The 366,757-nt window shown below is 67.1% G+C and carries 319 protein-coding genes, 8 tRNA genes, 4 pseudogenes and 1 riboswitch; of the genes and pseudogenes, 117 read left to right on the top strand and 214 right to left on the bottom strand.

The window, feature by feature from the left end:
- Positions 1-180: 180 nt before the first annotated feature.
- Positions 181-348: a DUF1427 family protein gene (locus tag WS46_RS17230; protein WP_059691222.1), complete on the bottom strand. Its 168-nt coding sequence runs from the start codon at positions 346-348 to the stop codon at positions 181-183.
- A gap of 112 nt (positions 349-460) precedes the next feature.
- On the opposite strand from WS46_RS17230, the gene WS46_RS17225 reads away from it, so the two are divergent.
- The gene (locus WS46_RS17225; RefSeq protein WP_059691221.1) at positions 461-1,384 is read left to right on the top strand and encodes a LysR family transcriptional regulator; all 924 of its coding nucleotides are present in this window, start codon (positions 461-463) and stop codon (positions 1,382-1,384) included.
- A gap of 18 nt (positions 1,385-1,402) precedes the next feature.
- Here the strand turns inward: WS46_RS17225 and WS46_RS17220 are convergent, their stop codons facing one another.
- Positions 1,403-2,089, bottom strand: a complete 687-nt coding sequence (locus WS46_RS17220; RefSeq protein WP_059691220.1) for a hydrolase — start codon at positions 2,087-2,089, stop codon at positions 1,403-1,405.
- 283 nt (positions 2,090-2,372) lie between these two features.
- Between WS46_RS17220 and WS46_RS17215 the strand changes: the two genes are divergently transcribed.
- From WS46_RS17215 to WS46_RS17200, 4 genes are all read left to right on the top strand, one after another.
- The gene (locus WS46_RS17215; protein ID WP_059691219.1) at positions 2,373-2,633 is read left to right on the top strand and encodes a DUF1427 family protein; all 261 of its coding nucleotides are present in this window, start codon (positions 2,373-2,375) and stop codon (positions 2,631-2,633) included.
- Positions 2,634-2,643: 10 nt separating this feature from the next.
- Complete coding sequence (locus WS46_RS17210; protein ID WP_059691218.1) at positions 2,644-4,224, top strand: sodium:proton antiporter; 1,581 nt, start codon at positions 2,644-2,646, stop codon at positions 4,222-4,224.
- Positions 4,225-4,285: 61 nt separating this feature from the next.
- Positions 4,286-4,678 (top strand): OsmC family protein, encoded by a 393-nt coding sequence (locus tag WS46_RS17205; RefSeq protein WP_059691217.1) that lies wholly within the window; start codon positions 4,286-4,288, stop codon positions 4,676-4,678.
- A gap of 24 nt (positions 4,679-4,702) precedes the next feature.
- On the top strand, positions 4,703-5,587 hold the full coding sequence (locus WS46_RS17200; RefSeq protein ID WP_059691216.1) for a pirin family protein: 885 nt from the start codon (positions 4,703-4,705) through the stop codon (positions 5,585-5,587).
- 60 nt (positions 5,588-5,647) lie between these two features.
- Here WS46_RS17200 and WS46_RS17195 read toward each other — a convergent pair whose 3' ends face one another.
- The 9 genes from WS46_RS17195 to bcsB all read right to left on the bottom strand — a co-directional run bounded on the left by WS46_RS17195 (position 5,648) and on the right by bcsB (position 20,606).
- Positions 5,648-5,842 (bottom strand): hypothetical protein, encoded by a 195-nt coding sequence (locus WS46_RS17195; protein ID WP_059691215.1) that lies wholly within the window; start codon positions 5,840-5,842, stop codon positions 5,648-5,650.
- Positions 5,824-7,377 (bottom strand): cellulose biosynthesis protein BcsG, encoded by a 1,554-nt coding sequence (gene bcsG / locus WS46_RS17190; protein ID WP_059691214.1) that lies wholly within the window; start codon positions 7,375-7,377, stop codon positions 5,824-5,826. The genes WS46_RS17195 and bcsG overlap by 19 nt, the downstream gene beginning before the upstream one ends.
- Before the next feature lie 27 nt (positions 7,378-7,404).
- A complete protein-coding gene (gene bcsA / locus WS46_RS17185; protein ID WP_059691237.1) occupies positions 7,405-9,942 on the bottom strand; it encodes a UDP-forming cellulose synthase catalytic subunit in 2,538 nt (845 codons plus the stop codon).
- Positions 9,939-10,727: a cellulose biosynthesis protein BcsQ gene (gene bcsQ / locus WS46_RS17180; protein WP_059691213.1), complete on the bottom strand. Its 789-nt coding sequence runs from the start codon at positions 10,725-10,727 to the stop codon at positions 9,939-9,941. Before bcsQ ends, bcsA begins: the two co-directional genes overlap by 4 nt.
- Positions 10,724-10,933 carry a hypothetical protein gene (locus WS46_RS17175; protein WP_059523325.1) on the bottom strand — a complete coding sequence of 70 codons (210 nt, stop codon included), beginning with the start codon at positions 10,931-10,933 and terminating at the stop codon, positions 10,724-10,726. Before WS46_RS17175 ends, bcsQ begins: the two co-directional genes overlap by 4 nt.
- Complete coding sequence (gene bcsE, locus WS46_RS17170; protein ID WP_059691212.1) at positions 10,930-12,885, bottom strand: cellulose biosynthesis protein BcsE; 1,956 nt, start codon at positions 12,883-12,885, stop codon at positions 10,930-10,932. Before bcsE ends, WS46_RS17175 begins: the two co-directional genes overlap by 4 nt.
- A gap of 294 nt (positions 12,886-13,179) precedes the next feature.
- Complete coding sequence (locus tag WS46_RS17165) at positions 13,180-17,103, bottom strand: cellulose synthase subunit BcsC-related outer membrane protein (RefSeq protein WP_059691211.1); 3,924 nt, start codon at positions 17,101-17,103, stop codon at positions 13,180-13,182.
- Complete coding sequence (bcsZ, locus tag WS46_RS17160) at positions 17,088-18,308, bottom strand: cellulose synthase complex periplasmic endoglucanase BcsZ (protein WP_059691210.1); 1,221 nt, start codon at positions 18,306-18,308, stop codon at positions 17,088-17,090. The genes WS46_RS17165 and bcsZ overlap by 16 nt, the downstream gene beginning before the upstream one ends.
- Positions 18,309-18,311: 3 nt before the next feature.
- Entirely contained in the window at positions 18,312-20,606 is a 2,295-nt protein-coding gene (gene bcsB, locus WS46_RS17155) for a cellulose biosynthesis cyclic di-GMP-binding regulatory protein BcsB (protein WP_059691209.1), read from the bottom strand.
- A gap of 504 nt (positions 20,607-21,110) precedes the next feature.
- Here bcsB and WS46_RS17150 point away from each other — a divergent pair.
- Positions 21,111-22,133 (top strand): sensor domain-containing diguanylate cyclase, encoded by a 1,023-nt coding sequence (locus WS46_RS17150; protein ID WP_059523337.1) that lies wholly within the window; start codon positions 21,111-21,113, stop codon positions 22,131-22,133.
- 48 nt (positions 22,134-22,181) lie between these two features.
- Here WS46_RS17150 and WS46_RS17145 read toward each other — a convergent pair whose 3' ends face one another.
- The 4 genes from WS46_RS17145 to WS46_RS17130 all read right to left on the bottom strand — a co-directional run bounded on the left by WS46_RS17145 (position 22,182) and on the right by WS46_RS17130 (position 26,483).
- The gene (locus WS46_RS17145) at positions 22,182-22,634 is read right to left on the bottom strand and encodes a hypothetical protein (RefSeq protein WP_059523339.1); all 453 of its coding nucleotides are present in this window, start codon (positions 22,632-22,634) and stop codon (positions 22,182-22,184) included.
- Positions 22,634-24,043, bottom strand: coding sequence for a phosphatase PAP2/dual specificity phosphatase family protein (locus tag WS46_RS17140; protein ID WP_059691208.1), 1,410 nt, complete (start codon positions 24,041-24,043; stop codon positions 22,634-22,636). The genes WS46_RS17145 and WS46_RS17140 overlap by 1 nt, the downstream gene beginning before the upstream one ends.
- Positions 24,040-25,809 carry a bifunctional alpha/beta hydrolase/class I SAM-dependent methyltransferase gene (locus WS46_RS17135; protein WP_059691207.1) on the bottom strand — a complete coding sequence of 590 codons (1,770 nt, stop codon included), beginning with the start codon at positions 25,807-25,809 and terminating at the stop codon, positions 24,040-24,042. The genes WS46_RS17140 and WS46_RS17135 overlap by 4 nt, the downstream gene beginning before the upstream one ends.
- A gap of 68 nt (positions 25,810-25,877) precedes the next feature.
- Positions 25,878-26,483 carry a CDP-alcohol phosphatidyltransferase family protein gene (locus tag WS46_RS17130; RefSeq protein ID WP_059691206.1) on the bottom strand — a complete coding sequence of 202 codons (606 nt, stop codon included), beginning with the start codon at positions 26,481-26,483 and terminating at the stop codon, positions 25,878-25,880.
- A gap of 83 nt (positions 26,484-26,566) precedes the next feature.
- Between WS46_RS17130 and WS46_RS35395 the strand changes: the two genes are divergently transcribed.
- The 3 genes from WS46_RS35395 to WS46_RS17120 all read left to right on the top strand — a co-directional run bounded on the left by WS46_RS35395 (position 26,567) and on the right by WS46_RS17120 (position 28,534).
- Complete coding sequence (locus WS46_RS35395; RefSeq protein ID WP_156443143.1) at positions 26,567-26,704, top strand: hypothetical protein; 138 nt, start codon at positions 26,567-26,569, stop codon at positions 26,702-26,704.
- Positions 26,705-26,935: 231 nt separating this feature from the next.
- Positions 26,936-27,568 carry a lysophospholipid acyltransferase family protein gene (locus tag WS46_RS17125; RefSeq protein ID WP_059523822.1) on the top strand — a complete coding sequence of 211 codons (633 nt, stop codon included), beginning with the start codon at positions 26,936-26,938 and terminating at the stop codon, positions 27,566-27,568.
- A gap of 36 nt (positions 27,569-27,604) precedes the next feature.
- Positions 27,605-28,534 carry a phosphatidate cytidylyltransferase gene (locus tag WS46_RS17120; RefSeq protein WP_059691205.1) on the top strand — a complete coding sequence of 310 codons (930 nt, stop codon included), beginning with the start codon at positions 27,605-27,607 and terminating at the stop codon, positions 28,532-28,534.
- Positions 28,535-28,661: 127 nt separating this feature from the next.
- Here WS46_RS17120 and WS46_RS17115 read toward each other — a convergent pair whose 3' ends face one another.
- The 3 genes from WS46_RS17115 to WS46_RS17105 are packed head-to-tail and all read right to left on the bottom strand — an operon-like array spanning position 28,662 to position 31,671.
- Complete coding sequence (locus tag WS46_RS17115; RefSeq protein ID WP_059691236.1) at positions 28,662-28,973, bottom strand: hypothetical protein; 312 nt, start codon at positions 28,971-28,973, stop codon at positions 28,662-28,664.
- On the bottom strand, positions 28,973-30,334 hold the full coding sequence (locus WS46_RS17110; protein WP_059691204.1) for an acyclic terpene utilization AtuA family protein: 1,362 nt from the start codon (positions 30,332-30,334) through the stop codon (positions 28,973-28,975). The genes WS46_RS17115 and WS46_RS17110 overlap by 1 nt, the downstream gene beginning before the upstream one ends.
- 38 nt (positions 30,335-30,372) lie before the next feature.
- Positions 30,373-31,671 (bottom strand): CitMHS family transporter, encoded by a 1,299-nt coding sequence (locus tag WS46_RS17105; RefSeq protein ID WP_059523350.1) that lies wholly within the window; start codon positions 31,669-31,671, stop codon positions 30,373-30,375.
- Positions 31,672-31,768: 97 nt separating this feature from the next.
- Between WS46_RS17105 and WS46_RS17100 the strand changes: the two genes are divergently transcribed.
- Positions 31,769-32,665, top strand: coding sequence for a LysR family transcriptional regulator (locus WS46_RS17100; protein WP_059523351.1), 897 nt, complete (start codon positions 31,769-31,771; stop codon positions 32,663-32,665).
- Between the two features lie 40 nt (positions 32,666-32,705).
- Here WS46_RS17100 and WS46_RS17095 read toward each other — a convergent pair whose 3' ends face one another.
- Positions 32,706-33,299, bottom strand: a complete 594-nt coding sequence (locus WS46_RS17095; protein ID WP_059691203.1) for a flavin reductase family protein — start codon at positions 33,297-33,299, stop codon at positions 32,706-32,708.
- Positions 33,300-33,717: 418 nt separating this feature from the next.
- Between WS46_RS17095 and WS46_RS17090 the strand changes: the two genes are divergently transcribed.
- Together WS46_RS17090 and WS46_RS17085 are read left to right on the top strand one after the other, a co-directional pair.
- A complete protein-coding gene (locus WS46_RS17090) occupies positions 33,718-34,878 on the top strand; it encodes a porin (protein ID WP_059691202.1) in 1,161 nt (386 codons plus the stop codon).
- Between the two features lie 420 nt (positions 34,879-35,298).
- Positions 35,299-36,534 carry a transglycosylase SLT domain-containing protein gene (locus WS46_RS17085; protein ID WP_059691201.1) on the top strand — a complete coding sequence of 412 codons (1,236 nt, stop codon included), beginning with the start codon at positions 35,299-35,301 and terminating at the stop codon, positions 36,532-36,534.
- A 21-nt stretch (positions 36,535-36,555) separates the two neighbouring features.
- Here the strand turns inward: WS46_RS17085 and WS46_RS17080 are convergent, their stop codons facing one another.
- Both WS46_RS17080 and WS46_RS17075 read right to left on the bottom strand, forming a co-directional pair.
- The gene (locus WS46_RS17080; RefSeq protein WP_059691235.1) at positions 36,556-36,891 is read right to left on the bottom strand and encodes a hypothetical protein; all 336 of its coding nucleotides are present in this window, start codon (positions 36,889-36,891) and stop codon (positions 36,556-36,558) included.
- Positions 36,892-37,169: 278 nt separating this feature from the next.
- Positions 37,170-37,916, bottom strand: coding sequence for a MipA/OmpV family protein (locus WS46_RS17075; RefSeq protein WP_059523361.1), 747 nt, complete (start codon positions 37,914-37,916; stop codon positions 37,170-37,172).
- A 245-nt stretch (positions 37,917-38,161) separates the two neighbouring features.
- Between WS46_RS17075 and WS46_RS17070 the strand changes: the two genes are divergently transcribed.
- Both WS46_RS17070 and WS46_RS17065 read left to right on the top strand, forming a co-directional pair.
- The gene (locus WS46_RS17070) at positions 38,162-38,890 is read left to right on the top strand and encodes a response regulator (RefSeq protein WP_059523362.1); all 729 of its coding nucleotides are present in this window, start codon (positions 38,162-38,164) and stop codon (positions 38,888-38,890) included.
- Positions 38,891-40,258 carry an ATP-binding protein gene (locus WS46_RS17065; protein WP_059691200.1) on the top strand — a complete coding sequence of 456 codons (1,368 nt, stop codon included), beginning with the start codon at positions 38,891-38,893 and terminating at the stop codon, positions 40,256-40,258. It abuts the gene before it with no gap.
- A gap of 29 nt (positions 40,259-40,287) precedes the next feature.
- Here WS46_RS17065 and WS46_RS17060 read toward each other — a convergent pair whose 3' ends face one another.
- The 40 genes and pseudogenes from WS46_RS17060 to WS46_RS16900 form a co-directional block, all read right to left on the bottom strand.
- Positions 40,288-40,731: a nuclear transport factor 2 family protein gene (locus WS46_RS17060; RefSeq protein ID WP_179949164.1), complete on the bottom strand. Its 444-nt coding sequence runs from the start codon at positions 40,729-40,731 to the stop codon at positions 40,288-40,290.
- 85 nt (positions 40,732-40,816) lie between these two features.
- On the bottom strand, positions 40,817-41,797 hold the full coding sequence (locus WS46_RS17055; protein ID WP_059691234.1) for an NADPH:quinone oxidoreductase family protein: 981 nt from the start codon (positions 41,795-41,797) through the stop codon (positions 40,817-40,819).
- A 279-nt stretch (positions 41,798-42,076) separates the two neighbouring features.
- Positions 42,077-42,811, bottom strand: a complete 735-nt coding sequence (locus WS46_RS17050; RefSeq protein ID WP_059691199.1) for a winged helix-turn-helix domain-containing protein — start codon at positions 42,809-42,811, stop codon at positions 42,077-42,079.
- A gap of 117 nt (positions 42,812-42,928) precedes the next feature.
- Positions 42,929-43,666, bottom strand: a complete 738-nt coding sequence (locus WS46_RS17045; protein ID WP_059523369.1) for a TenA family transcriptional regulator — start codon at positions 43,664-43,666, stop codon at positions 42,929-42,931.
- 19 nt (positions 43,667-43,685) lie between these two features.
- Positions 43,686-46,085 carry a bifunctional diguanylate cyclase/phosphodiesterase gene (locus tag WS46_RS17040; RefSeq protein ID WP_059691198.1) on the bottom strand — a complete coding sequence of 800 codons (2,400 nt, stop codon included), beginning with the start codon at positions 46,083-46,085 and terminating at the stop codon, positions 43,686-43,688.
- A gap of 139 nt (positions 46,086-46,224) precedes the next feature.
- On the bottom strand, positions 46,225-47,001 hold the full coding sequence (locus WS46_RS17035; protein WP_059691197.1) for a Crp/Fnr family transcriptional regulator: 777 nt from the start codon (positions 46,999-47,001) through the stop codon (positions 46,225-46,227).
- A 423-nt stretch (positions 47,002-47,424) separates the two neighbouring features.
- On the bottom strand, positions 47,425-48,438 hold the full coding sequence (locus tag WS46_RS17030; RefSeq protein ID WP_059691196.1) for a lipase secretion chaperone: 1,014 nt from the start codon (positions 48,436-48,438) through the stop codon (positions 47,425-47,427).
- Between the two features lie 3 nt (positions 48,439-48,441).
- Positions 48,442-49,437, bottom strand: coding sequence for a triacylglycerol lipase (locus tag WS46_RS17025; RefSeq protein ID WP_156443144.1), 996 nt, complete (start codon positions 49,435-49,437; stop codon positions 48,442-48,444).
- Positions 49,438-49,585: 148 nt separating this feature from the next.
- Positions 49,586-50,002, bottom strand: coding sequence for a DUF4345 domain-containing protein (locus WS46_RS17020; protein WP_059691195.1), 417 nt, complete (start codon positions 50,000-50,002; stop codon positions 49,586-49,588).
- 16 nt (positions 50,003-50,018) lie between these two features.
- Positions 50,019-51,314, bottom strand: a complete 1,296-nt coding sequence (locus WS46_RS17015) for a hypothetical protein (protein ID WP_373558364.1) — start codon at positions 51,312-51,314, stop codon at positions 50,019-50,021.
- A gap of 20 nt (positions 51,315-51,334) precedes the next feature.
- On the bottom strand, positions 51,335-52,114 hold the full coding sequence (locus tag WS46_RS17010) for an outer membrane lipoprotein-sorting protein (RefSeq protein WP_059691193.1): 780 nt from the start codon (positions 52,112-52,114) through the stop codon (positions 51,335-51,337).
- 51 nt (positions 52,115-52,165) lie between these two features.
- A complete protein-coding gene (locus WS46_RS17005; RefSeq protein WP_059691232.1) occupies positions 52,166-53,572 on the bottom strand; it encodes an ABC transporter permease in 1,407 nt (468 codons plus the stop codon).
- Entirely contained in the window at positions 53,572-54,288 is a 717-nt protein-coding gene (locus WS46_RS17000) for an ABC transporter ATP-binding protein (RefSeq protein ID WP_059691192.1), read from the bottom strand. The genes WS46_RS17005 and WS46_RS17000 overlap by 1 nt, the downstream gene beginning before the upstream one ends.
- On the bottom strand, positions 54,285-55,670 hold the full coding sequence (locus WS46_RS16995) for an NAD(P)/FAD-dependent oxidoreductase (RefSeq protein ID WP_059691191.1): 1,386 nt from the start codon (positions 55,668-55,670) through the stop codon (positions 54,285-54,287). Before WS46_RS16995 ends, WS46_RS17000 begins: the two co-directional genes overlap by 4 nt.
- A 20-nt stretch (positions 55,671-55,690) precedes the next feature.
- A complete protein-coding gene (locus WS46_RS16990; protein ID WP_059691190.1) occupies positions 55,691-59,722 on the bottom strand; it encodes a cytochrome P450 in 4,032 nt (1,343 codons plus the stop codon).
- Positions 59,719-65,751, bottom strand: coding sequence for an SDR family oxidoreductase (locus WS46_RS16985; RefSeq protein ID WP_059691189.1), 6,033 nt, complete (start codon positions 65,749-65,751; stop codon positions 59,719-59,721). The genes WS46_RS16990 and WS46_RS16985 overlap by 4 nt, the downstream gene beginning before the upstream one ends.
- Positions 65,752-65,826: 75 nt before the next feature.
- Positions 65,827-67,431: an acyltransferase domain-containing protein gene (locus tag WS46_RS16980; protein WP_082725345.1), complete on the bottom strand. Its 1,605-nt coding sequence runs from the start codon at positions 67,429-67,431 to the stop codon at positions 65,827-65,829.
- On the bottom strand, positions 67,413-68,840 hold the full coding sequence (locus WS46_RS16975; RefSeq protein WP_059691188.1) for a TolC family protein: 1,428 nt from the start codon (positions 68,838-68,840) through the stop codon (positions 67,413-67,415). Before WS46_RS16975 ends, WS46_RS16980 begins: the two co-directional genes overlap by 19 nt.
- 3 nt (positions 68,841-68,843) lie before the next feature.
- Positions 68,844-71,060 carry a peptidase domain-containing ABC transporter gene (locus WS46_RS16970; RefSeq protein ID WP_059691187.1) on the bottom strand — a complete coding sequence of 739 codons (2,217 nt, stop codon included), beginning with the start codon at positions 71,058-71,060 and terminating at the stop codon, positions 68,844-68,846.
- 11 nt (positions 71,061-71,071) lie between these two features.
- Complete coding sequence (locus tag WS46_RS16965) at positions 71,072-72,349, bottom strand: HlyD family secretion protein (protein ID WP_059691186.1); 1,278 nt, start codon at positions 72,347-72,349, stop codon at positions 71,072-71,074.
- 151 nt (positions 72,350-72,500) lie between these two features.
- Entirely contained in the window at positions 72,501-72,695 is a 195-nt protein-coding gene (locus tag WS46_RS16960; protein WP_059449338.1) for a hypothetical protein, read from the bottom strand.
- A 791-nt stretch (positions 72,696-73,486) separates the two neighbouring features.
- Complete coding sequence (locus tag WS46_RS16955) at positions 73,487-75,811, bottom strand: xanthine dehydrogenase family protein molybdopterin-binding subunit (protein WP_059691185.1); 2,325 nt, start codon at positions 75,809-75,811, stop codon at positions 73,487-73,489.
- Positions 75,808-76,269, bottom strand: coding sequence for a (2Fe-2S)-binding protein (locus tag WS46_RS16950; protein ID WP_059691184.1), 462 nt, complete (start codon positions 76,267-76,269; stop codon positions 75,808-75,810). The genes WS46_RS16955 and WS46_RS16950 overlap by 4 nt, the downstream gene beginning before the upstream one ends.
- 435 nt (positions 76,270-76,704) lie before the next feature.
- Positions 76,705-77,010 carry a YrhB domain-containing protein gene (locus WS46_RS16945; protein ID WP_059691183.1) on the bottom strand — a complete coding sequence of 102 codons (306 nt, stop codon included), beginning with the start codon at positions 77,008-77,010 and terminating at the stop codon, positions 76,705-76,707.
- 8 nt (positions 77,011-77,018) lie between these two features.
- Positions 77,019-77,357, bottom strand: a complete 339-nt coding sequence (locus WS46_RS36890; RefSeq protein WP_373558363.1) for a toxin glutamine deamidase domain-containing protein — start codon at positions 77,355-77,357, stop codon at positions 77,019-77,021.
- Positions 77,358-77,515: 158 nt separating this feature from the next.
- The gene (locus WS46_RS35390; RefSeq protein WP_156443142.1) at positions 77,516-78,028 is read right to left on the bottom strand and encodes a hypothetical protein; all 513 of its coding nucleotides are present in this window, start codon (positions 78,026-78,028) and stop codon (positions 77,516-77,518) included.
- On the bottom strand, positions 78,025-78,432 hold the full coding sequence (locus WS46_RS36075; RefSeq protein ID WP_179949160.1) for a hypothetical protein: 408 nt from the start codon (positions 78,430-78,432) through the stop codon (positions 78,025-78,027). The genes WS46_RS35390 and WS46_RS36075 overlap by 4 nt, the downstream gene beginning before the upstream one ends.
- Positions 78,433-79,526: 1,094 nt before the next feature.
- Positions 79,527-79,898: pseudogene (locus WS46_RS36885) on the bottom strand (hemagglutinin repeat-containing protein); the annotation flags it as partial.
- Complete coding sequence (locus WS46_RS34045; protein ID WP_081053158.1) at positions 79,847-79,978, bottom strand: tyrosine-type recombinase/integrase; 132 nt, start codon at positions 79,976-79,978, stop codon at positions 79,847-79,849. The pseudogene WS46_RS36885 and the gene WS46_RS34045, both read right to left, overlap by 52 nt.
- Before the next feature lie 323 nt (positions 79,979-80,301).
- Positions 80,302-81,033, bottom strand: coding sequence for a hypothetical protein (locus WS46_RS16930; protein ID WP_059691180.1), 732 nt, complete (start codon positions 81,031-81,033; stop codon positions 80,302-80,304).
- A gap of 37 nt (positions 81,034-81,070) precedes the next feature.
- Positions 81,071-81,316, bottom strand: a complete 246-nt coding sequence (locus WS46_RS35375; protein WP_155623829.1) for a hypothetical protein — start codon at positions 81,314-81,316, stop codon at positions 81,071-81,073.
- Entirely contained in the window at positions 81,291-82,448 is a 1,158-nt protein-coding gene (locus WS46_RS36070) for a hypothetical protein (RefSeq protein WP_179949159.1), read from the bottom strand. Before WS46_RS36070 ends, WS46_RS35375 begins: the two co-directional genes overlap by 26 nt.
- Positions 82,432-82,737 (bottom strand): annotated as a pseudogene (locus WS46_RS36465) (ShlB/FhaC/HecB family hemolysin secretion/activation protein); the annotation flags it as partial. The pseudogene WS46_RS36465 and the gene WS46_RS36070, both read right to left, overlap by 17 nt.
- 70 nt (positions 82,738-82,807) lie before the next feature.
- Entirely contained in the window at positions 82,808-83,167 is a 360-nt protein-coding gene (locus WS46_RS35365; protein ID WP_156443141.1) for a hypothetical protein, read from the bottom strand.
- Positions 83,164-83,889 carry a hypothetical protein gene (locus WS46_RS36460; protein WP_257130004.1) on the bottom strand — a complete coding sequence of 242 codons (726 nt, stop codon included), beginning with the start codon at positions 83,887-83,889 and terminating at the stop codon, positions 83,164-83,166. The genes WS46_RS35365 and WS46_RS36460 overlap by 4 nt, the downstream gene beginning before the upstream one ends.
- Position 83,890: 1 nt before the next feature.
- Complete coding sequence (locus WS46_RS16920) at positions 83,891-84,181, bottom strand: hypothetical protein (RefSeq protein WP_059523410.1); 291 nt, start codon at positions 84,179-84,181, stop codon at positions 83,891-83,893.
- Complete coding sequence (locus tag WS46_RS16915; RefSeq protein ID WP_082725342.1) at positions 84,178-93,828, bottom strand: hemagglutinin repeat-containing protein; 9,651 nt, start codon at positions 93,826-93,828, stop codon at positions 84,178-84,180. Before WS46_RS16915 ends, WS46_RS16920 begins: the two co-directional genes overlap by 4 nt.
- 71 nt (positions 93,829-93,899) lie before the next feature.
- A complete protein-coding gene (locus WS46_RS16910) occupies positions 93,900-94,802 on the bottom strand; it encodes a hypothetical protein (RefSeq protein ID WP_059691179.1) in 903 nt (300 codons plus the stop codon).
- Positions 94,803-94,881: 79 nt separating this feature from the next.
- Entirely contained in the window at positions 94,882-96,588 is a 1,707-nt protein-coding gene (locus WS46_RS16905; RefSeq protein WP_059691178.1) for a ShlB/FhaC/HecB family hemolysin secretion/activation protein, read from the bottom strand.
- Positions 96,589-97,380: 792 nt separating this feature from the next.
- Positions 97,381-97,996: pseudogene (locus WS46_RS16900) on the bottom strand (recombinase family protein).
- 171 nt (positions 97,997-98,167) lie between these two features.
- Between WS46_RS16900 and WS46_RS36065 the strand changes: the two are divergent.
- On the top strand, positions 98,168-98,884 hold the full coding sequence (locus WS46_RS36065) for a DUF4145 domain-containing protein (RefSeq protein ID WP_257130003.1): 717 nt from the start codon (positions 98,168-98,170) through the stop codon (positions 98,882-98,884).
- Between the two features lie 166 nt (positions 98,885-99,050).
- Positions 99,051-100,223, top strand: coding sequence for a TIGR02391 family protein (locus WS46_RS16890; RefSeq protein ID WP_082725341.1), 1,173 nt, complete (start codon positions 99,051-99,053; stop codon positions 100,221-100,223).
- Between the two features lie 119 nt (positions 100,224-100,342).
- Here WS46_RS16890 and WS46_RS16885 read toward each other — a convergent pair.
- Both WS46_RS16885 and WS46_RS16880 read right to left on the bottom strand, forming a co-directional pair.
- A tRNA-Arg gene (locus tag WS46_RS16885) sits at positions 100,343-100,419 on the bottom strand.
- A 182-nt stretch (positions 100,420-100,601) separates the two neighbouring features.
- On the bottom strand, positions 100,602-101,432 hold the full coding sequence (locus tag WS46_RS16880; protein WP_059506104.1) for an undecaprenyl-diphosphate phosphatase: 831 nt from the start codon (positions 101,430-101,432) through the stop codon (positions 100,602-100,604).
- Between the two features lie 484 nt (positions 101,433-101,916).
- On the opposite strand from WS46_RS16880, the gene WS46_RS16875 reads away from it, so the two are divergent.
- The 5 genes from WS46_RS16875 to WS46_RS16855 all read left to right on the top strand — a co-directional run bounded on the left by WS46_RS16875 (position 101,917) and on the right by WS46_RS16855 (position 107,452).
- Positions 101,917-102,828, top strand: a complete 912-nt coding sequence (locus WS46_RS16875) for an aldose epimerase (protein ID WP_059691176.1) — start codon at positions 101,917-101,919, stop codon at positions 102,826-102,828.
- 136 nt (positions 102,829-102,964) lie between these two features.
- Positions 102,965-103,657 carry a peptidoglycan DD-metalloendopeptidase family protein gene (locus WS46_RS16870; protein ID WP_059691175.1) on the top strand — a complete coding sequence of 231 codons (693 nt, stop codon included), beginning with the start codon at positions 102,965-102,967 and terminating at the stop codon, positions 103,655-103,657.
- Between the two features lie 379 nt (positions 103,658-104,036).
- Positions 104,037-105,656, top strand: a complete 1,620-nt coding sequence (locus WS46_RS16865; RefSeq protein ID WP_059691174.1) for an acyl-CoA synthetase — start codon at positions 104,037-104,039, stop codon at positions 105,654-105,656.
- Positions 105,657-105,744: 88 nt separating this feature from the next.
- Positions 105,745-106,071, top strand: coding sequence for a DUF2288 domain-containing protein (locus tag WS46_RS16860; protein ID WP_059523428.1), 327 nt, complete (start codon positions 105,745-105,747; stop codon positions 106,069-106,071).
- A gap of 10 nt (positions 106,072-106,081) precedes the next feature.
- Entirely contained in the window at positions 106,082-107,452 is a 1,371-nt protein-coding gene (locus WS46_RS16855) for an MATE family efflux transporter (RefSeq protein ID WP_059691173.1), read from the top strand.
- Between the two features lie 25 nt (positions 107,453-107,477).
- Here the strand turns inward: WS46_RS16855 and WS46_RS16850 are convergent, their stop codons facing one another.
- Complete coding sequence (locus tag WS46_RS16850) at positions 107,478-107,663, bottom strand: hypothetical protein (RefSeq protein ID WP_059523432.1); 186 nt, start codon at positions 107,661-107,663, stop codon at positions 107,478-107,480.
- Positions 107,664-107,799: 136 nt separating this feature from the next.
- Between WS46_RS16850 and WS46_RS36060 the strand changes: the two genes are divergently transcribed.
- Positions 107,800-107,970 (top strand): hypothetical protein, encoded by a 171-nt coding sequence (locus WS46_RS36060; protein WP_162840567.1) that lies wholly within the window; start codon positions 107,800-107,802, stop codon positions 107,968-107,970.
- A gap of 206 nt (positions 107,971-108,176) precedes the next feature.
- Here the strand turns inward: WS46_RS36060 and WS46_RS16845 are convergent, their stop codons facing one another.
- Together WS46_RS16845 and sixA are read right to left on the bottom strand one after the other, a co-directional pair.
- Positions 108,177-108,983, bottom strand: a complete 807-nt coding sequence (locus WS46_RS16845) for a GNAT family N-acetyltransferase (protein ID WP_059523434.1) — start codon at positions 108,981-108,983, stop codon at positions 108,177-108,179.
- A 159-nt stretch (positions 108,984-109,142) separates the two neighbouring features.
- Positions 109,143-109,604 carry a phosphohistidine phosphatase SixA gene (sixA, locus tag WS46_RS16840; protein ID WP_059523831.1) on the bottom strand — a complete coding sequence of 154 codons (462 nt, stop codon included), beginning with the start codon at positions 109,602-109,604 and terminating at the stop codon, positions 109,143-109,145.
- Between the two features lie 162 nt (positions 109,605-109,766).
- On the opposite strand from sixA, the gene WS46_RS16835 reads away from it, so the two are divergent.
- A tRNA-Pro gene (locus WS46_RS16835) sits at positions 109,767-109,843 on the top strand.
- A gap of 153 nt (positions 109,844-109,996) precedes the next feature.
- A complete protein-coding gene (locus WS46_RS16830; RefSeq protein WP_059691228.1) occupies positions 109,997-110,437 on the top strand; it encodes a hypothetical protein in 441 nt (146 codons plus the stop codon).
- A gap of 52 nt (positions 110,438-110,489) precedes the next feature.
- Here WS46_RS16830 and ppx read toward each other — a convergent pair whose 3' ends face one another.
- A complete protein-coding gene (gene ppx / locus WS46_RS16825; RefSeq protein ID WP_059523436.1) occupies positions 110,490-112,004 on the bottom strand; it encodes an exopolyphosphatase in 1,515 nt (504 codons plus the stop codon).
- Between the two features lie 279 nt (positions 112,005-112,283).
- Between ppx and ppk1 the strand changes: the two genes are divergently transcribed.
- Positions 112,284-114,347, top strand: a complete 2,064-nt coding sequence (gene ppk1 / locus WS46_RS16820) for a polyphosphate kinase 1 (protein ID WP_059691172.1) — start codon at positions 112,284-112,286, stop codon at positions 114,345-114,347.
- A 120-nt stretch (positions 114,348-114,467) separates the two neighbouring features.
- Here the strand turns inward: ppk1 and phoR are convergent, their stop codons facing one another.
- The 11 genes from phoR to WS46_RS16765 form a co-directional block, all read right to left on the bottom strand.
- A complete protein-coding gene (gene phoR, locus WS46_RS16815) occupies positions 114,468-115,787 on the bottom strand; it encodes a phosphate regulon sensor histidine kinase PhoR (RefSeq protein WP_059523440.1) in 1,320 nt (439 codons plus the stop codon).
- 57 nt (positions 115,788-115,844) lie between these two features.
- Entirely contained in the window at positions 115,845-116,546 is a 702-nt protein-coding gene (gene phoB / locus WS46_RS16810) for a phosphate regulon transcriptional regulator PhoB (protein WP_006750313.1), read from the bottom strand.
- Between the two features lie 30 nt (positions 116,547-116,576).
- Positions 116,577-117,281, bottom strand: coding sequence for a phosphate signaling complex protein PhoU (gene phoU, locus WS46_RS16805; protein WP_059523442.1), 705 nt, complete (start codon positions 117,279-117,281; stop codon positions 116,577-116,579).
- 18 nt (positions 117,282-117,299) lie between these two features.
- A complete protein-coding gene (gene pstB, locus WS46_RS16800) occupies positions 117,300-118,148 on the bottom strand; it encodes a phosphate ABC transporter ATP-binding protein PstB (RefSeq protein WP_059523444.1) in 849 nt (282 codons plus the stop codon).
- A 15-nt stretch (positions 118,149-118,163) separates the two neighbouring features.
- Positions 118,164-119,057, bottom strand: coding sequence for a phosphate ABC transporter permease PstA (gene pstA / locus WS46_RS16795; protein ID WP_059691171.1), 894 nt, complete (start codon positions 119,055-119,057; stop codon positions 118,164-118,166).
- Entirely contained in the window at positions 119,054-120,037 is a 984-nt protein-coding gene (gene pstC, locus WS46_RS16790; protein ID WP_059523448.1) for a phosphate ABC transporter permease PstC, read from the bottom strand. Before pstC ends, pstA begins: the two co-directional genes overlap by 4 nt.
- Before the next feature lie 94 nt (positions 120,038-120,131).
- Positions 120,132-121,166, bottom strand: coding sequence for a phosphate ABC transporter substrate-binding protein PstS (pstS, locus tag WS46_RS16785; RefSeq protein WP_059523450.1), 1,035 nt, complete (start codon positions 121,164-121,166; stop codon positions 120,132-120,134).
- 455 nt (positions 121,167-121,621) lie between these two features.
- Positions 121,622-122,977: a phosphoglucosamine mutase gene (glmM, locus tag WS46_RS16780; RefSeq protein WP_059523459.1), complete on the bottom strand. Its 1,356-nt coding sequence runs from the start codon at positions 122,975-122,977 to the stop codon at positions 121,622-121,624.
- 36 nt (positions 122,978-123,013) lie between these two features.
- Complete coding sequence (folP, locus tag WS46_RS16775; RefSeq protein ID WP_059691170.1) at positions 123,014-123,955, bottom strand: dihydropteroate synthase; 942 nt, start codon at positions 123,953-123,955, stop codon at positions 123,014-123,016.
- A gap of 28 nt (positions 123,956-123,983) precedes the next feature.
- Positions 123,984-125,879, bottom strand: coding sequence for an ATP-dependent zinc metalloprotease FtsH (gene ftsH, locus WS46_RS16770; protein WP_059465595.1), 1,896 nt, complete (start codon positions 125,877-125,879; stop codon positions 123,984-123,986).
- A gap of 166 nt (positions 125,880-126,045) precedes the next feature.
- A complete protein-coding gene (locus WS46_RS16765) occupies positions 126,046-126,708 on the bottom strand; it encodes an RlmE family RNA methyltransferase (protein ID WP_059523464.1) in 663 nt (220 codons plus the stop codon).
- Positions 126,709-126,901: 193 nt separating this feature from the next.
- Here WS46_RS16765 and WS46_RS16760 point away from each other — a divergent pair, with 193 nt between their 5' ends.
- Entirely contained in the window at positions 126,902-127,429 is a 528-nt protein-coding gene (locus WS46_RS16760; RefSeq protein ID WP_059523466.1) for a YhbY family RNA-binding protein, read from the top strand.
- A 58-nt stretch (positions 127,430-127,487) separates the two neighbouring features.
- On the opposite strand, the gene WS46_RS16755 is transcribed toward WS46_RS16760, so the two are convergent.
- The 8 genes from WS46_RS16755 to gloB form a co-directional block, all read right to left on the bottom strand.
- Positions 127,488-127,946, bottom strand: coding sequence for a DUF4149 domain-containing protein (locus WS46_RS16755; protein WP_059523468.1), 459 nt, complete (start codon positions 127,944-127,946; stop codon positions 127,488-127,490).
- 14 nt (positions 127,947-127,960) lie between these two features.
- Positions 127,961-128,437, bottom strand: a complete 477-nt coding sequence (greA, locus tag WS46_RS16750; protein ID WP_021163362.1) for a transcription elongation factor GreA — start codon at positions 128,435-128,437, stop codon at positions 127,961-127,963.
- 118 nt (positions 128,438-128,555) lie between these two features.
- Positions 128,556-131,810, bottom strand: a complete 3,255-nt coding sequence (gene carB / locus WS46_RS16745; RefSeq protein ID WP_059691169.1) for a carbamoyl-phosphate synthase large subunit — start codon at positions 131,808-131,810, stop codon at positions 128,556-128,558.
- Between the two features lie 59 nt (positions 131,811-131,869).
- Complete coding sequence (gene leuE / locus WS46_RS16740) at positions 131,870-132,529, bottom strand: leucine efflux protein LeuE (RefSeq protein WP_059523472.1); 660 nt, start codon at positions 132,527-132,529, stop codon at positions 131,870-131,872.
- A 37-nt stretch (positions 132,530-132,566) separates the two neighbouring features.
- Positions 132,567-133,712 (bottom strand): glutamine-hydrolyzing carbamoyl-phosphate synthase small subunit, encoded by a 1,146-nt coding sequence (gene carA / locus WS46_RS16735; protein WP_059523474.1) that lies wholly within the window; start codon positions 133,710-133,712, stop codon positions 132,567-132,569.
- A 361-nt stretch (positions 133,713-134,073) separates the two neighbouring features.
- On the bottom strand, positions 134,074-135,306 hold the full coding sequence (locus WS46_RS16730; protein WP_059691168.1) for a nitrate/nitrite transporter: 1,233 nt from the start codon (positions 135,304-135,306) through the stop codon (positions 134,074-134,076).
- Positions 135,307-135,469: 163 nt separating this feature from the next.
- Positions 135,470-137,056, bottom strand: coding sequence for a transglycosylase SLT domain-containing protein (locus tag WS46_RS16725; RefSeq protein ID WP_059691167.1), 1,587 nt, complete (start codon positions 137,054-137,056; stop codon positions 135,470-135,472).
- Between the two features lie 152 nt (positions 137,057-137,208).
- A complete protein-coding gene (gloB, locus tag WS46_RS16720) occupies positions 137,209-138,015 on the bottom strand; it encodes a hydroxyacylglutathione hydrolase (RefSeq protein ID WP_059691166.1) in 807 nt (268 codons plus the stop codon).
- Positions 138,016-138,033: 18 nt separating this feature from the next.
- Here gloB and WS46_RS16715 point away from each other — a divergent pair, with 18 nt between their 5' ends.
- From WS46_RS16715 to dnaQ, 3 genes are read left to right on the top strand one after another with little or no spacing between them, the layout of a single operon-like run.
- A complete protein-coding gene (locus tag WS46_RS16715) occupies positions 138,034-138,846 on the top strand; it encodes a class I SAM-dependent methyltransferase (RefSeq protein WP_059523482.1) in 813 nt (270 codons plus the stop codon).
- Positions 138,843-139,286 (top strand): ribonuclease HI, encoded by a 444-nt coding sequence (gene rnhA, locus WS46_RS16710; protein WP_059523484.1) that lies wholly within the window; start codon positions 138,843-138,845, stop codon positions 139,284-139,286. Before WS46_RS16715 ends, rnhA begins: the two co-directional genes overlap by 4 nt.
- Positions 139,287-139,324: 38 nt before the next feature.
- Positions 139,325-140,059 (top strand): DNA polymerase III subunit epsilon, encoded by a 735-nt coding sequence (gene dnaQ, locus WS46_RS16705; RefSeq protein WP_059523485.1) that lies wholly within the window; start codon positions 139,325-139,327, stop codon positions 140,057-140,059.
- Between the two features lie 34 nt (positions 140,060-140,093).
- On the opposite strand, the gene WS46_RS16700 is transcribed toward dnaQ, so the two are convergent.
- On the bottom strand, positions 140,094-140,426 hold the full coding sequence (locus WS46_RS16700; protein ID WP_059523489.1) for a YnfA family protein: 333 nt from the start codon (positions 140,424-140,426) through the stop codon (positions 140,094-140,096).
- A gap of 539 nt (positions 140,427-140,965) precedes the next feature.
- On the opposite strand from WS46_RS16700, the gene proP reads away from it, so the two are divergent.
- Positions 140,966-142,453, top strand: a complete 1,488-nt coding sequence (gene proP, locus WS46_RS16695; RefSeq protein WP_059691165.1) for a glycine betaine/L-proline transporter ProP — start codon at positions 140,966-140,968, stop codon at positions 142,451-142,453.
- 109 nt (positions 142,454-142,562) lie between these two features.
- On the opposite strand, the gene WS46_RS16690 is transcribed toward proP, so the two are convergent.
- Both WS46_RS16690 and WS46_RS16685 read right to left on the bottom strand, forming a co-directional pair.
- Positions 142,563-142,769, bottom strand: coding sequence for a hypothetical protein (locus tag WS46_RS16690; protein WP_082725339.1), 207 nt, complete (start codon positions 142,767-142,769; stop codon positions 142,563-142,565).
- A 332-nt stretch (positions 142,770-143,101) separates the two neighbouring features.
- The gene (locus WS46_RS16685; protein WP_059523492.1) at positions 143,102-143,731 is read right to left on the bottom strand and encodes a glutathione S-transferase family protein; all 630 of its coding nucleotides are present in this window, start codon (positions 143,729-143,731) and stop codon (positions 143,102-143,104) included.
- Positions 143,732-143,877: 146 nt separating this feature from the next.
- Between WS46_RS16685 and phaZ the strand changes: the two genes are divergently transcribed.
- Entirely contained in the window at positions 143,878-145,101 is a 1,224-nt protein-coding gene (gene phaZ, locus WS46_RS16680; RefSeq protein WP_059691164.1) for a polyhydroxyalkanoate depolymerase, read from the top strand.
- On the opposite strand, the gene WS46_RS16675 is transcribed toward phaZ, so the two are convergent.
- The 11 genes from WS46_RS16675 to madL form a co-directional block, all read right to left on the bottom strand.
- On the bottom strand, positions 145,088-145,756 hold the full coding sequence (locus WS46_RS16675; RefSeq protein ID WP_059523835.1) for a phosphoribosyltransferase: 669 nt from the start codon (positions 145,754-145,756) through the stop codon (positions 145,088-145,090). The two genes, phaZ and WS46_RS16675, sit on opposite strands and share 14 nt — an antisense overlap.
- Before the next feature lie 172 nt (positions 145,757-145,928).
- Positions 145,929-146,450 (bottom strand): phospholipase D-like domain-containing protein, encoded by a 522-nt coding sequence (locus WS46_RS16670; protein WP_059691163.1) that lies wholly within the window; start codon positions 146,448-146,450, stop codon positions 145,929-145,931.
- Between the two features lie 150 nt (positions 146,451-146,600).
- Positions 146,601-147,533, bottom strand: a complete 933-nt coding sequence (locus WS46_RS16665) for an acyltransferase domain-containing protein (RefSeq protein ID WP_059691162.1) — start codon at positions 147,531-147,533, stop codon at positions 146,601-146,603.
- Complete coding sequence (mdcB, locus tag WS46_RS16660) at positions 147,530-148,396, bottom strand: triphosphoribosyl-dephospho-CoA synthase MdcB (RefSeq protein WP_059691161.1); 867 nt, start codon at positions 148,394-148,396, stop codon at positions 147,530-147,532. Before mdcB ends, WS46_RS16665 begins: the two co-directional genes overlap by 4 nt.
- A complete protein-coding gene (mdcG, locus tag WS46_RS16655; protein WP_059691227.1) occupies positions 148,393-149,061 on the bottom strand; it encodes a malonate decarboxylase holo-[acyl-carrier-protein] synthase in 669 nt (222 codons plus the stop codon). The genes mdcB and mdcG overlap by 4 nt, the downstream gene beginning before the upstream one ends.
- On the bottom strand, positions 149,048-149,755 hold the full coding sequence (gene mdcE, locus WS46_RS16650; protein WP_059691160.1) for a biotin-independent malonate decarboxylase subunit gamma: 708 nt from the start codon (positions 149,753-149,755) through the stop codon (positions 149,048-149,050). Before mdcE ends, mdcG begins: the two co-directional genes overlap by 14 nt.
- Complete coding sequence (locus tag WS46_RS16645; RefSeq protein WP_059691159.1) at positions 149,742-150,677, bottom strand: biotin-independent malonate decarboxylase subunit beta; 936 nt, start codon at positions 150,675-150,677, stop codon at positions 149,742-149,744. Before WS46_RS16645 ends, mdcE begins: the two co-directional genes overlap by 14 nt.
- The gene (mdcC, locus tag WS46_RS16640) at positions 150,674-150,988 is read right to left on the bottom strand and encodes a malonate decarboxylase acyl carrier protein (protein WP_059691158.1); all 315 of its coding nucleotides are present in this window, start codon (positions 150,986-150,988) and stop codon (positions 150,674-150,676) included. The genes WS46_RS16645 and mdcC overlap by 4 nt, the downstream gene beginning before the upstream one ends.
- 10 nt (positions 150,989-150,998) lie before the next feature.
- Positions 150,999-152,645, bottom strand: a complete 1,647-nt coding sequence (gene mdcA, locus WS46_RS16635) for a malonate decarboxylase subunit alpha (protein WP_059691157.1) — start codon at positions 152,643-152,645, stop codon at positions 150,999-151,001.
- Between the two features lie 154 nt (positions 152,646-152,799).
- Entirely contained in the window at positions 152,800-153,567 is a 768-nt protein-coding gene (madM, locus tag WS46_RS16630) for a malonate transporter subunit MadM (protein WP_059523510.1), read from the bottom strand.
- A gap of 11 nt (positions 153,568-153,578) precedes the next feature.
- A complete protein-coding gene (gene madL, locus WS46_RS16625; RefSeq protein WP_059449382.1) occupies positions 153,579-153,974 on the bottom strand; it encodes a malonate transporter subunit MadL in 396 nt (131 codons plus the stop codon).
- 348 nt (positions 153,975-154,322) lie between these two features.
- Here madL and WS46_RS16620 point away from each other — a divergent pair, with 348 nt between their 5' ends.
- Together WS46_RS16620 and WS46_RS16615 are read left to right on the top strand one after the other, a co-directional pair.
- A complete protein-coding gene (locus WS46_RS16620) occupies positions 154,323-155,171 on the top strand; it encodes a LysR substrate-binding domain-containing protein (protein ID WP_039322076.1) in 849 nt (282 codons plus the stop codon).
- A 176-nt stretch (positions 155,172-155,347) separates the two neighbouring features.
- The gene (locus tag WS46_RS16615; protein WP_059691156.1) at positions 155,348-155,626 is read left to right on the top strand and encodes a DUF4148 domain-containing protein; all 279 of its coding nucleotides are present in this window, start codon (positions 155,348-155,350) and stop codon (positions 155,624-155,626) included.
- Positions 155,627-155,665: 39 nt separating this feature from the next.
- Here WS46_RS16615 and WS46_RS16610 read toward each other — a convergent pair whose 3' ends face one another.
- Positions 155,666-156,583, bottom strand: a complete 918-nt coding sequence (locus WS46_RS16610) for a 3-hydroxyacyl-CoA dehydrogenase NAD-binding domain-containing protein (protein ID WP_059691155.1) — start codon at positions 156,581-156,583, stop codon at positions 155,666-155,668.
- Between the two features lie 245 nt (positions 156,584-156,828).
- Between WS46_RS16610 and WS46_RS16605 the strand changes: the two genes are divergently transcribed.
- Positions 156,829-157,269 (top strand): Hsp20/alpha crystallin family protein, encoded by a 441-nt coding sequence (locus WS46_RS16605; RefSeq protein ID WP_059691154.1) that lies wholly within the window; start codon positions 156,829-156,831, stop codon positions 157,267-157,269.
- Between the two features lie 16 nt (positions 157,270-157,285).
- Positions 157,286-157,696, top strand: a complete 411-nt coding sequence (locus WS46_RS16600) for an Hsp20/alpha crystallin family protein (protein ID WP_059691153.1) — start codon at positions 157,286-157,288, stop codon at positions 157,694-157,696.
- Positions 157,697-157,804: 108 nt separating this feature from the next.
- Here the strand turns inward: WS46_RS16600 and WS46_RS16595 are convergent, their stop codons facing one another.
- Both WS46_RS16595 and WS46_RS16590 read right to left on the bottom strand, forming a co-directional pair.
- Positions 157,805-158,107 carry a zf-TFIIB domain-containing protein gene (locus WS46_RS16595; RefSeq protein WP_059523520.1) on the bottom strand — a complete coding sequence of 101 codons (303 nt, stop codon included), beginning with the start codon at positions 158,105-158,107 and terminating at the stop codon, positions 157,805-157,807.
- A gap of 60 nt (positions 158,108-158,167) precedes the next feature.
- Positions 158,168-158,923 (bottom strand): TerC family protein, encoded by a 756-nt coding sequence (locus tag WS46_RS16590; protein ID WP_059523522.1) that lies wholly within the window; start codon positions 158,921-158,923, stop codon positions 158,168-158,170.
- Positions 158,924-159,032: 109 nt separating this feature from the next.
- On the opposite strand from WS46_RS16590, the gene WS46_RS16585 reads away from it, so the two are divergent.
- Together WS46_RS16585 and WS46_RS16580 are read left to right on the top strand one after the other, a co-directional pair.
- Positions 159,033-159,926 (top strand): LysR family transcriptional regulator, encoded by an 894-nt coding sequence (locus WS46_RS16585; RefSeq protein WP_059691152.1) that lies wholly within the window; start codon positions 159,033-159,035, stop codon positions 159,924-159,926.
- Between the two features lie 129 nt (positions 159,927-160,055).
- Positions 160,056-161,120 (top strand): DUF2242 domain-containing protein, encoded by a 1,065-nt coding sequence (locus WS46_RS16580; RefSeq protein WP_059691151.1) that lies wholly within the window; start codon positions 160,056-160,058, stop codon positions 161,118-161,120.
- Positions 161,121-161,394: 274 nt separating this feature from the next.
- Here WS46_RS16580 and WS46_RS16575 read toward each other — a convergent pair whose 3' ends face one another.
- Positions 161,395-162,315 carry a pyridoxal-phosphate dependent enzyme gene (locus WS46_RS16575; RefSeq protein ID WP_059691150.1) on the bottom strand — a complete coding sequence of 307 codons (921 nt, stop codon included), beginning with the start codon at positions 162,313-162,315 and terminating at the stop codon, positions 161,395-161,397.
- A 172-nt stretch (positions 162,316-162,487) separates the two neighbouring features.
- Here WS46_RS16575 and WS46_RS16570 point away from each other — a divergent pair, with 172 nt between their 5' ends.
- Positions 162,488-163,399 (top strand): LysR family transcriptional regulator, encoded by a 912-nt coding sequence (locus WS46_RS16570; protein ID WP_059691149.1) that lies wholly within the window; start codon positions 162,488-162,490, stop codon positions 163,397-163,399.
- A gap of 477 nt (positions 163,400-163,876) precedes the next feature.
- Positions 163,877-165,082 (top strand): MFS transporter, encoded by a 1,206-nt coding sequence (locus WS46_RS16565; RefSeq protein ID WP_059691148.1) that lies wholly within the window; start codon positions 163,877-163,879, stop codon positions 165,080-165,082.
- 61 nt (positions 165,083-165,143) lie between these two features.
- Here the strand turns inward: WS46_RS16565 and WS46_RS16560 are convergent, their stop codons facing one another.
- From WS46_RS16560 to WS46_RS16520, 9 genes are all read right to left on the bottom strand, one after another.
- Positions 165,144-166,574 carry a cytosine permease gene (locus WS46_RS16560; protein WP_059523535.1) on the bottom strand — a complete coding sequence of 477 codons (1,431 nt, stop codon included), beginning with the start codon at positions 166,572-166,574 and terminating at the stop codon, positions 165,144-165,146.
- A 315-nt stretch (positions 166,575-166,889) separates the two neighbouring features.
- Positions 166,890-167,567, bottom strand: coding sequence for an SOS response-associated peptidase family protein (locus WS46_RS16555; RefSeq protein WP_059523537.1), 678 nt, complete (start codon positions 167,565-167,567; stop codon positions 166,890-166,892).
- A gap of 132 nt (positions 167,568-167,699) precedes the next feature.
- Positions 167,700-168,329, bottom strand: a complete 630-nt coding sequence (locus WS46_RS16550; RefSeq protein WP_059691147.1) for an NAD(P)H-binding protein — start codon at positions 168,327-168,329, stop codon at positions 167,700-167,702.
- 162 nt (positions 168,330-168,491) lie between these two features.
- Positions 168,492-169,883 (bottom strand): dihydrolipoyl dehydrogenase, encoded by a 1,392-nt coding sequence (gene lpdA / locus WS46_RS16545; RefSeq protein WP_059691146.1) that lies wholly within the window; start codon positions 169,881-169,883, stop codon positions 168,492-168,494.
- A 5-nt stretch (positions 169,884-169,888) separates the two neighbouring features.
- Entirely contained in the window at positions 169,889-171,226 is a 1,338-nt protein-coding gene (locus WS46_RS16540; protein ID WP_059691145.1) for a dihydrolipoamide acetyltransferase family protein, read from the bottom strand.
- A gap of 1 nt (position 171,227) precedes the next feature.
- On the bottom strand, positions 171,228-172,271 hold the full coding sequence (locus tag WS46_RS16535) for an alpha-ketoacid dehydrogenase subunit beta (protein ID WP_059523545.1): 1,044 nt from the start codon (positions 172,269-172,271) through the stop codon (positions 171,228-171,230).
- A 2-nt stretch (positions 172,272-172,273) separates the two neighbouring features.
- Positions 172,274-173,506, bottom strand: coding sequence for a 3-methyl-2-oxobutanoate dehydrogenase (2-methylpropanoyl-transferring) subunit alpha (locus tag WS46_RS16530; RefSeq protein WP_059691144.1), 1,233 nt, complete (start codon positions 173,504-173,506; stop codon positions 172,274-172,276).
- 406 nt (positions 173,507-173,912) lie between these two features.
- Positions 173,913-174,539: a flavin reductase family protein gene (locus tag WS46_RS16525; protein ID WP_059523549.1), complete on the bottom strand. Its 627-nt coding sequence runs from the start codon at positions 174,537-174,539 to the stop codon at positions 173,913-173,915.
- A 357-nt stretch (positions 174,540-174,896) separates the two neighbouring features.
- Positions 174,897-175,934, bottom strand: a complete 1,038-nt coding sequence (locus WS46_RS16520) for a lipase (RefSeq protein WP_059691143.1) — start codon at positions 175,932-175,934, stop codon at positions 174,897-174,899.
- Positions 175,935-176,370: 436 nt separating this feature from the next.
- Between WS46_RS16520 and WS46_RS16515 the strand changes: the two genes are divergently transcribed.
- The 8 genes from WS46_RS16515 (at position 176,371) to WS46_RS16480 (ending at position 184,988) form a co-directional block, all read left to right on the top strand.
- Complete coding sequence (locus WS46_RS16515) at positions 176,371-176,928, top strand: hypothetical protein (protein WP_059691142.1); 558 nt, start codon at positions 176,371-176,373, stop codon at positions 176,926-176,928.
- 873 nt (positions 176,929-177,801) lie between these two features.
- The gene (locus WS46_RS16510; protein ID WP_059691141.1) at positions 177,802-178,827 is read left to right on the top strand and encodes a substrate-binding domain-containing protein; all 1,026 of its coding nucleotides are present in this window, start codon (positions 177,802-177,804) and stop codon (positions 178,825-178,827) included.
- Positions 178,828-178,891: 64 nt separating this feature from the next.
- Positions 178,892-179,920, top strand: coding sequence for an ABC transporter substrate-binding protein (locus tag WS46_RS16505; RefSeq protein WP_059523556.1), 1,029 nt, complete (start codon positions 178,892-178,894; stop codon positions 179,918-179,920).
- 16 nt (positions 179,921-179,936) lie between these two features.
- Positions 179,937-180,761: an ABC transporter permease gene (locus WS46_RS16500; RefSeq protein WP_059691140.1), complete on the top strand. Its 825-nt coding sequence runs from the start codon at positions 179,937-179,939 to the stop codon at positions 180,759-180,761.
- A gap of 10 nt (positions 180,762-180,771) precedes the next feature.
- Complete coding sequence (locus tag WS46_RS16495) at positions 180,772-181,668, top strand: ABC transporter permease (protein ID WP_059691139.1); 897 nt, start codon at positions 180,772-180,774, stop codon at positions 181,666-181,668.
- 24 nt (positions 181,669-181,692) lie between these two features.
- Positions 181,693-182,724, top strand: coding sequence for an ABC transporter ATP-binding protein (locus WS46_RS16490; RefSeq protein ID WP_059691138.1), 1,032 nt, complete (start codon positions 181,693-181,695; stop codon positions 182,722-182,724).
- Between the two features lie 38 nt (positions 182,725-182,762).
- Positions 182,763-183,587, top strand: a complete 825-nt coding sequence (locus WS46_RS16485; protein WP_059691137.1) for a phosphodiesterase — start codon at positions 182,763-182,765, stop codon at positions 183,585-183,587.
- A gap of 201 nt (positions 183,588-183,788) precedes the next feature.
- Complete coding sequence (locus WS46_RS16480; RefSeq protein WP_059691226.1) at positions 183,789-184,988, top strand: MFS transporter; 1,200 nt, start codon at positions 183,789-183,791, stop codon at positions 184,986-184,988.
- Between the two features lie 21 nt (positions 184,989-185,009).
- Here the strand turns inward: WS46_RS16480 and WS46_RS16475 are convergent, their stop codons facing one another.
- Positions 185,010-186,191 (bottom strand): EamA family transporter, encoded by a 1,182-nt coding sequence (locus tag WS46_RS16475; protein WP_059691136.1) that lies wholly within the window; start codon positions 186,189-186,191, stop codon positions 185,010-185,012.
- 494 nt (positions 186,192-186,685) lie between these two features.
- Here WS46_RS16475 and WS46_RS16470 point away from each other — a divergent pair, with 494 nt between their 5' ends.
- Positions 186,686-187,039 (top strand): type II toxin-antitoxin system RelE/ParE family toxin, encoded by a 354-nt coding sequence (locus tag WS46_RS16470; protein WP_059691135.1) that lies wholly within the window; start codon positions 186,686-186,688, stop codon positions 187,037-187,039.
- A complete protein-coding gene (locus WS46_RS16465; protein WP_059523570.1) occupies positions 187,036-187,308 on the top strand; it encodes a helix-turn-helix domain-containing protein in 273 nt (90 codons plus the stop codon). The genes WS46_RS16470 and WS46_RS16465 overlap by 4 nt, the downstream gene beginning before the upstream one ends.
- A 50-nt stretch (positions 187,309-187,358) precedes the next feature.
- Here the strand turns inward: WS46_RS16465 and WS46_RS16460 are convergent, their stop codons facing one another.
- From WS46_RS16460 to WS46_RS16450, 3 genes are all read right to left on the bottom strand, one after another.
- Positions 187,359-188,147 carry a molybdopterin-dependent oxidoreductase gene (locus WS46_RS16460; protein ID WP_059523572.1) on the bottom strand — a complete coding sequence of 263 codons (789 nt, stop codon included), beginning with the start codon at positions 188,145-188,147 and terminating at the stop codon, positions 187,359-187,361.
- A 29-nt stretch (positions 188,148-188,176) separates the two neighbouring features.
- Complete coding sequence (locus WS46_RS16455) at positions 188,177-188,809, bottom strand: cytochrome b/b6 domain-containing protein (RefSeq protein ID WP_059691134.1); 633 nt, start codon at positions 188,807-188,809, stop codon at positions 188,177-188,179.
- An 88-nt stretch (positions 188,810-188,897) separates the two neighbouring features.
- Complete coding sequence (locus WS46_RS16450) at positions 188,898-189,149, bottom strand: pentapeptide MXKDX repeat protein (protein WP_059523577.1); 252 nt, start codon at positions 189,147-189,149, stop codon at positions 188,898-188,900.
- A 268-nt stretch (positions 189,150-189,417) separates the two neighbouring features.
- Positions 189,418-189,534, top strand: a riboswitch (TPP riboswitch).
- Between the two features lie 124 nt (positions 189,535-189,658).
- Here WS46_RS16450 and thiC point away from each other — a divergent pair.
- From thiC to WS46_RS16425, 5 genes are all read left to right on the top strand, one after another.
- Entirely contained in the window at positions 189,659-191,590 is a 1,932-nt protein-coding gene (gene thiC / locus WS46_RS16445; RefSeq protein WP_059691133.1) for a phosphomethylpyrimidine synthase ThiC, read from the top strand.
- A 259-nt stretch (positions 191,591-191,849) separates the two neighbouring features.
- Entirely contained in the window at positions 191,850-192,065 is a 216-nt protein-coding gene (locus tag WS46_RS16440; RefSeq protein WP_059449419.1) for a glycine zipper 2TM domain-containing protein, read from the top strand.
- A 209-nt stretch (positions 192,066-192,274) separates the two neighbouring features.
- Complete coding sequence (locus tag WS46_RS16435; RefSeq protein ID WP_059523584.1) at positions 192,275-192,523, top strand: hypothetical protein; 249 nt, start codon at positions 192,275-192,277, stop codon at positions 192,521-192,523.
- Positions 192,524-192,667: 144 nt separating this feature from the next.
- The gene (locus WS46_RS16430; protein ID WP_059523586.1) at positions 192,668-193,594 is read left to right on the top strand and encodes a DMT family transporter; all 927 of its coding nucleotides are present in this window, start codon (positions 192,668-192,670) and stop codon (positions 193,592-193,594) included.
- A 439-nt stretch (positions 193,595-194,033) separates the two neighbouring features.
- Entirely contained in the window at positions 194,034-195,314 is a 1,281-nt protein-coding gene (locus WS46_RS16425) for an EAL domain-containing protein (RefSeq protein ID WP_059523588.1), read from the top strand.
- Between the two features lie 55 nt (positions 195,315-195,369).
- On the opposite strand, the gene arfB is transcribed toward WS46_RS16425, so the two are convergent.
- From arfB to recC, 4 genes are read right to left on the bottom strand one after another with little or no spacing between them, the layout of a single operon-like run.
- Positions 195,370-195,774, bottom strand: coding sequence for an alternative ribosome rescue aminoacyl-tRNA hydrolase ArfB (gene arfB / locus WS46_RS16420; RefSeq protein ID WP_044848015.1), 405 nt, complete (start codon positions 195,772-195,774; stop codon positions 195,370-195,372).
- Positions 195,771-198,059 (bottom strand): AAA family ATPase, encoded by a 2,289-nt coding sequence (locus WS46_RS16415; RefSeq protein WP_059691132.1) that lies wholly within the window; start codon positions 198,057-198,059, stop codon positions 195,771-195,773. Before WS46_RS16415 ends, arfB begins: the two co-directional genes overlap by 4 nt.
- Positions 198,056-201,760, bottom strand: coding sequence for an exodeoxyribonuclease V subunit beta (gene recB, locus WS46_RS16410; RefSeq protein WP_059691131.1), 3,705 nt, complete (start codon positions 201,758-201,760; stop codon positions 198,056-198,058). Before recB ends, WS46_RS16415 begins: the two co-directional genes overlap by 4 nt.
- Positions 201,757-205,095, bottom strand: a complete 3,339-nt coding sequence (recC, locus tag WS46_RS16405; RefSeq protein WP_059691130.1) for an exodeoxyribonuclease V subunit gamma — start codon at positions 205,093-205,095, stop codon at positions 201,757-201,759. The genes recB and recC overlap by 4 nt, the downstream gene beginning before the upstream one ends.
- 181 nt (positions 205,096-205,276) lie before the next feature.
- Between recC and WS46_RS16400 the strand changes: the two genes are divergently transcribed.
- Together WS46_RS16400 and WS46_RS16395 are read left to right on the top strand one after the other, a co-directional pair.
- Entirely contained in the window at positions 205,277-207,568 is a 2,292-nt protein-coding gene (locus WS46_RS16400) for an FUSC family membrane protein (protein WP_059523595.1), read from the top strand.
- Between the two features lie 297 nt (positions 207,569-207,865).
- Positions 207,866-209,233, top strand: coding sequence for an amino acid permease (locus WS46_RS16395; protein WP_059523597.1), 1,368 nt, complete (start codon positions 207,866-207,868; stop codon positions 209,231-209,233).
- Between the two features lie 159 nt (positions 209,234-209,392).
- Here WS46_RS16395 and WS46_RS35360 read toward each other — a convergent pair whose 3' ends face one another.
- The gene (locus tag WS46_RS35360) at positions 209,393-209,554 is read right to left on the bottom strand and encodes a hypothetical protein (RefSeq protein ID WP_006476417.1); all 162 of its coding nucleotides are present in this window, start codon (positions 209,552-209,554) and stop codon (positions 209,393-209,395) included.
- Positions 209,555-209,796: 242 nt separating this feature from the next.
- On the opposite strand from WS46_RS35360, the gene WS46_RS16390 reads away from it, so the two are divergent.
- From WS46_RS16390 to WS46_RS16380, 3 genes are read left to right on the top strand one after another with little or no spacing between them, the layout of a single operon-like run.
- On the top strand, positions 209,797-210,840 hold the full coding sequence (locus WS46_RS16390) for a Fe(3+) ABC transporter substrate-binding protein (protein WP_059683054.1): 1,044 nt from the start codon (positions 209,797-209,799) through the stop codon (positions 210,838-210,840).
- Positions 210,830-212,506, top strand: coding sequence for an iron ABC transporter permease (locus WS46_RS16385; RefSeq protein WP_059691129.1), 1,677 nt, complete (start codon positions 210,830-210,832; stop codon positions 212,504-212,506). Before WS46_RS16390 ends, WS46_RS16385 begins: the two co-directional genes overlap by 11 nt.
- Before the next feature lie 4 nt (positions 212,507-212,510).
- Complete coding sequence (locus WS46_RS16380; RefSeq protein ID WP_059691128.1) at positions 212,511-213,284, top strand: ABC transporter ATP-binding protein; 774 nt, start codon at positions 212,511-212,513, stop codon at positions 213,282-213,284.
- 83 nt (positions 213,285-213,367) lie between these two features.
- Here WS46_RS16380 and WS46_RS16375 read toward each other — a convergent pair whose 3' ends face one another.
- The 4 genes from WS46_RS16375 to WS46_RS16360 form a co-directional block, all read right to left on the bottom strand.
- On the bottom strand, positions 213,368-213,838 hold the full coding sequence (locus WS46_RS16375; protein ID WP_006754321.1) for an Lrp/AsnC family transcriptional regulator: 471 nt from the start codon (positions 213,836-213,838) through the stop codon (positions 213,368-213,370).
- 285 nt (positions 213,839-214,123) lie between these two features.
- The gene (locus tag WS46_RS16370; RefSeq protein WP_059691127.1) at positions 214,124-214,765 is read right to left on the bottom strand and encodes an NAD(P)-dependent oxidoreductase; all 642 of its coding nucleotides are present in this window, start codon (positions 214,763-214,765) and stop codon (positions 214,124-214,126) included.
- Between the two features lie 137 nt (positions 214,766-214,902).
- Entirely contained in the window at positions 214,903-215,358 is a 456-nt protein-coding gene (locus WS46_RS16365) for an Rrf2 family transcriptional regulator (protein WP_059523607.1), read from the bottom strand.
- A 91-nt stretch (positions 215,359-215,449) separates the two neighbouring features.
- Positions 215,450-215,878, bottom strand: coding sequence for a hypothetical protein (locus tag WS46_RS16360; protein ID WP_059523609.1), 429 nt, complete (start codon positions 215,876-215,878; stop codon positions 215,450-215,452).
- Positions 215,879-216,071: 193 nt separating this feature from the next.
- Between WS46_RS16360 and WS46_RS16355 the strand changes: the two genes are divergently transcribed.
- From WS46_RS16355 to WS46_RS16320, 8 genes are all read left to right on the top strand, one after another.
- Entirely contained in the window at positions 216,072-216,407 is a 336-nt protein-coding gene (locus tag WS46_RS16355) for a hypothetical protein (protein ID WP_059691126.1), read from the top strand.
- A 243-nt stretch (positions 216,408-216,650) separates the two neighbouring features.
- Entirely contained in the window at positions 216,651-217,844 is a 1,194-nt protein-coding gene (locus WS46_RS16350) for an ammonium transporter (protein ID WP_059691125.1), read from the top strand.
- A 193-nt stretch (positions 217,845-218,037) separates the two neighbouring features.
- Positions 218,038-219,996, top strand: a complete 1,959-nt coding sequence (locus tag WS46_RS16345) for a PhoX family phosphatase (RefSeq protein ID WP_059691124.1) — start codon at positions 218,038-218,040, stop codon at positions 219,994-219,996.
- A 561-nt stretch (positions 219,997-220,557) separates the two neighbouring features.
- On the top strand, positions 220,558-221,382 hold the full coding sequence (locus WS46_RS16340; RefSeq protein WP_059691123.1) for an IclR family transcriptional regulator: 825 nt from the start codon (positions 220,558-220,560) through the stop codon (positions 221,380-221,382).
- A gap of 250 nt (positions 221,383-221,632) precedes the next feature.
- Entirely contained in the window at positions 221,633-223,003 is a 1,371-nt protein-coding gene (locus tag WS46_RS16335; RefSeq protein WP_059691122.1) for an MdtA/MuxA family multidrug efflux RND transporter periplasmic adaptor subunit, read from the top strand.
- A gap of 15 nt (positions 223,004-223,018) precedes the next feature.
- On the top strand, positions 223,019-226,138 hold the full coding sequence (locus WS46_RS16330; protein ID WP_059691121.1) for an MdtB/MuxB family multidrug efflux RND transporter permease subunit: 3,120 nt from the start codon (positions 223,019-223,021) through the stop codon (positions 226,136-226,138).
- A 3-nt stretch (positions 226,139-226,141) separates the two neighbouring features.
- Positions 226,142-229,450 carry an efflux RND transporter permease subunit gene (locus WS46_RS16325; RefSeq protein WP_059691120.1) on the top strand — a complete coding sequence of 1,103 codons (3,309 nt, stop codon included), beginning with the start codon at positions 226,142-226,144 and terminating at the stop codon, positions 229,448-229,450.
- A 115-nt stretch (positions 229,451-229,565) separates the two neighbouring features.
- On the top strand, positions 229,566-229,949 hold the full coding sequence (locus tag WS46_RS16320) for a VOC family protein (RefSeq protein WP_059467132.1): 384 nt from the start codon (positions 229,566-229,568) through the stop codon (positions 229,947-229,949).
- Positions 229,950-230,033: 84 nt separating this feature from the next.
- On the opposite strand, the gene WS46_RS16315 is transcribed toward WS46_RS16320, so the two are convergent.
- Positions 230,034-231,506, bottom strand: a complete 1,473-nt coding sequence (locus WS46_RS16315) for an NYN domain-containing protein (protein ID WP_059691119.1) — start codon at positions 231,504-231,506, stop codon at positions 230,034-230,036.
- 254 nt (positions 231,507-231,760) lie between these two features.
- Here WS46_RS16315 and WS46_RS16310 point away from each other — a divergent pair, with 254 nt between their 5' ends.
- Positions 231,761-232,390, top strand: coding sequence for an SDR family oxidoreductase (locus WS46_RS16310; RefSeq protein WP_059691118.1), 630 nt, complete (start codon positions 231,761-231,763; stop codon positions 232,388-232,390).
- A 90-nt stretch (positions 232,391-232,480) separates the two neighbouring features.
- Here WS46_RS16310 and WS46_RS16305 read toward each other — a convergent pair whose 3' ends face one another.
- Positions 232,481-233,032, bottom strand: coding sequence for a peroxiredoxin (locus WS46_RS16305; protein ID WP_059691117.1), 552 nt, complete (start codon positions 233,030-233,032; stop codon positions 232,481-232,483).
- 279 nt (positions 233,033-233,311) lie between these two features.
- Between WS46_RS16305 and cdpA the strand changes: the two genes are divergently transcribed.
- Positions 233,312-235,051, top strand: coding sequence for a bifunctional diguanylate cyclase/phosphodiesterase (cdpA, locus tag WS46_RS16300; protein WP_218921278.1), 1,740 nt, complete (start codon positions 233,312-233,314; stop codon positions 235,049-235,051).
- A gap of 27 nt (positions 235,052-235,078) precedes the next feature.
- Positions 235,079-236,584: an HDOD domain-containing protein gene (locus WS46_RS16295; protein WP_059691116.1), complete on the top strand. Its 1,506-nt coding sequence runs from the start codon at positions 235,079-235,081 to the stop codon at positions 236,582-236,584.
- Positions 236,585-236,654: 70 nt separating this feature from the next.
- Here WS46_RS16295 and WS46_RS16290 read toward each other — a convergent pair whose 3' ends face one another.
- The 16 genes from WS46_RS16290 to hpnI all read right to left on the bottom strand — a co-directional run bounded on the left by WS46_RS16290 (position 236,655) and on the right by hpnI (position 254,910).
- Complete coding sequence (locus WS46_RS16290) at positions 236,655-237,449, bottom strand: ABC transporter substrate-binding protein (RefSeq protein WP_059467138.1); 795 nt, start codon at positions 237,447-237,449, stop codon at positions 236,655-236,657.
- 355 nt (positions 237,450-237,804) lie between these two features.
- A complete protein-coding gene (astE, locus tag WS46_RS16285; protein ID WP_179949162.1) occupies positions 237,805-238,854 on the bottom strand; it encodes a succinylglutamate desuccinylase in 1,050 nt (349 codons plus the stop codon).
- Positions 238,855-238,861: 7 nt separating this feature from the next.
- A complete protein-coding gene (gene astB, locus WS46_RS16280; protein WP_059691114.1) occupies positions 238,862-240,202 on the bottom strand; it encodes an N-succinylarginine dihydrolase in 1,341 nt (446 codons plus the stop codon).
- A gap of 14 nt (positions 240,203-240,216) precedes the next feature.
- On the bottom strand, positions 240,217-241,680 hold the full coding sequence (astD, locus tag WS46_RS16275; protein WP_059691113.1) for a succinylglutamate-semialdehyde dehydrogenase: 1,464 nt from the start codon (positions 241,678-241,680) through the stop codon (positions 240,217-240,219).
- A 7-nt stretch (positions 241,681-241,687) separates the two neighbouring features.
- Positions 241,688-242,734: an arginine N-succinyltransferase gene (gene astA / locus WS46_RS16270; protein WP_059691112.1), complete on the bottom strand. Its 1,047-nt coding sequence runs from the start codon at positions 242,732-242,734 to the stop codon at positions 241,688-241,690.
- The gene (gene aruF, locus WS46_RS16265) at positions 242,731-243,798 is read right to left on the bottom strand and encodes an arginine/ornithine succinyltransferase subunit alpha (protein ID WP_059523646.1); all 1,068 of its coding nucleotides are present in this window, start codon (positions 243,796-243,798) and stop codon (positions 242,731-242,733) included. The genes astA and aruF overlap by 4 nt, the downstream gene beginning before the upstream one ends.
- A gap of 30 nt (positions 243,799-243,828) precedes the next feature.
- Positions 243,829-245,061, bottom strand: coding sequence for an aspartate aminotransferase family protein (locus WS46_RS16260; protein WP_059523648.1), 1,233 nt, complete (start codon positions 245,059-245,061; stop codon positions 243,829-243,831).
- 942 nt (positions 245,062-246,003) lie between these two features.
- Positions 246,004-247,047, bottom strand: coding sequence for a GlxA family transcriptional regulator (locus WS46_RS16255; protein WP_059691111.1), 1,044 nt, complete (start codon positions 247,045-247,047; stop codon positions 246,004-246,006).
- Positions 247,048-247,068: 21 nt separating this feature from the next.
- Complete coding sequence (locus tag WS46_RS16250; RefSeq protein ID WP_006488736.1) at positions 247,069-247,869, bottom strand: ABC transporter ATP-binding protein; 801 nt, start codon at positions 247,867-247,869, stop codon at positions 247,069-247,071.
- Positions 247,870-247,890: 21 nt separating this feature from the next.
- Positions 247,891-248,604 (bottom strand): ABC transporter permease, encoded by a 714-nt coding sequence (locus WS46_RS16245; RefSeq protein ID WP_059447650.1) that lies wholly within the window; start codon positions 248,602-248,604, stop codon positions 247,891-247,893.
- The gene (locus WS46_RS16240) at positions 248,601-249,290 is read right to left on the bottom strand and encodes an ABC transporter permease (protein ID WP_059523652.1); all 690 of its coding nucleotides are present in this window, start codon (positions 249,288-249,290) and stop codon (positions 248,601-248,603) included. Before WS46_RS16240 ends, WS46_RS16245 begins: the two co-directional genes overlap by 4 nt.
- Before the next feature lie 265 nt (positions 249,291-249,555).
- Positions 249,556-250,113 carry a hypothetical protein gene (locus WS46_RS16235; RefSeq protein WP_059691110.1) on the bottom strand — a complete coding sequence of 186 codons (558 nt, stop codon included), beginning with the start codon at positions 250,111-250,113 and terminating at the stop codon, positions 249,556-249,558.
- Positions 250,114-250,200: 87 nt separating this feature from the next.
- Positions 250,201-251,241, bottom strand: a complete 1,041-nt coding sequence (locus WS46_RS16230; RefSeq protein WP_059691109.1) for an HpnL family protein — start codon at positions 251,239-251,241, stop codon at positions 250,201-250,203.
- A complete protein-coding gene (gene hpnK / locus WS46_RS16225) occupies positions 251,238-252,122 on the bottom strand; it encodes a hopanoid biosynthesis-associated protein HpnK (protein WP_059691108.1) in 885 nt (294 codons plus the stop codon). The genes WS46_RS16230 and hpnK overlap by 4 nt, the downstream gene beginning before the upstream one ends.
- A 3-nt stretch (positions 252,123-252,125) precedes the next feature.
- The gene (hpnJ, locus tag WS46_RS16220) at positions 252,126-253,568 is read right to left on the bottom strand and encodes a hopanoid biosynthesis associated radical SAM protein HpnJ (protein WP_306426965.1); all 1,443 of its coding nucleotides are present in this window, start codon (positions 253,566-253,568) and stop codon (positions 252,126-252,128) included.
- 166 nt (positions 253,569-253,734) lie between these two features.
- Complete coding sequence (gene hpnI / locus WS46_RS16215) at positions 253,735-254,910, bottom strand: bacteriohopanetetrol glucosamine biosynthesis glycosyltransferase HpnI (RefSeq protein WP_059691107.1); 1,176 nt, start codon at positions 254,908-254,910, stop codon at positions 253,735-253,737.
- A 642-nt stretch (positions 254,911-255,552) separates the two neighbouring features.
- On the opposite strand from hpnI, the gene WS46_RS16210 reads away from it, so the two are divergent.
- A complete protein-coding gene (locus tag WS46_RS16210; RefSeq protein ID WP_059523841.1) occupies positions 255,553-256,551 on the top strand; it encodes an LLM class flavin-dependent oxidoreductase in 999 nt (332 codons plus the stop codon).
- 25 nt (positions 256,552-256,576) lie between these two features.
- Here WS46_RS16210 and WS46_RS16205 read toward each other — a convergent pair whose 3' ends face one another.
- On the bottom strand, positions 256,577-257,638 hold the full coding sequence (locus WS46_RS16205; RefSeq protein ID WP_059691106.1) for an alpha/beta fold hydrolase: 1,062 nt from the start codon (positions 257,636-257,638) through the stop codon (positions 256,577-256,579).
- Positions 257,639-257,812: 174 nt separating this feature from the next.
- Here WS46_RS16205 and pdxY point away from each other — a divergent pair, with 174 nt between their 5' ends.
- The 3 genes from pdxY (at position 257,813) to WS46_RS16190 (ending at position 262,615) form a co-directional block, all read left to right on the top strand.
- Entirely contained in the window at positions 257,813-258,673 is an 861-nt protein-coding gene (pdxY, locus tag WS46_RS16200) for a pyridoxal kinase PdxY (RefSeq protein ID WP_059523664.1), read from the top strand.
- Between the two features lie 275 nt (positions 258,674-258,948).
- Positions 258,949-261,093 carry a phosphocholine-specific phospholipase C gene (locus WS46_RS16195; RefSeq protein WP_059523666.1) on the top strand — a complete coding sequence of 715 codons (2,145 nt, stop codon included), beginning with the start codon at positions 258,949-258,951 and terminating at the stop codon, positions 261,091-261,093.
- A gap of 373 nt (positions 261,094-261,466) precedes the next feature.
- Positions 261,467-262,615 carry a branched-chain amino acid ABC transporter substrate-binding protein gene (locus tag WS46_RS16190; RefSeq protein WP_059691105.1) on the top strand — a complete coding sequence of 383 codons (1,149 nt, stop codon included), beginning with the start codon at positions 261,467-261,469 and terminating at the stop codon, positions 262,613-262,615.
- Positions 262,616-262,823: 208 nt separating this feature from the next.
- On the opposite strand, the gene WS46_RS16185 is transcribed toward WS46_RS16190, so the two are convergent.
- Complete coding sequence (locus WS46_RS16185; protein WP_059465220.1) at positions 262,824-263,585, bottom strand: FadR/GntR family transcriptional regulator; 762 nt, start codon at positions 263,583-263,585, stop codon at positions 262,824-262,826.
- Between the two features lie 425 nt (positions 263,586-264,010).
- Here WS46_RS16185 and gudD point away from each other — a divergent pair, with 425 nt between their 5' ends.
- Complete coding sequence (gene gudD / locus WS46_RS16180; protein ID WP_059691104.1) at positions 264,011-265,363, top strand: glucarate dehydratase; 1,353 nt, start codon at positions 264,011-264,013, stop codon at positions 265,361-265,363.
- Between the two features lie 41 nt (positions 265,364-265,404).
- Here gudD and WS46_RS16175 read toward each other — a convergent pair whose 3' ends face one another.
- The 3 genes from WS46_RS16175 to WS46_RS16165 form a co-directional block, all read right to left on the bottom strand.
- The gene (locus tag WS46_RS16175; RefSeq protein WP_059691103.1) at positions 265,405-265,869 is read right to left on the bottom strand and encodes a DUF2214 family protein; all 465 of its coding nucleotides are present in this window, start codon (positions 265,867-265,869) and stop codon (positions 265,405-265,407) included.
- Positions 265,870-265,906: 37 nt separating this feature from the next.
- The gene (locus WS46_RS16170; RefSeq protein ID WP_059691102.1) at positions 265,907-266,707 is read right to left on the bottom strand and encodes a hypothetical protein; all 801 of its coding nucleotides are present in this window, start codon (positions 266,705-266,707) and stop codon (positions 265,907-265,909) included.
- A gap of 236 nt (positions 266,708-266,943) precedes the next feature.
- Positions 266,944-268,008, bottom strand: coding sequence for a glycosyltransferase family 4 protein (locus WS46_RS16165; protein ID WP_059523676.1), 1,065 nt, complete (start codon positions 268,006-268,008; stop codon positions 266,944-266,946).
- A gap of 561 nt (positions 268,009-268,569) precedes the next feature.
- Here WS46_RS16165 and WS46_RS16160 point away from each other — a divergent pair.
- Positions 268,570-270,399, top strand: a complete 1,830-nt coding sequence (locus WS46_RS16160) for an ABC transporter ATP-binding protein (RefSeq protein ID WP_059523678.1) — start codon at positions 268,570-268,572, stop codon at positions 270,397-270,399.
- Between the two features lie 92 nt (positions 270,400-270,491).
- Here WS46_RS16160 and otsA read toward each other — a convergent pair whose 3' ends face one another.
- The gene (gene otsA / locus WS46_RS16155; protein WP_059523680.1) at positions 270,492-271,868 is read right to left on the bottom strand and encodes an alpha,alpha-trehalose-phosphate synthase (UDP-forming); all 1,377 of its coding nucleotides are present in this window, start codon (positions 271,866-271,868) and stop codon (positions 270,492-270,494) included.
- Complete coding sequence (gene otsB / locus WS46_RS16150; protein WP_059523682.1) at positions 271,865-272,617, bottom strand: trehalose-phosphatase; 753 nt, start codon at positions 272,615-272,617, stop codon at positions 271,865-271,867. The genes otsA and otsB overlap by 4 nt, the downstream gene beginning before the upstream one ends.
- 283 nt (positions 272,618-272,900) lie before the next feature.
- Between otsB and WS46_RS16145 the strand changes: the two genes are divergently transcribed.
- Genes WS46_RS16145 through WS46_RS16135 form a run of 3 tightly spaced genes read left to right on the top strand, consistent with a single transcriptional unit; the run spans position 272,901 to position 274,877 of the window.
- Positions 272,901-273,545 carry an SCO family protein gene (locus tag WS46_RS16145; protein ID WP_059691101.1) on the top strand — a complete coding sequence of 215 codons (645 nt, stop codon included), beginning with the start codon at positions 272,901-272,903 and terminating at the stop codon, positions 273,543-273,545.
- 8 nt (positions 273,546-273,553) lie between these two features.
- The gene (locus WS46_RS16140) at positions 273,554-273,994 is read left to right on the top strand and encodes a copper chaperone PCu(A)C (protein WP_059691100.1); all 441 of its coding nucleotides are present in this window, start codon (positions 273,554-273,556) and stop codon (positions 273,992-273,994) included.
- Between the two features lie 10 nt (positions 273,995-274,004).
- Positions 274,005-274,877, top strand: a complete 873-nt coding sequence (locus tag WS46_RS16135; RefSeq protein WP_059691099.1) for a cytochrome c oxidase assembly protein — start codon at positions 274,005-274,007, stop codon at positions 274,875-274,877.
- 12 nt (positions 274,878-274,889) lie between these two features.
- Here the strand turns inward: WS46_RS16135 and WS46_RS16130 are convergent, their stop codons facing one another.
- Both WS46_RS16130 and WS46_RS16125 read right to left on the bottom strand, forming a co-directional pair.
- Positions 274,890-275,381: a GNAT family N-acetyltransferase gene (locus WS46_RS16130; protein ID WP_059691098.1), complete on the bottom strand. Its 492-nt coding sequence runs from the start codon at positions 275,379-275,381 to the stop codon at positions 274,890-274,892.
- A gap of 127 nt (positions 275,382-275,508) precedes the next feature.
- Positions 275,509-276,375, bottom strand: coding sequence for a pirin family protein (locus WS46_RS16125; RefSeq protein ID WP_059523692.1), 867 nt, complete (start codon positions 276,373-276,375; stop codon positions 275,509-275,511).
- Positions 276,376-276,485: 110 nt separating this feature from the next.
- On the opposite strand from WS46_RS16125, the gene WS46_RS16120 reads away from it, so the two are divergent.
- Complete coding sequence (locus tag WS46_RS16120) at positions 276,486-277,403, top strand: LysR family transcriptional regulator (RefSeq protein ID WP_059691097.1); 918 nt, start codon at positions 276,486-276,488, stop codon at positions 277,401-277,403.
- A 114-nt stretch (positions 277,404-277,517) separates the two neighbouring features.
- The gene (locus WS46_RS16115) at positions 277,518-278,021 is read left to right on the top strand and encodes a GAF domain-containing protein (protein ID WP_059691096.1); all 504 of its coding nucleotides are present in this window, start codon (positions 277,518-277,520) and stop codon (positions 278,019-278,021) included.
- A gap of 74 nt (positions 278,022-278,095) precedes the next feature.
- Here WS46_RS16115 and map read toward each other — a convergent pair whose 3' ends face one another.
- Both map and WS46_RS16105 read right to left on the bottom strand, forming a co-directional pair.
- Entirely contained in the window at positions 278,096-278,902 is an 807-nt protein-coding gene (map, locus tag WS46_RS16110; protein ID WP_059523698.1) for a type I methionyl aminopeptidase, read from the bottom strand.
- Positions 278,902-279,138, bottom strand: coding sequence for a ParD-like family protein (locus WS46_RS16105; protein ID WP_059691095.1), 237 nt, complete (start codon positions 279,136-279,138; stop codon positions 278,902-278,904). Before WS46_RS16105 ends, map begins: the two co-directional genes overlap by 1 nt.
- A 149-nt stretch (positions 279,139-279,287) precedes the next feature.
- Between WS46_RS16105 and WS46_RS16100 the strand changes: the two genes are divergently transcribed.
- Together WS46_RS16100 and WS46_RS16095 are read left to right on the top strand one after the other, a co-directional pair.
- A complete protein-coding gene (locus tag WS46_RS16100) occupies positions 279,288-279,947 on the top strand; it encodes a helix-turn-helix domain-containing protein (RefSeq protein WP_059523701.1) in 660 nt (219 codons plus the stop codon).
- The gene (locus WS46_RS16095; protein ID WP_059691094.1) at positions 279,944-280,492 is read left to right on the top strand and encodes a GNAT family N-acetyltransferase; all 549 of its coding nucleotides are present in this window, start codon (positions 279,944-279,946) and stop codon (positions 280,490-280,492) included. Before WS46_RS16100 ends, WS46_RS16095 begins: the two co-directional genes overlap by 4 nt.
- A 265-nt stretch (positions 280,493-280,757) precedes the next feature.
- Here the strand turns inward: WS46_RS16095 and WS46_RS16090 are convergent, their stop codons facing one another.
- From WS46_RS16090 to uvrC, 10 genes are all read right to left on the bottom strand, one after another.
- On the bottom strand, positions 280,758-281,450 hold the full coding sequence (locus WS46_RS16090) for a hypothetical protein (RefSeq protein WP_059691093.1): 693 nt from the start codon (positions 281,448-281,450) through the stop codon (positions 280,758-280,760).
- 12 nt (positions 281,451-281,462) lie between these two features.
- On the bottom strand, positions 281,463-282,077 hold the full coding sequence (locus WS46_RS35355) for a hypothetical protein (protein WP_156437284.1): 615 nt from the start codon (positions 282,075-282,077) through the stop codon (positions 281,463-281,465).
- Complete coding sequence (locus tag WS46_RS16085) at positions 282,074-282,814, bottom strand: hypothetical protein (RefSeq protein ID WP_059691092.1); 741 nt, start codon at positions 282,812-282,814, stop codon at positions 282,074-282,076. Before WS46_RS16085 ends, WS46_RS35355 begins: the two co-directional genes overlap by 4 nt.
- Before the next feature lie 94 nt (positions 282,815-282,908).
- Complete coding sequence (locus tag WS46_RS16080; protein WP_059691091.1) at positions 282,909-284,108, bottom strand: site-specific integrase; 1,200 nt, start codon at positions 284,106-284,108, stop codon at positions 282,909-282,911.
- A 169-nt stretch (positions 284,109-284,277) separates the two neighbouring features.
- Positions 284,278-284,351: transfer RNA gene (locus WS46_RS16075), tRNA-Cys, on the bottom strand.
- Between the two features lie 100 nt (positions 284,352-284,451).
- A tRNA-Gly gene (locus tag WS46_RS16070) sits at positions 284,452-284,527 on the bottom strand.
- 51 nt (positions 284,528-284,578) lie between these two features.
- Positions 284,579-284,654: transfer RNA gene (locus tag WS46_RS16065), tRNA-Gly, on the bottom strand.
- 53 nt (positions 284,655-284,707) lie between these two features.
- Positions 284,708-284,783 (bottom strand) — tRNA-Gly (locus WS46_RS16060).
- A gap of 144 nt (positions 284,784-284,927) precedes the next feature.
- Positions 284,928-285,515, bottom strand: a complete 588-nt coding sequence (pgsA, locus tag WS46_RS16055; RefSeq protein WP_006757520.1) for a CDP-diacylglycerol--glycerol-3-phosphate 3-phosphatidyltransferase — start codon at positions 285,513-285,515, stop codon at positions 284,928-284,930.
- 99 nt (positions 285,516-285,614) lie between these two features.
- On the bottom strand, positions 285,615-287,645 hold the full coding sequence (gene uvrC / locus WS46_RS16050) for an excinuclease ABC subunit UvrC (RefSeq protein WP_059691090.1): 2,031 nt from the start codon (positions 287,643-287,645) through the stop codon (positions 285,615-285,617).
- Positions 287,646-287,721: 76 nt separating this feature from the next.
- Here uvrC and earP point away from each other — a divergent pair, with 76 nt between their 5' ends.
- The 3 genes from earP to WS46_RS16035 all read left to right on the top strand — a co-directional run bounded on the left by earP (position 287,722) and on the right by WS46_RS16035 (position 291,262).
- Positions 287,722-288,909: an elongation factor P maturation arginine rhamnosyltransferase EarP gene (gene earP / locus WS46_RS16045; RefSeq protein ID WP_059691089.1), complete on the top strand. Its 1,188-nt coding sequence runs from the start codon at positions 287,722-287,724 to the stop codon at positions 288,907-288,909.
- A 138-nt stretch (positions 288,910-289,047) separates the two neighbouring features.
- Positions 289,048-289,605: an elongation factor P gene (efp, locus tag WS46_RS16040; RefSeq protein WP_034206788.1), complete on the top strand. Its 558-nt coding sequence runs from the start codon at positions 289,048-289,050 to the stop codon at positions 289,603-289,605.
- A 271-nt stretch (positions 289,606-289,876) separates the two neighbouring features.
- The gene (locus WS46_RS16035) at positions 289,877-291,262 is read left to right on the top strand and encodes a sigma-54 dependent transcriptional regulator (RefSeq protein WP_059523708.1); all 1,386 of its coding nucleotides are present in this window, start codon (positions 289,877-289,879) and stop codon (positions 291,260-291,262) included.
- 173 nt (positions 291,263-291,435) lie between these two features.
- Here the strand turns inward: WS46_RS16035 and nagZ are convergent, their stop codons facing one another.
- The 23 genes from nagZ to WS46_RS15920 all read right to left on the bottom strand — a co-directional run bounded on the left by nagZ (position 291,436) and on the right by WS46_RS15920 (position 314,074).
- Positions 291,436-292,464, bottom strand: coding sequence for a beta-N-acetylhexosaminidase (gene nagZ / locus WS46_RS16030; RefSeq protein WP_059523709.1), 1,029 nt, complete (start codon positions 292,462-292,464; stop codon positions 291,436-291,438).
- Positions 292,465-292,480: 16 nt separating this feature from the next.
- Complete coding sequence (gene acpS, locus WS46_RS16025) at positions 292,481-292,921, bottom strand: holo-ACP synthase (protein WP_059691088.1); 441 nt, start codon at positions 292,919-292,921, stop codon at positions 292,481-292,483.
- Positions 292,922-292,990: 69 nt separating this feature from the next.
- A complete protein-coding gene (pdxJ, locus tag WS46_RS16020) occupies positions 292,991-293,767 on the bottom strand; it encodes a pyridoxine 5'-phosphate synthase (protein WP_059691087.1) in 777 nt (258 codons plus the stop codon).
- Positions 293,764-294,603: a DNA repair protein RecO gene (gene recO, locus WS46_RS16015; RefSeq protein ID WP_014897645.1), complete on the bottom strand. Its 840-nt coding sequence runs from the start codon at positions 294,601-294,603 to the stop codon at positions 293,764-293,766. The genes pdxJ and recO overlap by 4 nt, the downstream gene beginning before the upstream one ends.
- Positions 294,590-295,489, bottom strand: coding sequence for a GTPase Era (gene era, locus WS46_RS16010; RefSeq protein WP_059523712.1), 900 nt, complete (start codon positions 295,487-295,489; stop codon positions 294,590-294,592). The genes recO and era overlap by 14 nt, the downstream gene beginning before the upstream one ends.
- 60 nt (positions 295,490-295,549) lie before the next feature.
- The gene (gene rnc, locus WS46_RS16005; RefSeq protein WP_059691086.1) at positions 295,550-296,797 is read right to left on the bottom strand and encodes a ribonuclease III; all 1,248 of its coding nucleotides are present in this window, start codon (positions 296,795-296,797) and stop codon (positions 295,550-295,552) included.
- 153 nt (positions 296,798-296,950) lie between these two features.
- Entirely contained in the window at positions 296,951-297,844 is an 894-nt protein-coding gene (lepB, locus tag WS46_RS16000) for a signal peptidase I (RefSeq protein WP_059447970.1), read from the bottom strand.
- 16 nt (positions 297,845-297,860) lie between these two features.
- Entirely contained in the window at positions 297,861-299,654 is a 1,794-nt protein-coding gene (gene lepA / locus WS46_RS15995) for a translation elongation factor 4 (protein ID WP_021159691.1), read from the bottom strand.
- Positions 299,655-299,864: 210 nt separating this feature from the next.
- A complete protein-coding gene (locus tag WS46_RS15990) occupies positions 299,865-300,101 on the bottom strand; it encodes a glutaredoxin family protein (protein WP_059691085.1) in 237 nt (78 codons plus the stop codon).
- A gap of 7 nt (positions 300,102-300,108) precedes the next feature.
- Positions 300,109-301,608, bottom strand: coding sequence for a DegQ family serine endoprotease (locus WS46_RS15985; protein ID WP_059691084.1), 1,500 nt, complete (start codon positions 301,606-301,608; stop codon positions 300,109-300,111).
- 120 nt (positions 301,609-301,728) lie between these two features.
- Positions 301,729-303,429: a group II intron reverse transcriptase/maturase gene (ltrA, locus tag WS46_RS15980; protein WP_059523719.1), complete on the bottom strand. Its 1,701-nt coding sequence runs from the start codon at positions 303,427-303,429 to the stop codon at positions 301,729-301,731.
- Between the two features lie 964 nt (positions 303,430-304,393).
- Positions 304,394-305,473, bottom strand: a complete 1,080-nt coding sequence (locus tag WS46_RS15975; RefSeq protein ID WP_059523721.1) for a MucB/RseB C-terminal domain-containing protein — start codon at positions 305,471-305,473, stop codon at positions 304,394-304,396.
- Between the two features lie 5 nt (positions 305,474-305,478).
- Complete coding sequence (locus tag WS46_RS15970) at positions 305,479-306,096, bottom strand: sigma-E factor negative regulatory protein (protein ID WP_059523722.1); 618 nt, start codon at positions 306,094-306,096, stop codon at positions 305,479-305,481.
- An 88-nt stretch (positions 306,097-306,184) separates the two neighbouring features.
- The gene (gene rpoE / locus WS46_RS15965) at positions 306,185-306,784 is read right to left on the bottom strand and encodes an RNA polymerase sigma factor RpoE (protein WP_006752490.1); all 600 of its coding nucleotides are present in this window, start codon (positions 306,782-306,784) and stop codon (positions 306,185-306,187) included.
- Between the two features lie 91 nt (positions 306,785-306,875).
- Complete coding sequence (locus tag WS46_RS15960; RefSeq protein ID WP_059691083.1) at positions 306,876-307,340, bottom strand: protein YgfX; 465 nt, start codon at positions 307,338-307,340, stop codon at positions 306,876-306,878.
- Positions 307,341-307,351: 11 nt separating this feature from the next.
- Positions 307,352-308,584 (bottom strand): beta-ketoacyl-ACP synthase II, encoded by a 1,233-nt coding sequence (gene fabF / locus WS46_RS15955; protein ID WP_059691082.1) that lies wholly within the window; start codon positions 308,582-308,584, stop codon positions 307,352-307,354.
- 162 nt (positions 308,585-308,746) lie between these two features.
- Complete coding sequence (acpP, locus tag WS46_RS15950; RefSeq protein WP_004197638.1) at positions 308,747-308,986, bottom strand: acyl carrier protein; 240 nt, start codon at positions 308,984-308,986, stop codon at positions 308,747-308,749.
- A gap of 144 nt (positions 308,987-309,130) precedes the next feature.
- Positions 309,131-309,880 (bottom strand): 3-oxoacyl-ACP reductase FabG, encoded by a 750-nt coding sequence (fabG, locus tag WS46_RS15945; protein ID WP_059523729.1) that lies wholly within the window; start codon positions 309,878-309,880, stop codon positions 309,131-309,133.
- A gap of 36 nt (positions 309,881-309,916) precedes the next feature.
- Positions 309,917-310,849 (bottom strand): ACP S-malonyltransferase, encoded by a 933-nt coding sequence (fabD, locus tag WS46_RS15940; protein ID WP_059691081.1) that lies wholly within the window; start codon positions 310,847-310,849, stop codon positions 309,917-309,919.
- A gap of 85 nt (positions 310,850-310,934) precedes the next feature.
- On the bottom strand, positions 310,935-311,924 hold the full coding sequence (locus tag WS46_RS15935; RefSeq protein WP_059691080.1) for a beta-ketoacyl-ACP synthase III: 990 nt from the start codon (positions 311,922-311,924) through the stop codon (positions 310,935-310,937).
- Positions 311,925-313,031 carry a phosphate acyltransferase PlsX gene (gene plsX, locus WS46_RS15930; RefSeq protein WP_057928056.1) on the bottom strand — a complete coding sequence of 369 codons (1,107 nt, stop codon included), beginning with the start codon at positions 313,029-313,031 and terminating at the stop codon, positions 311,925-311,927. It abuts the gene before it with no gap.
- Positions 313,032-313,160: 129 nt separating this feature from the next.
- Positions 313,161-313,340 carry a 50S ribosomal protein L32 gene (gene rpmF / locus WS46_RS15925; protein ID WP_006051932.1) on the bottom strand — a complete coding sequence of 60 codons (180 nt, stop codon included), beginning with the start codon at positions 313,338-313,340 and terminating at the stop codon, positions 313,161-313,163.
- Between the two features lie 98 nt (positions 313,341-313,438).
- On the bottom strand, positions 313,439-314,074 hold the full coding sequence (locus WS46_RS15920) for a DUF177 domain-containing protein (protein ID WP_059691079.1): 636 nt from the start codon (positions 314,072-314,074) through the stop codon (positions 313,439-313,441).
- 255 nt (positions 314,075-314,329) lie between these two features.
- Here WS46_RS15920 and WS46_RS15915 point away from each other — a divergent pair, with 255 nt between their 5' ends.
- A complete protein-coding gene (locus WS46_RS15915) occupies positions 314,330-314,959 on the top strand; it encodes a Maf-like protein (protein WP_059691078.1) in 630 nt (209 codons plus the stop codon).
- Positions 314,956-315,678, top strand: a complete 723-nt coding sequence (locus WS46_RS15910) for an SAM-dependent methyltransferase (RefSeq protein ID WP_059523739.1) — start codon at positions 314,956-314,958, stop codon at positions 315,676-315,678. Before WS46_RS15915 ends, WS46_RS15910 begins: the two co-directional genes overlap by 4 nt.
- Before the next feature lie 72 nt (positions 315,679-315,750).
- On the opposite strand, the gene WS46_RS15905 is transcribed toward WS46_RS15910, so the two are convergent.
- From WS46_RS15905 to WS46_RS15890, 4 genes are read right to left on the bottom strand one after another with little or no spacing between them, the layout of a single operon-like run.
- Positions 315,751-316,743: a S49 family peptidase gene (locus WS46_RS15905; protein WP_059691077.1), complete on the bottom strand. Its 993-nt coding sequence runs from the start codon at positions 316,741-316,743 to the stop codon at positions 315,751-315,753.
- Between the two features lie 12 nt (positions 316,744-316,755).
- Positions 316,756-317,166, bottom strand: a complete 411-nt coding sequence (locus tag WS46_RS15900; RefSeq protein ID WP_059523743.1) for a Rieske 2Fe-2S domain-containing protein — start codon at positions 317,164-317,166, stop codon at positions 316,756-316,758.
- Positions 317,163-317,822: an HAD-IA family hydrolase gene (locus WS46_RS15895; protein ID WP_059523745.1), complete on the bottom strand. Its 660-nt coding sequence runs from the start codon at positions 317,820-317,822 to the stop codon at positions 317,163-317,165. The genes WS46_RS15900 and WS46_RS15895 overlap by 4 nt, the downstream gene beginning before the upstream one ends.
- Before the next feature lie 5 nt (positions 317,823-317,827).
- Positions 317,828-318,832 carry an RluA family pseudouridine synthase gene (locus WS46_RS15890; RefSeq protein ID WP_059691076.1) on the bottom strand — a complete coding sequence of 335 codons (1,005 nt, stop codon included), beginning with the start codon at positions 318,830-318,832 and terminating at the stop codon, positions 317,828-317,830.
- A gap of 723 nt (positions 318,833-319,555) precedes the next feature.
- Between WS46_RS15890 and WS46_RS15885 the strand changes: the two genes are divergently transcribed.
- The 6 genes from WS46_RS15885 to WS46_RS15860 all read left to right on the top strand — a co-directional run bounded on the left by WS46_RS15885 (position 319,556) and on the right by WS46_RS15860 (position 326,767).
- Positions 319,556-322,681, top strand: a complete 3,126-nt coding sequence (locus WS46_RS15885; protein WP_059523749.1) for an Rne/Rng family ribonuclease — start codon at positions 319,556-319,558, stop codon at positions 322,679-322,681.
- 131 nt (positions 322,682-322,812) lie between these two features.
- Positions 322,813-323,925: a GTP 3',8-cyclase MoaA gene (moaA, locus tag WS46_RS15880; RefSeq protein ID WP_059691075.1), complete on the top strand. Its 1,113-nt coding sequence runs from the start codon at positions 322,813-322,815 to the stop codon at positions 323,923-323,925.
- Between the two features lie 28 nt (positions 323,926-323,953).
- The gene (gene mobA / locus WS46_RS15875) at positions 323,954-324,571 is read left to right on the top strand and encodes a molybdenum cofactor guanylyltransferase MobA (RefSeq protein WP_059691074.1); all 618 of its coding nucleotides are present in this window, start codon (positions 323,954-323,956) and stop codon (positions 324,569-324,571) included.
- A 105-nt stretch (positions 324,572-324,676) separates the two neighbouring features.
- On the top strand, positions 324,677-325,972 hold the full coding sequence (glp, locus tag WS46_RS15870; RefSeq protein WP_059691073.1) for a gephyrin-like molybdotransferase Glp: 1,296 nt from the start codon (positions 324,677-324,679) through the stop codon (positions 325,970-325,972).
- A gap of 37 nt (positions 325,973-326,009) precedes the next feature.
- Entirely contained in the window at positions 326,010-326,285 is a 276-nt protein-coding gene (locus WS46_RS15865; protein WP_006476519.1) for a hypothetical protein, read from the top strand.
- Positions 326,282-326,767: a GNAT family N-acetyltransferase gene (locus WS46_RS15860; RefSeq protein WP_059691072.1), complete on the top strand. Its 486-nt coding sequence runs from the start codon at positions 326,282-326,284 to the stop codon at positions 326,765-326,767. Before WS46_RS15865 ends, WS46_RS15860 begins: the two co-directional genes overlap by 4 nt.
- Positions 326,768-326,863: 96 nt before the next feature.
- On the opposite strand, the gene WS46_RS15855 is transcribed toward WS46_RS15860, so the two are convergent.
- The 5 genes from WS46_RS15855 to pncB form a co-directional block, all read right to left on the bottom strand.
- Positions 326,864-328,342 carry a DNA recombination protein RmuC gene (locus WS46_RS15855; RefSeq protein ID WP_059691071.1) on the bottom strand — a complete coding sequence of 493 codons (1,479 nt, stop codon included), beginning with the start codon at positions 328,340-328,342 and terminating at the stop codon, positions 326,864-326,866.
- Positions 328,339-329,328, bottom strand: a complete 990-nt coding sequence (locus WS46_RS15850) for a D-glycerate dehydrogenase (protein ID WP_059691225.1) — start codon at positions 329,326-329,328, stop codon at positions 328,339-328,341. The genes WS46_RS15855 and WS46_RS15850 overlap by 4 nt, the downstream gene beginning before the upstream one ends.
- 81 nt (positions 329,329-329,409) lie before the next feature.
- Complete coding sequence (locus WS46_RS15845; protein ID WP_059523761.1) at positions 329,410-330,840, bottom strand: sodium:proton antiporter; 1,431 nt, start codon at positions 330,838-330,840, stop codon at positions 329,410-329,412.
- 52 nt (positions 330,841-330,892) lie between these two features.
- The gene (locus WS46_RS15840) at positions 330,893-331,555 is read right to left on the bottom strand and encodes a lactate utilization protein C (RefSeq protein WP_059523763.1); all 663 of its coding nucleotides are present in this window, start codon (positions 331,553-331,555) and stop codon (positions 330,893-330,895) included.
- Positions 331,556-331,641: 86 nt separating this feature from the next.
- The gene (pncB, locus tag WS46_RS15835) at positions 331,642-332,841 is read right to left on the bottom strand and encodes a nicotinate phosphoribosyltransferase (RefSeq protein ID WP_059523765.1); all 1,200 of its coding nucleotides are present in this window, start codon (positions 332,839-332,841) and stop codon (positions 331,642-331,644) included.
- Positions 332,842-333,129: 288 nt separating this feature from the next.
- On the opposite strand from pncB, the gene fdxA reads away from it, so the two are divergent.
- The 8 genes from fdxA (at position 333,130) to WS46_RS15795 (ending at position 337,510) form a co-directional block, all read left to right on the top strand.
- Positions 333,130-333,453, top strand: coding sequence for a ferredoxin FdxA (fdxA, locus tag WS46_RS15830; RefSeq protein WP_006753067.1), 324 nt, complete (start codon positions 333,130-333,132; stop codon positions 333,451-333,453).
- 103 nt (positions 333,454-333,556) lie between these two features.
- Positions 333,557-333,632: transfer RNA gene (locus WS46_RS15825), tRNA-Asn, on the top strand.
- Positions 333,633-333,707: 75 nt separating this feature from the next.
- Positions 333,708-333,783, top strand: a tRNA-Asn gene (locus WS46_RS15820).
- Positions 333,784-333,890: 107 nt separating this feature from the next.
- Positions 333,891-334,376 carry a CreA family protein gene (locus WS46_RS15815; RefSeq protein ID WP_059523767.1) on the top strand — a complete coding sequence of 162 codons (486 nt, stop codon included), beginning with the start codon at positions 333,891-333,893 and terminating at the stop codon, positions 334,374-334,376.
- Between the two features lie 61 nt (positions 334,377-334,437).
- Complete coding sequence (locus WS46_RS15810; protein WP_059691070.1) at positions 334,438-335,343, top strand: AraC family transcriptional regulator; 906 nt, start codon at positions 334,438-334,440, stop codon at positions 335,341-335,343.
- A gap of 122 nt (positions 335,344-335,465) precedes the next feature.
- Positions 335,466-336,239 carry an AzlC family ABC transporter permease gene (locus tag WS46_RS15805; RefSeq protein ID WP_059691069.1) on the top strand — a complete coding sequence of 258 codons (774 nt, stop codon included), beginning with the start codon at positions 335,466-335,468 and terminating at the stop codon, positions 336,237-336,239.
- The gene (locus WS46_RS15800) at positions 336,236-336,574 is read left to right on the top strand and encodes an AzlD domain-containing protein (RefSeq protein WP_059523773.1); all 339 of its coding nucleotides are present in this window, start codon (positions 336,236-336,238) and stop codon (positions 336,572-336,574) included. The genes WS46_RS15805 and WS46_RS15800 overlap by 4 nt, the downstream gene beginning before the upstream one ends.
- Positions 336,575-336,733: 159 nt before the next feature.
- A complete protein-coding gene (locus WS46_RS15795; RefSeq protein WP_059691068.1) occupies positions 336,734-337,510 on the top strand; it encodes a DUF4088 family protein in 777 nt (258 codons plus the stop codon).
- Positions 337,511-337,627: 117 nt separating this feature from the next.
- Here WS46_RS15795 and WS46_RS15790 read toward each other — a convergent pair whose 3' ends face one another.
- Positions 337,628-338,038 (bottom strand): hypothetical protein, encoded by a 411-nt coding sequence (locus WS46_RS15790; protein ID WP_059523776.1) that lies wholly within the window; start codon positions 338,036-338,038, stop codon positions 337,628-337,630.
- A gap of 280 nt (positions 338,039-338,318) precedes the next feature.
- On the opposite strand from WS46_RS15790, the gene WS46_RS15785 reads away from it, so the two are divergent.
- From WS46_RS15785 to fumC, 3 genes are all read left to right on the top strand, one after another.
- On the top strand, positions 338,319-338,537 hold the full coding sequence (locus WS46_RS15785) for an RNA-binding S4 domain-containing protein (protein WP_006753074.1): 219 nt from the start codon (positions 338,319-338,321) through the stop codon (positions 338,535-338,537).
- Between the two features lie 129 nt (positions 338,538-338,666).
- Positions 338,667-340,055, top strand: coding sequence for a multidrug efflux MATE transporter NorM (gene norM, locus WS46_RS15780; RefSeq protein ID WP_059691067.1), 1,389 nt, complete (start codon positions 338,667-338,669; stop codon positions 340,053-340,055).
- A 142-nt stretch (positions 340,056-340,197) separates the two neighbouring features.
- Positions 340,198-341,592: a class II fumarate hydratase gene (gene fumC, locus WS46_RS15775; protein ID WP_059691066.1), complete on the top strand. Its 1,395-nt coding sequence runs from the start codon at positions 340,198-340,200 to the stop codon at positions 341,590-341,592.
- 56 nt (positions 341,593-341,648) lie between these two features.
- Here the strand turns inward: fumC and WS46_RS15770 are convergent, their stop codons facing one another.
- Together WS46_RS15770 and WS46_RS36455 are read right to left on the bottom strand one after the other, a co-directional pair.
- Positions 341,649-342,161 carry an acyl-CoA thioesterase gene (locus tag WS46_RS15770; protein ID WP_014897688.1) on the bottom strand — a complete coding sequence of 171 codons (513 nt, stop codon included), beginning with the start codon at positions 342,159-342,161 and terminating at the stop codon, positions 341,649-341,651.
- Positions 342,162-342,281: 120 nt separating this feature from the next.
- Entirely contained in the window at positions 342,282-342,413 is a 132-nt protein-coding gene (locus tag WS46_RS36455) for a hypothetical protein (protein WP_257130002.1), read from the bottom strand.
- A 178-nt stretch (positions 342,414-342,591) separates the two neighbouring features.
- Here WS46_RS36455 and WS46_RS15765 point away from each other — a divergent pair, with 178 nt between their 5' ends.
- The gene (locus WS46_RS15765; protein ID WP_059523783.1) at positions 342,592-343,299 is read left to right on the top strand and encodes a helix-turn-helix transcriptional regulator; all 708 of its coding nucleotides are present in this window, start codon (positions 342,592-342,594) and stop codon (positions 343,297-343,299) included.
- Positions 343,300-343,461: 162 nt separating this feature from the next.
- Entirely contained in the window at positions 343,462-345,987 is a 2,526-nt protein-coding gene (locus tag WS46_RS15760) for a DUF6600 domain-containing protein (RefSeq protein WP_059691065.1), read from the top strand.
- Between the two features lie 104 nt (positions 345,988-346,091).
- Here WS46_RS15760 and WS46_RS15755 read toward each other — a convergent pair whose 3' ends face one another.
- Entirely contained in the window at positions 346,092-347,063 is a 972-nt protein-coding gene (locus WS46_RS15755) for a thymidylate synthase (RefSeq protein ID WP_059523845.1), read from the bottom strand.
- Between the two features lie 42 nt (positions 347,064-347,105).
- Positions 347,106-348,503 (bottom strand): sigma-54 dependent transcriptional regulator, encoded by a 1,398-nt coding sequence (locus tag WS46_RS15750; RefSeq protein ID WP_059523787.1) that lies wholly within the window; start codon positions 348,501-348,503, stop codon positions 347,106-347,108.
- Positions 348,504-348,976: 473 nt separating this feature from the next.
- Between WS46_RS15750 and WS46_RS15745 the strand changes: the two genes are divergently transcribed.
- Both WS46_RS15745 and WS46_RS15740 read left to right on the top strand, forming a co-directional pair.
- Positions 348,977-349,330, top strand: coding sequence for a hypothetical protein (locus WS46_RS15745; RefSeq protein WP_257130001.1), 354 nt, complete (start codon positions 348,977-348,979; stop codon positions 349,328-349,330).
- A 297-nt stretch (positions 349,331-349,627) separates the two neighbouring features.
- The gene (locus tag WS46_RS15740; RefSeq protein ID WP_059691064.1) at positions 349,628-350,128 is read left to right on the top strand and encodes a dihydrofolate reductase; all 501 of its coding nucleotides are present in this window, start codon (positions 349,628-349,630) and stop codon (positions 350,126-350,128) included.
- A gap of 83 nt (positions 350,129-350,211) precedes the next feature.
- Here the strand turns inward: WS46_RS15740 and pmbA are convergent, their stop codons facing one another.
- Positions 350,212-351,582, bottom strand: a complete 1,371-nt coding sequence (gene pmbA, locus WS46_RS15735; protein ID WP_059523791.1) for a metalloprotease PmbA — start codon at positions 351,580-351,582, stop codon at positions 350,212-350,214.
- A 128-nt stretch (positions 351,583-351,710) separates the two neighbouring features.
- Here pmbA and yjgA point away from each other — a divergent pair, with 128 nt between their 5' ends.
- Together yjgA and mog are read left to right on the top strand one after the other, a co-directional pair.
- Positions 351,711-352,316, top strand: coding sequence for a ribosome biogenesis factor YjgA (yjgA, locus tag WS46_RS15730; RefSeq protein ID WP_290371025.1), 606 nt, complete (start codon positions 351,711-351,713; stop codon positions 352,314-352,316).
- Entirely contained in the window at positions 352,300-352,917 is a 618-nt protein-coding gene (gene mog, locus WS46_RS15725; protein ID WP_082725337.1) for a molybdopterin adenylyltransferase, read from the top strand. The genes yjgA and mog overlap by 17 nt, the downstream gene beginning before the upstream one ends.
- Positions 352,918-352,933: 16 nt before the next feature.
- On the opposite strand, the gene orn is transcribed toward mog, so the two are convergent.
- Positions 352,934-353,554 carry an oligoribonuclease gene (gene orn / locus WS46_RS15720; protein ID WP_059691063.1) on the bottom strand — a complete coding sequence of 207 codons (621 nt, stop codon included), beginning with the start codon at positions 353,552-353,554 and terminating at the stop codon, positions 352,934-352,936.
- Positions 353,555-353,671: 117 nt separating this feature from the next.
- Between orn and WS46_RS15715 the strand changes: the two genes are divergently transcribed.
- The 3 genes from WS46_RS15715 to WS46_RS15705 are packed head-to-tail and all read left to right on the top strand — an operon-like array spanning position 353,672 to position 356,247.
- Entirely contained in the window at positions 353,672-354,931 is a 1,260-nt protein-coding gene (locus tag WS46_RS15715) for a M48 family metallopeptidase (RefSeq protein ID WP_059691062.1), read from the top strand.
- On the top strand, positions 354,928-355,869 hold the full coding sequence (gene rsgA / locus WS46_RS15710) for a ribosome small subunit-dependent GTPase A (protein WP_059691061.1): 942 nt from the start codon (positions 354,928-354,930) through the stop codon (positions 355,867-355,869). The genes WS46_RS15715 and rsgA overlap by 4 nt, the downstream gene beginning before the upstream one ends.
- 60 nt (positions 355,870-355,929) lie before the next feature.
- Positions 355,930-356,247, top strand: a complete 318-nt coding sequence (locus WS46_RS15705; protein ID WP_059523802.1) for a putative signal transducing protein — start codon at positions 355,930-355,932, stop codon at positions 356,245-356,247.
- A gap of 78 nt (positions 356,248-356,325) precedes the next feature.
- Here the strand turns inward: WS46_RS15705 and WS46_RS15700 are convergent, their stop codons facing one another.
- From WS46_RS15700 to rpsP, 6 genes are all read right to left on the bottom strand, one after another.
- The gene (locus WS46_RS15700) at positions 356,326-357,264 is read right to left on the bottom strand and encodes a CobD/CbiB family protein (RefSeq protein ID WP_059523804.1); all 939 of its coding nucleotides are present in this window, start codon (positions 357,262-357,264) and stop codon (positions 356,326-356,328) included.
- Between the two features lie 120 nt (positions 357,265-357,384).
- Positions 357,385-358,071, bottom strand: coding sequence for a CoA pyrophosphatase (locus tag WS46_RS15695; protein WP_059523805.1), 687 nt, complete (start codon positions 358,069-358,071; stop codon positions 357,385-357,387).
- Positions 358,072-358,158: 87 nt separating this feature from the next.
- Positions 358,159-358,551, bottom strand: coding sequence for a 50S ribosomal protein L19 (rplS, locus tag WS46_RS15690; RefSeq protein ID WP_006753174.1), 393 nt, complete (start codon positions 358,549-358,551; stop codon positions 358,159-358,161).
- Between the two features lie 133 nt (positions 358,552-358,684).
- Positions 358,685-359,479, bottom strand: coding sequence for a tRNA (guanosine(37)-N1)-methyltransferase TrmD (gene trmD, locus WS46_RS15685; RefSeq protein WP_059447922.1), 795 nt, complete (start codon positions 359,477-359,479; stop codon positions 358,685-358,687).
- A complete protein-coding gene (gene rimM, locus WS46_RS15680) occupies positions 359,479-360,156 on the bottom strand; it encodes a ribosome maturation factor RimM (RefSeq protein WP_059691060.1) in 678 nt (225 codons plus the stop codon). Before rimM ends, trmD begins: the two co-directional genes overlap by 1 nt.
- A gap of 42 nt (positions 360,157-360,198) precedes the next feature.
- Complete coding sequence (gene rpsP / locus WS46_RS15675; protein ID WP_006476550.1) at positions 360,199-360,453, bottom strand: 30S ribosomal protein S16; 255 nt, start codon at positions 360,451-360,453, stop codon at positions 360,199-360,201.
- A gap of 153 nt (positions 360,454-360,606) precedes the next feature.
- Here rpsP and WS46_RS15670 point away from each other — a divergent pair, with 153 nt between their 5' ends.
- Positions 360,607-361,746: a sorbosone dehydrogenase family protein gene (locus WS46_RS15670; protein WP_059691059.1), complete on the top strand. Its 1,140-nt coding sequence runs from the start codon at positions 360,607-360,609 to the stop codon at positions 361,744-361,746.
- 110 nt (positions 361,747-361,856) lie between these two features.
- Complete coding sequence (locus tag WS46_RS15665) at positions 361,857-362,324, top strand: NINE protein (RefSeq protein ID WP_059523814.1); 468 nt, start codon at positions 361,857-361,859, stop codon at positions 362,322-362,324.
- A 22-nt stretch (positions 362,325-362,346) separates the two neighbouring features.
- On the opposite strand, the gene WS46_RS15660 is transcribed toward WS46_RS15665, so the two are convergent.
- Both WS46_RS15660 and WS46_RS15655 read right to left on the bottom strand, forming a co-directional pair.
- A complete protein-coding gene (locus WS46_RS15660; RefSeq protein ID WP_059523816.1) occupies positions 362,347-363,525 on the bottom strand; it encodes a PA0069 family radical SAM protein in 1,179 nt (392 codons plus the stop codon).
- 91 nt (positions 363,526-363,616) lie between these two features.
- The gene (locus tag WS46_RS15655) at positions 363,617-364,105 is read right to left on the bottom strand and encodes an Lrp/AsnC ligand binding domain-containing protein (RefSeq protein ID WP_006762687.1); all 489 of its coding nucleotides are present in this window, start codon (positions 364,103-364,105) and stop codon (positions 363,617-363,619) included.
- A gap of 144 nt (positions 364,106-364,249) precedes the next feature.
- Here WS46_RS15655 and WS46_RS15650 point away from each other — a divergent pair, with 144 nt between their 5' ends.
- On the top strand, positions 364,250-365,536 hold the full coding sequence (locus WS46_RS15650) for a D-amino acid dehydrogenase (RefSeq protein WP_059691058.1): 1,287 nt from the start codon (positions 364,250-364,252) through the stop codon (positions 365,534-365,536).
- 186 nt (positions 365,537-365,722) lie between these two features.
- Here WS46_RS15650 and WS46_RS15645 read toward each other — a convergent pair whose 3' ends face one another.
- Both WS46_RS15645 and WS46_RS35350 read right to left on the bottom strand, forming a co-directional pair.
- Positions 365,723-366,658, bottom strand: a complete 936-nt coding sequence (locus WS46_RS15645; RefSeq protein WP_059691057.1) for an electron transfer flavoprotein subunit alpha/FixB family protein — start codon at positions 366,656-366,658, stop codon at positions 365,723-365,725.
- 16 nt (positions 366,659-366,674) lie between these two features.
- Positions 366,675-366,757 (bottom strand): annotated as a pseudogene (locus WS46_RS35350) (electron transfer flavoprotein subunit beta/FixA family protein); the annotation flags it as partial.

The following is a 366,757-nucleotide window of genomic DNA, read 5'->3' as shown; positions in this document are numbered from 1 at the left end:
TTCGCGCGGCCCGCGAGCGGCATCACGTCCGCGTCGTGGCCGACCGCGACGAAGCGGCCATCCTTGATCGCGACGGAGGTCGCGACGGGGTTCGTGCGGTCGAGGGTCGTGAATCTTCCGTTATGGAGGATCAGATCCGGTTGGGTGTCGGTCGTGCTCATCAATATGTCCTCGATGCAATCAGAAACCGAGCCAGTGACGGACCGGTGCGACGGCCGCCACGCCGATCAGCATGCCGGCCAGACCGACCAGCGCGATCAGCGGCGGTGCGGGCGAGCGCACCTTGATCACGCTGTACACGACGCCGATCAACACGCCGGCGCCCAATGAAGCCAGATACGATTCCATACGCCCTTCCCGACTGAATTAGAATGTGCCGCATTGCCGCCCGGGCGCCGTGCGTCGGCAGCCCGAATCGTTTCCGCCCGTTCGCTTCACTTCGCCGCCACGCTCTCCAGCCATGCAACATCTTCCCGATCTCGAAGCCTGGGCCATCTTCGCGCGCGTCGCCGAGACCGGTTCGTTCGCCAAGGCGGCCGACCTGCTCGGCATCTCGCAACCGACCGTGTCGAAAGCGATCGCACGCCTCGAAAAGCGCCTCGGCGCGATGCTGCTGTACCGCACGTCGCGCAAGCTGTCGCTCACGCCGACCGGCGAACTGCTGCGCGATCGCGCGATCCGCCTGCTCGCCGACGCCGAGATGATCGAGGACGAGGCCTCCGCGCACGCGCTCGAACCACACGGCCTCGTGCGCGTGAACGCGCCGATGTCGTTCGGGCTGCACCACCTGGCGCCGGTGCTGCCCGCGTTTCTCGAACGCTACCCGCGCGTCGACATCGATCTCGTGCTGTCCGACCAGTTCGTCGACATCGTGTCGGGCGGCTTCGACGTCGCGATCCGGATCGCCGAGCTGAACGATTCCTCGCTGCGGGCGCGTCGTCTGTGCGCGGTGCGCCGGCCGCTCGTCGCATCGCCTGCGTATCTCGATCGGCATGGCCGGCCGACCCATCCGAGCGAACTCGACCGGCACGTGTGCCTGACCTACACGAACATCCCGACGCCCGACTACTGGCGCTTTCGCCACACCGCGTCGAACGACGAAATCGGCATCCCCGTGCGCGGCCGCATCCGCACCAACAACGCCGACGTCATCGGCCCCGCGCTTCTTGCAGGCCACGGTCTCGCGCTGCAGCCGACGTTCCTGGTGTGGGACGCACTGCAAAGCGGCGAGCTCGAGGAAGTCATGCCCGACTGGAAAATCGCCGACATCAACGTCAATCTCGTCACGCCGCCCGGCATGCTGCGTGCCGCGCGCGTGACAGCGCTGCTCGAGTTCCTCGTCGAACATCTGTCGCACGCGCCGTGGGCACTGCCGCCCGTCTGAACGGGCGGCCCGTGCCCGTTACTTCGCCGGGACGGCCGGAATCGACTCGTGCGGCGTCGCGGTGCGCTGCGCGGCCTTGTGAACCATCGTGTACGCGTAGTCGACACCCATGCCGTACGCGCCCGAATGCTCCTTCGCGACCGCCATCACGGCGTCGTAGGTGTCGCGGCGCGCCCAGTCGCGCTGCCACTCGAGCGCGACCTGCTGCCAGGTGACGGGCACGACGCCGGCCTGGATCATCCGCTGCATCGCGAAGTCGTGCGCGTCCTTGGACGTGCCGCCCGACGCGTCGGCCACCATGTAGATTTCGTAATCGCCTTCGAGCATCGCGCTGAGCGCGAACGTCGTATTGCAGACTTCCGTCCACAGGCCCGACACGACGACCTTCCTGCGGCCGTTCGCGGCCAGCGCATCGCGCACCTTCTGGTCGTCCCACGAGTTCATCGACGTGCGTTCGAGCGTCTTCTGGTTCGGGAACACGTCGAGCAGCTCGGGATAGGTGTAGCCCGAGAAGCTGTCGCTTTCGACGGTGGTGATCGTGGTGGGGATGTTGAATGCCTTCGCGGCCTTGGCCAGCCCGACGACGTTGTTCTTCAACGTCTGGCGATCGATCGACTGCACGCCGAACGCCATCTGCGGCTGCTGGTCGATGAAGATCAACTGGCTGTTCTGGGGGGTGAGGACTTCAAGCTTCGGGTTGCTCATGGCGCGAATCATCCTTTGGACAGGAAACGTTTGAGGCTTGCCTCGACCGGAAACCGGGAGGAGCCGACTGTGCGTTACCCCGGAACGGCGTCTTCCGGTTGCAGCCATTTAATCGGAAAAGTCGCGGCTCGAACATCCAAGAAATGGAATCGATCGAATTCCGAAAGAGAGGGCTCTCGAAGGGCCATCCGCCCTTTTGTTCCACACGTAAACCCGATACGCTTCCAGCACGTTGAAGGCGCGCCCTTCGCCCCCGATCAGCCTATCACGAGAGGTTTTCACCATGAAACCGTATTTTCTGTCGCTGTCCGCAGGCATCCTCGCCGGCGTCATCTACGGCGCGCTCGGCGTGAATTCGCCGGCACCGCCGGTCATCGCGCTCCTCGGCCTGCTCGGCATGCTGGCCGGCGAACAGATCCTGCCGCTCGCGCGCCGGATGCTGTCCGGCTACCGGCTGAATACCGCGTGGCGCGACGCGCAATGCAGCCAGCACATGTTCGGCACGCTGCCGGGCGGCGCCGCGAACGACCGCAAGCCGTCGTGATGCACGGCTCATGAACAACGTCGAACTGTTTCATTACCTGCTGCTGTTGATCTGCGGCGCGGGCGCGCTCACGTGGCTCGCGGAGCGGATCTCGATTCCACCGGCCGTCGTGCTGCTGCTCGGCGGCTGCGTGGTGGCCGTCGCCGGCAAGCGCGTGCCCGACATGGACCCGGCGCTGCTGCTTGCGGCCGTGCTGCCGCCGCTGCTGATGTCGAGCGGTTTCTATACGGCGTGGAAGGAATTCCGGCACGAGCTCGGGTCGATCGCGTCGCTCGCGCTCGGCGCGGTGGCGTTCACGACGATTGCGGTCGCGCTTGCCGTGCATGCGGTCAATCCGGCGCTGCCGTGGGCCGCGTGCTTCACGCTCGGCGCGATCGTGTCGCCACCCGACGCGGTCGCCGCGAAGGCGATCCTGCAGCGCCATCCGCTGCCCGCCCGGCTCGTCGCGGTGCTCGAAGGCGAAAGCCTCGTCAACGATGCGTCGGGCCTGCTGCTGTATCAGATGGCCGTGTCGGCCGCGCTCGCCGTCACGATCACGACCGCGAGCGCCACCGGCCTGTTCTTCTCGCTCACGCTGATCGGCATCGCAGTCGGTCTCGCATGCGGTCATGCGATGTGCTGGGTGCTGCAGCGCCTGCGCGAGCCGATGCTCGGCATCGTCGTGACCTTCGCGATGGCGTGGGGCAGCTACGGGATCGCGGAAGCCGTGCACGGCTCCGGTGTGCTGTCGGTCGTGACGTGCGGCCTCGTGCTCGGCGTGCGCCAGCATCGCGTGTTCGACGCCGACATGCGGATCAAGGCGAAGGCGACCTGGGAAGCGATCGTGTTCGTGCTCGACGCGCTCGTGTTCATCCTGATCGGCCTCGCGCTGCACGCGATCCTCGCGCGCGTGAACCACGAAGGCGCGGTGCTGATGGCCGGCCTGCGCGTCGCGCTGCCGGCGACGGCCGCCGCGATCGCCGCGCGCGTCGTGTGGGTGTTCGCCGCGATGTGGCTGCCGGGCCGCCTGCGCGCGCCGCGCGCGGGCCACGCGCCGTGGTCGTGGCGCGAGGCCGTCGTGCTCGGCTGGTCCGGCATGCGCGGCGTCGTGAGCCTCGCGGCCGCGATCGCGCTGCCGAACGACTTCCCCGGCCGCGACCTGATCCTGTTCAGCACGTTCCTGCTGATCATCGCGACGCTGGTCGTGCAAGGCGGCACGCTCGCGCCGCTGATCCGCGTGCTGAAGCTGCGCCCGGCCGCGCGGCACACGATGTCCGAGCATGCGGTGCGCGCCTACACGTTCGGTGCGGCGCTCGCCGAACTCGATGCTCGCGAACAGCGCGGCTCGGGCCTCGAACGCGCATCGCTCGACCGGCTGCTGACCGAATACCGCAGCCGCGTCGCGTTCAACGAACGCGCGCACCGCGACGGCGCCGAACCGGCCGACGTGCGCGCGCGGATGCTGCGCGTCGAGCTGGAACTGGTCGGCGTGTCGCGCGACGCGCTGCTCGGCCTGCATCGCGACGGCCGGGTCGACGATGCGGTGTTGCACCGCATAGAATCCGAGCTGGATTTCGAGGAACTGCGGCTGCAGCGCCTGCTCGAACCGTAACGCCTCGCCTGCCCGGCCATGTCCGGCCGGCCCGTCTCCCCTTTCCCCACATGGAATTGCAATGAGCGAACTGTCCGTCGAAGCGAGCATCGGCTCCGTCGATTACCTGGTCCATTTCACCGACGGCGTGCATCAGTGGCGCGCCGACGAACCGGCGTCGCTCGGCGGCGGCGACACCGCACCGACGCCCGTCGCGCTGCTGCTGTCGAGCCTCGGCGCCTGCACCGCGATCACGCTGAAGATGTACGCGCAACGCAAGGGCTGGTCGCTCGCCGAAGTCCACGTGAAGCTCGCGCACGAATCGGGCAGCGCGGGCAGCACGATCATGCGCCGCATCACGCTCGACGGCGACCTGACCGACGAGCAGCGCGAGCGTCTGCTGCAGATCGCGAACGCGTGTCCGGTGCACAAGATCCTCACGCACCCGATCGCGATCGATACGGCCATCGCCTGACTCACCGACACCGAGAAACCCACCATGTCCGCATCGATCAAGACCCTGCTCACGCCGCGCGAGAGCGACATCGGCAACCTCGTCGTGCGCCGCGTGCTGCCCGCGCGCGCCGCCCGCCTCGTCGGGCCGTTCATCTTCTTCGACGAAATGGGGCCGGCCGTGCTGCCGGCCGGCAGCGGAATCGACGTGTTGCCGCATCCGCACATCGGCCTCGCGACCGTCACCTACCTGTTCGACGGCACGCTGATGCATCACGACAGCCTCGGCTTCCGGCAGAAGATCGTGCCCGGCGACGTGAACTGGATGACGGCCGGGCGCGGCATCGTCCATTCGGAGCGCTCGCCCGACGAGGACCGCCCGCATGAACAGCCCGTGCACGGGATCCAGACCTGGGTCGCGCTGCCGGTCGAGCATGAGGACACCGCGCCCGCGTTCGTGCATCACGCGGCCGACACGCTGCCGTCGTTCACGCGCGACGGCGCGCGCGTGCGCGTGATCGCGGGCACCGCATTCGGGCTCACGTCGCCGGTCGCCGTGTTCTCGCCGACGCTCTACGCGTATGCGGAATTCGCCGCGGGCGCGCAACTCGCGCTCGATGCGGAACACGACGAGCGCGGCGTGTATCTCGTCGACGGCGACCTCACGGTCGACGGCACGCCGCTCGCACCGGCGACGATGGCCGTGCTCGAACCCGGCGCGAACGTCGCGCTCGCCAGCGGGAACGGCGCGCGCGTGATGCTGCTCGGCGGTGCGCACCTGCCGGGCGAGCGGTTCATCGAATGGAATTTCGTGTCGAGCGAGCGCGCGAAGATCGAGGCGGCCCGCGACGCGTGGGCCGCGCAGACCTTCGGCAAGGTGCCGGGCGAGGAAAACGAGTGGACGCGCCAGCCGGCGCGCCGCGCGCAGTAAGCCGACAGCGTCGGCATCATCGATGCAACGCGGCCGGCATTCACGCCGGCCGCGTTGCGTTTACCGCTTCAATCCCATCAGCTTCGCGAGCACCGGCCAGCGGTCCAGCGATTCGACGAACGCGCGCCGCGCCTGCTCGTCGACGTAGCGTGCCGGATCCAGCGCGGGCAAGTGCCGCGCGAGGCCGAGCACGTCGTTCGGTTGCGACAGGCGATCGTCGTCGCCTTCGCCGATGTTTACTGTTCGTCGATCCATACGCCGTCCGGAGTCTTGACCGCATAGCCGGCGCTCGTCTGCACCGTCACCGTGCCTTCGTTCTCGCCGACCATCCGCGTGCGCGGCAGGTCGGCCGCATATTGTGCAAGCGTCACGCCCGGCTTGAACGGGCTGTTCGACACGAGGTTCGACAGCAGCTGCGCGAGCGCGAGAAAGCTCGTCGGCTGGTCGATCACCGTCGTCGTCCCGTGATTGCCGGTGAAGCCGACGAGTCGCACGCCGACCGGCCCGTGAACGATGCGCGGCGTCGGAATCTCGCGCAGGCCCGCGACCTGGTTCTTGTCGCCGCGCAGCGCGGCGCCGTGCTCGGGCACGAACACGATCACCGCGCGCCGGCCCGACTGCGCGATCAGGTCGGCGAGCCGGTCGAAGTCGTTCATCAGCCTGGTCGCGCGCTGCGGATACGAATCGATGCTGGTCAGCCCACTCCCCACCACGCGGTTGCCGTCGTGCAGGCTGATCGTGTTGTAGTACAGCGCGACCGGGCCCGGCACCGACGCGCGCTGCGCGTACCAGCTCGCGAGCGTGCCGTAATCGTCCTTGATCGCGGAGCCGTCGAACGCATGCATCGCGACCGGCGCGGCGGCGTTCGAGATCATCGGCGCGTCGGGCACGCCGATATTGTCGTGAATGACCTGGAGGAAGTTGTCGAAGTGGCCGTCGTGGTTCAGCAGCGACTGCACCGTGTAGCCGGCGGACGCAAGTTGCGAGAACAGGTGGCACTGCTGCGGCGCCGGCTTGTACAGGTCCGCATGCGCTTCCTGCCCGCAGCTCGCGCGCAGCACGCGGATCGCGGCCGGGCCGCTGTAGCTCGCGGCCGTGCTGAAGTTGTTGAACAGGTAGTCGAAGTGATTCAGCATCGGGTGGTTGCGCACCTTCGCGGCATCGAGGTCGTCCCACGACAGCGAGCAGACGTGCAGCACGATCACGTCGAACTGCGCGGCCGGGTCGTTGCCGAGATGACCGAACGCGACCTGGCGCTGCGATTCCTGCGCGCGGAACGTCGCGAGCGCCGCGTTGTGATCCTCGGGCTGGCCGGCGCGCGCGCCCGTCGCGTCGGCCTGCTGCGGCAGCGGCGCGACGACGCGCGCCATCAGCCCGTTGCCGGCCTGCCACAGCGGCATCACGATCAGCACGGCGAGCACGAAGGTCGCGACACGCACCCAGCGATTGACGACGAAATAGACGATCAGCACGCACGCGACCGTCAGCACCAGCACGGGCGGCAACAGGCGCGGCAGCAACTCCATCCAGTAATCGAGGCGGAATGTGCCGACCTCGCGCGCGGCTTCGGCGAGGCGCGCGAGCGGCGGCGCATGCATTTCGCGCGCGAGCAGCGGCACCGCGATCGCGATCGCGACGAGCTGCCGCACGATGCGCCACGCGCGGCGCCGGATCGGCGCGCTCACCGCGAGCGCCAGCGCGAACGCGAGGTTCGCGAGCCACAGCGGCTGCAGGTGGCCGGTCGCGAACAGCGCGAACTTCAGGATGAAATACAGATTCCAGAACGTCATTTGAACCACTCCGTGATGGGCGCCGCGTCAGTCGCGCGCCCGATCGAGCTTCGGCGCCAGCATCGACTGCACGCCGCGCGCCGCGCCCTTCCACATTCGTACGTAACCGTCCAGGCCCACGCGCAGCACTTCCTTCAGCCCGCGCAGCGGCGTGTCCGCGCGCGCGCTGGCGTGCCAGTCGAGCCACGCGTCCGCGCGGCCGAACGTGCACTGCACGAGCTGGCGCTCCTGCTCGAGCGTCAGCGCCTCGAAGCTCACGCCGACGTGCGTCGGCGTCACGCGGCTCACGCGCACCGGGAACGGGAACGGCCGGTCGCCACGCGTCACGCACACCGTCAGCGTGTCGCCGACCGCGAGCGGCAGCCCCGGCACCGCTTCGAGGCCGAGGCCGCCGGTCGAGTAGTCGCTGGTGAAGCAAGCGGCCGTCGACCCGTCGGCGAGCAGCAGCGTCGCCGGCACGCGCATCGCGATCCGGTGCGTGACGCGCACCTGTTTGGTCTCGCGCGCGACGGCCAGCGCGGCGCCGAGCATCGCGAGGTTGTAGACGGTCCAGCCGAGCGTGATCAGGATCGTCGACGCCTCGTCGCCCTGATCGGCCGCGAGCCGCCACACGCCGGCCGCGATCGCGAGCACGTTCAGCGCGAACAGCACGAGGTACGGCTTCGACGTCGACCAGTCGACGTAGCCTTCGTCGATCTTGCCGCCCTTGTCGGTCACGTTGAACTTGCCGTGCTTCGGGCTGAAGAACGCGACGGTGGTCGGCAGCGCGATGTACCACGCGAGCACCGATTCATAGACCTCGGCCCAGAACGAATGGCGATAACGCCCCTGCATCCGCGAGTTCGCGACGTTCGCGAGCACCAGGTACGGGATCACGTAGCTCGCGAGCGCGATCGACGACGCATTGATGAAGTACAGGTGGAAGAACAGGTAGGCGAGCGGGATCGTCAGGAACACGAGCCGCGGGATCCCGTAGAAGAAGTGCAGCATCGCATTGCCGTAGCAGATCCGCTGAATGAAGCCGAGCCCGCGCCCGAGGAACGGATTGTCGATGCGGAAGATCTGCGCCATCCCGCGCGCCCAGCGCGTGCGCTGCTTCACGTGGCCCGCGAGGCTCTCGGTCGCGAGGCCGGCCGCCTGCACGGTCGGCAGGTAGGCCGACGTGTAGCCGCGGCGATGCAGCTTGAGCGCGGTGTGCGCGTCCTCGGTCACGGTCTCGACGGCGACGCCGCCCACCTCCTCCAGCGCGCTGCGCTTGAGCACCGCGCACGATCCGCAGAAGAACGTCGCGTTCCACAGGTCGTTGCCCGACTGCACGAGTCCGTAGAACAGGTTGCCCTCGTTCGGGATCTCGCGAAACGTGCCGAGGTTGCGCTCGAACGGATCGGGCGAGAAGAAATGGTGCGGCGTCTGCACCAGCGCGCATTTCGGGTCGCGCAGGAACACGCCCATCGTCGTCTGCAGGAACGAGCGCGTCGGCACGTGATCGCAGTCGAAGATCGCGATGTATTCGCCGTGCGTCTTCGGCAGCGCGCGGTTGATGTTGCCGGCCTTCGCGTGGCGATTGTCGTCGCGCGTCAGGTAGCCGATCCCCGCTTCCCGCGCGAACGCCTCGAACTCGGGGCGGCGGCCGTCGTCGAGCAGATACACGCGCAGCTTGGCCGTCGGCCAGTCGATGCTCTGCGACGCGAACACGGTCGGCTTCACGACCGACAGCGGCTCGTTGTAGGTCGGGATATAGATGTCGACGCTCGGCCAGCTGTCGGGATCGTCGGGCAACGGCACGATCGGCCGGTCGAGCGGCCATGCGGTCTGTATGAAGCCGAGCAGCAGGATCATCCACGTGTAGGCTTCGGCACCGTACAGCAGGTAGCCGGCGAACGCCTCGACGGGGCTGCGGAAATCGAGCGTCTGGGTCGTGCGCCACCACACGTAGCGGACCGTGGCGAGCAGCGCGAGCGACGCGAGCGCGAGCGTCGGCAGATGGCCCTGCAGGCGGCGCAGCGCCAGCGCCAGCACCGCGACGATCGCGAAGAACGCGAACTGCGCGCCGGGCATCAGCGGCGACATCCCGGCCGCGGCCCACATCAGCGCACCGGCGATCAGCAACAGCGGCGCGAGCCAGCGGTGCCGGCCGACGCCGTGCGCGCGCGCGTCGAGCCAGCCGCCCCAGCGCGCCCACGGCAGGCGCCCGAGCAGCGCGTCGAGGCGGGTGCCGAGCGCGCGCGCCGCGACGTAGACCGGCACGACGAACGTGTCGAACCATGCAAGCGGGTCGCGCGCGGGCCGCTCGTCGGCCGCGCGCGGCGCGCGCACGATCGCGCGCCACAACCATTCGCGCGGGCTCAGCGGCTGCAGCACGCCCCACTCCTGCGCGAGCCACAGGAAGGCAACGCGCGCCCGGCGGCGCACGGGATCGGGCCGGCCGGGCGGCGGTGCATGGAAGAACAGCCGCACGAGCCAGTCGAGCAGCGTGCGCTGGGCCGGCAGCCCGATCCCGCGCGCACACCAGTCGGTCGCGCGCCGGGCCGCGGCGCGCCAGCGCGACGCGAACGCGGCCTTCATCGCCGCGCTCCCGTGCGGCCGGCCGCGGCCGCCGCGAGCCACGCGTCGACCCAGTTCGCGACGCCGTTCAGGTCGTGCGACGCCTGCGAATACGGCGCGTCGTCGAAGATCCAGGTGCCGCGCGCGAGCGTCTCGGGCACGGCCGCATCGACGTGAATCCGCTGTTCGAGCATCGACGCCGGCCCCGCGACCGCGCGCAGCATCGCGAGCGCATCGCGCTGCATGTCGCGCGCCGGGTTCAGCCGGTTCACGACGATCTGCAAGTCGCCGCCGCCGGCCCGCAGCGCGTCGAGGCGCGCGGCGACCGTCGCGCACGCGGCCGGTTCGGGCGGCACGACGACGAGCGTCAGGTTGGCGCGGCGAATCGCCTGCTCGGCCTGCGGCGACGGATAGCGCGCGGTGTCGACCAGCACGACGCCGTCGGCCGGCAGCGCGATCTCGTCGAGCGCGCGCGACAGCCACGCCGGATCGGCCGCGAGCCGCGCATCGCAGGCGGCGGCGCCCGCTGCGTCGACCTGGCCATACGGCACGAACAGCACGCCGTCGGCATTGCGCCACGTATGCGCGTGCCATGGCGCGGCGTCGCCGGCGTCACCGAGCAGGCTGTGCGCGAGCCCGTGCTCGGCCAGCGTGTCGAGACCGAGCGTCGCGCCCATCAGGTTCTGCGCGTCGAACTCGACCGCGACGACCGGCCGGCCGCGGCGCGCGAGCAGCACCGCGAGCGCGCCGGCGAGCGTCGTGCGGCCCGCGCCGCCGGTGGTCGACGTGACGGCGATCGTCTTCATGGCGCGGCCTCGTCGGTACGGCCGGCTTCGGGCAGCAGGCGCCCGCGCAGCGCGACCGGCACGAGTTCGCACGGCACCGCGTCGCGCCGGTGCAGCCCGCGCGGCGCATGAAAACCGCGGCCGAGGCCCAGGTGCTGCGCGACGATCCACACCGGCACCGCGATCGCGATGCCGACGACGAATCCGATGACGAGTTCGGCGATCATGCGCCCTCCGGCTTGCGCAGCGGCATCGCGCTGCGGATGGCGCCGCGCGTGCGCGCGACGGGAAATTCGGCGGATGGTGGCGGCGTATCTGCGGCCCGCGTGGCGTCGCCGGCGTGCGGCGCCGCATCGGCATGCGCGTCGACCGTCCCGGCCGCAGCGACTCCGGCGTCCGGTTCGGCGAGCGGCGCGACATCCTCCGCGCGTTCGATCGGCGCGCGCGCGGCGCCGGCCGGCTTCGCCGCCGCGAACAGGTCGCTGTAGTCGGCGATCGGCGCGCGCCGGTTCTCGGTCTTCAGCGCATCGAGCTCGGTGTCGATGCTGCCCTGTCCGAGACACACGACGCGATCGGACAGCGTGTCGACCGGCACGTCGAAGATCCGCGTCAGCGCGTCATCGGCATCGGCCGGCTCGCACGCGAACAGGAACACGTACAGGTGTCCGGCATCGGCGGTCGCGACGTCGCCCGCGCGGCGCGGCCGGCAGTGCCGCAGCGCATCGACGTGCGACACGCCGGGCAGCAGCGCGATCTTCGCAAGCGTATGCGGCAACGCGAGCACGGCGCCGCGATCGAGCACCGCGCGAATCCGCAGGCAGAAGGCGCCGACCGGCAGGTAGCCCAGCACCGAATCGCCGAGCGCGGCCGCGAGCGCCGCACGATAATCGGCCGCGACGGGCCGCGCATAGAGCTGCCCGCGCAGCGCGTTGACGGCCGCGTGCACCCGCGACACCGGCAGGTCGCGCGCGACGACGCGATTCGCGCCGACGCTCAGCACCAGCATCTCGAACTGCTGGCGCAGCACCTCGCCGCGCTCGACGACGGCGATCTTCAGTGCGCCGCCGGATTGCCGGCGCAGCGTGTGAACGGCCGCGCACAGCGCCTCGAGCTGCGCGTGCGTGCGGAATGCCAGAACCGCGGTCGCGGCCTGCGCATGCGCACAGGCGGCGACGACCGCCGCGTTGTCGTCGACGATTTCCCAGCCGGCGGGTACGCGGCTCGTTTCGTCGAGCACCGCGCGGCTGACGACGACGCGATCCTCGTCGGTCGCGAGCTTCATCCGGCGCGACGGCTCGACGGCGGCGCCGTCGACGATCGCGGCGAGCCGGCCGCTCGGCGCGAACCGCAGCGGCCGCACTTCACCGGCCGCGAGCGTGTCGCCGGCACGCCAGAAATCGACGACCCACAGCAGCTCGCCGTGCGTGCGCTGCAATTGCGCGACGCCCGAGCACACCCCGTGAAAGCCGCTGCGCGGCGCGCGATTCGCATCGCGCACGAGCGGCGGATCGTCGGTATCGAGGTCGGCGCCGGTGCGCACGATCTCCGGATCGACCAGCAGCACCAGCGCGATCCGGTGCGTGCGGCACCAGTCGGCGAGCGCGTGTGCCTCTTCCGCGAGTGCCGCCGGATCGCCCCAGCTGAACCAGCGCTGCGCGCCTTCGATGAAATACAGCGAGCGTGCGCGAAAGCCGTAGCGCTTCATCGCGCGCAAGCCGCCCGTGAGCCGTGCGAACGGACCGGGCGCCGCATGGCGCGGCGCAGCGGGTTCGCGCGCGGCATCGCCGTCGGCCGGCTCGTGCGCGGGCGGCATCGCCAGCACGTTCAGGTTGCGCGGCCAGCCGGCCGGCTGCGCGCCGCCCGCGAAACCGCGCGACGCCATCTGCGCGGCGACGCGCGCCGCGTCGCGCGCCAGCACGACCGTCACGTCGCGCGTGCGCGACTGCCGCGCGCTTTCCCACACCAGCGCGTCGCACGCCGGCGTGCCGGCAGCGGCATAGATCGCGTACAGGCCGCCCGCTTCCAGCTGCGTCCACGTATCGGGCAGGCCGTCGATCGCGAGCCGGCTCAGCGGGCCGGCGCGGCCACCGGCCGGCCCGGTGCGCAGCAGCGCGCGCAGGCGGCCCAGCAGGCCGGCGGCGCCGAGCGCGGGACGGGTTGCATCGATTTCCGTATTCACGCGCTTCCCCCCGGGTCTGCTTGCATATGGAACGCACACGCGTTGCCACGAGAACGGCCGCTCGCGAGGCGTGGGACGCCGCGAATACTGGCCGTATTCGCAAGGAGCGCAACACGGCGAGCGGCCGTTCTCGTGGCAACCCCAAACCAAAAAGTCGTTCCAGGGGAACGCCCGAAATCGCCTGCATGGCGGCGTCGCTCGTCGCTTGTTTGGCTCGGCCAAACGGCGCTCCTCACTTCTTGCCCTGCAGGCGATTTCGGGCATTCGCATGTACGTTCCATATGCAAGCAGCCCCTAGTAATCCGAATAAAGCCGCACCGGCGTCGGCGTGACGAGCCAGCTGCGCTCCGCGCGTGCGTCGAACGCATAGCGCAAGTACACGAGCGCCGAACTCGGCGCATAGTCGTGCGACCGGTCGACGTGCAGCTGCGCGCCGACGCTCAGGTGCGGATTCACGCGATATTCGACGATGCCGTTCACGCCGTACGAGAACGACACGCCGCGCGTCGAACTGCCCGCATAGACGAGCCCCGCCGCCTCCTGCGCGGCGCGCTGGTTCGCGAAGGTCGGGTAGAACAGCGAATCCTTTTCGTAGCTGTTCGAGATCCCGGCCGTGACGGTCAGGTCCCATGACAGCGCGTCGCGCCGCCCGGCCCACTCGATCGGCACGCCGAGCGACAGGTAGCGCTGCGGGCTGTAGTAACCGCCCTGCCCGTACGTGTAGTAACGCAGGTTCTGCGCGTAGTGCCACGCATTGCCGACGAGCCCCGTGCTCACCTTCATCGTCGCGCGTTCGTACACGGGCACCGTGAAGCCGGAGCGCAGCGTGACTTCCGCGTTGCGCTCGACGTTGCGGCCGGACAGCACGCCCGCGCCGAGTTCGGCGAACAGGTTCACGCGCCCGACGTCGACCGCCGCGCGCAGGTTCACGCCATCGCGACGCACGCCGCCCCATACGGCCCCGGTCCACGGATCGCGCATCCCCGCATACGACAGCACGCTGCTCGTCTCCGGCCGGCGCGACGCGTTCACGGTGAAGCTCGCCGGCCCCGCGTCGAAGCGGTAGCGTACGCCGCCGACCAGGTAATGCACCGGGAAGCCGAGCGGCGACGTGCCGAGATCGACGCGCCATGCGTCCGTGCGATAGCCGGCGCCGAGCGCGACGCCCGTCATCGGCTGATGCAGGTCGCCCGGCGGATGCGCGATCGACGCGGCGGCCGACGGATTCGCGGCGAACGGCGCGGGCAGCCCGATCGGCGTGTTGAGCGCCGCGTAGGTCCCGAACGTCTTCAGCGAATACGCGTTCGGGTCGCTCGTATCGAGCGTGCCGGCGTCCAGATGCACGGTGTCGAGCTGCAGGAACGCATGCCCGTCGTAGCGCACCGGCATCTGCACGTAGATCGGCACCTGCTGCGCGCGGTACGCGGAAATCCCTTCGTCGCCCGACTTGTACGCGGGCAGCCAGCCGATCTCGATCTCGGGATCGCGCCGCTGCGCGAGATCCGCGAACGCGGCCTGCGCGGGCGTGCGACCGTCGCGGCCCGGGCTCACGCCGCTCGTGCGCTCCTGCGACAGCGACAGCCGGTACAGCGATGCGGCATCGTCGTAGCGGCCCTGCGCCTCGGCCACGCGCCCCGCCGCGACCGTCACGTCGGCACGCGCCGGGTACGCGGCCTGCAGCGGGTCGATCACCTGCGCGGCTTCGTCCGGGCGGCGCAGCGCGTTCAGCCGGCGCACGACCGACAGCCGCGTATCGACGTCGTCGTCCGGCGTGCGCGCGAGCACGGCCTGCACGCGTGCGAGCGCGGCCGCGCGGTGGCCGCTGTCCTCGTCGATGCGCGCGAGCGCGAGCTGCGTATCGGCATCGTCCGGCGTGCGCGCGACGACCGGCGCGAGCGCGTCGCGTGCCGCGTCGTAACGGCCCTGCGCGCGTTCGAGGTCGGCCAGTTCGAGTGCGTAGCGCTTGTCCGCGCGGCCGGCCAGGCTCGCCCGGTCGAGCAGCGTGCGGGCGCGCGCATAGTCCCGTTGCGCGATCGCGTCGTCCGTCTGCCGCAGCACGAGCCGCAGCGACTGGTCCTCGATCCGCGCGGTCTGTGCCGGCGTCAGCGCCGGCTCGCGGCGCAGCGCGTCGAGCCACGCGGCGAGCGCGTCGTCGCGCCCCGCGCTGCCGAGCAGGTCGCCGTAGCGCAGCCGCACGTCGGGATCGGCCTCGCGCGGATGCGCGGCGATCCAGTCGCGCAACGGCGCAAGGCCGCGCTCGGGTTCGCCCGCGTCGATCCACTGCGCGCCGATCGCGGCCAGCATGTCGGGATCGTCCGGCGCGCTCGCCTGCGCATGGGCGAGCGACGCGGCGAAGGCCGCACGATCGCCACGGCCGAGCGCGCCGCGCGCGCCGGCCAGCGAACCTTCCGCGTCGAGCTTGCGTGCGAGCGCACGCATGCCGTCCGAACGTTGCGCATCGTCGACGCCCGCGAGCGCGGCCTGCGCGCCCGCGATGTCGTCGAGCGAGTTGCGATACAGCGCGGTCGCATAGCGCATCTCGGGCGTGTCGCTTTGCGCGAGCCCGTCGTCCATCACCGTGCGGCCGAGCTGCGGCAGCCCCATGTCGCGATACAGCCGCGCAAGCGCGAAGCGCGTCCACGGCGCATCGGGCGCCGCGCGCACCGCCGCTTCGTAGCGTTGTGCGGCCGGCCCGCGTTCGCCCTTGTCCGCCAGCGCGCGCGCCTCGCTCGCGAGCAGGTCGGCGCGCAGCCCGTCGAGCGCGTGGCGATCGTCGCGGCCCGTCACGCGGCTCTGCAGCGCGTCGAGCAGCGGGCCGATGCGATCCGCGCGGCCGGTGTTCTCGTACAGCGTCGCCGTGCCGCGCACCGCCGACAGGTTCGGCGAACGTGCGGCCAGCAGTTCGCGCAGCAACGGCTCCGCGCGCGCCCAGTCGCGCTGCGCGAGCAGCGCATCGGCAAGCTGAAGCTTCGCGTCCGGGCTGTCGGGCTGCATCGCGAGCGCGGCGCGCGCCGCGCGCTCGGCATCCTGCGGCCGTCCGGCCGACGCCGCCGCGCGCCCTTGCGCGATCAGCCCCCAGAACTGCGCGGTGCGCGCGAGGCTCTGCCACTTGCCGCGCTGGTCGGTCGACAGCGCCGCGGCGCGCGTGAACAGCGCGCGCGCTTCGTCGTGCCGGCCTTCGCGCAGGCGCAGCAGGCCGAGCCCGCCGACCGCATCGGCATCACCCGCGCGCGCCTGCGCGGCGCGCGCAAGCAGCGGATCGGCGCCGCTCAGATCGCCGCGCGCGAGCGCCTGCAAGCCACGCTGTTGCGCGATGTAGCCCGGATCGCGCTCGAGCAGCCGCTGCGCGTCGCGCTGCCGGTCGAGTGCGGCGGCGCGATCGCGGAATTCGGTGTCGTCCGAGACGAGCGCGAGATAGGCACGCAACGCGTCGAGATAGGCGGGATCGGTGCCGGCGGACTGCAGCACGCGCCGCCACACGGCCATCGCTTCCGTATGGTCGGCGTCGGGCCGCTTCGCGAGCGACCACGCGATGCGGTTCGCCTCCGCACGCGTGTCGTCGCGCTGGTTCAGGAGCCGCGCGAGCGCCAGCGCCGCGTTCGAATCCTGCGGGTCGGCCGCGACCGCGCGGCGCAGCGCGGCGACCGCCGGTTCGCGGCCGCCCGGCGCGTTCGCGACGATCTGGTAATACTCGGCGCCCAGCGCACCGGACGGCGCGCCGTTCGGAAACAGCGCGACGATCCGGCGGGCCGCCTCGTCGGCGCGGCCGCTGCGTGCGAGCAGCCGGATCTGCGCCATCTCGCCGCGGCCGCTCGTCGCGACGCGGTATTCGTCGGCCGCGCGGCGCGTGTCGGGCGCCGCCGGCGCGCGCAGCTGCAGGCGCGCCAGCGTGGCCTGCGCGCCTTGCGCGTCGCCGAGCCGCAGCAGCACGCGCACCTGCTCCGCGAGCAGTTCGGAATCGTCCGGCGCGATCAGGAGCCCCTTGCGCAGTGCGTCGCGCGCGAGGTCGTCGCGATGCTTGGCGCCCCACATGCGGGCGGTCGCGAGCTGACGCCGCGCGTCGGGCGACGTGGCCGAGGCCTGCGCCGACACGGCATTCGGCGCGACGGGTTTCGTCGCCGCGACGGCGACGGTGGCCGGCGCCGCCGCGGAGACCGACGACGCGAGCCACGCAAGCCCCGCGACACGCCGCGCGCCGTGCTTCATCGGGCCGCGCATGAACGGCCCTCCCAGCGCGCATCGAGCGACCCGTCCGCGCCGAACCGGTAACGGCCCTCGCGCCAGCCGAGGCCGAACAGCGTCAGCACGCTCGTGTAATAGCCGGGCGCCGACTGGCGCGCGAGCGCGTCGACACGGGCCGCCTGCGCATCGGCGAGCGCATGCTGACCGCGCGCGTCGAGGAACGGCACGGCCGCCGCCGAGAAGCCGCCGTTGCCGTCGTTCGGCCCCGCGACGCCGGTCGTCGTATCGACCTTCTCCGGCGGCGCGCCATGCGCGGCGATGTAATCGGCGAACGGCGCGAAGCGCGCGAGCAGCGGCGCGGCGAGCGGATCGGCGCGATCGAGCATGCCGGCCCACAAATACACGCGTATCGCGTTGTACGCGCTTTCCGCGTGGGTCTGCGGATCGGGCGCGAAGCCGGCGCCGGCGCGATACAACGCCCAGTCCGGCGCAAAGCCCTTGGGCGCGGTGTCGAGCAGCACGCGGCCGGTGCTGGCCGCGAGCGCGGCCCAGCGGCGATCGTCCGGCAGCCGCGCGGCGAGCCCGCGGATCACCTGCGGCGGCGAATAGCTCGGGTTCACGCGCCATCGACCGTCGGCCAGCTTGAATCCGGTCGGTCCGGGCAGCAGCGTGAGGCCGAGGCCCGGCACGCTGGCCGTCTCGTCGTCGAGCACGCGCTTCGCGAGCAGCGCGCCGCGCGCCGTATAGCTGCGCTCGCGCCACAGCCGTCCGGCTTCGACGAGCGTGTACGCGATCCACAAGTCGGCATCGGACGCCGCGTTCGCGTCGAGCACGCGCCACGCGCCGTCCGGCGCGCGGCCCCACAGCCACGCCGGCAGACGGGCGCTCAGGTCGCCCTGCGCGAGGTTGTTCTCGGTCCATGCGAGGATCGTGTCGAACGTGCGCCGGTCGTTCGCGACGAGCGCGAAGAACAGTCCATACGCCTGCCCCTCCGATACCGTGCGCGAATCCGTCGAGCCAACGTCGATCACCCGGCCGTCGGCCGACACGAAATCGCGCTTGAACGCGTCCCAGCGCGGCCACGCCGCGCCGCACCGCACGTCGGCCGTGCCGCCTTGCGCGGCCTGCGCGCGCCCGGCGGCGCCGGCCGCCGCGCACACGGCCGCGACGGCCAGCACGAGCGTCGTGCCGACCCGCCGCGCCGGCTGCGTTGCCCGTCGCCTTGCGAATGCCCACGCCATCCGTTACATCCCCCGTCGGCGCGCGGCGATTCTCTGCAGCACGCTGAACACGCCGAGCGCGAGCAGCAGCCCCGCGACGACGCCGACCACGCCGAGCACCACCGGGTGCCGCGCCGCTTGCGTCCAGACGCGCGCGTACCACGGCACGAAGCCGACCACGTACGGCTCGCCGACGCGCAGGCTGTCGACCTGCCCCGGCCGCACCAGCGCGAGGTCGCCCTGCAGCTGCGACACGAGGCCCGGCTTCTCGAGCACGTCGAGCAGATCGGCCAGACGCGCCTGGTCGGTCGCCGTCAGCGCCACGACGCTGCGGCCATGGCTGCCCGGCAGCTCGAACCCGGCCAGCGCCGCGAGCGAGCCCGTCTGTTCGATATGCGCGCCGCCGTCGGCCATGCCGACGCCGTTGCGCCAACGCTCCTTCACCGAGAACGCGACACGCGTCGCGCCCGTGCCGGCCTGCTGGTCGATCGACAGCGGCAACGCCGCGCGCCAGTGCGACAGCAGCGGCGACGCGGGCGAGCCGTCGATCACGAGCAGGTCCTTGCGGCCCGCGAGCGCGGCGACGTCGCCGGGCCGCGCGACCTGCACGCGCAGCGCCGGGAAGCCGGTCCACTGCCCCATGTGGCCGAGCATCGTCAGGTAGGCTTCCAGCTCCTGCGGCGACGGCCGGTCCGGCATCACGACCGCCGTCTGCGACAGGTCGGCGAAGCGCGTGAACGGGAAACCGCTGTTCGCGAAGAACGCGAGGTTCGGCAATTGCGCGTAATGGACGAAGTGCGAGAAGTCGATCGTCGAATCCGGATCGATCGCCGCGCGCTGCGGCTCGGTCGCGGTGCTCGAGCAGAGCCCCGTCTTCTGCGAATCGAGCGTGAAGCGGAACTGCAGCTGGTTGCCGCTGCCGACCCGGAACGCCGGAATGTCGACATCGCTCGTCACGCGCCCTTCCGGCACCGACAGCAGCGGCAGCTGCATGCGCCCGCGCGCGTCTTCCGCATGGGTCGGCCCGAGCCGGTACGACTTCACGAGCTGTTCGTTGATCTCGACGGCGAGCGTCGAGTTGTCCTGCACGGTCGGCGCGGTGTAGCGATAGCGCAGCGTGATCGGCACGCCCGAGCCGTTCCACGAATGCAGATCGGCCGGCACGCGCAGGTTCAGCCGGATCGCGTCGGGCGACGTGCCGCGCACTTCGAGTTCGCGCGGATCCGACACCAATTCGCGGAACGTGATCGGCCGGTTCACCGGCAGCCAGCGCGGTGCGTCGTACGGCTTGCGCGGCGCGCCGAGATCCACGTGCGCGACCGTCGCCGCCGGGCCCGACAGCGCCGCGCGGCCGAGCACGAGCGCCGCGACCGCGTCGTCGACCTCGGCGGCCGTGCGGCCCGTCACGACCAGCAGCTTACGGCCCGGCGCGGCCGGGTTATCCGCGACGGCGAGCAGCGGACCGTTGACCGACGGCAGCGCGAGGCCGGCCGGCAAGGTCGCGGCCGTGCCGACCACGACCGCCTGGTCGTCGGCCGGGAGCGTCGCCGCAACCGGGAAGCGCGCCTGCCGGTAGTCGGCCAGCGCGCCGAACCACGACGCGAGCACGCCGGCGCTGCGCAGCGTCGCCGAGTCGGGCGACGCCGGCAGCACGAACGGCAGCCGCAGGAGCCCGTTGTCGCGCCGGTCGAAGAACGGCGCGGGCAGCAGCGCGAGATCGTTCGGCAGGCGCACCGGCGACTCGTCGAGGATCAGTTCGCTCGTCGGGCTCACGTCGGCCCACAGCGCCGAGCTCGACGGGTCCTCGCAGTGGTCGAGCGTGTAATGCGCGATCAGGCGCAGGCCGATCTGGTTGAAATCGGAGAAGTAGCGCGGATCGATCGGGATGTCCTGCGTGACCGTGCGGCCCGCGCGGGTTGCGTCGAACGGGACGGTCGCGACCACCTCGCCGTTCATCGACACCTTCAGGTGCGACATCGGGAAGACCAGCGCCGGCGAATACGCGTAGGTCAGGCGCAGCCGCGCGCCGGTGACCACGCGGTCGAGCCGCACGCCCGCATTGATCGTGCGCGCGTCGTCGGCGCCGCGCAGGTGGACCGGATCGAACGCGCCGAGCGACGCGAACGGCAGGTGCACGGTCGTCGCGGGCTGGCCGGCGGCGCTCGGCACGGCCGCGCCGCTGGCGGGCGCCGTCACGGCCGGACTGCCGGCGGACGCCGAAGCGGCCGCGGCCGGCATCGGCGCGGCCGACAACGCGGCCGCGTGGAACGCGCCGAACGTGGCGAGCGACAGGACGAACAGCGACGCGGCCGGCTTCATGCGCGGCCCCGCTTCGTCAAGATCGTCCGGTCATCAAGCGCGCCACAACCGACGCGCGCAAAGCAGCTATGCCCGTGAGTGCACATCCCCACTGCTTCCCCTCAAAGTCTGGCCTGAATGCATTTATCGAAACGACGCGGCGAATCATTTTGCTGCCGATTCGTCGGACAGCGCGCACCGGGCACCGGCGCTCGCACATTCGTCACACTATCTCAAAATCAAGACAAAACTCGCCCTGATTCGTGCTGACGAAGCGAAAAACAACTCAATCCGGTCGGAAATGCTGCGCGTCGCGATGGAATGGCAAGAGTTACACCGTTGCTGCCGGCCGGACCGCCCGGCATACTGCCGGCGCTGCCGAACCGGCGGTCCGGCGCCCCGGGAAACCGGCCGGATGCCGGCGGCGGCCCGTTGCGGGCCGCCCGGAACGCGCTGCCGCGTGAGCGGCGCGTATGCTACCGCAAGCCCGGGCCGCGTGCTTGGCTTTCTTCATGGAAAACTGACTTGGATCAAATCGTCGACACCGCTACCCCGTCCTCCGACACGCTGCTGCGCATCATCGCCGCGCAGACCGAGATCGCGAAACTCGGCCTCGACCTCGGCAGCGTGATGGCTTACGTGACCGAGCAGGTGCCGCAGCTCACGGGCGCGAGCGGCGCGGCGGTCGAATTCGCCGAAGGCGACGACATGGTGTACCGCGCCGCGTCGGGCTCCGCCGCCGGGATGCTCGGGCTGCGGCTGCGCCGCTCGGGCAGCCTGTCCGGCCTGTGCGTGACGCGCGGCGAGCTGCTGCACTGCAAGGATTCGGAATCCGACCCGCGCGTCGACCGCGATGCGTGCCGCCGGGTCGGGCTGCGCTCGATGCTGGTGATGCCGCTCACCCACGCGGACACGACGGTCGGCGTGCTGAAGGTGATGTCGCCGGACATCGACGGTTTTTCGGCCGCCGATGCCGGGACGCTGCGGCTCACGGCCGACCTGATCGCCGCCGCGATGTTCCACGCGGCGCGCAACGAGGCCAACGAGTTGTACCTGCGCGCGACGCACGACGCGCTCACCGGCCTGCCGAACCGCGCGCTGTTCTACGACCGCCTGCGCCAGTCGATGCATACGGCGCTGCGCGCGAACGGCCGGCTCGGCATCCTCAACATCGACATGGACGGGCTCAAGCCGATCAACGACGGCTACGGCCACCGCGCGGGCGACGCCGCGCTGCGCGAGATCGCCACGCGGATGCAGCGCGCCGTGCGGCGCTCGGATACGGTCGCGCGCGTGGGCGGCGACGAGTTCGCGGTGATCCTGCCGAACATCGGCAGCCGCGACGACGTCGATGCGCAACGCGCACGGCTCGCCCGGCAGGTCGGCGAGCCGTTCGAATTCGAGGGACATCCGCTGCGGCTCGGCGTCAGTGTCGGCGTCGCGATGCTGCCTGACGACGGCACCGACATGAACGCGCTGATCGAACGTGCGGACCAGGCGATGTACGCGGTGAAGCGCACGCGGACGCAGCGGGCGGCGCACGCGTAACCCGCTTGACCGGCCCGGGCCGCGGCCGTCCGGGCCGGTTACGGATGGTTAGCCGACCCGCGCCACCGCGATTGCAAAACCGACCACGATCCACTGCACGATCGCGACCAGCATACCGGCACGGCACAACCCGACCGCACCGCGCACACGCGCGTCGAGCGCGCGTCCGGCCTTGCCTGCGTCGATCCAGCCGAGGTCGGCAAGCGCGCGATCGAGCGCGGCCAGCCCGTCGTCGGCCGACGCATCGCCCGATGCCGTGCGCGCGAGCGCGGCGAACAGCCGCCGGTCGATCTCGATGCGCACCGCGTACCACAGCGCGGCAATCCCCGACCCGGTGCTGATCACGGCCAGCAACACACGCGCGATCGTCGCCGGCGGCCAGCCCGCCGCGATCCACCAGCCTGCGCCGGCCGCGGCCAGCGCGGCCGCGATCGCCCACGCGCCGGCGTCGAGCGCCCCGCGCGCGGCGGCGATCCGGAACGGTGCGGACGGGTCGCGCATCACGCCGCTCCCGTTACGCGGCGGCGGTCGATCCAGTCCTGCAGCACGGCCGCGCCGTCGTCCGACCATACCGCGCGCGGCCGCACCGCCCGTACCGCGGCAAGCGCGTCGCGCGCGTCGCCGAGCCCCCGCCGCGCGGCGAGCCAGGCAGCCGCGCACAGCACGCTGCGCCCGTAGCCGAGCGCACAGCAGATCAGCACGTCGCGCCCGTCGGCGTGCAGGCGTTCGAGCGCCGCGACGGCCGCCGCGAGCTGCGCCGCGGTGGGCGCGACGAGGTCGAGCTGCGGCACCGACGCATACGCGAGCGACGCGTCGGCCGCGGCCCAGCGCGGCATCTCGGCCGTCAGGTCGACGAGCGCGGTGAAGCCGTGGCGTCGCAGATCGCGCGTGGTCGGTGTGCGGCCGATCGACACGCGCTCGTCGATCCGCGCCAGCGCCGGATGCCGGAACGTCCACACCCGCGAGTTGACGAACGCGCCGGCGATCGTCGGTGCGAGCAGCCAGCGGATGAACACCGGGAAACGGCCCGCGTCGTCCTTCTGGAACGCACCGGGCGCGCCGCGCCGGTAGATCCACGCGACGCACGCGAGCGCCAGCGCGGCCCACCCGGCCGCCAACGCCCAGCCCGGCGCGCGCGACACGCAGCCAAGCGCCACCAGCGCGACCAGCGCCGCGCCGAGCGCATAGCGGCGGGCGAGCGCGCGGCCGGCGACGGACGGCGAGCCGGTCGCGCCCGGCAGTCGCCCCGCGGCGTCACGCAACGGAAACCGGAACAGCGCCAGACAGCCGACGGCCGCACCGGTCGGCACGTCGATCGCATGATGCTGATAGGTCGTCAGCACCGACACGCCGATCGCCGCGAACCATGGATGCAGCACGAGCCGAGCGAGCGTGCCGCGCAACTGCTTCGCATAGACGGCCCACAGCACGACGAGCAGGCCGATGTGCAGCGACGGCGCCTGGTTGAACGGCTTGTCGAACCCCATCAGCAGCGTGAACAGCGCGCCGGCCACGCCGCCCGCGTCGGGCCGCTCGAAGCCGAAGCGCAGCGGCCACGCGACGAAGCACGCGACCGACACCAGTTGCACGGTCAACAGCCGCTTCACGTGATCGAGCAGATCGTCGCGGCGGGTCCAGAAGAAGAACGACAGCGCGTACAGCAGGTCGATCGACCAGTACGGCACGATGGTCCATGGCACGAACGGAATCGCATGTTCCCAGCCGAACGCGAAGGTCGGCACCACGGCACGGCGCGCGGCGAGCCAGTTCGCGAAGCCGTACGAGGAAAAGAACACCGCGCCCATCGCCGCGAGCCAGCCGACGCGCAGCGCGAACGACGCGTCGTGCGCGCCGGCCGCCGACTCGGCGAGACTGTCGCCCGCGCCCGCGCCGCCGCCGAGCGCGCTCATGACGCGTCGACCCGCTGCGCGAGACTGACCGTGAAGATGCCCATCTCGTCGATGCGCTGGTCGAGCTTGCGAAAGCCCGCGCGCGCGACGAGCTCGTCCATCTCGGCCTGCGAGCGGCGGCGCATCACCCAGGTCGCGTCGCCGCGATGATTGTTCAGCGCGCGGGCGATGAATTCGAGCTGCGGATGCCACGGCTGCCCGGTATAGACGAGATAGCCGCCGGGCGGCACCGCCTGCGCGAGCCCGCGCAGCGAGCGTTCGATCAGCGCGTTCTCGCCGAACAGTTCATACAGCCCCGACACGATCGCCAGCGTCGGACGCGGCTCGAGCGTCGCGAGCGACGCCTCGTCGAACGCGTCGCCGCGCTCGAAGCGCGCGATCGGCTCGAGACCGCGCTGCGCGATCAGCACGCGCCCGGCCTCGACGTTCGGCGGGCTGTAGTCGCGCAGCGTGATGTCGTCGGGCGCCGCGCCGTCGCGTTCGGCGGCCGTCGCGATCGCGTCGAGCACGTAGCGGCCGTGCCCGGCCGCGATGTCGACGATCCGCACCGGTTCGCCGTGGCCGCGCAGCCGGCCGATCGCCGCACCGATCAGTTCCTGCAGATGCACCTTGCGCTGACGGATGCCGACCCAACCCGGCGAATCGAGATAGATGCGGTCGATCAGCGCGCCGACGCCGAGCCGGCCCTGCGCGCGGTTGCGGTACACATAGTCGAGCGTCGAACCCGAATCGAAGCCGAGCCGCAGCCCGAGCGCGATGCCGTCCGACAGCGCGCCGCCGGCCTTCAGACCCGCCCGCGTGATCGCCCAGTACGCCCGTGCGAACGGGTTCGCGGGCGGGCGGCCGAGCGCCGCGTATTCGTCGTGGAATGCGCCGCGCCGGTCGGCGTCGGCCAGCGACACGCGCGGGCTCGGCGTATCGAACTCGCGCAGCACGAACGCGCGCAGCGGTGCGAGCGCCCGCGCGCGGTCGCGCTCGCCGAGCGTGTCGTGATAGAAGCCGGGCAGCACGATGCGCTCCTTGCGCGCGGCGCCGAGCCGCTCGAAGAAGCGGTCCTGCGGGCCGCGATGCACGACCCAGTCGGCGCCCGAGATCAGCAGCTGCGTCGGCACGGTGATCGCGGCCGCATCGGCGACGATCCGCTTCGCGGTGTCGTGCAGGTCGAGCAGCATGTTCACGGCGATCGGCCGCGTGATCAGCGGATCGGCCGCATAGCTGGCGATCCGTTCGGGATCGTGCGTGAGGAATTTCGGTTTCACGTAGCTGTTCACGTAGAACAGCCCGCGCAGCTTGTGCATCAGCCGCAGCCCCGGCCGCGCGAACGGTACGTAAAGCTTGATGTGGAACGCCGGCGACGCGACCACGAGGCAGCGGATCGGCGGCGCGTAGTCGTGTACCCAGGTGGCGGCGAGCACCGCGCCGACGCTCTGGCCGACCACGGCCATGTCCTCGATCGCGATGCCGTGCGTGTCGCGGATATGCTCGACGAAGGTCTGCAAGTCGCGCACCGACGCGGCCGCGCTCGGGCTGTAGCCGCGCGCGCCGGGCGAGCGGCCGTGACCGCGCGCATCCCACGCGAAGAACGCGAAGTCCGGCAGGTCGAGCTCGTCGACGAGGTGCGCGACACGCGCCGAATGTTCGTGGCCGCGATGCAGCAGCACGATCGCGCCGCGGCAGCGCGGGCCCGTCGCGGGCCAGTGGCGATAGAACAGCGTTTCGCCGTCGTGCGTGATGAAGTCGGCCTCGCGGGCCGTGCGTGCGTTCATGCGATCTCTCTCGTTTCGTTATTCGAATCATGCGGCGCCGCCCTCCGGCGCCGGTCCCACTACCGCCGTCAGCCGCCCGCTTCGGCGATCCCGGCCTGCACGCGCCGCACCACCGTCACGATCGACAGCACGATCAGCACGCGCCACAGCCATGCGGCGACGCTGCCGACCGGCAGACCGAAGCCGATCCACAGCGCGAACGCACCGAGCGCGAGCGCGCGGTCGCTCTTGCCGAACGGGCCGTCGTAGCGGCGCGTCGCGCCGGCGAGCGGGCCGATCAGCCCCGCGCATTCGACGATGACCGCCGTCAGCGCGAACAGCCAGACGTCCGCCGCGGCGAACGCCGAAATCGCGAGGAACGGCAGCACGAGCGCGACGTCGGACACGACGTCGCCAAGCTCGTTCAGGTACGCGCCGAGCGTGCTCTTCTGCCCGTGCTCGCGGGCGAGCATGCCGTCGATCGCGTTGAGCGCCATCCGCACGAACAGCCAGATCGGAATCAGCAGGAACAGCACGCGGGCGAACACGCCAAGCCCCGCGAGCGCGCCGACGACGATCGAACCGCCGGCCGCGAACAGCGTGACCTGGTTGGCGGTGACGCCGCGTTCGGCAAGCGAATCCGCGAACGGACGCAGACGATTCTGGAATTTCGGTTTGAGTGCGTAGAGGCTCATCGTTTTATTGATTCTTCACGTTCGGACACGTTTGCCGCTGCCCTGCCCCGGGCAGCACGCCCGTCGGCGTCGGCTTTCGACAGGTGGTCGCCATCGTCGCCGAGCGGCCCCGACGCGTCAAGCCGCGCGCCGTACCGGCCGCGCCGGGCAATCTGGTGTTTTCGACGGAAACTCGCGATAATCCGCTGGCCCACGAGCGCAGCAATTCATTCGAACTGTGACCGGGCGCTCGTGCAACAGCCGATTATCACGCCGTCGAACGGCGAATTCGCCGCGACGCAACACCCGCCGGCGCATCGTCCGATTATCGCGGCCCTGCGACAGGCAGCCACGAATTTGAAAAAACTTGAACAATGGCCGTCCGGCGCGCATCCTGCCGCGCCGGCATTCCGGGATTCCGCCCGCCGCCCATGCGCGGCCGCGCGGGCATGCATGCAGGAGGCGCCGCGCCGATGAACATCCTGAACGTCTGGCAGCGCGATTTCCTGCTGTCGATCGTGCGGCTCGTCGCCGGTGCGTATCCGGTCTGGCATCAGGCGCCGCCTTCCCCGACGCAGAAGATCTACTTCTCGAACCATACGAGCCACATCGACACGCTCGCGATCCTCGCCGCGCTGCCGCGCGACGTGCGCGCGGTCGTGCGGCCCGTCGCCGCGCGCGACTACTGGGACAGCAGCAACGTGAAGCGTCACATCGCGCAGAAGCTGCTGAACGTCGTGCTGATCGACCGCCACCGCGAAAGCGGCGGCGACCCGTTGGACCCGGTGCGCGACGCACTGCGGCAAGGCCACTCGATCATCATCTTTCCGGAAGGCACGCGCGGCGCCGAAGTCTTGCCGCAGCCGTTCAAGAGCGGCCTGTTCCATCTCGCGACCGAGTTTCCGGAGGTCGCGCTCGCGCCGGTCTATCTCGAGAACCTGCAGCGCATCATGCCGAAGGGCGCGATCTGGCCCGTGCCGCTGATCTGCAAGGTGCACTTCGGCGCGAACGATGCGCTCGGTGCCGGCGAAGACAAGCCGACCTTCCTCGCCCGCATGCGCGACGCGATCGTCGCGCTCGCGCCGCCGCAGCGGCCGGCCGGCTGAACGCGGCGCCCTCCTCTCCCTTTTCCGGACCTCTCCATGCGAACTCTCTTCTGGGAACTGGTCGCCGGCGTCACCGGCGTGCTGGTGCTCGCGACCGTGATCGGCGCGATCCTCGGCGCGCGCAGCGGCGGCACCAGCGCGACCATCGTCAACCTGAACCAGCGCATCCGCGCGTGGTGGGCGATGATCGCGATCATGGTCATCGCGATCGGCCTCGGCAACAACGTCACGTATCTGGTGTTCGCGCTGCTGTCGTACCTGACGCTGCGCGAATTCATCACGCTCACGCCGACGACCCCAAGCGACCACACGACGCTCTTCATCGCGTTCTTCGTCGCGATTCCGGTGCAGTACCTGCTGCTCGGGATCAACTGGTACGGGATGTATTCGATCTTCGTGCCGGTGCACCTGTTCTTCGCGATGTCGCTGGTGTCGGCGCTCACGCAGGACACGCGCGAATTCCTGAGCCGCAACGCGAAGATCAACTGGGCGCTGATGGTCTGCGTGTACGGGTTGAGCCATGCGCCGGCCGTGCTGATCCTCGACATCCCGCGCTACGCCGGGCAGAACGCGCTGCTGCTGTTCTTCTTCCTGTTCGTCGTGCAGATCAGCGACGTGCTGCAGTACGTGGTCGGCAAGCTGTGCGGGCGCCGCAAGATCGCGCCGCGCCTGTCGCCGTCGAAGACGGTCGAGGGCTTCGTCGGCGGCGGCCTGCTCGCGACGCTGTGCGGCGCGTCGCTGTATCGCGTGACGCCGTTCAGCTTCGGCGCGGCGTTCGGGATCTCGCTCGCGATCGTGATCGCGGGCTTCGTCGGCGGCCTGGTGCTGTCGGCCGTGAAGCGCTCGCTCGGCACCAAGGACTGGGGCTCGATGATCGCGGGCCACGGCGGGATGCTCGATCGCGTCGATTCGATCTGCTTCGCGGCGCCGGTGTTCTTCCACCTCGTGCGCTACGTGTACGTGTGACACCGGGATGGCGGGACGGCGCGACGCCGTCCGGTCCCGATTACCGCACGCTCGATCTGACGCACAACGCCGTCGGCGATGGCGGCTCGACAGATCCAGGTTGTCGATTCATCGAACCCGCGAATCGTCACGCCGGGTCGGGCAAATCGATCGCCAGCAACGCCGAGCTGACCGACTTGCCGTGCGCGTCGAGCGCGAGCGAGCGCGTGACGCCCCCGCCGAGCGCATCGCGCAGCACGAAGTTGAACGCAGAAAGCGCCGGCAGTTCGTAGCGCACCACATCGCCGTGCACGATGCCCGCGAGCCATGCCTTCACCGCCGGCGCATCGAGATGCGCGCGCAGGTGTTCGTAGTGACGCGGATCGCGGCAGATGACCGACACGTTCAGCGTATTGCCCTTGTCGCCGGTGCGCGCATGCGCCAGTTCACGCAGTTGCATCATGCCTCCACGAATGAAAACGACGGCGTTACGTCCGTGCGCGGCAGCAGCACCGACTGCACCGCGATCACCTCGCGCGTCGACTTGAACGCGCCGCCGCCGCCGGCCGGGCCGTTCGTATAAAGCGTCTCGACTTCGTTGCCGATCCGCGCGGCCTCGGCGGCGCTCGCCGCACGGCCGGCCACGCGCACGCGGACTTCGGCCGGCTCGCCGCGCACGGCAGGCGTCGCGTCGCCGTACAGCGAATCCACGCCGATCAGGTCGAAGCGCAGTTCGGTCGCGGCCACGCCGGTCAGCGCGAGCCGCTCGCGGACGATGTCGAGCGCGAGCCGCGCGCGCGCCAGCGCGCCCGGCCCACCGTACGAGATCTGCCCTTCGCCGATATGGCCGTCGACGTACGCGACCGACACCTTCAGCGTGTCGGTGCGCGCGCTGCCGCGCCCGCCCGTCACGCGCACGCGGTCCGGCGCCTCCTCCGCGACGGCCACGCGCGTGAAATCCGCGACGACGTCGGGCTGCAGGTAGCGCGCCGGATCGTGAATCTCGTACAGCAGCTGTTCCTTGCAGGTCGCCGCGCTCACGCGGCCGCCCGCGTGCGGCACCTTGGTGATCACGACCGAGCCGTCGGCCGCGACCTCGCCGATCGGGAATCCGAGCCGCGCGAGATTCGGCACGTCCTTGTAGCCGGGGTCGGCGAAATAGCCGCCCGTCATCTGCCCCGCGCATTCGAGCAGATGGCCGACGACCGTCGCGGCCCCGAGCGTATCCCAGTCGTCCATTCGCCAGCCGAACGCGTGGATCAGCGGCGCGGCGAACAGCGACGGATCGGCGACGCGCCCGGTCAGCACGACGTCCGCGCCGGCCGCGAGCGCGTCGACGATCGGCGCGGCGCCGAGATACGCGTTCGCGGACACGATGCGGTCGCGATACGCGGCGACCTCGTCGCCCGACTCCTCGAAACGGAACGCGCCGCGCAGCACGACGTCGAGCACGTCGTCGCCTTCGACCGCCGCGACCTTCAGCCCCGCGAGGCCGAGCGACTGCGCGATCCGCGCGGTGCGCCGCGCGGCCGCGCGCGGGTTCGCCGCGCCCATGTTCGACACGATCCGCACGCCCCTGGCCGCGGCCACCGGCAGCACGGCATGCATGCGTGCGTCGAGCAGCGGATCGTAGCCGAGCGATGGATCCTTGCGCCGCGCCTGCTGCGCGATCGCGATCGTGCGCTCGGCCAGGCATTCGAAGACGAGAAAGTCGAGCTGCCCGTGCTCGACCAGTTCGATTGCGGGCTCGATCCGGTCGCCCGAATAGCCGGCGCCCGCGCCGATGCGTACGCGCCGTTCGTGTGATGGCTTTGCTGTCATGTCGATACCGTGGTCCGGCGCTCGCGCGCCGGGAAAAGTCAGAAAACGCCCAGCACGACGCACGCGATCGTCATCACGATCGAGGCGCCGAACAGCAGCGGAAACGTGAATTTCTGGTGCTCGGCCAGCTCGATCCCGCACAGGCCGACGACGAGGAACGTCGCGGGCGTCAGCGGGCTGACCGGAAACCCGGTCGTCATCTGGCCGAGCAGCGCGGCCTGCCCCACGTGCACGGCCGGCACGCCGAGCTGGCCGGCCACTTCCGCGATCACCGGCAGCACGCCGAAGTAGAACGAATCGGGATCGAACAGCATGCTGAGCGGCATCGACGCGAGGCCGAGCGCGACCGGGATGTGGCCGGCCATCGACGGCGGCACGAAGCCGACCGCCGCCTGCGCCATCGCCTTCAGCATCCCGCTGCCCTGCATGATGCCGGTGAACACGCCGGCCGCGAGCAGGATGCCGGCCATCATCAGCGCCGCGCGCGCATGCGCGTCGATGCGCTTCCTCTGCATGTCGACGTCCGGGTAGTTCACCATCAGCGCGACGCACAGGCCCACCATGAACATGATCGCCGGCGGGATCTTCTCGCCCATCACGACCATCGTGCCGAGCACGACGAGCGTCAGCACCAGGTTGAACCAGAACAGATGCGGCCGGCGCAGCGCCTGCTCGTCGGGCGTCAGCTCGCGTGTCGGCAGCGGAATCGACGCATCGTCGCGCGACAGGCCGAGCCGCTTCTCCTCGCGCCGCCCGAGCCAGTACGCGACGCCGAACACGAACACCAGCCCGATCGCCTGCACCGGAATCAGCGGATTGAACAGCGCCGACACCGGCAGGTGCAGCGACGCCGACGCGCGGATCATCGGCCCCGTCCACGGCAGGAAATTGATCCCCGCCGCCATCGACACGGCGGCGGCCAGCACGCGCCGGTCCATCTTCAGGCGGTCGTACAGCGGCAGCACCGCGGGAATCGTCACGAGAAAGCAGACGGCGCCCGAGCCGTCGAGATGGATCAGCAGCGCGAGCAGCGTCGTGCCCATCACGATCCGCGTGGGCCGCGTGCCGACCGCGCGCAGGATGCGGTCGATGATCGGGTCGAGCATGCCGGCATCGGTGATCGTCCCGAAATAGAGGATCGCGAACACGAACATCCCGACCACGGGCGCGAGGCCCTTCAGCCCGTCGATCACGAATTTGCTGGTATGCAGCCCGAAGCCGCCGATGAGCGACGCCGCGATCGGCACGATGATCAGCGCCACGAGCGGCGACATGCGTCTGGACAGAATCGCGGCCAGCAGCACGACGATCGTGCCCAGTCCGAGTAACGGCAGCATCGGTGTCTCCTACCTTGTCTTTTATTGGAGACGAGCGTAAGGTCGGCGCAGCGATAGCACAATTGAAATGATTTGATCGCAGCAATCACGAACTGTTATGGATCTGAACCTTCGCGACATTCGCGCGTTCGTCACCGTCGCGCACGCCGGCAACTTCACGCGCGCCGCCGCGCGGCTGCATCTGTCGCAGCCGGCGCTGACCGTGCAGATCCGGCGGCTCGAGGAAATCGTCGGCGCGCGGCTGTTCGACCGCAACAGCCGCAGCGTCGCGCTCACGCAGACCGGGCGCGAACTGCTGCCGCTGCTGCAGCGCTCGCTCGACGACATGGAGCGCGTGCTGCGCGATGCGCGTGCGCTCGGCGAAGGCGCGAGCGGCACGGTGCGGCTCGCGTGCCTGCCGACGTTTGCGTCGAGCATGCTGCCGGAACTCATTCAGTCGTTCCGGCGCGACGTGCCGCGCGCGGCCTTCGACATTCGCGACGGCGTCGCGAGCCTCGTCACCGCGCTGGTGCGCAACGAGGAGGCCGATCTCGGGCTGACCGGCGGCGATGCGTTCGACGCGTCGCTGGACGTGCTGTACGCGGGCGCCGACCGGCTCGTCGCCGTGTGCCCGAAGGATCATCCGCTCGCGCGCAAGCGGCGTGTGCGCACCGCGGATGTCGCCGCCGTGCCGCTCGTGCTGACCGCGCAGGGCACGAGCGTGCGCAGCGTCGTCGATGCCGCGCTGGAGGCAGCCGGCTGCACGCCCGACATCGCGTGCGAACCGACCTACATGATGACGGCCGTCGCGATGGTGCGCGGCGGCCTCGGCGTGACGATCCTGCCGGCGACCGCGCGCGAGGTGCGCGCCGAACCCGACCTCGTCGCGAAGCCGATCGACGACCCCGCGTTCGTGCGGCCGATCGCGCTCGTCGCGAAGCGCGGGCGCACGCTGTCGCGCGTTGCGCAGGCGTTCGCCGACGCGATGCTGGCGGAATTGAAAAAGCGCGCGTGAGCCGCGCGCCCTCGACGACGGCCGGCCGCCGGTCGAACGCTTATTGCGGGTCCGGCTGGCCCGGATCGACGTGCAGTGATTCGCCGATCGCATAGAAGTTGCCGCCCGCGATGTAGTGCAGGCTGCGCAGCGCCGGATCGGCCGATTCGAAATACCAGTGGCCGTCGCGGAACACGCGCGTGTCGGACCACGCGCCGACCACCTCGCCGATGAACAGGTCGTAGGTCTGCTGGTTGTGCGGCTCGGGAATCAGCTTGCATGCGAGCCAGCCCGAACAGCCGGCGACGAACGGCAGGTCGTGGCCTTCGACGTCGAACAGCGCGACGCCCGCCTCGCGCAGCTTGTCCGGCCGCTCCGCGAGACTGTGGCTGCCGACCGCATGCGTGAGCTGCAACTGCGCGGCCGTCGGCACCTGGATGACGAAGGTGCCGCTGCGCTCGACGAGCTCGCGCGTCTTGGCCGACTTGTCGAGCACGACCGTCAGCTTCGGCGGCAGGAAGTCGAGCGCGCAGGCCCACGCGGCGGCCATCACGTTGTCGACGCCGTCGTGACGGGCCGACACGAGCACGGTCGGGCCGTGGTTGAGAAGACGGTAGGCTTTCTTCAGCTCCACCGGAGCGATGTGACTGTCCATGCGGGTTCCCTGATGAGCGGCACGGCGCGTGCCGGCCGAAGGCCGCATTCTCGCACCCAGAGCCAATCGCCGCAGACGGCGAACGCGAGCGCCCAATAACACACAGTGCCCGCATCGCGCGCTTCAATTCATTAAATAATCAATTGATGAATCGACGACGAATGCGTCGCCATCGGAATTCGCCTGAAAATCGTGCGGAATTATCACGAATCCGGCAATACGCCGATCGCTCCATCCTGAAATTCAAATCGATTGATGCACGATTTTCAATAATGCGAATCTCTCAATGGACATTGCCGCAGCATGCACCTGTCTGCTTTAGGTCACATCGGAGAATTTCGTTTTTGCCGTTCGTCGGCGGCTCGGTAGTCTCCTGCCAATCCGCTTCAAGAAAGCAAGTCAATCGCCAGGAGATGAAATGAAACGCACGACCCTCTCGCTGATTTCGCTCGCATCGTTCGCGGCAATGCCCGCCGCGCATGCGCAGTCGAGCGTCACGCTGTATGGCGTGATCGACACGTCGATCACGTACGTGAATCACGCGCAGGGCAAGGACAATGCCTGGATGCTCGGCAACAGCAGCGCGGGCAATCTCGCCGGCAGCCGCTGGGGCGTGAAGGGCACCGAGGATCTCGGCGGCGGGCTGAAGGCGCTGTTCCAGCTCGAGAACGGCTTCGACCCGAGCAACGGCCGGCAGGGCCAGGGCGGCCGCCTGTTCGGCCGGCAGGCGTTCGTCGGCCTGACGAGCGACCGCTACGGCACGCTCACGTTCGGCCGCCAGTACGATCCGCTCGTCGACCTCGTGCAGGGCATCACCGCCGACAACTATCTCGGCAGCGTGTTCGCGACGCCGGGCGACGTCGACAACTACGACAACAGCTTCCGCGTCGACAACGCGGTGAAGTACACGTCGGCCGTGTATTCGGGCCTGCAGTTCTCGGCGATGTACTCGTTCGGCGGCATTGCCGGCAGCACCGGCGCCGCGCAGTCGTATTCGGCCGCCGTGTCGTACAACAACGGCCCGTTCAGCGTCGCGGGCGGCTATTTCCACGCGACCAACAGCCCTGCGTCGAACGGGCTGCGCAACGGCTGGGCCAGCTCGTCGGACGGCACCTTCGACGGCCCGATCAACACCGGCTATGCGAGCGCGCACTCGATCGGCATCGCCCGCATCGCGGGCCAGTACGTCGCCGGCCCGTTCACGTTCGGCCTCGGCTACAGCAACGCGCAGTACCGCCGCGACGCAAGCTCGGTGTTCAACTCGAACGAGCACTACAACACCGGCCAGGGCTTCGTGAACTACCAGGCGACCAATGCGCTGCTCGTCGGCGTCGGCTACAGCTATACGCGCTCGGGCGGCGATACGTCGGCGACCTATCACCAGGTGTCGGCCGGCGCGGACTACAACCTGTCGAAGCGCACCGACGTGTACCTGACCGCCGCGTATCAGCACGCGAGCGGCCGGACGGGCGACGGCAACGGCGGGTCGATGGCCGCGCAGGCGTCGATCGGTTCGTACGGCTATGCCGGCACGAGCTCGCAGACGATGGTCAACCTCGGCCTGCGTCACCGCTTCTGATCGACGACGGCCGGCCGCGCGCGGCATGGCGCGGCCGGACGCTCGGTACCGGATTCGGGAATCGGGGATTCATCGACACGGCGGCTGCGGCCGCCGTCGTCGTTTCCACGGCCCGCGCACCGCCGGATGCACCGCGCGTCATTCCGCTTCGCCGTGCCAATCGCGGCCGCCTTCGCGGCGCATCTGACGCGCCGCGTCAGTATTGCGACCGCACCCGCCTGCCGGCATGCGGGCGATTGCAGTCTTTTTTACCGATTCCGTCCTGCCGCGCGTCGATGCGGCGACAACGACAATGCGCGGCACATGCGCCGGCAAATGCAAAGGAAAGTTTGACGCGAGCCATTTGACTGCGCGCTATGGCACACTTCGCGTCTGCGTAATTTCCTTGCACCGGGCGGCCGGATTCCGCCCCATCCTGCCATGCCGCGTCAGACTGCCCGTTCGATGAACCACGCCACGCCGAAGATCGCCGCGACGATCGCGCTGTCGTGCGCACTGCACGGATTCGCGCGGGCCGACTGCCTCGACGACGCGGCCACGTTCCAGAAGGTGAGCGTGAGCCTGCTGCGCGGCATCGCGCAAGTCGAATCGGGAATGAACCCGAACGCCGTCAACACCAACACGAACGGCACCGTCGACATCGGGCTGATGCAGATCAACAGCACCTGGCTGCCGACGCTCGCGCGCGAAGGCATCTCGCGCGAAAGCCTGTTCGACGCGTGCACCAACGCGTACGTCGGCGCGTGGATCCTGTCGCAGAACATCCGCCAGCTCGGCGCCAACTGGAACGCGATCGGCGCGTACAACTCCGCGTCGCCCGACAAGCGCCTCGCGTATGCGCGCAAGGTCTATGATGCAATCCGGACCATGCCGGATTCGCCGGATACTCCCATGCCCATCCTGCCCCCCTCTTTCACGCCGCCGCAGCAGGTGCAGGCGTACAACCCGTTCGCAAGCCTGAGCGTGTCGGCGCCGCCGGCCGCGCGTGCCCGCACGCTCGCGCCGGCCGCCCCGCCGCCGCAGCCGCAAGGCGGGCCCGCCGGCCCGGCCGGCACGTACAACTTCGGCTGGACGGTCACGGGTGCCGACCAGGCCAAGCCGACCCAGGTGTTCGACGACGGCGCGCGAATCTACGTGCAATTCAGCGACATGAAGCACGTGCCGGCGATCTTCACCGAAACGTCGTCGGGCCGCGTGCTGATGTCGTGGGAGCTGCAGTTCCCGTATGCCGTTCTGACGCGTCCCGCGCAAACGTTAATCTTCCAGCTCGGGCCGTTCGAGGCGCGCGCGCAGCGCGGTGCGGCGGGAGCGACCGCGCAGGCAGGCACGGGGGCGGCAACGGGCACGCAGCGTTCGGGCGCGGCGGCAACTGCCGCCACGTCGCCGACGGCGAAGCACACCGCCGATGCGTCGGCCAAGCGCACTGCATCGTCCGATGCGCTCTGGTATATCGATACGGCATCGACGTCGGGTTCGGCAGCGACCTCGAGTACGGCAAATACCTCGACGACATCGACCACGTCGCAGACGCCCGCGACCTGGCCCACCGCAGTGACGTCGAACACGCCGCCCCCCGTCGCGACACCTCAGGCGCCGGCCGCGACGAAGCCGGCTGCGCGCGTCAGCACCGACGCGCTCTGGTATCTCTCGAAGTAACGCACGCGCCGGCCTGGCGCGTCACCCGCGCCGCACCCAAATCACCTTGCCGTCGCGAATGCCGAGGTCGCGGCGCTCCTGGCGATAGTCCATCGTGCCCGGCAGCGACTGGCCGTCGCGCTCGAGCACGCGCCACAGGCAGCCGTCGAGCAGCGTGGCCGCCTCGGTCTCGGTCTTGCCGATCAGCGCATCGTCCGGTGCGGCGTCGGCCTTGCATGCGTTCACGGCGCCCGACGGAGCCGGGTTCATCACCGCGCCGCCGGCGGTGGCGTTGGGGTGTTTCGTGTTCATGTCCGCACATCCTGCAAAGGTTGCGCTCGCAACGAGTGCCACGAGCATCGCGATCGATTTCTTCATCGGTTTCTCCCTGAAGTGCCGCGGCCGTTCATGCGACGCATGACGTGAGCCGCCGGGCATTGCGTGCGTCATCGACTCCGCGCGCGGCACGAGCCGCATCCCGGCGGATGCAGGCCGGCGAACGGCGGCACTGCGCGACGCGGTCAAGCCACTTCGCCTTGCCTGTGTCGCGGGCCCGGCGTCGCGCCGGACCCGCGTGCATGTTACCGCACGCGATCCGCAGCAACCGTGACCGCGGCGCCGGCATCCCGCATGCGCGATGCGGGCCGGCGCCCCGTTCAGAACTTGTACGTCGCGCCGGCCATCCCGTAGTAATTGCTGCGCGTCTGCACGATCGGGCTGTCGCCATAACGCCCGAGCAGGCGCGTGAAGCCGCCGGTCGCACGCACCGACCAGTGCCGCGACACGTCCCAGTTCCACGCGAGCGACAGCGTCGCGCTGTCGACCCCGCCGCTCGTCGAATACGGCCTGAACCCGCTCGCCAGCGACTGCGCGTCGGTCACGCCGTAGAACGTCTGCATATAGCGTCCCGTGCCGGCATGCACGCTGCCCGTCGCGACGAACGAATGCCGTCCGGTCTCGAACAGGGGCACCGCGAGATCGACGTGGCCGGACAAGCCGCGCGACGTATGCGTGACAGGCGCGTCGACCGCGATACTCAGTTCGCCGCCATCCAGCAGCTTCACGCCGGCGCGCAAGCCGACGAGCACCGATCCCGGAACCCGGCCCATACCCTTCAGGTGGTCCGAGCCCGGCAGGCCGAAGCGGTTTTCGTCGGCACGGCCCGCGTCGTAGCCCACCGCCGCCGACACGAACGCGCCGTGCGGCAGGTTCAGGCGATAGCCGGCGCCGGCGCTGGTGTCGATGAAGAAGCCATTGCCGAACATCGCGGAAAACGACGGTCCGACGACCGCGCGATACTGGTTACTCCCCTGGTAGCGCGGTGCGAAGCCGCCACCGAGCGATATCGCGTACTGGTTTTCGGCGTGAGCCATGGCGGCAAGCGTGAGACCGGCAAGCGGCATGCAATAGCGCAAGGAGCGGAGGGATGGGCGCACGATATCTGGACAAGAGTGAAGGAGCTCGAAGTCTAGGTTCGGCCGTTCGGCACGACTGTCCGGAATCTGCGGAAAATGTGTGCTCAATTGTGTTCGAGTGTTCCCGATTGTCGTGCGTCGCACCGAGCCTTCGGAACGGCGGATAGAATTCGCGTGGCGCGCGCCGTGCCGCCTGCAGCGCGACGGACGACGCGTGCATTTCGAGGAGACCCATGAACGACAATCCGCTCAAACATCGCGTGCTGCTGATCGAGGATGACGACCGCCTCGCGCGTCTCGTGCGCGAATACCTCGACGGCTACGAGTTCGAGGTGACGGTCGTGCGCCGAGGCGATCTCGCGGTCGCCGCGGTACGCGAACACCGGCCCGCGCTCGTGATACTCGACCTGATGCTGCCGCATCTCGACGGGATGGAAGTCTGCCGGCGCATGCGCGCGTTCACCAACGTTCCCGTGCTGATCCTTACCGCGCGCGCCGACGTCTACGACCAGGTCGCCGGTCTCGAAATCGGCGCCGACGACTACGTGACGAAGCCGATCGAGCCGCGTGTGCTCGTGGCGCGTGCCCGCGCACTGTTGCGTCGCGCGCAGCCCGCGGCATCGGCCCCGCACGCCGACATGCCGGCGCACGAGCTCGTGTTCGGCGAACTGGCGATTTCACCGCCGAACCGCACCGTCACGTGGCGCGGCGAACTCGTCGACCTGAAAACCACCGAGTTCAATCTGCTGCTGATCCTCGCCCGCTCGGCCGGCACGGTGCTCAGTCGCGACGCAATCCTGAAGCAGCTGCGCGGGATCGAATTCGACGGAATCGACCGCTCGGTCGACTCGGGCATCTCGAAGCTGCGTCGACGCTTCGAGGACGCTTCGTCGGAGCCGCAACGGATCAAGACGATCTGGGGCCGCGGCTACCTCTTCAGCCCTTCTGCGTGGGATGACTGAATGCTGCGCTCGTTGATCAGGCTCTACCTCATCGTGATCCTGTGCTGTGCCGCAGCGATCGTATTCATTCAATGGTCGTTCAACCGAATTTTCTACGAACGGGTTGCACAGGCGCAGCGCAACGCGCTGACCACTTACGCGTTCGTGCTGAATGACTACCTCGAACGTCATCCGGGCGGGAAGCGCTCCCTCGCGCTGCGCGAACTCGCGCAGCACGGCAACGAGCGATTCGGTTTCGTGACGATGGCCTACGCCCGTGCCCAACTGAGCGGCGCGCCGCTGCGCGATCTGGACGCCGGCCGGATTGCGATCAGTTACGACCGCAGGAACTACTACATGCCGCTCGCGGACGGCTCGGTCCTGCACGCCCGCCCCATCGCACCGGCCGACCTCGACATCCAGATCTACGCATACGGGATGACCGCACTCGCCGCGCTGTTCGCCGTCGCGCTGTGGATCTCGTATCACTGGCGCGACCTGCGCAAGCTGCAGGCCGCCGCGCATGCGTTCGGCGCGGGCAACCTGTCGACGCGCGTGAAGCTGTCCGGGCGATCGAACATCTACGAGCTGTCGCAGCAGTTCAACGACATGGCCGAGCGGATCGAGGCGTCGATCAAGCAGCAGCGCGAAATGATGCACGGCATCTCGCACGAGCTGAAAACGCCGCTCGCCCGCCTCGAATTCGGCCTCGCGCTGCTCGCCGACTCCGACGACAGCGGCCGGATGCGCGAACGCCGCGACGAACTGCGACGCGACGTGCGCGAACTCGACGATCTCGTGACCGAACTGCTGACGATCGGGCGGCTCGAACAAGGCGCAAGCGAGCTCGCGCCGATGGAGGTCGTCGTCGATGCGCTGATCGACAGCGTGGCCGGCAACGTCGCGAACGACGTCGCCGACCGCGGCCTCACGCTCGGCGTGTCGACGACCGGCGCCCCTGCCACGCACGTGTGCGATCCGAAGCTCGTCGCGCGCGCGCTGCTCAACCTGATCCGCAACGGCGCACGTTACGCGTCGCGCACGGTCCTGCTGTCCGCGACGCACGATGCGACCGGCGCGCTGGTGCTGAGCGTCGACGACGACGGCCCCGGCATTCCGGTCGCCGAACGCGCGCGCGTGTTCGAACCGTTCCAGCGGCTCGACTCGAGCCGCGACCGGCAAACCGGCGGGTTCGGGCTCGGGCTTGCGATCGTGCGACGCGTCGCGCTCGTGCACGGCGGCGACGTGCGGCTCGAGGATTCGCCGCTCGGCGGCGCACGCTTCGTGATTTCGCTGCCGCCGCGGGCGTTGCCGGACTTCCTCGGCGACGCACCGGAGAGCACGGCACGCGGCCAGGCCCACCCCGCATCGTCGAGTTCACTGCGTTGATGAATGCCGGCGGGGCGTCGCCGCCCCCCTCACCCGCCGGTCCTGAACGCCGGCAGCTGCTGCCCGAGCCGTGCACCCATTTCCGCGCCGAGCGCCTGCAGCGCATTGAACGGACGGATCATCACTTCGAATTCGACGATCCTTCCGTCGGCGTCGAAGCGGATCATGTCGATCCCCTTCAGCCGCTTGTCGCCGACCGTCGCACTGAATTCCAGCACGACGCTCGTGCCGTCGTCGTCGGCGAACGCGCGGTGATATTCGAAGTTCTCGAGAATCGTGAGCACCGTACGCAGCGCGAGCAACAGCGCGGGCGCCGGCCCGTACGGCTTGAACGCCATCGGCGAACGGAACACGGCGTCCGGATGGACGATCGTGTCGAGCTCGCTGAAATCCTTGCGGGCGAGCATCGCGTGCCACGCAGCAAGCGAGGTCGCGACGGCGGGTTGCAGATTCGACAGGGGTTGCATGGTCAGCGACTCCGGTAACGTCACACGAAAGAATCTTGATCGAAGGCGGCGCCCGGTCGGGCCGCCGCCGCGTGAATCGGCACCGGCGTAATCACGCGTCCGGCAGGATCACGACCTTGCCCTTGACCTGCCGGTTCGCCATGCGCGCAATTGCGTCGGCCGCACCCGCGAGCGGCACGCGCTCGGTGATCGCGGGCCGCACCTTGCCGGCCGCGAACCATTGCGCGAGCTGGCGCATGTTCGCCGCGTGCTGCGCGGGGTCGCGCCGCACCGCGTCGCCCCAGAACACGCCCAGGATGTCGCGCTCCTTGAGCAGTGCAAGGTTCAGCGCGATCTTCGGAATTTCGCCGGCGGCGAAACCGACCACGAGGAACCGGCCGCGCCACGCGGTCGCGCGCAGCGCGGCTTCGCTGTACGCGCCGCCGACCGGATCGTAGACGACGTCCGCGCCGCGTCCGCCGGTCAGTTCGTCGACGCGGCGCCGCAGGTCCTCGGTCGCATAGTCGATCGTATCGTCGGCGCCTGCTTCGCGGCACAGCGCCAGTTTGTCCGCGCTCGACGCGGCCGCGATCACGCGCGCCCCCAGCGCCTTCGCGATCTCGATCGCGGCGAGCCCGACACCGCCGGCCGCGCCCAGCACCAGCAGCGTCTCGCCCTGCTGCAGGCGCGCGCGCTGCTGCAGCGCATGCAGCGACGTGCCGTAGGCCAGCACGAGCGCCGCGCCCTGCTCGAACGTCATCCCCGGCGGCAGCGCGGCGATCTGGTGCAGGTCGGCCACGCACTGCTCGGCGAAGCCACCGTGGCCGGTGAACGCGACCACCTCGTCGCCCGGCCGCCAGGCGCTCACGCCGTCGCCGACCGCGTCGATCACGCCGGCGAATTCGGCGCCGGGCGAGAACGGCACTGCCGGCTTCACCTGATACAGGCCCTGGACGATCAGCGCATCGGGAAAATTGAGCGACGCCGCCTTCACGCGGATCCGCACCTGACCGGCTGCCGGTTCGGGAATCGCGACGTCCTCGATACGCAAGCGGTCGATCGGGCCGAATGCGGTACACAACAGGGCTTTCATGCTCTCCATTCTCCTCGCGCGACATCGCCGCGCATCGATACGGCAGCGGGACGCGCCCGCGCAAGCGGCGCGCGGCGCAGGCCAGGCGGCCCGCACCGCGACACCATCATCCGTGCGGCGCGAACAGGTCGGCAGCAAATGCTGGCGGGAAATTTAGCACGGTCGTTCGGAAGCGACAATGGCGGGTCGCCCCGACGGCGAACCGGGGCGATGGCGGCAGGCGAAGGTGAAGATGGGTCGATACCGGCACGCGACGCGCCCGGCTCACGCGTACGGCGGCTAACCCGCGTCGTCGTCGGCCAGCGTGCCGAGCGGCACGAAAACGTAACCCTTCCCGCGCACGGTGCGGATATAGCGATAATCGCCGACCGCCTGCTCGACCAGGCTGCGCAGCCGGAAGATCAGCACGTCGAGCCCGCGCTCGGAGCGCCCGGCCACGCTCAGTCCCAGCAGCGCGAGAATCTCCGCGCGCGACAGGACGCGCATCGGCTGCGAGATGAACAGGTCGAGCAGCGCGAATTCACTCGCTCGCAACCCGAGGTCGGCTCCCGCGCGCGTCGCGCGCCGCGTGACGAAATTCACCTCGATGTCGCCGAATGCATAGGATTCCGGTTTCCCGCGCCCGCGCCCCGGCTCCGGGCGGTTCGACGCGTACCGACGGATCGCGCTGCGCACGCGTGCGATCAGTTCCATCGGCTCGAACGGCTCGACGACATAGTCGTCCGCGCCGAGCTCGAGCGCGACGACCTTGTCGACCACTTGCGCATTGCGGCTGATCACGATCACCGGCATGTCGTGACCGGCGCGCCGCAGCGCACCGAGTGCCATGTGGGACGTCGTGGCCGGTCGTTCGACCCGCAACACGATCAACGTGGGCGGTGCCGCCGTCACGTGCCCAGGCAGCAGCGACACGTCGTCGAGCGCCGACGTATCGATCTGGCAGCCGCGCAGGAGCGCGCGAATCATGTCGCGCATCCGCGGATCGGGCTCTACGACGAGAACTTGGGTGGTCATCGACAATCGTCCGGCACGACGGCCCGCTTGGCGCATCGCGACATCACGTCGACCTGCCGTCCGACCGGAACGGCCCGGCACAGTCTGTTCGAACCCGCGAGCGTACGGCGCCGGCGACTACACATGCATGCAGCAATCGAGACTCGTCAGGAAATAGCTCAGGCTCTTGCGGATCGACGTCTCGACGTCCCGCACGTCGCGAGCCGCGGGCGACTGCCCGAGCAGCGTCGCGACGATGTCCAGCGCTTCCCACGGATGCCGGTCGTCGTAATCGGCATGCAGCTTGAGCCAGCGCATCGCGCGATGCCGCACGGCCGGATCGAACTGCTGTTCATACGGCGATGCGCACAGCAACGCACTCCACTCGCCGGTCACGCCTTCGATCGCATAGTTGGTCGCGGCGATGCTCGGCGCGAGCGCGTCGGTGCTGCCGCTCTTCCAGCACCAGTGGCTCAGCGCGAATCCGGCGAGCGGCGCGTCGCCGCGCAGCAGCATGTCGATCGTGACTCCCGATTCCGCGGCCCAGTTGGCCCAGTGATCGACGTGATTCTGTTCGACGCGGATATTGCGGATCAGATAGCGTCGCGCCTTCTCGTCGCCGCGCGACCGAAAGGCGGCGGTCTTCAGCAGGTTCATCGCCATGTATTCCGGAAACTGGCTGACCACCGCCCAGCCGGTCACGAAGAATGCGCGCAGTTGCGACGCGCGCAGCGTCCCGCCGCTCATCGCCGCGAACACCGGATGCGCGCGGACGCGCGCCTTCAGCTCGTCGGTCGCGCCGACCACGTCGCGCAGCCAGGCCGGATAGCTCGCCAGGTCCATCAGGTCGCCGGTCAGTTCAAATGGAGCACTCATGCGTTGGTTCCTCGCTTGTTCAATGGAATCCCCCTTCCTGCCAAGGCGCGGGGCGGCTGAAGTAATAGCCCTGGCAATAGTCGACGCCCAGCGCGCGAAGCATCTCGGCCGTCGCCGTGTCCTCGACGTGCTCGGCGACGGTGCGGTACTGCATCACGTGCGCGATGTCGTTGATCGCGGACGCGATGCCGCGCTTGACGCTGTCGGACGTCATCGTCGACACGAGGCCGCCGTCGATCTTCAGGTAATCGACCGGCAACTGGCGCAGATACGAAAACGACGACATGCCGGCGCCGAAGTCGTCGAGCGCGAAGCGGCAACCGAGGTCGCGCAGCTCGCACATGAAACGCGACGCGACCTCCAGGTTGCGGACCGCGCTCGTCTCCGTGATTTCGAAACACAGCAGCGACGGGTCGAGCCCCGACGCCGACAGCTCGGCGATCACGAACTCCACGAAGCGCTCGTCGGTGATCGACATCGCCGACAGGTTCACGTTGTATTCGACGTACTGGCGCTGTTCGAGCCGCGCGAGGCGACGGATCACGGTGCGCACGACCCAGCGGTCGATCATCGTCATGTGGCCGTAGCGCTCGGCGGCCGGCAGGAAGACCGGCGAGATCAGCTTGCCGTCTGCGTCCGGGATGCGCAGCAGGATCTCCGCGCGCTCCTGCGCGCCGAGCGCCGGCTGGATCGGCACGATACGTTGCGCATACAACTGGAACGAATTCGTTTCGAGCGCCGTCTTCACGCGCCGGCTCCACTGCATGTGATACGCCTGGCGACCCGAGTTCATGTCGCGCGCATCCGCGACATGCACGCGGTTGCGGCCGCGATCCTTCGCGACGTAGCACGCGATGTCGGCCATCTGCATCGCCTTCTCGACGCTCTCGGGCCGGCAGGCGAGATCGAGCACGCCGATGCTCACGCTGATCTTGAACGGCTCGCCTTCCCACTGGAACGTGAAGTCCTCGAGACATGCCCGGATACGCTCCGCCTTGCCGCCGTCCGGCGGGCCGTTGCGGGCGGCCGGCAGCAGGATGCCGAATTCGTCGCCGCCCAGCCGGCCGAACACGTCGTCGTCGTCGAGACAGCGCGCGAACACCGCCGTCGCGTCGCGCAGCAGCGCATCGCCGGCCGCGTGCCCGCACACGTCGTTGACTTCCTTGAAGCCGTCGAGGTCGAGCACCAGCAACATTCCGCCGCCGCGCTGCGCCAGCGCGTCGCCCAGGCGCCGCTCGAACGCCGTGCGGTTGATGAGGCCGGTCAGCGCATCGTGCGACGCCTGCCAGGTCAGCTTCTCGATCAACTGGTATTCGCGCGTCATGTCGCGCAGGATCAGCACGTAGCCGACGCAGCGGCCGGCGGCGTTGTCCATCTTCGACAGCGACGCGCGCACCGACACCGCCGAGCCGCACACGCGGATCAGGTCAAGATCGCGGGTGAAGGTGTGGTCGCCGCTGTTGCTGAGCGACGCGAGCAGCTTGATCGACATGCCGGTCGACGTGTCGATCAGGTCCAGCACGTCGTTGATCGGCTTGCCGACGCACAGCCGCGACGACGCGCCGAGCAGCTGCTCGGCCGCCGGATTGACGGTCTCGATGCTGCGCGTGAGGCCGATCGTGACGATCGCATCGGCGACCGAGCGCAGCGCGGCTTCGGCGAACGCCTGGCTCCGGTCGAGTTCGGTCTGCATCGACACCTGCTGGCGTTGCGCGCGGCTCGCCCATCGCACCGACAGCAGGATGATCAGCAGCGACGCCACGACGTACGACAGGAACAACTGGATGACGGCCGAGCGGAATTCGGCGCTCAGCTCGGCGGAGAAGCGCTTCGGCAGTGGTTCGATGTGCGAATTGAGATCCCAGATCGCGCGGTTCAGGCGGCTCGTGCGCCGGACGTCGTCCGCGTGCACGGACTCGCGCAGCGCGTCGGCGATCGCCCGCAGGTCGACCAGTTGCCGGTCCGCGTCCTCCCAGTATTGCAACGCGGCGTTCAGGCGCGCGAAGCTGCTCAGGATCGGATAAAACCACACCACCGCCGCCGCATCGACGGGATTGATGCCCGCCTCGATCAGCGCCCGGCGCGCCACGCCGTGGTCCGGCGGCACGCTCGTCATCGCGCGGCGCGCGACGCCCAGGAACGCGAGGGTTCGGTCGACCGTCCGGTAATCGTCGAACAATTTCTCGTCGCCGGTCTGCCCGTAGCGGCTCAGCAGGATGATTTCGTCCTTCTGCGCCTTCGACCAGCTGCTTTCGCCACCGACGTACACGCGCAACGACATGATCACGATCAGGCTGACGGCGACGAACCCGGCCAGCGCGCCGATCACGACGACGATCGGCAGAATGCCGAGCGCCGGACTCCATGGCCACACGTGAAACGAGCTGCGCTGACTCTGGAGCTTCGAAATGTTTTCCATACCTGAATGACTGCTTTTCTGATTCTTCTCGATACACCGGCCTGCCGCGTCGATGCGCGTCCTGCGTTCAGGACTCCCCCCTTCCATGCTCGCGACGCGCTGGCGCTCATGCAGGCGCGCCGGCACGACGCGCCGGCGACTAGGTCGTCCGGATACGTCGCGACAACCCGGCACCCGCATCCGTACCCGCATCGATCGCGAGGATGCGGCGCGTTTCGTCGCGGATGACCCGATGGCAGTCGCAGCCCTGCCGTTCGAGACCGCCGAGATCCGTCAGCACGACGGCACCGCGATGCTGATGGATCAGGCCGAGTTCGTGGAGCTGCCGCGTGGTATCGGTGACGGTCTCGCGACGCACGCCCAGCATCTGGCCCAGCATGCCGTGCGTGACCGGGATCTCGATGCTGCGCGAGCGCTCGTAGGCGATCAGCAGCCAGCGGCTCAGTTGATGACGCATCACGTGATGGCGGCTGCAGAACATGACCTGCGACGCCTGGGACAGCACCAGCTGCATCCGCACGAAGACCTGCCGCCGGATCGCCGCCGATGCGTCGCACGCGTCGGCGAAACGGTGCGCATACAGCCGATACGCGAACCCGCCGCGATAGACGACGACGCGGCGCTGCATCGCGCTGCCGATGACGTCGTCGCACACGAGGCCTTCGCGGCCGATTTCCGTCACGCCGAGCGTCGTCTTGCCGCCCGCCGTGTATTGCAGGGAAAATCCCGCGGTCACCGGAAAATAGACGGCCTCCAGATCGTCGCCGGCATCGCACAGCACCTGGCCGGTCTTGAGATTCGAAAGCATCAAATGAGGCGCCAATTCCGAACGGCTGATTCCGTCGAGCGCAGACAGGAAATGATTGGCACCAAGTGCATGCGGCAACTCGATGACGTTGTTGGCCTGATCTCTCACGGCGCACCTCGTACGTTGTATCCCTGCCCCTCGGCCACCGAACCTTTCTGCTGTTTTCACCGCACCGGTTTAACGGTTTTTTCCGCCTTATCATCGCGGTGACATTGAGCAAAAAGGTATCACGCAGCCCAGCCGTACGCGACACTCCGCTTTCGTTACATGAAGTAATTTGACAGTTCGGTTCGCCATCCGAAGATACTTGCACCGTCAATCGAAAATCCACGATTTAAACTTGTTGCATATAAGGCGGATTGTTCGATGGATTATCGGAAATGACGGGAGAATGCCAATACGGGGTAATGCGATTTACTCCGAAAATTAAAATCATTCTCGAATCGAAAAGAATGCGGGAAACGTGGGCTACCGCACACTTTCCGCTCGACATGTTTGGAAGCCGTGGTGGCGCGCACTCGGAAACCGGTGCTAACGCGCCGATGCCGCTGCCCTGCCCGCGTCGAGCGACGCGGCCCGCGATGCATCCGACGGATCCGGGAAATTGCGCTGCCGCAATTGGGCGATCTGCGCATCGCGCACGTCGGGCGCAAGCTGCTGCGCGTCGAGCCGGTCGCGTTCGACCGCATAGTCGCGATAGCGTGCCCGCCACGCGTCGTCGTCCTGCTGCATCCGCACGACGCGCGCGGCGACATTGGCACCGAGCTGCGCGCGCAGCGCATCGGGCGTCGCGCGCTGGCCGTCGAGCCTCGCAACCGTTGCAATCGCGTCGCGCTGTCGCGCCGCGCGCTCGCGTGCGTCGCGCTCGCCGGGCGGCAGCGCCTGGTCGAGCGCGGCGAGGCGCGCGCGCTTTTGCGCATCGCCGAGCGTCGGATCGCGCGCGATCCTGATCCGGTCGAGGTCGTCGCCCTGCCGCCGGACATCCGCGTCGAAGAACGGCGTGCTCCAGTCGCCGAGCCAGTGGCGCGCGAGTGCCGCGCGCCGCTCGAGCTCGCCCGCGATCGCGTCCGGATCGAGAGCGGCGCCGGCCTGCATCGCGCCCGGCTCCGTATCGAACGCGGCGAGGCACGCGCGATAGCGCGGCCACACGTCGAGCGCGTCGCGGCGGGCCGCCGCGCCGATCGGTTGCGCGTCGATCTCGCGCGCGACCAGCGCATCGAGCGCCATGGGCGTCAGGTCATGCTGCGCAAGCAAAAAGTAATCGAAGAATTCCCGCACGGCGCGCACTTTCGCGAGGTGCCCGTCCGGCGCGACCGGCAGACTCGGTGCACGCGAGCCTGCAAGCGATGCCGGCAACGCGACATCGGATGCGGCAAGCATCGGCTGCGCCGCCGCACCGCGCGGCGCGGCACGACCGGGCGGCGGCGCAGCCGCGACAGCCGGCGACGCAGCCTGACGGCCGAACACGTGCCACGCGGCGGCGACGGCGATCGCCCCGGTCGCGCCGTACAACACGGCGCGGGACAGCGCGGTCCGGACGTTCATCGCTCAGACGCCCCGCAGCTTCAGCCGGTTCGCCTGCACGCGCAGCGCGGCGACCGGGTCTTCCGCATACGCGCCGCGAATGCCGAGCAACTGATTGATCGCGTCGAAGTGATTCCAGCGATAGCGCGTCGAGATCACCGTGCCGAACAGCGAACTGCAGGTCGACGTGAAACCGTCGTTCGGGCCCGCGCCGGCCAGCGCCATGATGTTGCCGGCCGTCAGGAACACGAGCGTCGACGGATCCAGCACGTTCGCCGGATCGATGACCGGAATCACGCTGGTGTCGACCGCGCCGGTCACGATGCCGAGCAGCGACACCGGCTGATACGCGGCCCCGCTCCACGAGTACAGCAGATGCACGTTGCCGCCGATCGTCTCGACCGGTGCGCCGGTACCGCATGCGCCGGCGCCGAGCCCCGGGCTCGGAAACAGCTGGTTGAACCGCGCGGCATAGGTCGTGCTCAGTGCGTCGAGCGCGGCGATGGCGTCCTGATTGGTGTTGTGCGTGTTGCTGGTGAGGATCCCGAACAGGTTCAACAACGCGCCGAACACCGGCGTCGACAAGCCGGTCGGGTCCAGCTTCAGCGCGCCCAGCACGAAGTCGGCGAACTGCGAGCCGCGATGCGGCGTCGCGATCGTCGTGACCGACGCGACGAGCGCGGGTGCGACCGACGCCACGTAGCGCGACGTCAAGCCGCCCTGGCTGTGGCCGATCAGGTTCACCTTGGCCGCACCCGTCACCGCGAGCACTTGCTTCACGTAGGCCAGCAACTGCTCGCCGCGCCCGTTCGGGCCGAGGTCGCTCTGGAAGCCGGAGAGATCGGCGACGTAGACGGTCGCGCCATGCCGCTGAAGATCGGCCTGGATGCCGTACCAGTACGGCAGGATGCCGAAATAGTCGTCCGTTCCGGTCAGCCCGTGCACGAGGATGATCGGATAACGGGTCGCCGCGTAGTCGTCGACCGCCGTCTGCGCACCGGCCTGCGCCGGACCCAGCATGACGCACGCGAGCAGCACGATGCGGGCGATGAACCGTGCGCGCACGCGCGACACGCATCGCGCCGCCACGGCGCGCAGGACCGTCGCGACGCCCTGCACGGCGATATCGGCGCGACGACGCGGCGCGATACGCCGGTTGATGTCGATGTCATGCATTCTCACTCTCCCATGCGGCATGCGCGGCCACGCGCCGCTGCCACGCGATGAACAGCGGCGCGCCGACGACTTCGAGCGCCGTGAAACCGACGAACGGCGGCCACGGCAACCCGAGCGCCGCGAGCGACATCAGCCGCCCGACACCGCCGAGAAAAATCATCATCCACAGCGTCGCGAACAGCCGTCCCTGCCGCTCGATCCGCGGGATCACCGAAAACGCCGCGAGCCCGAGCCCGAACCACACGCCCGCATAGAAACGCAGGTTGCCGTCCAGCGTCGCGTCGGCCGGCAGCGCGATGCCGAGCGACGCGTACAGCGGGTCGCGAATGCCCATCATCCCGAGCACGCCGGTGATCGTCGGAACCAGCGCAAGCACGGCGGTCGCCGCCTGAAGCGCGCGTTTGCTCATTCGAATTCTCCTTGCGTCATCGATAAAAAATGCCCAGCACCTGAATGCTCGTCGATTCCGGCATCGCACCGAAGCGGCTCCACGACGGCCCGCCCTGATGCAGCCACTGCAGCGCGACGTCGAACCGGTCGAAGCGCCGCCGCAGTTCGAGCCAGTATTGCCGGCCGCCGCCGAGATCGGCCTGCACGAAGCCCGACAGGTCGAGGCGCCGCACGCCGACGTTGCGCCATGCCGCCATCACGAACACGCCGTGACGGGTCTGCAGTTCCTGTGCGGCGATCGACGTCTGCACCGCGCTGCCCCATGCCATCGGATTCGCGCGCTGCAACGACCGCCATTGCGCCGCGTCCGCGCCACCGCCGTTGCTCTGGAATTCGGCGGTCAGCGAAAGATCGACCGGCAGCGTCCACGTGGCGCCCACCGACGAACTGCTGCGGAACGCGCGATCGTCGGCCGCGCCGGCGGCACGGGCGATCAGCGAGCGCCGGTAGCCGCCCGTCCATTCGACGTATGCGACCACCGAGTTGCCGAGCAGCACGCTCAGATTCTGGCCGAACTGCGGCGCCTGCCCGCTTTCGCCGTAGACGATCCATTGCGGCTGGATCGCCGCGCTGAGCCGCTGGCTTGCGACGAGCATCCAGCGATCGACGCCGTTGGTGCGCTGCAGGTCGGACGCCGCGGCCGGGTCGCCCGGCACGCTGCGACGCTCGAGCCGCGGCGACAGCAGCGCCGCGAGCGAGCCCGTGTCCCACACCCGCTGTGCGCGCAGCCCGACCGTGCCGAGCCGGTTCGTGTGCCGGCTGTCCGGATCGGGCGGCACGTCGAGGCTCACCGCGCCGGCACGGAAGAAGTCGGTCGGGTTGTAGCCGATCGCCGCGCCGAGCCGCTCGTTCACGCGGCCCGCGTCGACGACGAACGCCGGCGACGCGCGCCAGCTCGCATATGCTTCCTTCACGAGCGTCACGTCGCGCGACGACGTGCGCGACGTGCCAAGCGGATCGAACCGGTCGAAGCGCATCGAGAAATGCGCGGCGAACGACGGCGTCAGCCACTGCCCGTACTCGAACTCGATCGACAGCTGGTTGCGGCCGGCCTCGCCGCCGTCGCGATAGCGGCTCGCACGCAGCGCGTCCTGCACGTTCAGCTTCCACGGCTTCGCGGTGTCGGGCGGCGTCGCGGCCGGCTGGTCGGCCAGCGCGAGCGCCGCGGCATCGGCCGCGTCGACGCCGGCCGTGCCTCCCGTCCCGTCCGCCCCGCCCGCATCCGCCGCGTGCACGCACGCCGGCAGCAGCGCGAACGCAACCGCCGCGATCCGGCCTCGGTGTCGCACCGTCATTGCGCCTGGAAGCGGGACAGGTAGTCGCGCTGCAGCCATGCATCGGGAATGTCGCGCCACGCGTAGTCGGAAAAGCGCATGACCGTGACCCAGTTGCTGTCGAGCCCGTCGATGATGACGGTCTCGGTCGGCCGCTCGACGCCGAGCTGCATCGTGTAGCGGCGATAGAACGCGGTCTTCAGCAGGCGGTCGCTTTCCGAATAGAAGCGCGCCTTGAGCGGCCGATTGTTCGCCGCGTCGATCCAGATCTCGATGCGGCGATACGTGAGCCCGTCGCCGCGGCCGGCAAGCGCGAGGCGGTACGCGCGGCGCGTCTGCCGATCGCCGTCGACGATGTCCTCCACGCCCTTCAGCTCGGCCGCATAGTCGTGCGCGAGATTGACCGTCACGACGTCGCCGTTCGCGGCCTGGCCGAGCAGCCGCTGGTCCGGCGAGATCCGCACGCTCGCCTGGTTCGCAGGGTCGTAGAACCACAAATCGTTGCCGTTCTTCAGCATCAGCTTGCCCGTGTCGCGCGCCGGCGCGACGAAGCGCACCAGCGTGCGGAACGCGCCGCCCGGCGCGTCCGGCTTCGAATGGATCGACAGCGTATTGCCGTCGACCTGCTTGCCGGCGCGGTACTCGACGAGCGTCGCGGTCAGCACGAACGATCTCTCCGGCGTGCGGATCGCGTCGCTCGCCGCGAGCAGCTTCTGCGGATCGGGCGTCGGCTGCGCGTGCGCGACGCCCGTCAGGAACGAAAGACTCAGACAGCATGAAACGAACAGGCGACGCACGAGCGCTCTCCCGAAAGTGAAGTGAACGAAAAACGCGGCATCCGGGCGACATCACACATGCCGCAGCGCATCGACGATCGACAGCCGCGCCGCGTGCCGCGACGGCAGCCACGCGGACAGCCCGGCCACGCACGCGAGCCCGACGAACGTGACGGCGATGGTTCGCCACTCGCCCCACACGCGCACCGTCAACGCGACGGCGTCGATTCGCGCGGGCGGTGTCCACGCGAGCCCGCTGTGATTGACGATCGAGGCGATCGCGAGCGCGACCAGCACGCCGAGCGACGCGCCGGCCACGCCGAGCAGCGCGCCCTCGCAGACGAACAGCCGCTGGATGCCGCCGCGCCGCATGCCCATCGCGCGCAGCGTGCCGATCTCGACGGTGCGCTCGATGATCGCGGTGCTCATCGTGTTGCTGATCACGAACAGCACGATCGCGCTGATCAGCACGAACACGAAGCCGAAGATCACCGAGAACATCCGGTTGGTCTGGTCGTAGAACGGGTTCAGCGTCGCGAAATCGACGACGTCGAGCGGCTGGCCGTCGAAGCCGCCGTGCAGCAACTGCTCGATGCGCGCCCGCGCCGCGGGCAGATCGGCCGTGCGCGCGAGCTGGATCTCGATCGCGGTCGCACGCGGCGCGGCGCCGCCGTAGACGAGCCGCTGCGCCTGCGGCAGGCGCACCGCGAGATATACGTCGTCGAGCTCCTTCACGCCCTGCTGGTCGGCCTTCACGACCGAGAAGCGGCCGACGTTCGGCGCACCGCCCGCGCTCGCGGTCAGCACTTCGACATGGGTCGCGCCGTCGGCGGCCGGCCGCGTGCCGGCCTCGGCCTGCGCGAGCGCCAGCACATCGGGAGGCGCGCTCGCGGCCGGACCGTCGGCGGCCGGCTCGGCCGGGCCCGGCGGCGCATCATGGCAATCCGGCACGCGCAGCGGTGCGCACAGGTGCAGCACGCGCGCGACGCCAAGGCCGACGATCGCCGCGTCGTCGGCGCTGCCGCGCAACGCGAACGCACGCGGCCGCAGCGGGAACCCGTACGCGTTCCATTGCTGCATCCGGTACTGGTCGTCCGGAATCGCGCCGAAGCCCATCACGGTGCGCGACACGCCGGCCGCGAAGTTGCCGGCGATCCCGCCGAACTGCAGCGTCGGCGTGACGACCTGCAGCAGCGGCGCGAGTTGCGGATCGCGCCGCAGTCGTTCGATCAGCGCCGGGTAATCGCGAATCCCGTATGCGGCCGGGTCGCCCGTGCCGTACAGGAAATAGCCCTGACGCTGGATCTGCAGGTGGCCGCTGCGCTGCACGAAGTCGGTCTGCAGGCCGAGCGTGATGTCGCGGCTGAAGCCGCCGAACAGCAGGATCGCGCTGACGCCGACGATCATCGCGAGCAGCGTGGTGAGCGAGCGCCGGCGGTTGCGCTGCAGATTGCGCAGCGCGAGCATCAGCGTATGGATCATCGGCACACCTCCTGTGTCGCCGTGTCGCCGCCGGCCCGTTCGTGGCCGACGATGCGGCCGTCGAGAATCCGGATCACCTCGTCGGCCACCTTCACCACGTGCGGATCGTGCGACGACACGATGAACGACACGTCGCGCTCGCGCTGGATCGTGCGCATCAATTCGATGATCGCGTGCCCGGTCGCGCTGTCGAGGTTCGCGGTGGGTTCGTCCGCGAGGACCATCGCGGGCTCGGCCGCGAGCGCGCGCGCGATCGCGACGCGCTGGCGCTGGCCGCCCGACAGCTGGCTCGGCCGGTGCCGCGCCTTGTCGGCCAGGCCGACCGCGTCGAGCAGGTCGCGCACCCGCGCGGCGCGGCGCGCCGGCGCCCAGCCTGCCATCAGCAGCGGATACTCGACGTTCTCGTAGGCGGACAGCACCGGCAGCAGGTTGAAGGTCTGGAACACGTGGCCGACATGGCGCGCGCGAAAATCGGACAGCGCATCGTCGGACAGCAACGCCGTGTCGTGACCGGCGATCGTCACGCGCCCGCTGTCGGGGCGGTCGATGCAGCCGATCAGGTTCAGCAGCGTCGTCTTGCCGCTACCCGACGGGCCGCTCAGCACGGTGAAGCGGCCCGCGTCGAGCGTCGCCGACACGTCGGCGAGACCGGTCACGCGCACGCTGTCGAGCAGGTACGTCTTCGACAGGTGTTCGACATGCACGAGGTTCACGACGCACCTCCCGCGCGCACCGCATGCACCGGCGCCGCCTTCGACGCATCCGCGCCGGCACCGCCGGACACGGCCGGCAACGCGCGTATCAGCCGCCGCAACTGCAGCCGGTACGCGAAATGCTCGACCTCGATCACGTGCCGCGGCGTGCGATGGAATGCGATGCCGCCGCTCCAGTCCGAGCGGCCGCGCCGGATCAGCCGGTCGATGCGTGCGGCCTTGCGCGGCGCCGCGTCGCGCGCATGCAGATAGCGGGCGAGCAGTTGCGCCTGATAGTCCATCAGCGGCCAGTTGCCGGTCGACGTCTGGAACAGCCCGATGAAGAACAGGTCGCGATGCTGCGCGTCGAACAGGTTCAGATACAGCGACGGTTGCTGCTTGCGCCATTGCAGGTGCGCCTGGTCGATGAACGGAAAGCTCGGCTGGTAGCCGGTCGCGTACACGATCACGTCGATCGGCTCCTCGCTGCCGTCGACGAACGCGACGCGATCGCCCTTCAGTTCGCGCACGTCCGGCCGCGCGTCGAGATCGCCGTGGCCGAGGTGATAGAACAGCGTCGAGTTGATGATGAAATGCGATTCGAACAGCTTGTGGTCGGGCTTGCGCAGCCCGTAGTGTTCCGGCTGTCCGGCCGTCGTCAGGCGCAGCAGCCGTTCGCCGAAAAAGCGCCGCGCCCAGAGCGGCATGCGCAGCCGCAGCGGCCACTCCGCCCACTCGTCCGCCGGCATCCCGAACAGGAATTTCGGCCAGTAGTAGTAGCCGCGTCGCGTGCTGTGGAATACCGCGCTCGCATGATGCGACGCCTCGACCGCGATGTCGCAGCCGGAATTGCCGGCGCCGACCACGAGCACGCGCTTGCCGTCGAAGATCTCCGGTGTGCGGTACTGCGACGAATGAAGCTGCAGCCCGTCGAAATGCCCCGGATAGTCCGGCAGTTGCGGATGTGACAGATGCCCGTTGCAGACGATCACGCCGCGATAGGTCCGCACTTCGCCGCGATCGAGCTCGACGCGCCACTGCGTGCCGCCCTGCACCGGCGCGATCTCGAGCACCGAACGGCCGAATTCGATCCGGTCGTACACGCCGAAGCGCCGCGCGTACGCGCGCAGATACGCGAGCGCCTGGTCGCCGCGTGCATAGGTCGGATAGTCGTCGGGAATCGGAAAATCGGTGTATTCGGAAAACCGCTTCGAGCTGATCATGTGGATCGAGCGATACACCGCGCCGCTCGGCCGTCCGTAGTACCAGTTGCCGCCGACGTCGTCCTCGCGCTCGATCACGTCGAAGCCGATGCCGGCCGCGAGCAGGTTCTTCGCGGCGGTGATGCCCGCCGCGCCCGCGCCGATGATGCAGTACCGCGCGCCGTCGTTGCGCTCCGTCATGGTGAGCCTCCTCTTCCCGTTCAAATGGCCGACGCCGCCGCGGCCTGCGTGTCGGTTGCGCCGGCAAGCCGTGCGCCGTACAGGTCGGCGATCGATGCGCCCGCACGATCGGCGATCGCGAAGCGATCGTTCGGATAACGCAGCAACATGTCGGCATCGCCGGCGTGCGCGGCGCCGAACACGATGCGGCCGATGCGCCATGCGCGCGGCGGCTCGCCGTCGGCGGGCCACGCGCCGAGCAGCACGCGCAACACGTTCTCCAGGTGATTGACCGGCAGCCACAGCTGCGGACACGGCACGTGCCCCTCATCCCCCTGCACGCCCCATAGCGCGGCGGGGTCGGCCGCCTTCGCCTGGGCGATGCCGCCGCTCCATCGCGCCTCGGGCAACAGGTCGTCGCGCCAGCTCGCCCGTGCGGACCGACGGATCGTGTCGTCTTCGGTTTCGCGCGGCAGCGGAACGGTCATGCCGCCGGGCGGATGATCGCGGTACACGAACGTCGCATCGAGCAGCGCGCGGCCGGCGAGCGACGCGCAGCGCACCGTCACGTGCCAGCCGTCGTCCACCGCGCGGCCGCTCGCGTCGGTGTCGAGCGCGAGATCGCCGTGACCGTCGAGCGCATTGGCGAGCGCGTCGAGCGCGATCGTGATGTCGACGGCTTCGTGCAGGCACGCCCGCTCGCCGCCGGGCGGCGCGACCCAGTCGGCCGCGACGCGCGCGTGCTCGAGCAGCAGCGACGCCGGCACGGCCGCGCGGCCGTCGAAGCGGAAAGCATGCGTATAAGGTGCGCCCGCGGTGCGATAGCGCGTCGAGAAGCACGTGAACGGCCGGAAGCGTCGTGGCTCACCCGCGTGATGCCGGCGCGTCGCGAGTTCGCCGAGGTTCGGCAAGCCGTCGACCGCGTCGAATCCGCGCAGCTGGATCGGTGTCAGCGCGCGGCCAACCGCCCCCATGTACATCGGTTCGGCGCTGCCGCGGGTCGCCGGCGTTGCCGGTGTCGCGAGTTCCGCGAGCCAGTGGCGCACGCCTTCGTCGATCCGCATCGGCGTCACGTAGCGTCGCGTGACGGCGAGGTTCGTGATCATCCCGACGCCGTCCCAGGTCGGCCACGCGATCGTCTTCACGACGCGCGCGCCGGCGTCGCGCCGCGCCCACCAGCCGAGCCGCGCCAGCGCCTCGTTCGCGGCCGCATAGTCGGTCTCGCCGGTCATTCCGCCCCAGCGGCCGGTCAGCGAGCCGACGTTGACGAAGCAGCCCACGCGCGGGAGCTCACGCACCGCCGCGTAGAGATTGAGGAAGCCGCGCACCTTCACGCGCACGGTGTCGATGAATTCATCGGCGCGCTTGCGCGGCAATCGCACCGGCTGGTCGATGCCCGCGTTGTGGATCACGCCGCGCAGCCGGTCGCCGAAGGTGTCGCACAGCGTCCGCACGGCTTGCGCGTCGGTCACGTCGCATACGCGGTAGTGCACCGGCAGGCCGAGCGTGGCCGCCGCATCGAGCGACGCCTTCAGTTCGCGGCGGCGTTCGAGCCGCTGCAGTGCATGCCGGATCGCCTTCGGCGACCGCTGCGGCGTCGCCTGGCGCAGTTGCTCGAGCCCGTAGCGCTTGAAGCCCGCGTCGTCGAGCGCAAGCCACGGCTCGTCGCCGACGGGCAACGCATCGCGCCCGGTGACGATCACCGTGCAGCGATGGCGTTTCGCCAGCGCGCACGCAGCCAGGAAACCGATGCCGCGCGCACCGCCCGAAAACAGCACGACGTCGTCGGGCCCCCAGTCGGGCGCCGCGTCGGCCGGCAGATCGTCGCGGGTCGCGACGAGCGTATGGCGGCGCCCGCCGCGGTGGCCGACCTCGAAGCGTCCCCAGCGATACAGTTCGCGCGCGATCAGCTGGTCGACGCGTCCCGTTTCGTCGGGCGCGATGTCGAGCACGCGCACGTTGCAGTTCGGCAATTCCTGCGGCAGCGTCTTCGCCAGGCCGGCCCACAATCCGCCGAGCGGCTGCACGAGCGTGTCATCGCCGTGACCCATCAGCCCGTCCTGCCACGTAAGCGCCAGATAGAACAGCCGCGACGTGGACGCCTCCTGCGACCAGTCGCCGTAGCACGCCTGCAGCAGCGCGACCGTGCGGCGCAGCGGCGCTTCCCATTGATCGTGCGCGTCGAGCGAGAACGGCGCCTCGACACCGAGATCGACGATCCCGTCGAACGGCCCCGACTGCGCGACGAACGCGCTCGCGGCGGTCGCCGGATCGATGCCGTCGGCCGGCGCGAACACGCTCGGTTTCGCACAGGCGCGCGTGAGCGTCGCCACCACGCGCTCGACCGTGCGACCGAGGCCATTGACGATCGCGATCCGCTTGCCGCTCAGTTCGGCCGCCGGCAGGTCGGGCAGCGGCTCGATCTCGACCGGCCGCCATGTGAAGCGGTGCGTCGGCGCGGCGTCGGTGTATTGCGACGCTTCGTCCGTGATCGCGTCGCGCTGCAGAAAAGCCAGCACGTCCGGCGCCAGCGCGGGGCCGGCCGAACGGACGGGCGTCGGCGATGCCGCATGCGCCGGTTGCCCGGCGTCGGGGGCCGGCACGGGCGCTTGCTCTTGAACTTGCGTACCCGCTTGTGTGCCCGTGAACGGGCACACCGACGCTCGGGCAACCGGCACGCTTGCGTCCCGTCCCGTCTGCACCGTCTGCCCCCTCGGCACCCGCTCGCGCGATCGCGGTTTCGCGATCAACCGGATGCCGTCGCGCGGACGCAGCGAGATCGTCGCGCCGGTGTCGAGCGAATGACCGGGCACCGCGCTCAAATCGACGTGTTGCGCCACCACCGCGATCAGCACGCGCATCTGCAGCAACGCGGTCTGGTAGCCGATGCATTTGCGCATCCCGCCGCCGAACGGAAAGTATGCGTACTTGTGACGCGCCGGCGCGTGCGATCCGAAGTTCTCCGGATCGAATGCGTCGGGGTTCGCCCATAGCGCCGGATGACGATGCGTGACGTATGGCGACATGAACACCGACGAGCCGGCCGGCACGTGATAGCCGCCGATCTCGTCGTCGTCGACCAGATCGCGCGTGAAGCCCCAGATCGGCGGATACAGGCGCAGGATCTCGTCGACGGTCTGCACCAGGTATGGCAAGCGTTCGAGATCGGCCGCGTCGGGCGCACGGCCGCCGAGCACCGCATCGAGCTCCTCGCGCAGGCGGCGCAACACGTCCGGATGCTGCGCGAGCGCGTAGAGCCCCCACGCCATCCCGCTGCCGGTGGTTTCGTGGCCGGCGAGAAACACCGTCATCACCTCGTCGTGCACCTCGCGCTCCGTCAGCGGCACACCCGTTTCCGGATCGCGCGCGGCGAGCAGCAGCGAGATGACGTCGCTCGTTTCGCAGTGCCCCGCGCGATGCTCGGCGACGATCGCGTCGACGATCGTGTCGATCCCGCGGCGGGCATGCGCGATCCGGCGATTGAACGGCGTCGGCATCCAGCGCGGCACGAAATCGTTCAGGTTGCCCTGCGGCATCATCGCCGCGATGCCGAAGCGCACGGCCGGCCCGACGTCGTCCGCATGCCGCGAGATGTCCGCGTTGAACAGCATCAGCCCGAGCATGCGCAGGCTCACGCGCATCATTTCCTCGACGACGTCGAACGGCGCATGCGCCGGCTGCTTCAGCCAGCGCTCGACGAGCGCGAGCGCCGCATCGCCGAGCGCGGCCGCATGCGACTCGACCTGCTTGCGGTGAAACAGCGGCTGCACCACGCGGCGATGACGCCGCCAGAACTCGCCGTCGGTCGTCAGCAGGCCATCGCCGAAGAACATCTTGAAGTTGTCGTAGAAGCGGCCGCGCACGTAGTTGCGGTGGTTGTCCTGCAGCACGTGCTGGACGCCGTCCGGATGCGCGAGCGCGTGCGTGAGAAACGGGCCGAGACGATTGCGCGCGATGTCGCCGTACTGCTGCTGCAGCTTCAGCAGCATCGTGACGGGATTGCGCTTGTACTCCGCGAGGTTGCCCATCACGACGCTGCCGCGCGGGCCGGGCGCGAGTCGCTTCATCGTCATGCGCTCACCTGCTCGGAAGCCGCGGGGCCGGCGAACTGCGCGTCGACCTCGCCGCGCGCGGCGAACGCGCCGGTCAAGCGATGCACGTAGCCGATCACGATGCCCGTCACATCGCGCATCTGCATCAGGATCCTGCCGTCCGGACGCACCGCGACGAACCGGTTGCCGCTGCTCGCCGGCCCCTCGAGCGCGAACGCGCGCGGCGTCACGCGCAGCGCGATCGACGCGTGGCGGTTCGACAGCTCGCAGTCGTTGCCGGCTTCGTAGATGTCGATGCGGCCGATCGACATCGGCGCCGCGAGCGGGATGTAGTCGCCGGCAACGTGATCGAGCGCGGCCACGCGCGCGAGCCCGTCGAGCAGGATGCTTGGCACCACGAAACGCGAGAACACCGGATCGTCACCCGGCACATTCAGCCGGAAACGCGCCTGCTTGCCCGCGTCGCTCATGCCGGTATCGGTCGTCGACACGAACATGCCGGTCAGCCGCACCGGCGCCGCGTCGAAGTGATACGGATCGGCGACGGGCACGAAGGTCGCCATTGCCGGTTCGTGCCACACCGGCGCCGGCGCATACGCGTCGGCCAGGCGAACGGTGATCTCGAAGTGCGGCTTGTCGCGCACGAGCACCTGCCCGCCCGGCGCCAGCACGTCGCCGGATATCCGCACGCGCACGTGCACCGCGTCGCCGTCGCGCGACGCGATCCGCGCATGGATACGCTTCACGCTCGGCCGCTTCGCATCGTAGACGCGCAGGAAATGCAGGAACGCCGCGTCCGCGAAGCCGACGACCTTGAGCCCCGGCACGAGCCGCAGCGCGGCCTCGGCGGCCACCTCGGGCACGAAGGTCCCCGGCAGCGTCGGAAAACCGTTGACGACGTGATGCTGCAGATACGCGTCGCGTTCGAGGTCGAATACGCGCTCGAACGTCACGCTGTCGTCGGTGCGCGCAAGTTCCGCGCCGAGATAGAAATCCGGATCGCGCGATGCGTCGGCGGCGGCCGGCGCGCTTTCGTCGAGATCGAAGTAACCGGGCAGGTGCGTCTCGATCGCGCGCCGCTCGGCCTCGCCGAGATGCACGGACATCGCCGCGCGCTCGCCGAGACCGAGCTCGCGCATGAAGTGATGCTGCCCTTCCGCGGTGCGCATGCTCGTGAACAATCCGCTCTTCTCGAGAAACGCGCGCGTGACCGGATTCGCGCCGAGCCCGACCGAGCGCCACAGCGTCCAGCCGATCGTGAATTCGTCGTGACCGAGCGCCGCGCGGTGATACGACGCTTGCGTGTTCAGGAAGTCGTTGCCCGACGCGTAGTCGGTTTCGCCCGCCTGCCCGGTCAGCCCGATGAACGAGCCGAAGTTGCACCACAGGCGCGGCTGCCGCGTGCCGAACGCGTCGCGCAAATTCCAGTAGCCGCGCACCTTGATGTCGCGCACCGCGACGAAATCGTCCAGCGACTTCACGCTCACCGACGCCGAACGGTTCAGCCCGGCCGCGTTGACCAGCAGGTCCACGCGCGGCTCGCGCGCGAGAATCGTGTCGATGGCCGTCTTCACGCTGTCGGGATCGAGCACGTCGGCGCGCAGATAGGTCACGCGATGCGCGCCGCAGAACGCGCGCATCGCCTCGATGTTCATGCACGCCGTGCGCGCGTCGGCACGCCGCTCGAAGGCGCGGATGATCTCCGGCAACGGCCGTTCCGGATGCCGCGCCTTCTGCTGGCGGATGTAGTCCGGGCGGCTCTTCGCGAACGTTTCGTCGTCCATCGCGAGCAGGTCCGCGTCGATCGCGTCCAGCGCACTGCTGCCGATCAGATACAGCGTCGGACGCACGTGCGCGGCCAGCGTTTTCATCAGTTCGCCGGTGATCCCGCGCGCACCGCCGACCGCGACGACGACCGAATCCTGACCGAGCGACAGCCGCTCGTCCGCGCGCAGTTCGCCCGCATCCGCGATCACGCGCGGCGTGCGGCGACGACCGCCGCCCAACGCGACGACCGGCAGCCAGTGACGTGCACCGCTTTCGCGCTCGGCATCGCGCAGCGCGTCGGGCAGCGCGCGCGTATCGGTCAGCACGGCAACCGGGCGCGCTTCCGGCATCTCGATCGCGAGTGCCTTCACGAGGCCCGTGAACAGGCCGGCATCCGGATGCGGCACGTCGCCGGCGAGCGCGTCGAGCAGCAATGCGATGAAGGTGCCGCCGTGCTCGAGTGCCGCATGGCAGCGCTTGATCGCGAGGAACGCCAGGTCGTGCAGTGCGAGCCGCTCGGGCGTGGCCGGCGCGGCGGCGCCCGTGGCGAGCGTGCCGGCGTCGAGCGACGTGAGCACGCGCACGTGGCCGATATCGTCGGGCACGATGTCGAGCGCCGCTGCGTCGATCCGCTCGATCCAGTGCCAGCCCGGCCGGTGCGCGGCGAACGGCCGCGTCGACAGCACCACGCAGCCGGGGCCCGGATTCGCCTGGGCGGCCAGCGTGTCCGGCATGTCGGTCACGATCACGCAGCGCGGCGCGATGAACGGCGTCGACCGGCCCGCCGGCCGCCACGGCGCATCGCGCCATTCGATCCGGTAACGCGCGACGCCGAGCGGTTCGCCGTCGGCCGCGACGCCGGTCCGGCGCAACGTGCCCGGTATCAAGGTGCCGGGTTCAACGGGTGCGGCCGCAACGGTCGTCGATGCGGCCGGTTCGACGGACGCAGCGACCGGAGCCGCCTCGTGTGTCGGCGGCACAGGCCGTGCCTCGCGATCCGGCTCGCGCGGCGTGGCCCGTTCGCATGCAACATGCAGCGCGTAGCGCGCACGATCGCCGCCGCCGTCTCGCGTGAGCGTCGTGCCGGCTTCTCGCGCGACGATCGCACGCAGCACGTCGATCGCCGAATCGGCACCCGCATACGTGACCGCGCGCCCCATCGCGTCGCGCGGCGCGGCCGGTTCGACCGCGGCCCGCGCGTCGCCGCCGCCGACCACCGCGAGCACCGGCAGCCCTTCCGTGTGCGCACGCCGCACCGTCGTGACCGCGAACAGCACGATGCCCTCCGCGAGCGGCAGCCCGAATGCCGGGCGCACTTCTTCCGCCGAGTTGCCGTTGATGCCGCCGACGATCGCCATGTCCAGTTCGCCGCTGCACAGGAAGCGCTCGGCCGCTTCGAACGCGGCCAGCGTCGATGCATGGCCCGCATCGACCGTCATGTTCATGCCGTGCAGGTCGTGATAGTTGGCGACGCGCGCGGGGATCACGTTCGGCATCATCCCCGGAAACGAATTCTCGGTCGTCGGCGCGACGAGCCGCTTCGTCGCCGCGCGCAATGCCTCCAGCACGCGTTCGGTTGCCGCGCGTTCGTCCGGCCGCGTCGCGTCGAGCACCGCGGTCGCGATGTCGTCCAGATAACAGCGGCTCGCGTAAAGCGCCGCATTGCGCGTCGGCCCCATGTGCCCCATCACGAGGCCGATCGTGTCCGCGTGCTCGCGCCAGAATGCGCCGAGACGTTCGCGCAGGTCGTGCGCCGCGTCGAGTGCCATCAGCTGGCAGCGATCGAGCGCGCGAAGCACCGCCGGCGGCATCTTCACGCGCGCGAAGCTCGGCAACGGGTAGCCGATCCCGAAGCTCGCGTCGGGCGCGCGGCCTTCGCCGCGCAGCCACGCGGCAACCTGGGCGTCGTCATCGAGGCCCGGAAACTTCGCGGACCAGCCGACGATCGCGAGCGGCTCGGGCTCGAACCGGCCGCTCGCCTCGCCGGCGGGCAGATCCGCGCGGTATTCCGACACGATCAGGTGGCCGTTCGTGCCGCCGAAGCCGAACCCGGACACCGCCGCGACGCGTGCCGAATCGCGCCGGACCGTCCACGATACCGGCGCCACCGGAATCCGCAGGTTCGTCCCGGCGATGTCGAATTCCGGCGGCGGCTCGCTGAAGCGGTGCTGCGGCGGGATCACCTGATGCCGCAACCCGAGCAGCACCTGAATCACCGACACGACACCGGCCGCCCAGCCCGTATGCCCGACCAGCGACTTGTTCGACGTCACCTGCACCGGGTGGTCGCGCCGGATTGCATCGCGCAGGCTCTGGAACTCGGCGAGATCGCCAGCCGGCGTGCCCGTTGCATGCGCAACCACCCAGTCGACGTCGGCCGGCACCGTCACGGTGCGCGCATACGCGCGATCGATCGCGATGCGCTGGCCGGCCGAGTTCGGCGCGTAGATCGCCTTGCCCTTGCCGTCGGACGACGAGCCGAACGATTTCAGCACGCCGAGGATGCGGTCGCCGTCGGCGCGCGCCCGCGCGACGCGCTTCAGGATCACGACACCCGCGCCGTCCGCGAACAGCACGCCGTCGCAGTTGCGGTCGAGCGGCCGCACTTCGCCGCTGCGCGACAGGCCATGCAGCTTCGAGAACAGGATCGAGCCGCGCGGCGCGAGCGCGAATGCGCCGCCGCATGCGACCACGTCCTGCTTGCCGAGCAGCAGCGCCTTGATCCCGAGATCGATCGAATACAGCGACGACGAGCACGCGGTGTCGACCATCATGCATTGCGCGTCGTCCGGCAGCACGCCCTTCATCGCGTTCAGGCCGACCCGGTGCGGGAAGAACGATGCGAGATCGCCGGCGCCGCGCGCATAGCGCGCGCTGAGCACCGCATCGATCGCGGCCACGCGGCGCTCGCGCTCGGCCGCGTCCATGCCCGCCTCGATCAGCACCGCGTTCAGGCGCTCGCGCGCGGCGGCCAGCACCATCGCTTCCTCGAGATGCTGGCTGCCGTCCGCCGTGTAGCCAACGAGGAACGCCACGCGATCGGCATCGCGCAGCGTCACGCCATCGAGCGACTGGCATAACGCGTGACGCAGCCACAACGTCGTCAGCTCGCGCGGCGCGGTGCCCGCGTCGAGCTCGGCGCGCACCGTCGGGCACGGGTCGAAATGCTCGATGAAGACCGAGCGCGACTGATAGCTCTTGTCCTCCGCCGACGTATCGGGCGAATAGAACGAGCGGTAATCCCAGCGATCGGGCGGTACGTTGCCGAACAGCTCGGGGCCGTCGAGCAGCGCGCGCCAGAATGCGTCCGGGTCGCTCGCGCCGGGCAATGCGAGACCCATGCCGACCACGGCGATGTCGTCGCTGTCCGGCGCGTCGTCGGGCGATGCGGCGGGACGACCGATCAACGCCGAGGCCGGTTGCGGCCGGGTCGTTGCAGGCGCCGTCGGCACGGCAGCGGGCACGGCCTCGCTCGCGGCACGCTCCGCGCTCGCCCATTCCGCGCGCGGCGACAGCCCCTCGCTGCACAGCGACAGCCCGCCGTCCGCGACGACCACCTGACCGGTGATCCAGCGCGCCGCGTCCGAGGCGAGAAACACGACGAGATCGGCGAGGTCTTCCGCACGTGCGAGCCGCTTCAGCGGCGTCGCCGCGATGCTCGAACGCTTCGTGTTCTCCGGGTCCGGAAACTGCGCGGCGACGTCGCCGTCGATCAGCGTCGACGATGCGCCGTTCACGCGAATGTCGCGGCCCGCGTATTCGACCGCGAGATAGCGCGTCAGCGATTCGAGCGCCGCCTTCGCGGTGCCGACGACCAGATAGTTCGCAGGCACGAGCGTCGCGCCCACCGACGACACGTTGACGATCGCCCCGCCGCCCGAGCGCGCCATCAGCGCCGCGGCTCGACGCGCGCACCAGAACGCGCCCTTCAGGTTGGTGTCGAGCGCGCGATCGAAATGCTCGGCGCCGATCTCGTCGACGCCGAGCAGCGCACCGGACGCCGCATTGTTGACGAGCACGTCGAGCCGGCCGTAGCGCCGTTCGATCTCGTCGAACATCCGGTCGACCTGCGCCTGCTGCGCGACCGACGCGCGGATCACGTCGACGGTCGCGCCGAGCGCGCGCAGTTCGTCGGCCGTCTGCTTCGACGCGTCGAGCGAGTGGAAGAAATTCAGGATCACGTGCGCGCCCTGCTCGGCGAAACGCCTGCAGATCGCCTTGCCCACGTTTTTCGCACCGCCCGTCACGAGAACGAGCTTGCCGCGCATGCTGGTATTCGACATGGATCGCCTGCCTATCGAGAACTTGTCATTACGGGCAGGGCCCCCCCTGCCGACCAACGTTTCGGCCAACGGCCGTCAAGCGACTGCCTTTCCCTGATTCTCGTAGACGAAATCGACGATCTGCCCCATCGCCTTGAAATCGCCGCTGCGGAAATTGGCCGGCAACGGCGGCAGCGCGTAGCGCGCGGTAATGCGCTGGATGATCTCCGTCTGCTTGACCGAATCGATGCCGAGTTCGGCTTCGAGCTCGATCGTTTCGGAGAACACCTCGGCCGGATATTCCATCGCTTGCGCGTAGATATCGACGAGCTCCGCGAACAGCCGATCGCGCGGCACGTGTGCGGGCTTCGCCGCCGCGAGCGGCTCGTGTGGCATCGACGGCGACGGTACCGCCGTCAGTGTCGGCGCGGCCACGGCCACCGCCGCAAGACGCGGCGCGCCCGCACCGAGCGGCTCGGCCTGCGGCGCGAATGCGGCGACCGTCGGTGCCGCGGCCGGCGCGGCGCCGGCCGATGCCGTGCTCGCCGCATCGAACGCGTGACGCAGCTCGCCCTTGAGCCAGTCGACGATGTGCGGCCCGCGCGCATGCCAGAACGCGTCGAACCCGGAGCCGGCGTTGCCGATGCGAATATCGTCCTTCATGATGTTGTCCTCCTGAAAATAACGGGTGATCGTCTTGACGACGCTCGATTCCTCTGCCGCGTTCGACGGGCCGCCGAACGTCCTGACCGTGCCGGGCCCCGCGATGCGCACGACGATGCGCGCCAGCGCGTTGAGCGCGCCGCATTCGACATAGCGTCCGATGCCGTCCGCGCACGCGGCGCGAATCGCATCCGCGAACCGCACCGGCAGCACGAAGTGCGATGCGAGCCGCGCACCCGGATCGTCGGCGCCGCTGTAGCGGCGGCCGAGGATCGGCGAATACACGGGAATCGCGAGCGGGCCGTGCCGATACGCGGCAAGACGCACGGCGAACTGCTCGCGCGCGCCGGCGAGATCGGGGTGATGAAAGCCATACGGAGACCTGAGCGTCTGCGCGGCGACACCGCGTGCCGCACAGGCCGCGACGAAGCGCTCCACCGCATCGCGCGGCCCGGACACGACGGTCTGCGACGGATGGTTCTCGACCGCGACGCACACGTTGCGCACCGCATGCGTGACGGCGCTCGCGTCGATCAGCTCGCGCGTCGCGTCGGCACCCGCGGAGATCGCCGCCATCATCCCGTCGGGCGGCGCCGCCGCCTGCAACGACGCGATCCGGTCGCAGACGATCCGCGCGCCCTGCTCGATCGAATACATGCCGCCGCACACGAGCGCCGCGATCTCGCCGAAGCTGTGTCCGATCAGCACGTCGGGCACCACGCCGTGCGCACGCAGCACGCCGAACATCGCGACCGATGCGCCGTAGATTCCGAGCTGCAGCAGATCGGGCGCTTCATGCAGCCATGCATCGAGCCCGGCATCGTCACGCCACAGCGCGCCCGTCAGCGGGCGGCCCAGGCGCTCGCTCGCGACCGCGTCGAGCATGTCGAGGGTCTGCCGCACGCTCCCGTGTTCACGTGCGAGCTGCCGCAGCGCGCCCGCATAGAACGCCCCCTGCCCCGGGAACAGGAACGCGCATCCACGCGCTTGCGCGCCGCGCACATGCGGCCCGGCGTCGTTCAACCCGCGTCGTTCCATAATCCCAATCTCCCAAGGCTCTCGGCCAGCTTCAGTCTCGCGATCCGCCACTTCGACACCGCGAGCACGCGCTGCCGCCGCGCATCCGCGAGCGCCGACTGGGCATTCAGCAGTTCCGTGAACGTACCGACGCCGGCCTTGTAGCGGCCACGCGCGATGTCGAGCGAATGGAGCGCGGTGTCCAGCAGATGCCGCGAGTTGTCCAGGTTCGTCGTGTCGGTCTGCAGGCTCTGATAGCTCTTCCATACGTCGAGCGACACCTTGAGTTCGGTGTTGCGCACGTCGGCTTCCTGCGCGTCCGCCTGCGCCTTCGCCTCGGCGACGCGGTAGCCCGACGCGAACCCTTCGAACAGCGGAATCGAGATCTGGATGCCGATCGAGTTGCTGTGACTGCTCTGCAACTGGAGAAACGACGCCTGCTGCTGGTATGACGGGTTGTTGCGCGCGAGGCTGCCCATCAGCGAAACGGTCGGCAGCGACTGCGCGCGCACCGCGCGCACTTCGTCGCGCGCCGCTTCGAGCTTTTCGCGCGCGGCGATCAGTTTCGGGTGATGGCGCTTCGCTTCGGCGATCAGGTCGGCGACGCCACGCGTGAAGTCGTCGCGATCGGGCGACGGTTCCGCGTCGGCGATGCGCAGCGGCGTATCGGCGTCAGCGCCGAGCGTGGTCGCGAGCGTGCCGATCGCGTTCTGCAGGTCGCCTTCCGCGCTCACGCGATCGAGCAGCGCCTTGCGGTAGGTGGTCTGTGCCTGCAATGCATCGCCGAGCGTGCCGGCGCCGCCGTCGTGCCGCGCGCTCGCCTCGGCCAGGCTTTCCTGCGCCGCGTGCTCGACCGCCTGCGCGGCGGCGAGCGCCGCCTGCGCGTCGCGCAGCGCGTAGAACGCCTGCGCCGCATCGTAGAAGACGCTCTGCAGCGCATCGTCGTGCGCCGCGTTCGCCGCGCGCAGCAGCGCGCGCGCACGGTCGAGCGTCGCGCCGCGCTTGCCGAAATCGAACAGCACCCAGCTCAGGTTGAGCATGCCGTAGCGGCTGGTGCTGCGCTGGTCCTGCGAGTAGCCGCCGCTGTAGTTCGTCGTCAGGTTGTCGCGCTCGATACCCGCCGTCGCATTGAGCGTCGGCCAGTACGCGGCCTTCGACACGCCGACCTCCGCCGCCGCCGCGCGCGCATCCGACCACGTGCGACTCAGTTGCGGATGCGAGCAGATCGCGAGCAGGATCGCGTCCTCGAGCGCGAGCGGCCGCTCGTCGACATGCCGCGCGCCGCATGCCGTGGCCGACGCCATCGATCCCGACGGCGTCGCCGCGACATCATTGCGCGTGCCGTAGACGTCGAGCATCTGCGCGCATGCCGTCGGCACGCACGCAGCGAGCGCGACGACAGCCAGCACGGTAGCGAGTGGATGCTTCATCGCTCAACGCCCCGCGACCGGTTCCGCGGCGCCGGCGTCATGCGTCGTCGGTGCCGCCGGCGCGCCGGCGGACGTCCTGGCCGCCATCGCCGTGCGCATCGCGGCGGTCGACTGGTCGAGCACGACCTTGCCGCCCTGCAGCATGATGACGCGCTGCGCCGACGCGATCGTCTCCGGCCGGTGCGCAACGATCAGCCGCGTCATCGCGAGTTGCGTGACGGCCGCATTGACCTGCATCTCGCGCTGAATGTCGAGATGGCTCGTCGCCTCGTCGAGCACGAGAATGCCCGGCCGCTTGTACAGCGCGCGCGCGAGCAGCACGCGCTGCTTCTGCCCGCCGGACAGCACCGTGCCCATGTCGCCGACCAGCGTGTTGTAGCCCATCGGCATCGCGGCGATATCGTCGTGCACGGCGGCGATGCGCGCACATTCGGCGACCCAGCGCGGGTCCGCATCCGGGTCGAAGAAGCTGATGTTGTCCGCGATCGAGCCCGCGAACAGCACGTCGTCCTGCAACACGGTGCCGACGAGCCCGCGCAACCGCTCGATGCCGAGCCGGCCGACCTCCAGCCCGCCGATCCGCACCGTGCCGCCCGTCGGCTCGTGGATGCCGAGCAGCACGCCGATCAGCGTCGTCTTGCCGCAACCCGACGGCCCGACGATCGCGACCGACTCGCCCGCCGCGATCTTCGCGCTCACGCCGTCGAGCACCAGCGGCTCGCCGTCCGCATAGCGGAACGACAGCCCGTCGATCTCGATGCTCGCGTCGAGCGCATCGGCCTCGCCCGGCACGCTGCGCAGGCTTGCGTCCGGCTCGCTTTCCGCGAACACGATGTCGGCCAGCCGTTCGCCCTGGAGCTGCAGCATCCTGACTTCGAAATACTTGTCGATCAGGCTGCCGACCCGGCTGTCGAACTGGTTCTTGTACGCGTTGAACGCCATCAGCACGCCCACCGTGAACTGGCCGTCCATCACCATGCGCGCGCCGAGCCAGATGATCAGCACGTTCTCGATGCCGAACAGCAGGCCGTTGAGCTGCTGGTAGAAGATCTGCAGCTTCTGCACGTGCAGGCTCGCATTGACCTGCTCGACCAGCAGCGTGATCCAGCTCGCGCGGCGCTCCGTCTGGCGGTTGAACAGCTTGATCGTCTTCACGCCGCGCACCGTTTCGAGGAAATGGCTCTGCTGCTTGGCCGCGTGTACGATCTGATCCTCGGTCGCGCGCCGCAACGGGCCGTACCACAGCCACCGGACGAGCGCATACAGCGCCATCGTCGCCAGCGCGACGAACCCGAGCACGCGGCTGTAGACGAACATCATCGCGAGCGTGACGACCGTCATCAGCCCGTCGATCACCGCGCCGAGAAACGACGTCGTCAGCGTCTGCTGGATCGTGTCGATCGAACCGAAGCGCGACACGACGTCACCGAGATGGCGCCGCTCGTAATAGCGCACCGGCAGGCTCAGCAGGTGCGTAAACACGTTCGCGCGCCACTGGATGTTCAGCGTGACGCCGACGTACATCAGCGCCCACGCGCGAATCGTGCCGGTCGCCTGCTGCATCAGCAGCAACAGGCCGAAGCCGAGCGCCAGCACCGTCAGCAGGTCGCGATCGGCGCTGACGATCACTTCGTCGATCACCCACTGCAGGAAGAACGGCTGCACCAGCATGAAGACTTCGAGCGCGACGGCGAGCGCAAGGATCTGCGCCAGCGAGCGCGACAGCCCGGACACCGGGCCCAGCAGCTCGCGCAGCTTCACCGCCGGACGCGCCGCGCGCGGCGCGAATCCGGCGGCCGGCCACAGTTCGAGCGCGACGCCGGTGAACGCACGCGACACTTCGGCGAGCGGCACCTTGCGAATGCCGTGCGACGGATCGTGAATCGTCGCGCTCTTGCCGTTCACTTCCTGCAGCACGACGAAGTGGTTGAAATTCCAGTGCAGCAGGCACGGCAGGCGAAGCTGGCCGAGCTGCGCCATGTCCAGCTTCACCGCACGCGTGCCGAGCGAGAGGCGCTGCGCGACTTCGATCACGCGCCCGAGTCCCGCGCCCTTCAGCGATACGGGGAATTGTCCGCGCAGCGTCGCGAGATCCACGTGATGGCCGTGATAGCCGGCCACCATCGCGAGGCATGCGAGCCCGCATTCCGCGGCTTCGGTCTGCAGGATCATCGGCAGCCGGCGGCCGAGGCCGAACGAGAGTCGATCGAGTAATGCCATGCGCGACCTCGTCAGAGTTTGCCGGTCAGGCTGTAAAGCGGCTCGAGCACCCACTCGTACAGGCGCCTGCGCTCCTGCAGGATGTCTGCCTGCAGCGTCATGCCGGCCTGCAACGGTTGCCGCGCGCCATACGCGGTGACGTGCTGCGCATCGAGCGCGACGATCACGCGATAGAAGGTCGCGTCGCGCCCCTCGCCCGGCGTCGCCGCCGGGCCGCCATCGTTTGCGAGTTCGGCCGCCGACAGCGCCGTGCGCGCGATCGACACGACCACGGCGCGATACTGGCCGAACTTCTGATACGGGAACGCCTGATAGCGGATCAGCACCGGCTCGCCGACCCGCACGAAGCCGATCGCCGTGCTCGGCACGAACAGATGCGCCTGCCAGCGCGCGCCGCCCGGCACCACGCTCGCGAGCGGCCGGGACGTATCGACCGACTGGCCGACGTCGGCGATCGCCGCCGTCACGACACCCGTTTCCGGCGCGGTGACGACGATCCGGCGTTTCGCCTCGCTTTCGATCAGGTTCTGGTCGACGTCGATCACGTTGCGATCGATCTGCGCGAGCTGGTTCTGCTGCTTGAGGTCGAGGCCGGCCAGCTGGTTGTTCGCTTCCGTCAGCGACTGCGCCGTCGACGCGCGCTCGCGCAGCAGCCCGTTCAGCTTCGACTGCTGGTCGAGCAGGTCGGCCTCGCGCTGCTGCGCCTGATCCTTCGAAATGTAGTCCTGGGCCAGCAGGCCGCGATACCGTTTCGCGCCGTCGGCCGCGATCGACGTGCGCAACCGCTGCGCCGAAAGCTGATCGTCGATCTGCGCAAGCTCGCCGCGCAGGCTCGCGATCTTCGCGCGCACCGTCGCGCGTTCGTCCTGCTGCAGGCTGCGCGTCTTGTCCATTTCCGCGAGCAGCGATGCCTTGCGTTGCCGCGCCTGCGCGATCAGCGCGGCCTGCGTCGCGCCTTCCGCCGCGCTTTGCAGGTCGGTGGACACCGTATAAAGCGTCTGCCCGCGCGCGACGTGCTGCCCTTCCTTCACGTCGCGCTCGACGACGATGCCTGGCTGCAACGCATAGACCTTCACCAGCCCCGCATCCGGCATCACGACGCCGCTGACCGTCGTACGACGCGTGTAGGTGCCGAACGCGAAGAACAGCAGCACGCATGCGGCCATCGCGACCGCTGACGCCGCCAGCAGCGTCAGCGGCACGGGGCGCGCCAGCACGATCTCGCCCAGCGCGCCGGCGCGCTGCGCCTGTTGCGCTTCGTGCCGGAAGAGAGAAGTCGGGTTCGTCAAGATACGGGATTACAGACAGTCAGTTGGGTTCGACGGATGCGTCCCGGTTGCCCGGGAAGATCGCCGCGGCGCCCCGCTCCGGTGCCGCGGCGATCCGCGATTCACGCGATGGCGACGCAGCGCGCGCCATCGCACGGAAATCGCGTCCGGCTTACGCGTGCTGGCCGGTCAGCAGGCCGAGCAGTGCATTGCCCGTGCCGACGACGGCCGTCGTCAGTGCTTCGCCGACGTTGTAGAGCGTCTGGCCGTACAGCTCGACCACGTTGCCCAGCGTGTCGAAAATCGAGCCGCCGCTGTAGTAGCCGCCGGAAACTTGTGCGATTTCCTGTTGATTCAGTTCTTGCATTGCGTTTCTCCAGATTGAGAATGCTAGATAACCCATCTAGCGAGGCATCGAACCACGCCGCGATCGCGACGCAGATCAATACGTTAAATATGTTAAATTCTCGGGCAAGACGATTGCATTGCGCAGTCACACCTCATTAACCAAGTCGACAAAACGGCGCACATCGCTCCGCCCACTCGAATATCTCGAGCCACCTTTTCGCAATACTCGCGAGGTCAATCCGCATTCGATAACGCATTCCGCTTTCGATATACCGTCAATTCCTGCGATACCGGCCATCCGGCTCGGCGGTTTCGATCTGCAGACGAGCGGGCGCTACAGATCAGGCGCCACCATAGCTGGAACGCCATGAACCGTCGGAATGAAAACGATAATGAATGCCCGCCTTAGGACTGACCGGTAACAAGCATGCGCCAAATGCCCCACCCAATCGGTCATTTTCGAATGGCTGAATCACACCCGATTTTTCTCATTGAATTTTTTACAAAATTGAATTCGACGCGCCAATGATCCGACAGTTTCCGGTCACTCTTTGTACGATACCGCACCATCGGGCAAACCCGATATCCGACGGCAATTGATTCTATTTCCACGGGGAATTACGGACTTGAATGCCGAGATTGAATTTCCGTGGTTGATTCTGGAAAGCAGTTGTCCCGGCGACCGAACGGCCGGGTGGTCCCATCGAATTTATATGCAAATGAAATGCATGAATGGATCGCGTGCAATGGCCTGGGTGTGCGAGCGAATGCGCACCGGGCCATGCAGACGGCCCGGCGCGCGGCACCGTATCACCCTGCTTTCGGCTTCGCGAGTTGATCCGCGACGGGCAGGCTGCGGATGCGCGTCCCCGTCGCCGCGAAGATCGCGTTGGTCAGCGCCGGCGCGACCGGCGGCAGGCCCGGCTCGCCCACGCCGCCGAGCGGCGTCGCGTAGTCGTCCGGCGCGACAAGGTGCACGCGGATTTCACGCGGCGCCTCGTTCATCCGCAACACCTGGAAGCCGTTGAAGTTGCTCTGCTCCGGGCGTCCGTCCTTGAACGTGATCTCGCCGTGCAGCGCAATGCCGAGCCCCATCACCACCGCACCTTCGAGCTGCGAGCGCACGCGCTCCGGGTTGACTTGCGGCCCGCAGTCGATCGCAATATCGACGCGCGGCACCGCGATCGCACCGTCCGCGCCGACCTGCACTTCGCACACGGCCGCCGTGTACGACACGAAGCTGCGATGCGCGGCAATCCCGAGCCCGCGCCCCTTCGGCAGCTTGCGCCCCCAACCGGCTTCGCGCGCGACCGTCTCGATCACGCGCCGCAGCCGTCCGGTATCGACCGGATACAACGCCGGATCCTCGCCGTAGTTCACGTTCTTCACCGTGATGTGCGGTTCGAATCGTCGCGCCGGCCCGATCAGGTCGAGCAGGAAATCCTTCGGATCGCGGCCCGCCGCATGCGCGAGCTCGGACACGAAACTCTGAATCCCGAACGCGTGCGGAATGTTGTACACCGAACGAAACCAGCCGATCCGCGTGTGCGCTTCCGCGGCCGGATTCTCGATCCTCACGTTCCGGACTGCGAATGGAAGATCCGCGATGCCTTGCGCGAGCTCGCCCGGCTGCTCATGCACGACGCCGGCCCTGAAAGTCGACTGGATCGAAGGCGCGACCGTGCGATGCTGCCACGCGACCACCTTCCCCGCCGCATCGAGACCGCCTTCGAACGCCTCCAGCGACACCGCGTGGAAATAGTCGTGCGCGATGTCGTCCTCGCGCGTGAACGTCAGCTTCACGGGCGCGCCGACTGCCTTCGACAGCAACGCGGCCTCCACCACGTAGTCCGGCTTCGACTTGCGGCCGAAGCCGCCGCCAAGCAGCGTCACGTTGACCGTTACCCGCTCGGTCGGCAACGCGAGCGCCTTCGCGATTTCGTCGCGCGTGGTCTGCGGCGCCTGCGTGCAGGTCCACACCTCGCAGCGGCCGTCGGCCACGCGCGCGACTGCCGCCGGCGGCTCCATCGTCGCGTGCGCGAGATGCGGAACGTAGTACGTCGCGCGCACCCGCTTCGCGGCGCCCGCGAGCGCCGCGGCCGTATCGCCGTCGTTGCGGATCACGTCGCCCGGCTGCGCGGCCGCCGCTTCGAGCGTCTTGCGGTAGGCGGCCGAATCGTAGCCTGCGTGCGGCCCGTGCTTCCAGTCGATCTTCAACTGCGCGCGCGCCTGGATGGCCGTCCACGTGTCGCGCGCGATCACGGCCACACCGCCGAGCGGCTGGAACCCGGACGGCAGCGGTGCCGACGCAAGCTGCACGACCTTGACGACACCCGGCAGCTTCTCCGCGGCCGACGCGTCGAACGACGCGACCGTATCGCCATAAACCGGCGGACGTGCGACCACCGCATACAGCATGCCGTCGAGCCGCGTGTCGATCCCGTAGCGCGCGCGGCCACCGACGATGTCGCGTCCGTCGATCAACGCCGTCCTGCCCTTGCCGATATAGCGGAACTCGGCCGGCGCCTTCAACGACACGCTCTTCGGATCGGGCGCCGGCAGCGCGGCTGCCTTGGCGGCCAGTTCGCCGAAGCCGAGCTTGCGTCCGGTTTTCGTATCGACGACCTCGTGGACTGCCGCCTTCACCTGACGCACGTCGACGCCCCACGTCGCCGCGGCGGCCTGCTCGAGCATCGTGCGCGCAGCGGCGCCCGCGCGACGCAGCGCCGCGAAACTCTGGCGCAGGCTGCGCGAGCCGTCGGTGTTCTGGTTGCCGTAGCGCGGCTCGTCGCCGACCGCCTGCGCGACCTTCACGCGCGCCCAATCCGCGCCCAGTTCGTCGGCGACCACGAGCGCGACGCTCGTGCGCACGCCCTGCCCCATCTCGGAGCGGATGCAGGTCACCGTGACCGTACCGTCCGGCGCGATCGCGACGAACAGGTTCGGATCGTCGCGCAATCCGTGCGGCATGCCAGCGCCGCCGTACTTCGGATTCGGGCTGACCGGCGGCTGCACCGGCGCGGCCGCGCGCGCGAGCGACGGCACACCGAACGCGAGCAGCAGCCCGCCGGCGGCGAAGCCGAGCAGCAATGCGCGGCGGCTTTCGTTGTGGACGGAGAGTTCCGGCGCGTTCATGCGGCACCTCCACGGCGCACCGCCAGCCGGATTGCCGCGCGAATGCGCGTATAGGTGCCGCAGCGACAGATGTTGCCGGACATCGCGTCGTCGATGTCGGCATCGCTCGGGTGAGGATTGGTCTTCAGCAGCGAGGCGGCCTGCATGATCTGTCCGGACTGACAGTAGCCGCATTGCGCAACGTTCAGTTCCTGCCAGGCTTGCTGCAGCGGGTGGGTCAGGTCGGTCGACAATCCTTCGATCGTCGTCACGCGCTTGCCGGCGGCGACCGCGACGGGCGTGATGCATGCGCGGATCGCTTCACCGTCGAGATGCACGGTGCATGCGCCGCACAGCGCCATCCCGCAGCCGAACTTGGTGCCCGTGTGGCCGAGGACGTCGCGCAGATACCAGAGCAACGGCATGTCGGGGTTGCCGTCGAAATGTTGTTCGCTACCGTTGACGGTCAGCGTGATCATCGTTCATCTCCTGTTGGCGGCGCCGCGTCGCGCGGGCGTCGTGTGGGGATTTGAACGGCGCTGGGCACATTCCGAACGACCAGGTGGGCCTGACGCCGTTTCGTTTCCGGATTGCATCGGGTGGCGATGCAATCACGGCGATGGTGCCGTCTGGTTGCCCGTGCAACGGTTCGGCGGGATTCGGACGATTGCGCGTAGCGGGGATCGCCGCAGGTATTATCAGACGAATTCGCGATTGTCGTCGGGTGGGGTGATTCAGGGGGGGTGTGGTCGGTGCGGCACGACCTATCACGATTGAGCGTCGCCACATCCTGCTTCTGGTTCGCCTTGTCCGTGATCGTGATGTTGCCGGCAAAGGGACGCTGGCCCTAGAATTGTTTCGAGATCTGTCTTTGATGAGATTTGCGCCTGAGAGATCTTGCTATTCATCTTTCTTCACTGACAATCGAAACCGTTGGCCTCCTCGAATTGCCTGACAGAATCTTGCAGAGACGAAGCCGACCCCAATTGATGCAGCCGCCCGTTCTCCCGCTCCACAATAATTGGCCCATTTCCCCCTAGAGAAAATATAATGTTTCCGGTCTCCAAATACTTTTTCGAATTGAATACGAACACCCACCCATACTGCTTTTCGATCGTCTTTCCCTCAACCACCGCATAGCCACCGATGGACTCGGTTGAATCCATTTGATCAAGATACTCTCGAACAAGTTGCAGCGCCTGGTCCTTGGTTATAGCCATACTTCCTCCTATTTGTCTGTCCTGAGAATAAACCATTGCGTGTACCCATCGCTCAGGTTTGTAGGCTTGCCAGTTTGGCCAACTAGGAAACGAATCGTTCCGCCTTGATTTACTACGTTACTAAAGTGTCCTACCTCATCTCCACGAGCACCGAACACAACTGCTCTGGAGCCATCCCCCCAATTCGACATAGTCTGAGCGATCGCATCAGGACCTGTACGACCGATCCAATTGAAGGGCGTTTTTCCGAAAGCCGTCGCAACATCCGCAGGGCTTGTCACCTGTCCTGGCAAGGCGCTCGCCGGATTTCCGGCCAACCTATCTTCGAGCCGAAAGACACATTTCATAGGCAATTCGAGGTCCCGAAAATGCAGCAACATCATAAAACCTCATCAGCACAACCCCTCACACCGAAACAAGCCGGAAGAAATTTGCACACCCAAACCTTGACCAACCTGACTGAAAACCCATCAAACCACAACACCAAGTCGAACGCCTGATTCAATCAAAACACTTTGATATATGTTACAACTTGATTTGAGTTAACTGACAAATTACAAGAATCATCACCAGCCACTTCAACCCCCTTCAATTTGTCCGAATAAAAAACCTCCTCAGCATCATCGAATTCAATTTCCACAAACTCAAGCAACTCAGCGACCTTTTCACCGAGACCAACCTTACTCAAGAGTTTTCCCTTATATGCATATTCAGCACCACCCGCAACAGACTCAACTACGATGCTTTCTAGCATATCTTGTTTAAAAACAAGCCGCGCCAATATATTTTGCCAATCATACTCAACAGCCCCCATATCAGCCGCACGAAAATATATAACCCCAGATTGACGACAATCAATCAATATTTTCGGTGAATTACGGAACCTAGTCGCTTTTTGGAGAACCTCTCCGTCGCATCCTATCAGCTTGCGCACGACGTTACTCGACAACCCAAGGTGCAATCCGAGCATTGCTCGCCCCGGCTCAATTGGTGCTTCCCAGTCAATCCCGTCATTCATTGGCGACTCCACTTCTTCCCTACTGGATCATAGGTGATTGGCTTCCCCGCCTGATCATAGAAAGTAGTATTACTTTCAGGCCAGCCCTTAACCTTGTATGTGCTCGGGTCAATCACCTTAACTGTCGATCCATCAGTGTAGGTAAATTTGTAATACTGCCCGCCATGCACAGAATCGGCGCTCGATGGGCTATATTGGACCTGTTTCACCACGACACTACCATCACTCGGAGCATGGCCGGCTCCCGCCGCGTCGCCAGCCGATCCGAGCCCGCCCGCCGTCAATCCCGCCGTCAGCGCACCGGCCACGATATGCAGCGCAACGCGATTGTCGCCACCTTCGGCCCAGTCCTTGGCCTCCCGCAAATACTGCGCCTTGAGCGCCGGATCGGTCGTGCTATTCACATTTTTTTGCGCTTCCGCCTGCTTCTTGTCCGCATAAGTGCCGATCTGCTTCGCGATAGTTTCTTACAGCCCCCCAGCCCGCGAAAAAATTCGAGAAAGTAAGCGCCAACACCAAAAAAAATAAATCAACAAAAATGACCCACCGAAATATATCAACGTCTCATCTTCATTAAAATCAAATACATGTCGAATCAGCCCCGACACCAGAAATGCCCAGAATACACCCGTCCCAAAAGAAATAAATGCAATTTCCAGGAATCGGAAAATACCCTCGTAAGCGTTTTTAGTCATGGACGACTCGGCTTGGCTTCCTTCGAAACATCATTATAAACCGCAACACCTCTTGACCCAATCACAAACAGCATCAATGGTTGATTTACCCCTAGCAATGGCATTTTTGTGAGCGGAAGCAATTTAACGTTGTTGTATGCAGGAACCGTAACACCAAACATCGACTGTGGGCGACCAAGCCCGTCGGCAAGTCCAACGTTAAGTGTGCGAGGCGCAAAGAGACCACCGACGCTTACACCAAAATTCACGACGTCGTACGCCGTCCCACCCCATTTAGGAGAAATGGAAGAGAAAGTCTCTCTCAAAGGGTTATATCCGGCGGCCCCACGACCCATATAAAAGTTGTACAACCCAGAAGCGCCCTCAGTAAAGTCGCTGGCTCCCATGGCAGTCATTGGCCCTCCAACGATACACACCGGCCCACCAACGCCACATATACCGAGACCGGTAGTCGTCGCGATACCGCCCGTCACCACCTTAATGGCATCTTTTCCAGGGGCAATAAGATTCGCCTTAACATTATCAAAATATTTCTGACCATCCGTATACACGAACAGCCCTTTATCTTGCTGCCCCTTCACCCATCCTATTTCCGATTTCAGATTCTCCGCCTCAACAAGCGAAACGAAGTTTGCATTAAAGGCTGCACGGGTCGAACGCTTCTCAAGTGCCTTATCGCCATTCGCCTTGTCGTGGATGGCCTTCTTTTCGTCCGGATGCAACTGCCGATTGAACCGATCCACACTCGCCCCGCTCAACGCCCCCGTTCCACCACCCACCAAAGCACCCGCACCGCCCGCCAGCACGTTCAGGTCGTGGCCGGGAGAAAGGCTCACGTCGTTGGTCGCCGCGATCGTTGCGGCCTTCGCCGTCAGGTCGTTGCCGGCCTGCACCGCAACCGTGCTGCCCGACAACGTCGTGCCGACCGCATTCGTGTAGCTGCTCGAATCGATCGTGTGCGTCGACTTCGACGACAGGAAGCCGTTCTCCTTGCGATAGTGCTCGTCGTTCGCGCTCGCGCTCTGCTCGCCGGCGTTCAGGTTGACATCGTGCCCGGCACTCACGCCAATTGCGCCTTGCGCTTTGGCGTACGCAGCCGTCGCATTCACGTCGTGGCCGGCGACTATCGCCAGGTTGCCGCCCGTCGCGATCTGCGTGCCCGTATCGCCACCTGCGTGTAAATCTGCATGCTTGTCAGTTGTGCGTGCCCCAACATCACGTGCACGAACCGCACGTCCGCTCCGTTCTCCAGCATCTCCGTCAATTACCGCTCCCAGCAATTGACCATCTCCCCGATCACCGCTACCGGATCGGCAATCGCGAGATGACCGAACAGGAGATTCAGGACTGCATCCACCACGACGAACAATTCGCCGCTGAACAATAGCCTCGACGTCGCTCTCGCTCCCCGCGTTCATAAACACCGAGCTCGGCATCCGCCAGGCTCGGTCGTTCAACTAAAGAAAAGGTTCTTCAACACCACATACACGATGAAACCCATCATCGCCGTAAAACAGCACCACCAGATGATTTTCTGCGCTCGCGTCTTCGGAACAGATGTAATTGACGGTCCCATGGCTACCACCTAATTCCAGTTTTCCCTTGATCAACGGAGAAACCCCAGCCAACGGATGCCGGGTTGTTTGTCTTCCCCACGTTCACACCTGCACCGAAGCCTACAACAGTCGCCGTACCGTTACCAGGCGACAACATGACGCCGCCACCCAAACCACCGTACAGCGCGGATCCCCCGCCTGCATATCCGCCAGCAAAGTTATTTGTCTGTCCCGGCCGGACCGTACTCGTATTCAGATAGCCAGCCGATATATTCACACCTGCACCGACCGGGTTCGGCAGCCCCATGTTCAATCCGCCACCGAAGAACGCGTTCCCGTCTCGCGTAAACGTCCCCCACACGCTCCCCACAAAGTAATCCACCTGGAAATTCACAAAATCAGGCGCACGAACCAAACCCGGATTCTTGCCCGTCGTCGTCGCCTGATACGAGAACCCGCTACCCTGCGCTCCCTTCACAATATACGCCTGCAAATCAGGATCGCCCGGACCCAACGATTGCGTCCACACCGTCTGACCCGCCTTGTTCACACCATACCGCGTCCACTCCGTACCGTCCTGCGGCATCTCTCCCGACGCTACTCGAACATTGCCCGGCAACACCCCTCCATCACTCATCACCAGATCCATTTGCGCCATCTGGTCTTGAATCTGCTGCACCGTGTATTTCCCGTCGCTTTCCGCTGCCAGCTTCTTCGCCAGCGTCTGCTCCTTCGCCTTGCTGTCCTCGTGCAACTGCCGATTAAACCGGATTTCACAATGGCATCACGAATCATTTTTTTCGCACAAAAGCCACCGTTGCGAAAACGCAAAAAACAAGCCCCAACAGAATGCCATTCACTAAAACGAATCTCGTATCGTTGCTCGCCCACAAGAAACCACCACCGTAAAAATAGGCCACAAAAATCATTACAAATGCCTTGATGGAGGCAAAGCACAGAAACGACAGCAAGAAAGCAGCTAAATATAAGGCAATCAATCTAAGCATTTCTTCATTTCCCAATCCGAGATTTGGCATCGTTTATCGCTTTCGTTCCTGCCTCAGCGCCGGCAGCCCCCCCTATACCGGCACCAATTGCAGGAACATTGTTCGGATTGAACAGATTTTGTCCTGATGATCCCGCCCAAACACCAGTCCCGGACCACCCAAAACTACCCATCCCGGACTTCGACAACGCGGAAATTAGATTTTGCATGGCGAGTCCCGTACCATAACCGATAGCCGCCGCACCCGCGTTCACCGCTGCACCGGTTGCAATGCTATCGTGTTTGCCAGAGATTGCATTATTAGTGACGGTATCAAGAGCACCTGTCACTGCGTTTATTACGACATTCCCAAAGAATTTGGTGTAAGTGCCAGATCCACCGGCCAATGCCGCATACCCAACATCGACTGGATTCACTGTGCCATTCTGGAAGTATTGCGATGTCGCGTTTACACTGCCAGTTAGGACGCCAATCCCAATAGGCGACGCCCACGCGCTGGACCCCAAAGCTCCGGTCGAACCAAAAATTGGCGCGCCAGGGATAGCGGCTAACCCGGCAGCAATCTCTGGTGCCAGTCCGGCAGTTACCAACCCTCCGGCAATGACGAGGCCGGCCTTTGGATTAGCCACCGCGCCAGGCAACGCTCTCTGCTCCGGCGTCAGCGAACCATCCTTGTTCCCAGATAAGAACGGACTGTTGTACTCTGCCGACGTCGCATGGAACAGCCCGCCACCATTCTGACTGATATAGGCCACCGCGGTTGCGTCCCCTCCCGGCCCCTTGCTTGCCGCTGCATCCACCAAACGATAGCCGTTTGCCAGCAACATATTCTGCGCCTGATCCGCGGTGAGTGATTTACCGGTTTTTTCTTCGTAGAACTTCGCGAAGTCCTTCGCCTTATCCTTCGCCCACTGCCGCTCATCAGGGTGCAGTTGCCGGTTGAACCGATCCACACTCGCCCCGCTCAACGCCCCCGTTCCACCACCCACCAAAGCACCCGCACCGCCCGCCAGCACGTTCGACGTCAGGTTCCCCAGCAGTTCATCCACGTTCTTGTTGCCCGTTGGCCCCGCATCCTTGATCGACTGCGCGATTTCATTCAGTTGCGGTGCGAGCTTCGCTGATATTCCCGCGCCCGCAGCCCCGCCGAACCTTCGCTGCATCGGGCAATGAACTCGGCACATCGAGTGCAAAGCGGTCGATACGGAAACACGGCGTTTCGATGGGAAGCGCCGGATACGCTTCAATGCGCGGCACGTCCGACCGAACGGAAGGGGCACGCACTGCCGCATCACGCTGCTGCGCGTCGCGTTGCTGCTGTGCCTGCCTGTCCTGTTCCGCATTCGCACGCGCAGCGGCAGCTTGGTCGGCAGGCGTGGGGGTTTGTTGTGCGCACACGGCAAGCGAAGCAGCCACTAATGGCAGCGCAATAAGCGGCCTGATTACTCGCATAAATTGTTTTCCGCGACTTCACGACAAATTCTCAACAATCGCATCAATGCAAAATGCATTGCCCATAAATTCAACGAACTCCTCCCGACTTCATCAAATCCAGCGCAACTTCCAACGTTTGCCGAACGGCCCGCGAGTGGCGCTTCTGTTGATACACAGAAAGTTCAATTGTCTTTAATCGTGGTGGATTAGACATCGAACAAACACCTCTAGCAATCTCAACCTCAGCAATAGTCGTCGAGTTGACCAAGATTCGATAAATGTCTTCCCCTTGCTCCGGAATGCAATCGACAACGAATGCCAATTTAATTCCCGGAAAACTCCCACGTAAAGTTTCGCTCAGCGCATCCGTTCCATCTATCAAGTTTTTAGAACTTTCCAACAATTTTTGGCGCACCGCTTCGCCCCTTACCTGTTTATATGTATTCATTTCAATCTCCCCGGAAACGCGGTGACCAGATTCCCGAACTTATCGGTCATAACAGTCATCACGGATGTAGGCTGAAATTTGTCGAACTTATCCGTTCCAATAGATCTTCCTGTATCGACTTCACGGATATACCTCGGCCCTGCCGGCGTTTGTACCTCTTTCGTGATAGGAGTTGAAACCGTATTCGGATCTTGAAGCAGCCTTCTCAAATCACTTTCGCTAATTGTAAACTGACTCGCATTGACGTTTGAATCAAAGTGACGGTCGCCAATGTGCTCAATACCATCGTTCGTAATGTTGATACGTGACTGAACTCGGCCCGGCGTGGAACCCGTGCTTTCACCCGACTGTTGATCGTTGCCGCTCGACAAAATAGGCCCACCGGGCGTCACGACAGGGGCAACGCTCACAGTCGGACACAAGACACCCGGTCCACACGGTACAGCACCTACTGTAACCGTAGCCCCTGCTGGCCCGCTCGGCGTCTTCGGCCCGCCACCATTCGGGTCGATTTGCGGGTTCGCATCGCCCTGCTGCACGTCGGTCGGCAACTTCACGTGTGAATTCGCCACGTCACGCGGCAAGTTCTTCTCGTCTTCTCCGAAACCCAGCACGCCGCGTTTGAACTGGTCGAACTGGCTCAGCCCCAAGTCCTTGCCCTGCTGAATCAGCGTGTAGTCGAACAGCCCCTTTTTCGCCTTTTGAAAACCCGACCACTCCAATTCATTGAATTTCCCCGGACCTCTTCAGATTAATGAGCTCCATTAATGCATAATCAATACACTCCCCCATTTCATCCCCATCCATTCTGACAATCCCTCTTTGCAAATCCGGAGCATTAAAAATTACAGTGAATCTCTTGGTCGCGCGCTCCCCATCAAATTTTATTATGAAAAACGCCCGATTTGCTGCCGCTGCCGCTTGCAATACTCGCATAGCGTCGTCGAGCGCACAAACCTCCGGCACACTTAAACCATAAAGCGAGCCAAGCTCATCAATCGCCATTTTGTTCATTTAAGACCTCTTAATGCATTTGAAATATCTTTTACCTCACGAAGCTGCCCAGTTGCAACTCTATCCACCACCGACCAAATCTGTTCAGGGGGAGGTCCGTCGACCGAATTTCTCTGAATCAAAGTTTCAACAACCTCAACAGCCGTTCGTTTATTTCCATTATCAAAGAGATGCCCTCCTGCAATATCACGAATTATAGACGCACTCTTGTCATAGAAGCCGTTATAGTTTGCAGCATTACTCAAAACATTATCAACATCCCGGAACGAAATGCTTCCGCCAAATTTTTGATTTATATCCGAAATCTCCCCCGCCGAAATACCTTTCGCAAATCCGCCGGAATCTCCACCTTTATTCGTCGCACCACCACTCCCGCTATCGGGGCCACTTGACAAAATAGGCCCACCGGGCGTCACGACAGGGGCAACGTTCACAGTCGGACACAAGACACCCGGTCCACACGGTACAGCACCTACTGTAACCGTAGCCCCTGCTGGCCCGCTCGGCGTCTTCGGCCCGCCACCATTCGGGTCGATTTGCGGGTTCGCATCGCCCTGCTGCACGTCGGTCGGCAACTTCACGTGTGAATTCGCCACGTCACGCGGCAAGTTCTTCGCGTCTTCTCCGAAACCCAGCACGCCGCGTTTGAACTGGTCGAACTGGCTCAGCCCCAAGTCCTTGCCCTGCTGAATCAGCGTGTAGTCGAACAGCCCCTTTTTCACCTTCTGGCTATCGATCCACTGCAACTCGGGCGCGAGGTCCTTCGCGTCCATCGGGTCCACGTAGTTCGCCAGCCACTGCGGGCTGTTCGGCGAGAACTCCGCCCAGCACTGAACACGATAGCAAGCGGCCTGCGTCAGGCGCTTTTCCTCGTCCGCGTTGCCGTTCGCCTTGTCATGAATGGCCTTCTTCTCGTCCTGATTCAACTGACGGTTGAAACGATCGACCGCTGCGCCTGTCAACGCACCCGTCCCGCCCCCCACGAGCGCACCCGCGCCGCCGGCCAACAGGTTCGACGCGACGTTGCCCAGCAGCTCGTCGACGTTCTTGTTGCCGGTCGGACCCGCGTCCTTGATCGATTGCGCGATTTCCGTCAGTTCCGGAGCGAGCTTCGCCGACAGCCCGGCACCAGCTGCACCGCCTGCCGCACCCAGCCCGCCCGCCGTCAATCCACCGGTGAGCGCACCGCCTGCGATGTGCAGAGCAACACGATTATCACCGCCTTCAGCCCAGTTCTTCGCGTCCTGCAAATATTGCGCCTTGAGCGCAGGATCGTCGGTCGCGGCAGCGGCATCGCGTGCGGCTTTCTCCTTCCTGTCCGCGTAGCTGCCAATCTGCTTTGCGATCGCCTCCGACGCCGCCTGCGCCGCGTTGATGAGATCCGACTGATTGCTCAGGACCTGCTGCAGATCCGGCGTCTTGTTGACCGTGCCATTCAGGCCCGACGCATCACGATTCAGCGTCGCCACATCCTGCTTCTGGTTCGCTTTGTCCGTGATCGTGATGTTGCCAGCACTGATTGCGCTCTTGGTGGTTGCGTTACTGCTGTCGCTCTCGCTCACGTAGAGCGGCAATGCACCGCCTGTATTCTTACCGCTCGCCTGGCCGTGCGTGGCGTAGTTGTTCCCACCATCGCCAACGCCGCCACCCGCACTAATCCCAAAGCTGCTCGCGTTGTAGCTCGAGCTGTTCTGAATATCCGAGAAGGACAGCGTCCCGGTCGTCAGCTGATTCTTGTCCGGCGTCGCCGTGCTCGCAATATACGCCCCCTTCAGGTCCGTATTGCCCTTCACGCTGATGTCGAATCCGCCGTCGCCAGCCTGAATACCCGACTGCTCGTTCACGCCCGCGTAATTGCCGCTCGCATGGCCGCTCTGCATGCTGACACTTGCGCTGGCTCCGCCCTGGCTGACGCTGAACCCACCGCCCGAACTGCTCTGGTGGGCCTCGCTATGGCTCGTATCCTGCACCGACGCGAGATTCAGGTTGCCGCCAACATCCGCAATCACCTTGTTCGCGTTGACGTTCGCGCCGACGATATTGGTGTCGCCGCCGCTGATGATCGTTGCCGTGTTACTCGCGTTGATGTGCGTATTGTTCTGCGTCGCCGCATCCGAGTTCGCATCGCCGTGCGCGCGCGACATCGACGCCGACACGCCGAACCCGCCCGTGCCATACGAAACGCCCACGCTCGCGCTCTTCGACTCGTTCGTGCTGCGCGTGCTGTCGGTATCCGTGCTGTTGACCAGATTGACCTTGTTCGTTGCCTGCAACAGCACATCCTTCGCGGTCAGGTCCGATCCCTGGATCGTCACGTTCCCCTGCCCGGCGTTCTTGTCACCCGTCGCCACGAACGCGGCCGTACCGCCGGCCGTCACATTGCTGCCGTTGTTCTGCGTACTGTTCTCGGTGAACGTCGACTTGCTGTGAGACGAGCCAAAACTCAGTTCAACCTTCGCCTCGACCTTGCCCTTCGGATCGTTCAGCGCGTTGGTCATGTTGCCGGTCGCACCGACCAGATCGGCCATGCCGCCCGCTGCCGCAATTGCGTGCAGCGCTGCCGCCCGGCCGTCCTGGCTGCCGCCCGCGCCCTGCGCCTGCTGATTCACGTTCTGGATCGCATCGATCACCGGCGACTTCACCGCGAGCGTGAAACCCGAACTTTTCATCTCGTGAGTTTCTTCGTGATGACGATCCGTTTGCGACGCATCGATCGTCACTTCCTTCGCGACGCCGGTCACGTCCTGGCCTGCAACGATGTCGGAACCTGTCACATGGAGCTTGTTGCCCGCCACCATCGACACGCTACCGTCCGTGCTGCCGATCAAGCTGCCCTGCGAACCCTTCACCGTATCGCGGCTGGTATCGATCGTCTGGTTCGTGCCATACGAGATCCCGGCGCCCGCACTGCCGAGGCCGGACTTCTTCACGTCCTTGTAGTGATACTCGCTCGAAGCCGTATCCGCTGTCGTGACCGTCAGGTCGTGGCCGGCAGAAAGGCTCACGTCGTTGGTCGCCGCGATCGTTGCGGCCTTCGCCGTCAGGTCGTTGCCGGCCTGCACCGCAACCGTGCTGCCCGACAACGTCGTGCCGACCGCATTCGTGTAGCTGCTCGAATCGATCGTGTGCGTCGACTTCGACGACAGGAAGCCGTTCTCCTTGCGATAGTGCTCGTCGTTCGCGCTCGCGCTCTGCTCGCCGGCGTTCAGGTTGACATCGTGCCCGGCGCTCACGCCAATTGCGCCCTGCGCGTTGGCGTACACAGCCGTCGCATTCACGTCATGGCCGGCGACTATCGCCAGGTTGCCGCCCGTCGCGATCTGCGTGCCCGTATCGCTCGACGCCGAGTGTTCGGCGTGATTGTGTGCGTCCCACTTCACCGCGTCCTGACTGCTCTGGCGAACCGCATTCAGATTGACGTCGTTGTTCGCTGCCAGCACCGCGTCGCCGGTCGTCGCGACAACAGCCGCATTGGCGTTCAAGTCCCGACCGGCAACAGCCTGCAGCGTGCCGGCATTGACCGTCGATACGCGATCGATACCGGTCGCGCTGCCATTTGCCGCTTTCGCCGAACTGGTCGTGCTCGTCAGGTTGAGGTCACGGCCGGCCGACAGCGCTACGGTATCGCCTTGAATCAACCCGCCAAGATTATTGAGATCCTGGTTCGCGCTCGCGAGCACGGTTCCGCCCGACACCGTACCGCTGTTGTCGATCGAATCCGCATGGATGATCGTGACGTTGCGGCTCGCGATCGTGCCCGAGTTCTTGTACGCGCCGCTGGCGTCGACCGTGACGTTCTTGCCGGAGATGATCGTGCCTTCTCCCGTCACGTCCGCCGCGTTCGCGTGCAGATAGACCTGCGGCACAAGCACGGTTTGCCGGCTACCATCCGGCAACGTCACCGTCTGATTCACGAGCCAGACGATGTCGCTCGTCAGCGCGGCCATTTGCGCGTCGGTCAGTGCCGTACCGACGTTCAGCCCGAACTGCTGCGACGCCTTCACGCCACTCGCCATCAGCGCTTCGTATTCGCTCTGGTTGTCCGTGTAGTCGCCAATGAAACGCTGGCCGGTCGTCTGGATGATCTGTTGCTGAATCAGTTGCTGCTCGTAGAAACCGTCGCCGATACGCTTGAGGACGGTATTCGGGTCCACCTTGAGCGCATCCAGCATCGTGTCGCTCGACAGCCACTTCCGGTAATCGGTAAAGCGCGGGTCCGTCTCGATCAGGAAGTGGCTACCTGGATCGTTCGTGACCTGATACAGCGCATTGTTGGGCAAACGCGTGTTCGGCGTCACCGTTCGCACGACGACGTCGCCCACGTTCGCCTTCACGGCCGATACCTCCCCCACACCGACACCCGACACACCCGAGCCAATCGACACTTGGCCGCCGACATCCTTGCCCGCCACCGGCGTCACGCCGGTACCGCTTGCGCCCTGCGCAACGGACGTCGCCGCGGCCACACTCTTGATTGGATTGGACGGTTTGCTCGGATCGGTCAGCACCACCGGCAGATCGATCGTTTGTGACGGAATGGCCGGCGAGTAGTTGGTCGTGGAGGTTGCACGCTCGTCACCACTGAAGGCACCGCCCGACTGGACCCAGGTATAGATTGCCTTGCCCGAGCCCGTGAAGGTCTCGGTGCCTGTCGCACCGATGTTCTGCACGTTCGCCGGATTGTTGCCGTCGCCGGCTACGATCTGGCTCTTGTCGTTGATGCCGGAGGGCGTGTTGATCGTGATATGTCGGCCAGACGTAATCGTGCCGGGTTGCGAAGCCGTTACCACGTCCTTGGTCGATTTCACGTCGACCGCGTAGACGGTATAGGTCTGGACGAGCCGGCTCGCAACGTCCCCGTTATACGCAACGAGCGCCTGGTTCAGGTTCTGGTAGGCGGTAACGGTCGCCTTGTACCACTGCTGGAAAGGCGCGCAAGCCGCATTGGTCGAAGTCAGGCACGACGGGCTCTGTGGATCGAAGGGATTCGGTTTTGCACCCGTTACGTCCGCTTCAGTGGGGGCCTTGATGGAAAACCAGTTGCTACCGACGTTGTTTCTACCGGTCAACAGCGCTACGCCCGATGACATCCAAAACGGTCCAGACTTGGTCCATGCCGGATTTGCGTCGGGAGGCGGCGTCACACCGAACGTCGTCCAGATGTCGGCCGGCACCGTTCGATACGCGCCGGTCTGAGACGCCACATCTCCTGTACCGAAATTGCTTGCGGGATACGCGGTATTGTCGATCTTGCCAGCCACACCGTTCATCGTGTACTTCGCATACTCGGCAAACGGATATTTGGTCGACGGCAACAGAATGAACTTCTGGTCGTCATCCAACGCCCACTGGTAGTCCGTGCCCGGATGAATTTCCTGACTGTTCTTCTGGTACAGGTAAACAGTGGAAGGATCGATCTTCTCGGTCGAGCCGGGGACCTGGTACCACAGCTGGTTACCGCTGTCGGTCGTGACCGTAGAAGTCTGGAAATTCGAATTCAGGTTTTCGAACCGGTTTGCGCTGATCGTGATGTCACGACCCGCGTCGATCTGCGCGCCGTTGTTCGTCACGAGTTGGGCGCTGCCGGTTGCCTGATGGTTCGCATCCAGCGCGCCGCCGACGCGAATGTCGTTGCTCGCGTAGATCAGTGCATTGTTCTGGTTTTTGAATGTCTGCGCGCCAATGTCGAGGTCGCCGCGCGACGCAATCACACCGCCCACGCCCTGGGCGTTCTGGTCGTTCACGACTGTGTTCGCGCCCACCGCGACCGTATCGCCATAGATCCGGCCACCCGCATTCGTGATGGTGTCCCCCGCCGTCACCGTCGTGATACCGCCGTCGATCAGACCTTCGTTCGTAATCGACTGGTTCGCGTGGACGTTCGTAGCGTTCCCACCGAAAATCTCGCCTGTTGCGCGGTTCTGAATGGAATTGGCGTTCACATTGGCGACATTGCCTGCCGACAGTGTGCCGCTGTTGTCGAGCGTACCGCCAGCCGTGGCCGTCAGATCATGGCCCGCCAGAATCTGGCCGGTGTTGGTCAGATCGCCTTGCGTCGTCACATTGACGTCGCCAGCCGATTGGAGCTTGCCGCCGTTGTTGAGCGTCCCGGTCGAGACCGTCAGTTGCTGGCCGCCGTTGATGTCGCCCTGGCTGTTGATCAGCGTATTCGACGCTGCCAATGTTGCGGTGCCTTTCGACTGAATGCTGCCCGACGTGTTGTCGATAGTCGGTGCAGTGAGCTTCGCCTCCTTGTCCGCGCGAATCGAGCCGGACGTATTGTCGATCGCCTGGTTGGCGTTCAGCGTAACGCTTGCGCCCTCCATCCCGGCCGTCAGCCCCGGCACGCCCGCCGTCGTCGGCAGCGTCGAATTGGCGGTCTGTGCATTGCGAATCGTATCGCCAGTCACCGACAGCGCACCGCTCGCGTGCATGGCCCCGCGCGTGTTGTCGACCGTCGTACCGGAGACCGTTACGTCCCGGTTGCCGCCGATCTGGCCGGCCACGTTCGACACCGTTCCGGTGCTTCTCACGGTCAATGCACCGTCCGCCACGAGCGACCCCGTATCGTTCGTCACGGATGAGGCGTTGACGGTCGCGGCACCGCTCGACGAGATGGCGCCACCTGCGTTGTTCAGCGCTCCGGTTGCCAACGTGACGCCATTGCCGAGCACCTGACCACCCGCGGACTGCCCCGCCATCACGCTGTTGTCGAAGGTCTGGCCGTGCGTATCGATGTCGACGGCGCCCGTTGCCTGCACCAAACCCGACCGGTTATCGAACGCCCCCGACCGGCTCGTCAGTGATTGGCTTGCCGCCACTTTACCGAGCGTGTTGTCAATCGTCCCCTGTCCGGACGCGAGCGTGACGTTCGCCCCCGTGACCGTGCCGCCCGAGTTCAGCAATCCCGCATTGGTCAGGGTCGTGTCGCCCGATGAGAGCAGCTTGCCGCCTGCGTTGTCCGTCGTGCCAGATGTCGCCACCGCCAACGCGCCGGAAACCGAACCGATGGTGCCGCCGTGGTTCGACACGGTCTGCGCCGCCACGGTGGTGTCGCGTGTCGCCGCGATCGTACCGCCCGCATTCGTCAACGCGCCTGCTACAGCGAGCTTGGTCGCATTCGCCGACACTGTGCCTTGCGAATTGTCGAACGTACCGGCCTGCGTGTTCAGCGCGCCAGCTGCGGTAATCTTGCCCTGCGTATTGTCGAGTGCCTGAGAGACGGTCAGCGCCATGTCGCCGGTGGACGTGCCGATCTGGCCTGCCCGGTTGTTCAGCGTGCCGGCGGTTGCGGACAACCCGGTCGCCCCCACCAGCTTGCCGCTATCGTTCGACAGCGTGCGCGTGGCCGTCAGCGACAATGCATCCGATGTTGATCCGATCTGACCGCCCGCGTTGACGAGATTCCCCGCCTGGATTTGCGCACCGTGCACGGCCGTCATACTGCCGTCCGTATTGTCGATCGTGTCGCTTGCGACGGTGAGCGCATTGGCCGAGCTCACCGTGCCGCCAGTATTCATCAGCGACTGCGTCGCACGCAGCGTCGTGTCGCCAGCGGCCGATCCGATCGTGCCCGACGCATTGCCAATGCTGTTTGCCGTCACCGACAAACCGTTGCCGCCGACCATGGAGCCCGACTGATTCGAGACGTCGCCCGTCACCGCCACGGCCAGTGCGTCAGTGGTGCCGATCTTGCCGCCCGTATTCACGACATCGGCCGCTGTGATCTGTGCGGCATGTGCGCTGATCGATCCGGCCGAGTTGTCGAGATGGGCCGTGTGAATCGACAGGTCGTTACCGGACGCAAGCTTGCCGTTTGCGTTGTTCAGCGATTGCGTGACATCGAGCGAGGTATTGCCCGCCACGGAGCCGATCTGGCCCTGTGCGTTGGAAACCGTATTCGCGGTCAGCGTGAGACCATTGCCGCCTGCAATCTTCCCGTTATCGTTCGCGACGCTCCCGGTCGCCGTCAGTGCCAACGCACCCGTCGACGTGCCGATCTCACCGGCCACGTTCGTCAGGTCGGTTGCAGCGATCTGCGCCGTGCGCGCCGTGATGTGCCCTTGGGTATTGTCGAGCGGACCGGACGAGTTCAGCGACAGCGCATCGGCCACCAACGTGCCGGACCGGTTCGATACCGATTGCGCGGTCACGTTCGCCAGGTTCTGCGAGCTGATGACGCCCGAGTCGTTGACCAGTTGCCCCGCATTCAGCGTCACGTTCTGACCGCTCATCGTGCCGGCGACGTTCGACAGCGTGCCGTTCGTCGCGACATTGATTGCGCTGGCCGCATTCACGGTCCCTTGGTCGAGCGTGACGTCGTTTGCGAACAGATTGACGTTATCGCCCGCTGCCAGCGTGCCGCCGCTCGTCAGATTCGCAGCGCGTGCCGTGACGGAGCCACCGCCGACGAGATTACCTGCGGAATCTGCCCCCGCGTATGCCTGCCCGCTGTTGTTGAGCGAGGCTGCCGCAGTGAGGTTCGTGTTGCCGCCCGACGAAATCGTTCCGGCGTTCGACAATGCCTGCGACGCGTTCAGATCGGTGGTCTGCGTACTGACAATCGTGCCTTGCTGGGCGACGTTGGCGCCATCGATCCGGGTGTTCGCGGCCGATTGCAAACGCGCGGTCGGCGCAATCGTCACATCGCCGTTGTTCGAAACTTGAATATCGCCGGTCAGCGACGTGACAGCACCCGCGTCTCGCACGCCGACGCCGGCCTCGGTCCCAATCATCCGGACGCTATTGGCGAACATGCTACCCAGTGCCTGCACGTCGATCGCGACGCCTGGCGCCGCGCCGGTGCCGGCCTGGGCCTGCGCGGCATTGCTCGCATAGTCGACACGGTTCGCACCGGCGACCGCATTGATCGAATCCGCCCACACCTGACCGTTGATCGTCATCGCACGCGAAATCAGGTCGATCGCACTGCCATGGGCATCGAGCCCCGCACCGGCAATGCCGATCTGCCCTTGCGTCACATTGAAACCCGCCAACGTGCCGTCCGGATTGAACGTCGGCACGCCGGTCGTCAGCGTGACACGCGGCACATTCAGAAAACCGCAACCCGAACAAGTGATGCCTGCCGGGTTCGCGATCACGAGGTTCGCACGATTGCCCGCGATCTCGGTCGGTCCGAGCAGCTGACTGGGGTTACCCGACGTGACCTGGTTGACGATCACGCGGGCCGAGCTGTTGCCGAGAAATGGATTGCCTTGGATCCAGCCGGCGAGCTGCGTTTGCGAATTCTGGCCGCTGTTGACCAGCACCGCGCCCTTCGTACCCACGTTGTACTGCGTGAAGTTGTTCAGCGAGACGCCGTTTTTCGGTGCGGTGATGTTGACGAGCGGCACGCCTGATGCCGACACGCCGACGACCGGATGGGTCGGACCGCTACGATCAGGCGTGATCGGCAACGTGGCCTGCGCTTCGGCGATGAGGGGCTGCATGCCGAACGTACAGAGTGCGGCAAACGCAGTTGCCCGGGCCGCGAACCAGATCGAGATTCCGGAATCCTCGGCCGCAGGACGAACTGCGCGCTGTACACGGGAGCGCTCGCCGCCCCCATGCGCCGACGCGTTCTCGTCAACTGCCACCAGCATGCCGCGCACGGCACTGAACACCAAGCGAAAGATTCCGGAATTCATGATCGTTTTATTCTTGAATGCATGTCAGGCCGGCATCGCGCACATCGCGCAAACGACCGGCCCCACTCACGTTACTTGCAGCTCAGTGCCACCAAGCCGTTGATGTTGCCCGTCGTCGTTGCCGGAATACCGTACGACACGATCAGGTACGGTTGCTTCGCATCCGAACCCATGACCGTGCTCATCAGCGTCGACTTCGTTTTGGCGCTGAGTTCGGTGAGGCCGACCGAGGACGTTCCTACGAACGACTGGTTCTGGTCATTGCCGATCGAGTACTGCAGATTCAGCGTGTAGTTGATGACCGTATTGCCGAACGTGTTCGTCCCGCTCGTCAGCGTCGCCGTGGCGCCAGTCAGCGAACCCGGCGCCGTATTGCCATCCGCCGACGTCGGACGTGTAGCAAAGGCGAGCGAACATTGCATCTGCACAGGCGAGGTCGCATCAATTGCAACCGGTACGCCGACTGCCCAGACCTGGCCTTGATTCGCGTTATACGTAACGCCCGACGAATCGGTGCCGTCCGCCCAGCGGCCGATCGCAATGTCGCCATTTCCAGCGAGGTCCGTCACGACGCCCTTCGTCAACGTCTTGATCGTGCCCGACGAACCATACGGAATCGCGATATACGCACCCGGCGCCTGCTCCTTGAGCGTCGATACAGGCTGAGAAAGGGCCGCCAGCGTGTAATTCCCGTTCGGCATCTGCCCGCCGTTCCACGACGCGGGCGGCATCAGAACACGAACCGTCGAAACCTGGCTCGAGATCGATTGCGATTGCCCTTCCACACGAATCCCCGACGAATTCGACGCGCTGCCCGACGGCGCTGCGTTCGACGACGCACCACTCGATGCGGCACTGCTACCGCTGCCGCCATCATCACCACCGCCACATGCGCTCAGGCCAAGTGCGGCCACCACCGCAAACGTTGTCGTTACGGCTTGAAAAACACGACGCTTCTCGTACACGTTCTGCATAGTCTTTCCTTCTGCTCTTACTCGATCGACAAAATCACCGAGTCGCAACATGTCGTTGCGCTCGGTTCACCCCTACTGCTTAGAACAACGTGCTGACCTGGAACAGCAGCGTCGGCGAACTCGTCTTGAAGCCCTGCGGCTTCGACAACGGGAAGCCAAGCGACACGTCGTAGTTCAGTGCGGCACCGAGCACGTTCTTCGGTGCGAGATTGCCGCGCACGCCAACTACGGCGCCGACCAATGTTTCGCCAAGCAGGTACTCCGCGGCCGGCCCGCGCACGCGTCCGGCATCGACGCCGGCATAAAGCGCCTGCGTGCCAAGCGGCGTCGGCACGTACCAATCGAGTTCGTTGGAAACGACCCAGCCGCTCTCTGCTGCCAGCGTCAGTTGCTGATCGAAGCCGCGAACGGCGTAACGCGTACCGATCGTGAAATAATCGGAAGGGGTCAGTGGCGTACGTGCGTTCTGCATGTTCCAGCTGAACTGGTACGAGAACGTCTGACTGCCGATCTTGAAAGGGACTTGGGCGCTGAGGCTCGCCAACTCCACCTGTGTCTTACCGTCGAAATCGGGTGTGCCAACCACCGTGCCTGAATTACTGGACAGGCCCGGAAGCGATGCGCGCCAGGCGAACGAGCCGTCGAGGACAACGTTTCCGATGTATTGGCGATGCGCGATGCCGAGCTCGTAGCCGATGATGTCGCGATGCTGCACGGGAAGATCGACACCATCCAGCGAGTTGCGGCTGATTTTGTGGAACAGGTTGCCGTGAAGCTCCGTACGCGCGTGCGCGTTCCGATAGATCACGCCCGACAGGCCGGCCTGAAGCTGCGACTGCACGCCGCTGTATTCGATCGGCGCATCGAAGCCGGCCACCGTCTGCTTATAGCGGGAGCGGCTCGCGTTCAACGTCAGCATCGCATAGCCAACCGGCACGCTGTAGTTGGCAGACACCGACTGATTGCCCTTGTCGGATGCGCCAAAGTTGGCATTCGTCGTGCCGGCAACTTGCAGTTGGTCGTAGAGGTGAAACGGCGAGTCGAACGTGAACGAGCCGGACAGTTCGTACTTGCCCGTGGAATCGAGGCCCGCGTTGTCCGTGCCGATAACGGCATGCCAGCGCTTGCCGGTTCCAGGGTGAAAAACGAGTTCGGAGTCCCCAGGATTCAGACCCGGCACGATGTCGAACGTGGCATCGGACTGGGATTGAAGACGACGCAGGTTCTCGAGCCCTTGATCGATGTCGCGCTGGTTCAGCAGCGCCCCGGCCGAAACGGGTAGCGCCGCGCGCAACCAGCCAATCGTGGGCCTGTCGGCTCGGACATCGCTGATGCGCCCCGGCACAACGCGCAGCGTCAGCGTGCCCGATTGCAACGATTGCGTCGGCACGAGAACACGAGACGTCACGTAACCGCGCTCGATCAGCGCATTGTTGGCTGCATCCTGGATCTGCTTGAGTGCGGTCTTGCCGACGCACTGGCCCACGACCGGTTGAAGGAAACGCGCGAGCCAGCCGAACGCATTGTCTTCCAGCGCGATTTCCTTGATCGGAAAGCACGGGTTATCGAGGGGCAGGCTCGTGACGCTGGGCACCGAAGTCTTTTCTCCGGTGGGTGTCAGCACATTGGGACGCGGATTCAGCTCCTTGGTGGCCTCGAGTTGCTGCTGCTGCAAACGCTGAATTTGTGGGCCGGACGTAGTTTCGGATGGCGGAACGCCTTGGGCTAGCGCAGAAACGCTCGCCAACGCCGAAATCAACGCTGCCGAAGTTTCTCGTTTCTTCACTTGTTAGCGGCGTAATGATTGGTCTCTCACGCCGAAATTTATCGAAATAATCGCCCGTGCATTGTCAGGGATTGCAAAGGCGTCTGATCGCTTGACCGTTCAACTCCGATGATGTATCAGCCTCTCTCTTGGGCCGAGATCGTTCGTTTCAGCACCAGAATCAACCAATCAAACTTGACAATTAGAAACACTTATATAGGTTAATCACCCGAACACTCAAAGGCACTAAAAATGCGATTCCTCACTGCCGATTTCGGTGACTCAGAGCACCGAAACATGCACCCCTTCTCTTCATTTTTCTGCAAAATCAAGACTCGCCGTTACCGAGCGCCAATTCCCCGAACAAATTTCCGGGTAGTCACCGACTGGTCCTTCCCAGCCAATTCGATCGCTTAGACGACGATTTCGCTCAAAAAATAATCTTGACTAAATTAAAAATTTTCAGCCGTTTTGTTATGCATTGAAATGCAGTTTCATTCACGATAAACGCACGCGTCAGCGTGTCGCGTATCTACAACGGATTCTGCAAGGAAACCCGCGCACGGGGCTTATGCGTACGAGCGAGCGACGTAACTACCCGCAAATAGGCGTATCAAATTTGCTTCCGGTTATTTCCGTCGTGCAGACCCCAGCGAGCTTCGGGCAGTAACTTCTCACGGAAACCTCGTCAATCTTGATTCGCTCGGTCCGACAGCGTCTCATAGCAGGCCTCGCCAGCATTCGCCAGCTCGGTCGCCCGGTCCTCATATCCGACGAACCGAGCATTACTGAGGTACCTGCGGTGCCAGCGCCTTACTCGGCTGCATTTCCATTGGCCTCGGCGAGCGCTCGGTTGACTGCGGCCGTCGAGATACCGAAGTGCGCGGCTGTCTCGGCGATACTCGCTCCGTGCGGCTCACGCCATGCACGCACCTTCGCGTAATCCGCCTTGCGCTTCCTGCCAACTTGCTCGTACTTGGCCGCCGCCTTCGCCACAGCAATTCCACGAGCCTGCATCTCGCGGCGGTTCAGATAGTCGGCCTCGCCTTGTGCCGCCAAGAATGCCAGCACGGCGTCCCGCGTAGCCTTGTTAATCGCGTCCGTAGCGCCCCCATCGAACACCATGCCGTTCAGCGTGCAGATAACCCGCACCTTGGCCTTCATGAGCCGCTGCATGGTCTCGTACAGCTCGTCGTAGCGGCGACTGATCCGATCCAGCCAAGGCACGTACAGCACACCGCCATTGTGTAAGGCCCGCTCGACAATCGCCCACTGCTCACAATCCAGAGGCGCAACGCGATACTCGCTCACACCTTCATCTATGAACACGTCATCCAGCTCGACGCCGTGCGCTGCTTGTGTCTGCGTGCTGGCTCGCGCTCACCTGCCCGTCCGTCGTGCTGATACGTCTGTAGTACAGGGTTCTCAAACGTAGCTCAATGGCTCGCAATTGTTCATGGCTCGAATCGTGACATGGATCGAATTTGCGATGTAAACCATTTCGACCCAAGCTAGCGCGGTCCCCTAGCTAGGTCGACGACGTACACCAATACGAACCAACAACAGCCCACACGCCAGCCGATCAAATAGTGGACAATGCTTGAACAATCCACATCTGATTCAAAGGTCAATGGCGACACTTAATGAAAATGGACAAGTCATTGCCCACTGCGGCGAATGCGACGGCGCACTCACGATATTCTCGGCATTTGATCCGCAGCGTGGACAAGTGTATGGGCAGATAACTCGCTCGATCTCTCAGGTCGAATCGGAGGTCTACCGGCTCGTCTGCTGTACAGGATGCGGGTCCGGTGCGTTATTGACACTGCGATCTATCAAGCGCCACAGCCATTTGGGGCTCGCTGATTTCTATCCGGAAGCCCAAGACAGACTCTCACTCCCTTCCGGCGTGCCGGACGGCATCGCGAAGGAGTTTCGGGAAGGCGAAAGATGCCGCGAAGCCGGTTGCTTCCGTGCGGCTGCGGCTATGTTCCGCTCCGCGCTTGACAAGACTCTGCGTGCGAACGGGTACAAGGAAAAGCGCGGCACAAATCTTGAGCAACAGATAGACGCAGCGGCTGCTGACGGCGTGATTACTGCCGCTCGCCAAAGGCGAGCACATGACGAAATTCGTGTGCTCGGCAATGACGTGCTACACGATGAGTGGGAACCCATTGGCGCGGACGACGTTGCCGCTGCTCGGCAGTACGCACAACGCATCCTCGAAGACTTCTACGATGATCGCGAATCCGTGTTGAAACTGCTACGGGCCAAGGGCAGAGTGGCGGACGAAGATCGACCACCGGCCACGGAATGAACTGCGCGCCATCCACCCGCGCCAGTGCCCACTAGATAAAACGCGCACACCCGCGCACGGGGGAGCACGCGTGCGAGCGAGCGGCGTAAGCGGCCGCAAATAGGTGCGGCAAAAAAGGGTTCGGGTCTGCTACGATGTCAGCACATAACCCGGTCACTGCTCATACATGAACCTGCAAACCCACATTCCCGCGGCACTATGGGATGCGATCCGCGTGGCTTACGAAGCAGAGAATTATTCACACGCAGTACTTGACGCAACACACTTCATTAGCAATTTGCTGCGGGAACGTGCTGGCGTAGACGGCGACGGGTCGGCGTTGATTGGACAGGCGCTCGGAGGTGAAAACCCGAAGCTCCGCCTGAATGCGCTGCAAACGGAATCGGATCGGAATGTTCAAAAGGGCTACGAGCAGATTCTGAGAGGGATTTACATCGGCATCCGAAATCCTCGCAGCCACGAGCCAACGCAAGACACGCAGGAAACAGCCGACTCAATTATCTGTTTCCTTGGACATATCGTTGATGTACTAAGCGCGTCGAAGGATGTTTTCACGATTGCATCCTTCATGGATAAGGTTCAAGACCCTGAGTTCGTTGAGTCGCAGCGTTACGCTGAGCTTCTAGTCGCGGAAATCCCCGCGCTGCGCCTCACTGAAGCCATCACTGCATTGTTTAAGGAGCGGCGGGCACTCGATCTCGGAAAATTGCGATTTTTAACACGGACGTTGCTTGACGCTCTTTCGCCTACACAGACAAACAATTATCTGGCCATTGTCTCTGACGAATTGCGCATTGCCACTGAGGATGCGGCAATTCGAACGGCACTGCGATTGCTAAAACCTGAACTCTGGCAGAATTTGCAGGAACTCCCCCGGCTGCGGATCGAGAACAAGCTGATTGCTGGCATCAAGTCCGGCGAAGTGCTGCAGTCGGGCAAAACTAGCGCTCCACTGGCTACGTGGTCGAACACTTTCCTGTGCCACTTCTCTTTGCGCAAAGAAGCAGCGCGAGCGCTTGTTTCTCGCCTGGAGGACTCAAACCCGAATGCGAGGCTCTACGTAGTCAAGTTCTTCTTTTTGCAGCTTGATGAGGTGTTGCTCGAACCTGCGCTCATTTCTAGAGCGGTGCGCGCCGTCGCAAACGCGGTCAAGAACGGAGAAGAGCCGGTGCGTAGCAGGCTCATAAATTCCGTAACCGCACTAAACGCGGACTGGCAGAAGCGATTCGCCGAGGCGCTAGAGAGCGAGACGGACCCCGACAATCCGGGGGTTCTACTAGATGACGGTTCGCCCTTCTTATCGTCACCGGCGAATGAAGAAGATGACATCCCGTTCTAGCGGCAGCGGCGGTAAAATCCCGCCACACTCTCGCCACAGCAGGAGTGCATCAGACGTGCATCCAATCCTAACCAAGCGGTACACGCGGAATTGTAAGTGCTTGAATAAGCGAAGAATTCTGGCCCGCCCTACACGATTCGAACGTGTGACCTACGGCTTAGAAGGCCGTTGCTCTATCCAACTGAGCTAAGGGCGGTCGAGGGGAAAAGACACGGCCACACGACCCGGGCCGCATTTGACGCGAAAGGCTTCGAGCACAAACCACACAAACCGCACTCAACGCCCCGAAACGAAACGGGCCCGGCATGAAGCCGAGCCCGAAATTATACCCGATCATCGCGTCATATCATGCGCGACGCGCGACCGGCGCCGCAACCGTCAAACCGGCTGCGGATGCAGCATGAACCACCCAAGGCAAAACACCCCGGCAATCACGCAATACAAGCCGAACGAAGCCAGCCGCCCGCGCCCTTCGAAATAGCGCATCAAGAACCGCACACTCAGATAAGCGGCAATCGCCGTCAGCACGCCACCGAGCAGTGCGTCCGCGAGCTGGTCGCGCGCATGGAACAGCTTCGGCAGTTCGAGCACGCCCGCCGCAAAAATGATCGGCGTGCCGAGCAGGAACGAAAACTCCGCCGCCTTCTCCGCCGTCAGCCCGGCCGCGTTACCGGCGATCATCGTCAGCCCGCTGCGCGAGAAACCCGGAATCAGCGCGCCGATCTGCGCGAGGCCCACGAAGAACGCCTGCTTGAACGTCATCTTTTCAGGCGGCTGGTGTGCACGGCTGCGCTGGATCCGATCGCCGATCCACAGCAGCACGCCGTTGATGATCAGCGCGATCGCGACGATCCGCAGGTCGTGAAACACGCGTTCGATGCGCTTCTCGAGCAGCAGACCGACGATCCCGGTCGGGATCGTGCCGATGATCAGCGCCCACATCAGGTGCCCGTCGTCGTTCTTGCGGCCGCCGAGCTGCGCGAAGAAGCCGCTGATCAGCGCGATCCAGCGCGCGCGGAAATACCACAGCAGCGCGAGCGCGGTGCCGAGGTGCAGCGCGACGAGGAACGGCAGCAACTGCGGCGCGTGCTTGTCGATGTGCATGCCGAACAGCGCGGGCACGAGCAGCGTGTGGCCGAGGCTGCTGACGGGGAAGAGTTCGGTGACGCCCTGCAGGACGCTCAGGAATACCAGAAACCAGAGACTCACGCGTCGGTCCTTTTAGTGGTGATCAATCGAGTAGAAAAGCGGACGACGCATCGCGCGTCCGAAAAACGCGCCCCGATTATGCCCAGCCAGGATTACTGCGCCAAGGCATTTGGCTGGTTATTGCGGCAATGCACACAAACGCTTGCAACTTGTAAGCGCGCAGAAAGCAAAAAGCCCGCCATTTGCATGGCGGGCCTTTCGATTCCGGCAGAAATTGCCGTCAGCGGCCGAGCTGATAGAAAAACAATACCGTGCTGCCGGTGAACATGCCGAACAGTGCGATTCCCATTGCCATTGCCAGATCCATGGCCCCCTCCACGAAGTGTCATGACCCGGCAACATCACCGGTTTACAGGCATTATCCAGACCGTCGGCAGTCTGAAAAACTCGCGATTTCCCGAGAAGGGTTTTCCCCGACCGCGTCGCGGCCCGATAATGGAGCGCGCCATCGCGCACCCCGCCCACCCGTTCATACCGATTCGCCATGCCGATCTTCCAGCAGCACGACATTCATGAACTTCACGCCGGCTCGTCACTCGTCCGGGTCGCCCCGCAATTCGGCGGCCGCCTGCTGTCGTGGCACGTCGACGGCGAGCCGATCATTTTCTGGCCGGAAGCCGCCGACTGGAGCAACCTCGCACGCGTGCGCGGCGGCAACCCGCTGCTGTTCCCGTTCCTCGGCCGCCATCGCGTCGACGGCGAACTGGGCCGCTGGCGCGATGCCGCCGGCGTGGTTCGCGACCTGCCGATGCATGGTTTCGCGCGCGACCTGCCGTTCGCGGCACAACCGTCGGCCGACGGCGCCGCGCTGTCGATGACGCTCGATGCGAACGACGCGCTGCGCGACGGCTATCCGTTCGATTTCCGGTTCGAGACGACCTACCGGCTCGCCGACGCCCACACGCTCGACGTCGCGCTCACCACGACCAATCGCGGCGACACGCCGCTGCCCTACTACGCGGGCCACCATTTCTACTTCGCGCTGCCGCACGGCGAGCGCGCGCAAACCACGCTCGAACTGCCGCCGACGCGCCGCTGCATGCAGCGCGCCGATGGCTCGATCAGCCCGCTGCAGCCCGGCGAAGCATCGTACAGCCTCGGCGATCCGGACATTCTCGACCGCTTCCACTGCCTCGACGGCGCGCCCTCCGCGCCGGTGCGCATCGTGATGCCGGGCCGCCGCCGCACGATCGAGATCGCGCTCGACGTCCCGGGCTCGATCCCGTGGTACGCGGTCACGACCTGGACGGAAAAGCCGGAATCGGACTTCTACTGCGTCGAGCCGTGGCTCGGCCTGCCGGACGCGATCCACAACGGCCTCGGGCTTCGCATGCTTGCACCGGGCGCGACCGAAACGGCGACGCTGCGGATTCGCGTGCTGCCGCTCGCCGGCTGACGTCGGCCGCACCGGCGAACCGGGGCGCGCCGGCCACGCCCGCGGCACGAAACTGCGGTGCTCGGGTCGAACCCGTTAAAATCGGACGTTTTGTATCGCCTGCCGCGTCGCGCGCGGCGGGGTTTTGCGAGGTTCAATGTTCGGAACAACAACGAAGCGGCTCTTCGCGGCCGCCTGCGCCGCGCTGCTCGTCGCGTGCGGCTCCGCGCCCGTCGGCCCGGGTTACTACCGCGTCGAGCGCGGCGACACGCTCTACAAGATCGCGCGCGAGAATCGCACGTCGATGGCGAACATCGTGCGCTGGAACCAGATCGCGAATCCCGACGCGATCGAGGTCGGCCAGGTGCTGCGCATCGCGCCGCCGCCCGGCACGACGACCGCGTCGACCACCGGCACCGGCAGTGCGGGCCGCAGCCGCCCAGCGCCTTCCGCGCCGGTCGAATCGGCCGTCAAGCCGGCCACCAGCATCGCGCTGATCTGGCCGGCCGCCGGCAACGTGGTGCGCAGCTTCGACGGCTCGAAATCCAAGGGTATCGATATCGCGAACGCCACGGGCACGCCGGTGCTGGCCGCCGCGCCAGGCACCGTCGTCTATGCGGGCAACGGATTGCGCGGCTACGGCAACCTGATCATCCTCAAGCACAACGCCGATTACCTGACGGCCTACGCACACAACCGTGCGTTGCTCGTGAAGGAAGGCCAGTCGGTCACGCAGGGGCAGACGATCGCGGAGATGGGCAACAGCGACAGCGATCGCGTCGCGCTGCACTTCGAGCTGCGCTACGGCGGCCGCTCGATCGATCCGGCGCGCTACCTGCCGGCGCGCTGAGCGCGCCACCGCCGAAGGAGGACGACACGCGATGCCGGCATGCATCGCATGTCGTCGCGAGGGAGATCGGGAAGGTCGTGTCAGCGCTTGCGCAGACGGCCGGTGAACCGGCCGGACAACGGATCGACGCGGCTGGCAAACGCCACCAGCGCACCGATTCCGAACAGGCTGAACCCCGCAGCTATCAGAAGCAAATCCATGGTCATATCACTGTTTTGTCATGATCTTATGCGTCATAGCGGAATCGTGCACTGAGCCGCCCCCGTTGCACGAGTCCGCACATTCCCCTATCCATCAGGCGCCATTGTGGTTTCGGTCGCGTGAAATGCCGATGTAATCCAGCGACCGATGCCGACGATGGACGCCAAGGAGACTTGCGATGCTGCCCGCCGCCGACCGCTACGACAACCTCCTCTCCCGCTTCGCGTGGGACGTTCCGGCCCGCTACAACATCGGCGTGGATGTCTGCGACAAGTGGGCCGACGGCAGCGGACGGCTCGCGCTGATTCACGAGACGACGCAAGGCGACGTGTCCCGCCTCACGTTCGACGACCTGAGGAATGTTTCTAACCGTTTCGCGAACAGCCTCGCGCGGGCGGGTCTGCAACGTGGCGACCGCATCGCGATCTTCCTCGCGCAAGGTCCGGAAACGGCGATCGCCCATCTCGCCGCGTACAAGCTCGGCGCGATCGCGGTGCCGCTGTTCACGCTGTTCGGCGCCGACGCGCTCGAATACCGGCTCGCGAACAGCGAAGCCGCCGCGCTCGTCACCGACGCGGCCGGTTACGCGAAGATCGCGCCGCTGCGTGCACAACTGCCGGCGCTGCGCACGTGCTACTGCATCGGCGACGATGCGCCCGATGCGCCCGGCGTGCTGCGATTCGACGCCGCACTCGCCGCCGAATCGCCGGATTTCGTGCCGGCGGACACCGCCGCCGACGACCCGGCGGTCATCATCTACACGTCCGGGACGACCGGGAAGCCGAAAGGCGCGCTCCATGCGCATCGCGTGCTGCTGGGCCACCTGCCGGGCGTCGAGATGTCGCAGCAATGCTTCCCGCGCGACGCGCGCCTGTTCTGGACACCCGCCGACTGGGCATGGATCGGCGGCCTCCTCGATGTTCTGCTGCCGTCATGGCACCACGGCGTGCCGGTGCTCGCGCGCCGCTTCGAGAAGTTCGACGGCGAAGCCGCGTTCGCGCTGATGGCGCGGCATGGCGTGACCCACGCGTTCCTGCCGCCGACCGCGCTGAAGCTGATGCGCGCGGTGCCCGCGCCGCGCGAGCGCCACGCGCTGGCGCTGAAATCGGTCGCGAGCGGCGGAGAATCGCTCGGCACCGAGCTGACGGCGTGGGGACGCGACGCGCTCGGCGTGACGATCAACGAGTTCTACGGACAGACCGAATGCAACATGGTGCTGTCGTCATGCGCGGCGCTGTTCGATGCGCGGCCCGGTGCGATCGGCAAGGCCGTGCCCGGCCATGCGGTCGCGATCGTCGACGAGCACGGCACGCCGCTGCCGCCCGGCGTCGAGGGGCGCATCGCGGTGCGCCGCCCGGACCCGGTGATGTTCCTCGAATACTGGCGCAATCCCGCCGCGACGCGCGACAAGTTCGCGGGCGACTACCTCCTCACCGGCGACACCGGCACGATCGACGCCGACGGCTTCGTGCGCTTCGTCGGCCGCGACGACGACGTGATCACGAGCGCCGGCTACCGGATCGGCCCGGGGCCGATCGAGGACTGCCTGCTCACGCACCCGGCGGTGCGGATGGCGGCCGTCGTCGGCGTGCCCGACCCGACGCGCACCGAAATCGTCAAGGCGTTCGTCGTGCTGAACCCCGGCCATGTCGGCGACGACGCGCTCGTGCAGGCGCTGCAGGCCCACGTGCGGACGCGCCTGGCCGCGCACGAGTACCCGCGCGCGATCGCGTTCGTCGACGGCCTGCCGATGACGGCAACCGGCAAGATCGTGCGCCGCGCGCTGCGCGACGCGTGAACCGGGCGCGCGCCGCCGCGTCGGGCGGCCGGCCGCGCGCCCGGATGGTTTATAGTGGCGCCCACGCAGTCTTTTCAGCACACCACCGATGTCCTCCGACCAACACGAATCCGCCGCGGGCGCGTCGCACAGCCCGCTCTACGCCAAACTCCTCGGCGAAACCGCCAAGATCGACTGGTGCGATCTCGAGCGCTTCTTCGCGCAGGGCAAGCTGCTGTCGGTCGCACGCGATCTCGATCTCGTCAGCGTCGCGGAAGCGATCGCCGGCGACGACGCCGACCAGGTCACGCGCTGGCTGTCGTCCGGTCTCGTCGCGCGCATGCCGGCGGAAACCGCCGCCGATTTCGCGGCGCGCAATCCGGAGCTGTGGGCGGTCGTCGTGTCGCCGTGGGTCTGCGTGCAGGAACGCGCCTGACGCGTTCGCCATGTCCGAATCCGCATTACCGCAGGGGGCCGGCACCGGATCGGCCGCCGTCTCGCACCGGCGCGTCCTCGCGCTCGCCTTCCCGATCGTCCTTGCGAACCTGACCCAGCCGATCCTCGGCGCGGTCGACACGGCCGTCGCCGGCCACCTCGACGGCGCGCAGTACCTCGGCGGCGTCGCGCTCGGCGGACTGTTCTTCAACTTCGTGTTCTGGGGCTTCGGCTTCCTGCGCATGGGCACGACCGGCCTCGTCGCGCAGGCGCACGGCGCCGGCGACGCCGCCGGCATCCGGCTCAACGTGCTGCGCGCGCTGATCGTCGCGTTCGCGCTCGGCGCCGCCGTGCTCGCGCTGCAGGTGCCGCTGCTGTCGTTCGCGCTGACCGCGCTGGGCGGAAGCGACGCCGTCCGCGCGACGGCGCTGACCTATGGCCACGCACGCATCTGGAGCGCGCCGTTCGCGCTCGCGAACTACGTCGTGCTCGGCTACCTGCTCGGCGCGCAGCGCGTGCGGCTCGCGCTCGTCACGCAGGTCTTCATCAATGCTGTGAACATCGGTGCCGTGCTGTTGTACGTGTACGGCTTCGGCTGGGGCATCGCCGGGATCGGCGCGGCAACCGCGACCGCGGACGCGTGCGGCTTCGCGCTCGGCGCATGGATGCTGTGGCGGCTGCGCCCGCGCGGCCTCGCGCCGCTGGCCTCGGGTGCATTGGCGGATCGTGCGGCGCTCAAGCGGCTGATCGCGCTCAATCGCGACATCTTCCTGCGCACGCTGTGCCTGCTCGGCGCATTCGGCTGGTTCGCGCACCTGGGCGCCACGCAGGGTGACGCGACGCTCGCAGCCAACGCACTGCTGCTGAATTTCCAGACCTTCATGGCTTACGGGCTCGACGGCTTCGCGCATGCGGCCGAGGCGCTCGTCGGCGCCGCGGCCGGCGCGCGCGACCGCACCGCATTCCGGCAGGCTGTGCGGGTCACGCTGCTGTGGTCCGCGCTCGGCGCGCTGCTGTTCGCGCTCGTCTACTGGGCGGCCGGCGGCTGGATCGTCGCACTGCTGACCGACCAGGCGGGGATCCGCGCGGTCGCGCTGCAATACCTGCCGTGGGCGGCAATCTCGCCGATCGTGTCCGTGTGGGGGTTCCTGCTCGACGGCGTGTTCATCGGCGCGACGCAGACGCAGTCGCTGATGCGCGCGATGGTCGCGTCGTTCGCGATCTTCATTGCCGCGACGCTGGCGGCTGTCGGCCCGTTCGGCAACCACGGTCTGTGGTTCGCGCTGCTGCTGTTCATGGTCGCACGTGGCGCGACGCTCGCGCGCTACTTGCCGGCGCTGACGCGGCGGATCGGCGCCGACGCACCCGCGGCCGGCACCTGACGGCCGCGCACGCCGGCCGGTTTCGTTATTGCGCGGATGCGGGTGCCGACGGCGCCGGCTCACCGAGCATCGACGGCGGCGTCATGTCGGTCGGCACGCCGTGATAATCGGCCGGATCTTGCGGCGGGTGGCCGCGACGAGCCTGGCGGGGATCGCTGGAACAGCCGGCGAGAATGGACGCGGCCAGCACGGCCAGCATGAAACGGGTCATCGGTGAGGCTCCGGAAAACGGCGCGCCCATCGCGCGCCAGGACCGCGCCGAGTCTAGCCGAATTCCGGGTTAGGGGTTGTCCCGCGCATGTTCTACCATGTAGCAGATGGCGCTGTGCCGTTGAAAGGAGGCTGCCATGTCATCTGAAGAGATCGCCGGCCTGATCGGCCTGTTCATCGGTCTGATGGTGCTCGTCGCCCTGTCCTATTTCGAGTCGCGCGAATACAAGCGCAGCCACGGCGGCGAAGGAATGATCCATCACTGGATGGCCGAACATCACCTGCTCGACTGGCGGCGCAAGCACTAGGCAAGCCCGCCCCGTTGTCCGGGCCGCCCGCGCGGCCCGCGTCGAACGTGCGTCTGCCGGCACGGTGGGCAGTGCGTATCGCCCAAATTAACAGGGCCGGATAAAACGCCTTCCTCGGAACGAACAAACGCCATCGCGCGGCAATCTGCCGCGCGATGGCGTTCGCCTGCGTGCGCGCCTGAGCAGCGCGCCGCGATCGGGATGGCTCAGCCCAGGAAGTGCCGGGCGTAGCGCGCGTTGATGTCCGACAGCCGGAACAGCGTCAGGAAGTCCGCGCAGTTGAAGTCGGGATCCCACGCCGGCGCGCCGCAAATCTTCGCACCGAGACGCAGGTAGCCCTTGATCAGCGGCGGCGGTGCAACGACGGTGCCCGTCTGCAGTTCGTCGACCGGCAGCGCCGTATGAGGGAACGCGCGATATTCCGGCGCCGTCAGCGAGTTGGCCGGCAGCGACTGATACAGGTTCGCCGCATAGTGCCCGCCGTCGGCCATCGACACGCTCGCGCAGCCGAGCATCGTCTCGTAGCCGTTCTGCATCATGTACGCGCCGAGACCGCCCCAGAGCGCCATGATGACGGCGCCGCTGCGGTAGTCGCTGTGCACGCACGAGCGGCCGACCTCGACCATCTTGCCGCGCAGGTGCGTAAGGCGGGACAGGTCGAATTCGCCTTCGGCGTACAGACGGCCGACACGCGCGGCCTGGTGCGGCGGCAGCACGCGGTACGTGCCGACCACCTTCAGCGTATCGAGGTCGCGCACCAGCAGATGATCGCAATAGGCGTCGAACGGATCGACGTCGAGACCGGACGGACCGCTGACCTGCGCGCCCATCTCGTCGGCGAACACGGTGTAACGCAGGCGCTGGGCCTCGCGCAATTCATCTTCCGTACGCGCCCAGGCAGCACGCAGACGGTACTCGGATGTGACGGTTTCAGCAGCGCGCGGCAGGTGACGCCGCGACGTGTCGAGGGGAAGCGAGGCAAAGGGGAGCGTAGGCGTCGGCAGTTCTCGCATTAGGCTTTCCTGGTCGTAAGGAATAGGACGACATGCCAGCCAATGTAGTAACCGGTCGTTACCGTTCTGTGGCACGACCGTGTCCTTTCAATGACGTGTCGCCGAATTGACTTTAGCAGAAAGCCTGCGAAACCGTATGATCAATGCCTTCAAACCGCTTCAGACAAGGTCCGGCGTCAATACCGCGCGCAGGACGGCCTGACGGTTGCCGTCGCGCGTGCGGCTCGCGAGCCACACGATACCGCCCTTCTTGACGCTCCAGCTATCGTCGTTGCCGGCGATCAACTGCGCCGCGACGCAGCCGAGCGTCGGCTGGTGCCCGACGATCACGACCGTCGGCGCGATGCCGTCGGGCCACCCGGCGGCCGCCAGCACGTCGTCGACGCTGCCGCCCGGCGCGAGTGCATCGATGGTCCGGTACTGGTCGGTCAGCGCCTCGACGGTCTGCACGGTGCGCGCCGCCGGGCTCGCGAGGATCACGCTGCTCGACTCGAGCCGGCCGCGCAGCCATTTGGCCATCGCTTGCGCATCCTTGCGCCCGCGGGCCGTCAGCTGGCGTGCGAGGTCGCTTGCCGCGTAGTCTTCGGCTTCGGCGTGGCGCCACAGGATCAGGTTCATCATGATGTCTCTCCATGCTTCGACGAATGCTCCGGCCGCACACTCGCGGGCCGGACGATCATGCTTCGAATTGTCGCCAATCGTGAGCGGTTCGTGATGATATGCGCCGTACGCAAAAACGTGATTGACCCGGTTACCCATTAGACGATAGAATCTTTGGCTCGTCGGAGCGTAGCGCAGCCTGGTAGCGCATCTGATTTGGGATCAGAGGGTCGTAGGTTCGAATCCTATCGCTCCGACCACGAGATTCACGACAAGGGTTGCAAGCCATCGCGCTTGCAGCCCTTTTTCGTTTGGTCCGCCGCCCGCGTCCGCCCCCGGTGCCACCGCCCGCAGCCCGCGCACGAAAATTGCGGGAACACGCGATAATGTCCGCGACCAACCCGCAATCGCGCATGAAAAATCACGTTTTCAAGACCGCCGTGCTCGGCGCGCTGCTCGCAATCGGCACCCTCGGCGCGCCCGGCGTCGCATCGGCGAAGTCGCTCGACGACGCGCTCGACTGCCATTCGAACGGCCACAAGTTCGTCGCGCCACTGCTCGCGGCAGGCGACATCCAGTCGGAGCCGATGCACGTCGAATCGAATTCGGTGAACGCATTCCGCACGAACCATCCGCTGACCGCCTACGGCTTCGGCGTCTATGTCGTGCTCGGCTACCAGGCGAACGATCCGATTTTCCAGCCCGGCGACGGCACGCCGATCGGCGACTGGGCATACGGCGTCGTGGTGCGCGGCACGAAGAACGCGGTCGAACAGGCCGTGCGCAAGGCCGGCAGCGACGCGACCGTCAAGCAGGCATTCCCGTTCCTGACGGCGATCGTGTGCTCGGACTGAGCGCGTCCAAGGCAACCTGGCGGCGCGGGCGCGCCGCCGCCGTGCCGGCGCGTCACGCGCCCGTATAAACCACGCGGTACGGAATGCCGACCTTCTCCCACTCTGCCGCTTCCTGGCTGAGGCTGTAATCGGTCAGCGGGTTCTGCTCGACCCATGCGCTCGGCAGGCGCACTTCATACCCGCCCTTCTTCATCTGCGACACGGAAATGTCCGGCAGCCCGGCATCGGTCCGGCGCCGGCAAAGCAGCGCCGCGAGTCGCAGGCAGAACAGCAGCGGCCATTCGACGTCGCGCGCCTGCGACAGCTTGCCGAGCTTGCCCGCATGCCCGAGCACGAGCGCGGCAAGGCGCGCCTGGTCGGTACGCGAGAAACCCGGCATGTCGGCGTTGCTCGCGATATAGGCCGAATGCTTGTGATACGAGCTGTGCGAGATCGACAGGCCGATCTCGTGCAACGCGGCGGCCCAACCGAGGAACATCCGGCCTTCCTCGCGTTCTTCGTCGTCGGAATCGTCGAGCTCGTCGTAGAATCGCACCGCGAGCGCGCCGATGCGCTCGGCCTGCGCGCGATCGACGCCGTAGCGGCGCGTGAAGCCCTCGACGGTCACCGCGCGCATGTCCTCGTGCTGGGTCCGGCCGAGCAGGTCGTACAGCACGCCGAGACGCAATGCGCCGTCGGTGGTATCGACGTAGTCGACGCCCAGTTCCTCGAATACCGCGAGCATGATCGCGAGGCCGCCGGCGAGCACCGGCACGCGATCGGGCTTCAGCGCGATCAGCTTCAGCCGGTTCACGTTCTCGGACTTGATCAGCGCGCGCTTCAGGCGTTCGAGCCCGCCGCGCGAAATGCCGTGCGTGATGCCCGCGTCGTTGAAGCCGTTCGCCTCGACGAGTTCCGCGAGCGCGCGCGCGGTGCCGGACGAACCGATCGCCTGGTCCCATCCGGCCTTCTTGTATTCGCTGGAAATGATCTGGATCTCGCGCTTGGCCGCGAGTTCGGCTTGCCGCATCGTGTATTCGTCGACGTTGCCGGCCGGGAAGAACGCGCGGCTATGGCTCACGCAGCCGATGTAGAGGCTCTCCATCACGATCGGCGTGTAATGCGAGCCGATGATGAATTCGGTCGAGCCGCCGCCGATGTCGACGACGAGCCGCTTGCCCGCGCTCGCCGGCACCGAATGCGCGGCGCCCGCATAGATCAGGCGCGCCTCTTCGCGGCCCGCGATCACTTCGATCGGAAAACCGAGCGCCGCTTCGGCCTCGCCGAGAAATTCGCCCGCATTCTTCGCGACGCGCAGCGTGTTGGTCGCCACCGCGCGCACATGATCGGGATGGAAATCGCGCAGGCGTTCGCCGAACCGCTTGAGCGCCTCCCAGCCACGCTCCTGCGACGCGCGATCGAGCATCTTGTCGCTCGACAGGCCCGCGGCCAGTCGAACGGGCTCGCGCAGCGCATCGACGGGATAAATCTGGCTGCCCGCCGGCGTTTCCTCGACGCGCCCGACGATCAGCCGAAAGCTGTTCGAGCCGAGATCGACGGCAGCCAGCAAGTGGGGGGATGTAACCATCAGAAGGGGGCTCCGTGCGCGTTCGCCCGCGGCAGCCGGTCCGGCCACGCTGGACGATCAATCAAAGGCGACATTTTAAGCGTGGAACGCTTGCCGTTGCCACGCTTCACGGGCATGTACACGGGTAGATTGTATATGGCCGAAACATTTATGAGACGAAACGGTTCAGGCGTAGAATTTCCCGATATAAATACATTATCGTCATCAGCACGTCATCGTACCGTGAGAGTTTCCGAGCGTCCTTTCGAATCATCGCCCGAATCATCCCCTACTCTGCCGATGTCCGTCCGTTATCCGCTTCTCAATCGTGAACTCGGCATCCTCGGTTTCAACGAGCGCGTGCTGGCCCAGGCGGCTGACCCGCAGATTCCGTTGCTCGAGCGCCTGCGCTTCATCTGCATCACGAGCAGCAACCTCGACGAATTTTTCGAAGTCCGGATGGCCGGCCTTCAGGAACAGATCCGCGACAACCCCGGCGCACTGACACCCGACGGCATGTCGTTGCAGCACGCCTATGACCTCGTCGTCGAGCGCGCGCAACGGCTCGTGCACCGCCAGTACACGATGCTGCACGAAACCGTGCTGCCCGCGCTCGAACAGGAAGGCATCTACTTCCACGCGAGCGACTCGTGGAACGAAGAACAGCTCGAATGGGCGCGCCGCTACTTCCTCGATGAACTGCTGCCGGTGCTGACGCCGATCGGCCTCGACCCCGCGCACCCGTTCCCGCGCGTGCTGAACAAGAGCCTGAACTTCGTCGTCGAGCTCGAGGGCCGCGACGCGTTCGGCCGCCAGGCGGTGATGGGCATCGTGCAGGCGCCGCGCGCGCTGCCGCGCGTCGTGCGCATGCCGCAGGCGCTGTCGGGCTTCGAGCACGGCTTCGTGCTGCTCAGCTCGTTCATGCAGCGCTTCGTCGGCGAACTGTTCCCGCAACTGGTCGTGAAGAGCTGCAACCAGTTTCGCATCACGCGCAACAGCGAGCTCTTCGTCGACGAGGACGAAATCACCAACCTGCGCGTCGCGCTGCAGGGCGAACTGCCCGCGCGCCACCTCGGCAACGCGGTACGGCTCGAAGTGTCGGCCGACACGCCGGCGCATATCGTGCGGCGCCTGCTCGAGGAAAGCCTGCTCGGCGAGAAGGACTGCTATCGCGTGGCCGGCTCCGTGAACCTCGTGCGGCTGATGCAGATTCCCGATCTCGTCGATCGACCCGACCTGAAGTTCTCGCCGTTCACCGCATCGATCCCGCCCGCGATCGTCAACACGCCGACGATGTTCGACGCGATCGACGACGGCGACATCCTGCTGCACCACCCGTACGAAAGTTTCCAGCCGGTGCTCGAACTGCTGCAGCAGGCCGCGAAAGACCCGAGCGTCGTGGCGATCAAGCAGACGATCTACCGCACCGGCACCGATTCCCCGCTGATGGACGCGCTGATGGAAGCCGCGCGCAACGGCAAGGAAGTGACCGTCGTCGTCGAGCTGCTCGCGCGCTTCGACGAGGAAACCAACATCAACTGGGCGTCGCAGCTCGAAGCCGTCGGCGCGCACGTCGTGTACGGCGTGGTCGGCCACAAGTGCCACGCGAAGATGATGCTGATCGTGCGGCGCGTCGTGCAGAACGGAAAGGCGTCGCTGCGCCGCTACGTGCACCTCGGCACCGGCAACTATCACCCGCGCACCGCCCGCCTCTACACCGACTTCGGGCTGATGACGGCCGACCAGAAGATCTGCGAGGACGTCCACCACGTCTTCCAGCAACTGACCGGGATCGGCGGCGAGCTCACGCTGCACGAGCTGTGGCAGTCACCGTTCTCGCTGCATCCGCGCATCATCGAATCGATCCGCGCGGAAATCGACAACGCGCGCGCCGGCAAGCGCGCGCGCGTGGTCGCGAAGATGAACGCGCTGCTGGAGCCGTCGGTGATCGCCGCGCTGTACGAAGCGTCGCAGGCCGGCGTCAAGGTCGACCTGATCGTGCGCGGCGTGTGCGCGCTGAAGCCCGGCGTGCCGGGGCTGTCGGAAAACATCACGGTGCGCTCGATCGTCGGGCGCTTCCTCGAACACCACCGCATCTACTATTTCCACGCGGACGGCGCCGAGGACGTCTATCTGTCGAGCGCCGACTGGATGGACCGCAACCTGTTCCGCCGCGTCGAAGTCGCGTTCCCGATCCGCGAGCGCAAGCTGAAGCGCCGCGTGATCGCCGAAGGGCTGTCGGTCTGCCTCGGCGACAACCAGTCGGCCTGGCAGATGCTCAGCGACGGCCACTACCGCCGGCGGCGCGCGGGCAAGACGATCCGCAACGCGCAGCTCGGGCTGCTCGCGAAGTTCTGTTCGTAGACACGGGGCGGCGCGCGGGTTCGCGTGCCGCGTCACCAAACGAAAAAGCACAGCTCGAGGGCTGTGCTTTTTCGTTTGCGGCGGGATGCCGGCGTGAGGCACCCGATTCGCGTCATGCGCTCACGCTTCGAACGTCGCCGGCCGGATCGCGATGATCCGCGACGCCGGGAAGCGTGCGGTGAACGTGCTGCCGCGCCCTTCCTCGCTCTGCACGTACAGGTGCGAGTCGTGCCGCTGCAGCACGTGCTTGACGATCGCGAGGCCGAGCCCCGTGCCGCCCGTATCGCGCGAGCGGCTGCGGTCGACGCGATAGAAGCGTTCGGTCAGCCGCGGCAGGTCGGCCGCCGGGATGCCGAAGCCGCTGTCGGTGACCGAGAACACGCCTTGCGCGCCCTCGCGCCGCCACGACACGAGGATCTTGCCGCCGTCAGGCGTATAGCGGATCGCGTTGGTCACGAGATTCGCGAACGCACTGAACACTTCGGTCTGCGCGCCCGTGACGCCGAGCGTCTCGTCGATCGTGAACGTGATTTCGTGATGCCCGTTCGACAGCGTCTGCGCATCTTCCTTCAGATGGTCGAACACGGCACGCATGTCGATCGCGTGATCCATCGGCGGCTTGCTTTCGCCCTCGAGCTTCGCGAGCACCAGCAGATCGGTGACGATGTGCCGCATCCGCGACGCCTGCTGCTCCATCATCTCGAGATAGCGCGCGCGATCCTCCTCGTTCAGCGGCAGTTCGCGCATCGTCTCGAGGAAGCCCGACAGCACGGTGAGCGGCGTCTTCAGTTCGTGCGACACGTTCGCGACGAAGTCGCGCCGCATCGCGTCGGTCCGCTCGAGCTCCGTGATGTCCTGCGTGAGCAGCAGCTTGCGGTTCTCTCCGTACGGAAACACCTGCACTTCCAGCACGTTCTGCCGCGAGTCGCCCATCCCGCGCATCACGAGCGTCTCGTCGTAATGCTGCGCGTTCAGGTAGCGGACGAAATCAGGATGACGAACCAGATTCGTGATGTGCTGGCGCAGGTCGCGCTTCGCGTCGAGGCCGAAATGCACCTCGGCGATCGCGTTGCACCACTCGATCTGGTCATGGTCGTCGAGCATCGCGACGCCGTTCGGCGACGCCTGGATCGCCTGGATGAAGCGCGAATGCTGCTGCTCGACCTGCCGCACCTGCGCATGCCACTGCTTCGCGAGCTTGTGCAGCCGGTAGTAGATTTCACCCCAGATGCCCGGTGCGCTCGGCACCTCGCCGTAGACGGGCGCATCGAGCAGACGCCAGAGGCGTTGCGTATGGAAGGTGCTGAAGAAGCCCTGCGCGACCAGCATCACGACCGCGAACCCAAGGCCCGCGATCGGGCCGGCGAACACGCCGACCAATACGCTGATCAGCACGAGCAGCACGAGCGACACGAGAAAGCGCGCCCAGATGATGTTCATGATTCAGCGCCCGAAAGAATGAACGGCATGCCGTGGCACACGGCATGTCCGGATACGTTACGCGTGCTTGGCGAGCCGGTAGCCGCTGCCGCGTACGGTCTCGATCATCGCATCGCAACCGGCCGGTTTCAAGGCCGCGCGCAATCGTTTGATGTGGACGTCGACGGTGCGCTCCTCGACGAACACGTGATCGCCCCAGACCTGATCGAGCAGTTGCGTGCGGCTGTGCACGCGCTCCGGATGCGTCATGAAGAAATGCAGCAGGCGGAATTCGGTCGGGCCGAGATCGAGCTTGATCTCGCTGCCGTCGCCGTGCGCGGCGACCCGATGCGTGGCCGGGTCGAGGCGCAGCCCGTTGATCGACACGACGTCCTCGGTCAGCTGCGGCGCGCGGCGGCGCAGCACGGCCTTGATGCGCGCCATCAGTTCCTTCGGCGAGAACGGCTTCGTCACGTAATCGTCTGCGCCGATCTCGAGGCCGAGCACCTTGTCCTGCTCGTCGCCGCGCGCGGTCAGCATGATGATCGGGATGTGCTTGGTCCGTTCGTTGTTGCGCAGGTCGCGCGCGAACGCAATGCCGGACTTGCCCGGCAGCATCCAGTCGAGCAGCACGAGATCGGGCAGCACGTCGCTGATCAGGTTCTGCGCCTGCTCGGCGTTGTACGCGCGGATCGGGCAGTGACCGGCATGCTGGAGATTCACCGAGATCAGTTCGGAAATCGCGGGCTCATCTTCGACGACGAGAATGTTGCTGGGCATCGGCACCTCTGTTCTTCCTTACGGAGTCGATTAACTGTTGGCTTCGCGATCGAGCGTGTCGCGCGGCTGGTGCCGCACGTCGGTGCCCTTCACGATGTAGATGATGAATTCGGCGATGTTCTTCGCGTGGTCGCCGATCCGTTCGATCGCCTTCGCGATGAACAGGTACTCGAGGCCGACCGAGATCGTGCGCGGGTCTTCCTGCATGTACGACACGAGCTTGCGCACGAACGCGCGGAATTCGAGGTCGATTTCCTTGTCGTCCTTGACGATCTGCGCGGCCGCCACCGTATCGAGGCGCGCGAACGCGTCGAGCGCGCGGCGCAGGATCGTCACGGCCATCTCGCCCGACACCTTGATCTCGGCGATGTTCACCGCACGCGCGGCCGGCTCGTCGATCAGGCGGCGCACGCGCTTCGCGATCTTCTCGGCCTCGTCGCCGGCGCGCTCGAGGTTCGTAATCGTTTTCGAAATCGACATCAGAAGACGCAGGTCGCGCGCGGCCGGCTGCCTCCGCGCGATGATGTTGCCGCACTCCTGGTCGATGTCGACTTCCATCGCGTTCAGCGTTTCCTCGGCCGCGATCACCTTCTCGGCCGTCTCGCGGTCGAATTCGTTCAGCGCATGCATCGCGCCGACGATCTGCGACTCGACGAGCCCGCCCATTTCCAGCACTTTCGACGACACGGCATTCAGGTCCGCGTCGAACTGGCTCGACAGATGTTTATCCGACATGGTTGTGATTCTCCGTCATCAGCCGAAACGGCCGGTGATGTAGTCTTCCGTTTCCTTGCGCACCGGCTTGATGAAGATCTTTTCGGTTTCGCCGAATTCGATCAGCTCGCCCAGGTACATGTAGGCCGTGTAGTCCGAGCAGCGCGCGGCCTGCTGCATGTTGTGCGTGACGATCACGACCGTGTAGTCGCTCTTCAGCTCCGCGATCAGCTCCTCGATGCGGCCCGTCGAGATCGGGTCGAGCGCCGAGCACGGCTCGTCGAGCAGCAGCACTTCCGGACGGATCGCGATACCGCGCGCGATGCACAGACGCTGTTGCTGGCCGCCGGACAGCCCGTAGCCGCTCTGGTTCAGCTTGTCCTTCACTTCGTTCCACAGCGCGGCCTTCGTCAGCGCCCACTCGACGCGATCGTCCATCTCCGAGCGCGTGAGCTTCTCGAACATCTTCACGCCGAACGCGATGTTGTCGTAGATCGACATCGGGAACGGGGTCGGCTTCTGGAACACCATGCCGATCCGCGCGCGCAGCAGCGAGATGTCGCGCTTGGTGGTCAGCAGGTTCTCGCCGTCCATCAGGATTTCGCCCTCGGCGCGCTGCTCCGGATAGAGCGCGTACATCTTGTTGAACGTGCGCAGGAGCGTCGACTTGCCGCAACCCGACGGACCGATGAACGCCGTCACCTTCCCTTCGGGAATGCGCAGGTTGATGTTCTTCAGCGCGTGGAACTTGTTGTAGAAGAAGTTGAGGTTGTTGACCTCGATCTTCGCGTTCAGCGGCGCCAGCGGACGGCCATGTGCCGCATCTTGCGTGCCGGCGGGCGCAGCGGTGCGCTCGACGGGATTCAGGTGGCTTTCTGCCATATTCATCGGATTGCTCCGCCGTTACTTTTTCGAGAAGATCGAACGCGCCAGGATGTTGAGTCCGAGCACCCCGAGCGTGATCAGGAACACGCCCGCCCATGCGAGCGACTGCCATTCGGCGAACGGGCTCATCGCGAACTTGTAGATCGTGACGGGCAGGTTCGCCATCGGCTGGCTCATGTCCCACGAGAAGAACTGGTTCGACAGCGCGGTGAACAGCAGCGGCGCCGTTTCGCCGGCGATCCGCGCGACCGCCAGCAGCACGCCCGTCACGATCCCGCCGACCGAGGCGCGCAGCGTGATCTTCAACACCATCCGCCACTTCGGCGTGCCGAGCGCGACGGCTGCTTCGCGCAGCGCGTTCGGCACCAGCTTCAGCATGTTCTCGGTCGTGCGGATCACGATCGGAATCTGCAGCAGCGCCAGCGCGATCACGCCGGCCCAGCCCGAGAAGCGCCCCGACTTCGCGACGACGATCGCGTAGACGAACAGCCCGATGACGATCGACGGCGCCGACAGCAGGATGTCGTTGATGAAGCGGATCGTGCTCGCCAGCAGGTTCTTCTGGCCGTATTCGGCAAGATAGACGCCCGCGAGGATGCCGATCGGCGTGCCGACCAGCGTGCCGAAACCGCACAGCAGCAGGCTGCCGACGATCGCGTTCGCCAGGCCGCCGCCTTCCGTGTTCGGTGCCGGCGTCGATTCGGTGAACAGCTGCAGCGACAGACCGCCGACGCCGAGATGCACCGTGGTGTAGAGAATCCACACGAGCCACAACAGGCCGAACGCCATCGCGGCGAGCGACGCGGTCAGCGCGATCGCGTTGGTCAGCTTGCGCTTGCGCTGCAGGCGGTTGCGCATCGCGTCGAGCGCGGCGCCATTCGGCCCCGGGAAATTCATGACGGGCTCGCTCATTTCTTGCCCTCTCCTTTCTCGAGACGAAGCAGCAGCAGTTTGGAGATGGACAGCACGATGAACGTGATCACGAACAGGATCAGGCCCAGTTCCATCAGCGCGGACGTATGCAGGCCCGGTTGCGCTTCCGCGAATTCGTTCGCGAGCGCCGACGTGATGCTGTTGCCCGGCGCGAACAGCGACACGCTGTCGAGCAGGTTGGTGTTGCCGATCACGAAGGTCACGGCCATCGTTTCGCCGAGCGCGCGGCCGAGGCCGAGCATCACGCCGCCGATCACGCCGGTCTTCGTGTAGGGCAGCACGACTTTCCACATCACTTCCCACGTCGTGCAGCCGATCCCGTAAGCCGATTCCTTCAGCAGCACGGGCGTGACTTCGAACACGTCGCGCATCACCGATGCGATGTACGGGATGATCATGATCGCGAGGATCACGCCGGCCGCGAGAATGCCGATGCCGATCGGCGGGCCCGACGTCAGCGGACCGAGCACCCACACGTCCTTGAAGAGACGGCCGATCGGCTTCTGGAAGTATTCGGCGAAGATCGGCGCGAACACGAGCAGGCCCCACATGCCGTACACGATCGACGGAATCGCGGCGAGCAGCTCGATCGCGATGCCGAGCGGGCGACGCAGCCACACGGGCGACAATTCGGTGAGGAACAGTGCGATGCCGAAGCTGACGGGCACCGCGATGACGAGCGCGATGAGCGACGTCACGATCGTGCCGTAGATCGGCACGACCGCGCCGTAAATATCCGAGTTCGGATCCCACTCGGTTTGCAACAAGAAGCCGATGCCGAACTTCTGGATGGTCGGCATCGACGCAATGATCAGGGAAACGATGATCCCGCCCAGCAGCAGCAGGGTCACGATCGCGGCCAGCCGTGCGAGGCCGCCGAACAGAACGTCTCCGAGACGGCTCGGCGCGCGTTGCTGCGCGGCATCGGACCGGGAAGACGTGTAGGAAATATCAGACATGGGCGCCTGTTCTGGATCGCCGGGCGCCGTGACGCCCGGCCTTACCGCACACACTGCCCGGCCGGCACGGCCGGGCAGCGAACCGCTGGATTGCTTACTCCGTGGCGACCGGCTTGCCCGATGCGTCCGTCACCTTCGTCTTCCACTGCTTGCGGATTTCCGTCTCGACCGTCGCCGGCAGCGAGATGTAGTCGAGGCTGTCGGCTGCCTTCTCGCCGTTCTTGAACGCCCAGCTGAAGAACTTCAGCGTTTCGGCGCCCTGCTCCGGCTTGTCCTGCTTCGCGTGCAGCAGCACGAACGTCGCGCCGACGACCGGCCATGCGTCCTTGCCCGGCTGGTTCGTCAGGATCTGGTAGAACGACTTCGACCAGTTCGCGCCGGCAGCAGCGGCCTTGAACGTTTCGGTCTTCGGCTCGACCACCGTGCCCGTCGAGTTCTTCAGGGCCGTGTAGGTCATGTTGTTCTTCTTGGCATACGCCCACTCGACGTAGCCGATTGCGCCCGGCAGGCGCTGCACGAAGGCCGCGACGCCGTCGTTGCCCTTGCCGCCCGTGCCCGTCGGCCAGTTGACCGTCGTGCCTTCGCCGATCTTCGACTTCCACTCGTCGTTGACCTTCGACAGGTAGTTCGTCCAGATGAAGCTCGTGCCCGAGCCGTCAGCACGACGAACGACCGCGATGTCCGTATCCGGCAGCTTGACCTTCGGGTTCAGCGCGGCGATCGCCGGGTCGTTCCACTTCTTGATCTTGCCGAGGTAGATGTCGCCGAGCACCGGGCCCGACAGCGTCAGTTCGCCGGCCTTCACACCCGGCACGTTGACGACCGGCACCACGCCGCCGACCACCGTCGGGAACTGGAACAGGCCTTCCTTCGCGAGTTCTTCGTCCTTCAGCGGAGCGTCCGAACCGGCAAAATCGACCGTCTTCGCGTTGATCTGCTTGAGGCCGCCCGACGAACCGATACCCTGGTAGTTCACCTTCGCGCCGCCGGCCTGCTGGTAGTCGGCAGCCCATTTCGTATAAATCGGCATCGCGAACGTGCTGCCTGCGCCCGTGATGTCGGCAGCTTGCGCGGCGACTGCGAAAAGCGCGCCAGCCAGGCCGGCAATCGCGGTTTGCATCAATTTCATGAGACCTCCAGTGTGTGAGCGGATGACTACGGCACCGCGAAGGTTAGGGGCTCCTCATGACGATAATGTGACAATCGATGAAACTGGCGTGACAGTAACATGACTGGTTGAAAGGGTGTATCGGGCCCTGTGCGGGCGGCCGCGCAGGGGCAGCGCGGCGGGAAATGGCGGCAAGAATTGCCGGTCAGGAAGGGCTGTTCGGCACCCGCCGATGCGAGGTCCGGAGCGAATCGTGTTCACCGCACATGGGGCAGGAAAACCCTTTGCGGCGGTCATCACGATTCAGGGTCGGATGTTTTCTTGCGTCAGCCGAAACCCGCGCCGACGTCATCCTCTATTTAATAGCGCAAACCTTTGCGTCTGACGAATTGCGGCGCCCGAAGGCGCCGCTTGTCGAGTCACCGAAGAGGCGGCGCGCGCACGGCCGGACCGTCGCGTGCCGTCACCGATTCGGCTCAGCTCGTCGCCGCGCGCACCGCGTCGGCGATCGCTTCCGCGTGGCGGGTCGCGTCGGCCGCATGCTGCGCCTCGACCATCACGCGCAGCACGGGCTCGGTGCCCGATGCGCGGATCAGCACACGGCCGCGGCCGGCGAGCGCGCTTTCGGCTGCGTCGATCGCCGCGCGAATCGATGCGCTGCCCTTCCAGTCGGCACCCGGCTTCATCCGCACATTGATCAGCTTCTGCGGAAACAGCGTGACGCCGTCCAGCATCTGCGCAAGCGTGCGGCCGCTGCGCTTGAGCGCGGCCAGCACGAGCAGCGCCGACACGATGCCGTCGCCGGTCGAATGGCGGTCGAGCGACAGGATGTGGCCCGAGCCTTCCGCACCGAGCTGCCAGCCGCGCTCGCGCAACTGTTCGAGCACGTAGCGGTCGCCGACGGCCGCCCGCACGAACTGCACGCCCTCGCGCTGCAGCGCGACCTCGACCGCGAGGTTCGTCATCAGCGTGCCGACCGCGCCGTCGACCTTGCCGGCGGTCGCAATCCGGTCCTTGACGAGCACGTAGAGCAATTCGTCGCCGTTGTACAGCCGGCCCGTCGCATCCACGACCTGCAGGCGATCCGCATCGCCGTCGAGCGCGATGCCGAGGTCCGCATGGTTCGCCCGCACCGCACGCACCAGTGCGTCGGGCGCCGTTGCGCCGACACCGTCGTTGATGTTGAAGCCGTTCGGCGCGACACCGATCGGGATCACGTCCGCGCCGAGTTCGTGGAATACGTGCGGCGCGATCTGGTACGCGGCGCCGTGGGCGCAGTCGATCACGAGCTTCAGCCCGCGCAGGTCGTATGCGGCCGGGAACGTGCTCTTGCAGAACTCGATGTAGCGGCCGGCCGCGTCGTCGAGGCGACGCGCCTTGCCGAGCCGGTCCGACGACGCGCATTCGAGCGGCTTGTCGAGCCATGCCTCGATCTCGGCCTCGGTATCGTCCGGCAGCTTGTTGCCGTCGGCGGAGAAGAACTTGATCCCGTTGTCCTGATACGGGTTGTGCGATGCGCTGATCACGACACCGGCCGACAGGCGCAGCGCGCGCGTCAGGTACGCGACGCCCGGCGTCGGCATCGGGCCGGCCAGCATCACGTCCACGCCAGCCGCCGAAAAACCGGCCTCGAGCGCGGCCTCGAGCATGTAGCCCGACACGCGCGTGTCCTTGCCGATCAGCACCGTCGGACGCGCACCCGCCGCGACGTCGGCCGCGCCGGCCAGCACCTTGCCGGCCGCATAGCCGAGACGCAACACGAAATCAGGCGTGATGGGCGCCTCGCCCACCGTGCCGCGAATGCCGTCCGTGCCGAAATATCGACGTCCCATGGCGAACCTTCCTCCTTCGTCTTTCTGACTTCTGACTTATCGTTGCCGCGCGGCTTCGCGCACGGCGTTCCAGACCTTCAGCGCATCGACCGTCGCCGCGACGTCGTGCACACGCACGATCGCCGCGCCGCGCCCGACTGCGCACAATGCTGCTGCGACGCTCGCCGCGACGCGTTCGATCGGCGGCTTGCCGCCGATCACCGCGCCGAGCATCGACTTGCGCGACATGCCCGCGAGAATCGGATACGCGCGCCCGTCGGGCCGCGCGGGCGCCGTGTCGGGCAACGCGGCCAGCAGCGCGTAGTTGTCGTCGACCACCGCCTTGCCGAATCCAAACCCGGGATCGACGCAGATCCGTTCCGCCGCGACGCCCGCGTCGCGCAGCGCCTGCGCGCGTGCTGCGAGAAAGTCGTGCACGTCGGTCACGACGTCGCCGTAGTCGGGCTCGCCCACCTGCATCGTCTGCGGCTCGCCGAGCATGTGCATCGCACACAGTCCGCTGTTGCCTTCACGAACCGCGTCGATCGCACCCGGCTGGCGGAACCCCCAGATGTCGTTGATCATATCCGCGCCGGCAGCGAGCGCCGCACGCATCACGGCAGGCTTGTAGGTGTCGATCGACAGCGGCACGTTCAGCGGCCGCAGCGCTTCGACGAGCGGGATCACGCGCGCGAGTTCCTCGTCGAGCGGCACGGGCGGCGCACCGGGACGCGTCGACTCGCCGCCGATGTCGATCAGGTCGACGCCTTCGGCGATCATCCGCTCGGCCTGGCGCAGCGCATCGTCGCGCGCGAGGAAGCGGCCGCCGTCGGAAAACGAATCGGGGGTGGCGTTGAGAATGCCCATCACGAGCGGGCGTTCGAACGTCAGCGAGAAACGGCCGCACTGGAGCGGCGCGGGAATGGAGGCTGAAACTGCGGATTCGGGCACGGGCGGGAGGTGTTGATGAATGCAAAACGGGCCGGTGTGAAGCCACACCAGCCCGTGAACGGTGCTACGGCGGAGGTCAGGCCGGCGAAGCAGGCGCCGGCGCGTTGCCGGGCTTCACTTCGGCGGCCGTGCCGCCACCCGAGGAATCGCCGCCAACGGCCGGCGAGCTCTTCGGCGAGCGCGGCGGACGCCCTTCCATGATGTCGTTGATCTGATCGGCGTCGATCGTCTCCCACTCCATCAGCGCGGCCGTCATCGCCTCGACCTTGTCGCGGTTCTCTTCGAGCAGGCGACGCGCAAGGCCGTACTGCTCGTCGAGCACGCGGCGGATTTCGCCGTCGACCTTCTGCTGCGTCGCTTCCGAGATCGTGCGGGTGAAGCCGCGGCCGAACGGGCCGCTGTCGTTCTCGTCGTCGACGTAGACCATCGGTCCGAGCGCGTCGGTCATGCCGAAACGCGCCACCATCGCACGCGCCGTCTGCGTCGCCTTGTTGAAGTCGTCCGACGCGCCGGTGCTGATCAGGTTCAGGAACAGCTCTTCGGCCACGCGGCCGCCGAACAGGATCGCCAGGCGGTCGAGCAGGTAGTCCTTCGAGTACGTCTCGTTGTCATGCTCCGGCAACTGCCACGTGACACCCAGCGCACGACCGCGCGGGATGATCGTGACCTTGTGCACCGGGTCGGCCTTCGGCAGCAGCTTCGCGATCACCGCATGGCCCGACTCGTGGTAAGCCGTCGCACGCTTCGCTTCTTCGCGAATCACCGCCGACTTGCGCTCCGGACCCATGAAGATCTTGTCCTTCGCGTCCTCGAAATCCTGCATCTCGACGATGCGCTTGCCGCGGCGGGCGGCGAACAGCGCCGCTTCGTTCACGAGGTTCGCGAGATCGGCGCCCGAGAAGCCCGGCGTGCCGCGCGCGATGACGGCTGCGTCGACGTCGTTCGCGATCGGCACCTTGCGCAGGTGCACGCGCATGATCTGCTCGCGGCCGCGGATGTCCGGCAGGCCGACATAGACCTGACGGTCGAAACGGCCCGGACGCAGCAGCGCCTTGTCGAGCACGTCGGAACGGTTGGTCGCGGCGATCACGATCACGCCCGAGTTCGCTTCGAAGCCGTCCATCTCGACCAGCATCTGGTTCAGCGTCTGTTCGCGCTCGTCGTTGCCGCCGCCCATGCCGGCGCCGCGATGACGGCCGACCGCGTCGATTTCGTCGATGAACACGATGCACGGTGCGTGCTTCTTCGCCTGCTCGAACATGTCGCGCACGCGGGCCGCGCCGACGCCGACGAACATTTCGACGAAGTCGGAACCCGAAATGCTGAAGAACGGCACCTTCGCTTCACCGGCGATCGCGCGGGCGAGCAGCGTCTTGCCGGTACCCGGAGGGCCGACGAGCAGCACGCCGCGCGGAATGCGACCGCCCAGCTTCTGGAATTTCTGCGGGTCGCGCAGGAAGTCGACGAGCTCGGACACTTCTTCCTTCGCTTCGTCGCAGCCTGCGACGTCGGAGAAGTTCACCGCGTTGTTGTTCTCGTCGATCAGCCGCGCACGCGATTTCCCGAACGAAAATGCGCCGCCTTTGCCGCCTCCCTGCATCTGCCTCATCATGTAGAACCAGAACACGATGATCAGGATCGTCGGCCCGAGGTAGTACAACGCGGACATCAGCGCGTTCGGCTCGTCATCGGCCTTGCCGCTGACCTGCACGCCGTATTTCATCAGATCGCCGACCATCCAGATGTCGCCGGGCGACACGATCTGATATTTCTGGCCATCAGCCGGAGTGACGGTGAGGTTGCGCCCCTGCACGATGACGTTCTTGACCTTGCCGTTCTTGGCGTCGTCCATGAACTGCGAATAGGACACACCTTCCTGGACGCGGGGCTTGTCGAACTGCTTGAACACCGTAAACAGCACCAGTGCGATCACCAGCCACACTGCTGCCTTCGAAAACATATTGTTGTTCAAAGCACCACTCCTTCACTCGTAGACGAGCGCCTACATTTTCCTTGCGGCGCTCCTCGGTCATTCTAATCCAGTCCGACCACCCCTGCCATAAGCATTGACAACCGTCGCGATAGCGCTTCGCTTGTCTGGCAAGGGCCGGAGCCCGTTTGCGGCACCGCGCCCCGCGTCACCGCGGATGCTTCAGTTGCCGGCCCAAAATGAACGTTTCGGACGATTTGTCGCGGGACGCCTTCGGCTTGCGCGGCGCGACGATCTTAAACTGCTGTTTGAACTTTTCGACGATCTGGCTGTAGCCGCTGCCGTGGAAACACTTCACGAGCAGCGCACCTTCCGGCTTCAGATGATTCTGCGCAAATTCGAGCGCCAGATCGCACAGATGCTCGATGCGCGCCGCGTCCGCCGAGGCCACGCCCGAGAGGTTGGGGGCCATGTCCGAAATAACAAGGTCCACCGAGCGGCCTTCGAGCACTTCCTCGAGCCGGTGAAGGACCTCGTCCTCGCGGAAGTCGCCCTGGAGGAAGTGGACGTCGGCGATCGGTTCCATCGGCAGGATGTCGAGCGCGACGATCGTGCCGTCGATGCCGCCTTCGCGCTCCGCGTCACGCTTCTTGCCCTGCGCGAGCTTGTTGCGGGCATACTGGCTCCAGCTGCCCGGCGTCGCGCCGAGATCGACGATCACCTGACCCGGACGGATCAGCTTGTCCTGCTCGTCGATTTCCTTCAGCTTGTACGCGGCACGCGCGCGATAGCCCTCCCGCTGCGCCATTTTGACGTACGGGTCGTTGATGTGGTCGTGCAGCCAGTGCTGGTTAAAGCGGTTTTTTGCCATTCGAGAGAGAGATTGCTGCTATTTGCTTCGTGAAGCCGTGCTTTTGGCGGATAATACGCGTCTTCTTCGCGCGGCTGCGGCCCCTTCCGGGCCCAAGCCGCGATTTTACGTGGTTTCGGCGCGCGGCTGATGCGGTAACTTCCCGCGATTCGCTTCTGATGCAGCGCGCCCCTATTTAGATTTCGACATTTCCATGCCCGCCCTTTCGCTTTCCCCCGCCGAGCGCTCCGCGCTGCGCTCCCAGGCCCATGCGCTCAAGCCCGTCGTGCTGATCGGCGCCGACGGGCTGACCGACGCCGTGCTGAAGGAAATCAAGGTGCACCTTGCCGCGCACCAGTTGATCAAGATCCGCGTGTTCGGTGACGAGCGCGACGAGCGCGTCGCCATTTACGACGAGATCTGCGACCGCCTGAACGCGGCGCCGATCCAGCACATCGGCAAGCTGCTGGTGATCTGGAAGCCCGAGGCTGCCGTGGCGGCCCCGGCCCGCGGCCGTCGTGCCGGCGCGCTGCCGAGCGCGGCCGAAGCCGTCGACGACAAGAAAGGCCGTGCGCCGCGCACCGTCAAGGTCGTCAAGGTGTCGCCGAACGCGAGCCCCGTGCGCCGTCCGAGGCCGGTAAAGGTCACGGTGCGCGGCAACGAGCGCGTGACGGCGGGCGGCACCGTGAAGCGTGCGAAAAAGCGTCAGGCCAGCACGAAGCGGCCGCACCAGGGCAAGTAATCCTGCCGCGCGGCACGGGGCACCCCGTGCCGCCCTGCCGATGCGGCGCACACGCCGTTCAGGCGTCTCGCGCCGGCAAACGCCAGATCAGCATCAGCCCCAGCACGCTTTCGACGAGATAGAACAGGCTCGAAACGCCGTGCAGCATCCCGAAGCGGCTCGCATACGGCGAGTTCGCGATATCGGTGCCCGCCTCCATCGCGGCCACCCGCAGCGCGTTCATGAACGGCTGCAGCGCAAAATACCCGACCAGCACGCACGCGACCATCGCCGCGACGATCCAGCGCACGCGCCGGTAATCGCCGCTGCCGCGCCGCACCTGCTGGTTCGACAGCGCGAGCAGCAACACGCCGCATACGACACCGAGGATCGCCTCGATGCGAAACAACTGGGCGGCGACCGAGCCGGCCGTCATCCGCTCCAGCGTCTTGAACAGCACGGGCGCGACCGCATACCCGATCGTCAGCAGGCTGCCGACCCACACGGCCGACAGCAGACGGAACACGCGATGCGGCATCACGTCGCCCCGCTTCAGATGTAGCTGACCGAGATAATTTCGTATTCGCGCACGCCGCTCGGCGCCTGCACGGCCGCGACGTCGCCTTCGGACTTGCCGATCAGCGCGCGTGCGATCGGCGAGCTGACCGAGATCAGGCCGTGATCGATGTCGGCTTCGTCGTCGCCGACGATCTGGTACTTGACGGTATCGCCGGACTCGAGATCCTCGAGTTCGACCGTCGATGCGAAGACCACGCGGCCTTCGGCGTCGAGCACGGTGGGATCGATGACCTGCGCGGCCGAAAGCTTCGATTCGATTTCCGCGATGCGACCCTCGATGAAGCCCTGCTTTTCTTTCGCAGCGTCGTATTCGGCGTTTTCGGACAGATCTCCCTGTGCGCGGGCCTCCGCGATCGCGTTGATCACGGCCGGCCGCTCGACGGACTTGAGGCGCTGCAATTCATCGCGCAGTTGCTCTGCGCCACGCTTTGTCAACGGAATGGTGCTCATAAACGGCTCAATCGCTAAAAACGGCTATAAAAAAAATCACCGCGATTAAGCGCATTTCCGGCGAACCGGAAACACCGCTTAATCGCGGCACGTGTTGCTTCGACAGGTAACTGAACGCTTAGTTTAGGCGAGCATGAAGACCTTGTAAATCATAGACTTCCAGATCCTTCAGGTAGCGCAAGCCTTCGACGGCCGCGCGCGCGCCCGACATCGTCGTGTAGTACGTGACCTTGTGCGCCTGCGCGCTCATGCGGATCGAACGCGAATCGGCGATCGCCTGACGCGTCTCGTCGACCGTCGTGAACACGAGTGCGATCTCGCCGTTCTTGATCATGTCGACGATGTGCGGACGGCCGTCCTTCACCTTGTTGACGACCTTCACCGGCACGCCGGCCGCTTCGATCGCGGCAGCCGTGCCCTTGGTCGCGACGATCGGGTAGCCGAGGTCGTGCAGCATGCGCGCGACTTCGACCGCCTTCGGCTTGTCGGCGTCCATCACGGTCAGCAGCACCGTGCCCGACTCCGGCAGGCGCGAACCCGCCGCGAGCTGCGACTTGAACAGCGCCTCGCCGAACGTCTGGCCGACACCCATCACTTCGCCGGTCGAACGCATTTCAGGCCCGAGGACCGGATCGACGGTCGGGAACTTGACGAACGGGAACACCGCTTCCTTCACGCTGAAGTACGGCGGCTCGACTTCCTTCGTCACGCCCTGCTGCGCGAGCTTCTGGCCGACCATCGCGCGCGCCGCGATCTTCGCGAGCGGCAGGCTGGTCGCCTTCGACACGTACGGCACCGTGCGCGATGCGCGCGGGTTCACTTCGAGCACGTAGATGATGTCCTGCTTCGAACCGTCCGCCTGCGGCACCTGCTGGATCGCGAACTGCACGTTCATCAGGCCGACCACGTTCAGCGCCTTCGCCATCGCGCCCGTCTGGCGCTTCAGTTCGGCAACCGTTTCTTTCGACAGCGAGTACGGCGGCAGCGAGCATGCCGAGTCGCCCGAGTGGACGCCCGCCTGCTCGATGTGCTCCATCACGCCGCCGATGAACACCGACTCGCCGTCGCAGATGCAGTCGACGTCGCATTCGATCGCGTCGTTCAGGAAGCGGTCGAGCAGCACCGGCGAATCGTTCGACACCTTCACGGCCTCGCGCATGTAGCGTTCGAGGTCGCGCGGCTCGTGGACGATTTCCATCGCGCGGCCACCCAGCACGTACGACGGGCGCACGACGAGCGGGTAGCCGATTTCGGCCGCCAGTGCGAGCGCTTCTTCTTCGGCGCGTGCGGTGCGGTTCGGCGGCTGGCGCAGGCCGAGGTCCTGCAGCAGCTTCTGGAAGCGTTCGCGGTCTTCGGCCGCGTCGATCATGTCCGGCGACGTGCCGACGATCGGCACGCCGTGCGCCTCGAGGTCGAGCGCGAGCTTCAGCGGCGTCTGGCCGCCGTACTGGACGATCACGCCGACCGGCTTTTCCTTGTCGACGATCTCGAGCACGTCTTCCAGCGTCAGCGGCTCGAAGTACAGGCGGTCGGACGTGTCATAGTCGGTCGACACCGTTTCCGGGTTGCAGTTGACCATGATCGTTTCGTAGCCGTCCTCGCGCATCGCGAGCGCCGCGTGCACGCAGCAGTAGTCGAACTCGATGCCCTGGCCGATCCGGTTCGGGCCGCCGCCCAGCACCATGATCTTCTTGTTGGTGGTCGGCTGCGCCTCGCACTCTTCCTCGTAGGTCGAGTACATGTAGGCCGTCTTGGTCGCGAACTCGGCCGCGCAGGTGTCGACGCGCTTGTAGACCGGGCGCACGTTCAGTTCGACGCGGCGGCGGCGGACGTCTTCCGGCGTCGCGCCGAGCAGCTTCGCGAGCCGGCGGTCGGAGAAGCCGCTCTGCTTCAGGAAGCGCAGCTCGTCGAACGTCAGCGATGCGAGCGTGCGGCCCGCGAGCGCCTTTTCCTTCAGGATGATCTGCTCGATCTGCTCGAGGAACCACGGGTCGATCGCGGTTTCCGCGAAGATTTCCTCGGCCGTCATGCCGATGCGGAAAGCATCGCCGACGTACCAGATGCGGTCCGGGCCCGGCTCGTGGATCTCGATCGCGATCTCGTCGCGGTCGGTCGACTTCTCGTCGAGACCGTCGACGCCGACTTCGAGGCCGCGCAGCGCCTTCTGGAACGATTCCTGGAACGTACGGCCGATCGCCATCACTTCGCCGACCGACTTCATCTGCGTGGTCAGGCGCGAATCGGCTTCGCGGAACTTCTCGAACGCGAAACGCGGGATCTTCGTGACGACGTAGTCGATCGTCGGCTCGAACGATGCCGGCGTCTGGCCACCGGTGATTTCGTTCTTCAGCTCGTCGAGCGTGTAGCCGACCGCCAGCTTCGCCGCGACCTTCGCGATCGGGAAGCCGGTCGCCTTCGATGCGAGCGCCGACGAACGCGACACGCGCGGGTTCATCTCGATGACGACCATGCGGCCGTCCTTCGGGTTGATCGAGAACTGCACGTTCGAGCCGCCGGTGTCGACGCCGATCTCGCGCAGCACCGCGAGCGATGCGTTACGCAGGATCTGGTATTCCTTGTCGGTGAGCGTCTGCGCCGGCGCGACCGTGATCGAGTCGCCGGTGTGCACGCCCATCGGGTCGAGGTTTTCGATCGAGCACACGATGATGCAGTTGTCGGCGCGGTCGCGCACGACTTCCATCTCGTATTCCTTCCAGCCGAGCAGCGACTCTTCGATCAGCAACTCGCGCGTGGGCGACAGGTCGAGACCGCGCTTGCAGATCTCTTCAAACTCTTCGCGGTTGTATGCAATGCCGCCGCCCGAGCCGCCGAGCGTGAACGACGGACGGATCACGACCGGATAGCCGCTGCCACCGGTGCCGGCCATGATCTCGGCATGCACCTGGGTCGCTTCTTCCATCGAGTGCGCGATGCCCGACTTCGCGGAGCCGAGACCGATCTTGGTCATCGCTTCCTTGAACTTCTGGCGGTCTTCCGCCTTGTCGATCGCTTCCGGCGACGCGCCGATCAGCTCGACGCCGAACTTCTCGAGCACGCCGTGGTGGTGCAGGTCGAGCGCGCAGTTCAGCGCGGTCTGGCCGCCCATCGTCGGCAGGATCGCGTCCGGGCGCTCCTTCTCGATGATGCGTGCGACGACTTCCCACGTGATCGGCTCGATGTAGGTGACGTCGGCCGTGTTCGGGTCGGTCATGATCGTCGCCGGGTTGCTGTTCACGAGGACGACCTTGTAGCCCTCTTCACGCAGCGCCTTGCAAGCCTGCGCGCCCGAATAGTCGAACTCGCAAGCCTGGCCGATGATGATCGGGCCGGCGCCGATGATGAGGATGCTTTTGATGTCTGTGCGTTTTGGCATGGCTTGTGAATTCAGTAAGTAATCTTTGTCGTGGCGTTGTCGCGGATCGGCGGCTGCGCTCAGCTCATGGTGGCGAGCGCGAGCTTCACCGAGAAACCGATGAACAGGCCGCCCACGCTGCTCGCCGCGCCCGCCGCGAGCTTGCGGCGGCGGCGGAAATGCTCGGCGAGCCGCGCGCCCGCGAAGATCAGCGTGCTCAGGTACAGGAAGCTCGCGCATTGCGCGATCGCCCCGAGCACGACGAACGACAGCGCGGGATGCGGGAACGCCGGGTCGACGAACTGGATGAAGAACGAGATGAAGAACAGGATCGCCTTCGGATTCAGGAGGCTCACGATCAGCGCCTTGCGGAACGGCCGCTCGCCGTCGACCGCACGCGGTGCATCGGCCGGCGCATCGGCTCGCGCGCGCAGCTTTCGCCACGCGCCGCGCAGCATCCCGGCACCGATGTACAGCAGGTACGCGGCGCCGCCGTACTTGACGACGGAGAACAGCAGCGGGTTCGCCTTCAGCAGCGACGCGACGCCCGCGGCGGACAGCACCATCAGCACCGTGTCGCCGAGGAACACGCCGCAGGCCGCGCGATAACCGGCCTTCACGCCGCGCTGCGCCGCGAGCGACAGCACGTACATCGAGTTCGGCCCCGGCAGCAGGATGATGAAGATCACGCCGAACACGTAGGTCCAGATATCCGTGATGCCGAGTGCGTGGCCGAACATGATGCGAATCTCCCGTTCTTCGGTTGCTTCAGTTGCGTCAGGCGTTGCGCTGCTTCGCCGCGTCCATCAGTGCGGTGAAGCGGTCGAACAGATACGCGATGTCGTGCGGGCCGGGCGACGCTTCCGGGTGGCCCTGGAAGCAGAATGCCGGCTTGTCGGTCAGCTCGAAGCCCTGCAGCGTGCCGTCGAACAGCGACACGTGCGTCACGCGCGCGTTGGCCGGCAGCGAATCCGCGTCGACCGCGAAACCGTGGTTCTGCGACGTGATCACCACGCGACCGTCGCCGAGATCCTTCACCGGGTGGTTCGCGCCGTGGTGGCCCGTCTTCATCTTCAGCGTCTTCGCGCCGACCGCGAGGCCCATGATCTGGTGGCCGAGGCAGATGCCGAAGGTCGGCACGCCGCGCTCGATGAATTCCTTGGCCGCCGCGATCGCGTAGTCGCACGGCTCCGGATCGCCGGGGCCGTTCGACAGGAAGATGCCGTCCGGATTCAGTGCCAGCGCGTCGGCCGCGCTCGCCTCGGCCGGCAGCACCGTCACGTGGCAGCCGCGCTCCGCCAGCATGCGCAGGATGTTGTACTTGACGCCGAAGTCGTACGCGACGACGCGGTACTTCGGCGCTTCCTGCATGCCGTAGCCGCTGCCGAGGCGCCATTCGGTCTGCTTCCACTCGAACGGCTTCGTGGTCGACACGACCTTTGCGAGATCCATGCCCGCGAGGCCCGGGAACGAGCGCGCGAGTTCGATCGCCTTCGCCTCGTCGTTCGAGCCGGCCAGGATGCAGCCGTTCTGCGCGCCCTTGTCGCGCAGGATGCGGGTCAGCTTGCGGGTATCGATGCCGGCGATCGCGACGACGCCTTCGTCGCGCAGGTAGTCGCCGAGCGTGCGGTCCATGCGGAAATTCGATGCGAGCGTCGGCAGATCACGGATGATCAGGCCGGCGGCATGGACTTTCGTGGCTTCGACGTCTTCGGCGTTGACGCCGACGTTGCCGATATGCGGGTAGGTGAGCGTGACGATCTGACGCGCGTAGCTCGGATCAGTCAGGATTTCCTGATAGCCGGTAATCGCGGTGTTGAACACGACTTCACCGATCGTATGGCCTTCGGCCCCGATCGAATAACCACGAAAGACCGTGCCGTCGGCGAGTGCAAGCAAGGCGGGAGAAAAAGACGGCAACACGGGAGGCTCCTTGGGGAACACCCTGCTGCCGACCTGTTTACCCTGCCGCGCGAGCGCCGCGCTGCGTAGGCGCGCGGAGTCGCTAGCTGGACGCGACCTGCGGTGTCGGCACGCGAACCCGGCGCGTGGCGCACGAGGCTTCGCGGCATCGCCCGACAGGCGGCGTGCGGCGGATGAACGGGATGAGTGAGGTAGGCGCTAGGGTGCGAGGTTGATCAGCACAAACTTTCAAATTATAGCCCGAAAATGGCCTTATCTTCAATCGATATGGCCGTCCGATCACGCATGCGGCGCGCGCAATGCCGTGGCGTCACGCGCGCCGTTCGTTGCTGCGGCCCCGTTTCCGCAGCCGCCCTACCCGTCAGCGTACCGCCGGATCAACATGCTTGCCAGCGCTGCGCGCGGGCCATACGTACCAGACCGCGCTTGCGAGTTGCAGCACGAGCAGCATGCTCCACGCCGTGACGTGCGCGGCAGCCGGGTAATGGCCGTCGACGGCCGGCCAGTGCGACAGCACCGCGCCGATACCGATCTGGAACGCAAAGATCAGCACGAAGATCACGAGCGTCAATGTCGTATTCGCGCGGCCGATCAGTTGGGCCGGGAAGTGGCCGGCCAGCACGGCATAGGTCAGGATTCCGACGCCGCCGAACATGCCGTAGGCCGCCCACAGCACGGCCGGCGGCAGCGGCACGCGCGCGACGATCGCGATTTGCGTGACGACGAACAGCGCCATGCCGACGCCGCAAAACGCCTGGACGGACACGCCGCGACGCTCGAGCACGCGCGCCGCCGCGCCGAAACCGACACAGCCGGCCATCATCGCGAAGCCGAGCACCGACACGAGCCGTGCGGCGTGCTGCGCATCGAACCCCGCGACGTCGCGCAGGTACGGACCGACCCACAGCGACTGCATCGCGTAGAACACGCCCTGCGTGACGATCGAGAACGACGAGATCTTCCAGAATGCACGGCTGCCGAGGATGTGCCACGTGCCCTTGAACTGGCTGACGAGTCCGCCCTGATGGCGCGGCCGCTCGGCGTCCGGCGCGCCGAAGCCGATCGCGGCCGCGACGACGATCGTCAGCACCGCGAGGCCGCCGCAGATCACGCGCCAACTCGTCACGCCGAGCAGCCAGGTCAACGGCGAGCCGACCGCGACGCCGCCCAGGCCGCCGACAGCCATCACGAGACCGTTGACGAGCGGCAGCCGGCCGACCGGAAAATGCTGCGCGAGCGCCTTGAATGCCGCACCGAGACAGACCGATACGCCGACGCCGATCAGCAGCCGGCCGACCATCATCGTGCCAAGGTCGTGCGCGACGCCGAACACGGCGGCGCCGGCAGCCGCGAACAGCAGCATTCCGGCCGTCACGCGGCGCGGGCCGAAATGGTCGAGCAGCACGCCGGCCGGAATCTGCGCGCCGGCAAAGCCGAGAAAATAGAGACTGGTGAGCAGCCCGAGATCGGCGGCCGAGAGCCCGAGCTCGTGCGTGACGAACGGCGCGAAGCCGAGATTGACGCCGCGGAACACATACGACACGAAATATCCGACCGCAAACAGCGCGAGCACCCTCACCTGCACCGACGACATCGCTCCTCCTCGTGATCCGATCCCGGCCGCGCGAAGCAGCGCCGCCGCTGCCGCGCACAAACGAAAACGCCGTCACCTCGGTGACGGCGTTGCTTCGTGTTTCATCGGATGATAACGCAAGCGCACGATCCGGCCGGACCGCCGCGCTGCAGCCGCAACCGCGTTACTTCTTCTTGCCCTTGTTTGCAGCGGCCTTCGGCGCGGCCTTGGCCGGCGCCGCCTTCGCGGAAGCAGCCTTCGTCGCGCGGGCCGCCGGCTTCGCGGCACCGTGCTTCGCACCACGCGACTTGCCGCCGACGGACAGGCTCGCGCGCTCGATACGCGCGCCGGCGGTCGATGTCGCGATCCGCTCCGGACCCGGCTCGGCCGGCACCGCGCGGCCGACCGGCACGTGCAGCACGAGCGCCTGGCCCGGCATCGCGAGATCGCGATGCGTGCGGTTCCATGCCTTCAGCTGGCTGACCGACACGCCGTAGCGGCCGGCGATCGCCGCCATCGACTGCTTGCGGCGCACGCGGATCAGCATCTTGCGCGTGTCGGGCACGTCGGGCTCCATCGCGAGCACGCCGTTTTCCGCAACGTCCGCGCTGATGTCCTCGTCGTCGTCATCGCCGCGCGGCACGACGATCGTCGAGCCCGGCTTCAGGCGCATGCCGGCGGGAATCTTGTTGACCGACATCAGCGTGTCGGCGTCGACACCGATCTTCTCGGCGATCGCGGCCGGGCGCGCGCGCTCGCTGACCGTATAGGTGGTCCACGTCGACAACTGGCCGTTGTAGGCCTTCAGGTTCTTCTCGAACGCTGACGCGTTGTCGAACGGCAGCAGGATCTGCGGCTCGGTCGCGCCGAGGATCACCGGCTTCGAGAACGACGGGTTCAGCGAACGGAACTCGTCGAGCGACAGGTTCGCGAGCTTCGCGGCCACCGCCACGTCGATGTCGCGCGACGTCGTGACCGTCACGAAATACGGGTGGTTCGGGATCTCCGGCAGCGCCAGGCCGAACTGCTGCGGATTCGCGATGATGTTCTTCACAGCCTGCAGCTTCGGCACGTAGTTGCGCGTCTCGTTCGGCATCCGCAGGCTCTGGTAGTCGGTCGGCAGGCCGGCCGCCTGGTTGCGCGCGATCGCACGCTGCACGTTGCCCTCGCCCCAGTTGTACGCGGCCAGCGCCAGATACCAGTCGCCGAACATGTCATGCAGGCGCGACAGGTAGTCGAGCGCGGCGCTCGTCGACGCGAGCACGTCGCGGCGCTCGTCCTGCCACATGTTGCGCTTCAGGTTGTACGTGCGGCCCGTACCCGGCATGAACTGCCACATGCCGGCCGCCTTCGCGACCGACAGCGCCTGCGGGTTGAACGCGGATTCGATGAACGGCAGCAGCGCGAGCTCGGTCGGCATATGGCGCGCCTCGAGTTCCTCGACGATGTGATACAGGTACTTCTGCGAGCGCTCGGTCATGCGCTGCACGTAATCGGGACGCTGCGTGTACCAGGTCGTCTGCATGTCGACGAGGTCGCTTTGCAGATCGGGCATCTGGAAGCCGCGACGGATGCGGCCCCAGAGATCGGAATCTGCACTGGTCAGGTCGCCGACGGATTGCTTGTCGACGTCGACAGTTTCTTTGGCGGTGGCTGATTTACGGAGGTAGTTGGACGCCGCCTGCGAATCGGCGGCGTTGTTGGCGACAGGAGCCTGGCTCGCACAAGCGGCGAGCAGCAGGACCACCATCGCACTCAATATAAGTCGCATGAAAATCTCGGCTTCCGACGGCTGGAAATTGCTGGCGATACTACGGAAGTGCGTGCTTCACGTCAATAAAAACACCGAAAACTCAGCCAAATCCTACATTTGGAGCAATTTTTACAGACTCCGCTTGAGCTTTTGGAGTCCTCCGGAAATCGTCATCGGAACCGGTTTTTCCACTCCCGCATCAGCGTAAACGCCGCGAGGCGATCCGGCACCGTTTCGTGCAGCTCGGCCTCGAGCGTCGCATGGATGGCCGGGCTGTCCGACCGCATGAACGGGTTGACGGCGCGCTCGTGCGCGATCGTGGTGGGCAGCGTCGGCACGCCGCGCGCGCGCAGCGCCTGCGCGTCGTCGCGCCAGGCGGCGAGCGCGGCATTGCCCGGTTCGCACGCGAGCGCGAAACGGATGTTCGACAGCGTATATTCGTGTGCGCAATGCACGCGGGTGTCGCCGGGCAGCGCCGCGAGCGCGTCGAGCGACGCGAGCATCTGCGCGGGCGTGCCTTCGAACAGGCGGCCGCAGCCGCACGAGAACAGCGTGTCGCCGCAGAACACATGAGGGGTCGCGGCGCCCTGCCCGGCCGCCTGGAAATAGGCGATGTGACCGCGCGTATGCCCCGGCACGTCGAGCACGTCGAACGTGAGCGCCGGCGCGTCGAGCGTCACGCGATCGCCGCCCGCGAGCGGCCGCATGACCACGCCGATCGCCTCGGCCGCCGGGCCGTAGACGACCAGCGGTACATCGTCCGGTTGGCCATCGCGCAGCGCGGCGACACCGCCGACATGGTCGGCGTGATGGTGCGTGAGTAAAATAGCGGTCAACCGCCAGCCGCGTTCGGCAAGAACACGGCGTACGGGCGCGGCTTCACCCGGATCGACGGCGATCGCATCGCGGCCGTCCGAGACGAGCCAGATATAGTTGTCTTCGAATGCCGGAACCGGCACGTATTCCAGCTCGTTCATGGGCGCGCAATCATCGTTATGTCCGATCGTCAAATTATAGACTGGCCCGCCTGGACCGACTCGCCGCCCGGCCGCTACGTGCTGGACTGGGAGCAGGCGCAGCTCGACCGGATCGTGTCCGACGTCTTCGGGTTTCACGCGCTGCAGCTCGGCCTGCCGCAGCTCGATGCGCTGCGCGAGAACCGCATGCCGTATCGCGGCCTCGTGCTCGATCCGGCGAGCGGCGCGAGCGCGCCCTACCAGTATCCGTGGGCGCGCGAGGCGCACGCGCCCGAACATGCGCCGGCCGGTCGCAGCACGACGTGGAGCGATCTGCTCGACCTGCCGTTCGAGTCGCAGAGCGTCGACCTGATCGTGATGCCGCATACGCTCGAATTCACGTCGGACCCTCACCGCCTGCTGCGCGAAGCCGAGCGCGTGCTGATGCCCGAAGGCCAGCTCGTGATCACCGGCTTCAATTCGCTGAGCCTGTGGGGCATGCGGCAATCGTTCGGACGCATGGCGAACCGTCCGTTCGTGCCGGCCGCGCGCGACCAGATCGCGTTCATCCGGCTCAAGGACTGGATCAAGCTGCTCGGCTTCGATCTCGAGCGCGGCCGCTTCGGCTGCTACCGGCCGCCGCTCGTCACCGACAAATGGCTTGCCCGCTACGGCTTCATGGAAGCCGCCGGCGACCGCTGGTGGCCGATCTTCGGCGCCGTCTACATGGTCACGGCCGTCAAGCGCGTGCGCGGCATGCGCCTCGTCGGCCCGATCAAGATGAAGAAGCCCGTGCTCGCGCCGGGCCTCACGCCGGCGGCCACCCCGACCACCCACCAAGAACACTCATGACCACCGACACCATCGACATCTATACCGACGGCGCCTGCAAGGGCAATCCCGGCCCCGGCGGCTGGGGCGCACTGTTGCGCTACGGCGACCGCGAAAAGGAGCTGTTCGGCGGCGAGCCCGACACGACCAACAACCGCATGGAGCTGATGGGCGTGATCGCCGCGCTCGAGGCGCTGAAGCGGCCGTGCCGCGTGATCGTCCATACCGACTCGCAATACGTGCAGAAAGGCATCAGCGAGTGGATCCACGGCTGGAAGAAGAAGGGCTGGGTCACCGCGGCGAAAACCCCGGTGAAGAACGCCGACCTGTGGAAGCGCCTCGACGCGCTCGTCGCGCAGCACGAGGTCGAGTGGCGCTGGGTGAAGGGCCACGCAGGCCACCCCGAAAACGAACGCGCGGACGCGCTCGCGAATCGCGGCGTCGAATCGCTCGTGGCCTGAACGCAGGCCGCCCCACTGTCTTTCCCGATTTATCCGACATGCGCCAGATCATTCTCGATACCGAAACCACCGGCCTGAATCCCCGCACGGGCGACCGCCTGATCGAAATCGGCTGCGTCGAGCTGCTGAACCGGCGGCTCACCGGCAACAACCTGCACATCTACGTGAACCCCGAGCGCGACAGCGATCCGGGCGCACTGGCCGTGCACGGCCTCACGACCGAATTCCTGAGCGACAAGCCGAAGTTCGCGGAAGTCGTCGACCAGATCCGCGACTTCGTGAAGGACGCCGAGCTGATCATCCACAACGCGCCGTTCGACCTCGGGTTTCTCGACGCAGAATTCGCGCGGCTCGACCTGCCGCCGTTCACCGAGCATTGCGGCGGCGTGATCGACACGCTCGTGCAGGCCAAGCAGATGTTCCCCGGCAAGCGCAATTCGCTCGACGCGCTGTGCGACCGGTTCGGCATCAGCAACGCGCACCGTACGCTGCACGGCGCACTGCTCGACTCGGAACTGCTCGCCGAAGTCTATCTCGCGATGACGCGCGGCCAGGACAGCCTCGTGATCGACATGCTCGACGACGCAGGCGCCGACGGCGGCGCGGCGAACGGCCAGCGCGTGTCGCTCGCGTCGCTCGACCTGCCGGTTCTCGCGGCGAGCGACGACGAACTCGCCGCCCACCAGACCCAGCTCGACGAACTCGACAAATCGGTCAAGGGCACCTGCGTGTGGCGCAAGTCCGCCGACGCGGACGCCGCCGAGGCCGCCTGACGCGGCGTCTCCCGACCGGCGCCGGCAGCCGCGCTCACGCGCGCGGCTGCAGCGCGATGATGGCCATCCCGCCGAGCGCGAGCACCGCGCCCGCCACGTCCCAGCGGGACAGCGCGATGCCGTCGACCACCCGCAGCCAGATCAGCGCCACCGCGATATACACGCCGCCGTACGCCGCATACGTGCGCCCCGCCGCGCTCGGATGCAGCGTCAGCAGCCACGCGAACAAGGCGAGCGACAGTGCGGCCGGCACCAGCAGCCATACGGGCCGGCCGCCCTTCAGCACGAGCCACGGCAGGTAGCAGCCGACGATTTCGGCCAGTGCAGTGACGGCGAACAGCGCCGCAATCCTGATCAGTTCGGTCATCCGGTTCCTCGCAGATTCGGCCCCCACCCGGCGGGCCGCGCGACCCCGCCGCGCGCCGCCGATCATACCGGAGCCGGCCTCGCCGGAACCGCCGCCAGACCGGGGATTCCGGGCAATTTGCACGATCGTCTGTCATCGTGCTATCATGTCGCCTGTTTCAACATTCAATCTCTTTCTACTCAATTTCGGAAGAAGTCCGTCCGCGCGTTGCGGGCCGGTGCTTCGACCGGAATTGCATCCACAGGAAAGCCCGCCCGACAGGCCCGCTTTTCTCGTTTCGTTGCCCCTCCGGGGCGCTTGCCGGATCGCCGGACACGTCCGCGCCGGCATCTGCCGCTCGCATCACGCGGCCCATTCTTCATGAGCGCACCGTCGTGACGGCCCATCGGGCCCGCGTCGAAGCAGTCCCTTACGGCCCTTTACCGCCTCATGTGCAGTAAGCGCTTAAATGGCCTGCCCCGACGCGCAGCACGCGACATCGCGCTCGCCGGCAAACCGTGTCGGACGGCCCGCCCGTTCCGGCGCAGTCAAAGGAGTGCATGACCTTGACCGCAACACACGTCAGCCCGACCGCTGCTTCTTCCTCCACGTCGTCCGGCGAGGCCCCGCTCGCCGCGGACGACATTACCGTCGTCGACCAGAGCCTGCTCAAGCGCGCCGTCAGCGCGATGGCCATCGGCAATGCGATGGAATGGTTCGACTTCGGTGTCTACAGCTATATCGCCGTCACGCTCGGCAAGGTGTTCTTCCCGTCCAGCAGCCCGTCCGCGCAGCTGCTCGCGACCTTCGGCACGTTCGCCGCCGCGTTCCTCGTGCGCCCCCTCGGCGGCATGGTGTTCGGCCCGCTCGGCGACCGCATCGGCCGCCAGCGCGTGCTCGCCGCCACCATGATCATGATGGCCGTCGGCACCTTCGCGATCGGCCTGATCCCCAGCTATGCGTCGATCGGCATCATGGCGCCCGTGCTGCTGCTCGTCGCCCGCCTCGTGCAGGGCTTCTCGACCGGCGGCGAATACGGCGGCGCCGCCACCTTCATCGCCGAGTTCTCGACCGACAAGCGCCGCGGCTTCATGGGCAGCTTCCTCGAATTCGGCACGCTGATCGGCTATGTGATGGGCGCCGGCGTCGTCGCGCTGCTCACCGCGTCGCTGTCGCAGGAAGCGCTGCTGTCGTGGGGCTGGCGCGTGCCGTTCCTGATCGCGGGCCCGCTCGGCCTGATCGGCCTGTACATCCGGATGAAGCTCGAGGAAACGCCGGCGTTCAAGCGCCAGGCCGAAGAGCGCGAAGCGCAGGACAAGGCCGTGCCGAAGGCGCGCTTCCGCGAAACGCTGATGCGCAACTGGCGCGCGCTGCTGCTCTGCGTCGGCCTCGTGCTGATCTTCAACGTGACCGACTACATGGTGCTGTCGTACCTGCCGAGCTTCATGTCGTCGACGCTGCACTTCGACGAGTCGCACAGCCTCGTGCTGGTGCTGATCGTGATGGTGCTGATGATGCCGCTGACGCTCGCCGCCGGCCGCCTGTCGGACAAGATCGGCCGCAAGCCCGTGATGCTGTCCGGCTGCGTCGGTCTGCTGGTGCTGTCGATCCCGTCGATGATGCTGATCCACGCGGGCACCACCGCGTCGGTGTTCGGCGGCCTGCTGATTCTCGGCGTGCTGCTGTCGTGCTTTACCGGCGTGATGCCGTCGGCGCTGCCGGCGCTGTTCCCGACCGAGATCCGCTACGGCGCGCTCGCGATCGGCTTCAACGTGTCGGTGTCGCTGTTCGGCGGCACGACGCCGCTCGTCACGGCATGGCTCGTCGACGTGACCCATAACCTGATGATGCCCGCGTACTACATGATGGGCGCCGCCGTGATCGGCATCGTGTCGGTCGTCGCGCTTGCCGAAACCGCACGCCAGCCGCTCAAGGGCTCGCCGCCGGCCGTCGCGACGCGCCGCGAGGCGCATCAGTTGGTGCGCGAGATGCGCGAGAACGACGACGACGCGGAAATCTACGGCGTCGTGTCGACTGCACGCGCCTGAGCATCGCCCAAGAAAAAGCCCCGGCACAAGCCGGGGCTCGATCGAACCCGATCCGCCCGACCGGCTTGCGCCGGCCGGGCTTTTTTTCATCTGTTGGCTGGATGCGCGATCATGCGTGCGCTTCGCAGTGGCGGCAGAAGATCAGCGCCCGCGAACGCGACACCGCAGCCTGCGCACCGCGCGCCGCGACGATCAGTCCGACCTGGCCGAGATTGAAATCGCGCTCGACCATCAGCTGCGTCAACGCGGCAAGCGGCAACACGACGGACGGGTGGTACAGACTCGATTCGATCAGCGCTCTCATTATCGGCTCCATCAGGCAATGCATATTCGATGGAGTGGATTCTAGGGATCGGCCGCAACCGGATAAACAGCGCGAATGCGAAGTCACTTGTCAGCGATGGAGAACAATCGGCCGGGCCTTTGGCGGACGGGCCGAGCGGCTGGCGGCGGACGGCCCGGGGACGCAAGACGGAGCGTGCGCGACAGGGTCTTGAGGACGCCACACCAGGCGAAAACGGGCGACCACGCGGCCGATGGCGGCGGAGTCGATCCGTGCCGGATGCCAGCCCGAGTCCCGGCGAGATCACACGCCGGTTGCGTCGCCCGCCGCCCTCGCTCCCGTGCCGACGCGACAGCCGCCGGGCTTCAGTCGAGCGGCGTCTCGACAAACGCCGGCAGCGCTTCCGCCCGCGCCGAATGTGCGGCGAGCGCCGGATAACGGGCCGGATCGATCCGCGCGAGCGCCGGGTACTCGGCGCTCGTGAATTGCGTGAAGCGCCACGCGACGGCGACGGTCACGTCGGATTGCAGCAGGCGCGCGCCGCCCAGCCAGCCATTCGCGGCCGCGACGAGCGGCTCGAGCTTGTCATACGCGGCCTCGATCTGGCCCAGCACCCGCTCGAGCCATGGCGCGTGCTGCTTCTCGGCCGGCCGCAGCGCGTGCTCGTAAACCACCTGCACGGTCTTCTCCGCCGCCGCCAGCGCGAATCCGACTGGCACGAGCGTGCGCAGCCGCGCGTCGGCGGCGTCGGGCAGCAGACGCCGCTCGGGTGCGACGCGATGGTCGAGATAGTCGACGATCAGCGACGAATCGATCAGCGTCGCGCCGTCGTCGGTCACGAGCGTCGGCGCCTTCACGACCGGGTTGAATGTCTGGAACTGGTCGAACTGACGGAACACCGAGATCGACTCGTGTTCGAACGGCAGGTCGAGCAGCTTCGCCGAAATGGCGGCACGGCGCACGAACGGGGAATCCAGCATGCCGATCAGCTTCATCGCGAACGCTCCACTTGAGGGAATGGAATCGACGACTGTAGCAGCGCCATATGTCGACGCCTAGGGCCCGGTCACGTTTCCGACACCCGCTGCGCGGCCAGAGTGACCATAATGCAGATTCACGCTCCCTCCGCCCAAGGTTCGCCATGTGGTACGCCGTCGTCGAGCAGCAGCGGGAATGGATGCGCGCCTGGCGCGCGGCGACGTGCCACGCGTTCGACGTGTGGCCAGCCGCGACGCTGGCGCACGCCGCGTCATCGTGCTACGACGACCTGTTCGAGCCGCTCCTCGGGCCCGCCGCCGGGCCGCCGCGCTTCGAGATTCGGCGCGCGGCGGTCGACGAGCGGATCGTCGCGCGCACGCCGTTCTGCCAGCTGCGACGCTTCGCGCGCGACGACACGCGGCGCACGGTGCTGCTGTGCGCGCCGCTCGCCGGACATGCGGCCGTGATGATGCGGGAGACCGTCGAGGCGCTGCTCGCGGACGGCGACGTCTGCGTGACCGACTGGGTCAATGCGCGCGACGTGCCGCTCGCGGCGGGTCACTTCGGGCTCGACGAATACGTGGCGACGCTCGACGGCTTCGTCGACGCGCTCGCCCGCGACGCGCGGCCGCTGCACGTCGTCGCCGTGTGCCAGGCCACCGTTCCCGCGCTCGGCGCACTCGCGCTGCGCGCCGCGCGCGGCCTCGCACCGCCCGCGAGCGTCACGCTGATCGGCGGGCCGCTCGACGCGCGCGTCAACCCGACCACGCTCGGCACCACCGCCGCGTCCCGGTCGCTCGCGTGGTGTCGCCGCCATCTGATCGACATCGTGCCGCCGCGCTTCCCCGGCCGTGGCCGGCACGTGTTCCCGACCTATCTTCAGCAAGGCGAGATCGCGCTGCTGTATCCGCAACGCTTTCTGACGCTGATCGAGGACTACGCGCGCGCGGCGTCGCATTTCGACCTGACGGCGCTGGCGGACGCGCGGCGTGCGCTGCGCGAATACACGGCGCTGCTCGACATGCCGGCCGAGTATTTCCTGGATACCGTCGATATCGTGTTTCAGCGAATGTGCCTCGCGAACGGCACGTGGGACGTCGGCGGACAGCGCGTCGAGCCGGCCGCGCTGCGCGGCGTCGCGCTGCTGACGGTCGAAGGCGGTTGCGACGCCGTCACGGGCACCGGCCAGACGCATGCGGCGCTCGCCATGTGCCGCGGCCTCAAGGCCGGCGAGCGCCAGCGCCTCGATGTCGACGACTGCGATCATTACGGGTTGTTCACGGGCGCGCGCTGGCGCAGCGAAGTCCATCCGGCGCTGCAGCGCGTATTCGCGCAGGCCGAAGCCGGACGCCCGGGATCGCGCCGGCGCCGTATCAGACGGACGTGACGTCGTCGTCCGGCGCGCGGGCCGCATCGAGGAGCGCACGCACCTCGTCGTCCCCGGTCTGGTCGAAACGCGCGTAGAACTGGCTGATCCCGAAGAACGACAGCGGCTGCAACACCGTCACGAACGCGTCGGCCAGATCGTCGAACGCACGCCCGGCACCATCCGGTGCGACGGGTACGGCGGCCACGATGCGCGCGGGATGGCGCTCGCGCAGCGCCTGCAGCGCGACGCGCATCGACGCGCCGGTCGCGACGCCGTCGTCGACGACGATCGCGATACGGCCGTCGACCGGCAGCGGCGGCCGGGCGCCGCGATACAGCGCTTCGCGGCGCTGCAGTTCGGCCGTCTCGCGCGCGATCACGTCGGCCAGTTGCGCATCGGTCACGCCCATCGCGCGGATCGCCGAATGCTGCAGGTGGATCGCTCCGCCGGTCGCGATCGCGCCGATCGCGAATTCCGGATCGGACGGCATGCCGAGCTTGCGCACCACCAGCACGTCGAGCGGCGCGCGCAGCGCCTGCGCGACCGGGAATGCGACCGGCACGCCGCCACGCGGCAGCGCGAGCACGACGACGTCGCGACGCCCCGCATAATCCTGCAGCGCGTGCGCAAGCCGGCGACCCGCGTCGGCGCGATCGACAAAACATTCGGTCACGATCGGCTCCCTGCCGTTGCGCCGGATGCGCGACACCCGCACCGGCCCCTGTTCAACGAGCATGGTTCATCGGACGCGCCGATGCAAGCGGGGTCATACCGGCGCGCGCGGCATGCGGATCGTGGCGGAAAAGGATGGATGGCGTTCGCCCGGGCGGACCGCCGTCAGGCGCTCAGAGCCCGCCGGCCTGCCGGTACAGCCGCCAGAACGACTGCGCGTACGACTGCGCGAGTTCCGGTGCGCGCTGGAACACGTTCACCGTTTCCGCGTGCGCGGGCGCGCCGTCGGACAGCGTCGTCAGCGCGACGCTGTCGTCGACGATCACGAAGCGCGGCGCGGGATCGCCATGCCGCGAATCGATCGCGACGTCGATGCCGGCCGATTTCAGATAGCCCGCGCCGCTGTATTTGCCCGCACGCGACGAACGCACCAGCACGACGCGCACTTCGATGCCGCGCGAACGCGCGTCACGCAGCGCCGCCGCGACCGCGGGCGGCACGTATGCGTAGCCGGCCAGCAGCACGCGGCGCTGCGCCTGACCGATCAGGTCGACGGTCGCGTCGGCCGCCGCATTGTCATACGAAAAGTACGTGCCGACCGATGCGGCATCGGACGGAATCGGGCTGGCGTGGGCGGTCGCCGCGCAGCAAAGCACGGCGAGGAGGAAGGCGGCGGATCTCATGGCGGGCGCCATTGTAGCGACGCCAATTCGCGTGGCAAGCGCCTGCTGCGACGCTGCTGCGCCGGCGCAACACCCGATGCGCAACACGCGCCCGGCGGGCCGGTTCCGGAATCGGTGTTGCCGGGATTTCGGAGCGTTTCCGGGCCGCTCGCATGCTGCCCGTCAGCCAGCCGCGACGCGTGCGAGCCAGCTCGCGATACCGTCGACGGAACGAAAATCCGCGACGCTGCGTGCCGGCAGCGCCGGATACGCGCCGCCCGCCATCTCGGTCAGCGCGCGGCCCGGGCCGAGCTCGAGAAACGCGGTCGCGCCGGCCTCGACGCATGCGGCCAGGCCGGCCGCCCACTCGACCGGCTCCGCGATCTGCCGTGCGAGCTTGTCGAGCCCCGTGCCGACATCGAGCACCGACGCGCCGTCGATCCCCGAAAACAGCCGCGTACCGGGCAATGGCCGGCGCACGTTCACGGCAGCCAGCGACGCGCGAAACGCGGGCACCGCCGTCGCGAGCCGGCGCGTGTGCGACGCGATCCGCACGCACACGGGCGCGACGCGCAGCGCACCGTCGCGTGCCGCGTCGTCGGCCACCGCGGCGACGTCGGCCTGCCGTCCGGCCACCATGAATGCGTCGCCCGGATTGGCGATCGCGATCGCCGCATCGCGGCCGTCGCACAGTTGCGCGAGCTGCGCGCGCGTCAGCCCGCGCACGAACGCCATCCGTTCGTCGCCGCCGCTCGCGGCGTCCATTGCGCGTGCGCGCGCATCGGCCAGATCCAGCGCGTCGTGCGGATCGATCATCCCCGCGACGCTCCACGACGCGACTTCGCCGACGCTATACCCGGCGACGCAGCGCCGACGCGGCCACACCGCGTCGAGCAGCGCGGCCGCCGCGAGCGCCTGCACCGTGCAAAGGATCTGCGCGGCGCGGTTCTCGCGCAGCGCATCCGGTTCGGCGTGCCGCACCCAGTCGCGCGGATCGTCGCCAAGGAGCCGGCCCGCATGCTCGAACAGCGCATCAGCCTGTGGCGCGGCACCGGTCAACTCGAACATGTCCGCCCGCTGCGCGCCTTGCCCCGAACACAGGATCGCCAGCGTCATCGCCCCACCCCGGCCGCTTCGAGTGCGTCGACGAACACGCTCATCGCCAGCAGGTCGGCCGCGCCGCCCGGGCTCAGCCGGCGAGCGACGAACGCATGGTGTGCGGCGGCCGCGCGCAATCGCCAGTCGCGAGCGCGTATGCCGCCGCGGGCGACGAACGCGCGCGCCGTGGCCCGCGCGAAATCGAGGCCGGCCTGCCCGCCCCGGTGCAGCAGATTCGTATCGTCGAGCGCGGCGATCAGCGCGAAGCATGCGTCGACGCGCGCGGCCTCCGGATCGTCCGGCACGCGGCGCTGCGCGCGGCGCAGTGCCGGCAAACCGACGCCGTACACGGTCGCGAACCCGTCGGCCGCCTCGCGACGCGCGCCGCCGACGCCGTAGCGGCGGCTCGCGCGCTCGCCGTGGCTGTCGGGCAGCCGCGGGCCGCCGAGGATCTCGGCGCCCCACCGCCGCGCGACGAACGCGCCGAGCGTCACCGTGCGTGCCGCCGAGCCGGGCACCGCGCGGCGGCCGGCGGCCGCGCACAGCAGCCCGAGCCCGAAGATCGCGCCGCGATGCGTGTTGACGCCGCCGGTCGCGGCGAGCATCGCGTGTTCCGCGCGCAGCCCGATCTTGCGCAGCACGGCCATGCCCGCGTCGCGCGCGCCGGCGTCGGCGAGCTCCGCGAAGTACGGCCGCAGCACGGCCGCGCTGCGCGCGAACGTCGCGGCGTCCATGTCCGCATGGCTGCCGGTGTCGACGTGACTGACGAGGCCCGGTTTCGGATATGTCTCGATTTCGAGCACGAGGCTGCGCTCGGCGAGTTCGGCGATGCGCTCGGCGTCGGACGGCGCCGCCGCGCGGCAGGCGGCCCATGCACTCATCGCGTGCCTCCCGTGAATGCGTCGGCAGACATCAATGCGACCGCCACCGCCGTCTTGACCGCGACTTCAGGCAGCCGCGCATGCAATTCGCGCCAGTTCACGCCCGCGCCGTCGTCGCGCAGCAGTTCGCCGTCGATGCGCATCGGCGCGCGCGCGTCGAGTTCAGCCAGGCCATCGAGCAGCGCGGCAAGCGACGCGGCGTCCGGCAGCGGGAACACGATGTCGAGATCGGAGGACGTGCTCAGATAGCACTCGTCCGTCAGCGCCTGCCACGCGAGACTGCCGAACACGCGACCCTGCACGCCGCAGCGCGTGCCGAGCGCCTCGAGCTCGCGCAGCGTCGCGTGCCAGGCGTCGGGCGCGGCGACCAGCACGTCGGCCAGCGTGGGCAGCGGGCCGACCGACTCGACCGCGTCGGCGGCGACGTTCAGAGCGATGCGCCGCTTGCCCGCGGAAGGCGGCAGCGGCAAGCCGAGCGGCACGCGCCGCGCATCGGCCTCGTCGGGCGACGCGCGGCGCACGATCAACGGCCAGCCGCGCGCGGCCCACGCCTGCACGAGCGGATCGGCCGCCAGCGCGGGATCGCGCGCGCATGCGCCGCCCCACCCGGCCGCCGTCAGCGTGACGAGCGTGTGGCGGCGCAGCGGCGTGTCAGCGTGCGGCACGCGCGAGTGCCTCGACGCGCCGCGCGACGTCGGCCGCGACCGGCCGGCCGCGCGCAGCACGACCATCGGTGCGGTCGGCCGGCTGGCCGAGCCATTCGCCGACCTGCGCGTCGAGCGCACGGGCCGGATCGAGCACGGCGTCGACGGCGCCCATCTTCACGAGATTGTCGAGTCCCGGCGCGAACACCGGCGTCGAGCGCGCCATCTCCTTCAGCACGTCGATCGGCAGCTTCGTCACGCGCGACATCGACGGCAGGTCCATCACCTCGGGCTCGGCACCCGGTACCGCGAGCAGCGTGCGCGTCGCGAGCGCGGTCGCGATGAACGCGCCCGCGGCCGTATGGCCGTACAGCAGCCCGATCGTCCGGTGCCCGGCGAGCTCCGCATGCATCAGGCATTTCGCGAGATGCGACAGCCCTTCGTTCAGGCCGAGCAGTTCGTCGCGCTTGCTCATCCGCTGGCTGTCGCTGTCGACGAGCACGAGAAGCGGCGTGCCGCCGCCGCGCTCGATCGTGTCGAGCACGTGCGACGCGAGCGTGAGGGCTTCGTCGATGCCGAACGGCAGGCGGTCGGCGACGCCGATCACGTCGACGCGCGTGCCGGTCAGTTCAGCGTGGCCCGTCAGCAGGCCGCCGTTTCGCCCGATCGAATGGCCCTTGGGAAACAGCGAGTTCAGAACTTCATCGAGCGTCATGCTGCGGCTCCTGTAACTGGTCGGCGAGCTTCGCGAATTCGTCGTCGGACATGCCGGGAATCGCTTCCGGCTCGCTCGCGCCGAGCGCGCGCCACACGTCGAGCGCATCCTTGCACGTGCCGAACCGCGCGACGCGCGCTTCGAGCCGCGCCTGCTCCGCGCGCAGCATCGCCGTGTCGAATGCCGGCGCACGGCCGATCAGGTCGAGCGCGGCCGCGCGAAACGCATCGGGCGTATCGGCCACGTAGCGATCCGCGCCGCCGATCAGCCGACGATGCTTGCCGCCCATCGTGCGCCAGATCAGCGCGCGGTCCTTCGCGTCGAACTCCTCGACGCCGCGGTTGGTCTCGATCACCTCGGGCCCCGACACGCTGATGCGCCCCTGCTCGGACACCGCGAGCGCCGAGCAGCACGCGGCGAGCAGCCCGCCGCCGCCGTAGCAGCCCGCGCGCCCGCCGATCAGCCCGATCACCGGCACGCCGGCCGCGCGCGCCTCGACGAGCGCACGCATGATCTCGGCGATCGCGAGCTCGCCCGCATTCGCTTCCTGCAGCCGCACGCCGCCGGTGTCGAACAGGATCAGCACCGGCGTGCCGCGTTCGCGCGCCGCACGCAGCAGCCCCGTGAGCTTCGCGCCGTGCACCTCGCCGAACGCGCCGCCCATGAAGCGGCCTTCCTGCGCGGCGACGAACACCGCCTTGCCGTCGAGCCGGCCGTGGCCGACCACCATCCCGTCGTCGAACTGCTGCGGCAGGTCGAACAGCGGCAGGTGCGGGCTCGTCACGCGCTCGCCCGGCCCGAGAAACTCCGTGAAGCTGCCCGCGTCGAGCAGCCCGTCGACGCGCTGGCGCGCCGACGCCTCGTACCAGCTCGCGGCGTTCGCGACGAACGCCGGGGCGTCGTGGATCGCGTCCGTCATCATGCCTCCCCCTCGATCGCGCGCACGGCCTGCGCGAGCCGCAGCGACACCATGTCGGGCCGCGCGCCGCCGTCGTTGATCGACAGCTTCAGGCCGCCCGGCGCGCGCCGTTCGACGAAGTCCGACACGACCGCCTGCCACACCGCGCCGAAACCGACCGCCGCGGTGCGGATGTCGATCTCGCATTCGTTGCCCGGCAGCACGCGCTCGACGAGCACTTCGAGATTGCCGGACGCGACCACGCCGACGAGCGCCGTGGCCAGCTCGCCCCGCGCACGCCCGCGCGCGGTGAAGCGATAGTTCAACTGTTCCATGCCCTCTTCCTCACCAGTTGCGGAACCGGGCCGGCGGCGCATACAGGCCGCCCGACCAGTGCACGAGATCCTTGATCGAGCGCGCGGCGAGCCAGCGGCGGTCGGCGTCGAGCGGATCGATGCCGAGATCCTCCGGGCGGCGGATCACGCCGCGCTCGCGCAGCCGCTCGACCATCCTGCGGTCGCGGCCGCGGCCGACTTCCGTATAGCCGGCCACGCCGCGGATCGCGTGCTCGCGTTCGTCCTTGTCGCGGCACATCAGCAGGTTCGCGATCCCTTCCTCGGTGACGATGTGCGTGACGTCGTCGCCGTAGACCATGATCGGCGCGAGGTCGAGCTGCAGCTTGTCGGCGAGCTTCAGCGCATCGAGCTTCTCGACGAACATCGGCACGTTCTTGTCGCCGAAGGTCTCGCCGATCTGCACGACCAGCTTGCGGCCGCGCCTGAGCGCCGCCGGCGTGTCCGGGTCGGCTTCCGCGCCGGCCTTCAGCCACGGCTCGCTCGGGTGACGCCGGCCGCGCGCGTCGCTGCCCATGTTCGGCGCGCCGCCGAAACCGGCGATGCGCTCGGCGGTGACCGTCGACGAATGGCCGGACAGGTCGATCTGCAGCGTCGAGCCGATGAACATGTCGCACGCGTAAAGGCCGGCGGTCTGACAGAACGCGCGGTTCGAGCGAAGCGACCCGTCGGGACCCGTGAACCACACGTCGGAGCGCGCGCGGATGTAGTCGTCCATTCCGACTTCTGAGCCGAAGCAGTGGATCTGCTCGACCCAGCCCGATTCGATCGCGGGAATCAGCGTCGGGTGCGGATTGAGCGCCCAGTGCGTGCAGACCTTGCCCTTCAGCCCGAGCTTCGCGCCGTAGGTCGGCAGCAGCAGCTCGATCGCGGCCGTGTTGAAGCCGATCCCGTGATTCAGGCGCTTGATCCCGTACGGTTCGTAGATGCCCTTGATCGCGAGCATCGCGGTCAGGATCTGGGTCTCGGTGATCGCGGCCGGGTCGCGCGTGAACAGCGGCTCCACGTAGAACGGCCGGCCGGCCTCGACGACGAAATGCACGCGGTCGCCCGGGATGTCGACGCGCGGCACCTTGTCGACGATGCGGTCGACCTGCGCGATCACGATGCCGTCCTTGAACGCGGTGGCCTCGACGACGGTCGGCGTGTCTTCCGTGTTCGGGCCGGTATACAGATTGCCGTCGGCATCCGCGCTGACCGCCGCGATCAGCGCGACCTGCGGCGTGAGATCGATGAAGTAGCGCGCGAACAGCTCGAGATACGTGTGCACCGCGCCGAGCGCGATCTTGCCGCCGAACAGCAGCTTCGCGATCCGCTGCGACTGCGGGCCGGAATACGCGAAGTCGAGGCGCTTCGCGATCCCGCGCTCGAACACGTCGAGATGCTCCGGCAGCACGACACCCGACTGCACCATGTGCAGGTCATGGATCTTCGCGCTGTCGACGTCGGCGAGCGCCGTCGCGAGCAGGTCGGCCTGCTTCTGGTTGTCGCCTTCGAGGCACACGCGATCGCCGGGCCGCAGCACCGCTTCGAGCAACGCGACGGTGTCGCGCGCATCGACCCGCTTGCCGCGCGCGAAGGCCGCGCCGGCCGCGAGGCGTGCATCGCGCGCCTGCCGCGCGTGATTCCATCCCGTCATGAACAGTTCTCCCGCTTCGATGGTTCAGCGGCATTCTAAGCCTGGCGCCGCCGCCGATTGATGATGTTGACGAATCCGACTCAGAGGGCACCGCGATGGATGCGGGCCGCCGCGGCACCGCGCGCGCCGGCCGCATGCGACGCGCCATGCGCGGTCACGCGCCGACCAGCGCGCGCGTCGTGAAGAACAGCACCGACGGCCCGAGCAGGCAGCCGACGCCGGTATGGAACGTCGCGACCAGCGCGCCATACGGCACGAGCCGGCGATCGGTCGCGGCGAGGCCCGCGCTCACGCCGCTCACGGTGCCGGCGAGGCCGCCGAAGATCATCGCGGAGCGCGGCGTCTTCAGGCCCATGAAGCCGGCCGCGACCGGCGTGCCGATCATCACGATGATCGCCTTCACGAGGCCCGTCGCGATGCTGAGCGCGATCACGTCGGAGCTCGCGCCGATCGCGGCGCCGGTGACGGGCCCGACGATGTAGGTGACGGCGCCCGCGCCGATGGTCGTCATGCTGACCGCATCGGTGTAGCCGAACGCGCGCGCGATGCACGCGCCGACGATGAACGGCAGCACCGTGCCGAGCAGCAGCGACACGACGCCGACGAGGCCGGCCTTGCGCGCCTCGGTCGGCTGCACTTCGAACGCGGTCGCGACGATCGCGAAATCGCGCAGCATCGCGCCGCCCATCAGGCCGATGCCCGCGAACAGCGGCACGTCTGCGATTCCCTTCTCGCCCCCGGTGAACGCACCGCCGACATACGCGAGCGCAAGGCCGATCACGATCGCGATCGCGGAACCGTGCACGCGGCCGAAGGTGAGCTTGCGCGACGCGATCGACGACAGCCACATGATCAGGCCGACCAGCGCGAACGACGCGACGAGCCCGTTGTGGGCGACGGTTTTTTCGAGCATCTGCAGCATGGCGGCCTCCGTCACTGTTGTTCGAATTGCGGCACGCCCGCGAAGGCCGTGTCGTCGCGCCCCGTGCGCACGAGTACCGCGATGCAGCATGCGCAGATCGCGACCGCGCCGATGGCGGCGAGCAGCGCGACCGGCCCGCCCTTCAGCGCGGCGACCACGTTCTGGTTCGCGGCCATCGCGACGACGACGGGAATATACATCGCGCCCCAGAAACCGACGCCCGCCTCGGTTTCCTTCGGCAGCCAGCCGCGCCGGTGCAGCCACAGGCGCAGGCAGATCAGCAGCAGCATCGCGATACCGACGCCGCCGACGTTGGTCTTCACGCCGATCGCGGCGCCCAGCAGGTCGCCGAGGAACAGTCCGGCCAGATGGCAGAACGCCAGCAGCGCGGTTCCGTAGATGATCATGAGTCGTCTCCAGTCTCTTCGTGACGGGCGCCTGACGCGTGCGGAAGCCAGGCCCGCATGCCGATCCCGGGCGCGGACGGTCTGTCTCCCGCGGCGGTGCGCCGCGGCCCGGCGGCTCGTCGTGCGAGCGCGTTCTCGGGCGGTCGATGGGATGATGCGGTTTCGGATGATGCGGTTTCGGGCCGGACGCCGGATGGCTTAGACTGACCGATGCAGCCGACGGCACGACACGGGCAACGCGTCCGGTGCGCCCCGTTTGCATGGGCCGCACCGGGGCGTGATCCGATACTAGCGCCGCATGATCCGGGCATTTATGAAGTTGTCGAAACCGATTCAGTGGATTTAGCAATGCGTCCATTACCGCCCGAGCTGCTGCGCAGCTTCGTCGCCGTCGCCCAGTCCGGCAGTTTCACCGCCGCGTCCGAGCGCGTGAGCCTGTCGCAGTCGACCGTCAGCCAGCACATCCGCCGCCTCGAGGAGCTGCTCGACCGGCCGCTGTTCGAGCGCGACACGCGCAACGTGCACCTGTCGCAGCACGGCGACGCGCTGTTCCGCTACGCGGTGCGCATCCTCGAACTGATGGACGAGGCCGTCACGTCGGTGTGCGGCCCGCCGCTGTCGGGCAAGGTACGGCTCGCGATGTCGGAGGATTTCGCGTCCGCGCACCTGACGGCCGCGCTCGCGAGCTTCGTGCAGCGCAATCCGGAAGTCGAACTCGCGATCTCGACGGGGTTGTCGGGCGACCTGTTCGACGCGCTCGACGAAGGCCGCCACGATCTGGTGTTCGCGAAGCGCGTCGCGGGCAGCCGGCGCGGCCGCGTGATCCGCAGCGAACCGCTGTACTGGTGCACCGGCCCCGATTCGCGGATCACCGGCCACGAGGCCGTGCTGCCGCTCGCGATGCATCCGGAGCCGAGCGTATCGCGCCGCCGCGTGCTCGAGTCGCTCGAGGCGGTCGGCCGCCCGTACCGGATCGCCGTCGTGAGCAGCAGCATCGCGGTGCTGCGCGCGGCCGCGAGCGCGGGGCTCGGCGTCAGCGCGTTCGCGGGCTACGTGATTCCGGCCGGGCTCGCGCGGCTCGACGCGGGGCTCCCCGAACTCGGCGAACTCGAATACGTGATCGACCGGCCGGCGGCCGCATCGCGCTCGACGCTCGCGCTCGAGGCGACGCTGATCGCGGCGGCGGCCGAGCTGTAGCGATCGCCTTCGCCGTGACGCCGACGCCGCCCCGCCGCGGCGTGAGCGCGCAACTGACAATCTTGCCCGGAACGCGTCAGCGTCCGCGCAGCACCCGCTCGCGACAATGGGACCCATCGGAACGCACGGCAATGTGCCGCGCAGCCGCCATCCCGTCCCCTTGATCGGAGCACACCATGAACGTCTTGCGATTCGCCGTCGCGACCGCCGCAGCCGCGCTGCTGTCCCCCGCCTTCGCGCAAACCGATGCCGCTGCCCCCGCGCAGGGCCTGACGCGCGCGGAAGTCGTCGCGCAGCTGAAGCAGGCGTACCTCGACGGCGAACTGCCGACCAACGACGGCAACTATCCGCCGAATGCCGCGACGCGCGCGCGCAATCGCGAACTGGTGCAGGCCGCGCAGCCCGCGTGGCTCGCGCAGACGCCGCGGGCACCGCAAGCGGCCGTCCAGCAATAGCCGTTCACGGCGCGACCGGAACGCCGCGCGGCGCCGCGCTCAGGGCAGGAAGCTGCGGCGCCGCGCGTCGATCAGCTCGACGAGCAGCCGGTCGCGCTCGGCCGCCAGTTCCTGCATCGAGCGTTCGCCCTGGATCGCGCGCAGTTCGTCGTTCAGCTTGCGATCGACGGCCGGATCGAACGACGGCGTGCCGAGGTCGTCCCACCACGTCGTGATCGGCCCGGACAGATGTTCGAGGAAGTGCGCGATCCCGCCCGCGCCGCCGCCGAGGTGATAGGTCAGGCACTGCCCCATCAGCCCCCACCGCAAGCCCGGCCCCCATGCGACTGCCTTGTCCGCATCGGCGACGCTCACCACGCCTTCGCCGACGAGGTGATACACCTCGCGAAACAGCGCGGCCGCGAGCCGGTTCGCGACGTGGCCGGTCATTTCCTTGTTGAGCACGATCGTCTGCTTGCCGAGCGCGTCGTAGAAATCCTTCACGCGCGCGATCACGTTCCGGTCGGTCGCGTCGCCGCCGACCAGCTCGACGAGCGGAATCAGGTGCGGCGGGTTGAACGGATGCGCGATCAGGCAGCGTTCCGGGTGCTTGTCGCACGCGGTCTGGATCTCGGACATCTTCAGGCCTGACGAACTCGACGCGATCGGCACGCGCGCGGGCAGCACGTCGTCCATCTGCCGGTACAGCGCGCGCTTCAGGTCGAGCCGCTCCGGGCCGTTTTCCTGCACGAAATCGACGCCGTCGAGCGCGCGCACGAGATCCGCATCGAACGACAGCCGCGCGGAAAGTTCGGCGGCCCGGTCACCGAGGAATGCGGCGAGCGCGTCGCGCAGACGCGCGTCGGCCTGCGGTGCGGGATCGGTCGCGACGACGTCGAAGCCCTTCGACAGATAGAAAGCCGCCCAGCTCGCGCCGATCACGCCAGCCCCGACGATCGCGATGCGTTGAATGTCCATGTCCGTCCCGTCTCCGTGGTCTGTGGAAAGCGCGACGATTGTCGCATCGATTCACGTCACGACGCGTCGAAGCAGGTCGCACTTCCCCTCTTGAAAACCGCCGCGGCGGCCTCTAATTACCGGTTGCCAGGCGGTGCCCGTCACACGCACCGCCCCCGTTTCGACTCGGCGGAAAACCGCGCATCGCACTCGCCATCGGCGTCGCGTCGGCGCGTCTTTCGCGTTTCATGTTCCGGAGGACCTTCATGAGCGGTATCCATTTCGGCCACGACCTGTTCGATGAATTCGCCCGCGTGCAGCGGCAGATGGCGAGCCTGTTCGGCGAGCTTCCGACCGGCATCCGCGCGGTGCGGCCGAGCGCGTTTCCCGCGCTGAACGTCGGCGCGACCGACGACGCGATCGAGATCGTCGCGTTCGCCCCCGGCATGGCCGCGGCCGATTTCGACGTCTCGATCGACAAGGACCTGCTGACGATCAGCGGCGAGCGCAAGCCCGTGCCGCAAGACGCCGGCGACGACGTGCGCACCTATGCGCAGGAGCGCTTTCACGGCGCGTTCCGCCGGGTGGTCGAGCTGCCGCAGAACGCGGACGCGGACAACGTCAGCGCCCGCTACGAAAACGGCTGCCTGCTGATTCGCGTCGGCCGGCGCGAGGCATCGAAGCCACGTGCGATCAACGTTCAGTAACCTTCAGGAGAACGACATGAATATGAGCCAGAACCTGACCGAACGCCAGGCCGGCGCCGTCCACGCGCCCGCCGCCGAGGCCGCACGCCGGCCCGCGATCGCGCCGGCCGTCGACATCGTCGAAGACCAACGGCGCGTCACGCTGCGCGCCGACCTGCCGGGCGTGCCGCGCGAGAATCTCGACGTGAAGGTGCACGACAACACGCTGACGATCGAAGCCGACACGCGCATCGACACGCCGGCCGACCTGCGCGTGCGGCATGCCGAAGTCCGCGCGCCGCGCTACGCGCGCACGTTCGTGCTGAGCCCCGATCTCGACACGTCGCGCATCGATGCGAGCCTGCGCGACGGCGTGCTCACGTTGACGATTCCGCGTCGCGAGGAAACACGCCCGCGCCGCATCGACGTGACGGCCGGCAACGCGTAAGCGCTGGCGCGTGCCGATCGCGCGACGCGCATGACAAAGCCCCGCCGGGCATGACACCCGGCGGGGCTTTTTTCCATCGTGCGGCGCGGTGCACGCCCGCCGTCACGCTCAATCGAAATCGAACAGGTCGAACACCGATTTCTTGCGACGCTGGCCGTCGTGGCGATAGCGGTCGTCGTGCGAGCGGCCGTCACGCCCCCAGCCGTCGTCACGCCCGCGCGGCGCCTGCGCATCGTGCCGCACGGGCGGCTCGTCGCGGCGCGGCGGCGCATCGCCGGTTTCGCGTGCGATCAGCTTGTCGAGCTCGCCGCGATCGAGCCACACGCCGCGGCACGTCGGACAGTAATCGATCTCGATCGACTGGCGCTCGGCCATCAACAGGTCGGGCGTCTTGCAGACCGGACATTTCATCGCGCTTCTCCTTTCGTTGAGCATTCCGAACCAAGGGCGGGCCCTCGCCCGCCCGCTTTCTCAGTGACCTTCGACCCGCGCCGCGCGCTTCGCCTTCGCACGCCGCGCCAGCATGTTCATGCCTTCGACGAACGCCGAGAACGCCATCGCCGCGTAGATATAGCCCTTCGGCACGTGCGAACCGAAGCCTTCCGCGATCAGCGTCATGCCGATCACGACGAGGAACGACAGCGCGAGCATCACGATCGTCGGGTTGCGGTCGATGAAGCGTGCGAGCGGCTGCGCGGCGAACAGCATCACGCTCACCGCGACGATCACCGCGACGAACATGATCGGGACGTGCTCGGTCATGCCGATCGCGGTCACGATGCTGTCGATCGAGAACACGATGTCGAGCATCACGATCTGGCCGATCGCGGCCCATACCGTCAGTCCGGCCGCGCCGCCGGACGCACCCGCGCCGTCGCCGTCGTGCGACACGTGGTGATGGATCTCGGTGGTCGCCTTCCAGACGAGGAACAGGCCGCCCGACAGCAGGATCATGTCGCGCCACGAGAACGCGTGATCGAACAGCGTGAATACGGGCTCGGTGAGACTCGCGATCCACGCGACGCTGCCGAGCAACGCGAGGCGCATCACGAGCGCGAGCGCGATGCCCAGGCGCTGCGTGCGGGCGCGCTGCGCTTCGGGCAGCTTGTTGCTGAGGATCGAGATGAAGATCAGGTTGTCGATGCCGAGCACGACTTCCATCACGACGAGCGTCAGGAGCGCGGCCCAGACGGCGGGGTCGGCGGCAAGCGTCAGCAGGTAGTCCATGAAAAGGGCCGATTCGAATGTGGAAAGCCCGATGATAGGTCACCCCACGACTTCGAAAAAATCAGAGAGAATCTGATCTTTGGTTCGGTTTTTCCGAAATATCGATCCGATGCTGAATTTTCGCCATCTGTACTATTTCTGGGTCGTCGTGAAGGAAGGCGGTTTCGCGCGCGCCGCGGAGCGGCTCGACATGGCCGTGCAGACGATCAGCGCGCAGGTCCGCGAACTGGAAAAGGCGCTCGGCCACCAGCTGCTGCGCCCCGTCGGGCGCGGCGTCGCGATGACCGATGCGGGCCAGGCCGCGTATGCGCGCGCCGAGGTCATCTTCGAGATGGGCCGGCTGATTCCCGACGAGGTGCGCGCGGCGGCCAGCCAGCCGACCGTGCGGCTCGCGGTCGGCCTGGCCGACGGGATCTCGAAGCTCGCCGCGCATGCGATCCTCGCGCCGGTGCTCGACACGCCCACGCTGCGGCTGCTGTGCCACGAGGGCGAGCACGACGCGCTGCTCGCGGAACTGGCGCTGCATCACCTCGACCTCGTGCTGGCCGGCCAGGGCGCGCCGTCGGGGTCGAATCTGCGCGTGACGAGCGAGCGGCTCGTCGCGTCGCCGGTCGACTGGTACGGGCCCGCGGCGCTCGTCACGACGGCCGCGCGGCAGCGCTTTCCGGAGTGCCTCGCCGAGTTGCCGGTGCTGCTGCCGACCGCCCACTCGGCGCTGCGCGCACGCCTCGACCTGTGGCTGGAACGGGAACGGATCGTGCCGCGCGTGGCCGGGGAATTCGAGGACAGCGCGCTGATGGCCGTGTTCGCGGCGCGGGGCCTCGGCGTGTTTCCGCTCAGCGAACTCGGCGCGAACGACGCATCGCTGCTGCGCGGGCTGCGCCGGCTCGGCCGGGCGGGCGACGTGACTGAGGAAATCCACGCGATCCGCTCGCGGCGCGGTGAACACCACCCGCTGGCATCGCGACTGCTCGCCGCCGCGCGGCCTGCGCCGGCCGCCTGAAGCGAGCGCGACATCAAACGAAACTATAATGACGCCCCGGCCATACGAGATTGCCACGCGCATCGCACCGGCCCCGCCGCTGCGCCCGCAGCCCCGCGCGGCATCTCGCCGAGCCTTTTGAAAGACGCCATGCACAACCGATTTCGCCTGTTTTCCGTTTCGTGCGCGCTCGCGGCCGCGACCGTGCTGGCGGCGTGCTCGTCGCCGCCCAAGCCGATTTACCAGCAGGAGCAGTTCGACGCGACGAGCAGCCCGTATGCGCACACGTTCCGCTCGAAATCCGACGCGGCCTGCGAGGCCGCGCGGCGCGCGCTGCTGAGCCAGGGCTACGTGGTGTCGTCGTCGCGCAACGATGCGGTCGACGGCAGCAAGAATTTCCAGCCGAGCAACGACATGCACGTCGTGATCGAGTTTCACGTCGTGTGCGCGGACGCGAATGCCGACGGCTCGTCGAGCATCGCGTACGTGAACGCGGTGCAGGACCGCTACACGCTGAAGAAGTCGAATACGTCGGCGAGCGTCGGGCTCAGCGTGTTCGGCTCGCTGTCGCTGCCGATCGGATCGAGCGACGACGCGCTCGTGAAGACCGCGAGCGAGACGATTCCCGCCGGCGTGTTCTACGAGCGCTTCTTCAATCTCGTCGAGCATTTCCTGAAGATCGATCCGGCCCGCCGCGATCGCGCGACCGTGAAGGCGGCCGAGAAGGAACCCGTCACGCCGCTGCCCGAACCCGCGCCGACGCCGCAGGGCGAGCCGATGAAGATGACGACGCCGGTCGTGCCGACACCGCCCGCCGCACCGGTGCCGCTGTCGGGGCCGGGCGTCGCGCCGGCTTCGGGCGCGTCGGCCGTGCCTGCTGCGCCTGCCGCGGCATCGGCCGTGGTCGCGCCGGGGGCGATGCGGGGTGGCGTGCCGACATCGGCTTCGGCACCTGCGGCGGCTTCGGCCGCAGTCCCGCCTTCCTCCTCGGCATCGGCTCCGGCATCCGCGTCGGCGGCCGTGCCTGCTTCGACACCTGCCGCCGTCATGCGGGCTGCACCCACATCGGCATCGGCCGTGCCCGCGCCGGCAGCCTCCGCACCTGCCTCCGCGAACGCTGCTCCGGCATCGGCGGACAAGACGCCCGCGCCCGCTGCCGCCGATCCCGTCGCGTCGTCCGCACCGACCGGTGCCAGCGCGCCGACCGCGAACTGATCGCGAGACCATCTCTCCGCGTCGTGCGCCCGTCGCGCGCGGCGCGCCATGTGCACCCTTCCCCGACGCCCCGCTTGATCGCCGCACACCCGAAGGCCGGTTGCGCATGCGCGCCGTGACGTGACCGGCGATCGAGCGCAGCCCGTCGCGACGAACCACACGAATCCCGACTCCCGCCGACGCCCGCGATCATTCCCGCCGCGCGATCACTCCGTCGTTACGTCTTCACCCCCGCAGCGCCGCCCGGCCGCGCCGCGGCACGCGCGCTGGCGCGTTACCGCAACGTCGCGTTCAGCGCCTGCAACTGCTCGACCGTCGCCGTCACGCCGCCGCATACGATCACCGCGATTTCCGACGCCGAAGCAAGCGCCGGCACCGACTGTTCGAGCGCGGCCAGCGCGGCGCCGCACGCCGGCTCGACGACGATCCGGTGCTCGTCCACGAACCGCAGCGACGCAGCCACCGCCTGCGCATCCGACACGACGACCGGATGGATCGCATGCCGCTTCGCCCACTCGACCGCCGCGTCGCACGGCCGCTTCGCGCCGAGCGACGTCGCGATGCTCGTGATCGCCGGCAAGTCGACCGCATGCCCCTGCGCGACCGAGCGCGCGTAGCTGTCCGCGCCTTCCGTCCCGACCGCGACGACCGGCACGTCGTGCCAGCCGTTGCGTGCGAGCCCCTCGAGGACGCCGCACAGCAGCCCGCCGCCGCCGACCGCGAGCACGACCGCGTCGGGTTTCGGGCCGGCCGCCGCCATCTCGTCGATCATCGTCGCGTGCCCCTGCCACAGCACGGGGTCGTCGAACGGATGCACGAACGCGTCCTGCGCGCCGACGGCCGACAGCGCGTACGCGTTCGCCTCGGCCCAGCTCGCGCCGTGCACGACCACCTCCGCGCCCTCCGCGCGGATCAGCGCCCGCGCGCGGGCCGACGCGGTTTCCGGCACGGCGACGAGCACCGGCACGCCGAGCTCGCGACCGCAATACGCGACCGCGATGCCCGCATTGCCGCCCGACGACGACACGAACCGGCGCGCGCCGGCCGCATGCCGCGCTTCGCACACCGCGCCGATGCCGCGCAATTTGAATGAACCGGACGGCTGCAGCGCGTCGAGCTTCAATCGGATGTTCTTGCCGAGACGGCGCGACGCGATTTGCGAGCGGACATAGGGGGTCGGGATATGTAGCGGCATGGTGCGGGACACGGTCGGGACAAAGGGAACGCACGCGGCCCGCGAACAGGCCCGGCAACGTCGATCATCGTACGGCACACCCGTCATGCTTTTCCAATACCATCGAATGGTGCCTGCCATGCTTGGCAGGCATATCCACCGAATCAAGACCGACAACCGGAGTCGACACCGCATGCGCCAGATCGAACTACGTCACCTGCGTTACTTCGTGGCCGTCGCGCAAGCCGGCAGCGTGATGGCCGGCGCCCGCGCGGCCGGCATCGTCCAGCCCGCGCTGTCGCGGCAGATCCGCGAGCTCGAGGATGCGATCGGCACGCCGCTGCTGATCCGCCGCACGACGGGCGTCACGCTGACCGCGGCCGGCGCGAGTTTCCTGCAGGATGCGACGGGCCTGCTCGCGACGTTGCAGGACAGCCGCGAGCGCGCGTTGCGCAGCGCATCCGGCCAGCTCGGCGAGCTGCGCCTCGGCGCGCTGCCGAACTGCCTGCCGCTGCCGGTCGTCGCGAACGTGCTGAAGGCGTTTCGCGACGCGTGTCCGGACGTGAAGTTGTCGATCGCGCCGATGCTGTCCGCCGAACAGGCGACAGCGCTGATGCGCGGCCAGCTCGACGGCGGCATCATGGCGTGGCGCCGAGACGAAGCGCCGCATCTGTCGGGCGTGCGGCTGCTGAGCGACCGCTTCGTGCTCGCGATGCCCGCGCCGCCCGGCGGCCGCTTCCGCGCGCCGCGCACGCTAGCCGACGTCGCGCACGAGCCGTTCGTCTGGTTCGACGCGCAGCGCTCCGCCGCGCATCACCGCTTCCTGATGGCGCAGTGCGAACGGGCCGGCTTCACGCCGCGCATCGCGCAGGTGGGCAGCGACATCCCGACGCTGATCGGTCTTGTGGCGGCCGGCATGGGCTGCGCGTTCGTGCCGGAAAGCGCGTCGCCGACGTGCCCGCGCACGGTCCGGCTCGTCGCGCTCGACGAACTCGCGAGCCGCTTCGATATCGAGTTCGTATTCGACGGTGCGGCGGTGCCGGCGTCTCCCGTCGTCGCGCGGTTTCTCGAAGCGGTGCGCGACGCGGCCGGCCAAGCGGAATGATCGATCGACGGCACGCGCGATCCGCGCGCCGACGGTGGATTCAGTCGGCTTCGCCGTCATCGCGCACTAAACATTGGCTCGGACAAACGAAAAATCTTTCAGATCGATAACGGACGACGCAGTCACGTCGGAATTTTTAAATTGGCACCAAAAGAGGCCGTTTAACGTCATTTCGAAATGTTATGCCCCGAAATATACTGCGCCCGCATCCAACCCTCGTGCCAAAGAGAGGATGCTTTTCGCCCCGGTCACGGCCCCCTGTGACCGGGGCTTTTTTCATCGGCGAGCCGCGCCGGCGAATCGCCGAAACCGCGCCACTCGGGCCGCACACGCATGCCGGCTCGACTCCGAATTATTGACATCGAATCAAGATAATTTCGCCCGAGCGCAGCTTTTTCCGCAAAAGTAACGCAGGCACACTTCGCCCTGTCCGCAATGGCCCGGTGCCGTTGCCCCATGCTTGCAGGAGCTCATCGCGTGAACAGCACGACCTCTTCCCCTTCCCGCCCGGGCGGCAGCGCCGCGCTGCCGCTGCTGGCGCTTGCCGCCGGCGCGTTCGGCATCGGCACGACCGAGTTCTCGCCGATGGGCCTCTTGCCCGTGATCGCCGACGGCGTACGCGTGTCGATTCCGCAGGCCGGCATGCTGATCAGCGCGTATGCGATCGGCGTGATGGTCGGCGCGCCGCTGATGACGCTGCTGCTCGCGCGCTGGTCGCGTCGCTCGGCGCTGATCGCGCTGATGTCGATCTTCACGATCGGCAACCTGTTGTCGGCCGTCGCGCCGGACTACACGACGCTGCTGCTCGCACGGCTCGTCACGAGCCTGAACCACGGCGCGTTCTTCGGGCTCGGCTCGGTGGTCGCGGCGAGCCTCGTGCCGCGTGAAAAACAGGCCAGCGCGGTCGCGACGATGTTCATGGGCCTCACGATCGCGAACGTCGGCGGCGTGCCGGCCGCGACCTGGCTCGGCCAGATGATCGGCTGGCGCATGTCGTTCGCGGCGACCGCCGCGCTCGGCCTGATCGCGATCGCCGGCCTGTTCGCCGCGCTGCCGAAAGGCGAAGCCGGCAAGATGCCGAACCTGCGTGCCGAACTGTCGGTGCTCACGCGCCCCGTCGTGCTCGGCGCGCTCGGGACCACGGTGCTCGGCGCCGGCGCGATGTTCACGCTGTACACGTATGTCGCCCCGACGCTCGAACACCTGACCGGCGCGACACCCGGCTTCGTCACCGCGATGCTCGTGCTGATCGGCGTCGGCTTCTCGATCGGCAACATCGCCGGCGGCCGCCTCGCCGACCGCTCGCTCGACGGCACGCTCATCGGCTTCCTCGTGCTGCTGATCGTGACGATGGCCGCGTTCCCGCTGCTCGCCCGCACGCATGTCGGTGCGGCGGTCACGCTGCTGGTCTGGGGTGTCGCGACGTTCGCGGTGGTCCCGCCGCTGCAGATGCGCGTGATGCGTGCCGCACACGAAGCGCCGGGCCTCGCCTCGGCCGTCAACATCGGCGCGTTCAATCTCGGCAACGCGGTCGGCGCGGCAGCCGGCGGCGCGGCGATCTCGGCCGGCTTCGGCTACGCGGCGGTGCCGCTCGTCGGCGGGCTGATCGCCGCGGCCGGGCTGGCGCTGGTTGCGCTGCAGATGATCCAGCGCCGCCGCGCGCCGGTCGCCGCGAGTTCGTAAGCACGCGGCGATCCGTACGGCTGCCGGCCGGCACGACGGGCGACGCGACGCGTCATTCAGTTCAGTGGTGAACCTCGCCGCGTTCGAGCGGCAGGATCAGGCGCTCGGGGATGCTGCGTCGCGACGCACGCGCGCCGACGTAGTACAGCCCGGCCGGCACGACGAGGCCGAGGATCCACGAGATGTCGGTGCCGCCGAGCGCGTCGACGAGCGCGCCCGTGTAGATGTGGGTCGACATGAACGGCAGCTGCACCAGGATGCCGACCACGTAGATCGTGATCGCCATCACGTTCCAGCGGCCGTAGCGGCCGTCCGGATCGGACAGCGCCGGCACGTCGTAGCGCGAGCGCGTGAAGCAGTAGTAGTCGACCAGGTTGATCGCGCTCCAGGGCGTGAAGAACGCGAGCAGGAACAGGATGAACGCCGTGAATTCCTTCAGGAACGAATGGCGGCCGGCGAGCGCGATCAGCGTCGACACGCAGATCATCCCGAAGATGTACACGAGACGGCTGCGTGACGACACCGCACCCTTGCCGCGGAAACCGCTGACGATCGTCGCCATCGACATGAAGCTGCCGTACGCGTTGAGTGCCGTCACCGTCACCTTGCCGAACGCGATGGTGAAATACAGCAACGCAGCCACGGCGCCCGTCGAGCCGAGCCCGACGATATACGACACCTCATGGTGCGCGAACTGGCTGCCTGCCAGCGCGGCCGCGAACACGCCGAACACCATCGCCGCCTGCGCGCCGATCACCGAGCCGAGGCCCACCGCGAGGAACGTGGCGACCGACGACGTCGAGCGCGGCAGGTAGCGCGAATAATCGGCGACGTACGGGCCGAACGCGATCTGCCACGACGCGGACAGCGACATCGACAGCAGGAAGCTCGCGAGCGAGAAGTGCCGGTTCGCGAGCAGCGCGCCGACGTCGTGGTTCGCGAACAGCTGCGCGAACATGTAGACGAATGCGACGATGCCGACCACGCTCGCGATCCGGCCGACGAAGTGGATCGCGCGATAGCCGAACACCGTCAGCACGACGATCACGGCCGCGAACAGCAGGATGCCGGCCGCGTCGTCGACGTGCAGCAGTTGCGCGACGGCCTGCCCGGCGAGCACCGAGCCGCTGGCGGAAAAACCGATATACATCAGGCACACGAGCACGATCGGAATCATCGCGCCGTAGACGCCGAACTGCACGCGACTCGAGATCATCTGCGGCAAGCCGAGTTGCGGCCCCTGCGCGCCGTGCAACGCCATCACCGCGCCGCCGACGAGCTGGCCGAGCAGCAGCGCGACCAGCGACCAGAACACGTCGCCGCCGAGCACGACCGCCAGCGCCCCCGTGACGATGGCCGTGATCTGCATGTTCGCCGACAGCCACAGCGTGAACTGGCTCAACAGGCCGCCGTGGCGTTCGGCGTCGGGAATGAAATCGATCGAGCGTACCTCGATCAGACCACCGGCTTTTCCACTGGGATTCGTTGACACGGGAAAATCTCCAAGATACTGAGGATCGCAAACGGTTTGGACGAGACGGGGAACGTGCCGAGCCGCCCTTTCGACTCGTCGGATGCGGCGCGCCGTGAATCGCCGGGACACGCGCCACGCACGGTCCGCACGCTGGCGCGCAGCCGGCACGCCCCGTGGCCGACAGTGCCAGCGGATGATCTTGTATATACAACCAGGCAGATATCGGTGATTACCCGGTGTCCGGCAGCCTTCCGGATCGGCCGGGAAAACGGAGCGCATCCGGCGATCGGAGGTGTCGGTCGACCGTATGAGAAATGCAGGGAAAACGAAACCTCAGGCGCCGGCGGGCGACGCCTGATCGGGTGCGGCGACCATGTCGCCGGCGGGAAGGAGCGTCAGCATGCGCCGCGCGGCCTCGATGTCGCGCGCGTGCAGCCATTCGTCGTAGTCGTCGCGGCGCAGGATCACGACGCCCCGCTTCTCGTCGCCGGGCCGATGCATGCGCGCGAACAGCGGATGATCGTCGGCATTGACCGTGAGCATCGTCATGCCGATCCGCTCGCGGCCGTCGACCGTTTCGTAACGCCGCCAGAGGCCGGCGACGCAGCACGGTTGCCAGCCGTCGACACCGATCCGGTGCCACACGTTGCGGCCCGTTTCGTAGCACGGCTCGAAGATCCAGCGCACCGGAATCAGGCAGCGCTGGCCGTTGCGCCAGGCGTTGCCGTAGAGTCGCGACGAACCGACCGTTTCCGCGCGCGCGTTCACCGTATCGAGCTTCTTTCGCTTGCGGCCATTCTCGTCGAGACGCTCGGGCTGCATGAACTTCGGCCAGAAGCCGAACACCGCGCTGACGACCGCGAGGCCGTCGCCGTCGGCGCGCGCGATGGGTGCCGCGTAATCCGGATATACGTCGGGTTCCCACGGCTCGCGGCGAAACAGGTCGCCAATGCCGATCCTCAGCTCGCTGATACCCGGGTCTTCATCGGGGGCGCGGTAGTGCGTGCACACGGTTGGGCAGATGATGGACGCGATGTCTTCATCGTAGGTCAGCGTGCGCGTCATACGTCCGCTTTTGCCTGGTGTGACGAAACAGTCTTACAACCGTTCGGCCCGCTCGATGGCGTCGTCGCCCGTTGCGGTTCAGGCCAACCGTTCCGATCCGATCACATGCACGCCCGGACGCGCCTCGAGCGCGGCGTCGAGCAGCGCGCGGGCAATGCGCGGCGCCGGATTCACGCGCCACTTCCGCGGCAGCAGCGGCCCGGCGACGCTCAACGCAAGCACCAGCATCCGTTCGCCGAACCGGAATTCGTCGCGGCTGCCGCCGATCAGGCCCGGCCGCACGCAGGTGAGCGACGCGAACCCGATGCCCGCGAGCGCGCGCTCGACCTCGCCCTTCACGCGGTTGTAGAAGATGCGCGAGTCTGGATCGGCGCCGAGCGCGGAATTCAGCACGTAGGTCGGCGTGCCGAACCGGTGCGCGAGACGCGCGACCGCGAGCGGATAGTCGTGATCGACGCGGCGGAATGCGGCCTGCGAGCCTGCGACGCGCATCGTGGTGCCGAGCGTGCAGATCACCGCGTCGGCCTGCCACCAGTCGGCCGCCTCGGGCAGGTGATCGAAGTCGACCTCCAGCGCGCGCATCTTCGGATGCGGCGTCAACGGCCGGCGCGCGAGCACGACGACCTGGTCCACCCGCGCATCGGCCAGCGCGGCTTCAAGGACGTGACGCCCGACGAGTCCGGTCGCGCCGACGAGCAACAGTTTCATGGCAAGTCATTCCGTGTGAGGCCGGTGAATCGGTGTGGAATCGACACGATGAACGGTCCGCGCGGGAGGGTCAACCGCAACCCGCGTCCCGCCCGTCACCCGCGCACGCAAAAAAGCCCCGCCGTGGCGGGGCTTCGAGCGGCCGCGCATGCCGACGCATGCTCACACATGCAACGCATGTCCCAGCGCGCGCAACGCCGCCTCCTGCATCGCTTCGCCGAGCGTCGGATGCGCGTGGATCGTGCCGCCGATATCTTCGAGCCGCGCGCCCATCTCGAGCGATTGCGAAAACGCCGCGGCCAGCTCCGACACGCCGCGCCCGACCGCCTGCCAGCCGACGATCAGATGCGTGTCGCGCCGCGCGACGACGCGCACGAAGCCGTCGGTCGCCTGCAGCGTCATCGCGCGGCCGTTCGCCGCGAACGGGAACGACGCGCCGATGCAGTCGACGCCGGCCGCCTTCGCATCGTCGGGCGACCAGCCGGACGTGACGACCTCGGGATCGGTGAAGCACACGGCCGGGATCGATGCCGGCGTGAACTTGCGGCGGCGTCCGGCGATCAGCTCGGCCACCATCTCGCCCTGCGCCATCGCGCGATGCGCGAGCATCGGCTCGCCGGCGACGTCGCCGATCGCCCATACGTTGCGCATCGACGTCCTGCATTCGTCATCGATGCGCAGCGCGCGGCCATTGCGATCGAGCGGCAGCGATTCGAGCCCGAAGCCGTCGACGCGCGGCCGGCGGCCGACCGCGACCAGCACGCGATCGGCCGGCAGCGTCTTCTCCGCGCCGTCGGGTGCCTGCACGCGCACCGCGCCGTCGCTCGCGAGGCCCAGCACCTTGTGGCCCAGCCAGAGCCCGACGCCGAGCCGCGCGAGCGAATCGGCGACCGGCTTCGCGAGTTCCGCGTCGTATGCGGGCAGCACACGCTCGGCCACCTCGACGATGCCGACGTCGACGCCGAGCTTGCGATACACGAATCCGAGTTCGAGACCGATGTACCCGGCCCCGACGACGACCAGCCGCTTCGGCAACGACGCGGGCGACAGCGCCTCGGTCGACGAGACGACGTGGCCGCCGAACGGCATCGACGGCAGCGCGACCGGTTCCGAGCCCGTCGCGAGCAACAGATGCTCGCAGGCGATCCGCGTCGTGTGGTCGCCGGCCACAACGTCGACCGTCTTGCCGTCGACCACGCGCGCGTCGCCGTGCAGCACGCGCACGCCGTGCTTCTTCAGCAGCGCGCCGACGCCGCGCGTGAGCCGCTCGACGATGCCGTCCTTCCACGCGACGCTTTTCGCGATGTCGATCTCCGGCGTGCGCACGCGAATCCCGAGCATCCCGTCGCCGGCCTGCCCGCACGCCTGCTCGAACGCATCGGCGACGTGGATCAGCGCCTTCGACGGAATGCAGCCGATGTTCAGGCACGTGCCGCCGAGCCGTTCGCGCTCGACGAGCACCGTCGGAATGCCGAGCTGCCCCGCGCGAATCGCGGCGACGTAACCGCCCGGCCCGCCGCCGATCACGAGCAACGTGGTGTGTTCGTTCTTCATCGTTCTCACTCCACGAACAGCAGCGCCGGACGCTCGAGCACGCCGCGCACGGCCTGGATGAATTCGGCCGCGTCCGCGCCGTCGACGACGCGATGGTCGAACGACGACGACAGGTTCATCATCTTGCGCGCGACGATCGCGCCGTCGTGGATCATCGGCCGCTCGACGATCCGGTTCACGCCGACGATACCGACCTCGGGATAATTGATGACCGGCGTCGACACGATGCCGCCGAGCGCGCCGAGGCTCGAGATCGTGATCGTCGAGCCGGTCAGCTCGTCGCGCTGCGCGCGATTCGCGCGCACCGCGTCGGCGAGCCGCGCGATTTCCGCCGAGATCGACCACACGTCGCGCGCTTCCGCATGACGCAGCACCGGCACCGTGAGGCCGCCGTCCGTCTGCGTCGCGACGCCCATGTGCACCGCGCCGTAGCGCGTGACGACACCCGCTTCGTCGTCGTAGCGCGCATTGATCTGCGGGAAGTCGCGCAGCGCGATCACCATCGCGCGGATCAGCAGCGGCAGCGGCGTGAGCCGGCCGCGCGTGTCGCCGTGGCGCCGGTTCAGCTCGGCGCGCAGCGATTCGAGCTCGGTGACGTCGATCTCCTCGACGTAGCTGAAGTGCGGAATGCGGCGCTTCGCCTCCTGCATCTTGCGCGCGATCGCGCGCCGCAGGCCGATCACCGGCACGTCGGTTTCGTCGTTGCGCTCGTCGTAGCCGCGCGCTTGGGATCCGCGCGCCGCGCTACCGCCCGTGCGTGCATACGCATCGAGGTCCGCGTGCAGGATCCGCCCGGCTTCGCCGGTGCCGCGCACGTAGCGCAGCTCGATGCCCATGTCCCATGCGCGCTGGCGCACCGCCGGCGACGCGAGCGGCCGTTCGCCCGGCGCCAGTGCCGCGCGCGGCGGCACCGCATGTTCCGCGCGGCGCGGCTCGGCCGGCGCGCGGGACGCGGCGTGCGGCATCGCCTTCGGCGACGCATGTGTTTCGGATCCCTCATCGACGGAAGACGACTCCGCACGCACATCGACCGCCGCCGGAGCTTGCGCCACCTCCGCGCCGGGCTCGCGCGCCTTCGCGCCCGGCTTCAGGTTGCCGTCGCCTTCGACTTCGAGACGGATCAACTCGCTGCCGACCGCCATCATCTCGCCGATCCGCCCGCCGAGCTCCAGCACCTTGCCGGCCACCGGCGACGGAATTTCCACCGCCGCCTTGTCGGTCATCACATCGGCGAGCGGCTGGTCTTCGGCGATCGTCTGCCCCGGTCGCACGTGCCAGGCCACCAGCTCGACCTCGGCAATCCCTTCGCCGATATCCGGCATCTTGATGACATGAATCCCCATCTCAGGCCTCCATCACGCGTCGCAACGCTTCGCCGACCCGGGCCGGGCCGGGGAAATACGCCCATTCCTGCGCGTGCGGATACGGCGTGTCCCAGCCCGTCGTCCGCTCGATCGGTGCTTCCAGATGATAGAAGCAGTGCTCCTGGACGAGCGACACCAGCTCGGCGCCGTAGCCGCAGGTGCGCGTCGCTTCGTGCACCACCACGCAGCGGCCGGTCTTGCGCACCGACGCGACGATCGTGTCGAGATCGACCGGCCACAGCGTGCGCAGGTCGATCACTTCCGCATCGATGCCGGTCTCCTCGGCGGCGGCCAGCGACACATGCACGGTCGTGCCGTACGTCAGCACCGTCAAGTCGTTGCCGGGCCGCACGACGGCGGCCGTATCGAGCGGCACCGTGTAATAGCCTTCCGGTACCGCGCTGCCCGGATGCTTGAGCCACGACGTGACGGGACGCTCGTGATGGCCGTCGAACGGCCCGTTGTACAGGCGCTTCGGCTCGAGGAAGATCACCGGATCGTCGTTCTCGATCGAGGCGATCAGGAGTCCTTTCGCGTCGTACGGATTCGACGGCATCACCGTGCGCAATCCGCAGACCTGCGTGAACATCGCCTCCGGGCTCTGGCTGTGCGTCTGGCCGCCGTAGATGCCGCCGCCGCACGGCATCCGGATCGTCATCGGCGCGGTGAACTGGCCCGCGGAGCGATAGCGCAGCCGCGCGCCTTCCGACACGATCTGGTCGGACGCCGGGTAGAAGTAGTCCGCGAACTGGATCTCGCAGACCGGTCGCAATCCATACGCGCCCATCCCGACCGCGGCGCCGACGATCCCGCCTTCCGAGATCGGCGCATCGAACACGCGCGACTTGCCGTACTTGGCCTGCAGGCCCTCGGTGCAGCGGAACACGCCGCCGAAGTAGCCGACGTCCTGCCCGAACACGACCACGTCGTCGTCGCGGCCGAGCATCACGTCCATCGCGGAGCGCAGCGCCTGGATCATTGTCATCGGCTGCGCCGATGCCGTCGTCGTTTCATGTTCCGCCATGATCACGCTCCCAGTTCCTGGCGCTGACGGCGCAGATGCGCGGGCAGCTCCTTGTACACGTCGTCGAACATCGAGGCCGGCGACGGAATCCGGTCGTCGGCCAGCGTCCCGAACTTCTCCGCTTCCTTCTGCGCGGCGATCACCTCGGCTTCCAGCTCGGCCGTGAGCGCGTCGTGCGCGCGGTCCGACCAGATGCCCTTCGCGATCAGGTGCTGCTTGAAGCGCGCGATCGGATCGCCGAGCGGGAAATGGGCCCAGTCGTCGGCCGGCCGGTATTTCGTCGGATCGTCCGACGTCGAGTGCGCGCCGGCGCGATAGGTCACCCACTCGATCAGCGTCGGGCCGAGATTGCGGCGCGCGCGTTCGGCCGCCCAGGTCGATGCCGCGTAGATCGCGAGGAAGTCGTTGCCGTCGACGCGCAGCGAAGCGATGCCGCAGCCGACGCCGCGCCCGGCGAACGTCGTCCCCTCGCCGCCCGCGATCGCCTGGAACGTCGAGATCGCCCACTGGTTGTTGACGACGTTCAGCACGACCGGCGCGCGATACACGTGCGCGAACGTCAGCGCGGTGTGGAAGTCGGATTCCGCGGTCGCGCCGTCGCCGATCCATGCGGACGAGATCTTCGTGTCGCCCTTGATCGCCGACGCCATCGCCCAGCCGACCGCCTGGATGAACTGCGTCGCGAGGTTGCCCGAGATCGAGAAGAAGCCGGCTTCGCGGTCCGAATACATGACCGGAAGCTGGCGCCCCTTCAGCGGGTCGCCTTCGTTCGACATCAACTGGCAGATCATCCGTTCGAGCGACACGTTGCGCGCGATCAGGATGCTTTGCTGGCGGTAAGTCGGGAAGCACATGTCGCCGTGACGCAGCGCCATCGCATGCGCGGCGCCGATCGCCTCTTCGCCGAGGCTCACCATGTAGAAGGAGATCTTCTTCTGACGCTGCGCGATCATCATGCGCGCGTCGAAGATGCGGGTCTTGAGCATCGCGCGCATCCCGGCGATCAGGCGCGCATCGTCGAGGTCCGGCGCCCACGGGCCGAGGGCTTCGCCGTGGTCGTCGAGCACGCGCACCAGGCTGCGGGCGAGATGGGCGGTGTCCGCCGGCGCAACGTCGATCGGCGGGCGGCGAACCGCGCCGGCCGGCGATAGATGCAGATAGGAAAAATCCGTCTTGCAGCCCGGACGCCCGGTGGGCTCCGGCACATGCAGACGCAATGGCTCTGACAGGCTCATCGTGTCGTCTCCACGCTCGATTGTGTCTCACGCTGATGGAAGCGCGCGGCCGGTTGCCGGCTCACGCGCGAGCTGGCGCGCGGATAAGCACGCCAACCTTGGAAATCTATGCCTTATGGCGCAAAACGTCGATGACCAACCCGCTCGCTCCGGATGAGCAGATTTGCCATGGCGGATGTCGACGGACGATCGATGGCGGCGGCCGCGCGAACGCAGGTCGCCCGTGCTGCGCTGCGTCAGCGGCCGATGGAGCGTGCGTATCGAGCCGGACCGATCGGTACACGCCGGTCATGTCGGACGATACGAAGCAAAAGACCCCGCGAAATCCTGGATCCCGGCGAGGTCTCGGTGCGTCGGGGCGCTTCCGCGCCCGCTGGGCCGTCCGGCTGGCCCGGCGGGCGATGAATCACGCGTCGGGACGCGCGATGTCGAAGCGGCTGTCGGGCGTCACGTGCGCGTAGGCCGACGGGCCGCCGGCGCGCAGGATGATGCCCGCGCCGAACGTGTCGAAGATGCCGTCCTTCAGCAGGTCATGACGAATATGCACGGCGATGACCTCGCCGAGCACCAGCGTCGCCGGCGTCTCGACGCCGCGATGATCGCGCAGCCGGATCACGTCGGTCACCTTGCATTCGAAGTTCACGCCGCTTTGCGCGACGCGCGGCACGTCGACGAGGCGCGACGGAATCGCGGTCAGCCCGCCGAGTTCGAATTCGTTGACGCCGTACGGGACCGCGGCACAGGTCTGGTTCATCCGTTCGGCAAGGTCGCGCGTCGCGAGGTTCCAGACGAATTCGCCGGTTTCCTGCACGTTGCGCAGGCTGTCCTTCGCGGCGGTGCTCGAAAAGCCGATGATCGGCGGACGATAGTTGAACGCGTTGAAGAAGCTGTACGGCGCGAGGTTGACCGTGCCGTCGGCGCCACGGGATGAAATCCAGCCGATCGGGCGCGGGCCGATGATCGCGTTCAGCGGGTCGTGCGGGAGGCCGTGGCCTTGTGCGGGTTCGTAATAGTGGTAGGTGGAATCGAGCATGGCGAGTGGCGTTGCGGCGGGGATATCCATTCGGGTCAATCGTATCCCGATGGTAAGCGAAGCGCTTGTCGCACTCGCACGGCGATGGCACCGCGTCCTGTCCGGCATGCTCGTGACGGCATCCTCCATCGAGTCGACTCCGCGCCCGGCGCGTGACGGAAATATCCGTTTGCGATCCGTCCTGGTGCAAACCCGCCGCGCCCCGCAGGAACCGGAAACAACAAAGCCCGCCGAAGCGGGCTTTGACATCGCGATTCATTTCACCCAGCCGTTTGCCTCGCGCAAATTTCCGCTTGCGCGCGACACCTGGTGCGGGCCTCGTTCGCGCTCATGCGCTGCCCAGGACTCGTGCAACCCTCAGCGGTTTATTGGCGACGCCACTTGGCCGGGGCCCGGCCCGGGAATGTCGATGTCGGAGAGTGCCATATCCAGGCAGGTCATGTACTCGTAGATATGCTGATAGCCAACCTGCGTCGAGAAATCCCGGATGTGTCCATTCACCGTACCGTCAAGCCGGTACTGCATCGCGGTCGTCACCGATGCCGAGAGATCGGACGTTCCCCATTGCGCGTAATCCAGGGGCCGGGTCGCCAGGGAAACCGCATCGACGGCAATCTTCGTATCGAGCGGGGTATCCAGCCCCGCATCGCTGTAGACATCCTTCACATGCAGAATGGTGTCCGCATTCCATGCCATCGGAACGATATCCCGAGCATTGAACACGCGCACCGCACGATCCCGCATTTGCCGGTTGAAATAGTCGGCAAATGCCGCATTGCCCGCTGTCGGGGCCGCAAATGTCTGGCAGTTGTACGTGTGGGCCTGCAAGCCACTCTGATGCTTCAGGTACAACACGATCGCGGATGCCAGGGCGCCTCCGAGGCTGTGCCCGATGACGTTGACCACCGACGTTGGCGGCACGCTCCTCAGGAAGTCTGCGAGCTTCACGCGACTTGAATCCGGCGTGTCCAGTACGAAAAACAGCGCTCCGTTGGTACCCGCCGATATGCGTGCGTCGGGCGGGCAGTCCGGCACATACGCGCTGAACGGCTCGAGGGTGCTAAACGAAAAGTCGCCCAGGAGATCGAGCGCAGATTTGAAATTGGTGCCGCTCGTCACCACCGAATATTCGCCGGTGGCGGTCGATTGCAAGACGGCCGTGATATTGGCGGCGTAGCCATCGGTCTTGTCGTATACGATCGCAGGCCCCCAAACGATCTGGAACTGATCGTTCCGGGTCATCCGCGATCCGTTCAAGCGATCCACGATGATCTTTTTCACCTGCGGGGCTGTCGGCTGCGGGATGCCGTGTCCGAATTTGTCCGTCGCCGCGTTGTTCAGCACATAGGCCAACGTGAGGTTGACCTGCATTTGCCCGAGTTTGCTGGATGTCATGGTTCGTCGCCTCGTCGTCGCACTGCGGAAGGGAATCATTGCGAGTAACGCCGGTTCCTGGCCGCTTGCGCCGGCGCGAATGCAATTCGATGCGCAACGGCGGTTCTTTAAATACGGGCGGTACAGGTTCGCAATAATTACGCAAATAATGGCGCACGCAGTACAGCGAAACAACCTGTCGATATTGGCAGGTGCCATTCAGTCATTTCAGCATTTTCGGATTCACTTCAAAACCGGACCCTATTTTCGCTTCATTAATTCAGCACCGCCAAATCGGCGATCTGCGTTTCAGATAATTGCATCACCACCGGGATATTTTCGATAACTGAATAAATTGGCGCGGACACGTAACATCGCTTATGTCTGAAGAATTTTCGACTAGAATTCGATCCGACGCGGCCACGTCGAACATCGTGTGACAACTCGGAGAACAACGATGGCAGACTACCTGAAGTACGGCGATGTGATTCGACTCACCAACGGCTACAGTGGCAATTGGAAAGGCGGCTACCTGTGCGTGGGCGGCCCTTCTAATATTGATGGCGGCCAGGATTATGTGGGGACGGTTTCGTCGCTCAGCGGAAATGAAACTGCAACGCAGTGGATTATCGTGTCGCCGCTCAACCAGAAACCCAAGGGGCAAAATGTCCTGAGTTGCGACCAGATTCTGCTTCAGAGCGCCAAGGACAATAGCTTTCTGGCGCTATTCAATAACAAGGCAAGTAACGGCCAAAATCTCGACGTCGCTACATCAGGCGGCCTCGGCGGCACCGGATCCGTCGCCTGGCATATTTTCATTCGTTCGAACCCCCAGAACGATCCGCAACTGATTACTGAAGACCAGCTCTTTTTGCTGAATTCATTCAATAATGGCACCGGATTCCTGGATACACGGGGCGAAGGCCGATCCGGCTTCCTGTACAACGTTTCGGCTTCGTTGCTGGTCGATCGAGAAGGGAGCGGTAGCGGTGCATGGATGATCACGCGCGGTTAGGCGTCCAGCCTCGGTCCCATTTGCAACGACATTGGGCCGAGGCGCCATCCAGGCGGTACGCCAATCCGGCGTCAACGGCGATGCTTGCCGGCGACAGCTACAGCGGGATGATGGAGTTGGCGGGGTGATCGAACCGGAGGAGAAACGGCTGGCGCGCACGCAATGGCTCGGCCCATGCCGCCTAACCGGAGGAGTGTCAGCAAATACATATGGTGCCGGGGACCGGACTCGAACCGGCAAGCCAATCAAGGCGGCGGATTTTCGTCACACTGCTTCTTTCAAAGCCGGCGTCGTCGAAACGAAGCCGTTCGTGCGCTGGACTATGCCTTCGCCGTCGCGCGCGGGCGTGATCGCCGCCCGTGCGCCTTAGGCGCCCCCCGTCTAGTCTCTACACCTTCCTCGCTTGAGCTGTACCGCGAGGCTTGGCTCGGCGTTGCCTCGATGCGCGTCGCGCGTCAGGGGTTTCGCCGAATTTGAAGGGTTCTGCACCGACCGTTTCCGGTCGGGCACTCAATCGTTTAAGTCCGCTATGTTTACCAATTTCATCACCCCGGCAAAAGGGCGGACGCGATTCTACCATTGCTTGCACTTGCGTTAGCTGATTCACGCGCATTGCATCGCGATGCAGCATGTCGGCCCGCACCGTCCGCGCCCCGATTCATCCGCCGTCGTCGAGATCGACACGACACCTTCATCGATTTCGTCCCGCGCCGCAGCATCCGCCGATACAATCGAATCCGCCCCGCTCGCCGGGCGTCAAACGTCTGAGGTTTGTATCGTGTTTCTTGCGAAACAAACGGCTCGGACGTCATCGCGAAGTCACAAACGTTTTCGATAATTTTCCCGCCGAAAACGTTTACATCGCGTAACTTCATGACCCCGACCATCAAGGACGTCGCCGCGCTCGCCGGCTTCTCGATCGCCACCGTTTCGCGCGCGATCAACGCGCCGCACACCGTCAGCCCCGCCACGCTGGCAACGATCCGCACCGCCATCGACACGCTGCAGTTCCGCCCGAGCCCGCTCGGCCGGCAGTTGCGCGGCGAGCGCACGCGGCTCGTCGGCGTCGTCGTGCCGACGCTGTCGAACCCGGTATTCGCCGACTGCCTGCAAGGCATCGACGAACTCGCGACCGCGGCCGGTTTCAAGCTGATCCTGATGACGACCGAATACGACGCGGCACGCGAGCGCCATGCGATCGAGACGCTGCGCGAACAGCGCGTCGAAGGGCTGATCCTGACCGTCGCCGATGCGGACACGCACCCGCTGCTCGACATGCTCGACCGCGACGGCCCGCATTACGTGCTGATGCACAACGACACGCAACGCCGCCCGTCGGTGTCGGTCGACAACCGCCGCGCCGCCTATGACGGCGTCCGTCTGCTGACCGCGCGCGGCCATCGCCGCGTGCTGATGCTGGCCGGCTCGCTCGCCGCGTCGGATCGCGCACGCCAGCGCCATCTCGGCTACGCGCAGGCACTCGAGGAAGCCGGCGTCGCGACGCTGCCGCCGGTCGAAGTCGACTTCAACGCGGCCGAGTTGCCCGACGCGGTGCTCGCGCACCTCACCGCGCAGGCCACGCGCCCGACCGCCCTCTTCTGCAGCAACGACCTGCTCGCGATGGTCGTCATGCGCGGCCTGCGTCGCGCGGGCTTCTCGATTCCCGACGACCTGTCGGTGCTCGGCTTCGACGGCATCGCGATCGGCGAGCTGCTCGCGCCGCCGCTCGCGAGCGTCGCGACGCCGAACCAGGACATCGGCCGCCATGCATGGCAGCGCCTCGTCGAATGCATCGGCGGCGCGACGATCGAGCGCACGTCGCTGATCCTGCCGCACACGGTGCGCGACGGCGCGACGGTCGCGCCGCCGGCAGTCGACCTTCAGTTTCACCAAGCCTGAACGCGCGCGCCGCGCCAGCGTGCGCGGTGCGGCGACATACCCTTACCCCGCCCGGAGACCCACCGTGTCCTTTCGCCTGACCTCGCTGCTGCGCGTGCTCGCGGCACCCATCGCCTGCGCCGCGCTCGTCGCGTTCGCACCCGCTGCCCACGCCGACGAAACCGCGATCTGCTACAACTGTCCGCCCGAATGGGCCGACTGGGCCGCGCAGATCGCGGCGATCAAGCAGAAGACCGGCATCCGCGTGCCGTTCGACAACAAGAACTCGGGCCAGGCGATCGCCCAGCTGATCGCCGAGCAGAAGAGCCCGGTCGCCGACGTCGTCTATCTCGGCGTGTCGTCGGCATTCCAGGCGAAGGACAAGGACGTGATCGCGCCGTACAAGCCCGCGCACTGGAACGACATCCCCGCGAACCTGAAGGACCCGCAGGGCTACTGGTTCGCGATCCACTCGGGCACGCTCGGCTTCTTCGTGAACAAGGACGCGCTCGACGGCAAGCCGGTCCCGCGCTCGTGGGCCGACCTGCTGAAGCCCGAATACAAGGGCATGGTCGGCTACCTCGATCCGTCGAGCGCGTTCGTCGGCTATGCGGGCGCGGTCGCCGTCAACCAGGCGCTCGGCGGCAGCCTCGACAACTTCAAGCCGGCGCTGGACTGGTTCCGCAAGCTGAAGGCCAACGCGCCGATCGTGCCGAAGCAGACCGCGTATGCGCGCGTGCTGTCCGGCGAGATTCCGATCCTGCTCGACTACGACTTCGACGCGTATCGCGCGAAGTACAAGGATCACGCGAACGTCGAGTTCGTGATTCCGAAGGAAGGCACGATCGCGGTGCCGTACGTGATGAGCCTCGTCAAGGGCGCGCCGCACGATGCGAACGGCAGGAAGGTGCTCGACTTCGTGCTGTCCGACGAAGGCCAGAAGCTGTGGGCCAACGCATACCTGCGTCCGGTGCGCGCGCAGACGCTCGGCGCCGACGTCGCCGCGAAGTTCCTGCCGGCGAGCGAATACGCCCGGGCGAAATCGGTCGACTTCGGCAAGATGGCGGCCGGTCAGCAAGCGTTCGGCCAGCAATACCTGCAGGTGATGCAGTAAGCGCCGGACTCAAGCCATGCTCGACCTGACTTTCCCGCTGCGCTGGCGCGTCGCGCTCGTCGCGCCGGCGCTCGCGGTGTTCGCCGCGTTCTGGCTGCTGCCGATGGCGGCGCTCGTGCGGGTGTCCGCCGACGGCGCCTTCCTCACGCAGTACGGGGCGCTGCTCGGCAACGCGCGCTACATGAAGAGCCTCGGCGAAACGGTCGCGTTGTCGGCCGGCGTCACGCTCGCAACGCTCGCGCTGTCGACGATCTCGGGCCTGCTGCTCGCGCGCCGCGAATTCGCCGGCAAGCGCGTGCTGCTCGCGCTGCTCACCTTTCCGCTTGCATTCCCGGGCGTCGTGGTCGGCTTCATGGTGATCATGCTCGCCGGCCGGCAAGGGCTGATCGGGATGCTGTCCGCGAAGCTGACCGGCGACAAGTGGGTGTTCGCGTATTCGGTCGCCGGGCTGTTCGTCGGCTACCTGTACTTCTCGATTCCGCGCGTGATCGTCACGGTGATCGCGGCCGCGTCGAAGCTCGACGCGTCGCTCGAGGAAGCGGCGCGCTCGCTCGGCGCGTCGCCGTGGCGCATCTTCGTCGACATCGTGCTGCCGGCGCTCGCGCCGGGCCTGATCGCGGCCGGCGCGATCTGCTTCGCGACCGCGATGGGCGCGTTCGGCACCGCGTTCACGCTCGCCACCGACCTGAACGTGCTGCCGATGACGATCTACACCGAGTTCACGCTGAACGCGAACATCGCGACGGCGGCCGGCCTGTCGATCGTGCTCGGCATCGTCACCTGGGCCGTGCTCGCGCTCGCGCGCCGTTTTACCGGCCACACCGCCGCCGCCGCGGCCTGAGGATTTCTTCATGCAATCGCTTTCCGGTTCGTCCGCGCCGTCGCCGGCGCCCGCCCCGTCGCATGCGAACGGCGCCGCACGCCGCGCGCCGCGCGTGTCGGGCGCGCGTGCGATCGCCGCGCTGCAATGGGGCGTCACGCTGCTGCTGTGCGCGTTCCTGATCGTGCCCGTCGTGATGTCGGTGCTCGCGGGCCTCACCGTCAACTATTTCCGCGGGCTGTCGAGCGGCCTCACGCTGCGCTGGCTCGAACAGGTGTGGCAGCAATACCAGGGCTCGGTCGCGCTGTCGCTCGGCGTCGCGTTCGCGACGCTCGCGATCGTGCTCGTCGTCGGCGTGCCGGCCGGCTATGCGCTCGCGCGCAGCAAGAACCGCGTCGCCCGCGTGATCGAGGAGGCGCTCGTGCTGCCGGTCGCGCTGCCGGGCCTCGCGTCGGCGCTCGCGCTGCTGGTCGTGTACGGCGGCTTCACCGCGTTCCGGATGAGCCTGTGGTTCATCGTCGTCGGCCACGTCGTGTTCACGCTGCCGTTCATGGTGCGCGCGGTCGCGGCCGTCGCCGCCGGCGCCGACCTGCGCACGATCGAGGAAGGCGCGGCGAGCCTCGGCGCGTCGTTCGTCACGCGCTTCGTCACGATCGTGCTGCCGAACCTGCGCCCCGGCATCGTCGCGGGCGCGCTCGCGGTGCTCACGCTGTCGATCGGCGAATTCAACCTGACGTGGATGCTGCATACGCCCGATACGAAGACCCTGCCCGTCGGTCTCGCCGACACCTATGCATCGCTGCGCCTCGAAGTCGGCAGCGCGTACACGATCGTGTTCCTGCTGATGACGCTGCCGCTTCTCGTCGCGATGCAGTGGCTCGGCGTCGATCCGTCAGGCACGCGCGCGCCGAAGCGTCGCCCGCGCTGACCCTGCGTTGACTTTCCCGCTCCCATGAAACTCGATTCCACTCCCATCACCCTGACCCGCTGCGCGAAGACGTTCCGCGGCACGCGTGTGCTCGAACCGCTCGACCTGTCGATCGGCGCGGGCGAGACGCTCGTGCTGCTCGGCCCGTCGGGCTGCGGCAAGACGACGACGCTGCGCCTGATCGCCGGCCTCGACACGCCGGACGCCGGCGGCACGATCCGGTTCGGCGGCGACGACGTGACCGCGCTGCCGATCGAGCGTCGCCAGGTCGGCATGGTGTTCCAGAACTACGCGCTGTTCCCGAACCTGACGGTGCGCGGCAACGTCGGCTACGGGCTGAAGATCCGCAAGACCGAGCCGCGCGCGCTGCGCGAACGCGTCGACGAATTGCTCGCGATGATGCGGCTCGACGCGCATGCGGACAAACCGGTCGATCAGCTGTCGGGCGGCCAGCGCCAGCGTGTCGCGCTGGCGCGCGCGCTCGCGGTGCGCCCGCGCGTGCTGCTGCTCGACGAGCCGCTGACCGCGCTCGACGCGAAACTGCGCGACGTGCTGCGCCGCGAGATGAACGCGCTGCTGCGCGAACTCGGCGTGACGACCGTGTACGTGACGCACGACCAGGCCGAGGCGATGGAGCTCGGCGACCGGATCGTCGTGATGGGCGCGGGCCGCATCGAGCAGATCGGCACGCCGCGCGACATCTATTACCGGCCGGCGAACCGCACGGTCGCGCAGTTCATCGGCACGCTGAACCGGCTTGCGGGACAATGGCGCGACGGCGCGCTCGTGACGACGGGTGGCTCGATCGTCACGCCGCACGCCGCCGACGAGTGGTTCTTCCGCCCGGAGGATGCGCAGCTCGCCGATCCCGCGCATGCGCCGCTGCGCGGTGCGATCGGCGCGTGCGCGTTCCTCGGCGAGCGCACGCGGCTCACGATCGAGCAGGCGGCGCCCGACGCACTCGTGATCGACGTGCCGGGCCGCATCGAGCTCGCGCGCGGCACGGCGGTCGGCCTCACGATCGCGGCGGAAGGCCTGATCGCACTCGCCGCGTAACACCGCCCCACGATAACCAGACATTCCGAGGAACGACGATGCTGCTTGCTCAAATCAGCGATCTCCACATCAAGCGTCCGGGCCAGCTCGCGTACCGGCGCGTCGACACCGCCGCCGCGCTCGCGCGCTGCATCGCGAAGCTGAACGCGCTGGTGCCGCGTCCCGACGCGGTGCTCGTCACGGGCGACCTGACCGACTTCGGTCACGACGACGAATACCGCCATCTGCGCGACCTGCTCGCGCCGCTCGAGATTCCGTATTACCTGATGGTCGGCAATCACGACGATCGCGCGGGGTTGCGGCGCGCGTTCGCCGATCGTCCCGAATTGCAGGACGGCGAATTCGTGCAGTACGCGCTCGACATCGGCGCCGTGCGCGTGCTCGCGCTCGATTCGCAGGTGCCCGGCGCGAGCCCCGGCGACCTGTGCGATGCGCGGCTCGCGTGGCTCGCCGCGCAGCTCGACGCCGCACGCGACCGTCCGGTGATCGTCGCGCTGCACCATCCGCCGTTCGCCTCCGGGATCGGGCACATGGACGCGCTGCGCCTCGCCCCCGCCGCTGCCGCGAAACTCGATGCGCTGCTGCGCGGCCATCCGAACGTGGAACGCGTGCTGTGCGGCCACGTGCACCGGACGATGTTCACGCGCTTCGGCGGCACGCTTGCGTCGGCCGTGCCGGCGCCCGCGCATCAGGTCGCGTTCGACCTGCGCGCGGACGCGCCGTCCGCGTTCCGGCTCGAGCCGCCCGCATTCGCGGTGCACGCTTATACGCCGGAAGCGGGAATGATGTCCCATCACGTGTACGTGGACGAAGGCGACGGGCCTTACCCGTTCTATGAGCCGAGCGGCGAACTGGTCGACTGAAGGCGCGCGTCGCGCGCGATGACGGGCGGCTGCGGGCGGTCGCGGCCGATAGCGGCCGGTCACGCCCCGGCCGCCTGGCGGCACGGCCGGCAGGATTCACCGTGCTCCGGTATGATCGGCACCCTCGATCGGCGCCCGGCCGCCTGCGCAGCCGACGCCGTGCCGCGCGCCCACGCCGCCCAACTCCGTTCCGTTGCCGCCATGTCCGCCGCCTCCACCGACCGTCCGACCGATGCCGCCTCGCCCCACTACTCGCGCAGCCTGCTGTTGCTGCTCGCGACGATCGCGGGCGTGTCGGTCGCGAACATCTATTACAACCAGCCGCTGCTCGACAGCTTCCGCTCGGCCTTTCCCGACGGCGCGTCGTGGATCGGCGCGGTGCCGACCGCGACGCAACTCGGCTATGCGGCCGGCATGTTCCTGCTCGCGCCGCTCGGCGACCGTTTCGATCGTCGCGGGCTGATCCTGATGCAGATCGCGGGCCTGTCGATCGCGCTGATCGTGGCCGCGACCGCGCCGTCGCTGGCGGTGCTCGCCGCCGCGAGCCTCGCGATCGGCGTGCTCGCGACGATCGCGCAGCAGGCCGTGCCGTTCGCGGCCGAAATCGCGCCGCCGGCCGAGCGCGGGCATGCGGTCGGCACCGTGATGAGCGGCCTGCTGCTCGGCATCCTGCTGGCGCGCACGGCGGCCGGCTTCGTCGCCGAATATTTCGGTTGGCGGGCGGTGTTCGGTGCATCGGTCGCGGCGCTCGTCGCGCTGGCCGCGGTGATCGTGCTGCGGCTGCCGCGCAGCTCGCCGACGTCGACGCTGTCGTACGGCAAGCTGCTCGGCTCGATGTGGCACCTCGCGGTCGAACTGCGCGGGCTGCGCGAGGCATCGCTGACCGGCGCCGCGCTGTTCGCCGCGTTCAGCGCGTTCTGGCCGGTGCTCACGCTGCTGCTCGCCGGCGCGCCGTTCCACCTCGGCCCGCAGGCCGCGGGTCTCTTCGGGATCGTCGGCGCGGCGGGTGCGCTGGCCGCGCCATACGCGGGCCGTTTCGCGGACCAGCGCGGCCCGCGCGCGATCATCTCGCTCGCGATCGCGCTGCTCGCGGCGTCGTTCGTGATTTTCGCGCTGTCGGGGACGAGCCTCGTCGGGCTCGTGATTGGCGTGATCGTGCTGGATGTCGGCGTGCAGGCCGCGCAGATCTCGAACCAGTCGCGCATCTATGCGCTGAAGCCCGAGGCGCGCAGTCGCGTCAACACCGTGTACATGGTGTGCTACTTCATCGGCGGCGCGCTCGGCTCGTCGGTCGGCGTCGCCGCGTGGCACGCGTTCGGCTGGACCGGCATGTGCGCGACCGGCCTGCTGTTTGCCGCGCTCGCCGGCTGGTCCCACCATCGCGGCGCACGGCGCGGCTGAACGCCGCCGCGCGCGCCGGCATCACGCGTCGGCGCGGGACGCGGCCGGTTCGCCGGCCGGCGGAAGCGTGAATGCCGGCGCGGGATCCATGACCGCGGCCGGGTCCACGACGGCGCCCGGTGCCGGCACCGCAAGCGGTACCGCGGAAGGCGCGAGGATCGGCGCCGGGTCCGGCATCGCGGCCTGATCCGGCACGGACGCCGCCTCCGCCGCCGGTTCGGCGGCCACGGTCACCGGGGCCGCTGAAGCGTCGGCCGCCGCGCGCGCCGCGGGCCGGCGCGCGGGATCGAACACGAACGACAGCCCGACGCTGCCGAGGATCGCGACCGTCGCGATCACGGTCGCCGTCGTCACGGGCTCGCCGAGCATCAGCGCGCCGAGCGCGACCGCGACGATCGGGTTCACGTACATGCAGCTGCTCGCGATGATCGGGCTCGTATGGCGGATCAGGTAGCCGTACGCGACGTACGCGGCCATCGTGCAGAACACCATCAGGTACACGAACGCGAACACCGGGCCGACCGCGACCTGCTCGATGCGCTCGCCCATCAGCCATGCGGCGATCGTCGACATCAACCCGCCCAGGCCGATCTGCAGCGACGTCGACAGGAACAGGTCCGACGGCAGCTTGAGCCGCGTCGCGAGATGCGCGCCGCCCGCCCAGAAGAGTGCGCCGGCGAGCACGCAGATCGTGCCGAGCGCCGAGTTCGCGGCGCCCGCGCCGCCCGAATTCAGCACGACGATGCCGACCATCCCGAGCGCGACGGCCGCCCACTCGCCCTTCGACACCGGACGCCCGGCCACCGCCGCGATCACGGTCGCGAACAGCGGCACCGTCGCGACCATCACCGCGGCCGAGCCGCTGCTGACGGTGCGCATCCCGAGCGCGATCGTGCCGGACGACAGCGCGACCAGCATCGTGCCGACGATCGCCGAGTTGCGGATTTCCAGCAGCGTCGGCCATTCGGGCTTGCGACGCAGCGCGAAGATGAACAGGCCGATCCCGCCGAGCAGGTTGCGCAGCCCCGACAGCAGCAACGGCGGGAACGACTGCAACGCGAAATGCAGGCCGCTGTAGGTCGAACCCCAGACGAAATAGATGAATACCAGGGCCAGTGCGACGCGGCCGCCGCGGCTTTGCGGCAGGCGGATCCGGATCGGCAGGCGGGCGAGGAAATCGAGGAGGCGGTCGAGCGGTGTCATCGATCAGCCCGCCCGCACGACGTGTCGCGTGCTCCGCTGAAAGACGCCGGCGATGCCGGCAAACGGCCCTGACGGGACCAGAAAGGCGGAGACGAACGTGCGGAACGACATGGCAGTGCGAACGGCGACGAATAAGAACCGGCAAGCGGCGGCAGAGGGTCAACAAAACGTGCGCAGACCGCTTCGGTTGCGCACGCTCGGCATTATGGCATCACGGATTCGAAAGCATCATCGGACCTGTCTGAAAGGATATCGACTGACGTTTCGGCGCGACATTTTTCGGCATCCGGACGAACCGAATCCGGGGCCGAAAACGCGCTGCACGGGCGTCGCGGACATCGCCCGACGCCCTTCCCCGCCCATCGCGATCGATACATCTGCCTGACGGCCAGTCATGCGTCGCGGGTGTTGCTTCGCGCTTATCGTGACGGTCGGCCTGCCGATCCGGTCGCCGACATTTTGTCCGTTCAACCCGCACACATCCATACAAAATTTTGTATAATTCCACCATCCTTCCGCCGAAGCCGGTCGTCTTCGTCGGCAGCGCGCTGGATGCGCTTCGCGGCTTTCCGCTGGCGGCGCGCCGCGAGGCCGGCCACCAGATCGACCAGGTGCAGCGCGGCCTGACGCCCGACGACTGGAAGCCGATGCGCACCATCGGTGTCGGCGTGCGGGAAATCCGCCTGCGCGATGCGAGCGGCGCATTCCGGATCATCTATGTCGCGACCTTCGCGGACGCGATCTACGTGCTGCACTGCTTCCGCAAGCAATCGGCGCGCACCTGCAAGGCCGACGTCGAACTGGCCGCCCGGCGCTATCGCGCATTGACGATCGAGAGGAAACGATGAGCAACGAACGCTATACGAATGTCTGGGACGCCATCGAGGGCCAGCCGGCCGAGGCCGAGAACATGAAGCTGCGCTCCGAGCTGATGATCGCGCTCAAGCAGCGCATCGCGCAGCTCGAACTCAGCCAGGCCCAGGCCGCGAAACAGCTTGGCGTCACGCAGCCGCGCGTGTCCGATCTGCTGCGCGGCAAGATCAACCTGTTCGGGCTCGATGCGCTCGTGAACATGGCGGCGGCGGTCGGCCTGCGCGTCGATCTGCAAGTGCGCTAATCGGCGTGACGCACCCGTGAAGCACGGCGGGCGCGGCCGTGCCCTGGCGTTCACGATCCGCCGAACCAGTTGTAGCCCTGATCGACCCAGTAGCCGCCCGGGTAGGTATCGGTCACGAAGATTTCCATGATGTGCTTCGGATTCTTGTAGCCGAGCTTGGTCGGCATCCGCAGCTTCATCGGAAAGCCGAATTCGGGCGGCAGGCGGCGGCCGTCGTAGTCGAATGCGAGCAGCGTCTGCGGATGCAGCGCGGTCGGCATGTCGATGCTTTCGTAGTAATCGTCCGCGCATTTAAAGCCGACGTATTTCGCGTGCGTATCGGCGCCGACGCGTGCCAGAAACGCGCCGAACGGCGTGCCGCCCCAGCGGCCGATCGCGCTCCACCCTTCCACGCAGATGTGCCGCGTGATCTGCTCCGCGTGCGGCAGCGCATACAGCTCGTCGAGCGTCCACACGCGCTTGCCCGTCACCCGGCCCGACAGCACGAGCCGGTACGTCGATGCGTCGACGTGCGGCACGTCGTCGATGCCGTAATACGCGTTGAACGGGAACGGCCGCGTGATGTCGGCCTCGGTATAGGTCGGCGCGAGCCGCTCGCCGCTGAACAGCCAGGCCTGCACGCGATCGTTCATGCGCGACACCTTCTCGAGGAACGCGTTGACCGATGCGTCGTCCTGCAGCGTGCAGCCGGTCAGCATCGTCAGGCCGCCGAGCGTCAGCACGCGCCGGTTGAACAGGCGCCGCGACGGCATCTCGAGTTCGCGGCGCACGTCGAGCTCGAGCGACTTGCGGTCGAGCGTCCAGCTCGGCCGACCGCGGTTGTTTCCGGATTCCGACATGATGAGTTCCTTCGCCCGCGGCGTGCGGGTCAGCGGCCGCGCAGCATCGCGAGCAGCGAGCGCGGCACCAGCAGCGCCATCGCGACGTGTACGACGAAAAACACGACGAGCAGCGACATCGCCCAGAAGTGCACGACGCGCGCGTTGTCGTAACCGCCGAACAGCTCGCGCAGCAGCGGAAACTGCACGGACTTCCAGATCGTGAGCCCCGACAGCACCAGCACGATCAGATCGACGATCGCGGTCAGGTACGCGGCACGCTGCACCGCGTTGTAGACGCTCAGGTCGTCGTGCGACAACCGGCCGCCCAGCGCCGCGCGCACGTCGCGCCATATCGACGCCGGCGTGACCGGCAGCATCTTGCGCGCGAGGCGGCCCGTCGCGATCGACATCGCGAGGTAGAACAGCCCGTTGCCGACCAGCAGCCACATCGCCGCGAAATGCCATTGGAGCGCACCGCCCAGCCAGCCGCCGAGCGTGATGCCGTGCGCGAACGTGAACGGCGGATAGATCGGCGACGCATCGTAGATGCGCCAGCCGGACAGTGCCATCAGGATCGCCACGAGCGCGTTGAGCCAGTGGCTCACACGCACCCACAGCGGATGAAGCTTGCGCGCGGGCGGCGTGGCAGCCGTGCGCCCGGCAGCGGGAACGGTTTGCATGGTGAAGACTCCCGGAACGTAGCGGCGGAGCGCGATGCGCGGGCGGCCTCGTGTACCGCACGCGCGGGCCGCGCCCCGCCCGCGTCGGTCAGTTCGACGGCGCCATCTTGTCGCCCGACGTCGACTTGCCCATCGCGTCGTGCGACATCGCGTCCTTCTTCATCGCGTGCTTCTTCATCGCGTCTTTCTTCATCGCGCCGTCCTTCGCCATCGCGTCGTGGCCCATCGCATCCTTCGACATCGACGCACCTTCCTTCGACATCGCGTCGTTCTGCGCATACGCACCCGTTGCGGCCATGGCGAAACCGGCGACACAGGCTGCGATCAGTACTTTTTTCATGACATCTCTCCGAAACATGGGTTTGAGGAGCCGAATAGACGGAGGACGTCGCGGGATATGACAGTCGTTTCGAGAATTTTTTCAGGGACGGCCGAAACCGCTCCAATGCTGCACCGCGCCGTCATCGTCAGCCGGGCCGCAGGGCCGTGCGGCGGTGTCATGCATCGCGGCTTGCGCGGCGGGCGCGCCGCCCGCATTGCTGCAACTGCACCGCGGCCACCGGTCTGCCACCGGTTGAAACCGCCGCGAAGCCAGTGTATCGTGTGCGCTGCTAACGCGGGGGTCCTGCAATGCGTTCGGTCAAACAACCGGCATTGCGGGTGAGAAATACCCTTTGAACCTGATCTGGATAATGCCAGCGCAGGGAAGCGTACGGATTTCGCCGCCATCCTTCTGACGAAATCCGCCGCCTCACCAAGCCTCGTCTCCTGCTTAGCTCGAGCCCCACATTCGTCAAGGGCTCCGGGCAAGCGCCGTGGCGCCTGTCCGGCGCTCACACAGGAGATTGCATGAACGCCAATCCGAAGTTTCTGTCCGCGGACGCCCACGTCGACGCCGCCGCCGTCGCCCCGCTGCCCAATTCGCGAAAGGTTTATGTAACCGGCTCGCAGCCCGACATCCGCGTGCCGATGCGTGAAATCACGCAGGCCGACACCCCGACCGGCTTCGGCGGCGAAAAGAACCCGCCGATCTACGTGTACGACACGTCGGGCCCCTACACCGATCCGGACGCGAAGATCGACATCCGCGCCGGCCTGCCGGCACTGCGCCAGCGCTGGATCGAGGCGCGCGGCGACACCGAGGTGCTCGACGGCCTGTCGAGCCGATACGGCCTCGAGCGCGCGGCCGACCCGGCCACCGCCGACCTGCGTTTCCCGGGCCTGCACCGCAACCCGCGCCGCGCGCAAGCCGGCAAGAACGTCACGCAGATGCACTACGCGCGCCAGGGCATCATCACGCCGGAAATGGAATACATCGCGATCCGCGAGAACCAGCGCCGCGCCGAGTACATCGAGAGCCTCAAGTCGAGCGGCCCGAACGGCGCGAAGCTCGCCGCGATGATGGGCCGCCAGCACCCGGGCCAGGCGTTCGGCGCCGCGGCCTTCGGCGCGAATGCACTCGCCGAGATCACCCCCGAGTTCGTGCGCGAGGAAGTCGCGCGCGGCCGCGCGATCATCCCCGCGAACATCAACCACCCGGAATCCGAGCCGATGGTCATCGGCCGCAACTTCCTCGTGAAGATCAACGCGAACATCGGCAACTCGGCCGTCACGTCGTCGATCGGCGAGGAAGTCGACAAGATGACGTGGGCGATCCGCTGGGGCGGCGACACGGTGATGGACCTGTCGACCGGCAAGCACATCCATGAAACGCGCGAGTGGATCATCCGCAACAGCCCGGTGCCGATCGGCACGGTGCCGATCTACCAGGCGCTCGAAAAGGTCAACGGCAAGGCCGAGGACCTGACCTGGGAAATCTTCCGCGACACGCTGATCGAACAGGCCGAGCAAGGCGTCGACTACTTCACGATCCACGCGGGCGTGCGCCTGCAGTACGTGCCGCTCACGGCGAACCGGATGACGGGCATCGTGTCGCGCGGCGGCTCGATCATGGCGAAGTGGTGCCTCGCGCATCACAAGGAAAGCTTCCTGTACGAACACTTCGAAGAGATCTGCGAGATCATGAAGGCGTACGACGTGAGCTTCTCGCTCGGCGACGGCCTGCGTCCCGGCTCGATCTACGACGCGAACGACGAAGCGCAGCTCGGCGAACTGAAGACGCTCGGCGAGCTCACGCAAATCGCGTGGAAGCACGACGTGCAGGTGATGATCGAAGGCCCCGGCCACGTGCCGATGCAGTTGATCAAGGAGAACATGGATCTCCAGCTCGACTGGTGCAAGGAAGCGCCGTTCTACACGCTCGGGCCGCTGACCACCGACATCGCACCGGGCTACGACCACATCACGTCGGGCATCGGCGCCGCGATGATCGGCTGGTTCGGCACCGCGATGCTGTGCTACGTGACGCCGAAGGAGCACCTCGGGCTGCCGAACAAGGACGACGTGAAGGAAGGGATCATCACGTACAAGCTCGCCGCGCACGCGGCCGACCTGGCCAAGGGTCACCCCGGCGCGCAGGTGCGCGACAACGCGCTGTCGAAGGCGCGTTTCGAGTTCCGCTGGGAAGACCAGTTCAACATCGGCCTCGATCCGGACAAGGCGCGCGAATTCCACGACGAGACGCTGCCGAAGGATTCGGCGAAGGTCGCGCACTTCTGCTCGATGTGCGGCCCGCACTTCTGCTCGATGAAGATCACGCAGGACGTGCGCGAGTTCGCGGCACAGCAAGGCGTGTCGGAAACTGAGGCGCTGAAGAAGGGGATGGAGGTCAAGGCGGTCGAGTTCGTGAAGACCGGCGCCGAGATTTATCACCGCCAGTAAGTCGGCAAGCGAACGCGGCGGTCCGCGCGGATCGCTTCGCTTCGTGACGCACGGCAGGAAGCCCGCTTTCGAGCGGGCTTTTTTTTGCCTTCGCGCGCATGCCGTGTGCCTGCCGGCGCAAGCGAAACAATTGATTACGAAACCGCTCGAGCCTTAACAAGTCCTTACAGCAGCACCACGGGGCGACGCGTAGATTGGATTCATGCGCGGCCGTCAGGCGGCCGCGCGACCTCCGTTCACTACCACAAGGACAGCGATCATGAACCATTCGATTCGGCGTTTTGGGGTATGCGCGCTGCTCGTCGCGACGGTGGCCAGCCTTTCGGCCTGCGATTCGATGACGCGGCGCCAGCGCGATACCGCGATCGGTGCGGGTGTCGGCGGCGTCGCCGGCGCGGCGATCGGCGGCAACGCGCTGTCGACGCTGGGCGGCGCGGCAGCCGGCGGCATCATCGGCAACCAGGTCGGCAAATAAGCCGACCGGCTTACCCGGCTGCCGCGCGACGCGCGGCAAGTTCCGGCCTGACGGCGTTTCCGCACTGCGGAAGCGCCGTTTTTCACATGCGGCGCCGCAACACGCCGCAGCGGCCCGGAAATGATCCGTTACCGTTTAGCGCACCTTGTCATCGCCGCGCGGCCTAAGCTTAAGCATCTGCCGATTGCCGGCTCCGCCGGAGAGACATCATGAACAGGACCCTCGTCGCCGCGGCGCTCGCGTGCACGACGCTCGCCGGCTGTTACTACCCTTACGGCTACTATCCGTCCGGCTATTACACGGCGGCGCCCGTGCAGCCCGCGCCCGTCTATGTCGATCCGGGCCCGGCGTACTACTATCCGGCGCCCGCCTATGCCCCGGCCTGGGGCGGTTACTGGGGGCCCGCGGTGTCGCTCAATTTCGGCTTCGGCGGACGCGGCGGCTGGCACCATCACTGAACGACCGCGCCTGCCGGTTCGTGACGGAGGCGAGCGGATTTCCCGGTTCTTGCCGGTTCTTGCCATTTCATCCGATCGTGAAACGACGGCACGGGAACGCGGTGTAAGATTCCTCGCATCCCGTCCCCTCGCCCGCCACGCTCAATGTCGCCCAAGAACGCCTTTCTGCTGACCGTCCTCGCTGCCCTGTGGGGCGCGTCGTTCCTGTTCATCCGGATCGGCGTCGCCGACTTCGGTGTCGCGCCGCTGATGGCGCTGCGCGTGGGCATCGGCGCGCTGTTTCTCGCAGGATTCGCGCTGACGCGCTTCAGGCCCGCCGAGCTTGGCGCGCAGCTGCGCCGTCGCGCGTGGCCGTTGTTCGTCGTTGGCGCGCTGAACTCGGGCATCCCGTTCTGCCTGTTCGCGTTCGCCGAACTGACGCTGTCGGCCGGCGTGACGTCGGTGATCAACGCAACGACGCCGCTGTGGGGCGCGCTCGTCGCCTATCTGTGGCTGAAGGACAAGCTGTCGCTGCCGCGCGCGCTCGGCCTCGTGATCGGCTTTGCCGGCGTCCTCACGCTCGTGTGGGATCAGATCGCGAACGCGCACGGCAGCACCGGCGCCAACGCGACCGCACTCGCCGCCATCGCAGCGCTCGGCGCGACGCTGCTGTACGGCATCGCGGCCAACTACACGAAGCGCACGCTCAGCGGCGTCGATCCGCTCGTCAACGCGACCGGCAGCATGATCGGCTCGACCGTGCTGCTGGCGCCGTTCGCGATCGCGACCTGGCCCGCCGCAGCCGTCAGCGCGCCTGCGTGGGGCGCCGTGCTCGCGCTCGGCATCGCCTGCACGGGCATCGCGTATTTCATCTTCTTCCACCTGATCGCGCACATCGGCCCGGCCCGCGCGATTACCGTGACGTTCGTGATCCCGGTGTTCGGCCTGCTGTGGGGCGCGCTGTTCCTCAGCGAACACGTATCGCTCGTGATGATCGAAGGCTGCGCGATCGTGCTCGTCGGCACCGCGCTCGCCACCGGCGTGATCAAGCGGATTCCCGGGCTGCGCCCGCGCGGCGGCGAAGCGGCCTGAGCGGCAGATGGGGCCGGCACCCCGCCGGTGTGGGTGCCCGCCACGCGCCGGCCGCCAATCCGCGAGCGCCGCCGGTCGACCGGTGCGCGACAGCGCATATCGAGTTTCGCTGATGGCGATGCAGCCGCCCGGCTTTGCCGCTGTGCCGCATTCTTCGCACGCGATGCATGCGGCATATTTGGAGCCGTCGCCGCATACACGGCCGGTGGCCCCTGCGTGTCACGCGCCCGGGCGGACGCCCCTTTCCAGCCGTCGGTGTAGCGTTTGCGTCTGGAGTTACCCTGATACGCGCGCCGCGCCATTCCCGTTACACTCGGATCACTCATCCGCAGAAGGCGGTTACGATGCACCACGTTCTTTCGCGTCCACCTGCGCGTGCGACGGCTTCTGCGTGGCGCGCACGATACCGCCCCCCCGATCGCCCCAGGGCACCGTTGACATGAAGCCCTCCCGCGACCTCTCGCTCGACTCCCTGCTCGAACGCCTCACGCCGACGCCCAGCGGCTGGATCGCCACGTATCGCGAGACGACGCTGCGCAGCGTGTTTCAACCGGTGCTGTCGATCACGCACAAGCGCGTGGTCGGCTACGAAGCGCTGCTGCGCGTCGTGGACGAGAACGGCGCGCTGGTTTCGCCGGTCGCGCTATTCGACAAGACGCGTGCCGCTGCCGACGCGTTGCTGCTCGACCGGCTCGCCCGCTGCCTGCATACGGCCAATTTCGTCGCGCAAGGCATCGGCGACGGCTGGCTGTTCCTGAACGTGACGCCGCGCGTGCTCGATTCCGGCCTCGTGCAGCGCGAATTCGTCGAGGCGCTGTGCCGTCATTTCGCGCTGCCGCCGAACCGCATCGTGCTGGAAGTCGTCGAGCAGCCGGCGCGCGATGAAGCCGCGCTCGCCCGCACGATCGACATGATCCAGCACCGGGACTTCCTGATCGCGATCGACGATTTCGGCACCGGGTTCTCCAATTTCGACCGCGTGTGGCGCGCACGGCCCGATATCGTCAAGCTCGATCGATCGCTCGTCGAACGCGCGAACGCGTCGGCCGACGATCGCCGCATCATGCATCACCTGGTATCGATGCTCCATCAGGCCGGCGCGATGGTGCTCGCCGAGGGCGTCGAAAGCGACGACGCGCTGCAGATGCTGATGGAGGCCGATATCGATTTCGTCCAGGGTTTCCAGTTCGGCCAGCCCGATGCATCGATCGCGCACGCGAGCGCCGCGGCGCCCGCGATGCTCGACGCCGCGTGGCAACGCTACATCGCCCACCGGCATACGCCGGCGATCGCCGAGCAGCCGGGCTTCGACGCGATCGAGCGGCTCGTGCTCGCCGGCGCGGCCGCGTTTTCCGCGAGCGGCAGCCTGCAGGACGCCGCGCAGCGCGTATTCGTGGTGCCGGCCGCACGCCGGGTGTTCGTCACGGACGAGATCGGCGAACAGTTCCTGCCGTCGATCGGCGCGCGTCCCGAGGACGGCCAGACGAGCGGCACGCGACTCTCGCCGCTGTTCCCGGAGACGCACAGCAACTGGTCGCGGCGCCCGTACTTCCAGCGCGCGATCGCAGCGCCCGGGCGCGTCGCGCTCATGGGCCCGCACTTCTCGTTGACCGAAGGCCGCGATTGCTACACGGCAGCCGTCGCGATTCGCGCACAAAACCGTCTCGTCGTGTTCTGCGTCGACTTCGTGCTCGACAGCGCGGGCACCGTGATGCGGTAGCGCATACGGCGGCACGACGCCGCCCGCCATGCAGGCTGGCCGGCGATTCGGTTCGTCAGTCGATCACCTTCCCTCGTCCGGACTTCACCACGCTGCGGCGCGACTTATGTTCGAGCCGCCGCTCCTTCGATGCGCGTGTCGGCCGTGTCGCGACCCGCGCACGCGGCGTGAACGCGACGCTGCCGATCAACGCATCGAGCCGCGCGAGTGCTGCCTCGCGGTTTTTCTCCTGGGTGCGGTATTCCTGCGACTTGATCACGACGATGCCGTCGCGCGTGATGCGCTGGTCGGACAGCGCGAGAAGCCGTTCCTTGATGACGGGCGGCAGCGACGACGCGCGGATGTCGAAACGCAGGTGAATCGCGCTCGACACCTTGTTGACGTTCTGGCCGCCGGCGCCCTGCGCGCGCACGGCGGTCCATTCGACTTCGGCCGGATCGAGCGTGTAGCGGATCATCATCGCGACGTCTCCTTGCGGCGCCGCGCGAGCGCCTCGTCGACGCGGGCCGCCAGGCCCGAATCGCGTTGCGTCCGTGTCGCGACCGCCTGCGCCAGCACGCGCCGCGGGCCGATCACCTGCACGCGCGTGCGCGCACGCGTGACCGCGGTGTAGACGAGTTCGCGCGTGAGCACACGGCCGAACGATGCCGGCAGCACGAGCGCGGCCTCGTCGAATTCGGAGCCCTGCGACTTGTGGACGGTCAGCGCGAACGCCGTTTCATGCGGCGGCAGCGCTGCGGGCGACACGGCGCGCGCGGTGCCGTCCGCGCGGCGGAACCAAACGCGCAGCACGCCCTGCGCGTCCGGCAACGCGATGCCGATGTCGCCGTTGAACAGCCCGAGCGCATAGTCGTTGCGCGTCACCATGATCGGCCGCCCGGTGAACCAGTGTGCGCCGACCGCGAGCGGCACGCGTGCGGCATGCCGCACGTGCGTGGCCACCAGCGCATTGACGTGCTCGGCGCCACGCGATCCCGTGCGCGTCGCGCAGAGGATCCGGAAGCGGTTGAGCGCATCGAACAACGGCAGCGGATCGGGCTCCGGCCCGGACAACGCGGTGCGCAACGCATCGAGGTACGCGCCGAACCGGCGCGCGAGCCGCTCGACCGTCGACGCCGCAAGCGTCTCGCCCGCATCGTCGTGAAACGACGCGGCAGCGGCATCGTCGGCCGGCAACGCGTCGAGCGTGCCCTGCACGTCGCCGCGGCGGATCGCGAGCGACAGACGGCCGATCGGCGAATCGAGACCGAAACGGTAATTGCGTTCGAGCCACACGACGCAGTCTGCGAGCGGTGCGGGTGACGCCGCGGCGATGTCGTCGGCTTGCGTGGCAACAGTCGACACGCGTGTTGCCGAACCTCCCGCGTGGGCCGGATCGAACGGCGCGAGCTCGACCTCGTCGAGCCACGCGAGTTCGTCGGCCTCGATCCATGCAGGATCGGTGGCCGCGGAGGCGCTATCGAGGTCTGTCAGTGCAGGTGACGACGGAGCGATACGTGGCACCGCGTCAGCCGGGGAAACCGCTTCGTCCTGCGGGTCGTCGTCGAACAGCGACGCCTGGCGCGTATCCACGTTGCGCCGTGCCGGCGGCTTGCGCGCCGCGCTCGCCGACGATGACGCGGAAGCCCGGGCCGGGGCTTGAGCTGCAACAGCAACCGCCCCCGCCACTTCGCCGTCCGGCACCGGCAACGCCGCGACGAATGCCGCTTCGTCGACGCCGAGCGCATCCGCGATGCGCGTGCGCGCAGCGGCGGTGAACGTCGGCCGCGCGCTGAGTTCGGCGAACACGGCGCCGGCTTCGACCGCGGCAAGCTGATCCTTGTCGCCAAGCAGCACGAGCCGTGCACCCGGCGCGAGCGCATCGAGCAGATGCGCGGCGAGCGCGACGTCGATCATCGACGCCTCGTCGACCACGATCAGGTCGTACGGCAACGGATTGTCGCGATGATGGCGGAAGCCCGCCGCCCCGCCGCCGCCGAGCAGGCGATGCAGTGTGTACGACGTGTCGGGCAGGCGCGCGGCAAGTTCCGGCGGCAGGTCGCCCGCCCGTGCGTGCAGCGCTTCCTGCATCCGCTGCGCGGCCTTGCCGGTCGGCGCCGCCAGCGCAATGCGCAACCCCGGATGCGCGTCGAGCAGACAAGCCAGCACGCCGACGACGGTCGTCGTCTTGCCGGTGCCGGGGCCGCCGCTGACGATCGTCACGCGTCCTGTCAGCGCAACGATCGCCGCGACGCGCTGCCAGTCCACTTCGCCCGTCGCGGGCCCGAAGTAACGCGCGAGACTGTCGCGCAACCGGTCGGGCGACAGCACGTCGCCCGGTGCGGCGACGCCGGCCTGCGCGACGAGCGCATCGGCGAGCCGCCGTTCGTAGTCGAAATATCGCGACAGATACAGATGGTCGTGCCGGTCGACGATCAGCGGCCGCTCGTCGCCGCGCGCGAGCGTGCCGAACGCCACCACGCCGCTCGCGGCAAGCGCCGCGCGCACGTCGTCGACCGGTTCCTCGTAGCGCTGCGCGAGCGCGCCGAGCGACACGCATACGTGGCCGCCCGCGGTCGCCCGGCTCGTCGCGAACGCGGCACGCGCCGCCCAGCGCGCAGCCGCGGCCGGCGCACCCGCACGGCGCGACAGGTCGCCGATGCGTCGCGCGAACCCTTCCGCGAGCGCGATGCCGAAATCAGCCGGCTCGGGCAGACGCGCGACGAGGCCGCCGGTGAATTCGAGCGTATCGTCGGACACGTTCATGCGCGGCCTCCTTCCATCATCCGGTCGAGCGCGTCGACGAGTTCGCGCGCGGGCCGCCGCGCATGCACGCCGGCCGGTTCGCCGGCGCTGCGCCAGTCCGGCCGCACGCCACGCACGAACAGGTACAGATAGCCCGCGATATGCGTGTCGTAGTCATAGTCGGGCAGCCGCCCGCGCAAATAGCGATGCAGCGCAACCGTATAGAGCAGCGCCTGCAGGTGATAGGCATGATCGGCCATCGCGACGTCGAGCGCGCGCGGGCCGTAAGCGTCCGGCGTATTGCCGAGATGGTTCGACTTCCAGTCGACGATCCAGAAGCGGCCGTCGTGTTCGACGATCATGTCGATGAAACCCTTGATGAAACCGGCGAGCACGCCCGCGTCCAGCGCAACGTCCGGATAGCCGTATGCGACCAGCAGCCGGCGCAGCGCGCCCAGCTCGAGCGACGGCGCCGGGAACAGGAAACCCATTTCGTCGAGCCGCTTGGCGGGATCGAGATCCGCGAGCCGCATGCCCGGCACGAGCTCCGTGCGCACGACATCGTCGACGAGCCGCGCCATCATCGCGGGCAGGCGCGTCGCGAGTTCGGGCTCGGCCTCGACTGGCCGGTCATGCAGCGCGCCGAGCGCCGCCTGGTGCCACGAATCGGGGTCGGTGAACCGACTGAGTTCGAACAGCCGATGCAGACACTCGCCCGCTGCCGCGCCGCGCGGAAACACGAGGATGTCGTCGTCCGGCGGCTCGACCGCGACGGTGTCGTCCACGGCAAGCGCGCCGTCCGGCGCGACGGCGGCAAGCGCATCGTGATCGGGCCGCAGCTCGTCGTCCGGCACGACCGCGACGCCCGCCTCCTCGCGCGCCATCGACGCGGTCAGCGAACTGAAGCTCGCCATCCGCCACGCGTCGCGCAGCACGCGCGTCGCATGGCGGGCGGCGAGCGTCTGCGATGCATTGTGGCCGGCAGCCAGCCGCTCACGGCGCGCCGGCACCGGCAACGGTGCAACGCTCACGGGCCCGCCCGCGAGCGCTTGCCACGCAGCGTCGAGCACCGCTTCGTCGGGCGGCTCGTCGAGCCACGCGTCGAACGACCGGCCGGCCCCGGCCACGAGCCAGTTCAGCACGCTGCGCCGCGCCTCGCGGGTCGAGCGCGACGACAGATAAGGCCCCGCGACGAGATAGCACCGATAGACCGCGCGCGTGAGCGCCACGTAGACGAGCCGCGCGCGTTCCGCCGCCTGCTCGCGCAACGCCTGGCGCGCGGCATGCTCGGCGGCTTCGTCGTCGCACCCGTAATGCAGCACGGCGTCGCCCGCATCGTCGTGATACTCGCGCGCGTCGGGCAGCGCCGACGCGGGCGGCTCGCGCAGCCCGCCGTCGTTCAGGAACGGACAGAACACGACCGCGTATTCGAGGCCCTTCGACTTGTGCACCGTCACGATCTGCACGAGGTTGCGATCGGACTCGAGACGCAGCTGCGCTTCCTCGCCGCCGCCGTCGAGCCGTTGCGCGGCGAGCCAGCGCAGCGTCGGCGCGATGCCCGGCTGCGCGGACGCGCGCGCCTGCGTCAGTTCGGCCAGATGGTTGATGTCGGTCACGCGGCGTTCGCCGTCCGCGCCGGCCATCAGCCGCTCGGCGATCCGCAGCTCGCGCGTGAACGTGCGCCACATCACCGCGAAACCGCGTTCGCGCCACAACAGCCGATAGCGCGAGAAGCGCTCGACCCAGCTCATCGCGTCCGCGCTGTCGGCCGCTGCGCGCGACACATCGCCGTCGCCCTGCTCCATCCGCCACAACGCCCCGGCGTCGAGGCCGAACCAGTCGGCGGCCAGCGCCGCGCGCAAGCGCCGCAGGTCGCCCGGCGCATCGATCGCCGCGAGCACGCGCTCGAGCTGCTCCGCATCGCCGGTCGAAAACACGGACGCCTGCGCGAGCTCGACGCTGCCGATGCCCCACGTGGCGAGCACGCGCTTCACGAGGCTCCCCTGCCGGTGCGTCTGCACCAGCACCGCGACGTCGCCCGGAGACAGCGGCGTATCGCCGAGCCGCACATGTCCTTCGCGCGCGCCGCGCATCAGCCGGGCAATCTCGGCCGCGCACGCCTGGGCGGCCTGTGCCTGCGCGTCGCGCTTGAGCAGCGTGCCGTCGCCGCCCGGCAGCGCCCAGATCCGGAAATCGCCGGCCGGGCCCGGATCGGTCCCGTCGACGAACGGTGCACGCACGCGCGTGCCGGCGCGCACCGCGTAATAGTCGAGCCCGTCGAGCACGAACGCGCGCGGGTTCGACATGAAGAAGCGGTTGCACGCATCGACGATCGCCGGCGTCGAACGCTGGTTGACCGCGAGCGTGTAGCACGCGCTCGCGCTTGCCCGCGCGGCGAGATACGTATGCAGATCCGCCGCGCGGAAGCTGTAAATCGCCTGCTTCGGATCGCCGACGAGAAAGAGCGGCCCGCCCGGTGCGAAGATCCGGTCGAAGATCGCGAACTGCAGCGGGTCCGTATCCTGGAATTCGTCGATCAGCGCGGCCGGATAGCGCGCGCGCAGCGTCTCGGCGAGCCACGGATGCGCATGCAGCGCGTGATAGAGGTTCGCGAGCAGATCGTCGAACGACACGACGCGGCGCGTACGCTTGCGCTCGGCCAGCTCGCCCGGCGCGGTGTCGAGCCAGTCGGCGACCAGCGCGAGCCAGCGCGCGCGCTGCGCGGCCTCGGCGGCGGCCACCGCCGCTTCGAGCGCGTCGGCGACGTCGAAGAATGGGTGTTCGGGGGTCGCGCCGCCCTTTTTCGTCGCCTTCGCGAGCGCCGTGCGCGTGAGCTTGAGCGCCGCCTTGGGCAGCGCGGCGGCGGCGTTGCCTTGCGCGAAATGCGCGGACCACGCGCCGAGCGCATCGGCGACGGCGTCGGGCTTGTGCGAACGCTGATTGAGCACGGGCTGCGCGGTGCGCAGCAGCGCGTCGATCGCCTCCCGCTCGTCGGCCCACATCCGCGCGGCCTCCGCGAAGCATTCGACGGCAGCGGCCTCCGCCGAGGCGTCCGGTTCGACGACGCCGTCCCAGCGTAGCGCGGCGAGCGGCTTCTTCAGCCGCCGCGCGAGCTGGGCATCGAGCGCGGCCGGGCCCGCGCCCGAATCGACGAGCCACGTCGCGAAGCCGGGCCAGCGCGCGGCCATCGGCTCGACGCGCGTGCGCCAGAAGTCCGCCGCGAGCTCGAAGCGCAGCGCCGCATCGTCGGCCTGCATCTCGAACGCGAACGGCATCGCGGCCGCGAACGGCGCTTCCTGCAGCGCACGCTGGCAGAACGCGTGGATCGTGTGGATCGCCGCCTGGTCGAATGCGCGCAGCGCACGCCGGATCCGCTTCGCGGCGGTCTCGGGGTCGAGCGCGCCGGCTTCGCCGAGCGTCGTCTCGAGCAGGCGCGCGACGAACGGATCGCCGCCGTCGTCGCCGGTATCGAGCGCATGCGCGAGCTGCGCCAGCCGCCCGCGGATCCGCTCGTGCAGCTCGGCCGTTGCCGCCTTCGTAAAGGTCACGACGAGGATTTCATCCGCGCCGAGATCCTTCTCCAGCAGCAGGCGCACGTAAAGCGCGCAAATATTCCACGTCTTGCCGGTACCGGCCGACGCCTCGATCTGGTTGACGCCGTCGAGCGGACACGCGAACACATCGAGTTCGAGCGCCGCCTGCGGCTGGGATGCGGCACTCATGCGACCTCCTTCAGATGTTCCAGCATCGGCTCGAACACGAGCCGCGCGAGTGTACCGAACGGCTCGTCGAGCGAAGGATGCGCGCCGCGCCATGCGATCGCGATCGCCGGATCGTCGGCTTCGCTCACCACGCGCTCGTTGATCCAGACGCTCGCCGCCTTCGCCTCGCCGTCGAAAATGCGCGCCCACGCGCTGCGCGGGAAGAACCGCAGCGGCATGCGCCGCCCCGCGCGAAACAGCGCGGCGAGCGGCGCGAGACGCTCGAGCGGTGCCGCGACCGGCGTGAGTTCGAACGCGCCGCCGCTGCCGAACCACAGCGTGCGGCGCGGACCGTCGGGCTCCACCGCGCAGTAGACGAGGTGCGCGAGCCACGCGGACAGGTAGTCGCGCGCGCTCGGCCGTGCATAGCGGTAGATGATCTGGCCTGCCGGCGTCAGCCGGTTCAGCGTGCCGTGCAGCTCGAGCGGCGCACTCACCGCATCACCGGACAGCATCGCGTCATCGGCACCGAACAGCGCCTGTTCGGTGTCGGGCCAGGCAGGCGCGATCGCGAGCGTGAACGGCCGCCGTTCCATGCCGTCCGCCAGCGCACGCCGCACGTTCGACGCAAGCTGCGTCATCGAGCCGAGCGCCTGGTCGCGCCAGACCGCGCCCGTCGCGCCGCCCGGCAGTTCCGGGCTGGCGTCCGCGATGCGCAGCGCATGATCGTGCACGCCCCCTTCGTCCGATTCGATCAGAAGCGGCAGCACGCGCTCGGCGAGCGCGTCGCTGCCCGCGAAGTCGAGTGCGAACGGCTCCGTGTCGAGCAGTTCGGCCTGCGCGTCGGACAACACGATGCCGAGCCGCGCACGCAGCAGCGCGCGGGCCGGATGCCGCCAGAACCGTTCGAATTCGCTGAACGCGACAGGTTCGACCGGCTCGGCCGGCAGCGGCTGCGCGAAGAACGCCTGCTCGCGCGTCGCGTCGCGCGCGGCTTCGGCTGCCAGCAGCGACGCCAGCGTCGCGCGCTCGGCGTCGTACGACGCCAGTTCGCTGCCGGGCCGGAAATACTCGGCCGCGAACGGTTGCAGCGGATGTTCGACGATGAACGCGCGCCGCGCGGCATCGACCGCGTCCGGTGGGGCATCCTCGCCGGCCGTGACGAGCGCGAGATGGTCGAGCAGTTCGTCGACGAGCGCCGCGGGCGGCAACGGCGCGTTGTCGCGAATGCTGCGCCCCGTATAGGCAATCAGCAGCCGGTCGCGCGCAGCGAGCAGCAGGTCGAGGAACAGATTGCGTTCGTCGTCGCGACGCTGCCGGTCGCCGAGCTTCGGCAACACGGCCATCAGGTCGAACTCGTCCGCGCGCGCGAGGCTCGGCAGCACGCCGTCGTCCATGCCGAGCAGGCACACGACGCGGTATGGCAGCCCGCGCAGGCTCGTCAGCGACGAGAACGTGACGCCGCCCCACGGCACCCCGCCGCGCGCCGGATCGTCGAGCGCGGCTGTCAGCCCCGCGCGTACGACGGCCGCGGGCAAGGCTTCGTCGGGCGCGCCTTCCGTCATCGCGGCCAGCATCGCGTCGAGCGCGTCGCGCACGCCCGAGAGCGCATCGGCATACGCGGCGCCGGAGTCGAAGAACCGCGCGAGCGTGTCGGCGAACAGTTCGCTCCATGCGCGCGGCGTGTGCGCGTCGGCGAGCCGTCGCGAGAAGCCGTCGAGATCGTCCGTGAAGCGCGCGAGCCGGCCGAGCAGTTCGGCCTCGCTGCCGGTGGCCGCCTCGATCGGCAGCCACGCGCCGACCGGTGCCGCGCCCTCGGGCATCGCATAGCCGAGGAAGAGGCGCGCGAGCGCATCGGAAAACGTATGGCGCGGCGCAGGCACCGCTGCATCGTCGCTCACCGTCGGCGACAGCCCGCGCCGCGCGCCGGCGGCCGCGAGCCAGGTCTGAACCGTCTCGAGCGCGGTTGCGTCGATGCCGTAACGGGCCGCCACTGCATCGACGCGCAGCCATTCGACCAACTCGGGCGCGCCGACCTGCCGTTCCGGCAACGCGAGCCATTCGAGCAGCACGCGCGCGACCGGGTTCGCCTGCGACGGCGGCAGGCCGGTGATCCGGTAAGGCACGCGCGCGCCGCCGGCGCCCGCGGTGCCGAACACGGCATCGATCAGTGGCCCGGCCGCTGCGAGATCGGCGACCGCCACGAGCACATCGGACGGCTGCAGCGTCGCGTCCGCATCGAACCACGCGAGCAGGCGGTCATGCAGCACCTCGAGCTGGCGCGCGAGGCTGTGGCATACGTGCACCTCGATCCCGCGCTCGGCCGGCGCTTCGCCGAGCTCCGCCTCCGGTTGCAGGTCGAGGATCGCGTTCTGCACGCGCGCGAGCCAGGTCGGCGCGGGATTCCCGACGAAACGCGACGCATCGCCCGACGCGGCGCTTTCAGTCAGTTCGTGCAGCATGTGCAACTGCGCCTGCGTCTGCCGGCCCCACTCCGCGAGCAGCGGATGGCCGACTTCCTGATAGTCCAGGCGGCCGGCCGCGTCAAGCGCCTCGGCATGCGCGGCGGTGACGATGTCGAACCAGAATTCGCGGCACGGATTGAGCGCATAGACGCGCACGTCGATCCAGCGCGACAGCTCGCGCAGCAGCGCGACGTGCAGCGGCGGCATCGTCGGCAGCGCGAACACGCTGACCGATTCAGGCCAGTCGGCACGCGCGACGGTTTCGGGATCGAGGTTGCGCGCCTCCACGAGGAAGCGATGCGCGGGCGGCGTGCCGCTGTCGCTCAGCTCCGCAAGCAGCGCGCGCCACAGCGCCGCCTGCCAGTGCTCGTCGTCGCGTGCGGCATCGCTGATTCCGCGCGGCGCGACGTCGCCCGCGAGCACCGACTCGCCGGCCTGCCATGCGGCCAGCCATTCGGGCCGATAGGTCAGGTAATGATCGAGCACGGCCGCGACGCGCTGTGCGAGCTCGTAGCGCATCGCGTCGTCGGACGCGGACAGATACGCAGCCAGCCGCGGCGACGCGAGCCACGGCGCGCCGCTCGCGCCCTGCGCGAACAGCCGATAGCAGCGCCACACGAGGCGGTCCGGCGCGAACGGCGAGCGGGCGGGCACCGTCAGCACGCGGCCGATCTGCGCCCACAGCCATTGCGCGAGATACGTAAACTCGACGTTCGCGCACACGCCGTGGCGCACGGCGATGTCGAGTTCCAGACGGCGGCGCAGCGCCGCGCTCGGCACGATGACCTGTTGCGGCGCCCACGGGCCGTTGCGGGCCGGAAACGCGGCCAGGTCGTCGAGCAGCGCGTCGGCCAGCGTTTCGTGACGGTTCGAATAGAAGAGATGGAGCATGAAGCGGGTGTCGGAGCCTTGCGCCGGCCAGGCCGTGCGAACGGGAGCACCAAGGATAGCAAAAGGACCGTCGCGGCGAACCTCGTCCGAAAGGCCAGGTTTTGCGGACCACGAAATACGATAGACTCGTCGCCAGTCAATACGCCGCCCCGGGCGTCTTCGTCTGTCATTCAGCCCATCGATGCGCTATTCGGTCGAAATCAGAAAGTTTTTCTACAGCCAGTACTTTTTCGGCGGCCTGCGGATCGCGGTCGGCGTATCGCTGCCGGCCGTGCTGTGCCTGATCGTGTTTCACAACCGGGAGCTCGGCTTCACGATCTCGACCGGCGCGCTCGGCGCGTGCGTCGTCGACATGCCGGGCCCGCTGAAGTACAAGCACAACGAAATGCTCGCGTGCAGCGTGATCGGCTTCCTGGCTGCGCTCGCGACCGGCCTCGCCACGCCGAACATCTTCGCGTTGTGGCTGACGATCGTGCCGCTCACGTTCGTGCTGTCGCTGATCGTCGTCTACGGCAACCGCTGGCCGCAGATCAGCTTCGCGACGCTGTTCATGATGGTGATGACGCTCGAGGAGAAGTTCACGCCGCTGCAGGCGTTCGTCAATGCCGGCTGGATTCTCGCGGGCGGCCTCTGGTACACGTACTGGGCGACGCTCGTGTCGCAATGGCAGGCGCGCCGGATCGAACAGCAGGCGCTCGCCGAAAGCCTGTTCGCGTGCGCCGACTACCTGCTCGCGCGTGCGCAGTTCTACGATCTCGATGCCGATCTCGACGAGTGCTATCGCAATCTCGTCGCGAAGCAGATCACCGCGGTCGAAACGCAGGAAACCGCGCGCGACATCGTGCTGCGCAACCTGCCGAAGCTGCGCCGCGGCAAGCTCGATCCCGGCCGCACGACGATGTACAACCTGTTCATCAACAGCGTCGACCTGCACGAGCTGTTCGTCGGCGCGCACACCGACTACCCGCTCGTGCGCAACACGTTCGGCGGCTCCGACCTGATCATTTTCTATCGCGACCTGATCCGCAAGGCGGCCCGCGACCTCGAGGAAATCGGCCTCGCGGTGCTCGAGAATCGTGCGCCGCATTCGCGGATCAGCGTCAAGGCCGAACTGCGCGCGATCGAGTACGAGATCGAGCTGATGCGCAAGAAGAACTTCCCCGCCACCAACGCGGAAGCCTACGCAGCCGTGCTCGCGACGTTCCGGCGCATCTGGAGCGCGACGCGCCTGATCGACCGGATGCGCCGCAACCTGTCGGGCCATGCCGACCCGCAGCAGACCGAACTGAAGATCGACAAGGCGCTCACGCGCTTCCTGCAGCGGCGCCGGATGTCGCCGCTGCTGATCTTCTCCAACCTGAACATGCGCTCGCCGAGCTTTCGCCACGCACTGCGCGTGACGATCGCGGTCGCGGTCGGCTTCTGGCTCGGCCGGCTGCTGCCGCTCACGAACGCCTACTGGATCGTGATGACGACCATCATCATCCTGAAGCCCGGCTACTCGCTCACCAAGCAGCGCAACGCGCAGCGTATCGTCGGCACGTTGATCGGCTGCGCGGCGAGCATTGCGCTGATCTACACGGTCAAGGAGCCGCACCTGCTGATCGCGATCATGTTCGGATCGATGGTGATGAGCTACAGCCTGCTGCTGTTCAACTACGCGGCGAGCGTCGTGTTCACGTCGTCTTACGTGCTGCTGATGTTCCACCTGCTCGCGCCGGGCAGCATGCGGATCATCGGCGAGCGCGCGATCGACACCGTGGTCGGCTGCATGATCGCGATCGCAGCGAGCCGCCTGTTCCCGTACTGGGAATACCGGCTGATGGGCAAGCTCGTCACCGACATGCTGACCTCGACCCGCAAGTATTTCGAGGCCGTGTGGCGCGCCGGGCGCGGCGTGTCGCCGCCGCCCGTGCCGGCTGCCGACGGCGCTGCGGTCGTGCCGGTCGTCGCCGCGGCGATCGAGACGCCGGCCACCGCCCTCGACGACGACTACCGCTACCGCCTCGCGCGCAAGGACGTGCACATCGCGTTCGCGAACCTCGGCCAGGCGTTCCAGCGAATGATGATCGAGCCCAAGGCACACCAGCGCTTCGTGCCGGAACTGAACGACCTGCTCGTGCAGACGCACGTGCTCGGTGCCCAGATCACCGCCGCCGCGCCGCTGATCCGCAGCGCGTGCGCGGCCGACGAGAACATCGTCCACGACGATGCGTTGCGCCGCGGCCTGTCCGCCGTGCTCGAGAACCTGGAGAAGGCGGAAGCCGGCGAGCCGCCGCCGGCCGACCAGCTCGACGCGACGAAGCAGATCACCCGCGACCTCGATGCGATGGTCGTGTCCGCGGAAAAATCCGACGCGGTGGGTGCCGAGCTCACGCACGACCTGAAGGTGCTCGCGCACCAGTGCAAGCAGATGCTCGCGTCGTCGCTGCTGATCCGCAAGGACGCGAGCATCATCCGCCTGCCCGCATGAGGCCCTGACGTCGTTCCGCCACCGGCCGCCCGCGCACGCAAGCGGGCCGGCCGGCAGCGCTCCCCGCTCCCGCAACTTCCTCCCGAAGCATGACCCGCACGCCCCATACGGCCCACGCGTCCGCCGCGCGACGGCCCCACCTCCGATTGCACCGGTTGCGCCAGTCAGGGAATACCCGATTCCGGTCGCAGGCTCCGGCTTGTTATCATTCCGACATCTTCAAGTTGTATATACAACTTGAACCAACCGGGCCGGCCCCGTTCGCCCGGTCCGTCGCATAACGATATCGGAGACTCGATGAAGAACTTGCAGCGCCATCTGAGCGCGCGGCACATCCGCTTTCTCGCGCTGGGCTCGGCGATCGGCACCGGCCTGTTCTACGGCTCGGCGTCCGCGATCCAGCTCGCGGGCCCGGCGGTAATCCTGGCCTATATCCTGGGCGGCGCGGCTGTCTACATGGTGATGCGTGCGCTCGGCGAGATGGCCGTGCGCGAGCCCGTCGCCGGCTCGTTCGGCCACTACGCAACCGAAAACCTCGGCCCGTTCGCGGGCTTCGTCACCGGCTGGACCTACACGCTCGAAATGGTGATCGTCGCGATCGCCGACATCACGGCATTCGGCATCTACATGGGCTTCTGGTTTCCGGATGTCCCTCAATGGATCTGGGTGCTCGGCGTCGTCGCGGTCATCTGCGGGCTGAACCTGTGCCATGTGAAGGTGTTCGGCGAGCTCGAGTTCTGGCTGTCGATCATCAAGGTCGGCGCGATCGTCGCGATGATCGGCGGCGGCGTCGCGATCCTGCTGACCGGCATGCATTTCGGCCATTCGGCCGACGTGCCGACGTTCGCGAACCTGTGGAACCATGGCGGCTTCTTCCCGAACGGGATCGGCGGGTTGATCGCGTCGCTGTCGGTCGTGATCTTCGCGTACGGCGGCATCGAGGTGATCGGGATGAGCGCCGGCGAGGCGAAGGACCCTGAGCGCGTGATTCCGCGCGCGATCAACGCGGTGCCCGCGCGCATCCTGTTGTTCTACGTGCTGACGATGGTCGTGCTGATGTCGATCAGCCCGTGGACGGGCGTCGGCAGCGACGGCAGCCCGTTCGTGCAGATCTTCTCTGCGCTCGGCGTGAAGTCGGCCGCGACCATTCTCAACCTCGTGGTGATCAGTGCGGCGATCTCGGCGATCAACAGCGACATCTTCGGCGCGGGCCGGATGATGTTCGGGATGGCGCGGCAGGGCCAGGCGCCGCGCGTGCTGATGGCGACGTCGCGGCACGGCGTGCCATGGGTCACGGTGCTCGTGATGGCCGGCGCGCTGCTGATCGGCGTGCTGCTCAACTACCTGATGCCGAAGGACGTGTTCCTGGTGGTCGCGGCGATCGCGACGTTCGCGACCGTGTGGGTGTGGCTGATGATCCTGCTGTCGCAGGTCGCGATGCGCCGCCGCCTGTCGAGCGCGGAGGTCGCGGCGCTGAAGTTCAAGGTGCCGCTGTGGCCCGTCGCACCCGCGCTGACGATCGCGTTCATGGCTTTCGTGATCGTGATGCTCGGCTGGTTCGAAGATACGCGCGTCGCGCTCTACGTCGGCGCGGCATGGCTCGCGCTGCTCGCGCTCCTGTTCTACGCACGAGTCCGCCCGAAATTTGCGCCTGCGTCACGTTGACGCACGGCTGACCTTCCACGCGGCGCGCCGGCTTCGGCGCCCGCATCTATCGCGGCGCGACGCCTCGCGCCGCCCACCGCTTCCACGCTTCCTGCCGTTCCTGCGCATCGCTGGCGGCCCGACCGGGCCGCGCGGCGATCATGCGCATCCGCGCCGGCGTCAGTGCGACGCGGCGCTCGCCGCCTCGGCCGGATGAGCCTCGTCGTACGCGTGCTTCTGCGAGATCGCGTTATACAGGATCGTCCCGATCACGAGCAGCACGGCCACGACGATCAGGATGCTCACGTTGCGGACAGGGTTCTTCTTGCGCTGATCGTTCATGGTCGGTACGGCTCCGTCGATTTCGTTGAAGCGGGCATTCTACGCGCTTGCGCCTGCGCTGCGACGCCCCGGTAGCGCACCTCCCTCCCATCTTCCTCCCGGCTTTCCGACACCTTTCATTTGATAATCATTCCCATTTCGATCTAGAATCCGAAATCTTTCGCTTTGTAATGTTTCGGGTTGCTCGGGCGGCAGGCACGCCCCGGAACGCTTCTTCGTCCGCCTGCCTCATCGGAGTCTCCATGTCGAACCCGCGCACCCGCCTGCTGCCGCTCGCCGGCGCCCTCGCCCTTGCCGCCGCCGCATTCGCGCCACTGGCCCACGCGGCCGAGGAAGTGAGCCTGTACACCACCCGCGAACCGAAGCTGATCCAGCCGCTGATCGACGCGTTCACGAAACAGAGCGGCGTCAAGGTCAATACGGTGTTCGTGAAGGACGGCCTGCTTGAACGCGTGAAGGCGGAAGGCGCGCAGTCGCCCGCCGACGTGCTGATGACGGTCGACATCGGCAACCTCCTCGACCTCGTCGACGGCGGGCTCGCGCAGCCGGTGCGCTCGAAGGTGCTCGACGATGCGATTCCCGCGAACCTGCGCGGCGCGCAAGGCGACTGGTACGCGCTCTCGCTGCGCGATCGCGTGCTGTACGTGGAGAAAGACCTGAAGGTCGACGCGTTCCGCTACGAGGATCTCGCCGATCCGAAATGGAAGGGCAAGGTCTGCATCCGCTCGGGGCAGCATCCGTACAACACGGCACTCGTCGCGGCGATGATCGCGCACGACGGCGAAGCCGCGACCGAAAAGTGGCTGCGGGGCGTGAAGGCGAACCTCGCCCGCAAGGCGACGGGCGGCGACCGCGACGTCGCGCGCGACATTCTCGGCGGCATCTGCGACGTCGGTCTTGCCAACGCGTACTACGTCGGTCACATGAAGAACGCGGAGCCGGGCACCGATGCGCGCAAGTGGGGCGACGCGATCAAGGTCGTGCGGCCGACGTTCGCGAACGCGAAGAGCGGTGGCACGCACGTGAACATCAGCGGCGCGACGGTCGCGAAGCACGCGCCGCACAAGGCCAACGCGGTGAAGCTGCTCGAGTACCTCGTGTCGCCGGAAGCGCAGGCGCTGTACGCGCAGGCGAACTACGAATATCCGGTGCGCGCGAACGTGAAGCTCGATCCGGTGATCGCGAGCTTCGGCACGCTGAAGGTCGACCCGCTGCCGCTGACCGACATCGCGAAGCACCGCAAGGCGGCCAGCCAGCTCGTCGACAAGGTCGGCTTTGACAACTGACGCAATGTTCGTCCGCGCGCGCCGCCGGCCGCTCCGTTCGCGCGCGGGCGGCCTCTGGCTGGGCGCGGCCGTCGCGATCGCCGCGGCGGTCGCGGCGCCGGTCGCGGTGCTGATCGCCGCCGCGTTCGGCGCCGATCTCGCGCACTGGAAGCATCTCGCCGAATTCGTGCTGCCGCAGGCGCTCGTCAACACGTTGCTGTTGCTCGCGGGCGTCGGCGCGATCGTCACGGTGGTCGGCACCGGCTGCGCATGGCTCGTCACCGCGTACGACTTTCCCGGCCGCCGGATGCTGACCTGGGCGCTGCTGCTGCCGCTCGCGGTGCCCACCTATATCGTCGCGTTCGCCTATCTCGACCTGCTCCATCCGATCGGCCCCGTGCAGGGCGCGATCCGCTGGCTGCTCGGCTTCGACAGCCCGCGCCAGTTCCGTCTGCCCGACCTGCGCTCGCTGCCCGGCGCGATCTTCGTGCTCGGTTTCGTGCTGTATCCGTACGTGTACCTGAGCACGCGCGCGATGTTCGTCACGCAGTCCGCGAGTCTGCTCGAAGCCGCGCGCACGCTCGGCGCGGGACGCATCGCGACGTTCTGGCGCGTCGTCGTGCCGCTCGCGCGGCCCGCGATCGCGGTCGGCGTGAGCCTTGCGCTGCTCGAAACGCTGAACGACATCGGCGCATCGGAATTCCTCGGCGTGCAGACGCTGACCGTGTCGGTCTACACGACGTGGATCACGCGCTCCGATCTCGCCGGCGCCGCGCAGATCGCGCTCGCGATGCTCGCGATCGTCGTCGGCATGATCGCGCTCGAACGCTACGGGCGCCGCCGCCAGCGCTACGCGCACGGCCGGCGCATGCGTCCGGTCGCACCGCGCAAGCTGACGGGCGCGGCCGCGTGGAGCGCCGCCGCGCTCGGCTGGCTGCCGGTGCTGCTCGGCTTCGGCGCACCGGCCGCGTACCTCGCGGTCGAGACCGGCAAGCGGCTGCATCTCGTCGGTGGCGTATCCGCGCAATTGATGACCGGGCTCACGAACACGCTGACGATCGCCGCCGCCGCAACCGTCGCGACGCTCGCATGCGGGCTCGTCGTCGCATGGGCGGCGCGCGCGCAGCGCGACAGCGCGCGCGCGGGCCCGGCCCGCGTGTGCGCGCGAATCGCGAGCCTCGGCTACGCGGTGCCTGGCACCGTGCTCGCGATCGGCCTGCTGATCCCGTTCGCGGCGGCCGATCGGCTGCTCGGCGCGGCGCTCGGCCGTGACGGACTGCTGCTGATGGGATCGGCGGCCGCGCTCGTGATCGCCTACACCGTACGCTTTCTCGCGATCTCGGCCGGCAGCATCGAAGCCGGCCTCGCGCGCATCCCGCCGTCGCTCGAACACGCCGCGCGCGCGCTCGGCGAGACGGCCGGCGGCACGCTGCGCCGCGTGCACCTGCCGCTGCTGCGGCCCGCGCTCACGACGAGCGCACTGCTCGTCTTCGTCGACGCGATGAAGGAGCTGCCGGCGACGCTGCTGCTGCGCCCGCTGAATTTCGACACGCTCGCGACCTGGCTGTATGCGGAGGCCGCGCGCGGCACCTATGAGGAAGGCGCGGTCGCCGCGCTCGCGATCGTGCTGGCCGGGCTCGTGCCCGTGATCCTGCTCGCGCGCACCCGTCACAAGATCGGAGCCTGACACCGTGAACCTGCTCGAACTCGACGACCTCTGCGTCGCCTACGACACGCCGCACGGCCGCCGCACGGTGGTCGACGGGCTGAGCCTCGCGCTGCCGCGCGGCGACATCGGCTGCCTGCTCGGCGCATCGGGCTGCGGCAAGACCACCGTGCTGCGCGCGATCGCGGGCTTCGAGCCCGTGCGCATGGGACGCATCGTGCTGGACGGCACGCCCGTCGCGGCGCCGTCGCTCGACGTGCCGCCCGAACGGCGACGCATCGGGATGATGTTCCAGGACTATGCGCTGTTCCCGCACCTGAGTGCGGCCGACAACGTCGCCTTCGGCCTGCGGCGCATGCCGAAGGCCGAGCGGCGCGCGCGCGTCGCGGACATGCTCGAGCTCGTCGGCCTCGCCGCTTCCGGCAGCGCGTATCCGCACGAACTGTCGGGCGGCCAGCAGCAGCGCGTCGCCCTCGCCCGCGCGCTCGCGCCGTCGCCCGAGCTGCTGCTGCTCGACGAGCCGTTCTCGAATCTCGACGTCGATACGCGCGAGCGGCTCGCGTTCGAGCTGCGCGACATCCTGAAGCGCACGGGCCACACCGCGATCCTCGTCACGCACAATCAGGCGGAAGCGTTCGCGATCGCCGACCGGATCGGCGTGATGAAGGACGGCCGGCTCGCGCAATGGGACACGCCGTACGCGCTGCACCACCATCCGGCCAGCCCGTTCGTCGCGGAGTTCGTGCGCCGCGACGCGCTCGCGGACGAACGCGCACGCGCGCTGTCGCGCGGCCGCTGACCGGGCGATAACGGCGCGTATCGGCGGCGCGCACACGTAACGCCCATGCGCATCGGCGCGGTAGTCCGTTGCCGCCCCTCGCGCTATGCCGGCTCGGACAGATCGCGCACCGGCAGCGCGGTCGAATACTTGATCTGCTCCATCGCGAACGACGAACTCACGTCGAACAGCGGCACCGCGCGGATCAGTTGCTTGTACACGCGATCGTAATCGTCGATCCCGGCCACCACGACCCGCAGCAGATAGTCGGTCTCGCCGCTCATCCGGTAGACCTCGACGACTTCCGGCATGTCGCGCACGGCCTGCGTGAAGCGCTGCGCCCACTCCTCGGTGTGCTGGTTCGTGCGGATCGCGACGAACACCGTCGTGCCGACACCGAGCTTGCGCGGATCGCACAGCGCGACCTGCGCGCGAATCGCGCCGGTTTCCTTGAGCCGCTGCACGCGCTTCCAGCAGGGCGTCTGCGACAAATTCACGCGCTGCGCGAGTTCCGCGATCGGCAATGTGGCATCTGCCTGCAACAGCTCTAGCAGTTTGCGATCGATGGCATCCATTTACCCGGTCCCTCGTAGATAGAAATTTTTTCTATGCATCCTGCATGACGGGGAACAATATGGAAACCGCCGCGCGGCGTCGACCGGGATAAATACCAATCAGGCCGGAAAGCATCCGCGTCACGCGCGATCCCCCGCGCAGCGCGCCATCGATCGTCGGCACACCAGACGAAACAGGCGATTCCACCCGCCGAGATGGAATCGCCTGAAGTCATTGCGGCTGCGCAGCCTGCTGGCCGCTCACGGCGAATGCGGCACCTGCGCGCCGCCTTGCCGTGAGATCGCTCAATACGCGACCGTTGCGATCTCGCGCACGAAGCTGCGTTGCTCGAGCGCATCGACGAACGCGACCGCGTAGTCTTCCGCCGAGATCCTGCTGTTGCCCTCTGCGTCCACGATCAGCTTGCCCGTGCCCGTGCGGAACGTGCCCGTGCGCTCGCCCGGCGCGATCAGGGCTGCCGGCGCGAAGAACGTCCAGTCGAGATCGCCGACCGTTTTCAGATAATCGAGCGCATCGCGATGCGCGAGCGCGACTGCCTTGTACGCGTCCGGGAAACCTTCGGTGTCGACCAGTTGCTTGCCCGGCGCGACTTCGAGCGAACCGGCGCCCCCCACCACCACGAGCCGCTTCAGACCCGCCTGGCGCGTGCTTTCCACCAGCGCCTTCGCCGCGGCGGTGATCTTCGCGGGTTCGTCCTGCTTCTGGCTGTACGCGCTCGCGACGACGTCGTGGCCCGGCAGCGCGGCCGCGATGCTGGCCGCATCGAACAGGTCGGCCGCCTTCGCGGTGATGCCGTCGCCGGCCGCGCCCGGATGGCGTGACAGCGCGGTCACGCGATGGCCGCGGCGCACGGCTTCCGCGGCGATGCGCGAGCCGATCATCCCGGTGGCGCCGAACAGTGCGATGTTCAAGGTACGTTGCGTCATGTCGATTCTCCAGAAGTAAAAAGTAACTACGTTGATTACATATAAGATCGAAAAAAAACGGAGCAACACTCCGTCGTACCGGTCGCCGCGCGTGCGCGTCACCCGGCCTCCTGCCCTGCATCAGCCGTTGCTCGCGATCACCCGCCGGTGCTTCCCGCCGGCCGGCGGCGCTGCTCCGATTCGAGCACGTCGGCCGTGACGTCCGCAAGCGTGCGCGTGGCAAGCGATGCTTCCATCGCGCGCTGCGCGTCGCCGATATAGCCGATCAGCACGCCCTGAATGTGCCGCCCGACGAGACATGCGGGATTCGGCGCCTCGCGATGCAGTGCGAACAGCTGCGCATCGTCGACCGCGCGATACACGTCGAGCAGCGTGATCTCGCCGGGCTCGCGCGCCAGCAGCGCGCCGCCGCCCGCGCCGAGCTGCGACGTGGTCAGCCCCGCAGCCGCCAGCATCGACAACAGACGGCGAATCAGCGCCGGATTCGTGTTCACGCTACCCGCGATGATGTCGGACGACAGCGGCGCACCTTCCTGCATCGACAGCAAGGCAAGCACATGAACGGCAAACGCGAACCGGCTGCTGGTATTCATTCCTCACTCACTCGGTGACGCCGGCCCGAACGGCAGCCGGCGGCAATGTGTACGCACTATAGTTACATTTCACGCATTCCGCAAGGGGCGCTTACTCGCCGCTGGCCGGCTTCGCACCCGATGCGTTCTGCTGACTCCACTGCTGGAGCTTCTTGCCGGCCTCCGCCATCTTCGCGCCCGCTTCCGATGCCGCGTGTGCGACGACGGCGGACGCGGCCGCATCGATCTGCGCCTGCGCGGCGGACGCGAGGCCGCTCGCGGACAGCGGCGGCACGGCCGAGGCCGCGCTCGCGATGCCGGCCTTCGCGGCATTGATCTGTTGGTTGACGGTGCTCGCCACCTGGTCGAGCGCCTTGGCCGCGTTGTTCGCGGCATCCGCGGCCGCGCTGGCGGCCGTATCGGGTTGCGTGGCCGGCGTGCCGGACTTCTCGCAGCCTGCGAGCAACAGCGCCGCACCGACGGCCGCGGCCGCCAGCACGGACCCGGGCACGCGACGCGCCAGCCAAGTCTTCATCTTCATCAGCGATCTCCGGCCGTGCACCGCACGGCCTGAATGGTTGGACCAGCGTCGATGATACCGCCTGTGGAACAGGGCCAATGACGACTGGTGATTAAAAATGCCTTTCAATTTCGGATTTGTCTGATTCAATCGCAGGCGTGCCGAGACTAAAGTGGGCAGGCTTCAATCCGCTCCGTCTGCTGCCCGCTTCTTCATGGCTTTCCTCATCGACTGGTTCATCGCGCTGGCCGCCGCGCTCGCCGCCACCCTGTTCCTGTGCCTTCGCTCACCGTCCGCGTCGCGCCTGCGCGCGGCCGGACGCCCGCGCCGCGTGGCGTGCGCTCGCCTGCTCGCCCAGGCGGTGATCGGCTTCTGGACGGCCGCGCTGATCGTCGCGCAAGGCATCCTTGGCTCCGACGGCGACGGCCAGTCGCACGCGGGCTTCGCGGCGCTCGCGTTTGCCGCACTCGGGCTCACCACCGTCGCCGCCTATTGGTGTGCCTGCGCACTGCGGCTGCGGCGCTCGCGCGTGCTGTTCGCCCGCCGCTGACGCGCCAGACCGGTGCATCGCGGCGCACCACGCCGCGCATCGCACGCACCAGTTGCGCTCGCGTCGCACCACACGCGTGCACCCGCTGCGCCTCCGGCCCCACACGCGGCCTGCCCCGCTCCCGTGCACGCATCGCCCGCGTGCCGCATCGCACGGCCGCCCGCACCACTTATACGCACGCGTTCACCAAGTTGGCTCGATATTTGCATTCCTTGCCCGTTTTTTGCGCAAGGAAGCCACGGCATGGATGGTCTGAAATCCGGCGTCGACACATTGTTCCTGTTGATCGGCGCCGTCATGGTGCTCGCGATGCACGCGGGCTTCGCATTTCTCGAGCTCGGCACGGTCCGCAAGAAGAACCAGGTCAACGCGCTCGTGAAGATCCTGGTCGACTTCTCGGTGTCGACGCTCGCGTATTTCTTCATCGGCTACACGATCGCGTATGGCGTCGAGTTCTTCGACGACATCGGCACGCTGTCGCAGCACAGCGGCTACGCGCTCGTGCGCTTCTTCTTCCTGCTGACGTTCGCGGCGGCCATTCCCGCGATCGTGTCCGGCGGCATCGCCGAACGCGCGAAATTCAATCCTCAACTCGTCGCGACGCTGATCATCGTCGGCTTCATCTATCCGTTCTTCGAAGGAATGGCATGGAATGAACGCTTCGGCGTGCAGGGCTGGCTCACGCATGCGTTCGGCGCGCCGTTCCACGATTTCGCGGGCTCGGTCGTCGTGCACGCGTTCGGCGGCTGGGTTGCGCTGCCGGCCGTGCTGCTGCTCGGCGCACGCCACGGCCGCTATGCGAAGGACGGCCGGATCGCCGCGCACCCGCCGTCGAACATTCCGTTCCTCGCGCTCGGCGCGTGGGTGCTCGCGGTCGGCTGGTTCGGCTTCAACGTGATGAGCGCGCAGACGCTCGACAAGATCAGCGGCCTGGTCGCCGTGAACTCGCTGATGGCGATGGTCGGCGGCACGCTCGCCGCGTGGATGGCCGGCCGCAACGATCCGGGTTTCACGTACAACGGCCCGCTCGCGGGCCTCGTCGCGGTCTGCGCGGGCTCCGACGTGATGCACCCGATCGGTGCGCTCGTCACCGGCGCGGCAGCCGGCGCGTTGTTCGTCGCGATGTTCACCTGCGTGCAGAACAAGTGGCGCATCGACGACGTGCTCGGCGTGTGGCCGCTGCACGGGATGTGCGGCGCGCTCGGCGGCATCGCGGCCGGCGTGTTCGGGCAACCCGCGTTCGGCGGCCTCGGCGGCGTGTCGTTCGTGTCGCAACTCATCGGCACGCTCGGCGGCATCGCGATCGCCACCGCCGGCAGCACGCTCGTGTACGGTGCGCTGAAGGCGACCGTCGGGCTGCGCCTCGAGCGCGAAGCCGAATTCGACGGCGCCGACCTGTCGATCCACCGCATCTCGGCGACGCCCGAGCGCGACTGAGCGCGAACAGTCGCCCGACCGGCGTCCGGCAGCAGGCCTGACGGACGCCCGACGCATCATTACGTTTTCAATTCAAAAAACTTTCATCGAGCATCCCTACACTTCGGTCCAGTTTTCAACTCGCCTTCGCATTGCTTGCTGATCGCCTGCTTCGCGAAAGGCCATTCTTCCAACATTCGAAACTGGACTCCACATGCCCGCGTTGCCCAATGCTTCCCGTCGTCAGGCCCTGAAGATCCTCGCCGGCGCGCCCATGCTGCCCCTCTCCGGCCTCGCGCTGCCGGCCCTGCTGACGGGCTGCGGCGGCGACGACAATCCGGCGGCGACGCCGGCCGCCGCCGCGTACACGTCGGCGGCATTCTCGGCGATGGCCGCGCCCACGCTCGACAACGCGGCCGCTATGGCCACGACGACGGTCGGCTCGACGCTGTCGGTGTCGTTCTCGGACGGCTCGTCGCGCAACTTCAAGCTCGCGTACCGGCCGTTCTTCGTGACGGGCGACATGGTGCCGGACGGCAAGGGCGGCACGACGCTCGCGGGCGGCTACTACGACATCAACAACCAGCCGATCATCGACCGCTCGGTGGCGGGCAAGGAGCGCCAGTTCTATTCGGACTGCCCGGACGGCAGCTCGCTGCTGACGCTGAAGAATGCGAACGTGGCCGGCGTGAAGGGCAACACGGTGTTCGCGGTCGTGCAGTTCGAATACACGACGCGCGATCAGGCGAGCGCATCGCAGTACGGCCAGCTGCCGTCGCCGATCGCGGTGATCACGCTCGACCAGGATCCGTCCAGCGGCGCGCTGAAGGTCGTCAAGTATCACAACGTCGACACGTCGAAGGCGCACGGCCTGTGGATCACGTGCGGCGCGAGCCTGTCGCCGTGGGGCACGCACCTGTCGAGCGAGGAATACGAGCCGGACGCCACGAAGGCCGCGACCGACGCGCAGTTCAAGGCATTCAGCCGGAACACGTTCGGCGACGAGACGAAGGCGAACCCCTATCACTACGGCCACCTGCCCGAGATCACGGTGAACCCGGACGGCACCGGCTCGGTGAAGAAGCACTACTGCCTCGGCCGCATCTCGCACGAGCTGATCCAGGTGATGCCGGACCAGCGCACGGTGATGATGGGCGACGACGCCACCAACGGCGGCCTGTTCATGTTCGTCGCCGACAAGGCGGCCGACCTGTCGGCCGGCACGCTGTACGTCGCGAAGTGGACGCAGACGTCGTCCGCCGGCGCCGGCAGCGCGACGCTCACGTGGATCAGGATCGGTCACGCGACCAGCAGCGAGATCGAGACGCTCGCGAACACGCTGAAGGCGTCGGACATCATGGACCTGACGACGACCGACCCGAACGACGCGAGCTACACGAAGATCCACTTCGGGGGCAAGTTCAACTGGATGCGCGTGAAGCCCGGGATGGAAAAGGCGGCCGCGTTCCTCGAGACGCACCGCTACGCGGCGCTGATCGGCGGCAGCATGGCGTTCACGAAGCTCGAAGGCACGACGGTCAACGCGAAGGACAAGATCGTCTACACGGCGATGTCGCGGATCGAGACGTCGATGGTCCAGGGCAATGCGGTGTCGCGCGACGTCGCGGTGGACAAGAAGATCGCGGCAGGCGCCGTCTACGCGCTGAACCTGAAGGCCGGCCAGCGCGACACGTCGGGCGGCGCGATCGACAGCGAGTGGGTGCCGGTCGACATGGGCGCGCCGGCCGCGCTCGTCGGCGAGGACCTCGCCGCGGCCGATGCGCTCGGCAACCTCGCGAACCCGGACAAGATCGCGAACCCCGACAACCTGAAGTTCTCCGAGAAACTGCGCACGCTCTTCATCGGCGAAGACTCGGGCATGCACGTGAACAACTTCCTGTGGGCGTACAACGTCGACACGAAGTCGCTCGCACGCGTGCTGTCGTGCCCGGCCGGCGCCGAATCGACGGGCCTGCACGCGGTCGACGAGATCAACGGCTGGACCTACATCATGAGCAACTTCCAGCACGCGGGCGACTGGGAGTCGCCGCTGCACGACAAGGTCAAGCCGACGCTCGATCCGCTCGTTCGCGCGAACTTCAAGGACCGCTTCGGCGCCAGTGTCGGCTACCTGACGGCCGAGCCGACCAGCATCAAGCTCGCGAAGGGCTGACCTTCGGCACTGTGGGGCCGCGTGCCCCTGTCACGCTTTCTTCTTCACGTTTCATTCGTCGGCGCTCCACGCCGGTTTACGCGCGATGCCCATTGCGGGCATCGCGCTTTTTTTTGCGCGCGCCGCACGCACGCAGGCGCGCACGAGCACGGTCGAACGGGCGATTTCAGCGATCGGGGGATAATACGGACCTGATGCGTCCGGCGGACGGGCAAAAAAAAGCGCCACGGAGACCGTGGCGCTAAAAAAGTTCTAGCCATTCCGAGGGCCGTGCTAGAACCTGAGAGACTGCGCGAAACACCGTTGCCGGTTAAACTCGTGAAACGATGTTTCGAAAACGTGAGACATTCTTTCCGTTTCCGCCCGACAAGTCAAGCGGTATTTGCACCGGTTTGTTCACCTCCCGGTAATGCTCATTTGAGCGCTTTCCTAATAAACCAAGGGTGAACCCGTAAAATCTCATGCGATGAACGATTCACCCATGGAACATGCATCTTTTGACAATCATCCTACAATACCAACAAAATTGAAATCGAGTTTCGGAAATAGAGAGAATCCCTCGTGTCGACACCTGTAACGCCTCCCGCGCCCCGAGACCGCGAATCGTCGCCGGACGAGATCACCGCGCTCGCGCGCGGCCTCGCCGTGCTGCGGCGCATCGCGGCCGCCGACGCCCCGGTCAGCAACCGCGAACTCACCGAATTGACGGGCATCCCGAAGCCGACCGTGTCGCGCATCACCGCGACGCTCGTCAGCGCCGGCTTCCTGTTCCAGTTGCCCGATAGCGAGCGCTTCGTGCTGACCGCGTCGGTGCTGGAGCTGAGCCACGGCTTCCTGCGCAACTTCGACATCCGCGCGCGCTCGCGGCCGTTCATGATCGAACTCGCCGAGCGCACGTCGCTGTCGGTGCACCTCGCGGTGCGCGACCGGCTCGACATGGTCGCGATCGACGTGATCCGGCCGCGCTCGGCCGTGCTCGTCACGCGTCTCGAGATCGGCTCGCGGATGGACATCGCGCGCACCGCGGTCGGCCGCGCGTATCTCGCGGCACTGGAGGACGACGAGCGCCGCGTGCTGCTCGACGCGCTGCGCGCGACGGCCGGCGACGACTGGCCGCACGTATCGGCGCGCCTGAACCCCGGCGTCGAGGACGCGATGCGCACGGGCCATGCGATCGCGATCGGCGAATGGCGCGAAGGGCTGAACGCGGTCGCGGCCGGTTTCGTCGGCCCGTCGGGCCAGCGCTATTCGGTGAACTGCGGCGGCGCATCCAGTCAGTGCCCGCCCGAATGGCTGCAGGAACACGTGGTGCCCGCGCTGCACGAATGCATCGCGAAAATCACCCGCGAGATCGGCGGCGCACCCGCCCGGCGCAGCGCCGTGTAATCGATCCGTCATCGTCCCGTCGCCTTCTGTAACGACCGTAACCCGTTGAAAGATAGACGACTGGACTGTAACGGGGACGGGACGTAGCATCATGCCCATCGTCGCGCCGCATTCTCGGCGCGCACCGCTCTTTTCTTTTCCCGCGCGGGCCGGAAGGGCCCGGACCGAGCCGGCCCTCCGGCACCGCAAGCCCACGCGCCGCCCCAAGCCCGTTTCCCGGCCCGCCGCGCCGTCTTCCTGACAGAACACGATGGACAACCAACAAAAGCCCACGCCCCCTTCGAAGGATCCCGCCTCCCCCGCCGCGCGCCGTCCGCGCCGCACGCTGGTGATCGGGACGCTCGCGGTCGTCGTCATCGGCGGCTTGCTGTGGTGGCACCCGTGGAACCGTACGCAGGCGGACGCGCCGGCAGCGGGCAGCGCTGCCTCCGGCGCGAGCGCCGGCGGTGGCGGCCATCGCGGCCGCGGCGGCCCCGCCGCCATGGCGAACGTTCCGCAACCCGTATCGGTCGCGACCGCGACGCAGGGCGAGATGCCGATCGTGCTGTCCGCGCTCGGCACCGTGACGCCGCTCGCGAACGTGACGGTCAAGACGCAGTTGTCGGGTTATCTGCAGTCCGTCGCGTTCCAGGAAGGCCAGATCGTCAAGAAAGGCGACCTGCTCGCGCAGGTCGACCCGCGCCCGTATCAGGTCGCGCTCGAGAATGCCGAAGGCACGCATGCGCGCGACTCGGCGCTGCTCGCGACGGCCCGCATCGACCTGAAGCGCTACCAGACGCTGCTGTCGCAGGACTCGATCGCGTCGCAGACGGTCGACACCCAGGCGTCGCTCGTCAAGCAATACGAAGGAACGGTGAAGACCGACCAGGCAGCGATCGACTCCGCGAAGCTCAACCTCACGTACGCGCGCATCACGGCGCCGGTGTCGGGCCGCGTCGGCCTGCGCCAGGTCGACCCCGGCAACTACGTGACGCCGGGCGACACGAACGGGATCGTCGTGATCACGCAGCTGCAGCCGATGAGCGTGATCTTCACGACCTCGGAGGACAACCTGCCGCAGATCGTCAAGCAGGTGAACGCGGGCCGGAAACTGTCGGTCACCGCGTACAACCGCAACAACACGGTGCCGCTCGAAACGGGTTCGCTCCAGACGCTCGACAACCAGATCGACACGAGCACCGGCACGGTCAAGCTGCGCGCGACCTTCGACAACAAGGAAGGCCTGCTGTTTCCGAATCAGTTCGTAAACACGCGGCTGCTGGTCGACGTGATGCGCGATGCGACGATCGTGCCGACGGCCGCCGTGCTGACGGGCTCGATCGGCCAGTTCGTGTACATCGTGAAACCCGACAACACGGTGACGGTGCGCAAGGTCAAGGTCGGCCCGGTCGACGGCGAGCGCACCAGCATCGTCAGCGGCGTCGCGATCGGCGAGCGCGTGGTCACCGACGGCTCCGACCGGCTGCGCGAAGGCGCGAAGATCACGATCCCGGCCGACAAGCCGAAAGGCGCGTCGGGCGCGCACGGCGCCGGCGCGGCGTCGGGTGCACCGGGCGCGGCCGCCCACCGCGGCGGACAGAAGCACGACGCGTCGCAGGCAGCGGCCCCCGCGGCCCAGTAACGCGCGGGCCGCTCGATGAATCCATCCCGCCTCTTCATTCTCCGGCCGGTCGGCACCGCCCTCCTGATGGCGGCGATCATGCTGGCCGGTCTCGTCGCGCTGCGCTTCCTGCCGCTCGCCGCGCTGCCCGAAGTCGACTACCCGACGATCCAGGTCCAGACCTTCTATCCGGGCGCGAGCCCGGAGGTGATGACGTCGTCGGTCACCGCGCCGCTGGAGCGGCAGTTCGGCCAGATGCCGTCGCTGAACCAGATGTCGTCGCAAAGCTCGGCCGGCGCGTCGGTGATCACGCTGCAGTTCTCGCTCGACCTGCCGCTCGACATCGCCGAACAGGAAGTGCAGGCCGCGATCAACGCGGCCGGCAACCTGCTGCCGTCCGATCTGCCCGCCCCGCCGATCTACGCGAAGGTCAATCCGGCCGACGCGCCGGTGCTGACGCTGGCCATCACGTCGAAGACCTTGCCGCTCACGCAGGTACAGGACCTGACCGACACGCGTCTCGCGATGAAGATCTCGCAGATCGCGGGTGTCGGCCTCGTCAGCCTGTCGGGCGGCAACCGGCCGGCCGTGCGGATCCAGGCCAACCCGACCGCGCTCGCGAAGTACGGGATGAACCTCGACGATCTGCGCACGACGATCTCGAACCTGAACGTGAACACGCCGAAAGGCAACTTCGACGGCCCGACGCGCGCGTACACGATCAACGCGAACGACCAGCTCACCAGCGCCGATCAATACAACGACGCGGTCGTCGCCTACAAGAGCGGCCGCCCGGTGATGCTGACCGACGTCGCGAAGGTCGTCGCCGGCTCGGAGAACACCAAGCTCGGCGCGTGGGTGAACGCCGAGCCCGCGATCATCCTGAACGTGCAGCGCCAGCCGGGCGCGAACGTGATCGCGACCGTCGACGCGATCAAGGCGCAACTGCCGAAGCTGCAGGAGACGCTGCCCGCCGCGCTCGACGTGCAGATCGTCACCGACCGCACGACGATGATCCGCGCCGCCGTGCGCGACGTGCAGTTCGAGCTGCTGCTCGCGGTCGCGCTGGTCGTGCTGGTGATGTACCTGTTCCTCGCGAACATCTACGCGACCATCATCCCGAGCCTGTCGGTGCCGCTGTCGCTGATCGGCACGCTCGCGGTGATGTACATGGCCGGCTTCTCGCTGAACAACCTGTCGCTGATGGCGCTCACGATCGCGACCGGCTTCGTCGTCGACGACGCGATCGTGATGATCGAAAACATCGCGCGCTACGTCGAGGAAGGCGATTCGGGGCTCGAGGCCGCGCTGAAGGGCTCGCGGCAGATCGGCTTCACGATCATCTCGCTGACGGTGTCGCTGATCGCGGTGCTGATTCCGCTGCTGTTCATGGGCGACGTCGTCGGCCGGCTGTTCCACGAGTTCGCGATCACGCTCGCGGTGACGATCGTGATCTCGGCGATCGTATCGCTCACGCTCGTGCCGATGATGTGCGCGAAGCTGCTGCGCCACTCGCCGCCGCCCGAAAGCCACCGCTTCGAGGCGCGCGTGCACCGCGCGATCGACTGGGTGATCGCGCGCTACGCGGTCGCGCTCGAATGGGTGCTGAACCGCCAGCGCTCGACGCTCGTCGTCGCGCTGCTGACGCTCGGGCTCACCGCCCTGCTCTACGTGTACGTGCCGAAAGGCTTCTTCCCCGCGCAGGATACCGGCGTGATCCAGGCGATCACGCAGGCGCCGCAGTCGATCTCGTACGGCGCGATGGCCGAACGCCAGCAGGCGCTCGCGGCCGAGATCCTGAAGGACCCGAACGTCGACAGCCTCACGTCGTTCATCGGCGTCGACGGCAGCAACATCACGCTGAACAGCGGCCGGATGCTGATCAACCTGAAGGCGCGCGACGAGCGCGCCGAGTCGGCCGCGCAGATCATCCGAGACCTGCAACAGCGCGTCGCGAACGTGACCGGCATCACGCTGTTCATGCAGTCGGTGCAGGACCTGACGATCGACTCGACCGTGAGCCCGACGCAGTACCAGTTCATGCTGACGAGCCCGAATCCTGACGAATTCGCGACCTGGGTGCCGAAGCTCGTCACGCGGCTGCAGAAGGAGCCGTCGCTCGCCGACGTCGCGACCGACCTGCAGAGCAACGGCCAGTCGGTCTACATCGAGATCGACCGCGCGAGCGCCGCGCGCTTCGGCATCACGCCGGCGACCGTCGACAACGCGCTGTACGACGCGTTCGGCCAGCGCATCGTGTCGACCATCTTCACGCAGTCGAACCAGTACCGCGTGATTCTCGAGTCGGAGCCGAAGGAGCAGCATTACGCCGAATCGCTGAACGACATCTACCTGCCGTCCGCGGGCGGCGGCCAGGTGCCGCTGTCGTCGATCGCGTCGTTCCACGAACGGCCGTCGCCGCTGCTCGTCGCGCACCTGTCGCAGTTCCCGTCGACGACGGTCTCGTTCAACCTCGCACCGGGCGCGTCGCTCGGCGAGGCCGTGAAGGCGATCGACGCCGCCGAGAAGGACATCGGCCTGCCCGGCTCGTTCCAGACGCGCTTCCAGGGCGCGGCGCTCGCGTTCCAGGCGTCGCTGTCGAACCAGCTGTTCCTGATCCTCGCGGCGGTCGTCACGATGTACATCGTGCTCGGCGTGCTGTACGAAAGCTACATCCATCCGATCACGATCCTGTCGACGCTGCCGTCGGCCGGCGTCGGCGCGCTGCTCGCACTGATGATCACCGGGCACGATCTCGACATCATCGGGATCATCGGGATCGTGCTGCTGATCGGCATCGTGAAGAAGAACGCGATCATGATGATCGACTTCGCGCTCGAAGCCGAACGCGTCGAAGGCAAGCCGCCGCGCGAGGCGATCTACCAGGCGTGCCTGCTGCGCTTCCGGCCGATCCTGATGACGACGCTCGCCGCGCTGCTCGGCGCGGTGCCGCTGATCTTCGGCGCCGGCGCGGGCTCCGAGCTGCGCCAGCCGCTCGGGATCGCAATCGCGGGCGGCCTGATCGTGTCGCAGGTGCTGACGCTGTTCACGACGCCGGTGATCTACCTCGGCTTCGACAGCCTCGCGCGCCGCGTGCGCGGCTGGTTCGAACGGCACGGCCCCGGCCGCGACGCCGGCAAGCAGACGGGCGCGTAAGCGATGAACCTGTCGCGCCCCTTCATCACCCGCCCCGTCGCGACGACGCTGCTCGCGCTCGGCGTCGCGCTCGCGGGCCTGTTCGCGTTCATCAAGCTGCCGGTGTCGCCGCTGCCGCAGGTCGACTTCCCGACCATCTCGGTGCAGGCGTCGCTGCCCGGCGCGAGCCCCGAGACGGTCGCGACCAGCGTGACGAGCCCGCTCGAGCGGCACCTCGGCTCGATCGCCGACGTCAGCGAAATGACGTCGACCAGCACCGTCGGCAACGCGCGGATCATCCTGCAGTTCGGGCTGAACCGCGACATCGACGGCGCCGCGCGCGACGTGCAGGCCGCGATCAACGCGGCGCGCGCCGACCTGCCCGCGTCGCTGAAGAGCAACCCGACGTACCGCAAGGTCAACCCGGCCGATTCGCCGATCATGGTCGTGTCGCTCACATCGGAAACGTCGTCGCCCGCGAAGCTGTACGACGCCGCGTCGACGGTGCTGCAGCAGTCGCTGTCGCAGATCGACGGGGTCGGCCAGGTGTCGGTGAGCGGTTCCGCGAACCCGGCCGTGCGCGTCGAGCTCGAGCCTCACGCGCTGTTCCACTACGGAATCGGCCTCGAGGACGTGCGGGCCGCGCTCGCGTCCGCGAACGCGAACAGCCCGAAGGGCGCGATCGAATTCGGCCCGAAGCACTTCCAGCTCTACACGAACGACCAGGCCTCGCAGGCGTCGCAGTACAGCGACCTGGTCGTCGCCTACCGCAACGGCGCGGCCGTGCGGCTGTCCGACCTGTCCGAGGTCGTCGACGGCGTCGAGGACCTCCGCAACCTGGGCCTGTCGAACGGCAAGCGCGCGGTGCTCGTGATTCTCTACCGCTCGCCCGGCGCGAACATCATCGAGACGATCGACCGCGTGCGCGCGGCGCTGCCGCAACTCACGGCGTCGCTGCCTGCCGACATCACGGTGACGCCGGTGCTCGACCGTTCGACGACGATCCGCGCGTCGCTGAAGGACACCGAGCACACGCTGCTGATCGCGGTGAGCCTGGTCGTGATGGTGGTGTTCCTGTTCCTGCGCAACTGGCGCGCGACGCTGATTCCGAGCGTCGCGGTGCCGATCTCGATCATCGGCACGTTCGGCGCGATGTACCTGCTCGGCTTCTCGATCGACAACCTGTCGTTGATGGCGCTGATCGTCGCGACCGGCTTCGTCGTCGACGATGCGATCGTCGTGCTCGAGAACATCACGCGCCACATCGAGAACGGCAAGCCGCGGCTGCAGGCTGCGTTCGACGGCGCACGCGAGGTCGGCTTCACCGTGCTGTCGATGAGCATATCGCTCGTCGCGGTGTTCCTGCCGATCCTGCTGATGGGCGGCATCGTCGGGCGCCTGTTCCGCGAATTCGCGTTGACGCTGTCGCTCGCGATCGGCGTGTCGCTCGCCGTCTCGCTGACCGTCACGCCGATGATGTGCGCGCGGCTGCTGCGCGAGTCGCACGAGGTGCGGGAGGAAGGCCGCCTCGGCCGGTTCCTCGAGCGCTTCTTCACGCGGATGCAGCGCGGCTACGAGCGCACGCTGTCGTGGGCGCTGCGCCGTCCGCTGCTGGTCCTGCTGATCCTGTTCGCGACGATCGGCCTGAACGTCTATCTGTACATCATCGTGCCGAAGGGCTTCTTCCCGCAGCAGGACACCGGGTTGATGATCGGCGGCATCCAGGCCGACCAGTCGACGTCGTTCCAGGCGATGAAGCTGAAGTTCTCCGAAATGATGCGGATCGTGCAGGCCAACCCGAACGTGAAGAGCGTCGCGGGCTTCACCGGCGGCACGCAGACCAACTCCGGCTTCATGTTCGTCACGCTGAAGGACCGCACCGAGCGCAAGCTGTCGGCCGACCAGGTGATCCAGCAATTGCGCAAGCCGCTCGCGGACGTCGCGGGTGCGCGCACGTTCCTGCAGGCCGCGCAGGACATCCGCGTCGGCGGCCGGCAGAGCAATGCGCAGTACCAGTTCACGCTGCTCGGCGATTCGAGCGCCGAGCTGTACAAGTGGGGGCCGCTGCTGACCGAGGCGCTGCAAAAGCGCGCCGAGCTGACCGACGTGAACTCCGACCAGCAGCAAGGCGGCCTCGAGGCGATGGTGACGATCGACCGCGCGACCGCCGCGCGGCTCGGCATCAAGCCCTCACAGATCGACAACACGCTGTACGACGCGTTCGGCCAGCGCCAGGTCTCGACGATCTACAACCCGCTGAACCAGTACCACGTCGTGATGGAGGTCGCGCCGAAATACTGGCAGAGCCCGGAGATGCTGAACCAGGTATGGATCAGCACGTCGGGCGGCAGCGCGAACGGCTCGCAGACGACCAACGCCGCGGCGGGCACCTTCGTCGCGACCTCGGCCGGCACGTCGAGCGCCGGGACGGCCGCCACCAGCGCCGCGGCGATCGCGTCCGATTCGGCGCGCAACCAGGCGCTGAACTCGATCGCGTCGAGCGGCAAGTCGAGCGCGTCGTCGGGCGCGGCGGTGTCGACGTCGAAGTCGACGATGATCCCGCTGTCCGCGATCGCGACCTTCGGCCCGAGCACGACGCCGCTGTCGGTCAACCACCAGGGGCTGTTCGTCGCGACGACGATCTCGTTCAATCTGCCGCCGGGCGTGTCGCTGTCGGAGGCGACCCAGGTGATCTACCAGACGATGGCGCAGATCGGCGTACCGCCGACGATCGTCGGCAGCTTCCAGGGCACCGCGCAGGCGTTCCAGCAGTCGCTGAACAACCAGCCGATCCTGATCCTCGCGGCACTCCTGGCGGTCTACATCGTGCTCGGGATCCTGTACGAGAGCTACATCCACCCGATCACGATCCTGTCGACGCTGCCGTCGGCCGGCGTCGGCGCCCTGCTCGCGCTGCTGCTGTTCAAGACCGAGTTCAGCATCATCGCGCTGATCGGCGTGATCCTGCTGATCGGTATCGTGAAGAAGAACGCGATCATGATGGTCGACTTCGCGATCGACCAGACGCGCAACGGCAACAAATCGTCGTTCGATGCGATCCACGAGGCGTGCCTGCTGCGCTTCCGGCCGATCATGATGACGACGATGGCGGCGCTCCTCGGCGCGCTGCCGCTCGCGTTCGGCAGCGGCGACGGCGCCGAGCTGCGTGCGCCGCTCGGGATCGCGATCGCCGGCGGCCTGATCATGTCGCAGGTGCTGACGCTATACACGACGCCGGTCGTCTATCTGTACATGGACCGGTTCCGCGTGTGGGGCGAGAAGCGCCGCAACCGCCGCGGCAACCCGGGCGGACCAGCGGTGGCGGGCGAGTAAGCGGGTAACGGTCACGCGGCCGAATCGGGCGGCCGCGTGACGGGCTTGCACGCCGGCCGTGATCGGCTATCGTGTGTCCATGCCCACCCCTCGCGCCCCTTCCCGGGGACCCGCCATGAACGTCCAGCTGAACCATACGATCGTCTGGTGCCGCGACAAGCACGCGTCGAGCCGCTTCCTCACCGAGCTTCTGGAACTGCCGGCGCCGACGCCGTTCGGCGCGATGCTGGTCGTCCAGCTCGACAACGGCGTGTCGCTCGACTTCTATGAAAAAGAGGGAGAGATCACGGCCCAGCACTACGCTTTCCTGACCGACGAGGCCGGCTTCGATCGCGTGTTCGCGCGCATTCGCGAGCGCGGGCTACCGCACTGGGCCGATCCTGCGAAACGGCAGCCCGGCGACATCTACCGCCACAACGGCGGGCGCGGTGTGTACTTCGACGATCCGGACGGTCACTTCCTCGAAGTGATGACGCAGCCATACGTGCTGAACGGATAGCGGAACGCGTCGGACGGCATTGCACCGGCCGACGTGGCGGCGCGGGCGGCGCCCTCGATCGGACGCCGCCCCGCCGTGACGCCGTTACTCGGCGGCGGCGGCCGTCTTGCGCGGGCGACGCGCGCGGGTCGCCGTCTTGCGGGCCGGCTTCTTCGGCTTGGCGCCGGGTGCCGCTTCGACAGCCGCTTCACCGGTCGATTCGGCGGCCGGTGCTGCTTCGTGCGGCGGCTGCGCGGCCGCCGTCGAGGCACCGTGCTCGCCGGCCGTCGGCGCCGCATGCTGCGCCGCGACGTGGCGGTCCTCACCGTGCTCCGCGTCGCGATGAGGCGCTTCGGCATGTTTCTCGCCGCCGTGCTTGGCGCCGCCGTGTGCAGCCTCGTCCGGCTTCGCCGCCGCGTGACGGCCGGCGCCCTTCGCTTCGCCACCCTTCTTCGCGCCGGTCTTCTTCGCCGCGCTCTTGCGCGCGCGCTTGCGGCCGTCCTTCGCGTCGCCGTGCGGCTCGGCCGCTTCATTCGCTTCGGCCGTCGCGGCCGGCACGAGCGCCGCGTCGCTCACGACGTCGACGATGTCCGCCTCTTCGGCATCGACCTGCACGCTTTCGTGAACGGCCGCTTCCGCACGCTGCCCGCGATGCCGCGGCTCGCGCTCGGCCGTTGCAGCCTCGCCGTGGCGCCCGCCGTGGCCGTGCTGCGCGCCACCCGTTTCACGCGCCGCCACCGGCTCGGCCGCCGCGGCGGACTGGCGCGGCCGCGACACGAACGCGCCCGACTTGTCGTCGCGCCCCACCTCGAGCAGGCCGCGCGCCTGCGCTTCGTCGAGCAGGTTGCCGAACGCACGGAAGCCGTAATACGACTCGTTGAAATCCGGCTTGCGGCGCTTGATCGCGCTCTTGAGCACCGACGCCCAGATCTTGCCGACGTCGTCGCGCTCCGATGCCAGCGCGTCGAACGTCTCGACCGCGAGCGCGATCGCCTCGCTCCGGCGCACTTCCAGCTCCGGCTTGCGCGACGGCTCGTCGGCGCGCTTCGCGCCGCCGTTGCCCGTGCGCTGCTGTTCGCGCTTCGCCAGCGCGCGCTGCTGCTCGCGCACCAGGTCGTCGTAGAAAATGAATTCGTCGCAGTTCGCGACCAGCAGGTCCGAGGTCGACTTCTTCACGCCGACCCCGATCACCTTCTTCGCGTTCTCGCGCAGCTTCGACACGAGCGGCGAGAAATCCGAGTCGCCGCTGATGATCACGAACGTATCGACGTGCGACTTCGTGTAGCAGAGGTCGAGCGCGTCCACGACGAGCCGGATGTCGGCCGAATTCTTGCCCGACTGGCGCACGTGCGGAATCTCGATCAGCTCGAAGCTCGCCTCGTGCATCGACGCCTTGAAGCCCTTGTAGCGCTCCCAGTCGCAATACGCCTTCTTCACGACGATGCTGCCTTTCAGCAGCAGCCGCTCCAGCACGGGCTTGATGTCGAATTTCTCGTACTTCGCGTCGCGCACGCCGAGCGCGACGTTCTCGAAGTCGCAGAACACGGCCATGCTGACGTTGTCCAGGGGTAATGCCATGTGTACTCCAACCGGTTGGTCACCGCGTTGTATTGCGTAGCGGCGAAAAATGCATCGCGCACATGATAGCCGGTCGGCGGGTCGATTCCGCCATCCATGCGCGCGACCGCGCGGATAACGGGGTGCCGCGCCGGCCGTTACTGAGCGGTACAGCCCCAATTACCCGCGCGCCGCCTCCCCAAATCGACATACACTTGAGTATCGGTCGTCCGTCCCTATCTGGGAGGATGACGCATCGCGCAAGGAGCGGTTTCATGACGACGAAGGTATTGCTGATTGGTGCGACCGGCCGCACGGGTCGAGCCTGCGCGGATCTGCTGCTCGAGCAGCCGGAATTCGAGGTCACTGCGCTGGTGCGCCGGCACGGCTATGCGCTGCCGGGCGCGAAGGTCGTCGAGGCCGATCTGACGGGCGATTTCTCGCACGCGTTCCAGGGCATCACGCACGTGATCTACGCGGCCGGCTCGGCGGAATCGGAAGGCGCCGCCGAAGAGGAGCAGATCGACCGCGACGCGGTCGCGCGCACGGCCGAGCATGCGCTCGCCTACAACGTGCAGAAGCTGGTCGTGATCAGTTCGCTGAGCGCGTACTGGCCGGAACGCAGCGGCGACGCGCTGCGCCACTATTCGCGGATGAAGCGCGAAGGCGACGAACGCGTGATCGCATCGGGCATCGACTACGTGATCCTGCGCCCCGGCCCCCTCGCGGACGGCCCGGGCGTCGGCAAGATCGCGCTGACCGAGGAGCCGCTCGACCCGGCGCCGCCGGTGTCACGCCAGGATGTCGCATGGGCCGCGATCGAGGCGATCAAGCTCGGCATTTCGCGCAAGGTCATCGGCTTCGTCGGCGGCAGCGTGCCGATCGAACAGGCGTTGCGCGCATAACACACGCCCGGGCCGCCACGGGGCGGCGCATTTCGTCGTGCCGGCGGCCCGCGATGCGGGCCGCTTTACTGCACGCTTGCCGCCTCCGGCTTACTGCTTCGGATGCGTATCGGCCCACGCCTTCACCGCGCCGAGCGTGTTCTCGACGTGCTTGTCGGGCGACAGGCTCGTGTATTCGTACAGCACCTTCCCCTCCGGCGAAATCACGTAGGACACGCGGTTCGCCCGATCGAGCGCGGGCAGCTTCGCGTCGTATTCGCGGATGATCTTCGCGTCCGGATCGGCCGCGACCGGGAACTTGCTGCGGCACTCGCTCACCGAGAACTTCGTCAGCGTGTCGATGTTGTCCGCGGATACGCCGATCACCGTCGCGCCGTAAGCCTTGTAACGATCGACGGCATCCGCGAACGCATGCGCCTCGATGGTGCAACCCTTCGTGAACGCGGCCGGGTAGAAGTACAGCACGACCGGCCCGTGCTTCAACGCATCGGCCAGCGAGTACGTGTAAGTCTTGCCGCCCAGCGACGCCTGCGTCGTGAAGTCGGGCGCCGCGTCGCCCGGCTTCAGTTGCGCCTGCGCGACCAGCGCATGGCCGGCCACCAGCAGCGCCGCCGCGCCGCTCACCAACAGTTTTCGCTTCATCTGCGTCCTCATTTCTTATAAAGTCAGCCTCGATGTAGGCCATACCGGCGTTCGCCTGTCGAACGCCGGTGTGCACGACCCGGCCCGGCGGCAGCGCCAGCCGCGGCCGGCCGGTTAAAGATTCCGCGCAGTCTGCCGTTATTCCTTCCGGACAGCCGGTTCCAGCCCTTCACGTCAGCGAGATACATGGAAGCCAACAGGAAACAGACGCCACGCAAGGGCTCCTGGCGCAATGCCTTGCATACGCTGCGCCGCTTCGCCTGGTCGGGCGGCGCGCTGATGCCTGCGCGCGCCGGCGCGCCGCGCCGCGACGACACCGTGCGCAACTGGCTGGAACAGACGGTCGGCACGGTGGATTTCCTCGCCCATGTCGATCGCGAGCTGCGCTTTCTGTACGTGTCCGACGCGAGCCTGCGCTTCATCGGTTATCACCGCGACTACCTGCACACGCTGACGCTGCGCGACCTGATCGCGGAACAGGATACCTCGGTGCTCGAAGGCCTGCTTGCGCGCGCCGCGCGTTCCGGCCAGGTCGAGAAGGCGACGATGTGCATCGTCAAGTCGCTCACCTACCCGCTCGACGTCGAGATCCGCGCGTTCAAGAGCCGCCACCACGGTGTCGACGGCTTCGCGATCGCGGCGTTCGACGTGTCGGCCTGGCGCGCGCTCGAGGCGCGCCTGACGTACGAGATGCACCACGATCCGATGACGGGGCTCGACAATCTGTCCGCGCTCGTGCCCGCGCTGATGCGCGCGCAGCAGGCCGCCGACGAAAGCGGCACCTGCGCGGCGCTGCTGCTGCTCGACCTCGACGACTACCAGCGCATCAACCGCGCGCTCGGCTACGACGCCGGCGACACGCTGCTGCGCGACACCGCGCAGCGGCTGCAGGCGCTCGTCGCACCCGGCGAACAGCTCGCGCGCGTCGCGAGCGACAAGTTCGCGATCGTGTTCACCGCGCCGGACCGCACGCGCGCGAGCAATGCCGCCGACGCGCTCGCGCGCCGGCTGCAGGCCGCGGTGCGCGAACCTTACGCGTACCAGGGGCAGACCGTCCACTTGTCCGCGAGCATCGGCATCGCGCTGTACCCGGACGAGCGCGCCGCGCCCCATCGCGCGCAGCATCACAGCCCGCTGCTGCGCCGCGCCGACCATGCGCTCGCGCAGGCAAAGGCGTCCGGCGGCAATGCGCTCGCGTTCCATGAACCGGTCGACGATCCGGCCGACGCGGAACGGCTGAAGCTCGAGGCCGACCTGTACGACGGCGTGCGCAACGGCGAGTTTTCGCTGCACTTCCAGCCGATCACGCGCAGCCAGTCGGGGGCGGTGGACGGCGTGGAGGCGCTGATCCGCTGGCGCCATCCGGTGCACGGCCTCGTGCCGCCGGCGACCTTCATTCCGCTCGCCGAATCGATCGGCCTCATCAACTATCTCGGCAACTGGGTGCTCAAGGCCGCGTGCATGCAGCTCGTCGCCTGGGATCGCCAGGGGCTCGCGCTGCAGTACGTGGCGGTCAACGTGTCGCCGCAGCAGTTCCGCGACCCGCGCTTCACGCAAAGCGTGCGCGAGGCGATCGCGCTGACGGGCATCGACCCGCGCCGCATCGTGCTGGAAATCACCGAAAGCCTGCTGATGCACGATCCCGTGCAGGCGAAGGGGCTGCTCGAGGAGCTGACCGCGCTCGGCATCCGCTTCGCGATCGACGATTTCGGTACCGGCTATTCGAGCCTTGCGTACCTGCAGCGCTTCCCGCTCGCGAAGCTGAAGATCGACCGCAGCTTCGTCGAGAACCTGCTGACGTCGCGCAACGATCGCGCGATCGTGTCGGCAGTGGTCGGCCTCGCGCAAACGCTCGACCTCGAGCTCGTCGCGGAAGGCGTCGAGACCGAGGCGCAGCGCGAGCTGCTGACCGAGATGGGCTGCAACCACATCCAGGGCTGGCTCGTCTGTCAGGCGCTGCCGTCCGAGGAGCTCGCGCGGCGCTTCGAGGCGCAGCAGCTGCGCCTGCACGCCGCCTGACGCGCGCGGCGAACCGGATAGATCCGTATGTCAATCACCGCACACCTGCCCCGCACGGCGCTGCTCGACAAGCTGTGGGCCCGGATGAACGAACGGGGCGACTTCCCGCTGCTGTCGGAGTCGCTGCGCGCGACGATGGCCGCGATGAAGAACGACGATCTCGACTTCACCGCGCTCGTGCGCGTCGTGCTGTCGGATTTCGCGCTCACGCAGAAAGTCCTGCGGCTCGCCAATTCCGCGATGTACATGGCGTTCGGCGGCAACATCACGACCGTCACGCGGGCGCTGATGGTGCTCGGCATGGACACCGTCGGCCATCTCGTCGTCGGGCTCAAGCTCGTCGACCATTTCCACCACAGCACCCCGCGCCGCATCGACGCGAAGCTCGAGCTGAACCGCGCGCTGCTGTCCGGCTGCGTCGCCCGCAAGCTGACCGAGCATGCCGAGTTGCGCGGCGGCGAGGAAGCCGTCGTCTGCACGCTGATGCGTCAGGTCGGCAAGCTGCTGGTGGTCTGCTATCTCGACAGCGAATGGGACCGGATCCGCCGCCGCGCCGCCGAGCTGAACGGCGACGAAGCGGCCGCGTGCGTCGACGTGCTGGGCGTCGGCTTCGACGAGATCGGTCTCGAGGCCGCCGCGAGCTGGCGGCTGCCCGACGTGATCCGCGCCGGCATGGCCGACGGCGACGGCGCACACGCGGCCAGCGCCGACGAGGACGACATCGACGAAGACCGCCAGCGGCCCCGCGATGCCTGCGCCGACGACAGCCCCGACCGTGTGCGCTGGCTGCGCGCGGTGAGCCGCTGCTCGACCGACGTCGCCAGTGCGCTCGCGATGCCCGCGGGCCCGCAGCGCGATGCGCATATCGCGGTGCTCGCGCAGCACTACGAGCAGGAGCTGGACATCGACGCCGGCGCGCTGGTGGAAATCGCCGACCGGCTCGCACGCGAGGAAGCGAGCGACACCGTGATGCGCGAGATCGTCGAGCTGCGCGCGAACGCCGACGCGATCGCGCGGGCGCAGCCCGATCCCGAGGCATGCCTCGAAGCCGGCCTCGCGGACCTGCGCGCGCTGCCGTCCGAGCATGTGCTGACGCCGGTGCTCGCGCTCGCGTCGGAAAGCCTGCTGGCGGGCCTCGCGTTCACGCGCACCGTGATGTTCGTGCGCCGTGAAGACGGCGCGTTCGCCGCGCGGCTCGGCTTCGGCCCGGACGTCGACGCGGCGCTCGATCGCCTGTGCTTCGACGAGCGCTTCGAGCCGGACGTGTTCCATCTCGCGATCACGAACTCGGTCGGCATCTTCATCGAGCAGGCGCAGGACCCGAAGATGGTGAAGCGCCTGCCCGCGTGGTATCTCGATGCGCTTCCCGACACGCGCGCGTTCGTGCTGCTGCCGGTGCGCGTCGGCACGAAGACCGTCGGCCTGCTGTACGGCGACTGGGCCGGTGCGCAGCCGGCGCGCAAGATCACGCAGCAGGAGATGAGCGTGCTCAACGAGCTCGCGCGCGAACTGGGGCGGTTCTTCCCCGCGTAACGCAAGCGGCGCCCCAAAAGCAAACCGGCCGCGAAAGCGGCCGGCTGCATGGTGCGACGAATCGAAACGCTTACTTGAGCGTGACCGGCACGCTGAAGTACTTCTTCGCGAGGTTGTCGATCGTGCCGTCGGCCTTCAGTTCCTTCAGCGCCTGATCGAGCGCCGTCTTCAGCGCCGCGTCGTTCTTGCGCAGGCCGAAACCGACGCCCGAGCCGAGGATCTCCGCATCGCTGACCGTGCCGCCGGCGAAGCCGAAGCCCTGGCCTTGCGGCTTCGACAGGAAGCCCTTCGAGCCCGCTTCCGAATCCTGGAAAGTCGCGTCGAGACGGCCCGACTTCAGGTCGGCGTAGGCCAGGTCCTGCGTCTGGTACGGCACGACGTCGACGCCGGCCGGCGCCCACTTCTTCTTCGCGTACGCTTCCTGGATCGTGCCCTGCAGCACGCCGACGCGCTTGCCCTTCAGCGCTTGCGGGGTCGGCAGCAGGCCGCTGCCCTGCTTCGCGATCAGCTGGTTCGGAATCGTGTAGATCGGATCGGTGAACGCGATCGCGTGCTTGCGCTGGTCGGTGATCGTCATGTCCGAGTTGATCGCATCGAACTTGCGCGCCTGCAGCGCGGGGATCAGGCCGTCGAAGTCGTTCTCGACCCACACGCACTTCGTCTTCAGCTTCGCGCACACCGCGTTGCCGATGTCGATGTCGAAGCCGGTCAGCTTGCCGTCGGGCGTCTTGTATTCGAACGGCGCGTACGAGGCCTCGACGCCGAACCGGATCTCCTTCAGATCCGCAGCCATCGCGCTGCCTGCCGCCACGGCCGATGCCGCCACTACCGCGTGCGCGGCCACTTTACGCCAATCCAACTTCATCAGGTGTTCTCCTCGATACTCGAATGTTCCGGAACTACGGGCGCATGCATCATTGCAGGGTCGGATGACAACGACAATGCCGATGCCGCGCCTTGATGCGGCGCAACAGCCGCAAGGCCGCGATTGTACCAATCCGCGCGGCCCGATACGGCAAAGCGGCCGCCGGCGCACGATGCTGCGCTGCATGCGCGATGACGGCCGGATGCGCCGTCGAACTTGCAAGACGATGTCGCAAATACGCAAGGCGCGACGCGCGGGCCGTCTGCGCGGCATGCGGGCGTCGACGCAATTCGGGGATGCCGCGGGACGATGCGCGGGCGACGGATCGCCGCAGCCGCGCGCAGCCGTTTTTTTGTCAGACGAGTGCGGCGAGCGTCTCGCGCGTCGTGTCGACGACGAGCAGGCCCGCGCGCAAACCCGGCTTCACGGTCGGATTCGGAAACACGATGCGTTCCTCGTCGTGCTGCACCGTGTAGCGATAGTCGCCGTCCTGCGCGAGCACGGTGCCGCGCGCGAACGCGGTGAAGTTCGCGACGTCGGCCGCGACGAACAATTCGAGCGCGTCGCTCTGCTTCGTGATCTGGTCGATGACGGTGAACACGCGCGGCAACGGCGGATGGTCGACGTCGCGCGGCGTATGGCCGCTCCTCCCGCCCGAGACGAGCTTGCGCACCGCGCGGTCCGCCGGCGCGAAGCGCGACAGATCGTTCTGGCCGAACGGCCGCACCTTGCCGAGTTCGAGCGTGCATGCGAGCGTGCCGCAATGCTCGGCCGTGTAATGCGAATACGTATTGCCCTTCGCGGTATGCAGCAGCACGGCCGCGATGCGCGCATCGCCGAGCCATTCGATCATCGCGCGGGTCGGCGGCGTGCCCGTGTGCGGCAGCAGCGCGAACTGCTCGAACACCGATGCGCGGATCGCCGTGTGCATATCGATGTGCCAGCGCGCGCCGCCCGCCGGCGCGGCCGCGAAGAACGCGGCGGCCGCCGCTTCGAGCTGCACCGCGCGCGGCGCTTCGCGGCTCGCGGGCACTTGCGTGTGGCGGCCGCTGAACAGGCGGTTCAGGTCGTCGTCGAGATAGCGTTCGCCCGCGCGCATCGCCGGCACGTTGCCGAGCACGACGAGCAATCGGCACGCGAGCGGCAGCGTGGCCGCCGCGAGATCGCGCACGAGCATCGACAGCAGCTCGATCGGCGCGGTCTCGTCGCCATGCACGCCGGCCGACACGAGCACGCTCGCCGCGTCGCCGGCCCCGTCGGCCAACGCCGGCTCGAGCTGGAGCAGCCCGTCGCCGAGCCATTGCCAGCGCACCGCACCGTCCGCGCACGTGCCGTCCTTCACGGCCGGCGCGTCGCCCGCGAGCGTGAACGCGAGGAAATCGTCGAGCAGCGCGGCGGCCGGCATGCGGGACTCAGCGCTGGAAGTCATACAGCGACCCGACACGCAGGATCTGCGTGAGCTCGTCGAGCGCCGTGCGCGATTCGTCGAGCAGCGTCGGATCGGCGAGGTCTTCCGGGGCGAGACGATCGCGGTAATGCTTTTCGATCCACGCGTCGAGCGACGCGAACAGCGTGTCGTTGATCCACACGTTCGACGTGACGGCCGCACGCTCGGCTTCGTTCAGCACGACGCGCAGGCGCAGGCACGCGGGGCCGCCGCCGTTCTTCATGCTTTCGCGCAGGTCGAACACCAGCACGTCGCGGATCGGGCCGTTGCCGGCCGCGAGCTGATCCAGATAAGCGGCGACGTTCGCGTTCTCGCGGCATTCCTGCGGCACGACGAGCACCTGCGAGCCGTCCGCGCGCGACAGCAGCTGGCTGTTGAACAGATACGACGTCACCGCGTCGTTCACGCTCACGGCCGCATCGGGCACCTCGATCACGTTCAGCCGCGCGCCGCGCGCATCGAGCGTGGCCGTCAGCGTGTCGTAGATCGCCTGCTTGTTGACGAACGCACGCTCGTGCGTGAACAGCGTGTCGCGGTTGCCCACCGAGATCACGTCGTTGTGGAACACGCCTGCATCGATCACGTCCGGATCCTGCTGCGCGTAGACCGTCGCCGTTTCGGCGAGACCGTGGCGATGCGCGACCGCGCGGCTCGCCTCGAAGGTCTGGCGCGCCGGGAAGCGCTTCGGCTCCGGGCCGCGGCGGTATTCCGCGCGGCCGTACACGAAGAGCTCGACGCCCGGCTGGCCGTATTCCGCGCAAAAGCGCGTATGGTTCGCGGCCCCCTCGTCGCCGAGTGCCGGCGTGCCCGTCAACGCCTCGTGCACCGCGAAGTGCGCGGGATCGGCGAACAGCGTCGACAGCGTGCGGCGCGTCGCCTCGTGCTCGATCGCGCGATGCAGCTTGCTGCACAGGTTGGCCGGCGTGAAGTGCACGCGGCCGTCGCTCGTGTCGGCCGACGGGCTGACGGTGGCCGCATTCGCGGTCCACATCGCCGACGCCGAGCTCGCCGCGGCGAGCAATTCGGGCGCCTGCTTCGCGGCCTTCGCGATCACGTCCGCGTCCTTGCCGGAGAAGCCGAGCTCGCGCAACAGGCGCAGCGACGGGCGCTCCTGCGGCGGCAGCACGCCTTGCGCGAAACCGAGATCCGCGAGCTGCTTCATCTTGCGCAGCCCCTGCTTCGCGGCGGCTTTCGGGTTCGCGGCCGACTTCTCGTTGTTGAGCGACGCCACGTTGCCGAACGACAGCCCGGCGTAGTTGTGGGTCGGGCCGACGAGTCCGTCGAAATTGGCTTCTTGTGCGTTCATCGTCGTTCCCTCGATCAGAAATGCAGGCCCGGCGACAGGCTCGCGGGCAAGGTCAATTCGGCGCTTTCCACCGACGCCATCGGATACGCGCAATAGTCGGCCGCGTAGTACGCGCTCGGCCGATGGTTGCCCGAGCGGCCCGTGCCGCCGAACGGCGCGGCCGACGATGCACCGTTGGTCGGGCGGTTCCAGTTGACGATCCCCGCACGGATCGTGCGGCGGAAGTGGTCCCATGCGTGCGCGTCGTCGGCCAGCAGGCCGGCGGACAGGCCGAACGCCGTGTCGTTCGCGCGCTCGATCGCTTCGTCGAACGTCGCGTAGCGGACGATCTGCGCGAGCGGGCCGAAATGCTCTTCGTCGGGCAGGTTCGCCACGCCGGTCACGTCGATGATCGACGCATTCACGAAACCCAGGCGCGGATCGCGCTGCGTCATCGCGATGATCGGCTTCGCGCCCTGCTCGACCAGCCGCGACTGCGCGTCGACGAGCTTCGCGGCCGCGCGTGCCGAGATCACCGCGCCCATGAACGGCTGCGGATCGGCGTCGAACACGTCGGCCGTGATCTTCGACGTGACGTCGGCGAAACGTGCGAGGAAGCGGTCGCCGAACGCGCCTTGCGGCACGAAGATGCGGCGTGCGCACGTGCAGCGCTGGCCGGCCGACAGGAACGCCGACTGGATCGTGTGATGCACGGCTGCGTCGATGTCCTCGACTTCGCCGATCACGAGCGGGTTGTTGCCGCCCATCTCGAGCGCGAGCACGATTTCCGGACGGCCGCCGAACTGCTTGTGCAGCAGCGTGCCGGTGTCCGAGCTGCCGGTGAAGAACAGCCCGTCGATCTGCCGGTGATTCGCGAGCGCGATGCCCGTGTCCTTCTCGCCCTGCACGAGGTTCAGCACGCCGGCCGGCAGCCCGGCTTCCTGCCACACCTCGACCGTCGCGCGCGCGACGCCCGGCGCGAGCTCCGACGGCTTGAACACGACCGTGTTGCCCGCGATCAGCGCCGGCACGATGTGGCCGTTCGGCAAGTGGCCGGGGAAGTTGTACGGGCCGAACACCGCGACGACGCCGTGCGGACGATGGCGCAGCACCGCGACGCCGTCGGCCATGTCCTGGCGCTTCTCGCCGGTGCGTTCCTGGTAGGCCTGGATCGAGATGCCGACCTTCGCGGCCATCGCCGCCACTTCGGTGCGCGCTTCCCACAGCGGCTTGCCCGTCTCGCGGCCGATCGCGGTGGCGACCGCTTCCTTGCGCTCGGTGAGCAGCGCCGCGAAGCGCTTGACGATCGCGCAGCGCGATTCGAAGTCGAGTGCCGACCAGCCGGCGAATGCGCGACGCGCGCTCGCGACCGCGCGGTCGACGTCGGCCGCCGATGCGCTGCCGCCCTGCCATGCGATCGCATCGGTGCCCGGGTTGCGCGAAGCGAAGACGGGGCCCGAGCCTGCGACCCAGGCGCCGTCGATGAAGAGTTCCGTCATGATTCGTTTATCCCTGTTTGACTTTGAGCGGCAGCACGCGAACCGGATCGCCGGCCTTCACGTCGAGCGCGGCGGCATCGTCGGCCGACAGCACGAACGCGCCATTCGCGACCACGCCCGGCGCGACGCCGACGCGGAAATCGCCGAGCGACGTATTCGACACGAGCGACTTCGGCGAATGGCCGCCCCGCGCATCGTCTCCGACGTCCGGCTCGCCGATCGCGACCGGCACGACGACGCTTTCGCGCACCGTGCGCAGGTCGTTGACGTGGCATTCGAGCACCGGGCCCGCGTCGAAGATGTCGACGTGATTCTGGTAGCGCAGCCCCTCCGCCTCGAGCATCTTGCGGGCCGGCAGCGTGTCGCGGTGCGTGAGGCCGACCGCGTCCTGCGCGTCCTGCGGCAGCAGGTCGACGTACACCGGATAGCGCGGCATCAGTTCCGCGAGGAACGACTTGCGGCCGTGCGAGCTGAGGTAATCGGCCGCATTGAAATCGATCTGGTAGAAGTGCGAACCGACCGCGCGCCAGAACGGCGACGTGCCGTCGTCGTCGAAGTGGCCGCGCAGCTCCGCGCAGATGCGTTCCGGAAAGCGGTCGCGGAACTGCGCGATGAACATGAAGCGCGAGCGCGACAGCAGGCCGCCGACGCCGCCCGTGCGATAGCGCGGGCTCAGGAACAGCGAGCACACTTCCGCGTAGCCCGTCAGGTCGTGCGAGATGTTCAGCGCGTGCATCCGCGTCCACACGCCGAGCTCCTGGCTCGCATGCACGACGGTGCTCACGCGATAGTTGTAGAACGGTTGCTCGAGGCCGACCTGCGACTCGATCCCGCACACGCCCGCGATGTCGCCCGTCTTCGATTCTTCCATCACGAAGAAGTAGCCGGCTTCGCCCGGCGCGGCCTCGCCGTCGAGCGTGCGGCGCGTGCGTTCGATGCGCGCGGCGAGCGCGTCGCGATCGGGCTTGAACGTGGTCAGGCCCGGCCCGGTTTCCTTCGCGAGCGATACGAGCGCGTCGACGTCGCCCGTTTGTACGACCCGAACGACGATCATGCTGCGTCTCCCTTCATGTCTTCATCGTCGCGGCGGTGCAGCGGCACGCAGCGCACGACGTCACCCTCCTTCACATCGAGCGCCGCGCGCACGTCGCCGGCCAGCGGCGCATGGGCGCCCCGCGCGTCGGCCGTGTCGCCCGGCAGGTCGGCCAGCACGCAGCGGAACGATTCGCCGCTGCCGGTCGACACCATGTATGCGACGTCGCCCTGCTGGTGCGCGGCCTCGCGCACGACACGCTCCGCGCCGTGCTTCACGCACGCGGTGCGGTCGACCTGCGCGGTCAACACCGGGCCCGCGTCGAAGATGTCGACGAAGCGGTCCGGCTCGAAGCCTTCCTCGAGATGGATGTCATACGCGAGCAGCGCCGATTCGTTCGGCTCGCCGAGCACGCGCTGCGCGGCTTCCGGCAGCAGCGGCACGTAAAGCGGATACGCCGGCATCACTTCCGCGATGAACGTGCGGCTGCGGCCGCCCGACGCGATGTCGACGTCGGTGAAGTTGCGGCCGAAGAACTTGCGGCCCACCGCTTCCCAGAACGGCGATGCGCCCGTGCCGTCGCTCACGCCGAGCAGCAGCGTGAACACTTCCGGCGTGAAGCGGCGGCGGTTCGCGGCGATGTACATCATCCGCGCGCGCGAGATCAGGTGCGCGGCCGCGTCGCCGCGCAGCGACGGATCGACGTAGAAGCCGGCCAACCGGCTCTTGCCGGTCAGCTCGTGCGACATCGTGAGCGCGTGGATCTTGCGGTTCACGTGCAGCTCGCGCGACGCGTGGATCAGTGCGTCGTTGCGGAACGCGTAGAACGGTTCCGAGTAGCCGGCCGCGGCCACGATGCTCGCCGTGCCGAGCAGCTTGCCCGTCGACGAATCCTCGAGCACGAAGAGGTAGAACTCCTCGCCGGCGAAATCGACGTCCGCGCGAAACGAATCCTCGGAGAGCGCCACGCGCGCTTCGAGCGCCGCGCGGTCATGCGGCAGCGAGTGCAGGACCGGCTGCGCGGTGCGCGCCATGTGCGCGAGCGCATCGAGATCCGTGAGTTTGCCGGGGCGAACAAATAGCATCGTCGTTCCTGTCTGCGATGGGTGCGCCGATCAGCGCGCGGTGGCTTCCTGGGCCGCGAGCACCTGCTCGACCGCCTTCTCGAAGCGCTTCACGCCTTCGTCGAGCAGGTCGAACGGGATCACGAGCGACGGGACGAAGCGCAGCACGTTCGGGCCGGCGATCAGCATGATCAGGCCGTTCTCGGCGGCGGCGGTGACGAAGTCCTTCGCGCGGCCGTCGAATGCGGCGGTGAGTTCCGCGCCGACCAGCAGGCCCTTGCCGCGGACGTCCTTGAAGATGCCGAAGCGTGCGTTGATGCGTTCCAGCGCGCCCTTCAGTCGCACGCTGCGTTCGCGCACGCCTTCGAGGAGTGCCGGGTCGCCGATCAGTTCGACGACCTTGTCCGCGATCGCCGACGCGAGCGGGTTGCCGCCGTACGTCGTGCCGTGCACGCCGACCTTGAAGTGCGCGGCCAGTTCGTTCGTCGTCAGCATCGCGCCGATCGGGAAGCCGTTGCCGAGCGCCTTCGCGGTCGTGAGGATGTCCGGCGTGACGCCGGTGTCCATGTACGCGTAGAACTGGCCCGTGCGGCCAACGCCCGTTTGCACTTCGTCGAAGATCAGGAGTGCGTCGTTGGCGTCGCAGGCTTCGCGCAGTGCCTTCAGGAAGGCCGGATCGGCCGGGATCACGCCGCCCTCGCCCTGCACCGGCTCGACGATCACCGCGCAGGTTTGCGGGCCGATCGCGGCCTTGGCGGCTTCGATGTCGTTGAACGGCAGGTGCTTGATGCCTTCAGGCACCGGGCCGAAGCCTTCCGAGTATTTCGGCTGGCCGCCGACGCTGACCGTGAAGAACGTGCGGCCGTGGAACGACTGGACGAACGACACGATTTCGTATTTGTCGGCGCCGTGGCGGTCGAATGCGACGCGGCGTGCGAGCTTCAGGGCGGCTTCGTTCGCTTCGGCGCCCGAGTTCGCGAAGAACGCGCGGTCGGCGAAGGTCAGCGATTCGAGGCGCTTCGCGAGGCGCAGCACCGGCTCGTTCGTGTAACCGTTGCCGATGTGCCAGAGCTTGCGGCCTTGTTCGTCCAGAACCTTCAGCAGTTCCGGGTGGCCGTGGCCCAGCGACGTCACCGCGATGCCGCACGCGAAATCCACGTATTCGCGGCCGGCCGTGTCCCACACGCGCGAGCCCTCTGCACGGTCCGGCACGAACGGCGCGGGGGAGAATACCGGCACCATCACTTCGTCGAATGTCTGGCGGGTCACGGTCGAGGTCGTCATGGTCGTTCCTTTCGGTTTCGTAAGAGGGTTCAACAGGATCAAGTTTAGGTAAGGGTGACGCAAGCGTCTTGCGGATTTGCGACGGGTTCTATCGGAAGCGGATGGTTCGGCGTATTTTGCCCTTTCGGCGGGGGTGGTTTTTTTTGTGGGCTTTATTTGGGGTCGTTTGGTGGTGCGCGGTTTGTTGGCGTGAAGCACCTGGGGGCGTGTCGGTCTATTAGCGTCGCCCCTGCGCGGGGCGGCGGTTACTTTTCTTTGTCTTGCCAAAGAAAAGTAACCAAAAGAAAGGCGCTCGGATAACGCATGACTTCCCGGTGCCGTGGCCATCAAAGTGGCCCTCGCCTAAGTGTCCGCGCCAGGCGGGAACCCGGAGTGGTTCGAGCAATGGGTCTGACATCACGCGCCACCACACGGAGCGGTATACCGCCCGCTCGCTCCATCCTCGCTTCGCTCGGCTGCAAGGTTCTTCAGCCGCAATTCATGAGCCCGCGCGTCATCTGGAACGCCCACTGATCAGTTCGCCGAATCAGTGAGGCATCCGCTGCATAGCAATGACAAATTCGATTTATTGGATCGATGTGCTACCCACCACGATTCTGGAAACATTCGTCCAACCGCGTTGAAAAGGAGATGGGTGGACCTGTCGGCCGAGCGAAGCGAGGACGGAGCCAGCGGGCGGTATACCGCTCCGTGGGATGGCGAGTGATGTCAGACCCATTGCTCGAACCACTCCGGGTTCCCGCCTGGCGCGGACACTTAGGCGAGGGCCACTTTGATGGCCACGGCACCGGGAAGTCATGCGTTATCCGAGCGCCTTTCTTTTGGTTACTTTTCTTTGGCAAGACAAAGAAAAGTAACCGCCGCCCCGCGCAGGGGCAACGCTAATAGACCGACACGCCCCCAGGTACTTCACGCCAACAAACCGCGCACCGCAAAAAAACCTCAATCCTTGCCACCACGCTCGACCAGCGCCCCCCCACGAGGCTCACTCCCCCCGCCGGTCTGCTTCTCGAGCCACGCTCGCCGATCCTCCCGAGGCGTCACACCAAACCGCTCGCGATAAGCATTAGAAAAATGCGCAGCAGAAGAGAACCCACAAGCGAGACTGACCTGAACCACCGACTTGCTGGTCCGCTGCAACTGGGTCCTGGCCTTGAGCAACCGGAGATTGAGGTAATACTTCGAGGGCATCGCCCCGAGATACTGGCGAAAAAGCCTTTCGAGCTGCCGCCGGGAAACGCCCACGAGCCCGGCGATCTCATCGGTCGTCAAGGGATCCTCGACATTGGCTTCCATCAACAGCAACGCATCGTTCAGCCGAGGATGCCGCTCGCCCGGCGCGGTCACGAAAGGAATCCGCTGCCGCTCCTCGCCGCTGCGCAGCGTGCCGGCCCCGAGCGCATCGGCAATGCGCTCACCCAGATCCGCCCCGTGTTCCCGGCCGATCATGGCCAGCATGAAATCGACGGTCGCCTGCCCGCCCGCACAGGTCGCCCGATCGCGATCGATCTCGAAGATCTGCTGCGTGACGATCGACCGCTCGAACTGCTCGGCGAACTGCTGATATGTCTCCCAGTTCACGCTCACGCGATATCCGGAAAGCTGCCCGGCCATCGCGAGCCACCACACGCCGTGGTGAATCCCGGTCACAACCGGCGTGCGCTGCCCGACCCGCGCGAGACTCGCGAGAAACAACCGATAGTCCGCAAACTGCTGAAACCGCTCCGACACGACGATCAGCCAGTCGCACGCGATCGCATCGTTGAACGCCGCATCGGCATGCCACTGCGCACCGCCGGCGAGCGGCACCGGCCGCCCGTCCCACGAACACACCTGCCAGCGATACAGCAAGCGCCCGTCGATCTCGTTCGCGAGATGCAATGCATCGACGATCGGACCCACACCCGACATCGACACGGGCGGCAATGCAACGATCGCCACCTGCGTCGTGCGGGTGGCGCCTGCGGGACGAGACACCGGTACCACGTATGAAACCCGCCTTTCGCGTTACTTGAGACTGCCCGACAGGAACTGCTTCAGACGCTCGCTCTGCGGACGCACCAGCACCTCCTTCGGATCGCCCTCTTCCTCGGTCCGCCCCTGATGCAGGAACATCACGTGGTTCGACACGTTACGCGCAAAACCCATCTCGTGCGTGACGACGATCATCGTGCGGCCTTCCTCGGCCAGCTTCTGCATCACCTTCAGCACTTCGCCGACCAGTTCCGGGTCGAGCGCCGAAGTCGGCTCGTCGAACAGCATCACGTCGGGATGCATCGCCAGCGCGCGCGCGATCGCGACACGCTGCTGCTGGCCACCCGACAGGTGCGACGGATACTGCTTCTCGACGCGCGGCGGCAAACCGACCTTCTCCAGGTATTCGCGCGCCCGCTCCTCGGCTTCCTTCTTCGAAATGCCGAGCACGTGCACCGGCGCTTCCATCACGTTCTCGAGCACGTTCATGTGCGCCCACAGATTGAAGTGCTGGAACACCATCGCGAGCTTCGTGCGGATGCGCTGCAACTGCTTGTGATCGGCCACCTCGAGCGCGCCGGCGCGGTCGGTCTTCGTGCGCACGGCCTCGCCGTCGACGACGATCTGCCCCGCATTCGGCCGCTCGAGAAAATTGATGCAGCGCAGGAACGTGCTCTTGCCCGAACCGCTCGCGCCGATGATGCTGATGACGTCGCCCGCCTTCGCGTTCAGCGACACGCCCTTGAGCACCTCGTTATCGCCGTAGCGTTTGTGAATGTCGACGGCGGCAAGCTTGACGGAAGCGGACGCGCTCGTTTGAGTGATCTCGGCCAACTGGCTCTCCTCGAAGTGAAATCAATGACGGCCGGCCGCGAGATACGCGAGCCAGTGGCGCTCCGCCCGGCGAAATGCCGCGACGAGTGCGAACGATACCGCAAGATAGATCAGCGCGGCGATTCCGAACGACTGGAACGCCATGTAGGTCGCGGAATTGGCGTCGCGCGCGACCTTCAGGATGTCGGGCACGGTCGCCGTGAACGCGACGGTGGTCGCATGCAGCATCAGGATCACCTCGTTGCTGTACAGCGGCAGCGCGCGGCGCAGCGCCGACGGCAGGATCACCCGGCGGTACATCGTGAACGGCGACATCCCGTAAGCACGCGCCGCCTCGACCTCGCCGTGCGGAATCGCGCGAATCGCGCCGGCGAAGATTTCGGTGGTGTACGCGCAGGTGTTCAGCGCGAACGCGAGGATCGCGCAATTGAAGCCGCTGCGGAAAAACGCGTCGAGCAGCGAATGCGACCGCACGAACTCGAGGCTGTACATGCCCGTGTACATCAGCAGCAGCTGCACGTAGAGCGGCGTGCCGCGGAACACGTACGTGTAGAACCGCACCGGCATCGACAGCCACTTCTTCTTCGACACGCGCGCGACCGCGAGCGGCACCGCGCACACGAAGCCGAGCGAAATCGACGCGACGAGCAGCCACAGCGTCACCGCAAGGCCGGAGAGGCGCTGGCCGTCCCAGTAAAGGAACGCCTGGCCGAATTCCTGGAGGATCTCGATCATAGTTCTGCGTGCCGCACGCCCATGGAATAACGCTTCTCGAGCTGGATCAGCACGAGGTTGGAAACGGTCGTGATCGCGAGGTAGATCAACGCCGCGACGAGGATGAAGAAGAACATGTTGAACGTGCTCTTGCCGGCGTCCTGCGCGGCCTTCACGACGTCCGCGAGACCGATGATCGACACCAGCGCGGTCGCCTTCACGAGCACCTGCCAGTTGTTGCCGATGCCGGGCAGCGCGAAACGCATCATCTGCGGAAACATGATCCGCACGAACACGCGCATCCCGCTCATCCCGTACGCCGCGCCGGCCTCGAGCTGGCCGCGCGGCACCGACAGGAACGCCCCGCGGAACGTCTCGGTGAAGTACGCGCCGTAGATGAAGCCGAGCGTCAGCACGCCGGCGACGAACGGATCGATGTCGATCTGATCCCAGCCGACGAGGTCGGTGAACTGGTTCAGCCAGATCTGGATGCTGTAGAACAGCAGCAGCATCAGGACGAGATCGGGCACCGAGCGGATCAGCGTCGTATAACCGGTCGCAATCGCTCGCAGCACCCGGTTGTGCGACAGCTTCGCCACCGCGCCGATCAGCCCCAGCGCCACCGCAGCGGCGAGCGACAGCACCGACAGCTCGATGGTCTGCACGGTGCCGGCCCAGAGGACAGGACCAAAGCCGTAAAGGAACACGCGCGTCTCCAGTGTTGATATGAACACCGGCACGCATACCTTCCCGCGCCGGGCTGACGCGGATAGTCGCAAGCGAAATTGATTGCCTCAAATCACCGTGCATGCGATTGCTGCGTCGCAGCAATTCGTCGCACCATTTGCAGGCAAGGCCTACGCCACTGTTTCAAAAGGAAAAAAGCCGCTTCCTGACAGTCGGATGACATGCAGGGAAGCGGACTTTTTGCAATTTTCCGGTCGCTTTTTCGATATAGCGCCGTGGGCGATCTCACCGCCCCTTCAGGATGTCGGAGCGCGAAGTCGTATAGACAAGCCCGTCCGGGCCGAAATGAACGTTAAAGAATGCGTCGGTGTTCACGCCGTCCTCGAGCCAGCGCCAGCTCCACACCGTCTCGGGCTTCAGCGGATACTGCGCGATGTCGCCCGGCTTGCCGAGCAGGCGTCGCACTTCGTCCTCGGTCATTCCGGGACGCACCTTCGCGAAGTTCTCGGCGGTCAGCACCTGCGTCGCGCCCGTGTAGTGCCCGCTCGCGTCGAGGTCGACGAACCAGGTCTGGTTGCCCATCGGGCCGCGCGGATATTCGAGGCGCTTCGAGCCGTCGGTGAACGCGCGCTCGGTCTCGGGCTTGCCCATCGTGGCGCGCACGTCGGCTTCGGTCGATACGCCGGCCTTCAGCCCCTTGAGCAGCAGCGGCGCCGGCTTGATCGCGTTGAAAAAGTCCCTGATACGTTGCACGTCGAGATTGCCTTGCTTGTCGTCGCAGCCGGTCAGCGCCAGCGCGGCGGCCAGCATCGTCACGGGAAGCAGCCGGAAACGGAAAATCATCGGAAGAAATGCGCGTCGAGAAAACACGCGGCAAGGATACCCGTGCAACGCCAAAAGCGCGAGACGGGCGCGCGGCCCGTCTCGTGTTCACTGCATCGTTTCGGTTTGCACCTCAGCCTCGCGGCGTGCCTGCGGGGTGCGCGCCCCGGCTGGCGTCGCCTTGATCCGGCGGCGCGTGCGCACCAGTTCGGCCAGTTGCCACGAACCGAGCGCCAGGCAGCCGAACAGCACCTCGCGGCCGCGCTTGACCAGCGCGAGCGACAGCGCCGTCTCGCGATCGACGCCGAACATCTGCGCGAGCAGCACGACGGTCGCCTCCTGCACGCCGAGGCCGCCCGGCACCATGAATGCCGCATGCCGCACGGCCTGCGTCATCGCCTCGATCGCGATCGCGCCGCCGATCGATACCGGATGGCCGAGCAGCGCGAGCGCCCAGTAGATTTCGAGCGCGCCGAGCACGTAGCCGGACAACTGCCAGAAGAACGCGCTGAACAGCAGCGACGTGCGCGACATCAGCGCGTCGATGTCGCCATCGAGACGGCGGCCGTCGACGCCCTGCAGCAACCGGTGCGAATCGCCGAGCAGACGCCCCGCGAACCGCTCGATCGCATGGAAGATCCCGCCGCGACGCATCAGCACGACGCCGAGCACCGGCAGCGGGAGCGTCAGCAGCAGCGCGAGGCCGATCGTGCCGCCGCCCATGTCGTGCGTCGTCGCGAGCAGCAGCACGAGGCCGAGCGCGGCGAATGCATACTGGACGACGATCGTCACCAGCACCTCGACGATCACCGACGCGGTCACGCGGCTCGCGTCGGGCACCTGCCAGCGCGCCATCCGGATCCCGACCAGCTCGCCGCCAATCCCGACCACCGGCAGCAGCCGGTTCACGGCTTCGCGCACGGTCGCGACCCACCACAGGAACGGCAGCGACGCGCGCCGGTCGAGCAGCTGGTGCCACGCGTACGCGTCGAGCAGCAACGGCAGCGCATGGAACGGCACGAGCCACAGCAGCGCGAAACCGGCGCGCTCGAGCATCTGCGTCACGTCGCCGATACCTTCGTGCAAACCGAGCGCGAGCAGGATCCCGATGCCGATCGGCCAGCCGAGCCATTTGATCCACTTGGTCATGACGGCTGCGCCCCCGCTTCGCGCGACGCTCGCGTGCCGCGCCGCGCGGCGGGCTGGCCGAACACGTCGGCAAAACCGCCGGTCGCGACGCCTGCGGCCTTCAGCGCGGCCGCCACGCGCGGCGACAGCAGCGCGTCCAGTTCGTCGACCGGGCGGTAGTCGGCCATCGTCGGCGTGATCGGGCCGTCGCCCGCTTCCGCCGGATGACAGTAGATCTCGCCGACGCCGGGCGGCAGCGCCGCGAGCGCGTCGAGCAGCACGGCCTCGTCCATCGCGCCCGTATGCTCGATCCCGACCACATAGTCGTTATGCGCGAGCCCCGCGCGGTCGAGCCGCGCGCGCACCAGCGCGATCCACGGCTTGAGCAGCGCGGGCGCGCGCGTTTCGTACGGCAGCCGCACCGCGCGCAGCCCGTAGTCGCGGCCGATCTCGATGATCATCGACAGCACGGTCGGATGCAGGTGGAAATGCTTGTGCGCGTTCACGTGGTCGAGCGGCAGGCCGCTCGCCGCGAACGCCTCGAACTGCGCGCGGATCTCGCGGCGCAGCTGCGCACGCACGTGCGGCAGGAAGAAGAAGCGGCAGCCGTCCTTCGCCATCGCGTCGCCGAACCGCCCGTCGGGGCCGACGAGCGCGGGAATTTCATGCGCGGGCAGCGTGGCCGGCCCGTCCGCGAGAACGAGGTGCAGGCCGACCGCGAGCGACGGCAGCCGCCGCGCGCGTTCGATCGCATCCTGCGCCGCGGGCGCACCGACCATCAGGCTTGCGGCATTCAGCACGCCGTCGCGATGCGCGCGCTCGACCGCCGCGTTGACGCGCGGGTGCAGCCCGAAGTCGTCCGCGGTGAAGATCAGCGCCCGCGCCGCCCGCTGCGTCGTCACGAATCAGGCCTCGTGCGCGCGCAGGAAGCGGAAGAATTCGACGCCTTCGCGCAGACGGCGCTTCATCATGTCCCAGCTCGTCAGCATCTCGCGGACGATCTCCCAGATCTTCGACGGACGGAAGTAGAACTGGCGATAGAACTGCTCGAGGTGGTGATAGATCTCGTCGCGCGACAGGTGCGCATAGCCGATCGCCGCCAGCTGCACGCCTTCCTTGCTCACCAGGTTGATGGTCTTGTTCTCTTCCATCCAGCCGTTTTCCACGGCCTGCTTGTAGAGCGTCGTGCCCGGATACGGCGCGGCGAGCGACACCTGGATCGTATGCGGATTGATTTCCTTCGCGTACTCGATCGTCTTCTTGATGGTTTCCTGCGTCTCGCCCGGCAGGCCGAGAATGAAGGTGCCGTGGATCTTGATGCCGAGCTTCTTGCAGTCCGCGCTGAAGCGGCGCGCGAAATCGGTGCGCACGCCCTTCTTGATGTTCACGAGGATCTGGTCGTCGCCGGATTCGAAGCCGACCAGCAGCAGGCGCAGGCCGTTTTCCTTCATGACCTTCAGCGTCTTGTACGGCACGTTCGCCTTCGCGTTGCACGACCACGTCATGCCGAGCTTGCCCAGACCGATGGCGATGGCTTCGGCGCGCGGCAGGTCGTCGGTGAAGGTGTCGTCATCGAACATCAGTTCCTTCACTTCCGGCATGTTGTCGCGGATCCACTTCGCTTCGGCGAGCACGTTCTCGACCGAGCGCGTGCGGTAGCGATGGCCGCTGACCGTCTGCGGCCACAGGCAGAACGTGCAGCGCGACTTGCAGCCGCGGCCCGTATAGATCGACACGTACGGGTAATTCAGGTAGCCGATGAAGTAGTTGTCGATCTTCAGGTCGCGCTTGTAGACGGGCGCGACGAACGGCAGCTCGTCCATGTTCTCGAGGATCGGACGCGCTTCGTTGTGCTCGATCGAGCCGTCCTTCGCGCGCCAGCTCAAGCCCTTGATCTCGGGGAACGGCTTGCCTTCGGCGATTTCCTTGCAGGTGTAGTCGAATTCCTCGCGGCACACGAAGTCGATCGCCTCGCTCGCCGTGAGCGAGTTGTGCGGATCGACCATCACCTTCGCGCCCACCATGCCGACCAGCATCGACGGCTTCATCTTCTTGAGATCCTGCGCGAACATCGCGTCGGTCGGGAACGACGGCGTGCTCGTGTGGATGATCACGAGGTCGTAGTCGTTGGCGATCTTCAGCGTCTCTTCGACCGACAGGCCGTCGGCCGGCGCGTCGACGACGCGGCTGCCCGGCACGAGCGCGGCCGGCTGCGCGAGCCACGTCGGGTACCAGAAGGAACGGATTTCGCGCTTCGCCTGGTAGCGCGAGCCGGCTCCGCCGTCGAAGCCGTCATACGAAGGGGCCTGCAAGAACAGCGTTTTCATGAATGCTCCGGTAGCCTGCATAGTTCGATTCGTTTCAACGATTCAGTCAATCAACCGCGGGCCGCCCTGCCGGCGCCCGCCTCTCTGTCATGTCGCGTCGCGCGGCGTTGCCGCGCGGCGCGTCTCGGCCTTCGGGCCGGATTCGATCGGGGCCGGGCGCATGGCCGGCTCCCTCGGGGAACACACCTCAGCGGCCGTCCCCGCCTTCCACTGCCGCCGTCGCGCGCTCGCCGCCGACGACCGTCATCCTCGCGCCACGCCACACGACGTGCGTGCCGAACGCGGCCGCGAGCCATTCGAGCGCGAGCAGCGTGTCGCGCACCGCGACGAGCGGCAGATCGCGCCAGAACGCACGCCAGCCGTCCTCGCCGCGCGCGTGCAGCACGAGCCGCCCGAACGCGCCGACGACGGCCGCGCCACCCGCCAACGTGCCGGCGACGGTGCCGTCGAGACGCAGCGCCAATGCCGCGCCGATCGCGAGCCACGGTACGGTGAACGTGATGAACAGGAACGCGAAGCCGGCCGGATTCAGCGAACGGATCGTGCGCAGCCAGCGCGTCTCGCGGTGCCAGAGCGGCCCGAACGACGGCTCGATCACGTCGGTCGCGACCTCGACCTCGGACAGCACGGTGCGCCGCCCGAGGCGGCGCGGCAGTTCGGCGAGCCAGAAATCGTCGGCCAGTTCGTCCTTCAGCGCGATGAAGCCGCCGATCCGGTCGAGCGTGTCGCGCGTCAGCGCGAGCGTCGCGCCGAAGCCGAAGCGGCTCGAGCGGCCAAGGTGCGTGATCCGTACCGACGGCGCGAACCAGGCATCGACGAACTGCGCGCCGATCCGCGTCCAGAACCCGCCGACGCTGCGCGCATGATACAGGCACGTGACGACCCCGACCGACGCGTCGGCGAGCGGCGCCGTCACACGCTCCAGATAATCCGGCTGCACCGCGATGTCGCTGTCCGCGATCACGATGCGGCCGTACTTCGCGCGCTCCGCCAGATTGATCAGGTTGCTGACCTTCAGGTTCTTGCCGTGCACGCGCGCGTCGATCACGAGCGTGATGTCGCATTCCGGATAATCGGCGCGCAGCCGCTCGACCACGGCGATGGCCGGATCGGCCGCCGACGCGACCCCGAACAGCACTTCATGGCGCGGGTGGCGCTGCTCGCAGAACGTCGCGAGGTTCTCGTACAGGTGCGGCTCCGCGCCGCACAGCGGCTTGAGCACGCTGACGGGCTCGAAGCCGTCGCGCGCGGCGGTGCGCGGCGTGCGCGGACGCGGCGCGAACGCGGCGACGAGCGCATAGCCGGCCGCGGCCAGCGTAAACACCGTCAGGAGCCAGTCCAGCAACGTGACGGCCGGCGTCATGCGCGACGCTCTCCGGCAACGCGCGCGCCCTGCCGATCGATCGAACCGGGTTGAACGTGATTGGATATTCCGACAGCAACGAACGCGGGCACGACCCGACTCCTTGTTCCAGCAGCGTCTGTGTAAAGGGGAGGCACGGCCCGGTCCCCGAAGGCGGCCATGCCCGGCTTCGCGTGGCATATCCTCGCGCGATGCCCGGGACGGGATGCGGGAAGATTCGAATAGCTGCCATCGGCACAACATGGGCAGGCGCCGGATTTTATCAGCCCGCGCCGCCCCGCGCTCGGACGCCTCGCGAAACGGACTGGTGCAATTTCGGCAAAGCTGTGCGGCCGACGAACCATTCTGATACCACCTCGTTCACGTTAGCGTAAGCGCTTTGCAGGCATATTGCAGTCTTGAAAATCAAACGTTTCGTGGAATTTTGTGCGTCGATGCGAAGACATGCCCAATCGCCGTAAAGATTGGTAATTATTCTGAGATTAGGTTGATTTCTGCAACAATCGCCAGACCTTACCTTGCACCCCTGAAAGGCTCATGGGTATCCGCGCGTCGCCAGCGCGTTCCGGAACCCTTTGGCAAAATCGTCGGCATCTGTTGCGCATGCGCATCACCGCGCCCCTCCCCTTCGAAGGCCACCCGATGATTCCGTTTTCCGTACTCGATCTCGCCCCCATTCCCGTCGGCGCCGACGCCGCCCAGGCGTTCCGCAACACCGTCGATCTCGCGCAGCACGCGGAGCGTCTCGGTTACCGGCGCTACTGGCTCGCCGAACATCACAACATGCCCGGCATCGCGAGCGCGGCGACCGCCGTCGTGATCGGTCATGTGGCGGGCGCGACGAAGACGATCCGCGTCGGCTCGGGCGGGATCATGCTGCCGAACCATGCGCCGCTCGTGATCGCGGAGCAGTTCGGCACGCTCGCGTCGCTGTATCCGGGGCGCATCGACCTCGGGCTCGGCCGCGCGCCCGGCACCGACCAGACCACGTCGCGCGCGCTGCGCCGCGACCTGATCGGCAGCGCCGACGCGTTTCCGGACGACGTCGCCGAGCTGCAGCGCTACTTCGCGGAACCGGTGCCCGGCCAGCGCGTGCGCGCGGTGCCCGGCGCGGGGCTGGACGTGCCCGTGTGGCTGCTGGGTTCGAGCCTCTTCAGCGCGCAGCTCGCCGCGATGCTCGGGCTGCCGTTCGCATTCGCGTCGCACTTCGCGCCGGACTACCTGATGCGCGCGCTCGAGCTTTATCGCGCGCAGTACCGGCCGTCGGCCGCCTGGCCGAAACCGCATGCGATGGTCGGGGTCAACGTGTTCGCGGCCGATACCGACGACGAGGCGCGGCGCCTCTTCACATCGCTTCAGCAGCAGTTCATCAACCTGCGCCGCGGCACGCCGGGCAAGCTGCCGCCGCCCGTCGACACGCTCGAGGCGAGCGAGTTCGAACTCGCGAACGTCGCACACGCGCTGTCGTTCGCGGCCGTCGGCTCGCGCGACACGGTGCGCGACAAGCTGCGCGACCGGATCGCGCAAACGGGCGCGGACGAGGTCATCATCACCGCGCAGATCCACGATCACGCCGCGCGGGTGCGCTCGTTCGAACTGGCGGCACAGATCCGCGACGAACTCGCGAACGAAACCCGCTGACCGGGTGGGTGCGCCCGTGCAGGCGTCACTGCGGGTGCACCGTCTCCATGCCTTCGAGCAGCGCCTTGTGGAACGCGTCCGGGTCCTGGATCTGCGGCGCGTGCCCGAGCGCCGGGAATTCGACGAGCTGCGCGCCGGGAATCGCCGCCTGCGTGCGTTTCGCGAGCTCCGGGTAACGGCCGAGCTTCGCGTGCACGTCGGGCGGCGCCACGTCCTTGCCGATCGCGGTCGTGTCCTTGTCGCCGATCAGCAGCAGCGTCGGCACGCGGATCGCGCCGAGTTCGTAGACCACCGGCTGCGTGAGGATCATGTCGTAGATCAGCGCGGAGTCCCACGCGACCGCGTCGCGGCCCGGGCCGCGATACATGCCGGCGAGCATCTGCACCCAGCGCTCGTAGGACGGCGCCCACTTGCCCGCGTAGTAGGTCGCCTGCTCGTAGCGGCGGATGCCGTCCGCCGTCGTCTTCTGCTCGCGTGCATACCAGTAGTCGACCGACAGCGGCGGCACGCCGAGCGCCTTCCAGTCCTCGAGGCCGATCGGGTTCACCAGCACGAGCTGCTCGGTCGCCTTCGGGTACATCAGCGCGTAGCGCATCGCGAGCATCCCGCCCGTCGAATGGCCGACGATCGTCGCCGACTTCACGCCGATCGACTCGAGCAGCGCATGCGTGTTGCGCGCGAGCTGCTGGAAGCTGAACTGGTAGCGCTCGGGCTTCGACGATTTGCAGAAGCCGATCTGGTCCGGCGCGATCACGCGATAGCCGGCGCGGCTCAGCACGCCGATCGTGTCCTCCCACGTCGCCGCGCAGAAGTTCTTCCCGTGCAGCAGCACGACGGTGCGGCCGTTCGGGTGCGCCGGCTGCACGTCCATGTACATCATCTCGAGGGTTTCGCGCTGGGACACGAACGCGTAGCGGTGCACCGGCTCCGGATAGGCGAAGCCTTCCAGGCGGGGGCCGTACACGGGCCCGTCGTTACCGGCCGGCGCCGGGACGGCGGCCGCGGCTGGCGTCGCGCATGCGGCAGCGACACCCGCGCCGAGCACGGCGGCGCGCGCGAGGGACAACATCTTGCAAATCGAAGGCATGGCGATCACGGTAATGGGAAATGCACGCGGGCAGCCAGGCGGCTGCGCGCCCCGCGATTCTACGCGGTCGGGCTGACGACGGCGCGCAACACTCGATGACCGCGCGACTTCCGCGCACGCGACGATCTCGGGTATCGTGTGACGTGACCCTGAAACGCCTGCAGGCGAACGCTCATGAAAAACGTCCTCAGCATTCAGTCGCACGTCATCTATGGACACGCCGGCAACAGCGCGGCCGTGTTCCCGATGCAGCGCCTCGGCGTCAACGTCTGGCCGCTCAACACCGTCCAGCTGTCGAATCACATGCAGTACGGCCATTGGGCCGGCAGCGCAATCGACGCCGCGAAGATGGAGCAGCTCGTCGACGGGGTCGCCGCGATCGGCGCGCTCAAGCGCTGCGACGCGGTGCTGTCCGGCTTCGTCGGCTCGCCGGCGCAGGCGCGCGCGACGGTCGAGATCGTGCGCACGGTGAAGGCGATGAACCCGAACGCGTGGTACTTCTGCGATCCGGCGCTGGGCCAGACGGGCGGCATCCGGCCCGAACCCGGCGTCGAGGAATTCATCGTCCAGGAGATGCCGGCGCTCGCGGACGGCATGTCGCCGAACCACACCGAGCTGCAGAAGCTCGCCGGGCGGCGCATCGAGACCGTCGCCGAAGCCGTCGACGCCTGCCGCGCGCTGATCCGCCGCGGCCCGAAGATCATCCTCGTCAAGCACCTGCACGACCGCAACAGCCCGGCCGACCGCTTCAACATGCTCGCCGTCACCGAGACCGAAGCGTGGATCGGCCAGCGCCCGCTGTATGCGTTTCCGCGCCATCCGGTCGGCGTCGGCGACCTCACCAGCGCCATCTTCGTCGCACGCCGGCTGCGCGGCGACTCGGTGCGCGCCGCGTTCGAGCACACGCTCGCGGCCGTGCACGCGGTCGTGAAGGCGACCTACGACGCGCGCCGCTACGAGCTCGAACTCGTTGCCGCGCAGGATGAAATCGCGCGCCCGAGCGAATGGTTCGGCGCGTGGGTGACGGACGCCTGACGCCGCCGCATCCGCGTCGCCGGCGCGCGCCATCTGCTGTTCTGCTGTCCGCTTTCCCGCTGTCCGCATCCCCGCTTCCCTTGCATCACGACCGTCGGCCGTTGTCCGTTCAATGCCGCGCGTGCAAACGTTTCCGCACTTCACATGAATGACACCGAATACTCGCTATGCTCGCGGCGGCACGACTGGCGCAGCCGCATCCTGCGCCGCGGACGCGCCCGTTATTTCCCGCATGTCCCGCCAACCGGCTCCCCCTTTAATGCACGATAACGACCATGACCCGATCGAACCGTCGTGACTTCCTGCGCGTCGCCGCCGGCACTGCCGGCGCCGCCGCGCTGAACCTCTTCCCGCCCGTGATCCGCGATGCGCTCGCCATTCCCGCGAACCGCCGTACCGGCACGATCCGCGACATCGAACACATCGTGATCCTGATGCAGGAGAATCGCTCGTTCGACCATTACTTCGGCACGATGCGCGGTGTCCGCGGCTTCGGCGACCCGCGCCCGCTGCGCCTCGCGAACGGCAAGTCGGTGTTCCACCAGCCGGTCGGCCCGGCCGAGCTGCTGCCGTTCCACCCGGGCGCCGACAAGCTCGGCCTGCAGTTCCTGCAGGACCTGCCGCACGGCTGGCAGGACATGCACGCCGCGTGGAACAAGGGCCGCTACGACCAGTGGGTGCCGAACAAGGGCACCACGACGATGGCGTACCTGAAGCGCGACGACATCCCGTTCCACTATCAGCTCGCCGATGCGTTCACGATCTGCGACGCGTACCACTGCGCGATCCCGAGCTCGACCGACCCGAACCGCTATTACATGTGGACCGGCTACGTCGGCAACGACGGCACGGGCGGCGGCCCGGTGCTCGGCAACGAGGAAAAGGGCTACGGCTGGACGACTTATCCGGAAGTGCTCGAGCAGGCCGGCGTGTCGTGGAAGATCTACCAGGACGTCGGCACGGGGCTCGACGCTAACGGCTCGTGGGGCTGGACGCAGAACCCGTACATCGGCAACTACGGCGACAACGCGCTGCTCTACTTCAACCAGTACCGCAGCGCGCTGCCCGGCACGCCGCTGTACGAAAAGGCGCGCACCGGCACCAACATCAGCGCCGGCGGCACGCTGTTCGACGTGCTGCAGCAGGACGTGAAGAACGGCACGCTGCCGCAGGTGTCGTGGATCTGCGCGCCGGAGGCCTATTCAGAGCACCCGAACTGGCCGGCGAACTACGGCGCGTGGTACATCGAGCAGGTTCTGAAGGCGCTCGTGTCGAATCCGGACGTGTGGAGCAAGACCGCGCTCTTCATCACGTACGACGAAAACGACGGCTTCTTCGACCACGTGCAGCCGCCGTTCGCGCCGCAGTCGCGCGACAACGGGCTGTCGACGGTCGCGACGACCAACGAGGTGTTCGCCGGCGACGCGTCGCACATGGCCGGCCCGTACGGGCTCGGGCCGCGCGTGCCGATGCTGGTGGTGTCGCCGTGGACCAAGGGCGGCTGGGTCTGTTCGCAGACCTTCGATCACACGTCGCTGCTGCAATTCATCGAAGCGCGCTTCGGCGCGCAGTACGCGGTCACCGCGGCGAACGTGTCGCCGTGGCGCCGCACGGTGTGCGGCAACCTGACGTCCGCGTTCGACTTCGCGACGCCCGACGCAAGCTGGCCGCAGCTCCCGGACACGAGCGGCTACGCGCCGCCCGACCGCAACCGTCACCCCGACTACATCCCGGTGCCGCCGGTCGTCCAGCATCTGCCGAAGCAGGAGGCCGGCCTGCGTCCGGCGCGCGCGCTGCCGTATGAACTGTTCGTGCACGGCCGGATCGACAATGCGAGTGGCCAGTTCCGGCTGACCTTCGCGAACACCGGCACCGCGGGCGCGGCGTTCCAGGTTCAGGCGCGCAATCGCGTCGACGGCCCGTGGACCTACACGGTCGACGCCGGCAAGCGGCTTTCCGACACGTGGAGCCCGGCGCCGTCGCTCGGCCTGTACGACCTCGACGTGTACGGCCCGAACGGCTTCTATTGCCACTTCCGCAGCCCCGCCGCGTTGGCGGTCGGCCCCGCGAGCGTCAACCCCGAGGTGATCTACGGCTACGACGTCGCGAACGGCAACATCACGCTGCGCCTGATGAACCGCGGCCACAAAGCCGTGCGGCTCAAGGTGACGAACGCATACGGCCACGGCCACGCGCGTGAGTTCGACCTCAAGCCGGGCACGCACGTCGACGACTACTGGGACCTGCGCGGCAGCAACGGCTGGTACGACCTGACCGTCAGCGACGGCAAGCCGCTCGGCTTCCAGCGCCGCTTCGCGGGTCACGTCGAGACCGGCCGCCCGAGCACCAGCGACCCGGCCATCCGCACGACCGCGGCGCACGACGACGCCGAAGCCGCATCGGACGCGCTGTCCGACTGACGGCTCTCATGACACGGCGCGGCCCCGGCGGGCCGCGCCGTGTTCTCACTCCGCACCGCCGCCCGCCTCCCCGCCCGTCGCGCTCGCGACGGGAAACTCCCGATACCGGCCATCCGCGCTCGCGTGGAAGCTATGCGCAAATCCGCATCGAATGCGCGGCAAATTCCCAAGACCCGCACATATCGGCGACCTATATATCGAGGCGATCGGGGCTCCTCGCAGAGCCTGACGGGAGATTCTTCCGGGAAGCATCAGCATGCCGACCTCCCCGCCCGATTCCGAGAAGCGGTCGAACCGCCCGCCCGTCGCACGCGCCCGGCCCGCCGGCTGCGTGCGGTATCCACCCGCTGGTGTAAGAACAAGAGGAACGAACATGAAATTGCGTCATTCCCTGTTGTCGGTATCGGTCGTATCCGCGGTAGCTCTCCTCTCGCAACAGGCCGCTCAGGCGGCCGACTCGACCGACGTCAAGGTCGGCTTCGCCGCGCCGCTCACCGGCGTGAACGCCGGTTACGGCAAGGATCTCCAGAACGGCGTGCAGCTCGCGCTCGACGATGCGGCTGCGCAGAAGATCCAGATTGCCGGCAAGCCCGCGCACTTCAACCTCGTCGTACAGGACGACCAGGCCGACCCGCGCATCGGCGTGCAGGCGGCCCAGGCGCTCGTCGACCAGAACGTGTCGGTGGTGGTCGGCCACTTCAACTCGGGCACGACGATTCCGGCGTCGGTGGTCTACGACAAGGCCGGCATCCCGGTGATCGACCCGGCCGCGACCAATCCGACGCTCACGTCGCGCGGGCTCGCGAACATGTTCATGGTGATCGCGACCGACGGCCAGAACGCCGGCAACGCGGGCAAGTACGCGGTGGACGTGACCAAGGCGAAGCGCATCGCGATCATCGACGACCGCACCGCGTTCGGCCAGGGCGAGGCCGACGAGTTCGAGAAGGCCGTGAAGGCAGCCGGCGGCAACATCATCGGCCGCGAGTTCACCAGCAACCAGGCGGTCGACTTCCGCGCGCAGATCACGAGCCTGAAGGGCAAGAATCCCGACCTGATCTTCTTCGGCGGTCTCGACTCGCTCGCCGCGAACTTCATCAAGCAGATGCGCCAGCTCGGGCTGAACGCGCAGTTCGTCGGCGGCGGCGGCGTGAAGGACAACGAGTTCATCAAGATCGCCGGCCCGGCCGCGGAAGGCGCGATGGCGTGGGAATACGGACGACCGCTCGACGAGCTGCCGCAGGGCAAGGATTTCGAGCAGCGGTTCAAGAAGCGCTTCGGCGTCGACGTGCTGTCGTATGCGCAGTTCGGCTACGACGCGGCGTGGGCGGCGATCAAGGCGATGCAGGCGGTCAACTCGACCGATCCGAAGGTCTATCGCCCGGCGTTGAAGAAAGTCGACTTCGAAGGTGTCACCGGCCGCATCTCGTTCGCGAACGACGGCTCGCTGAAGAGCGGGATGTCGACGCTGTATCAGGTGAAGAGCGGTGCGTGGAAGACCATCGTGACGAAGGGAGGCTGATCGAGCGGGATGGGCGGCTTGGACAGCCAGGCCGCCGGGGCGCGGGCGGTGGCGGGAACGCCGCCCCGCCTTCACACGCGCGAGGCGGATACCGACGAATGGGTAGCCGGCAATAAAACGATCGGCGCAATCGCGCCGATCTTATACGATGACTGATGTTATTTCGGCGATATTCGCCGTTGCCCGCGGCAATGCGCGGGCCGTCTCGTCAGCTGGCCTGCGTATCGCGTTCCGCTTCGGCCGCCTCGTGCGCGCGGCGCAGCCGCTCGCGGCTGTTGGTCAGGTGCGTGCGCATCGCGGCACGCGCGGCTTCCGGGTCGTGACGCGCGATCGCCTCGTAAATGTCTTCATGCTCGTGATTGAGCCGGCCGACATAGCGCTCGAGGTCGTCACCGGCGAAGCGCGCCGAATTCACGCGCGTGCGCGGAATGATCGACGCGCCGAGCTGCGTCATGATGTCGACGAAATAGCGGTTGCCGGTGGACTGCGCGATCTGCAGGTGGAACTGGAAATCGAGCTGGGCCGTGTCGCGGCCGCCACCCGCCCCCGACGCGATCGCGTCGAGCGCGCGCCGCAGCGCGGCGAGATCGGTATCGTTCGCGCGCTGCGCCGCGAGGCTCGCGCATTCGCTTTCGAGACTGATGCGCAGCTCGAGCACGGCAAGCACGTCGCGCAGCGTCGTGATCGTCGCGGGATCGATGCCGAGCGTCTGGCGGCGCGTCGGTTCGAGCACGAAGCTGCCGATGCCGTGGCGCGTCTCGATGAGGCCGCTCGCCTGCATCCGCGAGATCGCTTCGCGCACGACCGTGCGGCTGACGCCCTGCGCCGCCATGACTTCGGTTTCGGTCGGCAGCTTGTCGCCGGGACGCAGCGTGCCGTTTTCGATCTGCGCGGTCAGCGCGTCGACGACATCTTGTGCGAGGCTGCGTGCGCGACGGCGCGGCGCTGCGGGAAGCGTGGGCACGGACATGAGGCCGGTTCCTTTTTGAATGATCGTAATGTGAGCCGAGGGTTTACGCGGGGTTTGAGCGAACGCCGATGATTCATTATACTGCGTCACAAGTCATCCGACGACTGATGATCGAGCCACGGATCTCCTGTCGACCGAGGCCGGCGTACAAGCACCTGCCAGGTCCCGTGGTTCGCGATCGGCCGACATTCGCGCTTCTGCGCGGCTGCCGGCGCCCGGTTTCACGGTCGACCGGAGCGCGCATCCGCGCTTGTTCCGGTCCGCCGCGACACCGGCATCGAGCGGGTCGCCCCCACCCTTTCGGGTTGCTGTCGACATGCGGGGCTTGCGCGCCGCGCACGTCGGTTGTCGAATGATCGCACCTCCCGCCGCGCGCGGCAAAGCTTTTGCCGCACGGCATTGCCCACACTTTCGCCATCGCCGCCATGAACGCCGTCACTGCCTCGCCTTCCCACGACACGCCGCGCATCGTCGACCTGCAAGCCATTCCGGTCGCCGGCCACGACAGCATGCTGCTCAACCTGAGCGGTGCGCACGGCCCGTTCTTCACCCGCAACCTCGTGATCCTGAAGGACAGCGCGGGCCGCACCGGCGTCGGCGAGGTCCCGGGCGGCGAAAGCATCCGCCGCACGCTCGAGGATGCGCGCGCGCTCGTCGTCGGTCAGCCGGTCGGCAACTACCATGCGGTGCTCAACGACGTGCGGCGCACCTTTGCCGACCGCGACGCGAGCGGCCGCGGCCTGCAGACCTTCGACCTGCGCACCACGATCCACGCGGTCACCGCGCTCGAGGCCGCGCTGCTCGACCTGCTCGGCCAGCATCTCGGCGTGCCCGTGGCCGCCCTGCTCGGCGAGGGACAGCAGCGCGAGCGCGTCGAGATGCTCGGCTACCTGTTCTACGTCGGCGACCGCACGCAAACCGCGCTGCCCTACCGCGACGGCCGCGGCGCGACCGACGACTGGACGCGCGTACGCGACGAGGCCGCGCTGACGCCCGAGGCGGTCGTGCGCCTCGCCGAAGCCGCGTATGCGCGCTACGGGTTCAACGACTTCAAGCTGAAGGGCGGCGTGTTCGAAGGCGCACGCGAGGTTGAAGCCGTGACGGCGCTCGCCGAGCGCTTCCCCGAAGCGCGCGTGACGCTCGATCCGAACGGCGCGTGGTCGCTCGACGAGGCCGTGCGGCTGTGCCGCGACCTGCATCACGTGCTCGCGTATGCGGAAGATCCGTGCGGTGCGGAAAACGGCTACTCGGGCCGCGAGGTGATGGCCGAATTCCGCCGCTCGACCGGCCTGCCGACGGCGACCAACATGATCGCGACCGACTGGCGGCAGATGGGCCATGCGGTGCAGTTGCAGGCGGTCGACATCCCGCTCGCCGACCCGCACTTCTGGACGATGCAGGGCTCGGTACGCGTCGCGCAGATGTGCCGCGACTGGGGCCTCACGTGGGGCTCGCATTCGAACAACCACTTCGACGTGTCGCTCGCGATGTTCACGCACGTCGCGGCCGCTGCGCCCGGTCAGGTCACCGCGATCGACACGCACTGGATCTGGCAGGACGGCGAACGGCTGACGCGCGAGCCGCTGAAGATCGAGAATGGGCTCGTGGAAGTGCCGAAGCGTCCGGGTCTCGGCATCGACATCGACATGGATGCGGTCGCGGTCGCGCACGAGCTGTACAAGCAGCACGGCCTCGGCGCGCGCGACGATGCAGCTGCGATGCAGTATCTGATTCCGGGGTGGACGTTCAACAACAAGCGCCCCTGCCTCGTGCGCTGAGCACGGGACGAGCCGGGCGGCGGGTCCGCCCGGTCGAGAGACTAGCCGGCCGCCCCGATCCCCCGCGCCATTCCCGACGCGGCGAACACGATGACCATGACGAGCACGGCCTGCCAGTGGCCGATCCGCACGTAGGTGCGTGCGCGGCCCAAATCGGGCATCTGCTGTTGCCGCGCGGCGATGCGCCAGCGGATCAGCCCGAGCATCGGCACGATCTCGAGCAGCAGGATCAGCACGAGCGCGGTCATCTTGAGGTGAAAGAGCGGCTCGTGAAGGTAATACGCGGCGCCCTTCTCGAAACCGCCGAACGCGCGCGTGAGTCCCGTCGCGATCAGCACCAGCGCGGACAATCCCCAGGCTGCGTCGGCCTTGAACACGCCGGGCAGGTCGGCGGCCTGCGCCGACGCGATGACCCGGCGCAGCGCGCGGTTGCGCCCCGCGATCGCGGCGAACGCGACGCCGAACGCCATCAGGTGAACGGCTGCCAGCAACCAGCGAACGATCATTGCGCCTCCTTGTCGCCCGCGCGCCGCGCAGGCCTTGTCAGACGATCTGCTTGAGCGCGGCGTCGAGCGCGAGCACCGCCACGCGGTCGCCCTCGGTCGCGAGCGGCGCGCGCATCACGATCTGCCGGTTATGACCGACGGCCGCCGGCGAATCCCACAGCAGTTCCACCTTCGGCCGCCGAAACAGGCTGCCGCGACGCGGCGGCACGGCGGCCGCCTGCGCACCCTGCTCGGCTTCGGCGGCCGTGCTCCGGCCGGGCCAGCGGACCGACAGTTCGCGCGCGTCGTACTGGCCGACCTTGCGGCTCTCCATCCAGACGATCGCGGTACGCGTGAGCGTATCGAGCGAGATCGCGTAGCGGCCGACCGCGAAGCGGCGCGCGGCCACGTTGGTGCGCCACAGCGGCCGCGGGCGGCACATCCACACGATCGCCGCATACAGCGCCGGCGCGGCGACGAGCCAGCCGTTGGTCGCCGTCACCGCATGCAGCGCGCGGCGCCAGCCGGCCGCCCACGCGAACGCGCCGATGGACCACACGGCAAACAGGAAACCGATCAGCGCGAAGACCCGCAGCGCCTGTCGCAGCCACTGCGGCAGCGGATGGAACGGCCGCTCGGCGCGCGCGACGGCGCCCGGCAGCGCGAGCAGCAGGAAGATCAGCACGAGATAGACGAACGCCCATGGCGACGACACCATCGCCGACAGCGACGCGCGATAGCCCATCTGGGACATCGAGAACAGCCAGCGCGCGAGCAGCACGAGACCGATCGCGCGCAACGCGAAGATCACGCCGGCGCCGGGGGCCGGCGCTGCGCGCGTGGTTTTCGATCTCGCCAAGACTGCTCTCCTCTCGATGTTCGTGCGGGGCCGGATTTCGCGGCACGGCCATTATAGGGACATTACCGTCTGGACAGACGGCCGGATGGCGTGCCGGACCGCTTCCGGGGCCGTTCGCGGCGCCGGGCGCGGCGAGAATACAACAGATCGGCGCCGCAGATGTGACAACGCCCCGCCGGGGACCCGGACGGGGCGTCGATGACGGCCTCAGCCGCAGTGCGGCCGGCGCGCCGGCATCAGCTTGCGTTGACTTCGCGCAGCACCGTTCGGCGCTTCTGGCGCAGCAGTTCTTCGTAGCCCTTCACGTAGTTCTGCGCCATCACCTTCGACGAGAAACGTGCTTCGAACGCGGCGCGCACCTTCTCGCGCGGCAGCGTATCGAGGCGCTTGAGCGCCGCGACGGCCGACAGTTCGTCTTCGACGACGAAGCCCGACACGCCGTTTTCGATCACTTCCGGCACCGAACCGCGCTTGAATGCGATCACCGGCGTGCCGCAGGCCATCGCCTCGATCATCACCAGGCCGAACGGCTCCGGCCAGTCGATCGGGAACAGCAGCGCGTGCGCGTTGCCCAGGAATTCGGTCTTTTCCGACTCGCTGATTTCGCCGATGTACTCGACGTGCGGCAGCGCGAACAGCGGCTTGATCTTCTCTTCGTAGTACGCGCGGTCGGCCTTGTCGAGCTTCGCGGCGATCTTGATCGGCAGGCCGGCCTGCTCGGCGATGCGAATCGCGGTGTCGACGCGCTTCTCCGGCGAGATGCGGCCGAGGAACGCGAGGTAGCTCGGCTTCACGTTCGGGATCGGCGTCAGCAGGTTTTCCGGCAGGCCGTGATACACGGTCGACAGCCAGTTCGCCTGCGGCAGCGGGATGCGCTGGTTGTCGGAGATCGACACGACCGGCACGTCGCTGAACGCGTTGAAGATCGGCTGCAGTTCCGGCAGGTCGAGACGGCCGTGCATCGTCGTCAGATGCGGGACCGGCTGGCGCGAGAACAGCGAGAACGGGTAGTAGTCGATGTGGCAGTGCAGGACGTCGAACTCTTCCGCACGGCGGCGCACCTGCTCGAGGAGCAGCATGTGCGGGGCCATCACGTCGCGGATCGTCGGGTCGAGGCGCAGCGCCTGCGGCCAGCACGCTTCGAGCTTCGCCGACGTTTGCGAATCGCCGCTCGCGAAGAGCGTGACGTCATGCCCCATCTCGACGAGAGCTTCGGTGAGGTAGGACACCACTCGCTCGGTACCACCGTACAGTTTCGGGGGCACCGCTTCGTGCAACGGAGCGATTTGGGCGATTCGCATGCGTAACTCCTAAAAAATCGGCTAAAAACCAGGTATGGGTCGGCAACCTGCCGGCGGTCCGGGCTGGATGCATGTCGTCCGAAAGTCGGACGAATCAGCCTGCCGGGGGCGTCGAACCCGCGCTGCTCAAGGAGCGTCGGCGACGCGACAGGCATAGAACGTTTGAAACGAAGACCCGTTGACAGGGGTTCGTAAAAACCTGGAATCGAACCCGGAGCCGATTATCTAGGGTTAATCCCGATACGGCGCACAACATTTCAAACACTTTACTTTGTTACAAAGGTGCAACACTTTGCAACCCGCGGACTTGGGCGTCCGTTCTAGAGTGGAAGGCCCTTTTGGCGTTCCGAGTCATCCCTCGCCGCCGGCATCGCGATTCCGGCGCATGCGGCAGGACAGGATGCCGGATTTTATCTCAAAATTGATCGCGCGCCCCTGACCAAGGCAAGATTCGCGCAGCGCAATGCACGGCCTTGTTTACAATGCCGGATTATTCAGTCCGGGCGACCGTGGGCTGCGATCCATCGATCAGCTCAATCACCGAATCACCGCACGCATATTTTGGAATCTCTCACCCCTGCCCAGCGCAACGCCCACAACGCGAAGCTGTCGAGCTACGCGCATCGGCCGATCGCGTTCCTGTTCCGCTACATCCGCCTGCATCCCGTCGCGCACCTGGTCGTGCTCTGCAGCGTGGTGGCCGCCGTCGGCTGCGCGCTCGGCTCGCAATACGCGATCAAACACCTGATCGACGTGCTCGCGACCGGGCGTCATCATCCGGGCCCGTTGTGGAGCGCGTTCGCGCTGCTCGTCGGGCTGATCGCGGCCGACAACCTGCTGTGGCGCGTCGGCGGCTGGGTCGCCGCGCACACGTTCGTCGCGGTTACCGGCGACCTGCGGCGCGACCTGTTCCAGTATCTGATCGGCCACTCGCCGACGTACTACTCGGAAAAGCAGCCGGGCACGCTCGCGAGCCGCATCACCGCCACGTCGAACGCCGTCTATACGTCCGAGAACACGATGGCGTGGAACGTGCTGCCGCCGTGCATCGCGGTGATGGGCGCGATCCTGATGATCATCGTCGTGAACCCGCTGATGGCCGCCGGCCTGCTCGGCTGTTCGGCCGTGCTCTCGATCGTGCTGTTCAAGCTCGCCGGGCGCGGTTCCGCGCGCCATCACGCGTTCGCGTCGAAGGCCGCCGCGGTCGACGGCGAGCTCGTCGACGTGATCGGCAACATGGGCCTCGTGCGCGCATTCGGCATGACGCTGCGCGAACAGAAGCGCTTCGGCGCGACGGTGAAGGCCGAGATGGACGCGCGCCAGCAAAGCCTGCTCTATCTCGAGAAGCTGCGCCTGCTGCACGCGGTGATCACCGCGATGCTGTCCGCCGGCCTGCTCGGCTGGGCGCTGTGGCTGTGGGACCAGGGCCGCGCGACCTCCGGCGACATCGTGCTCGTCAGCTCGCTCGGTTTCACGATCCTGCACGGCACGCGCGATCTGGCAGTCGCGCTCGTCGACGTCACGCAGCACGTGGCACGCCTGTCCGAAGCCGTAAAGACGCTGCTCGAGCCGCACGGGATGCCGGACCGCTCCGACGCGCAACCGCTGTCGGCCAAGGGCGGGCGCGTCGATTTCGAACGCGTGACGTTCGCGTATCCGCACCGCCGCGCGATCCTCGATCACTTCGATCTCCATATCGAACCGGGCCAGCGCGTCGGCCTGATCGGCAAGTCGGGCGCCGGCAAGTCGACCGTGCTCGCGCTGCTGCAGCGCTTCTACGACACGCAGGACGGCGCCGTGAAGGTCGACGGGCAGGACGTGAAGGCGATCACGCAGGACAGCCTGCGGCACGCGATCGCGCTCGTGCCGCAGGACATCTCGCTGCTGCACCGGACCATTTACGACAACATCGCATACGGCCGGCCCGAAGCGACCCGCGACGAAGTGCTCGCCGCCGCGCGCGACGCCCGCTGTTCGGAATTCATCGAGGCGATGCCGGAAGGCTATGACACGATCGTCGGCGACCGCGGCGTGAAGCTGTCGGGCGGCCAGCGCCAGCGCATCGCGATCGCCCGCGCGATCCTGAAGAACGCGCCGATCCTGCTGCTCGACGAAGCGACGTCCGCGCTCGACAGCGCATCCGAGGAAGCGATCCAGAGCGCGCTCGACCGCCTGATGGTCGGCCGCACGGTGATCGCGATCGCGCACCGGCTGTCGACGCTGCGCAACTTCGACCGGATCATCGTGATGAGCAACGGCAAGGTGATCGACGACGGCAGCCCCGACGTGCTGCGCAACCGTCCGGGCCTGTACCGCGACCTGCTCGCGAAGCAGCACGGCCGCCATCACGCGCCCGACGGCACCGCACCGACCGGCGAACGCGTGGCCTGACACAGCGCCGCGCAGCCGACAAAAAAAGCCGCCGTGCTTCACGCACGGCGGCTTTTTTTATGGCGTCGCACCACCTTCGCCGCGCGCGCGGATTACACGCGCTGCAGGTCGCGCAGGAAGTTGTCGCGCCACACCGACACGTTGTTCTCGCGCAGCTGCGCGATCATGTCCGCATAGCGCGCGCGCCGCTCGGCGAGCGGCATCGTCAGCGCCTGCGACAGCGCGTCGGCCATCCCGTCGATGTCGATCGGATTGACGATCAGCGCGCCGGTCAGCTCGCGCGCCGCGCCCGCGAAACGCGACAGCACGAGCACGCCCGGATCCTCCGGATTCTGCGCGGACACGTACTCCTTCGCGACGAGATTCATGCCGTCGCGCAGCGGCGTCACGAAGCCCACGCGCGCGAGGCGATACAGCGCGGCCAGCACCTGCCTGTCGTACTGGCGGTGAATGTAGAGGATCGGCGCCCAGTCGAGCTCCGCGTAGCGGCCGTTGATGCGCCCCGACTCCGCTTCGAGCTGCAGGCGGATGTCCTGGTACGCGCGCAGGTCGGCGCGCGTCGACGGTGCGATCTGCAGGAACGACACGCGGTTGCGGATCGACGCCTGGTGCTCCAGCAGTTTCTCGAACGCGCGGAACCGCTCGACGAGCCCCTTCGAATAATCGAGGCGGTCGACGCTCATGATCAGCTGGCGCCCGCGCAGCGACGTGGCCATGCGCGCGGCCTTGCCGTTCTCGCCGGCCTGCGCGAGCGACGCGATCTCGTCCGGATATACGCCGATCGGATAGGCGGCCGCACGCAGCGTGTTGCCGAACGCGCTGACGCGCACCGTATGCCCTTCGCGCGCCACTTCGCCGCCCGCCTCGAACTCGATGTAGTCGCAGAATGCGCGCAGGTCCGGATCGGTCTGGAAGCCGAGCAGGTCGAACGCGCACAGCGACTCGACAAGCTCGCGATGCGGCGGCACGTTGACGAGCACCTGCGCGGCCGGAAACGGAATGTGCAGGAAAAAGCCGATGCGGTTCTTGACGCCGGCCGCACGCAATGCACGCGCGAACGGGATCAGGTGATAGTCGTGCACCCAGATCACGTCGTCGTCCTGCAGCAGCGGCACGAGCTGCTGCGCGAGCCAGACGTTCACGCGGCTGTAGCCTTCGAACTCGTGGCGGTCGTACTGGATCAGGTCGGCGCGGTAATGAAACGCGGGCCACAGCGTCGCGTTCGAGAAGCCTCGGTAATACTGGTCGTAATCGCGGCGCGACAGCCCGACGGTCGCGAACGTCACGGGGCCGCGCTCCTCGATTCGGATCTGCGGCGCACCGGACGCGACCACCTCGCCGCTCCAGCCGAACCACATGCCGCCCGTCTCCTTCAGCGCGTCGTACACGCCGATCGCGAGGCCACCCGCCGCCGGCTCGCCTTCCGAAATCGGGGCGACGCGGTTCGAAACGATGATGAGCCGACTCATGCGCCCTGCTGCTCCGCGCCAAGCCAGCGGGCGATCTGCTCGTGCAGCGCGTCGACCGAGTCGAGCCGCGTACGGGCCGACGTCTCGCCCGCGCCGACCTTGATCGACACGCCGCCGCGCGCATTGACCACCGCGAAGCCCTTCTCGTCGGTCAGGTCGTCGCCCGCGAACAGCGGCATGCGGCCCGCGAACGGCGGCTCGTCGAGAAACGCGGCCAGCGCGCGCCCCTTGTCGACGCCCTTCGGCTTGATCTCGAATACCATCTTGCCGGGCTGCAGCACGTATGCATCCGCATATTCGGCGACGAGGCGCTCGGCCGCTGCGCGCGCGGCCGGCTCGCGCTCGGGCGCGTTGCGGTAGTGCAGCGCGACGGCCGCGCCCTTGATTTCGAGCAGCATGCCCGGATGACGGTCGACGACGGCCGCGAGCTCGCGCTCGATGCGCAGCAGCCGCTCGTCGTTGAAGCCGATGCGCTGCGTGTCGCCGTTCGCATCGCGACGTTCGGCGCCGTGCAGGCCCGCGATCGGCAGGTCCGGCATGTTCAGGAACGTGTCGAGATTGTCGATCCCGCGACCCGACACGACGGCGACCGCACCGTGCGTGCGACGCCGCAGTTCATCGAGCAGCGTCAGCAGCGACGGCGGCACGTGAATGCTGTCGGGCGTCGGCGCCAGCTCGACGAGCGTGCCGTCGAAGTCGAAAAAGAACGCGGTATCGGTCAGGGACAAGGAAGCCGGAACGGATTGCATCGATTCGATGGTCTGAGGAGCGGCCTGCAAACGCGGGGCCGCCGCTGCGAGAATGGAATTGTGCGCATCTTACCGCGCCTGCGTGGCGAGATGGGCGAAACCGGTGGGGCACGAGCCTCGCGCGGCCCTCCGCGTCAACTGCGACATATTGCCCCGCTCGCCCGTGCCGTACGGGTTTCGAAAGGACGCAGGCGCGGGAATTGCGCTACAGTCGGCAACCGCCGGCCGCGCGACGCATGGCGCCGCGCCGGCCGACGACCGTTCCGTCCGATCGAGCCCCAGGATGTCGTCTGCCCGTCCCGCGCCGCACCGGCGCCTCTTCAGTCTGCCCCGCTTCGTCCGCACGGCCGCGGCGCTGAGCGCCGCCGTCGCGCTCGCCGCATGCACGCACGACGAGCCGAACTGGCAACTGACCAACGTCACGGGCCACCTGCCCGACCTGTCGTTCACGCTCACCGGCGGCGATGGCCGCGCGGTCGACGCGAACGCGTTTCGCGGCCGCGTCGCGCTCGTCTACTTCGGCTATACACACTGCCCGGACGTCTGCCCCGAAACGATGGCACGGCTGATGGAAGTGCTCGCGAAGCTCGGCCCCCAGGCGAACGACGTGCGCATCCTGTTCGTCTCGGTCGATCCGGCACGCGACACGCCGCAGGCAATGCAGTCGTACGTCGCCGCGTTCGACGCCGCGCACGCGCGCGGCCTGACCGGCACCGACGGCCAGATCGAATCGCTCGCGAAGCGCTATCGCGTCGCATACCAGATGGAAAAACGCGATCCGTCCGGCGGCTACGAGGTCACGCACAGCTCGGCCGTCTACATCTTCGACGCGAACGGTCGCGCGCGCCTGCTCGCGACCGACCGCGACTCGCCCGACGCCATCGCCGCCGATGTGCGCCGGATCATCGACACCGTCCCCACCACCTGAACTCCGACATGAAGACGACCCTCAAGACGTTCGCCCTCCTCGCCGCGCTGTGCACCGGCGCGCACGCGTATGCCGCCGGCGCGATCTCCGCGCACAACGCATGGGTGCGCTGGCTGCCGAACAAGCTGCCCGCGGGCGGCTACGTGACGCTCGTCAACACGGGCGACAAGCCGGTCGATCTCGTCGACGTCGACAGCCCCGACTACGGGATGGCGATGCTGCACCAGACGGTGTCGAACGGCTCGACGCAGAAGATGGAAATGGTCGACAAGCTGACGATCCCCGCGCGCGGCAAGGTCGACATCGCGCCGGGCGGCTATCACTTCATGCTCGAGGAACCCAGGCACGCGATCAAGCCCGGCGACACCGTGCGCCTGCGCCTGAAGTTCTCCGACGGCGAGACGGTCGACACGCCGTTCGCCGTGAAGTCGCCGGCCCAGGCGAAGTGATGCGCGCGCGATGAACGTCCTGTACTGGCTCGATCCTTGGGAACCGTCGCCGACCGTGGTCATCGCGGTGCTGACGGCCGCCGTGCTGTTCGCGCGCGGCGTGAAGAAGGCGAAGGTGTCGCCGCTGCGGCAGTTCTCGTTCTGGCTCGGGCTGACGGCGCTCTACATCGCGCTGCATACGCGGCTCGACTACTTCTTCGAGCACGAATTCTTCCTGCACCGCGCGCAGCATCTCGTGCTGCATCACCTCGGGCCGTTCTTCATCGCGCTGGCCTACCCGGGCGCGGCGATCCGCGCGGGCATCCCGTTTCGCTGGCGGCAGCGCTTCGTGCGCCCCGCGCTCGCCTGGGCGCCCGTGCGCGCGACGCTCGACGTGGTGTTCCATCCGGTCGTCGCGGTCGTGCTGTTCGTCGGGCTGATCTATTTCTGGCTGCTGTCGCCGATCCACTTCATCGCGATGCTCGACTGGCGCCTGTATCGCGTGATGAACTGGAGCATGGTGATCGACGGGTTGCTGTTCTGGTGGCTCGTCGTCGATCCGCGTCCCGCGCCGCCCGCGCGGCTGTCGCCGGGCCGCCGGATCCTGATCGTCGTCGCGGCGATCCCGCCGCAGATCGCGCTCGGCGCGCTGATCTTCTTCACGCCGCACGAGCTGTATCCGATCTATTCGATCTGCGGACGCGCATTCACGTGGCTCAGCCCGCTGCGCGACCAGCAGATCGGCGGCCTGCTGCTGTGGATCCCGGGTTCGATGATGAGCGTGATCGGCGCGCTGATCGCGCTGCGGCACTGGCTGCGGCTGTCGGCGCGCGGCCGCCTGATCGACGAGCGGGCGGCCGCCCGGCGCACGCAAAACCCGCCGGTGACACGCGCCGCCCACTGACGGCGCGGCGCGTCAGCCGCGCGCGCTGGTCATCCACACGTGCGGGATGCCGTCCTCGTCGTGCACGTCCGAGCTCGGCGTGAAACCGAATGCCCCATAGAAGCGCTGCAGATGGGCCTGTGCATGCAGGCTCACCTGCGCATCCGGCCACTGCGCGCGGATGTGCTCGAGCGCGCGCGACAGTAGCGCGTTGCCGAGGCCCGCGCCGCGAAACGGTGCGGTCGTCAGTACGCGGCCGATGCGCACGTCGGTGTGCTGCGCATCCGGCAGCAGCACGCGCAGATAGCCGGCGAGACGGCCCGCCGAATCGTACGCGGCCAGGTGCCACGCGGCCTGATCCGCACCGTCGATGTCGCGATACACGCAGTTCTGCTCGACGACGAACACGGCGCTGCGCGCGTCGAGGATCGAATAGAGTTCACGCGCCGTCAGCGCGTCGAAGGATTTCCAGTGCCAGTCGAGATCGTCGGCGCGCGCGGAGGCGGCAGGTGCGGAAGCATTCATGGTCGGTCCTGATTCAAGCGCGCCGGCCGGCGCGCGGCAACCGTCGATTATGCCTCGAAGCGCACGCGGCACGCGTGCCGCCGCTCCGCGCATGAAAAAAAGCCCCGCGTTGCGCGGGGCCTGTCCGTCACGCCGGCATCTGGCCGAAGCGGCCGCTGTTGAAATCGTCGATCGCGGTCCGGATTTCCTCTTGCGAGTTCATCACGAACGGCCCGTAACCGACGACCGGCTCATCGATCGGCTCGCCGCTCAGAATCAGCAGCTTGGCGTCGCCGTTCGCTTCGATCTCGACGTCGCGGCCGTCGCGGCTCAGTTGCACGAACTGCGCCTCGCGGGCGACCGTCTCGCCGTTCACCAGCAACGTCCCGCTCAGCACGACCACCGCGAGCGTCCGCCCTTCGGCGATCGGGAACCGTGCACGGCCGCCTGCTGCAAGCCGCACGTCCCACACGTCGATCGGCGTGTGCGTGCGCGCCGGGCCGCGCCGCCCGTCGAACTCGCCCGCGATGATCCGCGCGCGACCTGCGCCGTCCGGCAATTCGACCACCGGGATGTCCGCGTCCAGAAGCGTCTGATAACCGGGCGCACCCATCTTGTCGGCGGCGGGCAGGTTCACCCACAGCTGCACCATCTCGAGCGGGCCGCCGCGCTTCGTGAACGCTTCCGAGTGGAATTCCTCGTGCAGGATCCCGCTGGCGGCCGTCATCCACTGCACGTCGCCCGGGCCAATCACGCCGCCTGCGCCGGTCGAGTCGCGGTGCGCGACTTCGCCGTCATAGACGATCGTCACCGTTTCGAACCCGCGGTGCGGGTGCTGGCCCACCCCGCGCGGCGCCGAAGCCGGCTCGAAGTTCGCAGGACCGGCGTAGTCGAGCAGCAGGAACGGGCTCAGGTGCATGCCGTGAGACTGATAGCTGAACATCGAACGCACCGGGAAACCGTCGCCGACCCAATGACCGCGCGGCGCACTGTACACACCCTGGATCTTCTTCATTTGCCTTCTCCGAATTGCGGCGAAACACGTGTTTCGCATCCTGAGGAGGAATATAGAGGTGGAACGATCGATCCGGTAGACTGCCAAAATCGCACTCAGCGTTCCATTTCATGAACGATAACGGACGGGATCTGAACGATCTCTATTACTTCGTGCAGGTGGTCGAGCACGGCGGCTTCGCGCCGGCCGGACGCGCGCTGAACATGCCGAAATCGAAGCTGAGCCGCCGCATCGCGCTGCTCGAAGCGCGGCTCGGAATGCGGCTGATCCAGCGCTCGACACGCCGCTTCACTGTCACCGACGTCGGCCAGACCTATTACGCGCATTGCCGCGCGATGCTCGTCGAAGCCGACGCCGCCGACGAGGCGATCGCGCTGCTGCACGAGGAGCCGCGCGGCATCGTGCGGGTCAGTTGCCCGGTCGTGCTGCTCGATTCGCTGGTCGGCGCGATGATCGCCGCGTTCATGGTCGCGTGCCCGCGCGTGGAAATTCACCTGGAAGCGACCAACCGGCGCGTCGACGTCGTCGGCGAAGGGATCGACGTCGCGATCCGCGTGCGCCCGCCGCCGCTCGAGGACAGCGATCTCGCCCTGCGCGTGCTGGCCGAGCGCGGGCAGTGTCTCGTCGCGAGCCCCGCGTTGCTGCGCGAGCGGGGCGTGCCGGCCGTCCCCGCCGACCTGACCCGCTTGCCGAGCCTGGATCACGGCGTGCCGCAGGCCACGCACGTGTGGCGGCTGCGCGGCCCCGACGGCGCGCAGGCGGAAATCCACCACCAGCCGCGGCTCGTGACGGGCGGCATGCTCGCGCTGCGCGCGGCGGCCGTCGCGGGCGTCGGCATCGTGCAGTTGCCGACGATGATGGTGCGCGACGAAGTCGCGCGCGGCGAACTGGCGACCGTGCTGCCGGACTGGGCACCGCGCCGCGAGATCGTGCACGCGGTGTTCGCGTCGCGGCGCGGGCTGCTGCCCGCGGTGCGCGCGTTGCTCGATTTCCTGGCCGAGCGGTTCGCCGAACTCGAACCTGACTGAGCGGCGGCGCCCGCGAACCACGCGCTGCAAACGGGCCGCGCGTGCCGTAGACTGCGGGACGCGCATCGCGTTTTTCACAACCCCGCTGCCCACAACCCTTTTCGCATTTCAGCCATGTTCACGCTGTCCACCGACCCTCACGCCTCCAAGGCCGAACTCTATGCGACGCTCGTCGAGCAGGCACGCGCGCTCGTCGAAACGGAACGCGACCTGATCGCGAACGCCGCGAACTTCTCCGCGCTCGTCTATCACTCGCTCGACCGCCTGAACTGGGCCGGCTTCTATTTCTTCGACGGGACGGAACTCGTGGTCGGCCCGTTCCAGGGCAAGCCCGCGTGCGTGCGGATCGCGCTCGGCAAGGGCGTGTGCGGCACCGCCGCGCAGACCCGCGAGACGCAGGTCGTGCGCGACGTGCACGAATTCCCCGGCCATATCGCCTGCGATGCCGCGTCGGAATCGGAAATCGTCGTGCCGCTGGTGGCCGCCGACGGCACGCTGATCGGCGTGTGGGACGTCGACAGCCCCGTTGCCGCGCGCTTCGACGACGAGGACCGCAACGGGATGGAAGCGCTCTGCCGCGTGTTCGTCGAACACGCATGGCGGAAGACGCGCGGTTGAGCCGCGCGACGCCAAATGAAAAGGCCCCATCATGGGGCCTTTTCATTGCGCCGCTGCGTGCGGCTCACCGCGCGTCAGGCCGCGTGCGTGCCGGACAGCGCCGCGAACGCCGGCGGCGTCACATCGTCCGACAGGATCTCGAAGCCCTGCTCCGTCACGACGACCATGTGCTCCCATTGAGCGGACAGCGAATGGTCCTTCGTGACGACCGTCCAGCCGTCGGCCAGCACGCGCGTGTCGCGCTTGCCCGCATTCAGCATCGGCTCGATCGTGAAGATCATCCCCGGCCGCAGCGGCACGCCGGTGCCCGGGCGGCCGTAGTGCAGCACCTGCGGCTCGTCGTGATACACGTCGCCGATCCCGTGCCCGCAATACTCGCGGACCACGCTGAACCCTTCGCGATGCGCGACCTGCTGGATCGCGTAGCCGACGTCGCCGAGCGTCGCGCCCGGACGAACCGCGCGGATGCCCGCATGCATCGCCTCGTAGGTCGTCGCGACGAGGCGCCGCGCCAGTTCGCCCGGCTCGCCGACGAAGTACATGCGGCTCGTGTCGCCGAACCAGCCGTCCTTGATCACCGCGATGTCGAGATTCACGATGTCGCCGTCGCGCATCGGCCGCGACGACGGAATGCCGTGACAGACCACGTGGTTGACCGACGTGCACAGGGTTTTCGGATAACCGTGGTAGCCGATGTTCGCCGGGATCGCGCCGAGCTCGTCGACGATGTATTCACGGCAGCGTGCATCAAGCTCGTCGGTGGTGACGCCCGGCTTCACGTGCTCGGTGATCATCGTCAGCACTTGGGACGCGAGCTTCGCAGCCTCGCGCGACCTGGCGATTTCCGCGGCACCGCGGATCGGGATTTCGCGTCTCGCCATCACGCCACCTGCTCGACGCCGTGGGCGACCGACTCCGTCGGCCCGGCGTCGCCGCCGCGTGCTTCGGTCTCGATCAGCATCCGGCAGATATCGCCGTAGGACAGCGACGGATTGAGCTCCGCGAGCATCCCGACGCGCAGCCAGTGCTCCGCCTGTGCATTGATCGAACGGCTCAGCGCGGTACTGGTCGAGCGCAGCCGTTCGTGCATGTGCTCGGATATCTTGATGATTCCCATATGTCTCTAATTAAACGAAATATAGCCGTTTCGTATATTACGCTCGCTCCGATCGCCGAGCAAGCGCCTGGCCGACAGCGAATCCTCGATCCGGGACAGCAGCAATTCCGTTGACATCGAATTCCAGCTTGCTGGAAAATCAATCCATCATGCAAGAATCAACCGCCACCCCCGCCGACGACACCGGCATCAACGAACGGATCGCCCGGCGCGTGCGCGACCTGCGCACGCTACGAGGCTACACGCTCGATGCGCTCGCTGCGCGTTCCGGCGTCAGCCGTTCGATGATCTCGCTCATCGAGCGTGCGTCGGCGAGCCCGACGGCCGTCGTGCTCGACAAGCTCGCGGCCGGTCTCGGCGTGTCGCTGGCCGGGCTGTTCGCCGGCGATCGCGACGACGCACCCGCGCAGCCGCTGGTGCGGCGCGCACAGCAGGCGGAATGGCGCGATCCGGCGTCCGGGTACGTGCGGCGCAATCTGTCGCCGCCCGGCTGGCCCTCGCCGATCCAGCTCGTCGAGATCGATTTCCCGCCCGGCGCGCGCGTCGCGTACGACTCCGGCGGGCGCGAAAGCGCGCTGCATCAACAGGTGTGGGTCGTCCGCGGGCGCGTCGACGTCACGTTCGGCGACCAGCTTCACGAACTGCACGAAGGCGACTGTCTGGCCATGCGCGTCGATCAGCCGCTGGTTTTCAGCAATCCGTCGTCGCACGTCGCGCGCTATGTCGTCGCGATCTGCGATGCCCCCGCCGCCGTCGGCGCGCGGAATGTGTCATCCGTTCAAGGCCGACAGGCGCAGGAGCCCGTATGAATTCCCCGACACCGCGCGGCGACGTGCGCCTGATCGATTGCAGCGAGGCCGAGCATGCCGCGGCCATTCTCGAGATCCTGAACGACGCGATCGTGAACTCCACCGCGCTGTACGACTACCGGCCTCGCCCGCCGGAAGCGATGGTCACGTGGTTCGCGACGAAGCGCGCCGGCGGGTTTCCGGTCGTCGGCGCGGTCGACGAATCGGGCACGCTGGTCGGCTTCGCGAGCTGGGGTACGTTCCGCGCGTTCCCGGCGTTCAAGTACACGGTCGAGCACAGCGTCTACGTCCACCGCGACCATCGCGGCCGCGGGCTCGGCGAGTTGCTGCTGCGCGAGTTGATCCGGCGTGCGCGCGAGGCCGACGTGCATTTGCTGGTCGGCTGCATCGACGCGACCAACGGCGGCAGCGTCGCGCTGCATACGCGGCTCGGCTTCGTGCACTCGGGCACGATCACCGAAGCGGGCTTCAAGTTCGGCCGCTGGCTCGATGCGGCGTTCTACCAGTTGAGGCTCGACACGCCGGCACGGCCGGTCGACGGCTGACCGGCATCGCCGAATGTTCGGCACGCTTACAGGCGCTGACGCAGAAGCGGATCGAACAGATCCGCGGCGGATCAGCCACGACGGACGAACGGGTGCACCGAGCCATCACAAAGCAGCTTTCATCGAGCGACCCGCGCCGTCCTGGAAGGAAAGCTCGGTCGCTCCCAAGTCTTCCGGACTTTGAGGAGCAGCAGAAGCACCAAGCTGCGCGAGTCTGAGCTCGGTCGGCCTCATGAGGCCGACGGGCAAGCAAATTTTGCAGACGTTACGCACCTAGCCCAAGTCTGCGCAATTCAGCGATGGTTTCAAGCCCCGCCGGCTGCACCACACTGTGAGGCAGCGGCTCGTCCTCGAAATAGTACGCAGCGCCGACCACTTCTTCCGGACGAAATCGCGGAACCTTGCCAATATTGTCAAACTGGGCAAGAAACTCATCAGTCGACGTGGGTCGAGAAGCCTTTAACGAAGTGAGGATCTTGGCCTGCCATCCGGCGTCCTCTTCAGTGATCGGCCACGAAGCCAAGTCGAGCAAGTCGATACCGTAGTGTTCTAACACTGCTAAGACGAAAGTGGCACATGTCAACCCTGCCCCAAGTTCCGTTTTAATCAATTGCTTCGTGTCTCTATCAAAGTATTCACCACCGTCGTAGACAATCGAGTACGGAAGTCTAGTCGAATTGATAGATTGCAGAGTCACCAACAAACCAATCAGGGCGCTGGCCGTAAAGGGGTCAAGAAAATCAGAAATTACATATGCGTAGCCCGGATCAATCTGCCTGTATCTGCACGTATTGTGCCATGCAAGATCAAATAAGTGGAGGGTATCCCCATCACCCTTGACCACGAATCCGACGTGCCGTTGCCCCTCAGTGTGGGTTACAGCCTCACCGCAGATTACAATTGCGAGAGACAAATCTTCCGGCAACCGATCGTCTACTTTGTGCAGCGCGATTGTCATACGTCAGTATTATTAACGATCTAGACCACGAAGCAATTTCGCCGCATTATGTCCGCGGTTATCGAGCTCTCGCCGAGCGGAATTCAACAATCCCCGCCATGCCGGCAAATGCTGCCGAGCAGAAAACGACGAACGCAACATAGCGATTATTGAGTATTCAGTCAACTCCTTTACTTCCGCCTCCTTGAGAAGGCGATTTATCATCGCATAGGATCTATGACGAAAACTTTGCTCGATAAAATATACGAGATAAAACGACGCCAACTGCGGCCTACCAGCCTTTTCGTAGCTCGCAACTACGCCTTTGGCACGACTCAACTCAGAGAACATCGCTGTCTCCGATGATTCAGCACCCGACGCATCAATCGTCAGGACGGAGGACCAAATCGTAACGGCACTTTTCAGGATAGTGCGCGACGACCTCATCCAAACGTCAGAGGCATTCAGCGCAGACATGTCTTCGACGCTAGTTTTCCAAGTTCGAAGTACGGCGCGAGCCGCATCAACCTTCACCGCCTGACTTACCCAATCATCGTCCACATCGGATGTAGTCGATGTGCTTAATACGCGCTCATAGCTATGCGGCACCTCAACGCTTCGTGCCGGATTGACGCCAACACGTATCATGGCCTGACTCCTTCTTTCACCATCGCTTCAGCCGAATCTATCAACTCATCGAAAATTCCGACGATTTTATCGGCCGGAAGTGGATTAGCATGATCAACGGGGGTACTAAAATCCAATTCCGCCCGACAATACATAGAATCAGATATGCTAGGAACCGGACCCACAGGAGTTATATTTATCAACTGAAGAGAAAGCGTCGATAGCTTGATCAAGCGATTTACAACACTACCATCGAGGTTCTTGGATTCACGCGGATAATTGACCTGCACAAACAAGTCTTTAACATTCGACTCTTTAGAATTCAGAATTGGCAAATAATCGCCTATCGCTGCATTACCGTCCTTGATACTATCGACAGGCATTAGAAGCACCGCGCCGAATGCAACGCGGACCCACGGAACCTCGTTCCCCTTCGCTTCTAACCACGTTTTCACCGGCTTCCGAAGAGCCGAAAGAAAGTCGGCTGCACCTCCGAGAATGGGCAGCTTCGGGCCACCCGCGTCGACTGCCGAATAGATCCAATCGGCCCGGTTGAAAGCGATTCTCATATCCAACCTGCCCGGCCCGAACGCCCCAGTTTCGGAGTGCTCGAGCACGTTGGGTTTCGACGTGACCTGCTCCGGAGCAACGCCTACGGCAATCTGCCACCAGTCCTCGGCCTTTCCAACTGGTTGCTGACTTATGAATGAAGCCCGTAGCGACTGGACTTCCCACGCACCGATGTCCGGCAAAGCCATGAAATTCTCCTGTTTTTGGCGATTGTACACGGCGCGCCGTGAGTTACATCTTTTCCTTTCATGCCCAAGGGCCACCCCTGGCATCTCGTCAATATCACCACATCCTAGCCGCCAGATCGCTTCCCCACAGGTTCGCATACCGCATCAGTACCTTGGGATTGGTGTGGCCGGTAATCTTCGCGATCTGAATATCACTCAGTGTAGTCCGCTCGACCAGCCGCGACGTCGCCTCATGCCGGAGATCATGGAACACGAGGCCCGAGCATCCTGCAGCGTCGAAGATCCGTCCAAACTGAGCCGATAGGCGCGACGACACGCGTGCGAGCACCTTTCTCCGTAGCAGCGGCGCACCTCCCGCGCGCATCGATACTTCTATCTCATCCACCCAAGGGAATAGCTGCCCGCCGTCGAAGGTGAAGCCATTCATTTCGGGATCCCGGCTGGTCACCGCCGCAATGTAGCGCTCGTAGGCAGCTATCGCCACTGTCGTAAGTGGCACAGCACGCTTGCTCCCGTTTTTTGTCCGCTCGAGCGCGGCCGTCCGGCGGCCGACGTCGAATTGGTCGATCCCGAGCGTATACATTTCCCGCATTCGCATCGCTGACTCGATACCCAACTCGAAGAGAAACACCAGTGCCGGCCGGTACGGTAGCTCGAACGCGCGCTCGCGCCCCTTCGGCTTACCGCCTGCCATCAGTCGCCGAATCTCCACCAGCTCCGCATCACTCGGCCGACGATCACGATGCACGTCCTCCTTCGCGTCGACATCCTGCGCCTCCACCGCGACGCGGTCTTCTTCGGTATAGGTCGCGTAGCGCTTCGGGAGCAGCCGGATAGGATTCGTTGCCAGCATCGGCGTACCAGATCTCACCACCCAATCGAGGCAGCGAGCAAGCGCACCGACATAGTGACGAATCGTTGATGGGGAAAGATGGTCACGACGCTTCATGCTCGTGACCCATTGCTCGACCCACCTATAGTCGAGAGTAGACAGCGCCTTCGCCTTCGTGGCCTCGCGGCCGAGCAGTGCATTCAGCACCTGAACATCGGAGTCGGGGACAGAGACGCGTCGCAGATAGGCCCGGATTGCGTCGCCAGTGGTCGCGAGCGCGTCGTGCTGCTGCACGACCTCTTCCGGCACGATGCCGGCGTCGAGCAGCTGCTCGAGGCGGGCGACGTACGCATCGCCCTCTTCCTCAGTATCGAACGTGAGCGAAAGTGGCTTTGGTAGAAGCTTCGCTCGCTTGAGTGCGTATTCCCACGTGCCGGAGGGGCGCCGTCGTTTGTTCGCCATGCTTGGTCAACTCGCCTCGATTGCCAATTAGCCGATTGACGGGTGGTTGGCGTCGGTTTTTGGTTGGTTAGAGGCGACTTTTTACCACTCTTGGCGATCCATTTCCATCTTTGGAAAGACGCAGAAAAAAGAAAAGCCCTGACGAATCAGGGCTTTATCTCGTTCTACTTGGAGGCGCGAGCCGGAGTCGAACCGGCCTAAACGGCTTTGCAGGCCGCTGCATAACCGCTTTGCTATCGCGCCAAAAGCGGACTGTCCGTATGCCGTGGAGGCAAGCGACAGATTTTTATTCGAGGACCATCAGTCCATCAAATAAAAAGGGAAGCGTGGCTTCCCCATTACTTGGAGCGGGAGACGAGTCTCGAACTCGCGACCTCAACCTTGGCAAGGTTGCGCTCTACCAACTGAGCTACTCCCGCATTGTCCTGCACCTGCAGCGCTTTGCCGTACAACACGCTGCCAGAAAAATCTGGAGCGGGAGACGAGTCTCGAACTCGCGACCTCAACCTTGGCAAGGTTGCGCTCTACCAACTGAGCTACTCCCGCATGTGTCCTGCATCTGCAGCGCTTTGCCGTACAACACGCTGCCAGAAAAAATCTGGAGCGGGAGACGAGTCTCGAACTCGCGACCTCAACCTTGGCAAGGTTGCGCTCTACCAACTGAGCTACTCCCGCGTATTGCTGCGCTACTGCTTCCCCGTCACACACTTACTTCGTCGTGCAGCGGAGAAGCGAGATTATGTCGAAGGCACATTCGTGTGTCAAGGGCTTTTCCAGCCCTTTTTCCAAAAACCTGCGCAACCGCCCGTGCGGGGCTGCTCACGCGCCGCCGCGCTCGCGAATCTGCGGCCATGCAAGCTTCATGTAGTACAGCATCGACCAGATCGTCAGCACCGCCGCGAGGTACATCAGCCACTCGCCCCACACGCGCGTGTCGATCGTCGCGATGCCGAGCGGCAGCGGGCCGTAGTACAGCAGCATCGGGATCGCGACCATCTGGCACGCGGTCTTGAACTTGCCGAGCTGGTTCACCGCGACGCTCTTCGACGCGCCGATCTGTGCCATCCATTCGCGCAGCGCCGAGATCGCGATCTCGCGGCCGACGATCACGAGCGCGATCGCCGCATCGACCCGCGAAATCTGCACGAGGATCAGCAGCGCGGCGGTCACCATCAGCTTGTCCGCGACCGGATCGAGGAACGCGCCGAACGACGACGTCTGGTTCCACTTGCGGGCGAGAAACCCGTCGAACCAGTCGGTCAACGCGGCGAGGATGAAGATCGCCGCCGCCGCGAGGTTGCGGTGCGCGCCGCCCATCACCGTGTCCGGCAGATAGAACACGCCGACGACGAGCGGGATCAGCACGATCCGTACCCACGTCAGGAAAATCGGGAAATTGAACGGCATGGCATGCGGGTCAGTAAAGGATTCGCAATTGTGCCGTGTCGACCGGCCTGCCACAAGAACGCGAGATCGCGCGCTGGGGCCGCCGGCCGCACGGCCGCTTCAGTGAAGCTGCTTGTAGATCTGCTCGGCGAGTGCGTGCGAGATGCCGTCGACGCTCGCCAGTTCCTCGACGCTCGCGGCCACCACGCCGCGCAGCCCGCCGAACCGCGCGAGCAGTCGCTGCCGGCGTTTCGCACCGACCCCTTCGAGCTCCTCGAGCCGCGAGGTCTGGCGCGCCTTCGCCCGCTTCGCGCGCATCCCGGTGATCGCAAAACGGTGCGCCTCGTCGCGGATCTGTGCGACGAGCATCAGCGCGGCGCTCTCCTTGCCGAGTTCGAGCGGCGCGCGGCCGTCCGCGAACACGAGCGTCTCGAGGCCCACCTTGCGCCCTTCGCCCTTCGCGACACCAACCAGCATCGACGTGTCGAGCCCGAGTTCGGTGAACACCTGTCGCGCGATCTCGACCTGCCCCTTGCCGCCGTCGATCAGCACGATGTTCGGCAGCAGGCTCGATGCCTCGGCCTTGCGCGTCGATTCGCCGTCGATGCCGGCCGCGTCGTCGGCGGACGCCGCCTGCGCGGCCTGCTCGACCATCTTCTCGTAGCGACGCGTCAGCACCTGCCGCATGGCCGCGTAATCGTCGCCCGGCGTGATGCCGGTGATGTTGTAGCGACGGTACTCGCCCGACTGCATCTTGTGATGGTGATAGACGACGCACGACGCCTGCGTCGCCTCGCCCATCGTGTGGCTGATGTCGAAACATTCGATCCGCAGCGTTGCAAGATCGTCGCCTTCGAAGCTGAGCGTCTCCGCGAGCGCGCGCGTGCGCGCCTGCTGCGAGCCCTGCTCGGACAGCAAACGTGCGAGCGCGATCTGCGCGTTCTGCTGGGCCATCGACAGCCACGCGCGCCGCTGCCCCTGCGGCTGCCGCACCAGCGAGACCTTGTGACCGGCCTGCTCGGACAGCAGTTCGAGCAGGTCGCGGCTCGCAGGCGCGTGGCTCACGACCAGCACGGGCGGCACGCGGTTGCCGAGATAATGCTGTGCGATGAACGCATCGAGCACCTCGGCCTCCACCGACGCCCCCGCGTCGCGCGCGGCGGCAGCATCTTCCGCAGGCCCGTCGGGCAATGCCGCGGCGGTTTCATCGGCAGCGTCCGCCGCCTCGGCTTCGTCGCCGAGCCCGCCTTCGGCAAGCGTCAGCGCACTTTCGACGTGCGTCGGGAAATAAGCCTTGTCGCCGAGATGCCGGCCGCCGCGCACCATCGCCAGGTTCACGCACACGCGCCCGCCCTGCGCGACGACCGCCAGGATGTCGACGTCGCTGTCGCTGCCGACCTCGATCGCCTGCTGGTGCAGCACCGTCGCGAGCGAGCTCATCTGGTTGCGCACGGCGGCCGCCTGCTCGAACTTCAGGTCGGCGGCGAACGCGTGCATCTTCTGCTCGAGCTCCTTCATCACTTCCGACTGCCGGCCGAGCAGAAACCGCGCGGCATTCGACACGTCGATCGCGTAATCGTCCTCGGAAATCGCGCCGACGCACGGCGCCGTGCAGCGCCCGATCTGATGCAGCAGGCACGGCCGCGTGCGGTTGTTGAAGACCGAATCCTCGCAGGTGCGCAGCTGGAACACGCGCTGCAGGATCTGGATGCTCTCGCGCACGGCCCATGCGCTCGGGAACGGCCCGAAATACTGGTTCTGCTTGTCGACCGAGCCGCGGTAGTACGCCATGCGCGGAAAGCGGTGCGCTGTGAGTTTCAGGTACGGATACGACTTGTCGTCGCGAAACAGGATGTTGTAGCGCGGCGTGAGCGCCTTGATCAGGTTGTTCTCGAGCAGCAGCGCCTCGGCCTCCGAGCGCGTGACGGTCGTCTCGATGCGCGCGATGCGCGTGACCATCATCGCGATGCGCGGCGACAGCTGCGTCTTCGTGAAATAGCTCGATACGCGCTTCTTCAGGTCGCGCGCCTTGCCGACGTAAAGCACGGCGCCCGCCGTGTCGTAGTAGCGGTAGACGCCCGGCATGTGCGGCAACTGCGCGAGGATCTTCTTGGGTTCGAACGGGATGTCGGCGGCTTCTGGGGATGTCATGCGTGATCCGGGTGCCTTGTGGCGCGGAACGGGTCCATTAGAATCGCCAGTTTAGAGCATTCACCGGCCCGCTTCGATGCCCCGCACCGCCCCCGCCTCCCCTGCGCCGCTCGCACCCGACGAACCGATCGCGTGCGACCTCTTCTGCACCGTGATCGACAACTTCGGCGACATCGGCGTGTGCTGGCGCCTCGCGCGCCAGCTCGCACACGAGCATGGCTGGCAGGTGCGGCTCTTCATCGACGATCTGCGCACGTTCGCGCGGCTGCTGCCGGGGGTCGATCCCGATGCCGGGCGGCAGACGCTCGACGGCATCGTGATCGAACACTGGCATGCGGAAGTCGGCGATGCGCTGGAGATCGCCGACGTCGTGATCGAGGCGTTCGCGTGCGAGCTGCCCGGCGCGTATCTCGCGGCGATGGCGCGCCGCGCGCGCCGCCCCGTGTGGATCAATCTCGAATACCTGAGCGCCGAGGACTGGGTCGCCGATTTCCATTTGCGGCCATCGCCGCATCCACGCTACCCGCTGCTGAAGACGTTCTTCTTCCCGGGTTTGTCGGCCGGCACGGGCGGCGTGCTGAAGGAACGCGACCTCGACGCGCGCCGCACGGCCTTCGAAGCCGACGCGGCAGCGCGCGCCGCCTGGTGGCGGCAGGCGACCGGCGACGCGCCGCCGGCGCCGGGCACGACCGTCGTCAGCCTCTTCGCCTATGAAAATCCGGCCGTCGACGCGCTGCTCGCGCAGTGGCGCGACGGCCCGTCGCCCGTCGTCGCGCTCGTGCCCGTCGGCCGCATATCGCCGGCCGTCGCCCGTTTCTTCGGGGTCGAATCGTTCGGCGCCGGCGCGCGCGCGACCGCCGGCAACCTGACCGCTTACGGGCTCGCGTTCGTCCCGCAGGCCGACTATGACCCGCTGCTATGGGCGGCCGACATCAACTTCGTGCGCGGCGAGGACTCGTTCGTCCGCGCGCAATGGGCGCGCAAGCCGTTCGTGTGGCACATCTACCCGCAGGCCGACGACGCGCACCTGCCGAAGCTCGACGCCGCGCTCGCGCACCTGTCGGCTGGCCTCGCCGACGCGCCGCGCGCGGCGCTCGAGCGCTTCTGGCACGCATGGAACGGCGGCGGCACGCCCGATTGGGCCGATTTGCTGCAACATCGTGCCGCGCTGGACGCCAACGCGGCATGCTGGGCCGACGCGCTGGCTGGCGTCGGCGATCTCGCCGGAAAGCTGGCGGAATACGCAAAATCTCAGTTAAAATAAGCGGTTATCCGACGGCTGACCACGCAAGCGCTCGCGTTTGGGGCTCTTGGCACCCACCGGAACGCCACCCGCTTGCGCCGTCAGCCGTTGTGCAACGCTCAGGCACCTATTTATTTGATTGGATCAGGACAGTTTTTTATGAAGACCGCACAGGAACTCCGCGTAGGCAACGTCGTGCAGATCGGCAGCGACGCATGGGTCATCGCAAAGACGGAATACAACAAGTCGGGCCGTAACGCCGCCGTCGTCAAGATGAAGATGAAGAACCTGCTGACGAACGCAGGCCAGGAATCGGTCTACAAGGCTGACGACAAGTTCGACGTCGTCGTGCTCGATCGCAAGGAAGTGACGTATTCGTACTTCGCCGATCCGATGTACGTGTTCATGGACGCCGACTACAACCAGTACGAAGTCGAAGCGGAAATGATGGGCGAAGCGCTGAACTACCTCGAAGACGGCATGGCGTGCGAAGTCGTGTTCTACAACGAGAAGGCGATCTCGGTCGAACTGCCGACGATCCTGGTTCGCGAGATCACCTACACGGAACCGGCCGTCAAGGGCGACACGTCGTCGGGCAAGGTGCTGAAGAACGCCAAGCTCGCAACGGGCTTCGAGCTGCAAGTGCCGCTGTTCTGCAACACCGGCGACAAGATCGAAATCGATACGCGCACGAACGAATATCGCAGCCGCGCGTAATCGCCCGCGATTTCCGGATCGAACAAAGCGCCCTTCGGGGCGCTTTTTGTTTGTCTGCCGCCAACAGCACCGATGCGTCGGCACCATGGGCAACACAAAATCCAGCACTAAAGGTATTCAATTTGTATCATCGGTAACTGTTTTATAGCGACAAAGAAATAATGCACGTCAGGTGTTCAGCGGGGCATAAAATCAGTTTTTAATCTGACATGCGGCTGCGGCCGGCTCGATGGCCGACAGCCCGCCTCTCTTGACTCGACTCGCGTCCACCATGCCACACGCCCTGATTGTCGAAGACGATCCCAACAGTCTGTCCGGCCTGACCGCACTGCTCGCCGCGGACGGCTTCTCGGTCGACACGGCCACGTCGCTCGCCGAGGCACGCACGGCGCTCGGCCGCTCGATTCCCGATGTCGTCCTGGTCGACCTGAACCTGCCGGACGGCAGCGGATTCGACCTGCTCCAGCATCTGCCGCAGCAGCAGCCGAACGGCTCGCTGCCGGTGATCGTGTTGACGGGCAACGCGACGGTCGAGAGCGCGATCGAAGGCCTGCGTCACGGCATCTGGGATTACCTGCTGAAGCCGATCAACATTCCGCGCCTGCGCAGCCTGCTGGCCCGGATTCCGCGTCCCTACGAACTGATCGACGAAGTGCGGACGTTGCGCGCGTCGCTGCGCCACCTGGGCCGTTTCGGCGCGCTGGTGGGCCGCAGCGAGGCGATGCAGCACGTGTACGACATGATCGAGCACAACGCCGGCACCGAAACGGCCGTGCTGTTCACGGGCGAAGCCGGCACCGGCAAGAAGCTGGCCGCGCGCACGCTGCACGACCTGAGCCGGCGCCGCAAGGGGCCGTTCGTGTCGTTCGACTGCCGCACGATCGCACATGCCGGGCGTCACGGCGCATCGCTCGACAGCGTGCTGTTCGGCCATGAACGCGGCGCGTTCGACGGCGCCGAGCGGCGCGAATCGGGCCTGTTCGAACAAGCGGGCGGCGGCACGCTGTTCCTCGACGAGATCACCGCACTGCCGCTCGTGCTGCAGGAGGCGCTGCTGCATGCGCTCGACTCGCAGAACTTCATGCGGATCGGCGGCACGAGCTCGATCGCGAGCGACTTCCGGCTGATCGCGACCACGCGCCGCCCGGCCCGCGAGGCAGTCGCGAACGGCACGCTGCGCGAGGATCTGTGGCTGCGTCTCGACGCGGCATCGATCACGATGCCGCCGCTGCGCGAGCGCGACGGCGATGCACTCGCCATCGCGGACGCGCTGATCGACGAACTCAACCGCGAAGCGCGCGCCACCGGCCGCAGCACGACCGACAAGCGCGCGGCCCCCGGCTTCGTGCGCGAATGCCTGTCCTACGAATGGCCCGGCAACGTGCGCGAATTGCAGGAGCGCGTGCGTTTCGCCTATGACGCGTCCGGTGATTTCATCGAAACGCTGCGCGCGGGCGAAGCGAGCTTCGCGGCCGGCGCCGCGCTGAACGGCAGCAGCGTGCAGATCAAGGTCGGCACCCCGCTGTCCGACGTCGAGGACCTGCTGATCCGCGCGACGCTCGACGCGGTCGGCGGCACGCGCCATCGCGCGGCGACGCTGCTCGGCATTAGCCCCAAGACGCTGTACAACAAGCTGCAGCGGATGAAGGTCAACTGACCGCGTCGCCCGTTGTTCGGGGCGCTGGCGGGGGTTGACGGTTAGTTGCACGAGGCCATGTCGCCTTGCACCTCGCCCCGCGTCGGTGGAACAGCAAAAAGCCGCGCACAAGCGCGGCTTTTTGCTTTCGACAACGACAACGGGAAAGGCGGCATCGCGCCGCCCTTCTCCGCTTACGCCAGCGCGCTGCCGAGCAGCGCCTGCGCCTGCAGATACTCGGGTTGCGCGATCAGTTTGTCCCACTTGAGCGGCTTGCCGCGCGCACGCATCCGCTTGATGCGCCGCACCGACTCGGCCGACGCCTGCGCCTTCAGCCCGTTCAGCACGACCTCGGCCGCGTCCGGCTGGTTGCAGACGAGCACCATGTCGCAGCCGGCGGCGAGCGCCGCGTCGGCCGCCTGCGTGAGCGTGCCGCCTTCGCGTGCCGCCTCCATCGACAGGTCGTCGCTGAAGATCGCGCCCGTGAAACCGAGCTGCCCGCGCAGGATGTCCTGCAGCCACACGCGCGAGAAGCCCGCGGGCCGCTTGTCGACCTGCGTGTAGATCACGTGCGCGGGGATCACCGCGGACAGCGACAGGCCAAGCCAGTCGTACGGGGCCACGTCCTGCTTGAGGATCGCATCAAGCGGCCGGTCGTCGGTCGGCAGCGCGACGTGCGAATCGGCTTCCGCGAAGCCGTGCCCCGGAAAATGCTTGCCGCAGTTCGCCATGCCCGCGAGCGACAGCCCGTGGTTCAGGCTCTTCGCGAGCAGCGTGACGACGCGCGGGTCGCGATGAAACGCGCGATCGCCGATCACCTTCGAATGCCCGTAGTCGAGATCGAGCACCGGCGTGAAGCTCATGTCGATCCCGCATGCGCGCAGCTCGGCGGCCAGGATGTAGCCGACCGCCGTCGCGACCTTCGTCGCGAGCAGCACGTCGCGGTCCCACAGCTCGCCGAGTCGGCGCATCGCCGGCAGCACGGTGAAGCCATCGGTGCGGAACCGCTGCACGCGGCCGCCTTCATGATCGACGGCGATCAGGATGTCCTCGCGCACCGCGCGAATCGAATCGGTCAGCGCGGTCAGTTGCGCGCGGTTCTGGAAATGCCGTGCGAACAGGATCACGCCGCCGGTGTTCGGATGCGCAAGGCGCCGCGCGTCGTCGCGCGACAGGGCCGTGCCGACGACGTCGAGCATGACCGGGCCGGGAGTCGTTTTCATCGAATCGGGAAGTCCGTCAGGGAGTGGTTCGGGAAACAGGTGCGGGTGCAGGCGGCGGCGCGGCATCGGCCTCGGCGACCACGAATGACACCGCGTAGTCGCGTTCGTCGCTGACCGTCACACGCGCCGTGATGCCGCGCGCGGCGAGCCAGTCGGCCAGCTCGCCCGATGCGACGACGTACGGTTCGCCGCTGCGCTGGTTGAGGGTCTGCAGCGCGCGCCACGTCATCGGCCAGTGCATGCCGAGCCCGATCGCCTTCGAGAACGCTTCCTTCGCGGAAAAGCGCGTCGCGAGAAACGCGATGCCGCGCGCCTCCGAGCGCGCACGGCGCGCATGGAACACGCGCAACTCGTCGGGGCCGAGCACCTTCTCGGCGAACCGGCCGCCCGTGCGCTCGAGCACGGCCGCGATGCGGCTCACCTGGACGATGTCGGTGCCGATGCCGTAGATCGCCATCTCAGCGCCCGCCGTGATGCGCGGACGATGCCGGGCGACGAGCGAAGCGCGCACGCACGCAACGCATCGTCAGCGCGCGCCGCCGTGCAGCGCGGCGACCCGTGCAGCGACCATGATCGCCTTCATCTCGCGCACCGCGTTGTCCCAGCCGGCGAAGATCGCGTGCGCGACGATCGCGTGGCCGATGTTCAGTTCCACGATGCCGTCGATCGCGGCGATCTGCTGCACGTTCGTGTAATGCAGGCCGTGGCCGGCGTTGACCTTGAGGCCCAGTTGCGCGCCGGCCTGTACGCCCGCGACGATGCGCTCGTATTCGCGCTGCTGCTCGGCTTCATCGTGCGCATCGGCGTAGCGGCCGGTATGCAGCTCGACCACCGGTGCGCCGGCTTCATGCGCGGCGCGGATCTGCGTCTCGTCCGGATCGATGAACAGCGACACGCGCACGCCGGCGTCGGCGAGCTGCCTGCATGCCGCACGCACGGCCTCGAAGCGGCCGGCAACGTCGAGACCGCCTTCGGTCGTCAGTTCCTCGCGCTTCTCCGGCACGAGGCACGCGTCGTGCGGACGCACTTCGCATGCGATATCGAGCATCTCGGCCGTCACCGCGCATTCGAGGTTCATCCGCGTCTTCAGCAGCGGGCGCAGCTTGCGCACGTCGGCGTCGACGATGTGGCGGCGGTCCTCGCGCAGGTGCAGCGTGATCGCATCGGCACCGGCCTCTTCGGCGGCGAGCGCCGCGCGGACCGGATCGGGATAGGTCGTGCCGCGCGCGTTGCGCAGCGTCGCGACGTGGTCGATGTTCACGCCGAGGTCGATGGCGGTGGGCGTTGTCAGGAAGAAACTCATAGGTTTTGCAGGTCGATCAGGATCTGACGCGTGGCAAGCGGCGTACCGCCGAGATAGGTGTTCAGCAGGAAGCGCATCAGCGTCTTGCTTTGCGCGACCGTCTGGGCTCGATGGTAATCGTCCTGCTCCATGTCGAGCAACGTCTGTCCGGTAATCACCGGCCAGTGCGACGGTACGTCGTCGTCCGCATTGCGCACGCCGCGCTCGGGATCGAACACGTAGCGGCGATCCGGTTCGACCGCACGGCGCGCGACCGTGCGGTTCAGCGCCATCGCATAGCCGGTCTCTCGCAGCAGCACGCGCTCGAACGAACGCAGCACCTGCACCGCGGGTTCGCCGTGCGCAAGGCGCGTGAGGGTGAGCACGTAATGATTGAAGAGCGGCGGCTGCGGATCCTCGCGCGCGCAGAATTTCACGAGCAGCTCGTTCGCGTAGAAGCCGCACAGCAGCCCGTCGCCGCCGAGCGGCAGCATCCCGCCGACCCACTCGGCACCCGTCAGCGTGCGTACTTCGGATTTGCCCGACCAGGACAGCAGCAGCGGCTGGAACGTCTGCAGCACGCCGCGCAGCGCGGAGTGCGGGCGCTTCGCGCCCTTCGCGACGAGCGCGAGGCGGCCGTGATCGCGCGTGAGCACGTCGATGATCAGGCTCGTTTCCCGGTACGGATAGCTGTGCAGCACGAACGCCGGCTGTTCGGCGACGCGGAAATCGGACGTGCGAGACGTCGCGCGCCGCGCCTTGCGACGCGGCGGTTCGGGCGGTGCCGGCAACGGCGCGTCGTTCGCGCCGGCGGTCACCGCGTCTTCGGTTGACGTCAGCGCGTCATTCGTACCCATAGGCGCGCAGCCCCGCCTCGTTGTCGGCCCACCCGCTCTTCACCTTCACGAAGGTCTCGAGATACACGGGGCCGTCGAACAGCTTCTCCATGTCCATCCGCGCCTCGGTGCTGATCTGCTTGAGCTTCTCGCCCTTCTTGCCGATCACCATCGCCTTGTGCGAATCGCGCTCGACGAGGATCGTCGCGAAGATACGCTTCAGGCGCCCTTCCTCCTCGAACTTGTCGATCAGCACGGTGCTCGTGTATGGCAGTTCGTCGCCGGTCCAGCGGAACACCTTCTCGCGCAGGATTTCGGCCGCGAGGAAGCGCGAGCTGCGGTCGGTCAGTTCGTCCTCGCCGTAGATCGGCTCGCCTTCCGGCAGGTACGGCTTGATCGTGTCCAGCAGGCGCTTGATGTCTTCCGGCCGCTGCGCCGACAGCGGCACGAGTTCGGTGAATTCGCGCAGCTCGCTCACCTTCTGCATGAACGGGAACAGCGTCGCCTTGTCGGCGACGCGGTCGATCTTGTTCGCGATCAGCAGCGTCGGCATGCCGGGCGGGATCAGATCGAGCACCTTCTGGTCGTCGGGCCCGAAGCGGCCGGCCTCGATCACGAACAGGATCACGTCGACCGACGTGAGCGTCGACGTGACCGCGCGGTTCAGCGAGCGGTTCAGCGCGGTGCTGTGGCGGGTCTGGAAGCCCGGCGTGTCGACGAACACGAATTGCGCGTCGTCGAACGTGTTGATGCCGGTGATGCGATGGCGGGTCGTTTGCGCCTTGCGCGACGTGATGCTGATCTTCTGGCCGACGAGTGCGTTCATCAACGTCGACTTGCCGACGTTCGGGCGGCCCACGATCGCGATCATGCCGCAACGGAAACCGGTAGGAGCGGGAGTGTTCATATCGTTTGGGAGACAGGTTCGGAAACGGCCGCGCGGCGCGCGGCACGATCGAGGGGCAATTCAGTGGTCGGCATCGGCCACGCGCGCCTGCGCGGCAGCGAGGCTTGCGCCGCCCTGCGGCGTCTCGGCACCGGGCGCCGCGGTGTCGCGGGCGCGCGGCGCCGGACGCGACGCGGCGTCGGAACCGGCAGCAGGCTTGTCGGTCGACGCGGCCGGATCGGACGCCTGGCCGGCCTGCTTGTCGGCTGCACGGGGTGCGGCTTCCGCGGGCTTGTCCGCCGCGCGCGAGCCGGCTTCGTTGCGATCCGACGGCTTCTCGGGCGCCTTCTCGGCAGGCTTCTCGGCCGTCGGCTTCGTGGGCCGGTCGGCCTTGTCAGCGGCCGTTTCCACATGCGCCGCGCGAATCGCGGCCATCGGCGCCTGCGCCGGCCGCTCGGTCGGGTGCGCGCCGGCGTCGGTCGCTGCCGACGCGGCAGCCGCCGCCTTCGCATCGCGCGCCGCCGCACGCTCCTTCCGTTCCGGCGAACGCAGGTCCAGCGCTTCCTGCACGCCCTTCACGCCCGGCACGATTTCAGGCTCGACGTGCTTCGACCCGCGTGCGTTCTTCGAACGCTTCGGCTTCGCGGCCAGCATCGGCGCAGCCGCCAGCACTTCGTCGAGCGCCTTCTTCGCGGCAGCCTGCTCGGCCGCCCGCCGGCTCGCACCGGAGCCCGACACCTTCACGTCGAGCTTCGGCACCGTGCATTCGACCTCGAACTGCTGATTGTGCGCCGCACCATGCGTCGCGACGACCGTGTAGGTCGGCAGCGCGATCTTGTGCCCCTGCAGGTACTCCTGCAGCAGCGTCTTCGCATCCTTGCCGAGCGTGCGCGGGTCGATGTGGTCGAGAATCGGGATATAGAGGCGCTTGATGACCCCTTGGGCGGCTTCGAAGCCGCCATCGAGGAATACCGCCCCGATGATGGCTTCGAACGCGTCCGCGAGGATCGACGGGCGACGGAAGCCGCCGCTGCGCAATTCGCCCTCGCCCAGCCGCAGCCCTTCCGAAATATTCAGGGCCTGAGCGATTTCGTAGAGCGACTGCTGCTTGACGAGATTGGCGCGCACGCGCGACAGGTCGCCTTCGTCCAGCTTGCTGAAACGCTGGAACAAAAGGGCGGCCACCGCGCAATTCAGAACGGAATCGCCGAGAAACTCGAGCCGTTCGTTGTGCGTGGCACTGTGACTGCGATGGGTCAAAGCCTGGCGCAACAATTCCGCATTGCGAAATTCATAGCGCAGCCGGCTTTCCAACTGGGATAGGGGCATGTGCAGGAGTATAACGCGGGCGCCGGTCGGGCCGAAACGGCACGGCCGGACGCGAAAAGGCGTGACGAGGCGGTGTTACCGCCGGTTCTTAAAGTAGTTCGGCAATACGCGACGCGGCCCGTGCGTCGCGTATTGCGTGCGAGTCGAACGCGATCAGTTGAAGGAACCGATGCGCTTCAGGTCGCCGAAGTTCATCCAGATGAAGAACGCGCGGCCGACGATGTTGTTGTCCGGCACGAAACCCCAGTAGCGGCTGTCCGCGCTGTTGTCGCGGTTGTCGCCCATCATGAAGTAGTGGCCCGGCGGCACCTTGCAGATCACGCCGCGGCTGTTGTACGTGCAGTTGTCGCGATACGGATAATCGTAGGCGCCCATCACGAACGGCGGCACGGCGGGATTGTTGAGGATCGCATTCTTCTTCGTGCCGATCGTCTCCTCGAACTGCTTCGCGTAGTTCTGGCGCTCGTCGTCGAAGAAATCCGGCAGCGGCGTTTCGGGCACCGGCTGGCCGTTGATCGTCAGTTGCTTGTCCTGGTAAGCGACCGTGTCGCCCGGCAGGCCGATCACGCGCTTGATGTAGTCGACCGACTCGTCCTTCGGATAACGGAACACGACGACGTCGCCGCGCGACAGCGGGCTGCCCTGCGTGATCTTCGTGTTCGTGATCGGCATGCGCAGGCCGTATTCGAACTTGTTGACGAGGATGAAGTCGCCGACCAGCAGCGTCGGCACCATCGAGCCCGACGGGATCTTGAACGGCTCGACGACGAACGAACGCACGACGAACACGGCCAGGATCACCGGGAAGAAGCTTGCGGTGTACTCGAGCCACCACGGCTGGCGCAGTTTTTCGTCACGCAGCTTCGAACGCGTCTGCCCCGCGTTTTCGTCCGCGAAACGCTTGTCGATACGCGACTGCTGGCGATCGAACTCCTCGATCGCCGCGTCGGCCGCCTTGCGTCGCCGCGGCAGGAACACCAGTTTGTCCAACACCCACGCTACGCCCGTCACGACGACGAGCACAAAAAGAATCAGCGCAAAATTCATAAAAGGATCAGTCCTGTTATTTGTCTTCGACGCGCAAGATCGCGAGGAACGCCTCCTGCGGGATCTCGACCGAACCCACCTGCTTCATGCGTTTCTTACCTTCTTTCTGCTTCTCGAGCAGTTTCTTCTTTCGCGTGATGTCGCCGCCGTAGCACTTCGCGAGCACGTTCTTGCGAAGTGCCTTGATGTTCTCGCGCGCGACGATGTGCGCACCGATCGCCGCCTGGATCGCCACGTCGTACATCTGGCGCGGAATGATCTCGCGCATCTTCGCGGCCACTTCACGGCCGCGATACTGCGACTGCGAGCGGTGCACGATGATCGACAGCGCATCGACCTTGTCGCCGTTGATCAGCATGTCGACCTTCACGACGTCCGACGAACGGTATTCCTTGAACTCGTAGTCCATCGATGCATAGCCGCGCGACACCGACTTCAGGCGGTCGAAGAAGTCGAGCACGATTTCGGCCATCGGGATTTCGTACGTCAACTGCACCTGGCGGCCGTGATACTGCATGTTGATCTGCGAGCCGCGCTTCTGCTCGCACAGCGTGATCACGGAACCGACGTAGTCCTGCGGCATGTACAGGTTCACCGTGACGATCGGCTCGCGGACTTCCGCGATGCGGCCGGGCTCCGGCATCTTCGCCGGGTTCTCGACCATGATCGTCGAGCCGTCGCTCTGCACGACCTCGTAGACGACCGTCGGTGCGGTCGTGATGAGGTCCATGTCGAACTCGCGCTCGAGCCGCTCCTGCACGATTTCCATGTGCAGCAACCCGAGGAAGCCGCAGCGGAAACCGAAACCGAGTGCCTGTGAGACTTCCGGCTCGTACTGCAGCGACGCATCGTTGAGCTTCAGTTTCTCGAGCGATTCGCGCAGCGCGTCGTACTGGTTCGCCTCGACCGGATAGAGGCCCGCGAACACCTGCGGCTTCACTTCCTTGAAGCCCGGCAGCGGCTCGGCGGCGGCCTTGGTCGCGTGCGTGACGGTATCGCCGACCTTCGCGGCGGTCAGTTCCTTGATGCCCGCGATGATGAAGCCGACCTGCCCGGCCGACAGCGATTCGAGATTGCGCGACTTCGGCGTGAACACGCCGACGTGCTCGACCGGATACTGCGCGCCGGTCGCCATCATCTTGATCTTGTCCTTCGGACGCAGCGTGCCGTTGACGATGCGCACGAGCATCACGACGCCGACGTAGTTGTCGAACCACGAGTCGATGATCAGCGCCTGCAGCGGCGCGGCCGGATCGCCCTTCGGCGGCGGCACTTTCGCGATCAGCGCTTCGAGCACGTCCTCGACGCCGAGCCCCGTCTTCGCGCTGCAGCGCGTCGCGTCGGTCGCGTCGATGCCGATCACGTCCTCGATCTCCTCGATCGCGTTCTCGGGGTTCGCGGCCGGCAGGTCGATCTTGTTCAGCACCGGCACGACCTCGACGCCGAGCTCGATCGCCGTGTAGCAGTTCGCGACCGTCTGCGCCTCGACGCCCTGGCTCGCGTCGACCACGAGCAGCGCACCTTCGCACGCGGACAGCGAACGGCTGACTTCGTACGAGAAGTCGACGTGCCCCGGCGTATCGATCAGGTTGAGGTTGTAGACCTTGCCGTCGCGGGCGCGATAGGACAATGCCGCCGTCTGCGCCTTGATCGTGATGCCGCGTTCGCGCTCGATATCCATCGAGTCGAGCACCTGCGCTTCCATTTCACGGTCGGCGAGGCCGCCGCATACCTGGATGATGCGATCCGCGAGCGTCGACTTGCCATGGTCGATGTGCGCGATGATCGAGAAATTGCGAATATGATCCATTCAGTGCCGATCAAGCGAAAAAGGCGCGCTCGACGACTGCGGAGCACGCCTTGTAAGTCGGTGAAAAAACGGCTTATTTTAGCCGAAAAGGCCTTTGCCGGGCGGTAATTTGGGACGCCTGGTCGCGGACGCCCGGTCAGGACGTCCTGCCGGAGGCCTTGGCGGGCGGACTCGCACCGGCACCCCGCGCAGCCGGCGACGGGGCCAGGTTCAGCGCCGCATCGTCAGCGCGCCGCGCACCCTCGCCTCGTCGAACCGGTGGCGACACACTTCCGTGCCGTCCAGCAACAGCACCGGCACTTCCTCGTCGTAACGGGCGACGAGTGCCGGATCGGCATCGATGTCGACGTACTCGACGGCAACGCCGAATTCGGCCGCCACCGGCGCCAGCGCATCACGCATGTCGTCGCACAGGTGGCACCAGCCGCGGCCGTAGAGCGTGAACATCGGTGCGTTACTTCTGGATCGGGCGCGGGCGCACCGGCACGAACTGCGTATTGTCGCCGCGCCGCACGAGCACCGCGACCGCCTTCTGCGGATCGAGCTGCGCGGTCACGTCGGCGAACTGCTTCGCGCTCGTGATGTCGGTGTCGCCGACGCGCAGCACGATGTCGCCGCGCTGCAGGCCCGCCCGGGCCGCCGGGCCGTCGACGCCGTCGATCTGCACGCCGTTCTTCAGCTTCAGCGACTTCAGCTGGTCAGCCGAAAGGTCGCTGACCGTCAAGCCGAGTGAATTGGCCGGGCGCGGCTTCTGCGGCACATTCTTGCGCTGCTCGGCCTTCGCCGTCGTCTCCGCCGGCGTCTCGGCGATCGTGATCGGCACATCACGCGCCTGACCCTTGCGCCACACGCTGACGGTCGCCTTGGTGCCCGGCTTCGTGTCGCCGACCATGCGCGGCAGATCCGACGCCGTATCGACCGACCGGCTGTTGAACTTCAGGATGATGTCACCCGGCTGGATGCCCGCCTTGTCGGCCGGACCACCCGGCTCGACGCTGCTGACGAGCGCGCCCTCCGCCTTCGGCAACCCGATCGAATCGGCCACCTCCTTCGTCACTTCGCCGATCGCCACCGCGATCCGGCCGCGCGTGACCTTGCCGGTCGCCTTCAGCTGGTCTGCCACGCGCATCGCCTCGTCGATCGGGATCGCGAACGAAATGCCCATGAAACCACCGGTGCGGCTGTAGATCTGCGAGTTGATGCCGATCACCTCGCCCAGCATGTTGATCAGCGGGCCGCCCGAGTTGCCGGGGTTCACCGCGACGTCGGTCTGGATGAACGGCAGGTAATCGCCCGTGTTGCGGCTCTTCGAACTCACGATGCCGGCCGTCACGGTGTTGTCGAGGCCGAACGGCGAGCCGATCGCGACCACCCACTCGCCGACACGCACCTTGTTCGAATCGCCGATCGCGACGACCGGCAAGTTCGACGCCTGGATCTTGACGACCGCGACGTCCGTACGGTCGTCGACGCCGACCAGTTTCGCCTTGAATTCGCGCTTGTCGGTCAGCGTCACGTAGATGGTGTCGGCGTCGTCGACGACGTGCGCGTTGGTCATCACGTAGCCGTCCGCCGACACGATGAAGCCCGAACCGACGCCGCGGTTCTGCTCGGTGTCGGGCGGATTGTCCGGCGTCGGCGCATTCTTCGGACTGCCATTGCCGCCACCGTTGCCGGGTGCCTGCGGCAGCGGAATGCCGAAGAAGCGCCGGAAGAATTCCGACATGTCGCCGTTGTCGAAGCCCGGCGGGAGCACGCCACGCGGCCCGGGTGTCGGCACGTTCGCGGTGGTCCGGATGTTCACGACAGCCGGCCCGACCTTCTCGACCAGATCGGCGAAGTCGGGAAGGCTGGCTGCTGGAGGCGTGACAGCGGCCGCGGTTTGCGGGGCGAGCGGCAGGCAGGCAAACAGCACCGCCGCCGCGAGCACTTTGCGCAGCGTGAGTTTCGTCATGTCGGAAGCCGTAGCGTTACTTGGTAGGGTAGCCCCCTCTCCTTGCGGAGAGAGGGCCCCCTAGGAACCGTACGTGCGAGTTTCCCCGCATACGGCTCGAGCCTACAAACAAAGTCCTAGCTATTGCTGGACCGGCTTAGTTACAGCAATTCTACCAACGTGCACCTGCTGGTGGCAGTGTGGGTGCAGCAGCACTCTGTTGGAGAGCGCGTCGGTTCCGCCATGCATCCGATACTCCAGATGGTGGTCGTGCCAACCCGTTTCGTCCGTCAGAGCACATCCGCAATGCGCACACAGCCCGCACTGCGTCATGTACAGCGTGACCCACTGTCGCCGGTAGCGCATCGAATCTGCCATGCGCTCCTGTCGTAGTTGTTCGCTGTACTGCTCCCAACTCGGATCAAAGGGATTGAAGTCCCCCTTCACCTTCTTGTGCCGCTTGATGACCGTGCCGCTGATCTGGTACAGCTCAAGTAGCCCAACACTGCCGTCTTCCCGTACAGTCCGGGAGGCAAACACCCACCGCCGGTTGTCAACCGAGTGGAAGTACTTCCTTCGCACCCAGTCGGCACCTTTCTGCGGGTGCCGCCTCTTCGACCACCGCCAGAGTCTCTGGAATATCAGATGCTCCAAACGGCTGTACGCCTGCTTAGCTACTACGGGGCAGTGGTATTGCGCCCACCCGCGTAGCATCGGGTTTAGCAGTCGGATCAACTCCTCCTGCTTTACCGTCTTATTGCCGCTGATCGCTTCCGCCACCTTGCGGTAGAACGTCTGCACGTTCTTCTTGCTAGGTTTGATGAGCAGCTTTCCCGAGTACTTCCGGAAATTCCACCCAAGGAAATCGAAGCCTTCGTCAATCTGGACAATCCGCGTCTTTTCCTCGGAAAGTTGCAGTCCTCGTTGTGCAAGGAATCCTTCTACCCAAGGTCTGACCTTGTCCTCCAGCACTTCTTTCGATGCGCCGGTTATAACAAAGTCGTCCGCGTATCGCACCACATTTACTTTCAGCTTTTGGGCCGTCCGCACCCCTAATGTCGCATTCAGATGCAGCATCAAGTCACGTTCCAGCCCGTTCAGCGTCACATTAGCCAGCGTCGGGGAAATGATGCCTCCCTGCGGCGTACCAGCCTCAGTCGCCTGTAGCCGACCTTCGTGGATCAGGCCAGCCTTCAACCACTTCCGCAAGATCTCCTTGTCCATTGGGACGTGGGTCATCAGCCAGTCGTGATTGATGTAGTCGAAGCAGCCTTTGATGTCTGCCTCCAGAATCCATTGGGCCGAGGCCTTTTTGGACAAAGAGACAAATATCTGCGACATGGCGTCAGCCGTTGAGCGATTAATCCGAAACCCATATGAGTTCGGGTCGCTCGTCGATTCCGACACCGGCTCCAACGCCAGCAAGTACAGGGCTTGCATCGCCCTATCCCGCATGGTCGGTATGCCCAGAGGGCGTAACTTTCCATTGGCCTTGGGGATAAAGACTCTCCTTAATGGCAGAGGCTTGTATCCGCGCCGCTTCAACTTGCCGATGGCTTCCCATCGGCTCTCAGGCGAGTCCCATACCTCACGATCGACCCCAGCCGTTCGTGCACCTTGGTTTTGCGTAACACGTCGTACCGCATACAGCTTTGCGGACAACGTGCGAGTCAGCATCCTTTGCAGGGTTTTCACCTTGCGCCAGTTGCCTTCCCGCGTCGCCTTCGCAATTCGAATCTGCATCCCTCTCACGTTCCGTTCCACGCGACGCCAATCGACGTCGTGCCAGTGGTTCAGCGCGTGGGAAAGCGCAGATCCGCCCTCACGGGTAGATACTTTCATGCTGCTCTCCTGCTCCGAGAAGTGAATCCCTTTGCGGAGAGCAACACGTCCCCTTGCGGGAGCGTTTTGCTCCCACAAGGGATGAAAAAGAAACACTGATGACTAAGAAGCCACCAGCAATCACACCTCAGCCTGAGGGTTAGTCAGCCGTCTTGCGACGGTAGACCAGACGGAAGTCTGCCCGCTTTCGCGTGGGATGATGTTTCAATCCCTATCCGAGCCATTACAGCCCGACATTCGCTTTTTCCGTCCTCCCATACCCGCACAATCAACAGCGTCCCTTGCGGTTCGCCTGCCAGCCGACTGCGCTGGCGACCATACGGGCTTACCGCGTTCCCGGCATGTCACACGACTGAATTAGGCCCTGCCTCTCCCCCGGCGGTCCGATGACGACGTAACCCGATACTCCAGCGGGTTATCCGACCGCACACCATTTTGGTTGATGCCTAACAGCAGCTTTGGCATCGCAATACTGACGAGGTTTATCAGCAGTTCACTTACGTTGGCCATCTCAGTCAACCTAGCTCCTTGACCCCTTTGCTGCTTGGAGTCTCCAAGTAGCGGCCTCGCGACCGATACCTGCCCGATACTTCTAGGGGCTACATTGTCAGAGAAGCTTCACACCCCACCGTTACCAGTGACGCATGTCCTCCTAGGTTACTGCTGGTCGTACAGCAGGTTCACTACCTCCCATTGCTGCCAGGAGGCCGAACAATGACACGCCGAACTCTCGCTCGACTGTAAACACAACCCCGCATCCGGAAGCTACGGGGAAAATTGCAAACACCAATCCGCCTTGTCAGCGGAGTTGACGCCGCTAACTAGGCGGAACCCGATGGTAATCGGGCTAATGCAATACGATAGACGGCCAACTGCGACCGCTTTTCGTCTATAGAGGGTTCCAACGTACGGCTGTCAGTTCCCCCTCTCAAAAATAGTGACCAAAGGTCACTCTGTGGTCGGCTTAACGCCGACAGTCGATGCGACTCGCGTCGCACGAAGCCTTGTATTCTATGGCAGACGCGAACTGCTGCAAGGTGGCCGGCGGCACTTCGCCGAGCACGGTGATCCAGTAGTCGCCGCGACGCTTCACGAGCACGTGGGTCGCGCCGGTGCTGCCCGCCCCTTCCTTGCGCGTGTTCTTTTCGGCCGGCTCGATGAAGACGGAGATCGTCGCGAGGCCGTCGGTGAAGACGGCCTGATCGACCGGAATCGGCGGATCGCCGGCGTCGCGCGCGGCCATCGGCCGGCGCACCTCGCGAATCTTCCGGAAGCCGGCGATGGTCGGTGCGATCTGCCAGCCCTGCGCTTCCATGTCGACCGTCGCGACCGGCGGGCGAACGACCGTCCAGCCGCTCAGGTTGCGCATGCCGGCCGCGATCGCGGATTTGTCGCCGACCGTGCCGCCCGTCTGCACTTGCGAAAACGCGACCTGCTCGAGCACGTGATCGCTCGCATCGAGCGTCTGCGAACGCAGCAGCAGCCCGGTGCGGGTGTCGGCCCACAGCTTGTACGTGAACCGGTACGCATCCTTCGGCACGAGTTCGACCACTTGCGCGTCGACCCCGGCCACCCGGTCCTTGCCGAGCAGCTTCGCGTCATAAACGGACATCACGTGCTCGCCGCCCGCGCCGAGCAGTGCAGGGAACGAATCGCGCGTCTGGCGGCGCTCGACCACGCACAACTTGCGCTCGGGGACGAACGTGTACAACTCGTCGTTGTGCCGCAGAACCTTGCGCGGCTTGCCGTCGAGCGACTCGATCCGCTCGAACTCGCCGTCGCGGGACGCCACGTGCGCGATGCGCGACGACTGGACATACCCGCCGCGCTGGTAGACGAACGTACCCTCGTAGCTCTGCTGCTGCGCCGCCTGCTGGATGCGATCGAGCCAATCCGCCGCACCCTTGCGGGTCGCGACGGGATCGTCCGGTTGCTGGGCGCTGGCGGGGAGGGATTGAACGGACAACAGGGCGGCTGCGCAAAGCAGGAGGGCCGGCAGCCGCTTCCATCCGGAGATGGCGTGATTCAACTGCAATGTCCGCATCGGGTTTATTGGCCTGGCGTGGTGGTCACGGCAGCGCGGATCAGCGGCATCGAGCCCGTGACGACGGGCTGCTGCGCGAATTGCTGATGCGCTTCAAGGTATTGGTCGAGACTTGCGTCGCGGATGATGTTAACGTCCTGCAGGCCCGGCTGCGCCGATGCCTGCGCAACCGTCACGCGCTGCAGGTTGCCGTTCTGCGGTGCGCCTGTCGACGCGACCTGGACGGCGCCCGGCGCACCGGCCGTCTGCATCTGCGGGACGACGATCCACGTCAGCGTGGCGGCCGCGGCGGCCACCGCGAACGCGGGCACGACACGCCGGCGCAGCGACAGCAGCTTGCGCGCGACCGGCGCGGCGGCCGGCGCGAGCAGGTGCGGCTCGCTTTCCAGCGCAGCCGACATGCGCGCGGTGAACGCGACGCTCAGCGCGGGCGACAGCGCGAGCTCGTCCGAGCGCAGCGCATCGCCGATCAGGTGGTAATGGGCCCACGCAGCGCGATCCGCGCGGTCGAGCTCAGCCAGAAACTGCCCGTGATCCGGGCCGTCGAACAGTTCACCGTCGACCAGAGCGGAAAGGCGCTCGCCGCGCGAGCACGCTTGCGACTGCGTATTGACCGACCCCATGATGCTCCCCATCTTGCACACACCCCGTCGTGACTTCACGACTCTATCCGTAACTAGACCCCGACCCGCGTCGTTGCGCCCGTCGCGCTTACCAGCGCTTGCCTTCGGGCGTATCGAGCAGCGGACGCAATTTCGCAGCGATTGCCTCGCGCGCCCGGAAGATCCGCGACCGGACCGTCCCGATCGGACAATCCATCATTTCCGCGATCTCTTCGTAGCTCAGGCCCTCGATCTCGCGCAGCGTGATCGCCTGGCGCAGTTCTTCGGGCAGGACGGCCATTGCAGCGTTGACCGTCTCGGCAATCTGCTTGCTCATCAACATCGACTCAGGCGTGTTGATATCCCTTAGTTGGTCTGCGTCGGAGAAAGTTTCCGCTTCCTCGGCATCGGCCTCGGTTGAGGTCGGTGCCCGGCGGCCCTGCGTCGCAAGGTAGTTCTTCGCCGTATTGACGGCAATCCGGTACAACCACGTGTAGAACGCCGACTCGCCGCGAAATTGCGGCAGCGCACGATACGCCTTGATGAACGCGTCCTGGGCCACATCCTCGACCTCGGCGGGATCCCGCACGAGGCGCGAGATCAGCCGAATGATCTTGCGGTGGTATTTGGAGACCAGGAGTTCGAACGCCGCCTTGTCGCCTTTCTGTACGCGCTCGACCAGAGCCTGATCGATTTCTTTTTCACTCACCTGACAAATCCGTTAACTAGGGATGCAACGCGGAGCGTTATTGTAGCGTTCCGGCGCCGGCCGCTGGTTACGGTCGGTAACTGCGCCACCGTCATGCCCGCCCTGCCGTGCCCGCGGTACGCGCCAGCACGGACAGCGCGCTGAACGACGCGGCGTCGAGCGCATCGGCCGGGATCAGCAGCGGCCGGGCACGCCGGGCGCCCTGCCCGACCGACAGCACGAGCAGCAGGCTGCTCCAGTGCGCATGGCCGGTCACGCGGCCCCGGGCGAGCAAGCGCCCGGTGCGGCCAAACGCCGCAATCTCCCCGAATGCATCGATCCGCAACTCGGCCGGCAGCCGACGGGCACAGGCCCGTGCGGCACACATGGCAAGCAGCGCTGCCGTCGCCGCGGACACGCACGCGCCGGCTGCGGCACCGGCCCGCGGCGCCCAGAACAGGTACGCGGACACGGCAGCCGCCGCGACGAACACGGCCAGCACGACATACGACACGGCCGAGGCCCGCAACGCAAAGCGCTGCGGACGCCCGGCCGGAGCATCGAATGGACTCGTCAAGCGATTCAGCGTCAGACGCGCTTGAACACCAGCGTGCCGTTGGTACCGCCGAAGCCGAAGTTGTTTTTCACGGCAACGTCGATCTTCATGTCACGCGCGGTGTTCGCGCAGTAATCGAGATCGCACTCGGGGTCCTGGTTGAAGATGTTGATGGTCGGCGGCGACACGTTGTTGTGCAGCGCCAGCACCGTGAACACCGACTCGAGGCCGCCCGCGCCACCCAGCAGGTGGCCCGTCATCGACTTCGTCGAGTTCACGACGAGCTTGTACGCGTGCTCGCCGAATGCCGCCTTCACCGCGTCGGACTCGTTCTTGTCGCCGAGCTGCGTCGATGTGCCGTGCGCGTTCAGGTACTGGACCTCGTCCGCGTTCACGCCGGCGTCGCGCAGCGCCGCAACCATGCAGCGGCGCGGACCGTCCATGTTCGGCGCGGTCATGTGGTACGCATCGCCCGTCATGCCGAAGCCCGAGACTTCCGCATAGATCTTCGCGCCGCGCGCCTTCGCCGCCTCGTACTCCTCGAGCACCATCACGCCCGCGCCCTCGCCCAGCACGAAACCGTCGCGATCCTTGTCCCACGGACGGGACGCCGTGGCCGGATCGTCGTTGCGGGTCGACAGCGCACGCGCGGCCGCGAAGCCGCCGATGCCGAGCGGCGACACCGTCGATTCGGCGCCGCCCGCGACCATCACGTCGGCGTCGCCGGCCTGGATCAGGCGCGCCGCGAGGCCGATGCTGTGCAGACCGGTCGTGCAGGCCGTCACGGCCGCGAGGTTCGGGCCCTTCAGGCCGAACATGATGCTCAGGTGACCCGAGATCATGTTGATGATCGAACCCGGCACGAAGAACGGCGAGATCCGGCGCGCGCCGCGATCGACGTAGGTCTGGTGCGTGTCTTCGATCATCGGCAGGCCGCCGATGCCGGAGCCGACCAGCACGCCGATGCGTTCCGCATTGGCTTCGTTCACTTCGAGGCCGCTGTCCCGGATTGCCTGGACGCCGGCTGCGATGCCGTAATGGATGAACGTATCCATGTTGCGGGCTTCCTTCGCCGGAATGTATTCCTCGGCGCTGAAACCCTTAACCTCGCCCGCGAAATGGCAGGCAAGGTTCGACGGATCGAACTTCGTGACGGTGGCGATGCCGGACTTGCCGGCGACGAGATTGGCCCAGCCGTCGGCAACATTATTGCCAACGGGCGAAATCAGCCCCAGGCCTGTAACGACAACACGACGGCGGCTCACGGTAACCTCTTTTCCATTGGATGACAAAAACAAAAGCCACAGTGGCCACAGGAACCAGCCCTGCGAGCCCTGTGGCTGTTAGTCCGTCCGGCGCGGTTGCCGGCAGGATGGCGCGTCAAACGCGAAGATCGCGGCGACGTGGCAGATAAGCGCGAAAGGCGCTTACGCCTTGACGTTTGCGCGAGCGTAGTCGATCGCTTGCTGAACGGTCGTGATCTTCTCTGCTTCTTCGTCCGGGATTTCCATGCCGAACTCGTCTTCGAGCGCCATCACCAGTTCGACCGTGTCGAGCGAGTCCGCGCCCAGATCGTTCACGAACGATGCTTCGTTCTTGATCTCGGCTTCTGCGACGCCCAGTTGCTCAGCGACGATCTTCTTGACACGTTGTTCGATGTTATCCATTACCCCTCCGAGGGAAAGTTCAGATTTACAAGTGCGCGCATTTTATCAGGTTTGCTGACGCCAAAACGCGCGTTGGCTTGATGGTCGATCAAGCGCCGATCCGCCTGAAAAACGGGATACGGCGCGGATGGTAAACGAAAATCGTTACGACATGTACATGCCGCCGTTCACGTGCAGCGTCGTGCCGGTGATGTAACCGGCCTGCGGCGATGCGAGGAACGCGACGGCATGGGCGATGTCTTCCGGGCTGCCGAGGCGGCCGAGCGGAATCTGGGTCTTGAGCGCGGCCTGCTGTTCCTCCGGCAGCGTCTTCGTCATGTCGGTGTCGATGAAGCCCGGCGCGACGCAGTTCACCGTGATGCCACGGCTGCCGATCTCGCGCGCGAGCGCACGCGTCATGCCCGCGACGCCGGCCTTCGCGGCCGCGTAGTTGGCCTGGCCCGGGTTGCCGGCCGAGCCGACCACCGACGTGATGTTGATGATGCGGCCGCCGCGGGCCTTCATCATCGGACGCAGCACCGCACGCGACAGGCGGAACACCGACTTCAGGTTGGTGTCGATCACCGCGTCCCAGTCCTCGTCCTTCATCCGCATCGCGAGCTGGTCCTGCGTGATGCCGGCGTTGTTGACGAGCACGTGGAGCGCGCCGAATTCCTTCACGGTCGCGTCGATCAGCGCTTCGGCCGCCGCCGCGTCGTTGACGTTCAGCACCGCGCCGCGGCCCGTCACGCCCGCTTCCGCGAACCCTGCGGTAATCGCGGCGGCGCCCGATTCGCTCGTCGCCGTGCCGATCACCGTCGCGCCCTGGCGCGCGAGTTCGAGCGCGATCGCCCGGCCGATGCCGCGCGATGCGCCGGTCACGATCGCAACCTGTTTATCGAGAGTCTTTTCCATGAATCGAATATCCGTCTCTTGAGGAAAGGCGCCGCGTCAGGCGGTCGCCAGCTTCAGTGCTTCGTCGAGCGAAGCCGGATCGAACACCGATGCACCGACCAGATTGCCGTCGATGCGCTTCGTCAACCCTGCCAGCACCTTGCCCGGACCGCACTCGATCACGTGCGTGACGCCCATGCCCGCGATGTGCTGCACGCATTCGACCCAGCGCACCGGACCAGCGGCCTGGCGCACCAGCGCGTCCTTGATCGCGGCCGGATCGCTGACCACCGCGACGTCGATGTTGTTGACGACCGGAATCTGCGGCGCCTTCACGTCGACGTTCGCGAGATAGTCGCGCAGCTGGTCCGACGCCGGCTTGAGCAGCGACGAATGGAACGGCGCCGACACCGCCAGCGGCAACGCGCGCTTCGCGCCCTTCGCCTTCGCGATCTCGCAGGCCTTCTCGACGGCCGCCTTCGCGCCCGCGATCACGACCTGCGCCGGCGCGTTGAAGTTCACGGCTTCGACGACGCCCGCTTGCGCGGCTTCGGCGCACACCGCGCGCACCGTGTCGTCGTCGAGACCCAGGATCGCGGCCATGCCGCCCTCGCCGACCGGCACGGCCGTCTGCATCGCCTGCGCGCGGAAGCGCACGAGCGGCACCGCGTCCTTGAACGCGATCGCGCCCGCGGCGACGAGCGCCGTGTATTCGCCGAGGCTGTGGCCCGCGACGATCGACGGTGCCGGGCCGCCGGCCTGCTGCCATGCGCGATAGCACGCGTAGGCGGCCGTCAGCATCACGGGCTGCGTGTTGGTGGTCAGATTCAGCTCTTCGGCCGGACCTTCGGCGATCAGCTTGCCGAGATCCTGATTGAGTGCATCGGATGCTTCCTGGAGCGTCTCGCGCACGACGGCCAGATCGGCGAATGCGTTGAGCATGCCGACCGACTGCGAGCCCTGCCCCGGAAAAACGAATGCAAATTTCATATCGTCCCCAATTGAATCGATTCGGACGGCGCGCGCGAACGGCGCGCCGGTTCGGGATCCGCGCGCAGCAATTGCGCGCCGCGGATCAGTAGCGGAAGACGGATGCGCCCCACGTGAAGCCGCCGCCGACGCCTTCGATCAGCACGTGCTGACCGCGCTGGATGCGGCCGTCGCGCACCGCGGTGTCGAGTGCCAGCGGGATCGACGCAGCCGACGTGTTGCCGTGCTGGTCGACCGTCACGACCATGCGCTCCTGCGGCAGGCCGAGCTTGCGGCAGGTGCTGGTCATGATGCGGATGTTGGCCTGGTGCGGGATCAGCCAGTCGACCTGCTCGGGCGCGAGATTCGCCTTGGCGAGCGCCTCGATCGCGACCTTTTCGAGCACGTTGACCGCGAGCTTGAACACGGCCTGCCCGTCCATGTACAGGAACGCGCTGCCGTCGATCACGCCGCGATTGACGTTGCCCGGCGTGCAGAGGATGTTCGAATAGCTGCCGTCCGCGTGCAGCGCGCTGCCGAGCACGCCCGGCTCTTCCGATGCGGACAGGATCACCGCGCCCGCGCCGTCGCCGAACAGCACGCAGGTCGTACGGTCCTTGAAATCGAGAATGCGCGAGAACGTCTCCGCGCCGACGATGAGCGCCGTGCGGTGCTGGCCGCTGCGGATGAAGCTGTCGGCCGTCGCCATCGCATACGCGAAGCCCGAGCACACGGCCTGCACGTCGAATGCCGCGCCGCCGTTCTTGATACCGAGCTTGTTCTGCAGCAGGCACGCCGTGCTGGGGAACACGAAATCGGGGGTCGAAGTCGCGACGATGATCAGGTCGATCGACTGCGGATCGATGTCGGCCGCCTCGATCGCACGACGCGACGCTTCGAGCGCGAGATCGCTCGTCGTGACGTCCGGTGCGGCGAAGTGACGCGCATGGATGCCCGTGCGCGCAACGATCCACTCATCGCTCGTCTCGATGCCTTCCTTCGCGAGTCGATCGGCGAGCTGCTGGTTCGTGACGCGGTCGGGCGGCAGGTAGCTGCCCGTGCCGAGCACGCGGGAATAGAGAGTCGATTGGGCCATTTATGCTTTAGAGGATTGCGCAGCGGAAGGTTCGGCGTGATGGCCTGCGGCCGGGCTCGTCTGGCCCGCGCCGCCCGCGTCGTGTTCGCCGTCGCCGAGCGACACCGAATTGTCCGCCATCGCGCGCGCGAGGCGCTCCAGCACGCCGTTTTTGACGGCATCATACCCGCGTTTGATCGCCCACTCAAACGCGTAGGCATCGGCCGAACCGTGGCTTTTGATCACGAGGCTTTTCAGCCCCAGCAGCGCCGCACCGTTGTACTGGCGGTGATCGACACGCTTCTTGAAACGCATCAGCACCGGCAGCGCAAGCAGCGCCATCAGCTTCGACATCAGCGAACGGCCGAACTCCTCGCGGATGATGTCGGACAGCATCTGCGCCAGCCCCTCGGACGTCTTGAGCGCGACGTTGCCGACGAAGCCGTCGCAGACGATCACGTCGACCGTGCCCTTGTAGATGTCGTTGCCTTCGACGTTGCCGCGGAAATTCAGCGTGCTGGCGCGCAGCAGTTCACCTGCGCGCTTGATCGTCTCGTTGCCCTTGATGACCTCTTCGCCGATGTTCAGGAGGCCGATCGTCGGACGCTCCTTGCCTTCGAGCGCGGCGACGAGCGCGTGCCCCATCTCTGCGAACTGCAGCAGGTGCTGCGGCTCGCAGTCGACGTTCGCGCCGAGGTCCAGCATCATCGTGTAGCCGGTCGGGTTCGGCAGCGCGAACGCGATCGCAGGCCGCTCGATGCCGGGCAGCGTCTTGAGCACATAACGGGAAACGGCCATCAGCGCGCCGGTGTTGCCGGCGGAGATACAGGCCTGGGCCGCGCCTTCCTTGACGTGGTTGAGCGCGACACGCATCGAAGAATCCTTCTTCTTGCGCAGCGCCACTTCGACAGGGTCGTCCATCGCCACGACTTCGGTGGCGGGCACGATGGTCAGCGCGGGATCGTCGAGGGCTTTCAGCTTTTTCAGCTGAGCGCGGATCGCGCTTTCGATGCCGACGAGCATCAGGTGCGCATCGGGATGCGCGCGGACGAACTTGACTGCCGCGGGAACGGTCACGGACGGGCCGTGGTCGCCTCCCATGCAATCGATTGTGAGCTTTACGGTCATGGAATGCGACGAATTTCAGGCACAAAAAAGCGGCAGTTGAATGCCGCCTTTTTGTTGAGCCAGGAAAGTGTCAAGCGAACCAGTTGTCACGCGAACGGCGATCGTAGCGCGCAACGCGTGACTTGACGCTTAGTCGTTCTTCGTCTTGACGACTTTCTTGCCGCGATAGTAGCCGTTCGGGCTGACGTGGTGACGCAGGTGCACTTCACCCGTGCTCGGCTCGACTGCCAGCGGCGCTGCCGTCAGGAAATCGTGCGAACGATGCATGCCGCGCTTCGACGGCGACTTCTTGTTTTGCTGGACTGCCATGACTAACTCCTAAATAATTTTCCGGATTCTAACACAGCCCGATCCGGCGCTTAACTACCCTGGCCCAAAGCCCTTACGCCTTCCCGCGCCACAACTGCTTAGTGTTTCTTGCCGCCGTCCCCATCCTTCTTCAGCGCTTCCAGCGCCGCGAACGGATTCGGCCGTTTGCCTTCGTCCCCGTCTTCGGCGGACTCGTCGTCCGCGTCTTCCGAAGGACCGCTCGCACCCGACACGAGGCTTTCGTGAACTGCCGGGCAAACCTCGTGCTTGGGCACGAGCGGCAACGAAAGCAGCAACTCCTCTTCGATCAAGTCGACGAGATCGAACTGGCGTGAGCCCACGATCACATCGGCTTCATCGTCGTCGAGCGGAAATTCTTCAGCTTCTTCTTCGGTCGCAACGACCCGGTACGTCATGTCGACGTCGAACGTCTGGTCGTACGGGGTCATGCAGCGCTGGCACGTGAGCCACGCGTGGCCGTGCACCGCGAGGCGCAGATACGGCTGCTGCCCATCGGCGCCGTCGTCCTGCAACTCCTTCTGGGTGAACCCCTCGGCCTGCCACGTGAAGACCGTGTCGCGATCGGGCGCGTCCGCCGGCACTTCGTTCAGCATGCGCGGCAGCTGCGACAGACGCACGGCACCCGCTGCCTGCCGCCCGCTGCGGGCGAATTCGAACAGGTCGACCGCGTGCGGATCAAGCGACGCCGCAGGTTTGCCAGAAGAAGTGTTCATGTTGCGCTCCTGCCTACAGGCTGACTTGCGGGATCCGGCTTGCTGGCGCCGCACATTCGGCGCCGCGCACGTGCGCGATCTACGCCGCGTACGATTACGTACTTTACTTCCGAAAACCCGGCAGGCGCCACCACTGCGAAAGCCTGCCGACGAAAAGCGGGAAAGCATACCTGTTTTACCTTTTGCGGTCAATCACTTATGCTTGCGCCCTCGCAACACCGCGCCACACCTGACGACTCATCGCCCCAATCGACCATGCCGGATACCGTTTGCCGCCCGCCGCGGCTGATTCTCGCCTCCAGTTCCCGCTACCGCCGCACGCTCCTCGAGCGCCTCGGCGTGCCGTTCGACGTGATGTCGCCCGACCTCGACGAAACCCCGCTCCCAGGCGAAACGCCGGCCGCGACCGCGCTGCGCCTCGCCGGCGCGAAGGCGCGCGCGGTCGCCGCGACGATCGACGCGCCGGACGGCGTGCTCGTGATCGGGTCGGACCAGGTCGCGACGTTCGACGGCTGCCAGATCGGCAAGCCCGGCACGCACGAGCGCGCGCTCGCGCAGCTCCTGTCGATGCAGGGCCGCGACGTCGAATTCCACAGTGCGCTCAGCCTGTACGACAGCCGCACGGGTGAAACCTGGAGCGAGGACGTCGTCACGCACGCGCGCTTCCGCTCGCTTCCCGAAGCCGAACTCGACGCGTACTTGCGTGCGGAAACGCCGTACGACGTCGCCGGCAGCGCGAAATCCGAAGGCCTCGGCATCGCGCTGCTGGATGCCATCGACTCCAACGACCCGACGGCGCTCGTCGGCCTGCCGCTGATCGCGCTCACGCGGATGCTGCGCGCCGCGGGCTATCCGCTCTTTGCCACCCAGGGAGACCGCGCATGACGGCCGGCACGCTCTATCTCGTCCCGAACACCCTCGGCGAAGGCGACGCATCGATGCTCGCCGCCGTGCTGCCCGCGGCCGTGCAGGCGCGCGCCGGCACGCTCGGCTATTACATCGGCGAAAACGCGAAAACGACCCGCGCGTTCCTGAAGAAGATCGGCACGACGCGGCCGATCCAGGAAATCGAGATCCGGGAACTGAACGTCAATACGCCGGCCGGCGAGATCGACCGGCTGCTCGCACCGGTACTGGCGGGCGCGGACGCCGGGCTCGTATCCGAGGCCGGCTGCCCCGCCGTTGCCGATCCTGGCGCGCTGCTGGTCCGCCGGGCGCACGAGCGCGGCGTGAAGGTCGTGCCGCTCGTCGGGCCGAGTTCGATCCTGCTCGCGCTGATGGCATCCGGCCTGAACGGCCAGAGTTTCGCGTTCAACGGCTATCTGCCGGTCGATGCGGCCGCGCGCGCGAAACGCCTGCGCGAACTCGAGCAGTTGTCGCGCAAGGCGCGCCAGACGCAGATCTTCATCGAGACGCCGTACCGGAACCACGCGATGCTCGACACGCTCGTCGCGACCTGCGCGCCGTCGACGCAGATCTGCGTCGCGGCCGATCTGACCCTCGAGACCGAGACGATCGCCAGCCGTACGGTGGCCGACTGGAAAAAGGCGCCTGCGCCGAATCTGCACAAGCGCCCCGCCATCTTCCTGCTGCTCGCGAACTGAGATCGGCACCGGCGACAGCCTCGCGGCACGGGGCGCCCCGCTCCGCTCGCCGCGGCGCCGGCCGGTTGCCGCTCAGCGCAGGCTGAACGACGCGCCGCCGGCGGTCAGCGCCTTCATCGCGGCACCGCCGACGGCCGCGCCGAACTTGCGCGCAACGCGATTCGTCAGGCTTTCCTTCACCGTGTAGTCGACGAGATCCGGCGCCTTCAGCACGTCGCGCGCGACCGTGTCGGTCGTGCCGTAGCCGTCGGCGAGCCCGAGTTCGACGCTCTTCTCGCCGGTCCAGAACAGACCCGAGAACATGTCGGGCGTTTCGTGCAGCCGCTTGCCGCGGCCATCCTTCACCGCCTTGATGAACTGCGCATGGACCTGGTCGAGCAGCGCCTGCGCATGGGCATCCATCTTCGGCGTCTCGGGCGAGAACGGGTCGTAGAAGCCCTTGTTTTCGCCCGACGTGTGCAGGCGGCGATCGACGCCCAGCTTGCCCATCAGGCCCGTGAAGCCGAACCCGTCCATCAGCACGCCGATCGAGCCGACGATACTCGCCTTGTCGACGAAGATCTTGTCGGCGGCGGACGCAATGTAATAGCCGCCCGATGCGCACATGTCGGTCACGACGACGTACAACGGCTTGTCCGGATACTTCGTGCGGAGCCGGCGGATCTCGTCGTAGACCATCCCTGCCTGCACCGGGCTGCCGCCCGGGCTGTTGATCCGCAGCACGACGCCGGCCGTGCCGCTGTCGTCGAAAGCGGCATCCAGCGCCGTATTGATGTCGTCGGCGTTCGCGTTGGTGCCCGCCGCGATCTCGCCGTCGATCGTCACGAGCGCCGTGTGGCGCCCGCTCGACGAGAACTTCGAGTCGCTCGAGAAATCGATCAGCGCGAACGCGAACAGCACGAATACGCCGAGGAACGCGAAGCGGAAGAAGATCTTCCAGCGCCGCGCCGCGCGCTGCTCCTTGACGGCCGCGAGCGCGATCCGCTCGAGCGCCGCACGCTCCCAGTTCGGTTCGCGGCTGTCGGGACGGGGCGAGGAATCAGGGATGTTCGGTTGGTCGGCCATGCAGTAATGTCTTCAGTCGGTCGTGGCGGAAGGAGGCGGAGCGGCGGGCCCCAGGTCGGCATCCGGCACCCAGAATACCGCACGCCCGTCCGGCGTGTCGCGCTCGTCGACTTCGACCGGCCGCAGACGACCGCCGCGGCACGGGCCGCCGACACACTTGCCGGTATCCGGCGCGTAGATCGCGCCGTGCGTCGCGCACATCAGGTACAGGCCCGACGACTCGAAGAACTGCCCTTCGGCCCAGTCGAGCTCCATCGGCACGTGCGCGCAGCGGTTCAAGTAGCCGTACGCGCGACCTTCGTAACGCACGAAGAACACGACCGCCTGCTCGCCGCGCAGCGACGCGTCGACACGCACGCCGGCGCCGCCGTCGGCCAGCGCGTCCGATGCGCACACGCGTACGGCGTCCGGCGTCGTGCTCATGCGTGCTCCCGCAGCCACGCCGCCAGCGCGCCGACGTCCGGCGCGACGAAGCGCGGCGTCAGGGCGGCCAGCGCATCGGCCGTGTGCGCGCCGTACGCGACGCCGATGCCGGCGGCCCCGGCACTGGCGGCCATCTGCAGGTCGTGCGTGGTGTCGCCGATCATCACGGTACGCGCAAGATCCTGCCCCAATTCGCGCGACAATTCGTGCAGCATCGCCGGGTGCGGCTTCGAGAATGTTTCGTCCGCGCAGCGCGTCGCATCGAACAGGCTCGTCAGCTTCGACTGGTCGAGCACGCGGTTCAGCCCGACACGGCCCTTGCCGGTCGCGACCGCGAGCAGGTAACCTGTATCGCGCAATTCCGCGAGCAGTTCGCGCACGCCGGCGAACAATTCGATGCGCTGATCGTCCAGCAGGTAGTGATGGCGATAACGTTCGGCCAGCCGTGGATAGTCGGACGGATCGAGAGTCGGCGCAGTGATCTGGAGCGCATCGCGCAAGCCGAGGCCGATCACATAGCGGGACGCCTCGTCCGACGGCGTGGGCAGGCCGAGATCGCGGCACGCGGCCTGGATGCTGTGCGCGATGTGCGCAGTCGAATCCATCAGCGTGCCGTCCCAGTCGAAGACGATCAGGTCAAATTGCTGTCGGGCCATGCGAGTCAGGCGGTATCGCGCAGAGCGCGGAGTTGATCGAGGAAGCGCCGGCATTCGTCCGGCAGCGGCGCGTCGAACTGCAGCGCCTCGCCGGTCAGCGGGTGCGCGAGCTTCAGCCGGTGCGCATGCAGGAACATCCGTTTGAGCGACGGCTGCGCGTTCGCGCGCGCCAGCGCCTTGTTCAGTGCGAAGTCGCCATACTTGGCGTCGCCGGCGATCGGCAGGCCGAGATGCGCCAGGTGCACACGGATCTGATGGGTCCGACCCGTTTTGAGTTCCGCCTCGACCAGCGCGTAGTCCGGCCAGCGCTCGATCAGGTTGAACACCGTGTGCGACGGCAGGCCGTCGTCCTGCACGCGCACGCGCCGCTCCCCTTCCGGGGTCGAATACTTGAACAGCGGCGCCTTCACCGCACGGCGGCGGCCCCAGTCGGACTGCCACTCCCCGTGTCCGCACGCAAAGTAACGCTTGTCCATCCGGTTCTCGCGGATCTGCTCGTGCAGGCCGACGAGCGCCGAGCGCTTCTTCGCGAGCATCAGGATCCCGGAGGTCTCGCGGTCGAGCCGATGCACGAGTTCGAGGAACTTCGCGCGCGGACGCGCCTGGCGCATCTGCTCGATCACGCCGAACGCGACGCCGCTGCCGCCGTGCACGGCGACGCCGGCCGGCTTGTTGATGACGAGCATCGCATCGTCTTCGTACAACACATCGAACTGCGCGGGCGGCACGATCGGCGTGTCGGCGCGCGCGAGGTCGGCCGCTGCCACCCGCACGGGCGGCACGCGGACGATGTCGCCGAACGCGAGGCGATACTGGGCGTCGACCCGACCCTTGTTCACGCGCACTTCGCCGCTGCGCAGGATCCGGTAAATATGGCTTTTGGGCACGCCTTTACAGACGCGCAACAGGAAGTTGTCGATCCGCTGACCGGCCGAGTTTTCGTCGATCTGGATCATCGATACCTGGCCGCTTGCGACTGAATTCTGGGATATTTTGCCTAACTCATTCATACTGAATATAATTTTGCCCAGCCGGACGTTGAGGGTGGCCTGACAGGCCGGCCCCGACGGAATCGGGCAAGGCGCAAGCGCAAACCGCTATTTTACTTGCGCCGGGGGTCTGCTGCTCGCCCCTGATCAAAGAGATGCAGCAAGTTGCACGCACGGCGCCGCCCGTCGGCAAGGATCGCGCCCACAGGCGGATTCGGTCGGCAAGGCGCCGCGGTAACGGAAAGTTGGTTGAAAAGAATTTGATCGGCAGCCCGACGGCGTGAAGTACGTCCGCAGGCTGCCGGTTGCGAAAATACGGCGTTGCGCCCGATTTGGCCCCGCGAAGCGTGCGGGGCTTGGCGACGTCAAACCAGGGAAGTACACCCCAGGCGGGAAAGTCGGGCTGGATTCGATACTCCCCGCTGCGGCCCAAGCCGCAGCATCTGCCGCCCGTCGGCGCGCGCGACGCATTGCGCGCGCCCCGTGGCAGTGCCCCGGTCTCAGGCTTAGCGCGCTTTCGCAGCGTGCGGTGTGTGGACGCCGTGCTTTGAAGCCGTGTTCGCAGGTGCCCTTTGGCCGCCGGCCCCGTCTTTCGGGCCCAAGCGCCTCTTCAGGCAATTCTCCCCGCCATCCTTCCCGCTCCAGCGTGCCCGTGACAACACAACAAGGCGCGGCCTGCCGTCGTTCCCGCCCTCGCGACTGACAACCGCGAGGCGCCGGCAGCAGAGCCGCCTGGAGTCGTTCATGAAACGCATGCTGTTCAATGCGACGCAGCAGGAGGAGCTGCGCGTCGCCATCGTCGATGGGCAGAAGCTCATCGACATCGACATCGAGACAGCCGGGCGCGAACAGCGCAAGGGCAATATCTACAAAGGTGTCGTGACCCGCATCGAGCCGTCGCTCGAAGCGTGCTTCGTTAACTACGGCGAAGACCGCCACGGCTTCCTGCCGTTCAAGGAAGTCGCCCGCCAGTACTTCAAGGAAGGCATCGACATGCGCTCCGCGCGCATCCAGGATGCCCTGCGCGAAGGCCAGGAGCTGATTGTTCAGGTCGAGAAGGAAGAGCGCGGCAACAAGGGCGCCGCCCTCACGACCTTCATCTCGCTCGCCGGCCGCTACCTCGTGCTGATGCCGAACAACCCGCGCGGCGGCGGCGTATCGCGCCGGATCGAAGGCGACGAGCGGCAGGAACTGCGCGAAACCATGGCGCAGCTTCAGATTCCCGACGGCATGAGCATGATCGCCCGCACCGCGGGCATCGGCCGCAGCGCCGAGGAACTGCAGTGGGACCTGAACTACCTGCTGCAGCTGTGGCGCGCGATCGAAGCGGCATCGCAAAGCGGCAATTCCGGCCAGCCGATGCTGATCTATCTGGAATCGAGCCTCGTGATCCGCGCGATCCGGGACTATTTCCAGCCCGATATCGGCGAAATCCTGATCGACACGACCGAGATCTACGATCAGGCCCGTGCGTTCATGGACATCGTGATGCCGGACAACGTGTCGAAGGTGAAGCGTTACCACGACGACGTGCCGCTCTTCTCGCGCTTCCAGATCGAGCACCAGATCGAGACCGCGTATTCGCGCACGGTGCCGCTGCCGTCGGGCGGCGCGATCGTGATCGACCACACCGAAGCGCTCGTCGCGATCGACGTCAACTCGGCGCGTGCGACCAAAGGCGCGGACATCGAGGAAACGGCGACCCGCACGAACCTCGAAGCGGCGGACGAAGTGGCCCGCCAGCTGCGCCTGCGCGACCTCGGCGGCCTGATCGTGATCGACTTCATCGACATGGAGTCGGCGAAGAGCCAGCGCGAAGTCGAGCAACGCCTGAAGGATGCGCTCAAGCACGACCGTGCGCGCGTGCAGATGGGCAAGATCTCCCGCTTCGGCCTGATGGAACTGTCGCGCCAGCGCCTGCGTCCGGCCCTGTCGGAAGGCAGCCACGTGACGTGCCCGCGCTGTAACGGCACCGGCCACATCCGCGATACCGAATCGTCCGCGCTGCAGGTCCTGCGGATCATTCAGGAAGAAGCGATGAAGGAAAACACCGCGGCGATCCACTGCCAGGTGCCGGTCGAGGTGACCGCCTTCCTGCTCAACGAAAAGCGTCAGGAAATCAACAAGATCGAGTCGCGCTTCAAGGTCGGCATCGTGCTGATCCCGAACAAGCACCTCGATACGCCGCACTACAAGCTCGAGCGCCTGCGCCATGACGACGCGCGCCTCGACGATCCGCGTGCGTCCTGGAAGATGGCGGAAGAAGCCGCCCGCGAACTGGAGTCGGAAACCGGCTACAGCAAGCGTGCGGCCGACGTGAAGCCGAAGCAGGAAGCCGCGGTCAAGGGCATCACGCCCGAGCGTCCGGCACCGAGCCCGGCACCGCAGCGCCCGGTCGAACCGGTTGCGGCGCCCGCACCGGTCGCCGCGGCGAGCGGCGGCTTCATCGGTTGGCTGAAGGGTCTGTTCGGCATGTCGCCGGCTCCGGCACCCGCGCCGGTCGCACCGGCACCGGCCAAGGAGCAGGCAGCCCGTCCGGCCCGCGAGCGGACCGAGAAGACCGAGCAGCGCGGCGGCGATCGCAACCGTAACCGTCGCGGCGGCGCCCAGCAGGCTCAGGGCGGTCGCGATCAGGCAGCGGCAGGCCGTGGCCAGTCGCAACGCCTGGAACGCGAAGGCAAGGAAGGGCGCGAGCCGCGTGAACCGCGCGAGGGTCGCGAACCGCGTGAAGGCCGCGAGCCGCGCGAAAGCCGTGAGGGTCGCGAAAGCCGCGAGGGCCGTGGCCCGCGCGAAGGCCGCGAACCGCGTGAGCCGCGTGAGAGCCGTGAACCGCGTGAACCGCGCGAGAACCGCGAACCGCGCGAGCGCACCGAGCAGCCGGAAGCCGTCGAGGCAGCCGGCCGCGGCGAGCGCCAGGAACGCGGCGAACGTCGCGAGCGCGGAGAGCGCCGCAAGCCGACGCAACACGCGGCGACGCTCGAAACCGTCACCCGTGGCGAGAACCATCCGGAAGCGGCAGCCGACCAGACTGCAGCCGTCGCCCTGCCGGGCGCCGATGTCGCAGCCGACGCTGAAGCCGGCGCACGTGACGGCGAGGAACGTCGTCGCCGCCGCCGCGGTCGCCGTGGCGGTCGTCGCGAGCGCGAGGACGAAGGCGCAGTCGTCGACCACGCCGAGCAAGGCGCGGACGGCGAAGCCGCCGTGCAGGCCGTGACGACGGAAACCCCGAGCGCGGTCGAGCCGGCTCATACGGCCGCACCGGTCGCGGTGGCAGCCGTCGCCGCAGCAGGCGCAGTCGTTGCCGAAGCGGCGGCACCGGTCGCAGCCGAGCCGCAACAGGCACCGGTTCGCGTCGAAGCGACGCCGGTCGCGCCGCTCGAGCCGCTCGAGCCGGCCGTCGTCGCACCGGCAGCCGAAGCGGCACCGGTCACGCCGGCCGCTGCTCCGGAAGCCGCCCCGGCTCCGGTCGCGGTTTCGCCGACCGATGCGTTCGAAGTGCCGGCCGCGCCGGCTGCCGTCGAAGCGCCGCAGTCCGCGCCCGTCGAGCAGGCTGCACCGGCACCGGTCGTCGCAGCCGAAGCGGCTCCGGCCGCCGTCGAACCGGCTCGCGTCGAAACTGCGCCGGTCGAAGCCGTTGCCGCGCCTGCTCCGGCGCCCGTGCAAACGGCCGCTGCACCAGCGTCGGCGAGCCTCGATGTCGTGCTGGAACAAGCCGGTCTCGTGTGGGTGAACACCGACGCCGACAAGTTCCGCGCTGCTCAGGAAGCCGCGTCGCGCCTGCCGCGCGCAGTCCGCGTTCCGCGCGAGCGCAAGGCGCTGCCGCCGGTCGACACGACCCCGATGCAGCAGGTCGAAACGTCGCAACATTAAGCGACGCATCGCCCGACCAGGAAAAGCCCGCCTCCGGCGGGCTTTTCCATTTCCGCGCTGCGGGTTTCCGCCCACCGGCCCGGCCAGCCGCTTGCGGCTAGAATAGAAGCTTGGCTCGCACTTCTTTCAACATGTCCCGACGCATCATTCCTCTCGCCGACGTCAGCGGGATGCCGGATATCTCCGGCGTCGCGCATACCCCCGACGGCGCCTTGGCCGACACGTTCGCCAGGCCGCTGCGCGACCTGCGCATCTCGGTGACGGACCGCTGCAACTTCCGTTGCGTGTACTGCATGCCGCGAGACGTGTTCGACAAGAACTACCCGTTCCTGCCGCACAGCGCGCTGCTCACGCACGAAGAAATCGAGCGCGTGGCGCGGCTGTTCGTCGCGCACGGCGTCGAAAAGATCCGGATCACCGGCGGCGAACCGCTGCTGCGCAAGAACCTCGAATTCCTGATCGAGCGCCTCGCGCGCCTGACGACCCATGACGGCCGCCCGCTCGACCTGACGCTGACCACCAATGGCTCGCTGCTCGCGCGCAAGGCGCGCGCACTGAAGGATGCCGGCCTCACGCGCGTGACGGTCAGCCTCGACGCGCTCGACGATACGTTGTTCAAGCGCATGAACGACGCCGACTTCGCGAGCGCCGACGTGCTCGACGGCATCTTCGCCGCGCAGGCCGCGGGCCTCGCGCCGGTCAAGGTCAACATGGTCGTGAAGCGCGGCACCAACGACAGCGAGATCCTGCCGATGGCCGAGCGCTTCCGCGACACCGGCGTGATCCTGCGTTTCATCGAATACATGGACGTCGGCACGTCGAACGGCTGGAACATGACCGAAGTGCTGCCGTCCGCGGACGTCGTCGCACGGATCGCCGAACAGTTCCCGCTCGTGCCGCTCGAGCCGCACACGGCGGCGGAAACCGCGCAGCGCTGGGGCTATGCCGACGGCAGCGGCGAAATCGGCGTGATCTCGAGCGTCACACAGGCATTTTGCGGCGACTGCACGCGCGCGCGGTTGTCGACCGAAGGCAAGCTGTACCTGTGCCTGTTCGCGTCGACCGGCCATGACCTGCGCGCCCTCGTGCGCGGCGGCGCCAGCGACGCCGAAATCGCGACCGCGATCGCCCGCATCTGGCAGGCCCGCACCGACCGCTATTCGCAGCTGCGCGGCAGCGCGGCCGCCGACGCGGCGCCCCACGATGCCGGCAAGCGCGTAGAAATGTCGTACATCGGCGGCTGACGCGCGCCCGCCGCCCCGATTTCCCGCGATGTCCGCTTCCACCTCGCCTTCCGTCACCGGCCTGCTGCTCGCGGGCGGCCGCGCGACGCGCATGGACGGCGCCGACAAGGGCCTGCAACTGCTCGACGGTACGCCGCTTGCGCTGCACGTGCTGCGCCGGCTCTCGCCACAGGTCGACGAGACGCTGATCAGCGCGAATCGCAACATCGATCGCTATGCCGAGCTCGGTGCGCCGTTCGACGCGCGCATCGTGCCGGACGAAATACCCGATTTCCCCGGCCCGCTCGCGGGTCTGCTCGCCGGCATGCGCGCGGCGCGCGCACCGCTCGTCGCGTGCTCGCCGTGCGATACGCCCTATTTGCCGACCGACCTCGTCGCACGGCTGCATGCGGCGCTCGATGCGCAGCAGGCCGACATCGCGATGGCGGTGACCGTCGACGCGCAACAGGCACGTTCGCCGCAGCCCACCTTCGCGCTGCTGCGCACGTCGCTTGCCGACGACCTCGCGGCCGGGCTCGCGGCCGGCGAGCGCAAGGTGCGTGCGTGGTACGCACGCCACAAGACGGTCGAAGTCGAGTTCTGCGACGAGCGTGCGTTTTACAATGCCAACTCCTGGCAGGAACTTGCCGCGCTTGCCCGTCGTTGACGGCCCCGGCATCCGCTCCCGCCCGCCGCATGCGCCTTCGCGCTCCGGCGCCCTCCGCGCGCCACCGGCCACGAACCCGATACGCCTTGCGGCGCAGTCAGACTCATGATCACGCAATCCTCGCCCGCCTCCCGAACCGCACCCGATTCCGCTGCCCCGTTGTCGCTCGCCGACGCGCAGGCGCTCGCGTGCCGGTTCGCGGTGCCGGTCGACGCGTGCGACACGGTGCCGCTGCATGACGCCCTCGACCGCGTGCTCGCGGCCGACGTGAATGCGCCGTTCGACATTCCCGCGTACGACAACTCGGCGATGGACGGCTATGCATTCGACGGCAGCGTGCACGCACTTGCATCGGCCGCCGACATCGCCTTGACGGTCGCCGGCACGGCGTTCGCCGGCCATCCGTTCGACGGAGCCGTGGCGCCCGGTGCGTGCATCCGCATCATGACCGGCGCGCCGATGCCGGCCGGATGCGACACGGTCATTCCGCAGGAACGCGTGCGCGTCGACGGCGACGTCATCCGCTTCGCCGCGCACGACGTCACGCGCGGCGCAAATTGCCGCCGGGCCGGCGAGGATCTCGCCCGCGGCGCCTGCGCGCTTGCCGCCGGGCGCATCCTGCGCCCGTCCGATCTGGGCTTGCTCGCATCGTTCGGGTTGCGCGAAGTCACGGTGCGCCGCCGCGTGCGCGTCGCCGTGTTCTCGACCGGCGACGAACTGCGCGAACCCGGCGAGCCGCTCGATCGCGGCACGCTGTACGACAGCAATCGCGGGATGCTGGTCGCGATGCTCGAACGGCTGCACATCGACGCGCTCGATCTCGGGATCGTCCGCGACGATCCGGCGGCGCTCGAACGCGCGCTGCGCGATGCCGCCGCTGCACAGGCCGACGCGGTGATCACGTCGGGCGGCGTGTCGGTCGGCGAAGCCGATTTCACGCGCGACGTGATGGCGCGGCTCGGCGACGTGACCTTCGCGAGCCTCGCGCTGCGGCCCGGCCGGCCGCTCGCGTGCGGCACGCTCGCGCCTGCGGCCGACGGCGCCGGCCACGTGCTGTTCTTCGGGCTGCCCGGCAATCCGGTCGCGTCCGCCGTGACGTTCTACGCGATCGTGCGCCCCGCGCTGCTGACGCTGGCCGGCGCGCATGCGCCACCGCCGGCGATGTACACGGCACGCAGCACGCAGGCGCTGAAAAAGCGCCCGGGCCGTACCGAATACCTGCGCGCCGTCGCGACGCGCGACGCCGACGGCCAGTGGCACGTCGCGCCGGCCGGTTCGCAGAGTTCCGCATCGCTGAGCGGCCTCGCGGCCGCCAACTGTTTCATCGTCCTGGGCCACGATTCCGCGGCAGTCGACGCGGGCGCCCCGGTCGACATCCTGCCGCTCGACGGCTTGATCTGAATTCCAATCGGTATATCTCTACGGGGGCAATCCGCACATGAAGAAACAAATCTCGTCGATCGCCGCGGGACAGACCGCGAAGGCGCTGATCCTCGTCTACCTGACGTTCAGCGTGCCGATCGTGCTGCTCGGCATCCTGGTCGCGTACATCCGCTACGGGATGGTCGAACTGAGCACGATCCTGAGCGCGCTGCTGCTGAACGCGATCCTCGGTTTCGTGCTGCTGTGGATCGCCTGCCACGCGTACAACTGGGTCGCGTCGCGCTTCGGCGGCATCGAGATCGTGCTGTCCGATCCGCCGGAGGAAGCGTGAGCGGCACGCCGCTGATCCGCTCGGCCGAAACGCGCGACGTCGGTGCGATTCTCGCGCTGATGCGCGAGCTGGCCGAGTTCGAGAAGCTCACGCACCTGTTCGTCGCGAGCGACGCCGATCTGGCCGACGCGCTGTTCGGCGAGTGCCCCGCCGCCGAAGCGCTGGTGGCCGAGCGCGACGGCGCGATCGTCGCGTATGCGCTGTTCTTTCACAACTATTCGACGTTCCTCGGCCGTCGCGGCCTGTATCTCGAGGATCTGTACGTGCAGCCGTCGCAGCGCGGCACGGGCCTCGGCACCGCGATGCTGCAGCACCTCGCGGCACTCGCAGTCGAGCGCCGCTGTGCTCGCTTCGAATGGTCGGTGCTCGACTGGAACCAGCCGGCGATCGACTTCTACGAAAAGATGGGTGCGACCGTGCTGCCGGAATGGCGCATCGTGCGCGTCACCGGGGATGCGCTGAACACGCTCGCCGCACGTTGAACGCGGGCCGGCCACGCCGGTCGGTGCTGCAAAGGAAAACGGGCGCCACGGCGCCCGTTTTTCGTTCCAGCCGGCTTCGGCTGAATACGCGATGCGTCATGCATCGTCCGCATCGGCGCCGTCGGCAGCGTCCGAGCCTAGCAGCCCGGCCGCCGTCTCGCCCGGCAACGCCTCGACCTGCTTCAGCTTGCGGTTCATCACGCGGGTGCGCTGCTCGGCGGCCTCGATCGAGCGCGTGACCGTTTCGAGTTGCGCCTTCGTGCGCGCGAGCACATCGCCGAATTTGCCGAATTCGGTCTTCACCGCACCGAGCACCTGCCACACTTCGCTCGAGCGCTGCTCGATCGCGAGCGTGCGGAAACCCATCTGCAGGCTGTTCAGCAACGCGGTCAGCGTGGTCGGGCCGGCCACCGTCACACGATAGTCGCGCTGCAGCAGGTCGGTCAGCCCCGGGCGGCGCAGGATCTCCGCATAGAGCCCCTCGGTCGGCAGGAACAGCAGCGCGAAATCGGTCGTATGCGGCGGTGCGACGTACTTCTCCGCAATCGTGCGCGCTTCCATCCGCACGCGTGCCTCGAGCGCACGGGCCGCGTCCTCGACCGCCACCGAATCGGCGCGCTCTTGCGCGTCGATCAACCGCTCGTAGTCCTCGCGCGGGAATTTCGCGTCGATCGGCAACCACACCGGCGGCGCGTCGCGCGTGCCGGCATCGCGCCCCGGCAGCCGGATCGCGAACTCGACGCGTTCGCTGCTCTTCGGCACCGTCGCGACGTTCTTCGCATACTGGTCGGGCGTGAGCATCTGCTCGAGCAAGGCCTCGAGCTGCACCTCGCCCCAGGTGCCACGCGTCTTCACGTTCGTCAGCACCTTCTTGAGGTCTCCCACGCCGGCCGCGAGCGTCTGCATCTCGCCGAGCCCGCGGTGGACCTGCTCGAGCCGGTCCGACACGAGCTTGAACGATTCGCCGAGCCGTTGTTCGAGCGTCGCATGCAGCTTCTCGTCGACGGTGCGGCGCATCTCCTCGAGCTTCGCCGCATTGTTCGTCTCGATTTCCTTCAGCCGCTGCTCGAGCGTCGCACGCACTTCGCCGATCCGGCGATCGTTGGCCTCGGTCAGTTGCGTGAGCTGCCGGTTCAGCGTGTCGCCGAACAGCCGCAGCGCGACCGTCTGCTCTTCGCGCGCCTGCTGCGCCTGACGCTGCACGCTCTCGCGCATCGCATCGAACTGCTGCGCGTTGCCGGCGACGAGCTTGCCCAACTGTTGCGCGAAACCCTCGATCTGATTGTTCTGCACGGTCGCGATGCTCGTGAGCTGTGTCGCGAGCGTCTGCTGAAGCTGCGAGAAACTGCCAGCCAGTTCGGTGCGCGAGCCGCGCGCGTTCTCGACGATCTCGCCACGCAGCTCGCGCTCGAGCCGCTCGACCGCGAGCGCCTGCGCGTGCGCGGCGTCCTCGATCTGGTCGCCGAGCACGGCCGCATCGTCGTGGCGGCCGCCGCCGCGCACGATCGCGACGATCGCCACCGCGAGCGCGACGGCCAGCACGATGACCGTCGCCAGCAACAACATCGTCGTCATGCGCGCAGCTTCCCGATCACGTCAGGGTTGATCGGGTTCGGCGGTTGCCCCGCGCGCGGCCCTTCGCCCAGCGCGGCGATCAGGTTGTCGGCCGCGAGGTTCGCCATCGCGCGGCGCGTCTTCTCGGTCGCGCTCGCGATGTGCGGCGTCAGCACGACGTTCGGCACCTCGAGCAGCGCCGGGTGCACGCTCGGTTCGCCTTCATAGACGTCGAGGCCTGCCGCGGCGATCGTCCTGTCGCGCAGTGCGGCGGCCAGCGCCGCGTCGTCGACGATGCCGCCGCGCGCGATGTTGGTCAGCGTCGCGGAGGGCTTCATCTTCGCGAGCTCGGCCGCGCCGATCGTGTGATGGTTCTCCTTCGTGTACGGCAGCACGAGCACGACGTGATCGGCGCGCGCCAGCAAGTCGTCCTTCGACACGTATTCGGCATTCAGCTCGGCCTCGATCTCGGGCGCGACCCGCGACCGGTTGTGATAGATCACCTGCATCCCGAAGCCGCGCGCGCGCCGTGCGAGTGCCTGACCGATGCGCCCCATCCCGATGACACCGAGCGTCGAGCCGTAAATGTCGCTGCCGAGGAAACCGTCGTACGCCCACTTCTGCCAGTGTCCGGCGCGCAACCAGTGCTCGGATTCGGCGATCCGCCGCGCGGCGGCCATCATCAACGCCCAGCCGAAATCCGCGGTCGATTCGTTCAGCACGTCGGGCGTGTTGGTGCCGAGCACGTTCGCGGCATTGAACGCGGCCATGTCGAAATTGTTGTAGCCGACCGCCATGTTCGACACGACGCGCAGGCGCGGCGCCGCCGCGAGCGCGGCCGCGCCGACCGGGTCGCCCGCCGTCAGCGCGCCGTCCTTGTCCGCGAGGCGCGCGGCGAGCGCGTCGGGGGCGAGCGCATCGCCATTGTTCCAGTCGACTTCGAAATACTGCTCGAGCCGTTCGATCACGTCCGGAAAGATCGGACGTGCGACCAGGATCTTCTGCATCGCCATCTCCGCATGCCGCGGCCGGCACGCGGCACATCGTGCACCGCCGGAGCCGTCCGCGCTTGGTTGAAAATCGTCAGCCTACGCCGGGAAGAAAATCCACGACGTCAGCAGGAATACGGGTACCAGGATCACGAGCGCCCAGCCGAGATACGCGAAGAAGCTCGGCATCTTCACGCCGCGCGATTCCGCGATCGCCTTCACCATGAAGTTCGGCGCATTCCCGATGTAGCTGTTCGCGCCCATGAACACCGCCCCCGCCGAAATCGCGGCGAGCGTCGTCGCGCCGGTCGTCATCAGCGCTTGCGCATCGCCGCCCGCGAGGTTGAAGAACACGAGGTAGGTCGGCGCGTTGTCGAGGAACGACGACAGCAAGCCGGTTGCCCAGAAATACATCGCGTCGATCGGCTTGCCGTCGGGCCCCGTGACGAGATGGACGATCTGGGCGAACGCGCCGTCCGCACCCGCGCGCAGGATCACGATCACCGGCGCGATCGTCACGAAGATCCCCGCGAACAGCTTCGCGACCTCCTCGATCGGCGCCCAGTTGAACGCGTTGCCTTCGCGCGCCGAGCGCGGTGTCAGCGCGAGCGACGCGAGCGCCACGACGACCAGTGCGACGTCGCGCACGAGATTCTGCAGCGCGACGTGCGTGCCCCACACGTCGAACGAGATGCCCGGCTTCCAGACGCCGCTCATCAGCACGAGGCCGATCACGGCCGCGAGCAACACGAAGTTGACCTTGCCGTCGATCGACAGCGCGCCGCTGTCGGGCGTCGGGTCGAGTGCGGCCGGCCGCTCCTCGCCGGCCTTCCGGTAGAAGTACGTATCGAGCACGAAGAAAAGCGTCAGCAGCACCGCGCAGATGAACAGCATCGGCAGTGCGAGATGCGTGGTCGTCCAGAAGAAGCTCACGCCGTTCAGGAAGCCGAGGAACAGCGGCGGATCGCCGAGCGGCGACAGCGACCCGCCCGCGTTCGCGACGAGGAAGATGAAGAAGATCACGACGTGCACGACGTGCTTGCGGTTATCGTTCGCGCGCAGCAGCGGCCGGATCAGCAGCATCGCGGCGCCCGTCGTGCCCATCACGCTGGCGAGCAGCGTGCCGAGCGCGAGGATCGCGGTGTTCAGCTTCGGCGTGCCGTGCAGGTTGCCGTTGACGCAAATGCCGCCGGCGACCGTATAGAGGGCCGTCAACAGCACGATGAACGGAATGTACTCTTCGAGCAGCGCGTGCACGAGCGTACCGAACGCCGTGCCCGCACCGAACGCGGCGGCGAACGGAACCAGGAACACGATCGCCCACGCCGCGGCGATCTTGCCGAAGTGGTGATGCCAGAACACCGGCGCGACGAGCGGGAACACCGCGATGGACAGCAGGATCCCGGCGAACGGGATGCCCCAGAGTGCGGACAGCGTGGCACCGTCGAGCGTGGCGGCCGATGCAAGCGCGGGAACGGCGCCAAGCGCGGCTCCCGACGCCATGCCCGCCCAGGCGGCATGTCGTTTCATGCAGAACTTCCTTGTGCGAGTGAGTCGAATGAGGATGGATCAGGCGCGCGCGTCATGCGCCGCGTACGACGATCGCGTGAACGCGGTACGGGCCGTGCGCGCCCAGCACGATGGTCTGCTCGATATCGCCCGTGCGCGACGGACCCGATACGAAATTGACCGCACGCGGCAATTCGCCGCGCTCCGCGCGAATCAGCGCGAATGCGTCTTCATGGCCCGCGACGATCCGCGACGCCGGCACGATCGCGATGTGCGTCTCCGGCAGCAGCCCGGCCGACGCATAGGTGTCGGGGCCGGACAGCAGCACCAGCGAACCCGTTTCGGCGGTTGCGCAGAAGCAGCCGGTGAGGCCGACGAGATCGCCGTCGCGCGGCTTTCGGCATTCGACCGACAGGCCCGCGCCGGCCCAGTCGAGCTCGGCCAGCGTGCGCCACGCGACGGCCTGCATCGGCAGGCCGTGAGCGGAAAGATAGCGGGCGGCGGCGGCCGGCGCGTCGGCCAGCGTCGCGACCTCGTCGACCGTCGTCGACAAGCGAGCCGCTTCGTCGACGAATGCGGCGACGAGGTCGGCCGGCATCGGCGGGCGCGGCCCCTCGGGATGGCGGGCGAGATAGTCGGCGACGCCGTCGCGCTCCGCTGCATCGGGTTCGGGCGCGCGTCCTTGCGCCGCGCGAATGCGTGCGAGGATCTGGCGACGGGCAGCGGAAGTGTCCATGAACGGTCCTCGTGACGTTGGCGTGCAATACCGTCGGATTATACCGGCCGCCCTCGCCGCGACGCACCTGGCCGCTTGGCCGACGCTTACTGCGACGCGTCCTCGTCGACCGGCTGCGCGATGCCGAACACCTGGCGCAGGTACGCGAGATACGCCTTGTCGTCGCACATGCTCTTGCCCGGCGAATCCGACAGCTTCGCGACCGGCTGTCCGTTGCAGCGGACCATCTTGATCACGATCTGCAGCGGCACGTAGCCGAGATCGTTCGTGAGATTGGTGCCGACGCCGAACGCGAGCTTGCAGCGGTTGCGGAACCGTTCGTACAGCTGCATGACCTTCGGGATGTCCAGCGCGTCCGAGAACACGAGCACCTTGGTACGCGGATCGCAGCGGTTCGCCTCGTAGTGGCGCAGCATGCGCTCGCCCCATTCGAACGGATCGCCCGAATCGTGGCGCGCGCCGTCGAACAGCTTGCAGAAGTACATGTCGAAGTCGTTCAGGAACGCGTCCATCCCGTAGACGTCCGACAGCGCGATCCCGAGGTCGCCGCGATACTCCTTCGCCCACATCTCGAAACCGTAGGTCTGCGAATCGCGCAGCCGCGGGCCGAGCGCCTGGCAGGCCTGCAGGTATTCGTGGGCCATCGTGCCGAGCGGCGTCAGGCCGTGCTTCATCGCGTAGAACACGTTGCTCGTGCCCGCGAACTGCGGCCCGAGCCCGTCGCGCAGCGTCAGCGCGACCTCCTCGTGCCACACCTTCGAGAAGCGCCGGCGCGTGCCGTAGTCGGCGATCTTGCAGTCGGCGAACTCGGGCTTCGCGCCGAGCAGCTTGATCTTCTCGCGCAGCCGTTCGCGGCCTTCGCGATAGTCGGGCTCGCGCTGCGTATTGCGGAAATAGACCTCGTTGACGATCGCGAGCGCCGGGATCTCGAACAGGATCGTGTGCAGCCACGGCCCCTCGATCACGATGTCGATCTCGCCGTTGCCCTTCGGCGAAGGCGTGATCGAGATGTATTTCTCGTTCAGGTGGAACAGCGCGAGGAAGTCGACGAAGTCGCTCTTGATGAAGCGCATGCGCCGCAGGTAGTCGAGTTCGTCGTCGGTGAAGCGCAGCGAACACAGGCCGCGCACCTCGTCGCGGATCTCGTCGATGTACGGGACGAGATCGACGCCGGGCGTGCGACACCGGAACCGGTACTCGACGTTTGCGGCAGGAAAGTGATGCAGGACGACCTGCATCATCGTGAATTTGTAGAGATCCGTGTCGAGCAGCGAAGTGATGATCATGATTACGGCACCGCCAATATCGTGACAGGGCCCCGGCGCACCGCGCGCCGCCCGGTCTGCCGGCCATGTTACCCGAATGCGGGCCCGACCATCGTGAAACCGCCTCCCCCTTCCCCGCGCGTCGTGCGGCCGGCCGCACGCACCGCGCCCACGGTCGGCCCCATAAACTAATCACGAAACGATATAAGCCGGAAAGCCGACCACGCCATGCGGGTTTTGCGCTTCAGTTACAATGCCGCTTTTGGCGCAAACGCCACCCCATATATACCGCCAAGCAGGAGCGTTTTAATGACTCACGTTGTGACCGAAGGCTGCATCAAGTGCAAATACACGGATTGCGTGGATGTGTGCCCGGTGGATTGCTTCCGTGAAGGTCCCAACTTTCTCGCCATCGATCCGGACGAGTGCATCGACTGCGCCGTGTGCGTCGCCGAGTGCCCGACCAATGCGATCTATGCCGAAGAAGACGTTCCGGGCGACCAGCAGCAGTTCACCGAGCTGAACGCCGAGCTGGCGAAGAACTGGCCGTCCATCACGAAGACGAAGCCGGCACCGGCCGACGCGGACGAGTGGAAGGACGTGCAGGAAAAGCTGCACCTGCTCGAACGCTGATCGCGCAGCGGCGCCGCAAAATATTTTGCACGTCGCCGCTCAAAAGTGTTGACAGGTTAGCGAACGCTCCATACAATCTCGTTTCTCTGCTGTTGTTGTTTGTTCCCCGATAGCTCAGTCGGTAGAGCGCCGGACTGTTAATCCGTAGGTCCCTGGTTCGAGCCCAGGTCGGGGAGCCAAAAACGCAAGAGCCCGTTGAAGGTGGACGGGTTTTTTGTTGGCCACCAAACAAGCACGCAGATGTACCGATTTATTCCCCGATAGCTCAGTCGGTAGAGCGCCGGACTGTTAATCCGTAGGTCCCTGGTTCGAGCCCAGGTCGGGGAGCCAGACAGCGAAAGGCCCGTCATTCGACGGGCCTTTTGTTTTTCCGGCGCCCGTCGGTCACCGCCGCGCATGCTAGAGTTTCTGTCCCGCATTCGCATCCGGTTCCATCGATGAAGCACCGCCTCCTTTCCGCTGCGCCGTTCGCCCTTCTGCTCTCCGCCCTTGCCGCCGCGCCGCTCGCGCACGCGGAGGAAGTCGGCAGCGTCAACACCCATTTCCGCGTGACGGGCTCCGACCGCGTGGTCGTCGAAGCGTATGACGATCCGCTCGTGACGGGCGTCACCTGCTACGTGTCGCGGGCGCGCACCGGCGGGATCAAGGGCACGCTCGGCGTCGCCGAGGATCCGAGCGAAGCGTCGATCGCGTGCCGGCAAGTCGGCCCGCTCAGCTTCAAGGAGCCGCTCAAGCAGCAGACCGACGTGTTCAGCGAGCGGATGTCGTTCATCTTCAAGACGCTGCACGTCGTGCGCGTGGTCGACAAGAAGCGCAACACGCTCGTCTACCTGACCTACAGCGACCGCATCGTCAGCGGCAGCCCGAAGAACGCCGTGACCGCGGTGCCGATGCCGGCCGGCACGACGATTCCGGTCAAGTAAGCCCGCGCCGGCCAGACGCTCGAGCGATACACTGTCGATTCGACCGCCCTCGCGCCCGACCATGTCCGCCTCCCGCCTTCTTCCGGACTCCGCACGTTACTGGCGCACGCCGCTGCTGCCGGACGCAGACCTGCTCACGGCGACCTATCGCGACCATACGTTCGCGCCGCACTGGCACGACGCGTACACGATTCCCGTGATCCTCGAGGGCGCGGAGCGCTACACCTGTCGCGGCAGCGGCCATGTCGCCGAAACGGGCACCGTGCCCGTGATCAATCCCGGCGAGGTGCACACGGGCTCGCGCGCGACCGACGAAGGCTGGTGCTATCGCGTGAGCTACGTGCCGGTCGACTACATTCGCGCGCTCGCGAGCGCGATCGCGGGGCGCCCGCAGGATGCGCCATGGTTCCCGTCCGACGTGATCCGCGACGCCGATCTCGCGGCACGGCTCGCGCTGGCCCACCGGATGATGGAGGCCGGCAGCGAGTGCATGCCGCCGTTCCATCCGCACGAGCAGCCGGCCGCCGATGCTCCGGCCGCCGCGGCACCGCGCGCCTACGATCCGCTCGCCGCCGAAACGGCGATGCTCGATGCGTTGTCGACACTGATCGCGCGCCATGCCGACGCGCGGCTGCAGCCGGCGGCGCTCGCGGCCGACGAGCCGCGCGTCGACGCGATGCGCGAGCGGCTCGCCGCCGATCTCACGTGCACGGTCACGCTCGACGACGTCGCGCAGGCCGCCGGGCTGTCGCCGTTCCACGCAGCACGCCTGTTCACCCGGACGATCGGGATGCCGCCGCATGCGTGGCGCAACCAGCTGCGGCTGCAGCGCGCGCTTGCGCCGTTGCGCGCGGGCGTGTCGATCGCCGACGTCGCCGCGGCCAGCGGCTTCGTCGACCAGAGTCACTTCTCCCGGCATTTCAAACGGATGTTCGGCGTGCCGCCCGGACGCTGGCAGGCGCGCTGACGCGCACACGCCCATCCTGCATTCGACGATACGCGGCAACCGGCACGCAGATTGCGCCGCCGGCGCCGCGTGCGCAAGAACGTACAAGCCGCCACGGGCAGCGCACCGCTATCCTGCATTGCATGGAGACGCGCCCTGTGAAACCTGCACCCACACCTTCATCCCCGCCCCGCCGCCCGCTCAACGAATGGCTCGACGGCGCACGCGACACGATCCCGATGATGATCGGCGCGGCGCCGTTCGGCGTGATCTTCGGCACGCTGGTCGGCGGCGGCCCGCTCGCCGCATGGCACGGCGCGCTGATGTCGCTCGCGGTGTTCGCGGGCTCAGCGCAATTCATCGCGCTCGGCCTGATCGCCGGCAGCGCGAGCTTCGTCGTCGTGCTCGCGACGACGCTGATCGTGAACCTGCGTCACCTGCTGTACAGCGCGACGCTCGCGCCGTATGTCGCGCACCTGCCGTTGCGCTGGCGCGCGACGCTCGGCGCGCTGATGACCGACGAGGTGTTCGCGGTCGCCTACGCGCACTACCGGCACTTCCCGCCCGGCGCGATCGGCCCCCACTACTTCTTCGGCTCGGGCCTCGCGATGTACCTGAACTGGCAGGTCTGGACGCTCGCGGGCATCGGTTTCGGCGCGGCCTTCCCGGGCCTCCAGTCGCTCGGCCTCGATTTCGCGATGGCGGCGACCTTCATCGCGATCGTCGTTCCGCAGCTCGGCACGCTGCGCTATTTCGCGGCCGCCGCGACGGCCGGCACGCTCGCGTACTTCTGGCAGGGCTGGCCGTACAAGCTCGGGCTGCTGGGCGCGGTCGCCGCCGGCGTCGCGGTCGGCGTCGCGCTGACGCTGCGGCACGAGCGTTCGCGCACCGCCTCACGCACGGAGACCGCATCGTGAGCTACGCGCTGCTGATCCTCGGGATGGCCGTGATCACCTATGCGATCCGGACGACGCTGTTCCTGTTCGGCGAGCGGCTGACCTTCCCGCCGCTCGTGCGGACCGCGCTCGGCTTCGTGCCCGTCACCGTGCTGACCGCGATCATCGTGCCGATGACCGTCTCGCCGCACGGCGGCACGGCCGAACTGACCTGGCGCAATCCGCAGCTCGTCGGCGCGCTCGCCGCCGTGCTCGTGTCGGCGACGACACGCCGGCCGCTCGTGACGATCGCGGTCGGGCTCGCGGTGTTCTTCTTCTGGCAAGGGATCGTGATGCCGCACTGGCTGCCGGCCTGAGCGAACGTCGCCGGCCGCGCTCAAGTTTTCGCCCGGCGCGCCGATATCGGGTAGGAAGACCCGCCATCGGCCTCGGCGCGAACCGGTCCGTCGACGCTGCGCCCGCACCGGTGCGCTGTGTCGGCCGCCGGCCCGCGCGGGCCGCCATCGAGACGATTCATGGGCCAGATCACCCTTTCCCTCAAGGACGACACGCTTGCGTCCCTGCGCAAGGACTACGACGCATTCGTGCGCGTGTCGCTGAAACTCGACCCGCAGTTCGCGACGCCGTCGTTCGAGGATTTCCTGCGCGCCAAGCTGCTCGACAACATGGTGCCGCTGACCGAGCATGCCGTGCAGCGGATGCTCGAGGGCGGCCAGTACGCGTGGGCGAAGCGCACGCTCGACAAGGAATTTCCGGACGTCGTCGCGATCCTGATGCGACAGGCCGGCGAATTCGGCTTCGGCTTCGCATCGCGCTCCGAATGGACCCCCGACGAGCTCGCGAAGGCGTGCCGCGACTGGGCCAAGGCGATCGTCGCCGAAGCACAGGGCGACGCGTCGCTCGTCGATCCGCTCGCCGCGCAGATCAAGAGCGCGGTACACGACATCCAGGCGCTCGAGGAAATGATGCAGACGCCCGCATGGCGGCTTGCGGAATCGCTGCGCCAGCGCGTCTACGAGGCGAAGCTCGCGTGCGAGATGAGCGTCGGCAGCGCCGCGCGCGACAAGCTCGGCGAACTGCGCGGCCTGCTGCGGCTCGGGCTCGCGCACGGTTCGTTCCAGAAACAGGAAGCGCAGCAGATCATGGAATACCTGCGGCTGCTGAAGCCCGAGATCTTCGTCGACGAGCCGTACGACGTTTTCGCGCGGCTTGCCGCGTGGCTGCGCGGCGTATTCACGCCGTCCGCCGCGCGACCGGCGCCCGGACCGGGCCAGGAACAGCACCGGCCATGACGGCCCGCGTCCACGCATGAAGAACGGCCCGGTTCGCGCGAAGCGAACCGGGCCGCCGATCGATCGCCGTCACGACGCGCCGTCCGGGGCGAACGTCGTGCGACGTCGGAGGGCCGCTTACTGCGCGGCGCCCGAGGCCGATGCGCCGCCCTGCACGCCGGCCGACGCGCCGCCTTCGACCGCCTCGTCGCCCACCTTCGACTTTGCCGTGCCGGCATGATGCTTGGCCGACTTCGCCGCATGCTTCGCGTGCTTCTTGGCCGAGTGGACCGACGACGCCGCCGTATCCTTCGCGCCGTCGGCTGCCGCACCGACCGCGTCGGTCGCGCCGCCGACCGCATTGCCCGACGCATTCGCGCCGGCATCACCCTGCATGCCCGCACCTGCGCCAGCCCCTGCTGCCGGCGCCTGCGCCTGCACGCCGGCACCTGCGGTGCCCTGTGCCGCGACACCCGTCTGCGCGAATGCGGCCGAAGTGGCGAACGCCGTCAGCGCGGCACCGATCAGCATCGAACGAATCTTGGACATGACAATCCTCCTCAAGAAGTTGTGGGCGCGGACCGCCTCGATGCGATCCGTCGCGTCCCCTGCCGCAACGCGCAGCAGGTACGACGAAAGACCCGCAGGCCGCACGTCCGGTTCTCGAATCTCTCAGACTGTTACCCACCGTTTCATTTGCTGACGAATCGCTCACAGTCCTTAACAACTGCGGCGCGCGGGCCTGCACGAGCGTCCGCACTCGCGCGCCGGCCGTCGGTGCCGTATGATGCGGGGCGATTCCTCCCGCGCATCGCGCGCTCCCTTCGTCATGCCCAATCTGGATTTCACGCTGACCGGCGAATACGTCGAGCTGCACAACCTTCTCAAGATCACCGGCCTCGCGGATAGCGGCGGCACCGCGAAGATGTTCGTCGCGTCCGGCGCGGTGAAAGTCGACGGCGTGGTCGAGCTGCGCAAGACCTGCAAGATCCGCGCGGGTCAGGTCGTGCTGTTCGGCGATACGCGGATCGCGGTTCACGACGCGTAGCGGTTCCCCCTGACCGCGACATGGCCATCGGCGCGCGCGTTCGACACCGTTCGAATAAAGCCGTAAGCTAGCCGTCTCTCAAAATAAATACAGACAGCGCGGGCCCGCACCCGCGCGAGCGCTCACTCCATGTCGCATTCCGGTCTTACGCGGACGGCCGCCGCGCCGCCGTCGCTGTCCAGTCATGCCGCCGATACCGCGCGCCTCGCCGCGCCGCTCGCGATCGCGCAACTCTCGCAGATGGCGATGAGCGTCACCGACACGGTGCTGCTCGGCTCGCTCGGCCCCGATTCGCTCGCGGCGGGCGGCCTCGGCGCCAACTTCTTCTTCGTCATCGTGACCGTGCTGCAGGGCGTGCTGTCGTCGATCAGCGTGAGCGTCGCGCATGCGCGCGGCGCGCAGGCGGAACATCGCGTGCCGCACATCTACTGGACCGGCTTCGTGCTGTCCGTGCTGCTCGCGATCCCGGCGATCGTCGCGCTGTCGCTGTCCGAACCGATCCTGCTGATGTTCCACGAGCCGCCGGCGCTCGCGCATCACGTCGGCGAGTACACCGGCATCTTGCGGTTCGCGGCGCTCGGCAGCCTGATCGGCGTCGGACTGATGCGTGCATTCCTGCCGGCGATCGGCGCCGCACGACGCCTGCTGTGGGTGTCGATCGGCGGCGTCGGCGTCAACGGCGTGCTGAACTACGGGCTGATCCACGGCGCATTCGGCTTGCCGCGGCTCGGTTTCCTCGGCTCGGCGGTCGCGACGACCATCACCATCTGGCTCACCGCGCTCGCGCTGATCTGGCTGCTGCACGGCCGCCAGCGGTTCCGTCATTTCGTGACCGCCGCCCGCCCGAAACTGCCCATGATGGGCGAGCTGATCGGCATCGGCTGGCCGGTGGCGATCACGTACGGGGTCGAATCGACGCTCTTCCTCGCCACGGGCCTCACCATCGGCGTGCTCGGCGCGACGTCGCTTGCCGCGCATCAGATCGCGCTGAACGTCGCGTCGGTCGCGTTCATGGTGCCGCTTGCGATCGGCCAGGCCGCCAACGTGCGGGTCGGCTACTGGGTCGGCGCCGGCCAGCCGGTCGCCGCGCGCCATGCGGGCTTCGTCGCGCTCGGGCTCGGCGTCGCGTTCATGTCGCTGTCGGGGCTCGTGCTGATCGTCGCGCCGCATGCGATCGTCGGCCTGTATCTGCAACTCGACGACCCGGCCAACGCGGCGACCGTGTCGCTGGCCGCGTCGCTCCTCGGCATCGCCGCGGTGTTCCAGATCGTCGACGGCATGCAGACCGTCGGGTCGGGTGCACTGCGCGGGCTGCGGGACACGCGCATCCCGATGCTCGCAGCGACCTTCGGCTACTGGGGCATCGGTTTCCCGACCGGTTACTGGCTGGCGTTCCATGCCGGCCTCGGCGCGCGCGGCCTGTGGTGGGGGCTCGCGGCCGGCCTCGCGAGCGTCGCCGTACTGATGGCCTGGCGCTTTCACCGGAAGACCGCGTCGCTCGTCGCGCCGACGCGGTGAACTCGGCACGACGCGAAATCGCGGCCGGCGCTATGCTTGTCGGCTGAAGACCCAAGGACGCCGCGCCAGCGGCGCGACTGCCTCACGATACGCCAGACGCCGCGCCACGCGCGGCCTTTCCCCTTCCCAAGAGGAGTGCATCATGAACGAAGCAGTTCGGATGGAACGCGACACGTTCGGCGAGATCGCCGTGCCGGCCAACCGGCTCTGGGGCGCGCAGACGGAACGCTCGCTGCAGAATTTCCGGATCTCGACGGAGAAGCAGTCGCCCGAGCTGATCCACGCGCTCGCGATCGTCAAGCGCGCCGCGGCCGCCGTGAACCAGTCGCTCGGCGTGCTGGCCGACGACAAGGCGCGCGCGATCATCGACGCGGCCGACGAGATCATCGCGGGCAAGCATCCGCGCGAATTCCCGCTCGCGGTCTGGCAGACGGGCTCCGGCACGCAGACCAACATGAACCTCAACGAGGTGATCGCGAACCGGGCGAGCGAGCTGCTCGGCGGCGAGCGCGGCGAAGCACGCAAGGTCCACCCGAACGACGACGTGAACCGCGGGCAGTCGTCGAACGACGTGTTCCCGACCGCGATGCATGTCGCGGCCGCCTACGCGATCGTCAACCACCTGCTGCCCGCGCTGCGCACGCTGCGCGCGACGCTCGACGCGAAGTCGAAGGCTTTCGCCGACATCGTGAAGATCGGCCGCACGCACCTGCAGGACGCGACGCCGCTCACGCTCGGGCAGGAGTTTTCCGGCTATGTCGCGCAGCTCGACCAGGGCGTCCGGCACGTCGAATCGGCGCTGCCGCACCTGTACGAACTCGCGCTCGGCGGCACCGCCGTCGGCACCGGGCTGAACGCGCATCCGGAGTTCGCGGTGCGCGTGGCCGACGAGATCGGCCGGCTGACGAAGCTGCCGTTCGTGACCGCACCGAGCAAGTTCGAGGTGATGGCGGCCGCCGATGCGCTGGTGTTCGCGCACGGCGCGCTGAAGACGGTCGCGGCCGGCCTGATGAAGATCGCCAACGACGTCCGCTGGCTCGCGAGCGGGCCGCGCTGCGGGCTCGGCGAACTGTCGATTCCGGAGAACGAACCGGGCAGCTCGATCATGCCGGGCAAGGTGAACCCGACGCAGTCGGAAGCCGTGACGATGCTGTGCTGCCAGGTGTTCGGCAACGACGTCGCGGTCAACGTCGGGGGCGCCAGCGGCAATTTCGAGCTGAACGTGTTCCGGCCGATGATCGCGCACAACGTGCTGCAGTCGGTGCGGCTGCTCGCCGACGGCGCGCAGAGCTTCAACGACCACTGCGCGGCGGGCATCGAGCCGAACCGCGCGCGCATCGACCTGCTGCTGAACGAATCGCTGATGCTCGTCACGGCGCTCAATCCGCACATCGGCTACGACAAGGCCGCGCAGATCGCGAAGAAAGCGCACAAGGAAGGCACGACGCTGAAGGCCGCCGCGCTCGCGCTCGGCTACCTGACCGAGGCGGAATTCGACGCGTGGGTGCGCCCCGAAGAGATGATCGGAGCGCGGTAATCGCGGGGAGGTGACGCGATGACGGGCGCGGCACGCATGCGCGGCGCCCGTTGTCGTCAGACGGTGCCCTTCGCCACTTCCTCGGGCTTCATCTCGACGATCTTGTCGAGCGCGGCGCGCACGTCGGCCGCATATTTGGCGAGCACCTTCTGCTCGTCGGTCTCGGGCACGAACGGCGGCACCGGCACCGGGTTGCCGTTCTCGTCGACCGCGACGAACACGACGAGGCAATCGGTCGTCTGGCGCAACACGCCGCCCTTCGGATCGCCGGCATGCACGGACACATGGATATGCATGCTGGTGCGCCCCGTCGCGACGACGCGCGCCTTCAGTTCGACCAGGTTGCCGACGAGGATCGGACGCTGGAAGCGAATGTTGCCGACGCTGACCGTCACGCAATAGCGGCTCGACCAGACCGCCGCACACGCATACGCGACCTCGTCGATCCACTTCATCAGCGCGCCGCCATGCACCTTGCCGCCGAAGTTCACGGACGACGGCTCGGCGAGGAAGCGGAATACGGTTTCGGTGCGGTCGAGGGCGGCCGGTACGGGGGACGGTTGGGACATCGTGGTAGCTCCAGGCGGCGGGGGCACTGCAATCGGCGCATTATACGTTGCACTGCGGCAACACGTCGCGGCACCCGCCGCGCACGCTGAGCCGGCGTCGGCGCCGGAAATCGGCGCCCGTCAGCGGCGCACCGTGATCCCCTGGTCGATCGTCCCGTACATTTCGAGGCTGCCGCCCCCCGCGCCGGCGCCGCCCTGCGCACAGGCCGCGCAGAGGAGCGCGGCCGCCAACAAGCAGAAAATCGTCTTCATCGCTGCATCGTGTCGCATCCGGCGGCCCACTGCCGCCGCGTCGGGTCATTCTACGCGCGCGCGGCCGACGCCCGCCGGTCGCGCACCGCCCCGCCGCATCCGACATTTCATCCGAACGCGAAACATCGAATGCGCGCAGCGCCTACACTGCAGTCATTCCGCCTGACGAGACACGACGATGACCGATCAAGACGACCACCACTTTCCAGGCCTGAGCCGGATCGGCGCACTGATCGCCGATCCCGGGCGCGCCGCGATGCTGTGGGTGCTGATGGACGGCAGCGCGCGGCCGGCCGGCGAACTGACGATGATCGCGGGGCTGTCGCCGTCCGCGGCGAGCGCGCACCTCGCGCGCCTGACCGAAGGTGGCCTGCTCGCGCTCGACGTGCGCGGCCGGCACCGCTACTACCGGCTCGCGTCGGCCGACATCGCGGCGTCGCTCGAGGCACTCGCGAACGTGGCACGCGCGGCCGCGCCGAACCGTCCGGTGCCGCCGCCGTCGCGCACGGTGCCGGCCGAACTGCGCTATGCGCGCACCTGCTACGACCACATGGCCGGCGAGCTCGCGGTCCGCATCTTCGACGGGCTCACCGCGCGCGGCTGGCTGCAGGCGGACGGCGACGCGATCGAGGCCACCGAGCTCGGCACGCAGGCGCTCGCGCGCTGGGGCATCGACGTCGCACAGCAGCGCACGCGCCGCCGCCGTTTCGCATGCGGCTGTCTCGACTGGAGCGAGCGCCGCCCGCATCTCGGCGGCGCGCTGGGCGCGGCACTCCTCGACAGCTTCTGCGCGCACGGCTGGATCGAGCGTGCCGCGCGGCCGCGCGTGCTGCGCGTCACCGTGCCCGGACAGCAGATTTTCGACGACTGGCTTACGTCCGCTTGACGCGCACATTGCGACCGGACGACAACGGCGCGCGATGGACAGGTTTTGTTACATCGCGTGCCATTCGACTTACAAAACACCGAGCACTGAAACAGGCCGAGCGGATATTGTGAACTCAACGGCACGAATCGACGCGCCGCGATAACGACGAAGACGCTCATCATGGCCTCCCTGTTCACGCTCAAGCGAACCGCTCGCTGCACGCTGCTCGCGTTCGCCACGCTGGCGACCCTGCCCTCCGCATTCGCGCAAGCGACACAGGCCGCGGCATATGCGGCCGCCGCCCGACAGCCGGGCGGCGATCCGCCGAGCCGCGTCGCCCGGCTCAACTACATGTCGGGTGCCGTGACGACGGAGCCCGCCGGCACCGATACCTGGTCGTACGCCGCCGTGAACCGGCCGCTGACGACCGGCGACCAGCTGTGGAACGATGCCGGCGCGCGCTCGGAGCTGCACATCGGCTCGACCGCGGTGCGTCTCGGCGAATCGACGAGCCTGTCGGTCCTGAACCTCGACGACAACACGACGCAGTTGAAGGTCGGGCTCGGCACCGTGTCGACGCACGTGCGCGATCTGCCGCCGGGCGGAACCTACGAAATCGATACGCCCAATCTCGCGCTCGGCGTCACGGGCCCGGGCGACTATCGCGTCGATGTCGCGCCGAATGGCGAGACGACGACGGTCACCGTCCGCAGCGGCAGCGCAACCGTCTACGGCAGCAACGGGCAGTATCCGCTGTCGCCCGGGCAGCAGGTCGTGTTCACCGGCACCGACCTGCAGGTCGCGCAGCAATCGGCCGCACCGGCCCCCGACGCGCTCGACCAGTGGGCCGCCGGCCGCGATGCGGCCGAGCAGCGCTCGGTGTCGGCCCGCTACGTATCGCGCGACATTCCCGGCTATCAGGACCTCGACGCGAACGGTACTTGGCGCGAAACGCCGAATTACGGCAACGTCTGGGTGCCGAACGACACGCCGGCCGACTGGGCGCCGTATCACGACGGTCACTGGATCTGGCAGGCGCCGTGGGGCTGGACGTGGGTCGACGATGCGCCGTGGGGCTTCGCGCCTTATCACTACGGCCGCTGGGCCTATGTCGACGACAGCTGGGCGTGGGTGCCCGGCCCGATGGTCGTCAGCCAGCCGCCCGTCTACGCGCCGGCGCTCGTCGCGTTCGTGGGTGGAGGCGGCGGTCCCGACTGGAGCGTCGCGCTGACGGTCGGCGGCGTCGCCGCGGCCGGCTGCGCGTGGTTCGCACTCGGCCCGGGCGAACCCTGGCATCCCGGCTGGGGCGGCTGGAGCCCGCATTACTACGATCGCGTGAACCGGAACATCGTGGTCAACAACGTGACGGTCAACAAGACCGTGAACGTGACGAACATCAACAACGTCACCAACATCACGAACATCAACAAGACGTACGTGAACTTCCGGGCGCCGCATGCGATCACGGCCGTGCCGGCATCCGCGTTCGTGCACGGTCAGCCGGTCGCGCACTTCTCGCAGCGCGTCGATCCGCAGCAATGGCGCAATGCGCACGTGATGCCGGGCACCCCCGGCATCGCGCCGGTACGCCAGAGCTTTACCGGCGGACTGCGCACGGCCAGCTACCGCCCGCCGGCGGCGATCGGACAGCACACGTTCGTCGCGACGCGCAATCCGGCGGTGCCGGCCGCGTATCGCGACCAGGCGGCCGCGCATCTTGCCCGGCAAGGCGGGCGCGTGCCGGGCGCGGGCGCGCCCGTCGCGAGGACGAACGTGCCGGCCGACTATACGGCTCGCCCGGTTCGCGTTCCGGGCAATCCGAAAGCCGGTGCATGGGCGATGCGCAACGTGCAGCTCGTGAATCCGCACGGTCCCGTCGTGCAACCGGCACACGCGCCGCGCGACGGGCAGCCCGCTCCGGCACAGGCAGAGGCACAGGCCGCACGGCCGGGTGCCCCGATGCCGATCATGCCGAATGGCGTGCGGCCGATGAACGGCGAAGCCCCCAATGCGCCGCGCGTCGCGAACGGCGCCACGCCGCAGGCGCCGGGCAATCCGGCTCCGCATCAGGCGCCCGGCGCCGGAAATGGCGTCCCGCACCCGCCGACGGCCGCCAACGCGCCGACCGGGCACGACAACACGCACGCTGCCGCGGCGCCCGCGCCCGCGTGGATGCAGCCGCACACGCCGATGGAGCGTCAGCGCCCGACGCCGCCGACGGCACTCCACGCAGCGGGACAGAATGCCCTGCCGCCCGTGCGCAGTGCGGCGGCGGTCCCGCATCCGGAAGCCGCGCACGGCACGCAACCCGATGCGCGGCAGGAAACGCCGCGCGCGTTACCGCAACCACGGATCGATACGACCGCGCAGATTCCGCAGCCACGTCCGCGTCCTGACTTCGCGGCACCGGCCCAGCATGCGCAGCCGCGGCCCGAGCGGGCGGCCCCGACGCCGCAACCGCGCCCCGAATACGCGCAACCGGCACCGCGGCGCGAGGTCGCGCCGCCGCGCGTGAACGAGTACCGCCCGCCCGCGCCGGCCGTGCACGACATGCCGCGGCCGCAGCCGCAGGCGCCGCGCATGGAGCCGCGGCCGGCGATGCCCGCGCCGCACATGGAACCGCGGCCGCAACCGGCGCCGCACGTCGAGGCGCCGCGCCCGAGCAATCCGCCGCCCGGCGGCCATGAGGAGCGGCACCGCCAATAACCGCCCGATGAAACGGAAAGGCCCGACCGGCGAATACCGGTCGGGCCTTCTTCATTCCATCTGTCGCGTATCGCGTAACCCGCGCCGCCGTCGAACGCCGGGGCTCAGACCGCCATCGGCGCGGTCAACGGCTCATGATGCCGGTAGCCGACGAGCGAGAAGTCGGACGGCTCGATCTGCTCGAGCCATTCGGGTGCATAGACGCCCGTCTTCGCGTAGTCCGGCACGCGCTCGGCGATCTCGAGCCGCGGGCTGTCGTACGGTTCGCGCGTGAGCTGCTGCTGCAGCATGTCGAGCTGGTTCTCGTAGATGTGCGCGTCACCGATGAAGTACGTGAACCAGCGCGGCGTGTAACCCGTCAGCCGGCCGACGAGCGACAGCAGCGCGGCCCCTTCCGTCAGGTTGAACGGCGTGCCGAGCCCGACGTCGTTGCTGCGGATGTACAGGCACAGCGAAATCTCGCGCTTCGTGACGTTCGGCAGGAACTGGTACAGCAGATGGCACGCGGGCAGCGCGATCTGGTCGAGTACGGCCGGATTCCACGCGTGAAACAGGATGCGGCGATCGGCCGGGTTCTCCATGATCGTGTCGAGACACTGGCGCAACTGGTCGATCGCCTTGTACAGCAGCACCTTCGGCGCACCGTCCTCATCGAAGCGCGTGACGATCCGGAAACCGCGGCGCGTCGCGTCGGCGATCTGCGCGTCGGCGCCCGCGTCGAGCACCTTGTAGCCGGGCCACTGGCGCCATTGCACGCCGTACACGTCACCCAGGTCGTCGACGCCCTGGCGGTACGGGTTCGCGAGCCACTGCGCATTGTCGTTCGCGTTCGCGTCCCACACCTTGCAGCCGAGCGCGCGGAAATCGGCCGCGCTGCGCGATGCCCGCAGGAAGCCGACCAGTTCGCCGATCGCGGACTTGAACGCGAGCTTCTTGGTCGTCACGGCCGGGAAACCTTGCTGCAGGTCGAACCGCAGCATCGCACCGGGCATGCTGATGGTGCGGATGCCCGTGCGGTTCTCCTGCCAGGTGCCGGTGTCGAGGATGGTGCGAACGAGGTCGAGGTACTGTTTCATGCGGGTTCCTTCGGCCGCGAGGGCGGCCGTCACCCGCCAATTTTAGCAAGCGTGACGCGGAACCTCCGGCAACGGCGCCGAAAACCCTCCCAGCGGGTCGCTGCGATCGCGCATGCCATGCGCGCACATCAGCCGGTACAACGTGACGCGCGACACGCCGAGTTCGCGCGCCGCATCGGCGAAACGGCCGCGGTGGCGCAGCAGCGCCTGCTCGATCGCCTGCCGTTCGGCCGCTTCCCGCGCCTCGGTGAGCGAGACGGGCGCCAGGATCGCGAATTCGTTGAGCTCGAGATCGGCCGCGGTAATCATCCGGCCCTCCGACATCACGATCGCGCGGCGCACGCGATTGATCAGCTCGCGCACGTTGCCCGGCCACGAATAACCGTACAGCGCGGCGATCGCGTCCGGCGAGAAACCGCGCAGACGGCGATGCGCATCGCCCTTGAAACGCTCGAGCATGTGGCGCGCCAGCAGCTCGATATCCTTGCCGCGCGCGCGCAACGGCGGCTCCTCGATCTTCAGCACGCACAGCCGATGGAACAGGTCCTCGCGGAACCGCCCGTCGCGCAGCGCCGCTTCCATGTCCACGTGCGTCGCGCAGATCACGCGCACGTCGACCGGCACCGACACATGCGCGCCGAGCCGCTCGATCTTGCCTTCCTGCAGGAATCGCAACAGGCTCGCCTGGCTCTCGAGCGGCAGGTCGCCGATCTCGTCGAGAAAGAGCGTGCCGCCGTTCGCGGCCTCGACACGGCCGATCTTGCGCTGATTCGCGCCCGTAAAAGCACCGCGCTCGTAGCCGAACAGTTCGGCCTGCAGCAGCGTCGACGGAATCGCACCGCAATTGATCGCGACGAACGGCGCCTGCGCGCGCGCCGAGCGCTCGTGGATCGCAACGGCCGTCAGTTCCTTGCCGGTACCCGATTCGCCGGAGATGAACACCGGTGCATCGGTCGTGGCGACGCGCCGGATCGTCCTGAAAAGGCCGAGCATCGCGTCGCAGGTGCCGACCATCTCGCCTTCGGCGCGCCCGGCGCCGACGGGCGACGCGACCGGGTCGGTCAGCGCGACCATGCCGTGCGCATGGCCGATGGTCTCGACGATGCGCGACGCCTCGTACGGCATCGTCACGTAGTCGAAGCAATAGTCGCGAATGAGATGTCGCAGCGTGGCGTCCTGCAACTGCCCACGCCGGGTCGCCGCGATCCAGCCGATTTGCTGGATGCTCAAGCACGTTTCGAGTTCGCGCAGATCCGCGGGCCGAAAACCCGGCGAGAAATCGAGCAGGCCGGCGGTTGCCACGCCGTGCTGCACGACACGCCGCACGTCGCGTGCGCTTTCCGCAAGATCGACGCGCCACCCGCATTCGTCGAAATGCCCGCGCAACGCGTCGTTCGGCTCGCGCGAGAAATAGATCACATGCCGCTGCTCGGCTCCCATATGCCCACCCCGTTCATCAACCGTCTAACGATTGCCGTACACGCCAAGTCACGTGCAAAAGGATCGAACCGGGTCAGCCGAAGCGGCTCGATTCGCCATGCCGATGCGCGGCGGCGACCAGCCTCGCATGATGGCGCTTGTCTCGCGTCCAGTTATTTTTTGGTCACGACGGCTTAGTTATAGGCGCTGAATGCGACAAACCAATTGCAGCGCAAAGGGGCGAGCGGCCGAATCGCTCAATGGTCGATGTTTATCAATCATCTGCACATAGCACACGCGCAGCGACGCGTACCTGCATCGACACACGCGCAGATTTTCATCCTTGAAGCGTTTTGATTGAATCCGCAGTATTCCCAAGCCCCGTCGTTTCACGCCTGAAACATTTCCCGGCGTTTTCGATTGCGATTCGTGACGCTCCCCCGCAAATCGCAGACGCGACAATGCTCTTCGCCCGATGGCATGCATTTCGCTGAATGTGCAACGGATCGGAGAAGGCGGCCATGCGAACACTTTTTTCACGGTCTTGCGTGCAGATGACGATAGCGTTTGCGCTCGCGTGCCCGTTCATGCCGGCACGCTCGGAAGAAGGCGCGCGGCCCGAACGCGCGATGCTGCTTGCCGATAACGCGCCGCGCATGCAACAGGACAACCGCATCGGTATCGTGCCGATCGCCGCACCCAAACCGCGTTCGTCGGGCAACACATGGGTGACGCTGTGGGACGAGCTCGCCCCGCCTGCTCCGCTGCCGATCCCGATTCCTGTTCCGCTTCCCGGCAACGCGCAACATGCGATGGAGGGAAACACCGGAAACCGCATGCATCGATAATCCGCTCACGACGCCACACGCCGCTCAATCGATGAGGATTACAGATCGAATGGGATGGGTCAGGCCGTTTCATGCGGCGTCGATATCTCGACGCGAACCGTTTTTTGTGTCCGTCCCCCGGCGGGCACTCTTTTTATTCTGGACATCACGGCGCAAAGGCCGCACCTCGTCGCCACCGCCGACGAGGCGCGGCGGACCGAAAACCGCCAATGCGCCCGCGCGACCGCATCGATGCGGTCGCGCGCCGCCATTCCGGTAGAATCGGCGCCATTCCGGTTCTCCTCTTCCCCGACCTTCATGACGACGTTGACCCTGATCGTCGCGCGCGCCCGCAACGGCATCATCGGCCGCGACAACCAGTTGCCCTGGAAACTTCCCGAGGACCTCGCGTTCTTCAAGCGCACGACGATGGGCGCGCCGATCGTGATGGGCCGCAAGACCCACGAGTCGATCGGTCGGCCGCTGCCGGGCCGCCGCAATATCGTCGTCACGCGCGACGCAACGCGCCGCTTCGACGGCTGCGACACCGTCACGTCCCTCGCCGATGCGCTCGCGCTCGCCGCGCGCGACGGCGTCGCCGAAGCATTCCTGATCGGCGGCGCACAGCTCTATGCGGAAGGCCTGGAGCTCGCCGACAAGCTGGTCGTCACCGAAATCGACGCGGACTTCGAGGGCGATGCGTCGTTCCCGGCGCCCGATCCCGCGCACTGGCACGAAGTGTCGCGCGACCCGCACCAGGCCGCCGCGCCGAACACGTTCGGCTATGCGTTCGTCGTCTACGCGCGCAAGCGCGGCTGACACGCGGCACACGACAAAAAGCCCGACCGGCGCACCCACGCCGGTCGGGCTTTCTTGTTTCCTGGCGGCCGACGCCGCGCCGTTTACTGCCCGGCGATCGTCATCTGCTCGATCAGCACCGAGCCCGTTTCCTTCGTCCCGCGCACGATCGAATCCGCACCGATCGCGACGATATGCCGGAACATCTCCTGCAACGTGCTCGCGACGGTGATTTCCTCGACCGGATACTGGATCACGCCGTTCTCGACCCAGAAGCCGGCCGCGCCGCGCGAATAATCGCCGGTCACGTAGTTCACGCCCTGCCCCATCAGCTCGGTCAACAGCAGGCCCGTGCCGAGCTTCTTCAGCATCGCGTCGAAATCGTCGCCCGGCTGCGTGTTCGAACTGCGCAGCGCGAGGTTGTGCGAGCCGCCCGCGTTGCCGGTCGTCTGCGTGCCGAGCTTGCGCGCCGAATAGGTCGACAGGAAGTAGCCTTCGACGACGCCGTCGCTGACGACGCTGCGCGCACGCGTGCGCACGCCTTCCTCGTCGAACGGCGCGCTGCCCATCGCGCGCGGCACGTGCGGATCCTCGACGACCTGCACATGCGGCGCGAACACCGGCTTGCCGAGGCTGTCGACGAGGAACGACGTCTTGCGGTACAGCGCGCCGCCGCTGACGGCCTGCACGAATGCGCCGAGCAGGCCGGCCGCGAGCGGCGCCTCGAACAGCACGGGCACCTTGCGGGTGTCGAGACGGCGCGCGCCCATCCGCGCCAGCGCACGCTCGGCCGCATAGCGCCCGACGGCTTCCGGCGCAGCGAGGTCGACCGCGCTGCGCTTCGACGAATACCAGTCGTCCCGCTGCATGTGGCGGCCGGTGCCCGCGATCGGCGCACACGCGATGTAGTGACGCGAGTACGGGTAGCCGGCGAGGAAGCCGCGCGACGTCGCGAGCACGAACTGCGAATGCTGTGCCGACACGCTCGCGCCTTCCGAGTTGCGGATCTGCGGGCTGACCGCGAACGCGGCGTCTTCCGCGCGGCGGGCAAGCTCGACGGCCTCGTCGGCCGTCAGCGCCCACGGGTGGTAGAGATCGAGGTCGCGCGGATCGGTTTCGAGCAGCTCGGCCTCGGCGAGGCCGGCCGCGTCGTCCTCGGCCGTGAAGCGCGCGATGTTGTACGCGGCGGCGACGGTGTCCTTGATCGCGGCCGGCGAGAAATCCGACGTGCTCGCGTTGCCGCGCTTCTTGCCGATGAACACCGTCACGCCGACCATCTTGTCGCGGTTGTGTTCGATCGTCTCGACCTCGCCGCGGCGCACCGACACCGACAGGCCGTCGCCTTCGGAGATTTCGGTCGCGGCGTCCGTCGCGCCGAGCGCCTTCGCATGGCGAAGGATGTCCGAGGCAATTTCTTTGAGCTGGTCCTGCGTGTGCGGGAAATAGCGCGCTTGTACGTCGAGATTGGCTGCCATCGTCGTGATATCCGGTGGCGGGCGAGCCGCCCGCATGTTCAAAATGTTGCGTATCCCGCGATCATAGCAAGGTCCGGGGCCACATACCGACAAGCTTGGGGTGTGCGCGCCGCGATACAATGCCGCCCATGACACGCAAAACCCGAATCCAGCCGATCGAGCACGCCGACGACGACACCGGCAATGGCTACGATCGCCCCAGCAAATCCCAGTTGAAACGCGAGATGCACGCGCTGCAGGAGCTCGGCCAGGCCCTGGTCGACCTGCCGAAGGACGCGCTCAAGCGCATGCCGATGCCCGAGGACCTCGCCGACGCCGTGCGCGAGGCGCGCCGGATCACCGACCACGAAGGCAAACGCCGCCAGCTCCAATACGTCGGCCGCGTGATGCGCTCGCTGACCGACGAGGAAACGGCCGCGCTGCGCACCGCGCTGGACGCCCAGCGAGGCGTGAACAAGGCCGCGACCGCCCGCCTGCACTGGATCGAGCGCACGCGCGAGCAGCTGCTCGCCAGCGACGACGCGCTGACCGAATTCCTCCGCCTGCACCCCGAAGCCGACATCCAGGAAGGCCGCACGCTGATCCGCAACGCACGCAAGGAAGCGCAGCAAGGCAAGCCGCCGCGCTATTTCCGCGAGCTGTTCCAGTGGATCAAGACCGCGAGCGGTACGGACGAGGCCGACGCAGACGAAGCGCCGGACGAAGCCGGAGACGACCATGACGACGAAGCGTAACCACCCGGACGAGCTCGTGGTCGGCCTCGTGTCGATCAGCGACCGCGCCAGCACGGGCGTTTATGAGGACAAGGGCATTCCGGCGTTGCAGGAATGGCTCGCCAGCGCATTGCGCTCGCCGTGGCGCGCCGAAACCCGGCTGATCCAGGACGACGCGCCGACGATCTCCGCCACGCTGGCAGAACTCGTCGACGTCGCGGGGTGCGATCTGGTGCTGACGACCGGCGGCACCGGCCCCGCGCGGCGCGACGTGACGCCGGAAGCCACGCTGGCCGTTGCGACGAAGGAAATGCCGGGATTCGGCGAACAGATGCGGCAGATCAGCCTGAATTTCGTGCCGACCGCGATCCTGTCGCGGCAGGTCGCGGTGATCCGCGAGACGGCCGACCACGCGGCGCTGATCATCAACCTGCCCGGCCAGCCGAAGTCGATCCGGGAAACGCTCGAAGGGCTGCGCGACGCCGACGGCAAGTCGACCGTGCCCGGCATCTTCGCGGCCGTACCCTACTGCATCGACCTGATCGGCGGCCCGTACATCGAGACCGACGCCGCGGTGGTCGCGGCGTTCCGGCCGAAGAGCGCGCAACGCGCGCCGCGCTGAGCGCGTGCCGGCCCGCTCAGGCGGCCGGCGCGGACTCGCCTGCCGGCGCCGACGCGGCCGGAATCAGGAAATGCTCGCGGTAATACTTCAGTTCGTCGATCGACTCGTGGATGTCCGCGAGCGCCGTGTGCATCGCGCGCTTCTGGAAGCCCTTGTAGATCGCGGGCTGCCAGCGGCGGCACAGCTCCTTGAGCGTGCTGACATCCAGGTTGCGGTAGTGGAAGAACCGCTCGAATTCCGGCATCCAGCGCGCCATGAAACGGCGATCCTGGCAGATCGAATTGCCGCACATCGGCGACTTGCCGGGCAATACATACTGCGCGAGGAACGCCTGCAGCTGCGCGGCAGCCTCCGCCTCGGTCACGGTCGACGCGCGCACGCGCTCGATCAGGCCCGAGCGGCCGTGCGTCGACTTGTTCCAGTCGTCCATCTTCGCGAGCGTTTCGTCGCTCTGGTGGATCGCGAACACGGGGCCTTCCACCGCGATGTCGAGCGTGGAATTGGTCACGACGACCGCGATTTCGATGATGCGGTCGTTATCCGGGTCGAGGCCCGTCATCTCCATGTCGAGCCAGACGAGGTTCAACTCGTTGCGCACGAGCGCGGGCTGGCTGGCGGAAGCGGCGGTATCGGTCATGAGTCATCCTGGAAAATGGCGGACGGCGCGCAGCGCCGCCCGGGCGGCCGGCATCGCGTGAGCGGGCCCGGTCCGCAAGAACATATAATTCTCGCATAGAACCCTTTGGCGCCTTCGATGTCACCCTTTTCGTTCACCCTGCTGTTCGCGATCGCCGTGCTCGCGATGGTCGTCACCAAGCTGTGGCTCGCGTCGCGGCAGATCCGCTTCGTCGCCGCACATCGCAACGACGTGCCCGCGCAGTTCAGCGCCACCATCCCGCTGACCGCCCACCAGCGCGCCGCCGACTACACGGTCGAGCGCACCCGGCTGGCGATGTTTGAAATCGTCGTCAGCGCGGCCGTGCTGGTCGGCCTTACCCTGCTCGGCGGCGTCGGCGCCCTCGACACGCTGCTGACGGGCTGGTTCGGCCGCGGCTACGGTCAGCAGGTCGCGCTCGTCGCCGTCGTGCTCGCGATCATGGGCGCGATCGACGTGCCGTTCGAGTATTACCGCCAGTTCGGGATCGAACAACGGTTCGGCTTCAACCGCATGACCAAGCGCCTGTTCTTCACCGACATGCTGAAGAACACGCTGCTCGGCGCCGTGCTCGGCCTGCCGCTGCTGTTCGTCGTGCTGTGGCTGATGAACCAGGCCGGCAGCCTGTGGTGGCTGTGGACCTGGATCGTCTGGGTCGCATTCCAGATGCTCGTGCTGCTGATCTACCCGACCTTCATCGCGCCGATCTTCAACAAGTTCGAACCGCTGAAGGACGAAGCGCTGCGCACGCGCATCGAGTCGCTGATGAAGCGGTGCGGCTTCGCGGCGAAGGGCCTGTTCGTGATGGACGGCAGCCGCCGTTCCGCGCACGGCAACGCGTACTTCACGGGCTTCGGTGCGTCGAAGCGGATCGTATTCTTCGACACGCTGCTCGCGCGGCTGTCCGGCCAGGAAATCGAGGCCGTGCTCGCGCACGAACTCGGCCACTTCAAGCGCCGCCACGTAATGAAGCGGATGCTCGTGTCGTTCGTGCTGAGCCTCGTGCTGCTCGCGCTGCTCGGCTGGCTCGCGCAGCGCACGTGGTTCTATACGGGGCTCGGCGTCACGCCGTCGCTCGACACGAGCAACGCGGGCGCCGCGCTCGTGCTGTTCTTCCTCGCGATCCCCGTGTTCCTGTTCTTCGCGACGCCGTTCAGCAGCCTCACGTCGCGCAAGCATGAATTCGAGGCCGACGCGTTCGCGGCGAGCCAGACCGACGCGCAGGATCTCGTCAGCGCGCTCGTGAAGCTTTACGAGGACAACGCGTCGACCCTCACGCCGGACCCCGTCTACACGGCCTTCTACTACTCGCATCCGCCGGCGTCGCAGCGGATCGACCGCCTGATGCAGCACGCATGAGCCGGCCGACCTCCCGCAAGCCGGCTCCGCGCGCATCGGGCGCGCCGCGTGTCGAAGGCCGCGTGATCGCGGCGCACGGCCGCCACTATATCGTCGCGCCCGACGACGGCGGCCCGATGCTGCAGTGCTTCCCGCGCGGCAAGAAAAGCGAGATCGCGGTCGGCGACCGCGTCGTGTACGAACAGGCGTCGGCCGACCAGGGCGTGATCGTCGAGATCGGCGAGCGGCGCAACCTGCTGTACCGTTCCGACCAGTTCAAGTCGAAGCTCTTCGCGGCCAACCTCGATCAGCTGCTGATCGTGCTCGCGACCGAGCCCTATTTCAGCGAGGATCTCCTCGGCCGCGCGCTGATCGCGGCCGAAGCGAATGAACTGAAGCCGCTCGTCGTGCTGAACAAGATCGACGTCGAGGCCGCGCTGCCGGTCGCCCGCGAGCGCCTCGCGCCCTACCGCGCGCTCGGCTACGACGTGCTCGAACTGTCGGTGAAGGGCGCGCCCGACGATGCGCGCGCGCAACTGATGCCGCATCTGGCCGGGCATTCGACGATCCTGCTCGGCCAGTCCGGAATGGGCAAGTCGACGCTCGTGAACCTGCTCGTGCCCGATGCCGAAGCCGCGACCCGGGAAATCTCGGCCGCGCTCAACAGCGGCCGTCACACGACGACATTCACGCGCCTCTACCCGCTCGAAGGCGGCGGCGCGCTGATCGATTCGCCGGGTTTCCAGGAATTCGGCCTCTACCACCTGACGGAAGGCCGCCTCGAGCGCGCGTTCCCGGAATTCCGCCCGCTGCTCGCGGACTGCCGTTTCTATAATTGCCATCATCTGCACGAGCCGGGCTGCGCGATTCTCGAAGCCGTCTCCGACGGCCGCATCTCACCGTCGCGGCATGCGCTTTACGCACAGCTCGTGCACGAGGCAAGCCAGATCGTCCGCTGAGCGCACGGCGGGCAGAAGGCGGCCGGGGCGCCGGCCCGGCCTTCACCGACAGGAGCCGCGATGCGTTTCAAGGCCCCCAATCTCGCCACCGCGCAGCATTGGGCGAATGTGCTGCAGGCGGCCGGCATCGGTTGCGAACTGCACAACTGCTACGCGACCGGCGCGCTCGGCGGCTTGCCCGCCGACGCTTGCGCCCCCGAGCTGTGGCTCGACGACGAGCGCGACGATGCGCTCGCTCGGCGGCTCCTCGATGCGGCGTCGCATGGCCCGTCGGCCGGCGCCGCTCCGTGGCGCTGCCGTCGATGCGGCGAGGCGCTGGAGGCTCAGTTCACCGCCTGCTGGCAGTGCGGCGCCGTACGCGATCCGCTCGACGACTGAGCGGACTGACCTGGCGCATGGCAAAAAGGCCGGCATGAAGCCGGCCTTTTCGTTTCATCGCGCACGTGCGCTGCGGCGTCACGACACCCAGACGGCCAGCGTCAGCATCAACAGCAGGATCATCCACAGGATCACGGCGCGCCAAACCAGGCCGACCGCGGACTGCAGCGTGCGCGGCGTGCAATCATCGCCGACCGTCAACGGGCCGCTGTCGCCGACCGCCAACGCGTCTAGACTCGACGGTTCCGCGAGCGGCCCCGCGAGGCGCGCGCCGAGCGCGCCGCTGCCGGCCGCGAGCAGCACGCCGTCGTTCGGGTCGGGCCACTGGCGCGTGTGATTGCGCCACGCGTAGATCGCATCCTCGAAGTTGCCGACGATCGCGAAGCCGAGCGCGGTCAGTCTCGACGGAATCCAGTCGATCACGAAGAACGCGCGCTGCGCGAACGTCGAGAACGCGGCGGTGCGATCGTCGCCCGGCGTCGACCAGCTGCGCGCGAGATATTCGGAGATGCGGTACAGCACGGCACCGGCCGGACCGATGGGCAGCACGTACCAGAAGAACACGCCGAACACGTGGCGATGCGACGCAACGACCGCATGAATCAGCGTATGGCGGACGATTTCGCCGACCGGCATGTCGACCGTGTCGAGGCCCGTCCACTCGTGCAGGATTTCTCGCGCGCGCGGCACGTCGTCGTTGTTGAGCGCGAGATGGATATCGGTGAAATAGTGGCTGAACTGGCGGAAGCCGAGCGTGAAGTACACGACGACGACGTTCCAGATGAACGCGAGCACGAAGCTCACCTTGAACAGCAGAAAGTAGATCAGCGCGACGATCAGCACCCACGGCAGCACGACTGCAAGCCATGCGAGCACACCATGCTTTTGCTTGCCGGCGTCGAGGCCATGCGCGACGGTTTCCGCATGAAACTGGAACAGGGCGAACACCGGATTGCTCGGCGACAACGCGCGGACCTGTTCGATGATGAGGGCGAGAAGAACCGAAAAGAAAGTCATGCGTGGCGCCGTCTTCGGAGTTATGTCATTTTTTGCATAACGATAGCACAGCGTAAGCGGCGCATGGCTGCCGACGCGACGGGCCGGCGGCCGGCCGCGTGCGCGGGTTCGGGCCGGATGCTATCCGGCTGCCAAGAAGCGGTACAGATTGCGCAACATGCCGGCAGTTGCGCCCCAGATGAAGTAATGCCCGGCCGATTCGCCGTTCGGATAGGGCATCGCAAAAAAACGACGCTCGCCGCCTTCCCAGCGGAACACGCGCACCTGGTGGTTCGCCGGACTCATCAGGAACGCGAGCGGTACCTCGAAAATCTCGGCAACCTCGAACGTGTCGGCCTGCACGGTAAACGGCGGATGCACGAGCCCCACGATGGGCGTCACGCAGAAGCCGGTCCCCGTCAGGTAGTCGGGCAGCGCACCGAGCACCTCCACCGGTTCGGCGGCCAGTCCGATTTCTTCCTTCGCCTCGCGCAACGCGGTCGCCGTCGCATCGCGATCGAACGGCTCGCGACGGCCACCGGGGAAGCTGATCTGCCCGGCGTGGTCGTTCAGGTGGTCGGCGCGCTGGGTCAGCAGCACGGTGAGGCCGCCCTCGCGAACGACGAGCGGAATCAGGACGGCGGCGCTGCGCGGATCGACGCCCTCCTGCAGCCGTGCCTCTCCGGGCTCGACGCTCCATTCGAGCGTGCGCGCGAAACGCTCGCGCAGCCCGGGCGGGGTCATCAAGCGGGTTTCGATGGACGGCAAGCCGGCGCCAGTGCCTTCGACCGGCAGCACTTCGGGATCAATGATGGGGCGGCGATTCAATGGGGATCTCGAGTTCGTGACGTATCGAGCATATTGTCGCGCCAGAATGAAAAAAGCACCCGGGAGGGTGCTTTTTCCTTACAGCTCTTACTCTTGGGAAGCTGCTGCGGCGCGATCCTTCGACACCAGCTTTTCCTTGATTCGAGCCGACTTGCCCGAACGCTCGCGCAGGTAGTACAGCTTCGCGCGACGCACATCACCGCGACGCTTCACGACGATGCTCGCCAGCAGCGGCGAGTAGGTCTGGAACGTACGCTCGACGCCTTCGCCCGACGAAATCTTGCGGACGATGAAGTTCGAGTTCAGACCACGGTTGCGAATCGCGATCACGACGCCTTCGTACGCCTGAACGCGCTTGCGGTTACCTTCAACCACGTTCACGTTCACGATCACCGTGTCGCCCGGGGCGAATTCGGGGATCGTCTTGCCGGCGAGCGCGCGCTCGATCTCTTCCTGCTCAAGTTTTGCGATCAGATTCATCACTGACTCCTAAAGCCATCTTGTCGGCGTTTGCACCCGCCTGCTTCCAGGCTTGGCCCCGATAGAGGATGGATTCACATCAGGCACCGCGCACGCATGCACGGCACCGCCATTTCCCGCCCGCGCCGCCGCCTCAGGAGGCGTTCTTCGCTTCGCGTGCGAGGTTCGCAAGCCATGCCTCGTCGGCACGGCTCAACAACTTCTCGCGGCGCGCCCGGACGATCAGGTCCGGCCGCTTCCGCAACGTATTCCTCAATGCTTCCTGGCGCCGCCACCGCTCGATCTCGGCATGATGGCCGCCGAGCAGCACGTCCGGCACGCGCATCCCCTCGTATTCCTCGGGGCGCGTGTAATGCGGACAATCGAGCAGCCCGTCGGCGAAGCTGTCCTGCACAGCCGACTGCGCGTCGTTCAGCACGCCAGGCAGCAGGCGCACGACGGCATCCATCATCGCCATCGCCGGCAGTTCGCCGCCGGACAGAACGAAATCGCCGAGGCTGATTTCCTCGTCGACGCACCGGTCGAGCAAACGCTGATCGATCGCCTCGTAGCGGCCGCACAGCACGATGACACCAGGCTCCTGCGCCATTCGCACCGCACGTTCGTGCGTGAACGGTGCACCTTGCGGCGACATCATCACCACACGCGTGCTCGCGACGCCCTGCTCCGCCTGCGCTGCTTTCGCAGCGCCGATCGCGGCCTCGAGCGGCCTGGCCAGCATCACCATGCCCGGACCGCCGCCGTACGGACGATCGTCGACCGTGCGGTAGTTGTCCGTCGTGAAATCACGCGGATTCCAGGTGCGCAATCCGAAGCGCCCCTGCTTCACGGCCCGGCTGGTGATTCCCCAGTCGGTCAGTGCGCGGAACATTTCGGGAAAGAGCGTGACGACGTCGAACTGCACCGCGCTCTCCGTAACCTGGTTCATTAGTAATCGGCTTCCCAGTCGACGACGATGCGACGTGCCGCCTGATCCACCGTTTTGACGTAGACGCCGACGAACGGAATCAGCCGTTCGTCGGTGGTCGGCCGACCATCCTTGCCGACTGCCGGATACTCGACGCGCATGATCGAATGCACGCCGTTGTCGATCATCCCGCTTACCGTCCCGAGCGCCACCGATTGCTCGTTGACGACCTCGAGGCCGATCAGGTCGACCCAATAGAATTCGTCCGCGGCCAATGCCGGAAAATCTTCCCGGCGCACGAACACGCGAAAGCCGCGCAAAGCCATTGCGGCATCGCGGTCGCTGACACCCGCGGTATGCGCGACGACTGTGTCGCCGTGCGTCTTCGACTGCAGGATGCGGGCAGACAAGCGCTCCCCACCCCGTTCCAGCCACCAGCGGCGCGCCTTGAGCAGCGCATCGCCGCCGCGACCGGCGTCTGCATGCGTCGCCACCTTGACCCAGCCTTTCAGGCCATAGGCGTCGACGACCGCCCCGACCTCGACAGCATCGTCGGGCCAGGCTTGTACTGCCTCGAGACTGCCCTGCTCGGCAGCCGTACCGGCGCTCGCGACAGTGTCGCGCTCGACCGGCTTGCGGACGAATGCGCCAAATGACGCTCGCCCGCGCTTTGCGTTACCGGAATCGTGACCGGACATCAATGCTCCTTGCAGCCGGCACGACCGGCACACCGCGCCATGTTAGGCAGCCGGTTGCGCCTTTTGCGCTTCCTTCACGAGACGCTGGACGGTCGGCGACAGTTGCGCGCCAACGCCTTGCCAGTACGTCAGGCGGTCCTGAGCGATACGCAGCGACTCGCCCTTCGTGGCGACCGGGTTGTAGAAGCCGACGCGCTCGATGAAGCGGCCGTCACGACGGTTGCGCGAATCGGTAGCGACGATGTTGTAGAACGGGCGCTTCTTCGAGCCGCCGCGAGCCAGACGGATGATAACCATATGAAATCCTTCGGGAAAACCGGGTTCGAAACTACTGAAACGTGCGATTATAGCCGGAAACCAAAGCCACAACAAACACTTACGCGCAAAAATTCCACGGACGCCCTGCACGCCGGGCATACAATCGTCGTGTCCACGACGCTTACCGCCGCCATGCCGCCATCTTGCGTCACCCTGGCGCGCCGCGCGCAGCACCGCCTCGCGGGCTTGCTGACCGGCCTCCTCACCTGCCTCGCAGCCACCGCGGCTTACGCCGCAACGCCGGCGGACAAACTCGTCGTGCCACCCGGCTTCCACGTCGACGTGCTGACCGACGCCGTGCCGACCGCCCGCGAAATGGCGTGGTCGCCGCGCGGAATCCTGTATGTCGGCTCGCGGGAAGGCCGTGTGCATGCACTTGTGATGCAGGAGGGCCGGATCACGGCCCGCTACGTGATCGCATCGGGGCTCGACATGCCCGTCGGCGTCGCGTATCGCGACGGCGCGCTCTATATCTCCGCCGTGTCGCGTATTCTGCGCCTCGATCACATCGACGACCGGCTCGCCAGGCCTCCGGCGCCGGCTGTCGTGACGGATACGCTGCCGACCGATCATCATCACGGCTGGAAATTCATCGCATTCGGCCCCGACGGCAAGCTCTACGTGCCGACCGGCGCCCCATGCAACGTGTGCCTCGCCGATCGCGGTCGATACGCGATCATCGCACGCATGAACGCGGACGGCAGCGGCCGGGAAGTGTTCGCCCGCGGCGTGCGCAATACCGTCGGCTTTGCCTGGCACCCCGAGTCGCGCGAGCTGTGGTTCACCGACAACGGGCGCGACTTGATGGGCGACGACGTGCCCGACGACAAGCTGAATCGAGCGCCGCGCGCAGGCCTCGATTTCGGCTTTCCATATTGCCACGGCGGCGACACGCCCGACCCTGAATTCGGGAGCGCCGACGTGTGCCGCCGCTACGCGCCGCCCGTGCTGAAACTCGGCGCGCACGTCGCGGCACTCGGCATGCGCTTCTATACCGGGACAATGTTTCCGGCGTCATATCGCAACAACATCTTCATTGCCGAGCATGGTTCGTGGAATCGCAGCACGAAGGTCGGCTATCGCGTAATGCGCGCGGTCGTGTCGGCCGACGGCAGCCACGCAAGCCAGACACCGTTCATCACGGGCTGGCTGCGCGCGGACGGCACCGTGTGGGGGCGCCCGGCCGACGTCCTGCCGCTGCCGGACGGCTCGCTGCTCGTCAGCGACGACTACGCAGGCGCCATCTACCGCATCACCTATGCGGCACCTTGACGCAGGCAAGGGGTGACCGGGTCCGACCGGGCATCGTAGAATGCGTGCCGGGCCGAGCGCCCCGCGCCGGCCCGCCGGCCGCCCATGCCAACGATAATCCGCCGCCATCCATGTCCAGCAGCACCGCATCGTCCCGCCGCTTCCGCTCCAAGACGCTCACCGCCGCCCTCGCGTTCCTGCTCGGTTCGCTCGGCGCGCACCGCTTCTACCTGTACGGCTTTCGCGACGTGTACGGCTGGGCGCACCTGCTCGCGACAATCGTCGGGATCCCGGGTTTCCTGCTGCTCGCCGCGACCCAGCGCAGTGCCAACCTCGGCTGGTGGCTCGCCGTGCCGGGTGCGATCTCGCTTCTGGCTGCGTTCCTCGCCGCGCTCGTCTACGGCCTGCGCCCCGACGAGAAGTGGGACGCGCAATTCAATGCCGACACAGGCAAGCACAGCCAGTCAGGCTGGACGGTGATCTTCATCGTGATCTTTTCGCTGCTGATCGGTGCGTTCCTGCTGATGACCGCCCTCGCGCTGTCGTTCCAGACGTACTTCGAATCGCAAGTCGAAGCGGCAAAGCAAATCTCGCAGTAAGCGCCAACACGCGTCGGCCGGATCAGAACAGGCTCAGTTGCACGTCGTCACGCGACTTCGTGCCGGTCGCGCCCGCCACCGGGCGCTGCGCCGCCGCCCCGGTCGCCGGCGCACCGCGAAACTGCGACAGATCCAGAATGCCGTTCGCACGCTCGTTCAACCCTAGCCGCTTCACGGCCTGACGGAACCGCTGCCGCAACAGGTCGGCCCAGATTCCCTCGCCCTTCATCCGCTTCGCGAAATCCGAGTCGTAGTCCTTCCCGCCGCGCATGTCGCGCACGCGGTTCATCACGCGCTCCGCGCGATCGGGGAAATGCGCGGAGAGCCAGTTCTTGAACAGCGGCGCGACCTCCCACGGCAGCCGCAGGATGATGTAACTCGCGTGCGTCGCGCCGGCTTCAGCACAAGCTTCCAGCACACGCTCCATGTCCGGCTCGGTGACGAACGGAATCATCGGTGCAATGCTGACGCCCACCGGCACGCCCGCATCACGCAGCGCGCGGATCGTGCGCAGCCGGCGCGCCGGCGTCGCCGCACGCGGCTCGAGCGTGCGCGCGAGATCGGCATCGAGCGTCGTGATCGTGACCGCGGCCATCACCTGCCCGCGCTTGGCCATCGGGGCCAGCAGATCCAGATCGCGCTCGATCAGGGACGATTTCGTGATCGCAGCGAACGGCAGCCCGTGATCGTGCATCACCTGGATCACGCTGCGCGTGATGCGCAGATCGCGCTCGACCGGCTGGTATGCATCGGTGTTGACGCCGAGCGCGATCGGCTCCGGCACGTAGCGCTTGCGCGAAATCTCGCGCTCGAGCAATTCGGCCGCGTTGACCTTCGCATAGATGCGGCTCTCGAAATCGAGCCCCGGCGACAGACCGAGGTAACTATGGGTCGGCCGTGCAAAGCAGTAGATGCAGCCATGCTCGCAGCCGCGATACGGATTGAGCGACACGCTGAACGGTATGTCCGGCGACTGGTTGTGCGTCAGGATGCTCTTTGCGCGCTCCTCAAACACCTGCGTGCGCAGCGGCGCGGGCAGATCGGCGTCGTCCGATTCGTGTGTCCAGCCGTCGTCGACCGCTTCGCGCAGCGCCGTTTCGTATCGCCCCTGGAGGTTGTCGACCGCACCGCGCCCCTTGCGGGGCGCCGGCGGTGCTATCGGAAATTCGTTGTCGGACCGACCGTCCATACGCTCACCCATTCGCCTGCACCCAATACTGTACATTTATACAGTATTAGGTGCAGCATGCCAAGGGCGGGATTGAGGGACGGGCTGCAGGCAGCAGCCACGGTCATTCGCCGACCGAGATCGTCAGCGTCTCCTTGATTTCTTCCATCACGACATAGCTTTTCGACTGCACCGCGCCGGGCAGCTGCAGCAGGATGTCGCCCAGCAGCTTGCGATAGTCGGCCATTTCACCGATGCGCGCCTTGATCAGGTAATCGAAGTCGCCGGACACGAGATGGCACTCGAGCACCTCGTCGATCTTCATCACTTCGCGCCGGAACTGCTCGAACATGTTGCCGCCCTTGTGGCCGAGCGTGATCTCGACGAATACCAGCAACGCGGCACCGAGCTGCCCCGGATCGACGCGTGCGTGATAGCCGGTGATGACGCCGTCGCGCTCCATGCGCCGCACGCGCTCGATACACGGCGTGACGGTCAGCCCGACCTGCTCCGCGAGGTCCTTCATCGCCATCCGGCCGTCGTCCTGGAGCAGTTTGAGGATGCGCCGGTCGAGCTTGTCGAGCGAGCGTACTGGCTGGCGTTGCGTTCTCATTTGTTTATGCTGAAAACCTGAAAAATACGATAACAAAACCTGCACATTCGACAATACCATAGCGCAAAAAACTAGATCAGCTAGAGGTTACACGGAGACGCACGTGCGCCCGGCCTCGACCTGATCCTTCCATCTGGAGCAGCTATGCGAGTCGTCATTCTGGGCAGCGGTGTGGTGGGCGTGGCAAGCGCGTATTACCTCGCGCGCGCCGGTCATGAAGTCACGGTGATCGACCGGGAAGCCGGCCCGGCGCTCGAGACGAGCTTCGCGAACGCAGGTCAGATCTCGCCCGGCTATGCTGCGCCGTGGGCCGCGCCCGGCGTGCCGCTGAAGGCCGTCAAGTGGATGTTCGAGAAGCACGCGCCGCTCGCGATCCGCCTCGACGGCACGCGCTTCCAGCTACAGTGGATGTGGCAGATGCTGCGCAACTGCACGGCCGAGCGCTATGCAGTCAACAAGGGCCGCATGGTCCGCCTCGCCGAATACAGCCGCGATTGCCTGCAGGCGCTGCGCGCCGACACGGGCATCCAGTACGAAGGCCGCACGGGCGGCACGCTGCAACTGTTCCGCACGCAGCAGCAACTCGACGGCGCGGCGAAGGATATCGCGGTGCTGCAGGAAGCGAACGTGCCGTTCGAACTGCTGTCGCCGGACGAGCTCAAGAATGCCGAACCGGCGCTCGCCGCCGTGTCGCACAAGCTGACGGGCGGCCTGCGCCTGCCGGGCGACGAAACGGGCGACTGCCAGTTGTTCACGACGCGCCTCGCGGCGCTCGCGGAATCGCTCGGCGTGAAGTTCCGCTACAACACGCCGATCGACGCGCTGGCGATCGCGGGCGGCAGGATCGCCGGCGTGCAGTGCGGCAGCGAGACGGTGCGCGCGGATGCATACGTCGTCGCGCTCGGGTCGTACTCCACGAACTTCATCTCGAACCTGATGAAGATCCCCGTCTATCCGCTGAAGGGCTATTCGATCACCGCGCCGATCGTCGACGAGACGGCCGCGCCCGTGTCGACGGTGCTGGACGAAACCTACAAGATCGCGATCACGCGTTTCGACCAGCGCATCCGCGTCGGCGGCATGGCGGAGATCGTCGGCTTCGACAAGAACCTGCGTGCCGCGCGTCGCGAGACGCTCGAAATGTGCGTGAACGACCTGTTCCCGGGCGGCGGCGACACGTCGAAGGCAACGTTCTGGACAGGCCTGCGCCCGATGACGCCGGACGGCACGCCGATCGTCGGCCGCACGCCGGTCTCGAACCTGTTTCTGAACACCGGCCACGGCACGCTCGGCTGGACGATGTCGTGCGGGTCGGGCCAACTGCTCGCCGATCTGATCTCGGGCAAGAAACCGGCAATCCAGGCCGACGACCTGTCGGTGCATCGCTACCTGAAGGACGTGGCCGGCCAGACGCGCCCGGCATACGCATAAGTCGGACCGGTCCGCCGCGACGCAGGCCGGCGCGCATCAACGAAAAAGGCGCCCTCGGGGCGCCTTTTTCGTTACAGCGAATGCGTTGCTGGCTCGAAACAGAGCCTCGGCCATCGCACAAAAAAGGGGCGCTCATCGCGCCCCTCGTCTTGCGTACTTGCCGCCGAAGCGTCAAGTCACGCCGTGTCAGCCCAGTTCGTTCACGAGTTCCGGCACGAGCGCGAACAGATCGCCGACGAGGCCGTAGTCGGCCACGCTGAAGATCGGCGCTTCGGGATCCTTGTTGATCGCGACGATCACCTTCGAATCCTTCATGCCGGCCAGATGCTGGATCGCACCCGAGATGCCGACCGCGATGTACAGCTGCGGCGCGACGATCTTGCCGGTCTGACCGACCTGGTAGTCGTTCGGCACGTAGCCGGCGTCGACTGCCGCGCGCGATGCGCCCAGTGCTGCCGACAGCTTGTCCGCCAGCGGCTCCAGCACCTTCGTGTAGTTTTCGCCGCTGCCCAGACCGCGACCGCCCGACACGATGATGCTCGCCGACGTCAGCTCCGGACGATCCAGCTTCGTCACTTCACGGCTCACGAACTGCGATTTGCCCGCATCGGCCGCCGCTTCGATCTTCTCGACCGCCGCGTTGCCGCCTTCCGCTGCAACCGGATCGAAACCCGTTGCACGCACCGTGATCACCTTGATCGGATCGCTCGACTGCACCGTCGCGATCGCGTTGCCCGCGTAGATCGGACGCTCGAACGTGTCGGCCGAATCGACCGCCGTGATGTCCGAAATCTGCGCGACGTCCAGCTTCGCGGCGATGCGCGGTGCGATGTTCTTGCCGTAGGCGGTTGCCGGCGCGAGGATGTGCGAGTAATCCTTCGCGATGTTCAGCGCGGTCGCTTCGACGTTTTCCGCCAGGCCCGCTTCGAGCTGCGGCGCGTCGGCCAGCAGCACCTTCGACACGCCTGCGATCTTCGCTGCCGCGTCGGCCGCGCCCTGCGCGTTGTGCCCCGCGACCAGCACGTGAATGTCACCGCCGATCTTCGCTGCCGCCGCCACCGTGTTCAGCGTCGCGGCCTTGATCGACGCGTTGTCGTGTTCTGCAATCACCAGAATCGTCATTTCTTTCCGCTCCCTCTTACAACACCTTGGCTTCGGTCTTCAGCTTCTCGACCAGCGTCTTCACGTCCGGCACCTTCACGCCGGCCGCGCGCTTCGGCG

It is taken from the genome of Burkholderia sp. RF4-BP95, from assembly GCF_001521985.1.
In the GTDB taxonomy this organism is placed as follows: Bacteria; Pseudomonadota; Gammaproteobacteria; order Burkholderiales; family Burkholderiaceae; genus Burkholderia; species Burkholderia diffusa.
The sequence above is the reverse complement of the archived record's forward strand: the minus strand, read 5'-3'. Positions and strand labels throughout refer to the sequence as shown.

What these genes read in the sequence shown, in the direction of transcription:
- WS46_RS15705 (WP_059523802.1), top strand. Translation starts at nt 355,930, where the DNA reads ATGCGTTTCAAGGCCCCCAATCTCGCCACCGCGCAGCATTGGGCGAAT.
- WS46_RS16440 (WP_059449419.1), top strand. Translation starts at nt 191,850, where the DNA reads ATGAACCATTCGATTCGGCGTTTTGGGGTATGCGCGCTGCTCGTCGCG.
- rnhA (WP_059523484.1), top strand. Translation starts at nt 138,843, where the DNA reads ATGACCACCGACACCATCGACATCTATACCGACGGCGCCTGCAAGGGC.
- WS46_RS16100 (WP_059523701.1), top strand. Translation starts at nt 279,288, where the DNA reads ATGCAAGAATCAACCGCCACCCCCGCCGACGACACCGGCATCAACGAA.
- WS46_RS35365 (WP_156443141.1), bottom strand. Translation starts at nt 83,167, where the DNA reads ATGAATACATATAAACAGGTAAGGGGCGAAGCGGTGCGCCAAAAATTG.
- yjgA (WP_290371025.1), top strand. Translation starts at nt 351,711, where the DNA reads ATGACACGCAAAACCCGAATCCAGCCGATCGAGCACGCCGACGACGAC.
- WS46_RS15770 (WP_014897688.1), bottom strand. Translation starts at nt 342,161, where the DNA reads ATGTCCCAACCGTCCCCCGTACCGGCCGCCCTCGACCGCACCGAAACC.
- WS46_RS16355 (WP_059691126.1), top strand. Translation starts at nt 216,072, where the DNA reads ATGGCTTTCCTCATCGACTGGTTCATCGCGCTGGCCGCCGCGCTCGCC.
- pstS (WP_059523450.1), bottom strand. Translation starts at nt 121,166, where the DNA reads ATGAAATTGATGCAAACCGCGATTGCCGGCCTGGCTGGCGCGCTTTTC.
- map (WP_059523698.1), bottom strand. Translation starts at nt 278,902, where the DNA reads ATGGCGAGACGCGAAATCCCGATCCGCGGTGCCGCGGAAATCGCCAGG.
- WS46_RS16870 (WP_059691175.1), top strand. Translation starts at nt 102,965, where the DNA reads ATGTTCGGAACAACAACGAAGCGGCTCTTCGCGGCCGCCTGCGCCGCG.
- WS46_RS15660 (WP_059523816.1), bottom strand. Translation starts at nt 363,525, where the DNA reads ATGGGTGAGCGTATGGACGGTCGGTCCGACAACGAATTTCCGATAGCA.
- WS46_RS15975 (WP_059523721.1), bottom strand. Translation starts at nt 305,473, where the DNA reads ATGCGGACATTGCAGTTGAATCACGCCATCTCCGGATGGAAGCGGCTG.
- WS46_RS17135 (WP_059691207.1), bottom strand. Translation starts at nt 25,809, where the DNA reads ATGAACGCACGCACGGCCCGCGAGGCCGACTTCATCACGCACGACGGC.
- astD (WP_059691113.1), bottom strand. Translation starts at nt 241,680, where the DNA reads ATGACGGAACTCTTCATCGACGGCGCCTGGGTCGCAGGCTCGGGCCCC.
- WS46_RS16700 (WP_059523489.1), bottom strand. Translation starts at nt 140,426, where the DNA reads ATGACCGAACTGATCAGGATTGCGGCGCTGTTCGCCGTCACTGCACTG.
- WS46_RS16480 (WP_059691226.1), top strand. Translation starts at nt 183,789, where the DNA reads ATGTCCGCCGCCTCCACCGACCGTCCGACCGATGCCGCCTCGCCCCAC.
- WS46_RS15755 (WP_059523845.1), bottom strand. Translation starts at nt 347,063, where the DNA reads ATGAAACAGTACCTCGACCTCGTTCGCACCATCCTCGACACCGGCACC.
- WS46_RS17095 (WP_059691203.1), bottom strand. Translation starts at nt 33,299, where the DNA reads ATGGACAGTCACATCGCTCCGGTGGAGCTGAAGAAAGCCTACCGTCTT.
- mdcB (WP_059691161.1), bottom strand. Translation starts at nt 148,396, where the DNA reads ATGAGTGCATGGGCCGCCTGCCGCGCGGCGGCGCCGTCCGACGCCGAG.
- WS46_RS16500 (WP_059691140.1), top strand. Translation starts at nt 179,937, where the DNA reads ATGCTCGACCTGACTTTCCCGCTGCGCTGGCGCGTCGCGCTCGTCGCG.
- WS46_RS15865 (WP_006476519.1), top strand. Translation starts at nt 326,010, where the DNA reads ATGAAGAAACAAATCTCGTCGATCGCCGCGGGACAGACCGCGAAGGCG.
- era (WP_059523712.1), bottom strand. Translation starts at nt 295,489, where the DNA reads ATGAACACTCCCGCTCCTACCGGTTTCCGTTGCGGCATGATCGCGATC.
- WS46_RS36060 (WP_162840567.1), top strand. Translation starts at nt 107,800, where the DNA reads ATGTCATCTGAAGAGATCGCCGGCCTGATCGGCCTGTTCATCGGTCTG.
- WS46_RS17115 (WP_059691236.1), bottom strand. Translation starts at nt 28,973, where the DNA reads ATGCAACTGCGTGAACTGGCGCATGCGCGCACCGGCGACAAGGGCAAT.
- WS46_RS17030 (WP_059691196.1), bottom strand. Translation starts at nt 48,438, where the DNA reads ATGAACGTCCGGACCGCGCTGTCCCGCGCCGTGTTGTACGGCGCGACC.
- gloB (WP_059691166.1), bottom strand. Translation starts at nt 138,015, where the DNA reads ATGAACGAGCTGGAATACGTGCCGGTTCCGGCATTCGAAGACAACTAT.
- WS46_RS17055 (WP_059691234.1), bottom strand. Translation starts at nt 41,797, where the DNA reads ATGAAAGCCCTGTTGTGTACCGCATTCGGCCCGATCGACCGCTTGCGT.
- WS46_RS16290 (WP_059467138.1), bottom strand. Translation starts at nt 237,449, where the DNA reads ATGAAGTTGGATTGGCGTAAAGTGGCCGCGCACGCGGTAGTGGCGGCA.
- phoU (WP_059523442.1), bottom strand. Translation starts at nt 117,281, where the DNA reads ATGTCGGATAAACATCTGTCGAGCCAGTTCGACGCGGACCTGAATGCC.
- WS46_RS16620 (WP_039322076.1), top strand. Translation starts at nt 154,323, where the DNA reads ATGCGTCCATTACCGCCCGAGCTGCTGCGCAGCTTCGTCGCCGTCGCC.
- WS46_RS16345 (WP_059691124.1), top strand. Translation starts at nt 218,038, where the DNA reads ATGCCCGCGTTGCCCAATGCTTCCCGTCGTCAGGCCCTGAAGATCCTC.
- WS46_RS17070 (WP_059523362.1), top strand. Translation starts at nt 38,162, where the DNA reads ATGAACGACAATCCGCTCAAACATCGCGTGCTGCTGATCGAGGATGAC.
- WS46_RS16230 (WP_059691109.1), bottom strand. Translation starts at nt 251,241, where the DNA reads ATGACCAAGTGGATCAAATGGCTCGGCTGGCCGATCGGCATCGGGATC.
- WS46_RS17145 (WP_059523339.1), bottom strand. Translation starts at nt 22,634, where the DNA reads ATGCGCGACCCGTCCGCACCGTTCCGGATCGCCGCCGCGCGCGGGGCG.
- WS46_RS15935 (WP_059691080.1), bottom strand. Translation starts at nt 311,924, where the DNA reads ATGGCCCAATCGACTCTCTATTCCCGCGTGCTCGGCACGGGCAGCTAC.
- WS46_RS16400 (WP_059523595.1), top strand. Translation starts at nt 205,277, where the DNA reads ATGCGCTATTCGGTCGAAATCAGAAAGTTTTTCTACAGCCAGTACTTT.
- phoB (WP_006750313.1), bottom strand. Translation starts at nt 116,546, where the DNA reads ATGCCCAGCAACATTCTCGTCGTCGAAGATGAGCCCGCGATTTCCGAA.
- mdcA (WP_059691157.1), bottom strand. Translation starts at nt 152,645, where the DNA reads ATGACGGGATGGAATCACGCGCGGCAGGCGCGCGATGCACGCCTCGCG.
- WS46_RS17110 (WP_059691204.1), bottom strand. Translation starts at nt 30,334, where the DNA reads ATGACAGCAAAGCCATCACACGAACGGCGCGTACGCATCGGCGCGGGC.
- pmbA (WP_059523791.1), bottom strand. Translation starts at nt 351,582, where the DNA reads ATGGCAGCCAATCTCGACGTACAAGCGCGCTATTTCCCGCACACGCAG.
- pstC (WP_059523448.1), bottom strand. Translation starts at nt 120,037, where the DNA reads ATGTCTGATATTTCCTACACGTCTTCCCGGTCCGATGCCGCGCAGCAA.
- WS46_RS16425 (WP_059523588.1), top strand. Translation starts at nt 194,034, where the DNA reads ATGAAGCCCTCCCGCGACCTCTCGCTCGACTCCCTGCTCGAACGCCTC.
- glp (WP_059691073.1), top strand. Translation starts at nt 324,677, where the DNA reads ATGATCACGCAATCCTCGCCCGCCTCCCGAACCGCACCCGATTCCGCT.
- WS46_RS15785 (WP_006753074.1), top strand. Translation starts at nt 338,319, where the DNA reads ATGCCCAATCTGGATTTCACGCTGACCGGCGAATACGTCGAGCTGCAC.
- astB (WP_059691114.1), bottom strand. Translation starts at nt 240,202, where the DNA reads ATGAACGCACAAGAAGCCAATTTCGACGGACTCGTCGGCCCGACCCAC.
- WS46_RS16715 (WP_059523482.1), top strand. Translation starts at nt 138,034, where the DNA reads ATGTCCGATCGTCAAATTATAGACTGGCCCGCCTGGACCGACTCGCCG.
- WS46_RS16590 (WP_059523522.1), bottom strand. Translation starts at nt 158,923, where the DNA reads ATGGACTACCTGCTGACGCTTGCCGCCGACCCCGCCGTCTGGGCCGCG.
- mobA (WP_059691074.1), top strand. Translation starts at nt 323,954, where the DNA reads ATGTCCGCTTCCACCTCGCCTTCCGTCACCGGCCTGCTGCTCGCGGGC.
- WS46_RS15765 (WP_059523783.1), top strand. Translation starts at nt 342,592, where the DNA reads ATGACCGATCAAGACGACCACCACTTTCCAGGCCTGAGCCGGATCGGC.
- WS46_RS16245 (WP_059447650.1), bottom strand. Translation starts at nt 248,604, where the DNA reads ATGATCGAGATCCTCCAGGAATTCGGCCAGGCGTTCCTTTACTGGGAC.
- WS46_RS15855 (WP_059691071.1), bottom strand. Translation starts at nt 328,342, where the DNA reads ATGACGACGATGTTGTTGCTGGCGACGGTCATCGTGCTGGCCGTCGCG.
- WS46_RS16390 (WP_059683054.1), top strand. Translation starts at nt 209,797, where the DNA reads ATGTCGAACCCGCGCACCCGCCTGCTGCCGCTCGCCGGCGCCCTCGCC.
- WS46_RS16460 (WP_059523572.1), bottom strand. Translation starts at nt 188,147, where the DNA reads ATGTCGGAATCCGGAAACAACCGCGGTCGGCCGAGCTGGACGCTCGAC.
- WS46_RS17225 (WP_059691221.1), top strand. Translation starts at nt 461, where the DNA reads ATGCAACATCTTCCCGATCTCGAAGCCTGGGCCATCTTCGCGCGCGTC.
- WS46_RS16430 (WP_059523586.1), top strand. Translation starts at nt 192,668, where the DNA reads ATGTCGCCCAAGAACGCCTTTCTGCTGACCGTCCTCGCTGCCCTGTGG.
- WS46_RS16375 (WP_006754321.1), bottom strand. Translation starts at nt 213,838, where the DNA reads ATGGATGCCATCGATCGCAAACTGCTAGAGCTGTTGCAGGCAGATGCC.
- orn (WP_059691063.1), bottom strand. Translation starts at nt 353,554, where the DNA reads ATGACCGATACCGCCGCTTCCGCCAGCCAGCCCGCGCTCGTGCGCAAC.
- astE (WP_179949162.1), bottom strand. Translation starts at nt 238,854, where the DNA reads ATGCCGGCCGCCGCGCTGCTCGACGATTTCCTCGCGTTCACGCTCGCG.
- WS46_RS16085 (WP_059691092.1), bottom strand. Translation starts at nt 282,814, where the DNA reads ATGGCTTTGCCGGACATCGGTGCGTGGGAAGTCCAGTCGCTACGGGCT.
- madL (WP_059449382.1), bottom strand. Translation starts at nt 153,974, where the DNA reads ATGATCATCTACGGAACCGCGCTGCTGGCGTTCTGCCATCTGGCCGGA.
- cdpA (WP_218921278.1), top strand. Translation starts at nt 233,312, where the DNA reads ATGCCTGCGCGCGCCGGCGCGCCGCGCCGCGACGACACCGTGCGCAAC.
- pdxJ (WP_059691087.1), bottom strand. Translation starts at nt 293,767, where the DNA reads ATGAGTTTCTTCCTGACAACGCCCACCGCCATCGACCTCGGCGTGAAC.
- acpS (WP_059691088.1), bottom strand. Translation starts at nt 292,921, where the DNA reads ATGGCGATCTACGGCATCGGCACCGACATCGTCCAGGTGAGCCGCATC.
- WS46_RS17230 (WP_059691222.1), bottom strand. Translation starts at nt 348, where the DNA reads ATGGAATCGTATCTGGCTTCATTGGGCGCCGGCGTGTTGATCGGCGTC.
- rnc (WP_059691086.1), bottom strand. Translation starts at nt 296,797, where the DNA reads ATGCCCCTATCCCAGTTGGAAAGCCGGCTGCGCTATGAATTTCGCAAT.
- WS46_RS17020 (WP_059691195.1), bottom strand. Translation starts at nt 50,002, where the DNA reads ATGAGCAAACGCGCGCTTCAGGCGGCGACCGCCGTGCTTGCGCTGGTT.
- WS46_RS16135 (WP_059691099.1), top strand. Translation starts at nt 274,005, where the DNA reads ATGAACGTCCTGTACTGGCTCGATCCTTGGGAACCGTCGCCGACCGTG.
- WS46_RS15970 (WP_059523722.1), bottom strand. Translation starts at nt 306,096, where the DNA reads ATGGGGTCGGTCAATACGCAGTCGCAAGCGTGCTCGCGCGGCGAGCGC.
- WS46_RS16260 (WP_059523648.1), bottom strand. Translation starts at nt 245,061, where the DNA reads ATGACGACCTCGACCGTGACCCGCCAGACATTCGACGAAGTGATGGTG.
- aruF (WP_059523646.1), bottom strand. Translation starts at nt 243,798, where the DNA reads ATGCTATTTGTTCGCCCCGGCAAACTCACGGATCTCGATGCGCTCGCG.
- WS46_RS16035 (WP_059523708.1), top strand. Translation starts at nt 289,877, where the DNA reads ATGCCACACGCCCTGATTGTCGAAGACGATCCCAACAGTCTGTCCGGC.
- norM (WP_059691067.1), top strand. Translation starts at nt 338,667, where the DNA reads ATGTCGCATTCCGGTCTTACGCGGACGGCCGCCGCGCCGCCGTCGCTG.
- WS46_RS17045 (WP_059523369.1), bottom strand. Translation starts at nt 43,666, where the DNA reads ATGAGTGCTCCATTTGAACTGACCGGCGACCTGATGGACCTGGCGAGC.
- WS46_RS16295 (WP_059691116.1), top strand. Translation starts at nt 235,079, where the DNA reads ATGTCAATCACCGCACACCTGCCCCGCACGGCGCTGCTCGACAAGCTG.
- mog (WP_082725337.1), top strand. Translation starts at nt 352,300, where the DNA reads ATGACGACGAAGCGTAACCACCCGGACGAGCTCGTGGTCGGCCTCGTG.
- otsB (WP_059523682.1), bottom strand. Translation starts at nt 272,617, where the DNA reads ATGCAATCCGTTCCGGCTTCCTTGTCCCTGACCGATACCGCGTTCTTT.
- pncB (WP_059523765.1), bottom strand. Translation starts at nt 332,841, where the DNA reads ATGATCATCACTTCGCTGCTCGACACGGATCTCTACAAATTCACGATG.
- WS46_RS15740 (WP_059691064.1), top strand. Translation starts at nt 349,628, where the DNA reads ATGACGACGTTGACCCTGATCGTCGCGCGCGCCCGCAACGGCATCATC.
- pdxY (WP_059523664.1), top strand. Translation starts at nt 257,813, where the DNA reads ATGAAAAACGTCCTCAGCATTCAGTCGCACGTCATCTATGGACACGCC.
- WS46_RS16465 (WP_059523570.1), top strand. Translation starts at nt 187,036, where the DNA reads ATGAGCAACGAACGCTATACGAATGTCTGGGACGCCATCGAGGGCCAG.
- WS46_RS16690 (WP_082725339.1), bottom strand. Translation starts at nt 142,769, where the DNA reads ATGGAGCCGATAATGAGAGCGCTGATCGAATCGAGTCTGTACCACCCG.
- WS46_RS16520 (WP_059691143.1), bottom strand. Translation starts at nt 175,934, where the DNA reads ATGACATCCAGCAAACTCGGGCAAATGCAGGTCAACCTCACGTTGGCC.
- WS46_RS15760 (WP_059691065.1), top strand. Translation starts at nt 343,462, where the DNA reads ATGGCCTCCCTGTTCACGCTCAAGCGAACCGCTCGCTGCACGCTGCTC.
- WS46_RS15790 (WP_059523776.1), bottom strand. Translation starts at nt 338,038, where the DNA reads ATGTCCAAGATTCGTTCGATGCTGATCGGTGCCGCGCTGACGGCGTTC.
- WS46_RS17125 (WP_059523822.1), top strand. Translation starts at nt 26,936, where the DNA reads ATGAACATCCTGAACGTCTGGCAGCGCGATTTCCTGCTGTCGATCGTG.
- recC (WP_059691130.1), bottom strand. Translation starts at nt 205,095, where the DNA reads ATGCTCCATCTCTTCTATTCGAACCGTCACGAAACGCTGGCCGACGCG.
- hpnJ (WP_306426965.1), bottom strand. Translation starts at nt 253,568, where the DNA reads ATGCAGGCTACCGGAGCATTCATGAAAACGCTGTTCTTGCAGGCCCCT.
- WS46_RS16105 (WP_059691095.1), bottom strand. Translation starts at nt 279,138, where the DNA reads ATGGGAATCATCAAGATATCCGAGCACATGCACGAACGGCTGCGCTCG.
- WS46_RS16615 (WP_059691156.1), top strand. Translation starts at nt 155,348, where the DNA reads ATGAACGTCTTGCGATTCGCCGTCGCGACCGCCGCAGCCGCGCTGCTG.
- WS46_RS16090 (WP_059691093.1), bottom strand. Translation starts at nt 281,450, where the DNA reads ATGACAATCGCGCTGCACAAAGTAGACGATCGGTTGCCGGAAGATTTG.
- rsgA (WP_059691061.1), top strand. Translation starts at nt 354,928, where the DNA reads ATGAGCCGGCCGACCTCCCGCAAGCCGGCTCCGCGCGCATCGGGCGCG.
- WS46_RS34045 (WP_081053158.1), bottom strand. Translation starts at nt 79,978, where the DNA reads ATGCTGGAGAACGGAGCGGACGTGCGGTTCGTGCACGTGATGTTGGGG.
- WS46_RS16435 (WP_059523584.1), top strand. Translation starts at nt 192,275, where the DNA reads ATGAACAGGACCCTCGTCGCCGCGGCGCTCGCGTGCACGACGCTCGCC.
- earP (WP_059691089.1), top strand. Translation starts at nt 287,722, where the DNA reads ATGCCCCGCACCGCCCCCGCCTCCCCTGCGCCGCTCGCACCCGACGAA.
- rpmF (WP_006051932.1), bottom strand. Translation starts at nt 313,340, where the DNA reads ATGGCAGTCCAGCAAAACAAGAAGTCGCCGTCGAAGCGCGGCATGCAT.
- WS46_RS16550 (WP_059691147.1), bottom strand. Translation starts at nt 168,329, where the DNA reads ATGAAACTGTTGCTCGTCGGCGCGACCGGACTCGTCGGGCGTCACGTC.
- WS46_RS16510 (WP_059691141.1), top strand. Translation starts at nt 177,802, where the DNA reads ATGACCCCGACCATCAAGGACGTCGCCGCGCTCGCCGGCTTCTCGATC.
- bcsG (WP_059691214.1), bottom strand. Translation starts at nt 7,377, where the DNA reads ATGACGTTCTGGAATCTGTATTTCATCCTGAAGTTCGCGCTGTTCGCG.
- WS46_RS16850 (WP_059523432.1), bottom strand. Translation starts at nt 107,663, where the DNA reads ATGACCCGTTTCATGCTGGCCGTGCTGGCCGCGTCCATTCTCGCCGGC.
- WS46_RS16955 (WP_059691185.1), bottom strand. Translation starts at nt 75,811, where the DNA reads ATGAACGCGCCGGAACTCTCCGTCCACAACGAAAGCCGCCGCGCATTG.
- WS46_RS16190 (WP_059691105.1), top strand. Translation starts at nt 261,467, where the DNA reads ATGAAATTGCGTCATTCCCTGTTGTCGGTATCGGTCGTATCCGCGGTA.
- WS46_RS15795 (WP_059691068.1), top strand. Translation starts at nt 336,734, where the DNA reads ATGGGCCAGATCACCCTTTCCCTCAAGGACGACACGCTTGCGTCCCTG.
- carB (WP_059691169.1), bottom strand. Translation starts at nt 131,810, where the DNA reads ATGCCAAAACGCACAGACATCAAAAGCATCCTCATCATCGGCGCCGGC.
- WS46_RS16320 (WP_059467132.1), top strand. Translation starts at nt 229,566, where the DNA reads ATGAACGTCCAGCTGAACCATACGATCGTCTGGTGCCGCGACAAGCAC.
- WS46_RS17090 (WP_059691202.1), top strand. Translation starts at nt 33,718, where the DNA reads ATGAAACGCACGACCCTCTCGCTGATTTCGCTCGCATCGTTCGCGGCA.
- WS46_RS16395 (WP_059523597.1), top strand. Translation starts at nt 207,866, where the DNA reads ATGAAGAACTTGCAGCGCCATCTGAGCGCGCGGCACATCCGCTTTCTC.
- WS46_RS16495 (WP_059691139.1), top strand. Translation starts at nt 180,772, where the DNA reads ATGCAATCGCTTTCCGGTTCGTCCGCGCCGTCGCCGGCGCCCGCCCCG.
- WS46_RS15885 (WP_059523749.1), top strand. Translation starts at nt 319,556, where the DNA reads ATGAAACGCATGCTGTTCAATGCGACGCAGCAGGAGGAGCTGCGCGTC.
- WS46_RS16210 (WP_059523841.1), top strand. Translation starts at nt 255,553, where the DNA reads ATGATTCCGTTTTCCGTACTCGATCTCGCCCCCATTCCCGTCGGCGCC.
- WS46_RS15920 (WP_059691079.1), bottom strand. Translation starts at nt 314,074, where the DNA reads ATGAACACTTCTTCTGGCAAACCTGCGGCGTCGCTTGATCCGCACGCG.
- WS46_RS16305 (WP_059691117.1), bottom strand. Translation starts at nt 233,032, where the DNA reads ATGAAGCGAAAACTGTTGGTGAGCGGCGCGGCGGCGCTGCTGGTGGCC.
- fabG (WP_059523729.1), bottom strand. Translation starts at nt 309,880, where the DNA reads ATGGAAAAGACTCTCGATAAACAGGTTGCGATCGTGACCGGCGCATCG.
- WS46_RS17130 (WP_059691206.1), bottom strand. Translation starts at nt 26,483, where the DNA reads ATGAGCCTCTACGCACTCAAACCGAAATTCCAGAATCGTCTGCGTCCG.
- WS46_RS15700 (WP_059523804.1), bottom strand. Translation starts at nt 357,264, where the DNA reads ATGACTTTCTTTTCGGTTCTTCTCGCCCTCATCATCGAACAGGTCCGC.
- WS46_RS16665 (WP_059691162.1), bottom strand. Translation starts at nt 147,533, where the DNA reads ATGACGCTGGCGATCCTGTGTTCGGGGCAAGGCGCGCAGCGGGCGGAC.
- WS46_RS16685 (WP_059523492.1), bottom strand. Translation starts at nt 143,731, where the DNA reads ATGAAGCTGATCGGCATGCTGGATTCCCCGTTCGTGCGCCGTGCCGCC.
- WS46_RS15905 (WP_059691077.1), bottom strand. Translation starts at nt 316,743, where the DNA reads ATGGCCGACCAACCGAACATCCCTGATTCCTCGCCCCGTCCCGACAGC.
- WS46_RS16920 (WP_059523410.1), bottom strand. Translation starts at nt 84,181, where the DNA reads ATGAACAAAATGGCGATTGATGAGCTTGGCTCGCTTTATGGTTTAAGT.
- plsX (WP_057928056.1), bottom strand. Translation starts at nt 313,031, where the DNA reads ATGACCGTAAAGCTCACAATCGATTGCATGGGAGGCGACCACGGCCCG.
- ltrA (WP_059523719.1), bottom strand. Translation starts at nt 303,429, where the DNA reads ATGAAAGTATCTACCCGTGAGGGCGGATCTGCGCTTTCCCACGCGCTG.
- pgsA (WP_006757520.1), bottom strand. Translation starts at nt 285,515, where the DNA reads ATGCCGTTCAATTTCCCGATTTTCCTGACGTGGGTACGGATCGTGCTG.
- WS46_RS17140 (WP_059691208.1), bottom strand. Translation starts at nt 24,043, where the DNA reads ATGAGCGCGCTCGGCGGCGGCGCGGGCGCGGGCGACAGTCTCGCCGAG.
- astA (WP_059691112.1), bottom strand. Translation starts at nt 242,734, where the DNA reads ATGATCGTCGTTCGGGTCGTACAAACGGGCGACGTCGACGCGCTCGTA.
- WS46_RS16605 (WP_059691154.1), top strand. Translation starts at nt 156,829, where the DNA reads ATGAGCGGTATCCATTTCGGCCACGACCTGTTCGATGAATTCGCCCGC.
- WS46_RS15900 (WP_059523743.1), bottom strand. Translation starts at nt 317,166, where the DNA reads ATGAGCACGACGCCGGACGCCGTACGCGTGTGCGCATCGGACGCGCTG.
- WS46_RS16765 (WP_059523464.1), bottom strand. Translation starts at nt 126,708, where the DNA reads ATGGCAAAAAACCGCTTTAACCAGCACTGGCTGCACGACCACATCAAC.
- WS46_RS17025 (WP_156443144.1), bottom strand. Translation starts at nt 49,437, where the DNA reads ATGCTGGGTCCGGCGCAGGCCGGTGCGCAGACGGCGGTCGACGACTAC.
- thiC (WP_059691133.1), top strand. Translation starts at nt 189,659, where the DNA reads ATGAACGCCAATCCGAAGTTTCTGTCCGCGGACGCCCACGTCGACGCC.
- WS46_RS16450 (WP_059523577.1), bottom strand. Translation starts at nt 189,149, where the DNA reads ATGAAAAAAGTACTGATCGCAGCCTGTGTCGCCGGTTTCGCCATGGCC.
- WS46_RS17040 (WP_059691198.1), bottom strand. Translation starts at nt 46,085, where the DNA reads ATGGAAAACATTTCGAAGCTCCAGAGTCAGCGCAGCTCGTTTCACGTG.
- WS46_RS17100 (WP_059523351.1), top strand. Translation starts at nt 31,769, where the DNA reads ATGGATCTGAACCTTCGCGACATTCGCGCGTTCGTCACCGTCGCGCAC.
- WS46_RS16095 (WP_059691094.1), top strand. Translation starts at nt 279,944, where the DNA reads ATGAATTCCCCGACACCGCGCGGCGACGTGCGCCTGATCGATTGCAGC.
- WS46_RS16540 (WP_059691145.1), bottom strand. Translation starts at nt 171,226, where the DNA reads ATGGGGATTCATGTCATCAAGATGCCGGATATCGGCGAAGGGATTGCC.
- WS46_RS16335 (WP_059691122.1), top strand. Translation starts at nt 221,633, where the DNA reads ATGGACAACCAACAAAAGCCCACGCCCCCTTCGAAGGATCCCGCCTCC.
- WS46_RS35355 (WP_156437284.1), bottom strand. Translation starts at nt 282,077, where the DNA reads ATGATACGTGTTGGCGTCAATCCGGCACGAAGCGTTGAGGTGCCGCAT.
- WS46_RS17220 (WP_059691220.1), bottom strand. Translation starts at nt 2,089, where the DNA reads ATGAGCAACCCGAAGCTTGAAGTCCTCACCCCCCAGAACAGCCAGTTG.
- trmD (WP_059447922.1), bottom strand. Translation starts at nt 359,479, where the DNA reads ATGAACCAGGTTACGGAGAGCGCGGTGCAGTTCGACGTCGTCACGCTC.
- WS46_RS16855 (WP_059691173.1), top strand. Translation starts at nt 106,082, where the DNA reads ATGTCCGAATCCGCATTACCGCAGGGGGCCGGCACCGGATCGGCCGCC.
- WS46_RS16125 (WP_059523692.1), bottom strand. Translation starts at nt 276,375, where the DNA reads ATGAAGAAGATCCAGGGTGTGTACAGTGCGCCGCGCGGTCATTGGGTC.
- mdcE (WP_059691160.1), bottom strand. Translation starts at nt 149,755, where the DNA reads ATGACGCTCGATGAAGTTCTGAACTCGCTGTTTCCCAAGGGCCATTCG.
- WS46_RS16865 (WP_059691174.1), top strand. Translation starts at nt 104,037, where the DNA reads ATGCTGCCCGCCGCCGACCGCTACGACAACCTCCTCTCCCGCTTCGCG.
- arfB (WP_044848015.1), bottom strand. Translation starts at nt 195,774, where the DNA reads ATGATGATCCGCTACACGCTCGATCCGGCCGAAGTCGAATGGACCGCC.
- lepB (WP_059447970.1), bottom strand. Translation starts at nt 297,844, where the DNA reads ATGAATTTTGCGCTGATTCTTTTTGTGCTCGTCGTCGTGACGGGCGTA.
- WS46_RS15670 (WP_059691059.1), top strand. Translation starts at nt 360,607, where the DNA reads ATGCCGCCATCTTGCGTCACCCTGGCGCGCCGCGCGCAGCACCGCCTC.
- rpsP (WP_006476550.1), bottom strand. Translation starts at nt 360,453, where the DNA reads ATGGTTATCATCCGTCTGGCTCGCGGCGGCTCGAAGAAGCGCCCGTTC.
- WS46_RS36070 (WP_179949159.1), bottom strand. Translation starts at nt 82,448, where the DNA reads ATGCAGCGAAGGTTCGGCGGGGCTGCGGGCGCGGGAATATCAGCGAAG.
- fabD (WP_059691081.1), bottom strand. Translation starts at nt 310,849, where the DNA reads ATGAAATTTGCATTCGTTTTTCCGGGGCAGGGCTCGCAGTCGGTCGGC.
- WS46_RS15815 (WP_059523767.1), top strand. Translation starts at nt 333,891, where the DNA reads ATGAAGCACCGCCTCCTTTCCGCTGCGCCGTTCGCCCTTCTGCTCTCC.
- WS46_RS36455 (WP_257130002.1), bottom strand. Translation starts at nt 342,413, where the DNA reads ATGAAGACGATTTTCTGCTTGTTGGCGGCCGCGCTCCTCTGCGCGGCC.
- WS46_RS16730 (WP_059691168.1), bottom strand. Translation starts at nt 135,306, where the DNA reads ATGTCGTCGGTGCAGGTGAGGGTGCTCGCGCTGTTTGCGGTCGGATAT.
- WS46_RS16205 (WP_059691106.1), bottom strand. Translation starts at nt 257,638, where the DNA reads ATGCCTTCGATTTGCAAGATGTTGTCCCTCGCGCGCGCCGCCGTGCTC.
- WS46_RS16990 (WP_059691190.1), bottom strand. Translation starts at nt 59,722, where the DNA reads ATGACGATGAAGCGACTCGCGCCCGGCCCGCGCGGCAGCGTCGTGATG.
- WS46_RS16875 (WP_059691176.1), top strand. Translation starts at nt 101,917, where the DNA reads ATGCCGATCTTCCAGCAGCACGACATTCATGAACTTCACGCCGGCTCG.
- WS46_RS16970 (WP_059691187.1), bottom strand. Translation starts at nt 71,060, where the DNA reads ATGGCATTACTCGATCGACTCTCGTTCGGCCTCGGCCGCCGGCTGCCG.
- WS46_RS15910 (WP_059523739.1), top strand. Translation starts at nt 314,956, where the DNA reads ATGACGGCCGGCACGCTCTATCTCGTCCCGAACACCCTCGGCGAAGGC.
- WS46_RS16585 (WP_059691152.1), top strand. Translation starts at nt 159,033, where the DNA reads ATGCTGAATTTTCGCCATCTGTACTATTTCTGGGTCGTCGTGAAGGAA.
- WS46_RS15810 (WP_059691070.1), top strand. Translation starts at nt 334,438, where the DNA reads ATGTCCGCCTCCCGCCTTCTTCCGGACTCCGCACGTTACTGGCGCACG.
- WS46_RS15655 (WP_006762687.1), bottom strand. Translation starts at nt 364,105, where the DNA reads ATGAGAACGCAACGCCAGCCAGTACGCTCGCTCGACAAGCTCGACCGG.
- WS46_RS16950 (WP_059691184.1), bottom strand. Translation starts at nt 76,269, where the DNA reads ATGATCACGCTGACCGTCAACGGTAGCGAACAACATTTCGACGGCAAC.
- WS46_RS16415 (WP_059691132.1), bottom strand. Translation starts at nt 198,059, where the DNA reads ATGAACGTGTCCGACGATACGCTCGAATTCACCGGCGGCCTCGTCGCG.
- WS46_RS16580 (WP_059691151.1), top strand. Translation starts at nt 160,056, where the DNA reads ATGCACAACCGATTTCGCCTGTTTTCCGTTTCGTGCGCGCTCGCGGCC.
- WS46_RS16980 (WP_082725345.1), bottom strand. Translation starts at nt 67,431, where the DNA reads ATGGAACGACGCGGGTTGAACGACGCCGGGCCGCATGTGCGCGGCGCG.
- WS46_RS17215 (WP_059691219.1), top strand. Translation starts at nt 2,373, where the DNA reads ATGAAACCGTATTTTCTGTCGCTGTCCGCAGGCATCCTCGCCGGCGTC.
- lepA (WP_021159691.1), bottom strand. Translation starts at nt 299,654, where the DNA reads ATGGATCATATTCGCAATTTCTCGATCATCGCGCACATCGACCATGGC.
- WS46_RS16945 (WP_059691183.1), bottom strand. Translation starts at nt 77,010, where the DNA reads ATGGCTATAACCAAGGACCAGGCGCTGCAACTTGTTCGAGAGTATCTT.
- WS46_RS17065 (WP_059691200.1), top strand. Translation starts at nt 38,891, where the DNA reads ATGCTGCGCTCGTTGATCAGGCTCTACCTCATCGTGATCCTGTGCTGT.
- WS46_RS35360 (WP_006476417.1), bottom strand. Translation starts at nt 209,554, where the DNA reads ATGAACGATCAGCGCAAGAAGAACCCTGTCCGCAACGTGAGCATCCTG.
- WS46_RS17175 (WP_059523325.1), bottom strand. Translation starts at nt 10,933, where the DNA reads ATGATCGCCGAACTCGTCATCGGATTCGTCGTCGGCATCGCGATCGCG.
- otsA (WP_059523680.1), bottom strand. Translation starts at nt 271,868, where the DNA reads ATGAGTCGGCTCATCATCGTTTCGAACCGCGTCGCCCCGATTTCGGAA.
- madM (WP_059523510.1), bottom strand. Translation starts at nt 153,567, where the DNA reads ATGCTGCAGATGCTCGAAAAAACCGTCGCCCACAACGGGCTCGTCGCG.
- moaA (WP_059691075.1), top strand. Translation starts at nt 322,813, where the DNA reads ATGTCCCGACGCATCATTCCTCTCGCCGACGTCAGCGGGATGCCGGAT.
- gudD (WP_059691104.1), top strand. Translation starts at nt 264,011, where the DNA reads ATGAACGCCGTCACTGCCTCGCCTTCCCACGACACGCCGCGCATCGTC.
- WS46_RS15845 (WP_059523761.1), bottom strand. Translation starts at nt 330,840, where the DNA reads ATGAAACGACATGCCGCCTGGGCGGGCATGGCGTCGGGAGCCGCGCTT.
- WS46_RS17105 (WP_059523350.1), bottom strand. Translation starts at nt 31,671, where the DNA reads ATGCTGCCGTTACTCGGACTGGGCACGATCGTCGTGCTGCTGGCCGCG.
- WS46_RS17075 (WP_059523361.1), bottom strand. Translation starts at nt 37,916, where the DNA reads ATGCCGCTTGCCGGTCTCACGCTTGCCGCCATGGCTCACGCCGAAAAC.
- phaZ (WP_059691164.1), top strand. Translation starts at nt 143,878, where the DNA reads ATGTGGTACGCCGTCGTCGAGCAGCAGCGGGAATGGATGCGCGCCTGG.
- bcsA (WP_059691237.1), bottom strand. Translation starts at nt 9,942, where the DNA reads ATGAAGGCCGCGTTCGCGTCGCGCTGGCGCGCCGCGGCCCGGCGCGCG.
- WS46_RS16325 (WP_059691120.1), top strand. Translation starts at nt 226,142, where the DNA reads ATGAACCTGTCGCGCCCCTTCATCACCCGCCCCGTCGCGACGACGCTG.
- WS46_RS16760 (WP_059523466.1), top strand. Translation starts at nt 126,902, where the DNA reads ATGCCCGCCCTTTCGCTTTCCCCCGCCGAGCGCTCCGCGCTGCGCTCC.
- pstA (WP_059691171.1), bottom strand. Translation starts at nt 119,057, where the DNA reads ATGAGCGAGCCCGTCATGAATTTCCCGGGGCCGAATGGCGCCGCGCTC.
- WS46_RS15990 (WP_059691085.1), bottom strand. Translation starts at nt 300,101, where the DNA reads ATGTTCACGCTCTACGGCCGCGGCTGGTGCCACCTGTGCGACGACATG.
- WS46_RS16515 (WP_059691142.1), top strand. Translation starts at nt 176,371, where the DNA reads ATGGCAGACTACCTGAAGTACGGCGATGTGATTCGACTCACCAACGGC.
- WS46_RS35390 (WP_156443142.1), bottom strand. Translation starts at nt 78,028, where the DNA reads ATGAATGACGGGATTGACTGGGAAGCACCAATTGAGCCGGGGCGAGCA.
- WS46_RS17165 (WP_059691211.1), bottom strand. Translation starts at nt 17,103, where the DNA reads ATGCGCGGCCCGATGAAGCACGGCGCGCGGCGTGTCGCGGGGCTTGCG.
- WS46_RS16725 (WP_059691167.1), bottom strand. Translation starts at nt 137,056, where the DNA reads ATGCGACTTATATTGAGTGCGATGGTGGTCCTGCTGCTCGCCGCTTGT.
- WS46_RS16475 (WP_059691136.1), bottom strand. Translation starts at nt 186,191, where the DNA reads ATGACACCGCTCGACCGCCTCCTCGATTTCCTCGCCCGCCTGCCGATC.
- WS46_RS16600 (WP_059691153.1), top strand. Translation starts at nt 157,286, where the DNA reads ATGAATATGAGCCAGAACCTGACCGAACGCCAGGCCGGCGCCGTCCAC.
- WS46_RS15645 (WP_059691057.1), bottom strand. Translation starts at nt 366,658, where the DNA reads ATGACGATTCTGGTGATTGCAGAACACGACAACGCGTCGATCAAGGCC.
- WS46_RS17205 (WP_059691217.1), top strand. Translation starts at nt 4,286, where the DNA reads ATGAGCGAACTGTCCGTCGAAGCGAGCATCGGCTCCGTCGATTACCTG.
- WS46_RS16995 (WP_059691191.1), bottom strand. Translation starts at nt 55,670, where the DNA reads ATGACGGAGCGCAACGACGGCGCGCGGTACTGCATCATCGGCGCGGGC.
- WS46_RS16115 (WP_059691096.1), top strand. Translation starts at nt 277,518, where the DNA reads ATGTTCACGCTGTCCACCGACCCTCACGCCTCCAAGGCCGAACTCTAT.
- WS46_RS36890 (WP_373558363.1), bottom strand. Translation starts at nt 77,357, where the DNA reads ATGAAATGTGTCTTTCGGCTCGAAGATAGGTTGGCCGGAAATCCGGCG.
- WS46_RS15840 (WP_059523763.1), bottom strand. Translation starts at nt 331,555, where the DNA reads ATGGACACTTCCGCTGCCCGTCGCCAGATCCTCGCACGCATTCGCGCG.
- WS46_RS16485 (WP_059691137.1), top strand. Translation starts at nt 182,763, where the DNA reads ATGCTGCTTGCTCAAATCAGCGATCTCCACATCAAGCGTCCGGGCCAG.
- WS46_RS16890 (WP_082725341.1), top strand. Translation starts at nt 99,051, where the DNA reads ATGAACCTGCAAACCCACATTCCCGCGGCACTATGGGATGCGATCCGC.
- dnaQ (WP_059523485.1), top strand. Translation starts at nt 139,325, where the DNA reads ATGCGCCAGATCATTCTCGATACCGAAACCACCGGCCTGAATCCCCGC.
- WS46_RS16175 (WP_059691103.1), bottom strand. Translation starts at nt 265,869, where the DNA reads ATGATCGTTCGCTGGTTGCTGGCAGCCGTTCACCTGATGGCGTTCGGC.
- WS46_RS15915 (WP_059691078.1), top strand. Translation starts at nt 314,330, where the DNA reads ATGCCGGATACCGTTTGCCGCCCGCCGCGGCTGATTCTCGCCTCCAGT.
- glmM (WP_059523459.1), bottom strand. Translation starts at nt 122,977, where the DNA reads ATGGGACGTCGATATTTCGGCACGGACGGCATTCGCGGCACGGTGGGC.
- leuE (WP_059523472.1), bottom strand. Translation starts at nt 132,529, where the DNA reads ATGTTCGGCCACGCACTCGGCATCACGGATATCTGGACCTACGTGTTC.
- WS46_RS15715 (WP_059691062.1), top strand. Translation starts at nt 353,672, where the DNA reads ATGTCACCCTTTTCGTTCACCCTGCTGTTCGCGATCGCCGTGCTCGCG.
- WS46_RS16845 (WP_059523434.1), bottom strand. Translation starts at nt 108,983, where the DNA reads ATGCGAGAACTGCCGACGCCTACGCTCCCCTTTGCCTCGCTTCCCCTC.
- WS46_RS16165 (WP_059523676.1), bottom strand. Translation starts at nt 268,008, where the DNA reads ATGCGAATCGCCCAAATCGCTCCGTTGCACGAAGCGGTGCCCCCGAAA.
- WS46_RS16315 (WP_059691119.1), bottom strand. Translation starts at nt 231,506, where the DNA reads ATGGCATTACCCCTGGACAACGTCAGCATGGCCGTGTTCTGCGACTTC.
- WS46_RS16985 (WP_059691189.1), bottom strand. Translation starts at nt 65,751, where the DNA reads ATGTCGAATACCAGCATGCGCGGCAAGCTCGTTCTCGTGACGGGCGGT.
- proP (WP_059691165.1), top strand. Translation starts at nt 140,966, where the DNA reads ATGACCTTGACCGCAACACACGTCAGCCCGACCGCTGCTTCTTCCTCC.
- WS46_RS15805 (WP_059691069.1), top strand. Translation starts at nt 335,466, where the DNA reads ATGGAGACGCGCCCTGTGAAACCTGCACCCACACCTTCATCCCCGCCC.
- WS46_RS16595 (WP_059523520.1), bottom strand. Translation starts at nt 158,107, where the DNA reads ATGAAATGTCCGGTCTGCAAGACGCCCGACCTGTTGATGGCCGAGCGC.
- WS46_RS16310 (WP_059691118.1), top strand. Translation starts at nt 231,761, where the DNA reads ATGACGACGAAGGTATTGCTGATTGGTGCGACCGGCCGCACGGGTCGA.
- WS46_RS16185 (WP_059465220.1), bottom strand. Translation starts at nt 263,585, where the DNA reads ATGTCCGTGCCCACGCTTCCCGCAGCGCCGCGCCGTCGCGCACGCAGC.
- mdcC (WP_059691158.1), bottom strand. Translation starts at nt 150,988, where the DNA reads ATGGAACAGTTGAACTATCGCTTCACCGCGCGCGGGCGTGCGCGGGGC.
- WS46_RS16535 (WP_059523545.1), bottom strand. Translation starts at nt 172,271, where the DNA reads ATGGCGGAACATGAAACGACGACGGCATCGGCGCAGCCGATGACAATG.
- lpdA (WP_059691146.1), bottom strand. Translation starts at nt 169,883, where the DNA reads ATGAAGAACGAACACACCACGTTGCTCGTGATCGGCGGCGGGCCGGGC.
- WS46_RS16525 (WP_059523549.1), bottom strand. Translation starts at nt 174,539, where the DNA reads ATGCTCGATTCCACCTACCACTATTACGAACCCGCACAAGGCCACGGC.
- WS46_RS16120 (WP_059691097.1), top strand. Translation starts at nt 276,486, where the DNA reads ATGAACGATAACGGACGGGATCTGAACGATCTCTATTACTTCGTGCAG.
- fdxA (WP_006753067.1), top strand. Translation starts at nt 333,130, where the DNA reads ATGACTCACGTTGTGACCGAAGGCTGCATCAAGTGCAAATACACGGAT.
- bcsQ (WP_059691213.1), bottom strand. Translation starts at nt 10,727, where the DNA reads ATGAAGACGATCGCCGTCACGTCGACCACCGGCGGCGCGGGCCGCACG.
- WS46_RS16610 (WP_059691155.1), bottom strand. Translation starts at nt 156,583, where the DNA reads ATGGACATTCAACGCATCGCGATCGTCGGGGCTGGCGTGATCGGCGCG.
- WS46_RS15750 (WP_059523787.1), bottom strand. Translation starts at nt 348,503, where the DNA reads ATGGGAGCCGAGCAGCGGCATGTGATCTATTTCTCGCGCGAGCCGAAC.
- WS46_RS16140 (WP_059691100.1), top strand. Translation starts at nt 273,554, where the DNA reads ATGAAGACGACCCTCAAGACGTTCGCCCTCCTCGCCGCGCTGTGCACC.
- WS46_RS16080 (WP_059691091.1), bottom strand. Translation starts at nt 284,108, where the DNA reads ATGGCGAACAAACGACGGCGCCCCTCCGGCACGTGGGAATACGCACTC.
- WS46_RS16145 (WP_059691101.1), top strand. Translation starts at nt 272,901, where the DNA reads ATGTCGTCTGCCCGTCCCGCGCCGCACCGGCGCCTCTTCAGTCTGCCC.
- WS46_RS16195 (WP_059523666.1), top strand. Translation starts at nt 258,949, where the DNA reads ATGACCCGATCGAACCGTCGTGACTTCCTGCGCGTCGCCGCCGGCACT.
- WS46_RS16910 (WP_059691179.1), bottom strand. Translation starts at nt 94,802, where the DNA reads ATGCAGAACGTGTACGAGAAGCGTCGTGTTTTTCAAGCCGTAACGACA.
- rimM (WP_059691060.1), bottom strand. Translation starts at nt 360,156, where the DNA reads ATGTCCGGTCACGATTCCGGTAACGCAAAGCGCGGGCGAGCGTCATTT.
- WS46_RS16330 (WP_059691121.1), top strand. Translation starts at nt 223,019, where the DNA reads ATGAATCCATCCCGCCTCTTCATTCTCCGGCCGGTCGGCACCGCCCTC.
- WS46_RS15745 (WP_257130001.1), top strand. Translation starts at nt 348,977, where the DNA reads ATGTGCAACGGATCGGAGAAGGCGGCCATGCGAACACTTTTTTCACGG.
- WS46_RS16575 (WP_059691150.1), bottom strand. Translation starts at nt 162,315, where the DNA reads ATGCCGCTACATATCCCGACCCCCTATGTCCGCTCGCAAATCGCGTCG.
- WS46_RS16915 (WP_082725342.1), bottom strand. Translation starts at nt 93,828, where the DNA reads ATGAATTCCGGAATCTTTCGCTTGGTGTTCAGTGCCGTGCGCGGCATG.
- phoR (WP_059523440.1), bottom strand. Translation starts at nt 115,787, where the DNA reads ATGAACATCATCTGGGCGCGCTTTCTCGTGTCGCTCGTGCTGCTCGTG.
- WS46_RS17200 (WP_059691216.1), top strand. Translation starts at nt 4,703, where the DNA reads ATGTCCGCATCGATCAAGACCCTGCTCACGCCGCGCGAGAGCGACATC.
- WS46_RS15850 (WP_059691225.1), bottom strand. Translation starts at nt 329,328, where the DNA reads ATGCAGAAGATCCTGGTCGCACGTCCGATCTTTCCGGACGTGATCGAA.
- bcsZ (WP_059691210.1), bottom strand. Translation starts at nt 18,308, where the DNA reads ATGGCGTGGGCATTCGCAAGGCGACGGGCAACGCAGCCGGCGCGGCGG.
- WS46_RS17120 (WP_059691205.1), top strand. Translation starts at nt 27,605, where the DNA reads ATGCGAACTCTCTTCTGGGAACTGGTCGCCGGCGTCACCGGCGTGCTG.
- WS46_RS16370 (WP_059691127.1), bottom strand. Translation starts at nt 214,765, where the DNA reads ATGACGCAACGTACCTTGAACATCGCACTGTTCGGCGCCACCGGGATG.
- WS46_RS16455 (WP_059691134.1), bottom strand. Translation starts at nt 188,809, where the DNA reads ATGCAAACCGTTCCCGCTGCCGGGCGCACGGCTGCCACGCCGCCCGCG.
- sixA (WP_059523831.1), bottom strand. Translation starts at nt 109,604, where the DNA reads ATGATGAACCTGATCCTGTGGCGCCACGCCGAAGCCGAAGACTACGCG.
- WS46_RS15665 (WP_059523814.1), top strand. Translation starts at nt 361,857, where the DNA reads ATGTCCAGCAGCACCGCATCGTCCCGCCGCTTCCGCTCCAAGACGCTC.
- nagZ (WP_059523709.1), bottom strand. Translation starts at nt 292,464, where the DNA reads ATGAAAACGACTCCCGGCCCGGTCATGCTCGACGTCGTCGGCACGGCC.
- uvrC (WP_059691090.1), bottom strand. Translation starts at nt 287,645, where the DNA reads ATGACATCCCCAGAAGCCGCCGACATCCCGTTCGAACCCAAGAAGATC.
- WS46_RS16365 (WP_059523607.1), bottom strand. Translation starts at nt 215,358, where the DNA reads ATGAATACCAGCAGCCGGTTCGCGTTTGCCGTTCATGTGCTTGCCTTG.
- recO (WP_014897645.1), bottom strand. Translation starts at nt 294,603, where the DNA reads ATGGGTACGAATGACGCGCTGACGTCAACCGAAGACGCGGTGACCGCC.
- bcsB (WP_059691209.1), bottom strand. Translation starts at nt 20,606, where the DNA reads ATGAAGCCGGCCGCGTCGCTGTTCGTCCTGTCGCTCGCCACGTTCGGC.
- WS46_RS15895 (WP_059523745.1), bottom strand. Translation starts at nt 317,822, where the DNA reads ATGGCCCGACAGCAATTTGACCTGATCGTCTTCGACTGGGACGGCACG.
- ppk1 (WP_059691172.1), top strand. Translation starts at nt 112,284, where the DNA reads ATGTCCGTCCGTTATCCGCTTCTCAATCGTGAACTCGGCATCCTCGGT.
- acpP (WP_004197638.1), bottom strand. Translation starts at nt 308,986, where the DNA reads ATGGATAACATCGAACAACGTGTCAAGAAGATCGTCGCTGAGCAACTG.
- WS46_RS17050 (WP_059691199.1), bottom strand. Translation starts at nt 42,811, where the DNA reads ATGACCACCCAAGTTCTCGTCGTAGAGCCCGATCCGCGGATGCGCGAC.
- WS46_RS15985 (WP_059691084.1), bottom strand. Translation starts at nt 301,608, where the DNA reads ATGACGAAACTCACGCTGCGCAAAGTGCTCGCGGCGGCGGTGCTGTTT.
- efp (WP_034206788.1), top strand. Translation starts at nt 289,048, where the DNA reads ATGAAGACCGCACAGGAACTCCGCGTAGGCAACGTCGTGCAGATCGGC.
- WS46_RS15890 (WP_059691076.1), bottom strand. Translation starts at nt 318,832, where the DNA reads ATGAATGAGTTAGGCAAAATATCCCAGAATTCAGTCGCAAGCGGCCAG.
- WS46_RS17085 (WP_059691201.1), top strand. Translation starts at nt 35,299, where the DNA reads ATGCCGCGTCAGACTGCCCGTTCGATGAACCACGCCACGCCGAAGATC.
- WS46_RS17210 (WP_059691218.1), top strand. Translation starts at nt 2,644, where the DNA reads ATGAACAACGTCGAACTGTTTCATTACCTGCTGCTGTTGATCTGCGGC.
- recB (WP_059691131.1), bottom strand. Translation starts at nt 201,760, where the DNA reads ATGAGTGCCGCATCCCAGCCGCAGGCGGCGCTCGAACTCGATGTGTTC.
- WS46_RS16645 (WP_059691159.1), bottom strand. Translation starts at nt 150,677, where the DNA reads ATGATGACGGACGCGATCCACGACGCCCCGGCGTTCGTCGCGAACGCC.
- WS46_RS15650 (WP_059691058.1), top strand. Translation starts at nt 364,250, where the DNA reads ATGCGAGTCGTCATTCTGGGCAGCGGTGTGGTGGGCGTGGCAAGCGCG.
- WS46_RS16350 (WP_059691125.1), top strand. Translation starts at nt 216,651, where the DNA reads ATGGATGGTCTGAAATCCGGCGTCGACACATTGTTCCTGTTGATCGGC.
- WS46_RS16975 (WP_059691188.1), bottom strand. Translation starts at nt 68,840, where the DNA reads ATGAAGCATCCACTCGCTACCGTGCTGGCTGTCGTCGCGCTCGCTGCG.
- WS46_RS16360 (WP_059523609.1), bottom strand. Translation starts at nt 215,878, where the DNA reads ATGAAGATGAAGACTTGGCTGGCGCGTCGCGTGCCCGGGTCCGTGCTG.
- WS46_RS16490 (WP_059691138.1), top strand. Translation starts at nt 181,693, where the DNA reads ATGAAACTCGATTCCACTCCCATCACCCTGACCCGCTGCGCGAAGACG.
- fumC (WP_059691066.1), top strand. Translation starts at nt 340,198, where the DNA reads ATGAACGAAGCAGTTCGGATGGAACGCGACACGTTCGGCGAGATCGCC.
- WS46_RS16755 (WP_059523468.1), bottom strand. Translation starts at nt 127,946, where the DNA reads ATGCCGCATCGCGTGTTCCGTCTGCTGTCGGCCGTGTGGGTCGGCAGC.
- WS46_RS16860 (WP_059523428.1), top strand. Translation starts at nt 105,745, where the DNA reads ATGTCCTCCGACCAACACGAATCCGCCGCGGGCGCGTCGCACAGCCCG.
- greA (WP_021163362.1), bottom strand. Translation starts at nt 128,437, where the DNA reads ATGAGCACCATTCCGTTGACAAAGCGTGGCGCAGAGCAACTGCGCGAT.
- WS46_RS16530 (WP_059691144.1), bottom strand. Translation starts at nt 173,506, where the DNA reads ATGAGCCTGTCAGAGCCATTGCGTCTGCATGTGCCGGAGCCCACCGGG.
- WS46_RS35375 (WP_155623829.1), bottom strand. Translation starts at nt 81,316, where the DNA reads ATGCCAAATCTCGGATTGGGAAATGAAGAAATGCTTAGATTGATTGCC.
- WS46_RS17195 (WP_059691215.1), bottom strand. Translation starts at nt 5,842, where the DNA reads ATGGATCGACGAACAGTAAACATCGGCGAAGGCGACGACGATCGCCTG.
- hpnI (WP_059691107.1), bottom strand. Translation starts at nt 254,910, where the DNA reads ATGACGCCGGCCGTCACGTTGCTGGACTGGCTCCTGACGGTGTTTACG.
- WS46_RS16235 (WP_059691110.1), bottom strand. Translation starts at nt 250,113, where the DNA reads ATGATTTTCCGTTTCCGGCTGCTTCCCGTGACGATGCTGGCCGCCGCG.
- WS46_RS16570 (WP_059691149.1), top strand. Translation starts at nt 162,488, where the DNA reads ATGCGCCAGATCGAACTACGTCACCTGCGTTACTTCGTGGCCGTCGCG.
- WS46_RS16830 (WP_059691228.1), top strand. Translation starts at nt 109,997, where the DNA reads ATGAAAAATCACGTTTTCAAGACCGCCGTGCTCGGCGCGCTGCTCGCA.
- WS46_RS16670 (WP_059691163.1), bottom strand. Translation starts at nt 146,450, where the DNA reads ATGGCGCCCGCCATGAGATCCGCCGCCTTCCTCCTCGCCGTGCTTTGC.
- ppx (WP_059523436.1), bottom strand. Translation starts at nt 112,004, where the DNA reads ATGGTTACATCCCCCCACTTGCTGGCTGCCGTCGATCTCGGCTCGAAC.
- WS46_RS17080 (WP_059691235.1), bottom strand. Translation starts at nt 36,891, where the DNA reads ATGAAGAAATCGATCGCGATGCTCGTGGCACTCGTTGCGAGCGCAACC.
- WS46_RS16130 (WP_059691098.1), bottom strand. Translation starts at nt 275,381, where the DNA reads ATGAATGCTTCCGCACCTGCCGCCTCCGCGCGCGCCGACGATCTCGAC.
- WS46_RS16960 (WP_059449338.1), bottom strand. Translation starts at nt 72,695, where the DNA reads ATGCAAGAACTGAATCAACAGGAAATCGCACAAGTTTCCGGCGGCTAC.
- pstB (WP_059523444.1), bottom strand. Translation starts at nt 118,148, where the DNA reads ATGAATATGGCAGAAAGCCACCTGAATCCCGTCGAGCGCACCGCTGCG.
- rplS (WP_006753174.1), bottom strand. Translation starts at nt 358,551, where the DNA reads ATGAATCTGATCGCAAAACTTGAGCAGGAAGAGATCGAGCGCGCGCTC.